Raw genomic sequence first — 457403 nt, forward strand, 5'->3', positions numbered from 1 at the left:
CGAGGACGTGCCGGTGACGAAGGTGAAGGTGGTGCCGTTGACGACCAGCGTCTCACCGGAGGTGATGCCGGTGGCGAGGTTGTTCGACGCGGTGCCCGCCGTGCCCGACAGCTTGGTCGAGCCGGTGATCGCCACCGCGCTCGAGGTGTTGTCGTTGTTCACGACCGAGCCGGTCACAGCCGTCGAGCTGGAACCGAGCAGGTCAGTGGCGGTCGCGCCGGTCAGAGCCGCCGAGGTGACGCTGGACTTGGTGGAATAGCCCACGGAGCTCTGCAGCACCTGGTTGGCGATCGACTTGGCGCTGTCGACGAGCTTCTGCAGCGAGGTGATGCCGGTGTTGGCGGCCTGCAGCACCTGCACGCCGTTGCCGATGCCGTCGAGCAGATTGGAGATGTCGGAAGCGCGGTTGTCGAGACCCTGGGCGGTGAAGAAGTTGGTCGGATTGTCGAGCGCCGAGTTGACCTTCTTGCCCGTGGAGAGATTGTTCTGGGTGGCGGCGAGGAGCTGAGCCGTCGACTGAAGCGACAGCAGATTCTGGCGCACCGACGCCGAGAGGACGATACCTGACATTTTCATACCCTTCTGGTGTGAAATAAACCCCGATCCCTTCGAGATCAGGGTGCAGCCCAGGTCGATTTGAACGCCCCCGGACGACGGGCGTCACGGTGAATGGCAGTGGCTAACAAACGCTGAAGGGCTGTGGTGCGCAGCCGCCTCAATCAGCGGAACAGGCGCATCGGCGCGGCTCATTGCCGCGTCATCGCGCAAGAACGCCCTTTGAAAAGGCTCGTTGATTCAACAAACGCGCCCGTCGTTCACAACGCGTCAACCACCTTTGGAAAGGTTTCGACACGCGCGGCGACATTCTGCCGGCGGTCGTCATCGACCAGCGGACGACGCCGAGATGCGGTTTGCGCTCAGAGCGCCAGCGGCGGCGCATCGACCTCGATCAACGGCGTGAGACCGGCCGCGCGCTGGCGGCCGAACATGAGGACCGCCGCAATCAGCCGGTCGATGTCGCTCGTCCCGGTACGATGATTGACGATCGCGGCACGGATCGCCAGCCGTCCGTCGAGCATCGTGGTCGACGGCGCGGCGAGGCCGGATTCGTGGATGTCGGCGACGATCTCGCCGTTGAGCGCATCGGCATCGTCGACACGATAGCGGAAGCAGACGATGTTGAGATTGACCGGCGCCAGCAGCTCGAGCTCGGGCTCGGCGCGCACCCGCGCCTCCAGATGGCGCGCGAGCTCGCAGCTTCGCGCGATCACGGCGCCGAGCGCGTCCGTGCCGAACGTCCTCAGCGTGAACCAGGTCTTCAGCGCCCGGAAGCCGCGCGACAGATCAGGACCGAGATCGCAGGGCCACTCGGTGCCCGCCGCGAGACCACGGGTTTCGCGGCGCAGATAGGCGGCCGGCGAGGCGAAGGCGTCGCGATGCTTGGTGCCATCGCGCACCAGCAGGAAGCCCGCATCGTAGGGCACCTGCCCCCATTTGTGAAAATCCAGCGCAATCGAATCCGCCTGCTCGATGCCGGCGAGCTTCGGTGCGAGCTCCGCTGACAGCATCGCGAGCGCACCGAAGGCGCCGTCGACGTGAAACCAGAGCCCCTCGGCACGACAGAGCTCGGCAATATCAGCGAGGCCGTCGATGGCGCCGATATCGACGGTGCCCGCCGAGGCGACGACGAGAAACGGATGCAGTCCCGCGGCGCGATCGCGCGCGATCGCGGTCCGCAGCTCGCCGACGTCGACGCGATGTGCGGCATCCACCGCGATGCAGCCGAGCGCGTCGCTGCCCAGTCCGCAAATGTCCATCGCCTTGGCGATGCAGCCATGCGCGGCCCTCGAGGTGTAGGCGCGCAAGCGCCGGCCGTCGTCACCGAGGCCCAGCGTGCGAACCGACGCGCCGAGCGCGGAGCGGCGCGCCACCAGCACCGCCATCAGGTTCGCCATCGACGTGCCGGTGACGAAGATGCCGCTCGCGCTTGCCGGAAAGCCGAACAGCTGGCGCATCCAGTCGACGACCTGCCGCTCGATCTCGATCGGCGCGTGGTCGCGGCCGCCGAGATTGGCGTTCAGTCCGGCAGCCAGCATCTCGGCGAGCATGCCGACCACGGTGCCGCCGCCATGCACCCAGCCCATGAAGCCGGGATGCACGTTGCCGGTCGCGTAGGGAACGACGAGCTCGCCGAAATCGCGATAGACCTCGGCGAGATCCGTCGGCGCATGCGGCAGCGCGCTGCGAAAGCTCTGCCGCGTCGCAGGCGACATCGGCTGCCATACCGGCCGGTCGCGGATATCAGCGACATAGTCGATCATGTCATCGAGCATGCGATGACCGAGCGCGCGCATCTCGTCCCAATGTTGCGGATCGAGCGTCTCCGCCGTCCGCGATGCTGGATCGATGCGCAGCCCGGCGGTCACGCCGCCTGCTCCGCCCGCGACGCGGCGCGCTTGTCGATCATGGCCGCGAAGGCCGCGAAGATCTTCTGCATCTGCGGCGGCTTGTAGGGGAAGACCTCCGGCGAATCCATGTTGTGGACGACGGCCGTGTTGTCGGCCTCGAACACCAGCAGCGCGCCGTCCCTGGTCTCGGCGCAGTCGATAATGAAATAATCGAGGCCGACGCGCGCGGCGATCGCATCGAGCACGCTGCGGTGACGGCGGCCGAAGCCGATATCGAAGGTCTGCACGAAGGTCGCCTCTTCGAGGCGCTTGCTCTCGCTGCCGGCCATGTTGGCGTTGAGGTACCAGATGTCCCAGCGCCGCGCGATCGCCATGTGGCAGGCGTAGGCCGTGCCGTCGACGAACACGATGCGGTACTTGCGGAACTGGCCGTCCTCGCTGGCATAGTCGACGAAGCGCGAGACGAAGAACTCCTGCTCGTCGCGCTCGTCGAGATAGAGCGACAGCTCGAGCGGCTCATCGATCTTCTCGAGGCCGACGCCGGCATGCGAGCCGCGCGGCCGGACAATGACCGGGAAGGCGACCGAGTCGTCGACGTCCGTGATCCATTCGCGCTCGTCGGCGATCTCGATCAGACGCTCGCGGTCGACGGGGATGGTCGCCGGAATGGTGAGCCCGTCGATGCCGGCCAGCAGCGCATGCAGCTTGTCGCGATCGAGATGCCAGATCCGCTCCGGCGGATTCAGCAGCGGACGCGGCCAGCGCGCCGCCACGGCATCGATCTCGCGCAGCGCGTGCTGACAATCCTCGGAATCGGAGGCGATGACGATGGCGACGTCATGAGCGGGCAAAGGCGCCAGCAGGTCCGCGCCCGGAACGACATAGAGCAGCAGCAGCTCAATGTCGGTGTCCTCGAGCAGGAACTCGATCGGCGTGTTGCTGCCCATGTCGGTGGCCGCAGCGAGCGCGAGCACGCGCAGCCGCGGCGTCGCACTGTTGCAGGCAACGCGGTAGAGCTGCTGCGACTGCAGAACGTCGTACTGGATCGCGAGCCCGGACGATTTCTCGCCGATGAGCTGCGCGATCAGCGCGAGATCGAGCCCCTCGCCCGGCTCCGCGCGGCCGTCGAGCAGCTTGGCGAGCAAGGCGGCCCACATCGGTTTCAGGTCCTGGCCGTCGAAGGCGGCCTTGGCGAGCTTGGCCATGCCGATCCGGTCGGCATATCCTGCGCCGCTGGCCTCGGCCAGCGCGAGCAAATCAGTCGGCATTGCAGATGTCCCTGAGATCCTGGCTGCTCAGATCCGATACGAGCAGCTCTGTTTTGGCGACGATGTCGGCGACGCGGTCGATGTCGGAATCGAGATTGACCCGGGCGACGGTGACGTCAGCGCACCACGCGTCCGTCACCTGGCGCGCGCCGATGCACAGCCGCAGCGCGGCCGTCGGCGCCTCGCCCGCGCGTTCGATCCGCACCGGCTGGCCGATCAGGCACTGGCGCGCGGCAACCTCGGCCGCGCGTCCGCTGAAGCCGTTGCCGAGGTCGCGCTGCAGCGCGCGATACACCGCCTGCGTCTCACCGAGGCCGAGCGGACCGCCATCGCGCTGGAGCGCGAACGGGAAGATGGTGGGAAAGCCGAATTCGCCATCGCTCCCATCCTGCGCGGGGACGCGGGTGGTGATCGGACGCAGCACCGGCGACAGCATCAGTAGGCTTTCGATAGACTCGCCGAGCTGCCGGATCGCCATCCGACGGAACGTCTCAGGCACGGCGTGATACGCCGCGATCTCCGCCAGCGCGGCTTCCCAGCGCAGCCATTGGCCGATATTGGCGCGCGGCGCGGTGCGCGCGCGCAGATCCGTCCAGGCGAGCGGCCAATCGCTGCGATTGACGTAGTCGAACAGGCCGGGCGCGATCGGATGCCCGCTGCGCAGCGCAGCCGCTGCGGCCGCGGGCACCAGCAGCGCGCCGCTGAAGGCGGGGCCGCCGAAGAACTTCGAGCCCGTGACGAGCACCAGATGGCCGTGCTCGAGATGATCGCGCAGCCGCGCCGCGCCGAGCCGCATCTGGCAGGCATCGACGACGACCTGGACGCGCCCCGGCCAGCGCCGCGCCACCTCGTCCAGGCAGGCCATGTCCGGCGCGCGCCAGCCGAGCTTGGAGGAATCCATGACCTGCAGCAAGACGCTACGACCGTTCCGCACCAGCGCCTCGACGCTGTCGAGCACCTCGGCGTCGATATCAGCGCGCGGCTGCATCGATGCGCCGTCGAGCAGCGGCAGCGACACTGCGTCGCCCGAAAGCCCGTCGATCGGAGTGTTCATTCGCACCGCCAGACCGTTGGCCGTCCGCGTGCTGAAATGGTGTCCCCGGGCGCTCGTGGCGGTGCCGCTGCCGGTCTGGTCGCCGCCGACGACGATGCTCGTGACGGCCTCACCCAGCACCGCCCGCACCAGCGCCAGCGCATGCAGTTGCGAGTCGGTGCCGGACGGCGAGAACACGATGTCGACCTCGTCGGCAAGGCCGAGATATCCACGCAATTCGCAGCGCATCTCCTCGGTGCGCCGGTCGAGCGCCGCGTCGAGGCCGAGCGAGATCGCCGCATGCATCAGTTGCTCGCGCGCCAGCTCGACACGCGCATAGGCGCGTTCCGAAATCGGCGAGGCCGTGCTCGATGCGAAGCACAGCACATCGGGTTCGGGCGACGGCCCGCAGCCATAGACGTTGCGGCCCCAGGGGCGATCGAGCGCCAGGCGCGTGTCGCCGCCGTCGATCAGGAGATCGCCGAGCAAGGCAAACAGATCACGCAGTCCGGTCGCGGCGCCCTGCTCGCGCCGGTCGATCGGGGATGGCTGAGAGATGTGCGACTGGGTTGCCGCCGGGGTCATCACGCGGATCATCAGGCTGCGTCGGCCGCGGCAGCGGTAGGAACCGCCACCGCCGACGCGAATTGCGAGGCGACATTGCCGTGGAACACGGACGGACCAACATGATCGAGCCGGCTGTCGAGATCGGCCCAGATCTCACCGCCGAGATCGGTCCATCGCCTGCAGAACGCAAAATCCTCGCTGAGATAGGTGCCCGTCTCAGGATCGATCATGCATTCGAACAGCGCGAAGCGGTTCGGGCAGTCGGCCAGCGCGTCCTGCGAATGCTCGCGGAAGAACTGCAGCGGCGCGTAGGCCGGGTGCGCGATCATTGCCTCGACGACGCGGCGGCGGATCATCAGGAAGCCGGTGCCGGCATAGCGCACGCGGGTGAAGCCGTTGACCACCGCGACGTGGTCCGGATTGTCGATCTCCAGCACGTAATCGAGCGACGCCGCCGGCACGTCCATCCGGTTGTCGTTGATGGCGCGGCGTGCCTTGTTCCAATTGACCTTCTTGACCGGATAGACACCGGCGACCATGTCGCCGCCGGACTCGATCAGCCGGAACACCTGCCTTGGCGTGAAGCCGATATCCGCATCGACGAACAACAGATGCGTGGCCGAGGGATCATTGAGGAACAGGGTGACCAGATTCGCCCTCGCCCGGGTGATCAGCGCATCACCGTCGCGCATGTGGACGGTCAGGTCGACGTTCGAGGTGGCGCGCAACTCGCGCTGCAGGGCGAAGATCGAGCTCGCATAGATGCTCGACACCTGGCCGCCGAAGCATGGTGTCGCGATCACCAGGTGAATGCGCTCGTCGGTTCCGTCACTCACGTCCGCCTCCAGACAAAGAGGCTCTCGCCCCAGATCTGAACAAAAGCTAAAGAGCCGTGGTTAACGAAAACCTAACCGCCGCCCCCGGGGCGCTACAGATATTTCACGAGCGTGAGCTGGGCCAGCATCGCCGTCGTCTGGTAGGACGCCTGGAGGTTGGTCTGCAGCTGCAGGATCTGGCTCGCCACCTCCTGCTGCGAGATGCCCTCGGTCTGGTCGACCATGCTCTGCATCGCGGCCTTGGCCTGGGTCTGACGCGCCGTGGCGTCTTTCATCGTGGTCTGGGCGTTGGCGAAATCGGTCTGGATGTCCGAGATCGACTGCTGACCGAGCTGCGGCGTCAGGTTGGCGGCGATGCGCTGGCTGAGCGCGCCGATCTGCTGCGGCGCATTCGCTCCCGCCGGCGGCGTGTTGACGGCGGCGTAGACCGCGGTCTGCTGCACGAGGTTGCGGATCGCGAACTCGTTGCCCTGGGCGCCGAACTGAATGCTCTGCGCGGTGTCGATCCGGATGGTCGCGCTCGACCGCGCCGAGCCGGGACCGCTGTTGCCCGTGTACCAGGCGACGGTGTTGGCCGACCCGTTGACGAGGCTGGTCGCCGACCCCAGCGGCGAGCCGGAGACGCGCAACGGCGGCGTCGCCGCCGTCACCGTGCCGGAGAAGCCCAGCGCCGCGAAGGCACCCGCGTTCGAGCTCGACACCGAGAAGCTGGCGGCGGCGTCGGTGCGCAAGGTGATCACGCCGCCGCTGATCGTCGACGGCTTCGACGTGCCGCTGAGCGTGTCGATCTTAGACAGCAGCGTCTGCACGCTGTCGCCGACGTTGATCTGGTTGTTGCCGTTGGCGCCGGAGGCGACGAAGGTCAGCGTCTGCCCGTTGACGGTGATGGTATCGCCGGCGGTGAAATTGGTCGCGAGCGAGTCGCTATTTGCCGGGCCCGACAGCAGCGTCGCCCCGGTGATCGGCGCGGGCGTCGTAGCCTTGTTGTTGACGGCCGTTCCCGACACGGAGCTCGCCGTGTTGAAGAAGTTGTCGCCGGCGACGATTGCCGAGGCGGCGGTCAGCGAGGTGTTGGCCAGGGTCGACAGCGCCGTGTTGAGCGCCGCGTTGAGATTGGCGGAGGTGGCCGCCGGCGTCGCACCGATGGCGAACGTATTGGTCGGCGCCGGCGTCGTGGTCGACGCCGTCAGCTTGATCGATTCCGAGGTGCCGTCGGGCAGCTTGAAGGTGAAGCTGATCTGGTCGCCCGCATTCGGATTGCCCGCCGTGAGGTCGACCGAAATGCCCGCAGGCGAGCCGGACGGCCCGGTCACCGTGGCGTTGGTGAGCGACGAAGTCACGCCGCTCAGCTTGAAACCGAACGGCGAGCCGGCGACGTCCTCCGCCAGCGTGATCGGCATCGTGGCCGACGCCGAAAGGTTGAGACGCCCGAGACCGTTGAGCCCGAGATCGGCCTGCTGCCGCTCGGCGATGACCTGCTTCAGGCCTGCCTGCGTCGTGGTGCCGTTCAGGATGTCGTCGGCCGACGCGATCGCCGGCCGGTCGGTGGCGCTGCCGGAGAAAATGTAGCGATCGCCGACCTGGGTGTTGAGGATGCCAGTGATGGCCGACAGGTTGGACAGCGCCGTCAACTGTCCCGTGGTCTGGCCCGTGCTGGTCAGGTTCTGCGGCGTCGCCGAGGCGCCGCTCTGGACCTGGTCATGAATCTTGGACAGCGACTGCAGCGAGGTATTGACCGCGCCGATCACGGTATTGACGTGGGTCATCGTCAGCGTGAAGGCCGAGATGTTCGAGAGCTGCGCTCGCGCCGCGATCGCGAACCCCTCGTCGGGCCCCATGCCGGCGTAGTTGTTCGCCTTGACACCGCTCGAGAGCTGCGTGGAAAGGTCCGCGAGCTGGTTGGAGATGTTCCGCACGGACCGGCCGAGCAGGGAATTTCCGTAATTGACACTGCTGATCGACATCTTACACGCGCCTCACTAAAATGCCTGGAGCAGGCTCTGCATCATGCTTTGCACGACCGACATGATATGGGCGTTGGCCGCATAGGTGTTCTGGACCTGGATCAGGTTGGACATCTCGCTGTCCATGTTGACCCCCGCCGTGCTCTGGAACTTCTCCTTCAGCGTGCTGACCACGACGCTCTGGCCCTGGCTGAGCTGGGTCGCCAGCGTCGAGGCACTGCCCTGCTGGCTGACGAACTGCTGCAGATAGCCGGACACCGTGCCCTGGAACGGCTGCGCCGCCGAGCCAAGGCCGGTGGTTGGCGAGTAGCTGAAGGTCGCCGAGGTCAGCTGCGCGAACAGGAAGTCCGGCCGCGTCGGGTCGCCGGCCGCGGTCTGCGGCGAGGTCGAATAGGTCGACAGCTTGGTCGGATCGTTGAGCAGCGCCGGATTGACGTTGAGCCGCCCGGCGAGCCCCGTCATCTGCGAGCCGGTCGAGGTGATCGCGCCGGTGTACAGCGCGCCGCCATCGGTGAAGACCGGCAGTTGCGCGTTGCCGCTGGCGAGCGTCTGCATCGTGGTGGTGGCCGAGGCCGCCTTGACCGTCGCCTGGCTGGTGCCGTCATCGGTGATGCGCAGCGTGGTGCCGGATGGATTGGCAAACTGCAGATGCGCGCCACCGAGCGCGCTGTTGAGCTGCGACACCACCGAGGCCATGCCGAGCGAGAAGTCGACGCCGACATAGGACGGGTTGGCACCGGTGGCATTCCGCAGCGGCAGCGCCGCTGGATCGTTGACGTTGACGATCTTGACCTGGCGCTGGACGTTGCTCGAATCCGTGTAGGTCAGATTGATGGTATTGCCCGCCAGCAGCCCGGTGGTCGAGACGTCGAAGCCGGCCGGCGGACCGGTCACCGCGGTGCCCGCCGTGGTCTTGTCGGACAGCGCCGAGGCCATCGTCGCCGCGAGCTGGTCGACCTGGGTCTGCGCCTGCACCAGGGTCTGGTCGCGCAGCTTGAGATCGGCCGCGATCTGCCCCGAGTTCAGGAGATTGTTCGACACGACGTCGAGCGATACGCCATTCGACAGCTTGATGTTGAGCTGCCCGACGCCGGTCTTGGTCGGATCGCTGCTGTAGAGCGAGGTGGCGTCGAGCGTCCCCGGCGACGAGAAGGTGAACTCCGAGCTGAGGCCTGCGCCGACCAGCTGGATGCCGGAATTGGTGAACACGCTCGTGCCGTTGGTCGCATCCGAGACGACACGGATGTCGACGTATTTGGACAGCGTGTCGATGGCGTTGTCACGCTGGTCCTGCAACGTCGCCGACAGCGGGTCGGATGGGCTGAGCCCCTGCAGCTGCATGTTCAGCGTCGCGATCTGCTTGATCGCGGCATTCGCCTGCGTGACCGAATTGCCGATGTCCTGCTCCACATTGGTGCGCAGGGTCTGGATGCCCTTGGTGGTCGCGTTGAGCTGCAGCGCCACGCCCTGCGCCGCCGACAGCGCCACCGACTGCGCCGACTGGTTGCTCGGATTGTTCGACAGCGACTGCAGCGCCGTCGTGAAATTGTTCAGCGCCGTCTCGAGCGTGCCGCTGCCGCCGGGCGTACCGTACACGGTTTGCAGCTGACCCAGGATGTTGGCCATCTGATTGGCATAGGTCCCGCCCGAGGTCTCGGTGCGGAGCTGGTTCTGGACGAACAAATCGAGCTGACGGTTGACGCCCGTCGTCGTCACCGTCGAGCCGAAGCCGCCGCTGGCGACCTCGATCTGGTTCGGGTTCTGCGCGACATAGCCGGGCGTGTTCGCGTTGGCGACGTTCGAGGAGATGATCGAGAGCGCGGCCTGCGTCGAACGCAGGCCGGACATCGCGGTGGCGAGGGCAGAACTCAAACCCATGTTCGGTAGCCTTGTGTCAATTCAACTGCCACGTCTCAGCGCGATCAGCGCAGCACGTTCAGAAGATCCTGCACCATCGAATTGGCCGTCGTGATCACCTTGGTGTTGGCCGAATAGGCCTGCTGGGTCACGATCAGCTTGGTGAACTCGTCGGCGATGTCGGTGTTGGAGCCTTCCAGCGAGCCGCCCGAGATCTTGCCGGTCGCGCCGATGATGGCCTGGCCGGACTGGTCGGTCGCCTCATAGGCGCCGCCGTCGAGCGCCTTCAGGTAGTTGGTGCCGTTGAAGTGCGACAGCGTGACCTGCGCCAGGTTGATGGTCTGGCCGTTGGAGAAGGTGCCGGTGACGACGCCGCTGTTGTTGACGGCGACCGACTGCAGCTGGCCGGCGGCGAAGCCGTTCTGATTGATCTGGTTGATGGTCGCCGAGCCGATCGTGCTCGCATATTGTGTCAGCGCGCCCGAGGAGATGTTGAGGCTGACGGTGCCGAGCGTGGTGCCGTCGACCACGACGTTGGGAATGGAGATGTTGGAGGTCGTCGGCGACACCAGCGAGCCGTCGGAGGCGAACACGAAATTGGTGCCGACGTTCTGCCACGCCACCGTCGAGCCGGTCGCGTTCGAGTCGGTCTGGTAGAACAGGTTCCAGGTGTCCTTGTGGCCCGTGCCGAGCGTCGAGCTGTCGACCTTGCCCCAGCGCAGCTGCACGTTCACCGGCGTGCCCGACGAGTTGTAGGCCGTGACCGCGCCGCCCGAGATCGTCTCGTTGTTGAAGTTGGTGAGATCGTTGCCGATCACGATGCCGGTGCCGGGACTCGACGTGCGCGTCAGCGCCACGGGTGACGTGAGGCCGAGCGCGGTGAAACCTGGGGAGGCACTGCTCAAGTTCCAGTCCTCGCCGCTGCCGGAATGCAGCGTGATCTTGCCGGCGGTGATGGTCGGCTGCACGCCGGTGACGGTCGCGATCTTCGCCAACAGCGTGCCGACGGAGTCGCCGACATTGATCTGGGTACCCGAGGCGCCGGAGGCGACGAAGGTGAAGGTGACGACGTCGCCGGCGCTGCCGGTCAGGGTGATGGTGTCGCCGGCGGTGAAGTTGCTCGAGATCGAGTCGCCGCTGGCTCCGCTCAACAATGTCGAGGTCGTGATCTGCGCCGGGACCTTGTTCATGGCGGTGGCGCCGGTCACGGTGGAGTCGGCATAGAAGTTGGTGCCGACCGGCAGCGGCACGTTGGAGAGATCGGCCGAGTTGAGGCCGCCGGCCGCGACCAGCGTGCCGGTCGCAGCATTGCCGCTCGCTGCGGTCTTCGGCTGCGTCGGCAGGTTGGCGGCGTACTGGATCGCGGTGGTCGCCTGCGCCGGCACGAAGTTGTTGGCGAACTGCAGCACGGTCGGCACGTTGCCGGTGGCGTTGCCGGTCTTCGGATCGACCGCGACGCCCATCAGGTAATAGCCGGCGCCGTTGATCAGGTTGCCGTTGGCGTTGAGCTGGAAGTCGCCGCGGCGGGTGTAGTTGGTGACGCCGGTGAAGACCGGCACGTTGTCGACGACCGAGGAGGCCTTCTGCACGTTGAAGAAGCCGTCGCCGTTGATCGCCATGTTGGTGGCGACGGAGGACGTCGAGACGGTGCCCTGGGTGGTGATGGTGGCCTTGGCGAAGGCGGTGACGCCGCCGGCATTCTGGCGCGTGGGGTTGGTGGCGTTCGGGATGAGGTCTTCGAAGCTGGTGCCGATGCCCTTGTAGCCGACGGTCGACGCGTTCGCGATGTTACCGGAAATGTTCTGCAGCGCGAATGATTGAGCGGACAGACCGCTCACCGAAGTGTTCATCGCGTCGAAGATACCCATACCAATCTCTCCACTGTGATGCCGGTGGCGGGTCGGCCCGCACCGCGTTTCGTGGAGAGCTGTCGCAATCGCTGTGCCAGATGTGAAAATGCTGTTAAATCAGCAGGTTGGAAAATAGCAACGTAAAAAGAGCGGCGTCAAAACTGGTGAACAATTGCCGAGCCGGCAGTTCTTGCCGGGCCGGACGCGCCAAATCGCGCTCCGGCTCGACCGCTCGTCGCGGCTGCCGGCGCGTCCTGAAGACCCCCATCTGAGCCTTGAACGGACGGGCCGGACAATCCGGGCGCAAATTCCTGTCAGGTCGACGACGGATTTGCCGGGTGGAACGCGAGCGACAGCCCGTCCATGCAGTAGCGCAGGCCGGTCGGCTTGGGGCCGTCGTCGAACACGTGGCCGAGATGGCCGCCGCAGCGGCGGCAATGCACCTCGGTGCGGACCATGCCGTAGGTCTTGTCCTGGCGCGTCGCCACGGCATTGTCGAGCGGCTTGAAGAAGCTCGGCCAGCCGGTGCCGCTGTCGAACTTGGTGTCGGAGGAGAACAGCGGCAGGTCGCAGCCGGCGCAGGCGAAGGTGCCCTTGCGATGCTCCTTCAGCAGCGGGCTGGTCCAGGGCCGCTCGGTGCCCTCCTCGCGCAGGATCTCGTATTGCTGCGGCGTCAATTGCGCGCGCCACTCGGCCTCGGTCTTCTCGATCTCGAACTTCTCGGCGGCGCGGGCCGGCGCGGAACCGCCGAGCCAGCGCAGGGCAGCGAAGCCGAACAGGCCGGCGGCGGTGGTGAACATCAGACGGCGGTCGATCATGGACGTCTCCGTGCGGCGATGGGTTACCGGATCTACGGATGGGATCCCGCGAAGTTACGTCAGGCGCGGGCGCGACGGCTCACTTTCTTGCGAGGGGTCAGCCCTCCCCGGCGTCGGGACGGCGGTTCAGATCGGATGGCTGCGGCCGCAACGGCAGCCGCGAGCCGGGACGCTCGGCTGCCCGGCGCCGCGCTTCGGCCGCCCTGATCTCGCGCACACGCTCCTGCACGCGCACGCGCTCGCGGTGCCGCGCCAGCGTCCCGGCCGCGGCGGCGCGGCCACGGATCCAGAGATTGACCACGTGGCCGGCGACCCGGCCGCTGACGCCGCCGGCCCAAACCAGCTCGAACGGCGAGAACAGCTTCCAGCGGTCGTCGCCGGCGAGGATCGCTTGCGCGATCAGCTGCCCGGCCATCGCCGAGGTGTTGAGCCCCTGCCGGCCGAAGCCGCTCGCGACCCACAGCCCTTTGCGAAGCTGGCCGATCTGCGGCATGCCATGCACGGTCTGGCCGGTCACGCCGCCGAAGGTCTCGGCGATCTCGACGCGGCCGAGCTGCGGGAACACCGTCCGGATCCGGCGCTGCAACGCCGCGGCAAATCCGCTGGGCCGGGCGTCCCAGGTCGTTTCCGGGCTCGCCCACATCAGCCGGTCACCGTCGACGATACGAAAATGATCGATGCCGTCGGTATCGCTGACCGATCCCTGGAAAGCGACCGCCTCGGCGAGCCGCTCGCCGAGCGGCGCGGTGACGCCGCCATAACGCCACACCGGCAGCAGCGTATCGGACAGCTTCTGCAGCGGCGCGCCGAGATGGATGTTGCCGGCCAGCACGATATGCGAGGCCCGCATCCGCGCCGACGGCGTCACGATGCGCTTGCGCACGCCTGACGCATCGATGCTGACCACCGGCGTATCCTCGAAGATCCGCGCCCCGGCCCTGTGCGCAAGCCGCGCCAGGGCATGAACATACTTCCGGCCATCGAGCTGGAACGCCCGGGGGTAATGGACGCCATGGAAGTAGCGGTCGGTCTTGAGCTTGGTCCTGACGCGCTCGACCTGCCAGCCCTCAACCTCGGTGTCGAAATCCTCGTGCAGCATCTGCAGGCGGCGGATCAAGGCGTCGCCGGCATCGACATTGGAGACTTCGAGCGCGCCTTCGCTGAGCCCGATGCCCGGCATCGCCGCCTCGGTGGCCTGGGCGCGGATGAACTCGGCGCCGGACCAGGACAACGCCCACAGCGCCCGCGCATGCGCGAGCCCGACGCGCTCGATCAGGTCCGGCAGCGGCAGGTCGAACCCGGGCATGACCGTGCCGATCATGTGACCGGATGCGTTCCATCCGACTTGGCGACCTTCCAGCACCGCGACGCTCGCCCCCTGCCGGGCCGCGCACAACGCCACCGTCAAGCCGGCCAATCCCGCCCCGACCACACAGACGTCGACATCGAGGTCGAAATTCAACCTGGTGCGGCCGTGTGCACCTGCGGCATCGGCGTCATCGTTCATGCTTGTGGAAGTCTCGCTCATGGCGTTTTCTTAGCGAACCCTGCGGCGGACGTCATGACGCTTTTAATGGCGATAAAGAGACGTGGTAGAGGCTGACCCAGCCTGAACGATTCGAGACGGAATTCCATGCGCCGATTGATGCTGCTGCGCCACGCCAAGACCGAGACTGACGCGCCGACCGGCCGCGACCAGGACCGCCGTCTCGACGAGCGCGGGCACCAGGATGCCGCCATGATCGGCGATTTCATCGCCAGCCACCCGCCAGTGCCGGAGCTGGTGCTGGTCTCGACCGCGGTTCGGGCGCAGCAGACCTGGGACCTCGCGCTTGCGGCGATGAAGGACCGTGTCCCGGCCCCGCAGGTCGAGTCCGTTCCCGAGCTCTACGGCGCCGAGCCGATGCAGATCCTGTATCACATCCGCCTTGCGGCAGCGCACGATCCGAAGCAGCTCCTGCTCGTCGGGCACAATCCCGGCATGCACGAGCTGGCGCTGGCTCTGACCGGCGAGGGCGATTCCGAGGCCCGCCACGAGCTGATGCGCAACATGCCGACCGCGGGACTCGCGGTGCTCGATTTCGACACCGACGATTGGGGCGATGTGAGCTTCGCCCGCGGCAACCTGCTGAGGTTCATCACGCCGAAACTGCTCAAGCACGGCTCGGTCGATTGATAGGCAGGTCGGGGCCGGCGCGTAATGCCGGCGGAGAGAGAGGAGGACCTTCGATGTTCAACTCGATTCTGGTGCCGATCGATCTGGCCGACACCGACCTCGCCAAGCCGGCCATCGCCACCGCGGCCACGCTGGCGCAGACCTGGAGCGGCACGGTGCATCTGCTCAACGTGATGCCGATGACGCCGGTGATGCTCGCCGAATACGTCCCAGCCGATTTCGATGCGCAGCAGCGCGAGACCGCCGAGGAAGCGCTGTCGATCGTGGCGCGCGAATCCGGCATCCCGGCCGAGCGCATCAGCTACACGGTACGCCAGGGCGGCATCTATCACGAGATCCTCGAGGAGGCGGCCAAGGTCAACGCCGACCTGATCGTGATGACCTCGCACCGCCCGGCGATGCGCACCTACTTCCTCGGCAGCAACGCGGGGCACGTGGTGCGCTATGCCAAGTGCTCGGTGCTGGTAGTGAGGCCGTGAGGCGGCAGATCACCGGATCTTCGCATGTCGGACCGCTTTGACCGAGCCGTGAGTCAGACGGTCGGACCAGCTTCAGCCGCGCGAGCAAGCCAGAAGCTACGCTCGCCGTTCGCTGGCTCGCCAACCGAATGTGCGATCAATTCGAAACCATTGTCGCGAAGCAGCGCCGCGTACTCGGATGGATCGAGAGACGCATGATAGAGCGGATCGCCGCGATAGCACCCGATGGCTTCACCATGTGCGGGGCCTGCGTTGAACATCAGAATGCCGCCCGAAGCCGTGCAGGCCGCGAGGACTGGAAACATTCGCCGCTGGTCGTCGTGTCCGAGATGGAAGAAGCTGTCCCACGCCAGCACCCCGTCAAACCGCCTACCTAAGGTCAACGACCGCATGTCGGCGACGATCCATTCCTGATCCGGCATCCTCGTTCGGCAAAGTGCGATCATCGTCGGCGAGCTGTCCACGCCGGTGACGGAAAACCCCTGTCCGGAAATGTGCGCTGCGACGGGCGCACCGCCCCCGCAGCCCAGATCGAGCACGGCCGCGCCCGGTCGGAGACACGCAAGGAAGCGTTCGATGGGAGGCTTGTCAGTCCAGGCAGCCGCGCGACGGTCGGCGTCCCACGACAGCGCATGGTGCTCGTAGTGGGCGACAATACGGCCTGCACCTTGGTTCATGGAAACTCCGTAGCAGGGGCCAGATGCCCCATCTGGATGACCATCAAAGTCTGCCATGAGACCCGATGGACGCTGTTGTCATCGAAGTGCGAGCACGCGCCGAGTCGATCACGGCCACTCCGCGATGAAGCCCTTCGCCTTATAAGGTTCGATCTTGTCCCATTCGCTCAGCACGCGGCGGCGGAACTCCGGATGGGTGTGCCACGACTGCCGCGGTACGCCGAAGCTATCGACCGTCAGCAGCATCTTCTCGACTTCGGGCCAGTGCCGCTGCAGGGTCATCGCGTAGCGCCGCGCGGTCCAGCTGTTGCCGAGGCAGATCACGCTGCCGACATTGGCGAGGCCGAGCGCGGCGTCGATCACCGGCAGCGCGAGCGCGACGTTCTCGCCGGTATTCGTGGCGTGGTGCTCTTCGAGGATGCGCTCGGCCGGAATGCCGCGCCTCACCATGGCGGCCTTGATCAGCGTACACTCCGAAAGATCAGCGCCCGGCGTGATCCCGCCGCTGACGATGGCGTGGCGGAAGTAGCCCTGCTGCCACAGCTTCACCGCCGTCTCGGCACGCAGCTCCTCGTCGACGCGGGTCCCGAACACGAACAGGAGATCGGCCGGCCGCAGCGGCGTATCGGCGAAATGCCGCGCGTTGACCACGGCGATCTCGGCGTCATCCGGTCTGCGCAGCGCGCGATCCTGCATCGTTCTTCTCCCAACGTCGGCTCATCCTGGCATGACGCGGCGCTGTCGCGCGCTCACATTCGATGACCGGCGATGACGCCGCGTGATCACGGCAGCAGCGAGCCGGGAATATCCGTGAACGTGTAGCTGCGCGGCCTGTTGCGGGTGATGAAGCCGCCGACATACCAGGCGAACAGCGCGGCGAAGCCGATCAGGAACAACGCTCCCGACCATTCGGCGATGACGAGCGCACGCACCAGAAGCCCCGTCATCGCCACCGCGAACAGCGCGATCGCGGCGAGCGCGGCGCCATATGTGAAGCGGCCGAGGCCGGCCGTGAGCCGCGCGTTGCTGCCGCTCGAGGCGAGCCGCGCATGCAGGCCGAGGATGAAAGCACGATAGGCCTCGCTCTGCGGCGCCATCAGCGCCGCCGTCTGCCAGGAAGTCGAGATGATGCTCAGCCTGCGGCCATCGCGATGGGTGATGTCGGCACGAAAACGCTTCGCCTGCATCGACACCGGCCGGTAGGACAGCCGGATCGCGGCGATGTCGGCGTACGGCCACAGGCCGGTCCGGCCGGCGAACCGCCACGACAGGCCCTGCCCCGTGAGCTCGAACTGCTGCGCGGCGCCGATCAACGACGCCTTGTAGGCGTAGCGGATCGCGTCATGGCCTTCTGTGGTGATGTCCTGGGAAATGGATCGGTCCTGTTGCGCGTGGCGCGCGCCTTATCCTACAAACGGAGCATGAGCGAAACGATCTATTTTCCGCGCCACCTGATCCTGGCCGGAGCGATGGCCGCCGGCGTGCTGCTGGCGCTGGCCGTGCACATGCTCGGCGCCCGCTACGGGCTCGATCTCGGCGGCCTGTGGCAGACCGAGAGCGGCGCTTTCATGCCGGCGGGATCGGCGATCGCCTGGTGGCTGATCGCCACGGTCGGCTTCTCCTCGGGCTATTTCATCGCCAACATCATGCACAGCGCGGTGTCGGGCGAGATCCCGCAGCGGATGCGCAACTTCCTGGTCGTGGTCGGCGTACTGATGCTGGCCGGCATCGGCCAGGCGATCTCCGGCCCGAGCCCGGTGCCGTCGGCCTCGGGTGTGCTGGCCGGCCTCGCCGCGCTCTGCCTCGGTGCCCTGATGGCGTTCTGCGGCGCCAATTTCGCGTTGCGTAAGAGCTGACGCGCGGCATCCGGATGCGACGACGCCGCGCGGGATGTCCGCGCGGCGTTTTGTCTCATCGACTGGTGACGCGATCAGCTTGCGGCGCGCAGGTTGACGCCGCTCTCGGCGAGCTTGGTCAGCTTCATGTCGGTCGCCTTCTCCTCGTCGAGCGTCTTCTGCAGCACGGCGGCGCAGTCGCTGCGGCCAAGCTGCTTGGCCCAGGCGATCAGGCTGCCGTAGCGCGTGATCTCGTAGTGCTCGGCCGCCTGGGCGGCGTTGATCAGCGCTGCGTCCAGCACGGCCTTGTCGGTGACCTCGCCCGCGACCTCCTCGGCCTCCTCGATGATGCCGTCGATCGCCGGACAGTCGACCGCCTTGGCCGCGATGCCGTGCATCTTGAACACCTGCTCGAGACGCGTCACATGCGTCTTCGTCTCATCGAGATGGGTCAGAAAACCCTGCTTGAGCTTCCGATCCGTCGCCTTGTCCGCCATCTTTGGCAGCGCTTTGACGAGCTGGTTCTCGGCGTAATAGATGTCCTGCAGCTGATGAACGAACAAATCGTTCATCGTCTTGATGTCCTTGGTGAACAGTCCCATTTGCCTCATGTCCTCTTGGTTCGGGAACATGGCAGGTCCCTCCCCGACCGATCGTCGCCATGTTCGCTGTGCCCGCGGGGCGCTAACCGGCGGCCACGGCGGTTGTTCCGGCGCAACCGGCCCTGCCGGCCGGAACCGGTCGCAGAGGGCCAGGTTTGCTCGTGAACCGCGCGCGTAACCAATTGGACCGAACTGAGGCGGTCGCCAGCCATGTGACTGAAGTGTGACAGACCCGCGCCGCATGGGTCGGAGCTGAGCTGTGTCAAGGACTGCACAAGGCGCGCATTTTAGCATAAGGAACAGGCTGTCACGAATTGCCCGCCTCCATCGACCAATGGTTTCGCCTCTTTTCCAAGAACTGGTACCGCCCCGCCGGGAGGATGAATGCAGCGCCTGCTGACCACGCTCTCGCGTGGCTTCAAGAAATGGATCGGCTGGAAGCGGCTGGGGATTGCAGCGAGCCTTGCGATCATCGCCTTCGCGATCACGACGCTCGTGCGCACGCTCAAGGGCGTCGATGCCGGTGTCATCCTGACGGCGCTCACCGAAATCCCGCTCGGTCACATCGCGCTCGCGGCCTTGTGTGTGATCGGCGCGTTCTGCACGCTGACCTTCTATGACTATTTTGCACTGCGAACGATTGGCAAGAAACACGTCCCCTATCGCATCGCAGCGATGAGCGCCTTCACCAGCTATTCGATCGGCCACAACATCGGTGCCACCGTCTTCACCGGGGGCGCGATCCGGTTCCGGATCTATTCGGACTACGGCCTGTCCGCGATCGACGTCGCCAAGATCTGCTTCCTGTCGGGCCTGACCTTCTGGCTCGGCAACCTGTTCGTGCTCGGCATCGGCATGACCCTGCATCCGGCGGCCGCCACCGCGATGGACCAGTTACCCCCGGCGATGAACCAGTTGATCGCGATCGGCATCCTCGGCGCGATCTTCGCCTATCTCGGCTGGCTGACCGCCGGCAAGAACCGCCGGCAGCTCGGCCAGAACGGCTGGAAGGTGGTGCTGCCTTCGGCGCAGCTCACGCTGGTGCAGATCCTGATCGGCGTCGTCGACCTCGGCTTCTGCGCGCTGGCGATGTACCTGCTCGTCCCCGCCGATCCTCCGATCGACTTCCTGTCGCTGTCGGTGGTGTTCATCCTCGCCACCCTGCTCGGCTTTGCCAGCCATGCGCCTGGCAGCATCGGCGTGTTCGATGCCGCGATGCTGGTGGCGCTGCCGCAGTTCGGCCGCGAGCAGCTCTTGGCCACCCTGCTCGTCTTCCGCGTGCTCTATTTCGTGATCCCCTTCGCCATCGCGATCTCGATCATGGGCATCAGGGAGCTCTGGATGAACGTCGTCAAGCCGTGGCAGGAGCGGCGCCGGCTGAACGCCGCCTGCGAGGACGAGGTCGCCGCCAAGCGCGCCGCGGCCGCAGCACCCGCTGCGGTTCCCCAGCGCATCAAGCGCCACTCCCAGCGCTGAGCAGCAATTCTCTCGCGGACGATGCGACGGTTCGATCCTCGACCGGTTGAACTCGCGTGCGGTCCTCTTATTTCCGCCCCATCGCTGACGTGAATCCTTGCGCATGACCCGAATTCCCCCTCGTCCGCTGCTCGCCGCCTGCGTCCTGGCCAGCCTGCTCGCCCCTCTCGCCGCCACCGAGGCGGCCGCGCAGTTCGGCGCAGCGCCGCTGCAGATCAGCTGGGAGGTGCGCAACCGCTTCCGTCTCTTCCGCGAGGAGCGCGACTTCCTGCTGCATACCGAGAGCACGCGCGACCGCTCCATCCTCGCCGCCGAGCAGGCGCTGGGGGTGCAGAGCGACGGCCGCGGCTGGGCCCGCAACGTCGTCAACCGGCTCTGCATCGACCTCGCCGGCCGCGTCAACGAGCCGTGCACGCGCGACAACGTCAAGGAAAGCTATCTCACCCCCATCGACCATCCGGTCACCGTGCGCCTGACCGGCCCGGTGCCGGTCGGCGCCACCTGCGCCTGGTCGTTCGACGACGGCGACGGGCCGCAGACCTCGACCTTCGACTGCGCCGAGCCGGTCAATTTGCGCGTCCGCTACGGCCGCCAGACCGTGGCATCCGTCGATGTCGCCAGCCCGGAAGGCACGCGGCAGGTCTCGACCGGAATCCAGGTCCGCGACGTCCTGATCGCCGGCCTCGGCGACAGCATCGCCTCCGGCGAGGGCAATCCGGACCGCCCGATCGCGCTCGCCGACGACGGCTTCTGCTTCCGCTCCTATCTCGGCGGCCCGACCGCGCAATATTATCGGCCGAGCCGCGCCGGCTTCAAAGGCGGCCGCGCCTGCGAGGCGCCGGACACGCTACAGAACTGGCAGAAATACAGCGCGGTCTGGCTCAACGCTGCCTGCCATCGCTCGCTCTACAGCTACCAGACCCGCACGGCGCTGGCGCTCGCGGTGCGCTATCCGCACGTCGCGGTCACCTACCTGCCGCTCGCCTGCACCGGCGCCACCATCGCCGACGGCCTGTTCGGCAGCCAGCGCGCGCGCGAATGCACGCCCGGCCGCTCGGTCGCGACCTGCGCCGGCGGCGTCAACGGCCAGCTCGGCGAACTCCGCGAGGCGCTGACCGCGGCCAAGCGCCGCCAGCCGGACCGCAAGCTCGACCTGATTCTGCTGTCGATCGGCGCCAACGACATCAACTTCTCCGGCCTCGTCGCCGACGTCATCGTCGACACGCCGACCGAGCGCACCCTGTTCAAGCGCTCCGGCGTGATCGGCTCGGTGGAGGAATCGCGCAGCGAGCTGGCGAGCGACCTGCCGCAGGGCTTTGCCAAGCTGCGCGAGGCGCTGAAGCCGCTGGTCGGCGACCTCTCGCATGTCATCTACACCTCCTACGGCAATCCGGCGCTGAGCCGTGCCGGCACGCCCTGCCCGGGCGGCCCGGCCGGCTTCGAGGTCCATCCGTCGTTCAATGCCAATCCGCAGCGGCTCGCCAAGGTCGCGGGCTTCGTCGAGAACGAGTTCCTGCCGTCGCTGCGCGGGCTGGCGCAATGCACCGCGGGAGTTCTGTGCCGCGATCCGCAGGCCGACCGCATGACCTTCGTCGATGCTCATCAGGCCGCGTTTGCCGATCACGGCTTCTGCGCCCGCTCGACGCAGGATCCGCCGTTCGACCGCGAATGCTTTTCGGCCGACGGCGCCAGCTTCGATCCGAACATCGTCAGCGCCGCCAACGAGCCGCTGCTGTGCGGCCGCGGCGCCAGCGAATATCGCCCCTATTTGCCGCGCGCGCGCTGGATCCGCGACGCCAATGACAGCTACTTCTCGGCGATGACCTATCCGCAAGGGCTGCCCGCGGCGATGCAGCCTTCCGACATCCACGATGCGAGCTGGGGCGTGCTCTCGGCCGTCTATGGCGGCGCCGTGCATCCGACCGCCGAGGGCCACGCCGCCATGGCCGATGCCGCGTTTCCGGCCGCAGCAGAGGTGCTGAACCTCGATGCGGCCGAGCCCAACGTCACGAGCCAGCCGCTGCCGCCGGCGGGAGTCGTGCGGCAGTAGCGCGCGGCCAACAATCGGCTCACCGCCGATGCACCGAGTCGCCCGTCGGCCCGACGTTGCGTCCCGGTCGCGAGCGGAGTCCGTCGATTGCGCCGAAACGGCCTGCCGCAAAAGGTCGAAATTCGCCCGCCATTCCAGGTCGATGACTGCGTCCGGCCGCCTCGTGACAAAATTTCCTGTTTCTTTTTTCCAGAAATCATGCTTTGATGAGCGCATCCCGTGCTCATGAGAGGGGCGGTTCGCGGTCGTCACGAACGTGGAGTGCGGGACGCGGTGGGCGCCACCGGTCGCAGCGTGATCCGATCATGCCGACGAACGAGCGGCGGCGCACGGTGAAGTCGTAGGGTCCTGGCATGCTGATGCCAAGCGAGCGGTGGTGATGATCCGCTCGTGACGGGGGCAAGACAGCCGGTCCCCGGGGAGAGGACGTATAAGCCGTCAAACATCGCGCAGGGAATGCCGGTTGATCGGCTTTACCTGTGGTTCCTGCCGCCTGCATTTTTTTAGCAGGCGGGCCATGGGTGAGGCCCTCACCCGGCATTCCCTGCGCCCTCTCGCTCGAGAGGGTCGCGTTCAGCTTGAAAACTCGGACGCCATGCGCCGCGAGATCACGATGGTGTGTCGCTTAACAACGACCACCAAGCTGCAGTTCGGCGGCGAACTACTTAGTCGGCGCCGGCTTCTTCATCATCGGCGGCGGCGCCTGTTTGGTCGCGGGGCCAGTTGCCGTGGTCGCCTGGGCCGGCAGATATTTGGCGAGGATCGCGGGGTCGATCTGGGCCATGTTGGTATCTGGAAGACGGGTCCAGGTCTCGTCCTTGCCAAACAGCGAGATGCCGAGATAGCCGTGCAGGATCAGCGTCTGCCCGTCCGGACTGACCCGCATATTGGCCTTCCAGATGTTGCCGTCGCGAGGATTGAGCACGTTGCCGCCTTCGTATTTCAGGCCCTCGCGCTTCATGTCGCGCACGAAGGAGATGCCGAGCACCGGCGCATTCTTGCGGTCATCGCTGCACTTCGAACAGACCTCGTTCGGATTGTCGCCGGGGCGCGGAAACGTCTTGGCGATCACGCCCTCGAACACGCCGTCGTGGTCGATGAAGAGGAACCAGCCGACGGGCCTGCCATCCTCGACCTTCTGCCACAGACCGGCCGCGGTCGGCTCAGCCGCGAGCGCAGGCCGCGTCAGCAGAGCACCGGCAACGACGAGCGCGCCGATCGCGAGCTTCGTCACACCAGGCGCCAGCCGAAGTCGGGGAAACGCATTGCGCATCATCATCTCACCTTGACCAAGTCACAAAATGAATGGCCGCACAGTACGGCCGTTTCGTGCATCGTTCCAGCCCATAACAGGTCTGGCGCGCCGGTGAAACCGGCACGCGCAGGAAACATTTCTTCACATTTGAGTTGGTCCGGCGGCGCCGGGTTCCACGCTTCCGAGCAATTAGTTGACGCCGAGCTTCTTCTGCAGGCTCGACGACGACGTCGTGTACTGGAACACCAGCCGCTTCTCCGGATACACGTAGCGGTGCGCCTTCTGCGCCATCAGCGCACCCTCGTGGAAGCCGCACAGGATCAGCTTGATCTTGCCGGGATAGGTATTGATGTCGCCGATCGCGAAGATGCCGGGCACCGAGGTCTCGAACGCCGAGGTCTCGACCGGAATGAGATTGTGCTCGAGCGCGAGGCCCCACTCGGCGACGGGGCCGAGCTTCATCGTCAGGCCGAAGAACGGCAGCATCATCTCGCACGGCACGGTCTCGACCGCATTGTCGTTGCCCTTGATGGTGGCCGCGGAAAGCTGACCGTTCGCACCTTCGAGCGCCGTCACCTGACCGATGCGCAGATCCATCTTGCCGCTCGCCACGAGCGCGCGCATCTGCTCGACGCTGTGCGGCGCCGCGCGGAAATCGTCGCGCCGATGCACCAGCGTGATGCGCTTGGCGAGGGGATGCAGATTGAGAGTCCAGTCGAGCGCGGAATCGCCGCCGCCGACGATGACGACATTCTTGTTGCGGAACTGCTCCATCTTGCGCACGGCATAAAACACCGAGGTGCCTTCGTATGCCTCGATGCCCGGCACCGGCGGACGCTTCGGCTGGAACGAGCCGCCGCCGGCCGCGATCACCACGACCTTGCACTCGAACACCTTGCCGGCGTCGGTGGTGATGCGAAAACCGGGATCGCCGATCTTCTCGACCTTCTCGACCATCTCGCCGAGATGGAAGGTCGGGCTGAACGGCTTGATCTGCTCCATCAGCTGCTCAGTGAGGCCCTGCCCCGTCACCATCGGCACGCCGGGAATGTCGTAGATCGGCTTCTCCGGATACAGCTCGGCGCATTGGCCGCCGACCTTATCGAGGATGTCGATCAGATGCGCCTTGATGTCGAGCAGCCCCAGTTCAAAAACGGCAAACAGTCCGCAAGGGCCCGCGCCAATGATCAGCACATCGGTCTTGATCGCTTCGCTCATGTCGCTCTTCTCGTTGGAGGCGCCGCTCGACGGATGGCGGCAGATGGCGGTTCCGAATTTGTAGCCAACGGGGTGGTCGCAGGGAAGGCACAAAAGCCGCCCCTCGCTCGCGCGCGGCTTGCAGCAGCGGGCTTAGCCGGGTTTGAAGGGGACATGAATGATGGAGATCAATCGGTGACAGAGACGGCCCGCCGCGACCACGCGCCACGCCTGGAGGACTTTCCCTATCGGCTGACGGACAATGTCCGCTTCGGCGACCTCGATCCCAACCAGCACGTCAACAATGCGGTCTATGCGACCTATTTCGAGACCGGCCGGGTGACCTTGATGAAGGACCCGCGCCATGGCCTCGGACAGGAGGGGCTGGCCTGGATCATGGTGCGGCTCGACATGCATTTCCGGGCCGAGCTGCGCTGGCCGGGCATGATCGAGCTCGGACTGGGGGTCGTGAGGCTGGGGCGCACGTCGGTGACCTGCGAGCAGGTCGTGTTCTCGGACGGGCGCTGCGTGGCATCTGCCACCGCGGTCATGGTTCTGATCGACGAGGCGACGCGCAAGCCGGCGCCGCTGACGCCGAAGCTCATTGCTGCGCTCCAGCCGTGGGTCCGCCGCGGCGTGACGATCGCGCTGCCGGCATAGGCCTGGCGGCGATCACCGGGGGCGCGGCGATGAGGACGCGAGGCGAACGGTCAGGCCTGACGCTCGGGGGTGGAGACGACGAGGCCGTCGAGCTCGTCGGAGACCTTGATCTGGCAGGAGAGACGGGAATTCGGCCGGACATCGTAGCCGAAATCGAGCATGTCCTCTTCCATCGGGGTCGGCGGGCCGACCTTCTCGCGCCAGGCTTCGTCGACATAGACATGGCAGGTCGCGCAGGCACAGGCGCCGCCACATTCGGCCTCGATGCCGGGAATGGCGTTGCGGATCGCCGCTTCCATCACGGTCGCGCCGTTCTCGATCTCAACGGTTCTGGATTCGCCGGTATGGTCGACAAAGGTGATCTTGGCCATGTGTGCTCGTGCTGCGCAGGGAATGAGGTCGGGCTGTCCTATAACGGACCGCTCCGCTCCGCGCTAGTGCTGCCGCCGGCCGCTCAGGCCGCGCCGAGCATCTCCGAAATCGCCGCGCGGGCCTGCGCGATCGCCGTGCCCAGCCAGGCCAGCGCATCGGCCGGGTCGCCCGCCCGCAGCGCCGCTTCGAGCCCTTCCGCCGCGTCGGCGACATCGAGCGCGCCGACGGCGCGGGCCGAGCCCTTCAGCGTGTGGGCGACGGTGGCCGCATCCTCGGGCATCACCTGCAACCGCTCCAGCAGGCGGACAGCCTGGTCCGCAAACATGGCGAGCACCTCGCGCTCGAGCGCGCTGTCGCCGAGGGTCATCCGCCGCAGCAGGTCCAGGCTGATCGGCCCGTCGTCGGGAACCAGCGGAGGCGAGGGCATCCATTCGATCCGTGAAAGGTCGGGAATCATGGCGGCAATCCGGTCCGGCGGGCGCGCCGCGCGCGCCTGTGGTAAGTCAAGCACGACAATGGTTAATGCATTGTTACCGGCCCAATTGCCGCGGGTTTGCCGCGATTTGGGCCCGGCTCTGCCCCAATCGCGGCAGAAACGGGAATTCGCAGAACTTCTAAAGTGTTAACGGCGGGTGCTGTTAACGATGATTAAGAATCTCTTAACCACGGCCATTTCTTTCAACAGGCACTGCCAATAGGATGATGCCCGGATGGAGTGGGTCACCTGGCGGAATTTGCCACCCCTGGTGCCTGCGAGGGATGACGTCCGGTTCGAGCGTTGCGAGAGGGCACTCGTACGCGGCTCGCCGGATCGAAATTAAGACGAGGGCTCGGACTCAACATGGCGAACACTCCGAAAAAGGTCAAAGACCCGACTGAAGTTGCGCTGTCCGCCATTCAGGAGGCTTTGAACATCAGCGATTCGTCCGCGCCCACGGACTCGCAGAGCTCGGTCCACGCCGAGGGCGCCCCGCCCGTCATGCCGAACGGCGTGTCCAGTCTGGATTCGTTCGACTCGCGTCCGGGCATCGACCGCAGCAGCCTTGACGAGATCGAGCCGCCGCCGCTCGCCGCGCGCCGCCCGGCCAATGACGACCGCGAGACCATCGGCCAGTTGCTGCAGGCGATCCAGAAGGGCCGCCCGTCACGCGGCGTCTACACGCTGGCAACCGCCTTTGCAGGCATCTGGATCGTCGGCTGCGTCCTGCTGACCATCGGTTTCCTGCCCGCTTTGCAGGCCTTGATCGGCCAGAGCGGCGGCGTGCTGGTGCTCGCCGGTCTCGCCGCGGTGTTCTTCGCACCGGTTCTGCTGTTCTACTTCCTGGCCAGTCTCGCCTGGCGCGGCCAGGAGCTGCGCATGATCGCGCAGTCGATGGCGCAGGTCGCGATCCGCTTCTCCGAGCCGGAAGGCGCCGTCAGCGATTCCATCGTGACCGTCGGCCAGGCCATCCGCCGCGAGGTCGCGGCGATGGGCGACGGAGTCGAGCGCGCGATCGCGCGCGCAGGCGAGCTCGAGATGCTGGTCGCCAACGAGGTTGCAGCCCTTGAGCGCGCCTACAGCGACAACGAGGTCCGCATCCGCGCCCTGCTGCAGGACATCGCCCATCAGCGCGATAACCTCGTCGGCCAGGCCGAGCAGGTCCGCAGCGCCATCTCGGGCGTACAGATCGACCTTCGCCACGACATCGCGCTGATCTCGGACGCGATCGCCTCGCGCGTCGACGAGGTCGCCAAGAGCATCACCGGCGCGCTGGAAGAGCGCGGCGCCCACATCACGGCCGCGCTCGGCAACGCCGGCGACAACATGATCCTCGCGCTCGGCGAGCGCGGCGGCGATCTGCTCGACCGGCTCGAAGAGGCCAGCGCCGAGACCACCCGCGCCGTGCTCGACGCCTCGGAGCGGCTCACCACCAGCCTCAATTTCAAGACCGGCCACGTCCACGACGAGTTCGCCGACCTGTCGGACCGAGTCCACGAGATGCTGAACGAGCGCATCGACCGCATCACCAGCGAGTTCGAGCAGCGCACGGCCGCCATCGTCGACGGCATCTCGGTGCGAACCGAGCAGGTTCACGACCAGCTCAAGGCGTCCGGCGAGTCCCTCCTGCTGGAGCTCGAGCTGCGCAGCGGCGATCTCGTGACCAAGATCGACGAGGCGAGCCAGCGCATGTCCGGCCACATCGTCACGTCAGGCGAGAAGGCGAGCGAGTCGCTCGATGCGACCGTCAATTCGCTGGTCGCTAAGGTCGTCAGCCAGACCGAGAGCACCCACGACACGCTGTCGATCCAGATCAGTGCCTTCGACGAGCTGGTGAAGAACCAGGGCACCGAGCTCGCCGAGCGCTTCGCACGCGACAGCTCGACGCTGGGCGCGCTGATCACCCGGCACATCACCGAGTTCGACCGCACGGTGAAGACCTATGGCGGCGAGATCGTCGAGCGCATGGGCCAGCGGACCCAGGAAATCTCCGACAATCTCAAGTCCTATGTCGATACGTTCGATACGCGGCTGTCGTCCAACAGCGGTGAGATCACGGCGACGCTGGATCAGCGGCTGAACCAGTTCGAGACCAATCTGCAGGCCCGCATCACCACCCTCGACACCTCGCTCGATGCGAAGATCAAGACCTTCGACGACAGCGTCGAGGGCCGCCTCAAGTCGCTCGAAGAGAACTTCGACAACCGCGCGACCTCGGTCACTTCGACGATCGAAGGCCGCCTCGGCACTCTGTCCAACTCGCTGACCGACGGCGCTGCCCAGGTGCTGCACGCGATCGACTCGCGGCTGACCGTGCTGACCTCCTCGCTGACCGATGGCTCGGCCCAGGCGATTCAGTCGATCGATTCCCGCCTCAACATTCTGACCTCCTCGCTGACCGACGGCACCGACAAGGCGCTCGAAGCAATCGATCAGCGCATCCACAGCCTGTCGAACATCATCGACGGCCGCAGCTACGAGCTGACCGAAGCCGTCACCGCGCGCTTCCAGGACATCCATCAGGGCATCGAGACCCGCGTCGGCTCGATCGCCAAGGACATCGACCAGCGCGTCTCGCAGTTCGAAGACCTGCTCGGCTCGCGCGTCGAGGCCGTGGCCGGCCGCATCGAGAGCAGCGGCCGTCAGGCGAGCGACGAGCTGATGACCCGCGCCGAGCTGCTGTCCGCCAGCATCAAGTCGCACGTGGAAGACGCGGAGCGGGCGCTGACCAATCTCGTGGTCAACACCAGCGAGACCATCCAGACCGGGGCCCGCTCGGCACAGCAGGCGCTGCTCAACGTCTCGACCGACGTCGGCTCGCAGTTGAAGAACACGTCCGCCGAGGTCGAGCGCGCCCTGTCGAACGCGGGCAGCGGCGCGGCCGAGGCCGTCCTGACCAGTGCGCGCGAGGCCCAGGCCACGCTGGTCGCGGCCTCCGGCGAGACCGCCGACCAGATCAAGTCGCTGTCGGCCGACGTCGAGCGCACGCTCACGGCGGCAGGCTCGACCACCGCAGCCTCGATCCTCGCCGGTGCGCGCGAGGCCCAGAATACGCTGGTGTCCGCCTCCTCCGATGCCGCCACCCACGTCAAGTCGCTCGCCGTCGACGTCGAGCAGGCGCTGACGGCCGCCGGCTCGGCCACGGCAGCCTCGATCCTCGCCGGTGCGCGCGAGGTTCAGAACACGCTGGTGTCCGCCTCCTCCAACGCGGCCGAGCACGTGAAGTCGCTCGCAGCCGATGTGCAGCGCTCGCTGACCAGTGCCGGGACGGGAACCGCCGAAGCCATCACGGCGAGCGCTCGTGATGCCCAGCATGCCCTGCTCGCGGCATCGAGCGAAGCGGCCGAACAGGTCAAGGCGCTGACCGTCGACGTCCAGCGCTCGCTGTCGATCGCAGGAACCACGACCGCGGAAGCGATCACCGGCGGCGCCCGGGAAGCGCAGACCACGCTGATCAGCGCGTCGTCCGAAGCAGCCAATCACGTCAAGTCGCTGGCAGCCGACGTCGAGCGGACGCTCGCCGCGGTCGGAACCAGCACTGCCGCAGCGATTGTTAATAGCGCCCGCGACGTCCAGACGAAGCTCGTCACCGCCTCGACGGAAGCAACCGAGCACGTCAAGTCGCTGGCCGTCGATGTCGAGCGGACGCTGTCGTCTGTCGGCGCCGATACCGCGGCCTCGATCCTCAACAGCGCGCGCCAGGCGCAGATGTCACTGACCGCCACGTCGGCCGACACCGCGGCTACCCTGGTCGGCAGCGCACGCGAAGCCCAGGCGGTGCTGACCACGACCACGACCGAGACGGTCGCGGTGATCGTCGGCGGCGCGCGCGAGGCCCAGAACCTGCTGACGGCCACCTCCACCGACACCGCGGGCCAGCTCAAGGCGATGTCGTCGGAGATCGAGCGCGTCATCAATTCCGTCGCGGCGAACACCACCGACGCGATCCAGAGCAGCGCGCTCAATGCGCAGAGCGCACTCGTCGCCGCCTCCAACGAGGTCTCCACGCGGGTCAAATCGACCTCGACCGAGATCGAGCGCTCGGTGCTTGCCGCCGGCAACTCGTTCGGCTCGGCCATGACCGGCAAGACCGACGAGATCGTCACCTATGTGCAGCAGCAGAGCGAACGACTGTCGCAGATGCTCGACGGCAAGCGCGGCACGCTGGTCGAGACGCTGAACTCGAAGACCAACCAGCTCACGATCGAGATCGATCGCGTCACCACCGATGCGCTGAAGGCGATCGAGGTCCGCGGCCAGAACTTCGCCCAGAGCGTCAATGGCAACGGCTCCGAGGTCGCCCGCACCATCACCTCAGCGGGCGAGCTCGCGACCACCGCGATCACCAAGTCGCTCAAGGAGCTGGAGCAGGCCTCGCGCGCGGCGATCGAGCAATCGCGCCAGGTCTCGGTGGCTGCGGTCACCGAGATGCAGGAGACGAGCAAGATCCTGCGCACCGACACGGTCGCCCTGTTTGAACGTCTGCGCGAGGGCAACATCCTGCTGCAGGAGGTCCTGACCGGCGCCCACGACAACCTCAACTCGCTGGAGCGGGCGCTGGTCACCCGGGTGGCCGACTTCGTCACCGCGATGAACGACGTCACCGCACGCAACGGCACCGCGACGCAGACGCTCGAGGACCAGCTCAACGTGTTCAACTCCAAGACGTCGCGGGCGCTGGAGGATCTCAACTCGCTGTCCGGCCAGTTCGACGCGCATGGCAAGGCGCTGATCGAGGCGGCGGCCATTGTCGAGCAGAGCAACCGCGATGCGACCGTCTCGATCTCGGATCGCAAGACGACGCTGGAATCGCTGGTCACCACCATCGATCTGCGCACCGCCGATCTCGACCAGCGTCTGACGCGCTTCACCACCCTGCTCGACGAGTCCTTGGCGGCCGCCGAGGAGCGCGCCCGCGACATCGCCCGGGTCGTGGCGGAAACGGCGGGTGCCGGCTCCACCGCGCTCAGCCGGCAGTTCGAGGCCATCCGCGCCAACGCCGAGGAGGAACGCCGCCTCACCACGTCGCAGATGCAGGAGATCTACCAGCAGAGCACGCAGGAAGCCGATGCGATGTTCAAGCAGTCGGCGGAGAAGTTCGCCACGCTGGTGTCGAGCATGAAGCAGATGACCGCCGAGATGCATCGCGAGCTCGAAGCGACGCGCAACGAGCTGCGCCGCGGCGTGCTGGAGATGCCGCAGGAGGCCGCCGAGAGCACGGCGCAGATGCGCAAGGTCATCGTCGACCAGATCGAGGCGCTGGCCGAGCTCAACCGGATCGTCGCGCATCACGGCCGCGGTCTCGACGTGGTCAGCGCGTCGCGTCCCGCCGCGGTCGCCGCTCCCGCAGCCGTGATCCGTCAGGAAGAGCCGATCGTCGCCGCAGCCGTCGGCGGCCGGCCGGACATGCGCCTGCGCGAGCCGGCTGCGACCAGCGTCGCCAACCTGCCGCCGCCGGATCTCGGCATGCAGCCGCCGGCCCCGCCGCCACAGCCGCGCCGTGTCGAGGCGCCGCCGATGGGTCCGGTCGCCGATCAGCGCAGCGACAACTGGCTGTCCGACCTGCTTAACCGGGCCGATAACAGCACCGCCGGCCAGACTGCGCCGCGCGGCCGCGGACCGGCCCAGCAGCAGCCGGGCAATCCGCTGGAGTCGCTGTCGCTCGACATCGCACGGCTGATGGACCGCAATCTCGCGGCCGAGATGTGGGACCGTTACCAGCGCGGCGAGACCAAGGCGTTCTCCAAGCGTCTCTACACCCCGGCCGGTCAGAAGGCATTCGACGAGGTCGCCCGCAAGTACCGCGCCGACCGCACCTTCAAGCAGACGGTGGACCGCTACATCACCGAGTTCGAACGGCTGCTCGACGAGGTCGCCCGCGACGACCGCAACCCGCAGGCGCTGCGCGCCCAGCTCACCTCGGAGACCGGGCTGGTCTACACCCTGCTCGCCCACGCCGCCGGCCGGCTGGCGTGATGGGAGCGAATGGGAGAGTAGCGAGTAGCGAAGGGTTCAGTAGAACCAGCGCTGCGACAAGAAGAACAAGCGGAGGCCACGAGGCCTCCGCTTCGCGTTTGGAGATGCAATGAAGGCGCTTTCGGCTTTGGCCGTTCGGGCCCCGCATCGCCGGCACAACGGTGTGCGACGTGCTCCGTAGCCAGCCAGCAGCGGTGGATAGCGACAGCGATGGAGCGCAGTCCGCTGCCGCGCGCCCCTATTCGCTACTTCCCTATTCGCAACTCGCTCGCGTCACCGCCGCCCCGTCGCCGCCGGCGCCGCGGGCGCGGGCTGCGAGGCCTGGGCGTTGCTCGGGCTGGCGTTGCTGGCCCCGAACAGGACCCGGGTCGGATTGCGATCGAAATTGTTCACGGCGCGGCTGATGTCGGACAGCGTGCGCCGTCCATCGGCCATCAGCGCGCCGGAGCGCTTGTCCAGATCCTCGGCGAGCTCGCGGATCGATTTCACCGTCAGGAACAGCTCGCCGCCATCCTTGCCGCCGGCCAGCGTGTTGAGACCGAGCATCAGGGTATCGGCCTTGCCCATGATGCCGTCGACACGGCTCATGACGCCATCGATGCGCTCGGAATTGCGGGCCAGCGACTGGGTGAAGACCTCGAGGTTCTTGATCGAGTTCTTCACGGCGTCCTGGTTGTCGGCGACCACCTTGTTGATGTTCTGCAGGGTGGCGCGGATCGCTTCGGTCACGTCCTGCAGCCGGGTCGGATCGGCACGCAGCACCGGCACGCCATCCTCGTCGAGCGGCGGCGGCGGCGCAGCCTCCTCGCCGCCCTTGAGCGAGATCGCGGCGACGCCGGTCAGTCCCTGGAACTCGAGCCCGACCAGGGTATCCTTGCGGATCGGCGCGTTGTTCTCGACCATCGCCAGCGCCACGACGCGGCGCGGATTGTCGAGCTTGACCGAGATGACCTCACCGACCCGGATACCATTGAAGTTGACGCTGCCGCCGTTGCGCAGACCCGCGGCCGGCCCCTCGAACACGACCCGCAGCGGGCTGCGCTGCTTGGTCGTGTGCAGGCTCTGAAACCAGAGGACAAACCCGACCGCCGCGGCAATCACTGCCAGCGTGAACGATCCGATCAGGACGTAATTCGCCCGCGTTTCCATTACCAACTCCGGTACCGGCACGTCGCAGCGGAGATCCCAGCCGCCGCTCCCATGCGCTCTCGGTTGGCGCCGGACTGCGGCACCCACCCCATCAGCTATGTCGCAGGAGTCCCCACTCCCGCTCACAAAAATAATCGCCCCGAGGGGCGCTACGCACTAACCCATCACGGCCCGTGCACGCTTGCCGTGGAAATACTGCCGGAGCCACGGATGTTCCGAGGCCTGCATGTCGGCCATCGATCCCGCAGCGATAATCTTGCCGTTGCCCAGCACGGCGATGCGGTCGCACGCCGTATACAGGCTGTCGAGATCATGGGTTACCATGAAAACGGTCAGTCCCAAAGTGCGCTGCAGGGTACGGACAAGCTCGTCGAAATCGCCGGCGCCGATCGGGTCGAGCCCCGAGGTCGGCTCATCGAGGAACACCAGCTCCGGATCGAGCGCGAGCGCGCGGGCCAGCGCGACGCGCTTGATCATGCCCCCCGACAGCTCGCTCGGGAAACGATCAGCAACATCGGGCCGCAATCCGACCATCACCAGCTTGGCGACCATGATCTCGTCGAGCAAACGCTGCGAGACCTTGAGATATTCCCGGACCGGGAACTGGATGTTCTGCCGCACCGTGAGCGAGGAGAACAACGCGCCCTGCTGGAACAGCACGCCCCAGCGCCGCTCGACGGCGCGGCGGCCGGCACGATCGGCGGCGTCGAGATCGACGCCGAACACCTCGATGTTGCCCGACAGCTTGGGCACCAGGCCGATGATGGTGCGCGTCAGCACCGACTTGCCCGCACCGGAGGGACCGACGAAGCCCAGGATCTCGCCGCGCTTGACATCGAGGTCGAGCCCGTCGAGCACGCGCGTCTTGCCGAACTGCACGGTGACGTCACGCACGCGGATGATCGGATCGGACATCTCCTGCGTCATGTCACATCCCGACCGCGGCGAAGAAGATCGCGAACACGCCGTCCATCACGATGACGAAGAAGATACCCTTCACCACCGATGAGGTGGTGTGGCGCCCGAGCGACTCGGCGCTGCCCTGCACGGCCAGTCCTTCGACGCAGGCGACGATCCCGATCACCGCCGCCATCACCGGCGCCTTGAGCAGCCCGACCGTGAAATGATCGATCGAGATCGCATCGCGAAGGCGCAGCAGGAAGGCCTCGGGATCGACGCCGCCATAGAACCACGCCACCAGCCCGCCGCCATAGAGCGCGGCGATGTCGCCGAGGAAGGCCAGGATCGGCAGCGCGATCACCAGCGCGAGCATGCGCGGCAGGATCAGGACCTCGATCGGATCGAAGCCCATGGTACGCAGCGCATCGATCTCCTCGCGCATCTTCATCGAGCCGAGCTCGGCCGTGTAGGCGCTGCCCGAGCGGCCGGCGATCATGATCGCCACAAGCAGCACGCCGATCTCGCGCAGCACCAGCACGCCGAGCATGTCGACCACGAAGATGTCGGCGCCGAACCTGCGGAAATGGAAGATGCCCTGCTGGGCGATGATGCAGCCGATCAGGAAGGTGATCAGCACGATGATCGGCACCGCGCGCCAGCACACCTGCTCGAGATGATGGATGGTCGAGGTCAGCCGGAAGCTGCGGGGATGGACGAGCACCCGGCCGCTGGCGACGATCACGGCGCCGAGCATGTCGATCAGCGCGGCGACCGTGCCGAAGATGCCGGCGACACTGAGGCCGATCTGGCCGAGCATGCCGGTGATGGTCACCATCGTCGCGTCGCCATTGGGCGCGGTGCTGACGCGGCGAACCTCGTCGACCAGGCTGGCGTAGTTCGCAGAGAGCCCATCGATCCGGACCTCGACGGTTCCGGTCGTGAAGCTGCGGCGCAGCCGCTCGATCAGCCAGGCGCCGAACGTGTCGAGCTTGGACACCTGGGAGACGTCGATCGAGACATCGATCTTCTTGCCGGCGAGCTTTTCGGCATCGGCGACAAGCCGTTCGAGCGACGGCGCAAAGGGCGCAGTCCAAGCGCCGGTCGCGCGCAGCGACAGCGCGTTGCCATCGCCACTGCGCTGCAAATCAGGGCCGCCCTTCACGACGGCCATCCTCGGAGCCTCGGACGTCCGCTCCTTGACGAGAAAAATCCCACCGCGTCGCTACCACCTTGCCGGAGACCACTATCAACAGCCATAGTCGGTCAGATCGCGCAAGCCCCAAGCGCCTCATTCCGGTTCACAAATCGCCAGACTTTCAAATGACTTCCAACGATTTTCCAATACTGGACGCCCGGATCGGCCACTGGCCGATCGCCGGCAGCTTCACGATCAGCCGCGGCGCCAAGACCGAAGCGGTCACGGTGATCGCGGAAGTGCGACACGGCACGATCGTCGGCCGCGGCGAATGCGTGCCCTATGCGCGCTATGGCGAGACCCCCGAGGCATCGTTGAGCGCGCTGCTCGCGATGCGCGATGCGATCGCCTCTGGTCTCGACCGCAACGCCCTACAGACGGCGATGCCACCGGGGGCGGCGCGCAATGCGCTCGACTGCGCGCTGCTCGACCTTGAAGCCAAGCGGAGCGGCCGGCGCATCTGGGACCTGCTCGGACGCCGCGCGCCGGGGCCATGCGTGACCGCCTACACGATTTCGCTCGGGACCCCCGACGTGATGACCAAAGCTGCGGCCAAGGCCGCGCACCGCCCGCTGCTCAAGATCAAGCTCGGCGGCGACGGCGATCCGGCGCGGATTGCAGCCGTGCGCGAGGCAGCTCCGCAGTCACAACTGATCGTCGATGCCAACGAGGCCTGGACCGAGGCGAATTTGGAGTCCAATCTCGCGGCCTGCGCCGCCGCCGGCGTCACGCTGGTCGAGCAGCCGCTTCCCGCAGGAAACGACGAAGCGCTCGCCAACATCGCGCGCCCGCTCGCGGTGTGCGCCGACGAGAGCGTGCACGACCGCAACTCGCTCGAAGCGCTGCGCGGACGCTACGACGCCGTCAACATCAAGCTCGACAAGACCGGAGGGCTCACCGAGGCGCTTGCCATGGCCGATGCCGCGCGCTCGCTCGGCTTCGACATCATGGTCGGCTGCATGGTGGCGACATCGCTCTCGATGGCACCGGCCATGCTGCTGACGCCGCTCGCCCGTTTCGTCGATCTGGACGGACCGCTGCTGCTCGCCGAGGATTGCGAGCACGGCCTGCACTACGAGGACAGCCTGGTCTATCCGCCCGATCAGGCGTTGTGGGGCTGAAGCGACAGGCTTCGGTGCGCGATCCACATCAGGACGCCACCCGCTCCGGCCATCGCGGCCATCACGTAGTAGACACCGGGTCCATAGGCCGCATAGACCGGCCCCGAGAGGGCCGATGCCGCCGAGCCGACCACGCCGCTCGCAGCCGCATAATAGCCCTGCCCGCGCGCCGTCAGTTGCGCCGGCACATGGCGGACCAGCAGCCCCATGGTTCCGACCAGGGTCAGCCCGAAGGTGAAGCCGTGACTGATCTGGACCGCGGCGAGCCCGGCTGCATGCGGCTCCTGAGCCGTGAGGCTCCAGCGCAGCACGGCCGCCGCTGCACCGATCATGACCAGGTTGGCGGGCGCCAACGTGAAGCGTGGTGACAGGGCGAACACGACGATCTCGGCCAGCACGCCCATGGTCCAGAGCCAAGCGATGGTCAGCCCGCTGAAGCCCTGCGCCTTCCACGCGATGGCGGAGAACGTGTAGTAGGCCGCATGGCTGGCCTGGATCAGCGCCGAAGCCGCGATGATGCAGAGGAAGCTCGGATGGCCCAGCAGACTGCGCCCGTCCCGGGCCAGGCCGGCGCCATGCGGCAGGGGCGGCAGCGCCTGCAGCAGCAGGCTGCTTGCCGCACCGCACAGCGCGACCAAGAGGATGATCCAGATCAGCTCGGACGACGGCGCGAGGTCGGCCACCCCGCCGCACAGCAGCGTTCCGGCGATGAATGCGGCCGATCCCCACAGCCGCAGGCGACCGTAGTTCAGGCCATAGCTCATCACGCCACGGAGCGCATAAGCGTCCGTCAGCGGGACAACGGGTGTCCATAGACAGCAGGTTGCCACATAGACCAAGAATACCAGCCAGGGTTCGCGCTGGAAGGCGAGAACCACAAAGCCCGATGCCGTTGCGAAGGTGGTCAGCCGCATCGCGGCGCGCAGGGCCTGCCGGCGCTCGGCAACCGCGGTGATCAGCGGCAGGACGGTGAAGCGGGTCACGGCGGGAACCGCGATGATCACGCCGATCCACGAGGCGTCCAGCCCGATCGCCCGTAGCCACACGGGGAAAAACGGCAGATGCGTCCCCGACAGCATGAACACCGCGCCATAGAACAGCTCCAACCTGTCCGCGAATCGGCGCGACAATACCGGCGATGTGGTGGAGATTTGTCGGGACAGTGGCATCAATTCAATTGCGATTCGATCAATATCATGGTGATCGTTATGCCAACGCGCAGCAATGTGCGCGATAGGTTTGCCATGGTCGATGAAGTCTTCGCCCTCTCGCCGATATCCGCCCGCGCGGCTCAGCCGAACGAGGCCGATTACGAGGCGATCCGCGACGCCTTCATGGAGACGTCCCGAGGCCGCTGGTTCCTCGGCGAATACGCCAAACGCAACCGCAATGCCGACACCAGCATGGTGCTCGACGCCGTGGCCCGCATCGAGCATGCGCTGGCCTCGCAGCGTCAGCAGCAGCAGGAGTTCGAGCAGGCCGACAGCAAGGCGCTGCCCGAAGCGCTGGCCGCGATCCGCGCCTCGGTCGAAGACGCTGCACTCGCCGCAGCCTCTGCGGTCGACAGCATGGCCCTTGAGCAGAACCTGGCGCCGGTGCGCAAGGGCATCCGAATCATCAAGGAAATTTCCTGGCGCTGGCGCGAGATCGGCGCCGATTCCCGGATCTGCGACCTGATCGATTCACAGGTCACATCGATCGAGGCCGCGTGCGACCAGCTTGCGAGTGCCGACCCCAAGGTCGCGCTGCTTGCGGCCTTCGAGATCATCAAGACGCGGCTGAAGGAGCTCGACGCGGCGGAAGCAAGCGTTCCGCCCGCGGCTGACGAGATCAAGCCGGCGACCGAGTCCGCCGCCCCGCCAGTACCTGATGTCGCATCGGGTCCGGCTGCGGAGGCGACGGTCTCGGCTGAGCCGCAGGTGGCTTCGGGGCCGTTGCCCGTGCCGGAACAGACGGAGGCGGCCCAAGCCGGGCCCGAGATGACCATTCCGCTCGTTGCCGCAGTGGCCGCGATCGAATCGGTCGAGACATCCTCCGGCGCTGACACTGTGATCATGGCGGCTGCAGCGGTTGAAGCCAGGATGGTTGACACCGACGCTGCGGCGCTGGTGCAGCCCCCCGCAGCTGCGACCGAGCCGTCGGTGGACGAAACCCTTCTCGAAATCGAGCAGCACGCCGCGGCGGCCCTGGATGACGCCGTCGCCGCAGAAGCCCACGACGAAGCCATCCTGGAATTGGTCGCGGCGGAGATGGGTGCTCCCGATCCGATCGACGACGAGGAGTTCAGCCGGGCCAGGACGCTTGGCTTCGACATTGAGGAGCCAACCTCGGTCGACGACGACATCGTCGCGAGCTTCAGCGAGCCGGCGCCGTCGGAGCCGGATCTCGCGCTGACCACGGCAGAAGCCTCGGTTGCCACGGCGGCGTCGGCTCCCGCTGCGCCCACGATGTCTGCCCCGCCAATGTATGCCCCGCCGATGCCGGCCCCGCCCGCGGCGGCCCCGCGCATGGCCTCGCCTCCAGCCCCGGCGCCAGTCCCCAGCGTGCCCGTATCGGCACCGCTTCCGGAGGCGATCACTATCGAGACCCTGGCCGCCGTGGCGGCTGCAGTCGCAGCTCAATCTCCCGCGGCGGCCCCGCAGGCCGATGTTGCGCCGAGCCAGCAGGTCCGCCCGACCGCCGCCGCGGCTCACAGCACCAGCGCATCCGCGATGCCCAGGCCTGCCTACGAGCCGTCGCTGGGATCGACGCTCCTGTCGAACGGCCTTCTGCAGCGGCCACAGGCGCCCGCCAATGACTTGCTGGCGCCGATCCGTCGCATGACCCAGCCTGAGAAGATCGCATTCTTCTCGTAGGGCGAGAGCGTCTCGGCCACCTCCTATCGAACCTCGATCACTGAGCACCGAAAGGTGACGCGTTGATAGGTGACGCGGATCACGTACGCTGCTGCGTGATCTGCGTAGCCTGATCCTCAAGCCATTCGCTTGGCGCATGCTCGAGGAGAACGCCGTGTCCGTTCCGAAATTTCGCGCTGTAACATCCGCCTGGAAATCCCTGCTCATGTCCGCGCTGCTGGGCCTGATGGCCTGGGTCGGCCCGGACTCGGCGTTCGCCGCCGGCAGTGAGATCGACAACCTTCACACGCCACCGCGCGCGCTGGCAGCTCCCTCACCTGCAAAGGAGAGCAACACCCCCGCAGCGATCCCTCAAGGAGCCGAGCCACGCGTCGCACTCGTGATCGGCAATGCGAGCTATCAGAACGCGCCACCGCTGGAGAACCCGGACAACGACGCCCATGCTGTCGCCAAGCTGTTGAACTCGGCCGGCTTCGAGGTGATCACGGCGACCGACCTGACGCAGAACGAGATGCTCAAGGTCGTCCAGGATTTTTCGAGCCGGGTGGCAGCAAACGGCCCGAACACCGTGGCAATGGTCTACTACGCCGGCCACGGGGTTCAGCTCGCGGGCGAGAACTATCTGATCCCGATTGATGCCCGTATCTCAGCGCCCTCCGACCTGGCGACGGGGACGATCCGTCTGGTGGACCTGATGGCAACGCTCGACGCCATCCCGAGCCGCATGCGGATCGTCGTGCTGGACGCCTGCCGCAACAATCCATTCCCTGCCATCAACGATGCCGGACGCGGACTTGCCATCGTCGACGCACCGAACGGCTCCATCCTCGGATATTCGACCTCGCCTGGCGAGGAGGCGCTCGACGGGCGTGGCGAGCACAGCCCGTACGCGCAGGCGTTCCTGAACCTGGCGCGGCAGCCGAACCTGCCGATCGAGCAATTGTTCAAGCGCATTCGCCTGCAGGTGAACCAGAGCACCGATGGTCGACAGACGCCGTGGGAGAGCTCGTCGTTGACCAGTGATTTCACCTTCTTCGGCGAATCCCTGGTTGCCGCCGCGCGCGCGCCGGAGAACGCGCCCGTGGTGCAGATGGCCGCCGACCTTCCGAGCCGTTCCGTGCGGCAGGCCTATGACTACGTGCTGTCGGAGAATCGTCCGCAGTATTATCGCGAGTTCATCGCGATGTACCCGCGCGATCCGCTCGCCGACCGCATCCGCGCACTGCTCGCCGGCCTCGTGCAGGCCGCGGCGTGGCACCAGGCCGTGCTGGCGAATTCGCCGGCCGCCTATCAGAGCTTCCGAGAAGCCTATGCCGACAGCCCATATGCGCCGGTCGCGCTGCGGCTGCAGGGACAGCCTCGGCCCATCCCCGTGCTGCAACCGAGCCGTCTCATCATGCCACCGCAACTGGCACCGATCGCGCGGCCGTTCAATCCTGGCGCCCAGATCCAGAGCCATCCAGGCCTGCAACCGAAGCTGCCGGTCACCACCGTGCCGCCGCGCGGACCGATGCCGCCAACGGTGGTCACGAAAGGCAATGCCATCAACAACGCGGGTCCCAACAAGGTCGTCGATCCCAAGCCTATCGCTCAGACCAGGTTGCGCGACAGGATCATGCCGCCGGCAAATCCGCCCGTCGCCGCGAAGATCCAGCGCGATCCAGTGAAGCGCAGTCCTGGGCGGCCATTCGACACCCGCGAGGTCCGGCGTCCCTTCCCCGGCAATTCCGGACCGTTCAAGCCGAACATCAACGCGTTGCATCCGTCGATGGCGCGTGGCCAAGGAGGGATGCAGGGCGGCCCGACGCGGGGCACGCCGCACGTCGCGCAGTCCGGACTGCGGATCGGCGGTGGGGGATCTGCAAAAGGCGGCCTCAGCTTTCACTGAGGCTTGATCGTCAGGCGATCAGCCTGGCGTAGAGCTCAGCATCGACATTGCCGCCGGACAAAACGATCACCACCGTCTTGCCCGCCACATCCAGCCGGCCGGCCAGCAATGCCGCAAGCCCGACCGAACCACCGGGCTCGACGACGAGCTTCAGCTCCCGGAAGGCAAAGCCGACCGCGCGCCCCACCTCCTCATCCGAGGCCTCGACCGCAGCCGATAGCAGTTGGCTGTTGATCGCGAAGGTGATCTCGCCCGGAATCGCCGCCATCAGCGCGTCGCAGATGGTGCGCCCCTTCGCATCGTGGGCCTCGCGGTGGCCGGCCCGCAGCGAGCGCGCATGGTCATCAAAGCCCTTGGGCTCAGCCACGACCATCTGGGTGCTGGGAAAGCGCGCCTTGACCGCGGTCGAGACGCCGGCAAGCAGTCCACCGCCCGAAGCCGGGACGATCACCAGATCCGGCGACAGGCGGAGCGTCGCGAGGTCCTCGGCGATCTCGCGGCCGACGGTGCCCTGCCCTGCGATGACGTGGGGATCGTCATAGGGCGGCACCACCGTAGAGCCGCGCCTTGCAGCGATGTCGCGCGCGATCGCTTCGCGGTCCTCGCGATCGCGATCATAGAGCACGACCTCGGCGCCGAACGCCTTGGTGCGCTCGCGCTTGGCCGCCGGCGCATCCGAGGGCATCACGATCGTGGCGTCCATGCCCAGCAATGTGGCGGCATGGGCGACGCCCTGCGCATGATTGCCGGAGGAGAATGCGACAACGCCGTTGCCGCGCGCTGCCTGCGGGATCGACGCCAGTTTGTTGTAGGCGCCGCGGAACTTGAACGAGCCGGTCCGCTGCAGCACCTCCGGCTTCACGAAGACGTTCGCCTTGAACTGCTCGCTCAGCACGGGAGCCGGCAGCAGCGGAGTCCGCACGGCCACGGGCGCGAGGACGCGTGCCGCCGCATCGATGTCGGCGGCGGTCACGGGCAGGATTGGGGAATGAGCTGTCATACCCCTATTTTACCGCGCCCGATTGCCGAGAGGCAAGGGAGCCGGTGTCAGGCGGCGCGGGCGGCCAGTTGGGGAACCGGCGCGCGCTGCCGCAGCGGATCGGTCCAGGTGAGGATCTCGAAGCGGCCGTCCTCGTGCTCGACCAGCGCCGTGCAGCTCTCGACCCAGTCGCCGCAATTCATGTAGCGAATGTCGTCCTGATCGCGGATGACAGCGCAATGGATGTGGCCGCAGATCACGCCGTCAGCGCCATGCCTTCGCGCCTCGGAGGCCAGCGCCGTCTCGAACGCGCCGATGTAGTTCACCGCGTTCTTGACCTTCTGCTTGGCCCATTGCGACAGCGACCAATAGGGAACGCCGAACATGCGACGGAAGAAGTTGACCAGACGGTTCATCTGGATCGCGAAGTCATAGGCCTTGTCGCCGAGATGGGCGAGCCAGCGCGCGTTCTGCACGACCAGATCAAAGATGTCGCCGTGGATCACCAGATAGCGTTTGCCGTCAGCGCCGGTGTGGACGATGTTCTCGACGACATCGATGCCGCCGAAATGCGTGCCGTAATAACCGCGCAGGAACTCGTCGTGATTGCCGGGGACATAGACGATCTTGGCGCCCTTGCGCGCCTTGCGCAGCATCTTCTGCACCAGGTCGTTATGCGACTGCGGCCAATGCCAGCTCGATTTGAGCGCCCAGCCGTCGATGATGTCGCCGACCAGATAGATCGTATCTGCATCATGGTGGCGCAGGAAATCGACGAGGAGATTGGCCTGCGAGCCGCGGGCTCCGAGATGAACGTCCGAGATGAACAACGTCCGAAAGCGCCGAGCCGGGCTTTCTTCACCAGCAGTCTCAAGTCCCATGCGCGCCCACCTAACAGTCCCTGATGACACCGCGATGACGAAACGCCGCACCCGCAGAACCCATCCTGCCGGACCGCGACCGGACACCGCTCGTTCGACGACTCGCGACGTCCTTCGTCACTGCCCCGCGATACCAGCGGGGTGCGACAATCAGGCGACAGGCGGGCGGCGCGAACAGGGAAAATCAGCCTCCTATCTCGGCACGGTGACGACGCGCAGATTGTTGGTGGTGCCGGCCCGCGCGAACGGGATGCCGGCGACGACGACGAGCAGGTCGCCGGCTTCAGCGAACTCCTCCTGCACGGCGAAGAAGGTCGCGCGCTCGACCATCTCCTCGTAGCTCTGCACGTCCTGCGACAGCACGCTGTGCGCGCCCCACAGCAGGCACATGCGCCGCGAGGTGTCCTCGTTCGGCGTGATCGCCAGAATCGGCAGGCTCGGCCGCTTGCGCGCAACGCGCGAGGCCGAGGTTCCGCTCGACGTATAGGCCACGATCGCCCTGGCGTGGATCGCCGAGGCGAGATCGGCCGCCGCGGTTGCCACCGCATGCGGCGGCGTCTGCTCCTCGCCCGGCTGCGTCGCCTCGACGATCGAGCGATACATCTTGTGGCCTTCGGTGGCCTTGATGATGCTGTCCATCATCGCCACCGCCTCGCGCGGGTATTGGCCGCTGGCAGACTCCGCCGACAGCATCACCGCGTCGGCGCCGTCATAGATCGCAGTGGCGACGTCCGAGACCTCGGCGCGCGTCGGCGTCGGCGTCGCCACCATCGAATCCAGCATCTGCGTCGCGACGATCACCGGCTTCACGGCGAGCCGGCAGGCACGCACCAGCTCCTTCTGCTTGCCCGGCACGTCCTCGTTGGGAATCTCGACGCCGAGATCGCCGCGCGCGACCATGATCGCGTCCGACAACTGGATGATGTCGTCGATCCGCTCCAGCGCCGCCGGCTTCTCGATCTTGGACATGATGCCGGCGCGGCCGTTGATGAGGCCCCTCGCCTCAAGCACGTCCGACGGCTTCTGCACGAACGACAGCGCCACCCAGTCGACGCCGAGCTCGAGCCCGAAGGCGAGATCGGAGCGGTCCTTGGCCGTCAGCGGCGACAGCTCCAGAATGGTGCCCGGCAGATTGACGCCCTTGTGATTGGATATCGCGCCGCTGACGATCACCTTGGCCTCGATCCAGTCGTCGCCGAGGCCGGTGACGCGGACGCGGACGCGGCCGTCATCGATCAGAAGATCGTGACCGGGCGAGACCGCCGCAAAGATTTCCGGATGCGGCAACGGAATCGATGTCTTGTCGCCCTCGGTGCCGTTGAGGACAAATCGAATCGTCTCGCCGACTTCGACCTGGATCTTCTTGTCGCGCAGAGTGCCGACGCGAATCTTAGGACCCTGCAGATCCATCAAGATGCCGATCGGCCGCTGCACTTCCTTCTCGAGCGCGCGGATCGCGGCATGGACCTTGGCGTGATCGGCCTGGGTGCCGTGGCTGAAGTTGAGACGAAAGGTGTCCACACCGGCGAGGAACAGCGCTTTCAGCATCTCCGGAGAATTGCTCGCGGGACCGACAGTCGCAACGATCTTGGCTCGACGGTGACGACGCATGATGGGTCCTTTCTCCTTAAGCCGTGTCTCGCGTCTCTATGACACGCATGTGATTGGCATGCGCGGACGCAGCGGAAGCGCTGATATACGCCCCGCAGCGTCCATTGCAAGCGCGACACGGAACACGCCAGAATTGTGCAAGAGAACAGCACGCCTCAGACGTTGGAGCCGTGGATCGCGTCGATGACGGCGTCGGTCACCTCCCTGGTCGTCGCCTTGCCGCCCACGTCGGGCGTGAGGATGCCGGCTGCACACACCTTCTCCACCGCCGCCATCAGCCGCGCGGCCGCGTCCGTCTCGCCGAGATGCTCGAGCATTTGCGCGCCGGTCCAGAACGTCGCGACCGGATTGGCGATGCCCTTGCCGGTGATGTCGAAGGCCGAGCCGTGGATCGGCTCGAACATCGAGGGGAAGCGCCGCTCCGGATCGATGTTGCCGGTCGGCGCCACGCCGAGGCTGCCGGCCAGCGCGCCGGCGAGATCGGACAGGATGTCGGCATGCAAATTGGTCGCCACGATGGTGTCGAGGCTCTTCGGCTGCAGGGTCATGCGCACGGTCATCGCGTCGACCAGCATCTTGTCCCAGGTCACGTCGGGGAATTCGCGCGCCACTTCGGCGGCGATCTCGTCCCACATCACCATGCCGTGGCGTTGCGCATTCGACTTGGTGACGACGGTGAGGAACTTGCGCGGCCGCGACTGCGCCAGCTTGAACGCGTAGCGCATGATGCGGGTGACGCCGACGCGGGTGAAGACGGCGACCTCGGTGCCCACCTCCTCCGGCAGGCCGCGGTGCGCGCGGCCGCCCATGCCGGCATATTCGCCCTCGGAATTCTCGCGCACGATCACCCAGTCGAGATCGCCGACGCCGACATTGCGCAAGGGCGAGGCCACACCGGGCAGGATCTTGGTCGGCCGCACATTGGCGTACTGATCGAAGCCCTGGCAGATCGGCAGTCGTAACCCCCACAGCGTGATGTGGTCGGGCACGTCGGGAGCGCCGACCGCGCCGAAATAGATCGCGTCGAACTTCTTCAGCTCGGCGAGGCCGTCGGCCGGCATCATCACGCCGTGCTTCTTGTAGTAGTCCGAGCCCCAGTCGAAGGTCTTGACGTTGAAGCTGATGTCGCCCGAGCGCTTGGCGAGCGCCTCGAGCACACGGACACCTTCGGAGATGACCTCGGGGCCGATGCCGTCGGCGGGAATCGCGGCGATGGAATGGGTGCGCATGAAAGGGCTCCGTGTGATGGGTCAGGATTGCGTGGCCGCAGCGGCCTTTGCACGTTGAGAACGTGACAGCAACAGGGTCAGCACCGCCGATACCACCAGCAGCCCGGCGACGAAATAGAGCCCGCCGTTGAAGCTGCCGGTCTGGTCCTTGATCCAGCCGATCATCGCTGGACCGACGAAGCCGCCGAGATTGCCGATCGAGTTGATGGTCGCGATGCCCGCCGCAGCGGCCGAGCCGGACAGGAACATGGTGGGCATGCTCCACAGCGGCGGCTTCGAGGAGGAGATGCCGACATTGACCAGCGTGAGTGCCGCGAGCACGGCGGCGACACTGGTCGACAGCCCGGCCAGCCAGAGCCCGACGGCGGCGACGACGCAGGCCAGCACGACGTGCCAGGTGCGCTCGGCGGTGCGGTCGGAATGGCGCGCCCACAGGATCATGACGACCACGGCCACGGTCGGTGGCACCGCGTTGAGGAAGCCGACGGCGAACGACGACAGGCCGAACTGCTTGATGATCTGCGGCGCCCAGACGCCGAGCGTGTAGAGGCCGGCCGAGGTGCCGAAATAGACCAGCGCGAGCGCGAGCACGCGGATGTCGGCCAACCCGCGCCAGATGCTGTGGCTGGCGGTGGCGGCCTTGCTCGCCAGCTCGGCATTCATCGTGCGCACCAGCCAGTCGCGCTCGTCGTCGGCGAGCCAGCGCGCCTGCTCCGGACGATCGGTCATGTAGGCGAGCACGACGAAGCCGAGCAGCACCGCCGGCAGCGCCTCGATCAGGAACAGCCACTGCCAGCCCTTGAAGCCGAGAATGCCGTCCATCTCCAGCAGCGCGCCGGAAACCGGAGAGCCGAGAACCGTGGAGAGCGGCGCGGCGGCCATGAACAGCGCGGTGACGGCTGCGCGCTGGCGGGCCGGAAACCAGTAGGAGAGATAGAGGATGATTCCGGGGAAGAAGCCTGCTTCCGCAGCACCAAGCAGGAAGCGCAGCACATAGAAGCTCGTCGGTCCCTGCACGAACGCCATCGCGCCGGAGACGATGCCCCAGGTGATCATGACCCGCGCGATCCAGATTCGGGCGCCGAACTTGTCCAGCGCGAGGTTGGAGGGGACCTCGAACAGGAAATAGCCCCAGAAGAAGATGCCGGCGCCGAAGCCATAGGCCGAGGCTGACAGCCCGATGTCCTTGTTCATGGTCAGCGCTGCGAAGCCGACGTTGACACGGTCGATGAAGGCTACGAAGTAGAGCAGCATGATGAAGGGCACGATGCGCAACGTGATCCTGCGCAGCACGCGCATCTCCAGCTCTCCGGCCATCGTCACCTCCCTGTCCCGTCTTGTCGTTGATCTGACAAGCGTAGGCGGCGAACCAGGCCGGCTTCAATGCTCGCATCATTATACAAAAAAATGATATAATCCGGCCCATCGCCTCTTCAGGATCCCACCATGGAATTGCACCAGCTCCGCTGCTTCGTGGCCGCCGCCGAGGAACTGCATTTCGGCAAGGCGGCGCAGCGGCTGCAGATGCTGCCCTCGGCGCTCGGACGCCAGATCAAGCTGCTGGAGGAGGATCTCGCGACGCCGCTGTTCGCCCGCACCACGCGCGCGGTGTCGCTGACCGAGCACGGCACGACCTTGCTGCGCGACGCCCGGGCGATCCTGGCCCGCGTCGAGGCGGTCGAAACCGGCTTCCGCCGCCGTACCCGAAGCACGAAGGCGCAGCGGCTGCGCGTCGGCGCCATCGACAGCGCGGCCGCCGGGCTGCTGCCGCAATTGCTGCACGATTTTCGCGCGCGGCATCCCGACATCGCGGTGCAGCTCATGGAGGAGAAGACGATCCGGCTGCTGCCCAAGATCCTGTCCGGCGCGCTCGACCTCGCCTTTGTCAGGCCGCCCGAGCGCACCGATATCAGGCTCGAATTCCGCGCGCTGCTCAGCGAGAGCGCCGTGGTGGCGCTGCCGCAGCGGCACCGGCTGGCCTCGCGTGCCGCGGTCTCGCTCGCCGACATCGCCGACCAGCCGCTGATCGTCCCGGACCGCCGGTCGCGGCCGCACAGCCACGACCTCACCATGAAGCTGTTCGCACAGGCCGAGCTGTCGCCGGATATCGCGCAGTTTGCCGATGAGAAGCAGACCATCGTCCATCTCGTCGCCGCGCGACTCGGCATTGCCATCGTGCCGCGCTGGACCTCGCGGCTCGCGGTCTCCGGCGTCCGCTTCGTGCCGCTGCGGATGACACGCGGCAGCACCGCCGGACGGCTTCCGCTCGCGGCCGTCTGGCTGCGCGGCTCGCGCGATCCGGCGCGCGAGGCCATGCTCGGCGTGCTCGACGCGCGGCTTGCGAAATACGCCCGCGGTGCCTGACCGCAAGATCCGCCGAACATCCTACCCCAGCGGCGCCTCCGCGATGTCGAGCAACGCGCCGAGGCCATGGCGCAGGCTGCGCATCGGCTGCTGCTCCGAGGACAGGCCGAGTGCCAGCAGCGATCGCCCGGTCACCGCGTAGACGTGGCCGAACGGGAACGACTGCGGCTGTGCATCCGGCTGGTTGGTGTCGAGCAGCGCCAGCCAATTATGGCCTTCGGGCACGGACGGAAGCGTGAAGTTCACGACGTCGAAATGCGCGTTGTAGACCAGCAGGAGCGTCGCATCCGAGCCACGCCGCTTAACGCCGGTCTCCTGGGCGCGGCCGTCGAGCAGCATGCCGAAGCAACGCGCGTGATCGTCAGTCCACTGCTCCGTCGTCATCTCCTCGCCCGACGGGTCGAGCCAAGTCACGTCGTTGACGCCGAGGTCCTCATTGTGCGAGCCGATCAGGAAGCGGCTGCGATAGAGGATCGGAAACGCCTTGCGCATGGCGATCAGCTTGCGCGTGAATTCGCGCAACGCCCGCCCCTGCGGCGTGATGCCCATCCAGTCGAGCCAGGTCGTCTCATTGTCCTGCGCATAGGCGTTGTTGGTGCCGTTCTGGGTATGGCCGAACTCGTCGCCGGCGAGCAGCATCGGCGTGCCATGCGACAGCAGCATCGTGGCCAGCAGATTGCGCTTCTGGCGCTCGCGCAACGCCGTGATCTCGGGGTCGTCGGTCGGTCCCTCGACGCCGCAATTCCAGGAGTGGTTGTTGCTGTGGCCGTCGCGATTATCCTCGCCATTGGCCTCGTTGTGCTTGTCGTTGTAGGAGACGAGGTCGTTGAGGTTGAAGCCGTCATGCGCGGTGATGAAGTTCACGCTCGCCCAGGGGCGGCGGCCGCGCTTGTTGAACAGATCGCCCGAGCCGGAGATGCGCTTGGCGAAATCGGCGAGCGTGCCGCCATCGCCCTTCCAGAACGCACGCGCGGTGTCGCGGAACTTGTCGTTCCATTCCGCCCAGCCCGGTGGAAACTGGCCGACCTGATAGCCGCCCGGACCGATGTCCCAGGGCTCGGCGATCAGCTTGACGCTCGACAGCACAGGGTCCTGACGACAGGCATCCAGGAAGCTGCCGCCCTCGTCGAAGCCATAGGGCTCGCGCGCCAGGATGGTGGCGAGATCGAAGCGGAAGCCGTCGACCCGCATCTCGGTCGCCCAATAGCGCAAGGAGTCCGCGACGAGCTGCAGCACGCGCTGGTGCGACAGGTTCACCGTATTGCCGGTGCCGGTGTCGTTGATGTAGTAGCGTTTCTGGTCCGGCATCAGCCGGTAGTAGCTGGCATTGTCGATGCCCTTGAACGACAGCGTCGGTCCGAGCTCGTTGCCCTCCGCGGTGTGGTTATAGACCACGTCGAGGATCACCTCGATGCCATTGGCGTGGAACTGGTTGACCATGGTCTTGAATTCGGTCGCGAACGGCGTCTTCAGATAGCGTGGCTCCGGCGCAAAGAAGCCGATCGAGTTGTAGCCCCAGTAGTTGCGGAGCCCCTTCTCGACCAGATAGCTGTCGTCGATGAAGGCGTGGATCGGGAGCAGCTCCGCCGAGGTGATGCCGAGCGATCGCAGATAGGCCGGGATGTCCTGGTGCGCGAGCCCGGCAAAGGTGCCGCGATCGGCCTCCGGCACCAGCGGATGCAACTTGGTGAAGCCCTTGACGTGCATCTCGTAGAAGATGGTCCGTTCCCACGGAATCTCGGGCTTGCGCGAGGTGCCCCAGGTGAAGGCGGGATCGATGACCCGGCATTTCAGCATCAGCGGCGCACTGTCGCGATCGTCGAACGACAGATCCTTGTCGGCGTGATCGAGCTGATAGCCGAACAGCTCCGGCCCCCACCGCAGGTTTCCGACCAGTTGCCTGGCGTAGGGATCGATCACGAGCTTGTTCGGATTGAAGCGATGGCCGGCATCGGGCTCATAGGGTCCGTGCACGCGATAGCCGTAGACCGTCCCGGGACGGGCCGTCGGCAGGTAGCCGTGCCAGACCTCGTCAGTGTATTCAGGAAGCTCGATGCGCTCGAGCTCGGTCTCGCCGGTCTCGTCGAACAGGCACAGCTCGACCTTGGTCGCGTGCGCGGAAAAGATCGCGAAGTTGACGCCGAGCCCGTCCCAGGTGGCGCCGAGCGGAAACGGCCGGCCTTCGCTGATCTTGGTCCTGCGCAGGTTGAATGCGGCCCGCGTCAACGCGTCACCGAGGTCGGTGCGTTGGTCCATCCTTTGCCCCCTTCGTCCAATTCCCCAGATCTATTGCCGGGGGTCTCGATGATCAGCGTCGATTGCTAGGTTGCCGCTGGCGTCTCGTCCGGCACGATCACTTCCGCCTTGGTCTCGGTCACCGTCACCGACGCGATCACGGCTCCTTCCGGCGCTGCCTTCGCGGCTCGCTGCTGCGCGACTTCCTTGGTGATGGCTGCGATGGAGTTGCCGATGCGTTCGACCATCTCGGACAATTCCCCAGGCGACATCTTCAGCCGCTTGGTCACCACGCGGACCTGGGCCTGATCGGTCATGTCGAGCTTGTTGCGGGACGGCTGAATCTTCGGACGGCGCATCGGGAGTCCTCCTGCATGCCAGCTAACCTTGACTGCGGAATTTGGTTCCCGCGCTCCCTCCCCTGGGCATCGCCGTGAAGACGTGCGTCACTGCTCTCGCGGCGCCATGCGCCCGAGTGATGTCATCGGTGTTGCCCCCGATCAGGCAGAGGGCGCAGGGAATGCCGGGAGCTGGCCGCCCCCATGGCCCGCCTGCAGAAAAAAAGCAGGCGGCAGTCACCACAGGTTCAGCCGAGACATCCCGGCATTCCCCGCGCGATGGTTTTCACGCTTACTTCGCGATCTCCTCGGTGTACCGGCTTGTTAGTCACCGTCGCCCTCGGGATCATCGCCCGAAGACTTGGCGCCAGCATCGGGGCGCCAGGACCACGCGACTTCGCGTCCGCAAGCTGCCGTTCGTCCGCGCGAGTCGCCCCACGCTGCGGCATCCTACAGCCACCGCATCCCGCGCCCAACGTTCCGTGACGATCGCGAAGCGCCCCTCTCGAGGAGCACGGGATGGAGACAATCAAGCACGATTTCTGAAAAATGGCAACAGATTTATTTTTCTCAGAAATACAGACTGGTTCCGATCAGCCCGAGCAAGCATCGGACGGCGCGTGCCTGCTCCGTTGACGATTGGGGTCTTGTCAGATCGCAATCGGCGCCTACCGGGGAGGCCGACGGCGGCTTGGCTCAGACGGGCGTTGTGCATAGGGGTTCGGCAAGCACATGGCCGACATGCCCGCAGCCCCCGCTCTACACGCCTCCCACGACCTGTACTGGCACGAGATTGTGCTGGAACCGCCCCACTCCCATATCTGGAGGCACACCGGATCAATGCCATCGAACCGTTGAGCTGCGGCCGGAGCGGTTGCAAGCACTGTGATCGAAGTCATGAGGAGAAGCGCGCGCATCATCACACATCATGGCACGAGGCTGACCAATCCGAAAGGGTCTGCCGGCGCGGCGATCTCGAACTCGGGCAAAGCCCTTTGCCGCAGACGACGCTGCCGTAGGCTGGGCAAAGCGACACCAAAGGCGGCGCGTGCCCACCATCGGCGGCGCTGGGTGCGGGCGGTGGGCACGGCGCGCGCGAAAGCTCGCCCGACAAGGCCTCACCCCGGCGCGCCTTTGCCCACCCTACGGTCCCTCGTCAATCATGACCGGCCCGGTGACCTTCTTCCGAATGGCCTCGACCGCAATCCTGTCCCGCCCTACCCGAACAGATGCGCCAGCCAGAATGCCGCGCCGGCGGCGAGGCCGCCGACCAGCGCAGTCTGCAGCGCCGACTTGATCTTGTTGACGCCGGTGAAGTGGCCTTTGATGGCGCCGAAGATCAAGAGCGCGATGCCGGTTGCGACCACGGAGATCCGGAGTGCGGACGAGATGTCAGGCGCCAGCATGTAGGGGATCAGCGGGATCAGGCCGCCGATCACGTAGGAGCCGCCGATGGTCACGGCGCTGACCGGCGCGCGCTTCGGATCCGGGCGTTCGAGACCGAGCTCGAAGCGCATCATGAAGTCGACCCAGCGCTTGCGATCGGACGCGATGGCGTCGACCACGGTGGTCAAGGCCTGGCCTTCGAGACCATAGCCGCGGAAGATCGCCGCAACCTCCTCGACCTCGCGGCCGCGAAGGTGCTCGATCTCGTCGTGCTCCCGCTTCTCCTCGGCGGCATAATGCTCGGCGTCGGAGCGGGCGGCGAGATAACCGCCGAGCCCCATCGCGATCGCGCCGGCGACGACCTCGGCAAGGCCGGCGGTGACGATCACGTCGGTCTTGGCGACCGCAGCCGAGAGACCGGCGGCGAGCGCGAACGGCACGGTGAGCCCGTCGGCCATGCCGATCACGACGTCGCGGACGACTTCCGACGCGGTGAAGTGCTTTTCGATGTGCGGCGTTGCCGGCATGACGGCCTCCGATGGCGTGATCGACGGAAGCCTCTTAGCAGGCCCGGATGACAGGACCGATCACCGCAGTCCCGGCACCATCCGCCGCAGGGTGCGATCGTGCAGCCAGTAATGATGCAGCAGCGCCGCACCGGCGTGCAGGCCGATCAGGATCATCAGGCCATTGGCCAGCGCCTCGTGCATCTCCTTCAAGTCGTGGGCGAAGCCGCGGTCGCCGACCCAGGGTGAGGCGATCTCGAACAGGCCGAACACCGGCAAGCCGTAGCCGCGGGCAAACTGGGTGACGATGCCGAGGACCGGAATGGCGAACATGATGCCGTAGATCAGCAGATGCGTGATCTCGCCGACGTGAACGGTCCACGCGCCGAATTTGGTCGCTTCAGGGGCCGGCGGCGGATCGGCCAGGCGCCAGGCCAGGCGCGCGAGCGCAAAGCCCAGCATCGCCAGCCCGAGCGAGACGTGCATGAACAGGCCCGTGTCATGAGAGCCGCGTGGCAGGATGTCGCCGAGATGACCCGAGATCCAGGCCGCCGGCACCAGCACGGCGACGATCCAGTGCAGCCCGATCGCGACGGACCCATACGCCTTGGCGGAATTTCGAATACGCATGATCAGCTTCCTTCGACCATTGGGCACCCCCCGCGGTGGCAAGCCGCGTGGGGCGTCATGACCTGAGGTAATAGCTGACCGGGGGCGTCGCGCCGCTGACGCGGGATGTCAGCCTACTGTCAGAATGGACGGCGCCGGGGTCGCCTGGGACATCGCGGGCTGCGGCCAGCGGAGCGCCGAGACGATGGCCGGCGCGATCGTGATCCTGGCGCCGCCCAGCTCGGAACGGCCGATCTGCAGCCGCCAGCCATAGGCTTCGAGCACGTCCTGCACGATCGCGAGCCCCAGCCCGCTGCCCGGCCCCTGCTCGTCGAGGCGGCCGCCGCGCTCGAGCACGCGGCCGATCTTCGCATCCGGAATGCCCGGACCGTCATCCTCGACGATGACGATCAGAGGGGTCGCACTGGCGACGATGCGAACCGTGCTCGCCGCATGACGCGCGGCGTTCTCCAGCAGATTGCCGAGCACCTCGGCGAGATCCGTCCGATCCATGCCGACGCTCAGGCCCGGGGGCACCTCGCCATCGAAGCTGACATGGGCGGCCGCCGGCGTGCGGCCGAGCGTCCCAAGCAGCGCATTCACCAAAGGCGCGAGCTCGGTCGCGGCCTCCGGCCCGCCGCGGGCCTTGCCGCGCAGCCGCGCCAGCGCCAGCTCGCGATCAACCTGCCGGCTCATCGCCTCGGCGACATCCTCGATGTTGCGCGCCAGCTCGAGCTGGCCGAGCTCCCTCAAGCGCGCGGCGTCGGCCGTGAGGGCGGCGAGCGGCGTCTTGAAGCCGTGAGCGAGATCGGCCGCACGGCTGCGCGAGCGCATGATCTCGCGCTGCTGCGCATCGAGCAACGCGTTGACCTCCTCGACCAGCGGCGCCACCTCGGTCGGCACGTCCACGGGAAGATGCTGGCGCCGACCGCTGCGGATCTCGGCGACGCCACGGCGCAGCACGCCGAGCGGACGCAGGCCGAGAGTGACCTGAACCGACGTGCCGACGGCGAGGATGACGGCCAGCACGGCGAGCGCGATCGACAGGTCCTTGGCGAAGGTCAGCACCGCGCTGGTGGCACCGTCGAGGCCGTAGGCCACGGCCGCGCGCACGCGGATCTGGCTTTCCGGATTCATCAGGATGCCGCGCTCGGCGACCAGCACGTGTTCGCCATCCGGCCCGGCGAGCTCATGCTGATGCACGTCGCTCGGTCCGGGCTCGTCGATCGGCAGCGGCAGGATGGTGTCCCACAGCGAGCGCGAGCGCAGCAACTGGCCATGATCGTCCGAGATCTGCCAGTACAGCCCCGACAGCGGCACCACGAAGCGCGGATCGGCCGGCGGCCGCGCGACCACGATGCGCCCTTCCGCATCGACCTCGAGGCCGTTCAGCAATTGGCGCAGGTGAATGTCGAGATCGGAGGCGAGCGTCCGCGCGACGTGGCGCTTGAACAGCACGACCATGCCGAAGCCGGCGACGCCGAGCGCGACCAGCAGCGCGATGGTGCCCGCCGCCACCAGCCGCAGCCGCAGCGAGCCGAGCCTCATTCCGCCGTCTCCGGGATCATGTACCCGAAGCCGCGGCGGGTCTCGATGATGTCGGCGCCGAGCTTCTTGCGGACGCGCCGGATCAGCACCTCGAGCGCGTTGGAGTCGTGCTCGTGGCCGAGGCCGTAGACGTTCTCCTCCAGCTCATGCTGCGGCACGACGCGCCCGCTCTGCCGCAGCAGATACGCGATCAGCCGGTATTCGAGCTGCGACAGCGTCACCGGCACGCCGGACAGGCTGACCTTCATCTGGCGCTCGTCGAGCGTCAGGTCGCCGGACGAGAGCACCGGCGCCGCACGGCCGGCGGACCGCCGCACGATCGCGCGCAATCGCGCCAGCAGCTCCTCGTTGCGAAACGGCTTCGGCAGATAGTCGTCGGCGCCGGCATCGATGCCGTCGACCCGCTCCGCCCAGCTCGCGCGCGCCGTCAGGATCAGCACCGGCATGTGTCGCCCCGCGCCGCGCCAGCGCTTCAGCACCGACAGGCCGTCCATGCCGGGGAGGCCGAGATCGAGGATCACGGCGCCATAATCCTCGGTGTCGCCGAGAAACCAGGCCTGCTCGCCGTTGTCGGACGTTTCGACCAGATAGCCCGCCGCCTGCAGCGTCCGCACCAGGTCGGACGCCAGCCGCGGATCATCCTCGACCAGCAGCACACGCATCTACTTTTCCTCGATCCGTTCGATCTCGCCGCTGCGCGCATCGACATAGACCTCACGCACGCGGCCATCGCGGCCGATCACCCGAAACTCATAGCGCCAGCGGCCACGCAGGCGCTCGACATCGATCCCCATCACGTCGCCGGCGACCCGGCCACGCAATCTCGGCAGGATCTGCGACAGCGGCAAGACGTCGCCCGCCTCCACGGCATGACGCATGGCATCACGGCGCTCACGATCATCCTCGCGCGCCACCGTCGCCGCGGACGCAGCCGTCGAGATCAGCATCGCAGATGCCGTGATGCGCATGAACCGTCCAATTTGAGGCAAATGCATGATCCTTCCGGGGCCTGACGCCGTCATCTTCAGAGATCGTCGTCATTCGTTGCGCTCTCGCCACTGGTTCGAATTGCGGGGCACGAATTGCGGAGCATTCGCAAATGCTACCGAGCTGGTGCGGATGATAGTTTGAACTTCCGATGTCGGAATTGCGCATCAGAGAGATGCGGGGGTGGAAACTCGCACAGGATCGGCATCCTGCCCGAGGCAAGCTGACTCCCCGCTGACACGACCCGACGGGATGCCGTCAGTCTCGTTGCAACATGATCGCTTCAGGACGGAGCGAGCCGGGGGCGGTGAGTTCGGAGACGAGCATGCGTAAGACGATGACATTGGCAGCCGTGCTGGCGGGGCTGGGCGGCATCTTGGCCATGTCACAAGCCAGCCGGGAGACGGCGCCCACGCTGGTGCCGGTGGCCCGTGCCGTGAACGGCGGTCTTGAAGCTGATCTTGGAGCTGGTCTTGAGGCCTACCCGCATCTTGCGGCGCTGCATGCGCGGGCCGAAAGCCCGCCGCTGAGCTACGAGCCGGCCCGCCGCGAGCGCGAAGGCGACGACGACGATCAGGACGAGCCGCGGCGGTGAGGCGAACCGCCCCTGGCGAAGCACCGCGCGGAGCTAGGCCGGCAGTCCCGCTTCGTACCAGCGACACGTCGCCCTGACGATGCGCACGACCGAGAGCATCACGGGGACTTCGACGAGAACCCCGACGACCGTCGCGAGCGCGGCCCCCGAGTCGAGCCCGAACAGGCTGATCGCGGCGGCAACCGCCAGCTCGAAGAAATTGCTGGCGCCGATCAAGGCGGCCGGAGCCGCGACGCACCAGGCCACGCCGAGCCGGCGGCTGAGCCAATAGGCGATCCCCGCGTTCAGATAGACCTGGATCAGGATCGGCACGGCAAGGATCGCGATGACGACCGGCTGCTTCAGGATCTGCTCGCCCTGGAAGCCGAACAGCAGCACCAGCGTACTGAGCAGCGCCACGAGCGAGACCGGTTGCAGCACGCGCAAGGTGCGCTCCAATGCCCCGCCCTTCGTCCGCAACAAGGCGCGACGCCAGAGTTGCGAGATGATGACGGGCACAACGATGTAGAGCAGCACCGACAGCAGCAGGGTGGTCCATGGCACCGAGATCGAGGCGACGCCGAGCAGCAGGCCCACCAGCGGCGCGAACAGGAACACCATGATGACGTCGTTGAGCGCGACCTGGCTCAGCGTGTAGTGCGGCTCGCCCTCGCACAGATTCGACCAGACGAACACCATCGCCGTGCACGGCGCCGCGGCCAGCAGGATCAGACCCGCCACGTAGGACGACAACTGGCCTGCGGGAAGCATCGGGGCGAACACGTGGCCGATGAAAATGCTGCCGAGCAGGGCCATCGAAAACGGCTTGATGGCCCAGTTCACGACCAGGGTGACGCCGATGCCGCGCCAATGCTCCTTCACGTTGCCGAGCGCGGCAAAATCGATCTTCAGCAGCATCGGAATGATCATCAGCCAGATCAGGGCCGCGACCGGCAGATTGACCCGCGCCACCTCCGCCGACGCGACAGCCGCGAACAGCCCCGGCATGAGATGGCCGAGACCGATGCCTGCGACGATGCAGAGCAGGACCCAGACCGTCAGATAGCGCTCGAAGATCGTCATCAGATCAGGCCACGTCGGAGCGGAACGACGTTGCCCCCTCGCCCGTCCCGATCTCGCGCAGCCGCGTGCCGAGCGACATCGAATCGATGCGACCGAGCGGCAGATTGATGAAGGCGTCGATCCTGTTCTTCAGATAGCGGAAGGCGGTCGTGAACGCCGCGAGCTTCTCCAGCTCCGTGCCTTCGGCCACCGCCGGATCCTCGATGCCCCAATGCGCGGTCATCGGTTGCCCCGGCCAGATCGGACACGCCTCGCCGGCGGCGTTGTCGCAGACGGTGAAGACGAAATCCATCGCCGGCGCGCCGGCGACGGCGAACTCGCTCCAGCTCTTCGAGCGCAGATCGTCGGTCGGATAGTCCATGCGCACGAGCGTCTCGAGCGCCAACGGATGCACCGCGCCTTTCGGCGTGCTGCCGGCCGAGAAGGCGCGGAAGCGGCCGGCGCCGTCCTTGCGCAGGATCGACTCCGCCAGCACCGAGCGCGCCGAATTTCCGGTGCAGAGGAACAGCACATTGTAGACGCAGTCAGACACGATTCTTCTCCTTGCGCTTGGGCGGACAGCAGGGGGTGAGGCTTGCGACGACGGGCGCGCAGACCTCCGGTCGGCCGCCGCAACAGTCCTGCAGCAGAAACAGCGCGACTTTCTGAAATTGCGCGAGGTCGATGCGGTAGACGATCGATCGGCTGTGCCTGATCGAGCTGACGAGGCCGGCGCGCGCCAGCACGGACAGATGCGCCGACAGCGTGTTCTGCGGCACCTCCAGCAGACGTGCGAGCTCGCCGGCCGGCAGACCGTCGGGCTCGTGCTGCACCAGGGTGCGAAAGGCCTGCAGGCGCGTCGGTTGCGCCAGCGCCGCCAAGGCCAGAACGGCTTGTTCGTTTTCCATATATCCGGAATTATCGATATATAGAGTCGGCGTCAAGGCCGACGAGCTCAAGTGGTCGTTGTCGACGAACGGAGACGACGCGCCCGAAGGCTCATCGCAAGCGCAGGCGGGTGCCGTCGACGATGAGCTCGCCGTCCCGTTCCATGCGCGCCAGGGCGCGATAGAGCGCCTCATGGGTGACGCCGAGCTCGGCGGCCCAGTCCTTCTTCGACCGGCCGAGCTCGACCTCGCCGCCCTCCCCTTCGGTCTCGATGAAATGCACGATCCGCTCGCGCGCCGTCTTCAGGCTGAGCCGCTCCGACTGCGCCCGGACCTTGCGCAACTCGCGGGCGAGATGATCGCACCATCGGTCCCCGATCTCGGGACGGCGCAGCACCTCGGCGAAGGCCTTGCGGTCGATCGCGAGCAGCGCTGAATCCTGCGCCGCGACGGCGTCGCAATGATACGACGCCTGATCGAGGCTGGCCTCGGCGAGAAAGCCCCGCCGCGCACGCTGCAGGATGATGTCGTCGCCGGCGCGCGAGCGGCGCAGCAATCGCACCTCGCCGGTCAGCACGAAGAACATCGCCCGCGGCCGATCGCCCCGACAGAACACCGTGCCCTGGTGCGGCACCTGGATGTGCCGGGTCTGCAACCGAGCGGCCGCCGGCAGAGCGGCAAGCAATGGCGACAGCCGTGCAAGGGCGCGCCAGTCGAGCGGCGGGCGCGTGCCCTCGGGCGGGCGATGGATGATCCTCGGCATATGATCAGGATCATATGTGCCGCCGGCTGCGCGGTCTAGGGAAGACGTCACCGCGTTCGCTCAAATGGAGGTCCTCATGCGCCTGCGTCTTGCCGCCATTGTGCTGGCCTTCGTTGCGTCCGCCGGCATCGCCACGGCGCAGCACCACGGCCATCACGACCACGGCAGCCACGGGGCGCTTCCGCTAGACCCGCGCGAGCGGGTGGCGTTTCCCCCCGATCTCGCCGAGCACACCCTCGCCAACATGCGCGACCATTTGCTGGCGCTGCAGCAGATCAACGACGCGCTGGCGGCGGGCGAGCCGGACAAGGCCGGCCAGATCGCCGAGCAACGCCTGGGGATGAGCTCGCTGCGGCTGCACGGTGCCGCTGAGGTCGCCGGGTTCATGCCGCAGGGCATGCAGGAGGCCGGAACGACGATGCACAAGGCGGCGAGCCGGTTCGCCATCGAAGCGCAGAACGCGGGCGTGACCGGAGACCTCAAGCCGGCGCTGAAGGCGCTCGGCGAGACGATGGCCGCCTGCGTCGGCTGCCATGCCGGCTACCGGCTGAGATAGCGCGCCGGACAACCGACCGCGCGCGGCGCGCGCTCATTAATATTTCCAATATTCTAGAAATATCGTTTGACTCCGGCGGGCCGCCTGCCGCATCCTCCACACCATGAAGCTCGATGACGCCGCTGCCCGCCTGGAAGCCCTCGGCAACACCACGCGCCTGAAGATCTACCGCGCGCTGGTGCGCGCAGGGCATGCCGGGCCGCGCTGGTGCGTTCGGGCCGCATCCGGCTCGAGACCGGTTTCGGCGTCACGGGGATCACCGTTGAGGACGGAAAGTTGCAGATCATCGCGGCCGGTGACCGCAGCGTCGGCGCGGACGAGCTGATCGTCGCCACCGGCTTCCGTCCCGATCTGTCGCTGCTGGCAGAGCTGCGCCTGCGGCTCGATCCGGCGATCGAAGCGCCGGTGGCGCTGGCGCCCCTGATCGATCCGAACGAGCATTCCTGCGGCACGGTACGGCCGCATGGCGCGCGCGAGCTGGCGCAGGCCGACGAGCCGGGGCTCTATCTCGCGGGCATGAAGAGCTATGGCCGCGCGCCAAATTTCCTGATGATGACGGGCTATGAGCAGGTCCGTTCGATCACCGCCGACATCGCCGGCGACAAGGCCGCCGCGCATCGTGTCGAGTTGAAGCTGCCGGAGACCGGCGTCTGCACCCGCGGCGGACTGGAGAGCATTGCAGCCCTGTCCGGCTGCTGTGGCGGACCGGCGCCGTCCGGCGTAGACAGTTGCTGTGCCGATGATGCCAAGGCCAAGGAGGCTGGCCGCAGCGGCTGCGGCTGTTCGTGACGTAGAGCCAAGCAGAGGTCTAACGGAATGCAGGCACGACGGCTGGGCGTGGTCATCGCTCTCGGCACCGCCCAGACGCTGGCCTGGGGATCGAGCTACTATCTGCCGGCGATCCTCGCCGACCCGATCGCCAGGGATCTCGGCCTGTCCAACAACTGGTTCTTCGGCGCGTTCTCGGCCTCGCTGATCATCTCCGGCCTGTTGGGTCCGCGCATCGGCCGCCAGATCGACCGCGTCGGCGGCCGTCAGGTGCTGTGCGCCTCCAACATCGTGCTGGCGATCGGGCTGGCGCTGCTCGGCCTGTCGCATTCGCTGTGGGTGATGGCGCTGGCGTGGCTGTGGCTCGGCGTCGGCATGGGGCTCGGCCTCTATGACGCCGCGTTTGGCGCACTCGGGCGCATCTATGGCAAGGATGCGCGCGGCGCGATCACCGGCATCACCCTGATCGCGGGCTTCGCCTCCACCGTCGGCTGGCCGCTGAGCACGCTGGGGCTCGCGACGATCGGCTGGCGCGAGACCTGTTTCGCCTGGGCGATCGCGCACCTCGTGATCGGCCTGCCGCTCAATTTGTCGCTGCCGCGTGCGACCCAGATGGCGCCCGGCGAGATGCCGACCGGCAAGCCGAACATCCCGCTCGACCGCCCGATGGTGCTGATCGCGTTTGCGATGGCGGCGGCCTGGACCGTGACCGCGGCGATGGCGGTGCATCTGCCGCGGCTGATGCAGGCGTTCGGCGCGACGCCGGCGCAGGCGCTGTTCGCAGGCATGATGATCGGGCCGGCGCAGGTCGCCGCGCGGGTGTTCGAGGCCGGCTTCCTCAGCCGCTTCCATCCGCTCGCCTCGGCGCGGCTCGCCTGCATCACCCATCCGATCGCCGCCGTGACGATCGGTCTGTTCGGCGGCGGCGCCGCGGCGGCCTTCGCGCTGCTGCACGGCTCCGGCAACGGCATCCTGACGATCGCTCGCGGCACCCTGCCGCTCGCGATCTTCGGCCCCGTCAACTACGCCTACCGGCTCGGCCTGATCGGGGCGCCGTCACGGATCTGCCAGGCCTTCGCGCCGCTGCTGTTCGGCCTGCTGATCGACGGGCTCGGCCGCGGCGTGCTGATCGTGTCGGCGAGCCTCAGCCTGTCGGCGCTCGCCGCCTTGATGCTGCTCCCGGCCGGGCGTGCCGAGGCGGCGGTGCCGCGCAGCACGACCGACAAGGCGGCCTGAGCCGGTAGCACTTCCTTAACCAGCTTGCTGCGCGCACAGCCCACCTTGCCGCTGCGGACGGGCATCCTGGGGCGCATATACGGAAAGTTGAAGGTTGGATTGAAGGATACCCGTGGTCATACGGGGGTGTTCACCACACGATGGCATTGCAGCGCAAACACATGCTTCGTGTCGGGGCGGTGGCCGCCTGCGTCGGGATCTTCCTGGCCGGCGCCGATTTCGCCGTGACCGCGCTGATCGGCAACCAGACCGCGCGGCAGCTCAGCGAGCTCAGCAAGGTGGCGCTGCGCCGTTCCGAGGCCGCGATCGACTCGGCCGGATCGATCCTGAACCGTCTGATCGCGAAAGGACCGATGGATTGCAGCGCCGTCGCGCTACAGGCGCTGCGCCTTCACGTCTATCAAGGCACCATCATCAAGGACATCCGCACCGTCGATCGCGGCGGCGCGGTCGAGTGCGCGGCCTATTCCGAAACGCTCGAATTCGACAATGGCTGGGCGCGGCGCGACGAGATGTTCAAGTCCGCCGACGGCGAGCTGCGGCTGTTCCGCGTCGAGCAGTTCACCGGCGCCGCGTTCGGCGTGATGCGCGACATCGACGCGCAACGGTCGCTGGCGGCGATCCTGCGCATCGACGGCAACCTGCTGGACGTGATGCCGGTCGGCCTGCGCGCCGAGAGCAACGTCACCCTGACCCTGCCCGATGGCGAGCAGGTGGCCGGCTATCAACCCGAGACATCAGCCAAGACGCCGGCGCAGACCGTCGCCTTCACCACCGTGTCCGACCGCTATCCGCTGCAGGCCACGATCCATGTGCGACCGCAGAGCCTGAGCGCGCGCCGCGACCTCGCTTATCTCCTGACGATGCTCGCCGCCGGCACGCTGGGCGGCATGTTCGGCCTGCTGCTGGCGAGCTATCTCAGCCGGCCAGTGGACCCGGTCGCCGAGCTCGATCGCGCGCTCGCGGCCAACGAGTTCAAGCCCTATGTGCAGCCGACCTTCCGACTGAAGACCGGCGACATCGTCGGCTGCGAGATCCTGGCGCGCTGGGAGAAGCCGGACGGCCGACTGATCCCGCCGATGAGCTTCATCCCGCTCGCCGAGAGCACCGGCCGCATTGAGAAGCTGACCTGGCAGCTTCTCAAGACCGCCTTGCGCGAGCTGCAGCCGGAGATGAAGCAGGACAAGCTGTTCAAGCTGTCCGTCAACATCACCCCGCGCCATCTGCTCGGCGACCGCTTCATCGACGATCTACGCAAGACGGTCGCATCCTCGTCGGTCTCCCCCCGCCAAGTCGTGCTAGAGGTCACCGAGCGCGAGGAGCTCGCCGATCTCACCAAGGCGACTGATGTCGTGAAGGAGCTCAGCGAGCTCGGCTTCCGCGTCGCGCTCGACGACGTCGGCATCGGCCATAGCGGCCTGTCCTACATCCAGCGGCTCGGCGCGCGCATCCTGAAGATCGACAAGTTCTTCGTCGACGCGATCACCCGCGACCAGTCCGCCGTGGTGGTGGTGCAGATGCTGGTGGCGCTGGCGCGCGAGCTCGACATGTCCGTGGTCGCCGAGGGCATCGAGCATCAGGAGCAGGTCGATGCGCTGGTCGCCTGCGGCGTCGAGGAAGGCCAGGGCTATCTGGTCGCACAGCCGATGTCGCTCGGCCGTTTCAAGCAGTTCCTCGACGTGCGCCGGGCCTCGGCCGTTCCCGGCCAGGCCGGCGAGCCGGAACTGGCCGCGTGACGGCGAGCCCGCGCGCGTCGGGCACACGCCTCACTGCCTGGTCATCTGTCCGCGGATCTCGCCGCCCGGGTTCGCCTGGGTGTGGACGTTGGCGTACCATTTGCCGGCCAGCAGATCGGCCGCCTGCGCATCGGTGATCACGGCGGAGCCCGTGATCGGCGGCTCCGGGCTCTTGAACGGCAGCACGATGCCGGCGTTCTTGCCGGGCTCGCTGGGCCCGTGGAAATGCGCGCCGATCGGCGGGCCGCTGAGGCCGGAGAAGGTAACCTTCCAGCTCAGCGTCTTGGTTGCGGTGTCGAAGCTCGCTTCGGCCGCGCCCGACGCGGCGGACGCGTTCGGCGGCACCTCGTTGGCTGCCTTGAGTTCAGACTTCAGAACGACGGTTTCAGCATGAGCGAGTGGCGCGGCCGCGACGCAGGCGACGGCGAGCAACGCCAAATGAACGAATGTCCGTCCCATGGTTTTCCTCCTAAATCGTTTTGTGCAGTCTCGGTGTTCGAGACCCCACGGGCAAGCCGATATTCCGTGGCACGCGTTAACAGCCCAGGCATGGGCAGCGGCCCAGGCCGCGTTGATTGAACAATCCCGACCCCTGTGCCAAACAGGACGGGAACACAAAGGCCTCGAAAGAAAGCCATGGCGGATCGAATGGTTGCTTCCAAGACGGCGCGCGGCAAGGTGGGGCGGCCTCCGCTCGAACGTGCCGGCGAGGTCGAGGAGCGCATTCTCGACGCGGCAAAGACCGTGTTCCTCGCAAACGGCTTCGAAGGCGCGAGCGTCGACGAGATCGCGCAGACCGCGCGCGCCGGCAAGCCGACCATCTACGCGCGATTTCCCAGCAAGGCCGCGCTGTTCGCGGCCGTCATCGGCCGCCAGGCCGCGCGCAACACGCAGTATGAGAACCTGGTGCCGCAGGGCCGCACCTTCCGCGCCCGGCTGATCAGCCTCGGGCTCACCTTGATCGAGCGCGCCTTCGTCGAGGACACGATCGGCCTGATGCGCACCGCGATTGCGGAAAGTCCGCGCTTTCCCGAGCTGACGCTCGAGATCCAGGACACGGCGCGCAAGCGCGCCACCTGCAATGTGAGCCATGCGATCGGCGAGCTCGCGCGCGCCGAAGGTCTCGCCGGCAAGGGCGCCTTCTCGGCCGACCGCATCGAGGACAGCGCACGGATCTTCCTCGATCTCGTCGTGTTCGCCGTGCTGATTCGCAGCCTGCTCGGCGAGGACATGCGCGCCCTGAAGAAGGAAGCCCAGGCGCATGTCGAGAAGCGCGTCGACTTCTTCCTCGCCGCGACGACGTGATCCTAAATCTTTTTGTCCTTCCGCAGCTCCGGAAAGATCGTCTCGTCCTGCAGGATGACGTCCGCGGTGCGCTGATAGTGCGCTGTGAGCAGCGCAACCGCGCGTTCGGTGTCGGCGTCGAGCACGGCGTTTACGATGTCGGCGTGCTCATCGCCGACGGGGCGTGACGGAAACGCCTTGCGGATCGACAGCCGGCGGTAGCGATAGAGCTGGTCGGCAAGCTGGCCGCAGAACGCGATCAGCGATTGCGAACCGCAGTTCGAGATCAGGACCCGATGATAGATCCGGTGCAGCCTCTCCCACTCCGGATTGTCCTCGAACGTCGTCGCGCTGAGCGAGCGCGGCGCGCGGCTGAGCCGATGCTGCGCCAGCACCAGTTGCTCCTCCCAATCAGGCGTCGCCGCCGCCATCGACTCGCGCAGCGCCAGCGCCTCGACCCAGCAGCGCGTCTTGGTCAGCTCGGCGAGCTCGGCGCGGCTGATGTCCTTGACGTAGAAGCCGCGCTGCTCGCGCACCTCGACCAGTCCGTCGGCAGTCAAGCGGTTGAGCGCCTCGCGCAGCGGCGTCTGCCCGGTCTGATAGGTCTCGGTCAAAAACCGCATCTGCAGCTTGCGCGACGGCGCCAGCCGGCCGGACAGCAGGTCCTCGCGCAGCCGGTCATACACATGACTCGCCTGGGTCGACGGGCCCTGCCCTTCGGCCTCCAAAACCGCATCCACGTCCGATCTCCTCTGAATCAGACGACATATATAGAGCCGGGCCACAGAACATAAAATTTATAAATTCTGATTGATTTCGATTTTTTCTGTAATAAAAGGGGCGAGCCGGTTTCGCCGGCCATGGACAGAAACGTCGCGCGTCCTCACCCGGGCATCGCGCAGGAGGACACGCTCATGACCCGGTTTCCGGTCGCGGCTCTGCGCAGCGTCGATCTGGGCACGCCAGATCTCGCGCGTTCGGAAGCGTTCTATCGACAGACCTGGGGGCTGGAGCGCGTCGCTGAGGCCCACGGCATCGTCTACCTCCGTGCAACCGGCAGCGACCATCACGTCGTGGCGCTGCACCGGAGCGAGCGCACCGAGCTGCAGGCGGTGACATTCCGCCTCGCCGATTCCAGTGAATTCGATGCCGTCGGCCGCAACGCCATCCATGAAGGCGCGACGCTGATCGCAGCGCCAGCGCCGAACCTCGGCCCCGACGGCGGCGTGATCATGAGCCTGCGCGGCCCCGAAGGCGGCGTGCTGCGCTTCGTGCATGGCGACATCAGGCACGACGCCAAGCCGCCGCGGCCCGAGCTCCCGGAGCGGCTCGCCCACGTCAACCTCAACAGCACCGATGTCGATCGTTCGGCGGCATTCTACCAGAAGGCGCTCGGCTTCCGCCTGACCGACCGCTCCGCGGCGATGGCCTTCGTTCGCTGCAATTCGGACCACCATGCCGTCGTGATCGCTGCGGCGAAGGTCAACGGGCTCAACCACGTCGCCTTCCTGATGCCGACCTGGGAGGGCGTGATGCGCGGCGCGGGCCGCATGATCGATGCCGGTCATCCGATCGCCTGGGGTGTCGGACGCCACGGCCCCGGCGACAATGTCTTCGCCTACTTCATCGATCCTGTCGGCACCGTGATCGAATACACCGCCGAGGTGCTGCAGGTCGACGACGACTACGTCGTGCGCGGGCCGGAGCATTGGGTCTGGCCGCCCGGCCGCACCGATCAATGGGGCATCGCTCCGCCCAAGGCCGAGCACGTCAAGGCCGCGCAGCTCGCGGTCGGCTACGCCGCCTGACTCATTCTCCAACTCCGAGTTTCCATGTCCGCCACGTCAGATCACAAGCATTTCGAGGCCGTCATCATCGGCTTCGGTCCGACCGGCGCCATCGCCGCGAGCCTGCTCGGCACGCAGGGCATCAAAACGCTCGCGATCGACCGCGCTATCGACATCTATGACAAGCCGCGCGCGATCGCGCTCGATCACGAGATCATGCGGCTGTTCGACAATCTCGGCATCGCCGAACAAGTCAGCCGCTACGTCGCGCCGTTCCCCGCGTCCGAGCATTTCGGCGCGCAAGGGCAGTTGATCCGCCGCATCGACATGGTTGGCGAGCCCTATCCTCTCGGCTACACGCCGAGCATGGTGTTCACGCAGCCGCCGGTCGAACAGGTGATGCGCGATCGTGTTCGCCGCTGTCCTTCCGTCACGGTCGAGCTTGGCACGACCTTCGTCGCAATCCGGCAGGATGCAACGGCGGCGACCATCACGCTGCAGCGGGCGGACAGCACGATGCGCGAGGTCACCGCGGACTATGTCATCGCCTGCGACGGTGCCTCGAGCACCGTGCGCCAGCAGCTCGGCATCAGCTTCGACGATCTCGACTTCGACGAGCCGTGGCTGGTGGTCGATCTTCTCGTGAATGACGGCGGCGTCAGCAAGCTCCCGGCCACCGCAGCCCAATTCTGCAATCCCGCGCGTCCGACCACCTACATCATGGGTCCCGGCGACCATCGTCGCTTCGAGATCATGCTGCGAGCGGGGGAAGACCGCCAGGCGATGGAGCAGCCGGAGCAGGTCTGGCAGCTGCTTTCCCCCTGGCTCAGGCCCGAGGACGCCACGCTGTGGCGCGCGGCAAGCTATCGCTTCCATGCGCTGGTCGCAAGCCGCTGGCGCCAGGGCCGCGTCCTGCTCGCCGGCGATGCCGCGCATCAGCAGCCGCCCTTCATCGGCCAGGGCATGTGCCAGGGCCTGCGCGATGCCGCCAATCTGTGCTGGAAGCTCGCGCGCGTGTTGCGCGGACAATCGACCGCGGCCCTGCTCGACAGCTACGAGATCGAGCGCAGCACGCATGTGCGCGAGCTGACCACGCGCATCAAGGCGATCGGCCGCGTCATCTGCGAGCAGGATCCGGAGGCCGCAGCGGCACGCGATGCGCGTATCCTTGCCGAAGGCGGCGGCGTGCCGCGCACCATCACCCGGCAGGAGATCGTGCCGCCGCTGACGCAGGGATTGCTCGCGACCAAGGCAAACGCGGCCAATGGCACGCTGTTTCCGCAGCCCTGGATCGTCGGTGATGGCGGGCGTGCCCTGCTCGATATCGTCGCCGGCACCGGATGGCGGCTCGTCCTCGACGGGCGGGGTGCGCTGAACTCGAGCTCGATCGACGCTGCCACCCGCGACGCCGGGATCAGTGTGATCGTCATCGGCGGTCACGGCTTGCACGAGGAGAGCGCCGTCGTCGCACGCTGGTTCGAACGCCACGGCTGCAGCGCCGCGCTGGTGCGACCCGACCATTATGTCTACGGCGTCGCGACGGACGCGCCGGAGCTCGCCGCGCTGCTGAGCGAGTTGAACGAACGACTGCACTAATCAAAACAAGAGACTATCAAACGGGGAAACGCCATGACGACATCATCCGACACCGCCAGACCCAGTGTGGGAGGACGCGCGATCGCCGTCCTCGTCATGCTGTTCCTGTTCCAGACGCTGAACTTCTTCGACAAGCTGGTGTTCGGCCTCTCGGCCGTGCCGATGATGAAGGAGCTGGGTCTGAGCCCGAAGGAGTTCGGCCTGATCGGCAGCAGCTTCTTCCTGCTGTTCTCGCTGTCGGGCATGGCGGTCGGCATGTTCGTCGTCGGCCGCTTCCCGGTGAAATGGCTGCTCCTGATCATGGCCGGCGTCTGGTCGGCGACGCAGATCCCGATCTTCTTCTCCGGCTCGATCGCCGTGCTGGTGATCTGCCGCATCATCCTCGGCGCCGGCGAAGGGCCGGGACTGCCGACCGCGCTGCACGCCTGCTACAACTGGTTTCCCGCCGACCGGCGCAGCGTGCCGAGCGCCGTGGTGCTGCAGGGCATCAGCGTCGGTCTCTTGGCCGGCGGTCCGATCCTGACCTATGTCATCGTGAGCTATGGCTGGCGCACCGGCTTCCTGTTCTGCGGCCTGCTCGGCCTCGCCTGGATGCTCGGCTGGTTCTTGGTCGGCGGCGAAGGCCCCTACTCCGCCCTTGCGCCGGAGGCTTCGGCGGCGAAGGACAAGGCGTTGCCGGCGCGCGTGCTGTGGGCCGATCCGACCGTGATCGGCGTCATCATCATGTCGACCGCGTCGTACTGGATCGTCGGCATGTCCGCGACCTGGCTGCCGCCTTTTCTGCAGCTCGGGCTCGGCTACAAGCAGGTCGATGTCGGCTGGATCATCTCAGGGATCTATCTGTTCCAGTCGCCGCTGCTGCTCGGCGGCTCCTGGCTGACGCAGGTTCTGCAGCGCAAGGGCTTCAGCCTGCGCGCCTGCCTCGGCCACGCCTCCGGCCTCGCGCTGCTCGCCGCCGGCTGTGCGCTGCTGCTCAGCATCGTCACGACGGGTCCGCTGCAGCTCGCCTGCATCGCGATCGCCTTCGCCGCACCGAGCCTCACCACGATCTTCGGCCCCGTCGCGCTCGGCGCCGTGGCGCCGGCGATCCAGCGCGGCCGGCTCATCGTCGTGATCTACTCCGGCAACGCGGCATCCGCGCTGGTGTCGAATGCGCTCACCGGCTGGATCGTCGGCGAGGCCGGAAACAACGCGCCGCTCGGTTACGCCCACGCCATGACATTCACCGCCGGCGTGCTGATCGTTGGTGCCATCTCGGCCTTCGCGCTGATCTTCCCGGAGCGCACCATCGCGCGCTTCGCGAAATCGGCGCAAGAACCGGCTTCTCCCTCCGCCGTAGCGGCGGTTTCGACCTGAGGACATCGGATGAGATTTGCAAGCTTCACCATCGACAATGCGCCGACCTGGGGACTGGTCGAGGGCACTGAGATCGCCGATCTCGGTGCTATCCTGCGCGACCGCTTCCCCGACCTGAAATCGGCGATCGCAGCGGACGCGCTGAAGGAGGCGGCCGCAGCGGCCTCGGGCGCGAGGCGGTATCCGCTCTCCGCCATCAGCTTCCTGCCGGTGATCCCGAACCCGGACAAGATCCTCTGCATCGGCCTGAACTACGAGACGCACCGCAAGGAGACCGGCCGCTCCGAGGTCGAGAACCCCACGGTGTTCGGCCGCTTCGCCAACAGCCAGACCGGGCATCTCACCGACATCATCCGCCCGCGCGTCTCGACCGATCTCGATTTCGAGGGCGAGCTCGCCGTCGTCATCGGCAAGCCCGGCCGCTACATCCCGCGCAGCGAGGCTTGGCAGCACATCGCCGGCTATGCCTGCTACAATGAGGGCAGCGTCCGCGACTTCCAGCGCCACACCCACCAGTTCACGCCGGGAAAGAATTTTCCCGCGACCGGCGCGTTCGGCCCGTGGCTGGTCACATCCGACGAGATCGACGATCTCGGCCCGCTCAGGCTGCAGACCCGGCTCAACGGCGAGGTCGTTCAGGACGCCACGATCAGCCAGATGATCTTCGATATCCCGCGCCAGATCGAATACTGCTCGTCGTTCACCCGGCTCGAGCCCGGCGACGTGATCGCCACGGGCACCCCTGGCGGCGTCGGCTCCCGCCGCACGCCGCCATTGTGGATGAAGCCCGGCGACATCGTCGAGGTCGAGATCGACCGCATCGGTCTGCTGCGGAACGGCATCGCGGACGAGACGCTGTGAGGGCCCCTGATGTTCTTGACCGTCATTCCGGGGCAGCCCGCCAGGGCTGAACCCGGAATCTCGAGATTCCGGGTTCGATGCTTGCGCATCGCCCCGGAATGACAGCCGAACAACAGTGCCTACTCAATGCGCCATCGCCGGCCCGCCGCCGAGCTTGACCTTGCGGAGCGTCAGCGCCAGCGGAATCGCCGACAGCGAGATCAGCATCAGCGCCCAGTAGACGTCGACATAAGCGAGCAGCGACGACTGCATCTGCACGGTCTGGCCGATCCAGGCGAGCGCCTGCTGCTGCGCCTGGACCAGCGAGCTGCCATGCGCGGTGAAGTAGTTGGTCAACTGGTGCAGCGTGTCCTGATAGGCCGGATTGGACGGAATCGCATTCTCGACCAGCCGGCTCTGGTGGAACTGCGCACGGTGCGCCAGGATGTTGGCCGCCAAGGACACGCCGATCGAGCCGCCGGTGTTGCGCGCGGCGTTGATCAGCGCCGAGGCCTGATCGGTCTTCTCAGGCGGGATGCCGTTGTAGGACGCCGTGGTGATCGACAGGAAGATCAGCGGCAGGCCAATTCCGATCAGCATGCGGGATTCGGCGAAGAACCAGAAATCCACATTGGCGTAGACCCGGGTGAGGTCGTACATCGCGAACGCCACGACGGCCGCGCCCGTCATGATCATGTATTTGGGCTGCACCTTGCCTGAGAGGCGCCCGACCACGAACATCATCGCCATCGTCACGAGGCCGCCCGGCGACAGCACGAGGCCGGCCCAGGTCGCGGTGTAGCCGAAATCCTGCTGCACCATCTGCGGCAGCATCTGCGTGGTGCCGAGCAGGATCGCACCGGTCGCCAGCATCACCAGGAAGCTGGCGCCGAACTGGCGCGACGCCAGCATGCGGACATCGACCGTCGGACTTTTCTGGTTCATCTCCCACGGGATCATGGCGATGAAGGCCGCGACGCAGACCGCGGCGGTGACCATGATGAAGCGCGAGTCGAACCAGTCGTCCTCCAGGCCGCGATCGAGCATCAGTTCGAGCGCGCCGAGGAAGGTCGCGACGAGAAGGAATCCGACGACATCGAAGCCGTGCGCCTGCTTGCGACGCTCCGCCGTGACTGCGGCCGGCTCCTGCAGGATCAGGCCGATCAGGATCATGGCACCGACACCGACCGGGCCGTTGATCAGGAAGCACCAGTGCCACGACGCGTTGTCGGAGAGATAGCCGCCGAGCGTCGGGCCGACCACCGGCGCCACGACGACGGCGACGCCGAACAGCGCGAAGGCCTGGCCGCGCTTTTCCGGGGGAAAGGAGTCGGCCAGGATTGATTGCGCCACCGGCACCATGCCGCCGCCGCCGAGGCCCTGCATGATCCGGAACAGCAGCAGCACCTGCAGATTCCAGGCGAAGCCGCACAGCACCGAGCTCACGGTGAACAGGCCGAGGCAGAGCAGGAAGAAGGTCTTGCGGCCGAAACGCTTGGCGAGATAGCTCGACGCCGTCAGGATGATCGCGTTGGAGACGAGATAGGTCGTCACCACCCATGAGGATTCGTCCTGGCTGACGCCCATGCCGCCGGCGATATAGGGCAGCGCGACGTTGGCGATGGTGGTGTCGAGCACCTCCATGAAGGTCGCGAGCGCAACCAGCACGGCGATGATCCAGGGACTGCCGGCGCGCGGCGCGGAGAGAGCAGCGGCCTCGCTCATGGCATCAGCCTTCTCACAGCGCAGCCTTAAGCCGCTCATAGAGCGACGGCTTGGGATCGACGCGCACGGTCGGCACCACCGACATGCCCGGCCCGAGTGCGACGTCGGTCGGCGGATCGTCCATCTCGATCTTCACGGGCACGCGCTGCACGATCTTGACATAGTTGCCGGTCGCATTCTGCGGCGGCAGCAACGAGAAGGCCGGGCCCGAGCCGGACTGCACGCTGGCGACATGGCCACGGATCTCGCGCTCGGGATAGGCATCGATCTCCAAGGTCACGGGCTCGCCGGGGCGCATCTGGTCGAGCTGGGTTTCCTTGAAGTTGGCGGTGACCCAGACCTCGTCTGGCACGAACATCGTCAGCGCCGTGCCCTGGGCTGCGAACTGACCGTCGGCGGCGCTGAGATTGACGACGCGGCCGGACTGCGCCGCGGTCACGGTGGTGTAGGACAGATTGAGCTGCGCCTGGTCGCTCTGTGCCTGGGCTTGCGTGAGGTTGGCCTCGGCGCTCTCGCGCTGCGCCTTCAGCGACTCCAACTGGCGCTGCGCGACCGAGAGGTTGGCCTGCGCCGAGGTCAGCGCCGCCTTCTGCTGCTGGAGCTGCGATGTGTATTGCTGCTCGCTCTGCACCGTGCCGGAGCCGGTGCGGGCGAGGTCCTGATAGCGCTTGGCCTGCTGCTCGGCGAAGGTCAGCCCGGCCTGGGCCTGCTCGACCTGGGCCTGGCCCGCGGTGATCTGCGCCTGCTGCACCTCGATCTGCGCATCGATGTTGCGGATCGCCGCCTGCGCCGACTTCACCTGCGCATCGGCCTGCGCCAGCGCAGTCTTGTAGTCGCGATCGTCGATGCGCGCGATCACGTCGCCGGCTTTGACGTGCTGGTTGTCGGTGACCGGGACGGCGGTGATGTAGCCGGAGACTTTTGGCGCAATGGAGAACTGGCGGGCCGCGATGAAGGCGTCGTCGGTGGTCTCATAGCGACCGGCCGCATCGTAGTAGACGTAGCCGCCGGCGCTGACGGCGAGCAGCAGCACGAGACCCAGCGCTGCCCCAAGCGGATGCCGCCGGATCAGGCTCCTCCGGGACCCCTCCTGGCGCTGCCCGTGCTCCGTCGGCGACGGGCCGGGCTCCGCAGCCGGCGCCTTGGCCTCGATCTGCTGCGGAGTCTCGCCGGAGGCATCCCCGCGCCATTGCCGCACGGCACGATCGCGGGCCGAGACCGCCGGACCGTCGTTGGCCGCCGATGGGACCTCAGCCGATGACAGAGCTTGCTGTGTCATCACGTCTCCTTGAATAGAACGGAACCGTTTCGTTTCTAGAATTGGGGATTATGCAGATGGGATGCAATGGCGGACCGCGATGCGGACAGCTAAACTTTTCGTCATCGGAGGCCGCCGGCGCGCGATCCCCTGCGCCTTCACCGCGGTCCGCCGTCAGCAGGACCAACTGCGTGACGCAGCCGGGGTTGCAGCCTCACGTCATCGCGTTGACTCGATGAACTCGGCTAAATACAACACACGCATAATAAGAAATTGTTAGGGTCGGCAACCAAGCACCACAGCGGGTGCCGACATGGTCATATTGCGAGGCGCGCATGCCCGTCCGTCAGGTACCAGGCTCAGACCTGCAATACGTGCTCATCGCCTTCGACGCGACGGGGCAGGAGCGGCGAGAGGCCGACGGTTCGCTCGCGAGCGAGATGGTGGTGAACCGCCTCCAGACGCTGGGCGGGGCGGTCACCGATATTCTTCTGCTGAGCCATGGCTGGATGGGCGACGTCCCTGCGGCGATCGAGCAGTATGATCGCTGGCTTGCCGCCATGGCGGCGCTCGAAGCGGATCGGCTCGCCGCCGCGCGGCAGCGTCCCGGCTTTGCCCCCGTCATCATCGGACTGCACTGGCCGAGCCTGCCGTTCGGAGACGAGACGCTGCCATCGGGCGGCGGCGGGTTGCTGTCCGCCGACACACCGGCGGCATCGCTCGAGGCGGAGGTGGAACGCTATGCGGCCCGCATTGCCGACACCCCGGCGGCACGCGCCGACATCCGCTCGATCCTCGAGCAGGCGCGCATTGCGCCGGCGGCGGCCACGTTGCCGGACGCGATGCGCGATGCCTATCTCAGGCTGTTCGCCGCGGCCGGCCTTGCGATGGGCGATGCGAGCGGACGCCCCGGCGCCGAGCAGGACCGGTTCGATCCGTCCGTGATCGTGAGCGAGGCGCGGAGCGCGCCGGCCGACGCAACCGCCGGGACGCTGGGCCTCGGCGATGATCTGCGCGACGCGCTGCTGGCGCCGCTCCGCATCCTGTCGTTCTGGAAGATGAAGGATCGCGCGCGCCAGTTCGGCGAGGCCGGCGCTCATGATGTCCTCGTCAGACTGCAGCAGGCGGCGCCCACGGCCCGGGTTCACCTGATGGGCCACAGCTTCGGCTGCATCGTCGTGTCGGCGGCCGTCGCCGGCACGCCCGACGGCCGCGCGCTGCCGCGTCCAGTCGAGACGATGTTCCTGGTCCAGGGCGCACTGTCGCTGTGGTGCTATGCCGAGAGCATTCCGCAGGCCGCGCCGACGCAGGGCTATTTCCGGCGCACGTTGCTCAAGGGGCTCGTGCGCGGCGCCTTCGTGACCACCCGCTCGAGCTACGACCGGGCCAACGGATGGTTCTACCCGCTCGGAGCGCGGCTCAAGCAGCAATATCTGCTCGATACCGACTATCCGCTGTACGGCGCCATCGGCAGCTTCGGCGTCCGCGGCACGCATCCCCTGGGGATCGTCGACATGCCGATCCAGGATGTCGGTTTCAGCTACGATTTCGGCAGCGGCCAAGTCTACAACATCGAGGCGAGCCGCATCATCCGAAACGGCGGCGGCGCGGCCGGCGCCCACAGCGACATCGCCCACCCCGAAGTGGCGCACGCTTTCTGGGCTGCGATCCTGGCCGCGCCGATGGCCGTGCGGCCGCAACCCGGCCCGGGCGGCGGGCTGCTCGGCAGCGACATCCGCCACTTCGATCAGCAGCTCTGGCGGCAGCGGACGTTCGAGAGTGCTCCGTTCCCGGAGCAGGTGCAGAAGCAGGATCAGCAGCAGGTCGAGCCGGCCCAGCGGCAGCAACGCGAGCAGCAGCAGCGGGAGCAGGGTCAGCAACGGCAGCAGGAAGACCAGCAGCAGCAGGTTCAGCTGCAATATCCGCAATGGGTGCCGGCGCCGCCGGTCGCGCAGCCGCCCCCGTTCGAGAACCGCAAAGCCTATCCGCCCGGCGAGCAGCGCTGGATCAACGCCGGCTTCGAGGATCTCGATGCGCCGTTGAAGCCCGGCCAGTGGTACACCTTTGCTTTCGACGTCGACATCCAGCAGAGCGGCGTCTCGTCGGTGCCGCTGGCCGACGAGCAGCTGTTCCCGGAAGGGACGTCCGATGTCACCTTGACCATCCAGCTCGACAGCGACGATTTCGAGCTGTCGGACAAGAGCCGCCTGCTGCGGCTGCCGCGTACAGGCAAGTCGCGCAACAAGGCGCGGTTCGACCTGTCGCCGAAGAAATTCGGCCCGTCGGCGCTGCGGGCGACGGTCCACAAGGACGGCAATTTCGTCCAGCAGATGGACCTCGTCATCGATGTCGGCGCGGCGCCCTCGCCCCGCGTCGAGGGCGCGCATGGCCGGCCCTATTCCTCCGCCAGCGTGCTCAATCCGCGCGACGTCGGCCTGTCGATCATGCCGATCGCGGGCGGTTACGACTGTCTCGTCTGGAAGCCCGTCACGGTGCGCGCCCGGCTGCCGTTGCTGCCGGACTACCTCGCCAAGTCGATCGAGATCGCGCGTCAGGAGCTCATGAAGGTCGTGACCTATCAGAACGCGGCCGGAAGCTTCGTCTTCCAGAGCGGGATCGACATCGCCGATGCCGACCGCGACGCCGCGCTCACGATCATGGCGCGCGCGGGAGCGGCGCTGTTCACGAAGCTGTTCTTCGGCCCCGCCGCCGCGCAGGATTCCAAGGACATCGGCGAATTCCTGCGCAAGCTGACCAGCGACCGCTCCAGGCGGCTGAAGCTGCAGATCGTGGCGGAGGCGACCACGGTGCCGTGGGGCCTGCTCTATGTCGGCGATGCTTCGGCCGGCGCCAAGCTCGACTGGGACAATTTCATCGGCATGCGCCACGTGATCGAGCAGATCCCGATGCAGAACACGCCGCGCGTCTCCGACTGCCTGATCCCCAGCGACAAGCCCGAACTCAGCATCAGCGTCAACGTCAACGACAACATCGACCGGCAGATGGGCGCCGACCTCGTCGCCCAGCAGCAGCGCTTCTGGGTCGCGGAGAAGGCGGCACGCCGCAACGTCCACGTGGTCTCGCGCACGACCAGCAAGGAGCTGGTCAAGGCGCTGGCCGACGAGACCACCAACGACCAGATCCTCTACCTCTATTGTCACGCCCGGGCGACCGGCCTCGACGATCCCGGCGGTCCCGACGGCTCCAGCCTGGTGCTGACCGATGCCGGCATCACGCTGGGCGAGCTCAGCTTGGACGCCCCGACCAGCAAGCTGCTTCCCGGCAATCCCCTCGTCTTCATCAACGCCTGCGAGTCGGCCGAATTGTCGCCGGCGTTCTACGACGGCTTCGTGCCGTATTTCATGGCCAAGGGCGCGCGCGGCGTGGTTGGGACGGAATGCAAGACGCCGGCGATCTTCGCCACGGCCTGGGCGAAGCGCTTCTTCGAGAGCTTTCTCGACGGCGTACCGCTGGGTGAGACGTTCCTCAGCCTGCGCCGGGAATTTCTCCGCGAGCACGGCAACCCGCTCGGACTGCTCTACGCGGTCCATTGCGACGGCGACACCCAGGTCGCGCCATCACTGCCGCGGTTGCCGCCAACGGCCCCCGCGCCGAACGTGCAGCCGGCGCTCGGCACCGGCACCTGACAGCGTCCTCAGCGCGCCGGCTCCGGCCCGGCGAGACGCACGACGAGAGCCAGCGCGGCAACGACCGGTGGCACGACGAAGCACCAGCTGCCCAGGCGCACGAACAGCAGCGCGGCGGCGCCGCAGCCGAGCGCAAAGGCGAGCACGTTGATGGCCATCTGCATGAGCCGCGCCGGCGGCGGCGCCTGGCCCTTGTCACCGACATAGATCCTGTCGGCGAGATCGATCATCACCTGCGTCGTGGTGCCGGTCATCAGGGTCGAGGGCGGCGCGGTCGGCAGATGGATCCGGTGCACGGCGTTCTGGATCGCCATCGCCGCGACCAGCACCATGCCGGTGATGATCGCCTCGCGGCTGTCGCCATCATGGAACGCGCCGAAATGCACCGCGAGCGCGGCGCCGAGGATCAGCAGCACGAGCTTGACCGCGATAAGGATCTCGAAGGCGCGCGCCCCCCGCCGCGACAGCAAGGTGCCGGTCAGGCGTGTCGCGATCACGACCACGCAGAACACCGGAAGCGCCAGCAGCTTGGCGACCGCGCCCGAGGTCCCGAGCGCCAGCGCCGCGCCGAGCGTCACGAAGTTGCCGGTGACGTGCGCAGTGAACAGGCCCTGCAGCGCCAGGAAGCCGGCCGTGTCGACATAGCCGGCATTGACGCTGAGCAGCAGCGGCACAACGTTGCGTGACACGAATTGCGACATGTGGTCCTACCTTCGTTGTTCAGAGCGCGTATTTCAGCTCGATGCCGATGTAATCGCTATCGTGGCCGCCGGCGCGGCGCAGCGCATCACCGATCTTGTAGTGCACGGCTTCCAGCGCGCCGGTGAGATTGGCGCTGAAGCGATAGTCGGCGCGCAGCTGCGCGTAGACGCCGGACCATGCGCTGCCCCGCCCGGCCGTGCCGACCACTGCGACATTGGGCTGGACGTAGATCGCGTCCGCCGTCGTCGCGCGCCATTGCAGGCCGATGGCCGCCATGAACGACAGATCGGTCGCGGGTTTCACCGTCAGCGACGGCTTGAGGTGGACCAGGTTGGTGTAGCCGGTGAAGCCCGCGAGCGTGAAGTAATAGCCGTTCGGGAACAGCGGATTGAAGGTCTCGATCCTGCTGTCGCCGGGATGGCGGTCGCCGGAGGCGCCGTCGAGCTGAAGGCCGATGCGCGGCTGCCAAGCCAAATCGGCGAAGGTGTAGCCGGCGCGCGCCCCGGCGCCCCAGGCGCGGATCTGCTTCGTCCCGACCGAGCCCGCCTGCCCCATCGCCTCGAGATCCCAGTCGAAGCCCGCCAGCTTGCCGGCGAAGCGGATGTCGAGCACGTGGCGCTGCTCGGCACCCGCTGCGTCGAGGAAGCGCGCATTGTCACGCTGATAGTAGGAATAATACGACGACAGCTCGTTGGTGCCGAGCACCTGGCGCTCGATTCGGAAGGTGTGGAACAGGAACGATCCGTTCGACGTATCGTCGAACGGGCGCGCCAGATTGTATTGCACCGGCTGGCTGACGAACCCGATGAAGCGCCATGGGCCGCTTTCCCAGTCGGCCCACAGCGCGTCGAAGGACTGGCGCACGTTCGGCCCGTCGCGCGACGAGACGAAGCGCTGCAGGTCGAAGTCGAAATCCTGGCGCCCGACCCGGGCCTTGAAGGTGCCCTTCTCCGTCGTATTGACATAGGCGAGGAAGGCGAGCCGGAGGTCGAGCGGGTCCTGGTCGACGGACGTGATCTTGGCCTTGCCGAAGGCACGGTCGTCCTCCAGCTGGACGAACAACTGCCAGTGCTCGTTGAGATGTGCGTCGGCATGGATCTGCAGCCGTTGCAGGACATGCTGATCGGGTTTCGTTCCACCGATGCCGAAGCTCGCGGCATCCAGGCTCTCGAACCGCTCGCGCAGGTTCATGCCGAACGAGACGTAGCTCTGCGGATGATCCTGCTGCAGCGGGATGTACTTGATCGGATCTGATGGCGCCGTGCGCAGCGCGGGATCGGCGAGCACCGACCAGTCCTCCTGCCAGCGGTTGGTACGGATCGCCGGACGTGAGGCGTTGTCCTCGGCGAGAGCTGACGTGGCCGCACATAGCGCGCCGAGCAGCGCGCTCGCGACCACCGTCTTTCTCAGGACCCGCGCCATCCGTCACCTCTCGGGAATCGCAGCAATACCCTACTTCGACGGCGCATGAATCTCCGCGACATAGCCGCCGGGAAACTGCACCACCGCCTGTTCGCGCTTATCCGAGGTGAAGGGTTCGACCAGCACGGTCGCGCCTGTTGCTTTCGCCTTGTCGAGGGTCGCCTTGAGATCGGCGACCTCGTAGCCGGTCATCTCGCGCCCGAACGGATATGGCAGATGGCCGTCGGTCACGAGCACGGTCATCCGCCCGAACACCGACTCGATGCGGAGGCGCCGATAGTGATCGTTGGGACGACCGATCTCGACCCCAGGCGCCTTGGGGTCGTCGGAGACGACCTTGCCCTTGGAGAAGCGCAGGAAGGCGCGCGTGAAGGCCTCGACGCGATCGGGCGAAACATAGACGCGGTTGTCGGGAACGGTCTGGAATGCCGCGTAGGACGGCTTCGTCGTGTGCCAGTACAATTGCATGTTGACGCCGCCCGGCCACTGGATCACCGCATCGCGGCCGATCGGATCGGGAAACGGCGCAACCACCACGCCGGCGCCGGCGGTCATGGCCGCCTTGATCGCCGCGTCCAGATCGGTGACGAGATAACCGGTGCGCTCGGCGCCGAATGGGTACGGGATTGGTGTCTTGAAGCCGAACAGCGAGACGGTCCCGACCGGCGTCTGCAGCAGCTGCGAGGTCGTGCTGCTCGGAGCAGGCGTCACCGTCGCAACCACCTGCTTGGTGCTCAGGCCGCCGAAGGTGGCGAGGAAGGAGGTAGCGAACTTCTCGACGTCGTCGGGCGCGACATAGACATGCGTGGTGTCGTATTGCGCGCCCACGCCGATCAGCGGCGCCGCGTCCTTGGCGAGAGCGGGCGCGGCGAGCAGCGTGGTGGCAATGACGGCACCGAGCAGATGACGGGAACGGACCATGACGACCTCGAATGAGCAGATGTGGATCAAGCGCGGCGCGCGCGACAGGAGATGATCGAGACGAGCACGAGGCCGGCGATCAGGCCGAGATGCTCGAAGAAGGCGTTCAGCGCCATGAAGCGGTCATGGCCGGCCATGTGCCAGAAATCATTGGCGGTGAGCATCGCAACGAGCGTGAGCACACCGAGCGCGCCGGAGCCGAGCCAGACGAACCTGTTCGCGATGACGAGCACCGAGCCGATCAGCTCGACGGCGATCGCGGCCGACGCCCACAGCGCCGCCGGCTGCAGGCCGAAATGCGCCTGCTCAGCGATGGCGCTTGGGAAGTCCATGAACTTCTGGACGCCGCCGATTAGATAGGCTGAAACCAGCGCGACCCGCGCCGCGGGCCACAGCCAGCGCCAGTCGAGCACCGCGGCGATCGGCCGCGGCGTGTCGGACATCTCCGCCATCTCAGACCGCCCAGCAGGCGCAGCCGAGCGCGCCCCAGAAGCTCTTGAGATCGGAGACCGGCAGGCTGGAGGACCATGCCCGCGCGTGGTCGTGGCCATGCATGCCGCACGCGCTGGCGCAGCCGCACATCTGCATCGCCTGGGCGCGGACGGTGCCGTCGTCGCTCTTTTCCAGCCAGGCGCCGTAGCCGCCGAAGCGGCGCACCGGCGACCATTCGGGCATCGCCGGCGGCGGAGCGGCGTCATCCAGCGGCTTGAACGCGGCTGCTGCGTAGACGATGCGGCCACCGACCATGGTGAGGTCGCTGGTGATGTCGGCGATCTCGGCCTCCGCACAGGAGAAGAAGTCGCGATCCGGCACGATCAAATCGGCGAACTGCCCGACCGCAATGCGGCCCTTCCTGCCTTCTTCGTTGGAGAACCAGGTGACGTTCTCGGTCCACATCCGAAGCGCCGTCTCGCGATCGAGGCAGTTGCGCTGCGGATACAGTCGCAGGCCGCCGACGGTGCGGCCGGTCACCAGCCAGGACAGCGAGACCCACGGATTGTAGGAGGCGACGCGCGTCGCATCGGTGCCGGCGGAGACCTTGACGCCCTTGTCGAGCATCGTCTTCACCGGTGGCGTCGCCTCCGCCGCGCCAAAGCCGTAGCGCTCGACGAAATACTCGCCCTGATAGGCCATGCGGTGCTGCACGGCGATGCCACCGCCGAGCGCGGCGATACGGTCGATCGACTGGTCCGAGATGGTCTCGGCATGATCGAAGAACCAGTGCAGCCCGTCGAGCGGGGTATCCTGATTCACCTTCTCGAACACGTCGAGCGCGCGCGAGATGGTCTCGTCATAGGTCGCGTGCAGCCGCCACGGCCACCTGTTCTGGACCAGGATGCGCACGACCTCCTCGAGCTCGCCTTCCATCTCGGCCGGCATGTCCGGCCGCGGTACGCGAAAATCCTCGAAATCCGCGGCAGAGAACACCAGCATCTCGCCGGCGCCGTTGTGGCGGAAATAGTCGTTGCCCTGCTTGTAGGACGAGCTCTGCGTCCAACGCAGGAAGTCGTCCTTCTCGCCCTTCGGCTTCTGCGTGAACAGATTGTAGGCGAGCCGGATCGTAAGCTGGCCGTCATCGGCGAGCTTCTGGATCACGGCATAGTCGTCCGGATAGTTCTGGAAGCCGCCGCCGGCATCGATGGCGCCGGTGACGCCGAGCCGATTCAGCTCGCGCATGAAATGGCGCGTGGAGTTGAGCTGATAGTCGAACGGCAGCTTGGGGCCCTTTGCGAGCGTCGCATAGAGGATCGCGGCGTTCGGCTTCGCGAGCAGCAAGCCGGTCGGATTGCCCTGGACATCGCGCGCGATCTCGCCGCCGGGCGGCTCTGGCGTGTCCTTGTCGTAGCCGACGGCGCGTAGCGCGGCGCCGTTGAGAATGGCGCGATCATACAGATGCAGCAGGAACACCGGCGTGTCCGGCGCGACCGCGTTGAGCTCATCGATGGTCGGCAGCCGCTTCTCGGCGAACTGGTGCTCGGTGAAGCCACCGACCACGCGCACCCATTGCGGCGGCGGCGTGATCGCGACCTGCGCCTTCAGCATCGCCATTGCGTCAGCGAGCGACCGCACGCCGTCCCAGCGCAGCTCCATGTTGAAGTTGAGACCGCCGCGGATGATGTGCAGGTGATTGTCGATCAGGCCCGGCAGCGCGCGCCGGCCCTTCAGGTCGATGATCTTCGTCGCCGAGCCAGCGAGCTTCATGACGTCCTGCTCACGGCCGACCGCGGTGAACACGCCGTCCTTGATCGCGACAGCACTCGCCTGCGGGTTGGAGCGATCCAGCGTCGTGAACAGGCCGCGATGCAGGATGAGGTCGGGATGATCGGTCATGAGGTCTTCTCGTCTCGCGCCGGAGCGATGGTTGTGTCTGCCCGGCCGTGATGGCCGGGCAGCATGCCGAACATGTGCGTGGCGCAGGCCGCCTTCTGCCATGCGGCAGCAAGCGTGGTGCCGTTCAGGAGCTGCTTGCCCACGGGGATCACCTGCTCTCCGACGAGAATTCCGAGCAGGCCGACCAGCGCCACCAGCGGCGGTGCCGGCGAGCGGACCTGAAGCAGGCTGTAGATCACGCCGACCAACAGACCTGCCCCGAGCGAGAACAGATAGATCTTCATCGCTCGTCCCAGGGCTACTTTGCGCCGCCTTCCGAGGCGTGCTCGCCGAGCGCCCACTTCGAGAAGCGGATCTGGATGCCATAGGGCGAATGCGCCTTGAGGATCTCCATCATGCCGTCATAGGTCTCGGCACGCGCCCAGTCCTGCTGCAGCTCGAAGGCGAACTGGCACGAGGTGATCGGCACCGCGCCGGCCTGCACCGCGCGATCCATCGCCCGGTTGTGCGCTTCGAGAGACAGGTCGCCGCAGGCATCGGCCGGGATGTAGATCTCGTAGCCTTCGCGCAGCATGTCGAGCGTCGGGAACAGCACACAGGCCTCGGTCCAGAGTCCCGCGATGATGAACTTCTTGCGGCCGGTGGCGGCGACCTGCTTGCGGAAGCCGGCATCGAGCCAGGAGTTCATCGCCGTGCGGTCGACGATGTCGTGCTCCGGAAACAGCTCGGTCACCTCCGGCATGAAGGGACCGGAGAACGAGTCCTTGGCGACCGTGGTGAGCACGGTCGGGATCTTGAACAGCTTGGCCGCCTTGGCGACGATCTGGATGTTGTTGAAGACGCCGAGGCGATCGTGCGACTGCACGCCTTGATACATCGCGGGCTGATAGTCGATCAGCGCGACCGCGCAGTTCTGCGGGGTCAGCATTTCGAGCTTCGACATGAGAATCTCCGTGACAGATTTGTGATGCGGAAGGACGCGCGAGGGCGTCAGCCCTTGATGAAGGCCAAGAGGTCAGCATTGATGGTCGCGGCCTCGGTGGTCGGCATGCCGTGCGGAAAGCCCTTGTAGGTCTTGAGAGTGCCGTTCTTCAGGAGCTTGGCCGACAGCGGCGCGGAATCCGCGTAAGGCACGATCTGGTCGTCCTCGCTGTGCATGACCAGCACGGGCAGCGTGATCTTCTTGAGATCCTCGGTGAAGTCGGTCTGCGAGAATGCGACGACGCCGTCGTAATGCGCCTTGGCGCTGCCCATCATGCCCTGGCGCCACCAGTTCTGGATCACGGCCTCGGACGGCTTGGCGCCGGGCTTGTTGTAGCCGTAGAACGGCCCAGCGGCGACGTCGCGATAGAATTCCGCGCGGCGCGTGGCGACCTGGGTCTGAAAGTCGTCGAACACCGACTTCGGCAGCCCGCCCGGATTGGCCGCGGTCTGCACCATCAGCGGCGGCACCGCGGCGATGATGGCAGCCTTGGCCGCGCGGCTCTCGCCATGGCGCGCGAGGTAATGCACCACCTCACCACCGCCCGTGGAATGGCCGACATGGATCGCGCTCTTGAGATCGAGATGCGCGGTCAATGCCGCGAGATCGTCGGCATAATGGTCCATGTCGTGGCCGTCGGCGACCTGGGCCGAGCGGCCATGGCCGCGGCGGTCATGGGCGACGACGCGAAAGCCGTGATTGAGGAAAAACAGCATCTGCGCATCCCAATCATCCGCTGACAGCGGCCAACCATGGCTGAACACGATCGGCTGGCCGGAGCCCCAATCCTTGTAGTAAATCTCTGTGCCGCCATTGGTTTTCAGAACGGGCATGATTTTCTCCTGCGCGCCAGCCATGCGGTCGCACAACGAATTTCGTGTCGCGATCGCCAATGCCCGGTGCTATGCAATCTCATGTGCATCTGCACAATGACCCGAGGAGGCCAAAGCACTGGCTCCAGAAGGCCAAGGGATGGCTCAGCAGATTCGAACCACATCGTCGTCCTGGATGCGCGGCGTCGCGACGACACTGAACGAGCAAGGTCTGGATGCGGCCGCGCTGTTCGCCGACGTCGGCCTCTCGATCGACGATCTCGACGATTGCGATCGCCGCTGGCCGACCGAGGCACTGAGCCGGTTGTGGGTGCTGGCGGCGGAGCGTTCGGGCAATCCGGACATCGGGCTGGCAAAGCTCGATGCGCCGCGGCCTGACAACTATGGCGTCGCCGGCTACGCCATGATGTCGAGCCCCACGCTTCTCGCCGGGCTGACGCGCCTGATCCGCTACATGTGCCTGGTAAGTGACGCGGTGACCATCACGCTCGAGCAGGGCAATGGCGGCCGCTGGGTGCGGACCGACGTGTTCGGTGGTGAATGCCCGATTCCGCGGCAGCGCTACGACTACGGCGTCGTCAATCTGCTCAATCTATGCCGGTGGATGCTGGATCGTCGCTTGACGCCGCTCGCCACCCGCTTCTCGCACGCTGTGCCGCTGTCGATTGCGTCCTACAACAGGGCGTTCCAGTCCCCGCTCGAATTCGATGCGCCCTTCAACGGCTTTCTGGTGTCGGATCAGGATCTCGCCTGCAAGCTGACGACCTCGGCGCCCGAGCTTTCGGCAATCCACGATCGGATCGCCGACGAGGCGCTGGAGCGCCTGGTCAAGACCGACACCGCGCATCGCGCCCGCACCGCGATTGCCAAGCTGCTGCCCGACGGCAGCCCGTTGCGCTCGGCCATTGCCGCCGAGCTCGGCTTGAGCGATCGCACCTTCCAGCGCCGGCTCGCCGATGAAGGCCTCTCCTTCAGTGATCTCGTCGATGATGTCAGGCGCGAGCTCGCCCAGCGCCATCTCGCCGATTTCCGCATGACGCTCACCGACATCGGCTATCTGCTCGGCTATGCCGACCAGAGCACCTTCTTCCGCGCATCCAATCGCTGGTTCGGCGAATCACCAGGCGAATATCGCGCCCGCGTGATGGGGGGACATCAGCAGGAGATCGCCGCCGCGCGGCTGATGCGCACGGCTCGAACCAGCATCGGGTGATCTCAATCAGTAGAACCGGTACAGATGATGCACCGGGCCGTGGCCATGCCCGACGGTGAAGCGATCGGCCGCCGCGATGGCACCGGAGATGAAGGCCTTGGCATTGCGCACGGCCGCCTCGAGGCTCTCGCCCTTCGCCAGCCCTGCGGCCACGGCCGACGACAGCGAACACCCCGTGCCGTGGGTATTCTTCGTCGCAACGCGCGGTGACGCCAATGCGATGCAGCCATCCGCGGTGATCAGATAGTCGGTGCTGTCCGTGCCCTGCCCGTGGCCGCCCTTGATCAGCACGGCCGGACAGCCGAGCGCGAGCAGCCGGCGGCCTTGCGCCGCGATCGCCTCGTCCGAGGTCGCGACCGGCTCGTCCAGCAGCGCGGCCGCCTCGGGCAGGTTCGGCGTGATCAGCGACGTCCGCGGGATCAGCCCGCGGCGCAGCGCGTCGATCGCATCCTCCGGCAACAGCCGGGCGCCCGACGTCGCCACCATCACCGGATCGAGCACCACATGTGACGGCGTCCAGCGCGCAAGGCTTGCGGCAATGGCGGCGGCAATCGGCGCCTGCGCCACCATGCCGATCTTGACCGCGCCGACGGCGAGGTCGTCGAACACCGCATCGATCTGCGCGGTGACGAAATCGGGCGGCACCAGATGCACCCCGGTCACGCCCTTGGTGTTCTGGGCGGTCAGCGCCGTCAGCACCGACGCGCCATAGACGGCCAGCGCCGCAAAGGTCTTCAGGTCGGCCTGGATGCCGGCTCCCCCGGAGGAATCCGAACCGGCGATGGTGAGTGCGACGGGGGTGCTCATGCCCCTTCCTAGCGCGGGCCGGCCGCGCCCGGCAAGCAGGCCCGGTCACCGGAGAAAGCGTATCGACTTCGCCAGAAAACGCTATATTGAGGCGAAAGATGCCTTCCGGAGACAGCCCGCAATGGTTCCCTTCTTCGTCCAGATCAAGTGCAAGCTTGGCCAGTCCTACACGGTCGCCAATGCGCTGGCGGAAGCCGAGATCGCCTCCGAGATCTACTCGACGGCGGGAAATTATGACCTGCTGGTGAAGTTCTACGTCGACAATGCTACCGACATCGGCCACTTCGTGAATGAGAAGGTCCAGGTGCTGCCGGGCATTCAGGACACCCACACCATCATCACGTTCAAGGCCTTCGGCGCCACCTAGCGACGAGCTCGTCCAAGCCCGGGACGGCCTGCCCGTCGGCCACCTGCCTCACGACAAAGGCGCCCGTCGTGACCGACGGGCGCCGAGGTCCTGAAAATGGGTCAAGCATGGTTTCGTCATGAAAGACGGTGGGCGGCCGGAGGGCCGTGTCCGCCAGTGCGTGTCAGCAGGCTGAAAAGCCGGACCTTTCGATCGCGAGGGGTGATGGGGGGACCGTCGAACGGCCCGGCTTTCCTTTCGGGCAACTTGGCGATAGGCGTCTATAACCGGTGCGCGGAGCATCGGGTCAAGGCGGGCGACCGATCCGATACGGTCGATCAAGAAGTTGAGACGAAAACTCAAGAATGACTGCGGCGCCGTGTGAAGAGTGAGATCAAAGCCGTTTCGTCCCTGCTGCCGAGCTATGGCTTTTCCGCCGAGCAGATGGACACCGAGACCAACATTGCCGCGTGGCGTGAGGCCACGTCGACGTTCTTCGAGGTCGACGAGCTCGCGGCCGGCGAGGCCGCTCCGTTCCGGGCGGACGTCCTGTCCTACGCGCTTGGCTCCGTCCTGCTCGGATCGGCCCGTGCGAGCGGCCAGCGGTTCCGGCGATCGGCCGAGACCGTCGCCCGCAGCGGCGTGGATCACATCATCCTGCAGCTCTACGTGAACGGCAGCTATGAGGGCGTCGCGGGCGCCTCGCCGATCCGGGTCGAGGCCGGCGACCTCTGCGTGCTCGATCTCGCCCAGACACTCGAAACGCGCGCGACGCCGTTCGAGAACGTCACGTTGGTGGTGCCGCGTCCGATGTTCGAAGCGCGCCTGCTGCAGGTCGACGACCTGCACGGCCTGGTGCTGCCGCGCAGCGGCGCGCTGGCGCCGCTGTTGGCGCGGCACTTCGGCGCACTGCTCGACTATGCGCCGCGCATGAGTTTCGACGAGTGCCAGGCTGCGGTCGAGGGCACGATCGCACTGATCTCGGCGTGCCTGCGCGGCGAGCTCGAACGCCGCGATGCCGACCGCAGCGTGACCGCAGACGTGTCGCTGCTCCGCATCCGCAAATACATCGAATCGCAACTGTCGAGCCCAGAGCTCAGCGCCGACGCGGTGGCGCTGCATTTCGGAATGTCTCGCGCTTCGCTCTACCGCCTGTTCGCGCCGATCGGCGGCATCGCGGACTACATCCGCCGCCGCCGACTGCACCGTGCGTTCTTCGATCTCGCGGGAACCGGATCGCGGGCGTGGCGCATCAGCGAGGTCGCGCGGCGCTGGCAGCTCGGGACCGATGCGCATTTCACGCGGCTGTTCAAGTCCGCCTATGGCATCACGCCGAGCGCCGCGCGCGAGGCCGCCATGCTGGGCTCGCCACGCCTGCCGGTCGACGCGGACACCGAAACCGCCTCGCCGCTCAGCCGTTGGATGCGAGGGATAGCAGCGCCCCGGACCGGGGAATGAGCGCGACGACGGCCGCCGAGTGCGGATCGTCGTCCTCGGTTGCGTCGTGCTCAGATGCGTCTTCGGCCGGCTGCGGCTCGTCGGCATCGGACGCAGCGCGCGCGATCTCCAAATGCTGCTCGAGCTGCTCGACCGGCATCGGCCGACCCAGCAGATAACCTTGCGCGAAGTTGACGCCGAGCGAGCGCAGTTGCACCAGCTGCTCTTCGGTCTCGACGCCTTCGGCGGTGATCTGGATGCCAAGCCCCCGCGCCAGCGTCACGACCGAGGAGATGACGGCGGCACTTTCGTTGCGCACGCTCAGATTGGCGACGAAGGACTTGTCGATCTTGATCTTGTTGAACGGGAACGCCGTTAGCGAGCGCAGCGACGAATAGCCGGTGCCGAAATCGTCGAGTGCCAGCGAGATGCCGAGACCCTTCAGCCTGTCGATGAAGCTCTCGTTCTCGGCCGCGCGCTCCAGCAGCACCGACTCCGTGATCTCGATCTCGAGACGCTTCGGATCGAGGCCGGACCTCGCGAGCGCCGACTGGATGACGTCGAACAGCTCCGCCTGCTTGAACTGGACGGGCGACAGATTGACGGCGATCTTGACGTCGTCGGGCCATGCGGTGGCGTCGTCGCAGGCGCGACCGATGATCCATTCGCCGAGCGGCACGATCAGGCCGGTCGACTCCGCAAGCGGGATGAACTTGTCCGGCGGCACCAGCCCCTTGACCGGATGACGCCAGCGCACCAGCGCCTCGACGCCGCGCCGCTCGCGCGTCTCGGCGTCGTAGAACGGCTGATAGTGCACCTCGAACTGGCACTGCGCGATGGCGTCGCGCAGATCGCCCTCGAGCGTGTTGCGCGCCTCGAGCTCGGCCGACATCGCATCGTCATAGAGCGTGTAGCAGCTGCGGCCGGCGGATTTCGAGCGGTAGAGCGCGAGGTCGGCCTTCTTGAGCAGGTGCTCCTGGTCGCGGCCGTGCTGGGGCGCGAGCGAGATGCCGATGCTGGTGCCGATCTCGACCCGTTGCCCGGCGAGCTGGAACGGCTCGGCGATCAGCTTGGTGATGCGCTGAGCAAGCTCGATCGCGGCGGCGCGCTGGTCGGCGGATCCGGCCTGGATCAGGGCGAACTCGTCGCCGCCGAGCCGGGCCAGCACGTCCTCGTCGCGCAGTTGCGATCTCAGCCGCTGCGCGACCTGCACCAGCAGCTCGTCGCCGGCGCCATGACCGAGTGAATCGTTGACGTTCTTGAAGCGGTCGAGGTCGAGCAGGAAAACGGTGAAGCGGCCGCTCTTCTCGTCGTTGATGCGCTCCATCTCCTCGAGGAAGAAGGCGCGGTTCGCGAGGCCCGTCAGCGCGTCGGTCTGCGCCAGCTCGAGCACGCGGCGATTGGCAAGCGCGAGCTGCAGGGCGTTGCGGCTCGACAGCGCGAGATACACGGCGAGGAAGATCGTCGTCGCCATGCCGGCCGCATACAGCGCCAGCGCGCGGTTGTGGCTCGCCATCAGGCTGCCGCCGGCGGGCGCCGCCTGGAACACCCAGTCGGCATCGCCGATGCGCAAGGTCGTCGACCAGATGCTGGGGTCCGCGGGCCAGCGCTGCGGGTCCACCCCGGAGGCGTTGATCACGCGTTCGGGCGGTAGAAGGTTGATCGCAAGCGCCGGACTGTTGGGATTGTTCGCGCGCACCGACTGCAGCAACGTCGGCAGGTCGAACACGCCGATGATGAATCCGCTGAGATTGCGCCGGCGGTCGGCGACCGTCGTGCGCGACGTTCCCTTGGCGTAGACGGGGATGCCGATCATCACGGCGTTGTTGCGCTCGTTCTGATTGATCAGGTTCTGACGCGTGCGCAGCGCGCCGATCACGTCGTAGTCGCGCGACTGCTCCAGCACGGCGCGATGGTCGGGAATGCTCCAATAATCGAGGCCGTAGACCGGCGACGTCTTCGCCTCGGTGGAGAAGTAGACCGGATAATATTCGTCGCTCTCCGGCGCCACCGTGCCGTCGGGATACGACTTGATGCGAAAGGCGGGAACGCCATCGGTGATCGCCGCCGCCTCGTATTCGCCGCGCTCCTTGCGCTTGATCCGCGGCAGCCACGCCAGGCGGAGCATGCCGCGATGCGCCTCGAACAGGCGCGCGCTGAAGGTCTGGTACTCGCTGCGGGTGATGTCGTCGTTGGCGGATTCGAAGCGGGTGCGCAGCGCGGTCAGCCGGCTGACATATTCGTTGACGCCGTTCTGGACCAGGATCGCCTGGGCTTCGGCCACGCCTTCGAAATCGGTGCGCGCCAGCCGGTTTTCCCAGCGTCCCACGGCAACCGTCCCGACGACCGACAGCACGACGCCGACGCATGCCGCGATGATCGCAGGGCGATAAAGGCGGTATCGCGATAACGACGCGAGCAGCCTCTCCCGCCCGCTACCGCTGCGAGCATCATCCTTTTCCGGCAGCGTCGGTGCGCTGTACTCTTCAACCTGCAATATGGCCCCCGCCAAACGGCTGCCCCTCACCACGATGCGGCCGATGCTGGCCGCGGTAAGTTAAGGACGGTCAAAGATGATCCGTTGTGGAGTACCAGAAACCGGGGCTTGGTTAACGGCTGACTGTTGAGGGCCGCCCAAAACGCGATCAAGCGCGGGCTACGTCCTTAGCGAGGTCTTCATTCAACGCGCCTAGACTGAGTTGTCATCCAGCGTACCCGAGCATCGAAGATCGCAATGAACTGGTTTTCAAGCCTTCGGATCTCCATCGTTCTCATCCTGATCGCCGGCGTGCTCCCGCCCGGGCCTGCGCGCGCCGACGAGCTCGGCGTCACCAACGACTCCATCATGTTCGGCCAGGTGGCGGCGCTGGAAGGCCCGTCGGCCGCGCTGGGCCAGGCGGCGCGCCAGGGACTGCTGGCGGCCTTCAACGAGCTCAACGCCAAGGGCGGCGTCTACGGACGCAGGCTCAAGCTGGCGAGCCGCAACGACGGCTACGATCCCGATCGTTCGGTGGTCGAGACCATCAAGCTGATCTACGAGGATAAGGTGTTCGCGCTGATCGGCGCCGTCGGCACGCCGACCGCGATGGCCACCGCTCCGATCGCGGCGTCGAACGACGTCCCCTTCATCGGGCCGATCTCGGGCGCCGAATTCCTGCGGGCGCCCGAATTCCAGAACATCGTGAACATCCGCGCGAGCTACGCGGCCGAGGCGGAAGCCTCGATCAAGTACCTCACCGAAGAGCTTCACCTGACCCGGATCGCGATCTTCTATCAGGATGACGCGTTCGGCCGCGACGTGCTGGCCGGCGTGAAGACACATCTCGATCGCCGCGGCCTCGAGCTCGCGGCCGAAGGCACGTTCGAGCGCAACACGCGCGCGGTCGGCGCGGCGCTCAAGGTCATCCGGCGCGCGGAGCCGGAAGCGGTGATCCTGGTCGGCACCTACGGCCCGTGCGCCGAGTTCATCAAGATGGCGCATCGCAGCGGCTTCAACCCGACCTTCACGGCGGTCTCCTTCGTCGGCGGCAACGCGCTCGCCAAGGAGCTCGGCCCGGAAGGCCGCGGCGTCATCGTCTCCGAGGTGGTGCCGTTTCCGTGGGACACCGACCTCCGCATCGTCGCCGACTATCAGGCCGCGATGAAGACGCTCGATCCGAGCCAGACGCCGGACTTCATCGGGCTCGAGGGCTACATCACCGGCCGCCTGGTGGCCCGCGCCCTGGCGATGACCGGGCCTAACCCGACCCGCGCCGAGCTGCTGCGCATCATCAACGAGGTCGGCCAGTTCGACATCGGCGGGCTGGTGGTCAGCTTCGGCAACGCGCGCAAGGAGAATCCACCGCCGGTGTCGCTGACGGTGATCCAGAGCGACGGCAGCTTCAAGCCGATCTGATCCGCGTTGCGCGCCGGCCGAACTGATCAGCCCGCGGGCTTCTTCGGCTTCGGCGGGCCTTCGACCGGCGGCAGCGATTTCAGATAGACCGCCATCGCCTTGCGATCCTCGGGCGTGAGCTGCGAGGTGTTGCGGATCACCCGCGCCATCGAGCCGCCGGCGCTGTCGCCGTCCGGCAGCTGTCCGGTCTCGAGGAAATAGCTGATGTCGCTCTCGCTCCAGTCCGACAGGCCCTTCTGGGTGATGTTCGGCACGAAGCCCTGACCTTCCGGATCGGGCCCACCCGCCAGACGCTGCGCCGAGACGATGCCGCCGAGCGCATTGCGCGGACTGTGGCATTCGGCGCAATGGCCGAACGTATTGACCAGATAGGCGCCGCGATTCCACTCCGCCGGGCGCGAGGCGTTGGCGGCAAAGGGCTTGTCGCCGAAGAACAAGAGCTTCCAGACCCCGACGGTGCGGCGGATGTTGAACGGGAATGGCATGTCGTGCGCGCGCGAGGCCCCGGCGACCGGCGGCAGCGTCTTCATGTAGGCGAAGAGATCGCGGACGTCGTCGATCTTCGCGGCCGCGTAGGAGGGATAGGGAAACGCCGGGTAGTAGTGGCTGCCGCCCGGCGACACGCCCCTCACCACCGCATTGACGAACTCGGCCTCGCTCCAGCGCCCAATGCCGTCAGTGGGATCGGGCGAGATGTTGGGCGCGTAGAACGTGCCGAACGGCGAGGTCAGCGGCAGCCCGCCGCCGAGCTTCAGTCGATCCGGCTGGTTCGGGACGGCATGGCATGACGCGCAGCCGCCAATGTTGAACATCTCCTGGCCATTGGCGAGATCAGGCGCCCGTGTCGCCGCCGCGAGCACCACGGTCGACGGGCCCGTCAGCCACCAGAATACCGCAAGGCCCGCGGCACCGAGCACACAGACAGCAAGCAGAAGGCGTCGCAACATGGTCGCTCCGTCACGGCGGGGAGGATGTCGTGGTTTTCGCCGCAAGCTCAAAGGCGTCGGCGGCGATCGATACGACAGGACGCTCGGGCGCACAAACAAAACAGGCGCACAAACAAACGGGGCGAACGCGCAGCACGCGTTCGCCCCTCGCATGAGATCACATCAGGTCAGCTGGCCTTGAGCCGGAACGTCTCGTGGCAACCGCCGCACTCCTTGCCGATCGCCGGCGCGGTCGCCTTCAGGCTGTCGAGATCCTTGATCTTGGCCTTGGCCTCGGTGACCACCTTGGCGAAGCTGTCGATCTTGGTCTTGAAGCCGGCATGGTCTTCCCAGATCTTCGGCGACGGGCTGTAGTCGCCCTCGAACTTCGCGCCCTTGACGCTGGCGGGATACATCGTCGGCAGCTTCTTGGCCGTCTCGTCGAGCTGCGCCAGAGCGGCATTGACCGCGGCCTGGTCGTACGGCTTCTCGCCCTTCACCATGGCGATGAGAACACCGCCGAGGTTCTTGGCGTTGGCCTTCATCGTGTCCTGGCTATGCTTGACCAGATCCTGCTGTGCCATCACGGCGCCCGCCCCTAGCAGCAAAGCTGCGACAGCCACGACAGTCCGCTTCATCAATTCGCTCCTTTGTTGTCACAATCCCGTCCAGCCCACCTGAACGGGTCGCTCGGTTAGATCAACCCCTCAGCCCGCGGATTATTCCGGAATTGAGGCGGATATCGGAGAGGCCACGGAGGGAGAGTACTCAGAGACTGTGACGGCGATGCTGCTCCCGGATCGCGATCCAGACGCGCTCCGGGGTCGCCGGCATGTCGATGTGATCGATCTTGTACTCGCGCCAGAGCGCTTCGACGATCGCATTGACCACAGCCGGGCAGGAGCCGATCGCGCCCGCCTCGCCCGCGCCCTTGACACCCATCGGATTGGTCTTGCAGGGCACGTTGTGGGTCTCGAAGGTAAAGGACGGCGCGTCGGCGGCGCGCGGCAGCGCGTAGTCCATGAAGCTGCCGGTGACGAGCTGAGCGTCGGAGTTGCTGTAGACCACCTGCTCCATCAGCGCCTGACCGATGCCCTGCACCGCACCGCCATGCACCTGGCCGGCCAGCAGCAGCGGATTCAGCGTCACGCCGAAATCGTCGACGATGACGTAGTTGACGATTTTGATGATCCCGGTCGCCGGATCGATCTCGACCTCGGCCACATGCGTGCCGTTCGGATAGGTGCCGTCGGCGCTGGCGAAGGTGGCACTGCCGTTGAGCTTGGCGGGATCTGTGCCCGGACGCTTGGCGAGATCGGCGAAGGAGATCGCCCGGTCGGTGCCGGCGACGCGGATCACGCCGTCGGCGATCTCGAGATCGCCGAGGCCGGCCTCGAGCGCTTCCGCCGCGATCTGCTTGAGCTTGTCGCCGAGCTCATGGGTGGCGCGCTGCACGCTGACGCCGCCCGACGGGATCGAGGCCGAGCCGCCGGTGCCGAGGCCGGTCGCGATTTCGGCCGTGTCGCCCTGGTGGATGTGGACGCGCTCCGGCGGCAGGCCGAACTGCTCGGCGACGATCTGGGCATAGGCGGTCTGGTGGCCCTGCCCGCTCGACTGCGTGCCGATCAGGATGGTGACGTCACCATTGGGATCGAGCCGCACATTGGCGGTCTCCTCGCCCATGGTGCCGCAGACCTCGACATAGCTCGCGAGCCCGATGCCGCGGATCAGCCCGTGCTTCTTGGCGGCCTTGGCGCGCTTCGGAAACTCCTTCCACTGCGCGATCTCCATCGCGCGCTTGAGATGCGCGTTGAAGTCGCCGGAATCGTAGACCTTGCCGGTCGCGGTCTTGTAGGGCAGCGCGCGCGGCGGAATGAAGTTCTTGCGCCTGATCGCATCGACGCTCATGTCGAGCTTGCGTGCGCAGGCATCGACCAGACGCTCGATGACATAGGCCGCCTCGGGGCGGCCCGCGCCGCGATAGGCGTCGACCGGCACGGTATGGGTGAAGATCGTGCGCACCCGGCAGTGGAAGGCCTGGATGTCATAGAGCCCCGGCAGCATGCCGGCGCCGCCATGCGGGATATAGGGCGCGAAGGTCGAGAGATAGGCGCCCATGTCGCCCATCAGGTCGACGTCCATCGCGAGGAACTTGCCGTCCTCGGCGAGCGCCATCTTCGCGGTGGTGACGTTGTCGCGGCCCTGCGCGTCGCCCATGAAATGCTCCGAGCGATCGGCGGCCCAGCGCACCGACTTGCGCAGCCGCTGCGCGGCGACCGCGAGCAGCGCATATTCCCGGTAGGGAAACAGCTTGGTGCCGAAGCCGCCGCCGACATCGGGGCAGATCACCCGCATCTTCTCGGTCGGGATCTTCAGCACGTTCTGGCAGAGAATGTCGCGCAGGCGGTGGCTGCCCTGGCTGCCCGCCGTCAGCGTCAGATGGTCGCGCTTGGTGTCGTATTCGCAGACCGCGGCACGCGTCTCCATGAAGCTCGCCACCACGCGCGGATTGACGATGCGGATCTCGGCGACCGCATGCGCTTTCGCAAAGGCGGCCTCGACCGCGGCCTTGTCGCCGATCGCAACGTCGAACAGGACGTTGCCCTTGTGCTCGGCCCACACCTGCGGCGCATCCGGCTTGATCGCATTCACGACGCCGGTCACGGCCGGCAAGGTCGTCCATTCGACCTTGATCGCCTCCAGCGCGTCGCGCGCGTGATCGAGCGTGTCGGCAACGACGAAGGCGATGGCATCGCCGACATGGCGCACCTCGTCCTTGGCAAGGATCGGATAAGGCGGCGCGGTGAACGGATCGGTTTCGAGATTGAACAGGCAGGGCAGCCCACCGAGCTCCGCGGTGTCGGCGGCGGTCAGAATCAGCGCCACGCCCGGCAAGAGCCGCGCCTGGGTGACGTCGATGGTGAACTTGGCATGGGCCTGCGGCGAGCGCAGCACCAGGGCATGCAAGGCGGCAGCCGGCGCCAGATCGTCGGTGTAGCGGCCCTTGCCGCGAATCAGCGCGTCATCCTCTTTGCGGAGAACGCCTTGTCCGACACCGAACTTGATTGGAGCTGCCATCTGGTTTCACTTCCCGCTTGCATTGTCGCAAATATTGGACGGCATATTGCAGCGGAACGAGGACTCGCGCAAACGCCATATGGCCGGCGCCGCAACACGCGCGGTCAACTCTCGGCAGGCATGCCAGCAAGCGATGCTGCAGCGCAAACCTCAGCGCCGCACCAGCGCCTTGAGCCAGCGCGGGCCGAACAGAACGAGAATGGCGCCCGCATAAATGACGGCGCCGACGATGATCAGCAGACCGAGAACGGCTTCATCCTGCATGCGGCCGAGCGATGCGAGATGGGTCGATGCCACGAAGGCCGTCGCCCACAACGTTGCCGCGAGCACCACGCCAGTTCCGGCAAATTTCATCAGCGACATGGTGAGCCGCCGATCGAAACGCAGATAACCCTTGTGCACGGCGAAGCCGAGCACAAGCAACAGGTTGATCCACGCGCCGACAGCCGTCGCCAGCGCAAGACCGACCTGCGCGAGCGAGCCCATCAGCAGCACCTTGAGCACGACGTTGGCGGTCAGCCCCGTGAGCGAAGCCTTCACCGGTGTGGCGGTGTCCTTGCGCGCGTAGAAGGTCGAGACCGCGCTGCGAATCATCACGAACGGAATGAGCCCGACGGCATAGGCGGCGAGCGTCGCCCCCGCCGCCGCCGCATCGCCCTTGGTGAAGGCGCCGCGCGCGAACATCGCCCGCGTAATCACGTCGGGCACGGCGAGGAACGCGGCGACGAACGGCACCGAGAACAGCAATGTGAACTCGAAGGCGCGGCGCTGCTGCTCCATGGCGCCCTCTTGGTCATTCGCCGTCAGCCGCCGCGACATCTCCGGCAGCAGCACCGTGCCGATGGCGATGCCGATGACGCCGATCGGCAGCTGGTTGAGACGATCGGCGTAATACAGCGCCGAGATCGCGCCTGCCGGCAGGAACGTCGCGATGATGGTGTCGGCGAACATCGCGACCTGCGTGCCCATCGAGCCGAGCGTTGCGGGACCGAGCGCCTTGAAGAAGGCGCGGATGTCATCGTCGAGCTTGAGCGGCGCAAAGCGCGGCAGCCCGCCATGGCGGGCGAGATCGCCGGCGAGCAGGACATATTGCAGGAAGCCGGAGATCAGCACGCCCCAGGCGGCGGCATGACCGACGCCGGGAAAGAACGCCGCCAGCGCCAAGGTCGCCATCATTGCGAGATTAAGGAAGATGGACGCCGCCGCCGCGCTGGCGAAGCGCTGCATCACGTTGAGCATGCCGCCATACAGCGTCACCAGCGTGATCAGCAGCAGGTAGGGAAAGGTGATCCGCGTCAGCGTGATCGCCAGGTCCCGCTGCACCGGATCGTCGGTGAAGCCGGGCGCCAGGATCGTCATCGCCTGCGGCATGAACACCCAGGCCAGGATCAAGAGCACGATCTGCGAGGCCAGCAGCAGCGTGAAGATGCGGTCGGCAAACAGGCTCGCCGAGGTCGGCCCCTTCTCGCCATGGACATGCGCATAGGCCGGCACAAAGGCGGCGTTGAACGCGCCCTCGGCGAAGATCGCCCGGAAATGGTTGGGCAGCCGGAACGCAATGAAGAAGGCGTCCGCGACCGGCCCGGCGCCGAGAATCGCCGCCAGCATGATGTCGCGGGCAAAGCCGGTGAGCCGAGACAGCAGCGTATAGCCGCCAACGGTGAAGATACGTCCGAGCATGGGGGGCTTCTAGAGCATTGCGGGGGGAGTTTGAAGCGGGGAACGGGTGGGACTTGCGCTTGAGGCCGAAGTGTGGCCTCCGGGGTGCGGTCCCACCTCAGCCCTACGAACGCCGAATGGCAAAGACGTTCCGGGCTGGCGGTGCATTCGTAAGAAACGTGTACCATTTATCGACGGAGCGTCACATGAACGACTCGACGTGTTGCGCCCATCTGTGTCCACATCGTCATGGCCGGGCCTGTCCCGGCCATCCACGTCGTTCGGCGCTCTCGGAACGACGTGGTTGCTCGGGACAAGCCCGGGCGTGACGGAGTAACAGTTCGTGGGGCGGGCTAGTTGGCGGAGCGTAATCCGCCACAGCCGATGCGAACACTCAATCAATGTCACGTCTTCGTCCAAACCAAGATCGGCCTAGCCCCGGGCACACCTCCGAAAACCTGCTTGGCCAACTCCGGATTGTGCCAACTTCGTAGTTAAGTTACTTAGGATTGGGTAACCGCCGCGAAGAGCTTACCGGCACTTCGTTGCCGGGCGGGAACGGAAAGGAACGATTCGTGCCGGACAAGCGGGTATCGTTTTGTATCGAAGCCAACGCAGCGAAGCGTGAGCTTTTCTTTGTTTTGGAGAGCGAGAAAACGGGCAACTTAAAGCTGCTGTTTCGACGATCTCTATTCCACAACCCTGACAACAAGAACGATCCCTTAGCGGGCAAGCTTATCGATGAACAGCGATATTCGCTTCACACGAGCCCGAACAGTACGCACGGACTCAATACATTTCACCATACATATCGGGTCGGCGAGCATCTGCGGCACGGGTACAGCTTCACAAAAGCGATAAAGTCAAAAACTGGCTTCGTTCCGCTCTTCTCAAGACGATGTCCAAACCTAGCACAACAACATTACATTCCGGGGTTCAAAAAAAGCACGATCGAGGTCGGACTTGGAAAATATGACCCAACGCGGTTTATGCTCCTGTACTCCGTCTTCGTAGGACCGCCCACACGAGAGTTTCTGCTGTTCTGCAGCCACAAGGTTTGTGCTGTGCAGTACCAGTTTGCTCAATTCAGCCTCGTAGTCCTTTGGAGCTTCCTAAGTCTTCCGTCGTCGGAAAACGGATGGAAGCTACACGCCGAGATCCCGCATCCTGATACAATTGCCGAGCACCCTGAATTGTCGTCGACGGCCCTCTCGTGTCAAGAAGCCGATTGTGTGAAGTATCACGAATCAAAGGTTTCTTATCTCCGACATCAGTTCCTGTGCTGGATCGAAAGTGCCGAAACGAGAAACTGCTCCGCAATTCTTGGGCAGCATATCAGGTACGGCTTGCCCGAAACACCAGAGTACCAAGACCACTTGCGACGCTTTGGGATATCAAGGCTATTTCCAACGCCCACCTATCCTGTTGAAGAAGGCAGTTTCAGTTTGGAAGACGGGTACGTGATTTTTGCTGGTTAAGAAGCCGAAACTTTCTTTGCAGCGCGCGCTGCTAAGCGGCGCAAGCTAGTGTCCGATGATCGTTCAAGGCAGGCACCGACCCCCGCTCCGATCCAATCTTCGCGATGAGGGGGCGGCTTTTCGTTGTCGCCTGCTCGTCTCCCGCCCGCCGCTCCGTCCCTACCGACTGCGCAAAAAGCTATTTCGCTAACCGCTTCAAGCACATTCCCCTATCCGGTTCGTATCGGAAATTATTCCTCTTTCTTTTTCTCCGAAATCATGATTGTATGCCGCCGTCCCGTCTCGATCAGAGGGGCGCTTCGCGGTCGTCACGGACGTTGAGGCGGGATGCGGTGGGTGTGTCGATGTTGCAGCGTGGTTCTCCATGCCGACGAACGACATCGATGCGCACGGTCAAGTCGCGTGGTCCTGGCATCCCGACGCTGATGCCAAGTCGGTGCTGATGCGCAAAGGCGCAGTGCCGATGACGGTGGCCAAAAAGCCCGGAGCACCGGGGAGAACGCGAAGCAGCCGTCAAAACCATCGCGCGGGGAATGCCGGGATGTCTCGGCTGAACCTGTGGTACCTGCCGCCTGCATTTTTTTCCGCAGGCGGGCCATGGGTGCGGCCAGCGCCCGGCATTCCCCGTGCCCTCTGCATGTTTGCGAGGGACGAACTGATCACAGGCCTCGGGCACCAGGTGCCGCGAGAATGCGCCGCTGTGTCGATCGCTGTTTGAGATGTAAATCGGAATGCGAGCAACGCGGCCGTAGGGTGGGCAAAGCAACCGCCCGCAGGGCGGTCGCGTGCCCACCGCGCATCCGCATCGGCGGTGGAAATGGTGGGCACGGCGCGCGATAGCTCGGCGAAACAAGCGGTCAGATGGGCGCGCCTTTGCCCACCCTACAGAGAGCCGGCCGTTAATCTCACCGCTGTCATCCCGGACAAGCCGGCCGACGCGAAGCGGCGGCGGGCGCAGATCCGGGATCCATACGCTGTGCAGCTGGTGGGGTGCGCGGAACGGGCCGCCTGCCCGTTTCGGAGATCACGCGGTATGGGTCCCGGCGTTCGCCCGGACGACAGTGTTGGTTGCGACTGTCGGCGGGGCAGATCGCCCGCCGGGGCTGTGAGCCGCGCCGCTGCAAGCGGCGTGACGTCAACGATGCCTTATGCCTCAGCCCTGAAGTGCGCCGCGCACGACGTCGATGATGCGCACCTGCGTGGCTTCGTCGAGATAGGCGTGCATCGGCAGGCTGATGACATCGCTGGAGAGCTGCTCGCTGACCGGCAGGCCGCCATCGGCGGTCGGGAAGATGCGGTAGGCGGTCTGCTGATGCATCGACTTCGGATAGTAGATCGCGGTCGGAATGCCCTGCGCCTTCAGCGCCGCGGCGAAGGTGTCGCGATCGATGCCCTTGGGCAGGCGGATGGTGTATTGCGCCCAGACCGAGGTGCAGCCCTCGACGAGACGCGGCACCTTCACGACATCGGCCAGCGCGGCCGTGTAACGCTCGGCCACCTTGTTGCGCGCGACGATCTCGTCCTCGAAGATCCTGAGCTTCTCGATCAGGACCGCGGCCTGGATGGTGTCGAGCCGCGCGGTGAGGCCGAGGCGGACGTTGTCGTATTTGTCGCTGCCGCCGCCATGGGCGCGCACGCTGCGCAGGCGCTCCAACAGGCCGGCATCGTCGGTGAGGATGGCACCGCCGTCGCCGAAGCAGCCGAGCGGCTTGGCCGGATAGAAGCTGGTGGCGGTCGCCAGCCCGAAGGTGCCGATGCGGCGGCCCTTGTAGCTGGCGCCAAAGCCCTGCGCGGCGTCGTCGAGCACGAACAGGCCTTCGTCCCCAGCGATCGCGGCGACCGCATCGTGGTCCGCGCTCTGTCCGAACAGATCGACCGGGATCACGGCCTTCGGCTTGAGACCGAGCCGCTTGGCGGTTGCGATGCCGCGGTGGAGCGAGGCCGGATCGATGTTGAAGGTGTCCTCCAGCACGTCGACGAACACCGGCGTGGCGCCGGTCAGCGCCACGGCTTCGCCGGTGGCGCAGAAGGTGAAAGACGGGCACAGCACGGCATCGCCCGGGCCGATGCCCTGGGCCATCAGCACCATCAGCAGCGCGTCGGTGCCGCTGGAGCAGCTCACCGCGTATTTGGCGCCGCAGAATTCAGCCAGCTCCTTCTCGAGCTGGATGATTTCGGGGCCGCCGAGAAACTGGCAATGCGCGAGCACGCGGGCGACGGCGTCGTCGAGCGACTTGCCGAGCCGCTGGCGCTGCGCGGCGGTGTCGATGAACGGAATGGGCTGATGACGCAGGTGCTGATTCATGAGCTCTGACAAAGGTTCGGATCGAGACGATGGGGTGAAGCGGAGGCGTGGCCGGCTAGCCGGCCACGGCGCGACGCTTGGTAGCAGCCGCCTCGGCGGGACGATGGCTCGAGGTCTCCAGGCACTGCGTGGCGATCGCCAGACTCGCGACGCCCTCGTCGCCGGTGACAGCCGGCGAGGTGCCGGAGCGGACCGCATGCAGGAAGGCGATCAGCTCGGCGCGCAGCGGCTCGTCATGGCCGACCGGGAGATGGCGCATCGAGTAGCTACCATCCGGCTTGAAGCCGAAGCACTCGGTGACCTGGCGCGTCAGCAGATCGCCCATGATGTACTTGCCCCGCGTCGCCACGGTGACGTTGCGCGCCTTGAACGGCGTCAGCCAGTTGGTGTTGATGTGGGCGAGCACGCCGGAAGCGGTGCGGAACTGCAGGAGCGCGATGTCCTCGCGCTCCGCCACCGCACTCGACAATTGCGGCTGCACCTCGATGATGTCGGATTCGGTGAACCAGCGGATGAGGTCGATGTCGTGCACGGCGAGATCGATGACGACGCCGACATTGGACATGCGCGGCGGGAACGGGCCGACGCGGGTGATCGCGATCGACAGCAGGTCCTCGCCGGCGATCGCCTTCTTGATCGCGGCCACCGCCGGATTGAAGCGCTCGACATGACCGATCATCAGGGTGACGCCGGCGCGATGCGCGGCCGAGACGATCTCCCTGCCCTCCTCCACCGTGGAGGCGATCGGCTTCTCGACCAGCAGATGCACCTTGCGGGCGATGCAGGCGAGCGCGAGCTCATGATGCAGGTGGGTCGGGGCGGCGACGGTCACCGCATCGACGCCCTCGGCGACGAGCTCATCGAGCGTCTCGAAGGTCGGGCAGTTCGCAAGCTCGGTGACGCGGTTGCGATGGGCGGGCAGCGGATCGACCACGCCGACCAAGTGCACATCAGGCAGTCCGGCGAGCACGCGGGCATGGTTGCTGCCCATCACGCCGGCTCCGATGACGCCGACTCGCAGCGCCTGCCTCAGCTCGGCCTTGTGGCCCGCCCCCTTGGAACTCATGTCATCGACCCCATCAATGTCCCCGGATTGCGACGTCACGGATTGGCCGTAACGGTTAACGAACTGCAAATCACCGGTCGAAGCTCTCCTAGCATGCCGGTTGAAGCGAGGCGAATGCGGAAACCTTTTTCAGGACACGATTTGATTCAGAAAGTTACATCGGGCGCGGACGAAAACCGCTGTCTTTTGAACGGCGTGTGCGATGCCCTTCACGTGTGGCAAGTGCCCTGTTCACGCGTCACGACAGGCCGCGGACAGAACGGTTGCGGCGCCTTCACGCCTGCGTGTTGGCCGCAGCCGGAGGTAACGCGGTGGATCCCGCCAGCGAAGGAGATCACGTCACATCGCCGGAGAACACCCATGACCCTCAGCCTCGCCTCGCTCCGCTACGCCTCATCCTTCGCCGTGCTGCTCGCCTCGCTTACCCCGTGGTCGCCGTCGGCTGCCGCCGTGGATCGGCCTGTCGTCATCGAGCTCTTCACCTCGCAGGGCTGCTCCTCCTGCCCGCCTGCAAATGCCTATCTGAACGAGCTGGTGCGGCAGCGCCGCGACGTGCTGCCGCTCGCCTTTCACGTCACCTATTGGGACCGGCTGGGCTGGAAGGACCCGTTCTCATTGCCGGCCGCCACCGATCGCCAGGCCCGCTACGGCAGCCGCTTCGGCGACGGCTCCTACACGCCGGAGATCGTCGTCGACGGGGTGACGGGTCATGTCGGCTCCAACAGGGCCGAGGTGGGAGCCGCGATCGATCGCGCCAGGGGCGCCAGCGCGACGGCGGCGCCGGTCAAGCTCGCACGCGATGGCGACAAGCTCGCGGTCGAGGTCGGCGGCGGTGAAGGACGTGGACGCGTCGTGCTGGTCGGCTTCGATCATCGGCATGAGACGGCGATCCGCCGCGGCGAGAATGACGGCCGCACGCTGGAGGAGCTGAACGTGGTGCGCTCGGTGCGCACGCTCGGCGATTGGAGCGGCACGGCGCTGCGCCTCACCGAGCCGATGCCGGAGGGCGAGGATGCGGCCGTGCTGCTCGAAAGCCCGGAGGGGCGCATCGTCGGTGCCGCGCGGCTATAGCTTCGACCGCCTGTCAGGCGGACGCGCAGGTGCGACGCCAGAACAGGCGGTAGCCCTCCTCCACCTTGCGCGTGTAGGTCTCGACATTGCCGGCGGCGGAGCTGCCAACCATCGCCGGCAGCTCCGTCCGCAGCTTCGCAAGCTCGGCCGGCTGCGCGGCCTGCTTCAGGGCGATGGCGATGTAGCCGTCGTCGTCCTCGGCCACGAAGTCGCCGAGCCCGACCGCCGTGTTGATGGCGGCTGCCGCGCGCGCCGCCGCGCCGTGGCCGAGCTTCGCGATCACGGGGACTCCGGCCTGCAGCGACTCCCAGGTGCTGACGCCGCCATTCTGCGGAAACGGATCGAGCGACATGTCGATGCCTGCGAACTGCGCGATGTGCTGATCGCGCGTCGACAGACCGAGGCAGGTGATGCGCTCCTGCGCGATGCCATGCGCCACGAACCGCGCGACGAGGCCGTCGCGCAGCAAGGGTTCATCGAGCGCGCCGTTCTTGATGACGATCCGCGAGTCCGGCAGCGCGCCCATCAGGCGCGACCAGAGCGCGAGCGCAGGCTCGGAGATCTTGTCGATCCGGTTGAAGACGCCGAAGGTGACGTAACCGTTGCGCAGCATCGGCAGTGGCGTCGGCTGCCATCCCTGCAAGGGATCGGTGGTGATCACGGCCGGCAGGTCGTAGACCTGCTCGGCGAACAGATGACGTGCAGCTTCGGGCACGGTCACCGGATCGGCGAAGAAGTAGTCGATCGTGGGGAGGCCGGTGCCGGTGCCGCTGCCCCAGGCCGTGACCTGGACCGGCGCCGGCTTGCGCGCGAACACCGGCAGCCGGTTGCCGGCGGAATGGCCGGAGAGATCGACGAGGATATCGACCTGATCGGCCTCGATGCGATCGCTCAGCTCCTCGTCCGACATCTGCCAGGCGTCGACCCAGAGGTCGGCGGCCGCGCGGCACTGGTCCGTCATCGTATCGCGCAGCGGCGAGCAGGAGTAGCAGATCACCTCGAACGCGGCGTGGTTGTGATGACGCAGCACCGGCAGGAACACCAGCGCCGCCGAATGGCTGCGGAAGTCGGACGAGACATAGCCGATCGTCAGGCGCCGCTCCGGATCACGATCCCGCACCGGCGGCGGACGGCGCGCGACCTGGCTGCCGATCCTGGTCCACCATTCGCGTCTCGCCGCCTGATGCTGGGCGAAATCGGTGTCGGGCATGAAGTCGAGCAGGAAGATCTTGGCGGTGATCGCATCGCCATAGTCGGGCTTGAGCGCGAGCGCGCGCTCGAAGTGCTGCAGGGCGGTCGTGAGATCGCCCTGCTTGCAGAAGCATTCGCCGAGCCAGGTCCAGGCGACCTCGGACGCGGGATTGATCTCCAGCACCTTGCGGCAAGCGTCCATAGCCGGCGCGATGTTGTCCCTGATCACACTGAGCTGCGCGAAGCCGAGCAGCGCCACCTCCTGTCGCGGATCGAGCGCCAGCGCGGCCTCGAAATCGGGCATCGCCTTGTCGAAACGTCCGGCCTGCTGATGCAGCCGGCCGCGCTGTGCCAGCACTTGCGCGGCGTTGGGCTTGATGGCGAGGGCAGCGTCGAAGGCCGCCAGCGCCTCATCGGAATGGCGCAGGTTGATGCTCGCCAGCCCCTTGCCGAACATCGCCTCCATGTGGCGCGGATTGAGCGACAACGCGCGATCGAAGCTCTGATTGGCCTCCGTGTTGCGACCGAGCGGAAGCAGCGCCATGCCGCGATTGCAATAGGCGTCGGCATAGTCCGGCTTGAGCGCGATCGCCCGGTCATGCGCGGCGATCGCCTCCTCCGGCCGCCCCAGGCGCATCAGCGTGTTGCCGAGACCCGTGAGCGCCACGAGCAGATTCGGCTTCAGCGCAATCGCCCGCTCCTGGCATTTGCGCGCGTCCTCGAAGCGTTTGCGGTTGAACAGCGCGAGGCCGAGATTGGAGAGCGCCTCGGCATGCCGCGGCTCGATCTCGACCGCCTTGGTCAGGGCCTGCTCGGCGAGATCGGGCTGGCCGCCGTCGAGCGCCGTGACGCCGAGCAGGTGCAACGCATCGAAATGATCGGGCAGCAGCGCCAGGATCTGTCTGCAGATCGCCTGCGCCTCGGCGTGACGGCCGGCACGATACGCCGCCACGGCGCGCGGCATGAGCTCGTCAGCCTGCTTGCGATGCTTCTTCTGCAGTCTCGCATTCTGGAAGGCGCGAGAGCCGACATTGCTTGTCAAGAGACTTGCCTCCACGGGCGGCGTGCAGATCGCGGGAACGCAGTGACATCACGTGCGGCACCACCGGATGCCGCGACACAAAGACTAGCCGGCGCTGGCGCAATGGCGACGCCAGAACAGGCGGTAGCCCTCCTCGACCTTGCGCGTGTAGGTCTCGACATTGCCCGCGGCCGAGCCCGCGACCATCGCCGGCAGCGCGGTCCGCAGCTTCGCCAGCTCAGCCGGCTTCGAGGCCCACTTCGCGGCGAGCGCGACATACCCGTCGTCGTCTTCGGCGACGAACTCGCCGAGCCCGACCGCCGTGACGATCGCCGCCGCGGCGCGCGACGCCGCGCTGCGTCCGAGCCTGGCGATGACCGGCACGCCGGCCTGCAGCGACTCCCAGGTGCTGACGCCGCCATTCTGCGGAAACGGATCGAGCGAGATGTCGACCTCGGCAAACTGCGCGATCTGCTGCTCGCGCGTCGACCAGCCGAGACAGACCACGCGCTCCGGCGCGACGCCTTGCGCGGCGAAGCGCGCCAGGAGACGGTCACGCAACAGGGGATCATCGAGCGAGCTGCTCTTGATCACGATGCGCGAGTCCGGCAGCTGCTGCATGATCCGTGTCCAGACGATCAGCGCAGGATCGGAGATCTTGTCCAACCGATTGAACACGCCGAAGCTCACAAAGCCATTGCGGAGCATCGGCAGCGGTGTCGGCGCGATGTCCGGCAGCGCTTCAGTGGTGATCACCGCCGGCAGGTCATGGACCTGCTCGGCGAACAGATGACGCACCGTTGCGGGCACCGTGACCGGATCGGCCAGGAAGTAGTCGATCGTCGGCAGCCCCGTGCCGGTGCCGCTGCCCCAGGCCGTGACCTGGACCGGGGCGGGCTTGCGGGCAAACAGCGGCAGGCGATTGCCGGCGGAGTGGCCGGAGAGATCGACCAGGATATCGACGCCGTCGGCGTCGATGCGGTCGGCGAGCTCGTCGTCCGACATCTGCGCGACGTCGACCCAGAGATCGGCGCAGGCACGGAATTGCGCCGTGACGGCATCCTGCACCGGCGAGCAGGCGTAGCAGGCGACTGCGAAATTCTGCGGGTCGCGATGCCTGAGCACCGGCAGGAATGTCAGCGCGGCCGAATGATTCCGGAAGTCGGAGGAGACGTAGCCGATCGTCAGACGCCGCTCCGGGTCGAGATCGCGCTTCGACGCTGGCCGGCGCGGGACGTTGGCGCCGATCCGCTGCCACCATTCGCGCCGTGCCGCCTGCTGGAGCGCAAAGTCGGCCTCCGGCATGAACTCGAGCGTGAAAATCTTCGCAGTCATGGCCTCGGCAAAATCGGGCCTGATTTCAAGAGCGCGATCGAAATGCTCGACGGCCGCAACGACCTCGCCCTGCTTGGCGTAGCAGATGCCGAGCCACAACCAGGCCTCCTCGGAGCGCGGATTCCGCTCCAGCACCTTGCGGCAGGCATCGACGGATTGGGCGACGTCCTTGAAGTGGCCGAGCTGGGCCTTGCCGAGCAGCGCCATCTCCAGCATCGGATCATGCGCCAGCGCCGCCTCGTAGTCCGCCTTCGCCTGGTCGAAACGGCCGGCCATCTGATGCAGCCGGCCGCGCTGCGCCAGCACCTGCGGCGCACCGGGCTTGACGGCAAGCGCGGCATCGAAGGCCGCGAGCGCCTCGGTGTGATGACGCAGGTTGATGCTCGCCAGCCCCTTGCCGAACATCGCCTCCATGTGGCGCGGATTGAGCGACAGTGCGCGATCGAAGCTCTGATTGGCCTCGGCGTTGCGACCGAGCGGAAGCAGCGCCATGCCGCGGTTGCAATAGGCGTCGGCATAGTCGGGCTTCAGCGCGATCGCGCGGTCATGCGCCGCAATCGCCTCGTCCGGCAGGCCGAGGCGCATCAGCGTGTTGCCGAGACCCGTCTGCGCGACCACGAGGGTCGGCTTCAGCGCAATCGCCCGCTCCTGGTATTTGCGCGCCTCCTCGAAGCGCTTGCGGTTGAACAGCGCGAGGCCGAGATTGGAGAGCGCCTCGGCATGTCGCGGCTCGATCTCGACGGCTTTGGTGAGCGCCTGCGAAGCGAGATCAATTTGGCCACCGTCCAGCGCCGTCACGCCGAGCAGGTGCAGGGCATCGAAATGATCGGGCAGCAGCGCCAGGATCTGGCTGCAGATCGCCTGGGCTTCGGCACGGCGACCGCCGCGATAGGCGGCGACGGCCGCGGGCATCAGCGCATCGGCCTGCTTGCGATGCTTCTTCTGCAACCTCGCATTCTGAAACGCGCGGGAACCGACATCGCTTGCCAAAGACGGCCTCCGAATAACGCGTGGAACTACATATCGGGCTTGTTCACGCGCGACCTTGCTTCAGGCCGCGACGGATGGGCCTCAGCCGCCAGTGGCGCAATAGCGGCGCCAGAACTGGCGATACCCCTCCTCGACCTTGCGCGTGTAGGTCTCGACATTGCCGGCGGCCGAGTTGGCCACCCGCGTCGGCAGCTCCGCACGGAGCTGAGCGAGCTCGGCCGGCCGCGCCGCGTGTTTCAGGGCGATCGCAATGTACCCCTCGTCGTCCTCGGCCACCCAGTCGTCGAGCCCAATCGCCTCGACGATCGCGCCGCCGGCGCGCGACGCCGCACTGTTGCCGAGCTTGGCGACCACGGGAACGCCGGCCTGCAGCGATTCCCAAGTGCTGACGCCGCCATTCTGCGGGAACGGATCGAGCGAGATGTCGATGTTGGCGAACGCTGCGATGTGCTCGTGGCGCATCGAGGCGCCGAGACAGGTGAGGCGGCTCTCGTTGACGCCGTGCGCGGCGAAGCGGGCGATCAGCGTGTCGCGCAGGAATGCATCCTCCAGCGCGCCGTTCTTGATGACGATGCGGGCGTCCGGCAACGCTTGGAGCAGCGCCGACCAGACCCTCAGCACCTCGTCGGAGATCTTGTCGACGCGGTTGAAGACACCAAACGTGACGTGGCCGTTGCGCAGCATCGGCAGCGGCGTCGCCTGCGCTCCCGGCAGCGGATCCGTCGTGATCAGCGCCGGGAGATCGTAGACCTGTTCGGCGAACAGCGGCCGCACCGCCGATGGCACCGTGACCGGATCGGCAAAGAAGTAGTCCATGGTGGGCAATCCGGTGCCGGTCGCGTTGCCCCACGCGGTGACCTGGATCGGCGCCGGCTTGCGGGCAAACACGGTGAGACGATTGCCGGCCGAGTGGCCGGAGAGATCGACCAGAATGTCGACCTGGTCGGCCTGGATGCGATCGGCCAACTCATCGTCGGACAATTGAGAGCCGTCGACCCAGCCGTCGGCCGCGACCTTGCACTGTTCCGTCACGGAATCGACCAGCGGCGAGCACGAGTAGCAGATGACCTTGAATGCCGCGTGGTCGTGATGGCGCAGCACCGGAAGGAAGGTCAGCGCGGCCGAATGGCTGCGGAAGTCGGACGACACGTAACCGACCGTGATGCGGCGATCCGGATCGCGGTCGATGGCGGCAAGCTGGCGCTGCGGGATATGCGCGCCGATCCGCTCCCACCATTCGCGGCGGACAGCCTGATGCACGGCCACGTCGGCGCCGGGATAGAAATCGAGCGCGAAGATCTTCTTCATGATCGCATCCTCGAAATCCGGCTTGATCTCGAGGGCGCGGTCGAAGTGCTGGATGGCGCCGGCGGTATCGCCCTGCTTTGCGAGGCACGTGCCGAGCCAGATCAGCGCCACCTCCGACGCCGGATTCTGCTCAAGCACCCGCTTGCAGGCCACCATGGCCGGCGCGATCCGCTCGGTGAGCACGCAGACATGGGCCTTGCCGAGCAGCGCCGCCTCCAGCCCGGGGTCGGTCGCCAGCGCAGCATCGAAATCGGCCTCGGCCTCGGCGAACCGTCCCATCTGCACGTAGAGACGGCCACGCTGCGCGATGACCGCCGCCGTCCCCGGCTTCATGGCGAGCGCCGCGTTGAAGGCAGCGAGCGCCTGCTCGAGATGCCGCAGATTGACGCTGACCAGTCCCTTGCCGAACGTCGCCTGCATGTGCCGCGGCGCCAGCGCCAAGGCGCGGTCGAAACTCTGTTTGGCCTCTTCGTTGCGCAGCAGGAGCAGTTGCGCCATGCCGCGATTGCAATAAGCGTCGGCAAAGTCCGGCTTGAGGGCGATGGCGCGGTCATGCATCTCGATCGCCTGCGCGAACAGCTGCATGTTCATCAGGGTGTTGCCGAGGCTCGTCAGCGCCGCGGCAAAATTGGGCTTGAGCGCAACGGCGCGCTCCTGTACCGCGCGCGCCTCCTCGTAGCGCTTCATGCTGAACAGCACCAGGCCGAGATTGGCCAGGGCCTCGGCATTGCGCGGCTCCACGGCGACCGCGCGGGTCAGGGCCTGCTCGGCGAGGTCGAGCCGGCCGCTATCGAGCGCGGAGGCGCCGAGAAGGTGCAAGGCGTCGAAATGATCGGGCACGAGGGCCAGAGCCTGTCCGCAGATGGCCTGGGCATCGGCATGCCGGCCCGCCCGGTAGGCCTCGACGGCCTTCGGCAGCAGGCTATCGGCCTGCTTGCGATTCTTCTTCTGCAGGCGCGCATTCTGGAACGCGCGCGATCCGATCGTGCTTTGCAACGAAGCTCTCCGGCGGACGACGTCCGGGGCTGTCTAGCACGGCTCGCGTGATTCGAGGCGAGACCCGCCCTACTCGCGGCGGTAATCGTCCTCGATGCGGATGATGTCATCCTCGCCGAGATAGGACCCGGTCTGGACCTCGATCAGCTCCAGCAGGATCTTGCCCGGGTTCTCCAGCCGGTGCACCGCGCCCATCGGAATGTAGATCGATTCGTTCTCATGCACGGTCTTGACGGTCTCGTTCACGGTGACCCGCGCCGCGCCGCGCACCACGATCCAGTGCTCGGACCGGTGATAGTGCTTCTGCAGCGACAGGCGCTGGCCAGGCTTGACGATGATGCGCTTGACCTGATGACGCTCGCCATTGTCGACCGACTGATAGCTGCCCCAGGGCCGGTGCACCTTGATGTGCGCCTCGGTCACTTCGGGCGCCACGGTCTTGAGCTTCGCGACCAGCCGCTTCAAGCCGTTGGCATCGCGCTGGCGCGACACCAGCACGGCATCCTGCGCCGCCACCACGACCAGATCGTCGACGCCTTCGAGCGCGACCAGCGCCTTGTCGGTGACCACGTTGCAGTTGCGGGAATCCTCGAACACGGCGGTGCCGCGCGCGGCATTGCCCTGCCCGTCCTTGTCGGACAGTTCCCAGACCGCGTGCCAGGAGCCGACGTCAGACCAGCCGCACGACACCGCCACCACGGCGGCACGTCCGGTCTTTTCCATCACGGCATAGTCGATCGAGATCGGCTTGGCCGCCGCGAAGGCATCGGAATCCAGGATGATGAAACCGAGGTCGCGGCCGGCCTTGGAGACAGCGTCGATCACCGTCTGCACGCTGCCCGCATCGAACTTGCGGTATTCATCGAGCAGGACCGACGCGCGGAACATGAAGTTGCCGCTGTTCCAGAGATAGCCCTCGCGGATGTAGCGCTCGGCGGTCGGCTGATCCGGCTTCTCGACGAATTTTGCGACGGCCCGCACTTCCCCGGATACCGATGCACCCGGGCTGATATAGCCATATTCGGTGGCCGCGCGCTCTGGATTGACGCCGAAGGTGACGATGCGGCCGGCCTCGGCGGCAGCGAGCCCCTGCCGGCACGCCGCGAGGAAGGCCGCGGTGTCGCGAACGACGTGATCGGCCGCGAGTGCCAGCACGACAGCGTCCTGATGGCGCGACTGGGCGAAGGCGGCTCCGGCTGCGATGGCCGGGCCTGAATCACGCCGCATCGGCTCCAGCAGGACGTCGGCCTCGATGCCGATCTCGGCCAGTTGCTCCAGCACCATGAAGCGATAGGCCAGGTTGGTGATGATGATCGGCCGCTCGAACAAGTCGGCATCGGATACGCGCAGCAGCGTGTCCTGGAACGTGGAACGGGTGCCGAACAGCGGCAGGAACTGCTTCGGGCGAACCTCCCGCGATGCCGGCCACAGCCGGGTCCCAGCGCCGCCGCACATGATGAGAGGAATGATGCGTCCGGTCATGAATCAACCCGTTAAATTCGGTGATAGTCGCGGTACCATTTCGCAAAACGTCCGATGCCGTCGGCGATCGAGGTCGCCGGCCGGAAGCCGATGTCGCGTTCGAGGTCGCTGACATCAGCATAGGTCGCCTCGACGTCGCCGGGCTGCATCGGCAGCATCTCCCTGATGGCCGGCCGCCCGAACTCCTTCTCTAGTAGTGTTATCACGTCCATCAGCTGTTCGGGATGATTGTTGCCGATATTGTAAATCCGCCATGGCGCCCGGCTGCTCGACGGATCGGGCCTGTTTCCATCCCAATCCGGGTTTCCCTGGGGCGGGCGGCCGATCAGGCGGACGATGGCCTGCACGATGTCGTCGACATAGGTAAAATCACGCCGCATCCGGCCTTGATTGAACAGCTTGACCGGCTGCCCGGCGAGGATGGCCCTGGCAAAGAGGAACATCGCCATGTCGGGACGGCCCCAGGGGCCGTAGACGGTGAAGAAGCGCAGCCCGGTGGCCGGCAGGCGGTAGAGATGACTGTAGGAATGCGCCATCAGCTCGTTCGCCTTCTTGCTTGCCGCATAGAGGCTGATCGGATGATCGACATTGTCCTTGACCGAGAACGGCAGCTTGGTGTTGGCGCCATAGACCGATGAGGACGATGCGAACAGCAGATGCTCGCAGTCATGATGGCGGCAACCCTCGAGGACGTTGATGAAGCCCTCGAGATTGGCATCGACATAGGCGTGCGGATTTTCCAGCGAGTAGCGCACGCCGGCCTGGGCCGCGAGATGCACCACGGCGGGAAAGCGATGCTGGGCAAACAGCGCCTTGATGCCGGCACGGTCGACGAGGTCGAGCTTGTGAAAGGTGAAGCCGGGCGCCGCCTTCAGAAGGTCGAGCCGCGCCTCCTTCAGCTTCGGATCGTAATAGGCGTTGATGTTGTCGATGCCGACCACCTGCCGTCCCTCGGCGAGCAGCCGCTGCGTCAGGTGAAATCCGATGAAGCCGGCGGCGCCGGTCACGAGGATGGGATGATCTGCCATGGTCGCTCCGTCAGGGTCGCCACAGTTCGATGGCGGCGGGTTTGCTCGCGCGGTCGAGCTTCATCTTGACGTCGAGCACGAGGCCGCTCTCCTCGCGCAGCAGGCCCTGCACAAGAGCCCAGCCTCCGGCGAGATACTGATCGTGCGACACGGCCAACACCACCGCGTCGGCTGGGCGCAGCGCCTCGATCGCCGTCAGGCCGATGCCATACTCCTCGTGCACCGCCGCTGCATCGGCGAGGGGATCGGCGATCTGCACCTCGACGCCGAACGACTGCAATTCGCTGATGATGTCGATCACCCGCGAATTGCGGATGTCCGGCACATTCTCCTTGAACGTCATGCCGAGAATGGTGACGACGCCCCCCCGGCCCTTCCGCCGCAGCAGCCCGCGAATGCATTCGCGCGCAATGCGCCGGCCCATCTCGTCGTTGATGCGGCGGCCCGCCAGGATGACCTCGGGATGGTAGCCCGCCTTCTCGGCGCGATAGGTGAGGTAATAGGGATCGACGCCGATGCAGTGGCCGCCGACGAGGCCGGGCGTGAAGGGCAGGAAGTTCCACTTGGTGGCGGCGGCTGCGAGCACGTCGCCGGTATCGATCTCGAGCGCCTGGAAGATCAGCGACAGCTCATTCATGAAGGCGATATTGAGATCGCGCTGGGTGTTCTCGATCACCTTGGCCGCCTCGGCGACCTTGATCGAGGGCGCGCGATGGATGCCGGCCGTGACGACCGAGCCATAGACGGCCGCCACGATCTCGAGCGTCTGCGGGTTCTGTGCCGAGACGACCTTGGTGATGGTCTCGAAGCGATGCGTCTTGTCACCGGGATTGATGCGCTCCGGCGAATAGCCGACGTTGAAATCGGCCCCCGCCTTCAGGCCCGAGCAGCTCTCCAGCAACGGGACGCAGTCTTCCTCGACGGCGCCCGGGTAGACGGTCGACTCATAGACGACGATGTCGCCGGGCTTCAGAACGGCGCCAACGGCGCGCGTCGCGGCCAGCATGGCGCCCAGATCGGGCCGACGTGCGCTGTCGATCGGGGTCGGAACCGTGACGATGAAGAAATCGGCAGTCTCGATATCGGCCGGCTCGCTGGTGAAGCGCAGGCCCGGCCGCCGCAGATCGCCCGCATCGACCTCGCAGGTCCGATCCCTGGCGTCCTTCAGCTCTGCGACGCGGGCCGCATCGATATCGAACCCGATCGCCGGGCAGCCTGTCCGCGCGAACGCAGCCGCGACCGGCAGGCCGACATAGCCAAGGCCTATCACCGCAATCTTCCGGCCATGAGACATAAATTGATATTCCGGTCGTTTCGGAGGCCATTGACGCCACCCCTGCGACTGTTTAGCCACCGGGGCATCAGGACCGCAAGGGGCGGCTACGGCTCCCCTTACCCGGGGTCCGGCCCTGCCAGGACGGGCGTTGCGCGTATCGCACTCGGCTTGGACCGTTTCAACCAAGAGCGAAGCCAGCCTGGCATGCGTGCGTTTTTGATTCTTCTCCTCCGGATCGTGGTGTCGCTGGCTCTGCTGTATCTCGCTCTGCGCGGGATCAACTTTGCGGCGATCCGCGAGCGGCTCAGTCAGATCAACATCGGCTGGATCGGGCTGGCGGTGGCCATCACGCTGGTGCAGATCTTCATCGGCGCCCTGCGGTGGCGCGAGATCTCCGCGCTGTGCGGCGCGCCGCTGACGGACATGCAGGCGTTCCGCTACAACATGATCGGCGCCTTCTTCAATCAGACCCTGCCGTCCTCGATCGGCGGCGACGCCGTGCGGCTGTGGCTGATCGGGCGCACCGGCGCCGGCTGGCGCGCAGCCAGCTACTCGATCCTGACCGACCGCGCCGTCGGCTTCATCGCGCTGGCGCTGATCATCGTCGCGAGCCTGCCGTGGAGCTATGGCATGATCGCCGACCAGCACGGGCGCCTGGCCCTGGTGCTGGTCGACGCCGCCGCACTGGCGGCCGGCGTCGGCTTCCTCACCATCGGCCATCTGCCGGCGGCGTGGATGAAGGCGTGGTGGCCGACGCGCCACGTCTATGCCTGCTCGGTGATCGCGAACAGGGTAATCTTCGGCCGGACCACGGCCGCGAAGATCGCCGTGCTGTCGCTTTCGATCCACGTGCTGGCCGTCGTCATCGCCTGGTGCGCCGTGCGCTCCATCGCGGCGCCAGCCGCATTCGAACAACTGTTCCTGCTGACCCCGCCGATCATGCTGATCACGATGCTGCCGATCTCGATCGCTGGTTGGGGCGTCCGCGAGGCGACGATGATGGTCGCATTCGGCTATGCCGGGCTTGCGCCGGCCGACGGCACCGTGGTCTCGATCCTGTTCGGCGCGGTCTACTTCATCGTCGGCGGCATGGGCGGACTCGTGTGGATTCTCAGCGCCGAAAAGAGCGCTGGCCGCCTCGCCGTTCCCGCGACGGTCGAAGACTGACCTGGATCATGATGCGATTCCACGGAATCGCATCATGATCTCATCTCTTTGTTTAAGCATGATCTTTTCGGAAAACCGGTTTCCACTTTTCCGGATCATGCTCTAGGCGGCGCGCGCCCATTCGTCGTGCCAGGCCTGCGCCATCAGCACGTTCCAAAGCCAGTAGGAATGATTGTGGCGGCGGCTGAGATGCTCGTCGAACATGCGCGTCACCCGCACCGGATCGAACAGACCCTGCCGCCTCAGCCGCTCCGGCGACAGCAGGTCCGAGGCCCACGATTTCAACGGCCCACGCAGCCACGCGTCGAGGGGAATGCTGAAGCCCGTCTTCGGCCGATCGATCATCTCAGCCGGCACGTGGCGATACAGCACCTGTCGTACCAGCCATTTGCCGCGACCGTCCCGCACCTTCATGCTGGAAGGAACCTTGGCTGAAAACTCGACGACGTCCTTGTCGAGGAACGGCACGCGCGTCTCCAACGCCACCGCCATCGCCGCGCGATCCACCTTCTGCAGGATGTCGTCGCTGAGATAGCTGAGGGAGTCCGCCAGGGTCATGCGGTCGAGCGGGTCGAGCTGCGCCGCAAGCTGCCGCATCTCGTTCCCTGCCCAACTTTCCTGCTCCGTGCCGCCCACCACCGTCCCGGCCGGATCCTGATCGATCGAGCACAGCGCCCGGTAGAGGCCATCAAAGCCGTCGGCGGCAATGACGCGGCCGAGCTTGGCCGCCTGATCGCCGGCATGCCGAACCTTCAATCGGGCCGGCAACACCGGCTGCAGCGCCCTGAGAACCGTATCGGCCGGCTCTGGGGCGATCGCACCGAGAACGGCACCAATCGCACGCCGCAGCGACATCGGCACGCGACCAAGGCGCGCCTGCAGCGCGCCGCCCCATACATGCCTGTTGTAGCCGCCGAACAGCTCGTCGCCCGCGTCACCTGACAATGCGACAGTCACATGCCGGCGCGCGAGCTGCGCGACCAGATGCGTCGGGATCTGCGAGGAGTCGGCGAACGGCTCGTCATAGATCCGCGGCAGCTTGGGCACCACGTCCATCGCGGTCCGCGCATCGACATAGAGCTCGGTGTGATCGGTGCCGAGATGCTGCGCGACGTTGCGCGCGTCCTCGGCCTCGTTGTAGCCGCCTTCGGCGAAGCCGATGCTGAAGGTGCGCACAGGCTGGCCCGCCTGCGCCTGCATCAGGGCGACAATCGTCGACGAATCGACGCCGCCGGACAGGAACGCGCCGAGCGGCACGTCCGACAAGCACTGTCGCTTCACGGCCACCGACAGCAGCTGCTCCAGCCGTTCGACCGCCTCGCCCTCGTCGGCAATGCGATCGTCCTGAGCGGCGGCGACACGATCGCGCAGCGACCAATAGGGTTGCGGCAGCGGCCAGCCGCCAGGAGCCGCATCCGCGGGGAAGCTCACGAACGACGCCGCGGGCAGCTTGCGTATGCCGGTCCAGATCGTGGCGGGCGCCGGCACGTAGGAATAGCGCATGAACGCCGTGAGCGCCGCTCGGTCGAGCGACGGCGCCCAGGAGGGATGCGCCGCCAGCGCCTTGAGCTCGGAGCCGAACACCAGATCAGCGTTGCTCCAGCCGTAGAACAGCGGCTTTTCGCCGAAGCGGTCGCGTGCCAGGATCAATTGCCGAGTCTCGGCGTCCCACAGCCCGAAGACGAACATGCCGATCAGGCGCTGAAGCGTCGGTCGAACGCCCCATCGGCTGATCGCGGCGAGCAGCGTTTCGGTATCGGAATGACCGCGCCAATTCGGCGCGTCGCCACCGGCCTCCAGCTCGGCACGGACATCGAGATGGTTGTAGATCTCGCCGTTGAAGGTGACGGTGTAGCGCCCGCAGGCACTGTGCATCGGCTGCGCCCCGGCCTCGGAGAGATCGAGGATCGCCAGACGGCGATGTCCGAAGGCGAGGCCCCTCGCAGCGCTGATCCAAGTGCCGGACGCATCTGGCCCCCGATGCGCCAGCGCCGTCGTCATGCGATCAATGATCCCGGTCAGTTGGGCCTCGTCGGCTCCGCCGGGGCGAAGCAGGCCGGCTATGCCGCACATGGTGCCATCTCCGCCACCCCGTCCCCCATCTGCATGGCTCAGTGGCCCTCGACGGCGTCGCGCAGCAACTCCGTCTCATGATTGGCCAGGAAACCGAGGCTCGGACGGCTGGTGCCGTAGTAATAGGGCAGCCCCAGCGCACGCCTCCAGCGCGACAACAGTCCTGCGCCATCGTGATCGCCTTCGAATTCAGCCAACCGACCGTCGGCGATGGCCAGGACCTCATCGGCCGTGTGGCGGATGTCGTCCGCCGAGTTGGTCTCCGGATGCGCACCGCTCCGGCCCAGCACGGCCGCATCGAACACGCGCCAGCGCCAGGGCGACGTCGTCAGTTGATGCTGCGTCAGCACGGTGCCGTCTGCTAGCCTGACGGGCTTGAGGGCAAAACGGACGTTGCTGTTCCACAGCTGGGCGTCGGTCGTGATCGCATTCACGATCGCACAAGGAATGCCGAAACTGACAGCGACATTCGTCAACCCGGACGTCGTCCCAATGAATGCGTGGGCATGGCGAATCAGGTGGATGTCCATCAGCTCCGATCTGAATTCGCTCAGCGCGTAATCGATCGTGCGAGCCATCGGCGGAAGCCTCGGCGAGTTCGGACCACCGAGCTTGATGACCCATCCGCCATGGGTGGTGATCAGACGAATGGCGTCCAAAGACGTCTCGATCGGCGCATTGCGATGGGTCTGCCCTGTGCCCATGAACTCGAAATAGTGCGCAGCGTCCCGCGTGTGCAGGCACACATACCAGTCGTCGGGCTTCATGCCGTGGCTGGAACGGAACGCGTCGAAGCCAGCCGCTGCGGCGGCCGCACTCCGATCGTAGGCGTCACGCAGCGGATGCCCTCTTCCCTCGCGCTCCCATTGTTCGATGGCGATCGCACCGGCGTCCTGCCAAGGTACGACCCGCCCGTCCGGCAGCCTGAACGCGTTGAAATTCAACCCGTACCAGCGCTGCAAGGACAGCAGTTCTTCACCCAGTCGCTCCGATACGGTTTCACCGATCACCACGACCTTGCCGAAACTTTCAAACAGCTTGAAGAAGACCGCATTGGCGATGCTGTCGGGGCGGACGACGATCACGGCTTCGCCTGACCACCAGCCCAGCTCTCGCATGCGAAACAGGATGTCGAGCATGCCCAGATGGCCGATCTGCGTCGCCCATTCCTCAGGAACGAGCCGCAGCGCATCCAGGGTCACGCCGAGCCGGTCGAGCAGCCGCCTCAACTCATCAGAAAGCGGTGGCGGCGATGCCCGGAGTTCCTGCTGCACGTTCAAAGCCCGCTCGTACAAGCGAATTGCAATCTCGCCGCGACCGACATGCATCACGCGCTGGCCCGTGAAGTTGCACAGGTCGAACAGCCGGCCGCGAGCCCCGCAGAGGAAATCGAGGCTGTTCGGGAAGTAACGCGGTGAATTCCGAGCCGCGATGTTCTGGTGGGGACGGAAAAAATGCAGGCTGCTCCGACACGCCCAGAACATCGCATCGAGCGCCGCCGCTTCATCCCCTTCGATGAGGTCGACCATGGCCTTGTAGAAGGCGAGATCGACCATCGCCTCGAGCTGTTCGGGCTTCGCTCCTGCCGCGGCGTCGCGCGCCTCCGAAAACTCGCCCAGCTCGAACAAGGATCGAACCAGCGCGTATCTGGTCTCCGCGTCATCGGACGCCAAGGCATCGCGGCCGACCATGCCGGCGGCCTCGCGATAGGCACCGATGCTGCTCAGGGCTCGAAGCGAGGCAGCGGGGAAATGGCGGCTGAGAGCTGTCGAAAAACGAAACTCCGGCCGAGTTGCAAGATATGACGTCACATAGGGAAAATACGCCTGAGCCAGGCGCCGCCTGAGCGGAAGTCTCGCGGCGAAGGCGATCACCAGGCCAAGGAACACCACGCGTCGCGGCAGCAGATTGAGGGTCGCCCCGACTATGACAAAGACCTGGTAGACAAACCGTCGGCGCCCGCCGCGCATCGGCCTTCGCTTTTGCAGTTTCATACGACCAAGTTCCACACAACCTTGAAATCCCCGATTCCGCGCGTTCGGATCAAGGCAGAGCTTGGACGACCGGCCGTTCAAGTCGCCTGCGCTGCGCGCCCGGGATCACTTCTCGGGATGAGGACAGCACGCTCGCCGGGTCGGATGCGAGATTCCCCCAAGGAGACATCGCCCCGCAAATGCCAACCAGGGATTGAACCGTTTGGATCGCACCTATAACAGAGGTGTCGGGAATTTTCCAAGCCGAACATGGGGATGAACGCGAGCAAACCTAAGAGAGAGGAGAATTCAGAAATTCCGGCATCCAACCGCACCTGGTCACATCGCCCCTGATGGCAGGGAGACGTCGACGTCTCGGACGAACCGGCATGGCGCCGGCGTCTCCTTTTGCTGAAATCCCGCACAATCATTTGCCGTCGGGAAATGCCCGTTTGAAGGCCGCCGTCTTGACGATCTCGCGAGCAAGATGGCTCGTAAAGACCTGAGCGCCCTGCCGATCCAAATGGCCGCCGCCGTCAATCGTCGTCAGGCCATCGAATGGCGGCGCGATCAGCTCGATGTTCAATTCCCTTGCCAGTTCTGCGGCCTGCTGGACGCAAGACTGGCTATGCGGGACCAATGTGAGCACGGCCTCTCCGCCCACCTCATTGAGAAATCTCTTCGCATAGTCGACAATCGCGGGGGTCGTATGGCAGTCAGGATTGCGGGCCGACAGCATCGGCTTGTTGCCCAAGGCGACGTAGCCCGGATTGGCATCCAGCGCCATGTCACCATCAGTGATGTTGCGATAGAGGCCGGTGGGCGAGAAATAGCCATTCTGATACGCCGCAACCAAGTCCTCGATACGCCAGTGCAAATTGCGGCCGATCACCGTCAGGTACCCCCGCATTCGATTGCGCTGGACGGCGGCAATGGGCTGTTTCTGCGGACCAAGAGTGACGTTGAGATCGTTGCTGAAAAAGTGCACGAACTGATCGTCGGCATTGATGATCCACAGACGCGGACGGATTTTCCAGCGTTGGATCACGAGCCGCGAGAACTCACCGCCGCGAATGCCCACGAAGGCCATGTTGTAGATCCCCAATCGACCGAGCACCGGCGATTGCGCGAGCGTCTGCCGGTCCACGGCATAGCTGACGAAGGACGGACCAAGAAAGACAATGTCAGCCCGCTTGGCGGCTTCGACCGATCCTCCGAGGTTGCTGTAGAAGATATCCTGGTCCTGGATCTGCGGAATGCTGCGGCCTCCGAAATCACGATACCAGTTGGTGTCGCCTTGGCGCGGAATCTGCAGCACTCCATCGCGCAACGTCCACACGTCGGACGAGAACAGCGACAAACCGAGCGAAAACGCGAACGCGGCCGCCAGGCCCACAATTCCGACTGCGATGAGATAGCGCCCGAATCCACCCGGTTCAGCTGACTTTTCCGGTGCAGACCGGCCGACTGTCGACATGACGCAATTCCCGCTCGATAGGTTGTCTCGGTGGGTGTCGTGGCAGCTGCTTTCGGCTTCGACAACGAGAGTCTAGACACGACGTCAGCCGGTGGAACAGAGGGTTTCCCGCTCCTCCCCAGTTTGCTTTGCGCGCGAGAGCGCAGACCTATCGGGATGTCATCTGCATGGCCCATAGAGGGTTTCCTCGCCGCTACGATCATCGGCGAGAGTGATTGCGCGAAACCCCATCATGGCGTCGTCGGATTGGCGTCGTTGGTCAGATTTTCGAGCTGCCATAGCAGAAGAATCATTGATCGAAAAGGGCCCGCTCTTTTCGAGAGGCCGGCCGCACGTCGCTGCCGTCAGGAGGCGGCATCCCCCGAAATTCGCAGCGGGAGAGGTGCACCCAACTTGGCAGCGCCCTCAATCATTGATAAAGCAACGCAATATGCAGCAACATCAAGAAACTTGTTATGCTTTTCACGCAGTTTGAGTTTCTGTTCCTGTTCCTGCCGGTGACCCTGGTCGGCTATTTTCTGCTGGCTCGCTTTTTCGCCGCCCCCGTCGTGCGCCTCAGCTGGCTCACCGCGGCGTCGCTCACCTTCTACAGCTATTGGGACATTCACTTCGTCCCGATCATCCTGGTCTCCATCGTCTTCAATTATACGATGGGCCTGCTGATTGCCGGACAGACCGGAAAGCTCCGCACTGGCCTGTTTTCAGCTGCCATCACGCTCAACCTGGCTGCGCTCGCGTTCTACAAATACACGAATTTCGGCATCCAGATCCTCAATGCGATCACCGCGTCGAAACACCCCTCGCTCGCGATCGTTCTCCCGCTCGGCATTTCGTTTTTTACCTTCACCCAGATCGCCTACCTCGCCGACGTCTACGGGGGGTATTCCGATGAGCGAAGCTTCGTGAAATACGGCCTGTTCGTCACGTATTTCCCGCATCTGGTCGCCGGCCCGATCCTCCATCACCGCGAGATGATGCCGCAATTCGGCTCGGAGGAGAGCCGAAGGATTTCGCTCGAAAAAGTCGCGGTCGGCCTCACGATTCTGACCATTGGGCTATTCAAGAAGTCGTTCATCGCGGATGGGTTCGGCCTGATCGCGAATCCCGTGTTCCAGGCCGCCAATTCGAGCCACCTTCACCTGATCGACGCCTGGGGCGGCGCGCTCGCATACTCGCTGCAGATCTACTTCGATTTCTCAGGCTACTCGGACATGGCGATCGGCATCTCGATCATGTTCGGGATCCGGCTGCCCTTCAACTTCGATTCCCCCTACAAGTCGCTGAGCATCGTCGAATTCTGGCGCCGTTGGCATATCTCGCTGTCGCGCTTCCTGCGCGACTATCTCTACATCCCGCTTGGCGGCAACCGCTACGGCGAGCACCGGAGAAACGCCAACCTCTTCGCCACCATGCTGCTCGGCGGTCTCTGGCACGGCGCCGGCTTCACCTTCATCATCTGGGGCGCCCTGCACGGGCTGTTTCTGATCGTCAATCATCGCTGGAGCAAATTCGTCGCGCAGCGACCGGCCCTCACCCGCCTGTCGGCGACCGCCTGGTATGCGGTGGCGGCTCTATTGTTGACACAGTTCGTCGTGGTTCTGGCATGGGTTTTCTTCCGGGCCGACAATCCGAATGCCGCGGTCAGGCTGATCAAGGGGATGCTCGCCCTGTCCAACCCGGAGAAGATCACGGCAACGAACCTCGTCGATCCGCGCGTCATGATCGCGATCCTGGCAGGCTATGTCGCCTGTTTCACCCTGCCCAACGTGAACACAATGTTCGAGCGTTGGAAGGTCGGGCTGGAAACCTACCACAACCCTCGTCCCTGGAGCATTCTGAACCTGAAGTGGCGACCGTCCTTGCCGTGGGCAATCGGAACTTCCATCGCGCTCGTGGCGGCAGTTCTGATGAACATCATTGCCGGAGACACCTCGCAGTTCCTCTACTTCCAATTCTGAACGAGCCGGGCGTGGCAAGCGACGGGCCTCGAGCCCTCGCCACCGACATTCTGGCTTAGTGAACGCAGAAGGGCCGTCGATCGCGCCGATCCTGCTGAGGAATCCGAATATGTTCTCGTCGAAGCTGTCCAGGCAGGCGGCGTGGCGCTGGCGCATCATCCGCTTGCGGCAACCACGCCAAGCTATTAGCCTGATTCTAGCGCAACCAACTCCCAGCACGACGCGGATTGCGAGCCAAACTCGCTAACTCCCGAAGCACAATCATCAAGGCGGGCTCGAACTTTGGCGCGGTATCTTGCGATCGTAGTGGCGCTGTTTGCTGTCGTTTTCCTGCCGCTGCTGGCTGTTTTCGAATGGGCCGGCTGGCGATTGGGCGCGACCGTTCCGCTCTCCATGATTGCAGCCCAGCAATCGCGCACAGAACGGCTGGTCTGGCTCGGCACCTTCAAGGACTATGCACCCTACAAGCTCGAACGAATCAAACAGGTCCGTCCTGAGGTTCTGCTGGTAGGAAGTTCGCGGTGCGGTCAGGCGCGCGAGCAGATGTTCCGCCCCTATGTGACCTACAATGCGTGCCTGACGGCTTGGCCTCTCACGCACGTTGTGGACTTTGTCGATCGCGCAACCACGGTGGCGAAGCCGCGCGTAGTCGTCGTAGCGCTGGACTACTTCCTGTTTGGCGATTTCCTCGCTGACGTCTGGCGGAAAGAACGCACGATGGACTTCGCCCAGGGCATCGATTCGCATCGGCGGAAGCTGCACGACGTCGCAGACTTCGTCACGCGGGCCCACGGAGACCTCGATGCAATCCGTTCGGCCATGATGACGCCGCAGCTCGAGCCTGTTGACAACAACAGGCTGATAGGAACAGAGGCGATCCGTGGCAAGTTCGGGTTCCGCAAGGATGGTTCCGTCATGGTCGCGCCACCCTACCGGAATGCAGCAGCCGAAACCTTGGCGCGCGGCGCTCAATACGTCACCTCCTCGTTTCCGGGCGCGCCCCATCTCAGCGAACGCGAATTTGGCGAGATCGAGCGGCTGTCTCGGCTGTCCCGCGAGCGCGGGTTCTCGGTGATTGCAATCCAGTATCCGCTCCTGGAGAGCGCTGCCGCCTTTCTCGACACCGATGAGGCCTATTGGCCCTATTCCGGACTCTGGCGCGAGATCAGGAGTCCACAGACCGTCGAAAGATTTGCGCAGCTAGGCATTCAGTTCTTCGACATGAGCCGCACCGAGATATCGCGCGATGCCGGCAACTTCTTCGATCCCGCGCATCCTTCGGAACGGGGCATGCTCAAGACCTACCTCGCACTGCTGGACCGCCCCGAGTTCAGCAAGCTGTTTCCGCTGATCGACCGCAGCGCGTTGACGGCCGATCTTGAAAAAGGACAAGGTGAACAGTTCGACCTCTATCACTGAGACGTCCTGCGAGAGACTGGCGTCCCCGAGGCTTTTCCGCGTGGCCCGCCGACCAGCGCAACGCAGTCCGTCTCTCGCCGGAGCATTCTTGGATCCATCCTTCGCCTGATTCGTCTGCACAGCGCCGAGCATTGCCGTGAAGGACGATGAGCTCTCCGGAAGCCGCATTCCGACGCGACCACACAACCGCAAGCTAACAGGACTGTTTGTGCTGCTGCGCACACCTGATAAAGAGACCATTGGAAATGATCGGCCGCCGGCCCCTCCATCGCTCCGATCTCGGGGTCACGCTTGTTTTTTTCGCAACGAAATCAATGTCGAGCATGAAAGATGCAGATCGGAACGGGATTCGCGGTGCAGATGTGCCGGGCGACAGCGACGCTTTGCATCGGAGTTCTTCGGCCGGCGAATGACACGGTGGCCGGATGTCCTACCTCAGCCCGATCGAGCCGGAGGCGAATTCCTTGGATCAGGTGATCGATATGAGTGAGATGGATCTGGCCTGCCAGACTGTTCGCGCCTCTTGTGACTCCGGGGAGACGATTGCGTTCGTGTCCGGCAACTTCAACGTCGTGCACCCCGGACATCTACGGCTCTTGAAGTTCGCCGCCGAGCAGGCCGACGTGCTGGTCGTGGGCGTCAATCCCGATTCGACGCCCGGCGTGACCCTGGCGCAGGACATGCGCCTCGAAAATGTGCGTTCCATCGCCTTTGTGCACCATGCCGTGCGCTTGGATAGGTCGGCGTCCGACTTCATCGCGCATCTGAAGCCGACCGTCGTCGTCAAGGGCAAGGAGTTCGAGGATCGCGCCAATCCCGAGCAGGAGGCCGTGGACGTCTATGGCGGGCGGCTGATCTTCTCGTCCGGTGAGTTGCGCTTTGCGTCGCTGTCGCTGCTGGAACGCGACGCCAACATCGACATCTCCACGGTTCGCAAACCGCAGGAATTTCCCAAGCGCCACGGCTTCGAGATCACGAATCTGAAGGATCTGCTCCGCAAGCTCTCCGGCATGCGGGTCGCCGTCATCGGCGACCTGATCGTCGACGAATATGTCACCTGCGATGCGGTCGGCATGTCCCAGGAGGATCCGACCATCGTGGTGACGCCGCTGATGACCCGCACCTTCGTCGGCGGTGCCGGCGCGGTTGCGGCGCATGCCCATGGCCTCGGCGCGGACGTGAAGTTCTTCACGCTCGTCGGCGACGACGAGGCGGCGCGATTCGCGCGCAACACGCTGGAACAGCATGGCGTCAACTTCAACGCCTTCACCGACCAGAGCCGGCCGACCACGCGCAAACAGCGTTTTCGCGCGCTCAACAAGACGTTGCTGCGGGTCAACCATCTGCGCCAGCACGCCTCGGACGCCGACCTGCAGCGGCAAATGCTGACATCGGTCGAGCGTGCCTTGAAGACCTGCGATCTGCTGCTGTTCTCCTGCTTCAACTATGGCTGCCTGCCGCAGGATCTGGTCGACGCGATCGCGGATCGCGCCCGCGCACAGGGCGTGATGATGGCGGCCGACAGCCAGGTGTCCTCGCAGACCGGCGACGTCTCCCGCTTCAAGGGCATGACCCTGCTGACGCCGACCGAGCGCGAGGCGCGCGTCGCGCTGAACGACTTCATCTCGGGCCTCGCCGTGATCAGCGAGCGACTGGTCGAGCGGGCCCGCACCAAGAATCTGGTGATCACGCTCGGCGCCGAAGGCGCGCTGATCAACACCTTGGCGGATGGCACCTTCACCTCGGACCGGCTGCCGGCGTTCAATCCGTCGCCGAAGGACGTGTCCGGCGCCGGCGACAGCTTCTTCATGGCCTGCTCGATGGGCCTGCGCGCGGGCGCCGATATCTGGCGGGCCTCCTATCTCGGATCGCTGGCGGCCGCCCTCCAGGTCTCCCGCGTCGGCAACCTTCCCTTGACGACGGCAGAGCTGGTGCGGGAAATCGACGAGACCGGGTTCAGCCAGGAGTAGGATGTCGTCATGCGTGCCCTCCTGCTCGCGGCGGGGATCGGAAGCCGGCTGCGCCCGCTGACCAATACGACGCCGAAATGCCTGGTGCGTGTGCACGACCGGCCATTGCTGGACTACTGGCTCGATCTCGTGTTCGAAGGCGGCATCGAGCGCGCGCTGCTCAATACACACTGGCTCGCCGAACAGGTGCGCGTGCACGTGGCGCAATCGCGCTGGCGGGACCGCATCGATCTCGTTCACGAAGATGAACTGCTCGGGACGGGCGGCACCGTGCTTGCCAACCGCGCCTGGTTCGGCGACCAGCCCTTCCTCGTGGCTCACGCCGACAATCTGACGGATTTCGACGTCGCGGGGCTGCTCTCCGCCCATCGCAACCGCCCTGATGGCTGCATCATGACGATGCTCGCGTTCCGCACCGATGATCCGAGCTCGTGCGGGATTCTCGAGCTGGACGATCAGCACAGGGTGATCGCCTTCCATGAGAAGGTCAAGAATCCGCCTGGGAACCTCGCCAATGGCGCGGTCTACGTGTTCGATCCTGCCGTCATCACCGACATCGCCGCGTTGGGAAAGCCGATCGTCGATCTCTCCACCGAAATCATCCCCAACTATCTCGGACGCATTTTGTGCGTGGAAACCAGCGGTTATCATCGGGATATCGGTAACCCGGAAAGCTTGCGCCGGGCCCATTTGGAGTTTAATCACGAACCGCGCCGTGGCGGGGACGTCTGACGGGCGGCTTGCGCCGCCGGGCTGGTCGCCTTCCCTAGCCAATTTGTATAAAGGTGCGCGCGACGCGCCAGCCGGCGACACGACAGGCGAGCCACGGGGATTGCTCAGATGAAGATATTCGTGACCGGAGCGTGCGGCTACAAGGGCAGCGTGCTCGTGCCGAAGCTCTTGAAGGCCGGCCACAAGGTGGTCGCGTTCGACATCATGTGGTTCGGCAATTTCCTCGAGCCGCATCCGGATCTCACCGTCGTCCAGGGCGACGTCCGCAATCCCGACGCCATCGACCTGACCGGGGTCGACGCCATCATCCATCTCTCCAGCGTCGCCAACGACCCGTGCGGCGATCTCGACCCCAAGCTGACCTGGGAGATCTCCTGCCTCGCCACGATGCAGCTCGCCGACCGCGCCTATCGCCACGGCATCAAGCGCTTCATCTACGCGTCCTCCGGCAGCGTCTACGGCGTGAAGGAAGAGGAGCAGGTCACCGAGGATCTCGAGCTGCTGCCGATCTCCGAGTACAACAAGACCAAGATGTGCGGCGAGCGCATCGTGCTGTCCTACAAGGATGACATGGTGGTGCAGATCGTCCGTCCCGCGACCGTGTGCGGCTACTCTCCGCGCCAGCGGCTCGACGTCTCCGTCAACATGCTGACGATGCAGGCGCTGATGAACGGCCGCATCACCGTGTTCGGCGGCGACCAGACCCGGCCGAACATCCACATCGACGACATCACCGACCTTTATCTCTTCCTGCTCGATCATCCTGAGCACACCGGGATCTATAATGCGGGCTTCGAGAACATCTCGATCCTCGACATCGCCAATCTGGTCACCAAGCACGTGCCGGCTGAGGTCATCGTGACGCCCTCGAACGACCCGCGCAGCTATCGCGTCAACTCCGATCGCCTGCTCGCGACCGGCTTCCGCCCGAAGAAGACAGTGGAAGACGCGATCAAGGAAATCATCGGCATGTACTCGCAGGGCCAGCTCAAGAACGACGATCGCTGGTACAATCTGAAATGGATGGAGAAGGAGGTCGTGAAATGAACGTCCTGGCCTTCAAGACCCCCGGCAGCCTGTTCGCCGACTACACCAGCCGCTTCAGCACCGTGCTGAAGGATTTCGACTGGAGCCCGGTCGAGAAGCTCGCCTATGATCTGCGCGACTGCTGGCAGACCGGCCGGCAGGTGTTCTTCTGCGGCAATGGCGGCAGCGGTGGCAACGCCAACCACCTCGCCAACGATTTCCTCTACGCGCTCTCGAAGACGCCAGGCTCGGGTCTGCGCGTGCACTCGCTGTCGTCGAACCCATCCGTGATCACCTGCCTCGCCAATGACGAAGGCTATGACCAGGTGTTCTCGCTGCAGCTCGCGGTGCTCGCGCGCAAGGGCGACGTGCTGATCACCTTCTCCGGCTCCGGCAACTCGCCGAACATCCTGAAGGCGCTGGAAGAAGGCAAGAAGATCGGCATGACCAGCTATGCCGTGCTGGGCTTCTCCGGCGGCAAGGCCAAGGCCCTCGCCGACGTGCCGATCCATTTCGCGGTCGACGACATGCAGATCGCCGAGGACGCGCAGATGGTGATCGGCCACATGATCATGCAGTGGCTGTACGCCCAGCGCGGCGACATCATCACGACGCGCGAGGTCTGACGGACAGGGACGATGGCTGCGAACGAAAAGTACCTGATCCTCGGCTCGAACTCGTTTTCGGGCGCAACCTTCGTCGACTTCCTGGCCGCGGCCGGTCACGACGTGATCGCGACCAGCCGCTCGGACGAGCCGCATGACGCCTTCCTGCCGTACAAGTGGCAGAAGCGTCCCGGCAAGGTCCGCTTCCAGCGCGTCGATCTCAATCACGATCTCGATGCGCTCAAGGCGCTGCTGGCCTCGGAGCGGCCGACTCACGTCGTGAACTTCGCGGCGCAGAGCATGGTCGGCGAGAGCTGGCTGTATCCAGACCACTGGATGATGACCAACGTCGTCTCCGCGGTCCGGCTGCACGACATCCTGCGCAACTATGACGGCCTCGACCGCTACGTCCACGTCACGACGCCCGAGGTCTACGGCTCGACCGAGGGCTGGGTGCGCGAGGACGCAGCCTTCAACCCGTCGACGCCCTACGCGGTGTCGCGCGCGGCCGGCGACATGAGCCTGCGCACCTATTTCGCCAACTACCAGTTCCCCGTGGTCTTCACACGTGCGGCCAATGTGTACGGCCCGGGCCAGCAGCTCTATCGCATCGTGCCGCGCACCATCGTGGCGGCGATGACCGGGCAGAAGCTGCGGCTCGACGGCGGCGGCAAGTCGATCCGCGTCTTCATCCACATGACCGACGTGTCGGATGCGACGGTGAAGATCGGTCGCAGCGGCAAGCTCGGCGAGACCTATCACATCTCGGGCTACGAGCTGGTCTCGATCCGCACGCTGGTCGAGATGATCCTGGCCCGCCTCGGCAAGACCTTCGAGGACTGCGTCGAGATCGGCCCGGAGCGTCCCGGCAAGGACACTGCCTATACGCTCGACAGCTTCAAGCTGCGGACTGAGCTCGGCTGGCGCGACACCTACTCGCTGGAACAGGGCATCGACGACGTCATCGCCTGGGCGCGACGCTTCGAGGATGTCATGGCCAAGCTGCCGACCAAGTACGAACATAAACCCTGATCGATCCCTGCGCTTCCCGGAGAAGCGCGACTGGAGAGCACGATGAACGTTGCAGTCCGGAGCCCGGCGGCCAAGCCTGACGCCGCCGCCCTGAAGGCGCAGGCCGCAAGGCTGCGCGGCAAGATCATCGAGATGTCGCACAAGGCGCAGGCCGCGCATCTGGCCTCGTCGCTGTCCTGCGCCGATGCGATGACCGCAGCCTATTGGCATGTGCTGAACATCGACCCGAAGAATCCCTCCGACCCGCTGCGCGACCGCTTCATCCTCTCCAAGGGTCATGCCGCCGCGGCGCTGTTCGCGACCCTGGCGATGAAGGGCTACTTCCCGATCGAGGAGCTCGACACCTACTGCCAGGACGGCGGCCGGCTCGCCGAGCATCCGCCGGCGAACCTTTTGCCCGGCGTCGAGGCGGCCACCGGCTCGCTCGGCCACGGCCTGCCGCTCGGCTGCGGCATGGCGCTCGCAGGGCGCATCAAGGGCGAGAACTACCGCGTGTTCGCCCTGCTCTCCGACGGCGAGAACAACGAGGGCTCGGTGTGGGAGGCGGCGATGTTCGCCGCCGCCCAGAAGCTCGAGAATGTCTGCGTCGTCGTCGACTACAACAAGTGGCAGGCGACCGCGCGCTCCAACGAAACCCTGATGCTGGCGCCGCTGCGCGACAAATGGGCCGCCTTCGGCTGGGACGCCCACGAGATCGACGGCCATGACATCGGCGCGCTGGCGGAAGCCATGCAGAACATCCCGAACGGCTCGGGCAAGCCGGTGGCGCTGATCGCCCACACCGTGAAGGGCAAGGGCGTGTCGTTCATGGAGGACGACAACAACTGGCACTATCGCGCCCCGACCGCTGAGGAAGTCGTCAAGTCGTTCAAGGAGCTCGGCCTGTCATGAGAAACGCGTTCGCTGACGAACTGACCAAGCTCGGCAACGAGGACAGCCGCGTCGTCATGCTCTCGGGCGACATCGGCAACCGCCTGTTCGACAAGTTCAAGGACAAGCACCCCAGCCGCTTCTTCAACTGCGGCGTCGCCGAGGCCAACATGATGGGCGTCGCCGCCGGCATGGCCATGAACGGCCTGCGCCCGGTCGCCTACACGATCACGCCGTTCGTGACGACGCGCTGCCTGGAGCAGATCCGCACCGACGTCTGCTATCACGAGGTCCCCGTGACCATCGTCGCGGTCGGCGCCGGCCTCGCCTATTCCGGCCTCGGCCCGACCCACCACGCCTGCGAGGACATCTCGTTCCTGCGCTCGATCCCGAACATGGTCGTGATCTGCCCGGGCGATGCCTTCGAGGTGCGCGGCGCCTTGCGCGCGGCCATGCAGCAGGACCGCCCAGTCTACATCCGCATGGGCAAGAAGGGTGAGCCGGTCGTTCACAAGGGCCCCATCACGGACTTCAAGATCGGCAAGGCGATCACGATCGAGGAAGGCTCCGACGTCTGCCTGCTCTCGACCGGCAACATGCTGCCGGAAGTCATTGAAGCCGCACATAGATTGAAGGAGAAGGGCATCTCCGCCGAGGTCGTCAGCTTCCACACCGTGAAGCCGCTGGATGAGGACAAGCTCAAGCAGGCCTTCAGCCGCTTCAAGCTGGTCGCGACCATCGAGGAGCATTCGCTGATCGGCGGCTTCGGCTCCGCCGTCTCCGAATGGCTCGCCGACACCGAGACGAAGCACCAGAAGTTCCTGCGCTTCGGCACGCCGGACGCCTTCTTCAAGAAATCAGGCGAACAGGAATATGCCCGCGAGGTGCTGGGACTGACCGGCCACCAGATCGCGGACAAGATCATCCACGCGTTGAGCTGAGACATCACATGAAGACCCAAGCTGCCCTCCTGGTCCAGACCGGCCAACCGCTCGTGCTGGCCGAGATCGAGACCCCCGCGTTGAAGCCGGGCCAGGTGCTGGTCGAGATCGCCTATTCCGGCGCCTGCGGCACGCAGGTCATGGAGTGGCGCGGCGACAAGGGCGAGGACAAATGGGTGCCGCACTGCCTGGGCCATGAGGGTACCGGCACGGTGATCGAGGCCGGCAGCGCCGTCACCAAGGTCAAGGTCGGCGACAAGGTCGTGCTGTCCTGGATCAAGGGCACGGGCATCGAGGCCGGCGGCGCCGTCTATGACTGGGACGGCAAGAAGGTCAACGCCGGCGGCGTCACCACCTTCCAGCGCCATGCGGTCGTCAGCGAGAACCGCCTGACCCTGCTGCCGCCCGACCTGCCGATGGATGTCGCGGTGCTGCTCGGCTGCGCGGCGCCGACCGGCATGGGCGCGGTCTACAACGTGCTCAAGGTCCAGCCGGGCGACGCCGTCGCCGTGTTCGGCACCGGCGGCATCGGCCTCAACGCGCTGATGGCGGCGGCGCTCGCGGGCGCCATGCCGGTGATCGGCATCGATCCCAATCCGACCCGCCGCGCGCTGGCGCATATCTACGGCGCGACCCACGTGATCGACGCTGGTGGCGACGTGCTGGCCGAGATCAAGAAGATCGTGCCGCAGGGCGTTGATCTCGCGGTCGAATCCTCCGGTATTCCGGCCGTTATGGAGCAGGCGATCAATTCGACGCGCCAGCAGGGCGGCCGTGCCGTCGTCATCGGCAACGCCAAGCATGGCGCGGCGCTCACGCTGAATCCCGGCGTCTTCAACCAGGGCAAGAGCCTGCTCGGCACCTGGGGCGGCGACAGCGTGCCGGATCGCGACTACGGCCGCTACGGCCGGCTGCTGAGCTCCGGCCGCTTCCCGGTGCGGGATCTCCTGTCGAAGCCCTACAGCCTCGCCCAGGCCGACCAGGCGCTGCAGGATCTGGCCGCCGGCAAGGTCGGCCGTCCGCTGATCGACATGTCGCTGCGTTAAGTCCAGGCCATGCGGATCGGGATCGACTTCGACAACACGATCGCCTGCTATGACGGCGTGTTTCATGCGGCAGCACTCGAGCGCGGCCTGATCCCGGCCGATCTCGGCCGCGACAAGAACAGCGTCCGCGACCATCTCAACGGCAGCGGGCGCAAGGACGATTTCACCGAGCTGCAGGGCTATGTCTACGGCGCCCGCATGGATCTGGTGTCGCCCTACCCCGGCTTCGCGGAATTCGTCGATGCGGCCCGTGCCGCCGGCCATGACCTGTTCATCGTCAGCCATAAGACCCGGCACCCCATTCTCGGACCGAAGCACGACATGCATGCCGCGGCGCGCGGCTTCCTGACCGACCGCGGCCTGATGGGATCAGCGCCCGGCCAGATCGCGCCGGAGCGGGTGTTCTTCGAGCTGACCAAGGACGACAAGGTCGCCCGCGCCCACGCGCTGGCCTGCGAGCTGTTCGTCGACGACCTGCCGGAGATCCTGGCCATGGCCGGATTTCCGCAAGGCATGCGCAAGGTGCTGTTCGATCCGGAGGACCAGTTCGCGACCAAGGCCACGGGCTATGAGCGCCGCACCTCCTGGGCTGAGATCGCGGCGGATGTCGTCCGTGACCGCGGCTGAGGCCAGCGCGGGCGCCGATGCCGCGCTGCTGGCGCTGGCGCAGCGCCTCACCGCGCAGGCCGGCAAGGCGAGCCCCAGGGCGCTGACGCGGCTGGCCGGCGGCCGCAACAACCAGGTCTTTCGCGTCGACACCGCCGACGGCCCGCTGGTCCTCAAGCGCTACTTCACCGATGCCCGCGACACCCGCGACCGGCTCGGCGCTGAATGGAGCTTCATCAGCCATGCCTGGTCGCGCGGCGTCCGCGTCGTGCCGGAACCGCTGGCCTGCGACCGCGCCGAGCAGGCTGGCCTCTACAGCTTCGTCGAAGGACGCAAGCTGACGGCTGCCGAGCTGGCACCTGTTCATGTCGAGGCCGCGATCGATTTCGTGCTCGCGGTGAACGCCCCGCCCCGCCCTGCGCTGGCGCCGGGCTCGGAGGCCTGCTTCTCGCTGGCCGAGCACATTGCGACCGTCGAGCGCCGCGTCGCGCGGCTGGCGACGCTCGATGCCGACGTGCCGCATGTGGCCGAGGCCCGGCAATTCGTGGCGGCGCGGCTGCAGCCGGCCTGGGCCGACGTGAAGGCGACCATTCTGAGCGGCGCCGCGGCCGAAGGGCTCGGCCTGGAGGCCGCCATCCCCGCCGATCAGGTCTGCCTATCGCCGTCCGACTTCGGCTTCCACAACGCGCTGATCGACGACGCGGGCAAGCTGACCTTCCTCGATTTCGAATATGCCGGCCGCGACGACCCGGCCAAGCTGGTGTCGGACTTCTTCTGCCAGCCGGAGGTGCCGGTGCCGCTGGCCGTGCACGAGCATTTCATCGAGCGGCTGACGGAGGGCCTCGGGCTTGACGCGGCCAGCGTCGCGCGCTGCCGGCTGCTGCTCGATGCCTACCAGGTCAAGTGGACCTGCATCATCCTGAACGACTTCCTGCCGCTCGGCGCCATCAGGCGCGCCTTCGCCGACACCGGCGCCTGGGCGCAGCGCTGCGCCGCGCAGCTCGCCAAGGCCGAGGCGCAGCTCGGCCTGATCGGCGCCACATCCGACTAACCGACAATCCCACGCCCGGAGATCTTCATGGCCTACCGCGAGTTCGTCAGTCTCGTCCACAAATCGACCAAGCGCGACTATCTCGCGCGCGTCACCCAGCGCGACAAGGCCGATGTCGCGGAGATGGCGATCAAGTACGATTACGACTATTGGGACGGCAGCCGCGAGACCGGCTATGGCGGCTACAAATATGACGGCCGCTGGCGCAAGGTCGCCGACGCGATGATCGAGACGTACGGCATCAAGCCGGGCATGCGCGTGCTCGACGTCGGCTCCGGCAAGGGCTTCATTCTGCACGATTTCCGCGAGGCCATCCCGGATCTCGAGGTCGCCGGCATCGACGTCTCGTCCTACGGCGTCGAGCACACGATGGAGAGCGTGAAGCCGTTCTGCCAGGTCGGCAGCGCGGCCAAGCTGCCCTACCCCGACAAGCACTTCGATCTGGTCATCTCGATCAACACGCTGCACAACCTCTACAACTACGATCTCGATGCCGCCCTGCGCGAGATGGAGCGCGTCAGCCGCGGCGCCAAATATCTCTGCGTCGAGGGCTACCGCAACGAGCGCGAGAAGGTGAATTTGATGTACTGGCAGCTCACCTGCCGCATCTTCCACACCCCCGAGGAATGGGCGTTCGAATTCAAGCGCTCCGGCTACACCGGCGACCACGAATTCATCTTCTTCGAATGAGTGCGAGCTGAGAGCGTCGACAGGCGCTCTCGCGACGCATTGGCGTCCGAGTGTTGCTGTAGATCGTCGCCCTCTCGATTGAGAGGGCGCGAGGAAGGCCGGGAGCCTGCCGCCCCCATGGCCCGCCTGCAGAAAGAAATGCAGGCGGCAGGTACCACAGGTTCGGCTGGGACATCCCGGCCTTCCCCGCGCGATCGGTTTTAACGGTGTCCTTCGTGCTCTCCCTGGGGATCGGCGTTCTTGCCCCCATTTTGCGACAACGCGCCTTTGGCGCGTTGCGCAGACCTCAGCGTCGAGAGGCCAGGACCACACGACTTCGCCGTCCGTAACGCTTGCGCTCGTCGGGCGCAGCCGTCACGTCCATCGCAGCCCACCTCCACGTATCGTGACGACGCGTACGTCCCTCTGCACGAGGCGGGATGGCGAGAGAAAACCACGTTTTCTGGAAAAACGAAAGAAGAATATTTTTCGTCACCTGACTGGACAAGGGTGATGCACCTGAAGATGCGAGCCAATTCGTCGTCGACGCGCACGTCGGAACCGGCTCGAGCGCCGGCGACCCGGATTGCGGCTTTGTCGGCCTCCCCGGCTGAAGACCCACGCAAAACGAGTGCGGATCCCGCATGCCGCTTTTGCGATCTTTGCAAAATGTATCTATAGATTGGCAGCGAAACATCGCGAGCGGCAGGGAACGGGGCTGTCATGACGAAGTCGTTGAAGGTGGCGATCGCCGAAGGCCTGCCCCCCCAGACCCTGTTCAAGCTGCGCTCGATCAAGCGCGCGCTGATGGGGCAGCCGCCTCCGGAACGGCCGCAGGCCGCTTTGGAGCCAAAGCCCGAACCCGAGCCTCAACCGGTCCCCGCGCCGGCCGCCGGAGCGGGGTCGGAGCCGCGGACGCGGCAGACCGAAGCCCTGGAACGGCTCGACGCCCACAAGATTAGCGCGCCGTACCTGTTCTTCGATATCGACGACGTCCTGATCCTGCCCGCCAAGGAGATCGCGCGCACGCTGACCTTGAGCGTGATGTATATCAACAGCGCCGATGTCAAAGGCGATATCGCCGAATTCGGCACCATGGGCGGCTTCACCGCGCGCACCCTGGCGAACGCGATGGTGTTCGACCCGCGCTATCAGCCGAACCAGCCGCTGCGCAAGCTGCGCCTGTTCGACAGCTTCGAGGGCCTGCCGGAAATCACGGCGCAGGTCGACCTCGAGTCGCAGCACGTGAAATCGGGCACCTGGTCGAAGGGCGGCTGCAGGATTCTCAGCGCCGCGGATCTGCGGACCATGGTCGAGGCCATCATTCCGCCCAGCCGGGTCGAGATCTATGAAGGCTGGTTCGCCGACACGGTGAAGCTGCTCCCGGACGACACGCGCTTTGCACTGATCCATTTCGACGGCGACCTCTACTCATCCACCATGGATGCTCTGGTGCCGTGCTTCGAACGCGGCTTCATCTCGAAGGGCGCCGTGCTCTGCTTCGACGACTGGAACTGCAACGAGGCCGACCCCGAGGCCGGCGAGCGCAAGGCCTGGGCCGACCTCGTCAGCCGCTTCAACATCGTCGCCAGCCATTCCGGCGACTACTCGATCCAGGGCACCAAGTTCATCATTCATTCCTATCTCGGAATGAAGCCGAGGGCTTGAGCAGCATGCGCTTCGCTTTCGTTGCGTCGCGGCCCCATGCGGTCAGAGGGTGAGTGCATGAGTTGTCCCTACACCACGCTGCCCGCGAGCAGCTTCTGGCGTCAGGCCGTTGCCGAGCGCAGCCCATCCGATCTCGATCCTCATCTGACCGCGCGGCTCCGCTTCGGTCCTGATCAGCGCGTCGCCTCGGCCGGCAGTTGCTTCGCGCAGCACATCTCGCGCGCCCTGAAGGAGCGCGGCTACAATTACTATGTCACCGAGCCCGCGCCGCCGCATCTGACGCCCGAGCAGGAGGAGCGCTTCGGCTATGGCGTGTTCTCCGCGCGCTACGGCAACATCTACAGCACCCTGCAACTGCTGCAACTGCTGCAGCGCGCCTTCGGCGGTTTCCAACCGGCCGATCAGTTCTGGACCGACAGCGACGGCTGGGTGTTCGATCTGCTGCGCCCCCGCATCACGCCGCGCGGCTACGTCTCGATGGTCGAGGCCGAAGCAGATCTGAAGCGGCATTTGCAGGCGGTGCGGCGGCTCTTCGAAACCACCGACATCTTCATCTTCACGCTCGGTCTGACCGAGAGCTGGGTGTCCAAGCTCGACGGCACGGTGTATCCGACCTGTCCGGGGTGCGGCAGCGCTGGCGACTTCGACGATGCCAAATACGCGTTCCACAATCTATCGGTCATGGAGACCACCGGCTATCTTGCCGAGGCGATCAACCTGATGTCGGCAGCAAATCCGCGCCTGCAGATCATCCTGACGGTCTCGCCGGTCCCGCTCGCCGCCACCATGGAGCCGCGCCACGTGCTGCAGGCCACGACCTATTCCAAGAGCGTGCTGCGCGTCGCCGCCGAGGAGATGGTCCGGCGCTTCGACAACGTGCATTATTTCGCGTCCTACGAGATCATCACCAATGCGAAGAACGCGGGGGCGTATTTCGCCGACGATGCGCGCTCGGTCACGTCCGAAGGCGTCGCGCGCGCGATGAAGCTGTTCTTCGCGCAGTTCACCGGCGAGGACGCTGGCGCAGAGGTGCGATCCGCACGTGATGACGAACGAATGCAACCGGCGGCTCCTCCGGCCGCGCCGCAGATCATCTGCGACGAGGACGAGTTCTACCGCGCACTGGCCGCGAGCCGTAACAACTGAGGACGAGCGGCGGCCGCGGCCGAGCCTGTGATGTGAGGGGGACGTATCAGCGTGGACACCGAGCTCGAAGCGGTTCTGCCGGTCTATATCGTCGGCGACAGCCATTCCCTGCCGTATCGGAACATGGTGTTCCGGGAGCGGTGGACCGGCGCCTGGGTGATGGCCCGTACCAAGTACATCCCCGGCGCCACGGCGCGGGAGTTCTATGATCCCGCCACCGGCGAGTTTCATCCTGACTTCATCGCCTTCCTCGAATATGAGGGCCTGGTGCGCAACGGACGCGCGACGCATCTGTCGATGGACGAGGTCGATTTCGCCATTGCCAAGGCGGTCGGCCAGGCCGTGCGGCCGCCGCTGATCATGATCACCGTCGGCGAGATCGACGTTCGCGGTCCGCTCCTGCAACTCCTCAAGGACACCCACGACTTCGTTCCGCCGTTCGCCACCACGTTGCCTCTGCTCGACAAGCCGCTGGTGCCGTGGGATCTCATCGACGAGGCGATCGAGGCACGGCTCGGGCCGTTCGTCGCCGGGCTCGATCAGCTGGTCAAGGCCGGCTTCAAGCGCGTCTACGTGCAGAGCGTCGTTCCCCCGACCCGGCAGGAAGCGCGCATCCGAGAGCTGCAGAACTACGACTGCCCTGTCTCCGTCCGGACCAAGCTGGTTCAGGCGTTCAACTGGAAGCTGGCGCAGAAGGTGCGTTCGGTGAACCTCTTCACGGTCGACCGCTGGCCCGACCTGACCGAGGGCGATCTCTTGCGTCCGGAGTTCGATTTCGACGGGGTGCATCTGCCGCCCAAGGGCGCCCGTCTCCTGCTCGAGTCGCTGATCGATCATGCGATCGACAGCCGCGGCCTCGTCGCCAATCATCCGCGATACGAACTCTATTATCGAATGGCGTGCGGCCTGGATCCGTTCCAGCCCACCAAGCCGAACGCAGCATGAGGACATCATGGCCTTGGGACCGATGATCAGCACTGCCAAGCAGCGGCTCAAGGGCGGCGTCAACCAGGCGCTCAGCGCTCTCGGCTACCGCCTGGTGCGGGCCGACACGTTCGACCGCCTGAACGGACATCCCAGTCCAGACGCAGCCCCCGCGGACAAGAACGGCACGGCGCAGCCGCGCCAGCTGACGCTGCTGCCGGCCGCGAACAGCGCGCCGCCGATGTGCACGGCCCATGCGCCGAAGTTCGATCCGCAGAAGACGCCGAGCCAGCTCGCCGACAAGATCGTCGCCTTCCAGCAGAACGGCGTCACGGTGATCAGCACGAATCCGGAAAAGGCGGCCATGTTCCGGGAAACCGAGAGCTTCGACCGCGACGTCAGCAACCGCCACTCGGCATGGGACTGGGCCGGCAACAGCGTCGCTCCCTACACGCAGGATCTACAGACCGGGATGCCATCGGCGGCGCTCGTCGACTATCTGCACGCGCTGTTCAGCGGCGGCGATTTCGATTCCTTCTTCCGCGGCGTGCTCGGCTGCCCCGCCAAGGTCGCCAATGTCCGGCTGGTGCGCTCGAAGCCGCATTTGACCGAGGGTATCGGTCCCCAGCAATGGCACAGCGACGGCTGCCCGGCCGGCGTCATCCGCGGCGTGCTCTATCTCTGCGATGTCGACGAGCAGACCGGTCCGTTCCAGTATCGCGACGCGAATTACCGGGAGCACACGGTTCTGGGCAAGACTGGTGATCTGCTGGTGTTCGATGCGACCCGCCTCATGCATCGCGGCAGCCCGCCATCGCACAAGACACGCTCCGCGATCGATCTGGTGTTCATGCCGCGCATGCCCGACGAGGAGATGACAATCATGGTCGTCGGCATGAACCACTGGCCCGCCGACCCGTTCTTCGTCAAGCTGCCGAAGGAGCGGCCCGCCGACGCCCACGACGCATTGGCCGACGGACGCCGGGCTGCCAGCCTCTATTGACGCATGGCCGCCCGCTTGCACCATGGATGGAGGACGGCTAAGCCAGAAGGCAGCAGGTGGGCTTGCGCGCGACGCAGAAGGCGCGCACTCACCGCCGATATCGCCGTCACCGAGCGCGCGATCCCGTCTCGACGTGACGCCGCCTGTCGGGCGTTGCCAGGCGAACACCTCTCTTCGGCGCAGCGTCGCATCTGCGCCATCCCTCAAGGCCGTTTTGCGGTCATCGAACAGCGCCGCGTTGGAGAATTTGAATGCTGCAACCGTTGAAGAATGCGCTCGCCACCTCGCTGCCGCCGGACGCGCTGTATTGGATGCGCTCGGTCAAACGGGCGATCATGTTCGAGCCGCCGCTGCCCTGGCCCTACGGGAACGGCAGCAGCGCCACCGTACAGGAAAGGCCTCCGGCCGTGGCAATCGCAGCCCCGTCCGCCGACACTGTCGATGACGGACGCATCATCCAGGACATCGCGCTGGAGAAATACAGCGCGCGGCAGCTTCCCTCGCCCGGCGCATATTACAGCTATGCCGACGTGCTGATCCTGCCGGCACAGGAGATCGCCAAGACGCTCACCCTGTGCGTCCAATACGTCAACAGCGCCCATGTCAACGGCGACATCGCCGAGTTCGGCACGATGGGCGGCTTCAGCGCCCGCGCGATCGCCACGTCGATGGTGTTCGACCTGCAGCGCCAGCCGCTCGGCAAGAGCGCGTCCGGAGAAAACCCGTTCCGTATTCTGCGCCTGTTCGACAGCTTCGAGGGCCTTCCCGAGATCACCTCGCCGGTCGACCAGGTCGCTCCGCACGTCATCTCCGGCGCGTGGGCCAAGGGCGGCTGCAAGGTGCTGGCCGCGCCGCAGCTGCGCGCCGTGATCGGCAAGATTATTCCGCCGCACCGCTTTCAGCTCTACGAAGGCTGGTTCGCCGACACCGTGAAGACGCTGCCGCCCGAGACGCGGTTTGCGATGATCCATTTCGACGGCGACCTCTACCAGTCGACCATGGATGCGCTCGTCCCACTGTTCGAGCGCGGCATGATCTCGACCGGCGCCGTCATCTGCTTCGACGACTGGAACGCCAATCGTGCCATTCCGACCACGGGCGAACGGCAGGCCTGGAAGGAGCTGGTCGAGATGTTCGCGATCGAGGCCTCCAACGGCGGCGACTATTCGGTCGGCGGCACCCGCTTCATCATCCACGCCTATCGCGGCATCCCGGCTGATCCGGAGTAATGCGGCTCACGGCGACGGCCGCTGGGCCGGGCCAAGCAGGCTGTTGATGGTGTGGCGCGCCAGGAAGACGGCACCGGGCACCGTGAGGTGCCCGGGATCGAATGCCGTCAATTGCGAGCCGTCCGGACCGATCCGGCTGAGACAGCCTTCGTCGTTGCAGAACACGTCGCGCACGGAGATGTAATCGATGCCGAGCTCACGGGTCAGCTCGCGAAACAGCGCGTCGCGGCCGCGCGTCCATTCGTCGTTGGAGCGGAACAGGGTCCGCTCCGGCAACACCGTTCCGGTCTGCCGGTAGTAGTCGAGCACGTTGTGCGACAGGCCGACGCCCTGCCAGCTCGGCGGCGGTCCCATCAGCACGATCTTCGCAATGCCGTTGGCCCTGAGCAGCGCGACCGTGCGCGGCAGGTCCTCGCGCAGCACGGACTCGGCGTGGCCCCAGGTCGCGTCGAGGATGACGACGTCCGGCCGGAGACGGCCGATCCGCAACACGACGTCGTCGTTGATGCTCTTGCAGAACGGCCGGGCCTCCAAGGTGTAGCCGATCAGCGGTGGGCAGGCGGAGGCCGTATATTGCGCGACGTCATAGCCGCGCTCCGTCGACAGATGCAGCAGCCCCGGATAGAGCGCCGCGCCGTAGGAATCGCCCCAGATCAGCAGCAGCGGCCGGCGTCCCTGCCCGGCGCAGTCGGCGCCGAATGCGGAGGCAGGCTGCAGGAGCAGCAGGCAGCGGCCACGGCGCCAATGCGAATTGGTCTCGCTGCCCGACAGCATGAAGCCCCTGATCTCCGGCGCGAACCGGACCGGCAGGCCGCGCGTGCTCGTCGCCGCGACGCCGATCGGGATCATCGCCGCCATCACGGCCAGCAAAGACCACGCCCGCCACGCGACGGGCGCGGCTCCGAACCTGATCGGCAGCTCGATGAAGCGATAGGTGAGGAAGGCCAGCACGGCGCTCAGCCCGAGCACCGCGAGCAGGATCCACGCCGGAGCCGCCCCGCCGAACTGCAGCTTGGTGAAGGCGATCAGCGGAAAGTGCCAGAGATAGAGCGGGTAGCTGATCAGGCCGACGAACACCAGCGCGGGCCACGCCAACACCCGCTGAACCAGCGTGCCGCCGGCCGCAATCAGGGCCATGGTCGCCAGCACGGGGACGATGGTGCGAATGCCGGGCCATGGCGAGGCTGCGCTGAACGCGAGGAAGGCGACGGCGATGCCCGCCACACCAACAGCCGCTAGCATGCTGCTGGTGGTCGGACCGATCGGGCGATCGGCACGCTGCCGCAGCCACACCGCCAGGAGCGAGCCTGCCAGCAGCTCCCAGCCCCGCGTGGTCGGCGAATAGAATGCCCACGCCGCCTCCCTTGCAGGGGTCGACAGGCAGACCACCAGCGACCCGAGCCCGAGCGCGGCCACCATGGCCGCCTTCCGTGACGGCCATCGGGCGATCAGCACGAACATCGCGGGCCAGACGATGTAGTACTGCTCCTCGATGCCGAGCGACCACAGATGCAGCAGCGGAAGGCGCTCCGCACCGGGATCGAAATAGCCCACGATCTGCTCGTGCAGCATGAAGTTCTCGATGAAGGCGGCGGCGCCCTTGATGTTGGATCCGAGCGCTTCCATCTCGGCGACCGGGAATACGAACCAGGCGATCACGAACGTCGCCAGCACCACGGTGATGAGAGCCGGGAAGATCCGGAGGATGCGGCGGGCGTAGAAGGTCGCAAAACTGAAGCTCTTGTCCGCGCACTGCCGATCGATGATGCCCGTGATCAGATAGCCGGAGATCACGAAGAATACGTCGACGCCGGCAAAACCGCCGGGCAGCAGCCGCGGGAAGGTATGAAAGACGAGCACGGCGACGACGGCGATCGCGCGCAGGCCGTCGATGTCGGGACGATAGAGCAGCGCGTGCGCCCGGCTGATCGGCCGCTCATGGCGATCCGCTGCGGCCGCATGATCAAGGCTTTCGGTGATCGCCATTCTCACGCATTCCCTGAAACGCTCGCGTCTTTTCCAGAGCGCCGACGAGGTCGCGGGTAAAGTCAGCCGCGCCCCTGGCGTCGAGATGGCCGCCGCCATCCCAGCTCGAATAGTCGGTCCGCGCCGGCAGCGCCGTCTCGACGCCGACGGCATCCGCAATCTCACGAACCTGGGTCAGGCAGCCGTGAAAATTGGGAACGAAAGTCAAGACCACGGGCGCGCCGAGCGACTGCACGAGGTCACGCGCATTGGCGATCACGTCGGGCGTGGTGTGACAGTCGGGATCGCGCGTCATCTTCACGCCCGGATTGCCTTCGGCGAGAAAGCGCGGAAACGTGCTCATGTCGGCTGCGCCGGTGCGATCATCGCGGTCGAAGCGCGGCAGCGGTCCGGCCCGCGGACCGGCGAGCGCCTGGCGCCATGGCCGCGTCACGTCCTCGAAGCGCCAGCGCAGATTGCGCCGGATGATCTCGTAGGTCGCGCCGAAACGGCTGAGCTTCGTGCTCGGGATCGGACGGACGTCGGCGCCGAACGCGCGTGTGAGGTTGCGGTGGAAGAAGTTGCCGCCGCCTCCGCCATCGTCGGCGTTCAAGATCCACAGGCGCGGACGGAGGTGATGCTTCAGCGCGATCTGCCGCGCGAATTCGCCGCTGGCGACGCCGACGAACGCCATGTTGTAGAATTTGAGGCCGTAAGGCTGCTCGAGGCGCTCGCGCATGACGGTCTCGTCGACCGCAAACGACACCAGGGACGAGCCGAGGATGATGACGTCGGCCCGGCGGGCGTTGTCGATCGAGCGGCCGATGCCATGGTAGAACAGATCCTGGTCCTGGATCTCGGTGATGCTGTCGCCGCCGAAATTGCGGTACCATGACCGATCGCCGGCCCTGCTGATCGCGCTGAAATGGTCGCCGCCCTGCGCAGCCAGCCACAGGCTGACACCGCCCAGCATCGCCGCCGTCATCCCGAGCAGGCTGGCGAGATAGCGCCCTGCCCGGCCGAGGCCGTCCCCGGCCTCATGCCCGGCCCAACCGGTCTGCTCTGTCCGACGATCCATGGCGGCCCCGGGGCGGACGACGCGGCTATTTGTCGAAGCCAGGCAACGCCTCCAGCGCCTGTCTGGCAATGAAGACGGAGCCGGGATAGGTCAAATGGCCGCTGTCATACGCGGTCAGGTCGGATCCGTCCGCGCCGATCCGGGCGAGACATCCGTCGTCGTTGCACATCATGCGGCGCGCCGAGATGTATTGAATGCCCACGCGCTGCGCGTGCGCCTCCAGGAACTCGTCGAGCGCCCGCGTCCAGTTGTCGTTGGAGCGGAACTTGGTGCGCTCCGGCAACAGCGAATGCGTCCGGAAATAATAGTCGAGCATGTTCGCGGGCAGGCTTTCGCCGAGCCAAGTCGCCGGCGGCCCGAGCAGTACGATCTTCGGAACATTGAGCTCCTTCAAGGCGGCAACCGTTCTATCCAGCCCATTGCGCAGGTCGTCCGGACCATAGCTCCAGGTCGAATAGAACAGGACCAGATCCGGCTTCAGCTCGGCGACCTTCTGGATGACGAAGTCGTTCGCGCCCTTGCAGAACCGCCGTTCCGGATGGACGAAACCGAGCAGCGGCGGACAGGCGGAGGCGGTGAATTCCGCGACCTCGAATCCCCGCTCGGCACCGAAATGAGCAAGTCCCGGATAGAGCGATGCCGCATAGGAGTCGCCCCAGACCAAAATGAGCGGATGGCGGCCGGTGCCCGCGCATTCCGGAGAGAATTCGGACGCGCTCTGATCCGGCTTCAGCAGGCATTTGTCGGCCCGCCAGAAGCGGGCAGTCTCGCTGCCGTCCAGCATGAAGCCGCGAAGCTCGGCGGGAATGCGCGCCGGCAGGCCATTGGTGCGGTCGGCGACCACGCCGACGATGCCCAGCGCGACCATGCCGCCGAGCAGTCCGCCGACCTTGAGCGGCACCAGGCGCCGGCCGAAGCGGATCGGCCGCTCGATGAGGCGGTAGGTGGCCCAGGCCAGCACCATGCTGGCCACGATGATCGCGACCATGACCCACACCGGCACCGCATCGATGAACTGGATGCGCGCATAGGCCATCAGCGGGTAGTGCCAGAGATAGAGCGGATAGCTGATCAGGCCGACGAAGACGGCCGGTGTCGACGACAGTACATAGCGATGCACCAGCGTGCCGCTGGTCGCGATCAAGGCGGCTGCGCCCAGCACGGGCAGCAACGTGTGAACGCCCGGATGCGGGGTGAGCCGACCGTAGCGCCAGAACGCGACCACGATCGCGAGCATCGCGGCCAGCGCGATGAGTTCGCGGACGAGCGGGACGCCGATCAGCGGCTGCGGACGAGCCTCCGCACTGCGGCCATTGACCCAGAGCGCGAGGGCCGAGCCGACCAGCAATTCCCAAGCCCGCGTCACCGGCAGATAGAACGCATAGTCGGGCGCGCGCGGCTGCACGATCAGGCACGCGACGAACGACGCCGCCGCCAGCGCGACCGTGATCGCCAGGCTCCTGCGCCGCCATGAGCCGATCAGCATCAGCAGCAGCGGCCAGACGATGTAGTATTGCTCCTCGATCGCCAGCGACCACAGATGCAGCAACGGCTTCTTCTCGGCGGCAAGATCGAAATAGCCGACCTGCCCGAGCAGGACGAAGTTCTGGATGAAGACGGCACCGCCGGCGATGTTGGTGCCGAGCGACTTCAGCTCGCGCGGCGGCAGCAGGAACCAGGCGATCAGGAAGGTGACCAGCACCACCGTGATCAGTGCCGGAAAGATGCGGCGGATCCGGCGAGCATAGAAATCGGCGATGCTGAACGTCTTCGACAGCATCTGCTTGTGGATGATTCCGGTGATCAGATAACCGGAAATGACGAAGAAGATGTCGACGCCGTAGAAGCCGCCGGGCACGGCTGAGGGAAACGCGTGGTAGAGGAGAACCGGCAGCACGGCCACGGCGCGCAGACCGTCGATCTCCTCGCGGTAGCCGAGCGGCGTGGCGCGGGCTTCTTCCAGGGACATGTTCGGTTGTGCAAAGTTCATCGGACCGGTTCGTTTCAGGAGCGATCGAGCAGCGACGCCGCATATTTGTCCAGGAAATAGCGGGACGGTCGCGAGTTGCCGAAGAATCCCTGGATGTTCACACATTTTTCCCAGGCATCGTCGACCGGCGGGATGACGGGCGGCGCCCCGGAGGACAGATCCAGCACCTCCCGGGTGGTCTCCAGGATCTCGTCGGCCGAGCTCTCGCCGACGGTGAGGCCGGCAGCCTTGACCGTCTCATAGGTCGGAAACGTCCAGCGCCAGGTCTCGGAGGTGACGTCGCTCAATGACAGCATGCGCCCCTCGCGCGTATGCACGGGCTTGAGCGAGAAGCGCGTATCCTTCGACCATAACAGGCCGACAGAGCTCAGGGCGTTCACCATTGCGGTCGGGATGCCGAAGCTGCTCGCGACATAGGCAAAGCCCGAGGTCGTGCCGATGAACATGCGGGCGCGGCGCATCAGGTGGATGTCCATCTCCGCCACCTGATCCTCGCTTCTCGCGTAGTCGACCACGCGCGGCATGTCCGGCAGCGGCGGCGCCTTGCGTCCGCCCATGCGGATCACCCAGCCGCCCTGCTGGGTGACGTAGCGGACGGTGTCGAGATAGTTGCCGATGGTGGCACTGCGGATCGACTCGCCCGTGCCGAGGGTCTCGCCGCGCGCTTCGGCGTCGCGCATGTGCAGGCAGACGAACCAATCGCCGGGTGCAAGCCCCCATTTCCGACGCAGCGCCTGGTACAGTACTTCGGTCCTGTCGTCCGCCTGCATGCGCGCGTCATAGATGTCGCGCAACGGAAACCCCTTGCCTTCGCGCTCCCACTGCTGGAGAGCCATCGCGCCTGCATCGTTCCAATACATCGTCCGGCCGTCCTCGAACTGGAAGGCCTGATGCGAGTCACCGAGGAAAGGCGTCAGGCTGGCGAGCTCGTACCAGACACCGGGAGAAACGTTCTCGCCCAGGGTGAGCGTCGGACAGATCTCGGAAAACAGGGAAAGGAAAGGCTTGTTGGCGATCCGATCCTTGTAGGCGAGCAGGACCGGCTGTCCTTTCCACCAGCCCATGCTCCGCATCATCAGGTGCACGTTCAGATGACCATTGTGACCGATCAGCGCGCTCCAATCGGGTGAGAGCAATCTGACATCGCCGAGCTCGGCACCGATCCCATCGAGCACACGCTTCAGCTCGGCAGACGGCTTCGGAAGATGACGGCGAAGGCGACGTTGCGTGTCCAGACCGCGTCTGTAAACGAGAGGGACCTTATCTCCTTCACCGTTGTGGTAAGTCCTGAGCAGGAGTTCGCGATAAGCATAGAACAAGTAGATGTCGAGACAGACCCCGCGATCAGGCAGATGCGCGGGGAGGCTTTCCCAGTACTGCCCGGACTCATCCAGCTCTCGAAGGACACCCGTCGAATCGACGAGACCGAGTTCCTGCATCAGGCGCGCGATCACCTCGCGGTCGCGGAAGAAATAAGGAATGAACTGCTCGGCCGGAACGTCCCTCGGAACGTGATCGAACTCGACACGCCCGCGAAAAGCCCGTTCTTCATATTGAAAGTTGCGATGCTCCAACATCAGCCGGACGAAGGTCCGCATCGCTGGCGACCGCTCGGCAGCCTGCTGCCAGTCAAGATAATGGATCTGCGTCAGCATATCCATCGAGTATCCGTCACCGACGACGCCTGTTCCGTGCAAGGCGAGCTCGGCAATCGGGTGCTCTCCATCCCACTTCAACCGGCGGAACAACGGCAGCGCTTCTTTCCGGTACCCGGCGAGTAGAAGATAGAATGCCACCTCGTTCGGGTAGCGCTCCCAAACAGGGCTGTTGAAGATCCAGGGCAAGTACCGGCCCAGAAAGGGACCGCAGAAAAAGACGAAGTGGCGGTCCAGGCCCGGATGCTGGAAGAAGTGGCGGAATTGTACCGTCAGCCAAAACCTCGCCCTGAACGGCAACACCGTGAATGCCAGATTGCGCAGAAAATGCCGACCCGGAAGCCGCGCGAGAAGGCGCAATAGAGGATAATGCCGTCCGAATGCACGTTCCGCGAGCGTCAGGTCGCGGACCGGAGAGCTGCCGACGGGCGGGCCCTCGGTCGAAATGGTGTCGAGCGGCAAACCGCACCTCCGGCGCAACCTCGGAAACAGCAGGCAACGATTACTGTGAAGGCCCCACCCGATCAACCCGAATCCGGCGGAAGGAGCCGCCGCGCCCGCCTTCGAGATCCGCCTTCGGGGACATAAGCCGCACGTTGTGCCTAGTGATGCCTGCATCGGAGACAGCGTGAATTCGCCTCCCTCGCTTGTGGCGAGACCGTCAGAATTGCGGCGCGCCCGGCTTCAATCGGGCGAAGCACTGCCGCCGGACTTGCCGACGCCCCAGGGGCCCCGGACCCGCTCTCGCGAGCCCAACAGCCATCCGAACGGCCCGTCGGAGAGCTGCCATCGTCGTTGGCAGCGGTCCGTTCAAGTCCCCCTCTCCTGACAGGCGGCGAGCGCTTGGACTGGCGGCCAACCGACTCGCGCTCTATGCTCCTGCCACGCCTGCGCGCAATCCCTGTCTGGTCTGGAAAGCTGGCAGGCCCGTTTCAATGCCGGGCGGTTGGGCTGCAGAAGCAGTGCGCCGGAGAAACCTTCGATATCGTCATGGGGCCTTGGAAATGTTCTTCGAGTCCGTTCACTCAGATCCAGCCGGGCATCCCGCGCCACGTCAACGCAGTCGGGTACAAGCGTTGAAGTCGAACCTCGCCGGACGTGCCGCGAGAGCGATCGGCTGGCTTCTGAATGCAGCCGGCCAGGAACGGGCGGAATCTTTGAAGGACCTGATCTTCGCCCTGTTGACCTTCAAACAGGCCTTCATGGTGGCGCTCGTCTTCCACCGCTATGCACACCGGAACGAGTTTGACCGGCAGTTTCGCTATTTCTGCGGTCCCGACATCGAAAAGGAGATGCAATGGGTGCTCGCCCGCGGCCACTCGGGTCAGTACTGCAACGAGCTGATTCTCTTCCTTCTCATGTGCGAGAAGGAGAAGCGCGTTCTGGAGCTGTTTCCCAGAATCGACTGGGACCGGGTCGATGACGAGTTCATGGAGGCGATCGGCAAGCTGACGAAAAAGCTGACGTCCGGCTACTTCATGGAGCTGCTGGCGCAGGCCCACACCATCAATTGGACCGCACTTCGTCCGCAAGACCTGCGCCGGTTTGCCGAGCTGATCAAGATCATGCTGGAGCACCGGAACTTTCGTTTCGAGCAGACGTCCTTCGAAGGACGGCAATATGATGCGCGCCGAGACGGCGACCCCGAGCTGTTCGAAGCCCCGCTCGACCGCTACGTTCCCAACTTCTTCTGCGACAAGGAGCTGATCGAGACCCTCGTCACTCAGCTCGGTCTCCCCCGGCACGACGATATCCTCGCCGCACGCGAGGACCGCGGCCAATACTGGGAGCGCTTTCCCGCCGACCATCCGCAGCGCAAGGTGTTGTCGGAGATCAACCTGTTCTACGCCTATCGCCACCTTCTGCTGACGACATATCACAGCGGCGAGGGCTTCCATGTCCCGCAGGTCTACACCAAGCTGACGGAGACACAGAAGCGGTTGCGCCGTCATCTTCCCGCGCCAAGCCCCGAGCTCAAGGCCCTTCTCAAGAAGCTCGACACCGATCTGTCGGACGTCAGGCTGCTCTCTCCGGACTGGAGCGCGTTGATCGGGCATAACGGCCATCTCAACGTTCATCTGATGATGCGCGAGATGGAGTGGTGGCAGGGCCAGCCGCTGCTCCTGGCCTACAAGGACCGGATCGCCAACAAGCCGTTCCTGTCGCTGTTCTCCGAGATCTGTCCGACGCTCACCTTGGGCGAGAACGTCAGCGCCGGACTATGGCACGAACTCGCCAGCCTCACCCCGTTCATCGGGGATTCCCACCAGGCATTCCGCTTCGAGGACGGACGCGCGGTGTACTGGAACGATGCGGGCTCACTCGCGCTCAAGCAATGGGAAAGCCGGCAACGAAGCTTTCCGCTGCGCGACATCTACGACCGCCGACTGCTTGCCGACAACCGCGTCGAGCAGACGTACCAGGACTACCGGCGCAGGTGGGGCATGGCAGACGGCGACTGGTTCGTCTGCCTGCACGTGCGCGACGCCCAGACCCGGAATGATACCGAAGGCGTCGGTGAATCCATCCGCAACGCGTCGCTCGCGAGCTATCTCGATGCGGTCCGCCACATCACCGAATGCGGCGGATGGGTTGTCCGGATGGGCGGTCGCAAGGTGCCGCCGTTCCCGCAAATGGAACGGGTGGTGGACTATGCCCGCAGCGACGATGCGTTTCCAGAGATGGACATTCACTTGATGCGCCGTGCCCGCATGTTCATCGGCACGACCTCCGGCTTTGCCTATGTGGCAAGCAGCTTCGGCATCCCCACCGCGATGGTGAATGCATTGAGCTCGATCGGCCTGCTGTGGTCGACGGACACCCGCTTTGCGCTCAAGCCCGTGCACAGGGCGGACGGCCAGATGCTTTCGCTGAGCGAATGGACCTCAGAAGAGTATCGCTGGGCTTACCCGACCCATGAATCCATGGCGCGTGCCAAACTCGTCGTGAGCGAGAGCAGCTCCGACGAAATCCTGGAAGCCGTGCGCGAGGTGCTCGAAATTTCCGATCCCCGGCGGAAAGGACCCGCCCCCGGCGTGGACGGCAAATGGGAGCGTCACGTCCAGGTGCCGGGCTTCTTCGGCAGTTCACGGCCGAGCCGGTATTTCCTCGAGAAATACGCTCAGGACCTGCTGAGAGAACCGTGAGGACAGCGCAACGCATCGAGCGATGCCGCCTGGGCCAGGCGCGCACCTGAGGACGTCGGCCGCGAATAGTTGGGCGTGCTGTCGGACTAGCGTTGTCGTGCCATGGCGGCCTCGGGGAGGCTCTTCCGCAGCGGAGCCGGTCCAGGCACCAAGAATGCACTTTCGTACTTCGCGAGATAGTGGGCACTGATCGTGCCGCCGCCGTAATAGTGAGGCAGCAGAAGCTGCTCCCTCCAGAGCGACAGGAGTTGCTGCGAGGCGGTGTTGGCCGCGTGCCCGCAAGCGAGATCGACGACCTCTTCGACGACCGCGAGGATTTCGTCTGACGTGTTGTTCAACGGCTGCGCTCCGTTGCGGTTGAGAACGCAGGCGTCGAACAAGCGCCAGCGCCAGGGGGGCGAGGTGAGCTGAGTCTGGGTCAGCATCCTTCCGTCGGCGAGACGCACCGGCTTCAGCGCAAACCGAACAGCGCTGTTCCACAATTGCGGATCCGTGGTGATGCAATTCACGAGGGCACTTGGAATGCCGAAGCTGATCGCTACATTCGTCAATCCTGAAGTCGTGCCAATGAAGGCTTTGGCATTCCGGATGAGGCAGATGTCCATCAGTTCGGATCTGAACTTGCTCTGAGCATAATCGATTGCACGGTCGAGCGGCGGAAGTCCGGGTGAATTTGGACCACCGAGCTTGATCACCCAGCCGCCCCTGCGGGTGACCGCGTGGATCGCATCGAGGTAGGTCTCGATCGGCGCATTGCGATGGGTCTGGCCGGTGCCGTCGACCTCGGAATAATGGGAACCGTCGCGGGTGTGCAGGCACACGTACCAGTCGTCCGGCTTCATGCCCCAGGATTCGCGCATCCGCCGATAGTCGTCCTGCAATTTCGGCGCCGCCTCGTAGATGCGGTCATACTCGTCGCGCAAGGGATGCCCGCGGCCATCCCGCTCCCACTGCAGGATGGCAAGCGCCCCGGCTTCCTGCCACGGCACCACGTCGCCGTTCGGCAGTCGAAACACATTGAAGTTCATGCCGTACCAACGCTGCAGCGACAGCAGCTCTTCGCCGAGCGCGTGAGAGATGGTTTCCCCGATCACGACGATATCGGCGAACCTTTCGAACAGCCGAAGAAACGCCCTGTTCGCCACGCAGTTCGGTCGCACGACGATCAGCGGTCTTCCCGACCACCACCCCAGGTCGCGCATTCGGAACAGGATGTCCAGCATCCCGAGGTGACCGATCTGGGTCGTCCATTCCTCGGGAAGGACCCGCAATTGCTCCAGTGGAATTCCCAACCTGCGCAACAGGTGGCTGGCCTCCGCTGATACGGCCGGCGCCGCCTTGCCGAGCAGCTCCGACTGCGCCGCAAGCGCTCTCGTGAACAGACCGATGCCGACGTCGCCAGAGCCGACATGAGTCACGCGCTGACCGGTGAAGTTGCACAGATCGAACAGCCTGCCCGCGGAGCCGCAGGTGAAATCGAGGGGGTTGGGATGATAGTTCCGCGCCGGCCGCGACGCCATGTTCTGGTGAGGACGCATGTAGTCGGGAATGCCACGGCATGCGTCCGACATGCATTCGACGGCGCGGGCCTCGTTGCCCACCATGATCTCAAGCATGCCCTTGAGAAAGGCGAGATGTATCTCCGATTCCGACCTTGCCCTCAGATCCAGCTGGGAGGCCAGCCGATAGGCCTTGTCGAACTCCCCGAGCTCGAAGAGCGCGCGAATCATCATGTTCGCCAGTTCCGGCGAGCGGGCTGCGAGTTGATCCTGGAGGACCAGATCATAGGCTTCCCAATCGGCCCCGATCCGAAGCAGCAGTTCCGCTGACAGCATTGGAAAGCACCGTCCGAGCAATCCCGAAAGCCGCAGGTCCGGATCCTTCGCCAGCAGAGACGCGCAGTAGACCTGATAGGCTCTTTGCAGCAGGCGGCGATCGCGAAGGTCTCCGATCTCGAAGAAGGCGAGGATCAGGAAGGCCAGCCGCGGCGGCAGCAGGCGCAGCAGCTTGGCAGTCCCGACGATCAGGATGCGCGCCCATCGCTGCGGCCCCAGCAGAGACTGCTCTCCCCAACGGGCCGATTCGGCTGGCAGAGTCTCCAGTGCGTTGAACAGCTCAAGGAATCCGCGTCTGCGCACTGGGCTCTGCAGAACTAGCGGCTCCTTGAAGCGCTGCATCGGCTACCCCAAATCCGTCTTCGGCTCACGGCCAGGCCCCCGTTCTCGAACATCCAGACCGCCCTGCGGCAGACCAGGAGAAGGCTATGCCGTTTGTCGCCTGTCTCGAATTGGCTGTCGGCAATACACGCCGCATGCCTGTCGGGCTGTCAAGCCAACCCGCGACCAATGAGCGTGATGATCCCGTGAACCCACTCGGTGATCGGCAACAGCCCTGCCCTGTCGATAATCAGCAGAATTGTCGACCACAGAGCCAGCCGCTCGAGCACGAGCCGGCCGATCCCCAGCAAGATGAAGACGAAAGCCACAAATCCCGCAAGCAAGGCGCTGAGGAACCCTGCGCCGACTGCAAGAAGAACACAGAAGAGGACCGTGCTCACGCAGACGGTGCGCAAGATCGATCTTAAAACGAAAACCATATCCTTCACGCCGGCGCCCCCTCTTACCAACGTTAGATCTCATGCGGCGGAACAATAGCCGCCAAAGCCCCTGGTCATCATGTGTAGCATCTTCGCTGGAAGACTGCCCAGTCGCACAATCCCCGCTACTGTAGAACAAATATCTACTGGCGTTCTTGACACTGATTCGTCGGTTGAACCGAGAAGGAGTGATGCGAGCGCTCAAAGAGCAATAGTAACGCGAAACATCACAAATGACGCGAGTTCCAGGGTCTGTGCCAAGCCGAACATTTTACGTTGTCATGTTCCCGATTACACTGCTATGGAGGTTGCCTCCAGATGGCAACATCCATAGCAGCCGGCGCGCTGGACGCAGCGGCGAGCCTGAGCGTGTCCATTGATCGAGCGATCCAGCCGAGCCATGTCCACCGGACCACGATCCGGCTGCCGATTGTGCGGTCAGCCGATCTCCACGCAGGCGCTCCCGCTTGGTGAGCTCCCGGTCTGCAACCGGTTCGCGCGTGAGAACCATGTCCAGCTTCGGATAACCCTCGACATCGTCGCGTGCGACACGTGTCAGCTCGTCCAGTTCCGCGAGCCTCCACCGCCAGACGTGCTTGTTCCCGAGGTGCCATGGATCCGCTACCGGGAGCCGGAAGGCCATCTCGACGCCCTGGTCGGAGAACTGCTGTCGTTGAAGCCGCGGGCCTGCACCGCCCTCGGCACCGGTCCGTTCGAGGGGCCTCTGCTGGGCAGGTTGCAGGCCCGCGGGCTCACCGCGAGCGCCCTTGCGCTCGGTGTCGACGGCGCTCCGGGGCGCTATCCCTATCTGGAAACCTGGCAGGCCACCCTCCGTGCCGAACGGCTGGCTGCAGAAGCGGCGCAGCTTGGCACTTTCGACATTGTATCGTGCCGCTACATCCTCGAGCACACGCCGGAGCCGGTGCAGGCGCTGCAAGCACTCAAGGTTCTGCTAAATCCCGATGGCCTGCTGCTGATCGAGGTCCCCGACAGCAGCAAGTTCCTCGCGGCGCGCGACTACTGCTTCCTGTGGGAGGAGCACAGCTGCTACTTCGTCGAGGACACGCTGCGGCGTCTGGCTGAGGTGAGCGGCTATCGCGTTCTGGCCCTGCTTCGCTATCCGGGCGCCCTGGAAGATGCCCTGGTCGCCGTCCTCACCCCGGCCGATAGTCCCGCCCCGCCGGTCGCGCCTCGCGGACCTTCCAGCCTGTTCCAGGCCTATCGTGACAATTTCGCCGCCACCCGCGCGCAACTGCGCAGCAAGCTGATGGCCCTGGCCGGTCCCGACCGCGACCGGATCGCGCTGTTCGGCATCGGCCATCACGCCATCATGTTCGTCAACGCCTTCGGCCTGGCCGACCTGATCGCGGTGGCCGTCGACGATGACGCCGACAAGGCGGGCTTTTTCCCCCCCGGCCTCCATACGCCTGTGGTAGGCTCGCAACGATTGCTGGATGACGAACGGATCAGGCTGTGCCTGTTCGCCGTGGCCCCCCATATCGAGGGCAAGGTGCGTGAAAAGCTTGCTCCGCTTGCCGCCAGGGGCGTGGAATTCCGCTCGATCTACGCCGCGCTCGACAATTCGATCATGAGGGATCACGCATGACGCTCGTCCAGAAATCCCCCGAGGTGTTCCTCGCCGAGGGCCCGATTGCGGCGGTCGGGCAGTCCGAGATCAGCACCCTGAAGGCCGCGGTGAAGGCCAGCCCGAAGCGGCGGGCCCGGATCAACGCCCATCCGGACGGCGATGACACCCTGCATGAAATGATCATCGCGATCGATTCCAGCTCCTACATCCGGCCGCACAAGCACCCGGGCAAGAGCGAAGCGTTCCACATCATCGAGGGCGAGGTCGATATCGTGGTGTTCGACGACGACGGCCGGATCGAGCGCGTGGTCGAATTGGGGCCGCCGGGCGGAGCGCGGCCGTTCTACTACCGGATGTCGAACGCGTTCTTCCATACGTTGATCATCCGCAGCGACCTGCTGATCGTGCACGAGATCACCAACGGCCCGTTCCGCCCCGGCGCCAGCGTGTTCGCCGACTTCGCGCCAGAGGACAGCGACACCGCCGGGGCCGAGGCCTATCAGGCCGATCTCGTCCGGCGTGTCGCCGCACGGCAGGACGCCGCCGCATGACCAGCCATGCCGTCGTGGTCGGCGGCACCCGCGGCCTCGGCCGCGTGGTCGTCGAACGCTTCCTGGCGCGCGGTTGCGCCGTCAGCGTCGTGTCGCGGCAGCGCCCGGCCGATTTTCCCGATCAGCCCGGCTTGAAGCATTTTTCCGCCGATCTCGAGCGCAGCGAGAGCTTTGCCGGGCTCTGGGGTGAGATCGCCGAGGCCAGCGGCCCGGTCCGCTACCTCGTCCTGAGCCAGCGCTTTCGCGGCCAGGGCGATCCCTGGGCCGGGGAAATCCAGGTCGGCCTGACCGCCTCGCGCGACCTGATCGAGGGCTTTTCCGGCCATTTCGCTGATGATGGCGATCGCGCCATCGGCGTGGTCAGCTCGGTCTATGCCGAATTCGTCGGCAGTTCGCAGCCGGTCGGCTACCACGTCGTGAAGGGCGGCCTCAATGCGATGGTCCGGCATTACGCCGCGACGCTCGGCCGGCGCGGCATCCGCGTGAACGCGATCATGCCGCTGACCTATCTGAAGCGCGAATCGCGCATCTTTTACGAGCAGAACGAGAAGCTGATGGAGACCTACCGGAAGCTGGTCCCGCTGGGCCGGCTCGGGACGGCCGAGGAATGCGCCGACGCCCTCGACTTCCTCTGCAGCGCGCGCGCTTCGTTCATCAACGGGCAGAGCCTGTTCCTGGATGGCGGAGTGTCCACAGTCTGGCAAGAAGAGGTCGCCAAGAGCTTCGCGGGCCTGTAAAACCCGCCGCAAACTCCTCTCCGGCCGACCATCCCGCCTGCGGGATCGCCAACCCAGGATCGACACCTCATGCAGCACGTCAAGCACAAGACCGATTGCCGCCTGTGCGGCTCGACCTCGCTCGATCACGTGCTGCCGATCAGGCCTTCGGCGATCGGCGACGCGTTCGTGACGGCGGACCGGCTGAGCGAGACCCAGGACCTCTACCCGCTCGACTGCTATCTCTGCCTCGACTGCGGCCATCTGCAGAATCTCGACGTCGTCGATCCCGACATCCTGTTTCGCGACTACACCTACCGCACCTCGGTCTCGCTCGGCCTCGTCGAGCACTTCAAGCGCTATGCGCAATCGGTGGTGTCCTCGCTCGCCATCCCCAAGGGCAGCCTGGTCGCCGAGATGGGCAGCAATGACGGCTCGCTGCTCAAGGCGTTCAAGAACGAGGGCATGCGCGTGCAGGGCATCGACCCCGCCCGCGACATCGCGGCGACCGCCACCAAGGAAGGCGTGCCGACGATCCCGGATTTCTTCACCAGCGCGCTGGCGGCCCGCATCAAGTCGGAGCAGGGCGAAGCCAAGCTGTTCTGCGCCAACAACGTGTTTGCGCATATCGACAACATGTCCGACGTCGTGAAGGGCATCCGCCTCCTGCTCGCCGACGACGGCGCCTTCGTTTTCGAGGTCTCCTACATCGTCGACATGATCGACAACATGGTGTTCGACACCATCTACCACGAGCACGTCTCGCATCACGCGCTGATCCCGCTCGAGACCTTCCTGAACCGACACGACATGACGCTGTTCCACGTCGAACGCACCGGCACCAAGGGCGGCTCGATCCGCGCCTTTGCGCAGCCGAAATCGACCGGCAAGCGGCCGCGCTCGGCGGAGCTGTCGAAACTGATCGCCGAGGAGGAGCGGCGCGGCGTCACCAAGCCGCAGATCTACCGGGACTGGTTCGTCGCCATCGAAAACTGCAAGCGCAGGGTGCTCGCCACCCTCGACGAGGCCATCGCCGCGGGCAAGCTGGTCGCGGCCTACGGCGCCTCGACCACCACCACCACCCTGCTCTACCATTTCGAGCTGGAAAGCCGGATCAAGTTCATCGTCGACGACAACCAGCTCAAGCACGGCCGCTTCAGCCCGGGCGCCCACATCCCGGTGCTGCCCTCCAGCGAGCTCGCGACGCGAAAGCCCGACATCGTCGTCATCCTCGCCTGGATCTATGCGGACCCGATCCTGAAGCGCAACCAGGCCTACCTGGACGCAGGCGGCCGATTCCTGGTGCCGCTGCCGGAGCCGCGGATCGTCGGCGCCGCGGGCTCGGTCGCGATCTGAGCCGCGGCGGCGGCCTGAGCTGACCGGTTGACAGTGCCCTCGTAACATGGTCCAGCAAGCCCCGGCGATTGGCCGCCGGCGTGGCGGGGGTCCAACCGCATTCGGCTGGTAAGACAAACACTTACGGCTCACGCGAGGTACAAGGATGACCACCCTGACCGATGGACAGGTCGAGCGGTTCGTGGTTGCGGATCGGCGTCGCATCTCCTGGGCGCGCTGCCGCGAGGACATCGCACCTTTCATCACCCGTCACGTCACCTGGCGCGCGCTCGCTGCCGGTGACATCCGATCGAAATACCGCCGTACCATGCTGGGCCCGTGGTGGATCACGGCCACCAACGCGATCACCGCCCTGATCATGGGCACGGTGGCCGGCCGCTTCCTCGGCGCCGACATGAAGACCTACCTGCCCCACTTCATGGTCAGCATGACCATCTGGAGCTTCATCTCGTCCTCGCTCAGCGAAGCCTGTTACACGATGATCAATGCAGGCGGCATGATCAAGGCCGTCGACATGCCGATTCTGATCCATGTCATGCGTATGGTTCAGCGCAATCTGATCATCTTCCTGCACAACATCGCGGTGATCCCGTTCATCTGGCTCGTCTATCCATGGTCGATCGGATTCGGAATGGTCCTGGCCATCCTCGGCCTGATGATCGTCTACGTCTTCGTCGTCAGCGCCTCGGTGATCGTCTCAATGATCTGCGTGCGCTATCGCGACGTGCCGCCGGTCATGGCGGCGGTGCTGCAGCTCTTGTTCTTCGTCTCTCCGATCATCTGGGAACCGTCGAGCATCCGCGGCGGCGAGTTCATCGTCACGCTCAATCCGATCGCCTATCTGTTGGCGGTCACGCGCGGTCCGCTGATGGGCGACGTTCCCGGCCTTGCGACCTGGGCCGGTGCCATTGGATCGGTCGCGGTCCTGACCGCCGCCATGATCTATATCTACACGCGCTATCGGTCGCGCGTCGTGTATTGGGCCTGATATCATGGCCAGGAGCTCTGGATCCGCCTCGAATGACTCTCATTGAAGCCAAGCAAATCGGTATCGAATTTCCGGTCGCGCCGCCGAACGCACGATCATTCCGGCATCTGGCCATCAAGGCGGCCTCACGCGTCGGCGGCCGGGTCTCGAAGAGCGACGGCTCGTTCCAGTTCGTCCAGGCGCTCGACGACATCAGCTTCACCCTGAAGCAGGGCGACCGGCTCGGCCTGATCGGCCACAACGGCGCCGGCAAGACCACGCTGATCCGCGTGCTCGCCGGCATCTACGAGCCCACGCGCGGCTCGTTGCGGGTCGTCGGACGGAACGTTCCGATGTTCGACATCGGTCTCGGCATGGACGAAGAGGCGTCGGGGTATGAGAACATCAGGACGCGCGGCCTGATCCTGGGGCTCTCGCCCGAGGAAATCGAGCAGCGCGTGCCGGAGATCGCCGAATTCGCCGAGCTCGGCGATTATCTGGAGCTGCCGATCCGGACCTATTCCTCAGGCATGCTGCTGCGTCTGGTGTTCTCGATCGCAGCCTCGATTCACGGCGACATCATCCTGATGGACGAGTGGATCGCGGTCGGTGACGCGCAGTTCCGCAAGAAGACCCACGGCCGGCTGCAGGACATCACGATGCGCTCGGGAATCGTCGTGCTCGCCACCCATGATCATGGCCTGCTGCGCGACACCTGCAATCTCGGGCTCTATCTCGATGGCGGCCGCGTGCGGGCCTTCGGCGCCCTGGACGACGTTCTCAAAGAGCTGCCCAAGGTTTGAGCGGCCGGGCTCGACAGCATGCGGCAGGAAGCTCGCTGAACCATGACCACGACGACCGCCCGCGCCGCCTCCCCGACCGTCACGCTGGTCGTCCCGAACTTCAACCACGCCCACTACCTGCCCGAGTCGCTCGGCAGCATCGCGAACCAAACCCGAGCCCCAGACCGCGTCATCATCATCGACGACTGCTCGACGGATGACAGCATCGCGGTCATTTCACGCTTCGTAGCGGACCGGCCGAGCTGGCGGCTGATCCGCCACGACGCCAACCAGGGCGTCGTGCGCGGCCAGAACGAGGCGCTGGCGATCGCGGACACCGAATGGATCGGATTTCTCGGCGCCGACGATGCGCTGCATCCGGCCTATCTCGAAAAGGCGATGGCGCAGGCGGCCAACCATCCCGAAGCCGGCCTGGTCTTCGCCTGCTGCGAGATCATCGGCCCTCAGGGGCCGTCCGCAAGACGGATGCTGCGGCCGATGATGCTGCCCGCGTCGTCATCGGCGATGCTGGCGCCCGCGGACGTCCGCCGAATCCTGCGGCAGGGCGACAACTACTTCTCCGGCACGACCTCGCTCTATCGCCGCACGGCCTTGCAGGCGCTCGGCGGGTTCGACGTCAAGCTCGGCTCGTTCTCCGATGCCTTTCTCGCCCGGCGGCTGGCCTTGACCTATGGCTGCTACTTCGTCGCCGAGGCGCTCGGCTACTGGCGCATCCACGGCCAGAACTATTCGACGGCGACGGCAACCGATCCGGCCTCGCTCAACGCCAAGCTCGCGGAGATCGGCGCGCTGATTGCGCAAAGCAGGCTGTTCCCAAAGGGCTATGAGGATGTGTTCGCCCGGCGCAATCGCTTCGGCGCAGCGCGGATGGTACTGGGCGGCGATACAGCAGCGTCGGCCAAGGCAGCGCGCGTATCCGCCTTGCTCGACGGCAATGCGCTCGATACGCACCTGCTTGGGCTGATGTTGAGCCTCGGCTCAAGCGGCCGCCTGGCTGCGCTGGCCTGGATCACCTTGCGGACGCGGCCGATGTCGCTGTCTCGCCTGCTCGCCCAGACCGCCACACGACGGGCGATCTTGTCCGCTACGCCCGGCTATCGCGCGTCATGACGGTCCGCGCCCCCCTCGGCTCTCTCCGGCATCGCCTCGGCGCGCGGAAGGCGATGGCGGCGCCAATGCGCGCCATGCCAACGGAGCAACCATCGCCGCAGGCGCCGCGAAGCCGCTGGTCGCCGCGGACGTGGCTGACGGCATCGGCGTTCCGTCTCTATGCGTTCCTGAGCGCGCGGCGCCGGCAATTGCTGCCGCTGACCACCCGCGCCGCCGACATCGTCGACAGCAGGCTGGTCGTTGCGCCGGCCGGCGCGAGATTGCTGCGGCTGATGAACAAGCAGCTCGAACGAGGCACGTTCATCGGCCCGGTTCTGGCGCTGACGACCTCGACCACGCTGGCCGCGGCGGCGCAGGTTCATCTCGCCGCGAGCCGCAAGCCGAGCGCGCTGCGTGCCGTGCGGATCTTGAACCTGATCTTCCGCAGCAACGTGCGCGCGCGGGCCGGTGTGGGCGCGCAGGCCTATTTCACCACCCTGGCGCTGTGCAGCGCCTATGACCGGATCGTGCGTGAGGTGCCACGGCCCGAGACGATCGACAGCTTCGCCATCAATTTCGCGGTCGGCGTCGCCCACATGTATCGCGGCAATCTTCCGGTCGCGGCGCATTTCCTGACAGCGGCTGCGGCTTCGGGCGACGGCAACGCGTTGCGCAAGCTCGGTGCCGTCCATGCCCTGGCGGGCGACCACGTCCAGGCCGCCGCGTGCTTCGAGGCGTCGGTCGCACGCGATCCCCGCTCGGTGATAGCGCACCAGAACTATGCCGGCGGCTACGATCCATCGACCTACACGCCGAGCGCCTGGGAGCTGGAGCATGCCGGCGAGCTCCTGATCTACGACAATCTGATCCAGCTCGGCGAGAACTTCTATCACCAGGGCCGTTACGAGGACACGTTCCGCTGCTATCAGGCCGCGCTCGACCATCAGGACGCCTTGGCGGCCAAATGGTCGATTCCCGACGCGCTGATCCAGCGCATCGCCTCCACCAGCAACATCTTCGATCCCGCGCTTCCGGTCCGGCTGCTCGGCTACGAATGGGTGACGCTGATCGGCCACATCGGTTTCATCGACTGCCATTTGCGCATGGCCGCGCTCGGCATGCTGCCGCGCGCCAACTACGTGCTGCTTGCCCCGCCAAGCAAGGTCGTCAACCAGCCTTTCCTCAGGCTGTTCGCGCCGCATGTCACGATCGTCGAAGACCCCGCTCTCGTCGACGATCTGCTGCCGTATCAGCGTTTGGTCGGCGACCAGTTCATCGCCGTCCGGGGCAAGGACGGCCTGGCCGAGCCATGGGCCCACGCGGCGTCGCGTGCGCAGGTCGCCTGGGCCGAACAGCAGCGCCGGCCGATCGTGAAGGTCCCATCGGAGCTGATGGAAACCGGGGCTGCCAGGCTGCGCGCCGCGGGTGTCACCGCCGACTGGTTCGTCGCGATGCACATCCGCGAGGGCGGCTATCACGGCGACGGGCCCGGCACCACGCGGCAGCATCGCTCCGCCAATGTCGGCGACTACCTCGATGCCATCGCCGCGATCACCGCACGCGGCGGCGCCGTGGTCAGGCTCGGCGATCGCAGCATGACGCCGCTGCGCGGCATGGCCGGCGTGTTCGACTACGCGCACAGCGACATCAAATCGGCGGAGATGGACCTCTATCTCTGCGCCGCCGCTCGTCTGTTCGTCGGCACGACATCGGGCCTGACCACGGCCGTGCAGGCACTGGGAACGCCGATGCTGCTGGTCAACTGCATCTCCAACGACTGCCAGTTCTGGCATGAGCACACCGACTTCACCGTGCGCCCGGTCTACGACCGCCGTACGCGGCGCTATCTGTCGCTACGTGAGACCTATCGTCAGCCCTTGCAGGCGCTGCTGATCGACACAGCCGTGCTGGCGCGTCACGGTCTCGATATCCATCCGAATACCGCGCAGGACATCGCCGCAGCGGTTCGCTACAAGCTCGACTGCCTGGACGAACCAGGCCGGTCGTTGCGCGCAGGAGGGCCCCTGCTCGATCGCTATCGCGCCGCACTCAGCGGCAATCCCTATAACTTTGGTGCTGCATTACCAGTGCCGGATTTTCTCGATCGGCTTCCGGAATTGCTGGGATGAACGCGCGACCGAAGCCCGTTCGATCGACGCCCACATCAGTCGCCACCCGTCGTTTTCCGCGCTCTCGCAACGCCCATTAACCTTCGGGCAAGACGATCGGCCTGATAGGTAACGTCGGCACGGTCGCGAATCGCCTTGAGCGAGACTCGACATTTGCGATCCGTGCTCCGTCGATCCGAACGGCAGGGACTGAGGCAATGCCAGCGTTGTTACAGGGCTCCCCTAACACCGACCCGATCGACGAGGGGGTCGGCCCTCCTCCGTCCAACCCCGTCGAGCTTCCCGAAGAAGCCGTCGAATCCCTGCTCGCGCAAGGCGATTTCGCGGGTATCGGCGCCGTCACCGCGGTGAGCGCCGGCGGACTGACGATCAACCTGCTGTTCGACACGGCGGCGATGAATGCGCCTGCGAGCTTTCGCGCCGGCATTCAGCAGGCCGCCGCGATCCTCACCTCGATGATCTCGGATCGCATCACCGTCAATATCAAGATCGACTATAGCGGCGTCGGCGGCGGCGCGGCGGCCGGTCCTGACGGCGGTCAGTGGATGAGCTACTCCTCCGTCAGGTCCAACCTGATCAACTATGCCAGCCCAGGCGATACCACCTTCAATGCCTTGCCGGCGGGATCCAGCATCCAGGGACAGTCCTACGTCGCGGTGTGGAATTCGCAGCTGAAGCTGTGGGGCGGCCTCGGCGCCAACGATGCGACCACCGACGACGGCAGCGCGACCTTCGCGACCGACATCAACTCAAACCTGCTGGTCGGCGTGGCGCTGCACGAATTGACGCACGCGTTCGGCCGCGTGCCCTACGGGCCGCAGCCGGACGTGTTCGATCTGTTCCGCTTCTCCAGCCCGGGCGTCCGGCTGATGACCGGCGGCGCGACGGCGGGGACCGCCTATTTCTCCCTCGATGGCGGCTATACGAAGCTCGCGGATTACGGCCAGTCCTCGGACCCCAGCGACTTCCTGAACAGCGGCGTGCAGGGCGGCAACGATCCGTTCAACGAGTTCTACACCTACAGCACGCTGCAGACGTTGACGGCCGTGGATCTCAAGCAGATGGACGCGCTCGGCTTCCATCTCGTTTCCGCAACGCCGGTGACGATCGAGGCGCTGGGATCGACCAGCCTGGTCCAGCTCGGACTGAGCTACTTCCTCAATCCGGTCGGCGGCGGTACCGGACCGCAGATCAAGTTCGGCGGCAGCGTCGTCCAGCCCGGACAATTGGGCGGCTGGACCCCGATCGCCGGCGAGACCAGCGGCAGCGGCTATCAAGTCGCCTGGAAGATGTCGGGTGCGGATCTCTACACGGTGTGGAATGTCGACAGCAGCGGCAACTACACCGGCAACGCCATCGGCGGCGTCTCGGGAGGCACGGCCGCGTTCGAGGCGTTCGAGACGTCCTTCCATGAGGACTTGAACGGCGACGGCATGATCGGCATTCCGACGACCGTCATCGAGGCCGTCGGATCGACCAGTCTCGTCCAGGCCGGCAACGGCTATTTCCTCAATCCCGTCGGTGGTGGTACGGGCCCGCAAGTGAAGTTCGGCGGCGCCAATCTGGTGGTCGGTCAGCTCGGCGGCTGGACGCCGATCGCCGCCGACGTCGTGGGCAGCGGCTATCAGATCGCCTGGAAGATGGCCGGCGCCGACCTCTATACGGTTTGGAACACCGACAGCAGCGGCGCCTACACGAGCAATGCGATCGGTGCGGTCAGCGGGACCGACAGCGGCCTGGAAGCGCTGGAGACGAACCTCCACCAGGATCTGAACGGCGACGGCACGATCGGCATTCCGACCACCGTCATCGAAGCGCTGGGATCGACCAGCCTCGTGCAGTCCGGGTCCAGCTACTATCTGAACCCGGTCGGCGGCGGCACAGGTCCCCAGGTCAAGTTCGGCGGCTCTGTTCTCGTGGTCGGTCAGCTCGGCGGCTGGATGCCGATTGCGGCGGACACCGTCGGTGGCGGCTATCAGATCGCCTGGAAGATGACCGGCGCCGACCTCTACACGGTCTGGAACACCGACAGCAGTGGCGCCTATACGAGCAACGCGATCGGCGCCGTCAATGGCACCAACAGCGGGCTGGAAGCGCTGGAGACGAACCTCCATCAGGATCTGAACGGGGATGGCACGATCGGCATCCCCTCGGCCGTGATCGAATCCCTGGGGTCGACGAGCCTGGTGCAATCCGGTTCGACCTACTTCCTCAATCCGGTCGGTGGCGGCACCGGGCCACAGATCGTCTTCGGCGGCAGCGTCGTCACCGCGGGTCAGCTCGGCGGCTGGAACCCGATCGGCGCGGAGAGCTCCGGCGGCGGCTACCTCGTGGCCTGGAAGATGGCGGGCGTCGATCTCTACACGGTCTGGAATACCGACAGCGGCGGCGCTTACGTCAGCAATGCAATCGGCGCCGTTCCGGGCGGCTCGGCAGCGCTGGAGACGCTGGAGACCAGCTTTCATCAGGATCTGAACGGCGACGGCACCATCGGTGTGCCCGCTCACGTCGCAGCGAGCACGCAAGCCGTGACGCTGGCCGGTGGCCCGGACGTGGTCCTGACGGTGCCCGCCAGCTTCGGCGGCTATCTGATCGGGTTCGGCAGCAGCGGCGATCAGATCGACCTCAACAGCATCTCCTACAACTCGCTGCGGGCGCAATTCGATGACAGCAGCGGGCTGCTGTCGCTCAGCGACGGCGCGAGCAGCACCTCCCTGCATTTCCTCGGACCGCTGTCGCAGGACAGTTTCCGTTTCACCGAAGACGGCCAGGGCGGCACGATGATCGCCGCGACCGCGGATCCGGCGAGCGGCCTGGCTCCACAAGCCGTCTCCTTGGCAGGACATGACACCTTCGTCTTCGCCGAGCATTTCGGTCAGGTCAGCATCGCCGACTTCCATCTGGGCAGCGACACGCTCGTCGTCAGCCACAACCTGTTCGCAAGTCAGGCGGCGCTGTTGGCGTCGATTCACGACGATGCGGCCGGCAACGCCGTGATCACCGATGCCGCGCAGGACACGATCACCGTCCAGCACGTCACGACGGCGGACCTGCTGACCCATTTGTCCAGCTTCCACCTGGTCTGATCGGCACGCCAGCAGTCTTCGGGGCGGGCTGACAGGAGCAATCCGACGCAACGCCCTCTCCGATCTCTGCCTCTGTCCGGGGTGGCCCCCTGCGAAGGCTAGCTTGAACCCGCGGCAATAGCCGTCCTCCTGAATACAATCAATGGTTGAACTCGATCGGACAGATCGAACAATGGCGTATGGTCGGAGCCGCCATTCTTCGGTACAATTTTATACAAGATCGAGGGGCATCATTGCACGATGCTTCAATTCCATTTCGCCTGTCGGCCTCGAGGACAGGATCACCATCGTTGCATGCATGCTTTACGAATCTGGCCGCACCGAAGACATCCCTGACCGTTGGCGTGAAGCTGCCGAGTCCCTCATTTTCGATCCTGCTGCTGGCCGTCATGAGTTGCATGTGCAGCAGCCTGCCGCGGACGTCGCGGACGAACCCAAGCCGGCCTCCACCATCGAGCAGACGCAGCACGGCCCGGCCGAGCAGATCGATCTTGCGGCCCCAGCGCCGACCGCCGATGCTCCGAGCGAGACGCCCGGCATCCTCGCGCAAGGCGACGCCGGGGCAACGGTGGTCGCACAGTTCTTCGACGTGAGCGCGCGGGCCCAAACGTCGGCGCAGGAGGCGGCAGAGCCAACGGCTTGGACGGTGGCCGCCGGCTCGACCTGGCAAGTCACCCAGGAGACGTCCGTCGATCCGACCACACCGATTGCCGGCAACGTCTCCATCGAACCGGCGCATGCCGGGCAGAGCATCAACTCGAGCGGAGTCGTCCTCTCGATCAGCGTCGAGATGTGGTCAAGCGCCAGCGCATCGCTGCAGACATGGTCGCTGAGCGGCCCCGGAAAGGTTGCGACAGCGCACGCCGGACCGAGCGGCGAGCCCGCGCCGTCGCTTCAGGACGCGGTGACGGAAGCCATCGCGTCGGCCGCGAATGGACAGGGTGCGACCAGCGCCCAGGTCGTGCAGGCGCTCGGCGGAAATTCCACCGGCGTGACGGGAGCCGGTCTCAAGATCGGTGTCCTCTCCAGCAGCTTCGACAATCTCGGCGGCGCGACGGCTGACGAAGCCAGCGGAGCCTTGCCCTCCGCTTCCAAGATCCAGATCTTGAAGGACATGCCCTCCGGGGGCAGTGACGAAGGCCGTGCGATGATGCAGATCATCCACGACATCGCGCCCGATGCGAGCCTTGCGTTCTATACGGCGTTCCAGAGCGAGCAGGATTTCGCCAACGGCATCATCGCGCTTGCCAATGCCGGCTGCAAGGTCATCGTCGATGATGTGAGCTACTCCGACGAGCCGTTCTTCCAGAACGGCATTGTCGCCCAGGCCATTCAGACCGTTCAGGCCATGGGCGTGACCTATGTGACGTCGGCCGGCAACAATGGAAGCTCGGCCTATCAGACGTCCTGGACCTCGATCTCCGGCAGCATCGGAGGAATGTACTACGATGGCAATGCGCTGAGCTTCGGCGGCAACATCGCGCAAACCATCACCGTGACCGCGGGCGCCAACCTGCTCGTGCAATGGGACCAGGCTTGGGGTCAAGCCGCGTCGCATCTCTCGGTCAACGTGTACCAGAATGGACAATACCTCGGACACGTTCCCAACAGTTATCAGAATCCGTGGATCGGCCTGCATTTCTCGGTGTCCGGCACCTATCAGATCGTCATTGCGGACGTTTCGGGTCCCACGCCATCGACGATCAAGGAGATCCTGGCTGGCAACGGTGTCCCCGTATCCATCACCGGCGCCAATGTCGGAACGGTTTTCGGTCACGCGATGACACCGGGGGTGATCACCGTCGGAGCGGTCAATAGCGCCAATACGCCGGCATTTGGCTATACCCCGGTCTCGGAAAGCTTTTCGTCATCGGGAGCCGGAACCGAGATCCTGTTTGCCAACGACGGCACACGCCTCGCAACGCCGCTTCAGCTCAGCCCTGTCGTGGTCTCCGGCATCGACAACATCGCAACGACGGTCTCGGGTTTCACCGCCTTTTACGGCACGTCTGCAGCCGCCCCCAGCGTTGCTGCGATCGCGGCCTTGATCCTGACGGCCAATTCGACGCTGAGCTACGCCGACGTCTCGGAGATCCTGCAGCAGACCGCCATACCGATGAGCAACCAGGCGGTGGCGGGCGCGGGCCTGGCCCAGATCAATCCTGCCGTCGGTGCGGCGCCCTATTTCGCCAACACCATCGTCGAGGCGCTCGGATCGGTCAGCCTCGCCCAGTACGGCGTGATCTACGATCTCAACACCATCGGGACCAGCATTTCGGTGGCGCTGCGGTTCAACGGCGCCAACGTGGTCGTTCACCAGCTCAGCAACTGGATGCCGATCGGCGTCGAATCCAATGGAGGCGGCGGCTACGAAGTCGCCTGGAAATTCCAGGGTCAGGATCTCTACACCGTCTGGAACGTGGACAGCAGCGGCAACTACAACGGCAACGCGATCGGCGCCGTCTCCGGAAGCTCGTCCGCTTTCGAAACGTTCGAGACGTCGTTCAATCAGGATTTGAACGGCGACGGCACGATCGGCGTCGTCACCACGGTCATCGAAACCGTGGGGACCACCAGCCTCGTACAGTCCGGCAACGGCTATTTCCTCAATCCGGTCGCAGGCGGGACAGGTCCGCAGATCAGTTTCAACGGCAGCACCGTCAGCCCCGGACAGCTCGGCGGCTGGACACCGATCGCTGCGGAAGCCGTCGGCAGCGGCTATCAGATCGCCTGGAAGATGGCGGGCAGCGACCTCTACACGGTCTGGAACGTCGACAGCAGCGGCAACTACACCGGCAATGCCATTGGCGCAGTGAATGGGACCAGCAGCGCGCTCGAGGCGCTGGAGCTGAACTTTCACCAGGACCTGAACGGCGACGGCATGATCGGCATTCCGAGCACGGTCATCGAGGCCGCGGGATCGACAAGCCTGGTGCTGGCCGGGTCGAGCTATTTCCTCAATCCCGTCGGCGGCGGCACCGGCCCGCAGATCATGTTCGGCGGCAGCATCGTGACCGTCGGTCAGCTCGGCGGCTGGGCGCCGATCGCCGCGGAGACGTCCGGCAGCGGCTATGAGATCGCCTGGAAAATGGCGGGCGCCGATCTCTACACCGTCTGGAACACCGACGGCAGCGGCAACTATACCGGCAACGTCATCGGCGCGGTTGCGGGAAGCTCCGCATCCCTGGAAGCGCTGGAGCCCAGCTTCCACCAGGATCTGAACGGCGACGGCACCATCGGCGCCCCGAGCGTGACACCGGGCGGCAGCGTGATCGAAGCGCTCGGGTCGACCAGCCTGTCGCTGTCGGGCACGACCTACCTGATGGCGCCGGTGTCGGGAGGTACCGCAACGCAGGTCATGTTCGGCGGCAACGTCATCGTTGCCGGCCAGCTCAGCGGCTGGGCGGCGATCGCTGCGGAGGCCTCGGGCAGCGGCTATCAGGTCGCCTGGAAGATGAACGGCTCCGACCTCTACACGGTCTGGAACACCGATAGCAGCGGCAACTACACCGGCAATGCCATCGGCGCCGTTTCCGGCAGCTCGTCGTCCCTTGAAGCCCTCGAGAGCAGCTTCCATCAGGACCTGAACGGCGACGGCACGATCGGGATCCCGACCATCAGCTCGCTGACGGCTAGCGCACAGGCGGCCACGACGTCGGGCGCTGTCGATCTGGTCCTCGCCGCGCCATCCTTCAGCGGCAATCTCATTGGATTCGGCGGCACGGCCGCTCAGATCGATCTCAAGAGCATCGCATTCACGTCGCTTCAGATGCATTTCGACGAAACCAGCGGAATGCTGTCGCTGAGCGATGGGGCGAACAGCGCGTCGCTGCATTTCGTCGGCCCGCTGTCGCAGGACAACTTCCACTTCGCCACTGACGGCCAGGATGGCACTTTGATCTCCGGCACTTTGATCTCGGGCGTGGCAGCGTCAGCAGGCGGCACGGCATCCCAATCGGTGTCGCTGCAGGGTCACGACACCTTCGTGTTCGCCGAGCACTTCGGTCAGGTGAGCATTTCCGACTTTGCGGTCGGCACCGACAAGATCGCGTTCAGCCAGAGCATCTTCGCAGACCCGTCCGCATTGCAGGCCGCCATCCACGACGACGCCGCGGGCAACGCCGTCATCACCGATGCGGTACTGGACACCATCACGATTCAGCACGTGTCGACGGCCGAGCTGCTGTCTCACCTGTCGAGCTTCCATCTGGTCTGAGGACCGGCGGCATTCGAGGCGTCGTCTCCGCCGTTCGGGGTCGAAGGGTGCCCGGCAGGTGGTTTTCCGCCCGTCACAGGACAGATAACGGCTCGCGCGAGGGTCGCTCTTGGCCTATACGGCGCTTCGACCGCCCGAGATCGTGAGTTTGATGTCCCCGCCCCGCTTCCCTTCGCCGCGCCGCCTGCTCTACGTGGCCAACGAGGACTACGCCTTCCTGATGCACCGCCTGCCGATGGCGCGCGCAGCGCGCGAGGCCGGCTACGAGGTGCATGTCGCGACCAACGTCAATGCCGGCGCCGCCGCGATCGCCGCCGAGCGCTTCATGCTGCATCCGATCCCATTCCAGCGCGGCGGGCTGTCGCCGTCATCAGCCCTGCCCACGATCCGCGCGATCCGCGCCGTCGAGGCTGCGATCAGCCCCGACGTGGTGCATCATTCCGGATTGCAATCGAGCGTGCTCGGATCGCTCGCCGCGCTGGGACGCACCACTCCGGTCGTCAATGCCATGACCGGCCTCGGCTATGTGTTCACGTCGGCGAGCTGGCGCTCGCGTCTGCTCAAGCAGGGCCTGCTGTGGCTGCTGCCGCGGCTGATGAACCGGGCACCGAGCTGCGTGCTGGTGCAGAATCCGGATGATCGCGACGCGCTTCAAGCCATGGGCGTCCGGGGCGACAAGATCACGCTGATCCCAGGCTCGGGCGTCGACACCGATCGCTTCCAGCCGCTGCCGGAGCCGGACGGACCGATCACCTTCGGCTTCGCAGGAAGGCTGCTGACCGACAAGGGCGTCCGCGCCCTGGTCGCTGCGCACCGCATGCTGCGCCAGCAGGGCCGCGACGTCCAGTTGCTGATCGCCGGCTCGCCTGATCCGGCCAATCCTGCCTCGGTCTCGGCCGAGGAGGTCGAGGCCTGGCGGAAGGAACCGGGCATCACCCTGCTCGGCCAGATCAAGGACATCACCGAGCTCTGGCGCCGCTGCCACGTCGCCGTGCTGCCGTCGCATCGCGAAGGACTTCCGGTCAGCCTGCTGGAGGCCGCCGCCTGCGCCCGGCCGCTGATCTCCACCAATGCACCCGGCTGCCGCGAGATCGCGATCCACGGCCAGACCGGCCTCTCCGTGCCGGTCGAGGACGCGCCCGCGCTGGCGCAGGCAATGGCGCAGCTGGCGACCTCGCCCGAGCTGCGCGCCCGCTATGGCGCGGCGGCCCGTCAACTGGTCGAGGACAAGCTCTCGGCCAGGATCATCGGCCGCTCGGTGGTCGCGCTCTATGACCGCCTCACCTCGGCGCCGGACGCGCGCGGATGATCGTCCATCCAGCCGCAATTCTCGTCACCATTGCCGTGCTCGCGGCCGCAATGTGCGGTGTGCTGATCGTGCTGCTGCGCCCGGTGCTGCAGCGCTACGCGCTGGCGCGGCCCAACGCGCGCTCCTCACACAAGATCCCGACGCCCCAGGGTGCCGGCATTGCCGTCGTCGGCGCAACGCTCGTGGTCGGCGGCGCCTTTGCATCCGTGACGGGCTTTGCACCGCTGCTCATGCTGTTCATCGCGGCACCGATGCTGGCGCTGGTCGGCCTGGTCGACGACATCCGGCCGATCCCGGTGCTGCCGCGGTTCATCCTGCAGGGGATCGCCGTCGGCCTAATCCTGTTCACGGCACCGGCTGACCTCAAGCTGTTTCCGATGCCACTGCTGGTCGAGCGCACGCTGCTGCTGATCGCCGGCCTGTGGTTCGTCAACCTCGTCAACTTCATGGACGGGCTCGATTTGATGACCGTGGCCGAGGCCGTGCCGATCACGGCGACTCTCGCCCTGTTTGGCCTCTCCGGTGAACTGCCCTGGCCGGCGACCGCCATCGCTGCGGCGCTGGGTGGCACCATGCTCGGCTTTGCGCCCTTCAACCGTCCCGTCGCAAAAGTCTTTCTCGGTGATGTCGGCAGCCTGCCGATCGGGCTGCTGCTCGGCTGGGGCCTGCTCCATCTTGCCTGGCAGGGCTACGTCGCGGCGGCGCTGCTGCTGCCGCTCTATTATCTGATCGATGCCACCTTCACCCTGTTGCGGCGGATGGCACGGCGCGAGTCATTCTGGGCGGCGCACCGCACGCATTTCTATCAACAGGCCACCGATAACGGCTTCACCGTCTCGCGCGTCGTCAGCGAGGTGTTCATCCTCAATGTCGTGCTTGCGACGCTCGCAGCCATCTCGGTCGCGCAGCGTTCCATGACGGCCGACGCCATCCTGCTCGTCTTCGGTCTCGGCGCCGTCACCTGGGTGCTGAGCCGCTTCTCGCGGCGGCGCCATTGAAGACTCAGGCCGCGCTCGAGCCGAATTCCGGCACCGCATCCTTCAGCACCGACTTGATCGTCACCGGATCATTGCGCGCGATCGCCTGATCGAGCGCCGCGATCCATGCCTTCAGCGTCTGCATCGGAGGCTCGTTCGGGGTGGCCGCCATGACGCCGGCGACGCCGATCTCGACCGGCGGCTCCTCGCTCGCGAACAGGATCTCGTTCAGGCGCTCGCCGGGCCGGATGCCCGTGAACACGATCTCGACGTCGTAGCCGGGCTGCAAGCCGGACAGGCGAATCATGCGCTCGGCCAGATCGACGATGCGGACGGGCTGGCCCATGTTCAACACATAGACCGAGACATCCGGGCGCTGCGGCGCCAGCGCATGCGAGGCCGCCGTGATCACGAGATCGCAGGCCTCGCGGATGGTCATGAAGTAGCGCACCATGTCCGGGTGCGTCACCGTGACGGGGCCGCCCGCCTCGATCTGCGCCTTGAACTTCGGCACCACCGAGCCGTTGGACGCCAGCACGTTGCCGAATCGCACCGAGATCAGCCGCATCGGCGGCCGTCCCGTCGGCCGGTCGGCGAGCTGGCGATCGAGCGCCTGGCAGTACATTTCGGCGAAGCGCTTGGTGAGGCCGAGCATCGACACCGGCTCGATCGCCTTGTCGGTCGAGATCATCACCATGGCCTCGGCCCCTGAGGCCACCGCGGCATCGGCCACGTTGATGGAGCCGAAGATGTTGGTCTTGACGCCCTCGCTCCAGTCGCGCTCGAGGATCGGCACGTGTTTCAGCGCCGCCGCGTGGAAGACCAGATCCGGCTTGAACTCGCCGATCAGCGCGAACACCCGGTCGCGATCGCGGATGTCGGCGATGCGCCCCTCGACGGCGACGTTCGCCTCGGGATCGGCGGCGAGCGCCTCGGTAATCGCATAGAGCGCCGGCTCGGAATTCTCCAGAATGAGCAGCCGCGCCGCGCCGAATGCCACGACGCGCTGGCAGATCTCGGCGCCGATCGAGCCGCCGCCGCCGGTCACCACGACGGTTTTGCCACGCACCAGCGCTTCCAGCCGGCCGTAATCGATCTTCTCGCTCGGCCGCAGCAGGAGGTCCTCGACCGCGACCGGCGCGAGCCTCGGCGCATCGCCACTCTCCAGCGACGGCAGGCGGCTCACGATCAGGCGCAACCGGCGCGCCCGCATCAGGAAGGTCTCCGGATGACAGTCCGGATCGAACGCGGTCGGCATCATCAGGGCGCGCGCGATCGGCCGATCGCGACGGGCAAAGTCGGCGGCGACGTCCTCGACATCATCGATCCCGCCCAGCACCGGCACGCCGCGGATCAACTGCCCCCGGTCGGCGGCCGATGGCGAGAGAATGCCGATCGGCCAGATGCGCTTGACCGCGCCGCTCTCGATGCCGCGCAGCACGACCTCGGCGTCGGCCGCTCGGCCGATCAGGAGCGCAGGGGCCGCGTCCTCGGACCGCGCGTGCCGTCGCACCCGCGTGTAGCGGAAGTAGCGATAGGCGAAACGCAGCGCGCTCAGCGCAAAGATCTCCAGGAACCAATAGAGAATGATCGTGAGCTTGCCGAAGAAGAAGGTGCCGCGGACGTTCGGCGCGACGATGATGTAGTCGAGCACCAGCAGCGCCAGCGTCAGCACGGTCGCGACGCGGACGATGTTCAGCGCGTCCGGCAGCGAGATGAACCGCCACTTCGTCGTCAGAAGGTTCGAGAAGTAGAAGACGACGAAGCTGAAGGCGATGAAGTACGGCAGGATCTGCAAGAGCAGCGGCACCCGCTCCCAGAAGGTGCTGGCGCCTTCGAAGCGGATATAGAACGCCGCGAACAGCGCGACGACGCTGACCAGGAGGTCATGCGCGGCGATCAGCAGGTTCCGGGAGGTGAGTTGCGAGAGGCGCGTCATGCTGTGACGGGCTCCGCATCGGGCTTTATCCTCGATCGCAGCACCATGCCGCCGGCCACGCCGACGCCGATGACATACATCCACCCCTCGTGGAAATCGAAGATGTGGGAGTTGAAGAGCGAGGTGAAGATGTTCTGCACGACCACGAGAAGTCCGATCCAGGGCACCAGCCCGTCACCGCGGAACAGCAGGAGGTGCACGGCCCACATCGCGTAGAGAATGACGATCCCGAACGCTCCCCATTGGACCGCGACGTAGAGCGTCTGATTGTGCGGATTGCCGACGACCTGGCTCGAGGAGAGGTCGCGCGACCCGCTCGCGGCCAGCTCGAACAAGTGACGCGTCGAGCCCGAGCCGTGTCCGATCAGCGGCGCGTCGGCCAGGAACCGCAACGACTTGCGCCAGAATTCGAGCCGCTCGCCGATCGACGTGACGGCGCGATCGTTCCTGTAGTCCTGATATTGGCTCGTGAACGTCGCCACCTTGCCCTGCAATTGCGGGGACACGGTCCATGCAGCGAGACCCAGCGCAAGGGCACCGGCCGCGATCAGCAGGTTGTCGCGCCATTTCAAGTGGATCAGCCCGAACACCGCAAGCAGGATCGGGATCGTCACCAGCGCGGTACGCGAGACAACGATGAAGATCATGTTGGCGAGGAACGCGATCATGATCGCGGTGAGCAGGCCGGCCGGAAGGAAGCGGCGGGCGCGCAGCAACTGGGCGATCGGATAGGCCAGGGCCACGGCGCAGAGCGAGAACTCCTGGCCCTGGTCGATGTAGTTCTTCACGAAGATGCCGCGATCGGCATTGGCCTTGAGCGCGAGCGCAGGATTGAACGCGACCGCGGTCGACACCACGACCATCAGCACGCAGGAGGCAAGAAACGCGGTGAAGACCCACAGGCCGCGCTCCGACCGCTGGAAATGGTAGAGCAGCGCGGGCAGCACCAGAAGCTTCGCCGCCGGTCCCACCGCGTAGAGCCGTGCGCCCCACGCCACGTCCGACCACAGCGTTCCGATCAGCGCCAACAGGAAGAGCGCGATCGGCGCCAGCGAGATCGGCCGCTTCAGGACCTGCAGCAGACGCTCGACGTCGAGAAACGGCAGCATCGTGATCAGCATGACCACGCCCAGGATCGACACCAGCGACGTCGACCACGGCAGCGACGCCGCGAGCAAGATCGCCACGACATCGACCGTCGTCCGCCACGCCGCCGGATCGCGCCAGCGGCGCGCCAGCAGCGCTGGGCCGGGATGACCTGCCAGCGCGCTCATTGCGTCTCGCTCCGGGCGCGATCGACCAGCGCGGTCGTGCTGTGCCCTTTCAGGATGTCGATCAGAATCACCTCGCCGCCGGCGGCTTCGACGACCTCGTGCCCCACCACCTGTTCGCGCGTATAGTCGCCGCCCTTGACCAGCACGCTTGGCCGGACCAGCTCGATCAAGCGGAGCGGCGTGTCCTCCGCGAAGATGGCGACGACATCAACCGCCTCGAGCGCGGCCAGCACCTCGGCGCGCGCGCGCTCGTCCTGAACGGGGCGGCTCTCGCCCTTCAGCCGCCTGACCGAGGCATCGCTGTTCAGCCCGACCACGAGACGGTCGCAGGCGGCGCGCGCCGCGGTCAGCACCTTGACGTGGCCGGGATGCAGAATGTCGAAGCAGCCATTGGTAAAGCCGACGCGCAGGCCCTCTCCCCGCCACCCCTCGACCCGGGCGGCGAGTTCGTCATCGCTCTCGATGATCTTTTCCTCAGCGGCACGATAGGCATGCGGCAGGATCTTTCGGCGCAGTTCGGCCGATGTCACGCTGGCGGTGCCGTGCTTGCTGACGGCCACCGCCGCAGCGGCGCTCGCCATCCGCAACGCATCCGCCCAGGCGGCGCCGGCCGCGAGCGTCGCGGCAAGCACGGCAACAACCGTGTCGCCGGCGCCGGAGACGTCGCGCACCTTCACGGGATAGGCCGGCACGTGAATCGGATCGCCCTCGCGCGGTACCAGCGTCATGCCGCGCTCGCTCTGCGTCACCAGAATTGCCTCGCAGTCGGCGAGATAGATCGCATCCTGCGCGGCCGCGGCGATCTCGTGCTCGGTTTCGGCCCGGCTGCGGGTCGCTTCCGAAAACTCCTTGCGGTTCGGCGTCAGCACGCTCGCGCCGCGATAGATCGCGAGATTTGCGCTCTTGGGATCGACGATCACGCGCTTGCCGGCCTTGCGGGTCGCGTCGATCACGTTGCGCAGGACGCGCGCGGTGAGCACGCCCTTGGCGTAGTCCGACAGCAGCACGATGTCGGCCCGCGCAATCAGCGGCAGGATGGCCTCGATCAGCTTCTGCTCGACCTCGCCGATCGCCGGTGAGGCGCGCTCCCAGTCGGCGCGCAGCATGTGGGTGGAGAAATGCTCGGAGACGAAGCGCACCTTGCGCGTCGTCGGCCGCGAGGGATCGCGCACGAGCACGCTCTCGATGCCGCCCTCCTTGGCGAGCTCGGCCTCCAGCTGGTCGCCGGCCGCATCCTGCCCGACGAGACCGACGAAGATGCAGCGAGCGCCGAGCGCGGCGATGTTGCGCGCGACGTTGCCGGCGCCACCGATGTTGATCTCGCTGCGCTGGACCGCGATGACAGGCGCCGGCGCTTCGGGGGAAATCCGCGACACCTCGCCATAGACGAACTCATCCAGCATGAGGTCGCCGATGCACAGCACCGTCTGGCGGGCGATCGCTTGCGAGAGATCGTCAAAGTCGAACATCAGCGGCAGTCTCGGTGAGTGGTCAGAACCAGATCGTCTAGCGGAAGCGGTCGGTAGAATCGAGATAGTCTCGGACATAGCCAGCGACCGCGTCCTCGAGCGACGTGAAGCCGCCGTTGTAGCCGGCGGCCAACAGCCGGTCGACCTTGCTCTGGGTGAAATACTGGTAGCTGCCGCGAATCGCTTCGGGCATGTCGATGTACTCGATCCGGGGCGTCGCACCGAGCGTGGCATAGGCCGCCAGCATCATGTCCTTGAAGCTGCGCGCCTGTCCCGTGCCGACGTTGAACAGGCCCGAGACGGTGGGAGAGGCCAACAGCCACAGCATCACGCGGACGACGTCGTCGACGTAGATGAAGTCGCGGCGCTGGTCGCCATCGGCGATGCCTTCACGGTGCGACTTGAACAGTTGCAGGGTGTGCCCGGCCTTGATGTCGTCGAAGCGGCGGGTCAGCACGCTCATCATCGATCCCTTGTGGTATTCGTTGGGACCGAACACGTTGAAGAACTTGAGCCCGGCATATTGTGGCGGCAGCCTTTCGCCGCGCTCGGCGCGCGCAGCGACCGCCATGTCGAACAGATGCTTGCTCCAGCCATAGAGATTCATCGGCCGCAGCGTCTTCAGCGCCGCGAGCGACGGATCATCCACGAAGCCCTGCGCGCCGTCGCCATAGGTCGCCGCCGACGAGGCGTAGATGAACGGCGTGGAACTTTCGGTGCACCAGTCGAGCAGGCGCAGCGAACTCCGGAAATTTTGCTCCATCACGAGGTCGCCGTCGGTGACCGTCGTGGCGGAAATGGCTCCCATGTGCAGGACGGCGTCGAGCCGACGGCCCCTTAGCCATTCGCCCAGATCGGATGGCGGCACGACGTCCGCCAGCTGCCGCTTGGCGAGGTTGCGCCACTTGCCCTCGCTGCCGAGCGTGTCGCAGACGACGACATCCGTGCGTCCCGCGTCGTTCAACGCCGCAACCAGATTCGATCCGATAAACCCGGCGCCGCCGGTCACCAGCAACATTCAGCAACCCGTCCTGATCCCGAAAACCCCGCCCTCGCGTAGCGCATGCGACGGCAAAGTGTAAGCGCTTTGGTGTCGGCTCGCTCGGGCCACTTTACCTGCGGCGGCCGAGCGGCTACCAGCGCGCCAAAGCCAGGCAGACAAAGAATGAATTCGAATTCGACCAAGGTCGAGGTGGACGCAGCGGACACCAGCCCGATCCTGATCATTCCCTATATGTGGATCGGCGATTTCGTGCGCGGCCACACCGTCGTGCGGGTGCTCAAGGAGCGCTGGCCGAACCGGCCGGTCGACCTGCTGGTGACCTCGCTGTGCGCGCCGCTGGTGGATTACATGCCCGGGGTCCGCTCTGGCATCGTCTGGGATCTGCCGCGCAGCCGGCTGGCGCTCGGCCGGCAATGGCAGCTCGCCGCGATGTTGCGCGAACGTCGCTATCGGACCGCCCTGGTGATGCCGCGAACCTGGAAATCGGCGCTGGCACCGGCGCTGGCCGGCATCCCCGAGCGGGTGGGCTTCGTCGGCGAGGTCCGCTTCGGCCTGCTCAACCGCTGGCGCTGGGGCGAGAAGGCGCTGCCCCGCTTCATCGACAAGAATGCCGCGCTGGCGCTGCCCGACGGGGCGCCGCTGCCGCCGGAATGGCCGGTCCCGCAGCTGCGGGTGCCGCCGGAGGACGTCGCGCGCTGGCGCGAGGCCAATGGCCTGGGGAACCGCCCGGCCGTGGCGCTGGCACCGGGGTCGGTGGGTGCCGCCAAGCGCTGGCCCTATTACGGCGAGGCGGCCCGGCTGTTGCGCAATGCCGGCCTCGACGTCTGGGTGGTCGGCGGCCCCGGCGAGAAGGCGCTGGCCGCCGAGATCGTCGCCACCGGCGGACCGGCCGTCCGCGACCTGACTGGAACCGACTTGCGCAACGGTATCCTGGCCATGGCCGCGGCCGGCGTCGCCATCTCCAATGATTCGGGGCTCATGCACATCGCCGCGGCGCTGGGGACGCCGACCATGGGTATCTTCGGTCCGACCAGCCCCTACCATTGGGCGCCGCTGAACGGTCTTGCGGCGACGGTCCAGACCAGGACACAGGTCCCCTGCCAGCCCTGCCACCGCCCGGTCTGCCGGATGAACGACCACCGCTGCATGCGCGACATTCCGGCGACCGATGTTGCCACCATCGCCCAGCGGATCCTTGCTGACGCGGCCATACCGGTCGTGCACTAGCTTGCGAAGCGGCACCGCGCCCCATACACCGGCCCTGACGTAACCCGAGCCGCCACGTGACCCGCGCACCCGACCCAATCGCCAACCATCTCGCCCGCTCCCGCGCCGCCATGGAGCGCGCCGCCGACGATGCCGCGATGCTCGCCAGCGCCCGACGGATCGCGGCGAGGATCATCGCGGCGCTGCGCGGCGGCCACAAGCTGCTCATCGTCGGCAATGGTGGAAGCGCGGCGGACGCCCAGCACATAGCGGCCGAGATCGTCGGCCGCTACAAGCAGGAGCGGCCGGCCTACGCCGCCATCGCGCTGACCACCGACACCTCGGCGCTGACCGCGATCGGCAACGACTACGGCTTCGATCACGTCTTCGCTCGCCAGGTCGAAGGGCTCGGTACACCGGGCGACGTGCTGCTGGCGATCTCGACCTCCGGCCGCTCGCCGAGCATCCTCAATGCGCTGCGCAAGGCGCGCGAGCGCGGGCTGGTCACGGTCGGCTTCACCGGCGCCAAAGGCCTCGCGATGGGCGAATCGTGCGACGAGATGCTGGTGGCGCCGAGCGACGACACGCCGCTGATCCAGCAGATCCACCTCGCGACGGCCCACGGCATCTGCGAGGTGATCGAAGCGGCGCTGATGCAGGACGAGGGCTAGATGACGACTGCTCAGCTCAAGCCGGCGGCGTTTCTCGACCGCGACGGCGTCATCAATCACGACGACAACTACATCGGCTCGCGCGAGCGCATCCGTTGGATGCCGAATGTGGCCCACGCGATCCGGCGCCTCAATGACTCCGGCTATCACGTCTTCCTGTTCACCAACCAGTCCGGGGTTGCCCGCGGTCTGTTCAGCGAAGACGACGTCATGGGTCTGCACGACTGGATGCGGGCGGAGCTCGCGGCGCAGGGGGCTGTGATCGACGACATCCGCTATTGCCCCTACCACACCGAAGGCTCGGTCGAGCGCTATCTGCGCGAGCATCCCTGGCGCAAGCCGGCGCCCGGCATGATCCTCGACCTGATGCAGCACTGGCCCATCAGGCGCGAGGGCAGCTTCGTGATCGGCGACCGCACCTCGGACATCGCCGCCGCCGAGGCGGCCGGCCTGCCCGGCTTCCTGTTCGCCGGCGGCGATCTCGATGCGTTCGTCGCCGACATCATCGCTCAGACCAGTCGCCGATAGACGGCGGCGATCTTGTCGGCCTCGGCCTCGAGGCTGAACCTCTCCACCACGCGCTGCCGCGCCCGCTCGCCCATCGCCTGTGCGGCATCCGGATCCTGCATCAATGGCTCGAGCGCTGTGACCAGCGCATCGACGTCGCCGGGCGGGACCAGCACGCCTGTGACCCCATGCTCGACCACGATCTCCGCCGCCCCGGCGCGCGCCGCGACCAGCGCCGCACCGACGGCCATCGCCTCGATCAGCGTGAGACCAAAGCCTTCGTTGCGCGAGGTGAAGGCGTAGATCGTGAGACGCTGGTACCAGCGCTGCACGTCGGCGATGTCGAGCTCGCCGGTGATGACGATGCGCTGCTCCAGGCCCGCGGCGGCGATCTGCTTCTTCAGCTCGCTCGCGAACGGCATCTGCTCGGGCGTCACGGCGCCGACCAGCACGGCGGAAAAATCCGGAAAACGCGGCAGCAGCCGGCACATCGCGGCGACGAACACATCGCTGCCCTTCTGCGCACGGACGCGGCCGAAGCAGCCGATGGCATGTTTTCCCGGCAGTCCGCTCTCGGCGAAGGCCGCGGCGCGATCCGCTGGCGGCGTATAGATCTCGGTGTCGACGCCATGCGTGATCACCGTCGCGTCGCGCTTCAGATAGGACGCCGAGATGTCGCTGGTCGCGATGATCGCGTCCATGTGGCGGATCAGCCAGCGCGTGATCCAGCTGTGATGGCGCTGCGCGGCCGAGGTGAACACCAGCTTGAACGGCCAGCCGAGCGCGCGCATGATCACGCCGACGATCATCTCGTTGTTGCGGCGCGCGTGCCAGATCAGCGGCCGCCGCCGACCCCACAGCTTGAAGATATCGCTCGCACCGATCCGCGCAATCCCATCCGGCGCGTAGGAGCCGAGCCAGGCAGCGCGCACGCGCTGCGCCAGCTTCGGCGCCACCATCCGGTTGGTCGCCGTCACGCCGGAATAGCGCCGGTGCAGGTTGGGCACGATCACGTCGAGATCGGCGGCAGAAACACGCTCGGCTTGCACCACTCACTCCAATTGCAGCGGTTCCCTATACGCAACATTAAGCATCGCCGCCAGTTCGCTATGCACGCAAGAGGTCCTTCACTTCGCCGGCGTTAGTTTGCCGGAAACAAACAGGGATCGCGTCAAACAATGACCGTGCTCGTGACCGGCGGCGCCGGCTATATCGGCAGCCACATGGTGCTGGCGCTGGCGGAAGCCGGCGAAAGCGTCGTGGTGATCGACAACCTCTCGACCGGCTTTTCCGCATTCGTCCCGGACGGCGTGCCGCTGTTCATCGGCGATGCCGGCGATGAAAATCTCGTGGATGGCGTCATCAGCCAGCACGGCGTCGACAGCATCATCCATTTGGCGGGCTCGGTCGTGGTGCCGGAATCGGTACGCGATCCGCTGCTCTACTACCGCAACAACACGATGACCACGCGCAGCCTGTTGAATGCGGCGGTCAAGCGCGGCGTCAGCCGCTTCGTGTTCTCCTCGACCGCGGCCGTCTACGGCAATCCGGACGAGGTGCCGGTGCCCGAGAGCGCGCCGACCCGTCCGACCTCGCCCTACGGCACCTCGAAGCTGATGGCCGAGATCATCCTGCATGACGTCGCCTCAGCCTATGACCTCAACTACGTGGTGCTGCGCTACTTCAACGTCGCCGGCGCCGATCCGTTCGGACGCAGCGGGCTTGCCACGGTCGGCGCGACGCATCTGATGAAGATCGCGATGGAGGTCGCGACCGGCCAGCGCGCCAAGATCGACGTCTTCGGCACCGACTATCCGACCCCCGACGGCACCTGCATCCGCGATTTCATCCATGTCTGCGATCTCGTCCAGGTGCACCGCGCCGCGCTGGCCTATTTGCGCACCGGCGGCGGCTCGGTCACGCTGAATTGTGGGTACGGCCGCGGCTATTCCGTGCTCGAGACCATCGAGGCCGTCCGGCGCGTCTCCGGTCGCGCCATTCCCGTCCAATACGCGCCGCGCCGCCCCGGCGACATCATGAGCATGGTCGCCGACACCAGCCGTTTGAAGGCGCTGCTCGACTGGACCCCGACCTATGACGATCTGGAAACAATCGCCGCCCACGCCCTGGCCTGGGAGGAGAAACTGTTCCTGGAACGCCACAGCGGCACGCTGCAGCGGGCCTCGGCCTAGAATCAACGACTTAGCCGGACGCCGGGGGGCTTGAAAAAGCCGCCCCGAGCGGGCAAGCACTGCTGTCCGCCCGGCGATTTGTCCCGGCGGCCAGGGACCAGAATGGCCGAATTTCCGAAGAAGATCACCGACGATCCCTATGGCGCCGCGATCCTGATCCGCCGCCTCGTGATGGAACAGGGCATCCTCTACTGGCGTCGCTATCTCACCGCTTTCGCGCTGATGGCGGTCTCGGCCGGCGCCAGCGCCGGCGCCGCCTACATCCTCGGCCAGGTCATCAACAAGGCCTATGTCGACAAGAGCATCCCCGGCATCGCGGTGCTCTCCGGCGTCACCGTGCTCCTCTTGTTCGTCAAGGGCGTCTCGACCTACGGCTACGCCGTCATCCTGTCGAAAATCTCCAACGCCATCCTCGCCAACAACCAGCGCCAGCTGTTCGCCAAGCTGATGAGCGAGAGCATCAGCTTCTTCTCCGAGCGTCACTCGTCCGAGTTCCTCGCGCGCCTCACCGCCGGTGCCAAGTCGATCACCGACGTCCTGACCATGCTGATCAACGCGATCGGCCGCGACCTGCTGCTGCTCATCAGCATGATCGCCGTGATGGTCGCGCAGGATCCCTGGATGTCGCTGCTCGGCCTGGTCGTCGTGCCGCCGGCCATGCTGGTGTTGCGCAAGCTGGTGAAGCGCATTAAGGGCCTCGCGCACAGCCAGTTCACCGGCAATGCGGACATCCTCGAGACGATGCAGGAATCGCTGCAGGGCATCCGCACCGTGAAAGCGTTCACGCTCGAGGACGCGATGCGCGCCCGCATCGACGAGAACATCGCGGTGGTCGAGCGCAACGCCAACAAGATGGCCCGCGTCTCCAACCGTTCCAACCCGCTGATGGAGATGCTGGGCGGCTTCGCGGTCGCCGGCTGTTTGATGTATGGCGGCTATGCCGTGGTCGCGCTCAACGCCACGCCCGGCCAGTTCTTCTCCTTCATGACCGCCTTCCTGATGGCGACCGAGCCGGCCAAGCGGCTGGCGCGGCTCAACATCGATCTCAACAGCCAGCTCGTCGGCGCGCGCATGCTGCTCGAAGTGGTCGACAGCCCCGCCAGCGAGCAGCCTGACGACGACAAGCCGGCGCTGAAGCTGACGCAGGCCAGGATCGAGCTGCGCGACGTCAGCTTCGCCTATCGCGACAACGAGCCGGTGCTCAACCGCATGAGTTTCGTCGCCGAGCCCGGCAAGGTCACCGCGCTGGTCGGCCCGTCCGGCGGCGGCAAGTCGACGGTGCTGGCGCTGCTGTTGCGCTTCTACGAGGCGACCTCGGGCGACATCCTGATCGACGGCCAGTCGATCTCGAACGTGTCGCGCCGCTCCCTGCGCGAGCAGACCGCCTATGTCGGCCAGGACGTCTACCTGTTCCGCGACTCGATCCGCGCCAACATCGCCTTCGGCAAGCCGGGCGCGACCGAGGCCGAGATCATCGAGGCAGCGAAGGCCGCCTGCGCGCACGACTTCATCATGAGCTTCCCGCTCGGCTACGACACGCCGGTCGGCGAGCACGGCACCCAGCTCTCCGGAGGCCAGCGCCAGCGCATCGCGGTCGCCCGCGCGCTGATCCGCAACGCGCCGATCATCCTGCTCGACGAGGCTACCGCGGCGCTGGACTCCGAGTCGGAGCGGCAGGTGCAGGAGGCCATCGAGCATCTCTGCCAGAACCGCACCACCCTCGTCATCGCGCATCGCCTGCACACCATCATGAACGCCGACGCCATCCTGGTGGTCGAGGCCGGCGAGATCGTCGAGCGCGGCCGGCATGACGATCTGTTGCGCCGTGGCGGCCGCTATGCTTCGTTCTTCCGCCTGCAACAGCGCGACATGGGGCCGAATGTGATCCCCATGACCGCCACCTCCTGACCCGCCCATTTCACCGCACCCGAGATCGTTTCATGAGCGCCTCCACCGTCATCCCGGCCCTGCCGCAACCGTCGCTGCCCGTGGTGGGCGAAGCCGGCGTCTTTCCCGTTCGCCGCATCTGGTGCGTCGGCCGCAACTATCTCGAGCACATCCGCGAGATGGGCAATGACGAGCGCGATCCGCCGTTCTTCTTCGCCAAGCATGCCGACATGCTGGAGCCGGACGGCGCCGTGATCCCCTACCCGCCGTTGACCAAGGACATGCATCACGAGGTCGAGCTGGTGGTCGCGCTGAAGAGCGGCGGCCTCAACATCCCCACCGACAAGGCGCTCGACCACGTCTACGGCTACGCCGTCGGCATCGACCTCACCCGCCGCGACCTGCAGCTCGCCTCCCGCAAGATGCAGCGCCCCTGGGAGGTCGGCAAGTCGTTCGACCACTCCGCGCCCTGCTCGGCGGTGGTGCCCGCGGCCAAGATCGGCCACCCGTCGAAGGGCAAGATCTGGCTGTCCGTCAACGGCACCGAGCGCCAGACCGGCGACCTCTCCGAGCTGATCTGGAACGTGCCGGAGATCATCTGGAAGCTCTCACAGCAGGTCGAACTGGCGGCCGGCGACATCATCATGACCGGCACCCCCGCCGGGGTCGCGGCGGTGGTCGCCGGCGACAAGATCGAATGCGGCGTCGACGGCGTCGGCACGCTGAAGGTCTCGATCGGCCCGGCGGCGAAGTAAGCCGCCTCGCCTCGCAAGGCGGCTCACCGCCGCAGACCTGTCAAAAGGCCGCGCCCAGCGCGGCCTTTTCCTTTGCCTGACATCCGAAGGGAGCACCCCACCCGCCCCACCGACGGTGGCCTCCCCTCCCCCTTGCGGGGAGGGGTCGGGGGTGGGGGTCCCCAAATTCCGGTCTCTCGATCGCGCACGCACACTTGGCGCAACCTCTTCACGCCACGTGAGGAGAAAAATCGCACCCCAAGATCGTTCAACGCCCGGAGACCCCCACCCCCTCCCCGCAAGGGGGAGGGGAGCTCACCGCCTCCGTGGCGATAACCTCGCCCCTCATGGTGAGGAGCGCCGCTTGCGGCGCGTCTCGAACCATACGGCCCGTCACAAGCGGCAATCTCGCGGCACGACCGCACAAGACATCAGCCGGCACATGGGCATGCACCATCATCTGATCCACAATCTCAAACAGCATCGGGCTGATCAGGGACACGAGCATCCACCGTCTCGCGACGCATCCCGCGCCCGAGTTGTGCTCCAGATCCCGCCCTCTTCAGAATGGAGGGCGCGAGGAAGGCCGGACCTCGGCTGAGGCCCGTGGCCCGCCTGCAGAAAAAAAGCAGGCGGCAGTCACCACAGGTACAGCCGGACAGACCCGGCCTTCCCCGCGCGATGGTTTTAACAGGCTATAGCGCGCTCTTCCTGGTGCACCGGGCTTTCTGGCCACCATCCCCAGCGCGAAGCGAGCTTCATCGCCGGGTTAATACTAGCATCGGAGTATCAGAACCACACGCCTTCGCCGTCCGCGAGCCAAGCGTTCGTCCGTGCTCATCACACGCCGCCGCCCCGCGTCCACCGCTCTCCGCTGCCAACGTCCGTGACGACCGCGAACCGTCCCCTACCGTGCAACGGGATGCGTGGACCATAATGCTGATTAGCCGAAGACATCAAGCGTTTTATGTTTTGCGGAAGGACTTGACAGGGTTTCGGATGGGCACGTGATTTGCCCGACGGTCGGGGCAAGCAACCCACGGCCGTAGGTCTAAAATTCGATAAATGGGACATCTGCACCGGCAAGGAGATCAATAAGCCCTTGGATCTGCCTTGTGTCTCCGCTCTGTTTGGAACGCGTAAAATAGACTCTTTCTCGAGCTCGTGAGAGCGCGACAAAAAATGCATTTGTCTCCTCTTCGCGATTGTTTCGATAACCCCAGAACGCGTTTTGATGAAGCCCTACGAAGATCACGGTGTGATATTCGAGGCCTTTGCTCTTATGGATCGTCATTAGCTTGACCTGACCAATTCCCTCTGCGGCGTCGATCAGTGATTTCCAGCTGTCAGACATGTCCTTGTACTCGTCGAGAAGCAAGGCAAGCGCCGACTGCACGTTCTCAAAATAGTCCTCATTCTCGTATTGCCGAAATACCCGGCGAATCCGAGCTTCGTCCAACTCATCCACGATTCCCCCAATGAGCGATTCCATATCGGCTTCCGCGGATCGCCCATCTGTGTGCTCTTTAATGCGCGTGACTATATCGCGCAGTGAAATGTCTAATCGCTTAGTATCGGCGGCGTTTTCAAAATCAATTCCCAAGATGGCACCGAGCGATTCCTGCACTGCAGTATAAATATCATGACCGCGCACTCCGACTGCGAGCCGTACAAGACCAATAATCAGCCCAACAAGTTCTTCAGAAAGCAGCTCCTGCACGCCAATCCCGCCGATTAAGCGAGCCTCATTGCGAAGCCTAATTCCCTTAGCTGCAAAAGCATCTCGCAAACGCGTCTCGGCTTCATCAGCCCGAGCGCGTACAAGCAACACAAAGTCGTCCGGTCTCAGGCCGCCCTCAATGTCTGCTGCAATCACATCCGCTAGCCTTGCGCTCTCTTCTTCGTCGGTGTCGAAAATCCAGAAGGCAGCAGCGTCTTCTGGAATAGTAGCGTCAGGGCGGGCGCAGGAGGTATCAACCGCGTCTGGCTCAATGGCGTGGACCAAATCGTTGATGATTTGGACGACGCGCCGATTAGAGCGATGATTCAACTGCAGTCGCTCGCGGCCGGCATTAAAATATTGCTCGAACCATGCGAACACCTCGGCTTCAGCACCGGCCCAGGTCATTATTCGCTGCTTGGTATCCCCAACGGCAGTCAATGCAGCTGTAGCCTGCGAAAAGGCCGTTAGCACGAAGCGGAATTGTGCGCGGGTTGTATCCTGAAACTCATCAAGAAACACATGTGAGTAAGTAAGCTGTAAAGCTCTTAGAACCTGCGGATTGTGAGCAAGAATTGCTTCTGCCAAGCGTCCAATCATGGCAAAGGTTAAGCTAGGCCGCTGGCCCGCAATGCTGACGCGCCACCACTCGCGCGCCACCCAGGAAAGTGCATCTTGCGGATCGGGCTCTAACGGTAGCGGGCCCCATCGTTCGATTTGTTCACCGCTAAGGGCATGAGCGGCGGCATTGCCGCCAAATTCAGCAGGTGGCCTTACACCGCGCAGAAAGTCCAGCCACTCGTTGCGGTGCGGAAAGACAATGCGATAGTCACGAGGTGGCCTGCACCATTCTGGCGCGACAGAAAGAAATCGGTCGACGAGACTTTTGGCAAACGCATCAAACGTGTAGGAATCGAACCGCCGCGATTGCTCCGGCGAGCACCGACGCGATACACGCTCCTTCAGCGTTTTGGCGGCATCACGTTTGAAACTTATCGCTAGAATCCGCTGTGGTGATTTGCAGAGGCCGGTTTGAAGTAGATACAGAGCACGCTGGGCCAGCAGCTCTGTTTTCCCGGAACCCGGCCCTGCAATTACGCTTTTGTTCCCGGCGGAGGTCACGACGCGGTGCGCTGCGTCCTCTAGGCGTATCCCGTCGCTCGGTTGCCAATCTTCGGGGCGTATGAGGCGAACCACTTCAATTCTCTTTTCTGCCAGTAAGGCTGCTCAGGATTTTGGCTGCTTTCTTTACCAGCTGCTTGAGAGGGTCTGGGCACCCGTCACGAAGTTCTTCATCTGAGAGTTCAGCTATTGCCTTCAAATGCGATCCCGGCTTACTGCGCTTCTTGAAAAGCTTGTCGTACGTGACGAGTTCATTGATGGATGGCCGATCGTCCGCTGGAGCTTTCTCGTCATAGTCGTCAAGCCCATTTCCCTTCCCGAATACCGAGGCTTCAAGCTTATCTTCATCATCGGACTGGTCGGCGTCTGCGACACCGTAAGCATCTGGGAAAGCGCGGATCATCATCATATCGAGATCAAGAGGATATGAGAACAATATGCCTTGCTTAGCCAACCAACGACGCCATAGTCGAATGCCTTTTTGTCCACGGCTTCGCCAATAGGCCATCTGCTCCGGATTTCCGCGAATATTTCGCGGCGGGGGGAGATCCCAAATCGCCATAAGTTGATCATAGGCGTACTTCAGGCGGAGTGGGCCCGCGCCATGCCGCCCGAGATCGAAATCCAAAAGCGTTAGAACAGGGATATCCAAATCATCGAGCAGTCGCCAGAAGTGGTTGACGTGACGACCGCCGAGAGGGGCAAATGCAACGAATGAAGGGTCGAGATCGACGCCCAGCGCCTTTGCAATTCGCGGAACAATAATCTCCTCACTGTCTCCTTCTCCTAAGATAACAAGACTTGCAAAATAGAGTTCCGGCTGCGCGAGGACTGCCTGACGCACATACTTTTCAGCCTCGTCGTCATCATCAGGAAGTCGGAGGGCGTTCACTTTTGTTGTCAATGAGGTCGGATCAAGGCGGAAATGTCGAACCGACTCAGGACCGATGCGGCGCATCACGCTCGGCGCATGACTCGTAATAAGGCCCATAGCCTGATGACCAGAGCACAATTCAGTAAGAAGGTTGACTAGACGCGAAAGATAAAACGGCGCCAAGTGATTCTCAGGCTCTTCCACAGCGTAGATGATAAGTGCTGGAGGCGAGACATCAAGCGCAGTGAAGCCCTCCGGCGGTGGCGATTTAGCAAGCTCTGCTTCAAGTTGAGCGAGCGTTGCGGCCAACGCTAGAAAAAAGAGCGATGTGAGACCCTCGCTGAGTTCTTCAAGACCACGCTCTCGTCCATCCGGCATTGGTGAAAGTCGTGCTGTCAAGCTGCGCAGAAGCTGCGAAAACTCCTGCGAAATCACTACGAAACGTGGTGTTTTTAAATGGGCGGAGCTATGCAATAAGCCCCAATTCGCTGCTAGTCGTTCGGTAACCCATTTCAAAGCGGGAAGGTCATCGACTGTTTCTTGGAGCGTTTCGCTGATTTCCTGAATGTCACTCTCGGTGTCATTGCCGAAATCACCACTGCGTTCAATACGCCGGAGAAGCTGGCGTAGAGCATGCCGAGTTACGGCAGCCCCGTCCCGAGTGGCAGGAACGTAGACGAGTTGAATTCTGTTGCGGTCCGAACTGCTGACGCGTTGCTTATCCAAGCCGGCGCCGCCATCCTCGCCAAATGCGACCTCGCCAAGTGTCAGAACCCAGTAGAGAGCGGCGTCGATCTCATCGACAAAGCTTTCACCTCGCTTCCAAAGCGCCTCCAATCGCATCCGAGCTTTAGGGGGCTGACCTGTGGCAGCTGCGGTCATTACCCGGAACACATCTGGGATCGTATTGAGAGCTTCTGCCCCTCCGGTCGCCAATTCTGGAAACGCGAACACCACGTCTATGATGATCTCGCGGCTATCAACATCTTCAGCCGTTTCATTCGGTCCGAAATGTACATCCGCTCGGCTTAGGGTACGCTCGTCTCGGGTCACTCCAAAGACCCGCCGTAGCGCCTCGATAAATGCACTCTTGCCAGCACCATTTGCGCCGATCAGAGCGGTCAGGTCTCTACCCAACGAAACTTCGACGGGGGTTGGTCCAAAGCAGCGGAAATTTTGAAGCTTTACAGATTCAATATGCATCGTGCCATTCGCGCATCGGCCGGAAATAGCCCGGATCAACTATTGCGTATCCTTCCAAGACGTTCAATCATAGGCTGCATGACGCTTATCAAAATCGGGGATCGTCCCCCATATTGGTGCTCGTTTACGCGATATGATATAGGAAGAATTTGAAAAGGCCGGATAAGCGCGAGATAGGGTGGCCGACCGATTCGGACTGGATCGTGCCTTCCTGCAAAGAAGCTAACCCCACCGATTGCTATGAGCAGGGTGATATATTGCATTGCCGCACGAACTTGGCCGCGAACGTGATAGAGCAGACGTAACCCTTCGATCACGCCGAGTGCGCGCTCCAAACTATCAGGTATTCATTAGAAAGCCGTAGGTTAGCCGTAGACGTAACCTGCCATCCATGCGCGACGCATCAACTGCGGATTACGCTCCGCTAATCCGCCCTACTCTGTCCCCCCTCACCGAAACGCCGACACCACGATCGCCCCGACGATCGCCACCGTCAGCGTGTACTTCGCCGTGTAGTACACCGTCCGGTTCCACGCCTTCACCTTGCGCGTGGCGAGGTGAAACTCATACAGCTTGCCGAACACCTTGTTGAGCACGCCGACGTGCTCGCCCTCGACGTTCTGGGTGGCGGAGGCCTTGACGATGTGGTGGCTGACCCAGCGGTTGATGGCGGCGATGAAGCCGAGCTTCATCGGGCGCTCGACGTCGCAGAACAGGATGATGCGGTTGATTTCGGTTAAGTTCTCGGCGCTGTGGATGAAGGTCTCGTCGAACATGAAGGCCTCGCCGTCGCGCCAGACGCAGGGCACGCCGTCGACCAGGATACGGCACTTGTCGGAGTTCGGCGTGACGAGCCCTAAGTGATAGCGCAGCGAGCCGGCGAACGGATCGCGGTGGGCGCCGAGCTTGCCGCCGGGCGGCAGCATCGCGAACATCGCGCCGTGGACGTTCGGAATCGAATTGAGCAGCTCGACCGTCTTCGGGCACAGCGTGCGCGCCGACGGCAGGAAGTCGTCGTACCATTTCAGATAGAAGCGCTTCCAGCCGCTCTTGAAGAACGAGTAGAAGCCCCAGTCGTTGTTGGCGGCGGCGGCGCGGATGAAGCCCTCGTCGAACAGGCGTACCGCCTCCTCGCGGATCTCCTGCCAATTGTCGGTGAGCGTCTTCAGCTCGGGAAACCGCTCGACCGGGATCACCGGCGTGTTGGGCACGGCCGAGCCGGCATACATCAGCACGTTGTAGGGGGCGAGATAGGTCGAGTGGTCGCCGAGCTGGCGGGCGAAGCGCAGCCGCTGCTTGCCGCGGAAGTGGACGTAGAGGGTGGCCCCGATCAGGATGTAGAGGCCGATGAGCTGTGGCGCGAAGAGCTGTCTGAGCATGTCCGGGACCCATGATCCGGCCGCTCAGAGCGTGTTGCGCAGAACCGTGTCGCCTTCTGGGCGAGGATTCAGATGGTGCTCTGATGCCGGCCAAGCGCCTCAATTTAGCCGCAAGCGCGGCCGGCCGCATCCCTTCGCACATGGGTTGTGAACGGGAATCGGGGTTGAAAGTTCTGCGGCGTGACCCGGCTGCAACAGCCGCCGGCCCCGGCTCGCGATCGCGCTAGGCCCGCGTCAGCTCCTGCAGGCCCTTGAAGGTCAGCCGCTTGGGGTCCCGGACGCCGGCGAGATACATGCGGCGGATGAAGACGGCCACCGCGTCGCGGTCGCAGCCGGTGAGGACGACGATGGCATCCACCGCGGTCTTCTGGGCCTCCATGGGACTGGTCCTCCTGGCAATGCACCCGGCAACGCAAGCTGTCACGATGCCGATTAACATCGCGTTAACCGTGCGGACGGCCGCCAGTTCCCATGCCGCGCTTCCCGCCTTCGCTCCATACGCAAAACCGCGCAGGCCGGAGCGGCCGCCGTCGAACGCCGCAGGAGCGCCGCCGTCACACCAGGAAGAAGTCCTCGGGCGCCCCGATCAGGCGGTCATCGCCGTGGGCCACGAGCTTCCGCCGCATCGGGCGCGCCGGCGGCGTGATCACCCGCCGTTCGAGCTCGTTGGCGCCGGCCAACTGGTCGACGAAGCGGACGGCGAAGCCGCTGGGGAAATGCCTGATGACGCGGCCGATGCAACTGCCCACCGCCAGCGGCGTGCCGATCTCCGGCTGGATCTCCGCCGAGACCGCCGCGCCCGACATCGAGGCATCGATCACGAAGCACGGGATGCAACGGCCGTCGGCGAGCGTCAGCGCCGAATGCGGCGAGTTCGGCACGAAGCGCGCATCGCGGCGGGAGTCGCGGATCGACGGATCCTTCTGCTTCTTCTCCAGCCAGACCAGCTTCTCGGCGAGCTTGGCGCGCTCGGCGCGCGTCATCTCCAGCTCGAGCAGAAAGCCGCCATGCACGGTGTCGCTGATCTCGCCTTCGAACTTGCCGAAGTCGCGGAAATACGAGGTCAGACGATCGCCGACCTTGCCGACCACGGGCACCTCGAGTAGCGCGCGAAACGGCGACACCCGCGTGGTGCGGCAGGCGAAGGATCGCAGCCGTCCTTCCGGGGAATACCAGTTCGAGAGCGTGTAGGACCCGACCGTCTGAATCCTGACCGCGCGCTGCTTCAGGAATCGAGCAACCGACATTGCACGTCTCCCCTCGAACCCATGATGTCCCCGATGGCCCGGCCCCCGCCGAGGCACGATATGCCTGTTGCAATTTCTGCGTGCATTTTCGGTCGAACTAACTCGAAATGGGCAAAGCCGCCATGCCCCGGACCGTGCGCGCAAATTCTTGAGGAAATCTGAATCCGAAACGGAAATCCCGCTCAACGGAATCGTATGTCCAACCCGTTTCCGCTTTCTGAAAATGCCGGCCCGTCAGATTACGGTGGGGCGCGGCACGTGTTCGTCCCAAGCACGAACGGCTGATCGCATCAGCCGCGGCGCGATCGCGTCACGACGCACACCGTCTCACGATGTGCGTGCGTTCGCGTTCAACGTGATTAGTCAATGATTCATCCTAACGCGCGGCCACCGAGGCGCGACTGCAACTCACAATTTCATTCAATCGGGTGAGCAACTATCAGCGCGCGCAACCGCGCTGCCAGCAAACAGCTAACACGTTCGTGTCGTTTCGCTATTTGCTCGCTAACAACCTGTTCACCACTTGCGCAATCGGTCCGCACGGCAGCGGCTGCCGCCTATGCTGTTCAATTTCGCATATACTATTGCCGCTTAGTCGTAAGTGAGGGGAACGGCTGTCAGTCGGCTCGCGCGTCGCCCCAGGCGTATGAGTAAGCAAAGTAGTCACGCGTATGATGACCGCACGCATCGTGGTGTTAACCATCGCTCTCGGCGCGGGCGGCGTTGCGGCCTATCTGGTCAGCAATTCCGACGGCCAGCGGCAGACGCCGGCGGCGCCGGTCGTGCAATTGCCGACGGTCGAGGTGCTGGTCGCCAAGAACGACATCGGGCTCGGTCAGGCGATCAAGCCCGGCGACCTGATCTGGCAGACCTGGCCCGAGGCCGCGAGCAACATCTTCATCCGGCGCGGCGACCGTCCCGAGGCGGCCAATCAGCTGGTCGGCACCATCGCCCGCTCGCCGTTCGTGATCGGCGAGCCGATCCGCGAGCAGAAGCTGGTGAAGGCGGACGGCTCCGGCTTCATGGCGGCGATCCTGCCTGCAGGCATGCGCGCGATCTCCACCGAGATATCGCCCGAGACCGGCGCCGGCGGCTTCATCCTGCCGAACGACCGCGTCGACGTCATCCTGTCGAAGCGCGACAAGAATCCGGACAAGCCCGGTGCCGCCGACTTCGTCAGCTCCGAGATCATTCTCTCCAACGTCCGCGTGCTCGCGATCGACCAGGCGCCGAAGGAGAAGGAAGGCCAGAACACCGTCGTCGGCAAGACGGTGACGCTCGAGCTCAAGCCCGAGCAGGCCGAGACTTTGGCACGCGCGCGACAGGCCGGCTCGCTGGCGCTGGCGCTGCGCAGCATCGCCGACGTGAACGCCGCCGACGGCAACAAGACCGAGATGCAGCAGCAGCAGCAGCAGATGGCGCGACGGGGCAGCGCCATCGAGATCATTCGCTATGGGATCACGAGCTCGCTCACGGCGCAGAAGTGACCGAAAGGACGAGGAAGATGATGGGTGGGCATCAACGCGCGAAATTCGGGACGTGGGTCGTCCGCGCGCTATCGACATCGGCCGTGATCGGCCTCGCGCTCAATCCGGCGCTGACGCCGGTGAAGGCGGCTGACGACAGGCTGGAGACGCCTGTGGTGTCGGTCGGGTCGTCGAAGGTTCGCTTCCTCTCGCTCGGCATCGGCAAGTCCGTGGTCGTCGACTTCCCGCAGGACGTCAAGGACGTGCTGGTCGCCGATCCCAAGGTCGCCAACGCCGTCGTCCGTTCGGCCCGGCGCGCCTACATCATCGGCGCGGCGGTCGGCCAGACCAACGTCGTGTTCTTCGACGGCGAGGGACAGCAGGTCGCGGCCTATGACATCGCGATCAAGCGCGATCTCAACGGCGTGCGCCAGGCGCTGAGCCAGAGCATTCCCGGCGTCAAGATCGACGGCGTCGGCGAGGGCGTGATCCTGACCGGATCGGTGTCGAGCCCGGTCGAGGCGCAACAGGCCAGCGAGATCGCCGCTCGCCTCGTCGGCGGTGCCGACAAGGTGGTCAACTCGATCGTCGTGCGCGGCCGCGATCAGGTGATGCTGAAGGTCAACGTGTCGGAGGTCCGGCGCGAGATCGTCAAGCAGCTCGGCATCGATCTCAGCGCCAGCATGACCTACGGCACCGCTGTCGTGAACTTCAACAACACCAACCCGTTCACCGCCTATGGCAGGTCGCTGGTCGGCACCAACGGCCTCTCCACCACCGGCGGCGGCTTGTCGTCGGTCTCGGCGACGATGCGCGCGATGGAGACGGCGGGCGTGACCAAGACGCTGGCCGAGCCCAATCTGACCGCGATCTCCGGCGAGTCCGCGACCTTCATCGCCGGCGGCGAATTCCCGATTCCCGGCGGCTATTCCTGCGATCCCACCACGCGGGTCTGCAGCACCTCGATCACCTACAAGAAGTTCGGCATCTCGCTCAACTTCACCCCCGTCGTGCTCAGCGAAGGACGCATCAGCCTGCGGGTGATGACCGAGGTGTCGGAGCTGTCGAACGACAATGCGATCACGGTGTCGTATGCGCTGACCTCGGCCTCGACCTCGTCGGTGACGATCCCCGCGATCCGCACCCGCCGCGCCGAGACCACGGTCGAGATCCCCTCCGGCGGCTCGATGGCGATGGCCGGCCTGATCCAGAACCAGACCAAGCAGGCGATCAACGGCCTGCCCGGGCTCAATCAGCTGCCGGTGCTCGGCCAGCTGTTCCGCAGCCAGGACTACGTCAACAACGAGACCGAGCTGATGGTGCTGGTGACGCCCTATGTCGTGCGCGCCGTGGCGCAGAAGGAGCTGTCGCGTCCGGACGACGGCTTCGCGCCGGCCACCGACTCGGAGTCGGCGCTGCTCGGCCGCATGAACCGGCTGTACGGCATCGCCGCCAGGGTCGACGCGGCCACGGGGCAGCCGGCCGGCTTCGGCTTCATCATCGACTGAGATTGCGGGACGACGGGGCACGGGGGAACGATCATGTCGGCAACATCCATACCAGACGGCGGACGCACGCTGCGCCGGATCGGCGCCATCGCGGGGCTGGCGCTCACGCTCGGCGCCTGCAACACCACCACCGGCGAGGTCGTCGCGACGATCCCGGACGACTACAAGATCCGCCATCCGATCGCGATCGAGGAAGGCCGGCAGTCGACCGTCGTCTTCATCGGCAGCGGACGCGGCGGCCTGACCTACCAGCAGCGCGTGGACGTCGCGGGGCTCGCGCGCTCATGGCTGCGCGAAGGCACCGGCGGGATCATGGCGGAGGTGCCGGCAGGCACGTCGAATGCGCGCGCCGCGGCCGACGCCTATCGCGAGATCCGCGCCGTGCTGACCGCCGGCGGCGTTCCCTCGCACGCGATCTCGATGCGCAACACCATGCCCGACGATCCGCGGCAGCTCGCCGTCATCCGGCTGAGCTATCCGAAGATCGCCGCCGTCGCCGGTCCCTGCGGGCTGTGGCCGGACGATCTCGGGCCGAACATCAACAATCCCGGCTACAGCAGCAACCAGCACTATCAGAATTTCGGCTGCGCCACGCAGCGCAATCTCGCTGCGATGATCGACAACCCGGCCGATCTCGAGCAGCCGCGCTCGGAGATGGCCGCCTACACGCCGCGCCGCTCCGCGCTGTTCGAGAAGTACCGCAAGGGCGAGTCGACGGCGGTGGCGTATCCGGAGTCAGACAAGGCCAAGCTCAGCGATACAGGCAAATGATCAACGCGTCCCGTCAGAGCCAGGATGAGCAGCCCGGCCCCACCGGCCCGGCCCTCGACGATCACATCGCGCCGGTGCCGCGCGTCTCGGTGCAGGCATTCTGCGAGACCGACCAGACCTCGGCCGCGATCCTCGCGGCGAGCCAGGACCGAAGGCTCGGCAAGGCGCACATCACGATCAAGGCGGGCGGCATGCCGCGCGCGATCGAGACCTATCACTCGCAGCCGACGCCGAACGTCATCTTGATCGAGACCAGGCCCGGCGGCGACATTCTCGGCGGCCTCGACGACCTCGCCAGCGTCTGCGATCCCGGCACCCGCGTGGTGCTGATCGGCAGCCCGTCCGACGGCGTCGCCTATCGCGAGCTGGTCCGGCGCGGCGTCAACGACTATGTGATGGGCCCGGTCGAGACCATCGACGTGATCCGGTCGGTCTGCAGCCTGTTCTCGGCCTCGGAGGCCGTCATCACCGGCCGCATCATCGCCGTGGTCGGCGCCAAGGGCGGCGTCGGCGCCTCCACCGTCGCCCACAACGTCGCCTGGAGCATGGCGCGCGACCTGACGCTGGATTCCGTCGTCATCGATCTCGACATGGCGTTCGGCACCGCGGGACTGGACTACAACCAGGATCCGCTGCAGGGCATCGCCAACGCCGTGTTCCAGCCGGACCGGCCGGATACGGCGCTGATGGAGCGCCTGCTCGCCAAATGCACCGAAAATCTCAACCTGCTCGCCGCCCCCGCGACGCTCGACCGCGTCTATGATTTCGGCGCCGATGCGTTCGACGCGATCTTCGACACCCTGCGCATGACCCAGCAATGCATCGTGCTCGACGTGCCGCACCAATGGTCGGCCTGGACGCGGCATGCGCTGATCAATGCCGACGACATCCTCGTGGTCGCCGAGCCCGATCTGGCGAATCTGCGCAACGCCAAGAATCTCCTGAGCGTGCTCAAGGCCTCGCGCCCGAACGACCGGCCGCCGCTGTATTGCCTGAACCAGGTCGGCATGCCCAAGCGGCCGGAGATCGACCTGAAGCGCTTCGCCAAGACCGTCGAGGCCGAGCCGGTCGCGATCATCCCGTTCGACTGCAAGCTGTTCGGCACCGCCGCCAACAACGGCCAGATGATCGCGGAGATATCGGGGCTGAGTCGCACGCCAAAGCTGTTCCAGGACATCGCGAACCGGCTCACCGGGCGCATCGACCACAAGCCGCAGCGCGGCTCGCTGCTGGCGCCGATCGCGAAACTTCTCGGCGCGAAATAGCGCCTTAGATCATGATCTCCGCGCAAACGCCTTTGGCGTTTGTCGCGAGGGAAAACCGGTTTCCACTCTTCCGGATCATGCTCTAGTCGTCGGACCGGCTGAGCGCCCGCGCCAGCGCCTTGTCGGGCTCGCCGGCCACCGGACGGTCGCGGCGCGGCGACAGCTCGCGCTGCGCGATCTTGCGGCGCTCCAGGATGCGCTTCACATAGGCGACGCTGGCATTGGCCTGCTCCGGCGGCAGCCCTGAACGCGCGATGCTCTCGGCCTCGCTCATCCGGCCCTGCAGCCCGACGATGACGGCGAGATTGGTCCGGACCCGCGGGCTGGCATCGGGATGTGCGCTGGCCTTGCGCAACTGCTCCTCGGCCTTGGGCAGTTCGTTGGAGAGCGCGTAGGACAGGCCGAGATTGGACAGCACAGAGGGATCGTCAGGGGCGATCTTCAGCGCCGTCATGTAGTATTGCCGGGCCTCCTCGTTGCGCCCCATCTGGTCGAGCGTGGCGCCCTGCGCCGACAGGATGCGCCAGTCGGGATCCTCGGGCGAATGCGCGCGGCTGAGCACGTCGAACGCCTGCTGGAAATTGCCGTTGTCGGCGAGCGCACGGCCGTAGGCCGCCAGCAGCGCCTTGTTGCCGGGGCTGGCGATGCTCGCCTGCTCCAGCACGGCGACGGCCTGCGAGCGCTGGCCGGTGCCGCGCAGGGCGCTGCCATAGCGCAGCGCCACCTCGGGATCGTTGGGATTGGCGCGGAAGCGCTCGCGGAGCTGATCGATCTCGGCGCGCGGGTCGGCGGCGGCCGCGCGGCTCTTTTCGGGATTGCCGCCCAGTGCCCCCGTGACCTCGCTGAGATCGGTGGTCTGGCAGGCGCCGAGACCGAGCAGCACGGCCGTGAACGACAGCGCGAACGCGGCCGGCCGGAGCAGAGGGAGAGAGCGAAGGGGCCGCGTACGCATGCAACTGAACTACTTCGGGACCAGATGATCTGCACGCTGGCAGATTAACCCTAAGGTCCCGTTAAGCGGGCGCGGCCGGCCCGCCTCAATCGATGAATTCGGCGCCGAACTCGCAGCCGATGCGCCAGGCCAGCCGGCACTTGCGCTGGTGGTCGGGCGCGAAGACGATGGTGAACTGCGGGGGAATCTCGACGAATTCGGCGATCACCTTGACGCCGCCGTCGGAAATATCCGTGACCGTGCAGTCCCGCGGCAGGCTGCCATTGCCATAGTGAATCTTCGCGATCCTCCTGCACAGCCGACGTTCACTCTTGCGACGGTTCGCCAACATCAACATTTCGACGTCTCACCCACTCAATCGTCCATTCCGGAGACCTCGTTTGTAGCAAGGAAACCTTGGGATCTGACTAGCGCAAAGCCTGGAAATCCGAGGGGCGGATTTGGGTTTCGTTTACCATCGGCGTGCCTCAGCGGACCGGCAGCAGCACGCCGTCGAAATACGCCGACAGCCTCCTGACGCCGTCGAGCGGCAGGACGTCGGCGACATACTGATCGGGCCGCACGATCACGATACAGCCCGCCGCGCGATCGATGCCGCGCATCGCAAAGATGTCCTGGCCGCTCTTCAGATCGGCACAGAACATCTTCTCGTAGTCGATGAGGCCGTAACGCCCCTTCCGCGGCAGCAGCAGCTCCGGCATGTGTTCGATCGCGAGCTCGCGATGCCCCTGCTGGAACACCGCGCGCAGATCGATCACGGAATCGATGTCGGCGCCCGCTTGGGTGTGGCGGCGCACGGGTGATGCCGAATCCTCGCTGAGGAATTTGCACAGGCGGCGGATGGCGGACTCCGGCGCGGCTGGATCCTCCGCCGCCGCGAACGCAAAGATGCGGAAGCGGCCGTCGGCCTGGACGACATGGCCGAGCTGCACCGGCTTGGCATCGCCGAGCCGGATCACCGGCGCCGAGTGAAAGCGCTTGCCGATCACGAAGCCGGCGGCGAGCGGCTGGAAGGTGTCGTCGCCGGTGAGAACGGAGGGTCGATAGTGCGTGGCGGTGCCCGCCGTGTAGCGGCCGTGACGGACGAAATAGTCCTGGGTCTTGGCCGCGTCGGCGCCGCCCTGCTTGGCGGCGGAGGCAAGAATTCCTGCCCATTCGCGATCGAAATCGATCAGCTCCTGGGCGATGGCCCGCCGCTCCGCCGAATAGCTGTGCAAGAGCTGCGGCGCGCAACGCTTGCCCAGGACGGCGGCGAGCTTCCAGCCGAGATTGAACGTGTCCTGCATCGACACGTTCATGCCCTGCCCCGCCTTCGGGCTGTGGGTGTGGCAGGCGTCGCCGGCGATGAACACGCGCGGCAGCCGCGTTGCGACCTCGGCCTCTGGCACGTCGTCGAACTTGTCGGTGATGCGCTGGCCGATCTCATAGACCGACCACCACGCGACCTCCTTCACTTCGAGCGTATATGGCGCGAGAATGCGCCGTGCCTTGGCGATCACTTCGTCGACGGTGATGTTGCGCCCCGCCACGCGCTCGCCGACCTCGAGCTTGGCAAGCTCGACATAGAGCCGGACGAGATAGCCGCCCTCGCGCGGGATCACCAGCAGGCTGCCGTCCTTGGCGGACTGGATCAGCGACTTGAAGCGGATGTCGGGAAAATCGGTCACGGCGAGCACGTCCATGACGCCCCAGGCATGATTGGCGGAATCCCCGTGCAGCTCGCGGCCGATCGCCTTGCGCACGACGCTGCGCGCGCCATCACAGCCGACCACGTAGCGCGCGCGCACCGTCTCCACCTGGCCTTCATGCGCCGGATCAATGCGATCGAAGCTGACGGTCACGCCGTGCGCGTCGACGCCTGCGGCCGGATCGATCCGCAGATCACGCAGTCGCCGCGCGTAGTGCGGCTCGAGCTTCGCGACCGACCGGCGCATCACGTCCAGGAAGAAATCGTGGACCCGAGCCTGGTTGAGCACGACATGCGGCATCTCCGACAGGCCGTCCTCGACGTCCTGCACGCGACCGCTGCGCGCGATATGCTTGCTGTCTTGGTCGCTCGGCTTCCAGAACGTGGTCTCGTTGATCCAGCACGCTTCCCTCAGCACTTTCTCGGCAAAACCATAGGCCTGGAACATCTCCATGGTGCGGCAGGCGATGCCGTCGGCCTGGCCGAGCAGCAGCCGGCCCGGCTTCTGCTCGACGATGCAGGTCTTGATGTCGGGGAAGGCCGAGAGCTGGGCGGCGAGATTGAGGCCCGCCGGGCCGCAGCCGACGATGAGGACATCGGTTTCGCCCGGTAGCGCGCCTTGCGCACCCTGGCTTGCCACACGTTCGGCCGCGTCGAATATCTCGGGATCGCCCGGCTGGAAGCCGTTGAGATGAAACTGCACGTGACCACCCTCCCTCGCTGTTCCTTATTGATCAGTATGCTGATCATCAGTATGCTTGTCAAGCTGGTGACAGGAGATTCGAATTGACCGAGATGCGGGACATGCCGGGGCACCTGGCACGCCGGTTTCAGCAGATCGCCGTGGCGGTGTTCCTGGCGGAGGTTGAAGCGGCCGGCTTCGACCTCACGCCGGTGCAATACGCGGCGCTGGCCGCGATCGCGGCCAACCCGGCCATCGACCAAATCACGCTCGCTGGCCTGATCGCCTATGACCGCACCACGATCACCGGCGTGATCGACCGGCTCGCACAGAAGGGCCTCGTGCTCCGTCAAGCCAGCACCCGCGACCGGCGCTCGCGCGAACTGCGGATCACCGACGAGGGACGGCGCACCTTGGCGGCGATCACGCCGGCGGTCGAAGCCGCGCAGCGGCTGATGGTGCGTGGGCTCAGCGAGAGCGAGGCCAGCGAGCTGACCCGCCTGCTCCAGAAAGCCATCGCCGCCGGCAACGATCTCAGCCGCGCGCCGCTGCGGGACGGGGCTGCGACGGAGCGGTGAGCGCTGCTCCGCCAGGCGAGGCGGACGTTCGCATCGGATAAATTGGAGCTCACACCGTCGCTGTAGCCATCCTTCGAGACGCCCGCCTCCGGCGGACTCCTCAGGATGAGGACTTGTTACGCGGCGAGATCTAAGATCCTCATGGTAAGGAGGCGCGAAGCGCGCCGTCTCGAACCATGAGACCCCGCGAGCGCGGCATCGATAAAACACTTACCCGCACGCCCCCCTGCCCTCACGAATACCGCATCACGCCGTCGTCGACCTTGCCGAAGCGCAGCGAGACGATGTCGAGGGCGTAGTTCTGGTACAGCCGCCACGGCCGCTTCGAGCCCTGTTTCGGCAGGTCGGCGACCGCGCGCTGCACATAGCCGGAGCTGAAGCTCAGCGACGGCAGCGGCGTGACGCTGGCATCGTCATTGTGCGGCACGCATTGGCGATAGCCGTGCCGGTCCATGTAGTTCAGGAGACGGCAGACATATTCGCAAGTGAGGTCGCATTTCAGCGTCCAGGACGCATTGGTGTAGCCGAGCGTCGCCGCCAGATTAGGCACGTCGGAATACATCATGCCCTTGTAGTTGAGCGTCTTCGCGAAATCGACGGTGCGGCCATCCACGACGACCTCGATGCCGCCGAGCACCTGCAGCACCAGCCCGGTCGCGGTGACCACGACATCGGCCTCGATTTCGCGGCCGTCGGCGAGGCGCAGGCCGCGCTCGGTGAAGGTCTCGATCCCGGCCGTCACCACCGAGGCGCGCTGCTCGCGAATGGTCTTGAACAGGTCGCCGTCCGGCACCAGGCACAACCGCTGGTCCCACGGGTTGTAGCGCGGCGTGAAATGGGTGGCGACGTCGTAATCGGGACCCAGCGCTGCGCGCACCCCGCCCAGGATCAGCTGCTTGACCCGCTGCGGCTTGCGCCGGCTGAGCTGGAAGAAATACATCCCGAACAGCACGTTGCGCCAGCGGATCAGGTGATAGGCGAGGCCAGGGGGCAGATGCCGGCGCAGCTTGTTGGCGAGCGCGTCCTGCGCCGGGCGCGACACCACATAGGTCGGTGAGCGCTGCAGCATCGTCACATGCGCGGCGGACTTCGCCATCGCCGGCACCAATGTGACCGCGGTCGCGCCGGAGCCGATCACGACGACGCGCTTGCCGGCATAGTCGAGATCCTCAGGCCAGGCCTGCGGATGCACGATGCGGCCCTTGAAATCGGCCATGCCCTTGAAGTCCGGCAGATAGCCCGACTCGTAGCGGTAGTAGCCGGAGCACATGAACAGGAAGCCGCAGGTCATCCGCACGGTCTCGACCGTGCCCTGCTCCGTCCGGCGCTCGGCCTCGACGGTCCAGCGTGCGTCCGCGCTCGACCACGACGCGCGCCGGACCCGATGGTTGAAGCGGATGTGGCGGTCGATGCCGTTATCGGTCGCGGTGTCCTGGACATATTTCAGGATCTGCGGCCCGTCGGCGATCGCCTTCGGATCGGTCCACGGCTTGAACGAATAGCCGAGCGTGTACATGTCGCTGTCGGAGCGGATGCCGGGATAGCGGAACAGGTCCCAGGTGCCGCCGATGGCGCCGCGCCCTTCCAGGATTGCGAAGCGCTTGCCCGGGCACTTGTGCTGCAGATGATAGGCGGCGGCGATGCCGGACAGTCCGGCGCCGACGATCAGCACGTCGACATGCTCTGTTGACATGAGGTGTTCCTGGCGTTTCCTGGTGCGGCTTTCTTGCTCTGGCTGCGGACAGTCGCAACCCGGCTCGTCGCTGTCAAATCGCCGGCGCATTCGTCGTCGGTCAACCCTCCTTCGCTATCAGCGGGAAACACCCTCGATACGGATCTGGTGATGAACGCTCCCCACCCGCGCGACGACAGGCCCGGCGACAGCGACAGCCGGGACGGCAGTGGTGCGCCGTCGCAGCGCATCGCCCTGGGCTTTTCGCTGTTCGCAATCGGGCTCGCAGCCTGGTCGCTCTTCCCGAGCTTTCCGGCCGGCCAGCTGATCGCGGTCGTCACCGTCATCCCGCTGCTGGCGCTCATCCTCACCTTGCGCTTTCCCGGGCGGTTCCGCATCGGCCTCGGCTCCGGCTACGGCGCCAATCTCGGCACCGGTTGCATCGTGGCGGCCGGCACGCTCGCCGCGCGCACGCTGTCGGACATCAACCTCGTCGACTGGCTGCCGCTGACGGCCTTCGCGACCGCGGTCGCGATCATTTTCCTCATCGTCGCCGCGCGGTTCGAAACCCAGCTCCGCCGCCGCGGCTGGCGACTGCTGCTCGCCGCTCTCTTCGTCGCCGCCTATGCGTTCGGGGCGCTTGGCCAGTTCAACACCGCGCTCGACCGCTCGGCGCCGGCGCTGCTGCGCAGCCGTGTGCTCGCCAAGCATCTCGGCCATAGCCGGCTCGCCACGCATCAGGTGACGCTCGAGCCGTGGGGCCCGTTCGCGAGAGCCACCGATGCACATGTTGCGCAGGCGCTGTACGAAAGGTTGCAGCCGGGCGACACCGTGTGCCTGCGCCTGGGCGATGGCGCGTTTCGCATGGCGTGGTTCACGGTGGCGGCATGCCGCTGAGACCCGGCGCTGCGGCCGAGACAGGAACGGCCATTTGCACAGCGCCGCGATGCTGCGTATCGTCGTAGCTTCGTGGCCCGCATGAGCGCAGCCATATGCGGGGCCTCACGCGCCGTCTCGATGAACCCGGATGTCGCTCCGCTCATCCGGGCTATGCGATTGCGAGCCGTTCTGCATGACCGACTTCCTGCCCCGCCCTTTCGCTGTCGATCGTCCCGACGTGCTGGATCTCGACATCACCGCGCTCGACGCACGCCCCGGCGCGGTGCTGGTGGCGCGCTCGCCGTTCTATCCCGGCGGTGGCGGACAATTGCCGGACCGCGGCACGATCGCGTGGAACGGGATCGTCCGCGTCGTCACCGGGTTCGAGCCGACCGCCGACGGCATCTGGCACCTGATCGGTGATGACGCCATCCCGGACGGGGCGATCGAGCTGCGCGTCGATCCGGCGTTCCGGCAGCGCATGAGCGAGCAGCACACGGTGGCGCATCTCGTCAACAGCGCCGTCTACACGCTGTTCGACGGCGCGCTGCTGACCGGCGTCCGCATGACCGAGACCGACGAGTTCAGTGTCGATTTCGATCTGCCCAAGGTGGCGCCGGAGCAGCTGCGCGCGGTGGAGGATGCGGTCAACGCCGCGATCGCCGACGACCGCCCGGTCCGCGCCTTCGACATGGGCTACGACGAGGCGCAGGCGACCGCGGGCCTGTTCCGCGCCAAATCCGTCGCCCCGCCGCGCCAGGCCGACGGCCTGATCCGCATCGTCGACATCGACGGCCTCGACCGCCAAGCCTGCGGCGGCACGCATCTGGTCTCGACGGCGCAAGCCCGGCCCATCCGCATCCTGAAGGTGGACAACAAGGGCCGGCAGAATCGGCGCTTCAGGATCGGAATGCACAGCGCTTAGGAGCGACTTGCAGCGGCTCGCGACGCGTAGCCCGGATGAGCGAAGCGACATCCGGGGTCTCACGCAGTGTGCCGGTGAACCCGGATGTCGCTTCGCTCATCCGGGCTACGAGCACGTTGACGATCGCTCTGTATATTGCGAGCGGCATCACGTCCGATGCGCGATCACGTCGAATCCTTCCTCCGGGGTCGGCGCCACGAAGTAGGAGGTGAACAGGTCGAACTCCTCGTCGGTCACGGTGAAGGCGTGGCGGCCTTCTGCGTTGCGCGCGCGCAGCCGCGCCTTGCAGACCTCGTCGGGGACGTCGAGGTGATGCAATTGGTGCGGCACGCCGGCGGCTTCGAACAGACTGCGCATCCAGGCGCGGCTCGCCGGCGTGTTGGCGGGGAAGTCGAGCACGACCGAAACGCCGGCTCGCAACAGCGCGACGACGTGCGGCCCCATCACGCTGCGCAGCCGAGACGAATTGCGCACGTAGTCGGCCAGGGTGCTCTGCTCGCCGGGATAGAGCCGCGCCAGCCACTCATCCTCGGCAATCACAATGGTGCCTGAGCGCCGGCCGAGCGCGGCAGTGAGCGTCGATTTGCCGGCAGCGATCTTGCCGCACACGAGGTGCAGCGTCGGTTGGTTGGGAGACACGGATACAGACCTCGCATACGGCGCCTCTTCGGGCGCCAAGAGCATTCACAGGCAATTCTCGCAGGCGGAAGCGCCCGGCCCGACGGATCAGGCCGGGTCGGTAATTCGGCTGCTGACGGCAGCGCCTGCGATGCGAATGCGGAAGGTCATGAGGCTATATTTGACAGATGTCGCTGACGGCGTCCAGGCCCGGCCGTCATCCGTCGCGAGACCGCGCCGCGATTGAGTTCGACTCGCAAGAATGGCCCGCGCGCGTTTCAGTCGCGCCGGCCGCTCGCGAATGAGTTGAAGTCACTTCACTGTGGCCGAATTGATCCACTGCGACGGGAGTCGAGCCGGCCGCGTGTCGTCCATTGCCAACCGGATGTCCGCTCCTGTAGGTAGTTGCGAGGGACGGGGGCGTCAGTCGGTGGCTCGTCAGGGGCGTCAACTACAAGGCATCGCATCAGGACGACGTGAGGCGCGCATGCGCTCAGCGCGGCGCCGCGCAGCGCTGTCGCGGCTCGGCGGCGCTCTCGTCTGGTTCGCGGCATGGGCCCTGATCTTCCAGTCCGTGCTGGCGCTCTCCGCGATGAGCGCTGCGGTTGCGGCTCCCGACACCGCCATCATCTGTCAGAGCTCCACCGACGGTCCGCCGTCGGACGATATCGGCACTGCGGCCAAGCAATGCGCGAGCTGTCCGTTCTGTGCGCTCGGGCGCGGCGTCACCGTCCCGCACGTACCCGCCGTGGCGCGGCCGATGCCGGTGGTCGTGGCGATCCTGATCGAGCGGATCGACGTCGTTGCGGCGCTCCGGCCCGCGCTCGAACTGCCGGTCGCTCGCGGACCACCGGCGGCCGTCTAGGCCGATCACTCCAGACATCTCATCCCGTCACGATGCGGCCGGTCTCGTCCGCGCGCGCTGTGGGCTGCCGTCCGGCGGTCGCCGCAGCCGTGCCCGCAGCCGCCTCGTCGCGACATGTTCACGGGGCCACGGCGCGCTCGCCGCCAGACGCCTCTCCCATTCCTATTCCGAGATCCCATCATGGACCAATGTTCGACACCCGTCCGGCGGCGGTTGCTCCGCTCAACCACCGTGCTGACATCGCCCGCACTGCTGGCATTCGCCCTTTCGAGCCCCGTGCTTGCGCAGGCCCCATCGCGGGCTCGCTCTGCCGCCACGCTGCCGCAGGTGACGGTCACTGTCCCGCAGCCCCGCCCGGCCGCCCGAACGGCCGTCCGCCGCAGGGGCGCACATGCGGCGACGACCAATCCGGCAAGCGCGCCACCGCCGCAGGCGACCTCATCCGACGGCGTCGCCGCGCCTCCCGGCGCCACTTCGGTTGCGCCGGGTGACATCCTGGCGAAGCGCGCCATCACGAACGACACCGCTGCGCTGTTTGCCGATGTACCCGGCGTCAGCCTCTATTCGGCCGGCGGGGTCTCGAGCCTGCCGGCGATCCATGGCCTCGCCGACGACCGCCTGCGCATCAAGGTCGACGGCATGGACACCATCGCCTCATGTCCCAATCACATGAATCCGGCGCTGTCCTACATCGATCCGGCCCAGGTCGCCGCAGCCAAGGTCTGGGCGGGCATCACTCCCGTGAGCGTCGGCGGCGACTCGATCGGCGGCACCGTCGCCGTCAGCTCGCCGGCGGCCCTGTTCGCGGCGCCGGGGCAGAGCCTGCTGACCAAAGGCAGCATCGGCACGTTCTACCGCAGCAACGGCAACGTGCGCGGCGTCAACCTGTCGGCCACCATGGCCACCGAGAACTACAGCGTCAGCTACAGCGGCGCTGCGGTCAAGGCAGACAACTATACGGCCGGCGGCAACTTCAAGAACTTTACCCTGAGGAGTTCGATCACGCCGGTGCTTCCCCTCGATCAGGTCGGCTCATCCGCCTACGAGACCAGGAATCATCTGATGGGCATCGCCTGGAGCAAGGACGGCCAGCTCATCGAGCTGAAGGCGGGAGTGCAGGAGGTCCCCTATCAGCTCTACCCGAACCAGCGCATGGACATGCTGGGCAACGATGCCTACAGCCTCAACCTGCACCATCTCGGCCGGTTCGACTGGGGCGATCTGGACACCCGCCTCTATCACCAGTCCGTCGATCACTACATGAACTTCGGCGGCGATCGGCTGCTCTCGTATGGCACGCTGCGCCCGCCGAACACGACGGGTGCGAGCTATCCGGTCAACGGCATGCCGATGTATACGCGCACCAAGACCAACGGCCTGACCTCCAAGGCCGACATCACGCTGTCGCCCCGCGACGTGGTCCGCGTCGGCGTGGACCTGCAGACCTATCGTCTCGACGACTGGTGGCCGCCGGCCCCCGATTGCGGCGTCGGCAACTGCATCGGCGGCATGGCGCCGCTGACGTTCTGGAACATCAATGGCGGCAAGCGCGACCGGGCCGGCGTGTTCAGCGAGTGGGAGGCGAAGTGGAGCCCGTCCTGGCTGTCGCTGCTGGGCGTGCGGTTCGAACGCGTCGAGACCGACACCGGACCGGTCGTCGGCTACAACACCAGCACCACGCCGCTGACATCGGGATTCATGTCCGGCATGTACGAGACGAGCTCGGTCGGCTCCCGCGCGGCGTTCAACGCCATGGATCGCTCGCGAAAGGACAACAATGTCGATCTGACGGCGCTGTTCCGGAATACACCGAGCGCCCATCTCACCTTCGAGTTCGGCGCGATGCAGAAGACCCGGTCGCCAAATCTGTACGAACGCTATTCTTGGTCGCGCAACACCATGGCGCTGGAGATGAACAATTTCGTCGGCGACGGCAACGGTTATCTTGGAAACCCCAATCTGAGACCCGAGGTCGCCCATACCGTGAGCTTCACCGGCGCCTGGCACAGCGCCGACCATGAGGCCGAGATACGGCTCACACCCTATTACACCCATGTGCGCGACTACATCGATGCGGTGCAGTGGAAGGCCGCTACCAACACCGCTGCCGTGCCTGCCGTCGCCAACCAGTTCGTGATCATGAAGTACATGAACCAGCAGGCACGGCTGTACGGCTTCGATCTGTCCGGCAAGGTGCCGCTGGGCAGGACGCCGATCGGCGATTTCGGCCTGAAAGGTGTCCTGAGCTATACCAACGGCAGGAACCTCGACACCGGAGGCGGCCTCTACAACATCATGCCGATCAACGGCAAGCTGACGCTCACGCACCGGCTCGACGGCTGGGACAGCGGCCTCGAGCTGGTGATGGTGGGCCGCAAGTCCGACGTCTCCGTCGCGCGCAACGAGCTCAAGACCCCGGCCTACGGCTTGGTCAACCTGCGCAGCAACTACAGCTGGCAGAAGCTGCGCATCAGCTTCGGCGTCGAGAACCTGTTCAACAAGCTCTACTACCTGCCGCTCGGCGGCGCCTATATCGGCGAGGGCGCATCGATGTCGTTCAACAAGGAGGCCGGCACCGTCGCTGCCACCGGCGGCGGCGTATCGGGCACCGCGACGATGTGGGGCACCGCCGTTCCCGGCCCCGGACGTTCGTTCTATCTGGGTGCGAACCTGGAATTCTGACGCCGGCATTCGCATCGGCGCCCTGTCCCGCCGGCGGGACAGGGCGGAGCGGACGCCAGACGACCACAGTGTCGCGATGAGCGGCGCGAGCGAGACGTAACGTCGCGCATCACGCCGTCTGCGATTCTCGGCTGAAAAATCGCGGCCCTGCGAATTTGGAAAAGCTCTAAGAGCAATTCCAGCCGCCGCTCCGTTGACACATCGGGGCGGTTGCCGTCTCCACTGATCCCACGATGCATCGTATTTGTATTTGCTCATTGGAGGGATTGATGAGACTGACCATTGCGGCCGCGCTCGCTGTCGCGTTTGCCGCCATCTCGCCGGCCTCGGCGGACGGCTACAAGGACTGCACCAAGCTCGACAAGGCGTCGTGGAAGCCGGCGGCCGAGGCGGAAGCCAAGGCGAAGGATGCGGGCTACGAGGTGCGCCGCTCGAAGGTCGAGGGCACCTGCTACGAGGTCTACGGCGTCAAGGGCGGCAAGCTGTATGAGCTGTTCTACAGCCCGGAGGATCTCAGCCTGAAGCACACGATCGCCAAGTAGTTGGCGCAAGCGTCGTCCAGCGTGCTGGACGACGTGACGTGAGAGCCATGCACGGCACAGCCCCCCGCACCAGCCTGAAACACCGGGACGCCGCCGAGACCGTACGGGTCTGGGATCTTCCGCTGCGGCTGTGGCACTGGATGCTGGCCGTGCTGGTGCTCATCGCGTGGGTGACGCCGAACGTCCATGACGGCCTGCACCGGATCGCGGGCTACGCGATCCTCGGACTGCTTGCGTTCCGCCTGATCTGGGGCATCATCGGCACCCGCCATTCGCGCTTCCGCAGCATCGGCGCCCGGCTGCGCGCGACGCCCGCTTATCTGTGGAATCTGCGGCGCGGCAGGACCGGACGCTATCTCGGGCTGAACCCTGCAGGCACGGCGATGCAGCTCGCACTGCTGCTTCTGCTCATCGTCTCCGCGGTGACCGGCGCGATGCAGGTGACCGTGCGCTTCTTCGGCATCTGGTGGGTCGAGGACACCCACGAGGTGACGTCATATCTGCTGATCCCGCTGGTGGTGCTGCATGTCGCCGGCGTCGTGCTGGTGAGCCGCCTGCAGCGCGAGAATCTCGCCCGCGCCATGCTGACAGGGCGGAAGCTGCTGCGGCGCAGCTCGCGCGCGAGCTGACCGGACGGCTCAGCCGCGTACGGCGTGAGCGTCAGCCGGAGGCCCTGCGGTCTCCATCATCTGTCGTCGCCGAACGATCGTTCGCGGCGAATCGCGCCACACCCGGAACTCACGAGCGTTGCACGCAGGCCACAGTTCTCGCAAAAGCTGCGCGGGCGCGGAGATGCGTTATTGCGCCGGGCCGTCTTGCGCCGAACAATCGCAGGTATCGGATGCCTGACCGCCCCTCACCAGCAGGGGCTCGGATTTTGGGGAGGCCGGATGATGAGCTCGCAGCAGCTTTCGACGCGTGCGTTGTGTCGGTCCGTTGTCCTGATAGCTTGTGCGGCGGCATGGCCCGCGGCCGCCGCCGAGATCGAGGCGGCGACGCCGCCCGTCGTCGCGGAGCCGATCGCGACGTCGCCGCAGCCGACCGCAGCCGAGCCCGCGCTGACGACCGCGTCGATCACGCCATCGGCCGTCCTGCCAGCGGACGAACAGGCCGCGCCCAGCGCAGCGACCGAACCGCCTCGGCCCACCGTCGCCAGCGCCGACCGCATCGAGATCCTCGACGAGTGCCCCGCCATCGATGCCTGCATCGATCGCTATCTGTGGGCGCTGTACGAGCGCGCGCCGAAGCTCGACAAGATCCGCGAGACCGAGCGCCGCGTCGTCACGGTCAAGCGCAAGGGGCGCATGGTGAAGGTGACGCGCAGCTTCACCAAGCTGGTCGACAATGACTTCACCTGGAAGGATCCGAAGGCGGCCGAGCGCGTCGGCCGCAGCATGATGGAGTACGTGATCGGCGGCATGGACCGCGGCTTCAAGCTGAAGCTGTTTCACACCTTGCACGCCGCCGAGGCCGCGGGTCTCGCGCCGGGCATCACCAGCGGCTTCCGCGACGATTATCGCCAGGAGATCGCGAGCGGCCTGAAGGCCGCCAGCAACCGCTCCTATCACGGCGGCAGCCTGCGCGGCGGCTACGGCCACGGACTCGCGGCCGACATCGTCAGCGTCAACGGCGCGACGCGCGCACAGCGCTGGGTGGCGACCGAGCAGTTGTGGAAATGGGTCGACGCCAACGGCAAGAGCTTTGGCATCGGCCGGCCCTATCTCGATCGCGACCCGCCACATGTCGGCCCGGTCGACGGCGAGGAATATGCCAAGCATCGCGCGCCTGCGGTGAGGGTGGCGACGGCGGAGACGAAGAAGGGCAAGCGGATCGCCGCGCGACCGGAGCATCATGCGGCAAAGCGCACGAAGGCGGTGCGCGCGTCGGCGCTGGCCTCGCGGCGGACAGGGTGATTGTCACGTACACTGCAGGTGGCAGTATCTCGTTGATTTCGTAGAGCGCACACTCTCTCCGTCATTGCGAGGAGCGAAGCGACGAAGCAATCCAGAGTCGCGCGCGACACCCTGGATTGCTTCGCTTCGCTCGCAATGACGACGTCCCATCTTCGGAGCATCGATGACGACAAAACAAAAGGCCGGGGCAATGCCCCGGCCTTCACCGTCTCCGCCGCGCGTCGCGCCGGATTATCAGTAGCGGTAGTGGTCCGACTTGAACGGGCCTTCCGGCTTGACGCCGATGTAGGAGGCCTGGTCGGGGCGCAGCTTGGTGAGATTCACGCCGATCTTGGCGAGGTGCAGCATCGCCACCTTCTCGTCCAGCGACTTCGGCAGCACGTAGACTTCCTTCTTGTACTTGCCGTCCTTGTTGTTGGCGTAGAGCTCGATCTGCGCCAGGGTCTGGTTGGTGAAGGACGCCGACATCACGAAGGACGGGTGGCCCATCGCATTGCCGAGGTTCACCAGGCGGCCTTCGGACAGCAGGATCATGCGCTTGCCGTCGGGGAAGGTGATCTCGTCGACCTGCGGCTTGATGTTGGTCCACTTCAGGTTCTTCAGCGAGGCGACCTGGATCTCGTTGTCGAAGTGGCCGATGTTGCAGACGATGGCGCGATCCTTCATCGCGCGCATGTGCTCGATGGTGATGATGTCCTTGTTGCCGGTGGCGGTGACGAAGATGTCGGCGCGCGGCGCGGCGTCCTCCATCGTCACAACCTCATAGCCCTCCATTGCCGCCTGCAGCGCGCAGATCGGATCGATCTCGGACACCATGACGCGGCAGCCGGCCTGGCGCAGCGAGGCGGCCGAGCCCTTGCCGACGTCGCCGAAGCCCGCGACCATCGCGACCTTGCCCGACATCATCACGTCGGTGCCGCGGCGGATGCCGTCGACCAGCGACTCGCGGCAGCCATAGAGGTTGTCGAACTTCGACTTGGTGACGCTGTCGTTGACGTTGATCGCGGGCCACAGCAGCGTGCCGGCCTTCTGCATGTCGTAGAGACGATGCACGCCCGTGGTGGTCTCCTCCGAGACGCCCTTGATCGACTTGGCGATCTCGGCGAAGTAGCCCTTCGGCTTCTCCTTGAGCTGCTTCTTGAGCAGCGCGAAGAACACCTCCTCCTCCTCGGAGGCAGGCTTGTCGAGGAACGCCGTGTCGCCGTTCTCGGCACGCAGGCCGAGATGGACGTACATGGTGGCGTCGCCGCCGTCATCGAGGATCATGTTGGGATGTCCGCCGCCATGCCAGTCGAACAGCTTGGCGGTGTAGTCCCAGTAGTCGACCAGCGTCTCGCCCTTGACGGCGAACACCGGAATGCCGGCGGCAGCGATCGCCGCGGCGGCGTGGTCCTGGGTCGAGTAGATGTTGCACGAGACCCAGCGGATGTCGGCGCCGAGCGCCTTCAGCGTCTCGATCAGCACCGCGGTCTGGATGGTCATGTGCAGCGAGCCCGCAATGCGCGCGCCCTTCAGCGGCTGCTTCGGGCCATACTCCTCACGCGTCGCCATCAGGCCGGGCATCTCGGTCTCGGCGAGCGAGATCTCCTTGCGGCCGAACTCGGCGAGCGAAATGTCCTTGACGATGTAGTCGGTGAAACCTGGCTTGGCGGTCATGTGGGGTTCCTGTTTGTCAAAAAACGTCATTCCGGGGCGCGTAAGCGCGAACCCGGAATCCATCACTTCGAGATTCCGGGTTCAGCGCTATTGCGCTGCCCCGGAATGACGGCCCTAACAACTACACCGCGCGCTTGAACGCTTCGGCGAGGTCGGTCTTCTCCCAGGAGAAGCCGCCCTCGTTGTCCGGCGTGCGGCCGAAATGGCCGTAGGCCGCGGTGCGCGCGTAGATCGGGCGGTTGAGGTCGAGATGCGAGCGGATGCCGCGCGGGGTAAGGTTCATGACCTCGGCCGCCGCCTTCTCGAGCTTGTCCTCGGATACCTTCCCGGTGCCGTGGGTGTCGATGTAGATCGACAGCGGCCGCGCCACGCCGATGGCATAAGCGAGCTGCAGGGTGCAGCGGTCGGCGAGACCGGAAGCGACGATGTTCTTGGCGAGGTAGCGGGCGGCGTAGGCCGCGGAGCGGTCGACCTTGGTCGGATCCTTGCCGGAGAAGGCGCCGCCGCCATGCGGAGCCGCGCCGCCATAGGTGTCGACGATGATCTTGCGGCCGGTGAGGCCGGTGTCGCCATCGGGGCCGCCGATGTAGAACTTGCCGGTCGGGTTGATGTGCCAGATCGTGTCCTTGGTGATCCAGTCCTTCGGCAGCGCCTCACGCACATAGGGCTCGACCCGCTCGCGCACCTGCGCCGAGGTCATGTCCTCGACCAGATGCTGATGCGAGACGACGATCTCGCGCACGCCCACCGGCTTGCCATTCTCATAGCGCACGGTGACCTGGCTCTTGGAGTCCGGGCCCAGCACCTTCTCAACTCCCGAATGGCGGGCTTCCGAGATCAGGCGCAGGATCTTGTGGGCGTAGAAAATCGGCGCCGGCATCAAATCGGGCGTCTCGTTGCAAGCGTAACCGAACATGATGCCCTGGTCGCCGGCGCCCTCTTCCTTCACTTCGCCCGGCTGCAGCGCGTCGACGCCCTGCGCAATGTCGGCCGACTGCGGATGCAGCAGGATCTCGATGTCGCAGGTCTTCCAGTGGAAGCCTTCCTGCTCGTAGCCAATGTCCTTGATGGCCTCGCGGACGACGTGCTCGATGTGCTCGTTGGTAACCGAAGCCGGGCCGCGGGTCTCACCGGCGATCACGACCTTGTTGGTGGTGGCGAGCGTCTCGCACGCGGCGCGGATCTGCCAGGGGTCGATGCCGGCCTTCGGCCCTTCGCGGTAGAACAGGTCGACGATCTCATCGGAAATACGGTCGCAAACCTTGTCCGGATGGCCTTCGGACACCGACTCCGAGGTGAACAGATATGACGCGCGCATCAAGCAACCCCTTCTTCGCCGCCCACGGCGGTCGTTTGTATTGATCCCTAAGGAATGTCAGTCGCGACGCCGCGAGATGACGTAGGACTCGTCGTAGAACCACAGCCCGTTGTGCTTTCGCAGAACCTCTCTGGCGGCGTCGAGCGCACGAGACGAGTGTGCGACCTCCGTCAGGCGGTCTTCCTCGATCTGCGCGACATACACCGCCGCGTTCCAGGCTGCAAAGGCCGTCGAGGTTCCGATGGTACCGGTGACCTCGTTGGGCAGAGCCTCCATCTCATACCTGAAAATCGAGCGATTGTCCGCATAGGCGTTAAAATTTAAGTCCCGCCCACTGGACCCCAACTCGTACTTGACGGCGCGCAATAGCTCATGCCGGCTGACCGAGAAAGGATTTTCTCCGGGCCAGACCGCCTGGATGATCTCCAGGCCCGGATCCTCGCCATGGGAGTGGATTCCGATCAGCCGCCCGCCCGGCTTCAGCGCCCTCGCCAGCGGTGCGATGATGCGCTTGGCGCGGAAATTGACCGAGGAACGGGCCCGGTAGGGCTGCGAGGCGATGATCAGGTCGAAATTGGCCTCGACCCGCCCGGCCCGCGGGATGATGCCGTCGAGCAGGAAGCGGTGATCCTCGCGGTAGAGCACCAGCGCGATCGGCCGCTCATAGACCGGCATGCCCGTGCGCTGGGAGACGTTGGCGCGCCAGTTCTGCTCCAGGAACGGCTTCAGCGCCGCGATCTGGGTCTCGAAATCCCCCGACGAATCGCCCTGCAGCACGACCTCGTGCCAGATCATCGATGCCGCCACCGACGGCGAGGCCGGGGTCAGCCAGGGCGCCTCGGCATAGTTCATGTTGGTGAACACGAACACGCTGGCGGGGTGCTCGAACAGCCGGTCCGGCACCTTTTCCAAGGTCAGCCGGACGTCCTCGAGGCTCAGCTCCTTGCCCGCGACATAGAACGGGATGTGGGGAAAGCGGCCATGCATGGTCCGCAGCACCTTCGACAGCACGGTGCCGTCGCCGACGCCGGCATCGAACAGCCGCAGTGCCGGCGGCCGCGGATGGATGCTGGCGAGCTCGAGCCCCACCCGTTCCGCCACCACCCGCTTCTCGCTGCAGGTGTGCACGAACAAGAGATATTTCTGGCGGTTCTCGAAGAAGCGGAAATTGCTCTTGGGATCGCGCTTCTCGGGCACGACATCGAGCCGCGGCGGCGGCAGGGTGCCGGTGGATGCCGCGATATAGGCCTGGATGCGGTCGAGCGTGTCGATGGTGATGCGCTTGCCCTCGCGCAGCCGCTGCACCAGCTTGCCGTCGTTGACGGCGCGCCGGCCGAACGTCGACTCCGCCATATCCGACTGGCGGCAGAACTCCGTGATCTGGGCGAGCAGCTGGTCGTTCTTCATTCGGCCCGGCGGGGTGGGAAACATGAGTGGGCAGCGCGCCCCTGGCCCAACCTCCTAGCACCATCTGCCCACCATTGGAAAGAGCCCGAACCCGGAACCTTCCGGACGCAGAAACACCGGATACGCCGCTGTCGCGCCACATCGGCACGCCCGGTCGCGAGGTGCAGCATGTCCGAACCTGCTATCTTTGTTGAACAATGGAGACGAAGCGTATCGCCGTCGGCCCGCCGCATCGCCGACACGATCCGCCAGCAACAAGCTCGTCTCGAAGGATTAGGGAGGCACGCATGATCGGTCGTTTTGTCCTTGGACTTGGGTTCTCGCTCGCGCTGGCCGCAGGCCCGGCGCTCGCCGACGACGTCACCGGCGTCTGGCTGCGCGAGAGCGGCGCCTCCAAGGTCAAGTTCACCCCCTGCGGCGGCGCCATCTGCGGCACACTGGTCTGGATCAAGGAGGGCACCGACACCCCGGCCAAGGTCGGCCAGCGGCTGTTCTCCGGGATGAAGCCGACCGGACCCAATGCCTGGGCCGGCAGCTACAGCAATCCCGATGACGGCAAGACCTACGATGCCAAGATGACGCTGTCGGGCGGCACCTTGACGACCGCGGGCTGCGCGCTCGGCGGCATCGTCTGCCGGTCCTCGACCTGGACGCGGGCGAATTAGAGCTCCGTTTGCGAATTTGCACTACGGTTTCACCGATCGAGGGCACCAATCGTCCACATGGCAGCGAAGGCACAGGCGCGACTGGGTTTTGTGCTGTTTGCGGTGATTGCCGCGGCAGCCGCGACGTTCGTGCTGGTGCGCCGCTCTGCGGCGCCGTCCGGCAGCGACCACCGGACGGTTCGCCAGCTCATCATCCACTACAACCTGCTGGCGCGCCCCGATGATCCGATCATCGTGCTTGGCGACAGCATCGTCGAGGCGGCGACGCTGCCGGCCAGCACCTGCGGGCATCCGGTCGTCAACGCCGGTCTCGCCGGCGCCGGGACGCGCAGCGACCTCGCCGGCTGGCTCAAGCCCGCACTCGGACCGAAGCGGCCGTTCGCGATCATCGTCTCCCTCGGCGTGAACGATGCACTGACCGCCAAGCCCGACTCCAGCGAGGTCTTCGCTGGACGCTACGAGGCCTTGCTGCGCGAGCTGTCAAAGCTCACCACGCGCATCTTCATCGCTGAGTTTCCCCTCGTCGAGGCGCGCGGGCCATTCACGCCGGCCATGGAGAAGGCCGCCATGGCGAGCATCACCGGCTATCGCGCCATGCTGCCGAACCTCGCGAGGCGCACCGGCGCGACCTTCCTGCCCCTGCCGCCGATGGAGTCGCCGTTCACGCTCGAAGGCATCCATCTGAATGCCACGGGCTATCGATCCTGGGACCAGGCGATCCTGCAGGGAACCGAGCTCGCCTGCCGCTGATCCCCGCAGGCAGCGAAAACAATCCTTCACTTCGCGCCGGCTAGGATTGGACCGCACATCCCGTCGAGACGGTTAACGATCACCGCATGGCCCTGCCTCACACATCGACATCGCCTGGGACTCACAAGCTGCTCGGGCTCGAGCTGCTGCGTTTCCTCGCCACCATCTCGGTGCTGCTGTGGCACTACCCGCACTTCGCCTACATCGCCGATGCCCCTGTCGATCTCGTCCGCAGCGAGCTGCCGTTCTACAATGTCCTGTTTCCGTTCTATGATCTCGGCGAATACGGCGTCGTGATCTTCTGGTGCATCTCGGGCTTCATCTTCTTCTGGAAGTACGGCGCGATCATCCCGGACGGCACGGTCGACGGCTGGACCTTCTTCGTCAACCGGCTGTCGCGGCTCTATCCGCTGCATCTCGCAACGCTGCTGCTGGTCGCGGGGTTGCAGGCCCTCTATGTCGCGCAGCACGGCTTCTTCTTCGTCTACCAGAGCAACGATCTCGCTCATTTCGTCGCCCAGCTTTTCATGGCGAGCGACTGGCTGCCGCCGACCGGGGTCAGCTTCAACGGCCCGATCTGGTCGGTCTCGATCGAGGTCCTTGCCTATGCGGTGTTCTTCCTGGCGCTGCGTTTCGTCACCACATCACCGCTGTTGAACCTGGCGATGATCCTGGCCGGCATCGCGAGCGGGACACTGGTCGGCAAGTGTTTCGTGTTCTTCTATGCCGGCGGACTGGCCGCCATGGCGCGGCAGAGCGTCGCCGATGCCTGGTATCGGCCGAAGCTCGAGGCCCTCGCTTTGAGCGCGGCTGTCGGAATTCCGGTCGCTCTCTGGATCTCCGGCATTGAGCTGGCCGAGCGGGCCGCAGCTCTGCTGCTGGTCACCACGCCGATCCTGTTGTTCGCCTGCGCGAGGCCGATCGCCCTGCCGCGGCGCATCGAGAACCTGCTGCAGGCCGCCGGCAACATGACCTATTCCTGCTATCTGCTGCACTTCCCGATCCAGCTTGCGATCGCACTGGTTTTTGGCTTTTTAGGACGAGCAATTCCATACGGCAGCCAGTCGTTCTGGATTGGCTTCATGGCGCTGACCCTGTCGGCGGCGTACGTCACCTATCGCGGGTTCGAGGCGCCAGCGCAGCGGCTGATTCGTCGCGCACTGCTACGCAAAAACGAAACGGGGCGGATTGCTCCGGCCGCCCAACCTTGATCGCAAGACCGCCGAGCCCAGCGCTCGGGCAGGAGGGCATTGCCGGCGCGCCTCGCTCTCGCACCCTTGCGCCTCTGTACCTTTTAAGATACACTCTTTCATGCTCGAAATCCGGCAGACCAGCGAATTCAAGGAATGGCTTCTTGGTCTGCGAGATGCGAGAGCAAAGGCACGTATTGCTGCCCGCATTGCCCGTGCTGAAGGTGGCAACCTCGGGGACAGCAAGCCCGTTGGTGGGGGCGTCTCCGAAATGCGGATCGATTACGGCCCCGGCTATCGGGTCTATTTTCGCCAGAAAGGCAACGTCTTGGTGATCCTGCTTTGCGGTGGTGACAAGAGCACCCAGCGTTCCGATATCCGGCGCGCTCAAGAACTGGCCGAGAGAGAGGGGTAGCGAATGGCAACAACGCGCTTCGATGCCGCGGAATATCTTGCAGAGCCGGAGGCCCAAGCCGAGTTTCTGGCCGCGGCGCTTGAGGACGGCACCGCTGATGAAATCCGCGCCGCGATCAACACAATTGCCCGGGCGCGCGGCATGTCGGAAGTCGCAAAGGCAACCGGCATCCGTCGCGAACAGCTCTATCGGGCGCTTGGTGAAGACGGGAACCCGGAGTTCGCCACCATCCTGAAAGTGCTCCGCGCTCTCGGCGTGAAGCTCACCTCGGCTCCGCCTAAGAGGGCTCCGAAGCGGAAGACCACCAAGAAGGCGGGCCGCCGGGCCGCGTAGTGAGATCTTCGAGATGGCATTGAATGTGCTGGTCGTTACCAGCCATTCAGCAGATCATCGGCCTCTTGCAACAGAGCCAAGACCCGACGGGATTGCTTGGGCGGCTTGATGAGTCCACCTCGACCAGACCTATTGAAATCGCAATCGTCAAAATCAGGTCACGGACATGGCGGCTCTTGCATCCATCGCCGTGAAGGATCGCCGCGCATTTGCCGCGGCGATCCTGTTCCGAAGCGACCGTCTTAGTCAGCCGCCCCGGGTAAGGTACGGGTCTGACTTCAATGGGCTCCTGTCCGCAGGCTTACTTCCCCCAGATCTCCTCGGCAAGCTCGACGCAGAGGCGCAGCTTGGCCCACTGCTCTTCCTCGGAGAGGATGTTGCCTTCCTCGGTCGAGGCGAAGCCGCATTGCGGGGACAGCGCGAGCTGGTCGAGCGGGGCGAACTTCGAGGCCTCCTCCAGGCGGCGCTTGATGTCGTCCTTCTTCTCGAGTTCGCCGACCTTCGAGGTGACGAGACCGACCACGACGACCTTGCTGCCCTTGGGCAGGAAGCGCAGCGGCTCGAAGCCGCCGGCGCGCTCGCTGTCATACTCCAGGAAGTAGCCGTCGTAGTTGGTGTTGGCGAGCATGGTCTCGGCCACCGGCTCGTAGCCGCCCGAGGAGATCCAGGTCGAGCGGAAATTGCCGCGGCAGACGTGGGTCGTGATCGTCATGTCGGCGGGCCGCTCGGCGATCGCGTAGTTAATGATGCGCGAATAGATCTGCTGCAGGCCATCAGGATTGTCGCCACGCTCCCTGGCCTTCTGCAATTCGTCCTGCGAGCACAGATAGGCCCACACGGTGTCGTCGAACTGCAGATAGCGGCAGCCGGCGTCGTAGAACGCCTTCACGGCCTTGCGATAGGTCTTGCCGAGATCCTCGTAGAAGGCGTCGAGATCGGGATAGACGTCCTTGGAGATCGACTTGCGGCCGCCACGGAAGTGCAGCACGGCCGGCGACGGGATCGTCATCTTCGCCGTCACATGCGCGGTGTCGGCGTGCTTCTTCAGGAAGCGGAAATGGTCGAGCATCGGATGATCGGTCGGGAAGTCGAGCTTGCTGATCACGCGCACCGCGTCATGACGGGTCTGCACGCCCGTGAACTGGATGCCGGTGTCGGGATGGAACAGCTCGCAGCCAGTCAGCTTGGCGAGGAAGTCGAAATGCCACCAGGAGCGGCGGAACTCGCCATCGGTCGCAAGCTTCAGGCCGGTCGAGGCCTGGCGGTGCACGACCTTCTCGATCTCCATGTCCTCGATCTTTCGGAGATCGTCGGCCGAGATCTCGCCCTTCTCGAGTTTGGCGCGGGCTTCCTTGATCTTCTGGGGCCGCAAGAGGCTGCCGACTTCGTCGGCGCGGAATGGGGGCTTGGTGCGTTGCATGTGCTCACTCCTTGGAAGGCGTCGATTCGTTGGATAGACTTGTTGGGCCGGTTGCGATCTGCCTTGGCGTGCGATCCGGGCAAAGCGTCATGGACGGGTCCATCCCCTACCCCGTATCCGATCGGTATACAATTCCGTTGGAACGGGGAGCTTGGCCCGGTCCCCCGCCACACCACTCGCCTGGGCTGCCAGAAATCATCCAGGGGTGATTTTGCGACCGTCTCCGGGTGGGGCGAGGCGGAAGGGCCGGGTTGCCCTTTGTCGGCGCTTCACGATCGTTCCCTGCGATGACGAATCCTGCATACCAATGTGGCAAAGGCGGCGCGACACACCGCAATCGACTCCCGCACCGCGTGCGTGAACCATATCACAACTGCAACTGAAGATGACGCTGCCCGGCTGTCGTCGAGCCGGTTGATCGGGTCAATGCGCCGCCGCGCTCGCAACCCCCAGATGCCGCTCAAGCGGCGCCGGATCGGCCTTCAGCGCGCTCGACGGGGCATCATGCACGATAGTGCCGCGCTCCAGGATGACGACGCGGTCGGCCAGCGCGAGCAGCTTCTGCGCGTGCTGCTCGACAATGATGGAGCACAGCCCGCCGGCCCGGCTGATGGTGCCGATCGCGGCCAGCAGCTCCTCGACGATGATCGGCGCCAGGCCCTCGGTCGGCTCGTCCAGCAGCAGCACCTTCGGGTTCAGGGTCAGCGCGCGGCCGATCGCCAGCATCTGCTGCTCGCCGCCCGACAGCTGGTTGCCGAAATTGTTGCGGCGCTCCTTCAGCCGCGGAAACATCTGGTAGACGCGCTCGACCGTCCAGGGGCCGGGCTGCGCCACCGCGGTCATGTTTTCCTCCACCGTGAGCGAGCGGAAGATGTTGCGCTCCTGCGGCACCCAACCGATGCCGGCACGGGCGCGCTGATCGGCGCGCAGGCTCGTGATGTCGGTGCCCGCCAAGGCCAGCTTGCCGGAGAAGCGGCGGGTGACGCCGACGATGGAATTGATCAGCGTCGTCTTGCCGGTGCCGTTGCGGCCGAGCAGCGCCAGCACCTGTCCCTCGGGCAGCTTGAGCGACATGTTCGGCAGCACGACCGCCTGACCGTAGCCGGCGCGCAGGTTCTCGATGGTCAGCAGATCGGTCATCACGCAGCCTCGCCGAGATAGACCGCCTTGACCTGCGGATCGCGCGCGACCTCGTCCGGCGTGCCTTCGACCAGCAGAGCGCCGGAGACCAGGACCGAGATGCGGTCGGCGAAGGAGAAGACGAGATCCATGTCGTGCTCGATCAGCAGCACCGTCACATCGCGCGGCAGCGCGGCGACGGCGGCGAGAATGTCCTTGCGCTCGCCCTCGGGCACGCCGGCGGCGGGCTCGTCGAGCAGCAGCACGCGGGGCTTGGCGGCGATCGCGACGGCGATCTCGAGCAGGCGCTGCTTGCCATAGGGCAAGGTCGAGGTACGATCATTCATCACGTCGAGCAGGCGGAAGCTCTCCAGCGTCTCGGCGATCTCGGCATTGATGTCGTCGCGCGTGCCCATGCGCCGCCACCAATTGCCGCCGCCGCCGAGGCGCTCGGACACGGCAAGCCCGATGGTCTCCAGCGGCGTCAGGTCCGGATAGAGCTGATTGATCTGGAAGGTGCGCGACAGGCCGCGCAGCACGCGCTTGTGCACCGGCAGGTCGGTGATGTCCTGGCCTTCGAGCAGGATGCGCCCCGCGCTCGGCTCCAGCACGCCGGTCAGTTGATTGATCACGGTCGTCTTGCCGGCGCCGTTCGGGCCGATCAGCGCGTGGCGCGCGCCCGGCACGATCTGCAGCGACAGGTCGCGGGTGACGTGAAGGCCGCCGAAATGCTTGTCGAGGCCGCGGGTTTCCAATGCGTAGGTCATGGCGCCTCGTTATCGGTGAGGGCCACCGCGGCCTTGCGGCCGGCGATCTGGCGCAGGATGAGGTTGGGCAACCACAGCGCATAGGCGTGGATGCGGTGGCGGCCCACCAGCACGATGACGACGAGCACGAGGCCGATCCAGAACATCCAGTATTGCGGCGTGATCCACTGGAACAGCTCCTGCAGCATCCGGAACACGGCGGCGCCGATCAGCCCGCCATAGAGATAGCCGGAGCCGCCGATGACCAGCATCAGCACCAGGTCTGCGGAGCGTTCGAACGAGAACACGTCGAGCGAGGCCAGTGCCGTGGTCTGCGTGAACAGCGCCCCGGCAATGCCGGCATAGAACGCCGCGACCGTGTAGATCGCGATCAGCCGCTTGTTGACGGGAATGCCGACGGCGGCGGCCCGCAGCGGATTGTTCTTGATCGCGCGCAGCGACAGGCCGAACGGCGAGTGCACGATCGTCCGCGCCAGCAGAAACAGCACGAACAGCACCGCAAGCGCATAGAAGAACCCCGTCTTGCCGAACATGTCGAAGGCGAACACGCCGAAGATCGGCTGGATGTCGATGCCCTGGAGACCGTCGGTGCCGCCGGTGATGTTGGAAAAGCGCTCCGCCAGCGCCTCCATCAAGAGCGCGATGCCGAGCGTCACCATCAGTCGCGTCAGGTCGACACCGCGGATGACCAGGAAGCTGGTGGCGAAGCCAAGCACAGTGGCGGCAAGTCCCGCCACGATCAGCGCCAGCACCGGCTCATTGATGATGCCGTGCACCGAGAGCAGGCCCGCGCAATAGGCCCCGACGCCGAAGAAGGCCGCGTGCCCGAGCGAGACGATGCCGGCGTAACCGAGGATCAGGTCGAGCGACAGAGCGAACAGCGCCAGCCGCAGGATCTCGGTCATGATCAGGTAGCGCGATGGAAACGCGAGGCCAACCGCCAGCACGACGATCCAGAAGGCGAACTCGCTCCAGTGCCAGCGGCCGTGCTGCCTGGCGTGAAATCCGACCTCGGTTTGTGCATTCGTCGTCATGCGATCCTCACCGCGTCGCCGTGCGACCGAACAGACCGTTCGGGCGCCAGATCAGGATCACGATCATGATGGTGTAGATGACGAAAGGGCCAAGCTTCGGCACGTAATATTTGCCGGCGACGTCGCCGATGCCGAGCAGCAGCGAGGCCAGGAACGGCCCGGTGATCGAGGACGAGCCGCCCACGGTGACCACAATCAGGAAGTAGATCATGAACTTGAGCGGGAAGTACGGATCGAGGCCGAGGATCTCGGCGCTGAGCGCGCCGCCGAGGCCGGCCAGTCCGCAGCCGAACGCGAAGGTGAAGGCGAACACCTGCGGCACGTTGATGCCGAGGCCGCTCGCCGCGCGCGGATCATCGACCGCGGCGCGCAGCCGGCTGCCGAACCGCGTCTTGGAGAGCACCAGCTGCAGCCCCACTGTGAGCAGGCCGCATATCACGATGATCATCAGCCGGTAGCGGCCGATGCCGACGCCGAAGACGTCGAACTGGCCCTGCAGCACGTCCGGCAGCTTGATGAAGATTCGCGAGGAGCCCATGATGTAGTCGACAGCGGCCACCGTCATGAAGACGAGTCCGATCGAGAACAGCACCTGGTCGAGATGGCTGCGCGCATAGAGATGCTGATAGAGTGTCCGCTCCAGCAGCGCGCCGATCATGGCGCTCGCGACGAAGGCCAGCGGCAGCGCTGCGAAGAACGGCCATCCCATTCGGTTGACGAGCACGGCGCAGACATAGCCGCCGGCCATGGCGAAGGCGCCGTGGGCGAGGTTGACGAAGTTCATCAGGCCGAGCGTCACGGCGAGCCCGCAGGCCAGCACGAACAGCAGCATGCCATAAGCGACGCCGTCGAACAGGTTGGTGAGGATGGCGGTCATGGAGTCGAGTTTCAGTCCCCGGTCATCCCTTCATCCGAAGGGCATGCATACAACGCTTGCTCGGTCTGCGCCTCTCCCGCTTGCGGGGGAGGTCGGATCGCATCGGAACGATGTGATCCGGGTGGGGGAAATCTCTCCACACGACGCGCGTGCCGTGGGGTGCCCCCACCCCAGCCCTCCCCCGCAGGCGGGGGAGGGAGCGCACGGTCCGTGCGCGCTTGAGATGACGCCTATCGCGTCACTTCTTGGCCTTGCCCGGATCCTTGACGGCGTCGAAGGTCTGGAACTCGACGTTGTAGAGCTCGCCGTCGACCTTCTCGACCTTGCGGATGTAGACGTTCTGAACGATGTCGCGCGTCTCCGGATCGATCGAGATGGGACCGCGCGGGCTCTCCCAGGCCATGCCCTTCATCGCAGCAATCAGGGAATCGCCGTCGGTCTTGCCACCGGTCTTCTTCAGCGCCTCGTAGATCAGATGGATGCCGTCGTAGCCACCGACCGCCATGAAGCCTGGACGGCTGTTGAACGCCTTCTTGTAGGCCGCGACGAACTCCTTGTTCTTCGCCGACGGATGCGCCGCCGAATAGATGTGCGCGGTGACGGCGCCGAGCACGGCGTCGCCCATGTCGTTGAGCAGGTCGTCGTCGGTGACGTCACCCGGTCCGATCACCTTGATGCCGCTCTTGTCGAGGCCGCGCTCGGCATATTGCTTCATGAAGTTGCCGCCCTGGCCGGCCGGCACGAACACGAACATGGCGTCCGGCTTGGCGTCCTTCATGCGCTGCAGGAAGGGAGCGAAGTCGGGGTTCGCCAGCGGAACCTTGATTTCCTCGACGATCTCGCCGCCGCCGGCGGTGAAATGCTCCTTGAACGAGGCCAGCGCGTCGTTGCCCGGCGCGTAGTCCGAGGTCAGGGTGGCGACCTTCTTGATGCCGTTCTTGACCGCCCAGTCGCCGATGATGGTGGAGGACTGCGGCAGGGTGAAGCTGGTGCGGACGATGTACGGCGACTTCTCGGTGATGATGGAGGTGCCGGCGGCCATGACGATTTCCGGAATCTTGCCCTGGGTGGCAAGCGGCGCGGCGGCGAAGGCCGCCGGCGTCACGCCGAAGCCGGCGATCACGTTGACCTTGTCGTTGACGATCAGCTCCTGCGCCAGACGCTTGGTGTTGTCGGGCAGCGCGGCGTCGTCCTTGAGGATGACCTGGATCTTCTTGCCGGCGACGGTGTCGCCGTTCTGCTGCATATAGAGCTTGATGGCATTGTCGATCTGCTTGCCGGTCGACGCCTGGCCGCCGGTCATCGGCACGATCAAGCCGATCTTGAATGCGTCTTCGGCCCGCGCCGCACCGGACGCGAGCGCAGCCGCGGCAAGAGCCGCACTGGCGAGCGTCAGTGTCTTGCTTCGCACGAACATTGAAACTACCTCCCTGGTCGGATCAGGACCGCAGCCCCCGGCCATTGTTGTCTTAACCGTGCGATCTCGTTCACGATATCGCGGGCGCATCGCTGCGGACTCGGGACCCCGTTGTCAATGGCGATCATGGGAGGCTTCGTGAACGGTAGGTTTCCGCAACGGACCACCAATCCGTGATTGGTATATTAATACCGACATCATCGAACGGCCAAATTTTACCAATTGATGGCAAATCGTTAGGGTCCGGGCCGCGGGTCGCCCGCAGCACGAAAGGTCCCCCATCAATGCTGGCCAGACGCCACCCTCGGACCAGGCTCTTTCCGGCCGCAACGATGCTTCTGGCCGTGGCCGGGCCGATCCTCGCCGGCTGCTCGTCGATCAATGAGAAGGTCGGCGCGGGGATGGGCGATCTGATGCCGCAATGGGCCGGCGGCCTGCCGGCCGGTGCGCCGCCCCGTCCAGGAACCCCGGAATACGACCGTTTCATGCAGGAGCGCGAGCGGCAGCGGCAGATGCCGGCCGCCGAACGCGACAAGGAGACGCAGTCGAACGCCAACGCGCAGGCGACCGTCCCCGGCCGCTGACGGGCGGTTGCGACATCAATCCATGAAGACGACGGTCTTGCGCCCGTTGAGGATGACGCGATCCTCGAGGTGATAGCGGATCGCCCGCGCCAGCACGCGCCGCTCGATGTCGCGGCCCTTGCGCACGAGGTCCTCCGGCGTGTCGCGATGGCTGATGCGCTCGACATCCTGGTCGATGATCGGACCCTCATCGAGATCCCGGGTCACGTAGTGAGCTGTGGCGCCGATCAGCTTGACGCCGCGCTCATAGGCCTGGTGATAGGGTTTTGCGCCCTTGAAGCCCGGCAGGAACGAATGATGGATGTTGATGCAGCGGCCCGACAGGCTCGCCGACATCTCGTCCGACAGGATCTGCATGTAGCGCGCCAGCACGACGAGATCGGTCTTCGTCTCATCGACCAGCTTCAGGATCGCCTGCTCCTGGTCGCGCTTGGTGTCCTTGGTCACCGGCATGTGGTGGAACGGGATGTCGCCGAAATCGAGCCCGGCATAGGTCTCCCGCGGATGGTTGGAGACGATGGCGGTCGGAATCATCGCGAGGTCGCGGGTGCGCCAGCGATAGAGGATGTCGACCAGACAATGGTCGAACTTCGACACCAGCAGCATCACCCGGCGCTGCCCGGCGCGGTCGCGCATCTGCCAGTCCATCGCAAAGCGCTCGGCGATCGCGGCGAAGCCGGTCTGCAGCGCCGGCAGGTTGACGGCGAGATCGGCGGCCGTGAACACCACCCGCATGAAGAAGTGACCCGTCTCGAAGTCGCCGAACTGCTGGGCATCGAGGATGTTCTGGCCATTGTGGGCGAGGAAGGTCGAGACGGCCGAGACGATCCCGGGACGATCCGGGCAGGACAGGGTCAGGACATACTGGTGGTCGGACATGGCGATGACGTACCGGGCGGATGATGTGAGGATGAATGATGCGGCAGGCTTGGCGCCCGTTCGGGCCCTGCTCTATCACCCTCCACGCCCTTGCGCCAACGCTCGGCGCGGGGGCAGGATGAACAAAACATCAACTCTCAAACTTCGAGCATCGCCATGGCTGACAGGCTGACCGGCAACCGCATCCTGATCCTGGAAACCCGCGAGGAGGCGCAGTTCTCGCGGCTGCTCGCCGAGCAAGGCGCCGACGTGCTGCAATGTCCGATGTTCACGATCCAGGATGCGCCGGACCCCGCGCCGATCGAGGCCTGGATCCGCCGCTGCATCGAACGGCCGTTGGATGATCTCGTGCTGATGACCGGAGAAGGCCTGCGGCGGTTGATGACGGTGGTGCGGAGAATCGGGCTCGAGACCGAATTCATCGCGGCGCTTCGCAAGGCCCGCAAGTTCACCCGCGGCCCCAAGCCGGGCCGCGCCTTGCGCGAGCTCGGGCTCGAGCCGCAGGTCACGACCGAGAAGCCGACGTCGGAAGGCGTCGCCGAATTGTTGGCGCGCTTCGACCTCAAAGGCCACCGGCTCGGCCTCCAGCTCTATCCCGACAAGGATCATGCGGCGCTGATCGGCGCCATCGCGGCCGCGGGCGCCGAGGTCGATCCGGTGCTGCCCTACGTCTACGACGCCAAGGCCGCGGATGCGAATATCCTCATCGCGATCGACGAGATGATCGCCGGCCATGTCGATGCGATCGCGCTGACGAGTTCGGGTCAGCCGCGGCGGCTGTTCGACGTCGCCAAGGCACATGGCGTCGAAGACCGCCTGCGCCAGGGACTGGCGCGCACGCCGATCGCCTCCGTGGGGCCTGTGGTCACCGAGGAGCTGCATGCCCATGGCGTTGCGCCGACGATCACGCCCGCGGGCGAGGCCTATTTCATGAAACCGCTGATCTCGGCCATGGCGGTGGCGCTCAGTGGAAAGCCGCCGCGGACGGCGACGAGCTGAACGGCCCGGAACTCAATCGAAGTAGGACGGCGCGTGTGCGATCGTCGCATTCTGCACGATATCGTGGTTGATCCAGAGCTGCGCCCCCTCGGCCCGAACGACGGCATCGACGCGCGCCATCGATCGTTGCGACTGCTCCGCATCGGCGTTCATGGTCGGCACGCGGCGATGCTCCATGTTGTAGCGGTCATGCGCAACGTCGCCTGACAGCAGGATCGGCCCGGTGTTCGCGAGCCGGACCAGCAGCGAACTGTGCCCTGGCGTATGTCCTGAGGTCGCGATCACACGGATCGAACCATCACCGAACATGTCATGGTCTCCGTCCATCAGTTCGACCTTTGCCTGCCTCAGGCATTCATAAAGCAAAGGCACATAGCCATGCTGTCGATAGTCGGGACCGAACATCGCCCGATGCTCGTCCCGCTGGATGTGCCACGTGGCATGCGCGAACAGCCGCGCATTGCCGACATGGTCGAAATGCGCATGAGACAGAATGACCGTCGCCACATCCTCGGGCACAAGTCCGATATCGGCGAGTTGGCTGACGATCGGGCGCGCAACGACGCCCCTGATGCCGTGGGCGATGATCCGGCCGCCGGCCTCCTCTGCGATCGTATCCTCGATGCCGGTATCCCACATGATCCAGGCGCCGCCGCGATGGATCAGGTAGGCATTGCAGCTCAACGTGACCTGTTCGCCCTCCCACTGTCCCGGCGTATAAACCGATCGATCAGGCGCGACCGCGAGCCCGGCATCCAGCACGTAGAGCCGATCGATGGTGCCGGCGGGTCCTGCTGAAACTGACATGGGAGATCTCCCGGATTTGCTCGTCTCAGATGCCTTGTCCACCCGAGACTTCGATCCGCTGCGCGTTGACCCAGCGATTGTCCTCCGACAGCAGGCTCGCGATCATCGGCCCGATGTCGTCGGGCAGGCCGGCGCGGCCGAGCGCGGTGATGTCCGCAAACACCCTGTTGATCTCGGGATTGTCGCGAACCACCCCGCCGCCGAAATCGGTCTCGATCGCGCCGGGCGCCACCGTGTTGACCGCGATCCCGCGGCCCCCCAATTCCTTCGCCATGTAACGGGTCAGCACCTCGACCGCGCCTTTGACCGCCGCATAGGCGGCGTAACCGGGAAACGACGTACGGGTCAGGCCGGAGGACAGGTTGACGATGCGGCCGCCATCGGCGAGCAATGGCAGCAATGTCTGCGTCAGGAAATAGACGCCCTTGAAATGGACGTCGACCAGGCGATCGAATTGCGCCTCAGTGGTCTGGCCGATCAAGGCATAGTCGCCATGGCCGGCATTGTTGACGAGATGGTCAAACGTCTCTCGGCCCCAGGTGTCGCGCAACGCGGTCCGCAGCCGCTCGGCAAACGACATGAAACCTGCGACGTCACCGGTGTCCAGTTGCAAGGCGACAGCCTTGCGGCCCAGCGCAGCGATCTCCGCCATGACCGCGTGAGCGTCGTCCACTCTGGACTGGTAGGTGAGGACGACGTCGCCACCGCGGCGGGCGATGTTGAGCGCGGCGTTGCGGCCGAGGCCTCGGCTCGAACCGGTCACGAGAGCAATCTTGGTCATGGTCTGAACTCCTGCGGTCTTGACCACCCCGATATCGACCAGGCGCGCGCGCCTTTGTTGCCGGAAGCTCGCCGCTTCTTGCCTAATCCTCCAAAATGCGGTGCATCGCCGGCGTCGACCGGTTAGGCTCGGACCATGATGAGCACGCTCCTTCACGCCGTGGGCCGCCACGCCGAAGCCCATGCCGACGGTGCCGGTATTGGCCAAACACCAATCCCGGGCCTGATGACCGTACGGGCGACCGCGCCCAGCGGCCTCCTCTACGCGATCTCGCGGCCGCTGGTCTGCCTCGTCGTGCAGGGGAGCAAGCATGTCATGATGGGCGGCCAGGGCTTCGGCTTTTCCGCTGGGGATTCGCTGTTGATCACGGCCGACGTGCCGACCGTCAGCCAGATCACGCGCGCAAGCATCGCGGCGCCCTATCTCTCGCTCGTGCTCGAGCTCGATCCGGCGATTCTCACCGATCTCTCGGCACAGATGGATGACGCCGGCGGAGACGACCAGGCGCCGGTCCGAGTCGACCCGACCGATCGCGAGGTGGCCGACGCTGCACTACGTCTGATGCGCTTGCTCGATCGTCCGGAATCGATACCGGTGCTGCGGGGACAGTTGTTGCGCGAGATGCACTACTGGCTGTTGACCGGCCGGCATGGAACGGCGATCCGTCGTCTCGGCTGGCCGGATGGCCACGCGCAGCGTATCGCACGCGCAGTGGCCGTGCTGCGCACCGAGTTTGCACGGCCCTTGCGGGTCGAGCAATTGGCGGCCGTCGCGGGCATGAGCCCGTCGTCATTCCACCAGCACTTCCGCAGCCTCACCTCACTGTCGCCGCTCCAGTTCCAGAAGCAGCTTCGGCTGATCGAGGCGCGACGGCTTATGCTGGCGGAGGGCATGACCGCAGGCAGCGCGGCCTTTGCCGTCGGCTATGAGAGTGTGCCGCAGTTCACGCGCGAATACGGCCGGATGTTCGGCTCGTCGCCGGTGCGCGAGATCAAGGCGGTGCGCAGCAAGATAGGGGCTGTGCAAGGAGCCGCCGAGGGACGCGCGGCCGAATGACAGGGGGTCGCGGAGCAAGTCAGCGTCGTCTCACGTTCGGTCCTGGACGGCTTCGACGCTGCCGCGGCTCGCAAGGACGGACGTTACGCTGCGCCGTGCCCCGTCTCCGTGAGGAACGACTGATACGCGCGCGCGATGCCGTCCTGAAGCGAGGTCGTGGCGCGCCAGCCGAGCTTCGCGAGCCGCGACACGTCGAGCAACTTGCGCGGCGTGCCGTCGGGCCTCGAGGTATCGAAGCCGATGGCTCCTGTGTAGCCGACGGCCGCTGCAACGACGCGTGCGAAATCGGCGATCGTGATGTCCTCGCCGGTGCCGATGTTGACCAGCTCCGAATCCGAATAGGTCTTCATCAGATGCACGCAGGCATCCGCCATGTCGTCGACATAAAGGAATTCGCGGCGCGGCGTGCCGGTGCCCCAGACCACGACCTCGCCGGCACCCGCAAGCCTGGCCTCGTGGAAGCGGCGGATCAGCGCCGCGACGACGTGGCTGTATTCGGGATGGTAGTTGTCGCCGGGACCATAGAGATTGGTCGGCATCACGTTGATGAAGTCGGCGCTGTACTGGCTGCGATAGGCCTCGACCATCTTGATGCCGGCGATCTTGGCGATCGCATAGGGCTCATTGGTCGGCTCCAGCGGCCCGGTCAGCATGGCGTCCTCGCGCAACGGCTGGGGGGCGAGCTTGGGATAGATGCAGGACGAGCCGAGAAACATCAGCTTCTCGGCGCCGTTCAGGTGCGCGGCGTGGATGACATTGGCAGCAATCGCGATGTTGTCGTAAATGAACTCGGCGCGTAGCGTGTTGTTGGCGACGATGCCGCCGACCTTCGCCGCAGCGAGGAACACGACCTGCGGCCTGGCGAGGGCAAACCAGGCGAACACGGCCGCCTGATCGCGCAGATCGACCTCGCCGCGCGGCACCGTCAGCAGCTCGACGCCTTCGCTCGCCAGCCGCCGCACCAGCGCGCTGCCGACCATGCCGCGATGGCCCGCGACGAAGACACGCTTGCCGCCGAGATCAAACGTTGCCAATGCTCGCCTCCCGCCGTGCGGCGCATAGATCGCTGGCGACCATTTCCTTGACCAGCTCGGCGAAGCTCGTCCTCGGTTTCCAGCCGAGCTTGTCGCGCGCCTTGCTGCAATCGCCGATCAAGAGGTCGACCTCGGTCGGGCGGAAATAGGTCGGGTCGATCCGCACCACCGCCTTGCCGGACTTAGCGTCGATCCCGGTCTCCTCGACCCCCTCGCCGCGCCATTCGATGCGGCGATCGACCTCGGCGAAGGCGAGCTCGACCAGCTCGCGCACCGAATGGGCCTCACCGGTCGCCAGCACAAAATCGTCGGGCGTATCGGCCTGCAGGATGCGATGCATGCCCTCGACATAATCGCGGGCATGGCCCCAGTCGCGCTTGGCCTCGAGATTGCCGAGATAGATCGTCTCCTCCAGGCCAATCTCGATGCGGGCGACGCCGCGGGTGATCTTGCGGGTCACGAAGGTCTCGCCACGGATCGGGCTCTCATGGTTGAACAGGATGCCGTTGCAGGCGAACATCCCATAGGCCTCGCGATAGTTCACGGTGATCCAGTAGCCATAGAGCTTGGCGCAGCCGTAGGGCGAGCGCGGATAGAACGGCGTGGTCTCCCGCTGCGGGATCTCCTGCACCAGACCGTACAGCTCCGAGGTCGAGGCCTGGTAGAAGCGCGTCTGCTTCTCCATGCCGAGAATGCGAATGGCTTCCAACAAGCGCAGAACCCCGAGCGCATCGGCATTGGCCGTGTATTCCGGGCTCTCGAAGCTGACGCCGACATGGCTCTGGGCGGCGAGATTGTAGATCTCGTCGGGGCGGATCTGCTGCACCAGCCGGATCAGGTTGGTGGAATCGGTCATGTCGCCGTAATGCAGCAGGAACGGCACGTTGCCTTCGTGCGGATCCTGGTAAAGATGATCGACCCGCGCGGTATTGAAGGATGACGACCGCCGCTTGATGCCGTGCACGGTGTAGCCGAGGCCGAGCAGATATTCGGCCAAATAAGCGCCATCCTGGCCGGTGACGCCCGTAATCAGCGCCACGCGACCGCTGCAATCCTGCCCCGCCATACTCACTCCAACACCGTCTCGGCCCTTCAAGGCCGGAGTTCCCGGTGAGCAGTCCACAGCCGAGGCCGCGGGTCAAGCTCAACGACGAACCAGCGCCGGATAGACCCTGAAGGGGCCTGCGAAAAGCGGAATCTAATCCCCGTAACAGCGCAGGCGGTCGAGATCGATGACCGTCACTCCGCCATATTCCACGCGCAGCAGGCCTTCGCGCTCCAGCGTCTTCAGGCATTGATTGGCATTCTGCCGCGACAGGCCCGAGAGCGCGCCAATCTCCTCCTGGGTGATCTCCAGGTGACGGGTCGTATTCGGGTAGAGGATCGGGTTGAACAGCGAAGCGATGCTGCGGGCGAGCCGCGCCGTCGCATCCAGCGTGCGGCCGACTTCGACCAGGCCGATGAACTGGCCGAGCCGCTCGTTGAGCTGGGTGACGAGGAATCGGTTGAAGCCGACGCTGTTCTCGAACAGCCACATGAAGGTCGGCCGCTCCATCAGCGCGACGCGCGTATCGCGCAGCGCCACGACATCATAGCGGCGCGGCTCGTTCTTCAGCACGCTGCCCTCGCCGAACCAGGCGCCCGCCGACATGCCGGCGAAGGTGGTGGCCTTGCCGCCGCGTGACACCGTGCTCATGCGTGCCAGACCGGTGACGATACCGGTCCAGTATTCGAACGGGTCGCCGCGAACGAAGATGTGCTCGTTGGCCGCATAGGAACGCTCGACGATGCCGGACGAGGCGGTGTCGATTTCCTCGGGCTTCAAATGGCAGGACCATGGCGCGATGCGCAGAAGGGTATCGGAAGAGATCAAGCCGTCATCTCGTCTCGTCGAAGCTCTCGGCGACCATATTGCATCGCAACAATCCTGCGGTGAAATTTGCCTGGGAAATGTCAGGCGCAAGACAGTTCCTGATAGCGCTTTCCCCTATCGAGGACCACCGCCTTCGACTCGCGCATCCTGGGACGGGATGACGCGCGCCTGAGATGCGGCAAAATGCACCCGCTCGGGTGGCCCGTCATTCGTCGGATGGCGCGGAACTCATGCCCGGGATAGGATTGCAACCGATGCGACGAGCCTAACGTCGCACGACACGATGCCTGAAGAGCGCGCCAAGCGCCGAAGACAGTTCGGGAGGACGACTTGGACTATACGTTGGAAGCGCGCGGAGTCTCGCTGCGTTTCGGTGGGGTGAGAGCCCTGACCGACGTCAGCTTCGGCGTGCGCGAAGGCGAGCTGTTCTCGATCATCGGCCCCAACGGCGCCGGCAAGACCTCGATCGTCAACTGCATCTCCGGCCGCTACAAGCCGACAGAGGGCCGCCTGTTCCATCGCGGCCGCGACATCACCGGCCTGCCACCGAGCGCACGCGCCAACATCGGCATCGGCCGCACCTTCCAGAACCTCGCGCTGTTCCACCACATGAGCGTGCTCGACAACATCATGGTCGGGCGGCATCACCTCTTGAAGAACAATTTCCTCACCGGCTCTCTGTATTGGCTCACCGGCGCGCGGCGCGAGGAGCTGAAGCATCGCGAGAAGGTCGAGCAGATCATCGACTTCCTCGACCTGCAGTCGGTGCGCAAGGCGCCGGCCGGCACCCTCTCCTACGGTTTGCGCAAGCGCGTCGAGCTGGCGCGCGCGATGGCGCTCGAGCCGCATCTCATCCTTCTCGACGAGCCGATGGCCGGCATGAACTTCGAGGAGAAGGAGGACATGGCGCGCTACATCGTCGACCTCAACGAGGAATTCGGCATGACGGTCGTGATGATCGAGCACGACATGGGCGTGGTCATGGACATCTCCCATCGCGTCATGGTGCTCGATTTCGGCCGCAAGATCGCCGAAGGCGACCCGGCCGCCGTGCTCGCCGATCCCCACGTCAAGCGCGCCTATCTCGGCGAGGAGGACGAGCTGCTGGTCGATCCCGACGAGGCGCCGTCCATCGCGGAGGACGCGGCATGATGGACTATGCAGGGCGCGTCCGGCAGGCCGACACCTATCCGAAGCTGCTGCGCCTCAATGCAAGCGAGCACGGCAAGGAGATTGCGCTGCGCGAGAAGAATCTCGGGCTGTGGCGCACCTTCACCTGGGCCGACTACCAGGCGCGCGTGCGCGATTTCGCGCTCGGCATGGTGGAGCTCGGCCTCGGCAAGGACGATGTGATCGGAATCATCGGCGACAACCGGCCGGACTGGGTCGCTGCCGAAATCGCGACCCACGCGATCCGGGCCTTGAGCCTGGGTCTCTATCGCGACGTGCTCGATGACGAGGCCGCCTATCTCTTGAACTATGGCGAGGCGCGGCTGGTCTTCGCCGAGGACGAGGAGCAGGTCGACAAGCTCTTGAACCTCGCCGACCGCGTGCCGGCGCTCAAGCACATCGTCTATTCCGATCCGCGCGGCATGCGCAAATATGACGATCCCCGGCTGCTGCCGGCCGACAAGCTCGCCGAGCTCGGCCGCAACAGAGCGGCGCGCGAGCCCGGCCTCTACGACCACATGGTCGATGCGACAAACGGCGATGACGTCGCGATCCTCTGCACCACCTCGGGCACGACATCGCATCCCAAGCTCGCGATGCTCTCGGCGGCGCGCGTGCTGAAACACTGCGCCACCTATCTCAGCTTCGATCCCAAGGGCCCCAACGATGAATACGTCTCGGTGCTGCCGCTGCCCTGGATCATGGAACAGGTCTATGTGCTCGGCAAAGGTCTGCTCTGCCGGATGAAGGTCAACTTCGTCGAAGAGCCGGATACGATGATGAACGACTTCCGCGAGATCGCGCCGACCTTCGTGCTGTTCGCACCAAGGGTGTGGGAGCAGATCGCGGCCGACGTTCGTGCCGCCGTCATGGACGCCTCGCCGCTGAAGCAGCGGCTCTATCATCTGGGCATGTCGACCGGCCTCGCCGCGCTGGAGAAGGGTCAGCATTCGAGCTTTGCCGATCTGCTGCTGTTCCGTGCGCTGCGCGACCGGCTCGGCTTCACCCGGCTGCGCTCGGCCGCCACCGGCGGCGCCGCGCTCGGGCCCGACACGTTCAAGTTCTTCCGCGCCATGGGCGTGCCCCTGCGCACGCTCTACGGCCAGACCGAGCTGCTGGGGGCCTACACGCTGCACCCCGACGACAAGGTCGATCCCGACACGACCGGCGTGCCGATGTCCCAGGACATCGAGATCAAGATCGACCAGCCCGACAGCCAGGGCATCGGCGAGATCCTGGTGCGCCACCCGAACATGTTCTTGGGCTACTACAAGAACCCGGAGGCCTCGACCGCCGACGTCAAGGACGGTTGGATGCACTCGGGCGATGCCGGCTATTTCAACCGAGAGAAGCAGCTCGTCGTCATCGACCGCATCAAGGATCTCGCCGAGACCGCACGCGGCGAACGCTTCTCGCCGCAATATATCGAGAACAAGCTGAAATTCTCGCCCTACATTGCGGAAGCCGTCGTGCTCGGTGCCGGCCGCGAGCATCTGGCGGCGATGATCTGCATCCGCTACTCGATCATCTCGAAATGGGCGGAGAAGAACCGCATCGCGTTCACCACCTACTCCGATCTCGCCTCGCGCAACGAGGTCTATGCGCTGCTGCAGCGGGAAGTGGAAACGGTCAACGCGACCTTGCCCCCGGCGCAGCGCATCGCCCGCTTCCTCCTGCTCTACAAGGAGCTCGACGCCGACGACGGCGAGCTGACCCGCACCCGCAAAGTCCGCCGCAGCGTCATCAACGAGAAATACGCCGGCATCATCGACGGAATCTATGGCGGCAAGCCGGACATCCCGGTGGACACCATCATCCGCTTCCAGGACGGCACCACCCAGCGCATCCGCACCACGCTGAAGGTCGTCGACCTCGGCGGCCATGGACCCATGGCGGAGGCCGCGGAGTGATGAGTCTTCCGTTACATGAGATCGTCATGCACGGGCTCGACCCGCGCATCCATCCTATTGCGAAAATCTCTGATGCGATGGATCGCCGGGTCAAGCCCGGCGATGACGAGTGAGACCGATCATGGACACCGCCTTCCTCCTCCAACTCCTCGTCAACGGCCTCGTGGTCGGCACGCTCTACGGCGTGGTCGCGATGTCGTTCGTGCTGATCTACAAGGCGACGCAGGTCGTCAATTTCGCGCAAGGCGAGCTGCTCCTGATCGGCGCCTGGGTGTGCTGGGCATTGCTGACGAAATATCAAGTGCCGTTCTGGGTGGGCATGCCACTCACGCTGGTCTTCATGTTCGCGTTCGGCATCGCGATCCAGGTCGTGATCCTCCGGCCGATGATCGGCGAGCCCATCATCTCCGTCATCATGGTCACGATCGGTCTGTCGACCGTATTCCAGGCAGCGCTGAAATGGATGTTCGGCGTCAACCCGCAGCCGTTCCCGCCGGTGTTCGCCAGCACGTCCGTCGACCTGTTCGGACTGCAAATCCAAACGGTCTACGTCATGAGCCTCGTGGTGTCGGTCCTGATGATGCTTGGCATGGCGTGGTTCTTCAAGGCTTCCAAATACGGCCTTGCGATGCGGGCCACCGCCTTCAACCAGCAGGTCGCGCAGTCGCTCGGCATCTCCGTGAAGAACGTGTTCGCGATGGCCTGGGCGATCTCGGCCACGGTCTCAGCGGTGGCCGGCGTCGTCGTCGCCGTGGTCAACGGCGTCTCCTCCGGCCTGTCGGCCTACGGCATCAAGGTGTTTCCGGCGGCAATCCTCGGCGGCCTCGACTCCGTCGGCGGCGCCGTGCTCGGCGGCATCATCATCGGCCTCTTGGAGAACATCGCGCAATATGTCGACAGCCAGTATCTGCACTGGGGCAATCTCTACGAGATCGCGCCGTTCTACGTCCTGATCATCATCCTGATGATCAAGCCCTACGGCCTGTTCGGCACCAAAGACATCGAGCGGATATGAGCATGATCGCCGAAAAGTGGAGGCCGTTTTCGGTAACGATCATGCTCAAACAAAAAAGAAGGGCGAGCCCATGACGCAATTCAAGCCTCAGGCGAGATAGAGCCCGCCATGGTCGCACGTTCCACCATCCCCGCCGGTGACTTCCGCACCTCCTACGCGGCCGACACCACGATCTTCCCGACCAGAACCAGCCGCAATTTCGCGATTGCGGGCGTGATCCTGTTGTGCTTCGCGCCGCAGGTGTTCTCCGAATACTGGCTGTCGGTCTCGATCCAGATCGGCATCTTTGCGATCGCGGCGCTTGGCCTCAACATCCTGGTCGGCTTCACCGGCCAGATCTCGATCGGCCAGGCAGGCTTCTTCCTGCTCGGCGCCTTCACCTCGGCCTACATCAACAACACCTATGCCATCCCGGTGTTCTTCGCGATCCCGCTCGCGGGCGTGATCACGGCCCTCGTCGGGCTGATCTTCGGCCTACCGGCGGCGCGGCTGAAGGGGCTCTATCTCGTCATCGCCACCCTCGCTGCGCAATATATCCTGCTCGACTTCTTCTCCCGCGCCGAATGGTTCTCCGGCGGATCGGTGCCGGCCTCGGCCAATCCGTTCTCGATTCTAGGCTACACGCTGCGCGGCGACCGGCAATATTTCTATGTCGTGCTGGCCTATGTCGTGGCCTGCTACCTCCTGGTCACCAACCTGATGCGCACCCGCGACGGCCGCGCACTGATCGCGATCCGCGACCATTATCTCTCCGCCGAGATCATGGGCATCAACCTGACCAAATATCGCACGCTCTCGTTCGGCCTCGCCGCCTTCTTCGCCGGCATTGCCGGCGCGCTCTATGCGCATTACCAGCTCGTGATCTCGCAGGAGGGTTTCGGCATCGAGCGCTCGATCCTCTTCCTGGCCATGATCATCATCGGCGGCACCGGATCGGTCATGGGCACATTGATGGGGACCGCGTTCGTCGTGCTGCTGCCGGAATCGATGGAGTGGCTCAGCCACAATCTGAAGGGCAGTGCCATCGACAAGGCGCTCGCGCTCAACAACAACATCACTTTTTTGCGCGAGATCGCAATCGGCCTGATCATCATCGCCTTCCTGATGTTCGAGCCGGACGGGTTGGCGCATCGCTGGCGACAGATCAAGACATACTGGAAGCTCTATCCGTTCTCACATTGAACTCAACCAACAGGGACCGGCGACAATCCGGCCCGAACGCACCACAGGAGGAAGCACTATGACGATGAAATCATTGCTGGGCTCGGCGGCTCTCGCGCTGCTCGCAGGCGCCTTCGCTTCAACGGCGCAGGCGCAGCAGATCGCGATCGGCCATCTGCAGGATCTGTCGGGCGGCACGTCCGACGTCGGTACACCCTATGGCCAGGCCGTCGTCGACAGCTTCGCCTGGGTCAACAAGAACGGCGGCATCGGCGGCAAGCAGCTCGCGGTCGATAGCAACGACTATGGCTACCAGGTGCCGCGCGCGATCGCGCTGTACAAGAAGTGGTCGGCGCCGGACAACAAGGTCGCGGCGATCATGGGCTGGGGCACCGCGGACACCGAGGCGCTGACCGGCTTCCTCGCCAACGACAAGATCCCTGACATGTCGGGCTCCTACGCCGCCGCGCTGACCGACCCCGAAGGCACCAGCGGCAAGGCCAAGCCCGCCCCGTATAACTTTTTCTACGGCCCGAGCTACTCGGACGCGCTGCGCGCCGAGCTGACCTGGGCGGCCGAGGACTGGAAGGCCAAGGGCAAGCCGGGCAAGCCGAAATTCGTCCACATGGGCGCCAACCACCCCTATCCCAACGCGCCGAAGGCCGCGGGCGAAGCGCTCGCCACCGAGCTCGGCTTCGAGGTGCTGCCGCCGCTGGTGTTCGCGCTGGCGCCCGGCGACTACAGCGCGCAGTGCCTGAGCCTGAAGAGCTCCGGCGCCAACTACGCCTATCTGGGCAACACCGCGGCCTCCGACATCTCGGTGATGAAGGCCTGCAAGAATGCCGGCGTCGAGGTGCAGTTCCTGTCCAACGTCTGGGGCATGGACGAGAACGCCGCCAAGACCGCGGGCGATGCCGCCAACGGCGTCGTCTTTCCGCTGCGCACCTCGGTGGCCTGGGGCGGCGATGCGCCGGGCATGAAGACGGTGCAGGAAATCTCGAAGATGTCCGACCCGACCGGCAAGGTCTACCGCCCGGTGCACTACGTCGCCGCAGTCTGCTCGTCGCTCTACATGAAGGAGGCGATCGAGTGGGCTGCGAAGAACGGCGGCGCCACCGGCGAGAACGTCGCCAAGGGCTTCTACCAGAAGAAGGACTGGGTGCCCGCAGGGATGGAAGGCGTCTGCAGCCCCTCGACCTGGACCGAGAAGGACCACCGCGGCACCATGAAAGTCGACCTCTATCGCGTGCGCGTGACGGGTCCGACGGATGGCGACCTCAACGAGCTCATGGCCAAGGGCGTGATCAAGCTCGAGAAGGTGAAGACCATCGAGCTGCCGCGCAAAGCCGAATGGGCTGGGTGGTAGTTCCTTACACCAGCGCCATGGCCGGGCAGAAGCGCGAAGCGCGTCTTTGCACAATCTCCCGGCCATCCACGTCTTGCTTCACACGCTGATAGGCGTGGATGCCCGGGTCAAGCCCGGGCATGACGACGGATAGAGTGTCGCCATGACCGATACACTGGAAAATCTGCGGACGGCCGCAACTGCTGGGGCACCCGCCCCCCTGCTCTCCGTCCGCAACATCGAGGTCGTCTATGACGACGTCATCCTGGTGCTGCGCGGCCTCAGCCTCGACGTGCCCAAGGGGGCGATCGTCGCGCTGCTCGGCGCCAACGGCGCGGGCAAGTCGACGACCTTGAAGGCGATCTCTGGCCTGCTGAAGACCGAGGACGGCGAGGTCACGCGCGGCGAGATCATGTTCGACGGCGCGCGCATCGACGGCATCGATCCGGAGAAGATCGTCCGTCGCGGCATCTTCCAGGTGATGGAAGGACGCCGCATCGTCTCCGACATGACCTCGCTGGAGAACCTCAAGCTCGGCGCCTTCACGCGCAGCGATCGCGAGGTCAACAGCGACATCGAGATGGTGTTCAACTATTTCCCGCGGCTGAAGGAGCGCACCGGCCTCGCGGGCTATCTCTCCGGCGGCGAGCAGCAGATGCTGGCGATCGGACGGGCGCTGATGGCACGGCCGAAGATGATCCTGATGGACGAACCGTCGATGGGCCTGTCGCCGCTGCTGGTCAAGGAGGTGTTCGCGATCATCAAGGAGATCAACCGCGATCTCGGCGTCACCATCCTGCTGGTCGAACAGAACGCGCGCGCGGCGCTGTCGGTCGCCAGCCACGGCTACATCATGGAACAGGGCAAGGTGGTGCTCGACGGCACCGCCGACAGCTTGCGCGACAATGAGGACGTCAAGGAGTTCTACCTCGGCGGCGCCGGCGACCAGCGCAAGAGCTTCAAGAACCTGAAGAGCTTCAAGCGGCGGAAGCGGTGGCTGTAGCCGAACTCTCTCCTCGTCATGGCCGGGCTTGACCCGGCCATCCACGCGCGAGCCGCAACGACGAACGACGTGGATGCGCGGGACAAGCCCGGGCATGACGACCGCAAGATTCAAGGACTGGGTACGATGACCCACTACGACGCCCTCGAAACCCGTGATCCCGCAGCCCGCGAGCAGGATCTGTTCGGCCGCCTGCCCGACGTGCTGCACGCGGCGATGAAGGCGCCGGCCTATGCCGCGCTGCTGCAGGGCATCGATCCCCAGGACATCACGACGCGCGCCGCGCTGGCGCAGTTGCCGGTGCTGCGCAAGTCCGAGCTGCCGGCGCTGCACAAGGCGGCGCCGCCATTCGGCGGCTTCGTCGCGCAGACGCCCGGTGCGTTCTCGCGCCTGTTCACCTCACCCGGCCCGATCTTCGAGCCGGAGGCCGCGCACAACGATCCCTGGCGCGGCGCCCGCGCGCTGTTCGCCTCGGGCTTCCGCAGTGGCGATGTCGTGCTCAACACCTTCAGCTATCATCTGACGCCGGGCGGCTTCATCTTCGATGCCTCGGCGCGCGCGCTCGGCTGCGCCGTGATCCCGGCGGGGCCAGGGAACACCGAGGCGCAGTTCGAGCTGATCGAGGCCTACCGGCCGATCGGCTACAGCGGCACGCCGGACTTCCTGAAGATCCTGCTCGATGCTGCCGCCAGCGCCGGTCGCGACGTCTCCTCGCTCAAGCGCGCGCTGGTGTCGGGCGCGGCGTTCCCGCCATCACTGCAGGCCGAGATCAAGGCCCGCGGCATCGACGCCTATCAGGCGTTCGGCACCGCCGATCTCGGCATCATCGCCTACGAGACCGCCGCACGCGAGGGCATGGTGGTCAACGAGGACCTGATCCTCGAGATCGTCCGGCCCGGCACCGGCGATCCGGTCCAGGAGGGCGATGTCGGCGAGATCGTCGTCACCTCGCTCGATCCCCACCATCCTTGGATTCGCCTGGCACTCGGCGATCTCACCGCCGGCCTCCCGGGTCTCAGTCCGTGTGGCCGCACCAACATGCGGATCAAGGGCTGGATGGGGCGCGCCGACCAGACCACGAAGATCAAGGGCATGTTCGTGCGCCCCGAGCAGGTGGCCGAGATCGGCAAGCGCCATCCGGAGTTCGGCCGCCTCCGGCTGGTCGTCAGCCGCGCCGGCGAGACCGATGCGATGACGCTGAAGGCCGAGTGCGCGGCGCCCGCAGCCGACCTGCAAGAGGCGCTGGCCGCCAGCCTGCGCAGCGTCACCAAGCTCAGCGGCCAAGTCGAGCTGGTCGCGCCAGGCACGCTGCCCAACGATGGCAAAGTGATCGCCGACGAGCGGTGAGCGCGCGCAAGTTCCGCTCAAGTAGAAGCCCTGCACCAGCGGCATGAGCAGCGCGGCACGCACCGCTGTCCGCGCAATTGTCGCGCTGCGCGCGCTCTCCTATACAGCCATGTCGCCTCTCTCGGAGTTCGTCCGCATGGCCTTCCCGCGCGCATCCAAAGCCCTGTCCCGCTTCACTGTCCTCGATTTGACGCGGGTGCGCGCCGGCCCGACCTGCGCGCGGCAGTTCGCCGATTGGGGCGCCAACGTCATCAAGATCGACGCCATGATGGAGGATGGCGGCGAAGCGCTTGGCGGCCCGCGCCGCGGCGCCGACTTCCAGAACCTGCATCGCAACAAGCGCGCGATGACGCTCAATCTGAAGGATCCGAAGGGCGTCGACGTGTTCATGCGGCTCGCCGAAAAAGCCGACGTCGTGATCGAGAACTACCGGCCCGACGTCAAGACCAAGCTCGGCATCGACTATGAGGCGGTGCGCAAGGTCAATCCGCGCATCGTCTATGGCAGCATCTCCGGCTTCGGCCAGGATGGTCCCTATGCCAAGCGGCCCGGTTTCGACCAGATCGCGCAGGGCATGGGCGGGCTGATGTCGATCACCGGGGCACCTGGCGAGGGTCCGATGCGCGCGGGCATCCCGATCGCAGATCTCTCGGCAGGGCTCTCTTGCGCGATGGGTATCCTCACGGCGCTGCTCGAGCGCGAGGTCTCCGGCGAGGGCCAGTGGGTCCAGACCTCGCTGCTGCAGGCGCAGATCTTCATGCTCGACTTCCAGGCCGCCCGCTGGCTGATGGAGAAGGAGGTCGCGCCGCAGGCCGGCAACAATCATCCGACCAGCATCCCGACCGGCGTGTTCAAGACCTCCGACGGCTACATCAATATCGCCGCGACCGGCGGCCGAATCTGGGAGCGGCTGTGCCAGACGCTCGGTGCCTCCCAATGGATCGACAATCCGGACTACGCGACGGCACCGGCGCGTTCGAAGAACCGCGACGCGCTCAACGCCGAGATCAACGCACGCACGCTCGCCAAGACGAGCGAGCAATGGGTCGCCGAGCTGAATGCCGCGGGCGTGCCGTGCGGGCCGATCTACGCGATCGATCAGATGTTCGAGGACCCGCAGGTCAAGCATCTCGGCATGGCGCAGCCGGTGCCGAACGACGACGGCCGCGACATCACGCTGGTGGCGCAGCCCTTCACCTTGTCGCGCACGCCCAGCCGGATGGCGGCGCGGCCGCCGGAATTCGGCGAGCAGACCGAGGAGATCCTGTCCGAGTTCGGCTTCACCGACGGCGAGATCGCCGATCTCCGACTGCATCGCGTCGTGTGAGCAGGTGCAATATGTCCAAGCTGCGGCACCCCGCCGCTGTGGCCCAGATGTCACCACGTTGGAACTTCAGACTTGGCCGGATTGAGGCCAAGGCAAGATCGCGTTAATCTCTTCGCATCAGTTGATCGCGGACCCCCTCGGGGCCCGTGCGTGTGAGGAGTAGCGGGTCATGAGCGCATCCGAGTTGAACGAGTTTCTGACGGCGATGAACATCGTGCGCGACGTCAACGGAGCCGCTCTGAATCACCCCGGCGCTCTGCCGTTCGACGAGACGATGCTCGACAACGAGTCCGACTGGTACCACATGCCGGTGGCCGAGAAGGCCAATTGACCTTCCTCCGGTTCACACGCTCTCTTTCCTACATCGCCTTTGCCCAAAGCCTCCTTCCGAGAAGCCGGACGGAGGCTTTTTCATTTCGGGGCGCAACCGGGATGAGCTGCGAACTCTGATCCACCGAACGCAAAAAAAAGCCCGACGCAAGCGCCGGGCAAGGGATCGTCTCGGGAGGAAACATCAGGGCGCGATGACCAGAGATCAGGCACCGCGCGTGAGCAGTTCAGAACTGCCCATGAATGAAGCCTATCACCGCTCTGCCTAAAATGCTGTCATCGCAAAGACACAACCTCTGGAGAAGCGCGGAAACGATTCGAACAACGGTCCGTCGATGCAATCGAAGCGCTGAGGACGTGGCTGCGGTGCCACAGTCCGATTGCGAACAGCGCCAACGCCCAGTGCACCCAAAGAGTCACAATTCCCCTATCCCGCAGTTCTGCATGCTCTCGTTGCTGGCCTGGCCCTCGACCGGCGCAACGACGGCACGAACAGCAATGGCGGCATCAGCTCCGCGACGACCGATGGCGGCATCGGGGGCTGGGGTCCCTGTCATCGAGGGCGGCGGTGACGGTGCAGGTGTCAACGGCGGCGATGGTGGAAAGGACAACGGCGGTCATGCCCTGGGCGGCCGAGGCGGCGTCGGCGCCGGAGAGCCGGGACATTCCCAGCGACAATGGCGTCGAGTTACGGCGTTGGCGGCTTCACCAAGACCGGCAGCGGCCGGATGACGCTCAGCCTTGAGCTACGCGGGAAAAACGGTCACCAACACGCGCGCCGAGCTGGCCAGTGCACCGACAGATCCTATGCGCTGCCTGACGGCGCCCTCACCCTGCGCGGCCGCCTCGCCCGGGCGCACGACTTCGATCCGGATCGTTCCGTGACCGCCACGTTCCAGACGCTGCCGGGCGCAAGCTTCGTCGTCAACGGCGCCGCGCAGGCGCGCGACTCCGCGCTGACGACGACCTCGGTCGAGATGAGCTGGCAGAACGGCTGGAGCGCCTTGGCGACGTTCGAAGGCGAGTTCTCGAGCGTCACCCGTTCCTATGCCGGCAAGGGCAGCGTGCGCTACACGTGGTAGGAGCGGCGTAGCCGATCGAGCGCAGGCGTCCAGCTGGCAGGGCACGGGTGATCAGCGACAAACCGTACTAAGCCTCGGCCTTCGCGGCCGGCGCTCCCGACTTGCTGAAGCTCGCGATCACACGATCGATCAGCGGCCAGAACAGCAGCACGATCGCCAGCGTCGTTATGGTGCCCACCAGCCCGTTCGCCCAGAACACCTTCATGTTGCCGCCGGAGATGATCATCGACTGCCGGAACGCGTCCTCGGCACGGCTGCCGAGCACCAGCGCCAAGGTGAACGGCGCCAGCGGGATCTTGATCTTCTTGAAGACATAGCCGACGACACCGAAGCCGAGCATCAGCCAGACGTCGAACATCGCATTCTGGATCGCGTAGGCGCCGATCGCGCAGGACACCACGATCATCGGCGCCACGGCCGCGAACGGCACGCGCAGGATCGAGGCGAAGATCGGCACGGTGGAAAGCACGAGCACGAGGCCGACGACATTGCCGAGATACATCGAGGCGATCAGGCCCCAGACGAAATCCTTGTGCTCCACGAACAGCAGCGGGCCGGGATTGAGGCCCCACACCATCAGGCCGCCGAGCAGGATCGCCGCGGTGCCGGAGCCGGGGATGCCGAGCGCCAGCATCGGCAGCAGCGCCGCGGTGCCCGAGGCATGCGCCGCCGTCTCAGGCGCGAACACGCCCTCGATGCGGCCCTTGCCAAAACTGTCCGGATCCTTCGAGAAGCGCTTGGCGAGGTTGTAGCCCATGAAGGAGGCGGCAATCGCGCCGCCCGGCGTGATGCCGAGCCAGCAGCCGATCACCGAGGAGCGCAGCAGGGTCATCCAATACTTCGGCAGGTCCTTCCACACCGCGAGTACGGTGCGCAGCGAGATCGAGGCGGCGTGGCCGCGCAGCGCCAGGCGCTCCTCCATCGTCAGCAGGATCTCGCTGATGCCGAACAGGCCGATGACCGCGACCAGAAAGTTGATGCCGCGCAACAGATCGGTCGAGCCGAAGGTCATCCGCAACTGACCGGACACGGTGTCCATGCCGACGCCAGCGAGCAGCAGGCCGAGCGCCATCGCGATGACAGTCTTGTGCTTGTCCTCACGCCCCAGCCCGACGAACGAGCAGAAGGTCAGCAGATAGACCGCGAAGAACTCGGGCGGACCGAACCTCAGCGCGAAGGACGAGATCCAGGGCGCCAGGAAGGTGATCAGCATCACCGCGACCAGCGAGCCGATGAACGACGAGGTGAAGGCGGCTGTCAGCGCCTCCGCCGCCTTGCCCTGCTGCGCCATCGGATAGCCGTCGAAAGTGGTCGCCACCGACCACGCCTCGCCGGGAATGTTGAACAGGATCGAGGTGATGGCGCCGCCGAACAGCGCGCCCCAGTAGATGCAGGACAGCATCACGATGGCCGAGGTCGGGTCCATTGAGAAGGTCAGCGGCAGCAGGATGGCGACGCCGTTGGGCCCCCCCAGCCCGGGCAGCACGCCGACGAAGACGCCGAGCACGAGCCCAACCATCATCAGCAGCAGCGTCTTCCAGGTCAGGAGGACCGCGAACCCGTGCAGCAGCAGACCCAAGGCTTCCATGATTTCATTCCAACTGTTTCCTCGTCATTGCGAGCGCAGCAAAGCAATCCAGAGTCGAGTGCGCAGCCCTGGATTGCGTCGTCGCGTTGCTCCTCGCAATGACGGGGGAGAGACCGGTGTCAGTACCCGAACGCCGCTTCGAGTGGGCCCTTCGGCATGATCACGTCGAACACGACGTCGAAAGTCACGAACATCACGGCGCTGAACAGCAACGCCGTGAGCAGCGATTTCCAGATCGCGATCTTGCCGACGAGGCGCATGAACCCGGCGATCAGCAGGAAGCTCGCGACGTAGATGCCGAGAAACTGCATCGCGATGCAGAACAGCAGCGTCGGCACGAATACCGCCATCACGCGCCGCAGTTGCGCGCGCGTCACGAAGGTCTCGACCGCTTCCTTTCTCGACACGAAAGCGGCGCCGATCCCGTAAAGGCTGGCGCCGCCGAGGATCACCGACAGATAGAACGGGAAGTAGCCGGGCTCCGGACCGGTCGAGTCCCAGGACGCGCCGGTCCGCCAATTGTCCCAGGCGAGCACGACCGCGAGCGCGAGCAGCAGCAGCGACACCGCGACGTCGACGGTCCGGGTGGAGGTGACGGCCGGAGAATCCTCCTCTGGCGCGGTCGGATCGTCGACGGCGATCTCGAGCTCAGCGTTGGACATCGATCCTCCTCATCCCCTCGCCCCGCCCCAGCCTCACTTGGCGACGAAGCCGGCTTCCGTCATCAGCTGCTTGTTGAGCGAGCCATCCTCTTCGAGAAACTGCAGCATGTCCTTGCCGGTGAGGAAGATCGGCTTCAGCGCCTGCTTCTCCATGTAGTCCTTGTATTCCGGCGTCTGCACCAGCTTGCTGAACAGGTCGATGTAGAACTCCTGCTGCTCCTGGGTCACCTTACCCGGCAGGAACATGCCGCGCAGCATCAGGTATTGCACGTCCAGCCCCTGCTCCTTGCAGGTCGGAATGTCGTTCCAGGACTGCGTCTCCGTGACCTTGGTCGTGTAGGAGATGCGCTCCTTGTCGAACACGCAGAGCGGACGCACCTGGCCGGCGCGCCAGACTTCGAGATTCTCGGAAGGATTGTTGACGTTCGCTTCGGTGTGCCCGCCAACCAGTTGGGTCGCGGCCTCGCCCCCCGACTTGTAGGGCAGATAGGAGAACTTGGCGCCGGTCTTCTTCTCCATGAAGACCGTGAGCACGTGATCCTCCCGCTTGGAACCGGTGCCGCCCAACTTGAACGGAGAACTCGACGCTTTGGCGGCTTCGATGAACTCCTTCACCGTCTTCGGGCCGTTGACGTTGTCCCACAGCACGAACTGATCGAGTGCGATCACCGCGACCGGCGACAGTTCGCGCCAGTCGAACGGCAGCTTGGCCGACAGCGGCAGCATGTAGATCAGCGAATAGGCGATCAGGACCTTATTCGGATCGCCGTCGCTGGACTTCATGTACATCAGCGCCTCGGCCCCGGACGCGCCGCCCTTCAGCGACACGACCACCGGCTGCTTCAGCAGATTGTTCTTCTGAATGGCAGCCTGCATCATCCGCGCCATCTGGTCGGATGCACCGCCGGCGCCCGCGGCGACGACAATCTCGACCGGCTTGGTCGGCTCCCAGCCGGCAAAGGCCGGCGCAGTTGCGAAAAAGGCCGCCGTCGCGGCCGCGATCTTGATGAGTTTGCGCACGTGCTTTCTTCCCCGTTCGAAGCCCCAGCTTGCATCCTACCAGGATACTGCTGGCTTATTGTGGTCAGTTCAAGAACACAAGCATGATGCGCCCTCATGTTCCTCGGCATAAGGTCGCAAGCACGGCATCGGACTACTTGCCTTTCCAGTTCGGCGTCCGCTTGTTGAGGAACGCCTCCATGCCTTCGCGGAAATCCTCGCTCATATAGGCGCGTAGGATCAAATCCTCGCCCTCGTCCCGCGACAGGGTCCGGCGGATGCGGCGCACGGCCTCCTTGGTGACCTCGAGGGTGATCGGCGCGTGCGAGGCGACGAGCCTCGCGGTCTCCAGCGCGCGTGTCTGCAGCGTCTCGACGTCAGGCACGATCTCGTTGAGCAGACCGAGCGCGAGCGCCTCCGGCGCCTCGACCAGCCGGGCCTTGAAGATCAGGTCCTTGGTGCGCGCCGGTCCGATCAGGGAGACCACGCGTGAGATGTTCGACATCGACAGGCAGTTGCCGAGCGTGCGCGCGATCGGGAAACCGATACGTGTCGTCTCGGTGCCGATGCGAATGTCGCAGCAGGCGGCAATGCCGGCACCGCCGCCGGTGCAGGCGCCCGCGATCGCCGCAATCACCGGCACACGGCACAGTTCGAGCGTGCCGAGCACGCGGTCGATCCGCGCCTCGTAGTCGAGCGCATCCTGCGCGGTCTTGAAGGCACGAAACTGGGAGATGTCGGTGCCGGAGGCGAAGGCCTTGTCGCCCGCGCCAGTCAGAATCAGCGCCTTGATCGACCGATCGGCGTTGATGGCCTCGCAGATAGAGGCCATCCGGTCGTACATCGCGAACGTCATCGCGTTGCGCGCCTGCGGCCGGTTGAAGGTGATCTTGGCGATGCCGTCGTCGACGGCATAGATCAGATCGTCGGAGCCGGTCACAGGTGCGTTCATCAGGCCACCTTCGGAATCGGCGCTGCCTCGCGCGCCTTCAGGACATCCATCGCCGCGAGCACGCCACCTGCACGATGCGGCACGCCAGCGAGCGCAAGGCCCATCTCGACGCCTGCAAGCGTGCCCATCAGCATCAAGTCGTTGAAGTGACCGATATGACCGATGCGGAAGACCTTGCCCTTGATCTTGTTGAGGCCGGTGCCGAGCGACATGTCGAAGTTTTCCAGCACCGTCTTGCGGAACTGATCGGCGTCATGGCCCTCGGGCATGACCACGCCGGTCAGCGCCGGCGAATGCGCCTGCGGATCCTGACACTGCGTATCCAGGCCCCAGGCCTTGACGGCAGCCCGCGTCGCAAGGCTGTGGCGGCGATGACGCGCAAACACGTTGTCGTGGCCTTCCTCCTCCAGCATCTTCAGCGCCTCGTTGAGGCCCATCAGCAGATTGCACGCCGGCGTATAGGGGAAGGTACCAAGCTTGTTGAAGGTGATGATCTCCTGCCAGTCCCAATAGGAGCGCATGCCGGGATTGGCCTTGGCGGCGGCGAGCGCCTTCTCCGAGACGGCGTTGAAGCCGAGGCCCGGCGGCAGCATCAGGCCCTTCTGCGAGCCAGCGACGGAGACGTCGACGCCCCACGCGTCGTGCTCATACTCCATCGAGCCGAGGCCAGAGATGGTGTCGACCATCAGGAGCGCCGGGTGGCCGGCCCGGTCGAGCGCCTTGCGCACCTCGAGCGGCGGCGTCAGGCAGCCGGTCGAGGTCTCGTTGTGCACGACGCAGACGGCCTTGATCTTGTGCGCCTTGTCATCGACCAGACGCTGCTCGATCGCCGCAATGTCGGCGCCATGGCGCCAGTCGCCGGGGATGAAGTCGACGTCGAGCTTGAACTTGTCGGCGATGCCACGCCACAGCACCGCGAACTGGCCGGTCTCGGCCATCAGCACCTTGTCGCCAGGCGCGAGCGTGTTGACGATCGCGGCTTCCCACGCGCCGGTGCCCGACGACGGATAGATGATCACCGGCTGCTTGGTGCGGAAGATTCGCTGCGATGCAGTCAGCACGGCGAAGCCGAGCTCGGCGAACTCGGGACCGCGATGGTCCAGCGTCGGCATATCCATCGCGCGCAGCACGCGGTCGGGCACGTTGGTCGGCCCCGGAATCTGAAGAAAATGCCGTCCTGTGTGCACAGTCATTGGCGTCCGTCCCCGGTCATTTGGTTGGTGCGCGGGCGTGGCATCCCACGCGCTGGCCGCGCTTTTCTCCCGCCAGACCGCTGGCGTCAACAAAGAAGACGCAAGCACCGATCGCTTCGGGCTGACATCCCTCAGATGCACACGAATCCCCTTCTCCTGTGCAGTGCGGCATAGCGGGACGTCCCAGCTTGCTGCACGCGATTTGGCCTCATTTCACCGCAGCCAGATGGCGCGGCGCATTGCCCTCCAATGGCTCTTCAAGCAGCGCCATCGCGGCATCGACGCCGCCGGCACGATGCGGCACGCCGGCCGCACGCAGCCCCATCTCGACACCGCTCAGCGCAGCCATCAGGGTCAGCGCGTTGCACTCGCCGAGATGGCCGATGCGGAACACCTTGCCCGCGACCTTGGACAGGCCCGAACCGAGCGACATGTTGTAGTTGTCGAGCACGACCTGACGGAACTGATCTGCGTCATGGCCCGGCGGCATCAGCACGGCGGTCAGCACCGGAGAGAAATCCTTCGGCTCCTGGCACAGCACCTCCAGGCCCCAATGCTCGACGGCGGCGCGGGTCGCGGCCGCAAGCCTGAGGTGGCGCGCGAACACCTGATCGAGACCCTCCTCGAGCAGCATCGCAATCGCTTCACGCAGACCGTAGAGCAGGTTCGTCGCCGGCGTGTAGGGGAAGAAGCCGTTCGCGTTCAGCTTCAGCATGTCTTCCCAGTCCCAGAACGAGCGCGGCATCTTGTTGGCCTTGGCAACAAGGCGCGCCTTGTCCGAGATGGCGTTGAAGCCGAGCCCCGGCGGCAGCATGAAGCCCTTCTGGGAGCACGACACGGCGACGTCGACCTTCCACTCGTCGAATCGGAAGTCGGCCGAGGCGAGACCAGAAATCGTGTCGACCATCAGCAGCGCCGGATGCTTGGCGCGGTCGATCGCGGCGCGCACCTCGCCGATCCGGCTGGTCGCGCCGGTCGAGGTTTCGTTGTGCACGACCATCACCGCCTTGAGCCGATGACCGGCGTCGGCAACCAGCTTCTCCTCGATGACGGCAGGATCGACGCCACGGCGCCAGTCGCCGGGAATGAAATCGACCTCGATTCCCCACCGCGTCGCCATCTGCCGCCACAGCGTGGCGAAGTGGCCGGTCTCGACCATCAGCACCTTGTCGCCCGGCGACAGCGTGTTGACGATGGCGGCCTCCCAGGCGCCGGTGCCCGAGGACGGATAGATGACTACCGGGCTCGTGGCCTTGAAGATCGCCTGCGAGCCACCGAGCACGGCCTTGCCGAGTTCGGCGAACTCGGCGCTGCGGTGATCGATCACCGGCATGTCCATCGCCCGCAGCACCCGCTCGGGCACCGGACTTGGGCCCGGAATATGCAAGAAATGACGGCCTTGGGGACGGGTCACGACAGAGCTCCGGGCGACGACGGCATTCTGGCACCAATGATTGCATTCAATTATTCAGCATGCAAGAGATTAAACGTATTCACACACAAGGTCGACCACATCTGTAACTATCGCTACAATGGGGTGAAATGAATTCCACGATTCCCGATATCGAGACGCCACCATTGGCAGATCCAAGTGGTCGACCTGCGCCTGCGCGGGACGAGACCTCGCTGCATGACGAGATCCTGGCACGGCTGCGCGACTACATCGTCGAGGGCCACGTCGCCGACGGCGGCCGCCTGTCCGAGCGCCAGCTTTGCGAAATGCTGGGGGTGTCCCGCACTCCCTTGCGCGAAGCGCTCAAGGTGCTCGCGGCCGAAGGCCTGGTCGAGCTGCTGCCCAATCGCGGCGCTCGGGTGCGCCCGCTCAGCGCCGCCGACATCCACGAATTATTCGACCTGATGGGAGGCCTGGAAGGGCTCGCCGGCCGCCTCGCCTGCGAGAAGATTTCGGATGAAGCGATCGAAAAAATCGAGCAGTTTCATCATGATATGTACGGGTTTTACATGCGGCAGGACATGCAGGGCTATTTCCGCATGAACCAGCTCATCCACCGCGCGATCGTGGATGCCGCCGCCAACGCCACCCTTCATGCGACCTATGAGAGCCTGGCGGGCCGCATCCGGCGGGTGCGCTTCTCGGCCAATTTCGCCCGCAAGCGCGAACGCTGGAGCGAGGCCATGCGCGAGCATGAGATGATCCTCGACGCCCTGCGCCGGCGCGCCGGAAGCGAGCTGTCCGACATTCTGTTTCAACATCTGCGCAACAAGGGCGCGGCCGCGATCGCCTACTTCGGCGAGAGTCAACCGCCAACGGCGGGAAGTAAGCCGGACAAGGTCGAATGACGCCCAGGATTGCGCAAATTTGCATGCAATCAGATTGACGCATTTGCAGAAATGAATGACACGGGGCTCAAGAGGGCCCGCCAGACGACAGCCGGGCCCGACCAGGGATCACCATGCCGAACGCCAAAGCCGGTCCGTCCAGGCTCGAACAGAAGCTCCGCGCCGAGATTGCAGGCGGCATCTTCTTCGACCGCTTCAGCCGTGGCCGCTACGCCACCGACGCCTCGTTCTACCAGGTCATCCCGGCCGGCGTGGTCGTGCCGCGCACGATGGACGAGGCACTGCGTACGCTCGCCCTCGCCCGCGACGACGGCCGCATCGTCACCCCGCGCGGCGGCGGCACCTCGCAATGCGGCCAGACCGTCAACGAGGGGATCGTCGTCGACTTCTCCAAGCACCTGAACCGCATCGTCTCTCTCGACGTCGAGGCTCGGACCTGCGTGGTCGAGCCGGGCATCGTGCTCGACGACCTCAATCGCCAGCTCAAGCAGCACGGCCTGTGGTTTCCCGTCGACGTCTCGACGGCGTCGCGTGCCACGATCGGCGGCATGGCCGGCAACAATTCCTGCGGCGGCCGCTCGCTGCGCTACGGCACGATGCGCGACAACACCATCGCGATCGACGCGGCGCTCGCCGACGGCACGCTGGCGCATTTTGGCGAGGTGCCGCGAGACCTTCGTGACGTCAGCGCGCCGGACAGCGCTCACGCGCTGTTTCGCGACATGCTTGCGCTGGGCGAGCGCGAGGCCGCGGAGATCGCCGACAAGTTTCCCAAGGTGCAGCGCCGCGTCGGCGGCTACAATCTGGATGCGCTGACGCCGCGCAACGCCGCCAACAACCTGGCCCATCTGCTCGTCGGCTCCGAAGGCACCCTCGCCTTCTCCACCCGCATCGAGCTCAAGCTGTGGCCCCTGATCCGCACCAAGGTGCTCGGCATCTGCCATTTCGGCAGCTTCTACGCGGCCATGGACGCGGCTCAGCACCTTGTGAAGCTGAAGCCGATCGCGGTCGAACTGGTGGACCGCACCATGATCGGGCTTGGACGCGACATCGCGATGTTCCAGCCAGTGATCGCCGCCGCCGTGCGCGGCGACCCCGACGCCATCCTGGTGGTGGAGTTCGCTGAGGAGACAACGGACGAGAACCTCGCCAAGCTGAAGCAGCTCTCCGAGTTGATGGGCGACCTCGGCTTCGCCTGGAGCAACGAGCCGCGCAAATGGGGCGGCGTGGTCGAGATATCAGACCCTGCCCTGCAGACCGCGGTCGCCGACTTCCGCGCCGCCGGCCTCAACGTGATGATGTCGATGAAGGAGGCCGGCAAGCCGGTGTCGTTCGTCGAGGACTGCGCCGTGCCGCTGCCGCATCTCGCCGACTACACCGCACGTCTCAACGACGTGTTCGCGAAGCACGGCACGCGCGGCACCATGTATGCGCACGCCTCCGAAGGCTGCCTGCACGTCCGCCCGGTGCTGAACCTGAAGCTGGAGAAGGACGTCGAGGCGATGCGGGCCATCGCCGAGGAAGCCTTCGCCATGGTGCGCGAGTACAAGGGCTCGCATTCCGGCGAGCACGGCGACGGCATCGTGCGCTCGGAATTCCACGAACAGATGTTCGGCAGCCGCATCGTCGCCGACTTCAAGGAGGTCAAGCAGCGCTTCGACCCCGGCAATGTGCTCAATCCCGGCCGCATCGTCGATCCGCCCAAGATGGACGACCGCTCGCTGTTCCGCTATCCGCCGGACTATCGCATCGATGATCTCAAGACCGTGCTCGACTGGTCGGCCTATCCCGGCGCCGCCGGCGGTTTCCAGGGCGCGGTCGAGATGTGCAACAACAACGGCGCCTGCCGCAAGCTCGACGGCGGCGTGATGTGCCCGTCCTATCGCGCCACCCGCGACGAGAAGGATGTCACGCGCGGCCGCGCCAATACGCTGCGGCTCGCGATCTCCGGCCAGCTCGGTCCCGGCGCGCTGTCGTCTGACGAGATGATGGAAACGCTGAAGCTGTGCGTGTCCTGCAAGGCCTGTCGCCGCGAGTGTCCGACCGGCGTCGACATGGCCAAGATGAAGATCGAGGTGCTGGCAGCGCGGGCAACGACGCATGGTCTTACGCTGCGTGACCGGCTCGTCGCCTACCTGCCGCGCTACGCCGATCTCGTCGCCCGCGTCGCGCCGCTCGTGAACCTGCGCAATCATGTTGCGCCCCTGCGCGTGCTGATGGAGCGCGTTGCGGGCATCAGCGCCAAGCGCAAGCTGCCGGCCTTCCGCACCGACACCTTCCGCGTCGAGGCCGACGCGTTCGGTCCGGCTGATGGCCGTGAGGTCGTGCTGTTCGGCGACACCTTCAACCGCGTCTATGAGCGCGAAAATCTCGACGCCGCGCTGCGCGTGCTGATCGCGGGCGGCTACCGCGTCTACGTTCCCAAGCCCGCCGATGGCGGCCGGGCGCTGTGCTGCGGCCGGACGTTCCTGTCCGCCGGTCTGGTCGACGAAGCCAAGTCCGAGCTGCAGCGCCTGGTCGAGACCTACGCGCCGTTCGCAGCGCGCGGCGTGCCGATCATTGGCCTGGAGCCAAGCTGCCTGCTGACGCTGCGCGACGAGCTGCTGTCGCTACGCGACGATACCGCCGCGAAGACGATCAGCGCGCACGCGCTGCTGCTGGAAGAGTTTCTGGCGCGCGAGGCAGAGGCCGGACGGCTCGCGCTGCCGCTCGCCCCCCTGCCCGGCAAGGCGCTGCTGCACGGCCATTGCCATCAGAAATCCTTCGCCGCCTTCAAGCCTGTCGAGCAGGTGCTGCGACTCATTCCGGAGCTCACGGTCGAGACCATCGAATCCTCCTGCTGCGGTATGGCCGGCGCGTTCGGCTATGGCGCGGAGACCTACGAGGTCTCGCTGCAGATGGCGGAGGCGTCGCTGCTGCCTGCGGTACGCAAGGCAGAAGCTTCGACCTTCATCGTCGCCAACGGCACCTCCTGCCGCCACCAGATCCAAGACGGCGCCGGTCGCGGCGCCGTGCACGCTGCGCAGCTCCTGGCGATGAGCCTGGAGCGGACGCAGATGCGTTCTTGATTCACGAGGTCGGAACGCCGCGGAGCATGATCTCAATGTTCGTCATTGCGAGGAGCGAAGCGACGAAGCAATCCAGACCTTTTCTTTCACCCTGGATTGCTTCGCTTCGCTCGCAATGACGGATGACCTAGCCAACTTGGCATCACAAAGCACAAGGACACCGACATGGCCGATCTCTCGCTCGACACCGCCCGCAAGATCCTCGTCGCCACGCTCGCGAAGGGCATCGAGAAGAAGTTCAAGCCGCTCGCTGTGATGGTGCTCGACGCGCGCGGCTGCCTGAAGGCCGCCGCCGCGCAGGACGGCACCAGCCTGATGCGGGCCGAGGTCGCGCACGGCAAGGCCTACGGCGCACTCGCCCTCGGCCTCGGCTCCCGCGCCCTGTTCCAGCGCGCCCAGGAGCAGGCCTATTTCATCGACGCCGTGAACACGCTGGCCCAGGGCCGCATGGTCCCGGTGCCCGGCGGCGTGCTGATCATGGACGGCACGACGCTCGTCGGCGCCGTCGGCGTCTCCGGCGACACTTCGGACAATGACGAGATCTGCGCCGTCGCCGGCATCGAAGCCGCCGGCCTCAAGGCCAATCCGGGCTGAGCTCCGGTCGCACCGGCAAGGCTCAGCGAGCTTTTCTGTCCCACAATCTCCGGGGGGGCTGGCCTGCCCTCTCGGAGCCTGATGGATCGCGCGTCGAAGTCCACGGCTCCGATAACGGCTGACGGAGAATTCATTCGGCCGGCTTGACCGGCCCGAAACATTGCCGGCCGCAGCACGTTTGTACGACGGGGCGCGTGGAGAACCGGACATGCCTCGCAGACCAGCTCGCACCATCATCATCACGGGCGCCTCCGCCGGCGTCGGCCGCGCCATCGCAAAACGCTTCGGCGAGGCCGGCGACCGCGTCGGCCTGATCGCGCGTGACGAGGATGCGCTGCGCGACGTCCAGCGCGAGCTGCAGGCGCGGTTTGCCCATGCCGAATACGAGGCGGTCGATGTCGCCGACGCGCAGGCGCTGTTCGAGGCCGCCGAACGGCTCGAGCAGCGCCTGGGTCCGGTCGACATCTGGATCAATGACGCCATGGAGACGGTGTTCTCGACCGTGGCCGACATCACGCCGGAGGAGTTCCGCCGCGTCACCGAGGTCACCTATCTCGGCTTCGTGCACGGCACGATGGCGGCGCTGCGCTCGATGCGCCGGCACGGCGAAGGCCGCATCATTCAGATCGGCTCGGCGCTCGCCTATCGTGGCATTCCGCTGCAGGCGGCCTATTGCGGCGCCAAACATGCGATCCGGGGCTTCACCGACTCGCTGCGGGCCGAGCTGATGCACGAGCGCTCAGGCATCACGCTCAGCATCGTCGACCTGCCCGCGGTGAACACACCGCAATTCGACTGGGCTCGCGCGCACCTTGCGCATACGCCACGACCAATGGGCCGGCCGGTGGAGCCCGAGGTGATCGCGGACGCCGTCTATCGCGTCGCCGACGGCGGCTTCCGCGAATATTGGATCGGCTGGCCGACACTGCTCACGATCCTCGGTAACGCCGTCGCGCCCGCTTTGCTCGACCGCTACCTCGCTGCCAAGGCGATCGCCGGGCAACAGACCGACGTACCACTGGTGCCCGATCGCACCGACAATCTCGACCGTCCCGTGACGCGCCTACACCGCACCCGCGGCTCCTTCAGCCAGGGCGCGGCGCAGCGGGCGATGCTCGTGCCGGGGGATGTCGCGCGCGCGGCGACCATTGCGCTCGGCGCGGCGGTGTTCTTCGCGCTGGGCGCTGTGATGAGCCGGCGGCGCTGGCGCTGAATTCGTCACGACCCGGCCGCCCTTGCGTGCCAACTGTGATCTGAGCTTCTCTATGGCGCGGCTTCCACACGGCGAGGAGCGCCTCCATGACCATCGAGAGCATCAGCGCGATTACGATTGCCACCCACGACATGACGCGCGCGGTCGCGTTCTATCGCGCGCTCGGCTTCGACGACATTGCCCATGGCGGCGCCCACACGTCGTTCACGAGCTTCCGTGTGGGCTCCGGCTTCCTCAACCTGATCGCCATGTCCAGGGAGAAGCAGTGGAGCTGGTGGGGCCGCATCATCTTCCACGTCGCCGATGTCGACGCCGTCTACGCCAAGGCGCTGGCCGCTGGCTTTGCCCCCTCGACCACGCCCTGCAATGCCGAATGGGGCGAGCGCTATTTCCACCTCACCGATCCCGACGGCCACGAACTGAGCTTCGCGCGGCCGCTCGGACGGTGAGTTAGCCGAGTTCGAAGGTGGTGACACCGAACACCCGGTCGATCCGGAGCGGCGGGATCGGCCCGGTGTACATGCGCGCGGTCTCGAACACCGGCTTCAGGCCGAGGCTCTCGGCGAGCGCCACCGCCTCCGGATTGATCGCGGGCACGTCGAGGAACACCTCGGAGTCGCCGGCTGCGCTCAGCAGCGCCGACACCACGGCCTCGGCATCGGCACGCTTTTCCGCAATCAGCGGACCGATTTTGTAGCCCGCACGGCACGGACGGATCACACCCCAGGCGGCTAGCGTACCGTCGCGGATCAGCGCCCGGCCGACATGACCGGGCGTGTCGATCCAGGCCCGCAGGAATGCCCGGCGCGGGGCGGGAAATACGGTCGCATCTGACGCTTCGATGTCGGAAAGCGGCACATCGGCAAGAGCGACGATACCTGATCGATCCGCCGATTGCAGCAAGGCGGCGGATCGTCCCCCGTAGCGGATATTGGCATACGCGTAGCTGAAGCCGGATTTCCGATAGTTGTCCTGCTGCGCGACCACGCCATCGAGTCCGACAATACGAGATCCCGCATGCGCCATCGCCGCCTGCCAGAGCCGCAAGCCGTAGCCGCGCCCGCGCAGCTCGGGACGCACCATGTAGAATCCGAGAAAGGCGAACCGGTCGTCATAGTTCACGCAGGACACGGTCGCGACCGGCACGCCGTCGCGCTCGGCTACGAGGAAGCCGTCGGGGTCGACCTCTGCGAAGCACGTCACATCGGACAATCCGGGATTCCACCCCTCGGCTGCCGCCCAGTCGATCGCGAGCCCGATCTCGTCCGGCCGCATCGGCCGGATGTGCAGGCCATCAGCGTCGGGATGTCCGGCGGGTCGTGTCATGTTCCCCTCGATCCGAATGCCGCACCATCCGTCAATCATGACGCCGCGCGAACCTCAGGGCAACCTACGCGGCCAATACTGCTGTGAGGTTTCAGTCTCGAATGATGATCGTCCAAGCACGCTGTTCATCTGCTGCAAGGACAAGCCAGGCGGCACTCAAATGTGCGCTGCGCATTCGCAACCAAATGATAGGCAGGTCTCGATGAGACGCTGATCGCCTCGCGCATCCGCTGTCCGGATATCTTTCCCCAGATAGAGCTAGAATTGAACTTTGATGTGCCCCTCGATCGAGTGATCCTGGCTGCTCCTCGAAAGATTGCCGCGATAGGACACTCCCATGACAGTATTGGCGCTTGTGCGCAGATCCAGGGCGGTCTGCACCAGGGCGGCATCCCGAGCGAGCGGCAGCCCTGCAATGTCAAATGCAGCGCCGGTGCTTCTGAAAAGCAGGTGGTCTTCCGGCTTGAGCTGGCCGAAACCGTGTTGCCAAGCGAGCGATGCTGACGGCTTGAGCGCCATTCCGTCCGATAGTGCAATCAGCGCCGATGCGCGCGCCCCGATCGCCGTATAACCTACGTCCTCCTCGCGCGATGAGCCGGAAAGTGCGGCGACGTCACCGGCCTCATCGAAGCCATTGGTATGGAGATGGATCCAGGACCAACCTGCAAATGGCTCCACAAGAGCATCCGCGAGGTTCAGATCATACCCAATCTCACCAAATATTTGTGAGCCGAACGCGCCATAACGCCCGGTCGCCCGTTCGAGAAAACCCGGATAGCTGATCGAGCGAGCGCTCCCAATGGTGCTGAAGCTCAGAAGTGCCCCCGAGCGGACGTTCCAGGCACCCACGTCAAAGCCAGTATAGACGGCTAGATATGCGCTATCGATATCGGCCGAGCTCGCACGGGCATCGATGCTCGTCCTCGAATTGGTGTAGCCGACCGCGACGCCTGCCCGCCAGTTGTCGCCCAGCCGCCCATCTACTCCGCTGAAGAAACCGCTCAGGCGTCGGCTCATACCAGCAGCATTGCCGTCACCATGAGCCGTGCCCCAAGCCCCCACTCCCTGAGCCCACCAGCCAATATCCCGCGATGTGGACGCGTTGGCCGACGACGGAATGCTGCCGGTGCGGAGAATGCGCCTGTCCGTATCGGCGGCGTAGGCCAGATGCTTCGGCGAGGATAGATCGACATCGCCGTAGATCACGGCTGGACCACCGGAGCCGAAACTCGCAAACGGCCCAAAACGGTCCTCAAAGGAAGTTTGACGCAAGCGTCCGAGGACGGCGTCCCGGGCGAAATGACCGTCTTCGACGAGGGACGTCCGTGCGCTGGCATGAAGTTCGCCCGACAGCGCGTCGAACGCCTGTTGCGCGCCGGGCGCTGTCTGGAAGATCACGCTGCCGAAGAGCCGGCTATCCGGCGAGCTTTCCTGGAGAGCGGTGGCTACGGCCAGCTGGTTTGCCGTCCGCGCGACGCTCGGAAAGAACGTCGACTGGGTCAACGAGAGGAACACGTTGTTGGCATCATAACTCAGGCTGGGAAACAGGAACGCAGAGTTGCTGCTCACCCCAGAGAAGGCACCACTAATGCCATCGGCGGCATTGAGGATATTGTAGGTGGTACGGAAGGCATAGGCACCGTTCTGCGGCAGGACGACGACATTGCCATTGAGTCTTGCCGTGCCGGTCGCCACGATCCGGTCTGCCGCCCCGGACGCGTTGGTCTCGACTTCGTAGGTGGAGCCAGAGGCAAAGGATACGTCGCCAGAGACATTAAGCGTCCCGATCGCATTGCCTGGAGAAACGACTCCCCTGCTCGCGACAGCGAGGCCGCCGATCGTGCCATTGCCCATGAGCCGGGCCCCGGAGTTGACGAACACGGTCGATGCGAGCTCCCCTGTGACGTCTAGTATCCCGCTGTTGATGAACGTCGGGCCTGTGTAGCTACTGTGCCCGCTCAGGACGAGCGTGCCACTGCCGTTTTGCTCGAGGGCACCAGAGCCTGAGATCGTTCCACCGAAGGTGTAACCGTCGGAATGATTGAAAGCCAAGATTCCGTTGTCGATCACGTCGCCGACGATCGAGCCGCTGGTACCGCCATTGCCGAGTTGCAGTGTGCCCGCGCTGACGATGGTGCCGCCGGTATAAGTGTTCGCACCGGAGAAGATGGTGGTGCCGGAGCCAAGCTGTTGGAATGTCCCGGTGCCCGAAATGATGCCGCCGAACGTGTAACTGTCGGAACGATTGATCGCGAAGATGCCGTTGTCAGTGACGTTGCCGCCGATCGAGCCGGCGCTGCCGCCATTCCCGAGTTGCAGTGCGCCGCTATTCACTGTGACTGAGGTGTTTGGCATGTTTCCGTCGACCTCGAGCAGGCCGCCATTCACGGTAAAGCTGGAGATGAGCGGAGTGGTGCCGGTAAGCGTCCAGTGGCTGCTGCCCTCCTTGAGAAACGTCCCGAAGCCCTGGTATTGCAGGCCGGCACCGATCGTTGCGACGTTGAAGCTCGCTGTACCAGTGCCGCCCAGTGCAAGGGTGTCGCTGCCGCCGCCGAAAACGTTGCCGTTGATCGCAGCGGTTGGATAAAGCTCAAGCCGGTTCGCCGAACCATGAAACCGAACGGCGCCGCCCGCACCGCCATTTAGCGTACCGGCCACAGTGAGAGTGGTAGGGCTGACGACGAAGCTCGATGTATCAATGGCGAAACCATCCGCTCCCGTACCATTCGAGGTCACGTGGCTTCCGGCGCCGATCGTGATCGCAATTGATCCGCTCGTTCCGCTTCTCGCATATATGCCCGTCGTATTGGTTCCTGTGACGTCGCCAGCGACGGCGATCTTTACCGCGCCGTTGCCATCGCTCCGCGCGAAGATGCCGGTCTCCTGGCCTCTCACGGTAGTTCCGGCGGCTGTGGTCACCGTGACATCTGCGTTCCCTCTCGCGAGAAGAGCGAAATCGCTGCCGGTCGTGCCGGCGGCCGTGACGTCACCGTTGACCGTCACGGTCGTCGATCCAGTGCCGTAGTTGCGGCTCAGAATTCCGTAGCGCGCGCCGCGGACGTTGGAGCCTGCGCCGGTTGTCACGGTCAGATCAGTGCCGAAATTGATCGCCACGATTCCCCGCGATACCGAGGTTGTGCCCGTGCTTACGACATCGCCGTTGGTCGTGATGTTGAGCGCGCCGGTGCCCTGGTTGCGGCCCCGAATGCCGTAGTTGAGGGCGGTGATATCACCGTTGGTATTCACTGTGATGCTGCCCGGAACGCCGGCTGTCGTCGTCATATTGAGTCCGTTGCCGGCGGTCGCGGTAAACGGAGAGAAGTTCGTATCGGTGTATGAAAGGTTGCCGGCGCCGGTGATCGTCAGAGCATTCGAGGAGACGGTCGTAATGCGGAATCCCGATAGCGCAGTCACGTGAGCGTTGGCGCCCGAAATCGTCTGGGCGGTGCTGGCCGCCGAGCATTCCCAATTGGAACCGCCCACATTGGCGCAAGCAGCGTAGACCCGGCGGCTATAGCCGAAAACTGCGCCCACCAGCATCGAAGACGACAGCACCAACTGCCGGCATGGAAACCTGTCGGACAAGCGCCGCCCTCCTCCTTTGGGCTGGGAAACTCAACCTTTATATGTCAAGAATTACTGGACAACCAGAAGATGATGGCACATCGACCAAAAAGTCTTAAGCCGTTCCCGTCTTTCGAGGCACTCTCCTAGGCCGCGCTGAAGAGGCCTGCCTCTTGTCGGGTTCACCGCCGTTTGGAGAAGCATCCATGGGCCGTCGTGACGACGTACCGACATTCGAATCAAACGAGATTCTGCCAGCCGATCGAACTTGCGTACGCCTTCCCGCGGAACAGGTTGGCCGGGCCGGCAGTGAAGCGGTTCGGTATTCCATGTCACCCGGACTGCCCGGCTTTCTTGGTTCTCAGCGCATCGCCATCGCGGGTTCGTCCTATCAATCCGGCAAATTCTATTTCCTGGGTCAGAATGCCGACGGCGGGCTCTTGGTCCACGAGCGCCTCTTTCACAAGGCCATGGGAATCTGCGTCGTGGACAGCGATACGATCCTGCTCGCCACGATGTTCCAGATCTTGAGATTCAGGAACGTACTTGCGCCCGGGCAGCGGATCAACGATCTGCACGATGCCTGTTATGTCCCGCGCCAGATCTTCACCACTGGCGAGCTCGATGTTCATGACGTGGGGATGCTGAGCGACGGCCGCATCGTCTTCGTCAACACGCTTTACAATTGTCTTGCCTCTACATCGGAACGGCACAGCTTCGCGCCGCTGTGGAAGCCTTCCTTCATTTCGAAGATCGTCAAGGAGGACCGATGTCATCTGAACGGACTTGCCATCGAAGACGGCGCCCCGCGCTACGTTACGGCGATCAGCAGATCGGACACCGTCGACGGCTGGCGCGACCGTCGTTCCGATGGCGGCATCGTCATCGACGTGCACTCCAATGAGATAGTGATCGATGGTCTCTCGATGCCTCATTCCCCCCGGCTCTATCGCGGGAGATTGTGGGTGCTCAACTCGGGCACGGGGGAGATCGGATGGATCGAGCGTTCAGCAGCCGGCGCGACGTTCCACGTTCTGGCATTCTGTCCCGGCTTCGTGCGCGGGCTCGCGTTTTTCGGCAACTATGCCTTCGTTGGCTTGTCGAAACCTCGCTATGAGCGTTTCGAGGGTCTCGCACTGGATCGCAGGTTGGCCGAAACCGATTCCGAACCGTGGTGCGGAATCCAATTGATCAATCTCGACACCGGTGTCTGCGAAAACTGGTTTCGGATTGATGGGGCGGTAGCCGAATTCTACGATCTGGGCGTGGTGCCAGACGTGATACGACCAATGGCGATCGGCTTCGCCAACAACGAGATCCTTGATCTCGTCACCCACGATCCGATGGATCCCGCTCAGAGCGCTTGGCCTGTGCATGAACGAGCGCCGGGAATTGGGTCCCCGAGGCGCGCGTAAAGCTGCGCGCTAGCCGAGGAACGAGCGATGCTCCGCCTTCGCGGAGCATGACAGCTGGAACAACAGAGCCGCCGTCAAGCGATCCACCTGCCGCGCGCTACTTCCCCGGCCACACCGGCTTGCGCTTCTCGGCGAACGCCTTCAGGCCTTCCTTGGCGTCCTCGGTCATCGCCAAGAGCGCGATCTGGCTTTCGAGATAGGCGATCGCCTCGTCGAACGACATCGACGCGATGGCGCGCATGGCGTATTTGCCGCGGCGGATGGCGGTCGGCGACTTGTCGACGATGCGGCCGATCAGCCACTCGATCTTGGCATCGAGCTCGGCGGCGGGAACGACATGGTTGAGCAACCCCGCAGCCTGTGCAGCCTTGGCATCGAACGGCTCGCCCGTCAGCGCCCATTCGTTGACGAGTCGCGGTGGCGCGATGCTCTGCAACAGGCTCAGCACCTGCATCGGGAACACGCCGACCTTGACCTCCGGCAGGCCGAAGATGACGTGATCGGCCGCGACCGCCATGTCGGTCATGCACAACAGCCCCATGCCACCGGCCATGCAGACGCCGCCAAGGCGCGCGATCGCAGGCTTGGTGGCATTCTGCGACAGCCTGAGCAGATCGGCGTAGTCGACATTGGGGCGGGAGAAATCCATCGCAAAGGCCGCGCCCGAGTTCTGCAGGTCAGCGCCGGCGCAGAACGCCTTGTCCCCCGCGCCGGTCAGCACGATCACGCGAACCTGCGGATCGTCATGCGCCTGGCGATAGCCGCGCGAGATCCCGGCGATGACGTCGCCATTGAGGGCGTTGCGCTTCTCTGGACGATTGATGGTGATCCAGAGGGCCTGGCCGCGCTTGTCGAGAATCACGCTGTCGTCGGTCATCGCCTTGCCCGTTGCTTGATGTTGGATGCGAGATTGGCGCGGGATAGCCGCCGCGGGCAAGGAAAACTTGCGTCAGCTGGCCGCGCGGCGGCCGATCTCGGCGATGACACCGTGCAGCAGCGGACGCGCCGGATCGAACTGTCCGGTGCGCAGGAACGCGATGGTCTGCCGGAACGACGTCGGATGCACCAGCAGGCCCGTATGCGACGCCTTGACCGTTGTGTAGTCCGTCATCCCGGCGAGCTTGCAGCTCTCGACCGAGACGCGGCCGTCGTTCGGCCGCGGCAGCAGGAACAGGCCGGCGATCGGATCGAGGAAACGGTTGCCGGCGATCACGCCGATCTCGTAATCGGCGGGTGGCAGAGAGGCGAGCGTGACGTCCTTCGTGGTCACCAATTGCAGGCCGGCTGGACCGAAATAGGCGCGATAGAGCCCGACGTTCTGCAGCCGGTCGGCAAGCTCGCTGCCACCATTGGGCGTTCCCAGCATGACGACACGGCCGAGCCGCGCCGGCCGATGCTTCGCGATCGCGACCCGTGCCAGCAGCCCGCCCATCGAGTGGGTCACGAAGTGGATCGGACCGTCGATCCCGGCGGCGAAATCGGCGATCGCCGGGCGGATGTCGTCGGCAAGAAACTCGAGCGGTTTCTTGCGGCTTTCATAGTCGAGGTTCAGCGTCGCAAAACCTGCGCGCTGCAACCGCTTTTCCAGTGGACGCAGCATCAATGATCGGCCGGCGATACCATGCAGCAGGACGACCCCCGCGTCGCGGGGGCCAATGTGCTGAGAACGCCGGCGCAGCGATGCAATCACGCGACTTCCCGCTCTTCCGGCTCACGCTCGACCGTGGCTGTTGCCGCACTCGCCTCGGCGAGCGCCTTGGCGCCGACATAGTCGGTCTTGCCGGAACCGAGCAGCGGGATCTTGTCGACCACCATCACGACGGCCGGCACAGCGAGCTCCGGCGCGCCTTGCGCCTTGGCCTGGCGCTGCATCGCGGAGCGCTCGGCGTCCTTCTGCGTCGTGATCAGAACGATGCGCTCGCCCTTGCGCTGGTCGGGAATCGAGACCGCGACCGATGCCGCTTGCGGCCATAGCGTCGCGGCAATCTGCTCGACCACCGTCAGCGACACCATCTCGCCGGCGATCTTGGCAAAGCGCTTGGCGCGTCCCTTGATCGTGATGAAGCCTTGCGCGTCGATGGTGACGATGTCGCCGGTGTCGTGCCAACCCTCCGGCAGTGCCTCCAGCACACCCGGATTTTCGGCTCTGACATAGCCGAGCATGACGTTGGGGCCGCGGACCGAGAGGCGTCCGCCCTCCTCGATGCCCGGCACCTTGTCGAGCCGGTACTCCATCAGCGGCGACAGGCGGCCGACGGTGCCGACACGGTTGGCCATCGGCGTGTTCATCGCCAGCACCGGCGCGGTCTCGGTGACGCCATAGCCTTCGAGAACGCGGATGCCATAACGCTCCATGTAGATCTGCCGTGTCCGGTCCTTGACCGGCTCGGCGCCGGCGATGACCAGCCGCAGGGTGCGGAAATCATAGGCATGGGCGGAGCGCGCGTAACCAGTCAGGAAGGTGTCGGTGCCGAACAAGATGGTGGCGCCGGTCTGGTAGATCAGTTCGGGCACGATCCGGTAGTGCAGCGGCGACGGGTACATATAGATGGGGATGCCCGCCAACATGGGCATCATCATGCCGCCGGTGAGGCCGAAGGAGTGGAACACCGGCAAAACATTGAACACAAGATCGTTAGCGTTGGCGTCGACCCTCGCCAATGCCTGCGCGGCATTCGCCAGAATGTTGCGATGGGACAGGACAACGCCCTTCGGCGTGCCTTCCGAGCCGGACGTGAACAGAATCACGGCGGGGTGGTCGGCATTGCGGGCGACGCGCGGCTTGGTGCCGTCGATCATCCCCTTGATCTTGTCGGCCAGGCTGACCGAGGCCTTGACGTCCTCGAGATAGACCAGACGGGCCTGCCCCTCGATCGCCGCGATCAGCTTGTCGAGCTTGCCCTTCTCGATGAAGGCCCGCGACGTCAGAACGGTCGTGACCTGCGCCGCCTTCATCGCCGCCAGCACGTTCACCGGGCCGGCGGAGAAGTTCAGCATTGCCGGCACGCGGCCGATCGACTGCAGCGCCATGAAGACGACGGCGACGCCGGCGGAGTTCGGCAGCAACAGGCCGATGTTCTCGCCCACCATCGTGCCCTGCTCGAGCTTGCGGCTGAGCACCTGCGAGCCAAGCAGCAGCTTGCGATAGGTCAGCTTGGTGCCGAGCGGATCCTCGATCATCACCTTGCCGGTATCGTGGTCGCGATGGGCATGGGCGAGCGCCTCGAACAGCGTCCGATCCAGCATGGCGTTCTTGACCATGGCTTCGATCATCACGTCCTGCAGCGCAGCGCCAGCTGCATTGCGGCGGGTCTTGCCCTTGAGAGCCGCATCGATGGTGAGCTTCACCGGCGGCAGGATCGTCACCGTCACCTTGGGAAACCACGAGCGCTTGATCTGGCCATCCTTGAGATAGCTGAGATGCGAGCGCTGCGCGCCCTCGATGCGGACCGGCACCACGACGGCGTCGGCCTTGTCGGCGATCATCGCGGTGCCGTCATAGACCTTCATCAGCGAGCCCGACACCGTGATGCGGCCCTCCGGGAAGATCACCACCGGCTCCTGGCTGGCGACCAGCTTGATCAGATCGCGAGCACCGAGCGGCTTGGTCGGGTCGATCGTGATGTGGCTCACAAGTTTCAGGAAGACCTTCGCCCACCAGGCCTTGGAGATCCCGGTGTCGACGGCGAAGGTCGCATCGATCGGCAGCACCGCGTGGAGCAGCGGGCCGTCGATCAGGCTGACATGGTTCGGCGCGATCAGCATGCGGGTGCCGGCCGGCGGCAGGTTCTCCAGCCCGCGCACCTCGGTGCGGAACAAGGCCCGAAACAGCATCGCGCCGAAGTCGCGCACGCCCTCTCTGCCCCATTTGGTGAGCACGAACCAGACGGCGCCGAAGCTCGCCAAGGCCAGACCGAAGAAGATCCAGGCGATCGAGACGCCTGCAGCCTGCAGGCCAGCCACGCCCAGCGAGCCGACCACCATGAAAGCGGCCTGCAGCACGTTGCCGGCGGCGATGACCCGGGCGCGCTCGGTGGGCTCCGACCACGCCTGCACAGCGGCGAACGCAGGAACCACGAAGAGGCCGCCGCCGAAGGCGAACAAGGCGAAATCGAACAGCATGCGCGAGCCTGACCAGGAGCCGATGAATCCCAGCGGCGTGATTCCCTTCGCGATCTCCGTCGTGCCGATCGCCCAGGACAAGTCGAGGCCGAGCACGCCCATGATGATGGCGCCGATCGGCACCAGCGCGAGGTTCGGCCTGACGTGGCTAAGATGCGCGGCGAACAGCGAGCCGATCGCGATGCCGACCGCAAAGATGGCGAGACACAGGGTGACGACGCCCTCGGTACCGCCGACGACGTCCTTGACCAGGGCCGGCAGCAGCGACAGCACGACGGCACCCACCAGCCAGAACCAGGACACGATCACCATGCCGTCCCACAGCCGGGGCGCGGCATGTAACGACTTCAGAAGGTGCAAGGTCGAGGTCCAGGGGTTGGCTGTGATCCGTAGATCCGGCGCGGACGGCACCGTGTGCGGGATGCGCGAGGCGGAGGCCCAGGAGATGACGGCAAGGCCGATCACCGCGAGAGCGACCCAGCCCATGTGCGAGGAGCCGGAGACAAGCTGGCCGCCGGCGATGGTGCCAATTAGGATGGCCATGAAGGTCGCACCTTCCACTAGCGCATTGCCGGTGGCGAGCTCGCCGACCGTCAGCTGGTCCGGCAGCATGGCGTATTTCACCGGGCCGAACAGCGCGGCGATGACACCGAACATGCCGAGGGCGACGAACAGCAGCGGGATCGAATGCATGAAGAAACCCAGCGCCGCGAAGCCGGCAGCGAATATCTCGGCGAACTTCAGCCTGCGCGCGACGATGCCCTTGACGTACCTGTCGGCCAACTCGCCGCCGAGTCCCGAAAGAATGAAGAATGGGAAGATGAACACCGCACCGGCCACGGTCACCAGCGCATCGCCATGCACGGCCATGGCGCCATAGAGCAGCATGATGACGAGCGCATTCTTCAGGACGTTGTCGTTCAGCGCCGAGGAGAATTGCGCCCAGAACAGCGGGGCAAAACGGCGCGACGACATCAACTGCTTGATCATGGTCGTTTCCTGGTGTGCTGCGGCGGCTCGGCCGCAAGGATGACAAGAGTCTTGAAGGTTGGTGATGAAATGAGGTGATGCAGGTGACGCACCCTGTTAGACGCGGTCATGCGGTCTGCCGTTCTGTTGTTGGCCGCCGACCAGCACGAAGAGTAGCCCGAAGGTCGTGTGCAAAAGGCTTATCCAGACCGAGGGCAGCTGGACGGAGGTTATGGGACGCGAGGACATGGTGACCGCTTCCTTGCGTTTGAGCCGGGGATTTGAGCCGTGGTCAGCTCAGCTCACTCAGGTAGTGGAAGCAGCCGAACAGGCCGCCGCGGCGAGGCCGGCGTCCCTCGCGAACAGCTGCGCGAAAAAGCCGGTCTCCGGGCACCCGCCTTGCGCGCCGCGCGGCCAGCAGGCCGGCAACGTCACAGGCGTTGGCGATGCGCTCAACGCGTGCCGCCACAAGGTGAGACGCAGCCCGAGCCAAACCGTTCAGCAACGGCTGGAGATCGACGACGGGAAAAAGCTGCGGACCGCGAAAGCTGAGAACCTGCATGGGATCACTCCTTCTATTTTGAGCAACGCTCAAAATAGATATCGCAAAAATGAGCGACGCTCAAGAGGATTCGGTAAGGCGGAGCGATTGGGTAAACGAAGTCTTCCCGGCCGCGGCCAGCACACCAAGGCATGACATCAAGCCATTGATTCTAAAAAATATTTTCGATGACCCGTCCAGGTTGGCGTCACCCGGCCGATTTGCGCAGCCAGACCTTGTTGTCGTGAAAGGCCGCGCCCCCGATCGGCGCGACGGTGTCGGCAGCGGTGAGCACGTTGATGCCCCGCCCCCCGACATGGGCGCGATTGGGATGGATGGATTCGGCGATCAGCACCCCGCGCCGGACTCCGTCGAACAGCCGGGCCGCAAGCGAGGTCTGGCCACGCTCATTGCCGAGCGTGACGATATCGCCGTCGACAATGCCAAGCGGGGCTGCATCGAGCGGATGGATCATGACGGAGGGTCCCCCTTCCCGCGCCTGCGACGATGGCGTCTCGTTGAAGGAGGTGTTGAGGAACGAGCGCGCGGGGCTGGTCGCAAGCCGAAACGGATGCTGTTGATCGACCTCTTCGGTCACCGCCCAATGGTCGGGCAACGACGGCATGCGTTCAGGATTGCCCATGACGCGGCCGAATAGTGGATGCGCCCAGTCGGCCTTGAAGTGAAATTTCCCGTCGCTGTGCGCGAAGCCGTCGAGATAGTGCGAGGTGCGGAAGTCCGGCTGAAGGTCGCGCCAGACATCGGCCTCGAGCCCGGCGATATCGCCATGGCCGCTCTTCTTCAACGTCGCATCGATCAGCTCGCGCGGCGACATCTCGAAGCCCGGATGCACCGCCCGCAGCCGGCGCGCCAGGCCCTGCAGCACCTCATGATTGGACCGGCACTCGCCGGGCGGGTCGATCAGCTTCGGTCCGATCGAAATGTGCTGATGGCCGCCGCCGTAATAGAGATCGTCATGCTCCATGAACATCGTGGCGGGCAGCACGATATCCGCCATCTGCGCCGTCTCGGTCATGAACTGCTCGTGGACCGCGACGAAAAGATCCTCGCGCGCAAATCCGTTGCGAACCAGCTCCTGCTCGGGCGCCACCGTCATCGGATTGGTGTTCTGGATCAGCATCGCCTTGACCGGCGGACCGCCGCACAACGCTGCTCGATCCCCGGTGAGGATACGCCCAATCTGCGACTGATCGAGAAAGCGGGTGGAATGATCGACGGCATCATGGCCCTCGATGATCGATTCATCGAAATGCCACAGCGCCGCGTTGTTGAAGAAGGCTCCGCCTCCCTCATACTGCCAGGCGCCGGTCACCGCGGGAATGCACGATGCCGCATGCATCTGCGTCGCGCCGTTCCTGCTGCGGGTGAAACCATAACCCAGTCGGAAGAAGGTCCGCTTCGTCTCTCCGACCAGACGGGCGAACGCCTCGATTTCGGCCACGGGAACGCCAGAGATTTGCGATGCCCATTGCGGCGTCCGGGTCTCCAGATGCGCTTCGAGTTCGGCAGGACAATCCGTGTACTTCTCCATATAGGCGCGGTCGGCATAGCCATCGCGAAACAGCACGTGCATCACGCCGCAGGCAAATGCGCCGTCGGTCCCAGGTCGCAGGATGACCTTGATGTCGGCCTGCTTCATGGTCTCATTGTCGTAGACATCGATCGCCGCGATCTTGGCGCCTCGTTCCTTCCGGGCGCGCGCCGCATGAGTCATGACATTGACCTGCGTGTTCACCGGGTTCGTGCCCCAGATCACGACCAGATCCGAGAGCGCCATCTCCCGCGGATCGACGCCGGCAATCTTCCCGGTGCCGATGGCAAAGCCGATGCGCGCGACATTGGCGCAGATCGTCGAGTAGAACCGCGAGTACTTCTTCACATGGGTGAGACGGTTGAGGCCATCGCGCATCACGAGACCCATCGTGCCCGCGTAATAATATGGCCAGACCGACTGAGCGCCAAAGTCGCGCTCCACCTGGAGAAACCGCTCGGCGATCACGTCCAACGCCTCGTCCCAGGAGATGCGTGCAAATTGCCCTGAGCCTTTCGGGCCGACGCGACGCATCGGATGCATCAGCCTCTCAGGATGATGAATCCGCTCGGCATATCTCGCGACCTTGGCGCAAACCACGCCAGCCGTATAGGTCTGCCGTTTCGAGCCGCGAACGCGGCCGATCGTCTTTCGATCGAGCACCTCGACGTCGAGCGCGCAGGCCGACGGACAATCGTGCGGGCAGGTGGAATGGCGGATGTCGACCCGAGTTTGCTGGTTCATGCCCGATTCGTAGCACCAAAGAATGCGTCCGCCGAGAGCATTCGCGAGGCATTCGCATGAACAAGATTCGTGCGTGTCTGCTCCACCGCAAATGTTTCTGGACGCGGCAAGTCACCATCGACAACAACCGATCCGCCGCCAGGGGCAAGGTGAAGACTGCATCAAAAGACGATAGGCTTCTGTTGCGCGCTCGGGGTCGCTCTCCTGCGATCGATCTACGTCGCAGCGCACCATGCCCAGCCCTCAGCTGACCGGCAATTTCGATTGCAAAGCCAGCTTCATATATTAATATATCAGTTGAGGAAACGCACATGTCCAGTCGAGCCCCGAGGAAAATGGCCCCAGCGCCACGGCCTGTGGTTGCCCGCATGCGCCGCAATGGTCGGCCCCGCGGCGCGACAGCAGCGTCACGCATCTACACCGATCTCAGGTCCGAACTCGTGTCGCTCGTGCGCCTGCCGGGGGAGCCGATCTCAGAAGCGCAGATTGCGACGACCTATGGTGTCAGCAGGACACCGGTCCGCGAGGCCATTCTGAAACTCTCAGATGAAGGGTTGGTCGAGATCTTTCCGCAGTCCGGCATCTTCGTCTCGCGCATTCCGGTCGCAGCACTCCCCGAGACCATCATCATCCGAAAGTCTCTCGAAGAGACCACCGCTCGGATGGCCGCCGAGCATGCGACATCGAGCCAGTTGCTCGACCTTCATGCGACCCTCGAACGTCAGCGCGAGACCTGTGCCGCAAAGGATCGCGAAGCCTTCCACCAGGCGGACGAGATGTTTCACGCTGGCATCGCCGAGGTCGCGGGCTATCCCGGGATCTGGAAACTGATCGTTCAGGTCAAGGTTCACGTCGACCGCTATCGTCGACTGACCCTGCCGCAGATCGGACGGATGGCCGAAGTGATCGCAGAGCACGAACCAATCCTTCAGGCCATCGAGCGGCGCGATCCGGATCGTGCCCGGGCTGCCATGGCGAGTCATCTGGAACGCCTGCTCGACGACATCTCTGAAATTCAGACCAAGAATCCAGAGTATTTCGATCAACCAAGCTAACGAGATGATCGCATCGAACCTTGCGGCGACACGATCATTCCGTCGGAGAGACGCCATGAAAAGACGCGATTTCATCAGATTGAGCGTGGGCTTTGCGGGCGTTGCAACGCTGCCGCCGATCTCGGCCGCCCTTGGGCAATCGAAGGCGGTGTTCAAGGCATCCGACGTTCAGCCGCCGGGTTATCCGACGGTTGCAGCAACAGAAAACCTCGGCAAAAAGCTTGCAGCGGCAACCAACGGCAGGCTGTCGATCCAGATGTATCCCTCCGCTCAGCTCGGCGGCGAGAAAGAGACCATCGAGCAGACCCAGATCGGGGCGATCCAGATGCTGCGGGTCAGCGCCGGCGCGCTCGGCCCGATCGTCGACGACGTCAACGTCGTCAACATGCCCTTCCTGTTCAAGAGCATCGAACATTCTGAAAAGATGATGGACGGTCCGATCGGTCAGGACCTTCTGGACCGCGTCAGCGCCAATGCCAGCGCAAATCTGGTCGCACTCTGCTGGATGAATTCGGGCGCGCGCAGCATCTACAACACCAAGAAGCCCATCAGGACGGTCGAGGACGTCAAGGGGCTGAAGATCCGCGTGATCGGCAATCCCATCTTCATCGACATGATGAACGCGCTTGGCGGCAACGGCGTCGCGATGGGCTACGATCAGGTCTTCAGCGCGCTGCAGACCGGCGTGATCGACGGGGCCGAAAACAATCCGCCGAGCTACGTCTTCAGCAATCATTACACGGCCGCGAAGTACTATTCGCTCACCCAGCATCTCGTCATTCCGGAAATCCTCGTGTTCTCGAAGCGGTCCTGGGCAAACCTGTCGACCGACGACCAGACCTTGATCAAGAAGTTCGCGCGCGAAGCGCAGATGGAGGAGCGCGAACTCTGGAAGGCCTACGAGCGGGAAGCGATTGAGAAGGCCAAGGCCGGTGGCTCCGAGATCGTCGAAATCGCCAACAAGGCGCCGTTCCAGAAGGCCGTGAAGCCGGTCTGGGACAAATACGGTCCGAAGTACCAAGAAATGATCAAGCGCATTCAGGACATCGCATAGACCGCACGCTCGGTTCGGACGATCAAGAGGCTTACGATGGCCGGACTCTATCGCCGGGCGATGGATGCGCTGTATCCCGCTTGCGTCATCGTGGGCGTAACGGCGCTCATGCTGATCTCAGCCGTCATCACTTGGGCGGTCTTCACCCGCTACGTCCTGAACAGCGCGGCTTCCTGACCCGAAGCGATGGCCGTCCTGTTGTGCTGGTGCCACCAAACCATAAACGCCGTCCTTCACGCGCTCGCGGCCGGCGAGACGATCTCGATCAGCGCGCTGTTCATGTCCGCCCCCCGGGGAAATCCAGCTCGCCGTCGGCGGGATACGGCCATCACCGGCTAGGTAGGACGTCGGAAAATGCCTCGCCGCCCCTACTCGTCTTCGTCTTGACCGGCCTCCGCCAATCCGCGTAACGGCTCGGGATTCAGAAGCACGATCGCCCCGTGCTCGAGGCGGACCCAGTCCCGCGCGGCCCATGCACGCAACTGCTTGTTGATGCTCTCCCGCGTCATGCCGACCATTTCGCTGATCTCCTGCTGAGTGATGGCGATGGTGCGGCTTGCGGTATCCAGCTTGCGCTTGTCGGTCAGGCCGAGCAGCGCACTGGCAAGGCGGCGGGGGAGATCCTGAAGGATGACCTGCTCGACCTGGTCGCTGGTCCAGCGCAGCCGATCGCAAAGCAGCTCGATGAATTTCATTGCCAGCACCGGCTGGCTCTTCACGAACGGCAGGAATTCGCGCCGATCGATGACCAGAATCTCGCAGTTCGTATTGGCCGTTGCGTCGGCTGTGCGTTCTCGGCCGTCGAGCACGGCGACTTCGCCGAATATCTCACCCGCGCTGATCAGGTTCAGGATGGCATTGCGGCCGTCGGGCGACGAGACACTGATTTTGACGGTGCCACTGATCACGGCATACAAGCTTGAGCCAGGATCGCCTTTTGAGAAGATGGTTGAACCGCGCTTGAGCGATGTCGGCTTGGCGTAGCGGCAGAGCTGATCGACCGCATCGGCCTCGAGTTCACGAAAAATCGGATGCTGACGCAGCACCGACAGTTTGCCGTTGTTGGTAGGTCGGACGCTCGCCCGCTTTTCCTCAGTCACACCGCATCTCCCAGGCGTCCGAATACCGCCGCCCAAGGGAGCTGTCCAAAGCCGGTGGCCAAGGCCCCCGCGGATGTCAGGGGACTATGGACACGCCTACAGCCACCAGCAAAGACGATCCCTCGGACTTGCGACCACCGATCCTCGATTTCATTGCACTTCGGAATACGGCAGATCGGCGGATTGTCCAGGAAAATGCGGCGAACGCTCAAGGCGAAGCCATCTGCCAATCGACGCCGGAGGCGTTTCCGCCCCCGAGAGGCGGCCCGGCATACATTGTGCAGCGCGTGAGAGTCGTCCAGCCGCCCGTCGGACCAGCAGCGCTACTCTTCTGAGCGCAAGATGCCGCAGCCCAAGGGCAGCCTGTACCTCACACCCGATGTCTTGTCTGTGAATCAGCCCAAAGCAGGACCGCAGCGAACCCGACAAAAACCCCCACAACTGCAAAGCTGACCATCATAGCGTCGAGCGGCATGTCTCTCTCCCCTGTTCGAGTTTGAGACACAGTTCCCTATCGGCTGCGCGACAGTCCTTGATCCAGATCAATGCAATGCGGGTTTCGCCAGCGACGTCAGGCAGCAGCCATAGCTTCAGCTCGCGCCGAATCTCGAAGCGAGACGCCCCCGGGCAGGATCGCGATGATGCCCTCCCGTTCGAGCTTCGTGAACGTTCGACTGACGGTCTCGATGGTGAGCCCGAGATAGTCGGCGATATCCTGCCGACTCATCGGCAACGGTACCATGTTAGAGGGTCCCCGAAGCTCCACCAGCCGGTCCCTCCAGCCAACGAGGAATGTCGCGACCTTCTCCTCGGCTGATCGGCGTCCGAGAAGTACCATGTGATCACGCGCCTGATTCAGCTCCTGCACGGCCAGTTCGTTCATCCGCCGCAGCAGGTTCGGCTTGTCCTCGGCAAAGCGTCCGAACGGTCCCTTTGCGAACTGGCAGACGGTGACGGGACCGATTGCGTCGGCCGAAAATCCATGCCGTTCCTCCGTCGTCATGCCGACGAAGTCGCCAGGCAGCGCAAATCCGACGATCTGCCTGCGTCCGTCGGGGAGAAGCTTGTAGAGCCTCATGACTCCATCCAGTAAGTTGTAGAAGCAGGACGACGTATCTTCTTGCGCGAAAACCGTCTCGCAGGTCGCAAAATGGGTCCGGCGGCTGAGCTGCTCGAATTCACGCATTTCGAACTGGTCGAGCGACGCACAGACACTGAATCCCCGCACGGCACAATCGGCACAGGCCTGCCCATGGAAATCGACTGCAACAAGAGACGTCTTCATACGGGGCTCCGCTGGGCCAAGCGCAAGGATATAATGATTGCATTCTAACGGACGCTCGAAGTTCCGATTGATTCAAATCAAACGAACCAACAATCCGGGCCCTATCGTGGCCGCCATTGCCAGCGCCAACGGACATTGTGAATGCAGCGGCTTGTTCTGTGCCACCTTCTCGCCGCGATAGCGTTGGCGCCCCCCTCCTACGCGGCGTCGACGTCGCAGCAACGTGGGCAGGCCTTCGCGAAGGCCCACTGCGCACGATGTCATGCCATCGGTCGAACGGGAGAGAGTCCCTTCGAACCGGCACCCCCGTTCCGAAACCTGCATCTCCGCTACCCGATCGAATCACTGGGCGAAGCGCTCGCGGAGGGGATCGTGACTGGTCACCCGGCCATGCCCCAATTCCAGCTTGCGCCGCCGCAGATCCACGATCTGCTCTCGTATTTGAAGAGCTTGGAATAGCCCCGTCGATTCAGAGCGCCTGTATCGTCCAGGTCAGAATCGATTTGACAACCCGGCCGAAGGCCTCGTCGAAGGCGGACACGGCGCCAGCAGGATCAAGCCGGGCAACGGGCTGGTTTTCGTCAAACAGCCGTGACGCGATGACCTTGCCGTTCTTGTCGACGAGGCGAGCCGACAGACCAATCTCCGCCGCGGCGGTGTCGCCATTGATCCGGAAACGGCGGACATCGATCAGCAGCTGAAAATCCGGCTGGCCGAGATCGGATGTCCGCAGCGGAGCGTGGGCCACATCGTAATTCTCGAAGGCATCTATCAGACGTGACTGCAATAACTTGGGGATGCTGTCAGCCCACAGGAAATCACCGAACCCCGGGTAGTCCTTTGTCGGCGTGAACAGCATGCGTTGAGTCTGCAGCATCGCCACGGCCGTGGGCTCAGGAATCGCGAGCTGACCCTTGATGGTCTTGTTGACCGGCCCCAGTTCTCGCGGCGCGCTCAGATCATAGGTGACCTTCTGTGCTGGAGCGCCGCCTCCCGTCATTTTTTCCAGACCCGAGACGATTCCATCGAGCTTGCCGGTATTCCGCGCAAGGCCGTCCGAGAATGTCTTGAGGTTGGCGATCGTGTCTTTGAGCGGCCCGGCATTCTCCGCAAGCACTGCGTCGACGCGCCGCAGGGCGTCCCGGGCGGCCTGCGTCATGCTTTGTCCGGCGCCCGGTTCTGCAATCAGTGTCGATATGGCACTCGCCGCTCCTGCCGACGAGCCGCCCTCCAGCGCGATCACCGGCACTCCTGTCAGCCCCTGGAATTCCAGACCCACCTTGGTGTCGGCGCGCACGGGAGTCGTCGACGCCACGGAAATCGTTGCGTTGACCCGACGCGGATCGTTCGGCGCCAGGCCCAGCTCAGTCACCTCGCCGACCCGAATTCCGTTGAACAGAACGGCAGCTCCGACCAGCAGGCCGGGCACTGAGCCCTCGAACTGCACGTGATAGGTCGTGCGAGGCCCGAGTCCTCCGGTGTTGTTGAGCCAGTAAACGAAGCCAAAGATCGCGACGATGGCCGCCAGCACGAAGCCGCCGATGACAGCGAAAGGCGCACGGGTTTCCATCTTTCAACTCGCTTTTGGTTGCAGCATCTGGGATCGCTTGCCGTGAAAATAGGCTCTGACCCAAGGGTGTTCTGATCGAAGGAGATCGCTCATAGGGCCAATTGCCACGATCTTGCCGTCGGCCAAAGCAGCGACCCGGTCGCAGACCGTGTTCAGACTGGCGAGATCGTGCGTCACCATGAACACCGTCAATCCCAACGTCAGTTGGAGCGTCTTGATCAGGGCGTCGAAATCGCCGGCGGAAATCGGATCGAGGCCGGAGGTCGGCTCGTCAAGAAATACGATCGCCGGATCGAGAGCGAGCGCCCGCGCCAGCGCGGCGCGCTTCGTCATGCCGCCGGATAGTTCGGCTGGGAATTTATCACCGTCCTCTGCGCGAAGGCCGACCATTTCGAGCTTGGCTATCGCGATCTCATCCATCAAGCCCTGCGACATCTGCAGGCTCTCGCGCAGCGGAAATTGAACGTTCTGTTTGACCGTCAGTGACGAGAACAGGGCTCCCTGCTGGAACAGAATTCCCCAGCGCCTCGCCGCAGCCTGCGTCGTCCGCTCCTCGGCGCCACCAAGGGGTGTCCCCATGACCTCGATGGTCCCGCTGCGCCGAGGAATGAGGCCGATGATCGTCCGCATCAGGACGGATTTCCCGCCGCCTGACGCGCCAACCAAACCGAGAATCTCACCGCGACGAACGTCGAGCGAAAGATCGTTCAGAACGAGCTGCCGGCCGAACCCGACGACGAGATCGGTCACGCGGATCGCGCTGGACACTCCAAGATCATCCATTGCTACATTCCAATGGACGCAAAAAACACGGCGAACAGACCATCGAGCACGATGACCAGGAAAATGGATTTCACCACGGATGTCGTGGTTTGTTGCCCCAGCGATTCGGCACTACCTTTCACACGAAGTCCTTCACTGCAGGCAACAATGCCGATCACCAAGGCCATGAACGGGGCCTTCAATATTCCCACTTCGAAATGGGTGACCGAGATGGCATCGTGTAGCCGGGCGATGAAGATTGCCGGTCCCATGCCACCATAGAGCTGGGCCACCAGCCCTCCCCCATACAGGCCAGCCATCGAGCCGATGAAGGCGAGAATTGGCAAGGTCAAGATCAACGCAACGATGCGAGGCAGGATCAGCACCTCGACGGGATCCAGCCCCATCGTCACCAGCGCATCGATCTCCTCGCGCATCTTCATCGATCCAAGTTCCGCCGTGTAGGCGCTTCCCGATCGCCCTGCCACCATGATCGCGACGATCAGAACGCCAAGCTCGCGCAGGACCAGAATTCCCACCATATCGACCACGTAGGATTCGGCACCAAAACGTCGAAAATGGAAGATCCCCTGCTGGGCGATGATGGCGCCGATCAGGAAAGTGATCAACGCCACGATTGGAATAGCCTGCCATCCGATGCGGTACATCTGATAGACGAGGGAGGTCACGCGCAAAGATTGCGGCCGGCGTAGCGTCCGCAGCAGAGCAAAGGACAGCGCGGCCAACATGTCCAGGAACACTTTGACGTCCTGGGCTGCCCCCAGACTCGAACGACCGAGGTCCGTGAGTTTGGCGAGGACCGGATTCAGTCTCGGTGCCGGCTCGACCTCTCGTCGATTGACCTGCCGGACCTCCTCGACCAGGCCGATGTAGTTTTCTGCCACCCCGGTCATCTCGACCCGACGACCGCCAGCGGCGGCACGGCGGCTGAGCTTCTCGAGCAACCAGGCACCGACGGTATCGATCTCGCTCACGGCACCCAGATCAAGCTTCACGGCTTTCGCACTGTTGACCCTGGTGCCGGCAGAGCTGGTCAAACTCTCGAGCTCCGCCACGTTGAGGGACACCCATGATCCGCTCGGACGAAGCTCAAGCACATCCTCCGTCGTCGCGGCCGTCAGTCCCGGATGAGCACGCAATTGGATGTCTCCCTCAGTCGGCGCGCCGAGGCACACCCGTTCCTAGATCCGGCCGATCTGCCTCGCTTGATCTGCGTCAATGCCGTCAGCGCAACGGGTTGAGCGAAATCAAGCATCCCGCCGGACTGCGTTCTACAGTGATTTTGGTGCGAGGACAAAACATGGCTATCGACCCGACGACGCTCAGGACCGAGTTGGACAGCCTGACGCGTGAGCTAAGCCAGCTGCTGCGGGGCGCGGGGGCGCCGCTTGGCAACCCGGACGCGCAACCAGCCGCCGGAATGCTCGCTGCAGCGATCGAGGCGCTGGACATGCGTCTAAGTGAGACAGACGTTCAGGTGGAGCGGATGATCAGGGACCGTCCGATCGTGGCGACAGCTTCGGCCTTCGCCCTCGGTCTTGCCGTTGGCCTCCTACTGCGGAGAACTTAAGTGGATACCGAGAATGTCGTTAAACATTTGCGCCTTCTCTGGCGGACGGACCGGGTCATTGCCGACATCAGGCTCCGGCACCTGCTCGTCGGGCTCGGCCTCCGGGCCTTTGCGGCGCTGATTGCCGTCTTTGGCCTCCTGATGTTCGAGCTGGCGGCCTATCTTGCATTGGTCCAGATCACCTCCGCGGTGGTGGCAGCCGCAGCACTCGGAGCCTGCAATGTCGCGATTGCGGCGATCCTGCTGATCATCGCATCCCGTGCACCGTCCGGCAGGGAACTCGAACTAGCCAACGAGATTCACTCCTCGTCCATGGACTCGCTGCAATTGGAAGCACGAGCTCTGCAGGCCCAGATCTCGAGCGTGGTCAACCATCCGCTCAACAGCCTCATTCCGCTGCTCATCGTTCCCATTGCGACGATGATCATCAGAACTCTCCGCTCGCATGGCGGCTCCGAAGGCGAGGCGGCGAGCCCGCCGCCCAACGACCGCCGTGCGACTTGAACCCATCCTGCTGAATCAGGTGAGAGGCAATCGAAGCCTGAGCTCAAAGCCTGAGCTTTACGTTGCAGAGGTCGCGTTCGGTCGGATCGGTTTTGACCTCGAAACCGAGGTTCCTGCACATCTCCAGCATGACGACATTTTCCTGCAGCACGTCGCCGGAAATCATCTTCAGGCCTTCGGCCTTGGCGTATTCGATGATCAGCTGCATCAACGCCCAGCCGAGTCCGCGTCCCTTGAGATCCGACCGCAACAGGATCGCGTACTCCCCGCTCTCGTAAACCGAGTCGGAGTGAATCCTCACGACGCCGACCAGCTCGTTGGTCGCTTCATCGAGAGCCACAAAAGCCATCGCGCGCGCATAGTCGAGCTGCGTCAGGCGCGCGATGAACTCGTGCGTGAACTCCTTCATGGGGGCAAAGAATCGAAGACGCAGGTCTTCCGCGGTGACATGCTTGAGGAACTCATGAATGGTTGGCTCATCCTCGGGTCGGATCGGTCGCGCAAGGATTCGCCAGCCGTCCTTGACCTGGAGATGCCGTTCCCATTGGCTCGGATACGGCCGAACGGCGAAATTCGACGGACCAGAGCCTTTGAATTTCGGCGGAACCCTGCCGACGGCGACGCGCGCATCGACGGCCATGACGCCGCTCTCGTCCGCGAGCAGCGGATTGATATCGAGCTCGCGAATCTCGGGAACGTCTGCTGCAAGCTGCGCAAGCTTGACCAGCACCAGTGCGACTGCATCGGGCTTGACCGCCGGGACATCACGATAGGCGTGCAGCAATCGTGAGACGCGCGTCCGCTCGATGAGGTTGCGCGCCAGATGGAGATCGAGCGGAGGCAGACCGAGCGCTTTGTCGTTGATGATCTCGACGGCGGTACCGCCCCTGCCGAACACGATCACGGTTCCGAAGGTTGGATCGTCGGCAATGCCCATGATCAGCTCCCGCGCCTTGGCGCGGACGATCATGGCTTGCACGATCACGCCGGAAATCCGTGCGTCGGGCCGAACGGCCCTCGCGCGGGCCATGATCTCGTTCGCCGCGTTACGCACGGCCTCGGCCGTGGTCAGATTGAGCACGACACCGCCGACGTCGGACTTGTGAATGATGTCTCTCGACAAAATCTTGAGCACGACAGTTGTGCCTTGAGCGAACAACTGCTCCGCATACCCGACCGCCTCGTCGACCGAAGACGCCGCGAACGTCGGCACCATCGCAATATCGTAGGCCTCCAGCAGGCGACTGATCTCGACCGGATCGAGCCAAGTCCTCCCGTCGGCGAGGGCCGTCGCCACAATTTTGCGGGCTGCCTCGACGTCGGGCGCAAAAGAGCTCGGCATGGCCGGCGGGACAGCGGCAAGCGATTCGACCACCTCCCGATGACGAACGAGATGCATGAAGCCACGAACGGCATCATCCTCGGTTGGGTAGTTCGGAATTCCTGCCCCGCTCAAGGTTTCGATGACCGGCTGCTCCGCACCGACCCATGCCGCCAGAACCGGCTTTGCCCAGCGCTGGTGCTGCTTTCGATAGGTACTGACGAACTCGGTGACAGCCGTGGCAATGGCGCTCGCGGATGCAATCGCGGTCTGAACGTTCATGACGAGAACTGCATCGTTGGCTTGATCGGCGAGCAGCGCCTCGAGCGCGAGCGTGTAGCGTGCGGCATCGGCATCGCCGACGATGTCGACCGGGTTGGATCCGGACCAGGTCGGCGGCAGGATGGCATCGAGTTTGTCGTGGACGACCGGCGAAAGTGCGGCAGGCACGCCTCCGAGCTCGACCAGTCGATCCACGGCGAGCACGCCGATCCCGCCGCCATTCGTGAGAATGGCGAGCCTCTTGCCCATGGGCGACTCCACCCGCCCCAGCGTTTCGGCGCAGTCGAACAGCTCGCGCAGATCGGAGACCCGTAGAACGCCGGCCCGGCGAAAAGCCGCATCGTAGACGGCATCCGCTCCCGCCAGCGCGCCCGTATGTGTCGCCGCAGCTCGCGCACCGACGGCACCGCGGCCCGATTTCACGACCACAACCGGCTTGACCCTTGCCGCCGCTCGCGCCGCGGACATGAACTTTCGAGCGTCCTTGACAGCTTCGATGTAGAGCAGGATCGCGCGGGTCCCACCGTCCAACGCGAAATGGTCCAGAAGATCTGAGAGATCGACGTCCAACTGGTCGCCGATCGAGACGATTCCGGAAAACCCAACACCGCGCTGAGCAGCCCAATCTACCATCCCCGCCGCGATAGCGCCGGACTGTGAAATGAGCGCCAGACTGCCTACAACCGGCATGTGCGCCGAAAAGCTCGCATTGAGCTTGATGGTCGGCATCATGATGCCGAGACAGTTCGGTCCAATGAGGCGCATGCCGTATTTCTGCGCTGCCTTCTCGGTCTGGTCGGCAAGCGACCCCTCTCCGTGTCCCAGACCCGAGGTAATGATCAGAGCTCCTGCCGTCCCCAACGCGCCTGCGCGATCGATGAGATCCGGGATCGAAGGGGGTGGCGTCGTGATCACCACCAGTTCCGGCACGAACGCCAGTTCGGCGAGACTGCCAACGGCTGCGATATTGGATATCTCCCGATAGCGAGAATTGACCAGGCCAAGCTTGCCCTCGAACCGCGCCTTGACGATATTGTCGAGAATGGCCTTCCCTACCGAGTTCGGTCGCGGACTCCCTCCGATCAGAGCGATGGAGCGTGGCAAAAGCAGGTTCCGCAATCGGTAGGTCGACATTTGCACGTCCAACATCAGTTGGTGAAAGGCGGGTGAATCCCGAGGATTGATCTTAGTTTCAATCCGCAGCGGGTCTAGCGCGACTTATCATCCCAGCATAGTCACGGAGGCGATACCGCTCCGTTCCCTGACTGCACCTGCAGGCTCTGCTCGGTAGGCCGCAGTATTCGTACCAAGTCCTTGATGAGCATCAAACGATTGCCGGGCTGATTATCTTATTACCCTGCAACTTCGTCCGGGAGGCTCTCCGATGCGAGCGATGGTTCTGCGAAAGCCTGGAGCGCCGCTGCAGCCCGAGACGCTCGCGGACCCCGATCCTGGTCCCGGTGAGATCCGCGTCAAGGTCAGGGCATGCGGCGTGTGTCGCACTGACCTGCATGTGTACGACGGTGAGCTTCCCGACATTCGGTATCCGATCGTCCCCGGACACGAGATCGTCGGTCATGTCGACCAGATTGGTCCTGGTGTGACGACGCACAAGCTCGGCGCGCGCGTCGGAATTCCATGGCTGGGGCATACGTGCGGCCATTGCATGTTCTGCGCACGAGGTATGGAAAATCTCTGCGACCAGCCCACGTTTACCGGCTACACACGCAACGGCGGCTATGCAACCCACGCCGTCGTGGACGCAAATTTCGCATTCCCGCTCGACGGTTTGGAGGATGACATTGCCATCGCTCCGTTGCTGTGCGCCGGCCTGATCGGCTGGCGGTCTCTGGTCATGGCAGGGAAAGCCGAGAGGCTTGGCATCTACGGATTCGGCGCGGCCGGTCACATCGTTGCCCAGGTGGCCCGCTGGCAGGGGCGCCAGATCTATGCGTTCACCCGCGAGCACGACCAAGCTGCGCAGGATTTCGCGCGCCAACTTGGCGCCACATGGGCCGGAGCGGCGGGCCAGCGTCCCGATCTTGCTCTGGACGCGGCCATCATCTACGCGCCGGCTGGCGAGCTTGTTCCGGCCGCTCTGCGGGCTGTTCGGAAGGGTGGCCGGGTGGTCTGCGCAGGTATTCATATGAGCGACATTCCGACGTTCCCGTATTCCCTCCTCTGGGGAGAACGCCAGGTCGTGTCTGTCGCCAACCTGACGCGACAAGACGGTCTCGATTTCCTGCGGGTCGCGCAGCAGGCTCAAATACGGACCCATACGACGCCCTATCCGCTGTCCGACGCAAATGACGTTCTGGCCCGCCTGAGGCGGGGTGACGTCGTCGGCGCGGCGGTGCTTATCCCGGACTTTTGAAGTGAACGTGGCAACACCGCCCATGGCATCACCATCCGATCAGGAACTGGTCTTCTCCTTCTTGGGCAATACCACCCGACATCCAGGTGTCCGCCGGATCGACACGCACGCGGCTTCCGTGTTTCTGATCGGTGACCGCGCCCTGAAGATTAAGCGCGCCGTTCGGCTGCCATTTTTGGACTATTCGACTCTCGATCAGCGCAAGGCCGCGTGCGCAAAGGAAATCGAGATCAATCACCCGTTTGCTCCGGACATCTATCTGCGTGTCGTCGCCATCACCAAGGCGCCTGACGGATCATTCGATGTCGATGGATCGGGCGCTCCGGTCGAATATGCCGTCGAGATGCGTCGCTTCGATGACAGCCAGACGCTTGATCATCTTTCTCGCCGCCAGCAGCTGGACGCCGGATTGGGCGAGCGTCTGGCAGAGACGATCGCAGCGTCGCATGCAGTCGCCGTTCGGAGCTCCTCCAATGGGTGGACGGAGTCCATTCCGATTTGGATCGACGCATTCGTCGCCAGCTTTCGGACAGTCTCGCGATTTGGCGAAACGGAGGTCGAAGAACTCCGCGTCCTTTGCCACTCGGCCTTCGCACGTCTCCGCCCCCTGCTCGAGCAACGTGCAAATGAGGGGCACGTGAAACGCTGCCATGGCGACCTCCATCTGGCCAACATCGTCCTCATTGACGACAAGCCGGTGCTGTTCGACGCCATCGAGTTCGACGACCGGATCGCCACGATCGACGTCCTCTACGATCTCGCCTTTCCACTGATGGACCTCTTGCACTTCGAGCAGCCGGTCGCCGCCAACCGTCTCTTGAACCGCTACCTCTCGACCGCAGTGCCCGACCAGACCGGAGGATTGGCTGCTCTGCCTCTGTTCATGGCGATCCGGGCCGCCATCCGTGCACAAGTCTTTGTTGCAAGGCGCGACCGCGGTGATGCCGAACACTCGGACGCAGATCGCTCCGCAACGATCGAGACCGCAGAGAGCTACTTTCAACTTGCACGCAGCCTGATCCGGCCGGCAGAGCCGAGGATGATCGCGGTCGGAGGCCTGTCGGGAACGGGAAAATCTGCGCTCGCCCGGGCTCTCGCTCCTCTCTTGGTGCCTCCACCGGGAGCAATCGTGTTGCGCAGCGACGTGCTGCGCAAGCAACTGTCTGGCGTGAAGGAAACCGAACGCCTCCCAGCTGCGGCCTATACGCCGGAATCGAGTTCTCGGGTCTATCGAGAGTTGACGGCGCAGGCCGGCCGCGTGCTCTCACAAGGTTTCACGGTGATCGTCGACGCCGTGTTTGCACGTCCGGATGAACGACAGGAGATCCATGATCTCGCGAAGCGGCTGAAGGCGCCCTTTGCCGGCCTCTTCCTCGTCACAGATTTGCGCAGCCGGCAGGAGCGAATTCACCATCGAGTCGCCGATGCGTCCGATGCAACGGTCGGGGTTGCCGAGGATCAGGAACACTACGATATCGGCGGTCTCGATTGGCTCCAGGTCGATGCGTCAGGCACGGCTGAGACGACATTGGACCGAAGCCTTTCATTGCTCCGGACCAGCGCCTAAGTCCGACGGGATGGTGCTCCTTGGCCGCAACATGCGGCGATCACGTGTGCACGTAGTCGCCCGGCGCGTCTCCGAGATCATTCGAACGATCTGTCCCGAGTTGCGGCGGCACACCCGGCGCTCCCGACTGCTGTCCGAGCCACGCTGTCCAGGCCGGCCACCACGATCCCTCCAGCTTTGGCGATGTGCCCTGCCACTCGTCCGGCCCGAGATAAGGAGCGTCGGCAGCCTTGGTCCGCATCTGATGGGAGCGCCCCTGCTCGCCCGGCGGCGATACGATGCCGGCATTGTGGCCGCCGCTCGCGAGCACGAAAGTGACGTCAGCATCAACCTCGTAATGGACCTTGTACGTCGATTTCCAAGGCGCAACGTGATCACGCAGCGTCCCGACGACGAACATCGGCGTGTGGATATCCGAGAGCGAAACAGGCTTCCCCTCGACCTGATACCGCCCCTCGGCGAGATCGTTGTTCAGGAACAGCTTGCGCAGATATTCGGAGTGCATCCGATACGGCAGCCGCGTCGCATCTGCGTTCCATGCCATCAAGTCGCTCGGATTTGCGCGCTCGCCGAGAAGATAGTCGCGCGAGACACGAGACCAGATCAGATCGTTGGAGCGCAGCAATTGAAATGCGCCCGCCATCTGGGTGGTGTCGAGATATCCACGCTCCCACATCATGTCTTCCAGAAAGGCGACCTGGCTTTCATTGATGAAGAGCGTCAGCTCTCCCGCTTCCGTGAAATCGGTCTGGGCCGCAAACAGCGTGATTGTCTTCAGGCGCTGGTCGCCATCGCGTGCCATGGCTGCCGCCGTGATCGAAAGAAGCGTTCCCCCGAGACAATAGCCTGCGGCATGGACCAGCGTATTCGGAATGATCCTTCCGATCATGTCCAGGGCAGCCATGACGCCCAGCGAGCGGTAGTCGTCAAACGCAAGATCCCGGTCTTCCGCTCTGGGGTTTCGCCAGGAGATCATGAAAACCGAAAAGCCCTGGTCGGTCAGGTATCGGACCAGCGAATTGTGCGGCGACAGATCCAGGATGTAATATTTCATGATCCAAGCCGGTACGATCAGGACCGGCTCTGGTCTCACCTTCTCGGTCGTCGGCGCGTATTGAATCAGCTCAATCAACTGATTGCGAAGCACAACCTTGCCCGGCGCGGCCGCGACGGTCTTGCCGACGACGAACTCGCCATTGATCGGTATCTTCCCCGGCTGCATCACCTGCATGAGATCGGCGAGCCAGTTCTGCCAGCCGAAGATCAGGTTCTCGCCACCGCTTTGAAACGTCTTCTCCAACACTTCCGGGTTGGTCGCTGCAAAGTTCGATGGCGCGAAGATGTCGAGCAGTTGACGAATTGAAAAGTCGACGACGGCTTCGTTGGCAGGGTCGACACCACGAATGCCGGTCGTCGCCTTGTGCCACCAATCTTCCCCGAGCAGGAACGCCTGGGCGAACAAGTTGAACGGGTGCGTCGCCCATTGCGGCTTGGAAAAGCGATGATCGTTGGCCTGCGGCTTGATCAGGTCCCAAGGACTGCGATTCGGGTCTGCAAACCGCAATGACCGTTCCGCGACCTGCTTAGCGCCGTGCCAGGCATCTCGGACGATTTCGATCTGACGCTGAGGTGCAGCGGCCAGATGACAAGCCCAATCCAGATACGCCATTGATAGAGCGGCCGGGGAAATTCCACCGGTGAGCCGAGCCAGCATCGCGCTGAAGGCCCTGTCCAGCTCGTGATCCTCGCGTCGAAGCTCCCCGGAGGCCGCGTCGGCTTCTCGGGAGAGCAACTTTGCGTCGGGTGCGGCGAGCGCACCCTCCGGCTTCAAAGAGGTCTCTGCAGAGACAACGGCACTGCTCCGGTCGTTAACGGTCGTTCCCTCGCGTTCCCGTCGATCGGGACGCGACGCCCCCGCACTCTTCAGTTTCGCCACCGTTGCCCCATGAGATTCACGCTAGCATCAATCAGGCGCTGCCCGTGCTTGAAGAGTCGATCGCAATCCCGCCTGACGAAATCAATCTGATGCCGTCCACATTCCTGGACCATCGCCTGGATTCCCTTCACGGAATGCACGCCAGCCAGCTTCGACACGAACTCGGCCAGCAGATGCGTCTCCGTACGCGCGCGATCCAGCACTTCGTTGCTGGCAAACAGAACCTCCTCCATGACGATCTGCTGGGAACCAACGAGCAGCTCGAGTGCGTGCTTGTTGGAGAGAGCGACACGTTCGGACAGTTCGGCCGTTTCGTCGGCCAGGACCTTGGTCCCGGAGAACTCGGACATGGGCACTTCTCCTCTCGCTAGATCAAGATGCCTTATAGCTGCAATTCAATGCCAGGACCTTGAGCTGCGTCAATGACGCGGCGGCACCTCCTTTGACCTGCGTCAATTCAAGACCGTGGCGGCGGATTACGTTTTCTTAGCCTTTGACATTGGAGTTCGCCATGCGCGCCCACCAGATCATGACCCGTCCCGTCATCACCGTCACCCCTGACACTTCCATCGTGGATGCGGCAAATATCATGCTTCAACGGCACGTCAGCGGCCTTCCCGTGGTCGATTCCGACGGAAAACTCGTGGGCGTCGTCTCGGAAGGCGATTTCATCCGCCGATCCGAGATCGGCACAGGGCGTAAGCGCGGCCGTTGGCTGCGCTTCATTCTCGGGCCCGGGAAGTCGGCCGCCGACTTCGTCCACGAGCATGGTCGCAAAGTGTCAGAGGTAATGACCAAGTCTCCCCTGACGATCACCGAAGACGCCGCGCTGGCGGAGATCGTGGAACTGATGGAAAAGAACCACGTGAAGCGGTTGCCCGTGGTCAAGGGAGACCGGGTCATCGGCATCGTGTCACGGGCGAACCTGCTGCAAGCGGTCGCCGCGCTCGGGCGGCAGGTCCCGGATCCGACGGCGGATGACGATCACATCCGCAACCGTGTGATCGACGCTCTCGAGAAGAACGACTGGTGCCCGTTCGGATTGTCCGTCATCGTCAAGGACGGCATCGTTCATCTGAGCGGCGTCATTACCGAAGAGCGCTCGCGGCAGGCGGCAATTGTTGCCACCGAGAACATCTCTGGTGTCAAGAAGGTGCATGATCATCTGTGCTGGGTTGACACCATGTCGGGCATGTACCTGAACTCACCGGAAGACGACGAGATGGCCAAAGCCGGCTGATGGCTGCTGAGGACGCTGCCGCTCTTCCTGCCTCGTGTCCGGCACCAGTGACGATGCCTTAAGCTCCCGGATTGTTGCGTCCGAACGCCCCCGCCCGACGCAGGGCTTCGATCTCCTGCTCAGTGTGCCCAAGCCTGTGGCGCAGGATCGCGGCCGTGTGCTCACCGAGCCGCGGCGCCGCCGTCGGCTCGACGGTCGGCGTGAGCTTCATGGCGATTGCCGGCTCGATGTTGGGTATCGAGCCTGCGGTGGGGTGCGGAATACGACAGGTGCGGCCGCGCATCCGGACCTCGGCCGCGTTGAACGCCTGCTCGACCGTACGAACGTGTCCAACCGGAACTCCAGCCTGGTTCATCCGAGAGGTCCAGACATCCATCCGTTCCGTGGCGAGGATGTCGGCGATGAGGCCGCGCAGTTGCGTACGGTTGACCCATCTCGCCCTTCGCGTGGCGAAGCGGGGATCGCTCAGGAGATCCGGACGACCAAGCACCTCCGTAGCCAGCCGGCGGTAGAGCCGATCGTTGGCACATGCGATGTAGAGCGGACCATCTGACGCTTCAAAGACGCCGACCGTCGGAGAGTCGTTCGGCGAATTGCCCGTCCGCGTGGGGTTCACGCCGTTCATCAAATACGCCATTCCGGAGAAGCCGGTCATCGCCAAGGCGATGTCAAACAGCGCCACCTCGACGTGCTGCCCGCGACCGAGCCGCTGCCGGGCGGCGAGTGCCAATAGGATGGCATTGCAGGCGGACATGCCGGTGGCCAGATCAACGATCGGAGGACCGGTCCGCACCGGCGGACCATCGGCGAAACCGTTGAGGGACATGAACCCGCTTTCCGCCTGGGTGATTGGATCGAACCCTGATCGCCACGCAAATGGACCAGAGCGTCCGTAGGCCGAGATCGAGCAATAGATCAGCCCGGGATTGGTGCTGGACAGTGTCTGATAGTCCAGCCCGAACCTCTCCATGACGGACGACGAGAAATTCTCCACGACGATGTCGGCCTTGGCGATCAGCGCACGCGCGACGTCTCTGGCCTGCGGTATCGTGAGATCCAACACCATGCCGCGCTTGTTCCGATTGAGACTGAGGAACGCTGCGCTCTCTCCGCCGAGCTCGGCGTGCTCGTATGCGCGGGTATCGTCTCCCGTGAGCGGCTGCTCGATCTTGATCACCTCGGCGCCGAAATCGGCCAGCGTCTGTGTGCACGCCGGCCCTGCGACGACACGCGTGAAATCGATCACCAACATACCAGCCAGCGCGGTTGGCGCGTCAGGCGGCCGTGGCGCACGCTCTGGCAGGGTGACCTCAGCCGGCATCCCAGAGTCCTTCCCGCTGCTTTGATCGTCTGAAGCGATCTTCCATTGACTGCCCGGCGTGGCATTGTCTCCAACGTCCGACAATGCATGGTTAGCTCAACGGCAGCCGCAAAAAAAGCCCGGGTCGGAGCTGTCGAGCTGGCCCAATTCTGCTGCAGCGCAATGCAATCTGCATAAGGCATCGATCGACAGCTCACCACCCGATCATCTTGCGCCAATAGAGCGAGTTCACCCAGGCCCAGGGCCGGACCGGTTGGAACAGCACATATCCGCACCGAATGAAATTGTTCGCGGAGACGATGTTGCAAGTCGTATCCGAAACGATGCAATCCAGGCCCGAGCGACGCGCGCGCTGCTCGATCACACGCATCAGCCGTCGCTGCAGGCCGTAACCACACCGCTCTTGAAGAACGCCAACCCTCGAAAGATAGGCTATGCCCTTGCCGAGGGATGACGGCATCATTCCGGCAAAGGCGACGGGCCGTCCGAGCTCGGTCGATATCCACCATTGTCCGCTCTCGAAATCGGGCAGAGGTGCGCAATCGAGGAATGTGCGCGCATGGAGCTCCTTCAAGGTGTCGAGGACGTCAGGCTCGCAAGCGTCGACCTCTCTGATGCGGAAGCGGCGGCCTCGCCGCGAGATCCAGGCTGGCACGGCATCACCTTCCGAGCACGACTTTGATGCCGAGCCAGATCGCACCGATCAGACCGGTCGCGATGACCGTGATGACGGCCTTGAACGTATAGCTCTGGGCCTGCTCCACGCTCTTGCGCCAGCGCCGCAGGTGCTGGAAATCGGCTCTCATCTCGTTGCCGACCCATTGCGCGATCCAGATCGTGAAGGCGTCCGCCGTGGCGCCGGCGCCGCCGATGTCGACGAACGCCCGCAACGGCAACAGCGGGTCCGCGGACACCTTGCCGATCCGTCCCTCGCGTTTCGCCTGCGCCAGCAGGTCGGCGAAATAGGCTCCTTCGAACGCGCGCACGTAGTCCCCCTCCCAGATATGCTCGTAGCGGTCCGGATAGAGCGCGAGGTCGAGCTGCCGCTCTTCCTCCAGCACCGCCGGAAACCACGGATTGTCGCGCCAGCTCGCCTTGACCACGGCGGCGCCTTCCGGTTTTCGACTGCGCAGAAAATCGTCCACGGCATCCGACTTGCGGCGCGGATTCCAACTCGCCCACAGCTCCGAGCGAGGCGCTCGGATGGTGGGCCGCAGCAGCGACAGCGAACGCGCGCTCAAGGTCTGTGCCTCGTCGATCCAGGCGATGCGAAATCCCTCCAGCGACTTGATCGACTCTGCGGTGTGATCCTGCATGCCCCGAAAGATGATGAGCCCGTCGCCGGGAGCCGCGATGCGGTCGCTGAACGACCGGAAGCCCTGGCCGAGGCCGAGCGCCGCGATCTTGTCCTCGATCAGCCGCTTGGATGATTGCGCCAGCGTGCGCTGTGCCTCGCGAATGCAGACGGCGAGCGTGCCGCGCTCGGCTTGGCAGGTCTCGACCAGAAGCTCGCCAAAGAAGTGCGACTTGCCCGAGCCGCGCCCGCCGAACGCGCCTTTGTAGCGGGCCGGCGCGAGCAGCGGCTCAAACACTTTCGCGGTGGGGATCTTGAGGGTGGACAATGATCACCTGCTCTTACCGGCCGTTCACCTCGCGTCCGCGGCCCCGTCTCGGTTGCCAGCTATGGCTCCCGGAGCGGCTTGACCCAGCGCGTGTACCAATCGTTGAAATCACTCGGCGTGGTGTCCCCGTCGTCGGGCTGCGGCCACAGCTGCCGATATGAAGAGCCCAGCTCGGCCGGCCCGGATTCGTCCGGCGATCCAGAGATACGTCCTGACCGCGTCGCCTGTGGTCCCAGCAGGACTCGCGGGATGTACGGTATGGGATTCGTGCCGCTGTCGAACATCGTTGCAGTCGCCGAGTCCGCCCGACGACTCCGCAGATTTCGGCCGGACCCGCGGTCCATTCCCACCGCATCGTCGGGTGGCGGCACTGTCTCGTACAGGTTCGACGCTTGCCTAGGGAGGCGGCCGGTTCGCTCCGACGGTGTATCGTAGCCACCACCGACAAATGCATAATCGCTCTGGATGTCACGAAGAGCGTCGGGAATCCGATTGGCGAAACCGCCGCCATCGAAGGTCACATTCGCTTTCCTGTTGGAGGACAGCTCTCTCTCGATATTCGCGAGGTACTCGCCGCTTTGCGACGGCAGCACGCGTGGGAGACTGTTCCCGCCCAGACCGGCAGCCCCCATAATCCGATTCACGATCGTTGTGCAAACGTTCGGGCTGTAACTTTTGAGACCGTTGTAAGTTTCGCCCGCGTTTCGGATCCGACCGATTTCGTTCAGCGCGCTTGCCGCCTGTTCTGGCGTGATGGGAACGGTAAACGAGCGGTACTGACCATCGTCGACGACGCTGGAGAAATCAGGCGGAGGAGTTTCGCCCGGACGGAGCGTATGAACGTCAAATTTCCCGTGGCTCAACGGAACCCCATGGGTGCTGGGTCCGAACCCGGCAAACGTCTGTCGCCCAGGCTCGTTGACGACGACTGCAGCATGTCCCGGAAAACCAGGATTGATTTGAACGGTCAGCGAGTATCGAGATGCCATATGCGTTGACCTTGTATGAGCTTCTCCTTCGCGCGGGCTTACCCCCGCGCAACGAGTGTCGCCCGTGCCCAGATGGTGCGAATGAACTACAGCTTTCCGCTTGGAGGCAGATCAATGGCTGCGGCCGTCCAGACGAAATCGATCAATCGACGTCAGGACGATCAGGCAACCGGACTTCCTTGTTGCGGAGGCGCGCTCCTGCCGCTGTCCGCGCACTCGCAGCCCAACCGATCAGGTAGATGAGCAAGAGCGACTCGAGGTAATAGGCGAGTAAACTATTCAACCAGGAATCGACGGAAAAAGGAAAACGCTCCGAGCCGGACACCGCGGCCCAGACGGACCAGAAAATCCCGGCAGGAAACACCGCAAGAGAGGACAGCATCACGCTCGTCTTAACATCGGTGACGGATGCCGAGCCGACAAGGCCGGCTGCGCACAGCGTGTAGACGGCGCACGCGATAAGACCACCTCTATTCAGCCGCATGTCTACCTCCGGATGAGCTTTCGAACTATTACTGCAGGCGCAATCCTTGGCCATGCTCCGGCCATCTAAGGCGTTCCCAGAGACTTGACCCATCTTGGGTACCAGTCGACGGCTCGGCCAGCTGAGAATAGCGTGATGCCATCGGATTTCTCCAGCAAAGCGGGGCAAGGTGAGTGATCGGACCAAAGGTGTTCCGTCGACTTGATCGGCGGCGAAGGAGGACGGACCCAACACGCCGCGAAATGCAGCCGGAGCCTTGCATTCGGTTGGAGCCGCTTCAGCAGCGTAAGCGCACGATTATCCAATCAGGCACACACAGAAGCGACGGACCTACTCCCGGTCGGCCCGCTCAGCGTCGCGCGTGGCCTGCGACCAGACTTTCCCAAATGCGCTCATTCCCCAGCCAAACAAATACAGCACGGCGAAACTCAGGGGCACAGTCAACAGAGGTCCGTTGATTTGGGACTCCGAGGCAACGTGAGCTTCCAAGACCTGACCGACCCCGGAGGTCCACAAAAAAACCTGCGCCGGCAGGATTGACAATTGACCTAGGAAATAAGCTCCCTTTGGATCCTTCGCTTCCCATGAGAGCCAAGTCAATATCGCAAACCAGATCAGATAGATTGCGCAGACTATCAACCCACCCCTGTTCAACCTCATGATGCCCCTCGCCCAGCGTCTTATTTGGAGACACGACCGAATGCGGATGCCTGCGCACTTGCAGCCCGGCCTGCAATTGCGTTTGGCTGGATGCGACGGATGGTCAGGAGGGAAAGACCAGCCGCGTTGCGAGACGCCGAGAGACCCACGGATCTACGCCACCGGCAACGCGCTGCGGTCCTCTCAACAACACGTTGCGATCCTTTCTCGGCGCTCTCCATGGCATGGGCGGCGTATATGGTCCGTCATCCGGCACATCGATAACGTTACGATCTCTCGTCTCCGGAACGAGCTTAAATGGCAGCTCGATGGCCTTGTCTTTCTGGGAGCTCGGCGTACTCCACCTTGCTGACGGGGCAAACGCGTCATTGAACTTCTTGATCTGGTCCAGCACGTCACCCATGATGTTGGAGGGGTCATCCAGCTGTTTGCTCAGACGTTCAACAGAACCATAAAAATTGGTCAGGTCTTCCAGCAGCGCATCTGGGCTCTTCTTGTGCCCCTCAGGATAATAGGACCCGGGTCCGTTCACGATGTCGTCGATCTGTTTTCCAATTGCTCCGAACACACGAGATCGGTCACCCTCCTCGATTTTCGGAGCCCCTGGCGGAGGCAGTGGCGCCCGCTCTACGAAATCTCGTCCGCTGGCCATGTCCAATCCTTCCTAATCATGACGCGCCCGATTACTTCGCGGAGCGCTTTTGTGAGAACGCGAGATAGATGGTTCCAATCCGTCGATTCCAGGAGAACGGGGTCCTGACGAAATCATCGTGCGGTGACCACATGCGCTGGTAGATCTCCAACCGCGTCAGGCCGGGTTTAATGGTCGCTCGAAATTGCTCTTTGGCCTCGAAGGTATAACAGCAGCCAGGCGGTCCTTTGACAATCATCTCCAGCATGGCAACGCCTGCTTCTGTATAGAGGACGACTTCAACGTCTAGACCGGCAGCGTGGAAGCGGCATACGCCAACCTCGTCGCAATCGTTGAGATTGCCGCTATCCGTCTCTCCCTTGGCTTCAACCGCATAGCTGATGAGGACATCGCTTGCGACAGCCGCGCGGCACGATAATCCGAAGAGCAACAGCCAGAGAGCAAGCAGCCGCTTCAAGACACTCACGACTCGCGCCGACCGTGCTGATGCAATCATGTTGATGACCCGAAGATATCCAGATTGCGATTGCCCAAGGAACGACGTTCAGACCGAGAACAAAGATCGAACAAACGAGCGTCGACGTCAAGTCCGCCGGCTCTGATTTTTGCGGCTGTTTGGGCGCTGAGTCCGTCTCGGCTCATTGTCTCCGGCCGGCATGTCTCGATCTGATTTCGCCACCGTCCCAGGAGCCGGGGAGAGAACACCAAGCTGCCACGCCAATTGAAAGCCGATCTCCCGATCCTGCGAGGCGCTCACGCCTCACCCACCACCGGGATCACTCATCCACCTGCTCCCCATCGTGCTCATCCGGATGCACGATGACACGTTCGATGCGGTGGATCAGCTCGAGGGCGCCGTCCTCGCTGTTCTGCAGCGCCTGAGGCGCCTTCCCCCAACCGCGGTCGAGGATGGCGTTGGCGGCGGATACGCGCGCGGCATGTGTCGCCTTCGGTGAGCGCATCACGCCAACCAGCGTGTTGATCGCCGTCTTGGTGTGGCTGCGGGCCATCGAGCGAATTTCGGTGATCGTCTTCAACATGGTCACGTCCCTGATATCATGGGTGATGAATGCGAGGGTGGTGATCGTCACGAGATCGCATCGGCGGCTGCGACCATCACCAGGCCGATCAGGGCGAGCGCAATGAGGTAGGCGGTCATCTTCCTCTCTCCTGGGCGAAGGAAAAGCGCGGCAGATCGCAGCCGAAAGCGCGATCGTTTCAGGCGCGAACCCTATCCCTCGGCTCAAGCAAGGGACCGCTGCGGGTGAAGCGACGGTCGCCACGCCCACGCACCGGCCCGTTCGCGCGGGCCGGCGAGTATCCGGATGTTCGAAGTTGTCTGCGCGCTGCACGACGCGCGATGAATAGCCGACGATCGTGGTCGACAGCCGATGCCGGGCTGCGCTGCTCAAGTCAAAATGCCCGCGGACAACGCGGCATCATCTTGTTCGGAAAATTCGATAATGACACTATGCCGGTGATTTGCCCGACATGTCAAATTTGATCGAAATGCGGCGGTCAGGCTTTGCGATTTCGATAACCGCCGCTCCAAATCCGGGCCGAGCCAATAAAAAGCCCGCTGCCGAGTTCGCGGCGCGGGCTTTATGGTTTCTTCGACGATGTCAAAATGCGCCTGATTTGCCCGACGTGTCAAGCGCAGATAGTTGCGCCGATCGGCAATGCTACTTCAGCCCGTCGGGCGCGGCCGGTGGAGGAGGTCTTCCGATGTATGTCGTTGCGGTCGTACTGGCCGGCTTGTCCGCCCTGTTCTACGCGGCGGGTCAGCACCAGCTGGGATCGGTCGGCGCCGATGTCTGTCAATATGGCAGCCTGTTCTGCGACAAGCCGCACTACATGATGACCGGCGCGTTGCTCGCCGGCCTCTGGGCCAAGTTCGTGAGCATGCGCTGAGACGGGCCGGCGCGCAGCTTCGATCACCCCGTCAGTTCTTGATCGCGTAGAGTGGCGTTCTCACCGTCAGCTGATAGACCGGCTTCGGCGCCCAGGCGATTTGCGCGGTGATGCCGAACAGCCGGTTGTCATCGTCATCCATGCGATCGAGATCGAGCCTGACCAGCGGCTGCGTGTAGGACGCGATCGGCGTGATGGCGAGCAGCTGCGCGCCACCGAACGACTGGATGCCGACGCGCGCGGAGACCTTCCAGTTGTTCTCCCACTGGTAGAAGCCGCCGATATAGCCGGCGGTCGTGCTCCCGACATGCGCGAGCGCGGAATCGACCTCGACATGGGTGTATTGAACGCCCGCGAGCCAGCCGCGCGTCTCATCCGGATCGAGCGCGTATTTGGCTTCGATGACGGTGTTGAACGAGGTGGTCGCCAATGGCGAGTCCGGCACCGACCGTGTCAGCGTCGACTGCAAGGTCAGCGTCGGAAGCGTGCCGCCGTTCTGCTGATAGACGTCGGCCTGGAAGCCGAGGAACCAGCTGGTGATGGCCACGTCGGCCCAGCCGGACAGGCCGTTGTAGGAGGTGCTTCCGGTGAACCCGGCCCAAAGCGACAAGGCGTCGCCGAGATCGACGGTGAGCGGAACGTCGACGCCAAGGCCCTGGTTGGTCGGAGCCGAAAGTTGCGGCCGTCCGGGCAAAGCCGGCCGGTCAAGCAGCTTGCGCAAGGTCGCGAGCTGCGAGAGGGTTCCGAACAGGGACGTGTCGCCCAGGCCGGTCGACAACGTGCCCCCTGGCACGTAGGCATAGTTCGTCCGGAAGTCGATGTAGACATTGGCGAGACCCGATGCGGGCTCGTCCGCATCATCGTCCTTGGCAAACGCGCTGCTGCAGACGACCAGCGCCGCACACGCGGCCAGAGCAAATGAGCGCCGCGGCACGCAACGCCCGCGCGGCAACGATTCCACGTCTGCCATGAGACCTCCCCCAGCGCCCAAAAATACGCCGCCCGGGCACCATCCTTCAAGTGCGGATCACGAGCGCGATGCCGACGTCAGGGGAAAGCCGCGGCGCGCGTCGTCAGGACGACGCCGACTTGGCGCCTTCCTCGCGTGCGGCCATGACCTGACGCAGCACGCGCGAGAGCTCATCGACCGAGTAGGGCTTCTGGATGAGACTGAAACCGTGGCGGTCGCCGTCGGCGAGGGCGTGGCTGTAGCCGCTGTTGAGCACGATCGGAATCATCGGGAGCCGGCGACGGATTTCCCGGCCGAGCGTGACTCCGTCCATTCCGGGCATCACGACGTCGCTGAGCACGAGATCGAAGCCACCGGGATTCGCGTCGATCAAGCGCAGCGCATCGTTTGCGCTGCGCGCCAGCACGGTTCGATAGCCGAGATCCTCGAGCAGCTGGGTCGAGAATTCGCCGATCTCCGGGTTGTCCTCGACGACCAGCACGTTCCAGCGCGCGACGACCATGTCCGGAGTGTGCTCGGTCCGCTCGCGCAGCTCCAACGGCTTGTGCGTGCGCGGCAGCAGCAGGGTCAGCGTCGTCCCCTTGCCGACCTCGCTCTCCGCCAACACCCGTCCGCCGGACTGGTGCACGAAGCCGTAGACCTGGGACAGGCCGAGACCCGTGCCGCGCCCGACTCCCTTGGTCGTGAAGAACGGCTCGAAGATGCGGTCGATCTGATCGGGCGCAATGCCGCATCCAGTGTCGCTGACGGCGATCGAGACGAATTGCGGCCGCCCGGGCTGGCCGTCCTGCGGCAGCAGCTGACCGCGAATGGTCAGGACGCCCCGGCCTTCCATCGCGTCCCGCGCATTGGCAACGAGATTGACGAGGGCCGTGTCGAACTGGTTGATGTCGACATCGACCGGAAGCGGCCGCGCTTGCAGGTCGAGCTCGATCGCGGCCGGCGCACCGAGCACGGTCTGCAGCATCTCTTCGATCTGCTCGATATGCCCCGCGGCATCGAAGACGCGGCGCTCCATCGGCGTCCGCCGCGCGAAGGCGAGCAACTGTCCGGTGAGCTTGGCGGCGCGATCCGCCGTGTTCGAGATCGCATCCACGTAGCGCCGCATGCGCTCCGGGGACAGCTGGCGCCGGCGCAACAGGTCGGCCGAGGACCGGATCACGGTCAGGAGATTGTTGAAGTCGTGCGCGACGCCGCCGGTGAGCTGGCCGATCGCCTCCATCTTCTGGGCCTGGCGGAACGCCTCCTCCGCCTTGCGCCGTTCGGTCAACTCGACCGCCTCGGGCACGATGGCGACCACCTGTCCGGTCTCGTCCCGCACCGGCCGCATCTGGAAGTCGAACCACCGTGAGCCGCCGACCGGCAGCTCGAGCTGCAACTCCTGGCGGGCCCCGTCGCCGCGAGCGACGGCGTCGACCAGGGATCTGATCAGCTCGGGCGTGCCGGGCGTCCCCGCAAACCACGGCGTCTCCCAGAATGGCAGCCCTGCGACCTCGTGCAGGGGCGCAGCGATCGCTTCGAGCGAGGTCGCATTGGCATCCAGAAGCGTCCCATCGGACGAGAGCAGCGCTTGGAACGTGTAGCTCGCCTCGAAGATCGTCCGCAACCGCGCCTCCTTGGTCTGCAGCTCCGCGGTACGCTCGGAGACCTGCGTCTCCAGGCGCTCGTTCAGCTCACGCAGCGTGGTCTCGGCCTCGTGCCGCACCCGCGACAGATCGATATTGGCGCGCACCCGCGCCAGCAGCTCGCGCGCGCTGAACGGCTTGGTGAGATAGTCGCTCGCCCCGGCATCAAGCCCCTCGACCTTGGCCTCCTCGCCGGCGCGCGCCGACAGCATGACCACAGGAATGTCGCGAAGCTGCGCATCGCTACGCAGCGCTTTCAGCAGGCCGAAGCCGTCGAGCCCCGGCATCATGACGTCGGTCAGCACCAGATCGGGGCGGCGCCGTCGGACCGCCTCGAGGGCCGCCATGCCGTCGCTGACCGCCTCCACGTCATAATCCTCGCCGAGCAGACGGCGGACGTAGTCGCGCATGTCGGGATTGTCGTCCGCGAGCACCACGCGATCACGGGCCGATGCCGTCGCGGAGCGGACTCCGAGGTCGTCGGATGATGACGGGTGAGGAAGCTCGAACGGCACACCGCCGTTCAGCCACCCGAGCGCCTCCTCGATGTAGGCCTCGGCCCGCACGTTGGTAACGGTCAGGACATGGGAAGGTCCGATCTGGCCCGCTGGCAGATGCGCCGAGCCAAGCGGAATTCGCACGGTGAAGACCGAGCCGCGGCCGAGCGCGCTGTCTACAGCGATCTCCCCGCCGTGAAGCCTCACCAGTTCCTGAACGAGAGCGAGACCGATGCCGCTGCCCTCGAAGGATCGGCCGCGCGCGCCTTCGATGCGACGAAACCGTTCGAACAGGTGCGGCAGCTCACTGGGCGGGATGCCGGTGCCGGTGTCGCGAACCTTGAGCTCGGCATGATTGCGGTCGGTGGACAAGCCGATCGACACCGCGATTTCACCTTCGAAGGTGAACTTGAACGCGTTCGACACCAGATTGAGAACGATCTTCTCCCACATGTCGCGGTCGACATACACCGGCTCGGACAGGGGCTTGGGGTCGATGATGAGACGCAGGCCGGCAGGATCCGTCGCCGAGCGGAAGTTGGACACGAGCTCGGCAGTGAAGACCGCAAGATCGATCGGCTCGAAGTGCGCGGTCATGCGGCCGGCCTCGATGCGCGAAAAGTCGAGCAGCGTGTTCACGAGCTTCAGCAGGCGAATGCCGTTGCGGTGGATCAGGCTGAGGACGGATCGCGCTTCGGAGGTGAGTTGGGCCTCGTCGCGGCCGAGCAGGTCTTCCAGCGGGCTCAACATCAGCGTCAGCGGCGTACGAAACTCGTGGCTGATGTTGGAAAAGAACGTCGTCTTGGCGCGGTCGATTTCGGCCAGCGCTTCCGCGCGGCGCCGCTCTGCCTGATAGGCCCCGCCATTGCTGACGGCCGCTGCAATCTGCCCCGCGACGAGGTTCAGGAAGCGGGCATAGCTCTCGTCGTAGAGGCGGAACGGATTGAGACCTGCGATGACGAAGCCGCCCCATCCGGCTTCCCCCGACGCGGGCAGCGGAAGCACAACGGCGTGCTGTGGCGGCTGACGCCATCCGCCGGTCGGAAAGCTGAGGCCGAACCGCCGCGGAAGATCGCGAACCAGCACCGCATCCTGCAGCCTCAGCGCTTCAGCCAGAGGCCACGTTCCTTCCGGCTGAATTCCCAGCCTCGGCTGAACGGCGGGATGATCGCGGTCGATGCCGGTTAAGGCCTCCAGCCGCGCCGCCTCGCCGTCCGGGTCGGTCATGTAGATCATCGCGAAAGGAAGGTCGCGCGACTCCCGCGCCAAGGCGTCCGCGCAGCTTGCGCAGGCCTGGTCGATGCTGCGGGCCCCAGCCCCGGCATTTGCGAACTCGCGCAGCAGCGAGAGCTGGCGCTCGCTGATCACGCGCTGGGTGTCATCGGTGTTGGCGCAGAAGATTCCTCCGGGCGATCCATCGTCGTCCGGTATGGGACTGTAGGAGAACGTGTAGTAGGTCTCCTCGGGAAAGCCGTTGCGCTCCATGATCAGGAGCTGCGCCTCGACATAGGTGCCCTGGTCACCGCCGCCGGCCTTTGCCAGCAGCGGACCGATGTCCTCCCAGATCTCGTGCCAGACCGCGGACGTCGGGCGACCGAGAGCCCAGGGATGCTTGCCGCCGATGATGGTCTTGTAAGCATCATTGTAGAGATAGATCAGCTCCCTTCCCCAACCGATCCAGATCGGCTGTTGGGATGTCAGCATGAGCCTGACGGCCGTCTTCAGGCTCTGCGGCCAATGCTCCGGCGTTCCGATCGAGGTGCTCTCCCAATCGAACCGCAACATCAGTCCGGCCAGCTCACTGCCTCCGGCGAAAAGCCTCTCGCGCTCGGCCATGCCGAGCTCCTGATCATGCCCTGTTTGCCGCTGGTCCGGCACGCGTCCCCCTTGGTCGAAATCCGACGTGATCTGGAACGCTGGTACTCCCCTCCGGTTCCGGAGCCGGGAACGAAAAGAGGGCGTGCGACTTCGAGAGACATACACCGCCGGGGGAGCACTGCCATGGCCATGACCGTTGCATCCGAACCGAACAAACCGAAACGGTCGCCCTGGAGCGTATTCCGGGTTTTGGGTCCAGGTCTCGTGACCGGTGCCGCCGACGACGATCCGTCGGGAATAGCGACGTACTCCCAGGCTGGCGCGCAGTTCGGTTACGGGCTGTTGTGGACGGTCTTTCTGACCGCGCCTTTCATGATCGCGATCCAGCTGGTGAGCGCGCGCATCGGCCGTGTCACCGGCAAAGGGCTGGCGGCCAACATCACCGCGCTTGCGCCACGCGGGATCGTCTTCGGCCTCGTCGCCCTCCTGGTCGGCGCCAACACCTTCAACATCGCAGCCGACATCGCGGCGATGGCGGAGGCGCTGTCGCTGGTGATCGGCGGTCTCAACCATGAGCACGCGCTGATCTTCGCCGCCGGGTCGACGCTGCTCCAGGTATTCCTGCCCTATCGCCGCTACGCACCTTTCATCAAGGTGCTGACCCTCAGCCTGTTCGCCTACGTCGCGACCGCCTTGATGGTCGAAGTGCCCTGGAGCACGGCGCTGCTCGCGGCGGTATGGCCCAGCCCCTCGACGGAGGCCGACTATCTGCTGACGGTGGTGGCCGTCCTCGGCACCACCATCAGCCCTTACCTGTTCTTCTGGCAGGCCTCGCAGGAGGTCGAGGAGATGAACCAGGGCAAGGTCGACCGTCCCTTGCGCGAGCTGTCGAAGAAGGACCACCCCGACCTCCGACGGATCAGGATCGACACCACGATCGGCATGATCTTCTCGAACGCAATCGCGTTCTTCATCATCGTGACGACCGCCACGGTGCTGCACGCGCATGGCATCACCAGGATCGACTCGGCGACGCAGGCGGCCGAAGCCCTGCGCCCGCTCGCGGGCGACCTCACCTTCCTGTTGTTCGCGCTCGGCATCATCGGGACCGGCATGCTGGCGATCCCGGTGCTGGCGGGCTCGGCGGCATACGCCGTCGCCGAGACCTTCGGCTGGCACGCGACCCTGGAGGCCAAGCCGGACGAGGCGGTCGGCTTCTACAGCATCATTGCTGCCGCCACGATCATCGGCTTCGGGCTCGGCTTCACCGGCATCGACCCGATCCACATGCTGGTGTGGAGCGCCGTGCTCAACGGCATCGCCGCCGTGCCGATCATGGCGATGATGATGGTGATCGTGTCCAATGCCGGGCTGATGGGCCGCTTCCGCGGACGGTCCTGGCTGATCGCCCTGGGATGGATCGGGACAGGTATCATGGCCATCGCCGTGCTGGCCCTGCTGTGGTCATTCGTCACGGGCCGCGCCTAGCGACCATCGCGTTTCCCTCTGCGTCAGCTGCAACGCAGTTGCACAATGTCATTGGTGCAACGCGGGACGTAAACTGTGTTAACAGTCCGTTCCCGCCATCCCGCCGCGATTGATGCCGATCAACGCTGGGCGCGCTCCGGTATGGCGGTGCTCGAACAAAGGACCTCGGAGACTGCCTTGACCCAACCGCAACGCATGAGCGCACCGACGCTATCCCCCTATTCCCCGCGCGGACTCGCGCTGCTGCGCGATCCGCTGCTCAACAAGGGCACCGGCTTCACCGAGCAGGAGCGCGATGCGCTCGGCCTGCGCGGCTTCCTGCCCGCCGGCGTGATGTCGATGCAGGCCCAGGCAGAGCGGATCCTGGTCAATCTTCGCAGCCTGTCCAGCGACCTCGAGAAGTACGTGGCACTGAATGCACTGCACGACCGCAACGAAGCGCTGTTCTTCCGGGTGGTCTGCGACAACATCGACGAGATCCAGCCGCTGATCTACACGCCGACCGTCGGCCTCGCCTGCCAGAAATTCGGCCTGATCTTCCAGCGTCCGCGCGGCCTGTTCATCTCGGCCAATGACCGCGGCCGGATCGCGGAGATCCTCGCCAACTGGCCATATCGTGCCAAGCTGATCGTCGTCACCGACGGTGAGCGCATTCTCGGGCTCGGCGATCTCGGCGCCAACGGCATGGGCATTCCGGTCGGCAAGCTGTCGCTGTACTCGGCCTGCGCCGGCATTCATCCGGAGGAGTGCCTGCCGGTCATGCTCGATGTCGGCACCAACAACGAAGAGCTTCTGGCCGACCCCTACTACATTGGGCTGCGCCAGAAGCGCCTTACGGGCGAAGCTTATGACACGTTCGTCGACGAGTTCATGACGGCCGCGCGCGCCGCCTTCCCGGGCGTGCTGATCCAGTTCGAGGATTTCGCCAACCACGCCGCGTTCAAGCTGCTGCACAAATATCGCGACGACACCTGCGTCTTCAACGACGACATCCAGGGCACCGCAGCCGTGGCGCTCGCCGGCCTGTTCTCGGCGCAGCGTATCACTGGCGGCAAGCTGCGCGACCAGACCGTGCTGTTCCTCGGCGCCGGCGAGGCGGCCACCGGCATCGCGGATCTCGTCGTCTCCGCCATGATGGCCGAAGGCCTGTCCGAAGCCGAGGCGCTGCGGCGCAACTGGCTGATGGACTCGCGCGGCCTCGTCATCAAGGGGCGAGAGAACCTGCACGGCCATAAGCTACGCTATGCGCACGACCAGGCCCCGATCGCAGACTTCCTGACCGCGATCAGGACGCTGAAGCCGACCGCGATCATCGGCGTTGCGGCCGTCGGCGGCGCCTTCACGCCGGAAGTGCTGCAGGCCATGGCCGAGCTGAACGAGCGCCCCATCATCTTTGCGCTCTCAAATCCGACCTCGAAGGCGGAATGCTCGGCGGAGTCGGCCTATCGCTACACCCAGGGCCGCGCGCTGTTCGCCTGCGGCAGCCCCTACGATCCGGTCGAGCTCGACGGCAAGACCTTCGTGCCGCGCCAGGGCAACAACTCCTACATCTTCCCCGGTGTCGGCCTTGGCGTCATCGCCAGCGGCGCGCGGCTGGTGACGGACGAGATGTTCATGGCCGCGGCTCACACCTTGGCGAACTGCGTCACCGGCGCCGATCTCGAGCAGGGCAGCCTGTACCCGGCGCTGCCGCGCATCCGCGAGGTGTCTGCCCAGATCGGCGCCGCGGTGGCCGGCGTTGCCTATCAGAACGGGCTCGCCACGGGGCCGGCGCCGAACGATCTGCTCGGCTTGGTCGAGTCGAAGATGTACGACGCCCGCTACTGAGCTCGACGCCCTCGGATGCCTCGAGCTCACCAGCGGCGAGCGAAGAGGCATCCGCCTATTGGTCCGGCACGATCGCGTTCGTGGGCGTTGGCCGATCGGTAATCTGCTGGCCGAACAGGCTGGCGATCAGTTCGACTGCGACCCGCGCGGTCTTGCCGCGCTCGTCCAGGAATGGGTTGAGCTCGACGATATCGACCGAACGCACCAGCCCGGAATCGTGCAGCATCTCCATGATGAGATGAGCCTCGCGATAGGTCGCGCCGCCAGGTACGGTCGTGCCGACGCCGGGGGCCACCTCGGGATCGAGGAAGTCGACATCGAAGCTCACATGCAGGACGCCGTTCCGCGCACGAACCTTGTCGAGGATCCGGCGCGTCAGTACGCCGACGCCGAACTCGTCGATGGCGCGCATGTCGGCGATGCTGATACGACGGAGACGCAGCAGCTCCTTTTCCGCCCTGTCGATCGAGCGGATGCCGAACAGCTCCAACTGATCTGGGGTGATGGGCGTGCGCGCCTCGTCGCCGAGCAGGCCGTCGAGACCCGGCTCGCCACACAGGAACGCGGCGGACATGCCGTGCATGTTCGCTGTGATGGTGGTTTCGGGCGTGTTGTAGTCGGCATGTGCGTCGAGCCAGAGCACGAACAGCTCCCGCCCGATCTCGCGGCAATGGCGCGCGATCCCGTTCACCGACCCCATCGACAGCGAATGGTCGCCGCCGAGAAACATCGGGATGGCGCCGGTCTGCGCCAGCTCGTGACTGCGACGCGCCAGCACCCGCGACCAGCGCTGGATCTGGCGATAGTGCTTGGCCTTCACCGGCGGCTCGTCACCGGGCTCCGTCATGTCGGCGATGCCGACATCGCCGTAGTCGGTGACGTCGAGCCCGAGGCTTTCCAGCACGCTGATGAGACCTGCGGTGCGCAGCGCAGCAGGCCCCATCAGCGTGCCGCGGACCGACGCGCCGAGATCGATCGGAGCACCAAGGACGGCGATGCGATGTGGCGCCTTAAGGTCTGGAGAAGCCAAGACGGAATCCTTTCATCGACGGCCGGGCGCCCAGCGTAGCGCGATTTTGCACCGCGCGCTTCGCCGGCGATGCGTCTCGGTCCCAGGGAACCAATCGCATCAGCCGGCATTTCCCACGAGCGTTACATGCGCCCCTCAGCCGAATCGCGTCGGCACGAGGGTGCCAATCCGACGACCCGCGGCAAGAAGGCAACGACAGTGAGCAGCGAAACGTTCGAAACACCTCCGCAGCCGGGCGTCGCCGAACGCGCGCTCGACACCGCGACGGACATGTCACATGCACTCGGCGAAGTGGTGGGTACCCTGAGTGCGGCCGTGGACCGGCTGAGCGAAGCGGCAAGGGACGCGCGGCGGCCCGGGACAGCCCTGTCGACCATCAGCGCGATCACCCGCGAGGCCCCGCTCGCGAGCCTGTTCGTCGCCTTCCTGCTCGGGGTCACCGTCGCACGCCGGCGTTGAGGAACGGCGGTCAGAACAGCCGCGGTCCGCGCCGGTCGAGCTGCGATTCCCATGTCAGCAGCGTGGCCGCGATGACCATGATCGCAATCCCGGCGACACTGATCAGGACCTGCATCGCCAACCCGCTCGCCACGTCGGTCAGCACGACCTGGCCGAGGAAGGCCAGCAGCACACCCTGGCAATAGATCGGGAGCGAGTTCTCGCCGCACCTGATCATGGCCGTCATCAGCGGACGGATTGGCCCCTTCCAGTCCCGCGGAGCCAGCCGCGACACCACGAAGGCAAGCGCCAGGAAGTGCAACAACCGCACCGGCGCCAGGTGGCTCTTGTAGATCGGATAGATCAGGCCGCTGATGACCGACGGGATCAGATTCTCGAGACTCTTGAACTCCCAGCTGAGCGCCATCAACAGGCTGAACGCGAGATAGCCGATCGCCACGATCAACAGCGTTCGCGAGTCGAGGAGCGGACGCAGGCGTGTGGCGCCGGCACAGCCGTACCAGGCGCCGATCACGAACAGGAACTGCCAGGCGAACGGATTGAAATACAGCTCGCCGCTCGGCCACGCCGGCGCCTGCCAGCTGAACAGCTGAACCATCATGTAGAGCAGGAATGAAAGCGCCAGCGTCAACGTCGCGCTGGTGATCATCAGCCACAGGATGACGGGAAAGCAGATGTGCAGGATTGCAAACGTCAGCAGGATGTCGGTGTTGACGGGCGCGAATTGCAGCAGCGCCACATGCACCAGCGTGGGCCCCGGCTCGCGAAAGAAGAAGCCGGTGTTGGTCTCGTCGACGAAGCGCGTGCCGCCGCCGATAACCCAGACCAGCGCCGCATAGGCGAGCAGCAGCACCAGGAACGCCGCATAGATCTCCCAGGCGCGCCGCAGCGCCCGCACCACCGTGGTCGCCCAGCCCTGCTTCGGCAGCGCTCCGCCATAGGCGAGCATGCAGGTGTAGCCGGAGACGAAGACGAACACCTCGGAGGTGTCGCTGAAGCCGTAGTTGCGCAGCGTCAGCCACGCCAGCGAATTGTCCGGAACATGATCGATGAAGATGAACCAGAGGGCGAGCCCCCGGAACGCGTCGACCCGGAGGTCACGAGCTCCGTTGCCGTTGCCGGCTGCCACGCTATCCGTCCTCGCCAGCTCTTGATCATCGGCAAACAAGATGGACCTCGTCTCGGGATGGCCGACCAACATCGACTCCGGCATGCATGTTGTGCCTTAATATCTCCTGCCGGTCATCGATCGGAACTCGAATCCGCCGCACGCGTCGTCCATCCTTCCGGCAGATTTCGAGGTTGGCCATTGAGCGCAGCCCCCCGTCTGCGTCTTCAGGCTGCCCCCCGTCATTTCAGCCGATTGTGCACGGCCGATATCCGTACTCGAAAAGTGTGCACGGAAACCGGGTGCCTGTGGAACATTGTCGGCATGGTGGTGTTAAGCATCTCACCACCGCCGGACTGGCAATTGTTCCAGTCCCGTATTTGCCCGGATTGATTGTAGATTGCTTAGACGTTGACTTGTAGTGGAAATGTTGACAGGGGGGGGTTCCGTGATCCACCGAGGTGTCCAATATACGGTCGTGGCGACTGCTGAACCGGACATGTGGGAATGGCGGTACGAGTTCGGCGATCAGATCAAGACCGGACGCACCCAGACCAGACTCGCCGCGCTCGCGGCCCGGCGCGTGAAGTCGAAGATCGATGCGGCGCTCCGTGCGGCCCAAACGGGTTCCGTGTCCACGGTGAATGTCGCCGAACGGATCGAGATGGCGAAGGCCGCATCGCATAGCCTGACCTGACCTGACTTTCTCTCTCCGGCGGTCCGGCGCGCGCCGGACCGCTCATCGCCTGTTGAGACAGATCAAGGCATCGATGCCGGCATTTGTCATGTTCAGGCGATGGAAACTCTCATTTTTCGCTGCTCCCAGACGGGATCGAACGTTCAGATCGGCTTGGCCGCACCGGCTCTTGCCGACCAGTTCGATGCCTATGAGGCCGCCGCATGCCCAGCATGCGGCGGTACGCACCTCGTCAACAGGCTGAGCGGAAAGATGCTGAGCGACAGGGAGGGCTCGACATGTCCTACGTTGCGGAAGAACTGACGATCACCGCCTCGACCGATGTGTCTCGCTCGGCCGATATGTCTTGGCTGCGCCGCGCCAGCGCGCTCCTGAAGGCAATCGTCAGCCGGATCGACCTGTCCCATTTTCCCAAATCATGCTGTAATTGACGTCGAGATTCATCGACGCGCCGCGCGTGCCTGCGAGGCGGAGCCGCCAAGATCGCTCCTCTCCAGGGGCGAAACATTCCTTCGTGAGCCACCCGCCGTCACTCCGGCGAGGTATGCCACCACTCAACAGACAATGATCAGGAGTTCCTTGATGCACGCCTCGGTGATGAGAGTTATGGCGATCGCGATCGCGGCTGCGGCGTCGACACCGGCATGGGCCGCCGATCCGGATCACGGCGGAGATCTGGCCCGTCGCTGGTGCGCCTCATGCCACCTCATCGAAGGGACGCAGAAGCAGGCGAGCGCGGACGTTCCCACCTTCGCTCAGATTGCTCAGAAAACGGATTTCACGCCAGAGAAGGTCGCGTTTTTCCTGCTCGACCCGCATCCGAAGATGCCAAGCTTTCCGCTCAACCGGCTGGAGGCGGCCGACATCGCCGCCTATATCGGCAGCCTGCGAAAATAGGGCTGGGCTCTTTCGCCCGTCTCGTCCGCCCGCGTCCATTCGGCGGCAGCGCTGCCGCCGAGTTCGTCCATGCAGACCGTCGCTCCTGCGACGGCGAGGCTCGCGCTTCAGCTCTTGGGTTCGGTAGCCTTGCTCGCGGCGGACATGATGCTCGACGTGATCGTCTTCATGTGCTCACCGGCGTTGGTGAACTGGCTGCGCAGGAACTCGGACTGGATCCGCATCGCCTCCTCGAGCTCGGTGGCGTGAACGAGCTTTCGAGCGTGTTCGAAAGCCGTCTTGATGTTCTGCTCGGTGAGAGTGAGCGCCTGCTTGGACATGTCGGCGGCAGGCCCCGGAACCGTGCCGATCGATTTGCCGGCTGCGTCGAAGAACATCTCGAACGCCTTTTCCGCCTGCGAGATGGTCTTTTCGGCCAGGTCCCGCAGTTCAGCGGGCACTTCCAGTTTGGTTTGGGTCATCGTTGCGTCCTCCACGACAGATCCAACTACCACATCCGACTCCCTGCGTCGCCGTACAAATAGATGCGGAAGAAAGCTGCCAGCGCCTGTCAGAGTGCGGCCATACGTTGGCGCGTAATCTGCAGCGCGTATTCGATCGAAGCGAGGTGACGATCATAGGTCCGCCGCGCGCGCTCGGTCCGTAACGAGGCCTGAGAGCTCTCGCGCATGCTGCAGGGCAAGATCGAGGAGGAGGACAGTTTTTCTCGCATCCTCCCTGGCGCCGAATGCACCGGCTCACACGGTGTCCATGTGGCCGGCACCGGCCACCACAACCGCGGCCTTCTCTTCGGCCGTCGCAAAGGCGGCCTGAGGAGAGAGTGTCCTCGTGCGAAAGGGAACGATGTTGGTCATTGGCCTTTCCCGTCCGCGGAGGCGGATCTGCATCAAATTTTCAGCGTTATACACATGGCTTTTTACGGAAGCCTTTGAGCGATCGCATAAGGCATGGCCGCTCTGGCCTCAACGCGAACGGCGAGACTAACCCGAAAGCAAAGGAAAAAGGCGTCGACCCCGGCGAATCTTGTCAGCCCCGGTTGCGGCAAGCGCCGCTCAGCCCGAGAAGCGGCGCCGATACTCCGATGGCGACACGCCAAGATGCCGCAGGAACGCCCGCCGCATGCGCTCGTCGTCGCCAAAGCCCGCCCGTTTGGCGACTTCGACCACGTTTTCGACCTGGCGGCTTTCGAGTAGGAGGCGCGCCGTCTCGACCCTGAGCGCCTCGACTCCCTGTGCCGGGGTCATCCCGGTGCGGCTGACATAGGTGCGGGCAAAGGTGCGCGGCGTCATGCCGGCTCTCGCGGCCAGCGCCTCGACGCGCAGGTCGCTCGCGATGTTCTCGATGATCCAGGCATGCAGCGCACTGAACCGACCCTCGACGTCGGACGCCTGCGCCGCCAGGACGGTCGAAAACTGACTCTGGCCGCCAGGACGCTTCAGGAAGACGACGAGCCGGCGCGCCACGTCGAGCGCGATCGTATGACCGAAATCCTCCTCGATCATCGCCAGCGCCAGATCGATGCCGGCGCTCACGCCTGCGGATGACCAGACCCGGCCGTCCTGCACGAAGATCGCGTCGGGCTCGACCTTCACGTTCGGAAAACTGTCCTGCAGGCGGGGGCAATAGCGCCAATGCGTCGCGGCCCGCCTGCCCTCCAGCGCGCCGACCCAGGCCAGCGCAAAGGCGCCGAGGCAGACGGATGCGATCCGCCGGGCGCCCGGGAGCACCTCGCCAATCCACTGCATCACCCTCTCGTCCTGCCGCAGCTTCCAGATGCCCGGCCCCCCAGGGATCAACAGCGTGTCGACCTCCTCCGGCTTCACGGACGAGAGCGGCGCGGTGTCGATCATCAGGCCGACATCGGTCGGCACCAGTCCGCCCTCCTTGGACACGTAGCTGAGCGCATAGCCCGGCCCCGGCAGCTCGATCTCGCTGAGCTCGGCGAACACCTGCGCCGGGCCGGAAACGTCGAGCAGCGTCACTCCGGGAAAGGCAAAGATGGCGAGCCGCCTTTCGGCACCATCTCGACGCACCGCAGCACGCCGGGGAGAGTTGGCAGGATTCGAGGGCATATTGTCCTTTAAGCCATCGGAGGACCGCCTGTATAGCTCGACCTTGCAGTGCTGGAGTTCACGTGATGTCGCGCAACCTGGACGGCCGATACAAGACGATCGCCTCGCCATGGGACGACTACACCGTCTACAGCTTTTCCGACGCGTCGGAGATCGAGCTGCCTGATCGGCAGCCGATCATGGATGCGATGAATTCGATCATTGCCATTAACTGGAAAGCAATCGAACCCCATTGGACCGCGGCCTCATCGCCGTTCAACAGCAAATACGGCCTCGTTCTAGTCTACGATCACATCGGACTGGTCGCGTTCTCGGTCTATCGCGTGATGACCATCGCGCAGCGGCTGGCCATCTATCGCAGTGGGACCGAAGTACTACCCGCACATCAGGGTCGTGGCCTGTATGGGTTCTTTACGTCGCAGATCCTCAAGCATCCTGGGTCGGCCACGCCCGGCGAAGAAATTCTTTACGGATGGCGTACGCGCAACCCGATCGTGTGGGCTGCCAACGCCAAGATCTGCGAGAGGGTCGCGCCGTCGCTGCTCGATGAGGCGGCGGATGCGGAGTTGCAGGCCGCCTGCGTCGAGATGTGCGCGACGATCTATCCGGGCAAGCCGCTCGAGGTGCCCCGCATGATCATGCGCGGCGCCTACGGACACATCCAGCACATCAGACAAGACTATCACGGCAGGGCCTCGCTGGTCGAGACCGCGATGTCGCGGATCATCCCGGATTCCGCCGACGCCCTGTTCTCCGTCGGCTATGCGAGGGTGTGATGGCGGCGCTCGGACAACAAGCGGTCGCGTCCTCTCCGCTCCGGTTCTTCGATCGCGCCTATGTTGCGTGGGGAACGGTCGCTTTTGCCTACGCCGTCGCCTTCCTGCAGCGGATGTCGCCGCAGACCGTGGGCCTCGACTTCATGCGCGACTTCGGCACCGACGCCTCCGGCGTCGCGATGCTCGCCTCCAGCTACTTCTGGGGCTACACCTTGATGCAGATCCCCGCGGGCGTTCTGGTCGACCGCTACGGTGTGAAGCGCGTCGTCCTGTGCAGCATGGCGGCGTCGGTGCTCGGCAGCGCCGCCTTCGCGCTGTCGCCTACCCTGTTCGACGTCTTCGTCGCACGCGTGGTCGTGGCGTGCGGCGACGCGCTGGTGTTCACGGCGCTGCTGAAGCTCGTCGCGCAGAACTTTTCCGACCAGCGTTTCGGCCTGATGTCCGGCATCTCCCAGGTGTCGGGCTATGTCGGCGGCGTCCTCGCCACGACCCCGCTTGCCGCTGCGGTCAGCGGCTTCGGCTGGCGCGCCTGTTTTCTCTTCATCGCCTGCGTCGGCGTCGCAAACTTTGCCTGCGCGTCCGCGACCTTGAAATCCGCACCTGCGAACTACACCAGCCGGACGCTGAAGAGCGTCCTGGTCACAAGCTGGCATGCGCTCGGATCGGCCGCGACGTGGGGCTGCGCCATGAGCTTCGCTGCGCATTTCGCGGTCGTGACCACGCTCGCGGGGGTGTGGGGCATCCCGATGGTCGCGCATTATTTCGGCATCTCGCCGTCAGCGGCCGGCGGCCCTCTGCTCGCCTTCATGGTCGGCAACGCCATCGGATCGATCTTTCTCGGCCATGCCGCCGACCGGATGCAGTCGCTCAATGCAGCCCTGATTTCCATCACCCTGCTGCGCATGATGCTCGTCGTGATGCTGTTGCCGGCAATGGCGCACAGCTTCGGCTTCTTCTATGTCGGCGCGGTGTTCGCCGTGCTCGGTCTGGTGGCCGGGGGCACCGTGCCGCTGATCCTGAAAAGCACCAAGCATCTCTACACGGCGGAGCGCATCGGCGTCGGCGCATCGATCAATACGACAGCCGCCGGCATTTTTGCCGGGCTGGCTCAACCGGCGATCGCCTTTGCCATGGTGACTGCAAGCGGCCTCGACCCCGACATCGGATCAAGCCTGCGCAGTGCCGCCAGCGATTCCGGCTACGCAGCCCTGATCGAGATTCTTCTCCTGATGTCGCTTCCTGGACTCCTTGGGCCGCTGATGATGAGGCGCGAATTGATACTTCGTACTTAAGCATAAGAACAGAGAGGGTCAGTATGTCGCGTTTGTATTTGAGAAGGGACGAAGTCCGATCCGGCCATCAGGCCGGCACCTGGCAGAGCGTCCTGTTTTCGGAATTCGAGGCTCAGATGAGCAGCGAAGCAAGACCCTTTCCGTGCGTATTCGGCGTCGCGGGCTATCGTCACGATCAGCTTCGTTATCTGTTTCTCGACCCCATCGACATCGACGTGCTCGGCCAGCAGCTCGCCCTGTTCGTCTCGGAGAGCCGCTCGCACGGGCCCAACACCTCGCTGGTGCTGTTCACGCGCCCGCGCCCGGTCCAGACCATCGACTCCTACTACAAGAAATTCTGGCACATCCTCGATCAGCTGGCGCGCGTCGACAGCCAGCCGTGGCCCGCCGAAATTCCCGAGACCGTCGATCATCCGATGTGGGAGTTCTCGTTCGCCGGGGAGCCGATCTTCGTCGTCTGCAGCACACCCGCACATGTGATGCGGCAAAGCCGCCGATCGAGCGCATTCATGCTGACCTTCCAGCCGCGCTGGGTGTTCGAACGGATGCTCGGCACGGACGAGGCGGCGGCCAAGGCCTTCGGCGAGGTGCGCAAACGGCTGGTCCCGTTCGACACGACGGCGCCTTCGCCCCAGCTCGGACGCTACGGCAATCCGGAGGGCCGGGAGTTCAAACAGTACTTCCTCTACGACGACAACCAGCCGCCGCCGGCCTGTCCCTTCCACAAGCTGGCGCAGACCAAGCCATCGTCCATCGCAGACAAGGAGCAGGCTGCATGACCCAGATCGTCGCTGGAACCAAGACCAGCTTCGCGATCGATCCCGACATCCTGGCGCTGTTGCCGACGCAGGGCTGCATCGAGCTGCAGCACGATGCAGCCGGCAAGGTTCACGCCTTCCATACCCACCCCGTCGACGAAATCCTCGTCGTGATCAAGGGACGGCTCACGTTTCGTTGGGAAGGCGGCGAGCGCATCTGTACCGCCGGCGACAAGATCCTGTTGCCGGCCGGGACGCTGCACGAATCGGAAGCGCTGGATGATGCAATCTACGCGATCGCCACGCGACCACCCGCAACCATTGCATGCAATCGGGAGGGATGAGGTCAGGACAGAGGGCGGTCGGTCTCCGAAAGGGCGTCTGCGGTCAACCGCTCGACTGTCTCGATCACCTCGATGCGCTGGCCCGGAGCCAGCTTCAGGAACGCCTTCAGCAGACGAAGGCTTTCCACGGCTTCGCTCGATGGGGCTCCGAGCTTCGTGTGCAGCTCCGCGATGAATGTTGAATTCTTCATCTCGCACCTTTGGCAGGAAACGGTAATGCCAGTCCTTAGCAAACGTGAAGGCCTTGCACGCAAGGTAGATACTGCAGCAATCGAGGCTGAAAGTCTCGGTCTGACGACTGCGACCCTGATCCTCAGGATGGCCCGCCTGGAAATCGACCGTGCGGAACCCGATGAGGTTGAAAGTATGCCAGGGAACAACTCTCGCAGCAAGCCGAACTGACCGGTAGGTTGATTTCGGCGTCACAATTTGGGTCTTCTGGCAGTTTCTGGCTGACGATACCAGTGGAAACGGTCGTTTACCGAACAATGCGAGGGGATTACGGCAGCGGTAAGCTTGTCCTCCACATTAGAGGTCTTCTATAGTTTGCTTTGGGGAAAGAATGGGTTGCGGATCCCGCTCGGGCTCCGCGCCCACTCCCGCCACACAGCGGCTGCAGGAAGACCATGCGCACTTATTATTTCGATATGAAGGATGGCATTCCGACCAGAGACCGGACCGGCCTGGAATTTGCGACGAGTGCGGGGGCGATCGAGCACAGCCGGGACTTGGCCCGGCGACTCCGGCACGACCCGCGCATCACCGACCGCAGGCTGTCCATCGTCGTCGTCGACGAATCTGGCGCGGAGGTTCACCGTGAGCCGGTTTATCCGGCTGCAGTGAAGGCCAGCTTGTCCTGATTTTTTCATAGGCGTGCCAGCAGAGACTGCGCGCTGACTACTTTTTCTACTTTTCGTAGAGGAAACGAAAAGCCGAACAACCCTTGAGTGTGTATGTTGGGCGCGCGATCAGGCCGCTTCGGCATCAAGAGCGCCCTGAGTGTCAGCCCCCCGCCGCTCCGCTCAACCGGCTCTCCCCTTCCCCCGGTCGCCAACGAACGCCACCGCTGCGCCACCGACGGCCTATTGCTGCTTCTCCCAGAACGAGAGCAAGCCCTGCGAGGCCGAGCCACCGATCACGCAGGGGATGCCGACGGCGACCTGCCCCAGCGCCGCAGCCGAGACGCAGCCGAGCGCAAGGGCGCCGACGCCGAGCTGTCCCCAGAAATCCATGTTGCGCCGGGCGTCAGAGCCCTTGGTCTTCAGCTCCTCGACCGCGGCGACGGCATCCTTGCGGACGGCGCCGAGCTGCACCGTATCGGCGGCCTCAACCACCTCCCTGAGCGGCTCCTTGACCGGTCCCGACTGCCGCGCCAGCTCCTCCCGGAGATAGTCGCGCAGGCTGGCATCGCGCACCGAGTAGCTGGCAAGCGTATAGCGCGCCATGCTACCGATGGTCAGCTTGTCGACCGTGTCGCGGCTCTTCGACCATGGCAGCATCTGCACGATGCGCTGGATCGGCACGCGCGAGCCGGTCGCGAAGTAATAACCCCAGAGGATGTCGAGCAGATCCTGGTGGGTCGCGTAGCTGAGCCGCGTGTCGAGCTTGCGCTCCTCCTTCTTGAACGGATTCTGCGTCAATGCGCCACGCAGCTTGTCCATCACGCCAGGCTTCGTTTCCTCCAATGGGATGTCCATCAAGGTCGGCTGTGCGCCGCTGAGATAACCGTCGATCATCACGCGGCGGCCCGGCATCTTCGGCGCGACCTTGCGCATGAGATTGCGCCAGTCCGGCAGACCCGAATAGGCGATGGCCCGCACGACCACCCACTCCTCCTCGGGAGGCACGGGAAAGAAGCTGTTGACCAGTTGTTCCGCCTTGGCCGGATTGGAGCCGATCGCCCCCGCGATGAAGCCGAGATAGATGCCCGCGTTCTCCGGCTCCTTGAACGTCTGCGAGTGAAACAGCACCCGCACCGCCGCCGGCACATGGGCGTAGTCGGGTTTGGTGCGATAGTTGTAGATCCAATTCTGGACGACACCGAGCGACGCGCGTGGGTCGATCTCTGGGACGACCGCAGCAGCAAGGGCTGATTGAACGAAAGTGCAAGCGATGAGGGCCAAGGCGATCGCGCGCATGGTCTGCTCCCGACAAACGTTCGCCGCATCAGCATCTGCTGGCGCGTACGGATGAGGACGATGCTGCACGCCGTTTGAATCGACTCTGCGTCGATTCTGCGGCCGCGCTCGATTCCCTGCCGGTCACCCTTCGCAGGCGTGATCGCAGGCCGCCAAGTCTCCACGGCTTCGACATGATTTGGCCGCCCACCGGCTCTTGCATCCCGGCATGACGAGCAGGCAGATGCGCGCATGTTGACCGCCCGAGACAGCCGTCACCGTGGAGACAGCAGATCGCGACATGTCGCGTTGATCGTTGCGACGCTGTTGGTGGTGACGTCCGCGCCGTCGGCAGTGGCGGCCGAAGCCCTTGCAGTACAGGGCAATCGGCGCGTCGATGCCGACACCGTGCGATCCTATTTCCACACTGACGCCAACGGGCGCTACGACGCCGCCGCGCTCGACGCCGGCCTGAAGGCGCTGGTTGCGACCGGGCTGTTCGACGACGTGAAGATCAGCCGCGCCGACGGACGGACCGTGGTCCGCGTCTCGGAAGCAAAAGTGCTCGATCGCGTCGCCTTCGAAGGTAACAAGAAGGTGAAGGATGCGGAGCTCACGGGCGCGGTGCTATCAAAGCCGCGAGCCGGCCTGCAGCGCGCAACCGTCCAGGGCGACGTCGCCCGCATCATCCAGACGTACCATCGCGCTGGACGCGACGACATCCGCGTCGTCCCGGAGATCATCGATCGCGGCAACGACCGCGTCGATCTCGTCTTCACCATCACCGAAGGCAAGAAGACGCCGGTCAGGGCGATCAACTTCACAGGCAATCGCGCCTATGGCGCCCGACAATTGCACGCGGTGATCAAGACCTCGGCCACCAACGTGCTGAGCTTCGTGACCGGCGGCAACGTCTACGACGCAGATCGCGTCAACGAGGACCGCGAGCTGCTGCGACAATATTATCGTAACCACGGCTACGCCGATGCCGAGGTTTCCAATGTGAGCGTCGACTATGACGCGGCAAATAGCGGCTACAACCTCACCTTTGCGATCGAGGAAGGCGGACTCTATAAATTCGCCGCAGTCGACGTCTCCTGCAACGTGCAGGGGCTGGCCTGCGACCGCCTGCGCACATTGTTGCTGACGCAGCAGGGCGACACGTTCGACCAGAGCAAGATCGACAAGACCTCCGAAGTCCTGGCGGCTGAACTTGGCAAGCTCGGCTTTCCGTTTGCGCAGGTCGAGCCCAGGATCAATCGGCATGCGCAGGATCGGCTGGCCGACGTCACCTTCCAGATCGAGCAGGGACGACGCAGCTATGTCGAGCGCATCGAGATCCACGGCAACACGCGCACGCACGACGACGTGATCCGGCGCGAGTTCGACGTCAGCGAAGGCGATGCCTACAACAGGACGCTGATCGACCGCGCCGAACGTCGCCTGCGCAACCTCAACTACTTCAAGACCGTCAAGATCTCGACGCGGCCGGGCTCGGCCAGGGATCGCGTGGTGCTGGATGTCGAGGCAGTCGATCAGGCGACCGGCGACTTCAACGTCTCGGGCGGCTATTCGTCCACGGACGGATTGCTCGCCGAGGTGAAGATCGGTGACCGCAACGTGCTCGGCACCGGCAACACTGCGCAGGCCACCTTCACCTACGGCCAGTTCGCGCGCGGCGCCAGCCTGTCCTTCACCTCGCCCTACGCCCTCGGTCGAACGACACCCGGCATGGAGCTGTTTGCGCGACAGAGCATGGTCAGCACATTCCAATCGTTCGGCAGCAACACCTATGGCGGTGCCCTCACCCTGGGCATGCCGGTCAGCGAGCAGACTGCCATGCTGTGGCGCTATTCGCTCTACGACCAAAGGGTGGTGCTCGCGCCGGGGATCTCGCCGGCGGCGGTGTCCCTGCCGGTCCGCCAAGCGGTCGCGGCCGGACGGCAGACGGTGTCCTCGCTCGGCAATACCGTCACCTACAGCACCCTCGACAACAACAAGACGCCGACCAGCGGCATTCGCTCACAGTTGACGCAGGATCTCGCCGGCCTCGGCGGCGACGTTCGCTTTTTGCGGACCACGGGCGACGTCCGCTATTATCGATCGATCAACAGCGACCTGACCGGCATGGTGCGCGCGCAAGGCGGCTATATCACCGGATGGGGCGGCCAGCAGGCGCCGCTGCTCAACAGCTTCTTCGGCGGTCCCACCATGGTGCGCGGCTTCGCGCCGGGCGGCTTTGGGCCGCGCGATCTGACGCCGGGATCGACGATGGACAATGTCGGCGGCAGCCTGTTTTGGGCGACCACGGCGGAGCTGCAGGGCAACATTCCTGGATTGCCGCAGGAATACGGCCTGCGTGCATCGGCCTTCGTCGACGCAGGAACCGTGTTCGGCTATCGCGGCCCGACCCAGAATGTCCAGGTGGCGAACAGGAACGTGCTGCGCTCCTCGGTCGGCGTCGGCATGACCTGGGCATCGCCATTCGGACCGCTCACGATCGACTATGCGGTCCCGATCAGCAAGGCGGCGTACGACGTCGTGCAGCCGCTCCGTTTCAGCGCCGGCGGCTTCTGAGCCGACACCGCAACATGGACGGAGCGCCGCGTCACGTCAGTACGGACTGTAGTAGTAACCGGGCGGGCCGTAATACGGGCGAACATAGTATGGCCGCGGTGCGTAGTACACCCGCGGCGGCCCGTAATAGCCGGGTCCGGGATAATAGCCGGGCCCATAGTAATAGTAGTCGTCGTGCTGATGCGCGGCGATTGCGCCGATGGTGCCGATCATTGCACCCATGATGGCCAAGCCGGCGGCTGGATTGCCCCTGTAGACGCGGCGATAGCGCCGGCGAGCGCTGAGATCGGTCAAATCGCCGGCTGTCGCCGTCGCGACCGCCCTCTTGTTGGCCGGACCCGCCGCCCCCGCATGGGCTGGCGCCGGCGCGCTCGCCACCGCGGCGATGGCCGCGACGGCCGCAATCGCGATTTTTCCACCGGCCGAAGGAGATCGATATTTCCCGCTGAACATGGCATCACCCTTCACTTCACTCGTTCCCAGATACAACATGCCCGGGCGCGCAGCTTGACCTGTGTCAACTCAGGACCAACCCGGCCATCAGGCGGCACGTACGCATCCCGCAATCGCGCTTAGACGCGACGTCACGCCCCCTGGTTCAACCCACCGCCGCATCGATTTCTGCGAACCGATGGCCGCCCGTCGGGAACCAATGGCTGCACACCGACGCCGTCCATCATGCCATCGGCAACAGGAGTCCTCATGCCTTCCAGACTGACACGCCCGATCTTCATCGCCGTCGCCACACTGTCGCTCGCTGCCTCGATGGCGAAGGCCGGCGACAGCGCGACCTCGCTGTTCAAGGTGGTGACCGTCAAGGACGAGATCGTCATCGGTCTCAATAGCGACGAGTTGGCGACGATCGGCGGCAGCGATGCCAGCGCCGTTGCGCGCGCACTGGCGCAGAAAGGCGACCTCGCGGCCTGGCAGTACAACGTTCATCGCGGCCCGAACGGCGAGCTGCAGATGACGCCTTCGGCCAAGATCGGTTTGCTGTCGCATGCCTCGCTGCGCGTCGAGCCCTACAGCACCACTTATGTCGTGACGCCGCATCCCTGAGGGAAAACGATTGTCCGACCGGCGCTCGTACCCCGTCGACGACGGTACGAGCGCCGGTCGTGCCGGCCGTTAGCTCTCGCCCCGACGGCCCGATCGCACGGCCCCATCGCATTTCCTGGCGATCCTGTCGGTGGAAAACCCGTAGACCACGGCCAGCCGGTCCAGGCACTCCTTGAAGCGCCGGGCGAAATAATCATTCCAGCGCTGGCTGGCGAGCCCCCGCTTGTGTCCGACCTGCTCCATGGTCAGGCCGTGCACCAGCACGTCATGGGTGATCGCCCCCCCGTCGGCGCCGAGCTCGCGCTCGGCGCGGTTGAGCCGCAGCACCGCCTGCCTCTGGCCTTCGGTGACCGGCTCGCGCCCACGGGCGCCGTCGACGTGCTCGCGCGAGGGATCGATCGCCTGCGGGCCCCGCTCGGCCCGCTCCCAATCATTCTGGAACGCCCGTCCGGCCCGGTATTGGGCGTCATCCAGCTGTTTGTGCGCGTGCAGCCGGCCGAGCGGGTCGCTGCGGACCGATCGCAACGCGACGATCTTATCGCCGGGCTCAAGCGCCAGCGGATCGTCGATCTCTACGGGAATCACGTCTGCATTTCGCGGCAGGTCGTGACCTCTCCGGTCGTGGGTCTTGGACATGCGATGGGGCTTGCTGCGTCTGGGGCGCGCCATGTCTCGTCTCCGGAAAATGGATGGGGTCAGTTCGGGTCGGGTTTGCCGCGCTCTACGCGGCGGCGACCAGCCGCAGGATCAAAGGGCCGGCGGAGCGCACGGCGGTCTCCTCGGGCGGAAGCCGCGTGAGATGGTAATGCGGCGTGCAGTAGCAGGAGCCGGGCTGGCGCGGATGACCGCAGAAGGTGATGGGATCGTCGTCCCGGTCGCCTCCATAGGGGTAGCGGCAATCGTTGCGTTCGAGCTGGTCGAGGGACAGCAGGCGCGGGCTGAGGCCGACGCAGCGCAGCCTGACCGGCGCGGCAGGCTTCGGCGGGGACGGCATCGGCCACGCCGCCGCGTCCGGGCTTCGCCGCCGGGTTCGGGTCGCCGCGGACATCGGCCGGGGCTCGGATCGAGCGGCTTTCGGCCCGCCCGGCGCCACCAGCCCGATCCGCTTGCCGCGGCCAAGCGTCGCGTTCCGCGTATAGGCGGTTCCGAACTGCGCATTGAGGGCGCGCGCGATCTCGGCATAGGACCGCCCCTGGGCATGAAGCTCGCACAGCATTTTGGAATGTTGGTCTGGCCAATCGGTGGATTGCATTCTCGCTCTTCCTTCTGGGTCGGGGCCGCCGGACCCGCCGGCTCACCCGACGGCCAAATCTTCCGATATTCCGAACAAAAAGTCAAGCTTGAGTTCTGATTATTCGAAACATATAATCCCTTCCGAGATTCGCAAAAGAGGTCAAAGCCATGTTGGACGTCGCCATGATCGAGCGTGCACTCGAGAAGCCAGGAAAGACGAAAGGAGGGTTGGCCCGCGCCATGGGCGTGCGGCCGGGGGCGGTCTCCGAGATCCTCGGCGGCCAGCGCCTGATCAAGGCGGCCGAGATTCCGCTCATTACGGAGTATCTCGAGCTCAATTCGGTCCCCGTCATGGGACGGGTCGGCGCCGGCTCGGTGATCGAGCCGGATTACGAGCAGGTGCCGGTCGAGGGCCTCGGCGAGGTCGCCCTGCCCTTCCCGATCTCCGAGGAGACCATCGCCTTCGAGGTCTCCGGTGATTCGATGCTGCCGAAATATGAGAATGGCGACGTGATCGTGGTCTACCGCGAGCAGCGCCACCCGCTGTCGAGCTTCTACGGCGAGGAGGCGGTGGTGCGCCTCAAGTCCGGCGAGCGCTACCTGAAGACGATCGAGCGCGGCAAATCGCCGTCCGTGGTCAATTTGAAGAGCTTCAACGCCAAGCCGATCGTCGGCGTCAAGCTGGATTGGATCGGCGAGATCTTCGTCACCCTGCCGCGCGGCCAGATCTCGCGGATCCGCGCCAAGGCGGCCGCCAAGTCGCGCGCCCGCGCGGCGAACAAGTAAGACTCGAGACCGGATGCGGGGGACGCCGAGGCGCTCCCCCTCCATCCCCCCTCCAGGCCCCCTCCAGGGAAGGGTGGGCACCGCGCCTGTTGCGCCGTCGTGATCAACAATTCTGAGCGACATATGGGGATGTGCGTCCATAGCCTCGCGGCGCCCCAGGCGTCCGAGTGATACAGTGGTCTCACCCTCTTCAAACGAGAGGGGGCAGGGAAGGCCGGACCTCGACTGAGGCCCGTGGCCCGCCTGCTCAAAAAATGCAGGCGGCAGGTACCACAGGTCCAGCCGGAACGATCCGGCCCTCCCTGCGCGATGGTTTTCACGGCTGCTTCGCGTTCTCCCCGGTGCGCCGGGCTTGTTGGTCACCGTCACCCACGCGGCGCTGTCAGCGCCGGCGCAGGCTTGATACCGGCATCGGAGTATCAGGACCACGCGACTTGACCGTACGAGCCGGTGTTGTTCGTCTGCGCGAATGACCACGCTGCAAACCGGCTCGCCCATCACTCCCCGCCTCCACGTGTCGTGACGACCGCGATACGCCCCTCTTCATGAGGCGGGATGCGCGTAGACAATCATGAATTCTGAAAAAGAGAAAGAAGAATTTTTCGGCCCGGCGGGCCAGACCGGGGCAATGCGTTGAAGCCTCGCCCAAAACAAGCGTTTCCGCACACATCGTCTGCAGGCGATCGAATGCCATGAACGGACCATCGTGCGGGCGCATCGACCCTGATTTGCCCGACGGGCATGACGCCTTGCCACCAGCCGCGCCCGGCGCCCGGATCAGTCCTCGACCCGCAGCTCATCGCCATGGACGTAGCAGTCGGCATTCGGAGGCGGCGGTGGGACAGGCTGGTCTTCCGCTATCTCGGCTCCAAGCGGTGACCCGCCCCGACGATACACGCGCCCGCCAGCGGCGCCGTCGCGTCATCGCCGACGTCCGGCCGACGTTGAGGACGTCGCGCAAGCGGATTGATCCCGATCAAGGACCAGGCGCCGCGCCGGAGCAAACTCATCGTCAACCTGTGGCTGCACAGGCGGGACATGGGGAAACGCCATCATGGGAAACGCCATGCGGAGATATCTTCTTGCCTTTACCTTGGTGATCGCCGCACTCGGCTTCACGTCGTCGGCGCGTGCGGGATGCTGGCCGAACGAAAACTTCCACCTCGTGTGCTGGCTGGATACCTATGGGACGGCGTGCGAAGCGCACCACGCGCTGACCAGCGTCAGAGCCGTGCTGTATCCGGAACCGCGCTACTCGTACTATGAATTCGAGGTTTCGCACTGGTGGACGGCCCACAAGACAGTGGCCTGTCCGCCGAATCAAAAGACAACGTTCAGCGGTGTCTGGGACCGGGAAACCGGAAAGGCGGAGGAAACGGCGACCACCGGCATTTCGTCGGTGACCAGGCGAGTCTATTGCAGCAACAATCCCTGGACGGGCCAGGGGCCGCCGACGGTGCCGATCTGCTCATATCCGGCCGATGATCCGAACGTGGGACTGCCCGTCACCTCGGCGATGCTCACGCAAAGCCAGCGAGACGATCTGCTTCGCGTTCAGGAGCCGTTGCATACCCGTTGCCAGCAGATCAAGCCACTCGAGGACGAGGTGTCGTGGCTGAACGGCCGCCCCATCGTCGAGGTGGTCGCGTCCCACCATGAATATCAGAAGCTCGAATGGCATCTGTGGTTCATGGACTTCGGCGAGTTCGGACCGTGGCATGAGGTCGCGGCACCGAAGCCGAAGGGCCCCTTGATCTGGAAGGGCACGACCTATACCGAGCGCCGCATTGCGACATCGAGGCACAGATATTGGCTGAACAAGCCCGGCCGCTGGAAGGTGGTTGCGAAGCCGAAGCCGACCGCGGCGGCGGCGCAGGGGATCCCGATCAGCGTGACCACCGAATGTCCCGGCGCGACGTTCAACGTGCAGTGATGGGCGATCACGCGGTCCTCATGGCGTGCAGGAACATGCTTCCGCACGCCATGTCACATCGCCTGGACTATCTCTGTGCTGATGCCGGTGTGGTCACGGCCGCGCAGGCGGAGGATGGAGTCGGTGAGGCAAGGGTGGACCGAATCAGCCTTGACAAAATTCTGATTTAAAGAAATAATGGAGCATCACAGTCAGCCGAAGGCGAACCGGCGCTCCATGCAGTATTTCGTCGTGATGATCGACTACGGCCGGCGCGGACGCGAGGCCGTGGTCGATCCTGAAATGACCCGGCGCGACGTCGTTGCGCGTATCGCGTCGGGGGAATATTCGAACGTCAGCTTCATCCACGAGATCGTCGACCGGTCGGTTGCGGACGTCACGGCCGATATCATGTCCGAAGCCGCCCTGCCCGAGATCGATGGGCGGGACGCCGACCTGCAGGCGGTCCAGTTCGATCACCTTCGCGATCTGCGCAAGCACGAGCAGGTTTGACCGGACTGCGCCGGCCCGTGTCGCACGCCGCGCCAACGAAACGGGTGAGCCTGCGTCTGCAACAGGCTCACCTCGGACGGATGCCTCAAACCAAGTCAAACCAGAAAGACGGTCGAGCCGGTCGTCTTGCGCGCCACGAGATCGGCGTGTGCCCGGGCCGCGTCCTTGAGCGGATAGGTCTGATTGACCTCGATCTTCACCGCGCCCGACTTGACCACGTCGAACAATTCGTTGGCCATCGCGACCAGGCTTTCACGCTTGGCCGCGTAGGTGAACAGCGTCGGCCGGGTCACGAACAGCGAGCCCTTTTGGGCGAGCAGCCCGAGATTGAGCGGATCGACGGCGCCCGAGGACTGGCCAAACAGCACGGCGTAGCCGAGCGGCGCGAGGCAATCGAGCGACTTCAGGAACGTGTCCTTGCCGACGGAGTCATAGACGACAGGCACCTTCTTGCCGCCGGTGATCTCGCCGACGCGCGCGACGAAGTCCTCGCGCGTATAGATGATGGTATGCTCGCAGCCACGCGCCCTGGCCAGCTGCGCCTTGTCATCGCTGGATACGGTGCCGATGACGGTGGCACCGAGGTGCTTGGCCCACTGGCTGAGGATGAGGCCGACGCCGCCGGCAGCGGCATGCAGCAGGATGGTCTCGCCCGCCTTGACGCGGTAGGTCTGCCGGATCAGGTACTGGGCGGTCAGGCCTTTGAGCATCATCGCCGCGGCGGTCTTGTCATCGATGTCATCGGGCAGCTTCAGCAGCAGCGCGGCCGGCATCAGCCGCGCCTCTGAATAGGCGCCGAGCGGCGACGAGCCGTAGGCGACGCGGTCGCCCACCTTCAGGTCCGTCACCCCTTCGCCCAGCTCCTCGATCACACCGGCGCCCTCGCTGCCCAGTCCGCTCGGAAGCTGGACCGGATAGAGCCCGGAGCGATTGTAGATGTCGATGAAGTTGAGCCCGACCGCCGTATGGCGGATGCGCGCCTCGCCGGGGCCGGGCTTGCCGACCTCGATCTGCTCCCAAGCGAGGACCTCGGGACCGCCGGTCTTGTGGAAACGAATGGCGTTCGTCATGGGTTGTCATCCTCCCTGTCGGATTGCGCGACGCCGCGCCGCCCGGCCGCGCCGGCACCCTTGCGGGCCGTTCGAGCCCTTGTTCTTCCGCGGCCGAACCTCGGTCATCCGTAGCCGCTGTCGGCTCGGTTTGGCAATCGGCTTTGCCAGCCGGCACAGGAACAACGTTTGCCGTTCCAGCGTTCATGGGCCATAGCGTGGAGTCCGAGCCCCATGCCGCCCAAACGACGCAGCGCAGCGATCTATCTGGCCATCCTGATCGAGTTGGCCTGCCACACCTTCATGGGCATCGCCATGGGGCTCGGCTTCGCCTTCGCGCTGACCCAACTGGATGCGTTCGGCATCTCGACTCTGATCGCCCATAGTCTCGATCCGCACGTGACGTTCGTGATCTTCGTCGGTGTGTTGACGCTGTCCTTTGCTGTCGGCGCGACGCTGACGGGATTCGTATTCACGATGATGGAGGAGAGATAGACCCGACGCACGCCGATGACTGCGTGGCGCTCGCAGCTGTCATATGCGCGTCGCGCAAACCATGCAGATGGACGGCAGGTTCGACCGGCGCGGAGATGACGAAATGGCCGGACTGCTGGGTGCAGGCGATCCGCGGCTTCGCGAGGCCGGCCTCGGATCCGTGGGCGATGTCACGCCGTTGGGTGCACGGCCCTCATGAACGGCTGGCTTGCTCTGTTCGCGGCTGGAGCTCTCGAGATCATCTGGGCGCTCGGCCTGAAGCATTCCGACGGCTTGACGCGCTTCTGGCCCAGCGTCGCCACCGTGATCGCCATTCTGCTCAGCTTCGCGATGATGTCGCTCGCGCTGCGCTCACTGCCGTTTGGCACCGCCTATGCCGTATGGACCGGGATCGGCGCGGCCGGGAGCATCCTCGCCGGCATGATCCTCTACAGCGAGCCGGCGGATCCGACGCGGCTGTTCTGCCTCACGCTGATCATCACCGGCATGATCGGGCTGAAGCTGAACTCGCCGGTCTGACACGGGCGACGACCTCCGGCAGGATCGCGACAGCTCCACGCTGCCGAACACGGCGAGGGCGAGCACGAACGGCAGCAGGTGATAGAGCGCACGGAAGATCAGCAGCGCCGCGAGCAGCCGCTCCTGATCGCCGCCCAGGCCCAGCAGGATCGTTGCATCGAACAGGCCGATGCCGGCCGGGGCATGGCTGGCAAATCCAAGCAAGGTCGCGGCAATGAAGACCACCATCAACCGCGCGAGATCGATGCCGAGTTCCGCCGGCATGAGGACGTACATTGCCAGCGCCGCGGTGCTGAGCTCGACCAGCCCGGCCAGGATCTGCAGCAGCACAGCGGGCCCGGACGGCAGTCGCACGGGCCAGCGGACGCTTCGCCGCCCCGGCCAGCTCCACACGACGAAGGCGGCAACGGCGCAAAGCAGTGCCGCGGCAACGAGACGGTTGAGCGCCGGCGGCCAATACTCCACCCAGCCGAAGGCGTCCGGATCGATCATCAAGCTCAGGCCGAGCGCGGTGAGATTTCCGAGCCAGAAGGTCAGTCCGGTGAGGAAGCTGATATTGGCGATGTCGATCGCACCGAGCCGGTACGGCGCGTAGATCCGATATCGAACCAGCGGTGAGATCAACGCGACCGCGCCGATGCCGTGCGCAATCGGGTAGCTCGTGAAGCTGCCGAGCGCGGCCGCGCGATAGGGAATGTCCCGCCGGCCAATCGTCCGCAACGCGAACAGGTCGTAGAGCGTGAGGCTGGCGTAGGAGAGGACGATGAACGCCAGCGCCATCGCGATCAGATGAAGGTCCGTGGCCTCGACGATCGACAGAACATGAGCGAAGTCGAGCTTCTTGACGGCGCGTGCCAGAACATACACGGCCACAGCCGCAATCGAGAGGCTCAGGGCCAGTCCGCCCAGGCTGCGCAACCAGATTCTGCGGTTCGACTGCAGCGGCGAAACGTCGGTCAGGTCAGCCATTCAACGTGTTTCGTTTCAAACATGCGCCGGCCGATTCGAGCAGGACGATGGCGCCGTTTGACACACCGATGTGACAGCGGCGTTACCGTTGTGCGCTGCCCACATGGCTTAATTATCTGTTAACGACGGACGATCGTTCACCGCTACCAACACAGCGAGCTGCAATGCAGCACCACATTCGCGATCATTCAAATTTGAATTAATCGCGGGCGGGTTCGAGCGTAATGACGTGAACCGTATCAGTACGGATGCATGAAGGTCGCATCTTCGTCACGCGGACTTTCTAAGACGGGTGCGGGACGTCAACATTCGAGGCAGCATGAACGCGGAAATCGAACACGAGCTCACGCCGGACCAATGGGAGACGCTGAAGGCGCTTCGCATTCCCGCGCGTGAACGCCGCAGGCTGAACGGCGTGATTGTCGACGAGCTCACTGCATTTGGACTCGTCGCAATCGACAATGGCGCCGCGACGCTCACCGTCGCCGGGCGCAAGGTTCTCATCAGAGGATCCTCACGCCTGCTCGACGTCGCAGCCTGATCTTTCGGAGCCCGGCCTTCCCTTTTCGAAGAGCCGCCCGCCGAATTCACCACAAGGATTTCCGCGCGCGCTCGGGCCACTCGCGATCGTACGCCGCGCCGTCGATATCGTTGGCCGTCATCGCCGCAAGAATCTGTCCCGGCGTCGGCAGTTGCTGCGGGTCGACCCGCTTGTCCGGGTTCCAGAGATCGGCACGAACGATCGCGCGGGCGCATTGGAAGTAGATCTCTTCCACCATCATGACCAGGACGGAGCGCGGCAGCTTGCCTTCCATCCGGAACGACTCCAACAGATCGGGAGCGGTCGACAGGTGACCATGCCCGTTCACACGCAGCGTATTGCCCGATCCCGGAATCAGGAACAGCAGCGCGATCCGCGGATCACGCACGATATTGCGCAGGGAATCCACGCGATTGTTGCCGCGGCGATCCGGCATCATCAGGGTCTTGTCATCGTGGATACGGATGAAGCCGGGAAGATCGCCGCGGGGCGAACAGTCGAGACCTTCAGGACCGCAGGTCGCGAGCGCCACGAACGGCGACTTCTCGATCATGATCCGGTAGTGCGGCGTCACGCGATCTGCCACCTTCGCCGTCGATGCGAGCCCCGTCTCGCCATAGATCGCCTCGAGCTGCTCAATCGTGGTGATGACCGACATGGCCGCGTCCTCCCTTGGAGCCGATCGGTTCTGCGTCAATCGGCCGCTTGATGATTTCCGCAAGCCTGCGACCGTGCGGCTCGGGATCGCCGACATTGACGATCGTTATGTCCGCCACGGCGTCTTCGCTCACCGCGCGGTGAAGGCGCTCGCCGATGTCGCCGTCGCTCGGACGGTGCCGCTTGCCGAGCCGTTCGGCGAGAACATCCGCAGGCGCGGTGATGGCGACGACGATGACGTCGGCATAGTCCCGGCGCGCGGCGGGAATGATCGTTCTCGAGACGTTCACGACCACGATGCGGCCGGCCAGGATGTCATTCTTGATCGCGCGCGGCACGCCGTAGTCATGTCCGTGGGCCTCCCAATGCAGCGCGAACTCACCGGCGCTGAGCGCCTCACGAAAAGCGGACGCGCTCATCTCGAGATTATCCTCGAAAGCCGAGGCCTCGCGCGTGACGATCCGCCGCGGAAAAACGATCCGGTCATCGCTGGCGCATTCGCGGCGCGCCACGTTGAGCAAGGTGTCCTTGCCCGCGCCGCTCGGCCCGACCACCAGGATCAGGCGGCCGGGACCGAGCTTCTCGGATGTCTTCGCCGATGCAACCTCGGTTCCGCTCATGCCACCCGCTGTCCTTCCCGCCAGACGCTGCGCACGACCGACAACTGGCCCGCGACATGAACACGGATCAAGTCCGCACGCTTGCCTGCGGCGATCTCACCGCGATCATGCAGGCCGACGGCATCGGCGGGCGCCTTGGTGACGGTGCGGACGGCTGCGGCAAGATCGATGGAAGGCACCCGCTGCGGCAATTGCAGCGCGCCCATCAGCAGGCTCGACGGTACGTAGTCCGACGACAGAATGTCGAGCAGGCCCTCGCGCGCGAGGTCCACGGCGGCGATGTTGCCGGAGTGAGACCCGCCGCGCACGACGTTGGGAGCGCCCATCAGAATGCTGATGCCCGCCTGGTGAAGGCCCCGCGCGGCTTCCATCGTGGTCGGAAACTCCGCGACCGCGATGCCGTCCTTGATCGCGTCCGCGACGTTCTCCTCGGTGGTGTCGTCATGACTGGCCAGGGGCACGTCATGGGTCTTCGCCAGCGCAACGATGTCGCGCATGTTCGGCGCCGCATAGGCCTGCTGATAGGCGAAGCGGCGTGCAAACATCACGTCGAGCTCCGCATCGGTCTTGCCGCCGCTCTTGCCGCGATAGTAGTCGCGCAGCTTGCCTTCGTCGCGAAACTGGCGCTGCCCGGGCGTATGATCCATCAGCGACATCAGCCGCACATCCGGACGCCCCGCCAGTTGCCGCGCCTCCTCGACCACGGTCGGCATCGGCACCTCGCAGCGCAGATGCAGGAAGTGATCGGACCGCAGCAGCCCGCCGTCGCGCGCCGTCGCGATCGCATCCGCGAGCACATTGGCCTGGCCGTCGACGCCCTCGGCGCCCTCTTCGCTCCACACCCGCAGCGAATCCAGCACCGTCGTGATGCCCGCGGTCGCAAGCTGCCCGTCATAGGAAATGACGGCAGCAACGGGATCCCAGTAGACTTTCGGGCGCGGCACGAAATGCGCTTCGAGGTGATCGGTGTGCAGTTCGACCAGGCCGGGCATCAACAGGTCGCCGCCGGCATCCAGGCTGCCAACCGGCGCTGCCCCCTCGCCCAGTTCGGCGATCCGGCCTCCCGCGATCGCCACCCAGCCCTGCTCGACGACGCGGTCGGCGAGGACCAGCCTGGCATTTCCTATCACGAGATCGGACATGTTCGCGCTCATCTGCAATTTGTCCCTTTACGCCGCCGCGGCGAATGTCATGACGTCGACTATGCGATCCGCAATCTGGGCGCGGATCTCGTCATCATGCACGATCGCGAGCATCGCCACTCCGTCCTTCTTCTTCGCTGCGATCAGGTCGACCACGACCGCGCGGTTCGCCGCATCGAGCGACGCGGTCGGCTCGTCGAGCAACAGCACCGGAACTTCGGAGATGAAGCCGCGTGCGATGTTGACCCGCTGCTGCTCGCCGCCCGAGAAGGTCGATGGCGGCAGCGACCACAGCCGCTCGGGAATGTTCAGCCGTCGCAGCAGCCCACCTGCCCGCACCCGCGCATCGTCGCGCGGCAGGCCGGCCGCGAGCAGCGGTTCGGCAACGACATCGAGTGCAGGGACGCGCGGCACCGCGCGCAGGAACTGGCTGACATAGCCGATGGTCTGCCGCCTCGCATTCAGGACCAGGCGCGGCTCGGCGCCGGCGAGATTGGTCATCTCGCCCTGGTGCCGGACGCCGATGCGGCCGCCATCGCAACGGTAATTGCCGAAGATCATCTTCAGGATCGACGACTTGCCCGCGCCCGACGGTCCCGACAACACGACGCATTCGCCGGCCTTGACCTGGAACGACACGCCGCGCACCACGGGCAGCGGTATGCCGCCCTGCAGATGCATGGTGAAGGTCTTCTCTGCATTCTCGACATCGATCATCACGGTCATCGCATTGGGCCCAATTGCATCATGGCGGCAGGATCGAGGACACGAGGAGCTGCGTGTAAGGCTCGCGCGGATCATCGAGCACCTGGTCGGTGAGACCGGTCTCGATCACCCGCCCCTCCTTCATGACCATCACACGATGAGACAGCAACCGCGCCACGGCCAGATCGTGGGTCACGACGATGGCGGCGAGGCCAAGCTCGTTGACGAGGCTGCGCATCAGATCGAGCAGGCGCGCCTGCACGGAGACGTCGAGTCCTCCGGTCGGCTCGTCCATGAACACCAGCCTGGGCTCGGTCACCAGATTGCGCGCGATCTGCAGCCGCTGCCGCATGCCGCCGGAATAGGTCCGCGGCGCATCGTCGATGCGGGCGACGTCGATCTCCACGCGCGCGAGCCATGACGAGGCGGTCTGCCTGATCCGGCCATAGTTATTCCAGCCGACCGCCATCAGCCGCTCGCCGACATTGGCGCCCGCCGAAACCGCCATGCGCAGGCCTTGCGCCGGGTCCTGATGGACATAGCCCCAATCGGTGCGGAACAGAAAACGGCGTTCGGCCTCCCCGAGCCCGGCAAGATCGCGCAGCACCCCGTCACGCATCCGATAGGACACGCGGCCAGCCGTCGGCGCCAGTTGCGCCGACAACATCTGCAAGAGTGTCGATTTGCCCGAGCCGGACTCGCCGACAATGGCGAGCACCTCGCCGGGATAGAGCACGAAGGAGACGTCGCGGCATGCCGCCAACCGGCCGTAGCTCTTTGCAAGCCCCTCGGCGACGAGCAGCGGCTGATCGGAGGCGCTGATCATCTCAGCCATGGGCGCCCTCCTTGTGTGGAGCGGCGCTCTGCGCGCCACGATGTCCGGACGCCTGGCGGCCCTCGCAGTAGTCGGTATCGGAGCACACGAACATGCGGCTGCCCTTGTCGTCGGTCACGATCTCGTCCAGATAGGAATGCTCCGCGCCGCACAGCGCGCAGGGCGCGTCGAACTTGTAGCGCGTGAACGGATGGTCCTCAAAGTCCAGAGAGACGACCGATGTAAACGGCGGAATGGCATAGATTCGCTTCTCGCGTCCCGCGCCGAACAATTGCAGCGCCGGGCAATTGTCCATCTTGGGATTGTCGAACTTCGGCGTCGGCGACGGATCCATCACATACCGCGCATTGACCTTGACCGGATAGGCGTAGGACGTCGCGATGTGACCGAAACGTGCGATGTCCTCATAGAGCTTGACGTGCATCAGGCCATACTCGGCCAGAGCATGCATGCGGCGGGTCTCGGTCTCGCGCGGCTCGAGAAAGCGCAGCGGCTCCGGGATCGGCACCTGATAAACCAGCACCTGCCCCTCGTGAAGCGGCGCCTCGGGAATTCGGTGACGGGTCTGAATCACGCTCGCCTCTTCCGTCGACGTCGTGGTCGCGACGCCCGCGGTCTTGGCAAAGAACTTGCGAATCGAGATCGCATTTGTCGTATCGTCCGAGCCCTGGTCGATGACCTTGAGCACGTCGTCGGGACCGAGAATGGCGGCGGTGACCTGTACGCCGCCGGTGCCCCAGCCATAGGGCATCGGCATCTCGCGGCTCGCGAACGGCACCTGATAGCCGGGAATCGCGATCGCCTTCAGGATTGCGCGGCGGATCATCCGCTTGGTCTGCTCGTCGAGATAAGCGAAGTTGTACGTCGGCGCGTTCATTCCGCAGCTTCCTTCAATTCAGGAGCGGCATTGGCCTCGGCGAATTCCAGGCGCAGCTTGCGCAGCAGGCCGAGCTCGGACTGGAAGTCGACATAGTGCGGCAGCTTCAGATGCTCGACGAACCCGGTCGCCTGCACATTGTCGGAGTGCGACATCACGAACTCCTCATCCTGCGCCGGTGCAACCATATCCTCGCCCAGCTCGCGCGCGCGCAAGGCTCGGTCGACGAGGGCCATCGACATCGTCTTGCGCTCGCTCTGCCCGAAGGCGAGACCGTAACCGCGCGTGAAGCACGGCGGCTCGGTGGCCGCCCCCTTGAACTGGTTCACCATCTGGCATTCGGTCAGCTCGACCGATCCGAGCGGCACCGCAAAGCCGATCTCCTCGGCCAAGAACTCGACCTCGACTTCGCCGAAGCGGATTTCGCCGGCAAAGGGATGGTTGCGGCCATAGCCGCGCTGGGTCGAGTAGCCGAGCGCGAGCAGAAACCCCTCGTCACCGCGTGCGAGATTCTGCAACCGCAGATCACGATCGGCGGGAAAGCTCAGGGGATCACGGGTGAGATCGCCGACCGGCGCGCCAACCTCGGCTTGCGGCGACGGCTCGATCAAGCCGTCCTGGCCGAGAATGTCGGTGACACGTGGCGTCGGCGCATTCGGCGCCTCGGCACGGGCCGGCGGCTCCGGCTCGGCGCCGGCCGCCAACTGCGGATCGAGCAGCCGATGCGTATAGTCGAAGGTCGGCCCGAGCACCTGGCCGCCCGGAATGTCCTTGAAGGTCGAGGAGACGCGCCGCTGCACCCGCATCGCGCCGGTGTCGACCGGCTCGCTTGCGCCGAAGCGCGGCAAGGTCGCGCGGAAGGCGCGCACCAGGAAGATCGCCTCGATCAGATCGCCACGCGCCTGCTTGATTGCGAGCGCCGCGAGCTCGCGGTCGTACAGCGAGCCTTCGCTCATCACGCGATCGACGGCAAGCCCCAACTGCTCGGAGATCTGCGCCAGCGACAGCTCCGGCACGTCGCGATCACCCCGGCGCTCATGCGCCAGCAGCCGGTGCGCGTTCTCGATGGCGCGCTCGCCACCTTTCACGGCGACATACATGCCTTACTCTCCTGCGGAAACGAGTCGGGTCGTCCGCGGGATGGCGACGATGGACGAGCCATCGACGAGCACCACATCGACACCACGCGGAAACAGCTTCTCATTGATCGACAGCCGCTCGAACAGGTCGGCGGGCGCGACCGTTGCACGGAACAATGTCGTCCCGTCGATGCCCGGACCGCGCAGCTTGAACGCCGGCCCTCCGGACAAGCTCGGCACCTGCAGGATCAGCGTCGTCGAGCGATCGGGGTACTCAGCACTGCCGAGCGCGAATGAATTCAAATCAGGCAGCGCTTCGGGGTCCGCCGCCACTGCAAAGCAGGCGAGCGCGGCATTGGCGACGATCGGCGCCCCGGTGTGAAACTTGAGCCAGGCGCCGACCTCGGGCGTGCCGGCGAGCGGCGCATCGAGCCAGATCGGCGTATCATGATCGAACAGCGTCAACGCGATCGCGGCAGCACCAGGCATCATGGACGAGGGCCGGCCGACATTGACCTCGACCTGCCGCACATTTCCCGGACGCGCCATGGCCTCCATGACGGTACGGAAGGTCGATTGCGCGGACAGGACATTGTCGGCGAAACCAGGCTGCAGATCGGAAGCGGCGGCAGCCATCAGCCTTCTCCTCGCACCATCGTATAGAAATCGACACGCGTGGCCGCAGCCTCCTCTGCGCGGTGCTCGCGCGAAGTGCGCATCTGCGCCTGCAGCGGCGCAACCACCTGCGTCTCGATCGATCGCGTGTGGCTTGGTGACTGGATCATCGCGTCACACAGCGCCATCAGACGCGCCTTGGCGGCGTCGCGTCCGAGCACATAGCCGAACCCGACCTCGCCGCTCTCCAGCCGTACCGCGGCGCGCGACACCGTCGCCTCGCCGACATTGAACGGCGCTCCATCACCGCCGATCCGGCCCCGCAGCATCACGAGGCCATTCTCCGCCGGGCGCAGGTCGCGATGCTCAGGCAGCGCGAGGCCATCGAGCCTGGCGCGGATGTCCGCATGCGAGGCATGCGCCAATACCCGCATCACCGCCCTGCGCCGGTCCTGCATCGCCGTCTCGCCGTCCATCTTCATCCCGATCTTGCCGATACGAAGTTGTCTATGTTAATAGACAACTTCGTATCGAAGCGCCATGACTGTTTGATGACATGGACGTGATTTCGAGGCCGGACAGCGGGGAGCCGCGATGAGCATGCAGGGCGCCGATTCGGGCGTGGCGCTGTGGCGGCGGGTGGCCGACGGCATCGAGCGCGACATCGCCGACGGCCGCTTCGCCGCCGGCACGCGCCTGCCCGGCGAGACCGAGATCGCCGAAACCTACCGCGTCAACCGTCATACGGTACGGCGCGCGCTCGCGACCTTGGCGCAGCGCGGCCTCGTGCGCGCCGAGCGCGGCAGCGGCACCTATGTCGAAGCGCCTCGTCTGTCATATCCGCTGAGATCGCGAACCAGGTTCTCCGAGATCGTGGGCGCCGGCGGGCGTGAGCCTCGTGGGCAGTTGATCGCAGCGTCCGAAGAGCCCGCAACGCGCGAACTCGCGCGCGAGCTGCGATTGAAGACGGGTGCTCCGCTGGTCCGAATCGAGGCACTGCGTCTTGCCGACAAGACCCCGATCTGCGTCAGCACGTCCTGGCTGTCGTCCGAGCGATTTCCCGAGGCCGGTCACATCTTCGCGTCGGTCCGCTCGATGACGGCGCTGCTCGCGCATTACGGCATTCGCGACTATCGCCGCGGCACGACCAGGATCACGGCAGCCATCGCCGACGCAAGCGACGCCGCACGGCTCGACCTCGCGATTGGGCGCCCGGTGCTAGTCGTCGACAGCACCGACATCGATGCCGATGCGACGCCGCTCGTCAGCAAGCGCTCGCGCTTCGCCGCGGAGCGCGTGACGTTCGAGGTCGAGAGCTAGACCAGACATCCATGGCTTTGTCGCGTCCTTGCGCGCTCAGTCGATGAGCGTGCCGTCTTGATTGAAGAACGGATGCGGCCCGTCGAAATCCCCGATCGGCACCTGATGCGTGACGACCGTTCCGAATCCCGGTCCTGGAAACCAGGCATGAAGGTGAAAGGCCGGCGGCTCGATCCGGAAGGATGGGGGTCGAAGCTCGGCCAGGTCGAGAGCGACGGCATGGTTCGGTGCCGGGCAAATCGCACAGGGAATGCCGGCAAACCGGGTCAGTGCCGCGCGGTGGACGTGACCGCATCCGATCAGTTGCACCCGCGGATGGCGCGTGAGGATGGCCGCGAGATCGTCGGCGTTGCGCAGGTTCTGCCGGTCCATGTGCCAGATGCCAGTGGCGAACGGCGGATGATGCAGAAACAGCAAGGCCGGCTTTTCGCTGGAGGCGGACAGCGCGGCGTCGAGCCATTGGAGACTCGCCTCATCGAGCTCGCCATGCGGATGGCCGGGCACGCTGGAATCGAGCAGAAGCAGATCGAGATCGGCCAACGCCACATGCCGGTTCAGCGGACCGGTAGGTCCACCATGGAGAGTGCCCGGAAACGCCGCGCGCATCAGCTCGCGTGAATCGTGATTGCCGGGCACGGCGGCGAATGGAATCTCGAGTTCGCCGAGAAGATCCTTGAGATGATCGTACTCGGCCGGCGACGGCGTATCGGCGAGATCGCCCGAGATCACCACCAGATCGAGCTTCGGCTCGAACCGGTTGAGTTCCGCGATGCTACGGGCCAGCGCACGCGCCGTATCGACCCGGCGGTAGGCGAGCCGGCCGGGCGCCTTGATGTGCAGATCGGAAATCTGTGCGATGGTGACGGGACGCCTAGTCATGCTGATCCGCCTTGCTCCGGCAGCAGACGAATGGCGCTCGGCTCAATCGACAGGCCGATCCGCTCACCCGCGCTGACCCTGATCGTATTCGGTGCGTCCACCGTCAGTGGAACGGCGGCGGCGTCGCGGACGATGATCCGCTGGCGATCACCGGCGAAGCGGACGCTGTCGACGAGGCCGGTCAGGCACGATGCCGCCGCGTCGACGATGCCGATCGTTTCCGGCCGAACCATCGCCACCGCCTTGCTGCGCGAGCCGGGCTCAGCGATCGGCTGTCTCCCTCCGGGCAGAACGAGGTGAGCGCAGTCGACCTGAGCCTCGATGATGTTGGCCGCGCCGACGAACTCCGCGACGAAGCGGTCGGCGGGCGTGAAATAGATCTCGCGCGGCGTCCCGACCTGGGCGATGGCGCCCTTGCGCATGACGACGATGCGGTCGCCGAGCTCCATGGCTTCGGCCTGGTCATGCGTGACGTAGATTGCGGTGATGCCGAGCGTACGCAACAGGCCGTTGAGCTCGCCGCGCAACCGCTCGCGGAGCGCTGCGTCCAAGGCTGTGAGCGGCTCGTCGAGCAGCAGCACGCTCGGCCGGATGGCGACCGCGCGCGCGAGCGCGACGCGCTGGCGCTGACCGCCCGAGAGCTGATCGATGCGCCGATCTTCGAGGCCGGCGAGGTTGGTCAGCGCGACCAGCTCGGCGACCCGCGCGGCGCGCTCCGGCTTGGGCACGCCGCGGATCTTGAGCCCGTAGCCGATATTGTCAGCGACGGTCATGTTGGGGAACAGCGCGTAGGATTGAAACACCATGCCGACATTGCGTTTCTCGATCGGCTGCCTCGTCAGATCCTTGCCGTCGAAAAGCACGCGCCCGCCCGCATCGGGTGTTTCGAGCCCGGCCACGATCCGCAGCAACGTGGTCTTGCCGCAGCCGGACGGCCCCAACAGCACCAGCGTCTCGCTCTGCGCGATGTCGAGCGTGGCGCGCGCGAGCGCGCAGGTCCCGTCGGCAAAGGTCTTGCCGCAATTCTCGACCTTCAGCGCGGCTCCATGCCGGGTCATCGGGCTCACCGCAGGCTCCCTCTCTCGCCGATCCATTGCATGGCCACCAGCAGAGGGATGATCATGACGAAGAAGATCAGCGTGTAGGCGGATGCGACCTCCAGCCGCATCGATGCGTAGCTGTCGGCGAGGCCGACCGGCAGCGTCTTGGTCAGCGGCGTATGCAACATCCAAGTCAAGTTGAATTCTCCGAGGGATAGCGTCACCACCATGAGGCTGCCGGCCAGGATCCCCGGCGCGGCATTGGGAACGATGACATCGATGAAGCGGCGCCATGGCGCGGCTCCGACCGACGCGGCGCCCTCATCGAGCGACTTGACGTCGATGGTCGCGAACACAGCCATCACGGAGCGCACCATGAAAGGCATCGTGAAGATCACATGGCCGGCGAGGATGAACAGCCATGAGCGACGGAAGCTGCCGAAGCCACCATAGGTGAGCAGCAGCGCCAGCGCGATGGCGAGCCCGGGAATCGCGAGCGGCAAGGTGATGATCTCCTCGACCAGCCGCGCCAGCCGTCCGCCGCGAACGTAGAGCGCGTAGGCAGCGGGAACACCGACCACGAGCGTGACCGCCAGCGTGCCCAGCGCGATCAGGATCGATGCCATGATCGTGCCCGCGTAGAGCTCCCAGACCTGGGCCACCCACTGCAGCGTCACGCCGGACTGAATGCCGCGGAAGTAGTTGACGGTCACGCCCGCGGCGATCGAAAGGCCGGCCGGCACGGCCAGGAAGGCGGCGACCAGAAGTGTGAACAGTAGTTGAAGGATGAAGATGACTCTGTCGCGCACGTGCCTACCCTGCCGCTGCCACCGAGCTGCCGGCGAAGGAGCGCGCCAATGCGAGCATCAGCCAGGTCATCAGGCCAAGGCCGACCGAGAGCGCCGCCGAGGTGGCCAGGTTTCCGGCCAGCGTGAACTCCGTGTAGATCAGCATCGGCAACACGTCGATGTTCGTGGCCAAGGTGAATGCCGTTCCGAACGCACCCATCGCCGTCGCGAACGCGATCGCGCCGGACGCGATCAGCGCCGGGGTCAGCGCCGGCAGGATCACGTCGCGCAGCACGGCCCAGGGGCTCGCGCCGAGCGATCGGGCCGCCTCCTCCAAACCGGGGTCCAGCTTCTGCGCGGCAGCCATAATCGTGAGGATCACCCGCGGAATCGAGAAATAGAGATAACCGAGGAACAGCCCGTAGATCGAATAGGCGAATACGAGCTTGTCGCCGGTGAGCCGGGACGAGACCTCCCCGATCATCCCCTGGCGGCCAGCCAGAAGGATGATCATGAAGCCGACCACGACGCCCGGGAACGCGAGCGGAAACGTCAGGATCGCGACCAGGACCGCGCGGCCCGGAAACCGGTGACGCTGCAGGAACAGGCCGGCGATCGTCGCAATGACCAGGGTCGCGATCGTGGTGGCCGCCGCCAGCGTCAGCGTGTTGAGAAGTGTCGCGCGGTAGCGCGGCTCGAGGATGATGGCGAGATATTCGGCCAGACCGTGCGGTCCCTCGGCGCCGGTGACGAGCAGCCTCGCCATCGGCAACAGGAAGAATGCAGAGGTGACGGCTCCCAGGGGCAGCAAACAGAGCCGGACGAAGGATTTGTGCGACATGTGATCAAGTGCACCTCCGCCGGATCGTCTCCGGCGGAGGCGCGGCGCTCCTTTAGCGAACCTCGGACAGGTAGCGGTCGACGAAGCCCTTTTGTGCGGCTTCCATATCGCCCCAGTTCACGCTCTTGGCGCGAGCGTAGTCGCTGTCCGGCAGGAACTTGTTCTTCACCGATTCCGGCAGCTCGATCGGGCGCGCCGGACGCAGATAGGCATTGGTCCAGATCGCCTGGCCCTTGTCGGAGAGCAGATAGTCGATGACCTTCTTCGCCTTGTCCTTGTCGGGCGCGTTCTTCACCTGGCCGACCACATAGGGGAAGACCACCGAGCCCTCGCAGGGAATGACGAACTCGAAATTGCCCTTCTCGGTATACTTCGCGCGGTAGGCGTTGAAGTCGTAGTCGAACAGGATCGGGATCTCGCCCGAGACGACGCGCGCATAGGACGTCTGCTTCGGCACGATCGGATCATTCTTGCGCAGATCCTTGAAGAACGTAAGGGCCGGCTCGAAATCGGCCTGCGAACCGCCGAGCGCGAGGTTGACGGCAACGGCGCCGACATAGCCGACGGCCGCCGAGCTCGGATCGAGATAGCCCACCATGCCCTTGTAGTCGGGCTTGAGCAGATCCTTCCAGCAGGCCGGAACAGGCTTGCCACCGAGCGCGTCCTTGTTCACGAACAGGCCGAGCGTGCCGGAGTGGATCGTAGTCCAGTAGCCATCCGCATCCTTCAAGCCGGCGGGGACCTGATCCCAGTTCGCGGGCTTGTAAGCCTCAAGCGCGTCCTGCGCCTTCGCCTTCATGCCGAAGGTGACGCCGAAATAGCCGATGTCGCCGACGGGGTTGCTCTTTTCGGCGAGGATCTGCGCCAGCGCCTGGCCGGAGTTCTTGTTGTCGTGTGGAATGTCGTAGCCGAGATCGGTCTTGATCGCCTTGAGCATCGAGGCCCAGTCGGCCCATTCCGGCGGGCAGTTGTAGCAGATGACGTCCGCGGCCTTGGCCGGCTGCCACAACGCGGCAACACACAGCGCGAGAAGAGCGAGAACGAGGCGGGTGACCTTCATGAAGACAGACTCCGTATTCCCTGGCACGGCGGCCAGTTCCGGAGCTTCCCCTAACGGCCGCACATGAAGGATTTGCGACAGAAAGTGCAGTGCACACAGCCAAAGCCGCACCTTGATCGTTCGTCAACGAACGATCGCAACCTTCAGATGCCGCGACGTTCAAGCGACGGCGCGGCGACCGATGATCGCAAAGCGCAGCTTGCCCGAGATCCAGTCGATCGCGGCCACCGCCACCAGGATCATCAGGATCAGGAACGACACCTTCTGCCATTCCAGCACGCGGATCTGCTCGGCCAGTTGTAGCCCGATGCCGCCCGCGCCGACGATGCCGATGATCGTCGCCGAGCGCGTGTTGGATTCGATGAAGTAGAGCACCTGGCCGGCAATCACCGGAAGAACCTGCGGCAGCAGGCCGAAGCGGATCTCGTGCAACGCGCTGCCGCCGGCCGCACGCACGCCCTCAACCTGCTTCCGGTCGGCGCTCTCCATCGCCTCCGAGAACAGCTTGCCGAGCGCACCGAAATCCGAAACCGCAATCGCCAGCACGCCGGCGAAGGGCCCGAGGCCGACGACGTTGATCCAGACCAGCGCCCAGATCAGCGTGTCGACGCCGCGAATGGTGTCGAACAGGCGACGCACCGGAAAGCGGAAGACGGCCGACGGGACGATATTCCTGGCCGCAAGCAGGCTGACCGGAAGCGCGAAGACGGCCGCCAAGGTGGTGCCGAGCACCGCGATCGAGAGCGTCTCGCCGAGCGCCTTGAGATAGATCGGAAGCGACGAGCCAGGATCTGGCGGCAGCATCATTCGCGCGATCCAGCCGAGCTGGCCGAGGCCGGACAGCATCCGCGACGGCGAGAAGTCGAGATCGACGAGACCAAAGACGAAGATGGCCAGAGCCGGCAGCAGCACGACCGGCGTTGCGAAACGTGCGGACAGGGACCGATTGAAAATATGCGGGTAGCGCTCGGCAAGCTGCTTCGCGTCCGGTGAGCCGGAGATGCTCATGTGCGGGCCTCCGAGCCGAACAGGCGGCCGCGTAGCCAGCCGGTGCCGATATCGATCAGGAACACCGTGACCACGATCATGACGAGTATGGCGCTGACGTCGGAATAGTAGAACTTGCGGATCGCGACCACGAGCTCCTGGCCGATGCCGCCAGCGCCGACGAAGCCCATCACGGAAGCCTCGCGCACGTTGATCTCGAAGCGCAGCAAGGTGTAGCTGGAGAAACCCGCAATAACCTGAGGGAGCACGGCAAATCGCATGCAAGACAGCCAGCTCGCGCCGGTGGCGCGCACGCCCTCGACCGGCTTCATGTCGGCATTCTCAACGACCTCGGAGAACAGCTTGCCGAGCGCACCGCTCGAATGAAGGGCGATGGCGAGCACGCCCGGGATCGGCCCAAGCCCGAAAGCAATGACGAAGATCAGGGCGAACACGACGCTCGGAACGGTGCGGGCGAATTCCAGGAGCCGGCGCACCGTGAAGCGGATCCACGGCGCGGGCGAGGTGTTCTCGGCGGCGAGGAAGTTGAGACCGAATGCGACGAGCATTCCGGCCATCGTGCCGACGTAGCTGATCAGCAGCGTCTCTGCCAGCAGCTTGATCCACTTCTTGAAGCCCCAGAACCATTCGGGCAGATTGGTCCAGACCCGCTGCCCGTCGTCGAGCGTGAAGATGCGATCGAAGTAGCTGATGAAGTTGCCGAAGTAGGTATAGAACGTCCGCAGATTGACCTCGGCACCGATGGCCGCGGCGAAGAGCACCGCCAGGAATACCATGGCGGACAGGGCAAGACGCAATCGACGGCGCGAAACGGCCCGCCGATAGGTCTCGTTCAGAGCCGCAAGCTGCTGGCTTGGGAGGATCGAAACGGCAACAGCCATCGGGCTCGTGCTGCTCTTGGTTCGGACGTGTGAGGGATTCTTCAACGGACGAGCCGGGCCCCACGGGACCCGGCTTACCATCGATGGATCGTCGATCAGGACGCCTTCTTGCGCAGGCTGTCGACGAATTTGATCAGGTCGATCGTGCCGTCCCAGTCCTTCGTCGTGGCAGGGTGGAAGCCCTTCTTCTGGCCGTCGGAGAGACGGTCGAAGGCGGCCTTGTCCTTGATCGGCGCATCGAAGAAGGCCTTGGCGATCGCCGATTTCAGATCGTCCGGCAGGTCCGTGTTGTAGGCGTAGGGGCCGTTGATGATCGGCGCCGACTTGTGAATGATGCGGAAGTCGTCCTTCTTCATCGGCGAACCGTCAGCGTTCTTCAGCATGCCCTTGGTCAGCATCTGGGCCAACGTCGAATCGTTGTCGCTCGTCCATTGGTTGGCCGCGATGTCGACAGTCCCCTGGGACAGGGCCAGCACCGCGTTCTCGTGGCTGCCGGTGAAGACAACCTTGCCAAAATACGTCTCGGCGTCGGTCACGCCCATCTTGTTGAGCTCGAAGCGGGGCACGTTGTTGCCCGACGTTGAGTTCGGATCGACGAGGCCGAGATTCTTGCCCTTGAGGTCTTCGACCTTCCGGTACGGGCTGCTCGCCTTGACGAAGAACACCGAATAATAGCCGGTGCTGCCGTCGGAGTTGATGTCGTTGGCGAAGGCATCGGTCTTGACGCCGGTGAGCCGGGCGCGGGCAAACGACGCCGAGCCATAGCTCGCGATGTGGATGTTGCCGGCGCGCTGACCTTCGATCACGGCCGCGTAATCGTTGGCGATACGCAGCGTCACCTTCACGCCCAGCTCTTTCGAGAGATAGTTCACGAAAGGCGTCCAGCGCTCGGTGACACCCGAAGCGTTCTCTGCCGGGACCACGGCGAAGGTCAGCTCAGGATACTTCGCCTTCCAGTCCTCGGCTGACGCCGAGGCCGTGAAAGCCAGCGCAGCGACGCCCGCCAGAACGATGCGACGATTGATCATAACATGCCCTCTTGTTGCAGTAAGGAACAGGTCTCGCCCCCGCGCCATGCGGAAGCTCGAGCTTGCAGAAATCCGCGTCTCAGGCCACGGCGGCTTCGCCGAGTGCCGGCACCGTTGCCGCCGGTGCCGGATGGATCGAACCCATCACCTCGTCCGCCTCGAGATCGTAGAGCTCACGTGCGATCTGCGCCGTCAGCGCCGACGGCACGTCGTCGAACACGATCCGTCCGGTCGCCATGCCGATCAGGCGATCGCAATAGCTGCGCGCCAGATCGAGCGAATGCAGGTTGCAGACGACGGTGATGCCGAAATGCTTGTTGATGCGCAGCAGCGCGTCCATCACGATCTTGGTGTTACGGGGATCGAGCGAGGCGATCGGCTCGTCTGCGAGAATGATCTCGGGGTTCTGCACCATCGCGCGCGCGATCGCGACGCGCTGCTGCTGCCCGCCCGAGAGCTGATCGGCGCGCTGCGCTGCGAGGGAGGCCATGTCGAACTGCTCGAGCGCGGACAGCGCCATGGCGACATCCTCCGCCGGCCAGAGCTGCGCCAGCGAGCGCCACGACGGGATTTCGGCGAGTCGCCCCATCAGCACGTTCGTCAGCACGTCCAATCGGCCGACCAGATTGAACTGCTGGAAGATCATCGCCGAGCGCGCACGCCACTGCCGCAGATCGCGGCCGCGCAGCGCCGTCACGTCGAGATCCTTGAAGAGGATGCGGCCGCCGCTCACCGGGCTCAGACGATTGATGGACCGCAGCAAGGTCGACTTGCCGGCGCCGGAACGCCCGATCACGCCGACGAAGCTGCCGGGTGCAACTGAGAAGGATGCATTGTCGACTGCGGCTTTCATGCCAAAACGGCACGTCAGGCCATCCACCACCAGCATTGAATTCTCCAGACGCCTCGCTCTGGCCTATCGCTAGCGTCTGGATTCTACAGTTATGTGACAGCGACACCGCAGCGCCGCACTCGTCCACACGCCGGTCGCAGTCATGCAGATGTCACGCGCCTGTCATAGGGGAGATCCGACACCTTCACAGATGTAGAGAGTAGAGTCAGGACGTGAGATGGCCGGCAAGTCGCTTTCAATTGAACCAACCGTTGACCCTTCGGCCAAGCTCCAGGACGTGACGCTTGGCGCCTATTGTGAGGTCGGCGCCCGCACCATCCTGCAGGAGGTGACGATGGGCGACTACTCCTATGTGGTCAACGATTCCCAGATCACCTACACGACGATCGGGAAGTTCTGTTCGATCGCGGCGATGACCCGGATCAATCCGGGCAACCACCCGATGCAGCGGGCGACGCAGGCCCATTTCACCTATCGCGCCAGCGCCTATTTTCCAGGAGAGCCCGACGATGTGGAGTTCTTCGCCTGGCGGAGAGAGCATCATGTCCAGATCGGACACGATGTCTGGATCGGCCATGGCGCGATCGTGCTGCCGGGCCGCAACATCGGCACCGGCGCGGTCGTGGCGGCCGGAGCCATCGTGACCAAGGACGTTCCGGCCTATACCATCGTCGCCGGCAATCCGGCGCGGCCGATCAAGCGCCGGTTTCCGCGCGAGGTCGAGCAGCGGCTGCTGGATCTGGCGTGGTGGGATTGGAATCACGAGGCGCTGCGCGCGGCGCTGCCGGATTTCCGCAAGCTCGCGATCACTGCGTTTCTCGACAAATACGAAGCTGCCCTCGACGCGCGCGTCGCGGTGCGGCAGAGTGCCGCCCCATGACCGATATCTCCATCTCGCGGGGCCGCTGCCTCGTCGATACCGACCTCGTAGACACTTCCTTGATCATATCCGGCGGCGTGATCGCAGGCATCGGGACACCGGGACGCCGGTCGGGTCTCGAACTCGATGCGGAGGGACTCACCGTGCTCCCCGGCATCGTCGACATCCACGGCGATGCGTTCGAGCGCCAGATGATGCCGCGCGCCGGGGTCGACTTCCCGACCGACGTCGCGCTGATCGACAGCGACCGCCAGGCCATCAGCAATGGCATCACCACGGTCTTTCACGCGACGACCTGGTCATGGGAGCCGGGCCTGCGCAGCGCCGACAATGCGCGGCGCCTGCTCGAATCGATCGAAGCGCTGCGCCCGCGGCTCGCGGCCGACACGCGCTTCCATCTGCGCCACGAGACCTTCAATCTCGACGATGAGGAGGAGATCGGCCGGTGGCTCGCCGACCGGCGCGTTGACCTGTTCGCCTTCAACGATCACATGGATTCGACGGTGGCGAGTCTGGACAAGCCGCACAAGCGCCAGCGCATGGTCGACCGCACCGGCCTGCCCGGCGCTGAGTTCGACCGGTTGGTCGCGCGCATCGCCGCTCGCGCCGATGCCGTTCCGGCCTCGATCGCGCGGCTGGCCGAGATCGCACGCAAGGCTGGTGTCCGCATGCTGTCGCACGACGACGACAGCCCGGCCATGCGCAAGGCGTTTCGCAGCCAGGGAGTGACCATTGCAGAATTTCCGGTCAACGAGGAGACTGCACGCGAGGCCGCTCAAGGGGGCGACGCGATCGTATTCGGCGCGCCCAACGTCGTCCGTGGCGGCAGCCATACCGGGTGGACGAAGGCCAGCGACATGATCGCCAAGGGCCTCTGCTCGGTGCTGGCCTCCGACTACTACTATCCCGCGCCGCTGCTGGCAGCGTACCGGCTTGCTGCCGACGGCGTTCTTCCGCTGGTGCGCGCCTGGGATCTGATCTCGGGCGGCCCTGCACGCGCAGCCGGGCTGGCGGACCGCGGCGTGCTCGCCGAGGGCCGCCGCGCCGATATCATTCTGGTCGACGACCGCATGCCTTTGCGCCCCCGCGTCGTCGCTGTGATCGCGTCCGGCCGGCTGGTCTATCTCACCGAGATGGACCGGCTGAACGCCCGGCCGGCGCGTGCCATGGCGGCGGAGTAGCGAACCATGGCCAATTTTCCGCGCTATGCGATCTACTATGCTCCACCAGCGACAGCCGACCTGGCGGAATTCGGCGCGAGCCTGCTCGGTTACGACGCGTGGAGCGGCGATGACCGCAGCTTTCCGAGCGAGATCGTCCGCGCGGTTCCAGACTGGGCTGAGCTGACCGCAGACCCGCGCAAATACGGCTTTCACGCGACCTTGAAGGCTCCGTTCGAGCTGGCGGATGCGGAGAGCGAAGCCGCGCTCTGCGCCGCTTGTGCTGAGTTCGCGGCCACGCCGCGAGCCGTCCCGGCCATCCGTCCGATCGTGGACGCGATCAGCGGATTCATCGCGATGATCCCTGGCGAGCTGTCCCCCATCCTGCAGCAGTTCGCGGCCGATTGTGTCCAGGCCTTCGAGCCGTTTCGCGCACCGATGACCGCCGACGACCGTGCTCGGCGCAAGCCGGATCTGCTGACACCACGGCAGCGCGATCATCTCGATCGTTGGGGTTATCCCTATGTCATGGAGGATTTCCGCTTCCACATGACGCTGACCTGCCGGCTGTCCGACGAACGGCGCCGGCCGATCCTGACGATGCTGCAGGAGAGATTCGCGGTACTGTCACTGACAGAGCTCCGGATCGACAGGATTGTGTTGTTCCGCCAGCCCAATGCCCACCAGCGTTTCCGCATCATCGGAGACTGGCCGCTCATGGCCATCCAAGGCAGCTAGCGAGCGCGGCTGAGGTCGCGAGAAATCATTGTCGATCGATCGACAGGCTCGCGCTTGAATTTGATGCCGAGACAGTTTCGCTCATGGTGATGAAAATCTGCGAGGAGACTATGGTCAGATCATCGCGCAGCAAGGCGAAATAACAGACGCGATCTGCTGAAAAGCTGACAACACTGTGCGCTGTGCCACACCTTGCATCGTGCCGCGCCGTGATCTGCCGACGGCTTGTCGCCTTGCTGCCGCTTCAGGAGTCGCCGTGGTCAAACGTGCATCGCTACTAAGGCGATAATGTCAATTTTGCCACTTCGGCCGCACAAAGAAATTGCACGTCGGCCGCCGTCGAGACCGTCAACACGAGGTCGCATGGCACTCCGACTCAGCGGGACATCAACCTCCTTTTGCCGTGGCGACGACGCGCGCGCTCCAGCTGTCGTCGCTCGATGTCCGATCGCAATGTCACGAAGCCGACGCTCTAAGCCAGCTCCATCCACAAGCTCCCCATCGCCACGACCTCGCACTTGCAGCATGTTGCCGCCAAGTGTCGGGTTTTCGACAATCCACTGCTACTAAAAACGAATGGCATATCGCTTGCAATGCACAATGAGCCTCGCTATTGCAGCGCAATAATTTTCTTGGAGTGCCCCAATGCTCGGAATCGGAAGCAAGCTGCCATCGTTTGAAATCGTCGGCGTGAAACCCGGCTTTCATCTTCAGGAAGAGAAGGGCGAGAGCGCCTTCGAGACCCTGACCGAGACCAGCTTCCCCGGAAAATGGAAGATCATCTTCTTCTATCCGAAGGACTTCACCTTCGTCTGCCCGACCGAGATCGCCGAGTTCGCGCGCCTTGCGAAGGATTTCGCGGATCGTGACGCCGTCGTGCTCGGCGGCTCGACCGACAACGAGTTCTGCAAGCTGGCTTGGCGGCGCGACCACAAGGATCTGCACAAGCTGCCGATCTGGCAATTCGCCGACACCAAGGGCGCATTGGTCGACGGCCTCGGCGTCCGCTCGCCCGACGGCGTCGCCTACCGCTACACCTTCATCGTCGATCCCGACAACACGATCCAGCACGTCTATGCGACCAACCTGAATGTCGGCCGCGCTCCGAAGGACACGCTGCGCGTGCTCGACGCGCTGCAGACCGACGAGCTCTGCCCGTGCAACCGCGAAGTCGGCGGCGAGACCCTGAAGGTCGCCTGATCATGTCGATCGAGCAACTGAAGGACCAGATCCCGGACTTCGCCAAGGACATCAGGCTCAACCTGTCGTCAATGGCCTCCGACGAGACGCTGTCGCCGCAGGCCAAATATGGCCTGTTCGTCGCGTGCGCGATTGCGACTCGCAATCCGAGCGTCGTGGCGGCGTTGGAATCGGTTGCGGCCGCGCAGCTGTCGCCCGCCGCTCTGGCGGCGGCGAAATCGGCCGCCGCGATCATGGCCATGAACAACGTCTACTACCGCTTCGTGCACCTTGCCTCGAACAAGGAGTACGCGACGATGCCGGCCCGGCTGCGGATGAACGTCATCGCCAACCCCGGCATCGACAAGGCCGATTTCGAGCTGTGGTCGCTCGCGGTGTCCGCCATCAACGGCTGCGGCACCTGCATCGATTCGCACGAGAAGGTCCTGCAGGACGCGGGCGTGCCCGCGGCCACGATCCAGACCGCCGTACGCTTTGCCGCCATCATCCAGTCGGTTGCCGTTGCGATCGAAGCCGCTTGTGTGTCCGTCGCGTTGGCGGCGGAATAAAAATCGATCGGATATGTGAATGCGGCCGGCATTGTCCGGCCGCATTTGTTTTTCGCCCTTTCTCGCCTGAGTTGCAGAGTTTCGCGGCGCGCCTGCAACTCCTCGGTCCGCTAAGCCCCTGACCTCGCGGCAAAGTCGAGATGACTGCGGCATCCTGATACTCCAGCCGATCTTTCCGCAAAGCGCAGAACTCGGCCTCGGTCTCGCGCATCGCGAGCAATCACCGATGCGGCGCGCCGGGAAATTTCCATCAAATAGCCTTACCTACTCACCCTTCCCGACAAGAACATTGATCAGCTTAGGGACCAAGCAACATCGATTGTGACCAGGGCGCGCGAAAACGATGGCGTGCATGTCGGAAGGAAACCGGACCTGTCGGTCTCGACGGAAGCGTTGATGCAATGTCCCCGATGTCGCATCATGCGCGCTTCGGTTGGACCGCGCGCGCCCGACGTCCTGAAGCTATCTCCCACGACACGTTCGTCGGAGACAGGAGGCTAGTGATGAGTGCTCCAGATCAGAACGATCCGGCGAAACCAGCGCCGCCCTGGGCGAACGAAGAGCTCCGCAGATATGCGCCGCGCCGCCGCCAGACGGAGGCCGGCCCGACGGCATTCGATCCGCCCGCCGACGGCGTCCCCCTGCCGCATCATCTGGTGTCCCGGCCAAGCTTCCTGCCGGCGCGGCCAGCGGCCCTTGACCTCGACGATGAGGAGGTGCACCGCGCCTGGAGCGCGAAGCTCGATCCCGTGGTGATGCCCCTGCCGCCGGAGGATCCGGACAAATCGTTGCGGCTGGGCAGCATCATCAAGATCGGCGCCGCCGTCGGCATCGCGGCCTCCATCGCCCTGATGGTGGTCAACATGGTCTCCTTCGAGAACGGCGGGCCGACGCCGGGCGGCAAGAGCCCGATCATGCCGACCGCCGTGCTGGAAAGCCTGGCCCAGATCGATCCCGCGGAAGCCAAGGTCGCCCAGGAAGACCCGCCGCAGACGGTCGCCGCGCTCGCGGCTCCCAGCAGTACAGAACTGACGATGCGGCCATGGCCCTCGGCGCCCACGTCGCCTGCGCCGGCCGCGGCAGCACCGACGGTCTCGCCCCCCTCCCCTGCGCTCCCGATGGCCTCGCCTCGCCCGACCGTTCCGTTGCCGCGAGACGAGGTCGATGCCCTGATGAAGCGCGGACGCGACCTGCTCGCCGCGGGCGACGTCGCCAGCGCGCGCCTGATCCTGACGCGGCTTTCCGACGCCGGGATTGCGGACGCCTCCCTCCTGCTCGCGCGCACCTATGACCCGGCCGAACTGACGAAATCGCGGTTGCTCGGTGCCGTTCCCGACGCAGCCAAGGCGCGCGCCTGGTATCTCAGGGCTGCGGAGCAAGGATCGCCGGAAGCCAGCCGACGCATCTCGGCTGCGCGCTAACGCATAAATCTCGGAGCGCTCGAGACGCGCCCCCGACCGCTCCCTGCGAGACGGTCGGCCGCGATCTGCTGCGCCCGAGAACCAAATATCGATGGGAGGACTGATGATGAACGGCATCCATGCTGCAGTTCGCGCCTGCTTGGCCGCCAGATGGAGCCGACGTCGCAGACCACGGGATGCAAAGAACAGCCCCCCTCGAGCAGCCGCATGCCTCGCGCTGGCTCTGTCCGCTCCGCTGGCGCTGACCGGACATCAAGCGGTCGCCGCGGACAACGAGATTCGCATCGGCAACACTATGCCCTACAGCGGCCCGGCTCTCGCCTATGGCGTCATCGGCAAGACGATCGCGGCCTACTTCAACAAGATCAATGCCGAAGGCGGCATTAACGGCCGGCGCGTCAACTTCATTTCCTACGACGACGGCTATGCGCCGCAGAAGACGGTCGAGATGACCCGCAAGCTCGTCGAGGAGGACAATGTCCTCCTGATGTTCGCCAGCCTGGGCACGGCTCCCAACCTGGCGGTCCGCCCTTATCTCAACGCCAACAAAGTTCCGCAATTGTTCGTGGCATCCGGCTCCTCGCAATGGGACCAGCCCCACGACTTTCCGTGGACCATGGGCTTTCAGCCGAGCTACCAGGCCGAGGCGCACGTCTATGCCCAGTACCTGCTGGAGACCCACAGCCGCGGCAAGATCGCGCTTCTCTATCAGGACGATGATTTCGGCAAGGATTACGTCAAGGGGTTGAAGGACGGCCTGGGTGGCAAGCTTCCGATCGTCGCAGAAGCGACCTACAAGGTGACGGACGCCAACGTCAATCAGCAGATCGCCACGTTGAAGGCATCCGGCGCCGACATCTTCTTCGACGTGACCACGCCCAAGTTCGCCGTGATGGCGATCCGCCGCGCGGCCGAGCTCGGCTGGCGTCCGGACCACATCATCTCGACGGTCTCGGAATCGGTCTCCGCCGTGATGCAGCCGGCCGGCCTGCAGAATGCCGAAGGCATCTTGTCCGCGGGCTATTACTACGAGGGCGAGGAGGCCGCGGCTGCGGGCGATCCATCCTACCGCGAATGGTCCGCCTTCATGGACCGCTATTTGCCCGACGTACCGAGAAGCAATGGTCTTGCGACCTTCGGCTACCTCGCGGCAAACGCGATGGTCGCAGTGCTGCGGAGTTGCGGCGACGACCTGTCGCGCGACAATATCATGAAGCAGGCGGCATCCCTGAAGAGCCTCAAATTGCCGATGCTGACGCCCGGCATCACCGTCAACACCAGCACCCATGATCACGCGCCGCTGGAGCAGATGCAGATGATGCAGTTCACCGGCGGCAAGTGGCAGCGCTTCGGTCCGGTCCGGAGCGGTATCGATCCCGGCAGCGTCAGCGATTCCTTCAAGACCATCTTCCGTTACGGCACGGCGAAGCGCGATCTGGCCAACCAGCTGAATGCCAATACCGTCACGCTGATGACCGGCTCATTCGGCAGCACCTACGCCAACATGGGCGCGGACCTCGCATCCGCGCTCGACAAGGGAACGGAGCTGCGCATCCTTCCCGTGATCGGCCGCGGCTCGGTGCAATCGGTCGCCGACATCCTGCTGCTGCGCGGCGTCGACGCCGGCATCATCCGCAAGGACACCCTGGCCTTTCTCGAGCGCAAGGACTTCGCCAACAATATCCGCGAACAACTGGTCTATGTCGCCAAGCTGTTCAACGAGGAGATGCACGTGCTGGCGCCGAGATCGATCGCCAGCCTGAACGAGCTCGACGGCAAGACCATCGCCGTCGACCTGCCCGACGGCGGCACCTTCGTCACCTCGATCAACGTGTTCGAGCGCCTCGGGATCAGGCCGCATCTGCTCTATATCGAGCCGCGGCTGGCGCTGGACATGCTGCGCAAGGGCGACATCGACGCGATCATCACGGTCGAGGGCAAGCCGGTGCAATGGCTGAGCCAGGTCAGCGATCCCAATCTGCATCTCGTGCCCGTCGACTACGACAAGGCTCTGCACGACGACTATCTGCCGGCGCAATTGTCCGCCGAGGACTATCCGAACCTCGTCGGCGCCTCGGCGTCGGTGAACACGATCGCGGCCGAGGCCGTGCTGGCGTCGTTCAACTGGCCGGCCGGCAGCGACCGTCACCGCCGGCTGTCTCTGCTCGTCGAGGCCTTCTTCAGCAACATGCAGGCGCTGCAACGGCCGCCATACCACCCGAAATGGCAGGAGGTGGCGCCGCTGGCTCCGATCGCGGGCTGGACAAGATTCAAGACGGCACAGGACTGGCTCGATCGCAATACACCGCCCGCCCAGATGCTGGGGGCGAATGCACAGGCCAACGATCTGCAGGCGAGCGGCGTTTCGGCCGATCCCCGGCTGTTCCGTGAATTCATGGAATGGCGAGCCAACCGCCAGAAGCGCGCCACTCCGCGGCACCCACAGTAGGCGGGTCGCGCGGTCAAGCCGTGGCCGAGGCAGGGCTGATCCGCACCTGCACGTCGCAGGGACGCGCGAGATAGGGCGCCGAGGTGACCAGCACGTCTGCCCCCGCCGCAGCATAGGCAGCGGCGTTCTGCGCATTCACGCCACCCGCGGCCGCAATGATCGGCCGCCGCGGCAGCGCCGCGCTGATGGCGATTCGCTCCGTCAGCGCAGCGATGTCGGCAGGCGAAAATTTCTCGGCCTGGATGACGTCGAAGCCGGCCACGGCGGCGGCGACGGCCTGCTCGACCGTGGTGACCTCGATCACGAGCCGCTTCTCCGGCGCACTCCGCCGCAACCGCTCGGCGACATCGGCAAGCGGCGCATCGCCGAGAAACGCCCGGTGTTCCGGAAACACCAGCACCGTCTCCGACAGGCCGAGCCGATGCATCACCGCGCCACCCGCCTTCACCGCGGCAACGGCGAACGGCTTGGCTCCGGGGACGCTCTTGCGCGTGCAGGCGACCGCAATGCCAGGCTTGATCGCGCGCGCCACGCCGACGATCGCAGCCGCCCCGGTGGCGACGCCGGACCAGATCTCGATGAGCGTCTGCGCCACCTTCCAGCTCCGCAACAGGCCAGCCGCCGCGCCCTCTGCACGGAGGATCGGGGCCCCCTCCTCCAGCACCGTTCCGCTGCCGGCAAACAGTTCGACATGGCAGCCCGTGAGCTCGATCAAGGCCGCCGCATCCTCGGCCAGGGCCAATACCATGCGGTCGCGCGCAGCGAAGTGCATCAGGCCCGGCTCGGCGCCGATCCCTAGCGTCTCCGTCGTCAGGTCGCCATAGGGGACATCGTCGCGGAGCAGCGCTTCCAGATCATGGTGCGTAGCGGTGGTCGGCGCGCGCGACATCTGCTCTTTCTCCACAGGCTGCATTCTCTATATAAACCCTGGTCGCCGCCCGCCCCCGATCGCCAGGCCCCGTATGATCCCGCACGATCTTCCTACTTCCGCTGAGCCCAATCAGCCCCGTCTCGCCGCCATTCTCTACGGACCGGGCGACGATGCCGATGCCTTGCTGGACGCCTTTGCCCAGGAGCTGCTGCAACGGGGCGTCCGCGTCGGCGGCATCGTTCAGCGCAATACGAGAGACGAAGTCGGCAAGAAAAGCGGAATGGACGTGATCGATCTCGCCAATGGCGACACGATCTCGATCTGTCAGGACCTCGGCACCGGATCGACCGCCTGCAAGCTCGACACTGCAGGCCTTGCCGAAGCCGGCATGGCCGTTCACCGCGCCATCGCGGCCCACGCCGACCTCATCGTAATCAACAAGTTCTCCAAGCAGGAGGCCTCGGGAAGCGGGTTGCGTGGCGAGCTGGCCGACGCAATCACGTCGGGGATTCCGGTGCTAACGGCCGTGCCGCAGAAATGCATCGACGACTGGCGGACCTTTGCGGGCGACTTCGGCACGCTGCTGCAGCCGTCACGTTCCGCGATGGAAACCTGGTGGCTCGACCTGCGCGCGCGCCACGCGTCGACCGGCTGATCGGCGCAGCGATTCGGCACCACGTTCCTATTTTCCGATCATCACATCCGACGACTTGATGACGGCGGAGACGCTGTCGCCGACGGCAAGCGCGAGCTCCTCCACCGCCTCGTTGGTGATCGCCGAGAAGACCGTGAGTCCAGGGGCGAGCTCCACCTTGACGTGGGCCGTGGTCGCGCCCTTCTCAACAGAGATGATTTTTCCCGGCAAGACGTTTCGTGCACTCAGCTTCACGTGCTGTTCCTCATCCATTGCAGCGTCGTTGCTGCAACGAGATGTAAACAGAAAGCCCGACCGAACTCAATGACCTATATCAGTCACGATATAGCATTGACGACCGGCGGCACGTTTGTCGCATTTGCGACAGCACGCCGCCCCGGGGGCGCTCTCAGGCGGCCGGACATCAGCCGAACTTGAACAGCACCCCGTAGCCACCGCGCGGATAGCTCCACTCGATATCGCCGCTGGCCTCGCCGATGACCCGGCAGGTGCCGCATTCGATGCAGCCGTCCACCGTGATCTCGACCTGGCCCTTGTCGTTGAGCTCGTAGCAACGTGCCGGGCAGGCCTTGAGAAGCGCCTTTAACTGCGGCGTCGGCGTCGTATGCGGACGGACCTTGATATGGGCCCGGCCGGGATCGACCTGATAGCGATTGTAGAACAGCTTGTCTTCGACCCTGACTGCGACGTCCGTGCTCATGTCTGATCTCCCTCGCCTAAGCTGTTTCGTTCATTCACCAATCATCGCCACGCCCGAGCAAACCTGAAGGCGTCGCCGAACAGGCCGGTCCATGACCTTGCATTCACGAAGGAGCGCACGGTGCTGCTCTCCTTCTCCTTCTTCGGTGTCCCGTCGACGCGCACGAAGTTCTGCATCGCCTTGGAGACGAGCTGCGGATAGGTCAGGAAGAAGTTCTGCGACTGGTTGTGCAGCAGCGCCGGCATGTCCTTGTATTTCTTCAGATCCTTGATGACGAAGGAGTCCTCCAGCATCTTCTTGTAAAGTGAGAGGTTCTCCTTGGTCATCGGATCGCGGCGCGACTTGACCTGGAAGATCGCCTCAGCCGCGATGCGTCCGGAAGTCATCGCGAGATTGGAGCCCTCGCGGTGAACAGCATTGTTGAGCTGGGCGGCATCGCCGACCACGACCCAGCCATCGCCGCAGAGCTGCGGGATCGCATTATAGCCGCCCTCGGGAATCAGGTGCGCCGAGTACTCCTTGACCTCAGACCCCTCGATCAGCGGCGCCACCGACGGATGCTGCTTGAACCGCTCGAGCAGGCCGTATGGCGTCTCGCCGGTCTTCTGGAAGTCGGAGACGAGGCAGCCGATGCCGAGCGAAATGCACTCCTTGTTGGAATAGATGAAGCCCATGCCGGTCATGCCGCGGGAAATCGTGCCGACGGCCTCGATGACGGCGCCTTCGTCGCCCTTCAGGTTGAAGCGCGCCTCGATCGTCTCGCGCGGCAGGAAGTGCATCTCCTTCACAGCCAGCGCGACGTTCTCCGGCTTCGGCCGCTCACGCAGGCCGGCGCGAGTCCCGAGCAGGCCGTTGACCCCTTCCGCGAGCACGACCACGTCGGCATGGATCTCGCCATCGCGCCGGTCGGTCTTGACGCCGATCACCTTGCCATAGGCATCCTGCGCCAGCTCGGTCACGGTCGTCTCGCACAGCACGGTGGCGCCGGCTTCCTTGACCTTGGACGAGAACCATTTGTCGAACTGGGCACGGATGATCGTGTAACGGTTCGGCTTCTCCTCATTGAAGTCGTCCGACTTGTAGTGCAGGCCGACATGCGACTTGTCGTCGAGCATCCAGAAGCGCTGCTCGACCAGATGCCGCTCCAGCGGTGCTTCCTCGCGGAAGTCCGGAATCAGCTTCTCCAGCATGTCGGCGTAGAGGATCGCGCCCTGCACGTTCTTCGAGCCGGAATACTCGCCGCGCTCGAGTTGCAGCACCTTCATGCCGCGCTTGGCCATGGTCAGCGCAGCAGCATTGCCGGCCATACCGGCCCCCACGACGATCGCGTCGAACCGTTCCTCGATCATTGCCCTGCTCCCTCTCTGGTGCCTAGCTCGCGATGCGGTCGCGCGAATGCGGCGACAGACGTGCGCGGAATGCCTCGGTGAGCGCCGGCAGCAGCCGGATCGCATCGGTGACGATGCCGACATGCGCGAAGTCGAAGATCGGCGCGTTCTTGTCGGTGTTGATGGCAACGATCAGGTCGGCGCCCTCGACACCGACCCGATGCTGGATCGCGCCGGAGATGCCTGCGGCGATGTAGAGCTTGGGCCGGATGGTCTTGCCGGTCTGGCCTATCTGCCGATCGGAGGTCACCCAACCCTTCTGCACCAGCGGCCGCGAGCAGCCGAATTCGGCGCCGAGCACCGAAGCGAGCCCCTTGACGAGCTGGAAGTTCTCCGGCGAGCCAAGCCCGAGCCCGCCGGCCACGACGATGTCGGCATAGGCAAGATTGGACTTGGCCGAATCGCGATCCGGAATGAAGGACAGCACCTTGGTGACGATATCCTCTTCCACGAGACCGAGCTTGTGCTCGATGATGCGGCTCGCGGGCTTCTCGACGCGGTCCGGCATCGGCATCACGCGCGGGCGGACGGTCGCCATCTGTGGCCGATAGTTCAGCGTGTAGATCGTGCAGAGCAGCGAGCCGCCGAAGGTTGGCCGCGTCGCGGCCAGGGAGCCGTCGGCATCGACGTCGAGCTCGGTGCAGTCGGCGGTCAGACCGGTGAGCAGCGTCGTCGCGACGGAGCCCGCGAGGTCGCGGCCGAGCGTGGTGGCGCCGAGCAGCAGGATCTCAGGCTTGAAGGTGTTGACGACGTCGGTCAGCGCTTTGGTGTAGGCTTCGTTGCGATAGTCGGTGAGAACGCCGTCCGCGACGATGTAGGCGAGATCGGCGCCATAGCAGAACGACTCCGCGGCAGCGTGCTGCACGGCTTCTCCGGGAGGCCCGATCACGACGGCCGCGAGATCGACCTTCAGCTTGTCGGCAAGCTTGCGTCCGGCGCCCATCAGTTCCCAGGACACCGGGTGAACCTGCCCGCGCTCCTGCTCGATGAATACCCAGACGTGCTTGTAGGCCTTGAAATGCTCCGGCAGCTCCTTCTTGGTCGCGGCGCGACCGGCTGCGGCGGGCGGTGCTTTGGTGGGTTCGCTCATGATCGTCGTCCCTTGGTCCGTCAAAAGCCGTATGGATCAGAAGCCGTGCGCTGACGTCGTCAGTTCGGCTTCGAGCTTCGGCTGCCGCTTGAACAATTCCTCGATCAGGGCGTCGGCCGGCGCGCGACTCGAGAAGTCAACCATGGTTGCCTTCTCCGCCCGGGCCGACGGCGCGAAGACCCGCTTCACGATGGTCGGCGAGCCCTTCAGGCCGCACTTCGAGATGTCCTCGACGCCGGCGTCCTTGGCGCTCCAGGTGACGATCTGCGCGCGCGCTGCACGGAGCGCATCGGCCATGGCGCCGCGGCGGATCTCGTTGGTCGCCTCCAGCATCGTCACCAGGCACGGCAGCTTGGTCTTCAGCACCTGAACACCACCCTCGGAGCGACGCTCGGCTTCGATCGTGCGCGCCACCGGATCGACCTCGCTGATCTTCGCCACATAGGTGAGTTGCAGCAGGCCCAGCCGCTTGGCGATGCCCGGGCCGACCTGCGCGGTGTCGCCGTCGATCGTCTGCTTGCCGGTGAACACGATGTCGGGCGCGCCAAAGGTCTCGCTGACCTTGCGAATGGCTGTCGCCAGCGCATAGGTGGTCGCCAGCGTATCGGCGCCGGCGAAGAAGCGATCGGTCAGCAGCACGGCGCGGTCGGCCCCGTAGGTCAGCGCTCTGCGCAGCGAGTCCTCGGCGGACGGCGGTCCCATGGTCAGCACGGTCACTTCACCGCCGAACTTGTCGCGCAGTTGCAGCGCCGCCTCGAGCGCGAACAGGTCGTAGGGGTTGATGATGGTCGGCACACCCTGGCGCATGATAGTGTTGGTCACCGGATGAACGCGGATCTGCGCGGAGTCCGGAACCTGCTTGATGCAGACGACGATATGCATGCGATCACTCCGGTGTGTAGGTCTGCGATCAGGACAGCAATTGTCGTACCAGTTTCGGCCGCAATGATTATCGGCACGGATTCAACACCTTGGCGCATGAACCTGATCTCTGTTGCTGAGAACTCGCCGCCAAGGCCCGACACGTCGCAAGCAACACGCGTCGGGAATGCGACAGGAACTTGAAAGCGCACGGCTCGCCTGAAAGCAGAAGCGCCGCCAGTCGTGCTGGCGGCGCTCGTAGGAGTGATCCTCAGTTCGTCCGTTACTTGAGCGTCGTCAGTGACACGAACGGCTTTGGAGCCGGTTTCGGCGGCGCCACCGCCTCCTTGAGCACCTTGAACACCCGCTGATCGAGCGGCGTGGAGACGAGGAAGTCCTGATAGGCCTGCTCCAGGAACGACTTGCAGCGGGCTGCGACATCCTCGTTGGAAACGTCGGAGAAGTCCTCGCTGACGAGATACTGCCCCATTCGCCGGAGGATATGCAGCCGGCAGACGTTGAGCACCTTGGGATCGTAGTCGACACCGAGCAGCTTGAAGAACTCCTCGGCGGCAGAGGTCTTCTTCAGTTCGTCCAGAACGTTCGGCGATGCCGCAGTCATTGCTTTGCTCCTTGGCTCAAAATCGGATCAACCTCGCAGAAAGAGGTCGGCGCCGGAAGCGGCGGTCCCTGGCGCATCTTTTGCCTGATGTGAGCGAGCTGCGCTTCGAGGAATTCGATCCGGTCCAGCATCACGGAAAGTGCCTCACCGACCGGATCAGGCATCAAATGATGATCCAGGTCGATGCGTCCGACGGTTCGACGATGGGTGAACTCCGGCCGCACCACCTTGGCGGGGATGCCGACCACGGTGACATCGGGCGGCGTGCTCTGAATGACGACGGAGTTGGCACCGACGCGGGTGCGCGGTCCGATCGTGATCGGTCCGAGGATCTTGGCGCCGGCGCCGACGACGACGCCGCTTTCCAGCGTCGGATGCCGCTTGCCCGGCGACCACGACGTGCCACCCAGGGTGACGCCATGATAGAGCGTGACGTCGTCGCCGACCTCTGCCGTCTCGCCGATCACGACGCAGGCGCCGTGGTCGATGAAGAAGCGGCGCCCGATCTCCGCGCCCGGGTGGATATCGACATTCGACAGGAAACGTCCGAGCCACGACAACAAGCGTGCCGGAAAACGCCAGCCGCGAATCCACAGCCGATGCGCCAGGCGGTGCCAGATCAGCGCGTGAATGCCGGGATAGGTCAGCAGCGTCTCGATTTCGCTGCGCGCCGCCGGATCGCGCGAGCGGACGCACGCAATGTCCTCGCGGATCAGGCGGAGCAGCGAGGGCCGGCTCAGCTCGGCGACGATCGGCTTTGCAATGGGTGTGTCGACGATGTCGCTCATGATCAGGCAAAGCTCGCCAGCGGGTGATCGCAGACTTCGCGCCAGATGGCCGCAACGGCCTCTTTCGGCACTGGCCCCTTGTGAGTGACGGCATGCCTGCGCACGCGCGCCAGGATGCGCTGGGCCTGGTCGACGCTCGCCGGCAGGCGTAGATCCGACAGCAGCGAGGTGATCGCCGACAGCCCGGAATGCTTCCCGATCACGATCCGGTTGGAGCGGCCGAACAGTCCCGGATCGAGGGCCTGATAGGTGCGCTGATCCTTCAGCAGCCCGTCGACGTGAATGCCGGATTCATGGGTGAAGACGTGCTCGCCGACAATGGCCTTGTTGAGTGGAATGGCGCGCGCCGCGGCGGCCGCCACGACATTGGCGACGTGATCGAGTTCGGCCAGCACGATGCCGGTCTCGCGCCGGTAGAGCTGCCGCAGCGCGACCGCGACCTCCTCCAGCGGAGCATTTCCGGCGCGCTCGCCGAGGCCGATCACGGTGACCGATGCATGGGTCGCGCCCGCCTTGACCGCCGCCAGCGTGTTGGCGGTGGCAAGACCGAGATCATCATGGCCGTGAAACTCGATCTCCAGGTCCGTGGTCGCTCGCAAGGCGCCGACCAGCGCTGACGTCGCGTCGGGATCGAGCACGCTCAGGGTATCGGCGACGCGGAAGCGCCGGGCGCCGAGCGACTTCGCGGTCGCGATCACCTCGGCGAGAAAGCCGACATCGGCGCGCGACGAATCCTCACCGCCGACGGCAACGGCCAGTCCGCGGCTCCGCGCATAGCCGACCACGCGCTTGACCAGCTCCAACGCGGCGCTGCGGCTGCCGCCGAGCTTGGCAGCGATCTGCACATCGGATGTCGGGACGGAGACATTCACCATCGAGACGCCCGCCGCGATCGCCGCATCGACATCCGCCTCGCGCATCCGGCACCAGCCGATGATGGTCGCCGGCAGACCGGCCTCGACGATCGCCCTGATCGCAGCGATCTCGTCGGCCCCCATCGCCGGGGTGCCAGCCTCGATCTCGGGAACGCCGGCACGGGCAAGCGCACGGGCGATCGCGACCTTCTCTCCGAGGGCGAAGGCGACGCCCGGCGCCTGCTCGCCGTCGCGGAGCGTGGTATCGTTCAGGATGACCCGGGGCATCGGGCTCCCCGAGACCGTGCCCCCGCGGGCAGAGCCGGCCTCTCGGGCATTCCTGGGCCCGCGCTGTCCGGAGACGTCTTGCATTCACTCGCTCCGTCGCAACCTGTGTGCGGCCGCCAGAAGCACGACGCTCCATCACGGCCAGCAATTCACTCAGCAACGGCCATGCCACCGCCGGACCAGATGCCAATCAATTGAATTTACTATGCTTTTTCACTAACACGGATTGTCGGATTCGTAACAGGGTCGGGAATCAGACGTCGAGGTGAAGTGACTCGGTCGCCCAGCGCCAAGCCGCGGCGACCTGCGCTGCCGTCAGGCGTGGCGTCTGCGGCGCAGATGGATGACGATGTCAATCCGCTCCATGCGATAGCCCGGCAGCGGCTCCGGCAGCTGCTCGAACGCGACATGCTCGGGCACATCGACGAGCTCGCCTTCGTCCTCATAGAAGAAGTGCGGATGCACGGTCGTATTAGTGTCGAAGAACGATTTCGAGCCGTCCACGCCGATCTGCCGCAGTAGCCCGAGCTCCACGAACTGATTGAGCGTGTTGTAGATGGTGGCCTGCGAGATCTTCATGCCGGTGGCGACGGCGGCGCCATAGAGCGCATCGGCGGTGATGTGGCGGTCACCGCTGCCGAACAGAATCCGGCTCAGTTGCTGACGCTGCTGGGTGGGACGCAACCCGGCCCGACGCAGCGCATCCTCGCATCGACGCATCAGGATCTCGCCAGCTTCGCAGGTCCCTGCCTGGGGACAAGGTCCGCCGTCGGAGTTGCACGGGGATCGAAGCTGGCTGTCCATCAACATCGTCACGGTCCTCGAACTCACATCGCGGCGCCCGCCGCCTCCTGCAGCGCCACCTCGCGTCGCCGCTCGGCCATCCGGCTCTCGCCGCTCTCCTCGCCGAAACAGAGCGCGAAATCGTTGCACTGGGTGCAGACCGGCGTCGTGCACATGACGAAGCCGTCGTCCTCGCACAGCATGCGGTAGAAGAAGCGCTTCCAGCGCATGTTCCTGGTGTTGCGGCTTGCGAGCGGCGCGAAATGACGCGTCAGGAGCCGCGACAGCTCGGAGCGCTCGCGCAGGCCCAGGTCTTCCCAGAGATGGTTGGGCTCCATCGCGCGACGCGCCACCATGGCTGCGAGCCAGCGGCCGACCTCGCCGTCCGTGGAGCGCTGCGCGGCGAGCAGATCGCGCACCATCGCGATTTCGTCGTCGTCCGGCGCGGCCACGGCCCCGGTGATCGGCAGCCATGAGGAGTCGATCGAGGCTGCAGGAAACAGCTGCGCCAGCAGTGCGATCAGCTCGACGGTCGAAAGCCCGGCTCGCTCCGCCAGCGCGCCGTGCTCCATCGCGGAAACGGCGAGGATCGATGCGATGACGTGACGGTCGAAACCGATGTCGCTGTCGATCAGCGCATCGTCGGGATCGACGCCGGTCAGCAGGCGGTAGATCTGGCGGCCGTGGTGCCGCCTGTCCTCTTCGAAGGAGCCGTTGCGCGGCGACGGTTGCAGGCCAGCGGCAACGGACTCCGAGACGCCCACGATTGCGATGGTCATAGCGTGATCCCCTGCCGCCTGCCGGCGGGACATGCGATGAGGTACCGGCCTTCCGACGGGAGGAAGGCCGGTACCAAGACTGCTTAAGCCGTTGCGGCGAGATCGGCGGCAGTCTTTCCGATTTGGCTCTCGTCGACGGCCTTCATGATGCCGTGCTCCATCAGCATGTCTTCGAGCTCGTCCATCGTGATCGGGGTCGGGATGATGCCCTTGCCGGCGTTGACGTGGATCTTCTGGGCCAGCGAGCGGTAGTGGCCGGCCTGAACCGAGTCCGGCGCATATTCCAGCACGGTCATGCGGCGCAGCTCGGCGTGCTGCACGATGTTGTCGCGCGGCACGAAGTAGATCAGCTGGGTGCCGAGCTTCTTGGCCAGCGCCTCCGCCAGCTCCAGCTCCTTGTCGGTCTGGCGCTCGTTGCAGACCAGGCCGCCCAGGCGCACGCCGCCGGAGTTGGCATATTTCAGAATGCCCTTGGAGATGTTGTTGGCGGCATACATCGCCATCATCTCGCCGGACATCACGATGTAGATCTCCTGCGCCTTGTTCTCGCGGATCGGCATCGCGAAGCCGCCGCAGACCACGTCGCCGAGCACGTCGTAGGACACGTAGTCGATGTCCTCATAGGCGCCGTTCTCTTCCAGGAAGTTGATCGATGTGATGACGCCGCGGCCGGCGCAACCGACGCCCGGCTCCGGACCACCGGACTCGACGCAACGGATGTCGCGATAGCCGACCTTCATGACCTCTTCGATCTCGAGGTCCTCGACGCTGCCCGCGGCAGCGGCCAGGCTCAGAATCGTGTCCTGCGCCTTGGCGTGCAGGATCAGGCGGGTCGAATCCGCTTTCGGATCGCAGCCGACGATCAGGATCCGGTGACCCATCTCGGCCAGCGCGGCCAGGGTATTTTGCGACGTCGTCGACTTGCCGATGCCGCCTTTGCCGTAGAATGCGATTTGTCGCAGTGATGACATTCTGCTCTCCATCAACCGATTGCCTATGTCGCGCCCGCTTGCAGCAGAGCGTGACCGCGTCCTCTTTGTGTCCGAACCGGCAGACGGGTTGTTGGGAAGGAGAGCATCGCTCGTCCGAAGCGTCGGCGTGCACTCAGCCCTCAACCATTGCCTGAGCGCAGTTTTGCAACCGCTGTGCCAGCACGCGCACAGCGCCAAAACGATCATGTTTCAAAGGAGATGCCGAGCAATCCGGACGCGATTGCGGGTTGTTGCAAACCCGACATCGGAATGCTTCGCAAGATGCGACGACACGCAGCCCTGTCTGAAACGACACAACGGCTGCGCCGCTTCAGCCGTGCAGGACCCGGAACGAGATTTGCTAGATCCCCTCCGCAGCCCTGCGGCACAGACGCTGACAACGTTGAGGAGGATGCAATGCAGATCGGAGTGGAAACGGCCAAGGCGGTGGACCAGCGGCGCGTGTTCGTGATCGATGACGACGAGATCACGCGCGCGGCCCTGCAGTTCATGTTGCACGATGAAATCGAGACACATGAATTGGCGACGCCAGAGGAGGCGTATGAGAAGGGTGTCGATTGGCTGGCACCGAACGTGGTGCTGCTCGGGGTTTCCTTCTTGAAGCAACGCGGCCCCGAGCTCGTCCGCGAGATCCTGGCGAAGTTCAAAGGCGTGCGGATTCTGATCGTGACCGCCAAGGCCGACGAGGCGATCGCGATCGAAGGTCTCAAGGCCGGCGCGCATGGCGCCGTGGTCAAGCCGCTCACGATCGAGTCGGTGCGCAAGAAGGTCGACACCATTCTCGGCCGCGCCGGCGGCGCGCAGCTGGTCCAGCTCGGCGGCGCCTGACGTGACGACCGTCGTCTTCTATGAGAAGCCGGGCTGCGGCACCAACGCCCGGCAGAAGCTGATGCTGGCACGCGCCGGCCACGATGTCGTCGCCAGGAATCTCTTGACCGAGCCCTGGACCGGCGAGCGGCTGCGGGCGTATTTCGCCGGGACGCCCGTCTGGAGCTGGTTCAATCCAGCCTCGCCGCGCGTGAAATCGGGAGCGATCGAGCCAGAGACAATCGAAGCCGTCGCAGCGATCGACCTGATGCTCGAGGATCCGCTGCTGATCCGTCGGCCATTGATCGAAGCCGGCGGCCGGTGCTGCGCCGGCTTCGATCGTGAACCCGTGATCTCGCTGCTCCGGCAGGGCGACGATCTGGACGATGTCCAGGGCTGCACGCGTCCGGAGGGGTCGACACCTTGTCCGGAGCCGCGTTGAGCGGCTCCGTTCTGCAAGCTCAGCGCTTCAACACCATGACCAGGCGATCGACGCGCTTGCCCTGCTTGAAGTGGGATTCGACGATCTCGTCGATATCCTCGGGCCTGGTCGGCCGATACCAGACGCCGTCTGGATAGACCACCATCATCGGTCCCGCGCTGCAGAAGCCGAAGCAGCCGGCCGCGGTGACGCCGATGTCCGTCAGCCGCTGTACCTCGATGGTCTTGGTCAGCCGATCCCACAGCGGCTGCACGCCGAGCGCGCCGCAGCTGCCGCGCGGATGTCCGGGCGGACGCTGCGTCAGGCAGACGAAGGCGTGATATTTGTAGAGCTGCGGAATCTCGAATGAATCATCCGCCTCGGCAACATCAGAATCGCTCATGACGCAGGCGCCTTGATACCCTTGTCGGCGAGCAGCGTCGCGAGCTCGCCGGCCTGGAACATCTCGCGCACGATGTCGCAGCCGCCGACGAATTCGCCCTTCACATAAAGCTGCGGAATGGTCGGCCAGTTGGAGAACTCCTTGATGCCCTCGCGAATGAAGGGATCGGCGAGCACGTTGACGCTCTCGTAAGCCACGTCCAGCTTGGCCAGGATCTGCGCCACCGCGGCGGAGAAGCCGCATTGCGGCGCGGCCGGCACGCCCTTCATGAACAGCACGACATCATTGCTGTCGATCAGCTTCTGAATGCGTTCGGATGTCGACATAGACTGGATCCTTTCCCTGAATGCGACCGATCAGCCGGATCGCAACGATCACTTCGGCAATGACGTCTCGAGCGCCAGCGCATGTAGCACGCCGCCCATCTGGCCCTTGAGAGCCGAATAGACCATCTGATGCTGTTGCACCCGGCTCTTTCCAACGAAAGCCTGTGAGGTGACGCGCGCCGAATAATGGTCGCCATCGCCTGCCAGATCCTCGATTAGGACGACGGCATCCGGGAACGCCTCCTTGATCAGACGCTCGATATCCGTTGCTGCCATCGCCATCGCTGCCACTCCCGCTGGATTGATGAAGGCCTCATGCAAGCTCCGAACCAGTCATTTGCGGGCGGCAATCGCCGGCTCGTCGGCATCTGACGACTTGTCCAGGCCAAACCGCCCGCGTCGCGTCGTCTTTGCTACATCAGCCACGGCGCAGCGAAGAGGCCGCGTCCAAAATCCAACATCGGCCCGTTCTTCTACCCGCCTTGTACCGACTCTGGCGCCGCTGCACCCGCTCGAAAACGGTCCGCGTCTTGCAGTGATTTGATCGAGGTCAATGCAGATGCTCGAACTCGTCAGCGAACCCGACACGATCAACTTCGGCGATCTGCCGCAGGAGATCGATGCGCTGCTGCAACAGGGCGTGGCGGCGTACCGCCGCGACCACGCGCAGGCGGACCGGCTGTTTCGCCAGGCGCTGGCGACCGCTCCGCAGCAGCTGCCGACCTACTTCTGTCTGTACAAGATTCACACCTATCAAGGCCATCTCGACGAGGCAGAGGCGGTCGCCGAGCTGGGCCTTGCGGAAGCGGCGCGCCAAGCCGGCTGGCCACGTGATTGGCGGCACTGGACGCCGCATGATCCGCTGCCGGATGGCGCCGGCCGCTTCGCGCTCTACACACTGAAGGCACTCGCCTTCATTCATCTGCGCAAGACTGATTCCGAGGGGGCTGCCGAAATGCTCGCGGCGCTGCGGCGACTGGATCCCGCCGGCGCCGTCGGATGGCCGGTCGTCGCCGCGCTGGCCGAGGGGCTCGGTTCGGATTGAGGCGACGCCAAGCATGAGCAGAGCGAACATGACACGAATTCCAACGACCATCCCCCGGTGCGAACCAGGATCATGAGAGGAACCAACGCATGATGACGATGCACGCCCCGCCCTCTCCTTCCCCGGCACAGAACGCCGTAGCGAGCGGCTCCCGGAATGCCGCCGAGAGCGTGATTGCCGCGTTGCGGACGGTCTACGACCCGGAAATTCCGGTGAACGTCTACGATCTCGGCCTGGTCTATCGAATCGCGCACGAGGGCGGCGGCGTCGTCGAGATCGACATGACCCTGACGGCGCCTGGCTGCCCGGTCGCAAGCGAGATCGTCCGCATGGTGGAGGACGCCGTACAGGCCGTCGACGGCGTCGCGTCGGTGAAAGTCACGCTCGTGTTCGAGCCGCCATGGGACAAGTCGCGCATGTCCGAAGAGACCGCGCTGGAGCTGGGTTTGTTGTAACGCGCGCGAGCCGCGCCAACAGGAGCAGGAGCATCACATGCCTACGGAGAGCACGATCAAGCTGACCGCCAGCGACGGCCATACCTTTCAGGCGTTTCGTGCCGATCCAGCCGATGCGCCGAAGGGGGCGATCGTCGTCCTGCCGGATGGCACCGGCGCTGCCGGCAAGCTGCGCAAGGTCGCCGATGCCTTTGCGGCCAGCGGATATGTCGTGATTGCGCCGGAGCTGTCGCCTCCTGCGGCGATCGACGCGGCAACGGAGGGCGAGCCGGCCAAGACCGTGCCGGACCCGGCAGCGCCGCTGCTCGCCGAGATCCAGTCAACGGTCGACAGCGTCAAGGAATGCGGCAAGGTGGCGGTGGTCGGCTTCGGCGCCGGGGGCGGTCTCGCCTACGACGCGGCCAACCGCGTCTCCGGTGTGGCCTGCGCGGTGAGTTACTACGCGACGGGTGTCGTCAACGCGGCCGGCGCCAAGCGCAAGATTCCGACGCTGCTCCATTTCGGCGAGGCCGACATCGTCGTGCCGTTCGCGGAGGTGACCATGTTCCGCGCCTATCATCCCGAGGTCAGCGCGTTCTCCTATCCGAATGCCGCGCATGCGTTCGACGGTGACGGCGAGACTTATGATGAATCCGCAACTGCGCTGGCACATGACCGGACCCTGGCGTGGATCTCGCAATATGTCGTCGGGCAGCCGCCGATCACGCTGAAGAACGCCGGCGCCTACGCGCTCGCCAAGACCGACAAGAAAAAGAAGAAGAAAGCCGACGACGACATGGGGCCGCCGGCTGATTGACAATCCGATGGAGTGAGAGCGCCGCGATGCTGCCGACCACCATCCTCATCGACGAGCGGCCACGTTGCGTCGTGCGCCCCAACGACACCAAGGATCTCAACCGCTTCATCCGCAACGGCAAGCCTTTTCTGCTCGCCGAGGTGCCGGACGGCAGGATCACGCATCGCAATGCCAGCGAGGCCGAGATGATGCAATGGCAGAACGCCCTGGCGCTACACCGCGCCTGGGGCGGCGACGACGAGAACTTCTTCGGCGTGCCATTGTATTAGCTCGGCCGTTCCAGAGCCGTAGGGTGGGCAAAGGCGCCACCGGCGGCAATTGCTAGGCTTGCCCGAAGCTCGCCGTGCCCACCATTCCATCGGCTATCATCGGCTGATGGAGTCGCGGTGGGCACGCTTCGCTTTGCCCACCCTACGCGCCGCGCAGTCTCCGTCATTGCGAGCGCAGCGAAGCAATCTAGCGCAACACGACGATTCTGGATTGCTTCGTCGCCTTGCTCCTCGCAATGACGCAACCGCAGGCCTATGGCCGCGCCGCGCGAGCATCGTGCGGGTTGCCGGCCTGGTTGCGCATCCAGTCGGCGAGCTTCGTCATGGCGGCGTCGACGTCGTGCCGCGCCTGGACGTCGGTCACCGTCTCCTCGAGCGCGCCGCGCATGCACAGCAGCCAGGCGTCGCGCTCGGCATTGCCGATGGCAAAGCCCATGTGACGCTGGCGCAGCCGCGGATGGCCTTTCTCGGGCGAGTACAGCTTGGGGCCGCCAAGCCATTCGGAGAGATAGCGCTTCAGGATGTGCTTGATCGGCCCGAGATTGCTGCCGTGCATGTCGCGGATACGCTTGGCATCGGGCAAAGTATCCATTCGATGGTAGAAGGATTCGACGAGACGGTCGACCACGACGGCACCGCCGATCCGCTCATAGGGGGTCGCGACCGGCCCTGCGCCCGGAGTTCCAGTCTCTGAAGTCCCAGCGTCCGCCATCCGGCCGTTCCTGTCTCTACTCGTCCAAGCTCGGCTGCAGGATGACCTCAGCCGGGGCGCCGGGTCCCTGCTCGTCCACAAGCTCCAGCGTATCGACACGCGACAATCCGCCGCCGCTGTCCATCAGCACGATAGCGTCCTTGGGCATGCTGGCAAGGACCTCGATCAGCTTGGCGACGGTCACGATCCCTCCTCCTCACGCAGCGGCCTGTCCAGCGACAGGGACGCCTTTCTCGTCGAAATTGAGCGTCACCGGATCCTCGTCGAGCATCACGATCTCGGCCCGGCTCAGCGCCCCATTGGCATGGTAGCTGTAGCGATGCGTGAGCTCGATCTCACCATAGACGATCTTTTCGAATCCGGTGAGCGCACCCGCGGCATCGAAATAGCCGCGGATGAAGGTGTTGCGGTTCGACAGCTGCTCCGGCGCGATCGCCGTGACCAGCCGCAGCGGCAGCTTGATGCCCGTATACGAGACGAAGAACCGGCAATCCCGCCCTGTATCCGTCATTACGCAGCCGCTTCAAGCATGAGTCCGCAGTGCAGCCGTCACGACACGGCTGCGGTCTTCAAGGCCTCGATCTGGTCGCGCGCCACCTTAAACACGCCGCGGCCGCCGGCGAAGGTCTGATAGGCCTTCATTCCGATCGCCTCACTCAACTTGTCGAACCATTGCTGCGGCGTGAGGCCGACCGGCCGCTCGCTGATTTCCGCCACCGTGCCGTCATTGGCAAAGCGGACATGGAGCGTCACATTGTCCATCTGATCCTCCTGTTACAGACCCGAGCCAAAGCCGAGCAACTCGATCTTGACGTTCTCGGTGCCCAGGATGGTCGCCTGGCACGCGAGCCGGGATTTCGAGCCGACGCCGACGATGGTGTCGAGCTTCTCGTTCTCCAGCTTGGAGACCTTCGACACGCCCTTGCGTCCCTCCTGCAGAAAGATGTGACAGGAGCCGCACTTCGCCTGGCCCTCGCATTTGTGCTGGATGTCGACCTCGGCGCCGAGCAGCGCCGCGAGAATGGTGGTGCCCTCGCCCACCTCGATCGTCTTGCCTGATGGCATTACCGTCAATGTCGCCACTTGGATTCTCCTCTTCCAGTTTGAGATCAGAACTCGTCAGTAGATCGCCGCGCCCGCTCCGACATTGACCGATGCGTCCTTCATGGTCGCGACGATGAAGGCGATCTGGTCCGTGGTCAGGTGGACGTGGAACGGCAGGGCTACGACGCGATCGGCGACCTTCTCGGTCACGAGATAGTCGCCCCGCCGATAGCCCATGTTGAAATAGTGTCGTTGCAGATGCAGCGGATTGGAATAAGCGATCGCCTCGACCTGTTCGACCCTGAGATCCTCGACGATCGAATCGCGGCTCGACTTCGAGAACCGCGTGCCCAGATGCACCTGATACAGGAACCAGTTCACCTCGGTGACATCAGGCCCGACATAGGGATCCTTGATTCCCTCGAACGATTGCACTTGGCTATAATAGATCTGCTCGATCAGCTTGCGGCGTTCGAGGATCTCGTCGACTCGCCTCAGTTGTGCGAGGCCCAGCGCCGCCGTCACGTCGCTCATGACAGCCTGGTGGGACGGGCTGCTGCTGACCACGACCGAACCGCGCTCGTCCAGCCGGTGCAAGCGGTGGCGACGTACGGCGACCGCAATGTCGACGTCATCCGTGACGACCATGCCGCCCTCACCGCAGGTCAATGCAAAAGGCTGCGAGAAATCGAACACCGACGCGACGCCGAAGGTGCCGACCAGCGCGCCCTGATATTTCGAGCCGATCGCCTCGGTCGAATCCTCGATCAGGGGCAGATTGTGCGCCTTGGCGATCGCCTGCAGCTCCGACCATTTGGCCGGATGCCCGTTGGTGTTGCCGGCCAGGATTGCCTTGGTCTTCTCAGTGAGGCGCGCCTCGATCTTGCTTGGCGCCAGCGTGCCCGAATAGTAGTCGATATCGACGAAGACCGGCTTAGCGCCGACGATACTGATCGCGTGCGCGACCTCGCGGAACGAATAGGACGACGCGATCACCTCGTCGCCGGGGCCGATCCCCATAGCCTTGAGGACGAGCACCAGGCCCAGCGTCCCGCTCGGCACCGCGATGGCATATTTGCGGCCGAGATAGGCCGCGAATGCCGCTTCGAATTCCTCGACGAGCGGACCGCAGGACAGCCGCGGCGACCGCAAAGTCGCCTCCACGGCGGCGATCTCCGCCGTCGTGATGTCAGGATCGGACAACGGGATGAAGTCGAAACCGACCGGCGTCAACTCAGCCTCGTCCTGCTCCTGTCGATCGGCGTCATGCACCAGATAGGGCTTGGTCATGATCAGCTCCGCCTGGCCAGGATCAGGCCGGTGGCCTTCGCGGGATCGTCGGTCACGCCGGCGCAATGGTCGCTGGCATCGAGCAGATGCAGGTCGAACGCCGCGTAGCTGCGGAACGGCTGTTCGGTTACGTCGGAGGCATCGCAACGCGTCAGGACCAGCTTGGGGAAGCGACGGCGCAATTCGCCGAACGCCGCGCTGCCGGCATCGGGTCCAGTGAGGACCTGCTCGATCTCATTCAGTTCCTGCTCGGCAAGTGCCATGTCACCCGTCCTCTTCGTCCTACTGCCAGAATATCCGCTCAGGGTCGGCGTTCAGCTCGTCGACCGCCGCGGTCAACCGCTTGTGCACGCTGTGCAGCTCCCATGTTCCCTGGCCGTGATCTCTCCAGAACAGCTTCCACATCGCATTCGCCGGATCGTGACGCAGCAAAGCGACGTCGATCACCCCGCCGTCCTTGTCGATGTTGCGTGAGCAGCACGGGCTCCTGACGTGATACCCCTCGTTGACCGGCAAGACCGTCGGCTCGACATAGCGATAGCGCTTGCGCGACTTCAGCGCGCGCTCGATCCGCCTGCGATCCAGCTCGTTGGGATGTGCGGGCAGAATGACCCTGGGCTTGAGCGCGGTTGCGGCCATGGCTGATCATCTCCCTTAGACCGGGACGATCTCCTCTTCGAGACAGCCCACCACCAGCTGCTCGCCGAACTCGACGAGATAGATCGGCATATTCGCTTCCGTATGGGTGCCGACCTGGACGATCTCGCCCAAGTCGCCAACGCCGACGAGCTTGGCCTCGGCCGGCGCATTCGGGAACGAACCGTCGTTGACGAGATCGATCAGCGCCTTCACGCGCTGACCCCATTGATATTTCGGCAGGCGCGGCTCGATCATGACTTGTATGCTCCCGGCAGCGGCAGCTCGTCCTCGGCCTCCCCGCGGGGAACGGTGGACTCGAGCTCCTTGCGTTTCATGCCGACGCGGTTCCCGCTTTCGAGAAACTCGACGCCGTAGATGTAGAACTGCTGCAGGAAGGTCCCGATCGACACGACGTAACCGATCTCGCCCTTCTTCGCGAGGACCTCGCCGATCTCCTTGCCTGCATAGGTGCCGTCGTTTCGGATCGTGCGCTTCGCCTTGACCTTCTCGCCAAACGTGAAATACGGCGGCGCTGACAACTCCACGACCTCGCTGTCACGAACGATGTTGCTCATGCCGGTTTCTCCATCGCAGCTCCGAAGCGGCTCGCGAGCCGGCCGCGCGCCATCTCCTGCACCAGCGGGTCCTCGTCGCGCACCAGCTCCGCGAGCTCACTGAGCGCGATCCGGCTCGCAACTTCGTGACGCACCCGCCAGTCGGCGTCCTTGCGCATCGCGGTGAGGAGATCCGGCGCGAGGCGCTCGGCGATCTCGAGCCGCACTCGCGGATCGGGGTCGCTGATCATGCCGAGCAGCCAGTCGCTCGGCATGCGCCGCGCGACGACGCGGCGGACCTCGGCCTCCGGGTCTCCCATCATGCGGCCCAGCACGGACGGCACGATGCGGCGCGCCACGACGAGACGGACGTAATAGTCGTCGTCCATCATCATCGGCATCAGATCTTCCGGATCGAGCACCGTCGCGATCCGGATGCGGACCTCGCGATGCGGATCATGGCGCAGCCGCAGCACCAGCCGCTTCGGCAGCCGCCGCGCAGCGTTCCAGCGCACCGTCTCCTCGGGATCATCGAGCAGCGGAGGCAGAAAGAACGGGCTGGCATGCTTGGCCGCGATAGCACGCACCTCGAAATGCGGATGCTTGACGTAGCCGTTGGCGAGCGCCGGATTCCAGTTGAAGAAGCGGTCGATGCGGCGGGCGTAGCGGTCGTGCACGCAGGCGTGCCGAAGGCGACAGCCGCCGGATGCGTTGAGCTGCGCGTGTTCGCAGCCTGCACAACTGATCTCGTTACCCTGCCAGTCGATGGCCTCGTCGATGTCGTCATTCATCGTCGAGCTCCACCCGGTCGACCACCTCGAGCAGGACGCGTGCGCCGATCTTGTCGCTGGGATCGAGCTCGAGCAGCTTTTGCACCGCGAGCCGTCCCTCGACGAGATTGCCGAGGCGCATCTGCAAATAGGCGTATCCCTTCAAGGTGAACATGAAGAAGCGCGGCAGCATGTTGTCATAGCTGCCGAACTCGGCATGACTGGCGCGAACGTCGCGCCAATGCGGCGGCAAGCGGTTCTCGACGGCCGCCTTGGCGAGGCACCGCTTGGCGATGCGCAACGCGTCAGCGAGCCGTCCCTTGTAGAAATAGAACCGGTAGAAGCCGATCAGGACCGCCGCATGCCCAGGCGCCAGCGCTTCCGCCTTTTTCAGATGCGTCTCCGCGACATCGTCGAGATGATAGCTCTGGCCCGCCTGCCACAGATGATACTCGGCCTCCTCCGGTAGGCCGCCGCCGAGCAGCGCGTCGGCAAGCAGCGCGTCCTCGATGGCGGTCTGAGAGCTGGGCCGGGCGTCGGTGGGCATGGCGAGCTGTCCTAGTGCTCCAGCGCCTTCAAGGCATGGGTCGAGCACGAGACCTGCTTCGGATCGTGAAACACGAGGCCGGTCTGCGTCGCGGTATCCGCGAAGTCGATGGTGACGCCGTCGAGCAGCAAACGGCTCTCCGCCGGCAGGAACAGCCTGACGCCATCGCGTTCAACCACCGCATCGCCGGGCTGCGGCGTCGCGAGGACGGTGATATCGGCGGCAAGTCCCGAGCAACCGCCGGGCGACACCGCGAGACGGAAGCCAGAGCCCGCAGTGCCGTCAGCCCGCAGCATCATGCGCATGAACTTCTGCGCGGCTGGCGTGAGCGTGAAGTTCATCTCGGTCTCCCTCAAGCCGGCGGCTGATAGCGCGGGAACGAATTGTCGATCACGCAGGTGTTGTCGACCGGGCAGACCGCCGCGCATTGCGGTTCGTCGAAATGGCCGATGCATTCTGTGCACTTCTTCGGATCGATCACGAAGGTGCCGTTCTTCTCCGAGATCGCCACGTTCGGACATTCGGGTTCACAGGCCGAGCAGCTCGTGCACTGCGAGGCAATGATCTTCAAGGTCATCAAAGGCTCCTGTCGAAGGGGCCCGGCGACGCGACGGCGCCGCCGGGGTCTGATGTCACGCTGCCGAGATCAGGGCGCCCTGGCGAATTTCGGCGTCACCGCGCACGACGTGCTGGATCTCGCCGCTGTTCACCTTGTCGAGGTAGCTCTTGAACCAGGCGATCGCGGACTTCTCGATGAACTCATGGGCGAACTGATCGACCGGCTCGATGCCCGCGGCCTGCAGGTCGCTCTTCGGGCAGCCGCCGATCTTGGCCACGAACACCGCATGGCAGTCGTTGATGGCGCGGATGACGGTCTCCAGGCTGTCCTCGTCGCCATAGCCGCCCTGGCAGTACAGGTCGACGCGGCGGTGACCGACGAACTTGGCTCCGGCCGTGGAAAGCTCGTAGACTTGGAACTCCTTGGCGTGTCCGAAATGCTCGTTGATCAGGCCCGAGCCCTTGGTCGCAACCGCGATCAGCAGCTTGATGTCGCTGGACTGGCCGGCGAGCGAGGCGAGCTCCTCCTGCTTCGCCACGACCTTGGCGACACGCTCCTGCTCGACCGCCTCCTGATACGCCTTGCGGCTGTCGATGTCGTAGTTCACCTCCATCGCCATGATCTTGTCGGTGGTGAATTCGGCGGAGCGGTCCTCGCCGAGCAGGCCCACCGCGTCGGCACGGCATTGCCGGCAATGCCGCATCATGTTCATCTCGCCTTCGCACTCGTCCTGCAGCGCCTTCAGCTCCTGCGCGGTCGGGCCGCGCTGGCCGGTCAGGCCGAACACGGTGCCGTGCTCCGGCGAGGAGATCAGCGGCATGATGTTGTGCAGGAAGGCGCCACGCGACTTCACCGCCTTGTTGACCTCGACGAGGTGCTTGTCGTTGACGCCCGGGATCATCACCGAGTTGACCTTGCAGAGGATGCCGCGCTCGGTCAGCATCTCCAGCCCCTGCAGCTGCCGATCGGTGAGGAGCTTGGCGGCTTCGACGCCGGTGTAGCGCTTGTGCTTCCAGAACACCCACGGATAGATCTTGGCGCCGATCTCGGGATCAACCATGTTGATGGTGATCGTGACGTGATCGACGTTGAAGCCGGCGATGGTGTCGACGTGATCGGGCAGCGCGAGGCCGTTGGTCGACAGGCAGAGCTTGATGTCGGGGGCGGTGCGAGCGATCAGCTCGAAGGTCTTGAACGTCTTCTCCGGATTGGCGAGCGGATCGCCCGGACCGGCAATGCCCAGCACGGTCATCTGCGGAATGGTCGAGGCGACAGCGAGCACTTTCTTGGCGGCCTGTTCCGGCGACAGCTTCTCGCTGACCACGCCCGGACGCGACTCGTTGGCGCAGTCATATTTGCGGTTGCAGTAGTTGCACTGGATGTTGCAGGCGGGCGCGACGGCGACGTGCATGCGCGCGTAGTGATGATGCGCCTCCTCGCTGTAGCAAGGATGGTTCTTCACCTTCTCCCATATCTCCGGCGGCAGGTCGTTCTCGCCGGCGCCCGAGCCGCAGCTCGCCTTGCCGCTGCCGCCCGAGGTGCCGCAGCCCTTGTGTTCCGCGATGGTCTGCATCACCGAGCTCAGCTTGTCGCCGTCCGGTATCGTCGCCTGTTCGTGCTGCACTGACGCGTCCATGTCCGCTCCTTACGTTGCTGGCGAGCCGCAAACCGCCTTGGGCTAGGGTTCAGCAACTCGCGTGCCACGCCGCGTACAAGATCATTTCGTCAGACTATCAACGCCTTAGCCAGATCCTCGCGCCTGTCGCCTTGCCAACATGCGAAAGGCTCTCGTTTCGGGCGTTGTTAGAAACGTTACAGACTCGAATTGGGACACAGGAACGAACGGCAAAACAGCGCAGCTCGCGGCCGCGCTGTTCGATTTCCGGTGTCGTGGTTTCGCTCAGCCGCCGATGATGATCTCGGTCGCGCGGGCCAGCGGAATCGCGATCGGCGTCAGCCGCTCGGCGATGAAGAACTTCAACTCGTTCTTCGACAATGAGTCAGGCTCGACCAGGACGTAATGCTCGGCGCCGGAGCGCTTAATCACCTGACGGCCATAGGTGCGCAGCAACTGGTCGTTGAAGCGGCAGCCGATGAACAGGAAGCTTCGGTCGGTGCGCCGGTCCTTGACCGTGTCGGGTATCGGCGTCTGGATGTCGATGTCGGTCAGGACCTCGACATAGTCGGCGTCTGTGATCAGGAAGTTCTTGGCTGGCGTGGTCCCGCCATGCGGCTTGTAGAGCAGCGTGGTCCAGCTTCCGGCCTTCTCACGATCGCTCTCGGCGCCCGCAGCGTCGTAGAAGCGATACCAGCGGTCCTCGCCGATTCCGGCCCGCGTGATGCCCTGCACCTCGCCCCAATCGCCGCGCCCGGCGAGCGCCGTCCGCATCGCGCCGTCATACCAGCTGTCGACGACCATCGGCAGCGGCAGCGACGCCAGATACTGCTGCAGCGGTGTCGGCGCGACGGGCGCGGCAAAGGCTTCAGCCATCAGCGCCGTCACCGTCGAGCGGTGGCGCGTGCTCTCGATGTGCTGCGCGGAAGCCCACGCATTGCCCTTGGCGCGGCGCGGCAGCGCCACCTTGGTGCCGAAGAACGCGGCCAGCGCTTCGGGATTCATCGGCACCGCCGCGCCGGATTGCTCCGAGACGCCGGGACCGAGATACGGAACGACCTTGCCGGCCTTCAGCCGGGCCACGACGTCCTTGAGCAGGGCTTCGGCATCAGCCTGTCTGACGATGTCGATATGAGGAAGCGGCGCATTCATCACTCGTCCCCTTCGCCACCGCGCTTGCGCGCATTGATCGTGATCGGCAGCCGCGTGTCGGCGGCCATCTGCGGCAGTTCGAGCACCCAGCCATTGGCGATGCGAATCCAGCCACCCCACAAGGACTCGTGCTCGGACTCGACGATGGGCTCCTCGAGGTCCTTCTTGGGGACGTAGATCGACAGGCCCGTTTCCGGCGAGCGGCGGATCATGACTTTCATTACGTGAGCTCCGTGGATCGAAGGGGGTCCGCCGATTGTGAAGGATGATGCTGCAGCCAGGCCGGCGAGGTCTCACGCAGCCTGGCGACGATGTCGGGCAGGACCTGCAGCACGCGCGTGATGTCGTCGCCGGTGGTGTCGCGCGATAGCGAGAAGCGGACGGCGCCGCGGAGCAGATCCGACGGCACGTTCATCGCGCGCAGCACATGCGACGGCTCCATCGAGCCGGACGCGCAGGCCGAGCCGAGCGAAGCCGCGATGCCCGCCTGATTCAGGCGCATCACGATCGGCTCACCTTCGAGATGCTGGAAGGCGATGTTCAACGTGTTGGGCAGCCGGTGCTCGATATCGCCCAGCACGGCGCAATGGCCGACGCCCTCGATGATGCCCTGCTCCAGCCGGTCGCGCAGCGCGCGCACCCGGCGCTGCTCGTCGGCGAGATGTTGTCCGGCGAGGTCGGCCGCCTTGCCGAGACCGATGATGGCGGGAACGTTTTCGGTGCCGCCGCGGCGGCGGCGCTCCTGCGGGCCGCCGCGCAGCAGCGGCGCGAACGGCGTGCCCTTTCTGACATACAGCGCACCGATACCCTTGGGGCCGTGCAGCTTGTGGCCCGACAACGACAGCATGTCGACGCCGGCAGCTTTCAAATCGATCGCGACCTTGCCGACAGCCTGAACGGCATCGGTATGAAACAGCGCACCGGCGTCATGTGCGAGCTTCGCCAGCTCCGGAATCGGGAACAGCGTGCCGGTCTCGTTGTTGGCCCACATCACCGAGGCGATCGCAGTGCGGGGCCCGAGCGCGCGCTTGTAGGCCTCGAGATCGAGGCAGCCGGCCGCATCGACGCCGATCAGGTGCACCGTGAGGCCGCGCTTGTCCCTGAGATACTCGACCAGCGACAGGATTGCGGGATGCTCCACCGCCGTCGTGACGATCTCGTCGCGGCCGCTCTGGGTCTGCAGCGCCGATAGGATCGCGCTGTTGTCGGACTCCGTGCCACCCGACGTGAAGACGATCTCGTGCTCGAAGACGGCCCCTAACAGCGCCTGCAGGCTCTTGCGCGCCTGTCTCACGGCGCTGGCCACCTCGCTGCCGAACGCGTGCGAGGACGACGCATTGCCGAACTGCTCCGAGAAGAACGGCAACATCGCGGCGACGACCTCAGGATCCGCACGGGTCGTCGCGTTGTTGTCGAGATAGACCGGACGCAAGGCCGCTCCTTAATGCCGCGCCTTGGCTGCGCCGGCCACCGGAACGAGGCGAACGAACTCGCCGAGCTTTTCAATCATGCGCGCCTGGATGCCCTCGAGCGTCGCGCTGGCGAGCTTGCAGAAGATGCAGGCGCCGGCGAGCTTGACCATGATCTTGTTGCCATCAATCTCGACGAGCTCGCAATCGCCGCCGTCGCGCTTGAGGTTCGGACGGACCTCCTCGATCACGGCCCGGATGATCCGCTCGCGCTCGCTCATCTGCGACGGCGCTTCGACGATGCCCTGGGATTCGACCAGCATGATTTTACTTCTCTCGAATGTTTAAAGGATCAGGCAAACGACTTGCCGCAGCCGCAGCTGGACTTGGCGTTCGGATTCTCGAAGGTGAAGCCGGAGCCCTCGAGCGCAATGACGAAATCGATCGTCGTGCCTTCGAGATATTCGAGACTCTTGTGATCGACGAGCACGCGCACGCCCTCGCGCTCGATCACGGTGTCCTCTGCCTCGCTGCCGCTGACGAGACCCATGTTGTATTTGAGCCCGGCGCAGCCGCCGGCTTCGACCATGATCCGCAAGCCATCGACCGGCTTGTCGGAGGTCGTGATCGCGTTGCGAACCGCATTGATGGCGCTGTCGGTCAGGTTGATCATCATCGTCTTGCCTTTCCCATTCGGCTGTTGCGAACAGGAATGGCAAGTCTCATGCCATGCAGCAATTAACTGAAACGACACGGCTTTTCGCAAAGTCGCTGTGGCGTTTCCGACGCATGTCGGGTTTCCGACACGGGTGATTTGCGCCCACCTCGGACGTGCCGAAGGGATGTCGCGGCGGAAACCCGACAATGCTCTGAGGTCGTGGGCGAAAGACCAAGTAAATCAAGACGCAGCACACACCGGCAGACAATTTGCATTCCAGCCTTTTTCGACCGCGCCGTGCGGCGAGACGGCTCACCAGGACATGCGAGGGGATTGCTGATGACGACATTGGAGAAGACGGTTGCGATCGAGACCACCGCGCTCGCGCAGCTCGACAAGGAAGGACGGCTGCTCAACGCCGTCCTCAAGGCGCCGACCACCAAGCCGGGACGGTTCGGCTTCCGCGGCGACATCGCGCTGAAATTCCAGACCCAGGTCGCCGACGAGAAGCGGCCGCCGGACTTCTCGATCGAGCAGGTGCTGACGATCGTCAACGACGGCGAGGCGACCATTCCGGTGCTGGTCGGCTACATCCACTCGCTGGCCTATCTCGAGACGGCGGTCGAGGTGCTCAAGAACCTGCTGCAGCCGAACGGCAAGTACTTCATGTTCTGCAACAACATCGACCTCCTGGCGAAGTATCGCATCAAGATGGGCGACGTGACGTTCTATGTCCTGCCTTGCGACGAATCCACGGTCTGGAAGGAGATGCTGGAGCTGCTGTCGATCGACAAGAACGACATCAAGAAGCTCGATACCGCAGGCAAGCTCGACTACGTGCTCGACACCGCCAAGGACTTCCGTGAGAATTACGATCTCGTGCCTTACGCGGATGCACTGGCCAGGATGGAGCCGGTCAAGAACCGCAACGAGAACCGGCCGGTCTGACATCGTCCTTTTCTTCATATGCAAGATGAAGTCCCGGCAGTTGCCGTCGGGACTTCGCCGGGATCGCAGCCTCAGCCTTCCTCGCATTGCAGGCCGGTCTCGCCCTCATCCTCTTCATCCTCGACCAAGGTCACGCCGGTCACGCAGATGTCGCCATCGAGGACGCTCAACGCCACCGGCGTCAGGCTCTCGCCCTTGCACGGGCCGTCGACGCAGAGCCCGGTGCCGATCTCGAACAGCGAACCGTGCTTGCCGCACAGGATGCGCAGGCCGTTGCCGTCCAGAAACTGATTTCGCTCCCAGTCGAGATTGACCTTATCGTGCGGGCACATGTTCAGATAGCCGAACACCTGCTTGCCCCAGCGGATCACGAAGATCGGCCACGGACGTTGCGTTCCGTCCTCGGCCACGATCATGAGCTGAAAGCCCATGGCGCGGCGGCTCGGGATGTCGTTGAAGCTGCAGATGGCGTAGGCGACGTCGGTCGTCATGTCGGGCCTCATCGATGTCTGGCGCATCTCCGACACGGCCGCTTCAGCGCAGCGGGAGCGGCGGTCGGCTCGCCTGCGGAACGCGTTGCAAGATTCGCGCAACTCCGCCCGTCCGCCTGGCTTTCTTCGCTGCTGCGAGAGACTGGCACAGAACTTGAAAAATTCTCCTGCGAGTACGGCTTTGTAAGGAGATCGACATGAACGTGGCACTGGAATTCGTCGAGAGCTCGCTCGACGACATCAAGGCGGCATTGGAGGGCGGCACGCTGACGGTCTACTCGGTGGCGCGTCCGATCACCGCGGACAAGCCGGTCGACCGCAGCGGCGTGCTCGCGACCTTCACGTTCGGCTCGCCCGCCTTCGGCCCCGCGGTGGATGGCCTCGAGCAGCCGAACTTCGTCGCGACGTCCGTGCCGGCGGCCACCGTCGGCACGCCCGGCTTTGCGCGCGCCCGCAAGGCGGACGGCACCACCGTCGCCGATTTCTCCGCCGGCCCAGGCGAGCGCGAGATCAAGTTCACCGAAGTGTCGTGCTCGCCCGGCGCACCGGTTACGGTCGCGACCTTCAAGATCATCGCCGAAGGCGGCTGGCCGGAGCGTCCGGAATACTACGACACGCATCCACGCCCGGGCTATCCGATGCCGAAGACGCTGTGACGGCGGATGCCGTCACGCCTTGGACCAGGTCCCTCCTGTTGGTTTAACGACATCGCGAGCGAATGCATGAGCACAGACTTCTCTGACGCCCTGGTCAGCTCCGAATGGCTGGCGCAACATCTCACCGATCCCGCCACCAAGATCCTCGACTGCACCTGGCATCATCCGAGCACCAATCTCGATGGTCGTACGCAATATCGCGGCCGGCATCTGCCGGGCTCGGTGCATTTCGACATCGACCAGGTCGCCGACAAGTCGAGCCCGCTGCCGCACATGCTGCCGTCAGCGGAGGATTTCGCCCACAAGGTCGGGCTGCTCGGCATCAGCAATTCTGACCGCGTCATCGTCTATGACCGCCACTATGGCGGCTCCGCCGCGGGCCGCGTGTGGTGGATGTTCCGCGTGTTCGGGCACGACAACGTCGCCCTGCTCGACGGCGGCTTCGGCAAATGGACCAAGGAGAAGAGGCCTGCGGAGATGACGCCGGTGCGCCCGGTGCCGGCGAGCTTCAGCGCAAGCTTCAGGCCGGAGCTTGTGACCACCTCGGCCGCCGTGCAGAGTGGCGGCGCGCAGCTGGTCGACGCCCGCGGTCCCGGCAAGTTCGACGGCACGCAGCCCGATGTGTTCACCTTCAAGCGCCAGGGTCACATCCCCGGCGCGATCAATCTGCCCTGGGCCGATCTGGTCGACCCGGACACGGGCGTGCTCATGGCGCCCGACGCGCTCGCAGCCCGATTCGCGAGTGCTGGCGTCGATCTAGAGAAGCCGATCGTCACCACCTGCGCCTCGGGCATCACGTCATGCATGCTGGCGCTGGCGCTCTATCGGCTGGGACGTCCGGATGTTGCCGTCTACGACGGGTCCTGGGCGGAATGGAGCCAGCTCGACGACACGGCGGTGGCGGCGTGATGTGCACAGACGAATGACGGGAGCACGAGCATGGCAAGAACCCTGGTCAAGACCACGCAGGACGGCCGCAAGGTCGAGGTGATTGGGCTGGCAATCTGTCTCGAAGGCGAGCTCGAGGCGTTCGAGCTGGTCGAAGTCAAGCTGCATCCGAACCGGCGCAAGATCTGGGAGGCCGCGCCCGACGCGACCCACATGGCCGGCCGCATCACCTTGACCAAGGAGGAGGCCGCAATCGTCGAGAGCGCGTTCGCCGCCGCCCAGGCCGAGATCCTCGCCGACCCCGCTGCGATCAACGAGCGCTTCCGGATCGCCGCGATGTGGAAGGCGCGCGAACAGGGGATCGAGTAGGCATTGATGCGTAGGGTGGGCAAAGCCAGCGGGCGGCGCGAAGCGGCGTCCGATGGCGTGCCCACCATTCCCATCCCACGCATCGAAAGATGGTGGGCACGGCGCGTTAGCTGAATCAGCGTGGAAAGACTGCCCAGGCGCCTTTGCCCACCCTACCGATCCGTCATCGCGAGCGCAGCGACGCGATCCAGGGCAGCGCGAAAACTCTGGATTGCTTCGTCGCCTGCGGCTCCTCGCAATGACGGCCCTGGCGGTGGATACGCTACTGAAAAAGCCGCCCGCGGTAGCGATAGCTACCCTCGTCATCGACGTCGAACAGCTCGCCGATATCGGGATGCTTGACCGGCTCACCCGTGACGTCCGCCACCAAGTTCTGCTCCGGAACATAGGCGATGTAGCTGCTGTCGCCGCATTCGGCGAGCAGGTAGTAGAACGGCTGCTCCTTGTCGAGCCTGGTGTCCATGGTGATGGCGCGCCAGCCCTCTTCTTCCGAGAATGACAGGTCGACGTCGAACACGACACCGCGCAGGTCGTAGACGCGGTGCCGTATCACCTGGCCGATCGTGAACTTTGCCTCCATCCGCACCATGTCAGCACGCTCGATGATCTCACGCCGCCGGCGAATGGGTCTGGCAGTTGGTCGGGCAGACGCGGGCGCAGGCGCCGCAGCCGATGCAGGCGCCGGTGTCGTGCATGACCATGATCTTCTTCTCGACCTCGTCATCCTCGTCGTCATCGAGCTCGACGAACTCGCCCTCGTCGTTGATGCCCTTCAAGGTCATGACCTCGCGACCGCAGACCTTGTAGCAGCGGCCGCAGCCGATACACTTTCCGGCGTCGATGGCGACCAGATAGTCCGGCCGCCAGTCGCGGCCGTCACGGGTTGAATTGGACATGATGACGGGTCCTATGTAAGCCTACGCGGTCTCGAGCTTCTTCAGCTCGGCCCGCTTCTTCTCCAACTCGGCAAAGGCTTCATGCGCCTTCTGCGCCGTCGGCAGGATCTGGTCCCAGTTGATGGGCAGCTCCTCCGACAAGTCGTGCAGGTTCATCTTGGCATCCATGGCACGTGCCGACAGCTTCTTGATCTCGGCCTTCAGGGTGTCCAGGTCGCTCATTGTCTCCATCCTCGCCGTTAGTAGTTTGCGACGTCCTTGAACTTCTCGATCATCTCGACGCCGGCGTTGACGAACTTGTCGCCCTCGTCGGCCAACTTGCCGAGATTGTCGAAGCCGAAGCGGTGCACGTCGCGCAGCTGCTTGTTGACCACGATCAGCCGGCCGCCGATCAGCACCATGCGGCCAAAGCCCTCGTGGCTCATCTTCAGCATCGGCGAGATCATCACGCCGGTGGCCTTCTCGATCGACAGCGCGACCGCGTTGAAGAACAGTTCGAGCCGCCAGATCGTCTCCGGATCTGGATCGCCGATGATCGGCAGCGCCCGCCGCTTCTCCTTGTCCAGGATGTAGGGCTCGAGCAGGTCGATGTCCTTCTTGCCCTCCCAGGCGCCGTGGGTGTCCTGGGCGCGCCAGACCTTGATGAGTTCCTTGACGAAGGGCCGCTGCTCGGCGGGTACCGTTTCGACTGCTACCGCGGTATCGGACATGTTGGTTTCCTCATTCCTCGAAATCGAGAACGCGTTCCTGGCCCTTGGCGAGCGCCTTGCGCAGCCAGGGCGGCGGCGTGCCAGCCAGAACGGCCTGCAGCTTGCCCAGGAGATCGCTGATCTCCTCGGGCTGATTGACCTTCATCGGATGGATGTTGTTGGCGACGACGCGCGCGGCGCCGGAGCCGCCGATCGCGGCGACATAGAGGATCGCGCAATCCTTGATTGCCTCGATCTTCGGCGCCAGCTTGTCCTCGTTGCCGTCCTCCTTGAGATCGCCGTCGAACTCGACGGTCTCGACGAAGCGATGCCCCGCAGTGTCGACATCGTAGATCGCGATGTTCTTGGCCCAGCCGAAATGGGCGTCGACGCGTTTCAGATCCTGGGTAGCGAATGCGACTTTCATGTCGTCGGTCCTTTCTCCTGAAACGTCAATGCAGTGGCGCCACGACGGCGGAGTCGATCGATGCCTGCTGGACGTCCTTCCACGGATCGAGCCAGGTGTCAGGCGTCGGCTGATGGTTGTCCTCGCGATCGGCGATGATGAGATTGGCCAGCGCGAAGACGAGGTCGCGGGTGCCGCGATAGCCGACCGTCAGCAAATGCCCTGCCCCGAGCCGGTCGAACATCGGGAAGCCGATCCGATAGAACGGGATTTTGAGACGCGCCGCAGCCTGGCGGCCGTGCGAATGCGTCATCATGAGACCGCAGTCGCGCGCCTTGGCGAGCGTCTCCAGGTCCTCGAGATCGCCGATCAGCACCTCCTCGCACGGCATGCGTTCGAGCACCGGCGACTGGGTCGTGGTGACGGCCACGGCAATGTGTGCACCCATGTCATGCAGCATGCTGGCGACATCGAACAGCAGATCCGGCTCGGCGCCAACAGCAAGCTTGCGGCCGCCGATGTGGAAATGGGCATCCAGCATGGCATCCGCGAGCTGGCCGCGCTGCCGGCGATATTTTGCCGGCACCGGACGCCCCGAGATATCGCTCAGGAACGTCATGAACTCGTCGTTCGGCAACAGCCCGCAGAGCCGCTCGAACAGCCGGTACGGCACGCCGGTCCTGGCCTGCATCGCCTCCGCCGCGCGCTTCATCTGCGCGCCGATCGCAATCGTCCAGGCCGCGCTGCCCATGGTCGCGATCTCTTCGAGCCCGATGCCGCCGATCGTGGTCGGCGTGAACTCGTCGGGAATGTGACCGTCGAGCGAGCCACCGATATCCGGCAGGAACGACGGCTCCAGGCCGAAATCCTCGAAGATCGTCCTGAGCTCCTCGATGTCGCCCGGCGTCAAATGGCAGCCCGGCAGCACGTTGACGCGGGCCGGATCGCGCCGCGTCGAGGTCGGCTTGTCGACCAGCACCTCGACCATCTTGGCGACTGTCTTGTCCCAGCCGTCCTGGAACGCATCCTTGAAATCGGGCGTCGAGACATAGACCAGCGGGTAGGTCGCGAGCTCCGGATGCTTCTCGCGGATCAGCCTGATGTAGCCGTCGACGTCGTCCCCCTTGGTCTCGGTCACCCCGGTCGAGCAGATGCCGATGATCTCCGGCTTCTGCCTCTTATGGATGTTGAGGATCGCCTGCTCCACGTTCTCATAGCCTCCGAGCACGGTGGCGACCTCGCTCATCGCCGTCGTCTGCATCGGCACCGCTTCCTTGAAGTGGCGCACGAACAGCGTCAGCCCGAACGAGGTGCAGCCCTGCGAGCCGTGCAGCAGCGGCATCGCCCCGCGCAGGCCGAGGAAGGCGAACGCGCCGCCGATCGGCTGGCTCATCTTGAGCGGGTTGACCGCGCACGCCTTCTTCCCAATGGTGACCTTGGCCATGAGCGTCGCCTACTCCGCCGCCTGCAGCAGCTCGGCCGGCGCCTTCTGCGCCGCCAGGATGTCCTCGACCCGGCCGGCGCATGCCCCGCAACCGCCGGAGGCGTTGGTGTGAGTGCGGACGCCGGCGACGTCGCTCAGACCATGAGTCTTGATGGCGTCCTCGATGGTGCCGAGATCGACCGACTTGCAGTGGCAGATCTTCTTGGCGCGGCGCGCGGCTTCCGCGGCAACCGGATCGGCGGCGAGCGCCGCGGCTTCCGCATTAGCCTGCGCGATCGCCCTGGCCTGCCAGTTGTTGTTGGCGGTCTCCCACGGCGCGCGCTTGCGCAGCTGCGCCCACATCGGGTTGTAGATCGCCTTGTCGATCTCCGCGACCAGCTTCACCATGCCGATATAGCCCATGAAGGCGTGCGAGCGCTCCTGGTTGATGTCGAGCCAGGGCATCGCGGCCTTGAGTGCCACGAACTGCGACTTGCCGCCGGACAGCATGATGTCGGCCTTGGCGTCCTTGAGCATCTTGTACATTTCGCGCGGCGCCATATCGTCGATCATGTGCGCGTCCTGGCCCATCAGCTCCTTGATGCGCTCCTTGTCCTCCTTGGTGGACTTCTTCACCGAGGTGCCGACCAGCTCCATGCCGGCCTCCTGCAGCGCCGCGACGACCGACCACGACTTCACGCCGCCGGTGATCAAGAGCACCTTCTTGCCGGTCAGCCGCTGCTTGAACGGCTCGATCGCGGCCCACGCCTTGGCCTCCTCACGGGCGATGACGGCCTCGGTGCGATCCAGCAGATCGGCCGGCGCGCCGCGCTCGACCAGCAGGCGCGCGATCTCGCGCAGCGAGTCCGAGGAGTCCTGGATGCCGTAGAACGAGCCCTCGAAGAACGGAATGCCGTAACGCTCCTCCATCTTGCGGGCGACGTTGATCATCGCCTTGGAGCACACCATCATCGCCGCACGGGCGCGGTGCGACGACGCCACATCCTTGTAGCGACCGTCGCCGGAGATGCAGGCGGAGATGCGAATGCCGAGCTCGTCGAACAGCGGCTTCACCTGCCAGAGCTCGCCGGACAGATTGTATTCGCCGATGATGTTGAGGTCGTAGGGCGTCGTGACCTCAGGCTCGACAGTGCCGATGACGTGATCGAGCAGCGCCTCGCCGGCGAGCTTGTTGCCGAGATTTTTCGGGCCGACGAAGCCGGGCGAATTGACGGGAATGCAGGGCTTGCCGAACTTCGCGGAGGCCGCCTTGCAGACCGCGTTGATGTCATCGCCGGTCATGGCGGGCACGCAGGTCTGGTAGACGAAGACCGCCGGCGGATCGTACTTCTCGATGATTTCCTTGATCGCCTTGTACAGGCGCTTCTCGCCGCCGAACACGACGTCGGTCTCGTTGATGTCGGTGGTGAAGCCGGTGCGCCAGATCTGGGATCCAGAGGAGGCTGCACCGCGGTTGTCCCAGGAATTTCCTTCGCAGGCGATCGGTCCGTGCACGAGATGCGCGACGTCGGTCAGCGGCTGCAATGCGACCTTGGCGCCGTCGAAGGCGCAGCCACCGGCCGCGCCGCCCGGCTGCAGCTGCTTGGTGCAGCCCTTCTTGCGCTCGGCCTCGGACTTGTTGGCGTTCTTGCCGCAACCCGGCTCGTTGAAGACGTTCTGGATCGTGGCCGAAAGCGAGCTCATTGGCTTCTCCTGTTGACGACCGATTGCGCGTCTTTCGAAAGACAAGGCTCAGGCACGACATGCCTCCCCTTGAGCCCTGCTCCCAACATCGAAACGCGGCGGCCCCGGAAGGCCGCCGCGCCGTCACTCAGCGGATGATATCGAAGCTGTAGTCCGACTTGGCCGGCACGTTGGTGTTGCGGTCGATCTCGTCGAAGATCTTGTCGAGGATCGTAACCAGCACGTTCAGGCCGCCCTGATAGCCCCACACCGGATAGCGGTGCTTGTGGTGGCGATCGAAGATCGGGAAGCCGATGCGGATCAGCGGGGTGCCAGTGTCGCGCTCCAGATACTTGCCGTAGGTGTTGCCGATCAGGAAGTCGACCGGCTCGGTGAACAGCAGCGAGCGCATGTGCCACAGATCCTTGCCGGGATACACGTGGCAGTTCTTGCCGAACGGCGAGCTATCGAACACGGCCTGCACCTTCTCGGCCCACTCCTTGTTGCCGTTGGTGGCGAGCACATGGGTCGGCTCGGCGCCGAGCTCGAGCAGGAACGCGGCGAGGCCGAGGCAGAGATCCGGGTCGCCGTAGATCGCGAACTTCTTGCCATGGATGTGCGCGCTGGAGTCGGCGATCGCGTCGACCAGGCGGCCGCGCTCGAGGGCGATCGATTCCGGGATCTCCTTGCCGGTGATGCGCGACAGCGCCATCACGAAGGCATCGGTGCCGGTGACGCCGACCGGATGGTGGAACGAGACCACTTCCTGGCCGTGGTTCTTGATCAGCGGCAAGGTCTTCTCGGTGCAATAGTGCTGCATCGAGATGGTCGCCTTGGCGTGGACGGCGTTGGCCGCGTCCTCCAAGGTCGTGCCGCCATCATACATGCGGAACTCGCCGTCGGTCGGGGTGTCGAACACGTTCGAGTTGTCGCCGAGGATCGTGTATTCGATCCCCATTTCCTCGAAGATGTGCTTGACCTCGCGGATGTTGCCCACGGTGTAGCCGTCGAAGCCGCCGATGAAGTTGATCTTCTCGTTCGGAACGCGCTCGAGCTTCGGCGCGGTGCCGGCTTTGCCGTCCCAAAAGTGCTCCAGGATTCCTTTCATCGCGTTGTCGTAGCCGGTGACGTGGCTGCCGACGAAGGCGGGCGTGTGGGCGAAGGGCACGTCGAACTCGGCCGGAACCGAGCCTTTTTCCTTCGAGGTCTTGATGAAGGCGTTGAGGTCGTCACCAATGACTTCCGCCATGCAGGTGGTGGAGACCGCGATCATCGACGGCTTGTACATGTTGTAGGCGTTGGCGAGGCCGTCGATCATGTTGTTGAGGCCGCCGAACACCGCTGCGTCCTCGGTCATCGACGACGACACGCAGGAGCTTGGCTCCTTGAAGTGGCGCGACAGATGGCTGCGGTAGTAGGCCACGCAACCCTGCGAGCCGTGCACGAACGGCAGCGTCTTCTCGAAGCCGACGGCGACGAACACGGCGCCGAGCGGCTGGCAGGCCTTGGCCGGATTGACCGTCAGCGCCTCACGGGCAAAATTCTTCTCGCGATATTCGGGCGTCTTGGCCCATTCGCGGATGCGCTCGACCTCGGCGGGATCGCGCGGATTCTCGAACATCTTCTTCTTGTTCGCCAGCATCTGCTGGTATTCGGGACCACGGAAAAGCTCGAAGTGATCGAGCACATGTTCGGCACTCTGCGTCATGGGATAACCCTCTCTATTTTCCTGTGTCGATCAGGGAGCGCTGGCTCTCCGCCGAAGGAGAGCCAGGCCGTGGGTGGTGGTGTTACTCGGCAGCCTGGAGCAACGGCTTGGGCACCTGCTTCCAGGGCGCCTTTGCCATCTTCCAGACCGGCGAGTTGATGGCCATGTCCATGTCGCGGGCGAAGATCGCAAACCCGTCGTAGCCATGGTAGGGACCCGAGTAGTCCCAGGAGTGCATCTGGCGGAACGGCACGCCCATCTTCTGGAACACGTACTTTTCCTTGATGCCCGAGCCGACCAGGTCCGGCTGGACCTTCTCGACGAACTTCTCGAACTCGTAGCCGGTCACGTCGTCATAGATCAACGTGCCATCCTTGACGTAGTGCTGGGCGGTGCGCTGATAGTCGTCGTTGTGGCCGAACTCGTAGCCGGTGCCGACGACCTCCATGCCGAGGTCTTCATAGGCGCCGATCACGTGGCGCGGACGCAGACCGCCGACGAACAGCATCACGGTCTTGCCTTCGAGGCGCGGCCGGTACTTGGCGATCACGGCGTCCATCAGGGGCTGGTACTTCGCGATGACGCGCTCGGCACCCTCCTTGATCTTGTCGTCGAAATAGCTGGCGATCTTGCGCAGCGATTCGGCGATCTTGCTCGGCCCGAAGAAATTGTATTCGCACCACGGAATATTGTACTTCTCTTCCATGTGACGCGAGATGTAGTTCATCGAGCGGTAGCAGTGCAGCACGTTCAGCTTCGCCTTCGGCGTCGCCTCGAGCTCGGCCAGCGAGCCGTCGCCCGACCACTGGGCAATCACGCGCAGACCCATCTCCTCGAGCAGGATGCGCGACGACCAGGCGTCGCCACCGATGTTGTAGTCGCCGATGATCGCGACGTCGTAGTCCGACGGCTCAAAGCGCGGCGCAGCGTCGGCCGGGATCTTGTCGAACACCCAGTCCCGGATCGCGTCGTTGGCGATGTGGTGGCCGAGCGACTGCGACACGCCGCGGAAGCCTTCGCAGCGGACGGGAACGATGGTCTTGCCGTCATACTCCTTCGACTTGACCTTGGAGACCGCCTCGATGTCGTCGCCGATCAGACCGATCGGGCATTCCGACTGCACGGTGATGCCGTTGTTGAGCGGGAACAGCTCCTGGATCTCGTCCATGATCTTGGCGAGCTTCTTGTCGCCGCCGAACACGATGTCCTTCTCCTGGAAGTCGGAGGTGAACTGCATCGTCACGAAGGTGTCGATGCCGGTCGTGCCGATGTAGTAGTTGCGGCGCGCCGCCCAGGAGTACTGGCCGCAGCCGACCGGGCCGTGGCTGATGTGGATCATGTCCTTGATCGGGCCCCACACCACGCCCTTCGAGCCGGCATAGGCGCAGCCGCGAATGGTCATGACGCCCGGGATCGACTTGATGTTCGACTTGACGCCGCAGTCGGACTTGCCGTTCTCATGCACGTTGAGGTGCTTGGCGCGACGCTTGGCAGTCTTCTCCGGATAGACCTTCAAGACCTCGGCGATCAGTTCCTTGTTGCGTGCCTTGATCTCGGCCACGCTTTGTTTCTCGATGACGCTCATCTGGCTTTTCCTCGATGATCGGTTGCGGGGGTCATCCGGCCCTTAGAGATCATGGGCCGGATGACCGGTGGCGGTTACGCCGTGGCGGCGAGCTCGGAGGCGGTCTTGCCGATCTGGCTCTCGTCGACCGCCTTCATGATGCCGTGCTCCATCAGCATGTCCTCGAGCTCGTCCATCGTGATCGGGGTCGGGATGATGCCCTTGCCGCCGTTGGCGTGGATCTTCTGCGCCAGCGAGCGGTAGTGGCCGGCCTGGACCGAGTCCGGCGCATATTCCAGAACGGTCATGCGGCGCAGCTCGGCGTGCTGCACGATGTTGTCGCGCGGCACGAAGTAGATCAGCTGGGTGCCGAGCTTCTTGGCCAGCGCCTCCGCCAGCTCCAGCTCCTTGTCGGTCTGGCGCTCGTTGCAGACCAGGCCGCCCAGGCGCACGCCGCCGGAGTTGGCATATTTCAGAATGCCCTTGGAGATGTTGTTGGCGGCATACATCGCCATCATCTCGCCGGACATCACGATGTAGATCTCCTGCGCCTTGTTCTCGCGGATCGGCATCGCGAAGCCGCCGCAGACCACGTCGCCGAGCACGTCGTAGGACACGTAGTCGATGTCCTCATAGGCGCCGTTCTCTTCCAGGAAGTTGATCGAGGTGATGACGCCCCGGCCGGCGCAGCCGACGCCCGGCTCCGGACCACCGGACTCGACGCAGCGGATGTCGCGATAGCCGACCTTCATGACCTCTTCGATCTCGAGGTCCTCGACGCTGCCCGCAGCAGCGGCCAGACTCAGGATTGTGTCCTGCGCCTTGGCGTGCAGGATCAGGCGGGTCGAATCCGCCTTCGGATCGCAGCCGACGATCAGGATCCGGTGGCCCATCTCGGCGAGTGCCGCGAGGGTGTTTTGTGACGTCGTCGACTTGCCGATGCCGCCTTTGCCGTAGAATGCGATTTGTCGCAGCGCTGCCATGATGCTCTCCATCAACCGATTGCCAATGTCTCGCATGCACCTTGCATCGCGAGACCGCGTCCTCTCTCCAGAACCGGCAGACGGGTTATTGGGAAGGAGAGCATCGCTCGTCCGAAGCGTCGGCGTGCACTCAGCCCTCAACCTTTGCCTGAGCCCAGTTTTGCAACGGCTGTGCCAGAGCTTTGGAATCGTTAAAAAGGCCATGTTTTGAAAGAGATGCGGCCAAGCTCGGCGCTAGGATGTACTTGTTGCAAATCCGACATCGGGGGTTTTCACCCGACGCTGCCGCGCCGTGCTGTCCGAAACGACACATGCCGCCGCGGCTCCGAGCGGCGCTTCCGTAGAGAACACCGGGGAGCGCTCGCGTGAGGCCGGCCAGGAGCGGCGGTACGGAGTTTGCTTGATGTAGATCAAACCCGCTTTCGAACGGGCCAGCAGGAGTACTATTGATGGCGAGCAAGACGCGCGTCTTTGTCATTGAAGCCGATCAGGTGATCCGCTCGGCGCTCGGCTACATTCTCAGTGAGCGTCACGAGACCTTCACCTTCGCGGAGACCGCCGACGCATTGACCAAGGCCGCACGGACCACGCCCCATGCCGTCCTCATCGGGATGAGCATCCTGGAGGACGACGGCGCCGAGACGGTCGGCATGCTCGCCAGGACGATGCATCAGGCCGGCATCATCGTGGTCGCAGGATCGACCAAGTCGCCGCTCGCGCTGGCCGGCCTGCGGCAGGGCGCGGAAGCCATCATCGCCAAGCCGATCACCTTCGACGGCGTCACGCACGCGGTCGATTCCGTGCTGGCGCGGCGCGGTAGCGAGCCGGGCCTGACGGCATAGCTGGCCCTGGTATCCACGGAGATCAGCCGATGACGAGGAGGGGATGATGTTGAAGATGACCCAGACCGCGACGCCGGGGACACCGGACATCGAGGACATCGTCGAGAATTTCGCGCTGCTCGACGACTGGGACGACCGCTACCGTTACGTGATCGAGTTGGGGCGCGGCCTGCCGCCGCTACCCGATACCGACCGTAATGATGGCAACAAGGTGCAGGGCTGCACCAGCCAGGTCTGGCTTGCCACCACAGTGCGGCACGACGCCGCAGTGCCGGCGCTCGACTTCATCGGCGACAGTGACGCCCACATCGTCCGCGGCCTGGTCGCGATCCTGCTCGCGATGGTGTCCGGCCGCACCGCATCCGAGATCCTGGCCGCCGATCCGATCGCGCTGTTCGAGAAACTCGGCCTGCGCGAGCATTTAACCCCGCAGCGCTCCAACGGTTTCCGCTCGATGGTGAGCCGCATCAGAGCCGACGCCCAGGCGGCGCTCGCGGCGGCGGCGTAGGTTTGGTTGTTTGATTGCTGCTTTGATTGATCGCGCGTATCGCGGCGAACTCGGTGCCCCCTCTCCCCTTGTGGGAGAGGGGGGCGGCCGAAGGCCACCGGGTGAGGGGTCTCTCGGCGCACTCAGAAGGTCATGGCTCGCGGAGACGACCCCTCACCCGAGCGATTCCAGGGCTGGTAGCGGTGCTGCCCTCTCCCACAAGGGGAGAGGGCGCATCAACGAGCAGCGCTCCTTCGCGATCACTGCGTGTAGGAAAAGGCGCCTCTACGAAAAGAATTCCTGCGCCTTCTTCAGCGCCCGCACCAGCACGTCGACCTCTTCCCGCGTGTTGTACATCGCGAACGACGCCCGGCACGTCGCCGTGACGCCGAAGCGCTCCAGCAACGGCATGGCGCAATGGGTGCCGGCGCGGACCGCGACGCCGGAGCGGTCGATGACGGTGGCGAAGTCGTGGGCGTGGGCGCCCTGCATCTCGAACGAGACGATCGCCCCCTTGTCGGCGGCATTGCCGATGATGCGCAGCGAGTTGATCTCGCGCAACTGCTCGGTCGCATAGGCGACGAGATCATGCTCATGCGCGGCGATGCGCTGCTTGCCGATGGAGGCGACGTAGTCGATCGCAGCCCCCAGCCCGGCGGCTTCCACGATCGGCGGCGTGCCGGCCTCGAAGCGGTGCGGCGGATCGCCATAGGTCACCCAGTCGCGCGAAACCTCGCGGATCATCTCGCCGCCGCCGTTGAACGGCGGCATCGACGCCAGGAGCTCGCGCTTGCCATAGAGCGCGCCGATGCCGGTCGGGCCGTAGATCTTGTGGCCGGTGATGCAATAGAAATCCGCATCGAGATCGCGGACGTCGACCTCCATGTGCACGGCGGCCTGCGAGCCGTCGATCAGCACCGGGATGCCGCGCGCATGCGCGATGCGGATGACCTCCTTGACCGGCACGACCGTGCCGAGCACGTTCGACATCTGCGTCATCGCCACCATCTTGGTGCGCGGCGTCAGCAGCTTTTCGAATTCGTCGAGCAGGAAATTTCCGTCGTCGTCGACAGGAGCCCATTTGAGCACCGCGCCCTGGCGCTCCCGGAGGAAATGCCAGGGGATGATGTTGGCGTGGTGCTCCATGATCGAGAGCACGATCTCATCGCCCGGCCCGATCCGCTCGCGGCCGAAGGTCTGCGCGACCAGGTTCACGGCTTCCGTGGCGCCGCGCGTGAAGATGATCTGCTCAGGGCTTTCGGCATTCAGGAACGACGCCACCTTGGCGCGGGCGCCCTCATAGGCCTCGGTGGCGGCGTTGGCGAGATAATGCAGCCCCCGATGCACGTTGGCGTATTCGGACGTATAGACCTGGTTCATCCGGTCCAGTACGGCCTGCGGCTTCTGCGCCGACGCCGCGTTGTCGAGATAGACCAGCGGCTTGCCGTGCACCTGCATGCCGAGGATCGGAAAGTCCGCACGGATGCGGCCAACGTCGTAGCCGCTTCCGTTCACCGCTGCATGCATCACCTACTCCCGTTGTCCGAGCCAGCCCAGCATCGCTTCGGTCAACGCCGCCCGCACGCTCTCATCGGCGGCGCCTTCGATGATCTCGCCAACGAAGGCCTGGATCAGCAGCGCCTTGGCTTCCTTGGGCGGAATGCCGCGCGCCATCAGATAGAACAGCAGCTCGTCGTCGATCGCGCCGGTCGTGGTGCCGTGGCCGCACTGCACGTCGTCGGCGAAGATCTCGAGCTCCGGCTTGCTGTCGGCCTCGGCCTCGTCGGACAATAGCAGCGCCCGCGACATCATCTTGGCGTCGGTCTTCTGCGCGCCGGGACTGACCGTGATCTTGCCCTGGAAAACCGCGCGCGCGGTGTCGCCGACGACCGCCTTGAAGGTCTCGCGGCTCTGGCAGTTCTCAGCTGCGTGCTCGATCGCCAAGGTCGTGTCCGCATGCTGGGTGCCCGACAGCAGCGATCCGCCGCGGATGTCGGCAACAGTGCCCTCACCCGCGATATGCACGAACAGCTGGTTGCGCACCAGGCTGCCGCCGGCGACGAAGCCAAGCTGATTGAAGGTCGCACGCGCGCCGATATTGGCGAGCAGCGAGGAGATGTGCAGCGCGCTGTTGCCCTCCCGGGTCACCTTGACATGGTCGATCCGCGCCTCGTCGCCGACGACGAGCTGCATCGCGGTGTTGACTTGATATTCGCTTCCGTCGGGCCCCTGATGCGACTCGACGATGGTGGCGCTGGCCCCAGTTCCGATATTGACCAGCGACCGCGTGTACATCGAGGTTGCGACCCAGTTCGTCGTGACGAACGCGACGTGGATTGGTCGGCTCAGTGCCGTGCCCGGCGCGACCAGGATCACGACGCCATTGGCAGCCAGCGCGGTGTTGAGCGCCAACGCCGGATCGTCGTCAGGCACGACGGGGCCGAGACGCTGCGACAGCAGCGGCTTGTCGGCGGCGAGCGCGTCGGCCATCGGCTGGATGGTGAGGCCCGGCTCGAGATCGGCGAGGTCGGACAGCTCGGGCACGAAGGCACCGTCAACGATCATCAGCTTGCGGAAGCCAGCGCCCGCGAACAAGTCGTTCGCCTCGCGCGCCTTGGTCTTGGCCGCGTCGTCGGGCAGCGAGGCGAGCCGCTTGGCCTCCTTCATCTGCGTGCGCAAATCGGTGTAGCGCCACGCCTCGACGCGCCGGTGCGGCAGGCCGACCGCATTGAAACGGTCGAACGCAGCAGCGCGCACCGCGGTGATCTCCTCGCCGCCCGGCAGATAGCGGCGGGCGCCCTGATACAGATCGGCCAGTCCGAGTTCGGCCTTGGTCTTGCGGATCACGACGCCCATGTTCGTCCTCCCCGGCGCCTTACGCCGCTTCGCTCTGGTACTGGGCGTAGCCGGTCGCCTCGAGCTCGCGCGCGAGGTCTTTGCCGCCGGTGCGGACGATGCGGCCCGCCGCGAACACATGGACGATGTCGGGCACGATGTAGTCGAGGAGCCGCTGATAGTGGGTGATCACGATCATGCCTCGCTCGGCGGAGCGCAGCGCGTTGACGCCGTTGGCGACGACCTTCAGCGCATCGATGTCGAGGCCGGAATCGGTCTCGTCGAGCACGCAGAGCGAGGGCTGCAGCAGCGCCATCTGCAGGGTCTCGTTGCGCTTCTTCTCGCCGCCGGAGAAGCCGACATTGAGCGGCCGCTTCAGCATGTCGGCGTCGATGTTCAGCGTCTTGGCGATCTCGCGCACCCGCTTGATCAGGTCCGGCGAGGACAGCTCCTCCTCGCCGCGCGCCTTGCGCTGGGCGTTGAAGGCGGCCCGCAGGAAGGTCAAGGTCGCGACGCCGGGAATCTCCATCGGATATTGGAACGCGAGGAACACACCCTTTGCGGCGCGCTCGTCGGCCTCCATCGCCAGCAGGTCCTCGCCGTCGAGATAGACTTCGCCGGCGGTGATCTCATAGCCGGGCTTACCGGCCAGCACGTAGGACAGCGTCGATTTGCCGGCGCCGTTCGGGCCCATGATGGCGTGGATCTCGCCCTTGTTCACGGTCAGGTCCAGGCCCTGGATGATCTTCCGTCCGCCTGCGATCTCGGCATGGAGCCCCTTGATTTCGAGCAAGGCCGTCATCGAACACTCCTTCTGATGCTGTCGCGGCGCGACGCCGTCATCCAACCGAACCTTCGAGCGAGATCGAGATCAGCTTCTGCGCCTCGACCGCGAACTCCATCGGCAATTGCTGCAGCACGTCCTTGACGAAGCCATTGACCACGAGGCCGACCGCCTCCTCTTGGCTGAGACCACGCTGGATGCAGTAGAACAGCACGTCCTCGGAGATCTTCGACGTCGTCGCCTCGTGCTCGAACACCGCGGAGGAGTTCTTGGCCTCGATGTAGGGCACGGTGTGCGCGCCGCATTTGTCGCCGATCAAGAGCGAGTCGCAGGCGGTGAAGTTGCGCGCGCCGGAGGCCTTGCGATGGGCGCTGACCAGGCCGCGATAGGTGTTCTGCGACTTGCCGGCGGCGATGCCCTTGGAGATGATCCGGCTCGACGTGTTCTTGCCGAGATGGATCATCTTGGTACCCGAGTCGACCTGCTGGAAGCCGTTGGAGATCGCGATCGAATAAAACTCGCCGCTGGAATTGTCGCCGCGCAGGATGCAGCTCGGATATTTCCAGGTGATCGCCGATCCCGTCTCGACCTGGGTCCAGGAGATCTTCGAATTTGTGCCGCGGCAGTCACCACGCTTGGTGACGAAATTATAGATGCCGCCGACGCCTTCGGAATTGCCGGGGTACCAGTTCTGCACCGTCGAATATTTGATCTCGGCATCATCCAGCGCGACCAGCTCGACCACGGCGGCATGCAGCTGGTTCTCGTCGCGCTGCGGGGCCGTGCAGCCTTCGAGATAGGAGACGTAGGCGCCCTGGTCGGCGATGATCAGGGTGCGCTCGAACTGGCCGGTGTTGCGCTCGTTGATGCGGAAGTAGGTCGACAGCTCCATCGGGCAGCGCACGCCCGGCGGGATGTAGACGAACGAGCCGTCGGAAAACACCGCCGAATTCAGCGTCGCGAAATAGTTGTCGGTGGTGGGCACCACCGTGCCGAGATATTTTTGGACGAGGTCGGGATGCTCGCGCAGCGCTTCGGAGATCGGCATGAAGATCACGCCGGCCTTCTTCAGTTCCTCCTTGAACGTCGTCGCCACCGACACCGAGTCGAACACGGCATCGACGGCGATCTTGCTGCGCGGCGCCGCGGCCTCGCCGTCGACATCCGCTTCCGCCGCCGCAGGCCGCTCGACGCCTTCGAGGATCTCGACCTCGCGCAGGGGAATGCCAAGCTTCTCGTAAGTCTTCAGGATCTCCGGATCGATCTCGTCGAGCGAGGCGACCTTCTTCTTCGGCTTCGGCGCCGCGTAGTAATAGAGATCTTGATAGTCGATCTTCGGGTATCCGACGCGCGCCCAGGTCGGCTCGGTCATCGTCAGCCAGCGGCGGTACGCCTCCAGCCGCCACTCCAGCATCCAAGTCGGCTCGCTCTTCTTGGCCGAGATGAAGCGGATCGTGTCTTCCGACAGCCCCTTCGGAGCCTTCTCGGACTCGATGACGGTCTCGAATCCGTAGCGATATTGATCGACGTCGATGCCCTTGACCCGATCAATGGTCTCCTGAACCGCTGCCATCTCTCACTCCGCTTGCAATGTTTCCGTCGTGGCCCGCGTCAGGCGGGCACGCAGGTGTCCGGCACCGGACAGACGGCAGCGCATTGCGGCGCGTCGAAGTGGCCCTCGCACTCCGTGCACTTCTTCGGATCGATGATGTACATGTCGTTCTTCAGCCGGATGGCCGCATTCGGACATTCGAACTCGCAAGCCCCGCAGACCGTGCATTGTGAGGCGATGATCTTGTAGGTCATGTGCAGCTCCCCGCGATCCCTGCGACATCGGACGACGTCATTCACGGGGTATCTTTCAAGCCGCGTGCCAGAGAGCATTTGGTTGATTTCTAAGGAGGATTCTAAAGATCGCCACGCCGGTCAGCTGTCGCTCTCCCGACAGCATGTCGCAAGTGCGACAGGGCGCATGAAGTCGCGTGCGCGTTTGGGTCGAGCCCCCGCCACGAGGGCAGTGAGCTCCCCTCCCCCCTGCGGGGAGGGGTCGGGGGCGGGGGTCCACGAGCACGCTGCACGTGATGCGCGCTAATGCTGTCACCAGCGGAGTGACGATGTGTGATGTAACGAGCAGCTCAGCGGACGTGAGTACAGCGAGCGAACTCACGACGATCAGCGCCCGGAGACCCCCACCCCCGACCCCTCCCCGCAAGGGGGAGGGGAGCCGACCGTCGCCGGGGCGCGATCTCGAGTTTCACGACTATCGTTACGCGGGCGACAGCATGCACGTGAAATAAAAAAGGGCGCGCCATCTGCGCGCCCCTCATGAGACCCAACCCGCTCAGAACCGCTTGACCTCGATGTTGTGCTTCTTCAGCGCGTAGCCGATCTGGCGCGGCGTCAGGCCGAGCAGGCGTGCGGCCTTGGCCTGGACCCAGCCGGACCGCTCCATCGCCTGCACGATGCGGTCGCGCTCCGGCACCGCGCCGCCCTCCGTACTCTCGGAATACTCGCCGTCATCGGCATCGATGGCCGGCAACTCGACGGGAGCCTCGATCGGCGCCGACGTCCGCGGCAGGATCGGCAGCGGCACCATGGGCTGGCCGCGCGGCGGCGGCGGGGTTACCGTGTTGCCCTTCCACAGGATCGCCGACATGCACTCGTTGCGGCTGCAGGCGAAGTCGTCCATGCTGATCGCCGAGCCCGTTGCCATGGTCGCGGTCCGTTGCACGCAGTTCTCCAGCTCGCGCACATTGCCGGGGAAGCCGCAATGCATCAGCACCTCGATCGCGCTGACGTCGAACGTCAGGTCGCGCTCGTTCTCGCAATTGAAGCGGCGCAGGAACTCGCGCGCCAGCTGCGGAATGTCGCTGCGACGCTCGCGCAACGGCGGCAATTTGATCGGCACCACGCTGATCCGGTAGTAGAGGTCGGCGCGGAACTCGTTGCGCGACACCGCCTCCTCGAGGTTGCGGTTGGTGGCGGTGACGATGCGGACATCGACCTTGATGGTCTGATTGCCGCCGACGCGCTCGAACTCCTGCTCCTGCAACACGCGCAGGAGCTTGGCCTGGAACGCCGGCGAGATCTCGCCGATCTCGTCGAGGAACAAGGTGCCCTTGTCGGCCAGTTCGAAGCGGCCCTTGCGCGCGTTGATCGCGCCGGTGAAGGCGCCCTTCTCATGGCCGAACAGCTCCGACTCCAGCACCGTCTCTGGCAATGCGGCGCAGTTGATCTTGATGAACGGCCGCTTGGCGCGATTGGACAGTTCATGGATCGCCTTCGCCACCAGCTCCTTGCCGGTGCCGGATTCGCCGCGCAGCAGCACCGGCGCATTCGACTTGGCGACGACGTTGATCTTCTCCAACAATGCGCGCAGCGCCGGGCTGTCGCCGACGATGCCGTCGACCAGCACCTTTTTGCGATCCTTCGGCGCCGGCTTCAGCTCCGACAGCTCCTTCTGCAGCCGGTGGCTTTCCGCCATCAGCCGCTCGCGGTCACGCGCGACGACCCGATGAAGCTTGATGGTCTGGCCGATCAGGTTGGCGACCATGGTCAGGAAGCGAACGTCGGAATCGAGCCGGAACACGGCGCGGCCGTCCCAGACACGGTCGATCGTCAGCGTGCCGACGACGCGCTGGTCGATGCGGATGGGAACGCCAAGGAAGGACACCCGGGTGTCGGCACCGACGCCGAGCGTCACCGCGTCGACGGCGCTGAAGACGGGATGATCGGCGACGTTCTCCGCGATCAGCGGCACGGCGGTGGCGACGATCTGGTCGATCGCCTTCTGCGGCAGCCGTTCGCGATAGCGCTGATCGCTGCCTTCGCTCCACCCGGCCCCCACCGCAAGATCGGGAATGCCGTCATCGGCGAGCAGCGACACCACGCCGTGGCGCATCTGCATGAAGGACTGCAGCAGGTTGACGACATTGGCGAGGGTGATCTCCAACCGCGTCGGCGCCGCCAGGATCTTCGAGATTTCGAAAATGCCCGTCAGGGCGATCTCGCTGAGCGGGATCGGAGCGGCGTTGGACCTGACGTCCTGAGCTTCGACCTGACGTGTTTCCGTTTGGACCATGGCCGCTTCTCTGATCGTCACGAACGCCTCGGTGAAGCCGCCCGTGATTGTAGATGTTCTAACATCCTCCCCCAACTGCAGATGATTGTCGTGCCTAACTTTGCTGCATTGCCGCAGAAGTAGTGTGCAACGGACAGAGCAGAAAAGCTGCAGGCTTTCATGATGTTAACAAATGAGTTTGCACCCGTCACGATGCGTGCATTGCACGTCCGCGCGGGCGACAAAAACGGTGTGCCTAACGATTTCGCGTTGTCTTCTCGACACCTAATATCCGCGCATTCGTCGGCCTGTTTGCGACCGGATCGCAACGGACAACACTGAACACCAACTTTCCACCGTCGGCCCGCCGCTCGTCGCCTTCGGCTGCAAGCCATGGGTATGACGTGTTCACATCCGCGTGTCGGCAGCGCGCGGCTGTGATCAACCTAGAGGTGCTGCCCCCCGTTGATCTGGATCTCCTCGCCGGTCACGTAGCTCGCCGCATCCGAGCACAGGAAGAACAGCACCTTGGCGACCTCCTCCGGAGCGCCGATCCGGCGCATCGGGATCAGCGGCGAGAACCGCGCCTCGGTCTCCGGGGACACCATCTCGGTCTTGATCTCGCCGGGCGCGATGGCGTTGACGCGGATGCCATGCGGCGCGAAGTCGTGCGCCATCTCGCGGGTCAGGCAGGCGAGCGCCGCCTTCGAGGTCGCATAGGCGGTGCCCGCAAACGGATGGACGCGGGTGCCGACGATCGACGTCACGTTGACGACCGCGCCCTGCCCGCGCTTCAGCTCCTCGAACAGCCCGCGCGCGAGCAAGATCGGTCCGAGAAAGTTGACGTGAAAGACGGTCATCCAGGTCTCGACCGAAGTCGACAGCGAATCCAGCCGGCCGCCGTCGCCGGCCTTCGGAGAGATCGCGGCATTGTTGATCAAGGCATGCAGCGGCGCGCCGTCGAGCCGCTGCTTGATGTCGGCAATCGCGCGCGGGATCGCCTTGCGATCGCTGAGATCGACCTGGACGTGGTTGTCGGGACCGGCGTCCCACGGACAGCGAGCACCGTCGAACGGCTGGCGCGAGCAGGTGATGATGCGCCAGCCGGCGTCGGAGAACAGCTTTGCGGTCGCATGACCGATGCCGCGCGAGCCGCCGGTCAGCACGAGCGTTTTCTGCTCGGTGCGCGCGGGCCGCTCGGCGGCCGCCATGTCTCGATGGAACGGGCACGCCGCGATGGTCTCGGCCGCCGCCATGGCGGGCTCGCGGACGTCCTGGTCGAGAACGAGACTCACGTCATCCGTCCTGATCCTGCGCCGCAACGCCACCAGGACGCCGGCTGCCAAGCTTCGGCTGCTGCCCTTGCCTCAGACGTGGTCTGGGCGCAGGCTCCGCGACGATCGGAAATATCAGCGGTATTGCCATGCGCCGGTTGTGCAGATTCCGGGCCAGCGAAAACGGCGGGCAAAGCAGCCCTTTTCTGTCGGGTTCGCGACAGATTGGCGCGTTCTGGACACATCCAGCGTCGGCTTTGTGCTTCGTCCTTTGCAAGACCTTCAAAGAGCGATCGTTTTCAAAACGATGGCTGATGGTCCAACTCTTGCTCGACGGATTTGATCATTCGAACGGGAAGACGGCTTGCCAGCCGCACGACGACAGCCACGAGACGCCAACGCCGTATGAACCGGGACATGAGGACGAATGCAGTGCGCTTCGCCGTGGTCCTCGGGACCAACGACGTCGCGTCCGCGATCGGCGTGCATCTGCATCGTGCGGGCTTCTGCGTGGTGCTGTCGCATGATCCCAATCCGCCGGTCATGCGCCGCAAGATGGCGTTTCACGACGCTCTGTTCGGCGACACCGTCCGCATCGAGAACGTGACCGGCGAGCGCATCGAGAGCACGATGGAGGTGTTCAAGGCGCTCGGCGATCCCCGGCACGTCCTGGTCACCCCGCTCGGGTTGCTCGATCTCCTGCCGGTCCGTACCATCGACGTCCTGATCGACGCGCGGATGCAGCGGCGCGAGGTGACCCCGAATTTGCGCGGCATGACGCGGCTCTCGATCGGCATCGGTCCGGGCTTCTCACCATCAGCCAATTGCGATATCGCGATCGAGACCCGGCCGGACCGGCTCGGCCAGATCGTGCGCGAGGGCTGGACGCTGGCAACGGATGATGTCGGCGCGCTCGTCGGCGTCGAGCGCCTGGTGCGTTCGCCGCATGAGGGCCGATGGCATACCCCGATCGAGATCGGCACGCGCATCTACAAGGGCTTCGTGATCGGCCATCTCTCCGGCGCACCGGTCACGGCCCCTTATGACGGCATCCTGCGCGGCATCGTCCGCGACGGCAGCGACGTGTCGGCCGGCATCGCGCTCGCCGAGATCGATCCACGCGGCCGCCATGCGCAGTGGACCGGGATCGATGCGCAGGGACAGGCGCTCGCCCAGGCGACGCTGGCCGCAATACGGCTGCACGCCGCAAACTGCATCAGGACGAGCGCGAGCGTGCCCGCCGATCAGATCGTTTCGAACGATTCTGATTAGCCCGTATCCGGCGCGCCGGCCTTGGCATCCCGGTTGCTTATCGTTTGCAGGAGCGAGCAACAGCCATGATCATCTGTTCCTGCAACGTCATCAGCGACACGGCCATTCGCAACATCGTCACGGCGGCCGACATCACCTTCGGCTCGCCGGCGCAAGTGTATGATTGTCTCGGCTGCACGGTCCAATGCGGCCTCTGCTCACGCTCGGTGAAGCGGATTCTCGACGAGCGGCAGGGTGATAGGGCCGCTGCGGCGGTGTGGCCGGTGCAGGCCGAGCTCGCGCCGTGCGCGATGATGTCCGCCGCGTAGCACCGGCACGGCCTATGACGTGCCGACGTCACCGCACTTGTCGGATGTCGGACAAATGCGACAGCAGACGATGTGCATCGGTCTCAGATGAACGGCTTGCCGCCGGTGACGGCAACCGTCGTCCCCGACGTGTAGCTCGACAGTGGATCAGCGAGCATCACATAGGCGGTCGCCAACTCGGCCGGCTGACCGGCGCGCTTCATCGGCACCTGCTGGCCAAAGCTCTTCACCTTCTCCTCCGGCATGGTCGAAGGGATCAGCGGCGTCCAGATCGGACCGGGGGCCACGGCGTTGATCCGGATGCCCTTCTCGGCCAGCAACTGCGCAAGTCCGCCGGTGAAGTTCTGAATGGCGCCCTTGGTGACAGCATAGGCCAGCAGACCGGGGTTGGGCATGTCGGCATTGATCGACGCGGTGTTGGCGCTGCCCGGCTTCATGTGCGGCACCGCCGCCTTGGTCAGGTAGAACATCGCATGGATGTTGGTGCGGAAGGTCAGCTCCCACTCCTCGTCGGAAATGTCGCCGATGTCGCTGAAGGATGCCTGATGCGCGGCGTTGTTGACGAGAATGTCGAGGCCGCCCAGTTCATCGACGGCGCGCTGGATGATGGCGCGGCAATGCCTGGCGTCCTGGATGTCGCCGGGCATCAGAATGACCTTCCGTCCCTCCTTTTCGATCAGCGTCTTCACCTCGCCGGCGTCATCATGCTCGCTGAGATAGGCGATGACCAGATCGGCGCCTTCGCGCGCATACGCGATCGCCACCGCCCGGCCGATGCCGCTGTCGCCGCCGGTAATGACGGCCTTCATGCCCGCGAGCTTGCCTGATCCCTTGTAGCTGGCCTCGCCATGGTCGGGCCGCGGCTCCATCCGGGCGGTGGTGCCCGGCATCGGTTGCGACTGCGGCGGAAACGGCGGCTTCGGATAGTGATCGGACATCGCGGCTCTCCTGACGAATGCTGCAACGTCAATCGCAGCACGGCATCAGCGTTCCTGCTGCCGAGCTCGGAGGCCTCAGCTCGGTCCACGCGGCGTGCCGGGCAAGCCGGATTCGGCGAGGACGACGCCGCAGCAACGGAAGCAGATCCCTCACGACCCGACCCAGGTCACACTGCCTGACCTGGAAAATCGGATTCGTCTGGCGAACTATCGACGGGAGAACCATCGGCACGCGCGACGCAGCGCGTGCCAACGGGTCTTGCTTTAGTCGTTAGTGGGTCTTGGTCTCAGCCCACTTCTCCAGATCCTTCTTGGAATCGGAGCGCTGCTCCTTCTCCGGGTTTCCTGTCCATGGCTTGTCGGTCTGCTTGATCGATCCTTCATCGGTCCGCTGACGCGGATCGTCCTTCGGTGTTTCCTTGCTCATCAGTTCGTCCTTTGATCGTTTGAGGATCGCTAGCCGGCCCCCCGCGCTACGCACGGCGTTCAACCCGGCAGCATCGTCGGCGGCGGCGCCGTCGCTTCGTCGTGCAACTGCTCGATCTCGCGGATCTCGTGCTCGGCCTGGTGCCAGAACTCATCCTCCCGGCCCTGCGGCTGCCCGGCCTGCTCCCACAGCGCGTGGGCGCGCTTGCGGATGCGGTCCTCGAGGCCCAATTCGTCGATTTGTCCCATGGCTCGTCCCTGATTGCAGCAAGCTCTGTTCTCCTCGGACGCGAGGAAGGCGAAGACGTGCATCCGGCGCACGTCCTGCTTGGGCAATGGAGAACGTGGGGCGATGTTCCACGGCAAGGCCGTGCTGACGATGATGCGCCGCAGGCGACGACAGTTCCGGTGTGGCACTGTCAACGGTGAGGACGGGCCGTCGTCTCGTTCCGGCCTAAGCCGCGTCGGCCGGCACCATGGCCTCGATCGTGACGCCCGTGCCGGTGGAGGCCACCGTCAGCGTGCCGCCGAGCGCCAGCAGCCGCTCGCGCATGCCGGTGAGGCCGAAGCCGAGCTTGTGCTCCGGACTGAATCCGCGGCCGTCGTCGCGGACGCGCACCCGCGTGTAGCTGCGGCGGTGGCCGGCCGTCGTCTGCTGCAGCGGCTCGATGGTGACGTCGACCGCGGTGGCCTCGGCGTGGCGGAACACGTTGGTCAGCGCTTCCTGCACCACCCGGTAGATCGTCAGCTCCGCCGTCTCATTGCTGCGCACGATCGTGTCGGTGAACCTGGTCTCGATCACGACCTCCGGCCTTGACTCCTGCCACAGCCGCACCAATGCGCCGAGCGCCTCGCGCAAGCCCAGCTCGGCGAGACCCACGGGCCGCAGCCGCTCGAGGATGCGGCGGTTGAACTGCTGCACGGCGTTGACCTGGTCGAGGATCGCCTGGCCGTGCCGGCGCATCGCCGCGACGTCGAGCGTCGCAGCCTCCGGCAGCCGCATCAGCGCACTGGCATGGGCGCGCAGCGCGAACAGATGCGGCCCGAACTCGTCATGCAGCTCGCGCGCGATCTCCTTGCGCTCGTGGTCCTGCAGCGACACCGTGCGCTCGGCCAGACGGCGCTTCTCCTCCACCGCCTCGCCGAGCGCGCCGGCGAGATGGTTGAGCTTGGCGCAGAGCGCCGCGAGCTCGGGCGCGCCGCCCGGCTTGACGCGGGTATCATAGGCGCCGGCCTCGATCCGGCTCATCGCCTCCGACAGATCCGAAAGCGGCGCCAGCGCGCGGCCGACCACGAGCATGGTGATCGCGAACAAGGCCAGCCCGACCAGCGAGCCGACGACGAGCTGGGTGACGATGCCGTCCCAGATTTCCGCGATCTCGTCGTCGGGATGCGACGTGATCACCAGCGTGTCGCTCCGGCCGGCGACGATGACCGGCATGCTGACCGAGGTCTTGTCGGGATGCACCAGTGCGATGAACCACGCCGGCGCCGCGCGGCCGACGCCCGGAGAGGGCGGAGTCTGCGCCGGCATTCCCTGCCGTCTCACGCTGACGTGACGAAGCTGTCCGAGATCGCCGACGATCCGATCGAGGCGCGCGTCCGGATCGGGCGCGTCATTGACCTCGTCCATGATGGTCTCGACGAAGGCCCGTGTCAGGCGGATGACGCTCTGGTCCTCGGCCAGCACGCGCGGCGCCGCCTCCAGCACGAGACGGCCGATGTTGATGGCGAGGCCCAGCGTCAGCAGCAGCGCCAGCAGCACGTTGATGCGGGTCCGCAACGACCAATTCTGCCACATTCTCTCCGCCTCAAAGCCACCGGGTTTCACGCGTCCTCACATTGACAGACAAATCCGCCGGCGATCTAATTGCAACATGATGCCAGACCGCGCAGCATGCATCCATGATGCATCGCAACAATGACGCGAGTTGGAAGTCCGGGACCCCAAGGCCATGCGCGTACTGATCGTCGATGACCATCCCATTGTGGCATCAGGCTGCCGGGCCCTGCTCTCGACCGATCCGGACCTCGAGCTGCTCGAGGCCGCCGATGCCGAGAGCGGCGAAGCCAGCTTCATCGCGCGCCGGCCGGACGTCTGCGTCGTCGACATCAACCTGCCGACCGTCTCCGGCTTCGAGCTGGCGCGGCGCATCCTCGCCCACGATGCCAACGCCCGGCTGATCATGTTCAGCATGAACGACGATCCGGTGTTCGCGGCGCGCGCCATCGACATCGGCGCCAAGGGCTACGTCTCCAAGAGCGGCGACCCGAACGATCTCGCCGAGGCGATCCGCGAGGTCGCGCGCGGCGGCAGCTATCTGCCGCCGGCGATCGCGCGCAGCATCGCCTTCGCGGGCGCCGCGGTCGCGCAGAGCCCGCTGGCGAAGCTGACCTCGCGCGAGCTCGAGATCCTCCGCCTGCTCAGCGCCGGCAAGAGCCTGTCCGAGATTGCCTGGCTGATCCACTCGTCCTACAAGACCGTCGCCAACACCTCCTCGATCATCCGCCAGAAGCTCGGCGTGCGAACATCCGGCGAGTTGGTGCGTTTGGCGATCGAGAACGGCGTCGCTTGACTCGCCCCGATTGAACGACGCAGCTTGACACGCGTTGGCGGCACGCGCGCCAGCGGCCCGACATCATTGCCGAACAGGTGATCCCATGACCCTCACGACCGTCTCCCAGAACAAGTCCCATGGCGGCGTCCAGGGCGTCTATCGCCACGCCAGCCAGGAGACCAAGACCGAGATGACGTTCTCGGTGTTCGTGCCGCCGCATGCCGACGGCGCGAAGCTGCCGGTCGTCTGGTATCTCTCCGGCCTGACCTGCACCCACGCCAACGTCACCGAAAAGGGCGAGTTTCGTGCCGCCTGCGCCGAGCTCGGCCTGGTTTTCGTGGCGCCCGACACCTCGCCGCGCGGCGACGGCGTGCCCGGCGATCCCAACAATGCCTATGATTTCGGCCTCGGCGCCGGCTTCTATGTCGACGCGACCGAGGCACCGTTCGCGAAGAACTACCGCATGTGGAGCTACGTCACCGAGGAGCTGCCGAGCGTGGTCGCGGCGAACTTCCCGGTCGATCCGCGCCGCCAGTCGGTGATGGGCCACTCGATGGGCGGCCATGGCGCACTCACGGTGGCGCTGCGCAACCCGGACCGCTACCGCGCGGCCAGCGCGTTCTCGCCGATCGTCGCGCCCTCGCAGGTGCCGTGGGGCGAGAAGGCCCTGGGCGGCTATCTCGGCGCCGACAAGGCGGCGTGGCGCAAGCACGATGCGGTGGCGCTGATCGAGGATGGCGCGCGCGTCTCCGACCTGCTGGTCGATGTCGGCACCGCCGATCAGTTCCTGACCCAGCAGCTGCGCCCGGAGCTGCTCAAGGCGGCCTGCGAGAAAGCGAACATCCCGCTCTTGCTGCGCAAGCAGGAAGGCTACGACCACAGCTACTACTTCATCTCGACCTACATGGCCGATCACCTGCGCTGGCACGCGGCGCGGCTCGCACGCTGATATCAGCCGCGGACGTGATTTGCCCGACGGGTGCGATGACGCGCCCGTCGAGACGATTTTGTCGTGCCCGGCGCCCGGATTACACGTGCGCGACGAGGGGGATTTCGCTCGGCGCCACAAGGCGATCCCAGTGTCCAGCCCGGTGGCGACAAAAATTTCACTTTCGTTTTTCCGGAAATCGTGATTGTTTAGCCCCATCCCGCCTCGTCGAGAGGGCGTATCGCGGTCGTCACGAACGTGGAGGTGGGATGCGGTGGACGCCGGCGGCGCGCAGCATGCTCAGGGCATCACATGCCTCGTGAGAGCGTGCGGACGAACGCGTCACGGCGTACGGCCAAGTCGCGTGGTCCTGGCATCCCGATGCCGATGCCTCCGCGGCGGCGTGCTCACAGCGCGTCGTCGCGCACGGTGACCAGAAAGCCCGGCGCACCGGGGAGAACGCGAAGCAACCGTTAAGACCATCCGCGCAGGGAGGGCCGGGATGTCCCAGCCGAACCTGTGGTACCTGCCGCCTGCATTTCTTTCTGCAGGCGGGCCATGGGGGCGGCAGGCTCCCGGCCTTCCCTGCGCCTCTTGTTTTCCAAGGGGCGACCGGCACGCAAAGCTCGGGCGTCATCCGCCGCGAGAATGCACCGTCATATCTCGTCGGCTACTGCGCCTGCGGCGCACCGTAGTTCGGCGCCAGCAGGCGGTTGCGGACAAGCCAGGCCATGGTGCGCGTCCAGGATTCGTCGGTGTTGCCGCGCATGTCGGCGGTCATCGCCGCGACCGGCTTGCCGGTGTGAACGTCGCGCAGATAGATGTTCATGTTGAGGATGAGATTGGAGACCTTCTGCACCGTCCCGGTGATGGCGAGATCGGCGCCGATGTCGCCCGCGAGCTTGACGTCGCAGCCGCCGCAGGCCTGCAGATTGCTGTGGTGCGCCGCATCGTTAATGGAAGCGATGTCGAGCACGCGAAATCTGCCGGAGTCCTGCAGCGCCGCGCGCAGTTGCTCGGCCGCATGCGCCAGCCTGTTCTGCTCGTCCTGGCGCGGGCCCTGCACCTCGCCCTGCAGGCTGGTGTCGATCAGCTCGAAGTCGAACACCGCCACCTTGGTCGGCTCGGCCTGCACTGATGTCGCAGACATCAGGATCAGGAACGCGGGGAGAACGGCAGGTTTCAAGGTCGTGATCCGAAATGACGCGACAGCGGCCAAAAGTGGGGTTGAAAGCTAGGCCAATTCGTTCATCTTGCAAAATGAAACCTCGCCGGACAAGGACGAGGGAACAATGGGAGGACATGTGGTCCTGGGAGTTCTGGCCCGATCTCTGATGGGCGCGATCGGCCTCATCGCCGCCGCAACTGCCGCCAGCGCGGCGGATCCGGTCGACATCGCGATCGGCTATCTCGGCCGCGCCAGCGTGCCGCAGACCTTGTCGCCGCTCGACCAGCCAGCGGCCGATGATGGCGTGGCCGGCGCGAAGCTCGCGATCGAGGACAACAACACCACCGGCAAGTTCCTCAACCAGCGCTTCACTTTGATCGACCGCCGCGTCAAGGATGACGAGGACGCCGCGCAGGCCTCCAATGAGCTCGCCGGCAAGACGGGATTCGTCCTCGTGGACCTGCCGGCAGATGCGCTGCTGAAGGTCGCAGATGCGTTGCGGGGCCGCGGCGTCACCCTGCTCAATGTCGGCGCCACCGACGACCGGCTGCGCGAGCAGGACTGCCGCGCCAACGTCATCCATGTCGCGCCGACGCGCTCGATGCTGGCCGATGGCCTGGCGCAATATCTGGTCTGGAAGCAGTGGAAGCGCTGGCTGCTCGTCACCGGCTCGCACGACAATGACAGACTGTTCGCCGATGCGCTGCGCCGCGCCGCCACGCGCTTCGGCGCCAAGATCGTGGAGGAGCGCACCTTCGAGGACATCGGCGGCGCACGGCGCACCGACTCTGGCGTCACCTTGATCCAGCGCCAGATGCCGGTGTTCACGCAGAAGGCGCCCGCCTATGACGTGCTGGTCGCGGCCGACGAGAGCGAGGTGTTCGCCTCCTATTTGCCCTATCGCACCTGGGATGCGAGGCCCGTCGCCGGCTCCGCTGGCCTGCGTCCGACCAGTTGGGATCCTTCACAGGACCAATGGGGCGCCACCCAGCTGCAGAACCGCTTCATGAAGCTCGCGTCGCGCCGCATGGACGCCTTGGATATGCAGGCCTGGATGGCCGCGCGCATGGTCGGCGAGGCCGCCTCGCGCACCAACTCCGGCGACGCCAAGACGATGACCGACTATCTCAAGAGCCCGAACTTCACGATCGCCGCCTTCAAGGGCACCCGCCTCTCGCTGCGCGACTGGAACCTGCAGCTCCGCCAGCCGATCCTCTTAGCCGACGGCCGCATGATCGTCTCGGTCTCCCCGCAGGAGGGCTTCCTGCACCAGGTCTCCGAACTCGACACCCTCGGTATCGACCGCCCCGAAACCAAGTGCAAGCTGCAATGATGTCGGATCGAACCATGCTGATGAGAATGCCTAGTCCGACATGCCGGGCCGACATGCGTGCTGGTGTGGAGCCTTCCGCACACGCGCGTCCCGAAGGGCGATCGCAGCTTTGCAAGCGCTTCGGCACAGCAGTCAGCCTGCTCATCGCCGCACTCGTCATGGCCCATGCAGCCCCCGCCTCCGCCTACGTCGCCTTCGTCTCCAACGAAAAAGGCAACACCGTCTCCGTCATCGACACCGACACATGGACGGTCACCAAGACCATCAAGGTCGGCCAGCGGCCGCGCGGCATCGCGTTCACGCGCGACGGCAAGTTCGTGATGGTCGCGGTCGGCGATGACGACACCATTCAGGTGATCGATGCCAAGAAGATGGAGGTGGTGGATACCCTGCCCTCCGGCCCCGATCCCGAGCTGTTCGCGCAGGACGCCGCCGGCAAGACGCTCTATGTCGCCAACGAGAACGACAACACCGTCACGGTGCTCGACCTCGAGAAGCGCGTCCGCATCGGCGACGTCCAGGTCGGCGTCGAGCCGGAGGGCATGATGCTCAGTCCGGACGGCAAGATCCTGATCTGCACCTCTGAAACCACCAACATGGCGCATTTCATCGACACGGCAACCCGCAAGATCGTCGCCAACGTGCTGGTCGATGCGCGGCCGCGCTATGCCGAGTTCAAGAGCGACGGCTCGGAGCTGTGGGTGTCCGCCGAAATCGGCGGCACCGTCTCGATCATCGATCCGGCCAAGCGTGAGGTCACCGGCAAGATCAAGTTCGCCGTGCCCGGCCTGCGCAGCGAGGCGATCCAGCCGGTCGGCATCGGGCTCACCAAGGACGGCAAGACCGGCTTCGTCGCGCTCGGCCCGGCCAACCGTATCGCCGTCGTCGACGGCGCCACCCACGAGGTGAAGAAGTATCTCCTGGTCGGCCAGCGCGTCTGGCACATGGAGTTCACACCGGACGAGAAATATCTGCTCGTCACCAACGGCGTCTCCAACGACGTCTCGGTGATCGACGTCGCCGCGCAGAAGGTGATCAAGACCATCCAGGTCGGCGAGCTGCCCTGGGGCATCACGATTGCACAGCCATGACGACGCAAAACGCACCCGCTCTCGACTCGACAGGCTCTGCATCGCAGCCGGCGCCCGAGCAGGTCCCCGCGCTGTCGGTCGCCGGCGTCAGCCATTCCTACGGCGCACGCAAGGCGCTCAACGACGTCAGCTTCGCCGTCCAGCCTGCGAGCTTCACCGCCCTGCTCGGCCTCAACGGCGCCGGCAAGAGCACGCTGTTCTCGCTCATCACGCGGCTGTTCGCGGTGCAGACCGGCCAGATCGGCATTTTCGGCCATGACATCGGCCGGACGCCGGGCGAGGCGCTGCGGCTACTCGGCGTCGTGTTCCAGCCGCGCACGCTCGATCTCGATCTGTCGCTGACCCAGAACCTGCTCTACCACGCCGCGCTGCACGGCATCGCCCGCCGCGAGGCCCGCGCGCGCAGCGAGGAGCTGCTGGCGCGGATCGGCCTCGCCGACCGCGCCGGCAACAAGGTGCGCGACCTCTCCGGCGGCCAGATGCGCCGGCTGGAGATTGCTCGCGCCCTGCTGCACCGGCCGCGCCTCTTGCTGCTCGACGAGGCCACCGTCGGCCTCGACGTCAAGGCGCGCGCCGACATCGTCGGCCATGTCCGTCAGCTCGTCGCCGAGCAGGGCATCGGCGTGCTCTGGGCGACGCATCTGTTCGACGAGATCGCGGCGACCGACGATCTCGTGGTGCTGCATCAAGGCCGCGTGCTGGCGCGCGGGCCCGTCCCGCAGGTCATCGCCGAGGCCGGTGCGACCGACGTCAACGCGGCGTTCGCGCGGCTGACGACCCAGGCCAGTCCGGCGCGGAGCTCCGAGCCATGACCGTCACCACCGTGCACGCCCCCCCACCCACACGCAGCGGCTTCTCGGCCGGCGAATACATCACTTGCCTCACCGGCATCGTCTGGCGCGAGGGCCTGCGCTTCCTGCATCAGCGCGAGCGCTTCGTCTCGGCGCTGGTACGGCCGCTGGTCTGGCTGTTCATCTTCGCCGCCGGCTTCCGCCAGGTGCTGGGCATCTCGATCATCCCGCCCTACGAGACCTACATCCTCTACGAGGTCTATATCGCGCCCGGCCTGATGGCGATGATCCAGTTGTTCAACGGCATGCAGTCGTCGCTGTCGATGGTCTATGACCGCGAGATGGGCAACATGCGCACCTTGCTGGTGAGCCCGCTGCCGCGCGGCTATCTCCTGTTCTGCAAGCTGCTCGCCGGCACCGCCGTCTCGGTGCTGCAGGTCTATGCGTTTCTCGCCATCGCCTGGTTCTGGGACATCACCCCGCCGCCGATGGGCTATCTGACGGTGCTGCCGGCGCTGATCCTGTCCGGCCTGATGCTCGGCGCACTGGGCATGCTGATTTCCTCCGGCATCAAGCAGCTCGAGAATTTCGCCGGCGTCATGAACTTCGTGATCTTCCCGATGTTCTTCGCCTCATCGGCGCTCTACCCGCTCTGGCGCGTCGAGGAAGGCAGTCCCTGGCTGGCTTATCTCTGCGAAGCCAACCCCTTCACCCACGCGGTCGAGCTCATCCGCTTTGCGCTGTACGGCAAGCTGAACTGGGTTTCGCTCGCGGTGGTCGGCGGCTGCACCGCCGTATTCATGATCGGCGCGATCCTGGCCTATGATCCGTCGCGGGGGTTTGTCAGGCGCGGTCCCGGAGGCGAGGCATGAGGTTCAGAACGACACTGGCGGCCGTCGCCATCGCTGCGTCAGCCAGTGCTGCGCAAGCCGCCGATCCGCGCTATCCGGATTGGCCCTGCCCGCAGGCCAAGGTGCCGGAAATCTCCATCGCGGCGGTGTGGTCCGGCCCGCCGATCGACGATGTCGGCGCGAGCTGGAAGGACGATGTGAAGGTGGCCGAGCTCGTCGCCAAGCTTGCCGCGCGCCGTATCCCGCTGGAGCAGGCCCAGAAGGACGTCGCCGATTTCCTGACCGGAACGTCCGAGGAGAAGACACGCAAGGGCAAGCTGCTGTTCGTCGGGCTGTTCGACACGCTGAACGCGCAGCGGACATCGGTCATGAACGGCCTCGAGCGCGTCATGCGCAAGCAGCGCGAGGCCGTCGACAAAGTGCGCGGCGACACGATCAAGCTGCAGGAGATGCAGAGCAGCGCCGCGCCGGATCAGGCCAAGGTCGAGGAAATGACCAACCAGTTGAACTGGGAGACGCGCATCTTCGAGGATCGGCGTCGCGTGATGAAGTTCGTCTGCGAGGTGCCGACCGCAATCGACCAGCGCCTGTTCGCGCTGGCCCGGGAGATCCAGCAGGACATGGAGTAGCCGTTTTGATGCGCTCTCGCCGCCCTCCCCGCTCACTCCTCAGGCCGCGGCTCAGGCTGCGTCTGCTGCAGCGGCAGGTCGGCGCGGCTCCAGCCGTCGGTCCCGTCGGGATACCAGGCGACGTTGCGATAGCCATAGGTCAGCGCGCGCCTGGCGGCATTCCACGACATCCAGCAGTCTTCGAGGCAGTAGAACACGAGCAGACGACCGAGGTCGCCGCCCGACGCGTGCGCCAGCCCGCGCTTCAGATAGTCCTCAGTCTGGGGCGCCAGCACACCATAGCCGGTATCGGGCAGCCACATGCTGCCGGGAATGTCCAGGCGCGGCTGCTCGCGCCACACCGTCCCGGCCGGCAGATTCTTCGGCTTGGGCGGGCGCGGCAGCACGTCGACGAAGGCGGCGGACTTCGCGCGCCAGATCGCCTCGGTCTCCCGCGTCGACAGCACGCGTGCACCGGCCAGGGTCGTCGGCACCGGCGCGCGGTAGTTCTCGGTCCGGTAGCTGTCCGGCTCCGGCACGAGATCATCGGCTCGGACCGCCGCGGCGATCAGCAGCACGCCTGCCAACGCCGCCGCGGCGAGCCGAACGATCATGGCGATGTCTTCGCCGCAGCCTCGGCGGTGATCAGATGATTGCTCTCGTCCAGCAGCGGCACCCCGAAGTCCAGCAGGATCTTGTTGATCTCACCCTGGTTCTCCTGGATCAGCTTGTTGAGCTGACGGCGCCAGTTCTGGTCCGCGCCACGGACGCCCATGGCGATGCGATAGATCAGCTTCGGCCCGCTGGTCTCTTTCACCAGCGGCGTCACGTGCAGCTGCGGGCTCGCCTGCTTGGCGTAGTACCCGGCCATCGGGCCCCACAGCACGCCGGCATCGATATCGCCGGACTTCAGATCATTGATCATCGCCTCCGCCGACGAATCGACGCGGGTGTCGATCATCAGCGGGTAGGGCTTTGCGGTCGGCATCAGCCCGGCCAGCGCCATGTTGGTCGCCGGCGGCGTGCCCGCCACGATGCCGATATGCTTGCCCTTGAGCTTGGCGTCCTCCAGCGTCGTCACGTCGGCGAGATCGGAGCCCGGCTTGGTCACGATCGCGTAGGAGGTCCGGTAATACGGGCTGGTGCTCTGCACCAGGTCGTCCCCTTGGGGAAAGCCCATGATCACGTCGCAGCGGTGCGAGCCCAGCGTCATGCGCACGAATCCGGTGGCCTGCGGGAAGAACGTGTAGTCGACCTTCTTCTGCAGCTTGGCGGCAAAGAGCTCGGCCAGCTTGTTCTCGAAGCCGTCGCCCTTCTCGTTCGAGAACGGCAGGTTGCGCGGATCGGCGCAGACCCTGAGCACCTTGGGATCGACCAGCTCGATCGACAGGTCCAGGCCATCATTGCTCTGCGCGAAAGCGGCGGCCGGTCCGAGCAGAGTGAGCCCCGCGGCAACGGCCAGCGAGCAGGCAAGTTTGTGACGCTTCGTCATCCGTATTTCCATCCCTATCGAACGCATCGCGGTATTTTTGAAAATGCTAGGCCGCCGGCCGCTCCGGTGCAACAGCCGCCGTCATCGCGAAGAGTTGACCCATTGCTGCACCGCAACGTCCATCGTCTGACGCACACCTCTCACGCGAGCAAGGCAAGCCGATGGTGAGACAATTGATCATCGCGATCACCGCCTGGGGGGCGCTGGCGCTAGGCAGCGCCGCTCTTGCCATGCCGCCGGAACTCGAGGTCAGCGAGATCGCGCCCGGCGTGTTCGTTCACGTCGGCCAGACCGCGCTGATGAACGCGGCGAACGAGGGCGCCATCGCCAATGTCGGTTTCATCGTCGGCAACGACGCGGTCGCCGTGATCGACACCGGCGGCAGCGTCCGCGAAGGCCGCGCGCTGCTGGCAGCGATCCGCGCCCGTACCGCCAAGCCGGTGCGCTACGTCGTCAACACTCACGCCCATCCGGATCACGCATTCGGCAACGCGGCATTCGAGGGCGACGGCACGCGCTTCGTCGGCGCCAAGAACCTGCCGCGCGCGCTTGCATTGCGCGGACCGCACTACATCGAGGCGTTCCGGCGCCTGATGGGCGCCGAGCTGATCGACGAGGTCCGTCTCGTCGCCCCGTCGATCCTCGTGGACGACGAGATGATGCTCGACCTCGGCGGCCGTACCCTCACGCTCAAGGCCTGGAGCACCGCGCATAGCGACTGCGACCTGTCCGTCTATGATGACCGGAGCCGGATCTTGTTCGCCGGCGATCTCGTATTCCTGCGTCACATCCCGGTGATGGATGGCAGCCTGCGCGGCTGGATCGCCGACATGGCCGCGCTCGCGATCATCCCGGCCGAGCGCGTCGTCCCGGGCCATGGCCCTGTCAGCCCGTGGCCACTGGCGCTCAGCGACGAGCGTCGCTACCTCGACATATTGGCCCACGACGTTCGCGGGCTGATCAAGGCGGGCAAGCCGATCGCGGACGCCGCTGGGGCCGCCGGATCGGAGCGCGGCAAATGGGAGCTGTTCGACGACTACAATGCCCGCAACGCGACTGCGGCATTCTCGGAAATGGAATGGGAATGAGGGCGGCGACGCGCTATGATCGTTAATTCACCCGACTGCCCGAGGAGGATTGCGCCATGATCCGGCTCCACCTGCCGTCCACCCTGCTTCTCGGGGCATGCCTCGCGTTTGCCTTCGCACCTGCGAAGGCCGCTGATGGTTACGATCCCTGGCCGGGACTAGTCCAGGACATCTTCAACAACAAGGCGATGCAGGACGGCAGCAATGTGCTGTCGATCGAGATGCCGACGCGCGCCGAGGATGCCTCGGTGGTTCCGGTCACCCTGCGCAGCAAGCTGTCGCCCGCCGACGAGCGCCGCATCAAGACCATCACGCTGGTGATCGACCAGAATCCCGCGCCCATGGCGGCCAAGTTCACGCTCGGCGCGGACGCCAACGTGACCGCGATCTCGACGCGGGTCCGCGTCAACAACTACACGGATGTGCATGCGGTGGCCGAGCTCACCGACGGCCAGCTCTATGTGGTCAAGACCTTCGTCAAGGCTTCCGGAGGCTGCTCGGCCCCGGCGGCGAAGAATCCGGACGAGGCCAAGGCGCGCATCGGCCAGATGCGCTACCGGCAGTTCACGCAGAGCAGCGACGGCGCCACGAGCGGCATCCGCGAAGCGCAGGTCATGGTCGGGCATCCCAACAATTCCGGGCTCCAGATGGACCAGGTGACGCAGCTCTACATTCCGGCCTTCTTCATCGACCGGCTGACGCTGTCGCAGGACGGCAGCCTGGTGCTGTCGGTCGAAGGCGGCATCTCGATCTCGGAGGATCCCAATATCCGCTTCACCTACGTGTCGAACGGCGCCAAGCAATTCCGTGCGGAAGCGAAGGATACGCAGGGCCACGTGTTCGAGCACGACTGGCCGGCCGACGGCTCAGGAACTTGATGCGGCAGAGCGGCAGCGCTTCAGAAGCATCTCACTTCGGCTTCGGCCTGCGCCCGACGGAGATCGTTCAGCGCGGTGGCGGCCTGCTCGGACGTGCGGAACTGGGTGCCGAGAGTGCTGTGCACCTGGGACATGCTGAGGACGGTCTCGGCCGTGACGTAGCGCTCATAGGGAAGGATCGAGGCGATCACGTCGATCGAGCAGGAGCACTGCGCGATCGCCTCCCGGGTCTCGCCATTGGCCTTCATGCAGCCGAACACATATTCGGCCCGCGCAGAGGTCGGATAGTCGTTGAGATCCTCGGCGTGAGCCGACCCGCGCAGCGCGATCATGGCAATGAGGGTGGCGACAATCGGTCCTACCGGAACAGCACTACGCATCACAGTCCTCCGCGGCATCGCAGCCGAAGCTATGCTAAGAGAATGAGGCTGAAAAGAACACATCTCGAGGAAATGCAGACGGGCTCATGACGCAGATCGGTCGTTTGTTGATGGCGATTGTCGCCTGCGCCCTGCTGCCGGTCACGGCATGCTGCGCCGCCGAGACCGTCAAGGTTGCAGTGCAGAAGACCGGCACCCTCGCCTGGGAGCTGGCCGTGATCCGCGCCCGCCAGCTGGACAAACAGGCGGATATCGCGATCGATGCGGTCGAGCTTGCGAGCCCGGAGGCCGGCAAGATCGCGTTGCGTGCCGGCAATGCCGACATCATGGTATCGGACTGGCTGTGGGTGTCGCGCGAGCGTGCGCTCGGCGCCAAGCTGACCTTCTATCCCTATTCGAGCGCGCTCGGCGCCGTGATGGTGCCGGCGACCTCACCGATCAAGACACTTTCCGATCTGAAGGGACGCAAGCTCGCGGTGGCCGGCGGCCCGCTCGACAAGAGCTGGCTGCTGCTGCAGGCCACGCTCAAGCGCGACGGCGTCGATCTGAAATCGCAGGCAACCATCACCTATGGGGCACCGCCGCTGCTGGCCGCCAAGCTGGCCGACGGCGAGATGGATGCGGGCTTGAACTTCTGGAATTTCTGCGCGGCCCTGGAGGCCAAGGGCTTCCGCCGGCTTGCCGGCATCGAGGACCTGCTGCCGCCATTCGGCGCCAAGGGCCGCACCGCGATGATCGGCTATGTCTTCGACGAGGACTGGGCCGCCAAGCATCGCGATCTCGTCGCACGCTTCCTAACCGTCACGGCCAAGGCCAAGGAGATCCTGGCGACTTCCGACGCCGACTGGCAAACGATCGCCCCGCTGACCGGCGCACAGGACGACGCCACCTTGCGCGCCTACCGCGACCGCTATCGCGAAGGTATTCCGCGCCGGCCGGTGGCCGAGGAAGAGGCTGACGCCCGCGTTCTCTACGGCGTGCTCGCCTCGATCGGCGGCCGCGATCTGGTCGGCCCTGCGGCTGAGCTCAGTCCCGGCACCTACTACAGGGCGGATGCGAGGGATTAGTGCTGCGGCTGTTGTCCTTTGCGCTTCTGCTCGCCACCTGGTGGATTGCCGCGGCTGTCGCCGGCAGCGCCAAGCTGCCATTGCCATCGGCCGTGCTTGCGGTTGCGGTGGCGGAGGCGCGGTCCGGCGCGCTGTTTCTGCATCTCGGCGCAACGCTCGCCCGCGTCGCCCTCGCCTTCACTCTGTCGATGGCACTCGGCTCGGCAATCGGCTTTTTGATGGGGCGCAGCCAGCTCGCCAACCGCCTCGGCGATCCCTGGCTGATCCTGCTGCTCAATCTTCCAGCGCTGGTGGTGATCGTGCTCGCCTATATCTGGGCCGGTCTCACCGAGGTCGCTGCGATCGCAGCAATCGCGATCAACAAGCTGCCGACCGCCGTCGTCACCTTGCGCGAAGGCGCCCGCGCGCTCGATCCATCGCTCGACGAGATGGCCAAGGTGTTTGCCTTTTCGCGCGGACGCATCCTCCGCCACGTCCTGCTGCCGCAGCTCGCACCTTATATTGCGGCTGCCGCGCGCTCCGGCCTTTCATTGGTCTGGAAGATCGTGCTGGTGGCCGAACTGCTCGGACGGCCCAACGGCATCGGCTTCGAGATCGGCGTCGCCTTCCAGCTGTTCGACATTCCGCTGCTGCTCGCCTACTCGCTCAGCTTTGCTGCCGTGGTGCTGGTGATCGAGGCCGTCATCGTCCAGCCGTTCGAGCAGCGCGCATCGAGGTGGCGGCTCCGTGCGGCTTGAGGTCGATATCAGGTCCAAGAGCTACACCAGCGCCAATGGCAAGCGCCAGGAGGTGATTGCGGGCATTGCTTTTGCGCTGCAGCGGGGCGAGGTCGGCGTCGTCGTCGGCCCCTCCGGGTGCGGCAAGAGCACGATGCTGCGGATCCTCGCCGGTCTGGACAACGACTATCAGGGCCAGGTATCGCGGCCTGAGGGAGCCCGGCTGGCGATGGTGTTCCAGGAGCCGCGGCTGCTGCCGTGGCGATCGGTGGAGGACAACGTCCGGCTGGCAGCGCCCGGTGTCGCCGAGGACAGGCTGGCCGCGATTTTCGGCGTGCTCGAGCTCGAGGGACATCGCAGCCATTTTCCAGGCGAGTTGTCGCTCGGCCTCGCCCGCCGCGTCGCGCTGGCGCGCGCCTTTGCGGTCGAGCCGGATTTCCTCATCCTGGATGAGCCGCTGGCTTCGCTCGACGACGCGCTCGCCGCGCGGCTGCGCGAGGAGATTGCGACGCTGGTGGCCAACAGGCCGATGATCACGCTCCTGGTCACGCACAGCATGGACGACGCGGCGCGGCTCGGCGACCGGATCTTCCTGCTATCCTCGCGCCCCGCCCGTCTGCTGCATGCCGTCCCGATCGACCTGCCGCGCGCGCAGCGCAACAACGACACCGTTGCGGCGACCAAGGCCGATCTGGCGCGACTGGATTTTTCCGTGTCATAGTCATGGCAATCAAAGGACGTCGGAAACCCAGGGAAATGCCATGAAACGCGGACTCGCCGTGACGGCAACCATTCTGTTCGCCATGCCGCTCGCAGCCGTCGCACAAAGCAAGGGCATCCGGCTCTGGAATCTGACCACCGCAACGATGACCGGTTTTCAGCTCTCTCCGGCCGGCCAGAACAACTGGGGTCCGAACCAGACGCTGAGCGACAAGGACAAAGAGCTCGATCACGACGAACGGCTGAAGCTCACCGGCATCGAGCCTGGGCGCTACGACGCCAAGGTGAGCTATGCCGGCGAGCGGCAGTGCGTCGTACGCGGCCTCGACATCAAGGCCGACGCCGTGATCTCGGTCGCGGACAAGGACCTCAAGGAGTGCACGAAGTAGGCAGCCAGCGCGCCGACGGCCAAACCGGCCTCAGGCCTTGTCGTTAGTGTGCGGATATTCGCAGCGCCACCGCACTGCCGTCCATTTCGGGTGCTCGCCGATCCACTGGGCGATGTAGGGCGGCGCCTTCATCGCGCATTGCTGCAGAGAGGCGCCGCCATCTGCGAAAACGAGATGCTGCTCCTCGCAGGTGGCCGGAGACAGGACTGCGCAGACGGTGATGACGAGATCGATGGGGCTCATGGCTCGTTGTCCTTCGATAAGCCTGAAGCAACGTACCTGAAACTACGACATCCGGCTGCATCAGTTTCTCTTTGCGCAACAAATTATCCAGCGGAACCAAGGCTGGAACGACCATCCCCGGACCAAGCCGGCCCTGACGCTTGATCCGAACCGGCAGATCGGCTGCAATGGACTCGGTCGATCGACCTCAAAAAGAGCGAATGCGGAGGAAGCAGATGCCCAAGGTTCTCGTACTCTACAAGACCCCCAAGAGCGCCGAGGCGTTCGACAAACACTACATGAACGTCCACGTGCCGCTGGCGAAGAAGATTCCCGGCCTGAAGAGCTACGATATCAGCCGCGGCCCCGTGAATGGGCCGACGGGCGCCACCAACATCCACCTCGTTGCCACCCTGGTATTCGATTCGATGCAGGCGCTGCAGGCGGGAATGGGCTCTGCCGAAGGCAAGGCGGCGGCGGGCGATCTGCCCAATTTCGCCGATGGCGGCGTCGATCTGTATATCTTCGACACGCAGGACGTTTGATCCTTGGACGGTCCTCAGGCCGTCACCAACGTTCGGCGGTGTGCCCGTCATACCCGATCGGCCGAGAGGCCGGTCGCCGGGACGATCTCGCGGGTCGTCTGCAGAATGGATCCGCCAAGCCAGTCCGAAGCAAATTTTGCTCTTCGTGGCTTGGCAGACCGCTACGCGCTACTTGCGCGCCGCACAGGCGTACATGTTGATTTCCATGCCAACCGGCACTTCGACGATCTTCGGTGTCTTCCAGGCCATTTCAAGCTCCCAAGTTCGACTATCATTGACTGACGCATTGCTCGCGCCGACGTCGAAGCTAGGACCGCATCAGGTGGAACGCAAGGCTCCGCAACCGTGGAGCATTTCCCAGCGGTTGGCGATCGATTGAACGAAACAAAAATCCAGCCGCCTGGCTGGACGCCGTTCCGCCTCAATCCTCGTAGGACGTGCCCCCTGAGCGGGACGGCAGCTTCGCTCACGCACCGCCCGGCTGCACATAGCAGAACACATATCGATTGCGGCTCAGGAAGATGATGCCGTGCCCCGTCGGATTTCCCTTGTCCCACTTCAGCTTGTGATCGGGGACCTCGATTTCGGTACCGACATCGATGTGCGGACGGCCACGCGGCTCATCGGGACGGTCATCGGTGATGATGACATAGGTCTTGCCGTTGCGGACATGGATCTCATCGGCAAAGTAGGCGTCAGCCTCACCGCAGCATGATGCCGTCGGGACATCGGGCTGCATCAACGCCTCGTACCATTGACGCAATGCAGGATCGACCGCTCCCCACTGACCGAGATCACGCGCACTCGCACTCACCCAAAGGCAACAAAGCATGCCGAGCCAAAGGATGGTTCGTCTCATCCGCCTACTCCTCTGTTGTCCCGGCATGGTGCAGTGAAGCAATCTTCATGCCGCAACGCAGCATAGGAGCGGTGCCATCATGCCGAACTCGATCAGCGAGCAGCGACAACGGCTTGGCTGTCCCGTCCGAATCGGACGAGGAGGGCTTCCCGATGAGACGAGGATCGTTGCCACCTTTTCGTATTGACGGTTCCTGATTTCGAGGGGAGTGTTGTTCCCGCAGCGTCAGGATAGGCGCGCATAAAAATCTCGGAGGAAATGAATGAAGCGGATCGCGCTGGCCGCAGGCCTCGCCATTTTTGCATCACATGGTGCAAGCGCGCAGAGCGCCGATCAGTTGGTCAAGGGTGCAACTGATACGGCAAACGTCCTCAACTACGGCATGGGCTACAATCTGCAGCGGTTCAGCCCGCTCACCCAGATCAACAAGGACAACGCCAAGAACCTGGTCCCGGTCTGGAACTACAGTTTCGCCGATGATCGCAGTGAAGAATCGCAGCCGCTGGTCTATCAGGGCGTGCTCTACGTCACGACCCACAATGCGACGATGGCCGTCGACGCCAAGACCGGCAAGCAGATCTGGAAGAGCAAGATCGACTATCCCGCCGAGACGCCGCGCGTGGTCTGCTGCGGCATCATCAATCGCGGCGCCGCACTGTACGACGGCAAGGTGTTCCGGACGACGCTCGATGCCAACGTGATTGCGCTCGATGCCAAAACCGGCAAGGAGCTGTGGCGCCAGAAAGCCGCCGATATCAAGGAAGGCTACTCGATGACCGTCGCGCCGCTGGTCGCCGACGGCGTCGTTTTGACGGGCATCTCCGGCGCCGAGTTCGGCACCCGCGGCTTCATCGATGGTTGGGATCCCGCGACGGGCAAGCATTTGTGGCGCACACACACGGTCCCAAGCCCGGATGAACCCGGCGGCGACACCTGGAAGGGCGACACCTGGAAGCTGGGCGGCGGCTCGACCTGGATCACCGGCTCCTACGATCCCGAGCAGAACACCGTGTTCTGGGGCGTCGGTAATCCCGGACCGTTCAACGCGGCGGTGCGCCCGGGCGACAACCTCTACACCTGCTCGGTGCTCGCGCTCGATCCGAAGACCGGCAAGATGAAGTGGCACTTCCAGTTCTCGCCGAACAATCCGTTCGACTACGACGCGGTCGCGGAGATGGTGCTCGCCGATATGAACGTCGAGGGCAAGCCGACCAAGGTGCTGATGAACGCTAACCGCAATGGCTTCTTCTACGTGCTCGATCGCACCAATGGGAAGCTGCTCGCGGCCAACCCCTATGTGAAGGTGAACTGGGCCTCCAGCATCGACCTGAAGACCGGGAAGCCGGTCGAGACCGACGTGACGCGTGATGCGCGCGAGGGCAAGAAGGTCACGGTCTATCCGTCGATCCTCGGTGGCAAGAACTGGGAGCCGATGTCGTTCAATCCGCAAACGGGATTGGCCTATGCCAATACGCTCGTGTTCGGCGGTCACTACAAGACCGAGCCTGCGACCTACAAGGCCGGCGAGTGGTACCTCGGCATGGACCTGACGGATCTGTGGGATTGGCCGGAAGGGCCGCGCGGTCAGCTCAAGGCCATCGATCCGATGACCGGCAAGACCAAGTGGGAGCAGCCGAGCGACATCCCGCGCTTCTCCGGCGTGCTGTCCACGGCAGGCGGCGTGGTGTTCTCGGGCAAGCTGACCGGCGAGTTCGAAGCTTTCGACGCCGACAGCGGCAAGAAGCTGTGGCAGTTCCAGACCGGCTCCGGCATCGAGGGCCAGCCCGTCACCTGGCAGCAGGACGGCGTGCAGTATGTCGCTGTCACCTCCGGCTACGGCGGCGTCTACTCGCTGTTCTCCGGTGACGAGCGCCTCGCCAACGTTCCGGCAGGCGGCTCGTTGTGGGTCTTCGCGGTCAAGAATTGAGTGCGGATCGCCCGTGAGACAGACCATGTTCATGAGAACGGCGGCGGCCTTCGCCGCCGTCATGGCGACTTTGGCCGTGCCATCGACGACCGCCCTCGCCCAACAACAAGATGGCAGCGCTGCACACAGCCAGGTCGACCTCGGCAAGACGACGTTCGCTCAGAAGTGCTCGCACTGCCACGGGCCCAACATGGTGAACTCCGGCACTGTGACGCCCGACCTGCGCCGGTTTCCCGATGACCAGCCTCGTTTCGTCACCACGGTGAAGCAGGGCAAGAACGGCCGCATGCCGCCCTGGGGCGACATTCTCAGCGATGACGAGATCACCGCGCTGTGGGCCTACGTTTCGAGCCGGAGAGCGCAGTGATACGCCATCTCTGCTGTTGGTTGGCCGCCTTGATGATTTCGACGGTGTCGTCAGCGGCTTCAGCCGCTGACGACGTGCTGCGCATCTGCCTCGACGAAAATCTTCCGCCGCTCTCGGCCCATCATCGTGGCAAGCCCGGCGGCGGCTTCGATGTCCTGCTCGGTCAGGCGATCGCCGATCGCCTCGGCAGGAAGCTCGAGATCCAGTGGTACGAGAGCAAATTGGACGAAGATTCCAGTCCAGCGCTGGAGGCGAATGCACTGCTATCGGACGGACGCTGTTCGTTGCTCGGCAGCTATGCGTTCACGCAGGACGGTTTGGTTGCGCCGGGCGTCAAGACGGCCAAGCTGCCGGACTTCGATGGCGCCACGCGCGACGATCGCCGTCGCCGTGTTCCGCTCGGCACGCTGATGCCGAGCAAGCCGTATATGTTCTCAACACTGACCGTCGTTCTCGGACCTTCCGCGAAACCGCGCCCGATCACCGACATCGGCGATCTGGCCGGGCTGCGGCTGGCAATCGAGAGCGGCACGTTGGCGGATGCCATCCTGATGACGTTCGACAAGGGACGGCTGATCGACGACATCACTCATTTGATTCCGGCGCGGGACGATCTGCTCGGCGCGCTCGAACAGGGTAAGTTCGACGCGACCCTGCTCGATAGCAGACGTTTCGATGCGTATCGGGCGGCTCATCCCGACACCAAGCTCGGCGGGTCGGGCTACAGCTATCCGATCGGCGTGAACCGAGGTTATGTCGGGCTGGCCAGTTCGGCCGAACTCATCACATCGGTCGACAAGGCATTGACGGAGCTCGACGGCTCCGGGGCCCTGGCGAATCTCGGTCGGTCCGCCGGACTGACCTATCTTCCGCCGCGCGAGCCGGTGATTCTCGGCGATGCATTCCAGAGGATCATCCGGAGCGGCGCACGCTAGCGCGGTCGCTCCACGACCGCTCAGCGCGCCGCAGTCTTGTGAACCGACGATGGCACGACGCCGAAATATTTGCGGAAGACGCGACTGAAGTGCGACGAGCTCGAAAAACCCCATGAGAACGCGACATCGGTGATGGTCTTGCCGCTCTGCGTCTCCAGCTCCTGACGGCAATGCTGAAGCCGGGCCCGCCAGATGTAGTCGCTGACCGTCATCCCACGATCGCTGAAGACCATGTGAAGGTAGCGCTTGGTGCAACCCAGGGCCGCCGAAATCTGATCGATGCACAGATCGGGATCGCGCAGATGCTCGCGGATGAAGGCTTGAGCGCGGATATAGACCGCCTCGGGTCCCGCACGGTCCAGCATTCGATCGGCTTCGCGCAGCGGCAGCAGCAGTAGATCGATCAGCGACTCGGCGACGCTGGCCGCCGAGTTGGGCGACAGCCGGGTCGCCTCGTCGAACGCGGCATGGGTGACGTCATGCGCAATCCGACCGGTCCCGCTCCGCGCCGACAGCTTGTATGCCGGCATCTTCTCCGACCGGAAACCGCGCTCCTGCAACAGCTCCTTGGGCACGATGACAACGTCATGGCGCGTCAACGCGGGGCTGATGATCGTGTGCGGCGACGACACATCGTAGGCGAGGCAATCGCCGGGGCCGATCTCGATCTGGCGGCCATCCTGCTCGAAATAGGACGTTCCATAGGTCTGGAACAAGATCTTGATGTAGGGATGTGCCGCCTTTTGCGCACGCGCATAGGAATGCGCAATGCGGTGCTGGCTGGCCTCGATCTGGCAGAGCTTCAGGCGCGATACCGTCGTGAAATTGATGCGCCCCTCGAATGAGGCCCCCTCCAGCGGATCGACATCGAAACGTCCGCACAGGTCGGTCAGTGCATCTGACCAACGCTGGATCTGGCTCTTCGGCGAGAAGCCCGAAGTATTAAGCGAGCGGATCGTATCGGACATGTTTCATCCACCGATTCATGATCGAAACGCAACGGGTCCGCCGCAGGACGGCGAACGAGACTGCAGCAAGATTGCTCCCATTTTAAGGCTGCGGCTCTTTCGCGGCGCACTCGTTCCATAACGCGCCCTATCTGATCCTCCGCCTTCATCTCTGTAAGGTCAAGGGAAACGTCAACCCTCGGTGGAACCGCGATGCTGCAAATTGATGCTGCGCAGCAAGAGTGGCCCTCATGTTGCGGACCAGCAAAGCAAAATCTCCTTCAAAAACTTCTATTCGCTTCACTCTTGAGCAAGCTCTTTTCTCTTTTGGGCAAGTTTCCCGGTTGGGAAGTGGATAATCAATGATGCCGAAAACGAATACTGGGCCGCGTGATGCGGAACCTCAGTTGAACCCGGGAGGAAAGACGATGCGAAGAGTGCTACTCGCAACATGTCTGACGTCAGTCGCGGCGCTTGCCGCGGGTGGCGCGTGGGCCAGTGAAGAGCTGGTCAAGATGTCGGCCAACCCGAAGGACTGGGTGATGCCGGCGGGAGACTACGCCAATACGCGTTACTCCAAGCTCAACCAGATCACCGCCCAGAACGTCGGCAAGCTGCAGGTCGCGTGGACCTTCTCCACCGGCGTGCTGCGCGGCCATGAAGGCGGACCGCTCATCATCGGCAACCTGATGTATGTGCATACGCCGTTCCCGAACAAGGTCTATGCGCTCGATCTCGCGCAGGACAACAAGATCGTCTGGAAGTACGAGCCCAAGCAGGACCCGAACGTCATTCCGGTGATGTGCTGCGACACGGTCAACCGCGGCGTCGCCTATGGTGACGGCAAGATCTTCCTGCATCAGGCCGACGACAAGCTGGTGGCGATCGACGCCAAGACCGGCCAGCATGTCTGGACCGCCGTCAACGGCGATCCGACCAAGGGCCAGACCGGCACCTCGGCGCCGCTGGTGGTGAAGGACAAGGTCCTGGTCGGCACGTCCGGCGGCGAGTTCGGCGTCCAGTGCAGCATGACCGCTTACGACATCAAGAGCGGCAAGCAGGTCTGGAAGGCCTATTCCGAAGGTCCGGATGACCAGATCCTGTTCGATGCCAACACCACCGCGCTCGGCAAGCCGGTCGGCAAGGACTCGAGCTTGAAGACCTGGCAAGGCGATCAGTGGAAGACCGGCGGCGGCTGCACCTGGGGCTGGATCTCCTACGATCCGCAGCTCGACATGGTCTATTACGGGTCGGGCAATCCCTCGACCTGGAACCCGAAGCAGCGTCCCGGCGACAACAAGTGGTCGATGACGATCTTCGCCCGCCACGCAGACACCGGCGTCGCGAAATGGGTCTATCAGATGACGCCCCACGACGAGTGGGACTATGACGGCGTCAATGAGATGATCCTGTCGGACCAGTCGATCAACGGTCAGCCGCGCAAGCTGCTCACGCACTTCGATCGTAACGGCCTCGGCTATACGCTCGACCGTGCCAGCGGCGAGCTCCTCGTCGCCGAAAAGTTCGACCCGAAGGTGAACTGGACCACCGGCGTCGACATGGACAAGAACTCGCCGACCTACGGCCGTCCGAAGGTTGTCGATCAATACTCGACCGACAAGCAGGGTGAAGACGTCAACACCAAGGGCATCTGCCCGGCGGCGCTCGGCACCAAGGACGAACAACCGGCCGCCTACTCGCCGGACACGCAGCTGTTCTACGTTCCGACCAACCATGTCTGCATGGACTACGAGCCCTTCAAGGTGAGCTACACCGCAGGTCAGCCCTATGTCGGCGCGACGCTGTCGATGTATCCGCCGGCGGGTGAGACCCATATGGGCAACTTCATCGCTTGGGACGGCAAGACCGGCAAGATCGCCTGGTCGAACAAGGAGCCGTTCTCGGTGTGGTCGGGTGCGCTCGCAACGGCCGGCGGCGTGGTGTTCTACGGAACGCTCGAAGGCTACCTCAAGGCGGTCGATGCCAAGACGGGCAAGGAGCTCTACAAGTTCAAGACTCCGTCCGGCATCATCGGCAACGTCACGACCTACGAGGCAGGCGGCAAGCAGTATGTCGCCGTGCTCTCGGGTGTCGGTGGCTGGGCCGGCATCGGTCTCGCGGCGGGCCTGACGGATCCGACCGCCGGTCTCGGTGCGGTCGGCGGCTACGCAGCGCTGAGCAACTACACCGCCCTGGGCGGCGCGCTCACCGTGTTCTCGCTCCCGCAGCAGTGAGCTAGGCACCTGCTTCCGGCGCATGGATTTCGTCCATGCGCCGGTTCGCCTGCCCCAGAAAATTAAGGGAAGACGCCCTTGCGTAGAATCTGTTTTGCGGTCGCCACGGCTCTGATCCTGGCAACCGGCGGGATGAATGTCGCCGAAAATGCCTGGGCGGAAAGTCCGGGAGATCCTGCGGCCGTCAAGTCCGAAGACGGGAAGTACTTCGATAAGGATGGCAATCCGACCTACAAGGTGGGCGCCGACGGATCGGTCGACTGGTACACCTACTCCGGATACCGCCGCTATCATTCCGAATGCCACGTCTGCCACGGGCCCGACGGCATGGGATCGACTTATGCGCCTGCGCTGAAGGACTCGGTCAAGACCATGAGCTACGGCGATTTCATCGGTGTCATCGCCAGCGGCCGCAAGAATGTCAGCACGTCCCAGGAGAACGTCATGCCGGCTTTCGGCGACAATCCGAACGTGGCCTGCTACATGGACGACCTCTACATCTACCTGCGCGCCCGCGGCAATGACGCGGTGGGACGCGTTCGCCCGGCCAAGCACGAGGACAAACCGCCAGCCTATACGGAAGCGGAGAACTCCTGCATGGGCAAGAAATGACTGACGACGGGGACCGCGCCTGAACAGTTTCCCTGGGCAGCGTCGCGGGCTCAAGAGAATGAAAGAGGAGTTTGAGACATGAAGACGCGCGCCGCGGTCGCTTTCGAAGCCAAGAAGCCGCTGGAGATCGTCGAGGTCGACCTCGAAGGGCCGAAGGCCGGCGAGGTACTGGTCGAGATCAAGGCCACCGGCATCTGCCACACCGATGCCTACACGCTCGACGGTTTCGACAGCGAGGGCATCTTCCCCTCGATCCTCGGCCATGAGGGCGCCGGCATCGTGCGCGAGGTCGGCCCTGGCGTAACCTCGGTCAAGCCCGGCGACCACGTCATTCCGCTCTACACACCGGAATGCCGCCAGTGCAAGAGCTGCCTCAGCCGCAAGACCAATCTCTGCACCGCGATCCGCGCCACGCAGGGCAAGGGCCTGATGCCCGACGGCACGTCGCGCTTCAGCTACAAGGGCCAGGCCATCTACCACTACATGGGCTGCTCGACCTTCTCCAACTTCACCGTGCTGCCGGAGATCGCGGTCGCGAAGATTCGCGAGGACGCGCCCTTCGACAAGAGCTGCTATATCGGCTGCGGCGTCACCACGGGCGTCGGCGCAGTCGTCAACACGGCCAAGGTCACGCCCGGCTCGAACGTCATCGTCTTCGGCCTCGGCGGCATCGGCCTCAACGTGCTCCAGGGCGCGCGGATGGCGGGCGCCGACAAGATCGTCGGCGTCGACGTCAATGACAGCAAGGAGGAATGGGGGCGCCGCTTCGGCATGACCCACTTCGTCAACCCGAAGAAGGTGACCGGCGACATCGTCCAGCATCTGGTTGCGCTGACGGATGGCGGTGCCGACTACACCTTCGACTGCACCGGCAATACCACGGTGATGCGCCAGGCGCTGGAAGCCTGCCATCGCGGCTGGGGCGAATCGATCATCATCGGTGTCGCCGAAGCCGGCAAGGAGATCGCGACCCGCCCGTTCCAGCTCGTCACCGGACGCGTCTGGAAGGGCACGGCGTTCGGCGGCGCGCGCGGGCGCACCGACGTTCCCAAGATCGTCGACTGGTACATGAACGGGAAGATCGAAATCGACCCGATGATCACCCACACGCTCAAGCTCGAAGACATCAACAAGGGCTTCGACCTGATGCATGAGGGCAAATCGATCCGTTCCGTCGTCGTGTTCTGACCCCAAGCACGCAAAACTGAGGAGGATTGCGCCATGACTGTCCACATCCACCCGTCCGTCGATAACGGCGTCAAACAGGGAAGCGGCCATTTCGCCGGCGGCACGCTGGTCTGCAAGTGCCACGACCGGCCGGTCAAGGTCGGCATCAAGGGCGATGTCGCGCATAACCACGCGTGCGGCTGCACCAAATGCTGGAAGCCCTCCGGCGCGACCTTCTCGGTCGTTGCAGTGGTGCCGCGGCAGAACGTCACGGTGCTGGAGAACGGCGACAAGCTCAAGATCGTCGATCCCTCCGCCGTCATCCAGCGTTACGCCTGCACCGGCTGCGGCACGCATATGTATGGCCGCATCGAGAACACGGGCCACCCGTTCTACGGCCTCGACTTCATTCACCCCGAGCTGTTCCAGGAGCAGGGTTCGGCCGCGCCGGGCTTTGCGGCCTTCGTCTCCTCGGTGATCGAGTCGGGCGTGAAGCCGGAACAGATGGGCGAGATTCGGGCGCGATTGAAGGAGCTGGGGCTCGAGCCCTATGACTGCCTGTCGCCGGCCCTGATGGATGCGATTGCCACCCACGTGGCGAAAGCAAAGGCGGCCTGACGGCCGCCACGTACCAAGCGTACCAACTGAAGCGTTCCTTCCTGAAGACTTGGTGCCTCGCCTGCCCCACGCTGGCGAGGCATTCTTTTTTGTCGTCGTTTTGGTCTGGCGGCCGCCATTGTTGTCGGCGCACCGCCCATTGTTCCGCATTTGCATTGCAGCGGGCTGCACGCGCAGCGCTCGTCTGCTCTGACAACACACGCGCCTGTGTAGACCGACGCCTGTCCCGGTCTGCTATCATTAGTCGTTTTCCGACAACTCTCGATTGATCCGGCGCGTGCACGTAAGGACATGTGGTCCCGCGCGCGTCCACCAACGATCAGAACAGCGACCATTGGTCCGACAGAGCGAGGGCGAACATGATCAAGGTGAAAATCAACGGACAGGAGCAGAGCTGGGATGGCGATCCGAGCCTGCCGCTGCTGTGGTATCTGCGCGACGAGCTGGGTTTGACCGGAACGAAATATGGGTGCGGCGCGGCGCTGTGCGGCGCCTGCACCGTGATAGTCGACAAGGAAGCGGCGCGCGCCTGCATCACCGCAGTGTCGGATGTCGCGGGACGGGAGGTCACCACCATCGAAGGTCTGCATCCGACTGGAGATCATCCGGTGCAGAAGGCGTGGCGGCAGGTCAACGTGCCGCAATGCGGCTTCTGCCAGGCCGGGCAGATCATGCAGGCGGCCGCACTCTTGAACGAGAATCCCAAGCCGTCGCATGACCAGATCAGGGATGCGATGGCCGGCAACATCTGCCGCTGCGGCTGCTATCAGCGCATCGAGAATGCGGTCCATCTGGCCTCGACGGGGGTGTGATCATGAGCATCATCGCAAATCCCGACATCGCAAAGTCCGCGTCTCGCCGCGGCTTCGAGCGGCATCTCAAGGTCGAGAACGTCTCGCGCCGTACCATCCTGCAGACGCTGGGCCTCGCCGGCGGGTTCGTGCTCGCGGCTCCCTTGCTGTCGCGCCCGGCGTTTGCCGCCTATGAAACCGGCGCCGGCAAGATGCCGCACGGCACCGTGGTCGATCCCAAGGTTTTCGTTTCGATCGCCCCCGACGGCATCGTGTCGATCCTCGCCCACCGCTCCGAGATGGGCACGGGCGTGCGTACCAGCCTGCCACTGATCGTGGCGGAGGAAATGGAAGCCGACTGGTCGCGCGTGCGCGTCGTGCAGGCTCCCGGCGACGAGGTGAAGTTCGGCAACCAGGATACCGACGGTTCGCGCAGCACGCGGCACTATCTGCTGCCGATGCGACAGATCGGCGCCATGGCGCGGGCGATGCTCGAAGCCGCGGCGGCCAAGCGCCTCGGCGTGCCGCCGAGCGAAGTGAAAGCCGTCAATCATGAGGTCGTGCACAGCGCCAGCGGCCGCCGCCTCGGCTTCGGCGAGCTCGCGGCCGATGCAGCCAATCTGCCGGTCCCTGCGGTCGACACCGTGCAGCTGAAGTCGCCGAAGGACTTCCGCTATCTCGGCAAGGGCCAGGTCAGTATCGTCGATCTGCACGACATCACCGTCGGCAAGGCGCGCTATGGAGCCGACGTCCGCCTGCCCGGCATGAAATACGCGGTTATCGCCCGGCCGCCGGTCACCGGCGGCAAGGTCAAGTCGTTCGATCCGGCCGAGGCGCTGAAGGTGCCCGGCGTCGAGCAGGTGATCGAGGTCAAGGGCTGGCCCTGGCCGTCGAAGTTCCAGCCGCTTGGCGGCGTCGCCGTGATCGCGCGCAACACCGGCGCTGCAATCAAGGGTCGCGACGTGCTCAAGGTCGAATGGGACGACGGCGCCAATGCTGCTTACGACTCCGTCGCCTATCGCGCCGAGCTCGAAGCCGCCGCACGCCAGCCGGGTCTCGTCGTGCGCCAGGAGGGCGATGCAGAGGCCGCGCTGAAGTCGGCCGACAAGGTGATCACCGGCGAGTACTACCTGCCGCATTTCGCCCATGCCAGCATGGAGCCGCCGGTCGCGGTCGCCGACGTCAAGGGCGACAAGGCCGAAATCTGGGCGCCTGTGCAGAGCCCCGGCGGCACGCACGAGGATGTCGCCAAGACGCTGCAGATCCCGCCGGAGAACGTGACCGTCAACGTCACCCTGCTCGGCGGCGGGTTCGGGCGGAAGTCCAAATGCGACTTCGCGCTCGAGGCTGCCCTGCTGTCGAAGACGCTGGGCGCGCCGGTCAAGGTGCAGTGGACGCGTGATGACGACCTCCATCACGATTTCCTGCACACTGTGTCGGTGGAGCGCATCGAAGCCGGGCTCGACAAGAGCGGCAAGGTGGTGGCCTGGCGCCACCGCAGCGTCGCGCCGACCATCCTGTCGACCTTCGCGGCGGGCGCCGATCATGCCGCGCCGTTCGAGCTCGGCATGGGCCTCGTCGACATGCCGTTCGAGATCGCCAACATCCAATGTGAGAATCCCGCCGCCAAGGCGATGACCCGCATCGGCTGGTTCCGCTCGGTCTCGAACATCCCGCGCGCCTTCGCCGTGCAATCGATGGTCGGCGAGATCGCCCACGCGACCGGACGCGACCAGAAGGACATGCTGCTCGATCTGATCGGCACTCCGCGCGTCCTGAAGCTCGCCTCGGTGAAGGATCTCTGGAACTACGGCGAGCCCTACGAGAGCTACCCGATCGACACCGGCCGGTTGCGCCGCGTCGTCGAGTTCGTGGCCGAGAAGGGCAATTGGGGCCGCTCGGTGCCCAAGGGCCACGGCCTCGGCATCGCCGCGCATCGCAGCTTCGTCAGCTACATCGCCACCATCGTGGAGGTGTCGGTCGACGACAAGGGCAAGCTTGTGGTGCATCAGGTCGACACCGCGATCGACTGCGGCACCTTCGTCAACCCCGAGCGCATCGCTTCGCAGCTCGAAGGCGCCGCGATCATGGGGCTGAGCCTCGCCAAATATGGCGAGATCAGCTTCAAGAACGGCCGGGTGCAGCAGCGCAACTTCGACGACCATCCGGTGGTCCGAATCGACGAGGCACCGCTGGTCACCAACGTGCACATCGTGCCCGTTGATGCCGACACGCCGCCGAGCGGCGTCGGCGAGCCGGGCGTGCCGCCATTCGCGCCGGCGCTCGCCAACGCGATCTTTGCCGCCACCGGCAAGCGCCTGCGGGCGCTGCCGATCGGCAATCAGCTCGCGACCTGAGCTTGCAGCAATCAGCAGATCGTCGGCCGGAGCGATCCGGCCGGTGATCCCAGCGGAAGAAGCAGGATCGGTCAGCGCCCGTAGCGCACTGAGGCATAGCGGCCGATGACGGCGGACGGCGAGGTCTGCATCACCGCGCTGGAGACCGGCGTCACCGGCACCTTCCGCCTCACCGTGCGCAAGGACATGGACATCACCTGGCCATTCGCCGAGAACGCCACCCACCTGATGTCGATCGGCCTCGACGAGGATCTCGACGACGCCGCCAAGCAAGCAGGCGGTGCGCGAGATGGTCAAGCACGTCTGCGCCCGCACCAACCTGTCGCGCAACCAGGCCTACATGCTGTGCTCGCTGGCCGGCAATCTGCGCGTCACCCAGCTGGTCGACGGCAACAAGGGCATCCACATGCTGCTGCCGAAGGCGTATCTCTGAGCCCTCCTCTACCGGTTGACGAAGCGGTCGTGCGCGGTCAGCACGACCTGCCCGCTCGCATCGACCGCCTGGAAGGTCACATCGGCATCCACAGACTCGGGCATGGTCAGCGTCACCCGCAGCGCCTCCGAGCCGTCCGGCTCGACCTCGATCGCATCCGCCGCCGCATGGCCGACGATGGCGAGCGCCGCATCGATGCCGCTGATGCCGAGCTTGAAGCTCCGCACGGCGGACGACTTGTTGAGCAGCTTCACCGTATAGCCGTTGCGCACCGAGCCATCCGACAGCCGCACCGACATCGGATCGCGATCGTGCTGCACCGACAGCACGGCGGTGGTCTTCGTGACGAACGAAACAGCAATCACGCCGGCGACAGCGACGCAGGCCAGCGCAAGCCCGATCGTCTTCGGCCGCACCAGCCGTGAGACACGCGGCTCGCCGACACGGCCACGCTCGATGTTGCGCCAGCTCTCGTAGTCGATCAGGCCGCGCGGACGATCGAGCTTGGCCATCACGCCGTCGCAGGCATCGACGCAGAGGCCGCAATTGATGCAGGCGAAGCTCGGCCCCTGGCGGATGTCGATGCCGATCGGGCAGACCGCGACGCAGGCGCCACAATCGACGCAATCGCCGGCCGGCAACCCCTGCGATCGCGCCTCGGCGGCCTTTTTCGCCGACATCCGGGTCTCGCCGCGATAATCGCGATAGTTCACCGTGAAGGCTTCCGGATCCCAGATCGCGCCCTGCAGACGCGGCCACGGGCACATGAAGGTGCAGACCTGCTCGCGCGCGAAACCGGCGAGGCCATAGGTCGTGCCGGCGAAGACCAAGGTCCAGGTCAGCGCGGTCGCCGACATCTCGCCATGGATGAGATCGCGCAGCAACTCCGGCGCGTCGGTGAAGTAGAAGATCAGGGTGCCGCCGGTGCCGAGCGCGATCGCCATCCACAGCGCGTGCTTGGTGGCGATCTGTGCGATGCGCCGCGCCGTCAGCGGCGCGCCGATGTTCTTCAGCCGCTGCCGGCGGTCGCCCTCGACGAGGCGCTCGACGAGGAGGAACAGGTCGGTCCACACCGTCTGCGGACAGGCGAAGCCGCACCACAGGCGGCCGGCCAGCGCGTTGACCAGGACGAGGATGAACGTCGCCAGCAGCATCGCCGCGGTGATGAGATAGAGATCCTGCGGCCAGATCTCGGCGGGGCCAAGATAGAGCTTTCCGTGGGCGAAATCGAGCAGCACGGCTTGGCCCGGCGCATTCGGCCCGCGGTTCCAGCGCACGAACGGCGTGATGTAGTAGACGGCGAGCGTCAGAACGAGAATCAGCCATTTCAGCCGCCGGATTGGCCCCTTGACGCCCTGCGGAACCACCGGGCCGCCAGCGCTGCGCAACGACCGTGCCGGGCCGCGAGCCTGACCCTGGCCCTTGCTTTGGCTTTGGCCTTGGCCCTGCGCCATGCGCCTCGTCTTGGCGTGATCGATCTCGATGGTGATGGCCACGGCTGCCCTCGTTCGCTCGGCTGATGCAGGGCAACGATAGGCGGCGGTGCCCGGCGGCTCTTTGTCGGGCCACAAACTTGCGAACGGGTGGCAGCGCCTGTTTGCGCGGGAACAACGATAGTTCCCGTCCGGCAGGCGATGAGAGGCGCGGCGCCGCGAGCGCCACGGCGGCAGTCGCAGCATCCGGAGGGATGGCTGCGGCTGCCGCGCTTGTTGGATAGCGCGCGTAGCGACGCTCGCTGCTCGCCTCTCCCCGCGTGCGGGGAGAAGGAGCGTACCGGCATTGCGGCGGCGACTTCCGTTCCGATCGGCAGCGTTAACATGCTGCACACGACGTGTGATCCAGCCCCTCCACTCAAACGATCTTGATCGACATGTCCGGCAGGCCCTCGAGCTTGCACAAGAGCACGTCGCCCTTGACGACCGGGCCGACATTCTCCGGCGTGCCGGAATAGATGATGTCGCCGGCCTTCAGCTCGAACGCCTCGGACAGTTTCGCGATCTGCTCGGCGACGTTCCAGATCATCTTGGTCAGGTCGGAGTTCTGCCGGACCGTGCCGTTGACCGCGAGCGAGATCGCGCCCTTGGTGAAGTGGCCGACCTTCGCCACCGGATGGATCGGGCCGAGCACAGCGGCATGATCAAAACTCTTGCCGATCTCCCATGGCTTCTTCTCGGCGGCCATGCCGTTCTGCAGGTCACGGCGGGTCATGTCGAGGCCGAGCGCGTAGCCATAGACATGATCGAGCGCGGACTCGGCGGGAATGTTGGTGCCGCCGGATTTCAGCGCCGCGACCAGTTCGACCTCGTGATGATAGTTCTTGGTCAGGGACGGATAGGGATGATCGGCGACCTCGCCGATCGCGACATTCTGGATCGCGTCGGTCGGCTTCTGAAAGAAGAACGGCGGCTCGCGGTTCGGATCGGAGCCGCGCTCGATGGCATGCGCCGCGTAGTTGCGGCCGATGCAGTAGATGCGGCGGACGGGGAAGACGCCCTGCTCGCCGGCGATCGGAATCGTGGTCGCCGGCACGGCGAAGATCGGCTTCGGCCCGGCCTGTGCCGCGGCAGGGTGGGTGTCCGTCATGATCGCAGCCGCTGCGGCGGCGCTGCCGGCGACGAGAAGATCGCGGCGTGAGGTGTCTGCCATGGGTTTCCTCCTGGGATCAGCCGTTGCGGCCGGCTGATTTGTTGGTGGTGGCGCACCAGCATCGGCGCCCCGCTCAACTGATAAGCATATCCAGTATGCCAGCGCCACCATGCGCGCACGCGCCGTCGCTCTCGCAGCGCAACACGCGCCCGAAGCGATGCTCAAGACCCTCGCCGGAAACGCGAGGGCGCAGGGAAGGCCGGACCTCGACTGAGGCCCGTGGCCCGCCTGCGGAAAAAATGCAGGCGGCAGGAACCACAGGTTCAGCCGGACAGACCCGGCCTTCCCTGCGCGATGGGTGAACGTCTGCTCCGAGCTCTCCCCGGGGACCGGCTTGTTTGCCCCCGTCACCTGCGCAACCCGTCAGGTCGGCAACAGGCTTGGCGCCAGCATCGGGGCGCCAGGACCACACGGCTTGAACGTCCGCGAGCTGACAGTCGTCTTGCGCAAAAGCGCCTGACAGACCCGCGGCCACCGCTCCCCGCCTCAACGTATCGTGACGACGCGTACGCCCCTCTGAATGAGGCGGGATGGAGGGAGGAGAGCATACCTTCCGATAAAACGAAAGTGGGAAATTTTTGCGCCGAGATCTGGACAGAGGTGATCGCGCTGAGCGCGCTGCGGAATTTTCGTTTTCGGCGCAGGCACGATCTGGATCATGAGAGGGGTTGCGGGGCGGCGCTTCTTGTCGCGCCCGAGCCCGAGTCGCCCGACGGGCACGCACCGCCATCAGCACGCGCGTAGCTCGGATGAGCGCAGCGACATCCGGGGGTCCCTACGCCTCGTGCGATCCCGGATATCGCTGCGCTCATCCGGGCTACGCTACAGTCGGGCGTCGCGAAGGACGACCGCAGGCGGGCACCCGGCACGTGATCTGCCGGACCTTCGCTCGCGTTTCCTCGTTATTCAAACCTGACGGCGCAACCGCCATGACCGAGACGACACCACCGAGGAGACGCCGCATGCTGATCTGGCTCGCAGGCGCCACCGTGCTTGTCCTCGCCGGTGCCGCCATTGCCGCAGGGCCGCTTATGAGCCGGGTCGAACATGCCAGATACGACGTCGTTTCACGCGATGGCGACTTCGAAATCCGCGCCTATGCGCCGATGATCATCGTGCAGGCCGAGGTGCAGGGCGCGCGCAAGCCGGCGATCGAGGAAGGCTTTCGCATCATCGCCGGCTACATTTTCGGCGCCAACCGTGCGAAGACGAAGATCGCCATGACCGCGCCGGTGCAGCAGCAGGCCAGGCCACCATCGCGCCCGCCGATGGCGTCGCCAGCGACCGCTGGAGCATCAGCTTCGTGATGCCCTCGAACTGGTCGCTCGACACTCTGCGCCGCCGGCCGATGCCCGGATCAAGCTGACGGCCCAGTCTGCGCAGCGCATGGTCGCGATCACCTTTTCGGGCTCCACCTCCGACGGCATCATCGCTGACAAGACTCGCCAACTGCGTGACTACGCGCAGCGCAAGGGGCTGACCGTCACCGGATCGCCGCTGCTCGCGTTCTACAATCCGCCCTGGACCCTGCCGATGCTGCGGCGGAACGAGGTCATGCTGGCGTGTAGTTGCTAAAGCGAGATGAGAGAGAGCGGCCTGATTTTGTAGTCAAGGTCGGCTCGCAACTGTCACCACGACGCGCGACGAGCTCCCTCTCTGGCTTTGCCGAGTCCTCTCCTCGGTCATTCCGGGGCGCGCGCAGCGCGAACCCGGAATCCATCCTTCAGCACGTCGCGCGGCTCGATGGATTCCGGGCTCGTCGCGCTGGCGCGCGCCGCCCCGGAATGACGCGAAGATCAAACGCGCCAGAACCCATGTCGTGACTTCAATCGGAGATTAGGCGCCTCACCCCTCGATGATCGCCACCGCCCGCGTCCATCCGGCCGAGGCGCGCTCGATCTTGACCGGGAAACACGACACCATGAAGCCCGTCGACGGCAGTTGCTCCAGATTGTGCAGCTTCTCCAGATGGCAATAGCCGATATGGCGTCCGGCCTTGTGGCCTTCCCAGATCAGCGCGGCATCGTGGGTCTCGGCGTATCTGTGCGCGGTGAACACGAACGGCGCGTCCCAGCTCCAGCCGTCGGTACCGGTCAGGCGCACGCCGCGCTCAAGCAGATACATCGTCGCCTCATAGCCCATGCCGCAGCCGGAGTTGACGTAGTTGGCCTGGCCGAAGCGCGCGCCGGCCGAGGTATTGACGACGACGATCTCGAGCGGCGACAGCGTGTGGCCGATGCGCTTGAGCTCATCCTCGACATCCCTCGCGGTCACCACATAGCCGTCCGGGAAACGACGGAAGTCGAGCTTCACGCCCGGCTGCAGACACCACTCCAGCGGCACCTCGTCGATGGTCCAGGCGCGCTCGCCGCGGTTCATCGTCGGATGAAAGTGCCAGGGCGCATCGAGATGCGTGCCGTTGTGGGTCGACAGATTGACCTGCTCGACCGCCCAGCCCTGCCCGTCCGGCAGATCCTCGGCCTTCAGCCCGTCGAAAAACTGCAGCATCCGCGGCAGGCCTTGCTGGTGATCAATGTATTGGATGGTCGGGTGCGCTCCCGGCGGATCGGCCGGCACGTCGTTCTGCAAGGGCACGGAGATGTCGATCAGTCTGCGGGCCATGGGCGGTCCTCTCTTGTCATCGTTCTTGGTTGTTGTCGTCGGCAGCAGGATCAGACGTCCTGCCGCTCGACCTTGTTCTTCAGGATGCCGATCTTCTCGACCTCGAGCTCGATCACGTCGCCATGTTCGAGATACCAGCCGAGCTCCAGGCCACAGCCATTGCCGACGGTGCCCGAGCCGATGAACTCGCCCGGCATCAGAGTCTCGTCCTTGCTGATATAGGCGATCAGCTCCTCGAACGGGAACAGCATGCCCTCGCTGACGCCGCGCGAGCGCACCTCGCCGTTGACGCGCGCCTCCATCTTCAGGCGATAGGGATCGCCGATCTCGTCGGGGGTCACGATCCACGGCCCCATCACGTTGCCGCCGTCAAAACTCTTGCCCTTGGAGGGGCCGAGGCGGCCGTCCATCTCGATGCGCTGCGTGTCGCGCGCGGAGAAGTCGTTGAAGATCGTGAAGCCGAAGATGTGATCGCGCGCCTTCGCGGCCGGAATATCCTTGCCCTTGCCCCTGGTGATGATGCCGAACTCCAGCTCATAGTCCATCACCTTGCTGTAGCGCGGCCATTTCACCGTCGTGTTGGGGCCGCGCACGCTGAAGCGGTTGGTGATGTAGAAGATCGGGACCTTGCGATAGACCTCGGGCAATTCGCCGAGCGGCTCGGCATCGATGCGCGCGAGCTCCTCCGCGTCGCCGCGCTGCCGCGCCGCGAGCTTTCGCTGGCCGCGCGGCGCCTGCAGGATGTGCAGCGGAAACGACATGCCGTCGCGCATCTGCCGCGGCTCCGGCACCGGGGCCAGCAGCTCGGTGCCGCCGACGTCGCGCGAGAGGCTTTCGTCGCTGCCATGGCGCTCGACCAGCGCGCGTGCTGCGTCGAGCGCAGCTTCGCCGGCATCGATCAACGACAGCATCGAGCCGAACGCCGGATTGCTCTTGCCAGCGCGATCGGCGGCCGCGGTGAGGTCGAAAAGCTTGGAATCGCCGCCATGGACGACGCCGATCCGCTCCCCGCCTTCCGCCCGAAATGTCGCAAGTTTCACGCTGGCCTCCCCTTGTGTTCTATCTGAAAATATACAAACATAGAAAATATCGATAAACAAGAGGCGTCCGAGAGAGGGACGCCCGCGGGAGGAGTCAAGGATGCGTCATCGGATCATCAGTGCTGCGCTCGGATCGGTGCTGGCCACGCTTGTGCTCACATCTGCGACACGCGCCGAGAAGATCCAGATCGGCTGCACCGCCACCTCGGACTGCGCCTCGGCGATGGTCGCGGTCGACGAAGGCATCTTCAGGAAGCACGGCCTGGACGCCGAGATGGTGCTGATCGGGATCAACTCGAACATCCCCGCGGCCATCCTCTCCAATTCGATCCAGATCGGCGGACCGACCTCGACGGTGTTCCTCCAGGCGGCCGATGGCGGCCTCGACCTGGTCGCCGTCTCCGGCGCCTCGATCATGACCAAGACCTCGAACGATGCGGTCGCCGCCTTCGTGCGCAACGGCATCACCATCACTGGGCCGCAGGACTTCAAGGGCAAGAAGGTCGGCGCCCCCGGCATCGGCGCGTTCCTTCAGGTGCTGTTCGTGAAATGGCTGGTCGAGAAGGGCGTCGATCCGAAGAGCGTCAACTTCGTCGAAGTGACGTTCCCGACCATGGCCGACACCATCAAGTCGGGAGGCGTCGATGCGGTGCTGACGGCGGAGCCTTTCGTGATGCGCATGACCAATGCCAATCTCGGCACGGTGGGCGCGCACTACGCGGCCGAGCTCGCCCGCACCGAGCCGATCATCTTCTATGCGGCCTCGCGCGAATGGGCGGAGAAGAACCCGGAGACCGTCAGGAAATTCCGCGCGGCCATCGCCGAGGCGGCGCCGGTCGTCAACAGCGACCGGGAGAAGGCCTCGGCCGCGATCGCCAAGTTCACCAAGCAGCCGCTAGAGCTGGTCAAGCTGACGACGCCCAACTACGCCGAGCCGGTCCTGAAACCCGAGCAGCTTGGTTGGTGGATCGACGTGATGTCCGCGCAGAAGATGCTGCAGAGCAAGCTCGATCTCAAGAAGCTGATCCTCGACTGATGACGGCACCACACCCGATCCCGCAGACCGAGCCGCCGAGCAGCGACACGCTCAGCGAGCGCGCCGCCGCGCTGATCGAGCGCGACATCGTCGCCGGCGTCCTCGCCCCCGGCTCGCGGCTTGGGATCGTCGAGCTTGCCAAGCGCTACGAGATCGGGCCGACGCCGGTCCGGGAAGGGCTGTCCCGGCTGGTGTCGCGCGGCCTGATCGTCGGCATCGGCCAGCGCGGCTTTCGCGTGGCCGAGGTCAGCCGCGACGATCTCGTTGACATCACGCGCATGCGCACTGTCGTGGAAAAAGAGGCCCTGCGGCTGGCGATGCAGAGCGGCGACGACCAATGGGAGGCCGGCATCATCGCCGCGCTGCATCAGATGCGCCGCTACATCCAGCGCATGCAGAGCGAGTTCCGCGAAGGCGCTCCGGAGTTCGATCGCTTGCACAAGGCGTTTCACACCGCGCTGCTGGGGGCCTGCGGATCACGGCGCCTGCTCGCCGCTCATTCGGATCTCTACGACCAGGCCTATCGCTACCGCCGCGTCATGATGCGCAGCTTCGAGGATGGCAGCGGCTTCATCAAAGAGCACGAGACGCTCGCCGACCTCGTGATCGCGCGCAATGCCGCCGCGGCCCAAGCGCGGCTTGAGGCACATCTGCGCTCGACCGTCGATATCGTCTATCCGCATCCGAAGGGATCCTGAGATGGCAGAGCCTGCCCTCGCATTGGTGCAATCATCTCCCTCGCCTGTGCGCGCGCAGATCGCCTTCGACGATGTCGCGCTGGTGCTCGGCGGCAAGACGATCATCGACACGATCAGCCTGGAGGTCGCAGCTGGCGAGATCCTGTGCGTGGTCGGCGCCTCCGGCTGCGGCAAGACCACGGCGCTGCGGCTCGCCGCCGGCCTCTATCAGCCGAGCGGCGGCACGGTGCGTTTCGAGGGCGAGGCGATGCGCGCGCCGCGGCGCGAGATCGCGGTCGTGTTCCAGGACTATGGCAAGGCGCTGCTGCCCTGGCGCACCGCTGCCGGCAACATCTCGCTGGCGCTGGAGACGATCGGCATGCCCGCCATCAAGCGCGAGACACGCATCGCCGAGTTGCTCGCCAAGGTCGGGCTGGCCGGCCATGCGGCCAAATATCCGACGGAGATGTCGGGCGGCATGCAGCAGCGGCTGCAGATCGCGCGCTGTCTCGCGCAGGATCCGAAGGTGCTGCTGATGGATGAGCCGTTCGGCGCGCTGGACGCGATGACGCGACAGGGGCTGCAGGACGAGATGCTGGCGCTGGTGGCGGCGACCGGCGCCACCGTCGTGTTCGTCACGCATGATCTGGAGGAAGCGATCTATCTCGGCGACCGCGTGGTCGGCCTGCTGCCGTATCCCGGCCGCGTCGGCCTCACGATGCAGATCGACCTGCCGCGGCCGCGCGACCAGTTGGCGACGCGCGAGCATCCGGAGTTCCTGCGGCTGCGGCGCGAGCTGTTCGACTTCATCAAGGCGAGCGAATGACGATGCCGGATCGCATCAAGCCCGCCCTGCTGCCGTTCGCAGCGCTGCTCGTGTTCGAGGCCTGGATGCGGCTCGCCGGCGTGCAGAGCGACTCGCTAGCGCCGCCGAGCGCGATCGCACTCGCATTGCTGGGCGCGCTGACCGACGGCTCGCTGCTCGCGGCGACGCGCGACACGCTCGCCTCGGTGTTCGCCGGCCTCGCGCTCGGCGGCACCATCGGCCTCGTGCTGGGCATCGCGCTCGGCCTGTCGCCTATCTTCAACCGGCTGATGGAGGTCACGATCGAGGCGATCAGGCCCATTCCTTCAGTGGCGCTGCTGCCGATCGCGCTGATCGCGCTCGGCTTCGGCTATCGCATGGAGATCGCGATCGTCGCCTTTGCCTGCGTCTGGCCGGTGCTGATCGTGACGCGTGCCGCGGTGGGCGGCATCGAGCCGCGGCTGATCGAGGTGGCGCGCGTGCTGCGGCTGACGCAGCGCGATCGCATCAGGAAGATCGTCATCCCCGCCGCCCTGCCCCGCATCTTCCTTGCGTTCCGCCTCGCCGCCGGCATCGCGCTGATCGTCGCCGTCACGGTCGAGATCGCCATCAATCCGCTCGGCCTCGGCGCCGGCATCATGACCGCGCAGCAGGCGTTGCGGCCCGATCTGATGCTGGCCTATCTGGTATGGATCGGCGTGACCGGGTTTGCGCTCAATACCGCGCTGATCGCTGCACAACAGAGCTTGTTCGGGCGCGCGGCCGCGATGGGAGACCCCGCATGAAGTGGTCGGTCGCCGCCTGGCGCCTCGCCAGCTTCGCCGTCGCCGCCGGCATCATCGTGCTGTGGCAGTTCGCCGCCGATCAGCGGCTGATATCACCGGTGTTTCTTCCCAGCCCCGACCGCGCCTGGGCGGCGCTGCTGCGCGGCTTCACCAGCGGCGATCTCCTGACCAAGCTCACGGGCACCCTCACGCATATGGCCTATGGCTGGCTGCTCGCCTCCGCCGCCGGCATCGCGCTCGGCGCCATGATCGGCTCCTCGAAGGCGATGCGCATCTACGTCGCACCGACCCTGGAGCTGCTGCGGCCGCTGCCGGTCTCAGCGATCATTCCTGTCGCCATCGCCGTTCTTGGACTGAGCCAGGGCATGGCGCTGTTCGTGATCGCGTTCGGCTCGCTGTGGCCGCTGCTGCTCGGGACGATCCACGGCTTCGCCGCGGTCGAGCCGCGACTCTATGAAGTGGCGCGGGTGCTGCACATGTCGCGGCTCGCCGTGATCTTCAAGATCGCGCTGCCATCGGCGGCACCCGACATCCTCGCCGGCATGCGGCTGAGCCTCACGGTCGCGCTGATCCTCGCCGTCGTCTGCGAGATGCTCGCCGGCCTCGACGGCCTCGGCCAATGGGTGCTGCTGTCGGCGCGCTCGTTCCGCTCGGCGGATCTGTTTGCCGGCGTGATGCTGCTCGGAATCATCGGCTACACGACCGCGCTCGCGATGGCCGCGGCCGAGAGCCGGCTGCTGCGCTGGCAGCACGCGCGGCGGTGAGGCTCAGGTCGCGCGCGATCGCGGTGAAATATTGCCGGAGGCCGCTCAAGCCGGCTTCCAGGAGCGCGACTGGACCGACCGCCCATGGCTCCGATTGCGGAGCCAGCACCTGACCCGCCCCCTGAAAGAAAGAGGCCGCCGACACACAAGGTGCAGGCGGCCCAAGTCCAGGGAGGAAACGCCCCAAGAAGGGCTAGGTTTTACTTACTAGATCAGGAGATTCGTGGGTATCCGGATGATACCGGAGGTTGTCATCGCGCTGACGGTTCCCTATCCTGACCGAGATACCGCCAGGTCACGCCGTCTGACGCTCCTCATGGCGAACGAATTCCAGCGTGACCTTCTCGACATCGGAGTCGACCCACTCTGCTCTCCGTTCCTCCTCCTGCAGCGACTGTTCGAGCGGCGCGCGGGCGTCCTCGAGGCCGGCGGCACGGCACAGCGAGAGCAGCGACGTGTAGGCGGCGATCTCAAATTTCTCGAATGCGTTGTTGGGCGAAGGTGTTCTTCAGGAACTCGTCGCCGGACATCGCATGTCCGATGGCCGCCGAGAACGAATCGTTCTCAGCGCCACATGGTCGGTGTGACAAGATGCGCGCCATCGGACCGTTTCCGACCAAGAGCGCCAAGGCTTTGTGCAGCCTGATCGACATTGGGCGCGGGATCGATTGCGGGCGCGTGGTCGAGTTGGATCACGGGAACCGCGGCGGAATGTTCCGGAGCGCTGCGCTGATCGCGCGCGCAAGGAGAAGCGGAACTTACCGAATCACTCGGCTGGTCAACGGGGTCGTGCATGTGGCAGCTCCGAGCCCTGAAGCGGCGTTTACTAATCTCTTCCGAGACTAGGCGATATCAACTGCGTTAATCCATGCGCGATCTCGCCGCGTGCGGCCGATTCGCCCGCAACGCGACGAACCAGCGTGTGCTTGCCATCCGTTCATGGCTGCTCGATGACGCCTCCCGCACTGCACGCGAGATCGTGATGGGCGTTGCACCGGCATCAGCGCTCGCGCGCGCCGACGCGGTCGAGCAGTGCCGCACCGGTGCGAATGCCATTGTAGAAGCAGTCGATCGTCATGTTCTCGTTCGGCGCGTGATTGGCCTCGTCGGCATTCGCATAGGGAACGACGAAGGCCGGGACGCCGAGGATCTTGGTGAAGACGTAGTCCGGCAGACTGCCGCCAGTGCACGGAAATTCGAGGGGCGTGACGCCCTGTGCCAATCGAATCGCGTCGCGGATGATTGCGCCATAGGGCGAATCGAGCGGCACGCGCGAGGGCAGCATGCCGCCGCGGGGGATGAACTCGACCTCGGGCGCGTGCTTCCTGACATGGGCCTCGACCTTGGCCAGCACGTCGCCCGGCGTCATCGCTTCGACCAGGCGGATGTCGCATTTCACGACCGCCTCGCACGGCAGGACGGTCTTGCTGCCGGGGCCGCCATAGCCGCCGTGAAAGCCATTGATGGTGAGCGTCGGGTGGAACATCAGCCGCTCGTAGTAGCCGCGTTCTGCCGGCGCATCGAGGCGGCTGAGACCGAGGCTTGCCTTGGCGGCATCGAGATCGAGCGGCAAACGCTTCACCGCAGCGACGTCAAGCGCACTTGGCGGCACGATCGCGTCGTGGAGACCGTCGATGGTGATCTCGCCGGCGGCATTCTTCATCGTCGCAAGCAGATGCACCAGGGTCCAGATCGGATTCGGCACGATGCCGCCGAGATTGCCGGAATGAACGTCGCGGATGGCGTGCTTGGCGCGCAGCTCGAACGAGCACATGCCACGGACGCCATAGGTCATGGTCGGCCGTCCCGACGCATGCATCGGGCCGTCGGCGGTGACCACGAAATCGGCCTTCAACTTCTCGCGATGCGTGGCGACAAACTCGGCAATGCGTGGGCTGCCGATTTCCTCCTCGCCTTCGAGCAGGAAGATGACGTTGCACGGCAGCTCGCCGTGAACCTTGAGATGCGATTCGATCGCCATGAGCTGCGCGAAATGCTGCCCTTTGTTGTCGCCGATGCCGCGGGCATAGATGCGGCCGTCGCGGATGGTCGGCTCGAACGGCGGACTCAGCCACAGCTCCAGCGGATCCGGCGGCTGCACGTCGTAGTGCCCGTAGAGGAGCACGGTCGGCGCGCCCGGCTTGTTGTGCCAGCGTCCCAGCACCATCGGATGACCCGCGGTCAGCACCGCCTCGGCCTCGAGGCCGATCTCCCGCAGCATCCTCACCAGCAGCGCAGCCACCTCGGCAATGCCGACATTGTGCGCGCTGATCGAGGGATGGCGCACATAGTCCATCACGCGGGTGAGAAAATGCTCCCTCTCGGCGTCGATGTGCCGGAACACGGCAGCGAGACCGGCGGAAGGAGATGGAACGGTGCGGGCATCGCTCATGAGGTCGTCTTTCGTCGCGTGACGTTGCAGTCATACCATGTTCGATCGAAATCCCCTTAAAAGCAAATGACGCGCGGAGCGAGTCCGCGCGTCACCCTCGATCACATTTCTCCGAGCCGAGGCGTTGTGCTCAGCCCTTCAAGGCGGTGATGACGATCTCGATCAGCGCGCCGCCGCCGAGATCGGAGACGCCGACCGTGGCGCGAACCGGCAGATCGTCGCCGAAGAACTCGGTCCAGGCCGCATCCATCTCCTTCTTCTTCGACAGGTCGGTGACGAAGATCTGGCCCGAGACGACGCGTGACTTGTCGGTGCCGGCCTCTTTCAGGAAGCCGTCGATCTTGCCGAGAATATTACGGGTCTGCTCGCCCATCGACACCGAGGTGTCGTCGGCGATGGTGCCGCCGATGAAGACGAAGCCGTTGGCCTCGACGATGCGGTGATGAATGGCGGAGCGGATCTTGCGGGTGATCGTCATCATGTCCTCATGTCGTTGACGAAGGGGTGGAAGTCTGAAAGCGCGCAATGCTGAGATCGCCGATGCGCGTCTGGGTGCCGCCGTGCACGATGAGCTCGGCCATCACCGCGCCGGCGCCGGGGCCGAGCTGGAAGCCGTGCGCGGAGAAGCCGAACTGGTGATACAGCCCCTCGTGCCGCGCACTCGGTCCAAACACCGGAATGTCGTCGCGCATGCGCGCCTCGATGCCGGCCCAGGCACGCACGATGGTCGCGCTGCGCATCACCTCGAACAGCTCCGCGACGGTGCGCGCGCTCTCCGATAGCTTGCGCCAGTCGAGCACGGTCTCGTTGCGATCCTGATAGGGGATGGCGAGGTGCCCGCCGCCGATCAGCACCGTGCCGTTGGGGAACTGCTTGAATGACAGTTTGCGGCCGCGCAGGATGACGACGGGATCGATGAAGTGCGCGACGGGAGACGTGATCATCAGCATCGGCGCGATAGTCTCGACCGGGACCGGCTCGCCGAACTGTTCTGCAACGCGGCCTGCCCAGGCGCCGGCGGCATTGACCAGCACCGGCGCGGCAAAGCTCTCAGGGCCGACGTCGACATGCCAGAGCTTGCCGTCCTTGCGGATGTTCGTCGCGGCCACGCCCTCGCGAATGAGCGCGCCGAGCTGCTCCGCCTTGCGGCGGAACGCCGTCGTGGTGCGCGCAGGCTGCGCCGCGCCGTCCCGCCGCGACACCACGCCGCCCGGACAGCTCTCCGCCACCGCCGGCACGAGGCGGCGCAATTCCGTGCCGTCGATCAGCTCCTCATGGCTGAAGCCGCGCGCATTGAGATCGGCGACGCGGGCACGGCAGGCGTCGAGCTCCGCGTCGTTCTCGGCGACCAGCACCTGGCCGAAGCTTTCGAAGCCGCAATCATCGTCGACCAGGTCGCTGATGTTCTCCCAGATGCCCATCGAGCGGATCGACAGCGGAATCTCCGCGACGTCGCGCGCGAGCTGGCGCACGCCGCCGGCGTTGACACCGGAGGCGTGGCGGCCGGCATAGTCCTTCTCGATCAGCACCGGCTTCAACCCGGCCAGGCATAGATGCAGCGCGGTCGAGCAGCCGTGGATGCCGCCACCCACGATGATGGCATCCTTCTTCACCGTCATCCGCGCACCACGGCCTTGGTCGCCTCTTCGGTCTTCGGCAGGCTCGCGAGCTCGGACAGCATGATCGGCTTCACCGGCGCGCGCAGCCGGTAATAGCCGATCTCCTGCGGGGTCTTGCCGCGCGCCTGCGCCATCAGCTCGGTGACGGTGAGGCCACACAGCCTGCCCTGGCACGGCCCCATGCCGGTGCGGCGATAGGCCTTGAGCTGGTTCGGTCCGGTGGCCCCGATCGCGACGGAGTCGAGCACGTCCTTGGCGGTGATCTCCTCACACCGGCACACGATGGTGTCGCCTTGCGGGATACGGAACTGTTCTGCCGGCTGGAATAGAACGTCGAGGAAGACACGGCCACGCTCGGCGCGTTTCAACTGCGCTGAATAGTCCAAAACCTTTGCCTGGGGCCGAAGGGCCTTGATGGCGCTGGCTGCCGCGATGCGTCCGCGCCACAGCGCGGCCTGCGCACCGCCGATGCCGGCACCGTCGCCGGCAATCGCGATGCCCGGAATCGAGCTGTTGCCGCCGGCGTCCAGCACGGGCGTCCAGCACAGCTGCAGCTCATTCCAGCGATGCTCGACGCCAGCGGCCATCGCCAGATTGACGTTCGGCACCACGCCCTGGTGCAAGAATAACAGCTCGGCCGGCAGCGTCTCCCGCTTGCCGCCCGCGGCGACATAGCTGACGGCGTCGAGCTTGCCGTTGCCGGTGGCGGCGAGCTCCACCACGCCCGTGGTGACCGGCACCTTCGCGCGCACCTCGCGCATCATCGCCAGCCCCTTGAGAAAATAGGACGAGGTCACGAAGGCGAAGGCGTGCGGCAGTGCTGTGACGTAGTTCGCGCGCGGCGTGGTGTCGAGCACGCGGTCGATGCGGCCGCCAAGCCGCAGGATCTGGGCGGCGAGCAGCCACAGCAGCGGTCCCTGCCCTGCGATCACCGTCGGACAATCCGGCACCAGCCCCGACGATTTCAGCATCGTCTGCGCCGCGCCCGCCGTCATCACGCCGGGCAGGGTCCAGCCGGGAATCGGGAACGGGCGCTCCTGCGCCCCGGTCGCGATGATGACCCGCCCGGCCTTGATGAAGGCCGAGCCGCCGCCGACGGAGACGCCGAGCTCGAGCTTGCGATCGAGGCTCCACACCGTGGCCCGATGGATGATCTCGGCCCCGCTGGTCTCGGCAGACTTTGCGATCTCGGCCCCGGACCAATAATCGGTGCCGAGCAGCGCTTCACTCTTCACCGGCGTCGAACTGATCGCGCGCCAGACCTGCCCGCCGGGACCAGCATTCTCGTCCAGCAGCAAAGTCGACAGGCCGGCGCCGGCCGTCGCGGTCGCTGCGGCCAGCCCGGCCGGGCCAGCGCCGATCACCACGACGTCGTATTGATCATGCTTCGGCGCCGCGCTCATTTGCCGATCTCCCGCTTGCCCTTCTGGATTTCGATTTGCATGCCCTCGGCGACCGGGACCAGGCAGCCCTGCCGATTGCCGACGCCATCGATTGTGACCAGGCAATCGAAGCACACGCCCATCATGCAGTAAGGCAGCCGCTTGGCGCCGCTGACCGCGGTCGAGCGCCTGACGTCGAGACCCGACGCAAGCAGCGCCGCCGAGACCGTGTCGCCTTCGCGCGCGGCGATCGCCTTGCCTTCGACATGGATCGTCACCGATCGCCTGGCGTCACCCTCTGCTCGCTTGAACATCATCATCTCCGCGCCCGTGCCGGGCCTCTCACTATCAGTAGTAGCCACTGCCGCCCGCTTCCGCTTCGCCGTCGAAGCGCCTGGCTGTGAATGCGCCGACCAGCTCCGGCTCCAACGCGCCGTCCTTGACCATGCGCGCGATGTCGAACGCGTGGTTCGCCGCGAGCGTCACGCCGGAATGGCAGCAGGCGACGAAGGCGCCTGGGTGGTTCTCCGACTGCTCGTAGATCGGGAAGCCGTCCTTCGGCATCACGCGGATGCCGGTCCAGCTCCTGACGACGTTGAGCCGCGCCAGATGCGGGAAGGTGCGCTGGGCGCGATCGGCCATGACAGCGTTGATCGGATGGTTCTGCACGCGATCGTCGAGCTCGTCCTCCTTGCTGTCGCCGATCATCACCGTGCCTTCGTCGGTCTGGCGGATCGTGGTCAGCGGATGCGGCAGGAACGGCATCGTGCGCTCGGTCACGACGATCTGGCCGCGCGTCGGGCCCATCGGCGCCGACAGTCCAACCATGGGGGCCAAGGCCTGGTTGGCATTCCCTGCCGCGAGCACCACCTTCGCTGCGCGTACCTCGCCCTGCGCCGTCGTCAGCCTGAACTCATCGCCCTCACGGGCAATCGCGCCGACCGCGCGTTCTGGCAGATAGTCGACGCCGAACTGCTTCATGCCGGCATGCAGGGCGCGGAAGGTGCGCAGCGAATTCACGTGGCCATCATAGGGACAGAAGCTGCCGCCGGAGACCTCCGGGCCGATCAGCGGCAGCATCTTCTTCACCTCTGCCGCCGGCAGCATCTCCATCTGGTAGTCGGCGGCGCCGACCTGATTGTGCATGCGCGCGACGAGTTGCGTGCGCTGCTCGTACTCGGCCTCGCCCAGCGTGAGGTGAAAGCCGCCGTTCTGCTGCAGCGCGACGTCGAGCCCGGTCTGAGCCTTCAGCTCCTCGGCAAGCTTCGGCCACGCCTTGGAGCCGCGCACCGTCCAGCCGGTATAGGCCGGCATGCCCAGGCCCTTGCTCTGCACCCACACCAGCGCGAAGTTGGCGCGCGAGGCGCGTTTGGCAATATCGCCCTCGTCGAGCACGGCGACGCGCTGGCCGAGCCGGCCGAGCCCCCAGGCAATCGCAGAGCCGAGCAGGCCGCCGCCGACGACGGCGACGTCATAGTCTCTCATCGTAGTGTCTCCTATCGTCCTGCGTCGCCGCCTTTGGCGGTGAGCACGCGGTCGAGCCCGTAGAAGCGGTCGAGCAGGATCAGGACGGTCATGGTGATGGCGATGACGCTGGCCGATACCGATGTCACCAGCGGATCGATGTTGTCCTGGATGTAGAGGAACATGCGTACCGGCAGGGTCTCGGTGCCGGGCGTCGCCAGGAACACGGTCATGGTCAGATCGTCGAACGACTGGATGAAGGCGAGCATCCAACCGCTGACGATGCCGGGCAGGATCGCGGGCAAGGTGACGCGGCGAAACATCGTCCAGCCGCCGGCGCCGAGCGAGATCGCGGCCATCTCGATCGAGCGGTCCATGCCGGTCGCGGCCGCAAGCGTCAGCCGCAGCGCGAACGGAAACACCACGACGACATGGGCGATCACCAGCGCCACGAACGTGCCGCCGATGCCGACCGACGTGAAGAAGCGCAGGAAGGCGATGCCGAGCACCACATGCGGGATCATCAAGGGCGACAGGAACAGCGCCGACAGCGCGTCACGGCCGCGGAAGCGATAGCGGCTGATCGCGAGCGCCGCCGGCACCGCGAACAATAGCGCCACGCACGACGACAGCGCGCCGAGCCACAGGCTTACGCCGAAGGCGTGGACGAATTCCGGATAGTCGGCGAGCGCCCTGAACCAGCGCAGCGAGAAGCTCGTGATCGGAATCGACAGAAAGCCTTCCGGGGTGAACGCGACCCAGCACACGACGACGATCGGCGCCACCATGAAGACGACGAAGACGGCATGGAAGATCAGCGCCAGAGCACCGTTCCTGCTCATCGGAACATCTCCTGGTAGCGGCGCTCGATCAGCGCATTGGAGCCGACCACGATCAGGACGAGCGCGATCAGCAGCAGCACGGCAACCGCGGCGCCGAGCGGCCAGTTCAACGTATTGAGGAATTCGTCATAGGCGAGCGTCGCGGCGACCTTGAGCCTGCGGCCGCCGATGATCGCCGGCGTCGCAAAGGCGCTGGCGGACAGCGAGAATACGATGATGGCGCCCGACAGCACGCCCGGCATGATCTGCGGCAGCACGATGCGGCGGACCACCGTCAGCGAGCTTGCACCCAGCGACAACGCCGCATTCTCGACCTGCGGATCGAGCCGCTGCAGTGCGGTCCATACCGCGAGCACCATGAACGGCATCATCGCGTGCGCCAGCGCGATCACCATGCCGGTTTCGGTGAACATGAACCGGACCGGTGAATCGATCAGGCCTGATGTCATCAAGAGCTTGTTGGCGAGCCCGTTGTTGCCGCCGAACAGGAGCGCCCAGCCGAGCGTGCGCGCAACCACCGAGATCAGCAGTGGGCCGATGATCACCAGCAGGAAGAGGCCCTTCCACGGCCCCTGCATGCGGTTGAGGATGTAGGCCTCGGGCACGCCGAACACCGCCGTGATCAAGGTCGCCAGCACCGCGACGCGGAAGGTGCGCCAGAACATCTCGGCGTAGTAGGGGTCGTCGAAGATCTCGATCCAGTTCTTCAGGATGAAGACCGGCTCGATGCCCTTGTACTGGCCCCAATCATGGAACGACAGCATCACCGTCATCGCCAACGGGATCACGACGACTCCCAGGAACAGCATCAAGGCCGGCAGCGCCAGCGAAAGGCCGGCGCGCGTCTCGGACGAGTTGGACGCGATGGTCGCGCTCATGCTGCAGCCTTCGCGGCGCGCAGGCTCATGTCCGAGACCTGCCAGACGAGATGCACCGCTGCGCCCTGCTCAGGCTGCGGTTGGCCGTCATTCTGCCGGATCACGATGGCGGGCCCGCATTCGGTGTCGCATTGGAACAGCCAGTGATTGCCCTGGAAGATGCGGCTCGTGATGCGCCCTGCAAGACCGGCGTCACCGAAGTTGATGCGCTCGGGCCGGACGCTGACGGCGACGGAGCCGGCCACGCCGGCCGGCGCCGGCGCGCTCCAAGATCCCGCCACCAGTCTGGCCTGCCCCCCGGTGCGGTCCACGGTCGCAGCAAACTCGTTGGTCTTGCCGAGAAATTGCGCGACGAAGGCGGAGGCCGGCTGCTCGTAGACCTGCTGCGGCGTGCCGATCTGCTCGATCCTCCCCTTGCTCATCACGACGATGCGGTCGGATAGCGACATCGCCTCGATCTGATCATGGGTGACGAGGATGGTCGTGGTGCCGAGATTGCGCTGGATCTGGCGCAGCTCGATCTGCATGTCCTCGCGCAGGCGCGCATCGAGATTGGACAAGGGCTCATCGAGCAGCAGCACGCTCGGGCGGATCACCAGCGCGCGCGCCAGTGCGACGCGCTGCTGCTGGCCGCCGGACATGCGGCGCGGATGACGGTCCTCATAGCCGGCGAGGCCGACAAGTGCGAGCGCCGCGCGCACGCGCTCCTCACGATCCTTGCGCGCGACCTTGCGCATCTCCAGGCCGAAGGCGACGTTCTCGGCCGCCGTCATGTGCGGAAACAGCGCGTAGCTCTGGAACACGATGCCGAGCCCGCGCTTCGACGGCGGCATCGCGACCAGATCCCTGCCCTCGAGCCGGATCGCGCCGTGCGACGGGTCGAGGAATCCCGCGATCATCTGCAAGGTTGTCGTCTTGCCGCAGCCGGACGGCCCCAGGAACGAGATGAACTCGCCCTTGGCGACGCCGAGACTAAACTCCTCGACCGCCGTGTTGGGGCCGAAGGACTTGCCGACGCGATCAAGCTCGAGGAAGGACATGCTTTGGATCCAGATGGGCGAGGAATGCTGGCGCCGCGCGCACGGTGCACTCCCCTCCCCCTTGCGGGGAGGGGCCGGGGGTGGGAGGCGGCCCGAAGACCATTGGTGTGGTCCCTCCCTCCCCGACCCTCCCCCACGAGGGGGGAGGGAGAAGACCGCCGTCGACGAGAGAGGCTCGCAACAAACGACTAGTCAGCGCTCGACTTCGCGATTCCAGCGCTTGGTCCATTCCTCGCGCTTCTCGTTGACCACGCTCCAATCCGGCGCATAGACCTTGGCGGCGCGCTCGCCGATCGGCGCCATCGCGCCGACGCCCTCGGGCACGACCACGGACTTCACGACCGGGCCGTAGCCATATTCCTTCAGCATCGTGAGCTGGATCTTCGGATCGAGCAGCAGCTTGATAAAGCTCGAGGCCAGCGGCGAGACCGACGGCTTGGCGATCGGACACGCCGTCGTCAGCAGGCTCACGGCACCTTCCTTCGGATAGACGAAATCGACCGGGAAGCCGGTGTTGGCGAAGCTCTGCACACGGCCGCTGCCCCACACCGCGATGACGGCCTGGCCCGATTGGAAGAGCTCGGTCATCTTGCCCGGCGACGGCTCGTAGGCCAGCACGTTCGGATTGATGTCGGTCTTGAAGATCTTGAAGCCGGCATCGACGTTGGCTTCGCTGCCGCCGTTCATCTTGGCCAGCATCAGCAGGACGTTGAGGCCGTAGGTGTTGTTGATCGGCGGGATGACGAGCAGCTGCTTGTATTTCGGATCCTTGAGATCATTCCACGACGTCGGCGCGGCCCAGCCTTTCTCGGCGAACACCTTTTTGTTGTACATCAGGCCGGTAGCGACGAGACCGATCGCGACCGCCTTGTCGTCCTTGAAGCGCGCGACATCGAGGAGATCGCCAGGCAGCCCGGTGACCTTGTCGCAGAAGCCGAGCTGGATCGCCTGGTACATCGGACCGTCGTCGACGATGGCGACGTCGATCTGCTGATTGCCCTTCTGCGCCTGCAGCTTGGCGAGTGTGTCGGTGGAGTTGCCGGCGACGTATTCGACCTTGACGCCGTTGGCCTGCTCGAACGGCGGGATCACTTCCTCGCGGATGGTCTTCTCGAACGAGCCGCCATAGCCGGCGACATAGAGCGTCTTCTGCTGAGCCCAGACCTGGGAGGCTGAAGCCAGGACGGCGACGCTGACCGCCATCAGGAGTTTAGGGTGCTTCATCGGACCGATCTCCATCATCTTGGATATGAGACGGTATTAAATAACCGCCCCAGGGAGATCGGGCTTGGCCGATGCATCCGCAGTCCAGAAAACCCGGAGCTGACGAGCCTAAAAAACGAGCCACCCCTCACCCTGCCAAAAAAGATCGCAGCAGAGGCTTTGATCGTCCAATGAATAATGGCACCCTGTTCATACGCAGATGTTATGGACTGGAGGACTGATGGCGCGGATCAACTCGCGGCAGGTCGAAGCCTTCCGGGCGATGATGCTGAGCGGCAGTGTGACCGAAGCCGCCAAGCTGATGGCGGTGACGCAGCCGGCGGTCAGCCGGCTGCTGCGCGACCTTCAGGCGCTGCTCAAGATGGAGCTGTTCGAACGGCGCGGCACCGGCCTGGTGCCGACCGCCGCGGCGACGGCGCTCTACATGGAGGTGGAACGCTCCTTCGTCGGGCTCGATCGCATCACCGCGGCCGCTGAGGAGATCCGTGGCCGGCGCACCGGCACGCTGCGCATCGCCGCCCTGCCCGCTCTTGCCAATGGCTATCTGCCGCGGCTGGCGGGCGGCTTCCTGCAGGAGCGGCCCAATCTCAATCTCGCGTTTTTCGGCGTGATCTCGCCGATCGTGATCGACTGGGTGCTGAACGCGCAATGCGACGTCGGCTTTGCCGAAGTGCCGATCGCCCATGCCGGCCTGCCGAGTATCAAGCTGCCGGCGCTGGCGCGCGTTGCCGTCCTCCCGGCAGGCCATCGGCTTTGTGCGAAGACAATCTTGGTGCCGCGCGACTTCGAGGGGGAGACCTTCATCTCGCTCTCG

At 65.0% G+C, this 457403-nt stretch carries 428 protein-coding genes and 5 pseudogenes (1 of these 433 running past the window's edge); 190 read left to right on the plus strand and 243 right to left on the minus strand.

The annotated features are described in order from the left end of the window. The 10 genes and pseudogenes from QX039_RS02665 to QX039_RS02710 form a co-directional block, all read right to left on the minus strand. Nucleotides 1-570, minus strand: a pseudogene (locus QX039_RS02665) (flagellar protein); the annotation flags it as partial. 347 nt (nt 571-917) lie between these two features. Continuing rightward, nucleotides 918-2354, minus strand: a complete 1437-nt coding sequence (locus QX039_RS02670) for an aspartate aminotransferase family protein (RefSeq protein ID WP_315774106.1) — start codon at nt 2352-2354, stop codon at nt 918-920. Nucleotides 2355-2422: 68 nt separating this feature from the next. Further along, nucleotides 2423-3613: a hypothetical protein gene (locus QX039_RS02675; RefSeq protein WP_315774108.1), complete on the minus strand. Its 1191-nt coding sequence runs from the start codon at nt 3611-3613 to the stop codon at nt 2423-2425. Nucleotides 3614-3665: 52 nt separating this feature from the next. Beyond that, nucleotides 3666-5294: a hypothetical protein gene (locus tag QX039_RS02680; protein ID WP_315774076.1), complete on the minus strand. Its 1629-nt coding sequence runs from the start codon at nt 5292-5294 to the stop codon at nt 3666-3668. Between the two features lie 11 nt (nt 5295-5305). Next, a complete protein-coding gene (locus QX039_RS02685) occupies nt 5306-6112 on the minus strand; it encodes a hypothetical protein (RefSeq protein ID WP_315774078.1) in 807 nt (268 codons plus the stop codon). A 92-nt stretch (nt 6113-6204) separates the two neighbouring features. Further along, nucleotides 6205-8076: a flagellar protein gene (locus QX039_RS02690; RefSeq protein ID WP_315774079.1), complete on the minus strand. Its 1872-nt coding sequence runs from the start codon at nt 8074-8076 to the stop codon at nt 6205-6207. Nucleotides 8077-8091: 15 nt separating this feature from the next. Continuing rightward, nucleotides 8092-9954 carry a flagellar hook-associated protein FlgK gene (gene flgK, locus QX039_RS02695; protein ID WP_315774081.1) on the minus strand — a complete coding sequence of 621 codons (1863 nt, stop codon included), beginning with the start codon at nt 9952-9954 and terminating at the stop codon, nt 8092-8094. 44 nt (nt 9955-9998) lie between these two features. Further along, nucleotides 9999-11801 carry a flagellar hook-basal body complex protein gene (locus QX039_RS02700; RefSeq protein WP_315738803.1) on the minus strand — a complete coding sequence of 601 codons (1803 nt, stop codon included), beginning with the start codon at nt 11799-11801 and terminating at the stop codon, nt 9999-10001. Between the two features lie 296 nt (nt 11802-12097). Next, nucleotides 12098-12601: a peptide-methionine (R)-S-oxide reductase MsrB gene (msrB, locus tag QX039_RS02705; protein WP_315738804.1), complete on the minus strand. Its 504-nt coding sequence runs from the start codon at nt 12599-12601 to the stop codon at nt 12098-12100. Nucleotides 12602-12698: 97 nt separating this feature from the next. Next, entirely contained in the window at nt 12699-14129 is a 1431-nt protein-coding gene (locus QX039_RS02710) for an FAD-binding oxidoreductase (RefSeq protein WP_315738805.1), read from the minus strand. Between the two features lie 105 nt (nt 14130-14234). Between QX039_RS02710 and QX039_RS02715 the strand changes: the two genes are divergently transcribed. Together QX039_RS02715 and QX039_RS02720 are read left to right on the plus strand one after the other, a co-directional pair. Continuing rightward, nucleotides 14235-14777, plus strand: a complete 543-nt coding sequence (locus tag QX039_RS02715; RefSeq protein WP_315738806.1) for a histidine phosphatase family protein — start codon at nt 14235-14237, stop codon at nt 14775-14777. Between the two features lie 53 nt (nt 14778-14830). After that, nucleotides 14831-15256 carry a universal stress protein gene (locus QX039_RS02720; protein WP_315712676.1) on the plus strand — a complete coding sequence of 142 codons (426 nt, stop codon included), beginning with the start codon at nt 14831-14833 and terminating at the stop codon, nt 15254-15256. 53 nt (nt 15257-15309) lie between these two features. Here QX039_RS02720 and QX039_RS02725 read toward each other — a convergent pair whose 3' ends face one another. From QX039_RS02725 to QX039_RS02735, 3 genes are all read right to left on the minus strand, one after another. Continuing rightward, nucleotides 15310-15933: a class I SAM-dependent methyltransferase gene (locus QX039_RS02725; protein ID WP_315738808.1), complete on the minus strand. Its 624-nt coding sequence runs from the start codon at nt 15931-15933 to the stop codon at nt 15310-15312. Nucleotides 15934-16041: 108 nt separating this feature from the next. Next, nucleotides 16042-16629 carry a YdcF family protein gene (locus QX039_RS02730; protein WP_315738810.1) on the minus strand — a complete coding sequence of 196 codons (588 nt, stop codon included), beginning with the start codon at nt 16627-16629 and terminating at the stop codon, nt 16042-16044. 86 nt (nt 16630-16715) lie between these two features. Then, nucleotides 16716-17246 (minus strand): hypothetical protein, encoded by a 531-nt coding sequence (locus tag QX039_RS02735; protein WP_315738811.1) that lies wholly within the window; start codon nt 17244-17246, stop codon nt 16716-16718. A 108-nt stretch (nt 17247-17354) separates the two neighbouring features. Between QX039_RS02735 and QX039_RS02740 the strand changes: the two genes are divergently transcribed. Then, the gene (locus tag QX039_RS02740; protein WP_315738812.1) at nt 17355-17789 is read left to right on the plus strand and encodes a hypothetical protein; all 435 of its coding nucleotides are present in this window, start codon (nt 17355-17357) and stop codon (nt 17787-17789) included. Between the two features lie 74 nt (nt 17790-17863). On the opposite strand, the gene QX039_RS02745 is transcribed toward QX039_RS02740, so the two are convergent. Then, nucleotides 17864-18370 (minus strand): ferritin-like domain-containing protein, encoded by a 507-nt coding sequence (locus QX039_RS02745; RefSeq protein WP_315738813.1) that lies wholly within the window; start codon nt 18368-18370, stop codon nt 17864-17866. Nucleotides 18371-18754: 384 nt separating this feature from the next. On the opposite strand from QX039_RS02745, the gene QX039_RS02750 reads away from it, so the two are divergent. Then, the gene (locus QX039_RS02750; RefSeq protein WP_315738814.1) at nt 18755-19846 is read left to right on the plus strand and encodes a YbhN family protein; all 1092 of its coding nucleotides are present in this window, start codon (nt 18755-18757) and stop codon (nt 19844-19846) included. Between the two features lie 103 nt (nt 19847-19949). Next, complete coding sequence (locus QX039_RS02755; protein ID WP_315774083.1) at nt 19950-21896, plus strand: hypothetical protein; 1947 nt, start codon at nt 19950-19952, stop codon at nt 21894-21896. Nucleotides 21897-22557: 661 nt separating this feature from the next. On the opposite strand, the gene QX039_RS02760 is transcribed toward QX039_RS02755, so the two are convergent. Further along, on the minus strand, nt 22558-23169 hold the full coding sequence (locus tag QX039_RS02760; RefSeq protein ID WP_315738816.1) for a DUF2147 domain-containing protein: 612 nt from the start codon (nt 23167-23169) through the stop codon (nt 22558-22560). A gap of 171 nt (nt 23170-23340) precedes the next feature. Continuing rightward, nucleotides 23341-24369 carry an NAD(P)/FAD-dependent oxidoreductase gene (locus QX039_RS02765; RefSeq protein WP_315738817.1) on the minus strand — a complete coding sequence of 343 codons (1029 nt, stop codon included), beginning with the start codon at nt 24367-24369 and terminating at the stop codon, nt 23341-23343. A gap of 174 nt (nt 24370-24543) precedes the next feature. On the opposite strand from QX039_RS02765, the gene QX039_RS02770 reads away from it, so the two are divergent. Then, entirely contained in the window at nt 24544-25008 is a 465-nt protein-coding gene (locus QX039_RS02770; protein WP_315738818.1) for a thioesterase family protein, read from the plus strand. Nucleotides 25009-25058: 50 nt separating this feature from the next. Here QX039_RS02770 and QX039_RS02775 read toward each other — a convergent pair whose 3' ends face one another. Together QX039_RS02775 and QX039_RS02780 are read right to left on the minus strand one after the other, a co-directional pair. Further along, on the minus strand, nt 25059-25379 hold the full coding sequence (locus QX039_RS02775; protein ID WP_315707114.1) for a 2Fe-2S iron-sulfur cluster-binding protein: 321 nt from the start codon (nt 25377-25379) through the stop codon (nt 25059-25061). 83 nt (nt 25380-25462) lie between these two features. Further along, nucleotides 25463-25837, minus strand: a complete 375-nt coding sequence (locus tag QX039_RS02780; RefSeq protein WP_315774086.1) for an Hpt domain-containing protein — start codon at nt 25835-25837, stop codon at nt 25463-25465. A gap of 384 nt (nt 25838-26221) precedes the next feature. On the opposite strand from QX039_RS02780, the gene QX039_RS02785 reads away from it, so the two are divergent. Continuing rightward, complete coding sequence (locus QX039_RS02785) at nt 26222-31834, plus strand: methyl-accepting chemotaxis protein (RefSeq protein ID WP_315774087.1); 5613 nt, start codon at nt 26222-26224, stop codon at nt 31832-31834. Between the two features lie 273 nt (nt 31835-32107). On the opposite strand, the gene QX039_RS02790 is transcribed toward QX039_RS02785, so the two are convergent. From QX039_RS02790 to QX039_RS02800, 3 genes are all read right to left on the minus strand, one after another. Then, on the minus strand, nt 32108-32983 hold the full coding sequence (locus QX039_RS02790) for an MlaD family protein (protein ID WP_315774089.1): 876 nt from the start codon (nt 32981-32983) through the stop codon (nt 32108-32110). Nucleotides 32984-33139: 156 nt separating this feature from the next. Then, nucleotides 33140-33910: an ABC transporter ATP-binding protein gene (locus QX039_RS02795; RefSeq protein WP_315738822.1), complete on the minus strand. Its 771-nt coding sequence runs from the start codon at nt 33908-33910 to the stop codon at nt 33140-33142. A gap of 1 nt (nt 33911) precedes the next feature. Further along, nucleotides 33912-35045, minus strand: a complete 1134-nt coding sequence (locus QX039_RS02800; protein ID WP_315739128.1) for an ABC transporter permease — start codon at nt 35043-35045, stop codon at nt 33912-33914. Nucleotides 35046-35203: 158 nt separating this feature from the next. Between QX039_RS02800 and dgcA the strand changes: the two genes are divergently transcribed. Next, nucleotides 35204-36199: an N-acetyl-D-Glu racemase DgcA gene (gene dgcA / locus QX039_RS02805; protein ID WP_315774091.1), complete on the plus strand. Its 996-nt coding sequence runs from the start codon at nt 35204-35206 to the stop codon at nt 36197-36199. Here dgcA and QX039_RS02810 read toward each other — a convergent pair. Beyond that, a complete protein-coding gene (locus tag QX039_RS02810) occupies nt 36181-37368 on the minus strand; it encodes an MFS transporter (RefSeq protein WP_315774093.1) in 1188 nt (395 codons plus the stop codon). The genes dgcA and QX039_RS02810 overlap by 19 nt on opposite strands. 75 nt (nt 37369-37443) lie before the next feature. Between QX039_RS02810 and QX039_RS02815 the strand changes: the two genes are divergently transcribed. Next, a complete protein-coding gene (locus tag QX039_RS02815; protein ID WP_315774095.1) occupies nt 37444-39054 on the plus strand; it encodes a hypothetical protein in 1611 nt (536 codons plus the stop codon). A 154-nt stretch (nt 39055-39208) separates the two neighbouring features. Continuing rightward, on the plus strand, nt 39209-40942 hold the full coding sequence (locus tag QX039_RS02820) for a caspase family protein (protein ID WP_409998919.1): 1734 nt from the start codon (nt 39209-39211) through the stop codon (nt 40940-40942). Between the two features lie 10 nt (nt 40943-40952). Here QX039_RS02820 and QX039_RS02825 read toward each other — a convergent pair whose 3' ends face one another. From QX039_RS02825 to QX039_RS02845, 5 genes are all read right to left on the minus strand, one after another. Further along, nucleotides 40953-41942 (minus strand): threonine/serine dehydratase, encoded by a 990-nt coding sequence (locus QX039_RS02825; protein WP_315774099.1) that lies wholly within the window; start codon nt 41940-41942, stop codon nt 40953-40955. Nucleotides 41943-41989: 47 nt separating this feature from the next. Further along, on the minus strand, nt 41990-42802 hold the full coding sequence (locus QX039_RS02830) for a UDP-2,3-diacylglucosamine diphosphatase (protein WP_315738828.1): 813 nt from the start codon (nt 42800-42802) through the stop codon (nt 41990-41992). 192 nt (nt 42803-42994) lie between these two features. Beyond that, a complete protein-coding gene (gene pyk, locus QX039_RS02835) occupies nt 42995-44413 on the minus strand; it encodes a pyruvate kinase (RefSeq protein ID WP_315738829.1) in 1419 nt (472 codons plus the stop codon). A gap of 155 nt (nt 44414-44568) precedes the next feature. Beyond that, complete coding sequence (locus QX039_RS02840) at nt 44569-45642, minus strand: tartrate dehydrogenase (RefSeq protein ID WP_315774101.1); 1074 nt, start codon at nt 45640-45642, stop codon at nt 44569-44571. 21 nt (nt 45643-45663) lie between these two features. Then, nucleotides 45664-46959 carry a D-galactonate transporter gene (locus QX039_RS02845; protein WP_315738831.1) on the minus strand — a complete coding sequence of 432 codons (1296 nt, stop codon included), beginning with the start codon at nt 46957-46959 and terminating at the stop codon, nt 45664-45666. Nucleotides 46960-47088: 129 nt separating this feature from the next. On the opposite strand from QX039_RS02845, the gene QX039_RS02850 reads away from it, so the two are divergent. Beyond that, entirely contained in the window at nt 47089-48006 is a 918-nt protein-coding gene (locus QX039_RS02850) for a LysR family transcriptional regulator (RefSeq protein WP_315738832.1), read from the plus strand. Between the two features lie 21 nt (nt 48007-48027). On the opposite strand, the gene glgX is transcribed toward QX039_RS02850, so the two are convergent. The 8 genes from glgX to QX039_RS02890 form a co-directional block, all read right to left on the minus strand. Next, nucleotides 48028-50262: a glycogen debranching protein GlgX gene (gene glgX, locus QX039_RS02855; RefSeq protein ID WP_315774102.1), complete on the minus strand. Its 2235-nt coding sequence runs from the start codon at nt 50260-50262 to the stop codon at nt 48028-48030. Nucleotides 50263-50327: 65 nt separating this feature from the next. Next, the gene (locus QX039_RS02860) at nt 50328-50600 is read right to left on the minus strand and encodes a DUF3606 domain-containing protein (RefSeq protein WP_315738834.1); all 273 of its coding nucleotides are present in this window, start codon (nt 50598-50600) and stop codon (nt 50328-50330) included. A 647-nt stretch (nt 50601-51247) separates the two neighbouring features. Beyond that, nucleotides 51248-51499: a DUF3551 domain-containing protein gene (locus QX039_RS02865; RefSeq protein WP_315774103.1), complete on the minus strand. Its 252-nt coding sequence runs from the start codon at nt 51497-51499 to the stop codon at nt 51248-51250. A gap of 297 nt (nt 51500-51796) precedes the next feature. After that, on the minus strand, nt 51797-52492 hold the full coding sequence (locus QX039_RS02870; RefSeq protein WP_315758349.1) for a VIT1/CCC1 transporter family protein: 696 nt from the start codon (nt 52490-52492) through the stop codon (nt 51797-51799). A gap of 60 nt (nt 52493-52552) precedes the next feature. Further along, nucleotides 52553-53101 (minus strand): cytochrome b, encoded by a 549-nt coding sequence (locus QX039_RS02875; protein ID WP_315738837.1) that lies wholly within the window; start codon nt 53099-53101, stop codon nt 52553-52555. A gap of 108 nt (nt 53102-53209) precedes the next feature. Continuing rightward, a complete protein-coding gene (locus QX039_RS02880) occupies nt 53210-54628 on the minus strand; it encodes an ATP-binding protein (RefSeq protein WP_315773328.1) in 1419 nt (472 codons plus the stop codon). Next, complete coding sequence (locus QX039_RS02885) at nt 54625-55290, minus strand: response regulator transcription factor (RefSeq protein WP_315773329.1); 666 nt, start codon at nt 55288-55290, stop codon at nt 54625-54627. Before QX039_RS02885 ends, QX039_RS02880 begins: the two co-directional genes overlap by 4 nt. Next, nucleotides 55291-55596, minus strand: coding sequence for a PepSY domain-containing protein (locus tag QX039_RS02890; protein ID WP_315738841.1), 306 nt, complete (start codon nt 55594-55596; stop codon nt 55291-55293). Nucleotides 55597-55940: 344 nt separating this feature from the next. On the opposite strand from QX039_RS02890, the gene QX039_RS02895 reads away from it, so the two are divergent. Then, nucleotides 55941-56210 carry a hypothetical protein gene (locus QX039_RS02895; RefSeq protein ID WP_315773330.1) on the plus strand — a complete coding sequence of 90 codons (270 nt, stop codon included), beginning with the start codon at nt 55941-55943 and terminating at the stop codon, nt 56208-56210. A 33-nt stretch (nt 56211-56243) separates the two neighbouring features. On the opposite strand, the gene arsB is transcribed toward QX039_RS02895, so the two are convergent. The 4 genes from arsB to QX039_RS02915 form a co-directional block, all read right to left on the minus strand. Then, nucleotides 56244-57272 (minus strand): ACR3 family arsenite efflux transporter, encoded by a 1029-nt coding sequence (gene arsB, locus QX039_RS02900; RefSeq protein ID WP_315773331.1) that lies wholly within the window; start codon nt 57270-57272, stop codon nt 56244-56246. Nucleotides 57273-57276: 4 nt separating this feature from the next. Continuing rightward, nucleotides 57277-57804: an arsenate reductase ArsC gene (locus QX039_RS02905; protein ID WP_315773333.1), complete on the minus strand. Its 528-nt coding sequence runs from the start codon at nt 57802-57804 to the stop codon at nt 57277-57279. Then, nucleotides 57797-58159 carry a metalloregulator ArsR/SmtB family transcription factor gene (locus QX039_RS02910; RefSeq protein ID WP_315738847.1) on the minus strand — a complete coding sequence of 121 codons (363 nt, stop codon included), beginning with the start codon at nt 58157-58159 and terminating at the stop codon, nt 57797-57799. Before QX039_RS02910 ends, QX039_RS02905 begins: the two co-directional genes overlap by 8 nt. 91 nt (nt 58160-58250) lie before the next feature. Continuing rightward, complete coding sequence (locus QX039_RS02915) at nt 58251-58901, minus strand: Crp/Fnr family transcriptional regulator (RefSeq protein WP_315773335.1); 651 nt, start codon at nt 58899-58901, stop codon at nt 58251-58253. A 76-nt stretch (nt 58902-58977) separates the two neighbouring features. Between QX039_RS02915 and QX039_RS02920 the strand changes: the two genes are divergently transcribed. From QX039_RS02920 to QX039_RS02940, 5 genes and pseudogenes are all read left to right on the plus strand, one after another. Continuing rightward, a complete protein-coding gene (locus QX039_RS02920; protein ID WP_315738849.1) occupies nt 58978-59457 on the plus strand; it encodes a hypothetical protein in 480 nt (159 codons plus the stop codon). A 103-nt stretch (nt 59458-59560) separates the two neighbouring features. Then, nucleotides 59561-59656, plus strand: a pseudogene (locus QX039_RS02925) (transcriptional regulator); the annotation flags it as partial. Beyond that, nucleotides 59656-60246, plus strand: a pseudogene (locus tag QX039_RS02930) (FAD-dependent oxidoreductase); the annotation flags it as partial. The pseudogenes QX039_RS02925 and QX039_RS02930, both read left to right, overlap by 1 nt. Before the next feature lie 27 nt (nt 60247-60273). After that, on the plus strand, nt 60274-61461 hold the full coding sequence (locus tag QX039_RS02935) for an MFS transporter (RefSeq protein ID WP_315773336.1): 1188 nt from the start codon (nt 60274-60276) through the stop codon (nt 61459-61461). A 161-nt stretch (nt 61462-61622) separates the two neighbouring features. Further along, nucleotides 61623-63197 carry an EAL domain-containing protein gene (locus QX039_RS02940; protein ID WP_315738853.1) on the plus strand — a complete coding sequence of 525 codons (1575 nt, stop codon included), beginning with the start codon at nt 61623-61625 and terminating at the stop codon, nt 63195-63197. A gap of 30 nt (nt 63198-63227) precedes the next feature. Here QX039_RS02940 and QX039_RS02945 read toward each other — a convergent pair whose 3' ends face one another. Beyond that, a complete protein-coding gene (locus QX039_RS02945) occupies nt 63228-63656 on the minus strand; it encodes a CHRD domain-containing protein (protein ID WP_315738854.1) in 429 nt (142 codons plus the stop codon). Nucleotides 63657-63845: 189 nt separating this feature from the next. Between QX039_RS02945 and QX039_RS02950 the strand changes: the two genes are divergently transcribed. Beyond that, nucleotides 63846-64502 (plus strand): TetR/AcrR family transcriptional regulator, encoded by a 657-nt coding sequence (locus QX039_RS02950; protein ID WP_315738855.1) that lies wholly within the window; start codon nt 63846-63848, stop codon nt 64500-64502. Nucleotides 64503-64504: 2 nt separating this feature from the next. On the opposite strand, the gene QX039_RS02955 is transcribed toward QX039_RS02950, so the two are convergent. Then, on the minus strand, nt 64505-65221 hold the full coding sequence (locus QX039_RS02955; protein WP_315712735.1) for a GntR family transcriptional regulator: 717 nt from the start codon (nt 65219-65221) through the stop codon (nt 64505-64507). 174 nt (nt 65222-65395) lie between these two features. On the opposite strand from QX039_RS02955, the gene QX039_RS02960 reads away from it, so the two are divergent. The 4 genes from QX039_RS02960 to QX039_RS02975 are packed head-to-tail and all read left to right on the plus strand — an operon-like array spanning nt 65396 to nt 70081. Then, nucleotides 65396-66289 (plus strand): VOC family protein, encoded by an 894-nt coding sequence (locus QX039_RS02960; RefSeq protein ID WP_315738856.1) that lies wholly within the window; start codon nt 65396-65398, stop codon nt 66287-66289. A gap of 24 nt (nt 66290-66313) precedes the next feature. Further along, nucleotides 66314-67864: a bifunctional 3-(3-hydroxy-phenyl)propionate/3-hydroxycinnamic acid hydroxylase gene (locus QX039_RS02965; protein ID WP_315773337.1), complete on the plus strand. Its 1551-nt coding sequence runs from the start codon at nt 66314-66316 to the stop codon at nt 67862-67864. A gap of 33 nt (nt 67865-67897) precedes the next feature. Continuing rightward, the gene (locus tag QX039_RS02970; protein WP_315773338.1) at nt 67898-69220 is read left to right on the plus strand and encodes an MFS transporter; all 1323 of its coding nucleotides are present in this window, start codon (nt 67898-67900) and stop codon (nt 69218-69220) included. Nucleotides 69221-69229: 9 nt separating this feature from the next. Further along, nucleotides 69230-70081 (plus strand): fumarylacetoacetate hydrolase family protein, encoded by an 852-nt coding sequence (locus tag QX039_RS02975; protein ID WP_315773340.1) that lies wholly within the window; start codon nt 69230-69232, stop codon nt 70079-70081. 123 nt (nt 70082-70204) lie between these two features. On the opposite strand, the gene QX039_RS02980 is transcribed toward QX039_RS02975, so the two are convergent. Both QX039_RS02980 and QX039_RS02985 read right to left on the minus strand, forming a co-directional pair. Next, nucleotides 70205-71785: a DHA2 family efflux MFS transporter permease subunit gene (locus tag QX039_RS02980; RefSeq protein ID WP_315773341.1), complete on the minus strand. Its 1581-nt coding sequence runs from the start codon at nt 71783-71785 to the stop codon at nt 70205-70207. 13 nt (nt 71786-71798) lie between these two features. Continuing rightward, nucleotides 71799-73064, minus strand: a complete 1266-nt coding sequence (locus tag QX039_RS02985) for an HlyD family secretion protein (protein WP_315738861.1) — start codon at nt 73062-73064, stop codon at nt 71799-71801. Between the two features lie 314 nt (nt 73065-73378). Here QX039_RS02985 and QX039_RS02990 point away from each other — a divergent pair, with 314 nt between their 5' ends. After that, nucleotides 73379-76690 carry a CHAT domain-containing protein gene (locus QX039_RS02990; RefSeq protein ID WP_315773342.1) on the plus strand — a complete coding sequence of 1104 codons (3312 nt, stop codon included), beginning with the start codon at nt 73379-73381 and terminating at the stop codon, nt 76688-76690. Between the two features lie 8 nt (nt 76691-76698). Here QX039_RS02990 and QX039_RS02995 read toward each other — a convergent pair whose 3' ends face one another. The 8 genes from QX039_RS02995 to QX039_RS03030 are packed head-to-tail and all read right to left on the minus strand — an operon-like array spanning nt 76699 to nt 83881. Beyond that, nucleotides 76699-77391, minus strand: coding sequence for a YoaK family protein (locus QX039_RS02995; RefSeq protein ID WP_315758372.1), 693 nt, complete (start codon nt 77389-77391; stop codon nt 76699-76701). 19 nt (nt 77392-77410) lie between these two features. Continuing rightward, nucleotides 77411-78814 (minus strand): alginate export family protein, encoded by a 1404-nt coding sequence (locus tag QX039_RS03000; protein WP_315773344.1) that lies wholly within the window; start codon nt 78812-78814, stop codon nt 77411-77413. A 30-nt stretch (nt 78815-78844) separates the two neighbouring features. Beyond that, entirely contained in the window at nt 78845-79735 is an 891-nt protein-coding gene (locus QX039_RS03005) for a glyoxalase (protein WP_315773345.1), read from the minus strand. Nucleotides 79736-79761: 26 nt separating this feature from the next. Next, complete coding sequence (locus QX039_RS03010) at nt 79762-80187, minus strand: DoxX family protein (protein ID WP_315773347.1); 426 nt, start codon at nt 80185-80187, stop codon at nt 79762-79764. 1 nt (nt 80188) lies between these two features. Continuing rightward, nucleotides 80189-82066, minus strand: a complete 1878-nt coding sequence (locus tag QX039_RS03015; protein ID WP_315773349.1) for an amidohydrolase — start codon at nt 82064-82066, stop codon at nt 80189-80191. Further along, entirely contained in the window at nt 82063-82350 is a 288-nt protein-coding gene (locus tag QX039_RS03020) for a XapX domain-containing protein (RefSeq protein ID WP_315773351.1), read from the minus strand. Before QX039_RS03020 ends, QX039_RS03015 begins: the two co-directional genes overlap by 4 nt. 14 nt (nt 82351-82364) lie before the next feature. Further along, a complete protein-coding gene (locus tag QX039_RS03025) occupies nt 82365-83009 on the minus strand; it encodes a hydrolase (protein ID WP_315712755.1) in 645 nt (214 codons plus the stop codon). Between the two features lie 47 nt (nt 83010-83056). Further along, nucleotides 83057-83881 (minus strand): alpha/beta hydrolase, encoded by an 825-nt coding sequence (locus QX039_RS03030; RefSeq protein ID WP_315773353.1) that lies wholly within the window; start codon nt 83879-83881, stop codon nt 83057-83059. Between the two features lie 139 nt (nt 83882-84020). Here QX039_RS03030 and QX039_RS03035 point away from each other — a divergent pair, with 139 nt between their 5' ends. Next, nucleotides 84021-85094 carry an AraC family transcriptional regulator gene (locus QX039_RS03035; protein ID WP_315773354.1) on the plus strand — a complete coding sequence of 358 codons (1074 nt, stop codon included), beginning with the start codon at nt 84021-84023 and terminating at the stop codon, nt 85092-85094. A gap of 6 nt (nt 85095-85100) precedes the next feature. Here QX039_RS03035 and thiD read toward each other — a convergent pair whose 3' ends face one another. After that, nucleotides 85101-85901: a bifunctional hydroxymethylpyrimidine kinase/phosphomethylpyrimidine kinase gene (gene thiD, locus QX039_RS03040; RefSeq protein ID WP_315773356.1), complete on the minus strand. Its 801-nt coding sequence runs from the start codon at nt 85899-85901 to the stop codon at nt 85101-85103. Nucleotides 85902-86022: 121 nt separating this feature from the next. On the opposite strand from thiD, the gene QX039_RS03045 reads away from it, so the two are divergent. Continuing rightward, complete coding sequence (locus tag QX039_RS03045; RefSeq protein ID WP_172112765.1) at nt 86023-86268, plus strand: Lrp/AsnC ligand binding domain-containing protein; 246 nt, start codon at nt 86023-86025, stop codon at nt 86266-86268. A gap of 372 nt (nt 86269-86640) precedes the next feature. Next, nucleotides 86641-87705: a helix-turn-helix domain-containing protein gene (locus QX039_RS03050; protein WP_315773395.1), complete on the plus strand. Its 1065-nt coding sequence runs from the start codon at nt 86641-86643 to the stop codon at nt 87703-87705. Here the strand turns inward: QX039_RS03050 and QX039_RS03055 are convergent. After that, nucleotides 87659-90181: an EAL domain-containing protein gene (locus QX039_RS03055; protein WP_315773358.1), complete on the minus strand. Its 2523-nt coding sequence runs from the start codon at nt 90179-90181 to the stop codon at nt 87659-87661. The genes QX039_RS03050 and QX039_RS03055 overlap by 47 nt on opposite strands. A 237-nt stretch (nt 90182-90418) precedes the next feature. On the opposite strand from QX039_RS03055, the gene QX039_RS03060 reads away from it, so the two are divergent. Continuing rightward, entirely contained in the window at nt 90419-91579 is a 1161-nt protein-coding gene (locus QX039_RS03060; protein WP_315738874.1) for an ABC transporter substrate-binding protein, read from the plus strand. 26 nt (nt 91580-91605) lie between these two features. Here QX039_RS03060 and QX039_RS03065 read toward each other — a convergent pair whose 3' ends face one another. From QX039_RS03065 to murJ, 4 genes are all read right to left on the minus strand, one after another. Next, the gene (locus QX039_RS03065) at nt 91606-92526 is read right to left on the minus strand and encodes a cytochrome c (protein ID WP_315773360.1); all 921 of its coding nucleotides are present in this window, start codon (nt 92524-92526) and stop codon (nt 91606-91608) included. 167 nt (nt 92527-92693) lie between these two features. Beyond that, nucleotides 92694-93143, minus strand: coding sequence for a cytochrome c (locus QX039_RS03070; protein WP_315738876.1), 450 nt, complete (start codon nt 93141-93143; stop codon nt 92694-92696). A 130-nt stretch (nt 93144-93273) separates the two neighbouring features. Further along, nucleotides 93274-95583 (minus strand): xanthine dehydrogenase family protein molybdopterin-binding subunit, encoded by a 2310-nt coding sequence (locus QX039_RS03075; RefSeq protein ID WP_315738878.1) that lies wholly within the window; start codon nt 95581-95583, stop codon nt 93274-93276. A gap of 150 nt (nt 95584-95733) precedes the next feature. Then, nucleotides 95734-97263 carry a murein biosynthesis integral membrane protein MurJ gene (gene murJ / locus QX039_RS03080; protein WP_315773362.1) on the minus strand — a complete coding sequence of 510 codons (1530 nt, stop codon included), beginning with the start codon at nt 97261-97263 and terminating at the stop codon, nt 95734-95736. A 554-nt stretch (nt 97264-97817) separates the two neighbouring features. On the opposite strand from murJ, the gene QX039_RS03085 reads away from it, so the two are divergent. Beyond that, on the plus strand, nt 97818-98720 hold the full coding sequence (locus tag QX039_RS03085) for a hypothetical protein (protein WP_315773363.1): 903 nt from the start codon (nt 97818-97820) through the stop codon (nt 98718-98720). A 364-nt stretch (nt 98721-99084) separates the two neighbouring features. Then, entirely contained in the window at nt 99085-99438 is a 354-nt protein-coding gene (locus QX039_RS03090; protein WP_315773365.1) for a hypothetical protein, read from the plus strand. A gap of 435 nt (nt 99439-99873) precedes the next feature. On the opposite strand, the gene QX039_RS03095 is transcribed toward QX039_RS03090, so the two are convergent. Both QX039_RS03095 and QX039_RS03100 read right to left on the minus strand, forming a co-directional pair. Further along, nucleotides 99874-101025 (minus strand): DegT/DnrJ/EryC1/StrS family aminotransferase, encoded by a 1152-nt coding sequence (locus QX039_RS03095; RefSeq protein WP_315773367.1) that lies wholly within the window; start codon nt 101023-101025, stop codon nt 99874-99876. A 55-nt stretch (nt 101026-101080) separates the two neighbouring features. Further along, nucleotides 101081-102091, minus strand: a complete 1011-nt coding sequence (locus tag QX039_RS03100; RefSeq protein ID WP_315773368.1) for a Gfo/Idh/MocA family oxidoreductase — start codon at nt 102089-102091, stop codon at nt 101081-101083. Between the two features lie 360 nt (nt 102092-102451). Between QX039_RS03100 and QX039_RS03105 the strand changes: the two genes are divergently transcribed. Further along, entirely contained in the window at nt 102452-103162 is a 711-nt protein-coding gene (locus QX039_RS03105; protein ID WP_315738882.1) for a DUF1223 domain-containing protein, read from the plus strand. 13 nt (nt 103163-103175) lie between these two features. On the opposite strand, the gene QX039_RS03110 is transcribed toward QX039_RS03105, so the two are convergent. The 6 genes from QX039_RS03110 to QX039_RS03135 form a co-directional block, all read right to left on the minus strand. Next, entirely contained in the window at nt 103176-105395 is a 2220-nt protein-coding gene (locus tag QX039_RS03110) for a tetratricopeptide repeat protein (protein WP_315773370.1), read from the minus strand. A gap of 84 nt (nt 105396-105479) precedes the next feature. Continuing rightward, complete coding sequence (locus tag QX039_RS03115; RefSeq protein ID WP_315738884.1) at nt 105480-107699, minus strand: tetratricopeptide repeat protein; 2220 nt, start codon at nt 107697-107699, stop codon at nt 105480-105482. A gap of 81 nt (nt 107700-107780) precedes the next feature. After that, nucleotides 107781-110003, minus strand: coding sequence for a tetratricopeptide repeat protein (locus QX039_RS03120; RefSeq protein ID WP_315773372.1), 2223 nt, complete (start codon nt 110001-110003; stop codon nt 107781-107783). Nucleotides 110004-110072: 69 nt separating this feature from the next. Next, nucleotides 110073-111485, minus strand: coding sequence for a mannose-1-phosphate guanylyltransferase/mannose-6-phosphate isomerase (locus QX039_RS03125; RefSeq protein WP_315738886.1), 1413 nt, complete (start codon nt 111483-111485; stop codon nt 110073-110075). Nucleotides 111486-111496: 11 nt separating this feature from the next. Continuing rightward, nucleotides 111497-112513, minus strand: coding sequence for an NAD-dependent epimerase (locus QX039_RS03130; RefSeq protein ID WP_315738887.1), 1017 nt, complete (start codon nt 112511-112513; stop codon nt 111497-111499). 10 nt (nt 112514-112523) lie between these two features. Then, nucleotides 112524-113807, minus strand: coding sequence for a nucleotide sugar dehydrogenase (locus QX039_RS03135; protein WP_315738888.1), 1284 nt, complete (start codon nt 113805-113807; stop codon nt 112524-112526). 186 nt (nt 113808-113993) lie between these two features. Here QX039_RS03135 and QX039_RS03140 point away from each other — a divergent pair, with 186 nt between their 5' ends. Next, nucleotides 113994-114956 carry a lysylphosphatidylglycerol synthase transmembrane domain-containing protein gene (locus tag QX039_RS03140; RefSeq protein ID WP_315738889.1) on the plus strand — a complete coding sequence of 321 codons (963 nt, stop codon included), beginning with the start codon at nt 113994-113996 and terminating at the stop codon, nt 114954-114956. 102 nt (nt 114957-115058) lie between these two features. On the opposite strand, the gene asnB is transcribed toward QX039_RS03140, so the two are convergent. The 3 genes from asnB to QX039_RS03155 form a co-directional block, all read right to left on the minus strand. Then, on the minus strand, nt 115059-117029 hold the full coding sequence (asnB, locus tag QX039_RS03145) for an asparagine synthase (glutamine-hydrolyzing) (RefSeq protein ID WP_315738890.1): 1971 nt from the start codon (nt 117027-117029) through the stop codon (nt 115059-115061). Between the two features lie 38 nt (nt 117030-117067). Beyond that, entirely contained in the window at nt 117068-119023 is a 1956-nt protein-coding gene (locus QX039_RS03150; protein WP_315738891.1) for a TIGR04372 family glycosyltransferase, read from the minus strand. 406 nt (nt 119024-119429) lie between these two features. Then, nucleotides 119430-120479, minus strand: a complete 1050-nt coding sequence (locus QX039_RS03155) for a hypothetical protein (protein WP_315738892.1) — start codon at nt 120477-120479, stop codon at nt 119430-119432. A 455-nt stretch (nt 120480-120934) separates the two neighbouring features. Between QX039_RS03155 and QX039_RS03160 the strand changes: the two genes are divergently transcribed. The 18 genes from QX039_RS03160 to QX039_RS03245 all read left to right on the plus strand — a co-directional run bounded on the left by QX039_RS03160 (nt 120935) and on the right by QX039_RS03245 (nt 140374). Beyond that, nucleotides 120935-122437, plus strand: coding sequence for an MBOAT family protein (locus QX039_RS03160; protein WP_315738893.1), 1503 nt, complete (start codon nt 120935-120937; stop codon nt 122435-122437). A 306-nt stretch (nt 122438-122743) separates the two neighbouring features. After that, nucleotides 122744-123856 carry a hypothetical protein gene (locus tag QX039_RS03165; RefSeq protein WP_315738894.1) on the plus strand — a complete coding sequence of 371 codons (1113 nt, stop codon included), beginning with the start codon at nt 122744-122746 and terminating at the stop codon, nt 123854-123856. A 482-nt stretch (nt 123857-124338) separates the two neighbouring features. Next, nucleotides 124339-125826 (plus strand): PfkB family carbohydrate kinase, encoded by a 1488-nt coding sequence (locus QX039_RS03170; RefSeq protein ID WP_409998910.1) that lies wholly within the window; start codon nt 124339-124341, stop codon nt 125824-125826. Nucleotides 125827-125835: 9 nt separating this feature from the next. After that, complete coding sequence (locus tag QX039_RS03175; RefSeq protein WP_315738895.1) at nt 125836-126558, plus strand: nucleotidyltransferase family protein; 723 nt, start codon at nt 125836-125838, stop codon at nt 126556-126558. A 108-nt stretch (nt 126559-126666) separates the two neighbouring features. Beyond that, the gene (locus QX039_RS03180; protein ID WP_315738896.1) at nt 126667-127605 is read left to right on the plus strand and encodes an SDR family oxidoreductase; all 939 of its coding nucleotides are present in this window, start codon (nt 126667-126669) and stop codon (nt 127603-127605) included. Then, a complete protein-coding gene (locus QX039_RS03185) occupies nt 127602-128210 on the plus strand; it encodes an SIS domain-containing protein (RefSeq protein WP_315712798.1) in 609 nt (202 codons plus the stop codon). Before QX039_RS03180 ends, QX039_RS03185 begins: the two co-directional genes overlap by 4 nt. Before the next feature lie 12 nt (nt 128211-128222). Next, on the plus strand, nt 128223-129221 hold the full coding sequence (locus QX039_RS03190) for an NAD-dependent epimerase/dehydratase family protein (RefSeq protein ID WP_315738897.1): 999 nt from the start codon (nt 128223-128225) through the stop codon (nt 129219-129221). 42 nt (nt 129222-129263) lie between these two features. After that, nucleotides 129264-130112 carry a transketolase gene (locus QX039_RS03195; protein ID WP_315738899.1) on the plus strand — a complete coding sequence of 283 codons (849 nt, stop codon included), beginning with the start codon at nt 129264-129266 and terminating at the stop codon, nt 130110-130112. Further along, a complete protein-coding gene (locus QX039_RS03200) occupies nt 130109-131032 on the plus strand; it encodes a transketolase family protein (protein ID WP_315738900.1) in 924 nt (307 codons plus the stop codon). Before QX039_RS03195 ends, QX039_RS03200 begins: the two co-directional genes overlap by 4 nt. Nucleotides 131033-131040: 8 nt before the next feature. Then, nucleotides 131041-132078 carry a zinc-binding dehydrogenase gene (locus tag QX039_RS03205; RefSeq protein WP_315738902.1) on the plus strand — a complete coding sequence of 346 codons (1038 nt, stop codon included), beginning with the start codon at nt 131041-131043 and terminating at the stop codon, nt 132076-132078. 9 nt (nt 132079-132087) lie between these two features. Then, on the plus strand, nt 132088-132705 hold the full coding sequence (locus QX039_RS03210; RefSeq protein WP_315738903.1) for a hypothetical protein: 618 nt from the start codon (nt 132088-132090) through the stop codon (nt 132703-132705). Further along, nucleotides 132683-133735, plus strand: a complete 1053-nt coding sequence (locus QX039_RS03215; protein WP_315738904.1) for an aminoglycoside phosphotransferase family protein — start codon at nt 132683-132685, stop codon at nt 133733-133735. Before QX039_RS03210 ends, QX039_RS03215 begins: the two co-directional genes overlap by 23 nt. Before the next feature lie 27 nt (nt 133736-133762). Continuing rightward, a complete protein-coding gene (locus tag QX039_RS03220) occupies nt 133763-134425 on the plus strand; it encodes a class I SAM-dependent methyltransferase (RefSeq protein WP_315738905.1) in 663 nt (220 codons plus the stop codon). 702 nt (nt 134426-135127) lie between these two features. Then, nucleotides 135128-136072 carry a TylF/MycF/NovP-related O-methyltransferase gene (locus QX039_RS03225; RefSeq protein WP_315738906.1) on the plus strand — a complete coding sequence of 315 codons (945 nt, stop codon included), beginning with the start codon at nt 135128-135130 and terminating at the stop codon, nt 136070-136072. A 57-nt stretch (nt 136073-136129) separates the two neighbouring features. Beyond that, a complete protein-coding gene (locus QX039_RS03230; RefSeq protein ID WP_315738907.1) occupies nt 136130-137218 on the plus strand; it encodes a GSCFA domain-containing protein in 1089 nt (362 codons plus the stop codon). Nucleotides 137219-137269: 51 nt separating this feature from the next. Continuing rightward, the gene (locus tag QX039_RS03235) at nt 137270-138163 is read left to right on the plus strand and encodes a hypothetical protein (RefSeq protein ID WP_315738908.1); all 894 of its coding nucleotides are present in this window, start codon (nt 137270-137272) and stop codon (nt 138161-138163) included. Between the two features lie 7 nt (nt 138164-138170). After that, the gene (locus QX039_RS03240; protein WP_315738909.1) at nt 138171-139145 is read left to right on the plus strand and encodes a hypothetical protein; all 975 of its coding nucleotides are present in this window, start codon (nt 138171-138173) and stop codon (nt 139143-139145) included. A 251-nt stretch (nt 139146-139396) separates the two neighbouring features. After that, nucleotides 139397-140374, plus strand: a complete 978-nt coding sequence (locus tag QX039_RS03245) for a TylF/MycF/NovP-related O-methyltransferase (RefSeq protein ID WP_315738910.1) — start codon at nt 139397-139399, stop codon at nt 140372-140374. Between the two features lie 6 nt (nt 140375-140380). On the opposite strand, the gene QX039_RS03250 is transcribed toward QX039_RS03245, so the two are convergent. Genes QX039_RS03250 through QX039_RS03265 form a run of 4 tightly spaced genes read right to left on the minus strand, consistent with a single transcriptional unit; the run spans nt 140381 to nt 147524 of the window. Then, on the minus strand, nt 140381-142360 hold the full coding sequence (locus QX039_RS03250) for an acyltransferase family protein (RefSeq protein ID WP_315738911.1): 1980 nt from the start codon (nt 142358-142360) through the stop codon (nt 140381-140383). Beyond that, on the minus strand, nt 142338-143417 hold the full coding sequence (locus QX039_RS03255; protein WP_315738912.1) for a hypothetical protein: 1080 nt from the start codon (nt 143415-143417) through the stop codon (nt 142338-142340). The genes QX039_RS03250 and QX039_RS03255 overlap by 23 nt, the downstream gene beginning before the upstream one ends. A gap of 25 nt (nt 143418-143442) precedes the next feature. Then, nucleotides 143443-145407 (minus strand): acyltransferase family protein, encoded by a 1965-nt coding sequence (locus QX039_RS03260; RefSeq protein WP_315738913.1) that lies wholly within the window; start codon nt 145405-145407, stop codon nt 143443-143445. Between the two features lie 14 nt (nt 145408-145421). Next, a complete protein-coding gene (locus QX039_RS03265; RefSeq protein WP_315738914.1) occupies nt 145422-147524 on the minus strand; it encodes a TIGR04372 family glycosyltransferase in 2103 nt (700 codons plus the stop codon). A gap of 473 nt (nt 147525-147997) precedes the next feature. On the opposite strand from QX039_RS03265, the gene QX039_RS03270 reads away from it, so the two are divergent. Then, nucleotides 147998-150208, plus strand: a complete 2211-nt coding sequence (locus QX039_RS03270) for a TIGR04372 family glycosyltransferase (RefSeq protein WP_315738915.1) — start codon at nt 147998-148000, stop codon at nt 150206-150208. An 86-nt stretch (nt 150209-150294) separates the two neighbouring features. Here the strand turns inward: QX039_RS03270 and QX039_RS03275 are convergent, their stop codons facing one another. Then, nucleotides 150295-152385, minus strand: a complete 2091-nt coding sequence (locus QX039_RS03275) for a TIGR04372 family glycosyltransferase (protein ID WP_315738916.1) — start codon at nt 152383-152385, stop codon at nt 150295-150297. 149 nt (nt 152386-152534) lie between these two features. Next, complete coding sequence (locus QX039_RS03280) at nt 152535-152804, minus strand: hypothetical protein (RefSeq protein WP_315739132.1); 270 nt, start codon at nt 152802-152804, stop codon at nt 152535-152537. A gap of 400 nt (nt 152805-153204) precedes the next feature. Between QX039_RS03280 and QX039_RS03285 the strand changes: the two genes are divergently transcribed. The 12 genes from QX039_RS03285 (at nt 153205) to QX039_RS03340 (ending at nt 171612) form a co-directional block, all read left to right on the plus strand. Continuing rightward, entirely contained in the window at nt 153205-154410 is a 1206-nt protein-coding gene (locus tag QX039_RS03285) for a class I SAM-dependent methyltransferase (protein ID WP_315738917.1), read from the plus strand. Further along, on the plus strand, nt 154407-154943 hold the full coding sequence (locus QX039_RS03290; protein ID WP_315738919.1) for a WbuC family cupin fold metalloprotein: 537 nt from the start codon (nt 154407-154409) through the stop codon (nt 154941-154943). The genes QX039_RS03285 and QX039_RS03290 overlap by 4 nt, the downstream gene beginning before the upstream one ends. Continuing rightward, complete coding sequence (locus QX039_RS03295; RefSeq protein ID WP_315773374.1) at nt 154940-155680, plus strand: SDR family oxidoreductase; 741 nt, start codon at nt 154940-154942, stop codon at nt 155678-155680. The genes QX039_RS03290 and QX039_RS03295 overlap by 4 nt, the downstream gene beginning before the upstream one ends. Nucleotides 155681-155749: 69 nt before the next feature. Then, entirely contained in the window at nt 155750-157015 is a 1266-nt protein-coding gene (locus QX039_RS03300) for a class I SAM-dependent methyltransferase (protein WP_315773376.1), read from the plus strand. 145 nt (nt 157016-157160) lie between these two features. Next, a complete protein-coding gene (locus tag QX039_RS03305; protein WP_315738922.1) occupies nt 157161-158003 on the plus strand; it encodes an ABC transporter permease in 843 nt (280 codons plus the stop codon). A gap of 32 nt (nt 158004-158035) precedes the next feature. Next, entirely contained in the window at nt 158036-158785 is a 750-nt protein-coding gene (locus tag QX039_RS03310) for an ABC transporter ATP-binding protein (protein ID WP_315738923.1), read from the plus strand. A gap of 42 nt (nt 158786-158827) precedes the next feature. Next, on the plus strand, nt 158828-159895 hold the full coding sequence (locus tag QX039_RS03315; protein ID WP_315773378.1) for a glycosyltransferase family A protein: 1068 nt from the start codon (nt 158828-158830) through the stop codon (nt 159893-159895). Next, the gene (locus QX039_RS03320; protein WP_315773380.1) at nt 159892-162003 is read left to right on the plus strand and encodes a TIGR04372 family glycosyltransferase; all 2112 of its coding nucleotides are present in this window, start codon (nt 159892-159894) and stop codon (nt 162001-162003) included. The genes QX039_RS03315 and QX039_RS03320 overlap by 4 nt, the downstream gene beginning before the upstream one ends. 197 nt (nt 162004-162200) lie before the next feature. Continuing rightward, entirely contained in the window at nt 162201-165089 is a 2889-nt protein-coding gene (locus tag QX039_RS03325) for an NF038122 family metalloprotease (protein WP_315738927.1), read from the plus strand. A 298-nt stretch (nt 165090-165387) separates the two neighbouring features. After that, nucleotides 165388-169305 (plus strand): S8 family serine peptidase, encoded by a 3918-nt coding sequence (locus QX039_RS03330; RefSeq protein ID WP_409998909.1) that lies wholly within the window; start codon nt 165388-165390, stop codon nt 169303-169305. A 151-nt stretch (nt 169306-169456) separates the two neighbouring features. Then, nucleotides 169457-170614 (plus strand): glycosyltransferase family 4 protein, encoded by a 1158-nt coding sequence (locus tag QX039_RS03335; RefSeq protein ID WP_315738930.1) that lies wholly within the window; start codon nt 169457-169459, stop codon nt 170612-170614. After that, nucleotides 170611-171612: a glycosyl transferase gene (locus QX039_RS03340; RefSeq protein WP_315738931.1), complete on the plus strand. Its 1002-nt coding sequence runs from the start codon at nt 170611-170613 to the stop codon at nt 171610-171612. Before QX039_RS03335 ends, QX039_RS03340 begins: the two co-directional genes overlap by 4 nt. 4 nt (nt 171613-171616) lie before the next feature. On the opposite strand, the gene QX039_RS03345 is transcribed toward QX039_RS03340, so the two are convergent. The 4 genes from QX039_RS03345 to rfaD are packed head-to-tail and all read right to left on the minus strand — an operon-like array spanning nt 171617 to nt 177291. Beyond that, nucleotides 171617-173530, minus strand: coding sequence for a nucleoside-diphosphate sugar epimerase/dehydratase (locus QX039_RS03345; RefSeq protein ID WP_315738933.1), 1914 nt, complete (start codon nt 173528-173530; stop codon nt 171617-171619). Then, nucleotides 173527-174804 carry an O-antigen ligase family protein gene (locus QX039_RS03350; RefSeq protein ID WP_315738934.1) on the minus strand — a complete coding sequence of 426 codons (1278 nt, stop codon included), beginning with the start codon at nt 174802-174804 and terminating at the stop codon, nt 173527-173529. The genes QX039_RS03345 and QX039_RS03350 overlap by 4 nt, the downstream gene beginning before the upstream one ends. Then, nucleotides 174801-176273, minus strand: coding sequence for a D-glycero-beta-D-manno-heptose-7-phosphate kinase (gene rfaE1 / locus QX039_RS03355; RefSeq protein ID WP_315738935.1), 1473 nt, complete (start codon nt 176271-176273; stop codon nt 174801-174803). The genes QX039_RS03350 and rfaE1 overlap by 4 nt, the downstream gene beginning before the upstream one ends. A gap of 37 nt (nt 176274-176310) precedes the next feature. Continuing rightward, the gene (gene rfaD, locus QX039_RS03360) at nt 176311-177291 is read right to left on the minus strand and encodes an ADP-glyceromanno-heptose 6-epimerase (protein WP_315738936.1); all 981 of its coding nucleotides are present in this window, start codon (nt 177289-177291) and stop codon (nt 176311-176313) included. A 147-nt stretch (nt 177292-177438) separates the two neighbouring features. Here rfaD and waaF point away from each other — a divergent pair, with 147 nt between their 5' ends. The 3 genes from waaF (at nt 177439) to QX039_RS03375 (ending at nt 179681) form a co-directional block, all read left to right on the plus strand. Continuing rightward, nucleotides 177439-178503 carry a lipopolysaccharide heptosyltransferase II gene (waaF, locus tag QX039_RS03365; RefSeq protein ID WP_315773383.1) on the plus strand — a complete coding sequence of 355 codons (1065 nt, stop codon included), beginning with the start codon at nt 177439-177441 and terminating at the stop codon, nt 178501-178503. A gap of 110 nt (nt 178504-178613) precedes the next feature. Beyond that, nucleotides 178614-179153, plus strand: coding sequence for a D-sedoheptulose 7-phosphate isomerase (locus QX039_RS03370; protein WP_409998114.1), 540 nt, complete (start codon nt 178614-178616; stop codon nt 179151-179153). Then, nucleotides 179154-179681: an HAD family hydrolase gene (locus QX039_RS03375; protein WP_315759124.1), complete on the plus strand. Its 528-nt coding sequence runs from the start codon at nt 179154-179156 to the stop codon at nt 179679-179681. Here QX039_RS03375 and QX039_RS03380 read toward each other — a convergent pair. Beyond that, nucleotides 179663-180709, minus strand: a complete 1047-nt coding sequence (locus QX039_RS03380; RefSeq protein ID WP_315773385.1) for a glycosyltransferase family 4 protein — start codon at nt 180707-180709, stop codon at nt 179663-179665. The genes QX039_RS03375 and QX039_RS03380 overlap by 19 nt on opposite strands. Before the next feature lie 129 nt (nt 180710-180838). On the opposite strand from QX039_RS03380, the gene galE reads away from it, so the two are divergent. From galE to QX039_RS03395, 3 genes are all read left to right on the plus strand, one after another. Next, entirely contained in the window at nt 180839-181852 is a 1014-nt protein-coding gene (gene galE / locus QX039_RS03385; protein ID WP_315773386.1) for a UDP-glucose 4-epimerase GalE, read from the plus strand. A gap of 102 nt (nt 181853-181954) precedes the next feature. After that, on the plus strand, nt 181955-183760 hold the full coding sequence (locus tag QX039_RS03390; protein WP_315773388.1) for an ABC transporter ATP-binding protein: 1806 nt from the start codon (nt 181955-181957) through the stop codon (nt 183758-183760). 32 nt (nt 183761-183792) lie between these two features. After that, on the plus strand, nt 183793-184494 hold the full coding sequence (locus tag QX039_RS03395) for a fumarylacetoacetate hydrolase family protein (protein WP_315773390.1): 702 nt from the start codon (nt 183793-183795) through the stop codon (nt 184492-184494). A gap of 1030 nt (nt 184495-185524) precedes the next feature. Here QX039_RS03395 and QX039_RS03400 read toward each other — a convergent pair. From QX039_RS03400 to QX039_RS03420, 5 genes are all read right to left on the minus strand, one after another. After that, nucleotides 185525-187390 carry an ATP-dependent helicase gene (locus QX039_RS03400; protein ID WP_315773392.1) on the minus strand — a complete coding sequence of 622 codons (1866 nt, stop codon included), beginning with the start codon at nt 187388-187390 and terminating at the stop codon, nt 185525-185527. A 1-nt stretch (nt 187391) separates the two neighbouring features. Further along, a complete protein-coding gene (locus QX039_RS03405; RefSeq protein WP_315773394.1) occupies nt 187392-189431 on the minus strand; it encodes an ATP-dependent nuclease in 2040 nt (679 codons plus the stop codon). A 410-nt stretch (nt 189432-189841) separates the two neighbouring features. Next, the gene (locus tag QX039_RS03410) at nt 189842-190771 is read right to left on the minus strand and encodes an aspartyl/asparaginyl beta-hydroxylase domain-containing protein (RefSeq protein ID WP_316219506.1); all 930 of its coding nucleotides are present in this window, start codon (nt 190769-190771) and stop codon (nt 189842-189844) included. 223 nt (nt 190772-190994) lie between these two features. Further along, on the minus strand, nt 190995-191150 hold the full coding sequence (locus QX039_RS03415; RefSeq protein ID WP_315738952.1) for a hypothetical protein: 156 nt from the start codon (nt 191148-191150) through the stop codon (nt 190995-190997). A 175-nt stretch (nt 191151-191325) separates the two neighbouring features. Beyond that, on the minus strand, nt 191326-192018 hold the full coding sequence (locus tag QX039_RS03420; RefSeq protein WP_315771447.1) for a PilZ domain-containing protein: 693 nt from the start codon (nt 192016-192018) through the stop codon (nt 191326-191328). 671 nt (nt 192019-192689) lie between these two features. Here QX039_RS03420 and cpaB point away from each other — a divergent pair. Genes cpaB through QX039_RS03440 form a run of 4 tightly spaced genes read left to right on the plus strand, consistent with a single transcriptional unit; the run spans nt 192690 to nt 197028 of the window. Then, a complete protein-coding gene (cpaB, locus tag QX039_RS03425) occupies nt 192690-193505 on the plus strand; it encodes a Flp pilus assembly protein CpaB (RefSeq protein WP_315771449.1) in 816 nt (271 codons plus the stop codon). Nucleotides 193506-193522: 17 nt separating this feature from the next. After that, nucleotides 193523-194992, plus strand: a complete 1470-nt coding sequence (locus QX039_RS03430) for a type II and III secretion system protein family protein (RefSeq protein ID WP_315771451.1) — start codon at nt 193523-193525, stop codon at nt 194990-194992. Between the two features lie 33 nt (nt 194993-195025). Further along, nucleotides 195026-195763, plus strand: coding sequence for a CpaD family pilus assembly protein (locus tag QX039_RS03435; RefSeq protein ID WP_315771453.1), 738 nt, complete (start codon nt 195026-195028; stop codon nt 195761-195763). Beyond that, entirely contained in the window at nt 195760-197028 is a 1269-nt protein-coding gene (locus QX039_RS03440) for a CpaE family protein (RefSeq protein WP_315771455.1), read from the plus strand. The genes QX039_RS03435 and QX039_RS03440 overlap by 4 nt, the downstream gene beginning before the upstream one ends. An 82-nt stretch (nt 197029-197110) precedes the next feature. Here the strand turns inward: QX039_RS03440 and QX039_RS03445 are convergent, their stop codons facing one another. The 3 genes from QX039_RS03445 to QX039_RS03455 all read right to left on the minus strand — a co-directional run bounded on the left by QX039_RS03445 (nt 197111) and on the right by QX039_RS03455 (nt 200370). Next, nucleotides 197111-197980, minus strand: coding sequence for a tetratricopeptide repeat protein (locus QX039_RS03445; RefSeq protein ID WP_315738962.1), 870 nt, complete (start codon nt 197978-197980; stop codon nt 197111-197113). 85 nt (nt 197981-198065) lie between these two features. After that, a complete protein-coding gene (locus QX039_RS03450) occupies nt 198066-198311 on the minus strand; it encodes a PilZ domain-containing protein (RefSeq protein ID WP_315712872.1) in 246 nt (81 codons plus the stop codon). A 136-nt stretch (nt 198312-198447) separates the two neighbouring features. After that, nucleotides 198448-200370 (minus strand): FAD-binding monooxygenase, encoded by a 1923-nt coding sequence (locus QX039_RS03455; protein WP_315771456.1) that lies wholly within the window; start codon nt 200368-200370, stop codon nt 198448-198450. A gap of 101 nt (nt 200371-200471) precedes the next feature. On the opposite strand from QX039_RS03455, the gene QX039_RS03460 reads away from it, so the two are divergent. Beyond that, complete coding sequence (locus QX039_RS03460; RefSeq protein WP_315771708.1) at nt 200472-200927, plus strand: MarR family winged helix-turn-helix transcriptional regulator; 456 nt, start codon at nt 200472-200474, stop codon at nt 200925-200927. 232 nt (nt 200928-201159) lie between these two features. Here the strand turns inward: QX039_RS03460 and QX039_RS03465 are convergent, their stop codons facing one another. Continuing rightward, nucleotides 201160-202710, minus strand: coding sequence for a flavin-containing monooxygenase (locus tag QX039_RS03465; protein ID WP_409998850.1), 1551 nt, complete (start codon nt 202708-202710; stop codon nt 201160-201162). Nucleotides 202711-202770: 60 nt separating this feature from the next. Between QX039_RS03465 and QX039_RS03470 the strand changes: the two genes are divergently transcribed. Next, nucleotides 202771-203496, plus strand: a complete 726-nt coding sequence (locus QX039_RS03470; RefSeq protein ID WP_315771458.1) for a hypothetical protein — start codon at nt 202771-202773, stop codon at nt 203494-203496. A gap of 175 nt (nt 203497-203671) precedes the next feature. Next, a complete protein-coding gene (locus QX039_RS03475) occupies nt 203672-204403 on the plus strand; it encodes an alanyl-tRNA editing protein (RefSeq protein WP_315771460.1) in 732 nt (243 codons plus the stop codon). 147 nt (nt 204404-204550) lie between these two features. On the opposite strand, the gene QX039_RS03480 is transcribed toward QX039_RS03475, so the two are convergent. Beyond that, complete coding sequence (locus QX039_RS03480; protein WP_315771462.1) at nt 204551-205042, minus strand: ATP-binding protein; 492 nt, start codon at nt 205040-205042, stop codon at nt 204551-204553. Nucleotides 205043-205508: 466 nt separating this feature from the next. Between QX039_RS03480 and QX039_RS03485 the strand changes: the two genes are divergently transcribed. From QX039_RS03485 to QX039_RS03505, 5 genes are all read left to right on the plus strand, one after another. Next, the gene (locus QX039_RS03485; protein ID WP_315771464.1) at nt 205509-205886 is read left to right on the plus strand and encodes a hypothetical protein; all 378 of its coding nucleotides are present in this window, start codon (nt 205509-205511) and stop codon (nt 205884-205886) included. Between the two features lie 327 nt (nt 205887-206213). Continuing rightward, entirely contained in the window at nt 206214-208568 is a 2355-nt protein-coding gene (locus QX039_RS03490) for a TonB-dependent receptor (RefSeq protein WP_315771466.1), read from the plus strand. Nucleotides 208569-208837: 269 nt separating this feature from the next. Further along, nucleotides 208838-209110, plus strand: coding sequence for a PepSY domain-containing protein (locus QX039_RS03495; protein ID WP_315771467.1), 273 nt, complete (start codon nt 208838-208840; stop codon nt 209108-209110). A gap of 47 nt (nt 209111-209157) precedes the next feature. Then, the gene (locus tag QX039_RS03500; protein ID WP_315771468.1) at nt 209158-209739 is read left to right on the plus strand and encodes a cytochrome b/b6 domain-containing protein; all 582 of its coding nucleotides are present in this window, start codon (nt 209158-209160) and stop codon (nt 209737-209739) included. A gap of 261 nt (nt 209740-210000) precedes the next feature. Next, the gene (locus tag QX039_RS03505) at nt 210001-211023 is read left to right on the plus strand and encodes a hypothetical protein (protein WP_315771470.1); all 1023 of its coding nucleotides are present in this window, start codon (nt 210001-210003) and stop codon (nt 211021-211023) included. 234 nt (nt 211024-211257) lie between these two features. Here the strand turns inward: QX039_RS03505 and ahcY are convergent, their stop codons facing one another. The 3 genes from ahcY to QX039_RS03520 form a co-directional block, all read right to left on the minus strand. Then, nucleotides 211258-212679 (minus strand): adenosylhomocysteinase, encoded by a 1422-nt coding sequence (gene ahcY, locus QX039_RS03510; protein WP_315771472.1) that lies wholly within the window; start codon nt 212677-212679, stop codon nt 211258-211260. A 121-nt stretch (nt 212680-212800) separates the two neighbouring features. Further along, nucleotides 212801-213997 carry a methionine adenosyltransferase gene (metK, locus tag QX039_RS03515; protein ID WP_315738974.1) on the minus strand — a complete coding sequence of 399 codons (1197 nt, stop codon included), beginning with the start codon at nt 213995-213997 and terminating at the stop codon, nt 212801-212803. 57 nt (nt 213998-214054) lie between these two features. Beyond that, nucleotides 214055-215404 carry a hypothetical protein gene (locus QX039_RS03520; protein WP_315759151.1) on the minus strand — a complete coding sequence of 450 codons (1350 nt, stop codon included), beginning with the start codon at nt 215402-215404 and terminating at the stop codon, nt 214055-214057. 287 nt (nt 215405-215691) lie between these two features. Here QX039_RS03520 and QX039_RS03525 point away from each other — a divergent pair, with 287 nt between their 5' ends. The 5 genes from QX039_RS03525 (at nt 215692) to QX039_RS03545 (ending at nt 218757) form a co-directional block, all read left to right on the plus strand. Then, nucleotides 215692-216069, plus strand: coding sequence for a DUF2147 domain-containing protein (locus QX039_RS03525; protein WP_315738976.1), 378 nt, complete (start codon nt 215692-215694; stop codon nt 216067-216069). Between the two features lie 57 nt (nt 216070-216126). Then, nucleotides 216127-216819 (plus strand): SGNH/GDSL hydrolase family protein, encoded by a 693-nt coding sequence (locus QX039_RS03530; RefSeq protein ID WP_315738977.1) that lies wholly within the window; start codon nt 216127-216129, stop codon nt 216817-216819. Between the two features lie 86 nt (nt 216820-216905). After that, nucleotides 216906-218030, plus strand: a complete 1125-nt coding sequence (locus QX039_RS03535) for an acyltransferase (RefSeq protein WP_315738978.1) — start codon at nt 216906-216908, stop codon at nt 218028-218030. 100 nt (nt 218031-218130) lie between these two features. Further along, nucleotides 218131-218424, plus strand: a complete 294-nt coding sequence (locus QX039_RS03540; RefSeq protein WP_315738980.1) for a type II toxin-antitoxin system RelE/ParE family toxin — start codon at nt 218131-218133, stop codon at nt 218422-218424. A 3-nt stretch (nt 218425-218427) separates the two neighbouring features. Further along, entirely contained in the window at nt 218428-218757 is a 330-nt protein-coding gene (locus QX039_RS03545) for an addiction module antidote protein (protein WP_315738981.1), read from the plus strand. Between the two features lie 301 nt (nt 218758-219058). On the opposite strand, the gene QX039_RS03550 is transcribed toward QX039_RS03545, so the two are convergent. From QX039_RS03550 to QX039_RS03575, 6 genes are all read right to left on the minus strand, one after another. After that, entirely contained in the window at nt 219059-220177 is a 1119-nt protein-coding gene (locus tag QX039_RS03550) for a cobalamin-independent methionine synthase II family protein (protein WP_315738982.1), read from the minus strand. A gap of 423 nt (nt 220178-220600) precedes the next feature. Continuing rightward, entirely contained in the window at nt 220601-221317 is a 717-nt protein-coding gene (locus tag QX039_RS03555) for an ABC transporter ATP-binding protein (RefSeq protein WP_315738984.1), read from the minus strand. Next, nucleotides 221317-222063, minus strand: a complete 747-nt coding sequence (locus QX039_RS03560) for an ABC transporter ATP-binding protein (RefSeq protein WP_315738986.1) — start codon at nt 222061-222063, stop codon at nt 221317-221319. The genes QX039_RS03555 and QX039_RS03560 overlap by 1 nt, the downstream gene beginning before the upstream one ends. Continuing rightward, nucleotides 222060-223097: a branched-chain amino acid ABC transporter permease gene (locus tag QX039_RS03565; RefSeq protein WP_315738987.1), complete on the minus strand. Its 1038-nt coding sequence runs from the start codon at nt 223095-223097 to the stop codon at nt 222060-222062. The genes QX039_RS03560 and QX039_RS03565 overlap by 4 nt, the downstream gene beginning before the upstream one ends. A 7-nt stretch (nt 223098-223104) precedes the next feature. After that, the gene (locus QX039_RS03570) at nt 223105-223974 is read right to left on the minus strand and encodes a branched-chain amino acid ABC transporter permease (RefSeq protein ID WP_315738988.1); all 870 of its coding nucleotides are present in this window, start codon (nt 223972-223974) and stop codon (nt 223105-223107) included. Between the two features lie 238 nt (nt 223975-224212). Beyond that, nucleotides 224213-225391 carry an ABC transporter substrate-binding protein gene (locus QX039_RS03575; protein ID WP_315771475.1) on the minus strand — a complete coding sequence of 393 codons (1179 nt, stop codon included), beginning with the start codon at nt 225389-225391 and terminating at the stop codon, nt 224213-224215. 332 nt (nt 225392-225723) lie between these two features. Here QX039_RS03575 and QX039_RS03580 point away from each other — a divergent pair, with 332 nt between their 5' ends. Next, nucleotides 225724-225975 (plus strand): hypothetical protein, encoded by a 252-nt coding sequence (locus tag QX039_RS03580; RefSeq protein ID WP_315738989.1) that lies wholly within the window; start codon nt 225724-225726, stop codon nt 225973-225975. 15 nt (nt 225976-225990) lie between these two features. Here the strand turns inward: QX039_RS03580 and purU are convergent, their stop codons facing one another. Next, nucleotides 225991-226854 carry a formyltetrahydrofolate deformylase gene (purU, locus tag QX039_RS03585; RefSeq protein WP_315738990.1) on the minus strand — a complete coding sequence of 288 codons (864 nt, stop codon included), beginning with the start codon at nt 226852-226854 and terminating at the stop codon, nt 225991-225993. A gap of 156 nt (nt 226855-227010) precedes the next feature. Between purU and QX039_RS03590 the strand changes: the two genes are divergently transcribed. Beyond that, nucleotides 227011-227853 carry a uroporphyrinogen-III synthase gene (locus QX039_RS03590; protein ID WP_315771477.1) on the plus strand — a complete coding sequence of 281 codons (843 nt, stop codon included), beginning with the start codon at nt 227011-227013 and terminating at the stop codon, nt 227851-227853. A 12-nt stretch (nt 227854-227865) separates the two neighbouring features. Here QX039_RS03590 and QX039_RS03595 read toward each other — a convergent pair whose 3' ends face one another. Continuing rightward, nucleotides 227866-228660, minus strand: a complete 795-nt coding sequence (locus QX039_RS03595) for an N-acyl homoserine lactonase family protein (RefSeq protein WP_315738992.1) — start codon at nt 228658-228660, stop codon at nt 227866-227868. Between the two features lie 25 nt (nt 228661-228685). Continuing rightward, nucleotides 228686-229441 carry an SDR family NAD(P)-dependent oxidoreductase gene (locus QX039_RS03600; protein WP_315771479.1) on the minus strand — a complete coding sequence of 252 codons (756 nt, stop codon included), beginning with the start codon at nt 229439-229441 and terminating at the stop codon, nt 228686-228688. 138 nt (nt 229442-229579) lie between these two features. Here QX039_RS03600 and QX039_RS03605 point away from each other — a divergent pair, with 138 nt between their 5' ends. Next, the gene (locus QX039_RS03605; RefSeq protein WP_315771711.1) at nt 229580-230497 is read left to right on the plus strand and encodes an AraC family transcriptional regulator; all 918 of its coding nucleotides are present in this window, start codon (nt 229580-229582) and stop codon (nt 230495-230497) included. An 83-nt stretch (nt 230498-230580) separates the two neighbouring features. Here the strand turns inward: QX039_RS03605 and QX039_RS03610 are convergent, their stop codons facing one another. The 3 genes from QX039_RS03610 to QX039_RS03620 form a co-directional block, all read right to left on the minus strand. Then, on the minus strand, nt 230581-231531 hold the full coding sequence (locus QX039_RS03610) for a GDP-L-fucose synthase (protein WP_315771480.1): 951 nt from the start codon (nt 231529-231531) through the stop codon (nt 230581-230583). Continuing rightward, nucleotides 231518-232597: a GDP-mannose 4,6-dehydratase gene (gene gmd / locus QX039_RS03615; protein ID WP_315771482.1), complete on the minus strand. Its 1080-nt coding sequence runs from the start codon at nt 232595-232597 to the stop codon at nt 231518-231520. Before gmd ends, QX039_RS03610 begins: the two co-directional genes overlap by 14 nt. A gap of 132 nt (nt 232598-232729) precedes the next feature. Next, nucleotides 232730-233404: a Crp/Fnr family transcriptional regulator gene (locus QX039_RS03620; protein WP_315771484.1), complete on the minus strand. Its 675-nt coding sequence runs from the start codon at nt 233402-233404 to the stop codon at nt 232730-232732. Nucleotides 233405-233734: 330 nt separating this feature from the next. Here QX039_RS03620 and QX039_RS03625 point away from each other — a divergent pair, with 330 nt between their 5' ends. From QX039_RS03625 to QX039_RS03670, 10 genes are all read left to right on the plus strand, one after another. Continuing rightward, nucleotides 233735-234556 (plus strand): ABC transporter ATP-binding protein, encoded by an 822-nt coding sequence (locus QX039_RS03625; protein WP_315712912.1) that lies wholly within the window; start codon nt 233735-233737, stop codon nt 234554-234556. Continuing rightward, nucleotides 234553-236484, plus strand: coding sequence for a long-chain fatty acid--CoA ligase (locus QX039_RS03630; protein WP_315771487.1), 1932 nt, complete (start codon nt 234553-234555; stop codon nt 236482-236484). The genes QX039_RS03625 and QX039_RS03630 overlap by 4 nt, the downstream gene beginning before the upstream one ends. 121 nt (nt 236485-236605) lie before the next feature. Then, entirely contained in the window at nt 236606-237499 is an 894-nt protein-coding gene (locus QX039_RS03635; protein WP_315771489.1) for a branched-chain amino acid ABC transporter permease, read from the plus strand. Nucleotides 237500-237607: 108 nt separating this feature from the next. Then, on the plus strand, nt 237608-238681 hold the full coding sequence (locus QX039_RS03640; protein ID WP_315771491.1) for a branched-chain amino acid ABC transporter permease: 1074 nt from the start codon (nt 237608-237610) through the stop codon (nt 238679-238681). Nucleotides 238682-238739: 58 nt separating this feature from the next. Then, nucleotides 238740-240026: an ABC transporter substrate-binding protein gene (locus QX039_RS03645; protein ID WP_315739002.1), complete on the plus strand. Its 1287-nt coding sequence runs from the start codon at nt 238740-238742 to the stop codon at nt 240024-240026. A 142-nt stretch (nt 240027-240168) separates the two neighbouring features. Then, nucleotides 240169-241008, plus strand: coding sequence for an ABC transporter ATP-binding protein (locus tag QX039_RS03650; RefSeq protein WP_315739004.1), 840 nt, complete (start codon nt 240169-240171; stop codon nt 241006-241008). Nucleotides 241009-241134: 126 nt separating this feature from the next. Continuing rightward, on the plus strand, nt 241135-242355 hold the full coding sequence (locus QX039_RS03655) for a phenylacetate--CoA ligase family protein (protein WP_315739005.1): 1221 nt from the start codon (nt 241135-241137) through the stop codon (nt 242353-242355). A 136-nt stretch (nt 242356-242491) separates the two neighbouring features. Further along, nucleotides 242492-243682, plus strand: a complete 1191-nt coding sequence (locus QX039_RS03660; RefSeq protein WP_315739006.1) for a CoA transferase — start codon at nt 242492-242494, stop codon at nt 243680-243682. Nucleotides 243683-243851: 169 nt separating this feature from the next. Beyond that, entirely contained in the window at nt 243852-244013 is a 162-nt protein-coding gene (locus QX039_RS03665) for a hypothetical protein (RefSeq protein WP_315739007.1), read from the plus strand. 727 nt (nt 244014-244740) lie between these two features. Beyond that, nucleotides 244741-245094 carry an autotransporter outer membrane beta-barrel domain-containing protein gene (locus QX039_RS03670; RefSeq protein WP_315739136.1) on the plus strand — a complete coding sequence of 118 codons (354 nt, stop codon included), beginning with the start codon at nt 244741-244743 and terminating at the stop codon, nt 245092-245094. 67 nt (nt 245095-245161) lie between these two features. Here the strand turns inward: QX039_RS03670 and QX039_RS03675 are convergent, their stop codons facing one another. From QX039_RS03675 to QX039_RS03700, 6 genes are all read right to left on the minus strand, one after another. Then, nucleotides 245162-246682 carry a tripartite tricarboxylate transporter permease gene (locus tag QX039_RS03675; protein WP_315739008.1) on the minus strand — a complete coding sequence of 507 codons (1521 nt, stop codon included), beginning with the start codon at nt 246680-246682 and terminating at the stop codon, nt 245162-245164. 119 nt (nt 246683-246801) lie between these two features. After that, the gene (locus QX039_RS03680) at nt 246802-247344 is read right to left on the minus strand and encodes a tripartite tricarboxylate transporter TctB family protein (protein WP_315739010.1); all 543 of its coding nucleotides are present in this window, start codon (nt 247342-247344) and stop codon (nt 246802-246804) included. Nucleotides 247345-247377: 33 nt separating this feature from the next. After that, entirely contained in the window at nt 247378-248364 is a 987-nt protein-coding gene (locus QX039_RS03685) for a tripartite tricarboxylate transporter substrate binding protein (protein WP_315739011.1), read from the minus strand. A 133-nt stretch (nt 248365-248497) separates the two neighbouring features. Then, nucleotides 248498-249295 (minus strand): enoyl-CoA hydratase/isomerase family protein, encoded by a 798-nt coding sequence (locus QX039_RS03690; protein ID WP_315739012.1) that lies wholly within the window; start codon nt 249293-249295, stop codon nt 248498-248500. Further along, a complete protein-coding gene (locus tag QX039_RS03695) occupies nt 249295-250488 on the minus strand; it encodes a pyridoxal-phosphate-dependent aminotransferase family protein (RefSeq protein WP_315739013.1) in 1194 nt (397 codons plus the stop codon). Before QX039_RS03695 ends, QX039_RS03690 begins: the two co-directional genes overlap by 1 nt. Nucleotides 250489-250696: 208 nt before the next feature. Then, entirely contained in the window at nt 250697-251902 is a 1206-nt protein-coding gene (locus tag QX039_RS03700; protein WP_315739014.1) for an alanine--glyoxylate aminotransferase family protein, read from the minus strand. Nucleotides 251903-252030: 128 nt separating this feature from the next. Between QX039_RS03700 and QX039_RS03705 the strand changes: the two genes are divergently transcribed. From QX039_RS03705 to QX039_RS03725, 5 genes are all read left to right on the plus strand, one after another. Then, nucleotides 252031-252789 carry a GntR family transcriptional regulator gene (locus tag QX039_RS03705; protein WP_315739015.1) on the plus strand — a complete coding sequence of 253 codons (759 nt, stop codon included), beginning with the start codon at nt 252031-252033 and terminating at the stop codon, nt 252787-252789. Nucleotides 252790-252902: 113 nt separating this feature from the next. Further along, entirely contained in the window at nt 252903-255857 is a 2955-nt protein-coding gene (locus QX039_RS03710; protein ID WP_315739017.1) for an FAD-binding and (Fe-S)-binding domain-containing protein, read from the plus strand. 165 nt (nt 255858-256022) lie between these two features. Continuing rightward, a complete protein-coding gene (locus tag QX039_RS03715; protein ID WP_315739018.1) occupies nt 256023-256451 on the plus strand; it encodes a GlcG/HbpS family heme-binding protein in 429 nt (142 codons plus the stop codon). Between the two features lie 208 nt (nt 256452-256659). Continuing rightward, nucleotides 256660-257664 carry an SDR family oxidoreductase gene (locus QX039_RS03720; RefSeq protein ID WP_315739019.1) on the plus strand — a complete coding sequence of 335 codons (1005 nt, stop codon included), beginning with the start codon at nt 256660-256662 and terminating at the stop codon, nt 257662-257664. Between the two features lie 86 nt (nt 257665-257750). After that, a complete protein-coding gene (locus QX039_RS03725) occupies nt 257751-258113 on the plus strand; it encodes a VOC family protein (RefSeq protein WP_315756116.1) in 363 nt (120 codons plus the stop codon). Nucleotide 258114: 1 nt separating this feature from the next. On the opposite strand, the gene QX039_RS03730 is transcribed toward QX039_RS03725, so the two are convergent. Both QX039_RS03730 and QX039_RS03735 read right to left on the minus strand, forming a co-directional pair. Continuing rightward, on the minus strand, nt 258115-258990 hold the full coding sequence (locus QX039_RS03730; protein ID WP_315739021.1) for a GNAT family N-acetyltransferase: 876 nt from the start codon (nt 258988-258990) through the stop codon (nt 258115-258117). A 258-nt stretch (nt 258991-259248) separates the two neighbouring features. Further along, nucleotides 259249-262575, minus strand: coding sequence for an autotransporter domain-containing protein (locus tag QX039_RS03735; RefSeq protein ID WP_315739022.1), 3327 nt, complete (start codon nt 262573-262575; stop codon nt 259249-259251). A gap of 185 nt (nt 262576-262760) precedes the next feature. Here QX039_RS03735 and QX039_RS03740 point away from each other — a divergent pair, with 185 nt between their 5' ends. Further along, a complete protein-coding gene (locus tag QX039_RS03740) occupies nt 262761-263969 on the plus strand; it encodes a TIGR03032 family protein (protein ID WP_315739023.1) in 1209 nt (402 codons plus the stop codon). Nucleotides 263970-264066: 97 nt separating this feature from the next. Here QX039_RS03740 and QX039_RS03745 read toward each other — a convergent pair whose 3' ends face one another. The 3 genes from QX039_RS03745 to QX039_RS03755 form a co-directional block, all read right to left on the minus strand. Then, nucleotides 264067-264846, minus strand: a complete 780-nt coding sequence (locus QX039_RS03745) for an enoyl-CoA hydratase/isomerase family protein (protein ID WP_315739024.1) — start codon at nt 264844-264846, stop codon at nt 264067-264069. A gap of 72 nt (nt 264847-264918) precedes the next feature. Next, a complete protein-coding gene (locus QX039_RS03750) occupies nt 264919-265656 on the minus strand; it encodes an esterase/lipase family protein (RefSeq protein ID WP_315739137.1) in 738 nt (245 codons plus the stop codon). Then, the gene (locus QX039_RS03755; protein WP_315739025.1) at nt 265656-269081 is read right to left on the minus strand and encodes an acyl-[ACP]--phospholipid O-acyltransferase; all 3426 of its coding nucleotides are present in this window, start codon (nt 269079-269081) and stop codon (nt 265656-265658) included. Before QX039_RS03755 ends, QX039_RS03750 begins: the two co-directional genes overlap by 1 nt. Before the next feature lie 226 nt (nt 269082-269307). On the opposite strand from QX039_RS03755, the gene QX039_RS03760 reads away from it, so the two are divergent. After that, nucleotides 269308-269757 carry a hypothetical protein gene (locus QX039_RS03760; protein WP_315739026.1) on the plus strand — a complete coding sequence of 150 codons (450 nt, stop codon included), beginning with the start codon at nt 269308-269310 and terminating at the stop codon, nt 269755-269757. A gap of 52 nt (nt 269758-269809) precedes the next feature. Here the strand turns inward: QX039_RS03760 and QX039_RS03765 are convergent, their stop codons facing one another. Further along, nucleotides 269810-271897, minus strand: a complete 2088-nt coding sequence (locus QX039_RS03765; RefSeq protein ID WP_315739027.1) for a molybdopterin oxidoreductase family protein — start codon at nt 271895-271897, stop codon at nt 269810-269812. Nucleotides 271898-272265: 368 nt separating this feature from the next. Here QX039_RS03765 and QX039_RS03770 point away from each other — a divergent pair, with 368 nt between their 5' ends. The 3 genes from QX039_RS03770 to QX039_RS03780 are packed head-to-tail and all read left to right on the plus strand — an operon-like array spanning nt 272266 to nt 274183. Further along, the gene (locus QX039_RS03770; protein WP_315739028.1) at nt 272266-272952 is read left to right on the plus strand and encodes a GntR family transcriptional regulator; all 687 of its coding nucleotides are present in this window, start codon (nt 272266-272268) and stop codon (nt 272950-272952) included. Nucleotides 272953-273007: 55 nt separating this feature from the next. Further along, a complete protein-coding gene (locus QX039_RS03775) occupies nt 273008-274006 on the plus strand; it encodes a TRAP transporter substrate-binding protein (protein ID WP_315771494.1) in 999 nt (332 codons plus the stop codon). A gap of 36 nt (nt 274007-274042) precedes the next feature. Continuing rightward, nucleotides 274043-274183, plus strand: a complete 141-nt coding sequence (locus QX039_RS03780) for a hypothetical protein (protein WP_315739030.1) — start codon at nt 274043-274045, stop codon at nt 274181-274183. Between the two features lie 191 nt (nt 274184-274374). Here QX039_RS03780 and QX039_RS03785 read toward each other — a convergent pair whose 3' ends face one another. Both QX039_RS03785 and QX039_RS03790 read right to left on the minus strand, forming a co-directional pair. Then, the gene (locus tag QX039_RS03785; RefSeq protein WP_315739031.1) at nt 274375-275106 is read right to left on the minus strand and encodes a Crp/Fnr family transcriptional regulator; all 732 of its coding nucleotides are present in this window, start codon (nt 275104-275106) and stop codon (nt 274375-274377) included. 571 nt (nt 275107-275677) lie between these two features. Continuing rightward, a complete protein-coding gene (locus QX039_RS03790; RefSeq protein WP_315739032.1) occupies nt 275678-276391 on the minus strand; it encodes a helix-turn-helix domain-containing protein in 714 nt (237 codons plus the stop codon). Between the two features lie 141 nt (nt 276392-276532). Here QX039_RS03790 and QX039_RS03795 point away from each other — a divergent pair, with 141 nt between their 5' ends. Beyond that, on the plus strand, nt 276533-276850 hold the full coding sequence (locus QX039_RS03795) for a cytochrome c (RefSeq protein WP_315739033.1): 318 nt from the start codon (nt 276533-276535) through the stop codon (nt 276848-276850). Between the two features lie 10 nt (nt 276851-276860). On the opposite strand, the gene QX039_RS03800 is transcribed toward QX039_RS03795, so the two are convergent. The 3 genes from QX039_RS03800 to QX039_RS03810 are packed head-to-tail and all read right to left on the minus strand — an operon-like array spanning nt 276861 to nt 279883. Further along, nucleotides 276861-277961 (minus strand): ABC-type transport auxiliary lipoprotein family protein, encoded by a 1101-nt coding sequence (locus QX039_RS03800; protein ID WP_315739034.1) that lies wholly within the window; start codon nt 277959-277961, stop codon nt 276861-276863. A gap of 3 nt (nt 277962-277964) precedes the next feature. Continuing rightward, on the minus strand, nt 277965-278744 hold the full coding sequence (locus QX039_RS03805; RefSeq protein ID WP_315739035.1) for an ABC transporter ATP-binding protein: 780 nt from the start codon (nt 278742-278744) through the stop codon (nt 277965-277967). A gap of 2 nt (nt 278745-278746) precedes the next feature. Next, nucleotides 278747-279883 (minus strand): MlaE family lipid ABC transporter permease subunit, encoded by a 1137-nt coding sequence (locus QX039_RS03810; protein WP_315739036.1) that lies wholly within the window; start codon nt 279881-279883, stop codon nt 278747-278749. A 161-nt stretch (nt 279884-280044) separates the two neighbouring features. Here QX039_RS03810 and QX039_RS03815 point away from each other — a divergent pair, with 161 nt between their 5' ends. Beyond that, complete coding sequence (locus QX039_RS03815; RefSeq protein ID WP_316162071.1) at nt 280045-280314, plus strand: hypothetical protein; 270 nt, start codon at nt 280045-280047, stop codon at nt 280312-280314. Continuing rightward, nucleotides 280315-280818 carry a phage holin family protein gene (locus QX039_RS03820; RefSeq protein ID WP_315739039.1) on the plus strand — a complete coding sequence of 168 codons (504 nt, stop codon included), beginning with the start codon at nt 280315-280317 and terminating at the stop codon, nt 280816-280818. A 43-nt stretch (nt 280819-280861) separates the two neighbouring features. Here the strand turns inward: QX039_RS03820 and QX039_RS03825 are convergent, their stop codons facing one another. Further along, nucleotides 280862-283555, minus strand: coding sequence for a bifunctional acetate--CoA ligase family protein/GNAT family N-acetyltransferase (locus tag QX039_RS03825; RefSeq protein WP_315739040.1), 2694 nt, complete (start codon nt 283553-283555; stop codon nt 280862-280864). A 250-nt stretch (nt 283556-283805) separates the two neighbouring features. On the opposite strand from QX039_RS03825, the gene QX039_RS03830 reads away from it, so the two are divergent. Further along, complete coding sequence (locus QX039_RS03830) at nt 283806-284795, plus strand: zinc-dependent alcohol dehydrogenase family protein (RefSeq protein WP_315739041.1); 990 nt, start codon at nt 283806-283808, stop codon at nt 284793-284795. A gap of 22 nt (nt 284796-284817) precedes the next feature. Then, the gene (locus QX039_RS03835; RefSeq protein ID WP_315739042.1) at nt 284818-286362 is read left to right on the plus strand and encodes an AAA family ATPase; all 1545 of its coding nucleotides are present in this window, start codon (nt 284818-284820) and stop codon (nt 286360-286362) included. Nucleotides 286363-286402: 40 nt separating this feature from the next. Here the strand turns inward: QX039_RS03835 and QX039_RS03840 are convergent, their stop codons facing one another. Continuing rightward, entirely contained in the window at nt 286403-288076 is a 1674-nt protein-coding gene (locus QX039_RS03840; protein ID WP_409998855.1) for a PHA/PHB synthase family protein, read from the minus strand. 209 nt (nt 288077-288285) lie between these two features. After that, entirely contained in the window at nt 288286-288648 is a 363-nt protein-coding gene (locus tag QX039_RS03845; RefSeq protein ID WP_315739043.1) for a hypothetical protein, read from the minus strand. Nucleotides 288649-288809: 161 nt separating this feature from the next. Here QX039_RS03845 and QX039_RS03850 point away from each other — a divergent pair, with 161 nt between their 5' ends. After that, nucleotides 288810-289538, plus strand: coding sequence for a CBS domain-containing protein (locus QX039_RS03850; protein ID WP_315739044.1), 729 nt, complete (start codon nt 288810-288812; stop codon nt 289536-289538). Between the two features lie 58 nt (nt 289539-289596). Here QX039_RS03850 and QX039_RS03855 read toward each other — a convergent pair whose 3' ends face one another. From QX039_RS03855 to QX039_RS03890, 8 genes and pseudogenes are all read right to left on the minus strand, one after another. After that, nucleotides 289597-290859: a CoA transferase gene (locus QX039_RS03855; protein ID WP_315739045.1), complete on the minus strand. Its 1263-nt coding sequence runs from the start codon at nt 290857-290859 to the stop codon at nt 289597-289599. Nucleotides 290860-291052: 193 nt separating this feature from the next. Then, entirely contained in the window at nt 291053-291514 is a 462-nt protein-coding gene (locus QX039_RS03860) for a GNAT family N-acetyltransferase (RefSeq protein WP_315739046.1), read from the minus strand. 403 nt (nt 291515-291917) lie between these two features. Further along, nucleotides 291918-292451: pseudogene (locus QX039_RS03865) on the minus strand (phage terminase large subunit); the annotation flags it as partial. Nucleotides 292452-292540: 89 nt separating this feature from the next. Further along, the gene (locus QX039_RS03870; protein WP_316219507.1) at nt 292541-293470 is read right to left on the minus strand and encodes a hypothetical protein; all 930 of its coding nucleotides are present in this window, start codon (nt 293468-293470) and stop codon (nt 292541-292543) included. 142 nt (nt 293471-293612) lie between these two features. After that, nucleotides 293613-293954, minus strand: a complete 342-nt coding sequence (locus tag QX039_RS03875) for a hypothetical protein (protein ID WP_315771499.1) — start codon at nt 293952-293954, stop codon at nt 293613-293615. A gap of 763 nt (nt 293955-294717) precedes the next feature. Next, a complete protein-coding gene (locus QX039_RS03880) occupies nt 294718-295266 on the minus strand; it encodes a hypothetical protein (RefSeq protein WP_315739088.1) in 549 nt (182 codons plus the stop codon). 31 nt (nt 295267-295297) lie between these two features. Further along, nucleotides 295298-295723, minus strand: a complete 426-nt coding sequence (locus QX039_RS03885; RefSeq protein ID WP_315739090.1) for a hypothetical protein — start codon at nt 295721-295723, stop codon at nt 295298-295300. A gap of 319 nt (nt 295724-296042) precedes the next feature. Then, complete coding sequence (locus QX039_RS03890) at nt 296043-296306, minus strand: hypothetical protein (RefSeq protein ID WP_315739091.1); 264 nt, start codon at nt 296304-296306, stop codon at nt 296043-296045. Nucleotides 296307-296991: 685 nt separating this feature from the next. On the opposite strand from QX039_RS03890, the gene QX039_RS03895 reads away from it, so the two are divergent. Further along, a complete protein-coding gene (locus tag QX039_RS03895; RefSeq protein ID WP_315739092.1) occupies nt 296992-297177 on the plus strand; it encodes a hypothetical protein in 186 nt (61 codons plus the stop codon). Nucleotides 297178-297208: 31 nt separating this feature from the next. Here the strand turns inward: QX039_RS03895 and QX039_RS03900 are convergent, their stop codons facing one another. Beyond that, complete coding sequence (locus QX039_RS03900; protein ID WP_315739093.1) at nt 297209-298147, minus strand: hypothetical protein; 939 nt, start codon at nt 298145-298147, stop codon at nt 297209-297211. A 103-nt stretch (nt 298148-298250) separates the two neighbouring features. Next, nucleotides 298251-302105, minus strand: coding sequence for an ATP-binding protein (locus tag QX039_RS03905; RefSeq protein WP_315771502.1), 3855 nt, complete (start codon nt 302103-302105; stop codon nt 298251-298253). 165 nt (nt 302106-302270) lie between these two features. Between QX039_RS03905 and QX039_RS03910 the strand changes: the two genes are divergently transcribed. Further along, nucleotides 302271-303575 carry a divalent metal cation transporter gene (locus QX039_RS03910; RefSeq protein ID WP_315739096.1) on the plus strand — a complete coding sequence of 435 codons (1305 nt, stop codon included), beginning with the start codon at nt 302271-302273 and terminating at the stop codon, nt 303573-303575. Between the two features lie 195 nt (nt 303576-303770). Further along, nucleotides 303771-305402 (plus strand): NAD-dependent malic enzyme, encoded by a 1632-nt coding sequence (locus QX039_RS03915; RefSeq protein WP_315771713.1) that lies wholly within the window; start codon nt 303771-303773, stop codon nt 305400-305402. Nucleotides 305403-305457: 55 nt separating this feature from the next. On the opposite strand, the gene rocF is transcribed toward QX039_RS03915, so the two are convergent. Then, nucleotides 305458-306432 carry an arginase gene (gene rocF / locus QX039_RS03920; protein ID WP_315771504.1) on the minus strand — a complete coding sequence of 325 codons (975 nt, stop codon included), beginning with the start codon at nt 306430-306432 and terminating at the stop codon, nt 305458-305460. A gap of 198 nt (nt 306433-306630) precedes the next feature. Between rocF and QX039_RS03925 the strand changes: the two genes are divergently transcribed. Then, nucleotides 306631-306891: a hypothetical protein gene (locus QX039_RS03925; protein ID WP_315739141.1), complete on the plus strand. Its 261-nt coding sequence runs from the start codon at nt 306631-306633 to the stop codon at nt 306889-306891. Nucleotides 306892-306901: 10 nt separating this feature from the next. Here QX039_RS03925 and QX039_RS03930 read toward each other — a convergent pair whose 3' ends face one another. Next, entirely contained in the window at nt 306902-308020 is a 1119-nt protein-coding gene (locus tag QX039_RS03930; protein ID WP_315771506.1) for an OpgC domain-containing protein, read from the minus strand. Between the two features lie 427 nt (nt 308021-308447). Here QX039_RS03930 and QX039_RS03935 point away from each other — a divergent pair, with 427 nt between their 5' ends. The 3 genes from QX039_RS03935 to QX039_RS03945 all read left to right on the plus strand — a co-directional run bounded on the left by QX039_RS03935 (nt 308448) and on the right by QX039_RS03945 (nt 309593). After that, a complete protein-coding gene (locus QX039_RS03935; protein WP_315771508.1) occupies nt 308448-308696 on the plus strand; it encodes a hypothetical protein in 249 nt (82 codons plus the stop codon). 278 nt (nt 308697-308974) lie between these two features. Beyond that, nucleotides 308975-309127 (plus strand): hypothetical protein, encoded by a 153-nt coding sequence (locus QX039_RS03940; protein WP_315771509.1) that lies wholly within the window; start codon nt 308975-308977, stop codon nt 309125-309127. Nucleotides 309128-309278: 151 nt separating this feature from the next. Continuing rightward, nucleotides 309279-309593, plus strand: a complete 315-nt coding sequence (locus QX039_RS03945) for a c-type cytochrome (protein WP_315739101.1) — start codon at nt 309279-309281, stop codon at nt 309591-309593. A gap of 107 nt (nt 309594-309700) precedes the next feature. On the opposite strand, the gene QX039_RS03950 is transcribed toward QX039_RS03945, so the two are convergent. Together QX039_RS03950 and QX039_RS03955 are read right to left on the minus strand one after the other, a co-directional pair. Further along, nucleotides 309701-310054 (minus strand): phasin, encoded by a 354-nt coding sequence (locus tag QX039_RS03950; protein WP_315739142.1) that lies wholly within the window; start codon nt 310052-310054, stop codon nt 309701-309703. A 591-nt stretch (nt 310055-310645) separates the two neighbouring features. Then, nucleotides 310646-311665, minus strand: a complete 1020-nt coding sequence (locus QX039_RS03955; protein ID WP_315771510.1) for a GlxA family transcriptional regulator — start codon at nt 311663-311665, stop codon at nt 310646-310648. Nucleotides 311666-311730: 65 nt separating this feature from the next. Here QX039_RS03955 and QX039_RS03960 point away from each other — a divergent pair, with 65 nt between their 5' ends. From QX039_RS03960 to QX039_RS03975, 4 genes are all read left to right on the plus strand, one after another. After that, nucleotides 311731-312441 (plus strand): hypothetical protein, encoded by a 711-nt coding sequence (locus QX039_RS03960; protein ID WP_315739103.1) that lies wholly within the window; start codon nt 311731-311733, stop codon nt 312439-312441. Beyond that, nucleotides 312441-313733 (plus strand): MFS transporter, encoded by a 1293-nt coding sequence (locus QX039_RS03965; RefSeq protein WP_315771513.1) that lies wholly within the window; start codon nt 312441-312443, stop codon nt 313731-313733. Before QX039_RS03960 ends, QX039_RS03965 begins: the two co-directional genes overlap by 1 nt. A gap of 116 nt (nt 313734-313849) precedes the next feature. Then, nucleotides 313850-314512 (plus strand): YqcI/YcgG family protein, encoded by a 663-nt coding sequence (locus QX039_RS03970; RefSeq protein ID WP_315739105.1) that lies wholly within the window; start codon nt 313850-313852, stop codon nt 314510-314512. Then, nucleotides 314509-314835 carry a cupin domain-containing protein gene (locus QX039_RS03975; protein WP_315771515.1) on the plus strand — a complete coding sequence of 109 codons (327 nt, stop codon included), beginning with the start codon at nt 314509-314511 and terminating at the stop codon, nt 314833-314835. Before QX039_RS03970 ends, QX039_RS03975 begins: the two co-directional genes overlap by 4 nt. Nucleotides 314836-314837: 2 nt before the next feature. Here the strand turns inward: QX039_RS03975 and QX039_RS03980 are convergent, their stop codons facing one another. Continuing rightward, on the minus strand, nt 314838-315026 hold the full coding sequence (locus QX039_RS03980) for a hypothetical protein (RefSeq protein WP_315771516.1): 189 nt from the start codon (nt 315024-315026) through the stop codon (nt 314838-314840). Here QX039_RS03980 and QX039_RS03985 point away from each other — a divergent pair. Next, a complete protein-coding gene (locus QX039_RS03985) occupies nt 315007-315237 on the plus strand; it encodes a hypothetical protein (RefSeq protein WP_315739109.1) in 231 nt (76 codons plus the stop codon). The two genes, QX039_RS03980 and QX039_RS03985, sit on opposite strands and share 20 nt — an antisense overlap. 224 nt (nt 315238-315461) lie before the next feature. After that, nucleotides 315462-315695 (plus strand): DUF6894 family protein, encoded by a 234-nt coding sequence (locus tag QX039_RS03990; protein ID WP_315712992.1) that lies wholly within the window; start codon nt 315462-315464, stop codon nt 315693-315695. 222 nt (nt 315696-315917) lie between these two features. Here QX039_RS03990 and QX039_RS03995 read toward each other — a convergent pair whose 3' ends face one another. Beyond that, nucleotides 315918-316973 carry a hypothetical protein gene (locus QX039_RS03995; protein ID WP_315739110.1) on the minus strand — a complete coding sequence of 352 codons (1056 nt, stop codon included), beginning with the start codon at nt 316971-316973 and terminating at the stop codon, nt 315918-315920. A 231-nt stretch (nt 316974-317204) separates the two neighbouring features. On the opposite strand from QX039_RS03995, the gene bamA reads away from it, so the two are divergent. Beyond that, complete coding sequence (bamA, locus tag QX039_RS04000) at nt 317205-319529, plus strand: outer membrane protein assembly factor BamA (RefSeq protein WP_315739111.1); 2325 nt, start codon at nt 317205-317207, stop codon at nt 319527-319529. Nucleotides 319530-319565: 36 nt separating this feature from the next. On the opposite strand, the gene QX039_RS04005 is transcribed toward bamA, so the two are convergent. Next, nucleotides 319566-319982: a hypothetical protein gene (locus tag QX039_RS04005; protein WP_315739112.1), complete on the minus strand. Its 417-nt coding sequence runs from the start codon at nt 319980-319982 to the stop codon at nt 319566-319568. 249 nt (nt 319983-320231) lie between these two features. Between QX039_RS04005 and QX039_RS04010 the strand changes: the two genes are divergently transcribed. Then, entirely contained in the window at nt 320232-320588 is a 357-nt protein-coding gene (locus tag QX039_RS04010; protein ID WP_315739114.1) for a hypothetical protein, read from the plus strand. A gap of 69 nt (nt 320589-320657) precedes the next feature. Here QX039_RS04010 and QX039_RS04015 read toward each other — a convergent pair whose 3' ends face one another. Both QX039_RS04015 and QX039_RS04020 read right to left on the minus strand, forming a co-directional pair. Further along, nucleotides 320658-321257 carry a DUF6456 domain-containing protein gene (locus QX039_RS04015; RefSeq protein WP_315771517.1) on the minus strand — a complete coding sequence of 200 codons (600 nt, stop codon included), beginning with the start codon at nt 321255-321257 and terminating at the stop codon, nt 320658-320660. Nucleotides 321258-321309: 52 nt separating this feature from the next. Beyond that, a complete protein-coding gene (locus QX039_RS04020) occupies nt 321310-321840 on the minus strand; it encodes a GcrA family cell cycle regulator (protein WP_315771519.1) in 531 nt (176 codons plus the stop codon). Between the two features lie 149 nt (nt 321841-321989). Between QX039_RS04020 and QX039_RS04025 the strand changes: the two genes are divergently transcribed. The 3 genes from QX039_RS04025 (at nt 321990) to QX039_RS04035 (ending at nt 325032) form a co-directional block, all read left to right on the plus strand. Beyond that, on the plus strand, nt 321990-322607 hold the full coding sequence (locus QX039_RS04025) for a helix-turn-helix transcriptional regulator (protein ID WP_315739119.1): 618 nt from the start codon (nt 321990-321992) through the stop codon (nt 322605-322607). A gap of 1066 nt (nt 322608-323673) precedes the next feature. Continuing rightward, nucleotides 323674-324540 (plus strand): hypothetical protein, encoded by an 867-nt coding sequence (locus tag QX039_RS04030; protein ID WP_315713006.1) that lies wholly within the window; start codon nt 323674-323676, stop codon nt 324538-324540. A gap of 216 nt (nt 324541-324756) precedes the next feature. Then, complete coding sequence (locus QX039_RS04035) at nt 324757-325032, plus strand: hypothetical protein (protein ID WP_315741022.1); 276 nt, start codon at nt 324757-324759, stop codon at nt 325030-325032. 95 nt (nt 325033-325127) lie between these two features. Here QX039_RS04035 and QX039_RS04040 read toward each other — a convergent pair whose 3' ends face one another. Beyond that, on the minus strand, nt 325128-326102 hold the full coding sequence (locus tag QX039_RS04040; protein WP_315771521.1) for a quinone oxidoreductase: 975 nt from the start codon (nt 326100-326102) through the stop codon (nt 325128-325130). Nucleotides 326103-326315: 213 nt separating this feature from the next. Here QX039_RS04040 and QX039_RS04045 point away from each other — a divergent pair, with 213 nt between their 5' ends. From QX039_RS04045 to QX039_RS04055, 3 genes are all read left to right on the plus strand, one after another. Then, a complete protein-coding gene (locus QX039_RS04045) occupies nt 326316-326576 on the plus strand; it encodes a hypothetical protein (protein ID WP_315756174.1) in 261 nt (86 codons plus the stop codon). Between the two features lie 195 nt (nt 326577-326771). Further along, on the plus strand, nt 326772-327095 hold the full coding sequence (locus tag QX039_RS04050; protein WP_315741019.1) for a multidrug efflux SMR transporter: 324 nt from the start codon (nt 326772-326774) through the stop codon (nt 327093-327095). A gap of 1288 nt (nt 327096-328383) precedes the next feature. Then, nucleotides 328384-328605, plus strand: a complete 222-nt coding sequence (locus tag QX039_RS04055; RefSeq protein ID WP_315741029.1) for a hypothetical protein — start codon at nt 328384-328386, stop codon at nt 328603-328605. A 46-nt stretch (nt 328606-328651) separates the two neighbouring features. Here the strand turns inward: QX039_RS04055 and QX039_RS04060 are convergent, their stop codons facing one another. From QX039_RS04060 to phnG, 9 genes are read right to left on the minus strand one after another with little or no spacing between them, the layout of a single operon-like run. After that, nucleotides 328652-329263, minus strand: a complete 612-nt coding sequence (locus tag QX039_RS04060) for a pyridoxamine 5'-phosphate oxidase family protein (RefSeq protein WP_315771523.1) — start codon at nt 329261-329263, stop codon at nt 328652-328654. Continuing rightward, complete coding sequence (phnN, locus tag QX039_RS04065) at nt 329241-329882, minus strand: phosphonate metabolism protein/1,5-bisphosphokinase (PRPP-forming) PhnN (RefSeq protein ID WP_315771525.1); 642 nt, start codon at nt 329880-329882, stop codon at nt 329241-329243. Before phnN ends, QX039_RS04060 begins: the two co-directional genes overlap by 23 nt. Then, on the minus strand, nt 329879-331036 hold the full coding sequence (locus QX039_RS04070; RefSeq protein WP_315756178.1) for an alpha-D-ribose 1-methylphosphonate 5-triphosphate diphosphatase: 1158 nt from the start codon (nt 331034-331036) through the stop codon (nt 329879-329881). The genes phnN and QX039_RS04070 overlap by 4 nt, the downstream gene beginning before the upstream one ends. Nucleotides 331037-331051: 15 nt before the next feature. After that, entirely contained in the window at nt 331052-331750 is a 699-nt protein-coding gene (gene phnL, locus QX039_RS04075; protein ID WP_315771527.1) for a phosphonate C-P lyase system protein PhnL, read from the minus strand. 19 nt (nt 331751-331769) lie between these two features. Beyond that, on the minus strand, nt 331770-332564 hold the full coding sequence (gene phnK, locus QX039_RS04080; RefSeq protein ID WP_315771529.1) for a phosphonate C-P lyase system protein PhnK: 795 nt from the start codon (nt 332562-332564) through the stop codon (nt 331770-331772). Then, nucleotides 332557-333441, minus strand: a complete 885-nt coding sequence (locus QX039_RS04085) for an alpha-D-ribose 1-methylphosphonate 5-phosphate C-P-lyase PhnJ (RefSeq protein WP_315771531.1) — start codon at nt 333439-333441, stop codon at nt 332557-332559. The genes phnK and QX039_RS04085 overlap by 8 nt, the downstream gene beginning before the upstream one ends. Next, nucleotides 333438-334541: a carbon-phosphorus lyase complex subunit PhnI gene (locus QX039_RS04090; protein ID WP_315771533.1), complete on the minus strand. Its 1104-nt coding sequence runs from the start codon at nt 334539-334541 to the stop codon at nt 333438-333440. The genes QX039_RS04085 and QX039_RS04090 overlap by 4 nt, the downstream gene beginning before the upstream one ends. A 3-nt stretch (nt 334542-334544) precedes the next feature. Next, nucleotides 334545-335156 carry a phosphonate C-P lyase system protein PhnH gene (gene phnH / locus QX039_RS04095; RefSeq protein ID WP_315741011.1) on the minus strand — a complete coding sequence of 204 codons (612 nt, stop codon included), beginning with the start codon at nt 335154-335156 and terminating at the stop codon, nt 334545-334547. Then, nucleotides 335156-335611 (minus strand): phosphonate C-P lyase system protein PhnG, encoded by a 456-nt coding sequence (gene phnG / locus QX039_RS04100; RefSeq protein ID WP_315741028.1) that lies wholly within the window; start codon nt 335609-335611, stop codon nt 335156-335158. Before phnG ends, phnH begins: the two co-directional genes overlap by 1 nt. Before the next feature lie 118 nt (nt 335612-335729). On the opposite strand from phnG, the gene phnF reads away from it, so the two are divergent. After that, on the plus strand, nt 335730-336455 hold the full coding sequence (phnF, locus tag QX039_RS04105; RefSeq protein WP_315741010.1) for a phosphonate metabolism transcriptional regulator PhnF: 726 nt from the start codon (nt 335730-335732) through the stop codon (nt 336453-336455). A gap of 36 nt (nt 336456-336491) precedes the next feature. Here phnF and QX039_RS04110 read toward each other — a convergent pair whose 3' ends face one another. From QX039_RS04110 to phnC, 9 genes are all read right to left on the minus strand, one after another. Next, nucleotides 336492-337334: a phosphodiesterase gene (locus QX039_RS04110; protein WP_315741009.1), complete on the minus strand. Its 843-nt coding sequence runs from the start codon at nt 337332-337334 to the stop codon at nt 336492-336494. After that, nucleotides 337331-338392, minus strand: coding sequence for an ABC transporter ATP-binding protein (locus QX039_RS04115; protein WP_315741008.1), 1062 nt, complete (start codon nt 338390-338392; stop codon nt 337331-337333). Before QX039_RS04115 ends, QX039_RS04110 begins: the two co-directional genes overlap by 4 nt. 5 nt (nt 338393-338397) lie before the next feature. Next, nucleotides 338398-339183, minus strand: coding sequence for an ABC transporter permease (locus QX039_RS04120; protein WP_315741007.1), 786 nt, complete (start codon nt 339181-339183; stop codon nt 338398-338400). Nucleotides 339184-339187: 4 nt separating this feature from the next. Further along, on the minus strand, nt 339188-340003 hold the full coding sequence (locus QX039_RS04125; RefSeq protein WP_315741006.1) for an ABC transporter permease: 816 nt from the start codon (nt 340001-340003) through the stop codon (nt 339188-339190). A 52-nt stretch (nt 340004-340055) separates the two neighbouring features. Beyond that, on the minus strand, nt 340056-341063 hold the full coding sequence (locus QX039_RS04130) for an ABC transporter substrate-binding protein (RefSeq protein WP_315771535.1): 1008 nt from the start codon (nt 341061-341063) through the stop codon (nt 340056-340058). 159 nt (nt 341064-341222) lie between these two features. Continuing rightward, entirely contained in the window at nt 341223-342071 is an 849-nt protein-coding gene (phnE, locus tag QX039_RS04135; RefSeq protein WP_315741004.1) for a phosphonate ABC transporter, permease protein PhnE, read from the minus strand. Beyond that, nucleotides 342068-342952 (minus strand): phosphonate ABC transporter, permease protein PhnE, encoded by an 885-nt coding sequence (gene phnE, locus QX039_RS04140; protein ID WP_315741003.1) that lies wholly within the window; start codon nt 342950-342952, stop codon nt 342068-342070. Before phnE (QX039_RS04140) ends, phnE (QX039_RS04135) begins: the two co-directional genes overlap by 4 nt. A gap of 95 nt (nt 342953-343047) precedes the next feature. Then, nucleotides 343048-343980 carry a phosphonate ABC transporter substrate-binding protein gene (gene phnD, locus QX039_RS04145; RefSeq protein ID WP_315741002.1) on the minus strand — a complete coding sequence of 311 codons (933 nt, stop codon included), beginning with the start codon at nt 343978-343980 and terminating at the stop codon, nt 343048-343050. 79 nt (nt 343981-344059) lie between these two features. After that, nucleotides 344060-344869, minus strand: a complete 810-nt coding sequence (gene phnC / locus QX039_RS04150; protein ID WP_315741001.1) for a phosphonate ABC transporter ATP-binding protein — start codon at nt 344867-344869, stop codon at nt 344060-344062. 181 nt (nt 344870-345050) lie between these two features. On the opposite strand from phnC, the gene QX039_RS04155 reads away from it, so the two are divergent. The 7 genes from QX039_RS04155 (at nt 345051) to QX039_RS04185 (ending at nt 353229) form a co-directional block, all read left to right on the plus strand. Then, on the plus strand, nt 345051-345713 hold the full coding sequence (locus QX039_RS04155; RefSeq protein ID WP_315741000.1) for a chloramphenicol acetyltransferase: 663 nt from the start codon (nt 345051-345053) through the stop codon (nt 345711-345713). Then, entirely contained in the window at nt 345710-346894 is a 1185-nt protein-coding gene (locus tag QX039_RS04160; protein ID WP_315740999.1) for an alpha-D-ribose 1-methylphosphonate 5-triphosphate diphosphatase, read from the plus strand. The genes QX039_RS04155 and QX039_RS04160 overlap by 4 nt, the downstream gene beginning before the upstream one ends. 6 nt (nt 346895-346900) lie before the next feature. Beyond that, nucleotides 346901-347611, plus strand: a complete 711-nt coding sequence (locus QX039_RS04165) for a DUF1045 domain-containing protein (RefSeq protein WP_315740998.1) — start codon at nt 346901-346903, stop codon at nt 347609-347611. Between the two features lie 645 nt (nt 347612-348256). After that, on the plus strand, nt 348257-348811 hold the full coding sequence (locus tag QX039_RS04170) for a peroxiredoxin (protein WP_315713058.1): 555 nt from the start codon (nt 348257-348259) through the stop codon (nt 348809-348811). A gap of 2 nt (nt 348812-348813) precedes the next feature. Next, on the plus strand, nt 348814-349359 hold the full coding sequence (locus tag QX039_RS04175) for a carboxymuconolactone decarboxylase family protein (RefSeq protein ID WP_315740997.1): 546 nt from the start codon (nt 348814-348816) through the stop codon (nt 349357-349359). Nucleotides 349360-349862: 503 nt separating this feature from the next. After that, on the plus strand, nt 349863-350780 hold the full coding sequence (locus QX039_RS04180; RefSeq protein WP_315740996.1) for a sel1 repeat family protein: 918 nt from the start codon (nt 349863-349865) through the stop codon (nt 350778-350780). A gap of 103 nt (nt 350781-350883) precedes the next feature. Further along, nucleotides 350884-353229, plus strand: coding sequence for an ABC transporter substrate-binding protein (locus QX039_RS04185; protein WP_315740995.1), 2346 nt, complete (start codon nt 350884-350886; stop codon nt 353227-353229). A 13-nt stretch (nt 353230-353242) separates the two neighbouring features. Here QX039_RS04185 and modD read toward each other — a convergent pair whose 3' ends face one another. After that, nucleotides 353243-354118 carry a ModD protein gene (modD, locus tag QX039_RS04190; protein WP_315740994.1) on the minus strand — a complete coding sequence of 292 codons (876 nt, stop codon included), beginning with the start codon at nt 354116-354118 and terminating at the stop codon, nt 353243-353245. Nucleotides 354119-354191: 73 nt separating this feature from the next. On the opposite strand from modD, the gene QX039_RS04195 reads away from it, so the two are divergent. Further along, nucleotides 354192-354755: a DUF2478 domain-containing protein gene (locus QX039_RS04195; RefSeq protein WP_315741027.1), complete on the plus strand. Its 564-nt coding sequence runs from the start codon at nt 354192-354194 to the stop codon at nt 354753-354755. A gap of 27 nt (nt 354756-354782) precedes the next feature. On the opposite strand, the gene QX039_RS04200 is transcribed toward QX039_RS04195, so the two are convergent. From QX039_RS04200 to nifH (QX039_RS04250), 11 genes are all read right to left on the minus strand, one after another. Beyond that, entirely contained in the window at nt 354783-354989 is a 207-nt protein-coding gene (locus QX039_RS04200) for a molybdopterin-binding protein (protein ID WP_315741026.1), read from the minus strand. Nucleotides 354990-355158: 169 nt separating this feature from the next. Next, nucleotides 355159-355455 (minus strand): ferredoxin family protein, encoded by a 297-nt coding sequence (locus QX039_RS04205; protein WP_172112536.1) that lies wholly within the window; start codon nt 355453-355455, stop codon nt 355159-355161. A 41-nt stretch (nt 355456-355496) separates the two neighbouring features. Continuing rightward, the gene (locus tag QX039_RS04210) at nt 355497-356804 is read right to left on the minus strand and encodes an FAD-dependent monooxygenase (RefSeq protein WP_315740993.1); all 1308 of its coding nucleotides are present in this window, start codon (nt 356802-356804) and stop codon (nt 355497-355499) included. A 22-nt stretch (nt 356805-356826) separates the two neighbouring features. Then, nucleotides 356827-357933: an electron transfer flavoprotein subunit alpha/FixB family protein gene (locus tag QX039_RS04215; RefSeq protein ID WP_315740992.1), complete on the minus strand. Its 1107-nt coding sequence runs from the start codon at nt 357931-357933 to the stop codon at nt 356827-356829. 36 nt (nt 357934-357969) lie between these two features. After that, nucleotides 357970-358815: an electron transfer flavoprotein subunit beta/FixA family protein gene (locus QX039_RS04220; protein ID WP_315740991.1), complete on the minus strand. Its 846-nt coding sequence runs from the start codon at nt 358813-358815 to the stop codon at nt 357970-357972. A 262-nt stretch (nt 358816-359077) separates the two neighbouring features. After that, a complete protein-coding gene (nifW, locus tag QX039_RS04225) occupies nt 359078-359416 on the minus strand; it encodes a nitrogenase stabilizing/protective protein NifW (protein ID WP_315740990.1) in 339 nt (112 codons plus the stop codon). After that, the gene (gene cysE / locus QX039_RS04230) at nt 359413-360204 is read right to left on the minus strand and encodes a serine O-acetyltransferase (protein ID WP_315740989.1); all 792 of its coding nucleotides are present in this window, start codon (nt 360202-360204) and stop codon (nt 359413-359415) included. The genes nifW and cysE overlap by 4 nt, the downstream gene beginning before the upstream one ends. Nucleotides 360205-360206: 2 nt before the next feature. Then, nucleotides 360207-361346 carry a homocitrate synthase gene (gene nifV, locus QX039_RS04235; protein ID WP_315740988.1) on the minus strand — a complete coding sequence of 380 codons (1140 nt, stop codon included), beginning with the start codon at nt 361344-361346 and terminating at the stop codon, nt 360207-360209. 315 nt (nt 361347-361661) lie between these two features. After that, nucleotides 361662-362156, minus strand: a complete 495-nt coding sequence (gene irr, locus QX039_RS04240; RefSeq protein WP_315740987.1) for a Fur family transcriptional regulator Irr — start codon at nt 362154-362156, stop codon at nt 361662-361664. A 17-nt stretch (nt 362157-362173) separates the two neighbouring features. Continuing rightward, nucleotides 362174-362908 carry a nitrogen fixation protein NifQ gene (locus QX039_RS04245; protein ID WP_315740986.1) on the minus strand — a complete coding sequence of 245 codons (735 nt, stop codon included), beginning with the start codon at nt 362906-362908 and terminating at the stop codon, nt 362174-362176. 83 nt (nt 362909-362991) lie between these two features. Next, on the minus strand, nt 362992-363879 hold the full coding sequence (gene nifH / locus QX039_RS04250) for a nitrogenase iron protein (RefSeq protein WP_315756203.1): 888 nt from the start codon (nt 363877-363879) through the stop codon (nt 362992-362994). A gap of 417 nt (nt 363880-364296) precedes the next feature. Between nifH (QX039_RS04250) and QX039_RS04255 the strand changes: the two genes are divergently transcribed. Then, a complete protein-coding gene (locus QX039_RS04255) occupies nt 364297-364728 on the plus strand; it encodes a response regulator transcription factor (RefSeq protein ID WP_315741025.1) in 432 nt (143 codons plus the stop codon). Next, nucleotides 364622-365149, plus strand: coding sequence for an ArsC/Spx/MgsR family protein (locus tag QX039_RS04260; RefSeq protein WP_409998851.1), 528 nt, complete (start codon nt 364622-364624; stop codon nt 365147-365149). Before QX039_RS04255 ends, QX039_RS04260 begins: the two co-directional genes overlap by 107 nt. 19 nt (nt 365150-365168) lie before the next feature. Here QX039_RS04260 and QX039_RS04265 read toward each other — a convergent pair whose 3' ends face one another. The 3 genes from QX039_RS04265 to QX039_RS04275 are packed head-to-tail and all read right to left on the minus strand — an operon-like array spanning nt 365169 to nt 366139. Beyond that, complete coding sequence (locus QX039_RS04265; RefSeq protein ID WP_315771538.1) at nt 365169-365531, minus strand: (2Fe-2S) ferredoxin domain-containing protein; 363 nt, start codon at nt 365529-365531, stop codon at nt 365169-365171. Then, a complete protein-coding gene (gene grxD / locus QX039_RS04270) occupies nt 365528-365857 on the minus strand; it encodes a Grx4 family monothiol glutaredoxin (RefSeq protein WP_315756206.1) in 330 nt (109 codons plus the stop codon). Before grxD ends, QX039_RS04265 begins: the two co-directional genes overlap by 4 nt. Before the next feature lie 48 nt (nt 365858-365905). Next, nucleotides 365906-366139, minus strand: a complete 234-nt coding sequence (locus QX039_RS04275; RefSeq protein ID WP_315740981.1) for a BolA family transcriptional regulator — start codon at nt 366137-366139, stop codon at nt 365906-365908. Between the two features lie 271 nt (nt 366140-366410). On the opposite strand from QX039_RS04275, the gene QX039_RS04280 reads away from it, so the two are divergent. The 4 genes from QX039_RS04280 to QX039_RS04295 all read left to right on the plus strand — a co-directional run bounded on the left by QX039_RS04280 (nt 366411) and on the right by QX039_RS04295 (nt 368422). Then, the gene (locus QX039_RS04280; protein WP_315740980.1) at nt 366411-366902 is read left to right on the plus strand and encodes a hypothetical protein; all 492 of its coding nucleotides are present in this window, start codon (nt 366411-366413) and stop codon (nt 366900-366902) included. 92 nt (nt 366903-366994) lie between these two features. Then, nucleotides 366995-367357 carry an iron-sulfur cluster assembly protein gene (locus tag QX039_RS04285; protein ID WP_315741024.1) on the plus strand — a complete coding sequence of 121 codons (363 nt, stop codon included), beginning with the start codon at nt 366995-366997 and terminating at the stop codon, nt 367355-367357. A 37-nt stretch (nt 367358-367394) separates the two neighbouring features. Further along, on the plus strand, nt 367395-368153 hold the full coding sequence (locus QX039_RS04290; protein ID WP_315771540.1) for a dienelactone hydrolase family protein: 759 nt from the start codon (nt 367395-367397) through the stop codon (nt 368151-368153). Between the two features lie 26 nt (nt 368154-368179). Continuing rightward, nucleotides 368180-368422, plus strand: a complete 243-nt coding sequence (locus QX039_RS04295) for a hypothetical protein (RefSeq protein ID WP_315740978.1) — start codon at nt 368180-368182, stop codon at nt 368420-368422. A 253-nt stretch (nt 368423-368675) separates the two neighbouring features. On the opposite strand, the gene QX039_RS04300 is transcribed toward QX039_RS04295, so the two are convergent. The 20 genes from QX039_RS04300 to QX039_RS04395 all read right to left on the minus strand — a co-directional run bounded on the left by QX039_RS04300 (nt 368676) and on the right by QX039_RS04395 (nt 379386). Next, a complete protein-coding gene (locus QX039_RS04300) occupies nt 368676-369134 on the minus strand; it encodes a group II truncated hemoglobin (protein WP_315740977.1) in 459 nt (152 codons plus the stop codon). A gap of 16 nt (nt 369135-369150) precedes the next feature. Continuing rightward, entirely contained in the window at nt 369151-369318 is a 168-nt protein-coding gene (locus tag QX039_RS04305) for a hypothetical protein (RefSeq protein ID WP_315740976.1), read from the minus strand. Nucleotides 369319-369330: 12 nt separating this feature from the next. Then, entirely contained in the window at nt 369331-369645 is a 315-nt protein-coding gene (locus QX039_RS04310; protein ID WP_315740975.1) for a DUF6156 family protein, read from the minus strand. 38 nt (nt 369646-369683) lie between these two features. Further along, complete coding sequence (locus tag QX039_RS04315; protein WP_284423618.1) at nt 369684-369896, minus strand: hypothetical protein; 213 nt, start codon at nt 369894-369896, stop codon at nt 369684-369686. A gap of 12 nt (nt 369897-369908) precedes the next feature. Further along, nucleotides 369909-370217 carry a 2Fe-2S iron-sulfur cluster-binding protein gene (locus QX039_RS04320; protein ID WP_315740974.1) on the minus strand — a complete coding sequence of 103 codons (309 nt, stop codon included), beginning with the start codon at nt 370215-370217 and terminating at the stop codon, nt 369909-369911. 36 nt (nt 370218-370253) lie between these two features. Then, on the minus strand, nt 370254-371468 hold the full coding sequence (locus QX039_RS04325; protein ID WP_315740973.1) for a DegT/DnrJ/EryC1/StrS family aminotransferase: 1215 nt from the start codon (nt 371466-371468) through the stop codon (nt 370254-370256). Between the two features lie 2 nt (nt 371469-371470). Continuing rightward, complete coding sequence (locus QX039_RS04330) at nt 371471-371731, minus strand: hypothetical protein (protein WP_315740972.1); 261 nt, start codon at nt 371729-371731, stop codon at nt 371471-371473. A gap of 19 nt (nt 371732-371750) precedes the next feature. Beyond that, nucleotides 371751-372107, minus strand: a complete 357-nt coding sequence (locus QX039_RS04335) for a DUF3024 domain-containing protein (RefSeq protein WP_315740971.1) — start codon at nt 372105-372107, stop codon at nt 371751-371753. Between the two features lie 15 nt (nt 372108-372122). After that, the gene (locus QX039_RS04340; protein WP_315740970.1) at nt 372123-372362 is read right to left on the minus strand and encodes a nitrogen fixation protein NifZ; all 240 of its coding nucleotides are present in this window, start codon (nt 372360-372362) and stop codon (nt 372123-372125) included. Next, entirely contained in the window at nt 372359-372682 is a 324-nt protein-coding gene (locus tag QX039_RS04345) for a nitrogen fixation protein NifZ (RefSeq protein WP_315740969.1), read from the minus strand. The genes QX039_RS04340 and QX039_RS04345 overlap by 4 nt, the downstream gene beginning before the upstream one ends. Then, nucleotides 372679-373452: a 4Fe4S-binding leucine-rich repeat protein gene (locus tag QX039_RS04350; protein ID WP_315771542.1), complete on the minus strand. Its 774-nt coding sequence runs from the start codon at nt 373450-373452 to the stop codon at nt 372679-372681. The genes QX039_RS04345 and QX039_RS04350 overlap by 4 nt, the downstream gene beginning before the upstream one ends. Beyond that, a complete protein-coding gene (locus tag QX039_RS04355) occupies nt 373445-373978 on the minus strand; it encodes a hypothetical protein (protein WP_315771545.1) in 534 nt (177 codons plus the stop codon). Before QX039_RS04355 ends, QX039_RS04350 begins: the two co-directional genes overlap by 8 nt. 11 nt (nt 373979-373989) lie before the next feature. After that, a complete protein-coding gene (locus QX039_RS04360; RefSeq protein WP_315740966.1) occupies nt 373990-374319 on the minus strand; it encodes an iron-sulfur cluster assembly accessory protein in 330 nt (109 codons plus the stop codon). Nucleotides 374320-374330: 11 nt separating this feature from the next. Continuing rightward, nucleotides 374331-374555 (minus strand): YfhL family 4Fe-4S dicluster ferredoxin, encoded by a 225-nt coding sequence (locus tag QX039_RS04365; protein WP_006609676.1) that lies wholly within the window; start codon nt 374553-374555, stop codon nt 374331-374333. Between the two features lie 55 nt (nt 374556-374610). Beyond that, nucleotides 374611-376173, minus strand: coding sequence for a nitrogenase cofactor biosynthesis protein NifB (gene nifB, locus QX039_RS04370; RefSeq protein WP_315756221.1), 1563 nt, complete (start codon nt 376171-376173; stop codon nt 374611-374613). A 264-nt stretch (nt 376174-376437) separates the two neighbouring features. Beyond that, a complete protein-coding gene (locus QX039_RS04375; protein WP_315740964.1) occupies nt 376438-377304 on the minus strand; it encodes an SIR2 family protein in 867 nt (288 codons plus the stop codon). Further along, nucleotides 377304-377525: a putative nitrogen fixation protein NifT gene (gene nifT / locus QX039_RS04380; RefSeq protein ID WP_315713133.1), complete on the minus strand. Its 222-nt coding sequence runs from the start codon at nt 377523-377525 to the stop codon at nt 377304-377306. The genes QX039_RS04375 and nifT overlap by 1 nt, the downstream gene beginning before the upstream one ends. Continuing rightward, nucleotides 377525-378736, minus strand: coding sequence for a cysteine desulfurase NifS (gene nifS, locus QX039_RS04385; protein ID WP_315771547.1), 1212 nt, complete (start codon nt 378734-378736; stop codon nt 377525-377527). Before nifS ends, nifT begins: the two co-directional genes overlap by 1 nt. Nucleotides 378737-378745: 9 nt before the next feature. Then, on the minus strand, nt 378746-379036 hold the full coding sequence (locus QX039_RS04390; protein ID WP_315713137.1) for a NifU family protein: 291 nt from the start codon (nt 379034-379036) through the stop codon (nt 378746-378748). Nucleotides 379037-379065: 29 nt separating this feature from the next. Next, the gene (locus QX039_RS04395; protein ID WP_015665411.1) at nt 379066-379386 is read right to left on the minus strand and encodes a HesB/IscA family protein; all 321 of its coding nucleotides are present in this window, start codon (nt 379384-379386) and stop codon (nt 379066-379068) included. Between the two features lie 324 nt (nt 379387-379710). Between QX039_RS04395 and QX039_RS04400 the strand changes: the two genes are divergently transcribed. Continuing rightward, on the plus strand, nt 379711-380319 hold the full coding sequence (locus tag QX039_RS04400; protein WP_315756224.1) for a hypothetical protein: 609 nt from the start codon (nt 379711-379713) through the stop codon (nt 380317-380319). A gap of 71 nt (nt 380320-380390) precedes the next feature. On the opposite strand, the gene QX039_RS04405 is transcribed toward QX039_RS04400, so the two are convergent. Next, nucleotides 380391-380810, minus strand: a complete 420-nt coding sequence (locus tag QX039_RS04405; protein WP_315771549.1) for a Rieske (2Fe-2S) protein — start codon at nt 380808-380810, stop codon at nt 380391-380393. Nucleotides 380811-381007: 197 nt separating this feature from the next. On the opposite strand from QX039_RS04405, the gene QX039_RS04410 reads away from it, so the two are divergent. From QX039_RS04410 to QX039_RS04420, 3 genes are all read left to right on the plus strand, one after another. Further along, nucleotides 381008-381466, plus strand: a complete 459-nt coding sequence (locus QX039_RS04410) for a hypothetical protein (RefSeq protein ID WP_315740959.1) — start codon at nt 381008-381010, stop codon at nt 381464-381466. Nucleotides 381467-381532: 66 nt separating this feature from the next. Beyond that, a complete protein-coding gene (locus QX039_RS04415; RefSeq protein ID WP_315771552.1) occupies nt 381533-382375 on the plus strand; it encodes a sulfurtransferase in 843 nt (280 codons plus the stop codon). 30 nt (nt 382376-382405) lie between these two features. Then, nucleotides 382406-382723 (plus strand): hypothetical protein, encoded by a 318-nt coding sequence (locus QX039_RS04420; RefSeq protein WP_315771554.1) that lies wholly within the window; start codon nt 382406-382408, stop codon nt 382721-382723. A gap of 262 nt (nt 382724-382985) precedes the next feature. On the opposite strand, the gene hspQ is transcribed toward QX039_RS04420, so the two are convergent. From hspQ to nifH (QX039_RS04470), 10 genes are all read right to left on the minus strand, one after another. Beyond that, on the minus strand, nt 382986-383312 hold the full coding sequence (hspQ, locus tag QX039_RS04425; RefSeq protein WP_315771556.1) for a heat shock protein HspQ: 327 nt from the start codon (nt 383310-383312) through the stop codon (nt 382986-382988). A gap of 19 nt (nt 383313-383331) precedes the next feature. Beyond that, nucleotides 383332-383619: a ferredoxin III, nif-specific gene (gene fdxB / locus QX039_RS04430; protein WP_015665404.1), complete on the minus strand. Its 288-nt coding sequence runs from the start codon at nt 383617-383619 to the stop codon at nt 383332-383334. A gap of 21 nt (nt 383620-383640) precedes the next feature. Beyond that, nucleotides 383641-383841: a CCE_0567 family metalloprotein gene (locus QX039_RS04435; RefSeq protein ID WP_012045814.1), complete on the minus strand. Its 201-nt coding sequence runs from the start codon at nt 383839-383841 to the stop codon at nt 383641-383643. 17 nt (nt 383842-383858) lie between these two features. After that, on the minus strand, nt 383859-384329 hold the full coding sequence (locus QX039_RS04440) for a NifX-associated nitrogen fixation protein (protein WP_315740955.1): 471 nt from the start codon (nt 384327-384329) through the stop codon (nt 383859-383861). A 10-nt stretch (nt 384330-384339) separates the two neighbouring features. After that, nucleotides 384340-384735, minus strand: a complete 396-nt coding sequence (gene nifX, locus QX039_RS04445) for a nitrogen fixation protein NifX (protein WP_315756230.1) — start codon at nt 384733-384735, stop codon at nt 384340-384342. A gap of 25 nt (nt 384736-384760) precedes the next feature. Further along, nucleotides 384761-386158: a nitrogenase iron-molybdenum cofactor biosynthesis protein NifN gene (nifN, locus tag QX039_RS04450; RefSeq protein ID WP_315771558.1), complete on the minus strand. Its 1398-nt coding sequence runs from the start codon at nt 386156-386158 to the stop codon at nt 384761-384763. A 9-nt stretch (nt 386159-386167) separates the two neighbouring features. Beyond that, nucleotides 386168-387841, minus strand: coding sequence for a nitrogenase iron-molybdenum cofactor biosynthesis protein NifE (gene nifE / locus QX039_RS04455; RefSeq protein WP_315771560.1), 1674 nt, complete (start codon nt 387839-387841; stop codon nt 386168-386170). A 127-nt stretch (nt 387842-387968) separates the two neighbouring features. After that, a complete protein-coding gene (gene nifK / locus QX039_RS04460; protein WP_315740951.1) occupies nt 387969-389528 on the minus strand; it encodes a nitrogenase molybdenum-iron protein subunit beta in 1560 nt (519 codons plus the stop codon). 82 nt (nt 389529-389610) lie between these two features. Next, nucleotides 389611-391113: a nitrogenase molybdenum-iron protein alpha chain gene (gene nifD / locus QX039_RS04465; protein ID WP_315740950.1), complete on the minus strand. Its 1503-nt coding sequence runs from the start codon at nt 391111-391113 to the stop codon at nt 389611-389613. Between the two features lie 74 nt (nt 391114-391187). Further along, complete coding sequence (gene nifH / locus QX039_RS04470) at nt 391188-392075, minus strand: nitrogenase iron protein (RefSeq protein ID WP_315740949.1); 888 nt, start codon at nt 392073-392075, stop codon at nt 391188-391190. A gap of 449 nt (nt 392076-392524) precedes the next feature. Between nifH (QX039_RS04470) and QX039_RS04475 the strand changes: the two genes are divergently transcribed. Together QX039_RS04475 and QX039_RS04480 are read left to right on the plus strand one after the other, a co-directional pair. Continuing rightward, nucleotides 392525-392917, plus strand: a complete 393-nt coding sequence (locus QX039_RS04475; protein WP_315740948.1) for a response regulator — start codon at nt 392525-392527, stop codon at nt 392915-392917. A gap of 46 nt (nt 392918-392963) precedes the next feature. Next, nucleotides 392964-393425, plus strand: a complete 462-nt coding sequence (locus QX039_RS04480; protein WP_315771562.1) for a SufE family protein — start codon at nt 392964-392966, stop codon at nt 393423-393425. Between the two features lie 264 nt (nt 393426-393689). On the opposite strand, the gene QX039_RS04485 is transcribed toward QX039_RS04480, so the two are convergent. From QX039_RS04485 to QX039_RS04515, 7 genes are all read right to left on the minus strand, one after another. After that, on the minus strand, nt 393690-394931 hold the full coding sequence (locus QX039_RS04485) for a cysteine desulfurase (RefSeq protein WP_315771564.1): 1242 nt from the start codon (nt 394929-394931) through the stop codon (nt 393690-393692). 3 nt (nt 394932-394934) lie between these two features. Beyond that, nucleotides 394935-396260, minus strand: coding sequence for a Fe-S cluster assembly protein SufD (gene sufD / locus QX039_RS04490; RefSeq protein ID WP_315771566.1), 1326 nt, complete (start codon nt 396258-396260; stop codon nt 394935-394937). Nucleotides 396261-396279: 19 nt separating this feature from the next. Further along, nucleotides 396280-397041, minus strand: a complete 762-nt coding sequence (gene sufC, locus QX039_RS04495) for a Fe-S cluster assembly ATPase SufC (protein ID WP_315756240.1) — start codon at nt 397039-397041, stop codon at nt 396280-396282. A 37-nt stretch (nt 397042-397078) separates the two neighbouring features. After that, nucleotides 397079-398596: a Fe-S cluster assembly protein SufB gene (sufB, locus tag QX039_RS04500; RefSeq protein ID WP_315771568.1), complete on the minus strand. Its 1518-nt coding sequence runs from the start codon at nt 398594-398596 to the stop codon at nt 397079-397081. A gap of 38 nt (nt 398597-398634) precedes the next feature. Further along, nucleotides 398635-398829 carry a 4Fe-4S dicluster domain-containing protein gene (locus tag QX039_RS04505; RefSeq protein WP_006609648.1) on the minus strand — a complete coding sequence of 65 codons (195 nt, stop codon included), beginning with the start codon at nt 398827-398829 and terminating at the stop codon, nt 398635-398637. A gap of 535 nt (nt 398830-399364) precedes the next feature. Further along, complete coding sequence (gene nifA / locus QX039_RS04510; protein ID WP_315771571.1) at nt 399365-401104, minus strand: nif-specific transcriptional activator NifA; 1740 nt, start codon at nt 401102-401104, stop codon at nt 399365-399367. Between the two features lie 425 nt (nt 401105-401529). After that, complete coding sequence (locus QX039_RS04515; RefSeq protein WP_315771573.1) at nt 401530-402378, minus strand: SDR family oxidoreductase; 849 nt, start codon at nt 402376-402378, stop codon at nt 401530-401532. Between the two features lie 396 nt (nt 402379-402774). Between QX039_RS04515 and QX039_RS04520 the strand changes: the two genes are divergently transcribed. Together QX039_RS04520 and QX039_RS04525 are read left to right on the plus strand one after the other, a co-directional pair. Further along, the gene (locus QX039_RS04520; RefSeq protein WP_315771575.1) at nt 402775-403629 is read left to right on the plus strand and encodes a xanthine dehydrogenase; all 855 of its coding nucleotides are present in this window, start codon (nt 402775-402777) and stop codon (nt 403627-403629) included. 65 nt (nt 403630-403694) lie between these two features. Then, nucleotides 403695-403937, plus strand: coding sequence for a bacterioferritin-associated ferredoxin (locus tag QX039_RS04525; protein WP_315771577.1), 243 nt, complete (start codon nt 403695-403697; stop codon nt 403935-403937). Nucleotides 403938-404020: 83 nt separating this feature from the next. Here QX039_RS04525 and QX039_RS04530 read toward each other — a convergent pair whose 3' ends face one another. From QX039_RS04530 to QX039_RS04545, 4 genes are all read right to left on the minus strand, one after another. Further along, nucleotides 404021-404875, minus strand: coding sequence for an SDR family oxidoreductase (locus QX039_RS04530; RefSeq protein ID WP_315771579.1), 855 nt, complete (start codon nt 404873-404875; stop codon nt 404021-404023). A gap of 271 nt (nt 404876-405146) precedes the next feature. Beyond that, nucleotides 405147-405302: a hypothetical protein gene (locus QX039_RS04535; RefSeq protein WP_315740937.1), complete on the minus strand. Its 156-nt coding sequence runs from the start codon at nt 405300-405302 to the stop codon at nt 405147-405149. A gap of 59 nt (nt 405303-405361) precedes the next feature. Beyond that, complete coding sequence (locus tag QX039_RS04540; protein ID WP_315771581.1) at nt 405362-405550, minus strand: DUF2934 domain-containing protein; 189 nt, start codon at nt 405548-405550, stop codon at nt 405362-405364. Nucleotides 405551-405755: 205 nt separating this feature from the next. Further along, nucleotides 405756-407102: an ATP-binding protein gene (locus QX039_RS04545; RefSeq protein WP_315771583.1), complete on the minus strand. Its 1347-nt coding sequence runs from the start codon at nt 407100-407102 to the stop codon at nt 405756-405758. Between the two features lie 154 nt (nt 407103-407256). Between QX039_RS04545 and QX039_RS04550 the strand changes: the two genes are divergently transcribed. Both QX039_RS04550 and fghA read left to right on the plus strand, forming a co-directional pair. Beyond that, nucleotides 407257-407877, plus strand: coding sequence for a response regulator transcription factor (locus QX039_RS04550; protein WP_315713180.1), 621 nt, complete (start codon nt 407257-407259; stop codon nt 407875-407877). A gap of 85 nt (nt 407878-407962) precedes the next feature. Continuing rightward, nucleotides 407963-408808 (plus strand): S-formylglutathione hydrolase, encoded by an 846-nt coding sequence (fghA, locus tag QX039_RS04555; protein ID WP_315740935.1) that lies wholly within the window; start codon nt 407963-407965, stop codon nt 408806-408808. Between the two features lie 649 nt (nt 408809-409457). Here the strand turns inward: fghA and QX039_RS04560 are convergent. Then, complete coding sequence (locus tag QX039_RS04560; protein ID WP_315771715.1) at nt 409458-409937, minus strand: DUF3280 domain-containing protein; 480 nt, start codon at nt 409935-409937, stop codon at nt 409458-409460. Between the two features lie 142 nt (nt 409938-410079). On the opposite strand from QX039_RS04560, the gene QX039_RS04565 reads away from it, so the two are divergent. From QX039_RS04565 to QX039_RS04585, 5 genes are all read left to right on the plus strand, one after another. Continuing rightward, complete coding sequence (locus QX039_RS04565; protein ID WP_315771584.1) at nt 410080-411288, plus strand: ABC transporter substrate-binding protein; 1209 nt, start codon at nt 410080-410082, stop codon at nt 411286-411288. A gap of 158 nt (nt 411289-411446) precedes the next feature. After that, the gene (locus QX039_RS04570; protein WP_315771585.1) at nt 411447-412379 is read left to right on the plus strand and encodes a YVTN family beta-propeller repeat protein; all 933 of its coding nucleotides are present in this window, start codon (nt 411447-411449) and stop codon (nt 412377-412379) included. After that, entirely contained in the window at nt 412376-413191 is an 816-nt protein-coding gene (locus tag QX039_RS04575) for an ABC transporter ATP-binding protein (protein WP_315713184.1), read from the plus strand. The genes QX039_RS04570 and QX039_RS04575 overlap by 4 nt, the downstream gene beginning before the upstream one ends. Beyond that, a complete protein-coding gene (locus tag QX039_RS04580; RefSeq protein WP_315741281.1) occupies nt 413188-414042 on the plus strand; it encodes an ABC transporter permease in 855 nt (284 codons plus the stop codon). The genes QX039_RS04575 and QX039_RS04580 overlap by 4 nt, the downstream gene beginning before the upstream one ends. After that, the gene (locus tag QX039_RS04585; RefSeq protein ID WP_315771587.1) at nt 414039-414650 is read left to right on the plus strand and encodes a hypothetical protein; all 612 of its coding nucleotides are present in this window, start codon (nt 414039-414041) and stop codon (nt 414648-414650) included. Before QX039_RS04580 ends, QX039_RS04585 begins: the two co-directional genes overlap by 4 nt. 32 nt (nt 414651-414682) lie before the next feature. Here the strand turns inward: QX039_RS04585 and QX039_RS04590 are convergent, their stop codons facing one another. Together QX039_RS04590 and QX039_RS04595 are read right to left on the minus strand one after the other, a co-directional pair. After that, a complete protein-coding gene (locus QX039_RS04590; RefSeq protein WP_315771589.1) occupies nt 414683-415243 on the minus strand; it encodes a PQQ-dependent catabolism-associated CXXCW motif protein in 561 nt (186 codons plus the stop codon). Further along, on the minus strand, nt 415240-416121 hold the full coding sequence (locus tag QX039_RS04595) for a substrate-binding domain-containing protein (protein ID WP_315771590.1): 882 nt from the start codon (nt 416119-416121) through the stop codon (nt 415240-415242). The genes QX039_RS04590 and QX039_RS04595 overlap by 4 nt, the downstream gene beginning before the upstream one ends. A gap of 161 nt (nt 416122-416282) precedes the next feature. Here QX039_RS04595 and QX039_RS04600 point away from each other — a divergent pair, with 161 nt between their 5' ends. Together QX039_RS04600 and QX039_RS04605 are read left to right on the plus strand one after the other, a co-directional pair. Further along, the gene (locus QX039_RS04600; protein ID WP_315771592.1) at nt 416283-417209 is read left to right on the plus strand and encodes a quinoprotein relay system zinc metallohydrolase 2; all 927 of its coding nucleotides are present in this window, start codon (nt 416283-416285) and stop codon (nt 417207-417209) included. A 56-nt stretch (nt 417210-417265) separates the two neighbouring features. Further along, on the plus strand, nt 417266-418087 hold the full coding sequence (locus QX039_RS04605; RefSeq protein ID WP_315741276.1) for a quinoprotein dehydrogenase-associated SoxYZ-like carrier: 822 nt from the start codon (nt 417266-417268) through the stop codon (nt 418085-418087). 20 nt (nt 418088-418107) lie between these two features. Here QX039_RS04605 and QX039_RS04610 read toward each other — a convergent pair whose 3' ends face one another. Beyond that, on the minus strand, nt 418108-418467 hold the full coding sequence (locus tag QX039_RS04610) for a hypothetical protein (RefSeq protein ID WP_315771594.1): 360 nt from the start codon (nt 418465-418467) through the stop codon (nt 418108-418110). A gap of 86 nt (nt 418468-418553) precedes the next feature. Between QX039_RS04610 and QX039_RS04615 the strand changes: the two genes are divergently transcribed. The 4 genes from QX039_RS04615 to QX039_RS04630 are packed head-to-tail and all read left to right on the plus strand — an operon-like array spanning nt 418554 to nt 421359. Beyond that, entirely contained in the window at nt 418554-419534 is a 981-nt protein-coding gene (locus QX039_RS04615; protein ID WP_315771596.1) for an ABC transporter substrate-binding protein, read from the plus strand. After that, entirely contained in the window at nt 419534-420271 is a 738-nt protein-coding gene (locus tag QX039_RS04620) for an ABC transporter permease (RefSeq protein WP_315741273.1), read from the plus strand. Before QX039_RS04615 ends, QX039_RS04620 begins: the two co-directional genes overlap by 1 nt. Then, nucleotides 420261-420971, plus strand: a complete 711-nt coding sequence (locus tag QX039_RS04625; RefSeq protein ID WP_315756260.1) for an ABC transporter ATP-binding protein — start codon at nt 420261-420263, stop codon at nt 420969-420971. The genes QX039_RS04620 and QX039_RS04625 overlap by 11 nt, the downstream gene beginning before the upstream one ends. Before the next feature lie 40 nt (nt 420972-421011). Then, nucleotides 421012-421359: a hypothetical protein gene (locus QX039_RS04630; RefSeq protein ID WP_315756261.1), complete on the plus strand. Its 348-nt coding sequence runs from the start codon at nt 421012-421014 to the stop codon at nt 421357-421359. A gap of 30 nt (nt 421360-421389) precedes the next feature. Here the strand turns inward: QX039_RS04630 and QX039_RS04635 are convergent, their stop codons facing one another. Next, on the minus strand, nt 421390-421602 hold the full coding sequence (locus QX039_RS04635; RefSeq protein WP_315741270.1) for a hypothetical protein: 213 nt from the start codon (nt 421600-421602) through the stop codon (nt 421390-421392). Nucleotides 421603-421817: 215 nt separating this feature from the next. Here QX039_RS04635 and QX039_RS04640 point away from each other — a divergent pair, with 215 nt between their 5' ends. Continuing rightward, entirely contained in the window at nt 421818-422126 is a 309-nt protein-coding gene (locus QX039_RS04640; RefSeq protein ID WP_315741269.1) for an EthD family reductase, read from the plus strand. Nucleotides 422127-422294: 168 nt separating this feature from the next. On the opposite strand, the gene pqqA is transcribed toward QX039_RS04640, so the two are convergent. Further along, nucleotides 422295-422375, minus strand: a complete 81-nt coding sequence (pqqA, locus tag QX039_RS04645; protein ID WP_009031067.1) for a pyrroloquinoline quinone precursor peptide PqqA — start codon at nt 422373-422375, stop codon at nt 422295-422297. A 217-nt stretch (nt 422376-422592) separates the two neighbouring features. Then, nucleotides 422593-422865, minus strand: a complete 273-nt coding sequence (locus tag QX039_RS04650; protein WP_315741268.1) for a hypothetical protein — start codon at nt 422863-422865, stop codon at nt 422593-422595. 382 nt (nt 422866-423247) lie between these two features. Here QX039_RS04650 and QX039_RS04655 point away from each other — a divergent pair, with 382 nt between their 5' ends. From QX039_RS04655 to QX039_RS04665, 3 genes are read left to right on the plus strand one after another with little or no spacing between them, the layout of a single operon-like run. Then, entirely contained in the window at nt 423248-424912 is a 1665-nt protein-coding gene (locus tag QX039_RS04655; protein WP_315741267.1) for a methanol/ethanol family PQQ-dependent dehydrogenase, read from the plus strand. Between the two features lie 25 nt (nt 424913-424937). Continuing rightward, on the plus strand, nt 424938-425279 hold the full coding sequence (locus QX039_RS04660) for a cytochrome c (protein ID WP_315771598.1): 342 nt from the start codon (nt 424938-424940) through the stop codon (nt 425277-425279). Between the two features lie 32 nt (nt 425280-425311). After that, complete coding sequence (locus QX039_RS04665; RefSeq protein WP_315771716.1) at nt 425312-426214, plus strand: transporter substrate-binding domain-containing protein; 903 nt, start codon at nt 425312-425314, stop codon at nt 426212-426214. A 20-nt stretch (nt 426215-426234) separates the two neighbouring features. On the opposite strand, the gene QX039_RS04670 is transcribed toward QX039_RS04665, so the two are convergent. After that, nucleotides 426235-427182: a helix-turn-helix domain-containing protein gene (locus tag QX039_RS04670; protein ID WP_315741265.1), complete on the minus strand. Its 948-nt coding sequence runs from the start codon at nt 427180-427182 to the stop codon at nt 426235-426237. A gap of 407 nt (nt 427183-427589) precedes the next feature. Between QX039_RS04670 and xoxF5 the strand changes: the two genes are divergently transcribed. The 7 genes and pseudogenes from xoxF5 to QX039_RS04705 all read left to right on the plus strand — a co-directional run. Next, entirely contained in the window at nt 427590-429395 is a 1806-nt protein-coding gene (xoxF5, locus tag QX039_RS04675; RefSeq protein ID WP_315741264.1) for a lanthanide-dependent methanol dehydrogenase XoxF5, read from the plus strand. A gap of 132 nt (nt 429396-429527) precedes the next feature. Further along, nucleotides 429528-430007: a c-type cytochrome, methanol metabolism-related gene (locus tag QX039_RS04680; protein ID WP_315741285.1), complete on the plus strand. Its 480-nt coding sequence runs from the start codon at nt 429528-429530 to the stop codon at nt 430005-430007. 78 nt (nt 430008-430085) lie between these two features. Continuing rightward, the gene (locus QX039_RS04685; RefSeq protein WP_315756267.1) at nt 430086-431195 is read left to right on the plus strand and encodes an S-(hydroxymethyl)glutathione dehydrogenase/class III alcohol dehydrogenase; all 1110 of its coding nucleotides are present in this window, start codon (nt 430086-430088) and stop codon (nt 431193-431195) included. Nucleotides 431196-431228: 33 nt separating this feature from the next. Beyond that, nucleotides 431229-431792, plus strand: coding sequence for an S-(hydroxymethyl)glutathione synthase (gene gfa / locus QX039_RS04690; RefSeq protein WP_315713222.1), 564 nt, complete (start codon nt 431229-431231; stop codon nt 431790-431792). A gap of 359 nt (nt 431793-432151) precedes the next feature. Beyond that, nucleotides 432152-432604 carry a (2Fe-2S)-binding protein gene (locus QX039_RS04695; protein WP_315741262.1) on the plus strand — a complete coding sequence of 151 codons (453 nt, stop codon included), beginning with the start codon at nt 432152-432154 and terminating at the stop codon, nt 432602-432604. 2 nt (nt 432605-432606) lie between these two features. Beyond that, the gene (locus QX039_RS04700) at nt 432607-434940 is read left to right on the plus strand and encodes a xanthine dehydrogenase family protein molybdopterin-binding subunit (protein ID WP_315771600.1); all 2334 of its coding nucleotides are present in this window, start codon (nt 432607-432609) and stop codon (nt 434938-434940) included. A gap of 114 nt (nt 434941-435054) precedes the next feature. Further along, nucleotides 435055-435373: pseudogene (locus QX039_RS04705) on the plus strand (amidase); the annotation flags it as partial. Between the two features lie 8 nt (nt 435374-435381). Here QX039_RS04705 and ccoG read toward each other — a convergent pair. Beyond that, the gene (ccoG, locus tag QX039_RS04710; protein ID WP_315771602.1) at nt 435382-436869 is read right to left on the minus strand and encodes a cytochrome c oxidase accessory protein CcoG; all 1488 of its coding nucleotides are present in this window, start codon (nt 436867-436869) and stop codon (nt 435382-435384) included. A gap of 355 nt (nt 436870-437224) precedes the next feature. Continuing rightward, nucleotides 437225-438019, minus strand: a complete 795-nt coding sequence (locus tag QX039_RS04715; RefSeq protein ID WP_315741259.1) for a fumarylacetoacetate hydrolase family protein — start codon at nt 438017-438019, stop codon at nt 437225-437227. 962 nt (nt 438020-438981) lie between these two features. Here QX039_RS04715 and QX039_RS04720 point away from each other — a divergent pair. Beyond that, nucleotides 438982-439326, plus strand: a complete 345-nt coding sequence (locus QX039_RS04720; protein ID WP_315771604.1) for a heme-binding protein — start codon at nt 438982-438984, stop codon at nt 439324-439326. Nucleotides 439327-439405: 79 nt separating this feature from the next. Next, the gene (locus tag QX039_RS04725; RefSeq protein WP_315771606.1) at nt 439406-439594 is read left to right on the plus strand and encodes a heme-binding protein; all 189 of its coding nucleotides are present in this window, start codon (nt 439406-439408) and stop codon (nt 439592-439594) included. Nucleotides 439595-439864: 270 nt separating this feature from the next. Here the strand turns inward: QX039_RS04725 and QX039_RS04730 are convergent, their stop codons facing one another. Continuing rightward, nucleotides 439865-440641, minus strand: coding sequence for a cyclase family protein (locus QX039_RS04730; protein ID WP_315771608.1), 777 nt, complete (start codon nt 440639-440641; stop codon nt 439865-439867). Between the two features lie 50 nt (nt 440642-440691). Beyond that, nucleotides 440692-441681, minus strand: a complete 990-nt coding sequence (locus tag QX039_RS04735; protein WP_315771610.1) for a fumarylacetoacetate hydrolase family protein — start codon at nt 441679-441681, stop codon at nt 440692-440694. Between the two features lie 100 nt (nt 441682-441781). On the opposite strand from QX039_RS04735, the gene QX039_RS04740 reads away from it, so the two are divergent. From QX039_RS04740 to QX039_RS04760, 5 genes are read left to right on the plus strand one after another with little or no spacing between them, the layout of a single operon-like run. Beyond that, the gene (locus QX039_RS04740; protein WP_315771612.1) at nt 441782-442717 is read left to right on the plus strand and encodes an ABC transporter substrate-binding protein; all 936 of its coding nucleotides are present in this window, start codon (nt 441782-441784) and stop codon (nt 442715-442717) included. Beyond that, nucleotides 442717-443415: a GntR family transcriptional regulator gene (locus tag QX039_RS04745; protein WP_315771614.1), complete on the plus strand. Its 699-nt coding sequence runs from the start codon at nt 442717-442719 to the stop codon at nt 443413-443415. Before QX039_RS04740 ends, QX039_RS04745 begins: the two co-directional genes overlap by 1 nt. A gap of 1 nt (nt 443416) precedes the next feature. Then, nucleotides 443417-444220, plus strand: a complete 804-nt coding sequence (locus QX039_RS04750; protein ID WP_315771616.1) for an ABC transporter ATP-binding protein — start codon at nt 443417-443419, stop codon at nt 444218-444220. Continuing rightward, complete coding sequence (locus tag QX039_RS04755) at nt 444217-444984, plus strand: ABC transporter permease (RefSeq protein WP_315771619.1); 768 nt, start codon at nt 444217-444219, stop codon at nt 444982-444984. Before QX039_RS04750 ends, QX039_RS04755 begins: the two co-directional genes overlap by 4 nt. Further along, the gene (locus QX039_RS04760; RefSeq protein WP_315713245.1) at nt 444981-445748 is read left to right on the plus strand and encodes an ABC transporter permease; all 768 of its coding nucleotides are present in this window, start codon (nt 444981-444983) and stop codon (nt 445746-445748) included. The genes QX039_RS04755 and QX039_RS04760 overlap by 4 nt, the downstream gene beginning before the upstream one ends. Before the next feature lie 295 nt (nt 445749-446043). Here QX039_RS04760 and QX039_RS04765 read toward each other — a convergent pair whose 3' ends face one another. From QX039_RS04765 to QX039_RS04820, 12 genes are all read right to left on the minus strand, one after another. Continuing rightward, on the minus strand, nt 446044-446217 hold the full coding sequence (locus QX039_RS04765; RefSeq protein WP_315771718.1) for a DUF892 family protein: 174 nt from the start codon (nt 446215-446217) through the stop codon (nt 446044-446046). A 1-nt stretch (nt 446218) separates the two neighbouring features. Continuing rightward, nucleotides 446219-446401, minus strand: coding sequence for a hypothetical protein (locus tag QX039_RS04770; protein WP_315771621.1), 183 nt, complete (start codon nt 446399-446401; stop codon nt 446219-446221). A 347-nt stretch (nt 446402-446748) separates the two neighbouring features. Beyond that, nucleotides 446749-448140 carry a M20/M25/M40 family metallo-hydrolase gene (locus QX039_RS04775; RefSeq protein ID WP_315736983.1) on the minus strand — a complete coding sequence of 464 codons (1392 nt, stop codon included), beginning with the start codon at nt 448138-448140 and terminating at the stop codon, nt 446749-446751. A gap of 130 nt (nt 448141-448270) precedes the next feature. Beyond that, complete coding sequence (locus tag QX039_RS04780) at nt 448271-448618, minus strand: RidA family protein (RefSeq protein WP_315737085.1); 348 nt, start codon at nt 448616-448618, stop codon at nt 448271-448273. Nucleotides 448619-448625: 7 nt separating this feature from the next. Further along, on the minus strand, nt 448626-449759 hold the full coding sequence (locus QX039_RS04785; protein ID WP_315736982.1) for an FAD-dependent oxidoreductase: 1134 nt from the start codon (nt 449757-449759) through the stop codon (nt 448626-448628). Next, nucleotides 449756-451162: an NAD(P)/FAD-dependent oxidoreductase gene (locus QX039_RS04790; RefSeq protein ID WP_315736980.1), complete on the minus strand. Its 1407-nt coding sequence runs from the start codon at nt 451160-451162 to the stop codon at nt 449756-449758. The genes QX039_RS04785 and QX039_RS04790 overlap by 4 nt, the downstream gene beginning before the upstream one ends. Continuing rightward, a complete protein-coding gene (locus tag QX039_RS04795) occupies nt 451159-451455 on the minus strand; it encodes a (2Fe-2S)-binding protein (RefSeq protein WP_315736978.1) in 297 nt (98 codons plus the stop codon). The genes QX039_RS04790 and QX039_RS04795 overlap by 4 nt, the downstream gene beginning before the upstream one ends. Nucleotides 451456-451489: 34 nt before the next feature. Further along, on the minus strand, nt 451490-452626 hold the full coding sequence (locus tag QX039_RS04800) for an FAD-dependent oxidoreductase (RefSeq protein WP_315736977.1): 1137 nt from the start codon (nt 452624-452626) through the stop codon (nt 451490-451492). 11 nt (nt 452627-452637) lie between these two features. Beyond that, complete coding sequence (locus tag QX039_RS04805; RefSeq protein WP_315736976.1) at nt 452638-453447, minus strand: ABC transporter permease; 810 nt, start codon at nt 453445-453447, stop codon at nt 452638-452640. After that, on the minus strand, nt 453444-454325 hold the full coding sequence (locus QX039_RS04810) for an ABC transporter permease (protein WP_315736974.1): 882 nt from the start codon (nt 454323-454325) through the stop codon (nt 453444-453446). Before QX039_RS04810 ends, QX039_RS04805 begins: the two co-directional genes overlap by 4 nt. Continuing rightward, the gene (locus QX039_RS04815; protein WP_315771623.1) at nt 454322-455365 is read right to left on the minus strand and encodes an ABC transporter ATP-binding protein; all 1044 of its coding nucleotides are present in this window, start codon (nt 455363-455365) and stop codon (nt 454322-454324) included. Before QX039_RS04815 ends, QX039_RS04810 begins: the two co-directional genes overlap by 4 nt. A gap of 192 nt (nt 455366-455557) precedes the next feature. Further along, entirely contained in the window at nt 455558-456589 is a 1032-nt protein-coding gene (locus QX039_RS04820; protein ID WP_315771625.1) for an ABC transporter substrate-binding protein, read from the minus strand. A gap of 220 nt (nt 456590-456809) precedes the next feature. Here QX039_RS04820 and QX039_RS04825 point away from each other — a divergent pair, with 220 nt between their 5' ends. Further along, nucleotides 456810-457403: the 5' portion of a LysR substrate-binding domain-containing protein gene (locus QX039_RS04825; RefSeq protein WP_315736971.1), read on the plus strand. 372 nt of this gene lie beyond the right edge of the window; 594 of the gene's 966 nt are visible here — the first part of the coding sequence; it begins with the start codon at nt 456810-456812; its stop codon lies beyond the right edge, outside the window.

The sequence above is a fragment of the Bradyrhizobium sp. SZCCHNR1043 genome (genome assembly GCF_032489675.1).
In the GTDB taxonomy this organism is placed as follows: Bacteria; Pseudomonadota; Alphaproteobacteria; order Rhizobiales; family Xanthobacteraceae; genus Bradyrhizobium.

Excerpts from the sequence above, each read along its gene's own strand:
- QX039_RS02670 (WP_315774106.1), bottom strand. The coding sequence starts at position 2,354 with ATGCGCGCGCTCGGTCATCGCATGCTCGATGACATGATCGACTATGTC.
- QX039_RS02675 (WP_315774108.1), bottom strand. The coding sequence starts at position 3,613 with ATGGCCAAGCTCGCCAAGGCCGCCTTCGACGGCCAGGACCTGAAACCG.
- QX039_RS02680 (WP_315774076.1), bottom strand. The coding sequence starts at position 5,294 with ATGACCCCGGCGGCAACCCAGTCGCACATCTCTCAGCCATCCCCGATC.
- QX039_RS02690 (WP_315774079.1), bottom strand. The coding sequence starts at position 8,076 with ATGTCGATCAGCAGTGTCAATTACGGAAATTCCCTGCTCGGCCGGTCC.
- flgK (WP_315774081.1), bottom strand. The coding sequence starts at position 9,954 with ATGGGTTTGAGTTCTGCCCTCGCCACCGCGATGTCCGGCCTGCGTTCG.
- QX039_RS02700 (WP_315738803.1), bottom strand. The coding sequence starts at position 11,801 with ATGGGTATCTTCGACGCGATGAACACTTCGGTGAGCGGTCTGTCCGCT.
- msrB (WP_315738804.1), bottom strand. The coding sequence starts at position 12,601 with ATGATCGACCGCCGTCTGATGTTCACCACCGCCGCCGGCCTGTTCGGC.
- QX039_RS02710 (WP_315738805.1), bottom strand. The coding sequence starts at position 14,129 with ATGAGCGAGACTTCCACAAGCATGAACGATGACGCCGATGCCGCAGGT.
- QX039_RS02715 (WP_315738806.1), top strand. The coding sequence starts at position 14,235 with ATGCGCCGATTGATGCTGCTGCGCCACGCCAAGACCGAGACTGACGCG.
- QX039_RS02720 (WP_315712676.1), top strand. The coding sequence starts at position 14,831 with ATGTTCAACTCGATTCTGGTGCCGATCGATCTGGCCGACACCGACCTC.
- QX039_RS02725 (WP_315738808.1), bottom strand. The coding sequence starts at position 15,933 with ATGAACCAAGGTGCAGGCCGTATTGTCGCCCACTACGAGCACCATGCG.
- QX039_RS02730 (WP_315738810.1), bottom strand. The coding sequence starts at position 16,629 with ATGCAGGATCGCGCGCTGCGCAGACCGGATGACGCCGAGATCGCCGTG.
- QX039_RS02740 (WP_315738812.1), top strand. The coding sequence starts at position 17,355 with ATGAGCGAAACGATCTATTTTCCGCGCCACCTGATCCTGGCCGGAGCG.
- QX039_RS02745 (WP_315738813.1), bottom strand. The coding sequence starts at position 18,370 with ATGGGACTGTTCACCAAGGACATCAAGACGATGAACGATTTGTTCGTT.
- QX039_RS02750 (WP_315738814.1), top strand. The coding sequence starts at position 18,755 with ATGCAGCGCCTGCTGACCACGCTCTCGCGTGGCTTCAAGAAATGGATC.
- QX039_RS02755 (WP_315774083.1), top strand. The coding sequence starts at position 19,950 with ATGACCCGAATTCCCCCTCGTCCGCTGCTCGCCGCCTGCGTCCTGGCC.
- QX039_RS02760 (WP_315738816.1), bottom strand. The coding sequence starts at position 23,169 with ATGCGCAATGCGTTTCCCCGACTTCGGCTGGCGCCTGGTGTGACGAAG.
- QX039_RS02765 (WP_315738817.1), bottom strand. The coding sequence starts at position 24,369 with ATGAGCGAAGCGATCAAGACCGATGTGCTGATCATTGGCGCGGGCCCT.
- QX039_RS02775 (WP_315707114.1), bottom strand. The coding sequence starts at position 25,379 with ATGGCCAAGATCACCTTTGTCGACCATACCGGCGAATCCAGAACCGTT.
- QX039_RS02780 (WP_315774086.1), bottom strand. The coding sequence starts at position 25,837 with ATGATTCCCGACCTTTCACGGATCGAATGGATGCCCTCGCCTCCGCTG.
- QX039_RS02785 (WP_315774087.1), top strand. The coding sequence starts at position 26,222 with ATGGCGAACACTCCGAAAAAGGTCAAAGACCCGACTGAAGTTGCGCTG.
- QX039_RS02790 (WP_315774089.1), bottom strand. The coding sequence starts at position 32,983 with ATGGAAACGCGGGCGAATTACGTCCTGATCGGATCGTTCACGCTGGCA.
- QX039_RS02795 (WP_315738822.1), bottom strand. The coding sequence starts at position 33,910 with ATGACGCAGGAGATGTCCGATCCGATCATCCGCGTGCGTGACGTCACC.
- dgcA (WP_315774091.1), top strand. The coding sequence starts at position 35,204 with ATGACTTCCAACGATTTTCCAATACTGGACGCCCGGATCGGCCACTGG.
- QX039_RS02810 (WP_315774093.1), bottom strand. The coding sequence starts at position 37,368 with ATGCCACTGTCCCGACAAATCTCCACCACATCGCCGGTATTGTCGCGC.
- QX039_RS02815 (WP_315774095.1), top strand. The coding sequence starts at position 37,444 with ATGGTCGATGAAGTCTTCGCCCTCTCGCCGATATCCGCCCGCGCGGCT.
- QX039_RS02825 (WP_315774099.1), bottom strand. The coding sequence starts at position 41,942 with ATGACAGCTCATTCCCCAATCCTGCCCGTGACCGCCGCCGACATCGAT.
- QX039_RS02830 (WP_315738828.1), bottom strand. The coding sequence starts at position 42,802 with ATGGGACTTGAGACTGCTGGTGAAGAAAGCCCGGCTCGGCGCTTTCGG.
- pyk (WP_315738829.1), bottom strand. The coding sequence starts at position 44,413 with ATGCGTCGTCACCGTCGAGCCAAGATCGTTGCGACTGTCGGTCCCGCG.
- QX039_RS02840 (WP_315774101.1), bottom strand. The coding sequence starts at position 45,642 with ATGCGCACCCATTCCATCGCCGCGATTCCCGCCGACGGCATCGGCCCC.
- QX039_RS02845 (WP_315738831.1), bottom strand. The coding sequence starts at position 46,959 with ATGGCCGGAGAGCTGGAGATGCGCGTGCTGCGCAGGATCACGTTGCGC.
- QX039_RS02850 (WP_315738832.1), top strand. The coding sequence starts at position 47,089 with ATGGAATTGCACCAGCTCCGCTGCTTCGTGGCCGCCGCCGAGGAACTG.
- glgX (WP_315774102.1), bottom strand. The coding sequence starts at position 50,262 with ATGGACCAACGCACCGACCTCGGTGACGCGTTGACGCGGGCCGCATTC.
- QX039_RS02860 (WP_315738834.1), bottom strand. The coding sequence starts at position 50,600 with ATGCGCCGTCCGAAGATTCAGCCGTCCCGCAACAAGCTCGACATGACC.
- QX039_RS02865 (WP_315774103.1), bottom strand. The coding sequence starts at position 51,499 with ATGATGCGCGCGCTTCTCCTCATGACTTCGATCACAGTGCTTGCAACC.
- QX039_RS02870 (WP_315758349.1), bottom strand. The coding sequence starts at position 52,492 with ATGCCGGCAACGCCGCACATCGAAAAGCACTTCACCGCGTCGGAAGTC.
- QX039_RS02875 (WP_315738837.1), bottom strand. The coding sequence starts at position 53,101 with ATGCGTATTCGAAATTCCGCCAAGGCGTATGGGTCCGTCGCGATCGGG.
- QX039_RS02880 (WP_315773328.1), bottom strand. The coding sequence starts at position 54,628 with ATGAGGCTCGGCTCGCTGCGGCTGCGGCTGGTGGCGGCGGGCACCATC.
- QX039_RS02885 (WP_315773329.1), bottom strand. The coding sequence starts at position 55,290 with ATGCGTGTGCTGCTGGTCGAGGATGATCCGCGGCTGGCGTCCGACCTG.
- QX039_RS02890 (WP_315738841.1), bottom strand. The coding sequence starts at position 55,596 with ATGCGCATCACGGCATCTGCGATGCTGATCTCGACGGCTGCGTCCGCG.
- QX039_RS02895 (WP_315773330.1), top strand. The coding sequence starts at position 55,941 with ATGCGTAAGACGATGACATTGGCAGCCGTGCTGGCGGGGCTGGGCGGC.
- arsB (WP_315773331.1), bottom strand. The coding sequence starts at position 57,272 with ATGACGATCTTCGAGCGCTATCTGACGGTCTGGGTCCTGCTCTGCATC.
- QX039_RS02910 (WP_315738847.1), bottom strand. The coding sequence starts at position 58,159 with ATGGAAAACGAACAAGCCGTTCTGGCCTTGGCGGCGCTGGCGCAACCG.
- QX039_RS02915 (WP_315773335.1), bottom strand. The coding sequence starts at position 58,901 with ATGCCGAGGATCATCCATCGCCCGCCCGAGGGCACGCGCCCGCCGCTC.
- QX039_RS02920 (WP_315738849.1), top strand. The coding sequence starts at position 58,978 with ATGCGCCTGCGTCTTGCCGCCATTGTGCTGGCCTTCGTTGCGTCCGCC.
- QX039_RS02935 (WP_315773336.1), top strand. The coding sequence starts at position 60,274 with ATGCAGGCACGACGGCTGGGCGTGGTCATCGCTCTCGGCACCGCCCAG.
- QX039_RS02940 (WP_315738853.1), top strand. The coding sequence starts at position 61,623 with ATGCTTCGTGTCGGGGCGGTGGCCGCCTGCGTCGGGATCTTCCTGGCC.
- QX039_RS02945 (WP_315738854.1), bottom strand. The coding sequence starts at position 63,656 with ATGGGACGGACATTCGTTCATTTGGCGTTGCTCGCCGTCGCCTGCGTC.
- QX039_RS02950 (WP_315738855.1), top strand. The coding sequence starts at position 63,846 with ATGGTTGCTTCCAAGACGGCGCGCGGCAAGGTGGGGCGGCCTCCGCTC.
- QX039_RS02960 (WP_315738856.1), top strand. The coding sequence starts at position 65,396 with ATGACCCGGTTTCCGGTCGCGGCTCTGCGCAGCGTCGATCTGGGCACG.
- QX039_RS02965 (WP_315773337.1), top strand. The coding sequence starts at position 66,314 with ATGTCCGCCACGTCAGATCACAAGCATTTCGAGGCCGTCATCATCGGC.
- QX039_RS02970 (WP_315773338.1), top strand. The coding sequence starts at position 67,898 with ATGACGACATCATCCGACACCGCCAGACCCAGTGTGGGAGGACGCGCG.
- QX039_RS02975 (WP_315773340.1), top strand. The coding sequence starts at position 69,230 with ATGAGATTTGCAAGCTTCACCATCGACAATGCGCCGACCTGGGGACTG.
- QX039_RS02980 (WP_315773341.1), bottom strand. The coding sequence starts at position 71,785 with ATGAGCGAGGCCGCTGCTCTCTCCGCGCCGCGCGCCGGCAGTCCCTGG.
- QX039_RS02985 (WP_315738861.1), bottom strand. The coding sequence starts at position 73,064 with ATGACACAGCAAGCTCTGTCATCGGCTGAGGTCCCATCGGCGGCCAAC.
- QX039_RS02990 (WP_315773342.1), top strand. The coding sequence starts at position 73,379 with ATGCCCGTCCGTCAGGTACCAGGCTCAGACCTGCAATACGTGCTCATC.
- QX039_RS02995 (WP_315758372.1), bottom strand. The coding sequence starts at position 77,391 with ATGTCGCAATTCGTGTCACGCAACGTTGTGCCGCTGCTGCTCAGCGTC.
- QX039_RS03000 (WP_315773344.1), bottom strand. The coding sequence starts at position 78,814 with ATGGCGCGGGTCCTGAGAAAGACGGTGGTCGCGAGCGCGCTGCTCGGC.
- QX039_RS03005 (WP_315773345.1), bottom strand. The coding sequence starts at position 79,735 with ATGGTCCGTTCCCGTCATCTGCTCGGTGCCGTCATTGCCACCACGCTG.
- QX039_RS03010 (WP_315773347.1), bottom strand. The coding sequence starts at position 80,187 with ATGGCGGAGATGTCCGACACGCCGCGGCCGATCGCCGCGGTGCTCGAC.
- QX039_RS03015 (WP_315773349.1), bottom strand. The coding sequence starts at position 82,066 with ATGACCGATCATCCCGACCTCATCCTGCATCGCGGCCTGTTCACGACG.
- QX039_RS03020 (WP_315773351.1), bottom strand. The coding sequence starts at position 82,350 with ATGAAGATCTATCTGTTCTCGCTCGGGGCAGGTCTGTTGGTCGGCGTG.
- QX039_RS03025 (WP_315712755.1), bottom strand. The coding sequence starts at position 83,009 with ATGTCGAAGCTCGAAATGCTGACCCCGCAGAACTGCGCGGTCGCGCTG.
- QX039_RS03030 (WP_315773353.1), bottom strand. The coding sequence starts at position 83,881 with ATGCCCGTTCTGAAAACCAATGGCGGCACAGAGATTTACTACAAGGAT.
- QX039_RS03035 (WP_315773354.1), top strand. The coding sequence starts at position 84,021 with ATGGCTCAGCAGATTCGAACCACATCGTCGTCCTGGATGCGCGGCGTC.
- thiD (WP_315773356.1), bottom strand. The coding sequence starts at position 85,901 with ATGAGCACCCCCGTCGCACTCACCATCGCCGGTTCGGATTCCTCCGGG.
- QX039_RS03045 (WP_172112765.1), top strand. The coding sequence starts at position 86,023 with ATGGTTCCCTTCTTCGTCCAGATCAAGTGCAAGCTTGGCCAGTCCTAC.
- QX039_RS03060 (WP_315738874.1), top strand. The coding sequence starts at position 90,419 with ATGAACTGGTTTTCAAGCCTTCGGATCTCCATCGTTCTCATCCTGATC.
- QX039_RS03065 (WP_315773360.1), bottom strand. The coding sequence starts at position 92,526 with ATGTTGCGACGCCTTCTGCTTGCTGTCTGTGTGCTCGGTGCCGCGGGC.
- QX039_RS03070 (WP_315738876.1), bottom strand. The coding sequence starts at position 93,143 with ATGAAGCGGACTGTCGTGGCTGTCGCAGCTTTGCTGCTAGGGGCGGGC.
- QX039_RS03075 (WP_315738878.1), bottom strand. The coding sequence starts at position 95,583 with ATGGCAGCTCCAATCAAGTTCGGTGTCGGACAAGGCGTTCTCCGCAAA.
- murJ (WP_315773362.1), bottom strand. The coding sequence starts at position 97,263 with ATGCTCGGACGTATCTTCACCGTTGGCGGCTATACGCTGCTGTCTCGG.
- QX039_RS03090 (WP_315773365.1), top strand. The coding sequence starts at position 99,085 with ATGCCGACGAACGACATCGATGCGCACGGTCAAGTCGCGTGGTCCTGG.
- QX039_RS03095 (WP_315773367.1), bottom strand. The coding sequence starts at position 101,025 with ATGAATCAGCACCTGCGTCATCAGCCCATTCCGTTCATCGACACCGCC.
- QX039_RS03100 (WP_315773368.1), bottom strand. The coding sequence starts at position 102,091 with ATGAGTTCCAAGGGGGCGGGCCACAAGGCCGAGCTGAGGCAGGCGCTG.
- QX039_RS03105 (WP_315738882.1), top strand. The coding sequence starts at position 102,452 with ATGACCCTCAGCCTCGCCTCGCTCCGCTACGCCTCATCCTTCGCCGTG.
- QX039_RS03125 (WP_315738886.1), bottom strand. The coding sequence starts at position 111,485 with ATGACCGGACGCATCATTCCTCTCATCATGTGCGGCGGCGCTGGGACC.
- QX039_RS03130 (WP_315738887.1), bottom strand. The coding sequence starts at position 112,513 with ATGGCAGATCATCCCATCCTCGTGACCGGCGCCGCCGGCTTCATCGGA.
- QX039_RS03135 (WP_315738888.1), bottom strand. The coding sequence starts at position 113,807 with ATGTCTCATGGCCGGAAGATTGCGGTGATAGGCCTTGGCTATGTCGGC.
- QX039_RS03140 (WP_315738889.1), top strand. The coding sequence starts at position 113,994 with ATGCGTGCGTTTTTGATTCTTCTCCTCCGGATCGTGGTGTCGCTGGCT.
- asnB (WP_315738890.1), bottom strand. The coding sequence starts at position 117,029 with ATGTGCGGCATAGCCGGCCTGCTTCGCCCCGGCGGAGCCGACGAGGCC.
- QX039_RS03150 (WP_315738891.1), bottom strand. The coding sequence starts at position 119,023 with ATGAAACTGCAAAAGCGAAGGCCGATGCGCGGCGGGCGCCGACGGTTT.
- QX039_RS03155 (WP_315738892.1), bottom strand. The coding sequence starts at position 120,479 with ATGTCGACAGTCGGCCGGTCTGCACCGGAAAAGTCAGCTGAACCGGGT.
- QX039_RS03160 (WP_315738893.1), top strand. The coding sequence starts at position 120,935 with ATGCTTTTCACGCAGTTTGAGTTTCTGTTCCTGTTCCTGCCGGTGACC.
- QX039_RS03170 (WP_409998910.1), top strand. The coding sequence starts at position 124,339 with ATGAGTGAGATGGATCTGGCCTGCCAGACTGTTCGCGCCTCTTGTGAC.
- QX039_RS03175 (WP_315738895.1), top strand. The coding sequence starts at position 125,836 with ATGCGTGCCCTCCTGCTCGCGGCGGGGATCGGAAGCCGGCTGCGCCCG.
- QX039_RS03180 (WP_315738896.1), top strand. The coding sequence starts at position 126,667 with ATGAAGATATTCGTGACCGGAGCGTGCGGCTACAAGGGCAGCGTGCTC.
- QX039_RS03185 (WP_315712798.1), top strand. The coding sequence starts at position 127,602 with ATGAACGTCCTGGCCTTCAAGACCCCCGGCAGCCTGTTCGCCGACTAC.
- QX039_RS03190 (WP_315738897.1), top strand. The coding sequence starts at position 128,223 with ATGGCTGCGAACGAAAAGTACCTGATCCTCGGCTCGAACTCGTTTTCG.
- QX039_RS03195 (WP_315738899.1), top strand. The coding sequence starts at position 129,264 with ATGAACGTTGCAGTCCGGAGCCCGGCGGCCAAGCCTGACGCCGCCGCC.
- QX039_RS03200 (WP_315738900.1), top strand. The coding sequence starts at position 130,109 with ATGAGAAACGCGTTCGCTGACGAACTGACCAAGCTCGGCAACGAGGAC.
- QX039_RS03205 (WP_315738902.1), top strand. The coding sequence starts at position 131,041 with ATGAAGACCCAAGCTGCCCTCCTGGTCCAGACCGGCCAACCGCTCGTG.
- QX039_RS03210 (WP_315738903.1), top strand. The coding sequence starts at position 132,088 with ATGCGGATCGGGATCGACTTCGACAACACGATCGCCTGCTATGACGGC.
- QX039_RS03215 (WP_315738904.1), top strand. The coding sequence starts at position 132,683 with ATGTCGTCCGTGACCGCGGCTGAGGCCAGCGCGGGCGCCGATGCCGCG.
- QX039_RS03220 (WP_315738905.1), top strand. The coding sequence starts at position 133,763 with ATGGCCTACCGCGAGTTCGTCAGTCTCGTCCACAAATCGACCAAGCGC.
- QX039_RS03225 (WP_315738906.1), top strand. The coding sequence starts at position 135,128 with ATGACGAAGTCGTTGAAGGTGGCGATCGCCGAAGGCCTGCCCCCCCAG.
- QX039_RS03230 (WP_315738907.1), top strand. The coding sequence starts at position 136,130 with ATGAGTTGTCCCTACACCACGCTGCCCGCGAGCAGCTTCTGGCGTCAG.
- QX039_RS03240 (WP_315738909.1), top strand. The coding sequence starts at position 138,171 with ATGGCCTTGGGACCGATGATCAGCACTGCCAAGCAGCGGCTCAAGGGC.
- QX039_RS03245 (WP_315738910.1), top strand. The coding sequence starts at position 139,397 with ATGCTGCAACCGTTGAAGAATGCGCTCGCCACCTCGCTGCCGCCGGAC.
- QX039_RS03250 (WP_315738911.1), bottom strand. The coding sequence starts at position 142,360 with ATGGCGATCACCGAAAGCCTTGATCATGCGGCCGCAGCGGATCGCCAT.
- QX039_RS03255 (WP_315738912.1), bottom strand. The coding sequence starts at position 143,417 with ATGGATCGTCGGACAGAGCAGACCGGTTGGGCCGGGCATGAGGCCGGG.
- QX039_RS03260 (WP_315738913.1), bottom strand. The coding sequence starts at position 145,407 with ATGAACTTTGCACAACCGAACATGTCCCTGGAAGAAGCCCGCGCCACG.
- QX039_RS03270 (WP_315738915.1), top strand. The coding sequence starts at position 147,998 with ATGCCGGGCGGTTGGGCTGCAGAAGCAGTGCGCCGGAGAAACCTTCGA.
- QX039_RS03275 (WP_315738916.1), bottom strand. The coding sequence starts at position 152,385 with ATGCAGCGCTTCAAGGAGCCGCTAGTTCTGCAGAGCCCAGTGCGCAGA.
- QX039_RS03280 (WP_315739132.1), bottom strand. The coding sequence starts at position 152,804 with ATGGTTTTCGTTTTAAGATCGATCTTGCGCACCGTCTGCGTGAGCACG.
- QX039_RS03285 (WP_315738917.1), top strand. The coding sequence starts at position 153,205 with ATGTCCACCGGACCACGATCCGGCTGCCGATTGTGCGGTCAGCCGATC.
- QX039_RS03290 (WP_315738919.1), top strand. The coding sequence starts at position 154,407 with ATGACGCTCGTCCAGAAATCCCCCGAGGTGTTCCTCGCCGAGGGCCCG.
- QX039_RS03295 (WP_315773374.1), top strand. The coding sequence starts at position 154,940 with ATGACCAGCCATGCCGTCGTGGTCGGCGGCACCCGCGGCCTCGGCCGC.
- QX039_RS03300 (WP_315773376.1), top strand. The coding sequence starts at position 155,750 with ATGCAGCACGTCAAGCACAAGACCGATTGCCGCCTGTGCGGCTCGACC.
- QX039_RS03305 (WP_315738922.1), top strand. The coding sequence starts at position 157,161 with ATGACCACCCTGACCGATGGACAGGTCGAGCGGTTCGTGGTTGCGGAT.
- QX039_RS03310 (WP_315738923.1), top strand. The coding sequence starts at position 158,036 with ATGACTCTCATTGAAGCCAAGCAAATCGGTATCGAATTTCCGGTCGCG.
- QX039_RS03315 (WP_315773378.1), top strand. The coding sequence starts at position 158,828 with ATGACCACGACGACCGCCCGCGCCGCCTCCCCGACCGTCACGCTGGTC.
- QX039_RS03320 (WP_315773380.1), top strand. The coding sequence starts at position 159,892 with ATGACGGTCCGCGCCCCCCTCGGCTCTCTCCGGCATCGCCTCGGCGCG.
- QX039_RS03325 (WP_315738927.1), top strand. The coding sequence starts at position 162,201 with ATGCCAGCGTTGTTACAGGGCTCCCCTAACACCGACCCGATCGACGAG.
- QX039_RS03330 (WP_409998909.1), top strand. The coding sequence starts at position 165,388 with ATGCTTTACGAATCTGGCCGCACCGAAGACATCCCTGACCGTTGGCGT.
- QX039_RS03335 (WP_315738930.1), top strand. The coding sequence starts at position 169,457 with ATGTCCCCGCCCCGCTTCCCTTCGCCGCGCCGCCTGCTCTACGTGGCC.
- QX039_RS03340 (WP_315738931.1), top strand. The coding sequence starts at position 170,611 with ATGATCGTCCATCCAGCCGCAATTCTCGTCACCATTGCCGTGCTCGCG.
- QX039_RS03345 (WP_315738933.1), bottom strand. The coding sequence starts at position 173,530 with ATGACGCGCCTCTCGCAACTCACCTCCCGGAACCTGCTGATCGCCGCG.
- QX039_RS03350 (WP_315738934.1), bottom strand. The coding sequence starts at position 174,804 with ATGAGCGCGCTGGCAGGTCATCCCGGCCCAGCGCTGCTGGCGCGCCGC.
- rfaE1 (WP_315738935.1), bottom strand. The coding sequence starts at position 176,273 with ATGTTCGACTTTGACGATCTCTCGCAAGCGATCGCCCGCCAGACGGTG.
- rfaD (WP_315738936.1), bottom strand. The coding sequence starts at position 177,291 with ATGTTGCTGGTGACCGGCGGCGCCGGGTTTATCGGATCGAATCTGGTT.
- waaF (WP_315773383.1), top strand. The coding sequence starts at position 177,439 with ATGAATTCGAATTCGACCAAGGTCGAGGTGGACGCAGCGGACACCAGC.
- QX039_RS03370 (WP_409998114.1), top strand. The coding sequence starts at position 178,614 with ATGGAGCGCGCCGCCGACGATGCCGCGATGCTCGCCAGCGCCCGACGG.
- QX039_RS03375 (WP_315759124.1), top strand. The coding sequence starts at position 179,154 with ATGACGACTGCTCAGCTCAAGCCGGCGGCGTTTCTCGACCGCGACGGC.
- galE (WP_315773386.1), top strand. The coding sequence starts at position 180,839 with ATGACCGTGCTCGTGACCGGCGGCGCCGGCTATATCGGCAGCCACATG.
- QX039_RS03390 (WP_315773388.1), top strand. The coding sequence starts at position 181,955 with ATGGCCGAATTTCCGAAGAAGATCACCGACGATCCCTATGGCGCCGCG.
- QX039_RS03395 (WP_315773390.1), top strand. The coding sequence starts at position 183,793 with ATGAGCGCCTCCACCGTCATCCCGGCCCTGCCGCAACCGTCGCTGCCC.
- QX039_RS03410 (WP_316219506.1), bottom strand. The coding sequence starts at position 190,771 with ATGCTCAGACAGCTCTTCGCGCCACAGCTCATCGGCCTCTACATCCTG.
- QX039_RS03415 (WP_315738952.1), bottom strand. The coding sequence starts at position 191,150 with ATGGAGGCCCAGAAGACCGCGGTGGATGCCATCGTCGTCCTCACCGGC.
- QX039_RS03420 (WP_315771447.1), bottom strand. The coding sequence starts at position 192,018 with ATGTCGGTTGCTCGATTCCTGAAGCAGCGCGCGGTCAGGATTCAGACG.
- cpaB (WP_315771449.1), top strand. The coding sequence starts at position 192,690 with ATGATGACCGCACGCATCGTGGTGTTAACCATCGCTCTCGGCGCGGGC.
- QX039_RS03430 (WP_315771451.1), top strand. The coding sequence starts at position 193,523 with ATGATGGGTGGGCATCAACGCGCGAAATTCGGGACGTGGGTCGTCCGC.
- QX039_RS03435 (WP_315771453.1), top strand. The coding sequence starts at position 195,026 with ATGTCGGCAACATCCATACCAGACGGCGGACGCACGCTGCGCCGGATC.
- QX039_RS03440 (WP_315771455.1), top strand. The coding sequence starts at position 195,760 with ATGATCAACGCGTCCCGTCAGAGCCAGGATGAGCAGCCCGGCCCCACC.
- QX039_RS03445 (WP_315738962.1), bottom strand. The coding sequence starts at position 197,980 with ATGCGTACGCGGCCCCTTCGCTCTCTCCCTCTGCTCCGGCCGGCCGCG.
- QX039_RS03450 (WP_315712872.1), bottom strand. The coding sequence starts at position 198,311 with ATGTTGGCGAACCGTCGCAAGAGTGAACGTCGGCTGTGCAGGAGGATC.
- QX039_RS03460 (WP_315771708.1), top strand. The coding sequence starts at position 200,472 with ATGCCGGGGCACCTGGCACGCCGGTTTCAGCAGATCGCCGTGGCGGTG.
- QX039_RS03465 (WP_409998850.1), bottom strand. The coding sequence starts at position 202,710 with ATGCGCCGGCGATTTGACAGCGACGAGCCGGGTTGCGACTGTCCGCAG.
- QX039_RS03470 (WP_315771458.1), top strand. The coding sequence starts at position 202,771 with ATGAACGCTCCCCACCCGCGCGACGACAGGCCCGGCGACAGCGACAGC.
- QX039_RS03475 (WP_315771460.1), top strand. The coding sequence starts at position 203,672 with ATGACCGACTTCCTGCCCCGCCCTTTCGCTGTCGATCGTCCCGACGTG.
- QX039_RS03485 (WP_315771464.1), top strand. The coding sequence starts at position 205,509 with ATGCGCTCAGCGCGGCGCCGCGCAGCGCTGTCGCGGCTCGGCGGCGCT.
- QX039_RS03495 (WP_315771467.1), top strand. The coding sequence starts at position 208,838 with ATGAGACTGACCATTGCGGCCGCGCTCGCTGTCGCGTTTGCCGCCATC.
- QX039_RS03500 (WP_315771468.1), top strand. The coding sequence starts at position 209,158 with ATGCACGGCACAGCCCCCCGCACCAGCCTGAAACACCGGGACGCCGCC.
- QX039_RS03505 (WP_315771470.1), top strand. The coding sequence starts at position 210,001 with ATGATGAGCTCGCAGCAGCTTTCGACGCGTGCGTTGTGTCGGTCCGTT.
- ahcY (WP_315771472.1), bottom strand. The coding sequence starts at position 212,679 with ATGACCGCCAAGCCAGGTTTCACCGACTACATCGTCAAGGACATTTCG.
- metK (WP_315738974.1), bottom strand. The coding sequence starts at position 213,997 with ATGCGCGCGTCATATCTGTTCACCTCGGAGTCGGTGTCCGAAGGCCAT.
- QX039_RS03520 (WP_315759151.1), bottom strand. The coding sequence starts at position 215,404 with ATGAAGAACGACCAGCTGCTCGCCCAGATCACGGAGTTCTGCCGCCAG.
- QX039_RS03525 (WP_315738976.1), top strand. The coding sequence starts at position 215,692 with ATGATCGGTCGTTTTGTCCTTGGACTTGGGTTCTCGCTCGCGCTGGCC.
- QX039_RS03530 (WP_315738977.1), top strand. The coding sequence starts at position 216,127 with ATGGCAGCGAAGGCACAGGCGCGACTGGGTTTTGTGCTGTTTGCGGTG.
- QX039_RS03535 (WP_315738978.1), top strand. The coding sequence starts at position 216,906 with ATGGCCCTGCCTCACACATCGACATCGCCTGGGACTCACAAGCTGCTC.
- QX039_RS03540 (WP_315738980.1), top strand. The coding sequence starts at position 218,131 with ATGCTCGAAATCCGGCAGACCAGCGAATTCAAGGAATGGCTTCTTGGT.
- QX039_RS03545 (WP_315738981.1), top strand. The coding sequence starts at position 218,428 with ATGGCAACAACGCGCTTCGATGCCGCGGAATATCTTGCAGAGCCGGAG.
- QX039_RS03550 (WP_315738982.1), bottom strand. The coding sequence starts at position 220,177 with ATGCAACGCACCAAGCCCCCATTCCGCGCCGACGAAGTCGGCAGCCTC.
- QX039_RS03555 (WP_315738984.1), bottom strand. The coding sequence starts at position 221,317 with ATGACCGATCTGCTGACCATCGAGAACCTGCGCGCCGGCTACGGTCAG.
- QX039_RS03560 (WP_315738986.1), bottom strand. The coding sequence starts at position 222,063 with ATGACCTACGCATTGGAAACCCGCGGCCTCGACAAGCATTTCGGCGGC.
- QX039_RS03565 (WP_315738987.1), bottom strand. The coding sequence starts at position 223,097 with ATGACGACGAATGCACAAACCGAGGTCGGATTTCACGCCAGGCAGCAC.
- QX039_RS03570 (WP_315738988.1), bottom strand. The coding sequence starts at position 223,974 with ATGACCGCCATCCTCACCAACCTGTTCGACGGCGTCGCTTATGGCATG.
- QX039_RS03575 (WP_315771475.1), bottom strand. The coding sequence starts at position 225,391 with ATGTTCGTGCGAAGCAAGACACTGACGCTCGCCAGTGCGGCTCTTGCC.
- QX039_RS03580 (WP_315738989.1), top strand. The coding sequence starts at position 225,724 with ATGCTTCTGGCCGTGGCCGGGCCGATCCTCGCCGGCTGCTCGTCGATC.
- purU (WP_315738990.1), bottom strand. The coding sequence starts at position 226,854 with ATGTCCGACCACCAGTATGTCCTGACCCTGTCCTGCCCGGATCGTCCC.
- QX039_RS03590 (WP_315771477.1), top strand. The coding sequence starts at position 227,011 with ATGGCTGACAGGCTGACCGGCAACCGCATCCTGATCCTGGAAACCCGC.
- QX039_RS03595 (WP_315738992.1), bottom strand. The coding sequence starts at position 228,660 with ATGTCAGTTTCAGCAGGACCCGCCGGCACCATCGATCGGCTCTACGTG.
- QX039_RS03600 (WP_315771479.1), bottom strand. The coding sequence starts at position 229,441 with ATGACCAAGATTGCTCTCGTGACCGGTTCGAGCCGAGGCCTCGGCCGC.
- QX039_RS03605 (WP_315771711.1), top strand. The coding sequence starts at position 229,580 with ATGAGCACGCTCCTTCACGCCGTGGGCCGCCACGCCGAAGCCCATGCC.
- gmd (WP_315771482.1), bottom strand. The coding sequence starts at position 232,597 with ATGGCGGGGCAGGATTGCAGCGGTCGCGTGGCGCTGATTACGGGCGTC.
- QX039_RS03630 (WP_315771487.1), top strand. The coding sequence starts at position 234,553 with ATGATGGACTATGCAGGGCGCGTCCGGCAGGCCGACACCTATCCGAAG.
- QX039_RS03635 (WP_315771489.1), top strand. The coding sequence starts at position 236,606 with ATGGACACCGCCTTCCTCCTCCAACTCCTCGTCAACGGCCTCGTGGTC.
- QX039_RS03640 (WP_315771491.1), top strand. The coding sequence starts at position 237,608 with ATGGTCGCACGTTCCACCATCCCCGCCGGTGACTTCCGCACCTCCTAC.
- QX039_RS03645 (WP_315739002.1), top strand. The coding sequence starts at position 238,740 with ATGACGATGAAATCATTGCTGGGCTCGGCGGCTCTCGCGCTGCTCGCA.
- QX039_RS03650 (WP_315739004.1), top strand. The coding sequence starts at position 240,169 with ATGACCGATACACTGGAAAATCTGCGGACGGCCGCAACTGCTGGGGCA.
- QX039_RS03655 (WP_315739005.1), top strand. The coding sequence starts at position 241,135 with ATGACCCACTACGACGCCCTCGAAACCCGTGATCCCGCAGCCCGCGAG.
- QX039_RS03660 (WP_315739006.1), top strand. The coding sequence starts at position 242,492 with ATGGCCTTCCCGCGCGCATCCAAAGCCCTGTCCCGCTTCACTGTCCTC.
- QX039_RS03665 (WP_315739007.1), top strand. The coding sequence starts at position 243,852 with ATGAGCGCATCCGAGTTGAACGAGTTTCTGACGGCGATGAACATCGTG.
- QX039_RS03670 (WP_315739136.1), top strand. The coding sequence starts at position 244,741 with ATGACGCTCAGCCTTGAGCTACGCGGGAAAAACGGTCACCAACACGCG.
- QX039_RS03675 (WP_315739008.1), bottom strand. The coding sequence starts at position 246,682 with ATGGAAGCCTTGGGTCTGCTGCTGCACGGGTTCGCGGTCCTCCTGACC.
- QX039_RS03680 (WP_315739010.1), bottom strand. The coding sequence starts at position 247,344 with ATGTCCAACGCTGAGCTCGAGATCGCCGTCGACGATCCGACCGCGCCA.
- QX039_RS03690 (WP_315739012.1), bottom strand. The coding sequence starts at position 249,295 with ATGAACGCACCTGTGACCGGCTCCGACGATCTGATCTATGCCGTCGAC.
- QX039_RS03695 (WP_315739013.1), bottom strand. The coding sequence starts at position 250,488 with ATGACTGTGCACACAGGACGGCATTTTCTTCAGATTCCGGGGCCGACC.
- QX039_RS03705 (WP_315739015.1), top strand. The coding sequence starts at position 252,031 with ATGAATTCCACGATTCCCGATATCGAGACGCCACCATTGGCAGATCCA.
- QX039_RS03710 (WP_315739017.1), top strand. The coding sequence starts at position 252,903 with ATGCCGAACGCCAAAGCCGGTCCGTCCAGGCTCGAACAGAAGCTCCGC.
- QX039_RS03715 (WP_315739018.1), top strand. The coding sequence starts at position 256,023 with ATGGCCGATCTCTCGCTCGACACCGCCCGCAAGATCCTCGTCGCCACG.
- QX039_RS03720 (WP_315739019.1), top strand. The coding sequence starts at position 256,660 with ATGCCTCGCAGACCAGCTCGCACCATCATCATCACGGGCGCCTCCGCC.
- QX039_RS03725 (WP_315756116.1), top strand. The coding sequence starts at position 257,751 with ATGACCATCGAGAGCATCAGCGCGATTACGATTGCCACCCACGACATG.
- QX039_RS03730 (WP_315739021.1), bottom strand. The coding sequence starts at position 258,990 with ATGACACGACCCGCCGGACATCCCGACGCTGATGGCCTGCACATCCGG.
- QX039_RS03740 (WP_315739023.1), top strand. The coding sequence starts at position 262,761 with ATGGGCCGTCGTGACGACGTACCGACATTCGAATCAAACGAGATTCTG.
- QX039_RS03745 (WP_315739024.1), bottom strand. The coding sequence starts at position 264,846 with ATGACCGACGACAGCGTGATTCTCGACAAGCGCGGCCAGGCCCTCTGG.
- QX039_RS03755 (WP_315739025.1), bottom strand. The coding sequence starts at position 269,081 with ATGATCAAGCAGTTGATGTCGTCGCGCCGTTTTGCCCCGCTGTTCTGG.
- QX039_RS03760 (WP_315739026.1), top strand. The coding sequence starts at position 269,308 with ATGGTGACCGCTTCCTTGCGTTTGAGCCGGGGATTTGAGCCGTGGTCA.
- QX039_RS03765 (WP_315739027.1), bottom strand. The coding sequence starts at position 271,897 with ATGAACCAGCAAACTCGGGTCGACATCCGCCATTCCACCTGCCCGCAC.
- QX039_RS03770 (WP_315739028.1), top strand. The coding sequence starts at position 272,266 with ATGCGCCGCAATGGTCGGCCCCGCGGCGCGACAGCAGCGTCACGCATC.
- QX039_RS03775 (WP_315771494.1), top strand. The coding sequence starts at position 273,008 with ATGAAAAGACGCGATTTCATCAGATTGAGCGTGGGCTTTGCGGGCGTT.
- QX039_RS03780 (WP_315739030.1), top strand. The coding sequence starts at position 274,043 with ATGGCCGGACTCTATCGCCGGGCGATGGATGCGCTGTATCCCGCTTGC.
- QX039_RS03790 (WP_315739032.1), bottom strand. The coding sequence starts at position 276,391 with ATGAAGACGTCTCTTGTTGCAGTCGATTTCCATGGGCAGGCCTGTGCC.
- QX039_RS03795 (WP_315739033.1), top strand. The coding sequence starts at position 276,533 with ATGCAGCGGCTTGTTCTGTGCCACCTTCTCGCCGCGATAGCGTTGGCG.
- QX039_RS03800 (WP_315739034.1), bottom strand. The coding sequence starts at position 277,961 with ATGGAAACCCGTGCGCCTTTCGCTGTCATCGGCGGCTTCGTGCTGGCG.
- QX039_RS03805 (WP_315739035.1), bottom strand. The coding sequence starts at position 278,744 with ATGGATGATCTTGGAGTGTCCAGCGCGATCCGCGTGACCGATCTCGTC.
- QX039_RS03815 (WP_316162071.1), top strand. The coding sequence starts at position 280,045 with ATGGCTATCGACCCGACGACGCTCAGGACCGAGTTGGACAGCCTGACG.
- QX039_RS03825 (WP_315739040.1), bottom strand. The coding sequence starts at position 283,555 with ATGTCGACCTACCGATTGCGGAACCTGCTTTTGCCACGCTCCATCGCT.
- QX039_RS03830 (WP_315739041.1), top strand. The coding sequence starts at position 283,806 with ATGCGAGCGATGGTTCTGCGAAAGCCTGGAGCGCCGCTGCAGCCCGAG.
- QX039_RS03835 (WP_315739042.1), top strand. The coding sequence starts at position 284,818 with ATGGCATCACCATCCGATCAGGAACTGGTCTTCTCCTTCTTGGGCAAT.
- QX039_RS03840 (WP_409998855.1), bottom strand. The coding sequence starts at position 288,076 with ATGCTGGCTCGGCTCACCGGTGGAATTTCCCCGGCCGCTCTATCAATG.
- QX039_RS03845 (WP_315739043.1), bottom strand. The coding sequence starts at position 288,648 with ATGTCCGAGTTCTCCGGGACCAAGGTCCTGGCCGACGAAACGGCCGAA.
- QX039_RS03850 (WP_315739044.1), top strand. The coding sequence starts at position 288,810 with ATGCGCGCCCACCAGATCATGACCCGTCCCGTCATCACCGTCACCCCT.
- QX039_RS03855 (WP_315739045.1), bottom strand. The coding sequence starts at position 290,859 with ATGCCGGCTGAGGTCACCCTGCCAGAGCGTGCGCCACGGCCGCCTGAC.
- QX039_RS03870 (WP_316219507.1), bottom strand. The coding sequence starts at position 293,470 with ATGGCATCTCGATACTCGCTGACCGTTCAAATCAATCCTGGTTTTCCG.
- QX039_RS03875 (WP_315771499.1), bottom strand. The coding sequence starts at position 293,954 with ATGCGGCTGAATAGAGGTGGTCTTATCGCGTGCGCCGTCTACACGCTG.
- QX039_RS03880 (WP_315739088.1), bottom strand. The coding sequence starts at position 295,266 with ATGGCCAGCGGACGAGATTTCGTAGAGCGGGCGCCACTGCCTCCGCCA.
- QX039_RS03890 (WP_315739091.1), bottom strand. The coding sequence starts at position 296,306 with ATGTTGAAGACGATCACCGAAATTCGCTCGATGGCCCGCAGCCACACC.
- QX039_RS03895 (WP_315739092.1), top strand. The coding sequence starts at position 296,992 with ATGTATGTCGTTGCGGTCGTACTGGCCGGCTTGTCCGCCCTGTTCTAC.
- QX039_RS03900 (WP_315739093.1), bottom strand. The coding sequence starts at position 298,147 with ATGGCAGACGTGGAATCGTTGCCGCGCGGGCGTTGCGTGCCGCGGCGC.
- QX039_RS03905 (WP_315771502.1), bottom strand. The coding sequence starts at position 302,105 with ATGGCCGAGCGCGAGAGGCTTTTCGCCGGAGGCAGTGAGCTGGCCGGA.
- QX039_RS03910 (WP_315739096.1), top strand. The coding sequence starts at position 302,271 with ATGGCCATGACCGTTGCATCCGAACCGAACAAACCGAAACGGTCGCCC.
- QX039_RS03915 (WP_315771713.1), top strand. The coding sequence starts at position 303,771 with ATGAGCGCACCGACGCTATCCCCCTATTCCCCGCGCGGACTCGCGCTG.
- QX039_RS03940 (WP_315771509.1), top strand. The coding sequence starts at position 308,975 with ATGTCCTACGTTGCGGAAGAACTGACGATCACCGCCTCGACCGATGTG.
- QX039_RS03945 (WP_315739101.1), top strand. The coding sequence starts at position 309,279 with ATGCACGCCTCGGTGATGAGAGTTATGGCGATCGCGATCGCGGCTGCG.
- QX039_RS03950 (WP_315739142.1), bottom strand. The coding sequence starts at position 310,054 with ATGACCCAAACCAAACTGGAAGTGCCCGCTGAACTGCGGGACCTGGCC.
- QX039_RS03955 (WP_315771510.1), bottom strand. The coding sequence starts at position 311,665 with ATGCCCTCGAATCCTGCCAACTCTCCCCGGCGTGCTGCGGTGCGTCGA.
- QX039_RS03960 (WP_315739103.1), top strand. The coding sequence starts at position 311,731 with ATGTCGCGCAACCTGGACGGCCGATACAAGACGATCGCCTCGCCATGG.
- QX039_RS03965 (WP_315771513.1), top strand. The coding sequence starts at position 312,441 with ATGGCGGCGCTCGGACAACAAGCGGTCGCGTCCTCTCCGCTCCGGTTC.
- QX039_RS03970 (WP_315739105.1), top strand. The coding sequence starts at position 313,850 with ATGAGCAGCGAAGCAAGACCCTTTCCGTGCGTATTCGGCGTCGCGGGC.
- QX039_RS03975 (WP_315771515.1), top strand. The coding sequence starts at position 314,509 with ATGACCCAGATCGTCGCTGGAACCAAGACCAGCTTCGCGATCGATCCC.
- QX039_RS03985 (WP_315739109.1), top strand. The coding sequence starts at position 315,007 with ATGAATGTTGAATTCTTCATCTCGCACCTTTGGCAGGAAACGGTAATG.
- QX039_RS03980 (WP_315771516.1), bottom strand. The coding sequence starts at position 315,026 with ATGAAGAATTCAACATTCATCGCGGAGCTGCACACGAAGCTCGGAGCC.
- QX039_RS03990 (WP_315712992.1), top strand. The coding sequence starts at position 315,462 with ATGCGCACTTATTATTTCGATATGAAGGATGGCATTCCGACCAGAGAC.
- QX039_RS03995 (WP_315739110.1), bottom strand. The coding sequence starts at position 316,973 with ATGCGCGCGATCGCCTTGGCCCTCATCGCTTGCACTTTCGTTCAATCA.
- bamA (WP_315739111.1), top strand. The coding sequence starts at position 317,205 with ATGTTGACCGCCCGAGACAGCCGTCACCGTGGAGACAGCAGATCGCGA.
- QX039_RS04005 (WP_315739112.1), bottom strand. The coding sequence starts at position 319,982 with ATGTTCAGCGGGAAATATCGATCTCCTTCGGCCGGTGGAAAAATCGCG.
- QX039_RS04010 (WP_315739114.1), top strand. The coding sequence starts at position 320,232 with ATGCCTTCCAGACTGACACGCCCGATCTTCATCGCCGTCGCCACACTG.
- QX039_RS04015 (WP_315771517.1), bottom strand. The coding sequence starts at position 321,257 with ATGGCGCGCCCCAGACGCAGCAAGCCCCATCGCATGTCCAAGACCCAC.
- QX039_RS04020 (WP_315771519.1), bottom strand. The coding sequence starts at position 321,840 with ATGCAATCCACCGATTGGCCAGACCAACATTCCAAAATGCTGTGCGAG.
- QX039_RS04025 (WP_315739119.1), top strand. The coding sequence starts at position 321,990 with ATGTTGGACGTCGCCATGATCGAGCGTGCACTCGAGAAGCCAGGAAAG.
- QX039_RS04030 (WP_315713006.1), top strand. The coding sequence starts at position 323,674 with ATGCGGAGATATCTTCTTGCCTTTACCTTGGTGATCGCCGCACTCGGC.
- QX039_RS04035 (WP_315741022.1), top strand. The coding sequence starts at position 324,757 with ATGCAGTATTTCGTCGTGATGATCGACTACGGCCGGCGCGGACGCGAG.
- QX039_RS04040 (WP_315771521.1), bottom strand. The coding sequence starts at position 326,102 with ATGACGAACGCCATTCGTTTCCACAAGACCGGCGGTCCCGAGGTCCTC.
- QX039_RS04045 (WP_315756174.1), top strand. The coding sequence starts at position 326,316 with ATGCCGCCCAAACGACGCAGCGCAGCGATCTATCTGGCCATCCTGATC.
- QX039_RS04050 (WP_315741019.1), top strand. The coding sequence starts at position 326,772 with ATGAACGGCTGGCTTGCTCTGTTCGCGGCTGGAGCTCTCGAGATCATC.
- QX039_RS04055 (WP_315741029.1), top strand. The coding sequence starts at position 328,384 with ATGAACGCGGAAATCGAACACGAGCTCACGCCGGACCAATGGGAGACG.
- QX039_RS04060 (WP_315771523.1), bottom strand. The coding sequence starts at position 329,263 with ATGTCGGTCATCACCACGATTGAGCAGCTCGAGGCGATCTATGGCGAG.
- phnN (WP_315771525.1), bottom strand. The coding sequence starts at position 329,882 with ATGAGCGGAACCGAGGTTGCATCGGCGAAGACATCCGAGAAGCTCGGT.
- QX039_RS04070 (WP_315756178.1), bottom strand. The coding sequence starts at position 331,036 with ATGAGCGCGAACATGTCCGATCTCGTGATAGGAAATGCCAGGCTGGTC.
- phnL (WP_315771527.1), bottom strand. The coding sequence starts at position 331,750 with ATGACCGTGATGATCGATGTCGAGAATGCAGAGAAGACCTTCACCATG.
- phnK (WP_315771529.1), bottom strand. The coding sequence starts at position 332,564 with ATGGCTGAGATGATCAGCGCCTCCGATCAGCCGCTGCTCGTCGCCGAG.
- QX039_RS04085 (WP_315771531.1), bottom strand. The coding sequence starts at position 333,441 with ATGAACGCGCCGACGTACAACTTCGCTTATCTCGACGAGCAGACCAAG.
- QX039_RS04090 (WP_315771533.1), bottom strand. The coding sequence starts at position 334,541 with ATGTATGTCGCCGTGAAAGGTGGCGAGCGCGCCATCGAGAACGCGCAC.
- phnH (WP_315741011.1), bottom strand. The coding sequence starts at position 335,156 with ATGGCTGCCGCCGCTTCCGATCTGCAGCCTGGTTTCGCCGACAATGTC.
- phnG (WP_315741028.1), bottom strand. The coding sequence starts at position 335,611 with ATGGACGGCGAGACGGCGATGCAGGACCGGCGCAGGGCGGTGATGCGG.
- phnF (WP_315741010.1), top strand. The coding sequence starts at position 335,730 with ATGAGCATGCAGGGCGCCGATTCGGGCGTGGCGCTGTGGCGGCGGGTG.
- QX039_RS04110 (WP_315741009.1), bottom strand. The coding sequence starts at position 337,334 with ATGACTAGGCGTCCCGTCACCATCGCACAGATTTCCGATCTGCACATC.
- QX039_RS04115 (WP_315741008.1), bottom strand. The coding sequence starts at position 338,392 with ATGACCCGGCATGGAGCCGCGCTGAAGGTCGAGAATTGCGGCAAGACC.
- QX039_RS04125 (WP_315741006.1), bottom strand. The coding sequence starts at position 340,003 with ATGTCGCACAAATCCTTCGTCCGGCTCTGTTTGCTGCCCCTGGGAGCC.
- QX039_RS04130 (WP_315771535.1), bottom strand. The coding sequence starts at position 341,063 with ATGAAGGTCACCCGCCTCGTTCTCGCTCTTCTCGCGCTGTGTGTTGCC.
- phnE (WP_315741004.1), bottom strand. The coding sequence starts at position 342,071 with ATGAGCATCTCCGGCTCACCGGACGCGAAGCAGCTTGCCGAGCGCTAC.
- phnE (WP_315741003.1), bottom strand. The coding sequence starts at position 342,952 with ATGGCTGTTGCCGTTTCGATCCTCCCAAGCCAGCAGCTTGCGGCTCTG.
- phnD (WP_315741002.1), bottom strand. The coding sequence starts at position 343,980 with ATGATCAATCGTCGCATCGTTCTGGCGGGCGTCGCTGCGCTGGCTTTC.
- phnC (WP_315741001.1), bottom strand. The coding sequence starts at position 344,869 with ATGCTGGTGGTGGATGGCCTGACGTGCCGTTTTGGCATGAAAGCCGCA.
- QX039_RS04155 (WP_315741000.1), top strand. The coding sequence starts at position 345,051 with ATGGCCGGCAAGTCGCTTTCAATTGAACCAACCGTTGACCCTTCGGCC.
- QX039_RS04160 (WP_315740999.1), top strand. The coding sequence starts at position 345,710 with ATGACCGATATCTCCATCTCGCGGGGCCGCTGCCTCGTCGATACCGAC.
- QX039_RS04165 (WP_315740998.1), top strand. The coding sequence starts at position 346,901 with ATGGCCAATTTTCCGCGCTATGCGATCTACTATGCTCCACCAGCGACA.
- QX039_RS04170 (WP_315713058.1), top strand. The coding sequence starts at position 348,257 with ATGCTCGGAATCGGAAGCAAGCTGCCATCGTTTGAAATCGTCGGCGTG.
- QX039_RS04175 (WP_315740997.1), top strand. The coding sequence starts at position 348,814 with ATGTCGATCGAGCAACTGAAGGACCAGATCCCGGACTTCGCCAAGGAC.
- QX039_RS04180 (WP_315740996.1), top strand. The coding sequence starts at position 349,863 with ATGAGTGCTCCAGATCAGAACGATCCGGCGAAACCAGCGCCGCCCTGG.
- QX039_RS04185 (WP_315740995.1), top strand. The coding sequence starts at position 350,884 with ATGATGAACGGCATCCATGCTGCAGTTCGCGCCTGCTTGGCCGCCAGA.
- modD (WP_315740994.1), bottom strand. The coding sequence starts at position 354,118 with ATGTCGCGCGCGCCGACCACCGCTACGCACCATGATCTGGAAGCGCTG.
- QX039_RS04195 (WP_315741027.1), top strand. The coding sequence starts at position 354,192 with ATGATCCCGCACGATCTTCCTACTTCCGCTGAGCCCAATCAGCCCCGT.
- QX039_RS04205 (WP_172112536.1), bottom strand. The coding sequence starts at position 355,455 with ATGAGCACGGACGTCGCAGTCAGGGTCGAAGACAAGCTGTTCTACAAT.
- QX039_RS04210 (WP_315740993.1), bottom strand. The coding sequence starts at position 356,804 with ATGATCGAGGAACGGTTCGACGCGATCGTCGTGGGGGCCGGTATGGCC.
- QX039_RS04215 (WP_315740992.1), bottom strand. The coding sequence starts at position 357,933 with ATGAGCGAACCCACCAAAGCACCGCCCGCCGCAGCCGGTCGCGCCGCG.
- QX039_RS04220 (WP_315740991.1), bottom strand. The coding sequence starts at position 358,815 with ATGCATATCGTCGTCTGCATCAAGCAGGTTCCGGACTCCGCGCAGATC.
- nifW (WP_315740990.1), bottom strand. The coding sequence starts at position 359,416 with ATGACTGCGGCATCGCCGAACGTTCTGGACGAACTGAAGAAGACCTCT.
- cysE (WP_315740989.1), bottom strand. The coding sequence starts at position 360,204 with ATGAGCGACATCGTCGACACACCCATTGCAAAGCCGATCGTCGCCGAG.
- nifV (WP_315740988.1), bottom strand. The coding sequence starts at position 361,346 with ATGCCCCGGGTCATCCTGAACGATACCACGCTCCGCGACGGCGAGCAG.
- irr (WP_315740987.1), bottom strand. The coding sequence starts at position 362,156 with ATGTTGATGGACAGCCAGCTTCGATCCCCGTGCAACTCCGACGGCGGA.
- QX039_RS04245 (WP_315740986.1), bottom strand. The coding sequence starts at position 362,908 with ATGACCATCGCAATCGTGGGCGTCTCGGAGTCCGTTGCCGCTGGCCTG.
- nifH (WP_315756203.1), bottom strand. The coding sequence starts at position 363,879 with ATGTCATCACTGCGACAAATCGCATTCTACGGCAAAGGCGGCATCGGC.
- QX039_RS04255 (WP_315741025.1), top strand. The coding sequence starts at position 364,297 with ATGCAGATCGGAGTGGAAACGGCCAAGGCGGTGGACCAGCGGCGCGTG.
- QX039_RS04260 (WP_409998851.1), top strand. The coding sequence starts at position 364,622 with ATGGCGCCGTGGTCAAGCCGCTCACGATCGAGTCGGTGCGCAAGAAGG.
- QX039_RS04265 (WP_315771538.1), bottom strand. The coding sequence starts at position 365,531 with ATGAGCGATTCTGATGTTGCCGAGGCGGATGATTCATTCGAGATTCCG.
- grxD (WP_315756206.1), bottom strand. The coding sequence starts at position 365,857 with ATGTCGACATCCGAACGCATTCAGAAGCTGATCGACAGCAATGATGTC.
- QX039_RS04275 (WP_315740981.1), bottom strand. The coding sequence starts at position 366,139 with ATGGCGATGGCAGCAACGGATATCGAGCGTCTGATCAAGGAGGCGTTC.
- QX039_RS04280 (WP_315740980.1), top strand. The coding sequence starts at position 366,411 with ATGCAGATGCTCGAACTCGTCAGCGAACCCGACACGATCAACTTCGGC.
- QX039_RS04285 (WP_315741024.1), top strand. The coding sequence starts at position 366,995 with ATGACGATGCACGCCCCGCCCTCTCCTTCCCCGGCACAGAACGCCGTA.
- QX039_RS04290 (WP_315771540.1), top strand. The coding sequence starts at position 367,395 with ATGCCTACGGAGAGCACGATCAAGCTGACCGCCAGCGACGGCCATACC.
- QX039_RS04295 (WP_315740978.1), top strand. The coding sequence starts at position 368,180 with ATGCTGCCGACCACCATCCTCATCGACGAGCGGCCACGTTGCGTCGTG.
- QX039_RS04300 (WP_315740977.1), bottom strand. The coding sequence starts at position 369,134 with ATGGCGGACGCTGGGACTTCAGAGACTGGAACTCCGGGCGCAGGGCCG.
- QX039_RS04310 (WP_315740975.1), bottom strand. The coding sequence starts at position 369,645 with ATGACGGATACAGGGCGGGATTGCCGGTTCTTCGTCTCGTATACGGGC.
- QX039_RS04315 (WP_284423618.1), bottom strand. The coding sequence starts at position 369,896 with ATGGACAATGTGACGCTCCATGTCCGCTTTGCCAATGACGGCACGGTG.
- QX039_RS04325 (WP_315740973.1), bottom strand. The coding sequence starts at position 371,468 with ATGACCAAGCCCTATCTGGTGCATGACGCCGATCGACAGGAGCAGGAC.
- QX039_RS04330 (WP_315740972.1), bottom strand. The coding sequence starts at position 371,731 with ATGGCACTTGCCGAGCAGGAACTGAATGAGATCGAGCAGGTCCTCACT.
- QX039_RS04335 (WP_315740971.1), bottom strand. The coding sequence starts at position 372,107 with ATGGCCGCAACCGCGCTCAAGCCCAGGGTCATTCTGCCCGCACATCCC.
- QX039_RS04340 (WP_315740970.1), bottom strand. The coding sequence starts at position 372,362 with ATGATCGAGCCGCGCCTGCCGAAATATCAATGGGGTCAGCGCGTGAAG.
- QX039_RS04345 (WP_315740969.1), bottom strand. The coding sequence starts at position 372,682 with ATGAGCAACATCGTTCGTGACAGCGAGGTCGTGGAGTTGTCAGCGCCG.
- QX039_RS04350 (WP_315771542.1), bottom strand. The coding sequence starts at position 373,452 with ATGAATGACGACATCGACGAGGCCATCGACTGGCAGGGTAACGAGATC.
- QX039_RS04355 (WP_315771545.1), bottom strand. The coding sequence starts at position 373,978 with ATGCCCACCGACGCCCGGCCCAGCTCTCAGACCGCCATCGAGGACGCG.
- QX039_RS04360 (WP_315740966.1), bottom strand. The coding sequence starts at position 374,319 with ATGAACTTCACGCTCACGCCAGCCGCGCAGAAGTTCATGCGCATGATG.
- QX039_RS04365 (WP_006609676.1), bottom strand. The coding sequence starts at position 374,555 with ATGACCTTGAAGATCATTGCCTCGCAGTGCACGAGCTGCTCGGCCTGT.
- nifB (WP_315756221.1), bottom strand. The coding sequence starts at position 376,173 with ATGGACGCGTCAGTGCAGCACGAACAGGCGACGATACCGGACGGCGAC.
- QX039_RS04375 (WP_315740964.1), bottom strand. The coding sequence starts at position 377,304 with ATGAATGCGCCGCTTCCTCATATCGACATCGTCAGACAGGCTGATGCC.
- nifT (WP_315713133.1), bottom strand. The coding sequence starts at position 377,525 with ATGAAAGTCATGATCCGCCGCTCGCCGGAAACGGGCCTGTCGATCTAC.
- QX039_RS04390 (WP_315713137.1), bottom strand. The coding sequence starts at position 379,036 with ATGCTGGTCGAATCCCAGGGCATCGTCGAAGCGCCGTCGCAGATGAGC.
- QX039_RS04395 (WP_015665411.1), bottom strand. The coding sequence starts at position 379,386 with ATGATCAACCTGACCGACAGCGCCATCAATGCGGTTCGCAACGCGATC.
- QX039_RS04400 (WP_315756224.1), top strand. The coding sequence starts at position 379,711 with ATGACGACATTGGAGAAGACGGTTGCGATCGAGACCACCGCGCTCGCG.
- QX039_RS04405 (WP_315771549.1), bottom strand. The coding sequence starts at position 380,810 with ATGACGACCGACGTCGCCTACGCCATCTGCAGCTTCAACGACATCCCG.
- QX039_RS04410 (WP_315740959.1), top strand. The coding sequence starts at position 381,008 with ATGAACGTGGCACTGGAATTCGTCGAGAGCTCGCTCGACGACATCAAG.
- QX039_RS04415 (WP_315771552.1), top strand. The coding sequence starts at position 381,533 with ATGAGCACAGACTTCTCTGACGCCCTGGTCAGCTCCGAATGGCTGGCG.
- QX039_RS04420 (WP_315771554.1), top strand. The coding sequence starts at position 382,406 with ATGGCAAGAACCCTGGTCAAGACCACGCAGGACGGCCGCAAGGTCGAG.
- hspQ (WP_315771556.1), bottom strand. The coding sequence starts at position 383,312 with ATGGTGCGGATGGAGGCAAAGTTCACGATCGGCCAGGTGATACGGCAC.
- fdxB (WP_015665404.1), bottom strand. The coding sequence starts at position 383,619 with ATGTCCAATTCAACCCGTGACGGCCGCGACTGGCGGCCGGACTATCTG.
- QX039_RS04435 (WP_012045814.1), bottom strand. The coding sequence starts at position 383,841 with ATGAGCGACCTGGACACCCTGAAGGCCGAGATCAAGAAGCTGTCGGCA.
- QX039_RS04440 (WP_315740955.1), bottom strand. The coding sequence starts at position 384,329 with ATGTCCGATACCGCGGTAGCAGTCGAAACGGTACCCGCCGAGCAGCGG.
- nifX (WP_315756230.1), bottom strand. The coding sequence starts at position 384,735 with ATGAAAGTCGCATTCGCTACCCAGGATCTGAAACGCGTCGACGCCCAT.
- nifN (WP_315771558.1), bottom strand. The coding sequence starts at position 386,158 with ATGGCCAAGGTCACCATTGGGAAGAAGGCGTGCGCGGTCAACCCGCTC.
- nifE (WP_315771560.1), bottom strand. The coding sequence starts at position 387,841 with ATGAGCTCGCTTTCGGCCACGATCCAGAACGTCTTCAACGAGCCGGGT.
- nifK (WP_315740951.1), bottom strand. The coding sequence starts at position 389,528 with ATGACGCAGAGTGCCGAACATGTGCTCGATCACTTCGAGCTTTTCCGT.
- nifD (WP_315740950.1), bottom strand. The coding sequence starts at position 391,113 with ATGAGCGTCATCGAGAAACAAAGCGTGGCCGAGATCAAGGCACGCAAC.
- nifH (WP_315740949.1), bottom strand. The coding sequence starts at position 392,075 with ATGGCAGCGCTGCGACAAATCGCATTCTACGGCAAAGGCGGCATCGGC.
- QX039_RS04475 (WP_315740948.1), top strand. The coding sequence starts at position 392,525 with ATGGCGAGCAAGACGCGCGTCTTTGTCATTGAAGCCGATCAGGTGATC.
- QX039_RS04480 (WP_315771562.1), top strand. The coding sequence starts at position 392,964 with ATGTTGAAGATGACCCAGACCGCGACGCCGGGGACACCGGACATCGAG.
- QX039_RS04485 (WP_315771564.1), bottom strand. The coding sequence starts at position 394,931 with ATGCATGCAGCGGTGAACGGAAGCGGCTACGACGTTGGCCGCATCCGT.
- sufD (WP_315771566.1), bottom strand. The coding sequence starts at position 396,260 with ATGGGCGTCGTGATCCGCAAGACCAAGGCCGAACTCGGACTGGCCGAT.
- sufC (WP_315756240.1), bottom strand. The coding sequence starts at position 397,041 with ATGACGGCCTTGCTCGAAATCAAGGGGCTCCATGCCGAGATCGCAGGC.
- sufB (WP_315771568.1), bottom strand. The coding sequence starts at position 398,596 with ATGGCAGCGGTTCAGGAGACCATTGATCGGGTCAAGGGCATCGACGTC.
- QX039_RS04505 (WP_006609648.1), bottom strand. The coding sequence starts at position 398,829 with ATGACCTACAAGATCATCGCCTCACAATGCACGGTCTGCGGGGCTTGC.
- nifA (WP_315771571.1), bottom strand. The coding sequence starts at position 401,104 with ATGGTCCAAACGGAAACACGTCAGGTCGAAGCTCAGGACGTCAGGTCC.
- QX039_RS04520 (WP_315771575.1), top strand. The coding sequence starts at position 402,775 with ATGAGGACGAATGCAGTGCGCTTCGCCGTGGTCCTCGGGACCAACGAC.
- QX039_RS04525 (WP_315771577.1), top strand. The coding sequence starts at position 403,695 with ATGATCATCTGTTCCTGCAACGTCATCAGCGACACGGCCATTCGCAAC.
- QX039_RS04530 (WP_315771579.1), bottom strand. The coding sequence starts at position 404,875 with ATGTCCGATCACTATCCGAAGCCGCCGTTTCCGCCGCAGTCGCAACCG.
- QX039_RS04535 (WP_315740937.1), bottom strand. The coding sequence starts at position 405,302 with ATGAGCAAGGAAACACCGAAGGACGATCCGCGTCAGCGGACCGATGAA.
- QX039_RS04540 (WP_315771581.1), bottom strand. The coding sequence starts at position 405,550 with ATGGGACAAATCGACGAATTGGGCCTCGAGGACCGCATCCGCAAGCGC.
- QX039_RS04545 (WP_315771583.1), bottom strand. The coding sequence starts at position 407,102 with ATGTGGCAGAATTGGTCGTTGCGGACCCGCATCAACGTGCTGCTGGCG.
- QX039_RS04550 (WP_315713180.1), top strand. The coding sequence starts at position 407,257 with ATGCGCGTACTGATCGTCGATGACCATCCCATTGTGGCATCAGGCTGC.
- fghA (WP_315740935.1), top strand. The coding sequence starts at position 407,963 with ATGACCCTCACGACCGTCTCCCAGAACAAGTCCCATGGCGGCGTCCAG.
- QX039_RS04560 (WP_315771715.1), bottom strand. The coding sequence starts at position 409,937 with ATGTCTGCGACATCAGTGCAGGCCGAGCCGACCAAGGTGGCGGTGTTC.
- QX039_RS04565 (WP_315771584.1), top strand. The coding sequence starts at position 410,080 with ATGGGAGGACATGTGGTCCTGGGAGTTCTGGCCCGATCTCTGATGGGC.
- QX039_RS04570 (WP_315771585.1), top strand. The coding sequence starts at position 411,447 with ATGGCCCATGCAGCCCCCGCCTCCGCCTACGTCGCCTTCGTCTCCAAC.
- QX039_RS04575 (WP_315713184.1), top strand. The coding sequence starts at position 412,376 with ATGACGACGCAAAACGCACCCGCTCTCGACTCGACAGGCTCTGCATCG.
- QX039_RS04580 (WP_315741281.1), top strand. The coding sequence starts at position 413,188 with ATGACCGTCACCACCGTGCACGCCCCCCCACCCACACGCAGCGGCTTC.
- QX039_RS04585 (WP_315771587.1), top strand. The coding sequence starts at position 414,039 with ATGAGGTTCAGAACGACACTGGCGGCCGTCGCCATCGCTGCGTCAGCC.
- QX039_RS04590 (WP_315771589.1), bottom strand. The coding sequence starts at position 415,243 with ATGATCGTTCGGCTCGCCGCGGCGGCGTTGGCAGGCGTGCTGCTGATC.
- QX039_RS04595 (WP_315771590.1), bottom strand. The coding sequence starts at position 416,121 with ATGACGAAGCGTCACAAACTTGCCTGCTCGCTGGCCGTTGCCGCGGGG.
- QX039_RS04600 (WP_315771592.1), top strand. The coding sequence starts at position 416,283 with ATGGTGAGACAATTGATCATCGCGATCACCGCCTGGGGGGCGCTGGCG.
- QX039_RS04605 (WP_315741276.1), top strand. The coding sequence starts at position 417,266 with ATGATCCGGCTCCACCTGCCGTCCACCCTGCTTCTCGGGGCATGCCTC.
- QX039_RS04610 (WP_315771594.1), bottom strand. The coding sequence starts at position 418,467 with ATGCGTAGTGCTGTTCCGGTAGGACCGATTGTCGCCACCCTCATTGCC.
- QX039_RS04615 (WP_315771596.1), top strand. The coding sequence starts at position 418,554 with ATGACGCAGATCGGTCGTTTGTTGATGGCGATTGTCGCCTGCGCCCTG.
- QX039_RS04630 (WP_315756261.1), top strand. The coding sequence starts at position 421,012 with ATGAAACGCGGACTCGCCGTGACGGCAACCATTCTGTTCGCCATGCCG.
- QX039_RS04635 (WP_315741270.1), bottom strand. The coding sequence starts at position 421,602 with ATGAGCCCCATCGATCTCGTCATCACCGTCTGCGCAGTCCTGTCTCCG.
- QX039_RS04640 (WP_315741269.1), top strand. The coding sequence starts at position 421,818 with ATGCCCAAGGTTCTCGTACTCTACAAGACCCCCAAGAGCGCCGAGGCG.
- pqqA (WP_009031067.1), bottom strand. The coding sequence starts at position 422,375 with ATGGCCTGGAAGACACCGAAGATCGTCGAAGTGCCGGTTGGCATGGAA.
- QX039_RS04650 (WP_315741268.1), bottom strand. The coding sequence starts at position 422,865 with ATGCAGCCCGATGTCCCGACGGCATCATGCTGCGGTGAGGCTGACGCC.
- QX039_RS04655 (WP_315741267.1), top strand. The coding sequence starts at position 423,248 with ATGAAGCGGATCGCGCTGGCCGCAGGCCTCGCCATTTTTGCATCACAT.
- QX039_RS04660 (WP_315771598.1), top strand. The coding sequence starts at position 424,938 with ATGTTCATGAGAACGGCGGCGGCCTTCGCCGCCGTCATGGCGACTTTG.
- QX039_RS04665 (WP_315771716.1), top strand. The coding sequence starts at position 425,312 with ATGATTTCGACGGTGTCGTCAGCGGCTTCAGCCGCTGACGACGTGCTG.
- QX039_RS04670 (WP_315741265.1), bottom strand. The coding sequence starts at position 427,182 with ATGTCCGATACGATCCGCTCGCTTAATACTTCGGGCTTCTCGCCGAAG.
- xoxF5 (WP_315741264.1), top strand. The coding sequence starts at position 427,590 with ATGCGAAGAGTGCTACTCGCAACATGTCTGACGTCAGTCGCGGCGCTT.
- QX039_RS04680 (WP_315741285.1), top strand. The coding sequence starts at position 429,528 with ATGAATGTCGCCGAAAATGCCTGGGCGGAAAGTCCGGGAGATCCTGCG.
- QX039_RS04685 (WP_315756267.1), top strand. The coding sequence starts at position 430,086 with ATGAAGACGCGCGCCGCGGTCGCTTTCGAAGCCAAGAAGCCGCTGGAG.
- gfa (WP_315713222.1), top strand. The coding sequence starts at position 431,229 with ATGACTGTCCACATCCACCCGTCCGTCGATAACGGCGTCAAACAGGGA.
- QX039_RS04695 (WP_315741262.1), top strand. The coding sequence starts at position 432,152 with ATGATCAAGGTGAAAATCAACGGACAGGAGCAGAGCTGGGATGGCGAT.
- QX039_RS04700 (WP_315771600.1), top strand. The coding sequence starts at position 432,607 with ATGAGCATCATCGCAAATCCCGACATCGCAAAGTCCGCGTCTCGCCGC.
- QX039_RS04715 (WP_315741259.1), bottom strand. The coding sequence starts at position 438,019 with ATGGCAGACACCTCACGCCGCGATCTTCTCGTCGCCGGCAGCGCCGCC.
- QX039_RS04720 (WP_315771604.1), top strand. The coding sequence starts at position 438,982 with ATGCTGATCTGGCTCGCAGGCGCCACCGTGCTTGTCCTCGCCGGTGCC.
- QX039_RS04725 (WP_315771606.1), top strand. The coding sequence starts at position 439,406 with ATGGTCGCGATCACCTTTTCGGGCTCCACCTCCGACGGCATCATCGCT.
- QX039_RS04730 (WP_315771608.1), bottom strand. The coding sequence starts at position 440,641 with ATGGCCCGCAGACTGATCGACATCTCCGTGCCCTTGCAGAACGACGTG.
- QX039_RS04740 (WP_315771612.1), top strand. The coding sequence starts at position 441,782 with ATGCGTCATCGGATCATCAGTGCTGCGCTCGGATCGGTGCTGGCCACG.
- QX039_RS04745 (WP_315771614.1), top strand. The coding sequence starts at position 442,717 with ATGACGGCACCACACCCGATCCCGCAGACCGAGCCGCCGAGCAGCGAC.
- QX039_RS04750 (WP_315771616.1), top strand. The coding sequence starts at position 443,417 with ATGGCAGAGCCTGCCCTCGCATTGGTGCAATCATCTCCCTCGCCTGTG.
- QX039_RS04755 (WP_315771619.1), top strand. The coding sequence starts at position 444,217 with ATGACGATGCCGGATCGCATCAAGCCCGCCCTGCTGCCGTTCGCAGCG.
- QX039_RS04760 (WP_315713245.1), top strand. The coding sequence starts at position 444,981 with ATGAAGTGGTCGGTCGCCGCCTGGCGCCTCGCCAGCTTCGCCGTCGCC.
- QX039_RS04770 (WP_315771621.1), bottom strand. The coding sequence starts at position 446,401 with ATGTCGATCAGGCTGCACAAAGCCTTGGCGCTCTTGGTCGGAAACGGT.
- QX039_RS04775 (WP_315736983.1), bottom strand. The coding sequence starts at position 448,140 with ATGAGCGATGCCCGCACCGTTCCATCTCCTTCCGCCGGTCTCGCTGCC.
- QX039_RS04780 (WP_315737085.1), bottom strand. The coding sequence starts at position 448,618 with ATGACGATCACCCGCAAGATCCGCTCCGCCATTCATCACCGCATCGTC.
- QX039_RS04785 (WP_315736982.1), bottom strand. The coding sequence starts at position 449,759 with ATGACGGTGAAGAAGGATGCCATCATCGTGGGTGGCGGCATCCACGGC.
- QX039_RS04790 (WP_315736980.1), bottom strand. The coding sequence starts at position 451,162 with ATGAGCGCGGCGCCGAAGCATGATCAATACGACGTCGTGGTGATCGGC.
- QX039_RS04795 (WP_315736978.1), bottom strand. The coding sequence starts at position 451,455 with ATGTTCAAGCGAGCAGAGGGTGACGCCAGGCGATCGGTGACGATCCAT.
- QX039_RS04800 (WP_315736977.1), bottom strand. The coding sequence starts at position 452,626 with ATGAGAGACTATGACGTCGCCGTCGTCGGCGGCGGCCTGCTCGGCTCT.
- QX039_RS04805 (WP_315736976.1), bottom strand. The coding sequence starts at position 453,447 with ATGAGCAGGAACGGTGCTCTGGCGCTGATCTTCCATGCCGTCTTCGTC.
- QX039_RS04810 (WP_315736974.1), bottom strand. The coding sequence starts at position 454,325 with ATGAGCGCGACCATCGCGTCCAACTCGTCCGAGACGCGCGCCGGCCTT.
- QX039_RS04815 (WP_315771623.1), bottom strand. The coding sequence starts at position 455,365 with ATGTCCTTCCTCGAGCTTGATCGCGTCGGCAAGTCCTTCGGCCCCAAC.
- QX039_RS04820 (WP_315771625.1), bottom strand. The coding sequence starts at position 456,589 with ATGAAGCACCCTAAACTCCTGATGGCGGTCAGCGTCGCCGTCCTGGCT.